The organism is Shinella lacus (genome assembly GCF_010994755.1).
GTDB lineage: Bacteria > Pseudomonadota > Alphaproteobacteria > Rhizobiales > Rhizobiaceae > Shinella > Shinella lacus.
The window spans coordinates 453818-915190 of sequence record NZ_WHSB02000001.1 but is presented as its reverse complement, the minus strand read 5'-3'; the positions used below and the strand labels follow the sequence as shown (position 1 = coordinate 915190).

Annotated in this window: 405 protein-coding genes and 1 pseudogene (2 of these 406 only partly in view); 252 read left to right on the top strand and 154 right to left on the bottom strand. The window is 64.0% G+C overall.

The annotated features are described in order from the left end of the window. A protein-coding gene (locus GB927_RS04150; RefSeq protein ID WP_256115317.1) for an ABC transporter substrate-binding protein crosses the window boundary here: on the bottom strand, window positions 1-443 show its beginning. The gene continues 649 nt to the left of window position 1, outside the view; 443 of the gene's 1092 nt are visible here — the first part of the coding sequence; it begins with the start codon at window positions 441-443; the stop codon falls past the left edge of the window. 245 nt (window positions 444-688) lie between these two features. Between GB927_RS04150 and pedF the strand changes: the two genes are divergently transcribed. Both pedF and GB927_RS04140 read left to right on the top strand, forming a co-directional pair. After that, complete coding sequence (gene pedF, locus GB927_RS04145; RefSeq protein WP_160862047.1) at window positions 689-1375, top strand: cytochrome c-550 PedF; 687 nt, start codon at window positions 689-691, stop codon at window positions 1373-1375. A 6-nt stretch (window positions 1376-1381) separates the two neighbouring features. Continuing rightward, on the top strand, window positions 1382-2278 hold the full coding sequence (locus tag GB927_RS04140) for a transporter substrate-binding domain-containing protein (RefSeq protein WP_256115315.1): 897 nt from the start codon (window positions 1382-1384) through the stop codon (window positions 2276-2278). Between the two features lie 2 nt (window positions 2279-2280). On the opposite strand, the gene GB927_RS04135 is transcribed toward GB927_RS04140, so the two are convergent. Both GB927_RS04135 and GB927_RS04130 read right to left on the bottom strand, forming a co-directional pair. Continuing rightward, on the bottom strand, window positions 2281-3156 hold the full coding sequence (locus GB927_RS04135) for an FAD:protein FMN transferase (protein ID WP_256115314.1): 876 nt from the start codon (window positions 3154-3156) through the stop codon (window positions 2281-2283). Next, window positions 3153-5249, bottom strand: a complete 2097-nt coding sequence (locus GB927_RS04130) for a 4Fe-4S binding protein (protein WP_256115313.1) — start codon at window positions 5247-5249, stop codon at window positions 3153-3155. Before GB927_RS04130 ends, GB927_RS04135 begins: the two co-directional genes overlap by 4 nt. A gap of 112 nt (window positions 5250-5361) precedes the next feature. Between GB927_RS04130 and GB927_RS04125 the strand changes: the two genes are divergently transcribed. The 5 genes from GB927_RS04125 (at window position 5362) to GB927_RS04105 (ending at window position 10120) form a co-directional block, all read left to right on the top strand. Next, window positions 5362-6147: an ABC transporter permease gene (locus GB927_RS04125; RefSeq protein ID WP_256115312.1), complete on the top strand. Its 786-nt coding sequence runs from the start codon at window positions 5362-5364 to the stop codon at window positions 6145-6147. A gap of 292 nt (window positions 6148-6439) precedes the next feature. Next, complete coding sequence (locus GB927_RS04120; RefSeq protein WP_256115311.1) at window positions 6440-6691, top strand: DUF1488 family protein; 252 nt, start codon at window positions 6440-6442, stop codon at window positions 6689-6691. An 82-nt stretch (window positions 6692-6773) separates the two neighbouring features. Further along, window positions 6774-7415, top strand: a complete 642-nt coding sequence (locus GB927_RS04115) for a TetR/AcrR family transcriptional regulator (protein ID WP_369431625.1) — start codon at window positions 6774-6776, stop codon at window positions 7413-7415. Window positions 7416-7615: 200 nt separating this feature from the next. Then, window positions 7616-9670 (top strand): prolyl oligopeptidase family serine peptidase, encoded by a 2055-nt coding sequence (locus GB927_RS04110; RefSeq protein WP_256115310.1) that lies wholly within the window; start codon window positions 7616-7618, stop codon window positions 9668-9670. A 102-nt stretch (window positions 9671-9772) separates the two neighbouring features. Continuing rightward, on the top strand, window positions 9773-10120 hold the full coding sequence (locus tag GB927_RS04105) for a hypothetical protein (RefSeq protein WP_256115309.1): 348 nt from the start codon (window positions 9773-9775) through the stop codon (window positions 10118-10120). An 11-nt stretch (window positions 10121-10131) separates the two neighbouring features. Here GB927_RS04105 and GB927_RS04100 read toward each other — a convergent pair whose 3' ends face one another. The 6 genes from GB927_RS04100 to GB927_RS04075 form a co-directional block, all read right to left on the bottom strand. After that, window positions 10132-10920: an ABC transporter ATP-binding protein gene (locus GB927_RS04100; protein WP_256115308.1), complete on the bottom strand. Its 789-nt coding sequence runs from the start codon at window positions 10918-10920 to the stop codon at window positions 10132-10134. Then, window positions 10905-11702, bottom strand: coding sequence for an ABC transporter permease (locus tag GB927_RS04095; RefSeq protein ID WP_256115307.1), 798 nt, complete (start codon window positions 11700-11702; stop codon window positions 10905-10907). The genes GB927_RS04100 and GB927_RS04095 overlap by 16 nt, the downstream gene beginning before the upstream one ends. A 10-nt stretch (window positions 11703-11712) precedes the next feature. Further along, window positions 11713-12579 carry an ABC transporter permease gene (locus GB927_RS04090; protein ID WP_256115306.1) on the bottom strand — a complete coding sequence of 289 codons (867 nt, stop codon included), beginning with the start codon at window positions 12577-12579 and terminating at the stop codon, window positions 11713-11715. 70 nt (window positions 12580-12649) lie between these two features. Continuing rightward, window positions 12650-13723: an ABC transporter substrate-binding protein gene (locus GB927_RS04085; protein WP_256115305.1), complete on the bottom strand. Its 1074-nt coding sequence runs from the start codon at window positions 13721-13723 to the stop codon at window positions 12650-12652. 59 nt (window positions 13724-13782) lie between these two features. After that, window positions 13783-14106 (bottom strand): 4Fe-4S binding protein, encoded by a 324-nt coding sequence (locus GB927_RS04080; protein WP_256115304.1) that lies wholly within the window; start codon window positions 14104-14106, stop codon window positions 13783-13785. After that, on the bottom strand, window positions 14103-15722 hold the full coding sequence (locus tag GB927_RS04075; protein WP_256115302.1) for an FAD-dependent oxidoreductase: 1620 nt from the start codon (window positions 15720-15722) through the stop codon (window positions 14103-14105). Before GB927_RS04075 ends, GB927_RS04080 begins: the two co-directional genes overlap by 4 nt. Window positions 15723-16067: 345 nt before the next feature. Between GB927_RS04075 and GB927_RS04070 the strand changes: the two genes are divergently transcribed. The 20 genes from GB927_RS04070 (at window position 16068) to GB927_RS03975 (ending at window position 37782) form a co-directional block, all read left to right on the top strand. Continuing rightward, window positions 16068-16310, top strand: coding sequence for a hypothetical protein (locus GB927_RS04070; protein ID WP_256115301.1), 243 nt, complete (start codon window positions 16068-16070; stop codon window positions 16308-16310). A gap of 355 nt (window positions 16311-16665) precedes the next feature. Next, window positions 16666-18189: an FAD-dependent tricarballylate dehydrogenase TcuA gene (gene tcuA, locus GB927_RS04065; RefSeq protein ID WP_256115300.1), complete on the top strand. Its 1524-nt coding sequence runs from the start codon at window positions 16666-16668 to the stop codon at window positions 18187-18189. Window positions 18190-18218: 29 nt separating this feature from the next. Further along, window positions 18219-19169, top strand: coding sequence for an NAD(P)-dependent oxidoreductase (locus GB927_RS04060; RefSeq protein ID WP_256115299.1), 951 nt, complete (start codon window positions 18219-18221; stop codon window positions 19167-19169). After that, window positions 19166-19873, top strand: a complete 708-nt coding sequence (locus tag GB927_RS04055) for an HpcH/HpaI aldolase family protein (protein ID WP_256115298.1) — start codon at window positions 19166-19168, stop codon at window positions 19871-19873. The genes GB927_RS04060 and GB927_RS04055 overlap by 4 nt, the downstream gene beginning before the upstream one ends. A gap of 35 nt (window positions 19874-19908) precedes the next feature. Then, complete coding sequence (locus GB927_RS04050; RefSeq protein ID WP_256115297.1) at window positions 19909-20622, top strand: 4-carboxy-4-hydroxy-2-oxoadipate aldolase/oxaloacetate decarboxylase; 714 nt, start codon at window positions 19909-19911, stop codon at window positions 20620-20622. A gap of 20 nt (window positions 20623-20642) precedes the next feature. Next, on the top strand, window positions 20643-22121 hold the full coding sequence (locus GB927_RS04045; RefSeq protein ID WP_256115296.1) for an aldehyde dehydrogenase: 1479 nt from the start codon (window positions 20643-20645) through the stop codon (window positions 22119-22121). A 135-nt stretch (window positions 22122-22256) separates the two neighbouring features. Then, window positions 22257-22706, top strand: a complete 450-nt coding sequence (locus tag GB927_RS04040; RefSeq protein WP_256115295.1) for a tripartite tricarboxylate transporter TctB family protein — start codon at window positions 22257-22259, stop codon at window positions 22704-22706. Further along, window positions 22706-24208, top strand: coding sequence for a tripartite tricarboxylate transporter permease (locus GB927_RS04035; RefSeq protein ID WP_256115425.1), 1503 nt, complete (start codon window positions 22706-22708; stop codon window positions 24206-24208). The genes GB927_RS04040 and GB927_RS04035 overlap by 1 nt, the downstream gene beginning before the upstream one ends. 3 nt (window positions 24209-24211) lie before the next feature. Further along, window positions 24212-25396, top strand: a complete 1185-nt coding sequence (prpF, locus tag GB927_RS04030) for a 2-methylaconitate cis-trans isomerase PrpF (protein ID WP_256115293.1) — start codon at window positions 24212-24214, stop codon at window positions 25394-25396. 92 nt (window positions 25397-25488) lie between these two features. Beyond that, the gene (locus GB927_RS04025; protein ID WP_256115292.1) at window positions 25489-26436 is read left to right on the top strand and encodes a LysR substrate-binding domain-containing protein; all 948 of its coding nucleotides are present in this window, start codon (window positions 25489-25491) and stop codon (window positions 26434-26436) included. 166 nt (window positions 26437-26602) lie between these two features. Beyond that, window positions 26603-27601: a Bug family tripartite tricarboxylate transporter substrate binding protein gene (locus GB927_RS04020; RefSeq protein ID WP_256115291.1), complete on the top strand. Its 999-nt coding sequence runs from the start codon at window positions 26603-26605 to the stop codon at window positions 27599-27601. 91 nt (window positions 27602-27692) lie between these two features. Continuing rightward, window positions 27693-28235, top strand: a complete 543-nt coding sequence (locus GB927_RS04015; protein ID WP_256115290.1) for a thiamine pyrophosphate-binding protein — start codon at window positions 27693-27695, stop codon at window positions 28233-28235. 2 nt (window positions 28236-28237) lie between these two features. Further along, window positions 28238-28837, top strand: coding sequence for a thiamine pyrophosphate-dependent enzyme (locus GB927_RS04010; RefSeq protein ID WP_256115289.1), 600 nt, complete (start codon window positions 28238-28240; stop codon window positions 28835-28837). A gap of 94 nt (window positions 28838-28931) precedes the next feature. Next, entirely contained in the window at window positions 28932-30293 is a 1362-nt protein-coding gene (locus tag GB927_RS04005; protein WP_256115288.1) for a CapA family protein, read from the top strand. Window positions 30294-30332: 39 nt separating this feature from the next. Continuing rightward, a complete protein-coding gene (locus GB927_RS04000; RefSeq protein WP_256115287.1) occupies window positions 30333-31721 on the top strand; it encodes an MmgE/PrpD family protein in 1389 nt (462 codons plus the stop codon). Continuing rightward, entirely contained in the window at window positions 31718-34426 is a 2709-nt protein-coding gene (gene acnA / locus GB927_RS03995) for an aconitate hydratase AcnA (RefSeq protein WP_256115285.1), read from the top strand. Before GB927_RS04000 ends, acnA begins: the two co-directional genes overlap by 4 nt. 42 nt (window positions 34427-34468) lie before the next feature. Further along, window positions 34469-34849: a 4-carboxymuconolactone decarboxylase gene (pcaC, locus tag GB927_RS03990; protein WP_256115283.1), complete on the top strand. Its 381-nt coding sequence runs from the start codon at window positions 34469-34471 to the stop codon at window positions 34847-34849. 99 nt (window positions 34850-34948) lie between these two features. Further along, on the top strand, window positions 34949-36028 hold the full coding sequence (locus GB927_RS03985; protein WP_256115282.1) for an AbrB family transcriptional regulator: 1080 nt from the start codon (window positions 34949-34951) through the stop codon (window positions 36026-36028). Between the two features lie 51 nt (window positions 36029-36079). Continuing rightward, window positions 36080-36829 (top strand): electron transfer flavoprotein subunit beta/FixA family protein, encoded by a 750-nt coding sequence (locus GB927_RS03980; RefSeq protein ID WP_256115281.1) that lies wholly within the window; start codon window positions 36080-36082, stop codon window positions 36827-36829. A gap of 23 nt (window positions 36830-36852) precedes the next feature. Further along, complete coding sequence (locus tag GB927_RS03975) at window positions 36853-37782, top strand: electron transfer flavoprotein subunit alpha/FixB family protein (protein WP_256115280.1); 930 nt, start codon at window positions 36853-36855, stop codon at window positions 37780-37782. Between the two features lie 26 nt (window positions 37783-37808). Here GB927_RS03975 and GB927_RS03970 read toward each other — a convergent pair whose 3' ends face one another. Next, a complete protein-coding gene (locus tag GB927_RS03970) occupies window positions 37809-38423 on the bottom strand; it encodes a GntR family transcriptional regulator (protein ID WP_305110589.1) in 615 nt (204 codons plus the stop codon). Window positions 38424-38810: 387 nt separating this feature from the next. Here GB927_RS03970 and GB927_RS03965 point away from each other — a divergent pair, with 387 nt between their 5' ends. From GB927_RS03965 to atzF, 8 genes are read left to right on the top strand one after another with little or no spacing between them, the layout of a single operon-like run. Further along, the gene (locus tag GB927_RS03965; RefSeq protein WP_256115278.1) at window positions 38811-39941 is read left to right on the top strand and encodes a BMP family ABC transporter substrate-binding protein; all 1131 of its coding nucleotides are present in this window, start codon (window positions 38811-38813) and stop codon (window positions 39939-39941) included. Between the two features lie 19 nt (window positions 39942-39960). Next, window positions 39961-41088, top strand: coding sequence for an ABC transporter permease (locus GB927_RS03960; RefSeq protein ID WP_256115277.1), 1128 nt, complete (start codon window positions 39961-39963; stop codon window positions 41086-41088). After that, complete coding sequence (locus GB927_RS03955) at window positions 41088-42008, top strand: ABC transporter permease (RefSeq protein WP_256115276.1); 921 nt, start codon at window positions 41088-41090, stop codon at window positions 42006-42008. Before GB927_RS03960 ends, GB927_RS03955 begins: the two co-directional genes overlap by 1 nt. 28 nt (window positions 42009-42036) lie before the next feature. Then, window positions 42037-42735 carry a biuret amidohydrolase gene (biuH, locus tag GB927_RS03950; protein ID WP_256115424.1) on the top strand — a complete coding sequence of 233 codons (699 nt, stop codon included), beginning with the start codon at window positions 42037-42039 and terminating at the stop codon, window positions 42733-42735. Window positions 42736-42737: 2 nt separating this feature from the next. Then, a complete protein-coding gene (locus GB927_RS03945) occupies window positions 42738-44285 on the top strand; it encodes an ABC transporter ATP-binding protein (RefSeq protein ID WP_256115423.1) in 1548 nt (515 codons plus the stop codon). Then, entirely contained in the window at window positions 44285-44953 is a 669-nt protein-coding gene (locus GB927_RS03940; protein WP_256115275.1) for a cysteine hydrolase family protein, read from the top strand. The genes GB927_RS03945 and GB927_RS03940 overlap by 1 nt, the downstream gene beginning before the upstream one ends. Beyond that, window positions 44946-45293: a cupin domain-containing protein gene (locus tag GB927_RS03935; RefSeq protein WP_256115274.1), complete on the top strand. Its 348-nt coding sequence runs from the start codon at window positions 44946-44948 to the stop codon at window positions 45291-45293. Before GB927_RS03940 ends, GB927_RS03935 begins: the two co-directional genes overlap by 8 nt. 3 nt (window positions 45294-45296) lie before the next feature. Beyond that, the gene (atzF, locus tag GB927_RS03930; protein WP_256115273.1) at window positions 45297-47102 is read left to right on the top strand and encodes an allophanate hydrolase; all 1806 of its coding nucleotides are present in this window, start codon (window positions 45297-45299) and stop codon (window positions 47100-47102) included. 35 nt (window positions 47103-47137) lie between these two features. Here atzF and GB927_RS03925 read toward each other — a convergent pair whose 3' ends face one another. The 12 genes from GB927_RS03925 to GB927_RS03870 all read right to left on the bottom strand — a co-directional run bounded on the left by GB927_RS03925 (window position 47138) and on the right by GB927_RS03870 (window position 60860). Further along, the gene (locus tag GB927_RS03925; protein ID WP_256115272.1) at window positions 47138-47833 is read right to left on the bottom strand and encodes a GntR family transcriptional regulator; all 696 of its coding nucleotides are present in this window, start codon (window positions 47831-47833) and stop codon (window positions 47138-47140) included. Window positions 47834-47937: 104 nt separating this feature from the next. Next, on the bottom strand, window positions 47938-49266 hold the full coding sequence (locus tag GB927_RS03920; protein WP_256115271.1) for an aspartate aminotransferase family protein: 1329 nt from the start codon (window positions 49264-49266) through the stop codon (window positions 47938-47940). A gap of 2 nt (window positions 49267-49268) precedes the next feature. Beyond that, window positions 49269-50435: a phosphotransferase gene (locus tag GB927_RS03915; protein WP_256115270.1), complete on the bottom strand. Its 1167-nt coding sequence runs from the start codon at window positions 50433-50435 to the stop codon at window positions 49269-49271. 48 nt (window positions 50436-50483) lie between these two features. Further along, a complete protein-coding gene (locus GB927_RS03910; protein WP_256115269.1) occupies window positions 50484-51275 on the bottom strand; it encodes an SDR family NAD(P)-dependent oxidoreductase in 792 nt (263 codons plus the stop codon). A 9-nt stretch (window positions 51276-51284) separates the two neighbouring features. Further along, complete coding sequence (locus tag GB927_RS03905; protein WP_256115422.1) at window positions 51285-52367, bottom strand: ABC transporter ATP-binding protein; 1083 nt, start codon at window positions 52365-52367, stop codon at window positions 51285-51287. Between the two features lie 13 nt (window positions 52368-52380). After that, window positions 52381-52809: a diol dehydratase small subunit gene (locus GB927_RS03900; RefSeq protein WP_256115268.1), complete on the bottom strand. Its 429-nt coding sequence runs from the start codon at window positions 52807-52809 to the stop codon at window positions 52381-52383. After that, window positions 52806-55085, bottom strand: coding sequence for a propanediol/glycerol family dehydratase large subunit (locus tag GB927_RS03895; RefSeq protein WP_256115267.1), 2280 nt, complete (start codon window positions 55083-55085; stop codon window positions 52806-52808). The genes GB927_RS03900 and GB927_RS03895 overlap by 4 nt, the downstream gene beginning before the upstream one ends. 1 nt (window position 55086) lies before the next feature. Continuing rightward, the gene (locus GB927_RS03890) at window positions 55087-56004 is read right to left on the bottom strand and encodes a carbohydrate ABC transporter permease (protein ID WP_256115266.1); all 918 of its coding nucleotides are present in this window, start codon (window positions 56002-56004) and stop codon (window positions 55087-55089) included. 82 nt (window positions 56005-56086) lie between these two features. Next, window positions 56087-57388: an extracellular solute-binding protein gene (locus GB927_RS03885; protein WP_256115265.1), complete on the bottom strand. Its 1302-nt coding sequence runs from the start codon at window positions 57386-57388 to the stop codon at window positions 56087-56089. A gap of 61 nt (window positions 57389-57449) precedes the next feature. Then, window positions 57450-58271: a carbohydrate ABC transporter permease gene (locus GB927_RS03880; RefSeq protein WP_256115264.1), complete on the bottom strand. Its 822-nt coding sequence runs from the start codon at window positions 58269-58271 to the stop codon at window positions 57450-57452. Window positions 58272-58503: 232 nt separating this feature from the next. Beyond that, a complete protein-coding gene (locus tag GB927_RS03875; RefSeq protein ID WP_256115262.1) occupies window positions 58504-59988 on the bottom strand; it encodes an FGGY-family carbohydrate kinase in 1485 nt (494 codons plus the stop codon). After that, the gene (locus tag GB927_RS03870; RefSeq protein WP_256115261.1) at window positions 59985-60860 is read right to left on the bottom strand and encodes a DeoR/GlpR family DNA-binding transcription regulator; all 876 of its coding nucleotides are present in this window, start codon (window positions 60858-60860) and stop codon (window positions 59985-59987) included. Before GB927_RS03870 ends, GB927_RS03875 begins: the two co-directional genes overlap by 4 nt. Before the next feature lie 309 nt (window positions 60861-61169). On the opposite strand from GB927_RS03870, the gene GB927_RS03865 reads away from it, so the two are divergent. From GB927_RS03865 to GB927_RS03850, 4 genes are all read left to right on the top strand, one after another. Beyond that, window positions 61170-61976 carry a BtpA/SgcQ family protein gene (locus GB927_RS03865; protein ID WP_256115260.1) on the top strand — a complete coding sequence of 269 codons (807 nt, stop codon included), beginning with the start codon at window positions 61170-61172 and terminating at the stop codon, window positions 61974-61976. A gap of 158 nt (window positions 61977-62134) precedes the next feature. Then, a complete protein-coding gene (locus GB927_RS03860) occupies window positions 62135-62635 on the top strand; it encodes an NUDIX hydrolase (RefSeq protein ID WP_256115421.1) in 501 nt (166 codons plus the stop codon). Between the two features lie 102 nt (window positions 62636-62737). Continuing rightward, window positions 62738-64000 (top strand): MFS transporter, encoded by a 1263-nt coding sequence (locus GB927_RS03855; RefSeq protein ID WP_256115259.1) that lies wholly within the window; start codon window positions 62738-62740, stop codon window positions 63998-64000. Between the two features lie 118 nt (window positions 64001-64118). Further along, entirely contained in the window at window positions 64119-66353 is a 2235-nt protein-coding gene (locus GB927_RS03850; protein WP_256115258.1) for a methyl-accepting chemotaxis protein, read from the top strand. A gap of 69 nt (window positions 66354-66422) precedes the next feature. On the opposite strand, the gene GB927_RS03845 is transcribed toward GB927_RS03850, so the two are convergent. The 7 genes from GB927_RS03845 to GB927_RS03815 all read right to left on the bottom strand — a co-directional run bounded on the left by GB927_RS03845 (window position 66423) and on the right by GB927_RS03815 (window position 80170). Then, window positions 66423-67529: a hypothetical protein gene (locus GB927_RS03845; RefSeq protein WP_256115257.1), complete on the bottom strand. Its 1107-nt coding sequence runs from the start codon at window positions 67527-67529 to the stop codon at window positions 66423-66425. A 91-nt stretch (window positions 67530-67620) separates the two neighbouring features. Continuing rightward, a complete protein-coding gene (locus GB927_RS03840; protein WP_256115255.1) occupies window positions 67621-69561 on the bottom strand; it encodes a YehQ family protein in 1941 nt (646 codons plus the stop codon). A gap of 3 nt (window positions 69562-69564) precedes the next feature. Beyond that, window positions 69565-70704, bottom strand: coding sequence for a VWA domain-containing protein (locus tag GB927_RS03835; protein ID WP_256115254.1), 1140 nt, complete (start codon window positions 70702-70704; stop codon window positions 69565-69567). Then, on the bottom strand, window positions 70701-74651 hold the full coding sequence (locus tag GB927_RS03830; RefSeq protein ID WP_256115253.1) for a DUF4132 domain-containing protein: 3951 nt from the start codon (window positions 74649-74651) through the stop codon (window positions 70701-70703). The genes GB927_RS03835 and GB927_RS03830 overlap by 4 nt, the downstream gene beginning before the upstream one ends. 22 nt (window positions 74652-74673) lie before the next feature. Continuing rightward, entirely contained in the window at window positions 74674-77004 is a 2331-nt protein-coding gene (locus GB927_RS03825) for a DUF5682 family protein (RefSeq protein ID WP_256115252.1), read from the bottom strand. Beyond that, on the bottom strand, window positions 76976-78061 hold the full coding sequence (locus GB927_RS03820; RefSeq protein WP_256115251.1) for an ATP-binding protein: 1086 nt from the start codon (window positions 78059-78061) through the stop codon (window positions 76976-76978). Before GB927_RS03820 ends, GB927_RS03825 begins: the two co-directional genes overlap by 29 nt. Before the next feature lie 225 nt (window positions 78062-78286). Next, window positions 78287-80170: a sigma-54-dependent Fis family transcriptional regulator gene (locus GB927_RS03815; protein WP_256115250.1), complete on the bottom strand. Its 1884-nt coding sequence runs from the start codon at window positions 80168-80170 to the stop codon at window positions 78287-78289. A 226-nt stretch (window positions 80171-80396) separates the two neighbouring features. Between GB927_RS03815 and GB927_RS03810 the strand changes: the two genes are divergently transcribed. Both GB927_RS03810 and GB927_RS03805 read left to right on the top strand, forming a co-directional pair. Next, on the top strand, window positions 80397-81449 hold the full coding sequence (locus GB927_RS03810) for an NAD(P)-dependent alcohol dehydrogenase (RefSeq protein WP_256115249.1): 1053 nt from the start codon (window positions 80397-80399) through the stop codon (window positions 81447-81449). A 93-nt stretch (window positions 81450-81542) separates the two neighbouring features. Then, complete coding sequence (locus GB927_RS03805; protein WP_369431619.1) at window positions 81543-81836, top strand: ribbon-helix-helix domain-containing protein; 294 nt, start codon at window positions 81543-81545, stop codon at window positions 81834-81836. 74 nt (window positions 81837-81910) lie between these two features. Here GB927_RS03805 and GB927_RS03800 read toward each other — a convergent pair whose 3' ends face one another. Genes GB927_RS03800 through GB927_RS03785 form a run of 4 tightly spaced genes read right to left on the bottom strand, consistent with a single transcriptional unit; the run spans window position 81911 to window position 83988 of the window. After that, window positions 81911-82090 (bottom strand): hypothetical protein, encoded by a 180-nt coding sequence (locus GB927_RS03800; protein WP_256115248.1) that lies wholly within the window; start codon window positions 82088-82090, stop codon window positions 81911-81913. 12 nt (window positions 82091-82102) lie between these two features. Continuing rightward, a complete protein-coding gene (locus GB927_RS03795) occupies window positions 82103-83203 on the bottom strand; it encodes a WD40 repeat domain-containing protein (RefSeq protein WP_256115247.1) in 1101 nt (366 codons plus the stop codon). A gap of 1 nt (window position 83204) precedes the next feature. Continuing rightward, window positions 83205-83504 (bottom strand): hypothetical protein, encoded by a 300-nt coding sequence (locus tag GB927_RS03790; RefSeq protein ID WP_256115246.1) that lies wholly within the window; start codon window positions 83502-83504, stop codon window positions 83205-83207. A gap of 28 nt (window positions 83505-83532) precedes the next feature. Next, window positions 83533-83988 carry a hypothetical protein gene (locus tag GB927_RS03785; protein ID WP_256115245.1) on the bottom strand — a complete coding sequence of 152 codons (456 nt, stop codon included), beginning with the start codon at window positions 83986-83988 and terminating at the stop codon, window positions 83533-83535. 486 nt (window positions 83989-84474) lie between these two features. On the opposite strand from GB927_RS03785, the gene GB927_RS03780 reads away from it, so the two are divergent. From GB927_RS03780 to GB927_RS03750, 7 genes are all read left to right on the top strand, one after another. Next, complete coding sequence (locus tag GB927_RS03780) at window positions 84475-86148, top strand: aromatic/alkene/methane monooxygenase hydroxylase/oxygenase subunit alpha (protein WP_256115244.1); 1674 nt, start codon at window positions 84475-84477, stop codon at window positions 86146-86148. Between the two features lie 86 nt (window positions 86149-86234). Next, window positions 86235-87320 (top strand): NADH:ubiquinone reductase (Na(+)-transporting) subunit F, encoded by a 1086-nt coding sequence (locus GB927_RS03775; RefSeq protein WP_256115243.1) that lies wholly within the window; start codon window positions 86235-86237, stop codon window positions 87318-87320. Window positions 87321-87368: 48 nt separating this feature from the next. Beyond that, window positions 87369-88427 (top strand): aromatic/alkene monooxygenase hydroxylase subunit beta, encoded by a 1059-nt coding sequence (locus GB927_RS03770; RefSeq protein ID WP_256115242.1) that lies wholly within the window; start codon window positions 87369-87371, stop codon window positions 88425-88427. A gap of 17 nt (window positions 88428-88444) precedes the next feature. Then, window positions 88445-88813, top strand: coding sequence for an MmoB/DmpM family protein (locus GB927_RS03765; RefSeq protein ID WP_256115241.1), 369 nt, complete (start codon window positions 88445-88447; stop codon window positions 88811-88813). Window positions 88814-88884: 71 nt separating this feature from the next. Beyond that, on the top strand, window positions 88885-89907 hold the full coding sequence (locus tag GB927_RS03760) for an amidohydrolase family protein (protein WP_256115240.1): 1023 nt from the start codon (window positions 88885-88887) through the stop codon (window positions 89905-89907). Between the two features lie 5 nt (window positions 89908-89912). Beyond that, complete coding sequence (locus GB927_RS03755; protein ID WP_256115239.1) at window positions 89913-90710, top strand: iron-sulfur cluster assembly protein; 798 nt, start codon at window positions 89913-89915, stop codon at window positions 90708-90710. 78 nt (window positions 90711-90788) lie between these two features. Next, window positions 90789-92417, top strand: coding sequence for a molecular chaperone GroEL (locus tag GB927_RS03750; protein WP_256115238.1), 1629 nt, complete (start codon window positions 90789-90791; stop codon window positions 92415-92417). 49 nt (window positions 92418-92466) lie between these two features. Here GB927_RS03750 and GB927_RS03745 read toward each other — a convergent pair whose 3' ends face one another. The 7 genes from GB927_RS03745 to GB927_RS03715 all read right to left on the bottom strand — a co-directional run bounded on the left by GB927_RS03745 (window position 92467) and on the right by GB927_RS03715 (window position 101721). Then, the gene (locus tag GB927_RS03745) at window positions 92467-94515 is read right to left on the bottom strand and encodes a sigma-54-dependent Fis family transcriptional regulator (protein ID WP_256115237.1); all 2049 of its coding nucleotides are present in this window, start codon (window positions 94513-94515) and stop codon (window positions 92467-92469) included. A 77-nt stretch (window positions 94516-94592) separates the two neighbouring features. Then, the gene (locus GB927_RS03740) at window positions 94593-95072 is read right to left on the bottom strand and encodes a hypothetical protein (protein ID WP_256115236.1); all 480 of its coding nucleotides are present in this window, start codon (window positions 95070-95072) and stop codon (window positions 94593-94595) included. Between the two features lie 247 nt (window positions 95073-95319). Further along, on the bottom strand, window positions 95320-96120 hold the full coding sequence (locus GB927_RS03735; protein WP_256115235.1) for an inositol monophosphatase family protein: 801 nt from the start codon (window positions 96118-96120) through the stop codon (window positions 95320-95322). 18 nt (window positions 96121-96138) lie between these two features. Next, complete coding sequence (locus tag GB927_RS03730; protein ID WP_256115234.1) at window positions 96139-97200, bottom strand: ABC transporter ATP-binding protein; 1062 nt, start codon at window positions 97198-97200, stop codon at window positions 96139-96141. Continuing rightward, entirely contained in the window at window positions 97197-99419 is a 2223-nt protein-coding gene (locus GB927_RS03725) for an ABC transporter permease (RefSeq protein ID WP_256115233.1), read from the bottom strand. The genes GB927_RS03730 and GB927_RS03725 overlap by 4 nt, the downstream gene beginning before the upstream one ends. Before the next feature lie 135 nt (window positions 99420-99554). Continuing rightward, on the bottom strand, window positions 99555-100580 hold the full coding sequence (locus tag GB927_RS03720) for an ABC transporter substrate-binding protein (protein WP_256115232.1): 1026 nt from the start codon (window positions 100578-100580) through the stop codon (window positions 99555-99557). A 118-nt stretch (window positions 100581-100698) separates the two neighbouring features. Beyond that, complete coding sequence (locus GB927_RS03715; protein ID WP_256115231.1) at window positions 100699-101721, bottom strand: ABC transporter substrate-binding protein; 1023 nt, start codon at window positions 101719-101721, stop codon at window positions 100699-100701. Between the two features lie 220 nt (window positions 101722-101941). On the opposite strand from GB927_RS03715, the gene GB927_RS03710 reads away from it, so the two are divergent. The 3 genes from GB927_RS03710 (at window position 101942) to GB927_RS03700 (ending at window position 106842) form a co-directional block, all read left to right on the top strand. Then, a complete protein-coding gene (locus GB927_RS03710; RefSeq protein ID WP_256115230.1) occupies window positions 101942-102682 on the top strand; it encodes a response regulator in 741 nt (246 codons plus the stop codon). Beyond that, window positions 102679-104775, top strand: coding sequence for an ATP-binding protein (locus GB927_RS03705; RefSeq protein WP_256115229.1), 2097 nt, complete (start codon window positions 102679-102681; stop codon window positions 104773-104775). The genes GB927_RS03710 and GB927_RS03705 overlap by 4 nt, the downstream gene beginning before the upstream one ends. 330 nt (window positions 104776-105105) lie before the next feature. Beyond that, window positions 105106-106842: an ABC transporter ATP-binding protein/permease gene (locus GB927_RS03700; RefSeq protein WP_256115228.1), complete on the top strand. Its 1737-nt coding sequence runs from the start codon at window positions 105106-105108 to the stop codon at window positions 106840-106842. Window positions 106843-106851: 9 nt separating this feature from the next. On the opposite strand, the gene GB927_RS03695 is transcribed toward GB927_RS03700, so the two are convergent. From GB927_RS03695 to GB927_RS03675, 5 genes are read right to left on the bottom strand one after another with little or no spacing between them, the layout of a single operon-like run. Beyond that, window positions 106852-108360 (bottom strand): mercuric reductase, encoded by a 1509-nt coding sequence (locus tag GB927_RS03695; protein WP_256115227.1) that lies wholly within the window; start codon window positions 108358-108360, stop codon window positions 106852-106854. A gap of 2 nt (window positions 108361-108362) precedes the next feature. Next, window positions 108363-109652 carry a glucoamylase family protein gene (locus tag GB927_RS03690; protein WP_256115226.1) on the bottom strand — a complete coding sequence of 430 codons (1290 nt, stop codon included), beginning with the start codon at window positions 109650-109652 and terminating at the stop codon, window positions 108363-108365. Between the two features lie 32 nt (window positions 109653-109684). Continuing rightward, entirely contained in the window at window positions 109685-110362 is a 678-nt protein-coding gene (locus tag GB927_RS03685; protein WP_256115419.1) for an ROK family protein, read from the bottom strand. 14 nt (window positions 110363-110376) lie between these two features. Further along, complete coding sequence (gene gnd / locus GB927_RS03680) at window positions 110377-111378, bottom strand: phosphogluconate dehydrogenase (NAD(+)-dependent, decarboxylating) (protein ID WP_256115225.1); 1002 nt, start codon at window positions 111376-111378, stop codon at window positions 110377-110379. 51 nt (window positions 111379-111429) lie between these two features. Continuing rightward, window positions 111430-113844, bottom strand: coding sequence for a glucan 1,4-alpha-glucosidase (locus GB927_RS03675; RefSeq protein ID WP_256115224.1), 2415 nt, complete (start codon window positions 113842-113844; stop codon window positions 111430-111432). Between the two features lie 154 nt (window positions 113845-113998). Here GB927_RS03675 and GB927_RS03670 point away from each other — a divergent pair, with 154 nt between their 5' ends. Continuing rightward, window positions 113999-114349 carry a EutQ-related cupin domain-containing protein gene (locus GB927_RS03670; protein ID WP_256115223.1) on the top strand — a complete coding sequence of 117 codons (351 nt, stop codon included), beginning with the start codon at window positions 113999-114001 and terminating at the stop codon, window positions 114347-114349. Between the two features lie 6 nt (window positions 114350-114355). Here GB927_RS03670 and GB927_RS03665 read toward each other — a convergent pair whose 3' ends face one another. The 7 genes from GB927_RS03665 to GB927_RS03635 form a co-directional block, all read right to left on the bottom strand. Beyond that, the gene (locus GB927_RS03665) at window positions 114356-115192 is read right to left on the bottom strand and encodes a sugar phosphate isomerase/epimerase family protein (protein ID WP_256115221.1); all 837 of its coding nucleotides are present in this window, start codon (window positions 115190-115192) and stop codon (window positions 114356-114358) included. Continuing rightward, window positions 115189-116484 (bottom strand): DUF6005 family protein, encoded by a 1296-nt coding sequence (locus tag GB927_RS03660; RefSeq protein ID WP_256115220.1) that lies wholly within the window; start codon window positions 116482-116484, stop codon window positions 115189-115191. The genes GB927_RS03665 and GB927_RS03660 overlap by 4 nt, the downstream gene beginning before the upstream one ends. Beyond that, window positions 116481-119468 (bottom strand): IucA/IucC family protein, encoded by a 2988-nt coding sequence (locus tag GB927_RS03655; RefSeq protein WP_256115218.1) that lies wholly within the window; start codon window positions 119466-119468, stop codon window positions 116481-116483. The genes GB927_RS03660 and GB927_RS03655 overlap by 4 nt, the downstream gene beginning before the upstream one ends. Further along, a complete protein-coding gene (locus GB927_RS03650) occupies window positions 119452-121239 on the bottom strand; it encodes an IucA/IucC family protein (protein WP_256115217.1) in 1788 nt (595 codons plus the stop codon). Before GB927_RS03650 ends, GB927_RS03655 begins: the two co-directional genes overlap by 17 nt. A gap of 492 nt (window positions 121240-121731) precedes the next feature. Then, the gene (locus GB927_RS03645) at window positions 121732-122577 is read right to left on the bottom strand and encodes a PA3715 family protein (protein WP_256115216.1); all 846 of its coding nucleotides are present in this window, start codon (window positions 122575-122577) and stop codon (window positions 121732-121734) included. Between the two features lie 118 nt (window positions 122578-122695). Then, the gene (locus GB927_RS03640; RefSeq protein ID WP_256115215.1) at window positions 122696-123001 is read right to left on the bottom strand and encodes a hypothetical protein; all 306 of its coding nucleotides are present in this window, start codon (window positions 122999-123001) and stop codon (window positions 122696-122698) included. 82 nt (window positions 123002-123083) lie between these two features. Next, entirely contained in the window at window positions 123084-123992 is a 909-nt protein-coding gene (locus tag GB927_RS03635; RefSeq protein WP_256115214.1) for a LysR substrate-binding domain-containing protein, read from the bottom strand. A 112-nt stretch (window positions 123993-124104) separates the two neighbouring features. On the opposite strand from GB927_RS03635, the gene GB927_RS03630 reads away from it, so the two are divergent. From GB927_RS03630 to GB927_RS03590, 9 genes are all read left to right on the top strand, one after another. Beyond that, on the top strand, window positions 124105-124857 hold the full coding sequence (locus GB927_RS03630; RefSeq protein WP_256115213.1) for an SDR family NAD(P)-dependent oxidoreductase: 753 nt from the start codon (window positions 124105-124107) through the stop codon (window positions 124855-124857). Between the two features lie 23 nt (window positions 124858-124880). Beyond that, window positions 124881-125273 (top strand): nuclear transport factor 2 family protein, encoded by a 393-nt coding sequence (locus GB927_RS03625; RefSeq protein WP_256115212.1) that lies wholly within the window; start codon window positions 124881-124883, stop codon window positions 125271-125273. A 250-nt stretch (window positions 125274-125523) separates the two neighbouring features. Continuing rightward, window positions 125524-126702: a carbohydrate kinase family protein gene (locus tag GB927_RS03620; RefSeq protein ID WP_256115211.1), complete on the top strand. Its 1179-nt coding sequence runs from the start codon at window positions 125524-125526 to the stop codon at window positions 126700-126702. Between the two features lie 37 nt (window positions 126703-126739). Continuing rightward, window positions 126740-127513, top strand: coding sequence for a glutamine amidotransferase (locus tag GB927_RS03615; protein WP_256115210.1), 774 nt, complete (start codon window positions 126740-126742; stop codon window positions 127511-127513). Window positions 127514-127525: 12 nt separating this feature from the next. After that, entirely contained in the window at window positions 127526-128296 is a 771-nt protein-coding gene (locus GB927_RS03610) for an ATP-binding cassette domain-containing protein (RefSeq protein ID WP_256115209.1), read from the top strand. 39 nt (window positions 128297-128335) lie between these two features. After that, window positions 128336-129322, top strand: a complete 987-nt coding sequence (locus GB927_RS03605) for an autoinducer 2 ABC transporter substrate-binding protein (protein WP_256115207.1) — start codon at window positions 128336-128338, stop codon at window positions 129320-129322. 29 nt (window positions 129323-129351) lie between these two features. Continuing rightward, on the top strand, window positions 129352-130317 hold the full coding sequence (locus GB927_RS03600; RefSeq protein ID WP_256115206.1) for an ABC transporter permease: 966 nt from the start codon (window positions 129352-129354) through the stop codon (window positions 130315-130317). Next, window positions 130314-131270 (top strand): ABC transporter permease, encoded by a 957-nt coding sequence (locus GB927_RS03595; RefSeq protein ID WP_256115205.1) that lies wholly within the window; start codon window positions 130314-130316, stop codon window positions 131268-131270. Before GB927_RS03600 ends, GB927_RS03595 begins: the two co-directional genes overlap by 4 nt. Before the next feature lie 3 nt (window positions 131271-131273). Further along, complete coding sequence (locus GB927_RS03590) at window positions 131274-132590, top strand: M20 family metallopeptidase (protein ID WP_256115204.1); 1317 nt, start codon at window positions 131274-131276, stop codon at window positions 132588-132590. A 6-nt stretch (window positions 132591-132596) separates the two neighbouring features. Here the strand turns inward: GB927_RS03590 and GB927_RS03585 are convergent, their stop codons facing one another. The 5 genes from GB927_RS03585 to GB927_RS03565 form a co-directional block, all read right to left on the bottom strand. After that, window positions 132597-133730: a lysozyme inhibitor LprI family protein gene (locus tag GB927_RS03585; protein WP_256115203.1), complete on the bottom strand. Its 1134-nt coding sequence runs from the start codon at window positions 133728-133730 to the stop codon at window positions 132597-132599. Further along, window positions 133727-134971 carry a lysozyme inhibitor LprI family protein gene (locus GB927_RS03580; protein ID WP_256115202.1) on the bottom strand — a complete coding sequence of 415 codons (1245 nt, stop codon included), beginning with the start codon at window positions 134969-134971 and terminating at the stop codon, window positions 133727-133729. The genes GB927_RS03585 and GB927_RS03580 overlap by 4 nt, the downstream gene beginning before the upstream one ends. A gap of 22 nt (window positions 134972-134993) precedes the next feature. After that, window positions 134994-136400: a caspase family protein gene (locus GB927_RS03575; protein WP_256115201.1), complete on the bottom strand. Its 1407-nt coding sequence runs from the start codon at window positions 136398-136400 to the stop codon at window positions 134994-134996. A 124-nt stretch (window positions 136401-136524) separates the two neighbouring features. Next, entirely contained in the window at window positions 136525-138291 is a 1767-nt protein-coding gene (locus GB927_RS03570; RefSeq protein WP_256115199.1) for a uracil-xanthine permease family protein, read from the bottom strand. 118 nt (window positions 138292-138409) lie between these two features. Continuing rightward, window positions 138410-139036, bottom strand: coding sequence for a TetR/AcrR family transcriptional regulator (locus tag GB927_RS03565; protein ID WP_305110579.1), 627 nt, complete (start codon window positions 139034-139036; stop codon window positions 138410-138412). Window positions 139037-139183: 147 nt separating this feature from the next. Here GB927_RS03565 and GB927_RS03560 point away from each other — a divergent pair, with 147 nt between their 5' ends. Continuing rightward, a complete protein-coding gene (locus GB927_RS03560; protein WP_256115198.1) occupies window positions 139184-141397 on the top strand; it encodes a caspase family protein in 2214 nt (737 codons plus the stop codon). A gap of 51 nt (window positions 141398-141448) precedes the next feature. On the opposite strand, the gene GB927_RS03555 is transcribed toward GB927_RS03560, so the two are convergent. The 3 genes from GB927_RS03555 to GB927_RS03545 form a co-directional block, all read right to left on the bottom strand. Continuing rightward, entirely contained in the window at window positions 141449-141883 is a 435-nt protein-coding gene (locus GB927_RS03555; RefSeq protein WP_256115197.1) for a pyridoxamine 5'-phosphate oxidase family protein, read from the bottom strand. Window positions 141884-142257: 374 nt separating this feature from the next. Beyond that, entirely contained in the window at window positions 142258-143223 is a 966-nt protein-coding gene (locus tag GB927_RS03550; protein ID WP_256115196.1) for an SDR family NAD(P)-dependent oxidoreductase, read from the bottom strand. Between the two features lie 61 nt (window positions 143224-143284). Next, entirely contained in the window at window positions 143285-144046 is a 762-nt protein-coding gene (locus GB927_RS03545; protein WP_256115195.1) for an SDR family NAD(P)-dependent oxidoreductase, read from the bottom strand. 126 nt (window positions 144047-144172) lie between these two features. On the opposite strand from GB927_RS03545, the gene GB927_RS03540 reads away from it, so the two are divergent. The 21 genes from GB927_RS03540 to GB927_RS03440 all read left to right on the top strand — a co-directional run bounded on the left by GB927_RS03540 (window position 144173) and on the right by GB927_RS03440 (window position 163702). Next, the gene (locus tag GB927_RS03540; protein WP_256115194.1) at window positions 144173-144772 is read left to right on the top strand and encodes a TetR/AcrR family transcriptional regulator; all 600 of its coding nucleotides are present in this window, start codon (window positions 144173-144175) and stop codon (window positions 144770-144772) included. Between the two features lie 5 nt (window positions 144773-144777). Beyond that, on the top strand, window positions 144778-145212 hold the full coding sequence (locus tag GB927_RS03535; RefSeq protein ID WP_256115193.1) for a GFA family protein: 435 nt from the start codon (window positions 144778-144780) through the stop codon (window positions 145210-145212). Between the two features lie 110 nt (window positions 145213-145322). Then, window positions 145323-145502, top strand: coding sequence for a helix-turn-helix domain-containing protein (locus GB927_RS03530; RefSeq protein ID WP_256115192.1), 180 nt, complete (start codon window positions 145323-145325; stop codon window positions 145500-145502). A gap of 48 nt (window positions 145503-145550) precedes the next feature. Next, a complete protein-coding gene (locus GB927_RS03525) occupies window positions 145551-146486 on the top strand; it encodes an IclR family transcriptional regulator (protein ID WP_256115191.1) in 936 nt (311 codons plus the stop codon). 134 nt (window positions 146487-146620) lie between these two features. Further along, entirely contained in the window at window positions 146621-147394 is a 774-nt protein-coding gene (locus tag GB927_RS03520) for an enoyl-CoA hydratase/isomerase family protein (RefSeq protein WP_256115190.1), read from the top strand. A 51-nt stretch (window positions 147395-147445) separates the two neighbouring features. Then, complete coding sequence (locus GB927_RS03515) at window positions 147446-148972, top strand: AMP-binding protein (RefSeq protein ID WP_369431618.1); 1527 nt, start codon at window positions 147446-147448, stop codon at window positions 148970-148972. A 49-nt stretch (window positions 148973-149021) separates the two neighbouring features. After that, complete coding sequence (locus GB927_RS03510; protein WP_256115188.1) at window positions 149022-150125, top strand: Zn-dependent alcohol dehydrogenase; 1104 nt, start codon at window positions 149022-149024, stop codon at window positions 150123-150125. A gap of 26 nt (window positions 150126-150151) precedes the next feature. Next, the gene (locus GB927_RS03505; protein ID WP_256115187.1) at window positions 150152-151585 is read left to right on the top strand and encodes an NAD-dependent succinate-semialdehyde dehydrogenase; all 1434 of its coding nucleotides are present in this window, start codon (window positions 150152-150154) and stop codon (window positions 151583-151585) included. A gap of 87 nt (window positions 151586-151672) precedes the next feature. Then, entirely contained in the window at window positions 151673-152368 is a 696-nt protein-coding gene (locus GB927_RS03500) for an acetoacetate decarboxylase family protein (protein ID WP_256115186.1), read from the top strand. A 54-nt stretch (window positions 152369-152422) separates the two neighbouring features. Beyond that, on the top strand, window positions 152423-153184 hold the full coding sequence (locus GB927_RS03495; protein ID WP_256115185.1) for an SDR family NAD(P)-dependent oxidoreductase: 762 nt from the start codon (window positions 152423-152425) through the stop codon (window positions 153182-153184). Window positions 153185-153316: 132 nt separating this feature from the next. Continuing rightward, a complete protein-coding gene (locus GB927_RS03490) occupies window positions 153317-154435 on the top strand; it encodes a branched-chain amino acid ABC transporter substrate-binding protein (RefSeq protein WP_256115184.1) in 1119 nt (372 codons plus the stop codon). A gap of 68 nt (window positions 154436-154503) precedes the next feature. Then, entirely contained in the window at window positions 154504-155454 is a 951-nt protein-coding gene (locus tag GB927_RS03485; protein WP_256115183.1) for a branched-chain amino acid ABC transporter permease, read from the top strand. A 3-nt stretch (window positions 155455-155457) separates the two neighbouring features. Then, on the top strand, window positions 155458-156453 hold the full coding sequence (locus tag GB927_RS03480) for a branched-chain amino acid ABC transporter permease (protein ID WP_256115182.1): 996 nt from the start codon (window positions 155458-155460) through the stop codon (window positions 156451-156453). Next, window positions 156429-157253: an ABC transporter ATP-binding protein gene (locus tag GB927_RS03475; RefSeq protein ID WP_256115181.1), complete on the top strand. Its 825-nt coding sequence runs from the start codon at window positions 156429-156431 to the stop codon at window positions 157251-157253. The genes GB927_RS03480 and GB927_RS03475 overlap by 25 nt, the downstream gene beginning before the upstream one ends. After that, a complete protein-coding gene (locus GB927_RS03470) occupies window positions 157192-157893 on the top strand; it encodes an ABC transporter ATP-binding protein (RefSeq protein ID WP_256115180.1) in 702 nt (233 codons plus the stop codon). Before GB927_RS03475 ends, GB927_RS03470 begins: the two co-directional genes overlap by 62 nt. A 21-nt stretch (window positions 157894-157914) precedes the next feature. Continuing rightward, a complete protein-coding gene (locus GB927_RS03465) occupies window positions 157915-158682 on the top strand; it encodes an SDR family NAD(P)-dependent oxidoreductase (RefSeq protein ID WP_256115179.1) in 768 nt (255 codons plus the stop codon). A 115-nt stretch (window positions 158683-158797) separates the two neighbouring features. Then, window positions 158798-159382 carry a helix-turn-helix domain-containing protein gene (locus GB927_RS03460; protein WP_256115178.1) on the top strand — a complete coding sequence of 195 codons (585 nt, stop codon included), beginning with the start codon at window positions 158798-158800 and terminating at the stop codon, window positions 159380-159382. Window positions 159383-159412: 30 nt separating this feature from the next. Next, window positions 159413-160177 carry an SDR family NAD(P)-dependent oxidoreductase gene (locus tag GB927_RS03455; RefSeq protein ID WP_256115177.1) on the top strand — a complete coding sequence of 255 codons (765 nt, stop codon included), beginning with the start codon at window positions 159413-159415 and terminating at the stop codon, window positions 160175-160177. Window positions 160178-160568: 391 nt separating this feature from the next. Beyond that, the gene (locus GB927_RS03450; protein ID WP_256115176.1) at window positions 160569-160757 is read left to right on the top strand and encodes a hypothetical protein; all 189 of its coding nucleotides are present in this window, start codon (window positions 160569-160571) and stop codon (window positions 160755-160757) included. A gap of 51 nt (window positions 160758-160808) precedes the next feature. Then, window positions 160809-162134, top strand: coding sequence for an LLM class flavin-dependent oxidoreductase (locus GB927_RS03445; RefSeq protein ID WP_256115175.1), 1326 nt, complete (start codon window positions 160809-160811; stop codon window positions 162132-162134). 176 nt (window positions 162135-162310) lie between these two features. Beyond that, window positions 162311-163702: an FAD/NAD(P)-binding protein gene (locus GB927_RS03440; protein WP_256115174.1), complete on the top strand. Its 1392-nt coding sequence runs from the start codon at window positions 162311-162313 to the stop codon at window positions 163700-163702. Window positions 163703-163936: 234 nt separating this feature from the next. On the opposite strand, the gene GB927_RS03435 is transcribed toward GB927_RS03440, so the two are convergent. Then, the gene (locus GB927_RS03435; RefSeq protein WP_256115173.1) at window positions 163937-165163 is read right to left on the bottom strand and encodes a M24 family metallopeptidase; all 1227 of its coding nucleotides are present in this window, start codon (window positions 165161-165163) and stop codon (window positions 163937-163939) included. Between the two features lie 196 nt (window positions 165164-165359). Here GB927_RS03435 and GB927_RS03430 point away from each other — a divergent pair, with 196 nt between their 5' ends. The 5 genes from GB927_RS03430 to GB927_RS03410 all read left to right on the top strand — a co-directional run bounded on the left by GB927_RS03430 (window position 165360) and on the right by GB927_RS03410 (window position 170345). Next, a complete protein-coding gene (locus GB927_RS03430) occupies window positions 165360-166886 on the top strand; it encodes an ABC transporter substrate-binding protein (protein WP_256115172.1) in 1527 nt (508 codons plus the stop codon). A gap of 96 nt (window positions 166887-166982) precedes the next feature. Further along, the gene (locus GB927_RS03425; protein WP_256115417.1) at window positions 166983-167936 is read left to right on the top strand and encodes an ABC transporter permease; all 954 of its coding nucleotides are present in this window, start codon (window positions 166983-166985) and stop codon (window positions 167934-167936) included. Further along, entirely contained in the window at window positions 167933-168790 is an 858-nt protein-coding gene (locus tag GB927_RS03420) for an ABC transporter permease (RefSeq protein WP_256115171.1), read from the top strand. Before GB927_RS03425 ends, GB927_RS03420 begins: the two co-directional genes overlap by 4 nt. Beyond that, complete coding sequence (locus GB927_RS03415; protein ID WP_256115170.1) at window positions 168787-169596, top strand: ATP-binding cassette domain-containing protein; 810 nt, start codon at window positions 168787-168789, stop codon at window positions 169594-169596. Before GB927_RS03420 ends, GB927_RS03415 begins: the two co-directional genes overlap by 4 nt. After that, window positions 169593-170345, top strand: coding sequence for an ABC transporter ATP-binding protein (locus GB927_RS03410; RefSeq protein WP_256115169.1), 753 nt, complete (start codon window positions 169593-169595; stop codon window positions 170343-170345). Before GB927_RS03415 ends, GB927_RS03410 begins: the two co-directional genes overlap by 4 nt. Window positions 170346-170395: 50 nt before the next feature. Here GB927_RS03410 and ssuD read toward each other — a convergent pair whose 3' ends face one another. Further along, a complete protein-coding gene (gene ssuD, locus GB927_RS03405; RefSeq protein WP_256115167.1) occupies window positions 170396-171565 on the bottom strand; it encodes an FMNH2-dependent alkanesulfonate monooxygenase in 1170 nt (389 codons plus the stop codon). 166 nt (window positions 171566-171731) lie between these two features. Then, a complete protein-coding gene (locus tag GB927_RS03400; protein ID WP_256115166.1) occupies window positions 171732-171938 on the bottom strand; it encodes an ABC transporter permease family protein in 207 nt (68 codons plus the stop codon). On the opposite strand from GB927_RS03400, the pseudogene GB927_RS03390 reads away from it, so the two are divergent. The 6 genes and pseudogenes from GB927_RS03390 to GB927_RS03360 form a co-directional block, all read left to right on the top strand. Next, a pseudogene (locus GB927_RS03390) lies at window positions 171919-172646 on the top strand (aminotransferase class I/II-fold pyridoxal phosphate-dependent enzyme); the annotation flags it as partial. The gene GB927_RS03400 and the pseudogene GB927_RS03390 overlap by 20 nt on opposite strands. Before the next feature lie 346 nt (window positions 172647-172992). Then, complete coding sequence (locus tag GB927_RS03380) at window positions 172993-173997, top strand: sugar ABC transporter substrate-binding protein (protein WP_256115163.1); 1005 nt, start codon at window positions 172993-172995, stop codon at window positions 173995-173997. 69 nt (window positions 173998-174066) lie between these two features. Next, window positions 174067-175602, top strand: a complete 1536-nt coding sequence (locus GB927_RS03375) for a sugar ABC transporter ATP-binding protein (protein WP_256115162.1) — start codon at window positions 174067-174069, stop codon at window positions 175600-175602. Continuing rightward, a complete protein-coding gene (locus tag GB927_RS03370) occupies window positions 175592-176638 on the top strand; it encodes an ABC transporter permease (protein WP_256115160.1) in 1047 nt (348 codons plus the stop codon). The genes GB927_RS03375 and GB927_RS03370 overlap by 11 nt, the downstream gene beginning before the upstream one ends. 1 nt (window position 176639) lies before the next feature. Then, window positions 176640-177617 (top strand): ABC transporter permease, encoded by a 978-nt coding sequence (locus GB927_RS03365; RefSeq protein WP_256115158.1) that lies wholly within the window; start codon window positions 176640-176642, stop codon window positions 177615-177617. A 31-nt stretch (window positions 177618-177648) separates the two neighbouring features. Next, window positions 177649-178863, top strand: coding sequence for an SfnB family sulfur acquisition oxidoreductase (locus tag GB927_RS03360; RefSeq protein ID WP_256115157.1), 1215 nt, complete (start codon window positions 177649-177651; stop codon window positions 178861-178863). Between the two features lie 121 nt (window positions 178864-178984). On the opposite strand, the gene GB927_RS03355 is transcribed toward GB927_RS03360, so the two are convergent. Continuing rightward, window positions 178985-180196: an acyl-CoA dehydrogenase family protein gene (locus GB927_RS03355; protein WP_256115156.1), complete on the bottom strand. Its 1212-nt coding sequence runs from the start codon at window positions 180194-180196 to the stop codon at window positions 178985-178987. 193 nt (window positions 180197-180389) lie between these two features. On the opposite strand from GB927_RS03355, the gene GB927_RS03350 reads away from it, so the two are divergent. Further along, a complete protein-coding gene (locus GB927_RS03350) occupies window positions 180390-181805 on the top strand; it encodes an LLM class flavin-dependent oxidoreductase (RefSeq protein ID WP_256115155.1) in 1416 nt (471 codons plus the stop codon). Window positions 181806-181854: 49 nt separating this feature from the next. Beyond that, entirely contained in the window at window positions 181855-183312 is a 1458-nt protein-coding gene (locus GB927_RS03345) for an FAD/NAD(P)-binding protein (protein ID WP_256115154.1), read from the top strand. Window positions 183313-183346: 34 nt separating this feature from the next. On the opposite strand, the gene GB927_RS03340 is transcribed toward GB927_RS03345, so the two are convergent. Together GB927_RS03340 and GB927_RS03335 are read right to left on the bottom strand one after the other, a co-directional pair. Beyond that, entirely contained in the window at window positions 183347-183847 is a 501-nt protein-coding gene (locus GB927_RS03340) for a nucleoside deaminase (protein ID WP_256115153.1), read from the bottom strand. A gap of 117 nt (window positions 183848-183964) precedes the next feature. Further along, on the bottom strand, window positions 183965-184879 hold the full coding sequence (locus GB927_RS03335) for a LysR family transcriptional regulator (protein ID WP_256115152.1): 915 nt from the start codon (window positions 184877-184879) through the stop codon (window positions 183965-183967). 153 nt (window positions 184880-185032) lie between these two features. On the opposite strand from GB927_RS03335, the gene GB927_RS03330 reads away from it, so the two are divergent. Genes GB927_RS03330 through GB927_RS03315 form a run of 4 tightly spaced genes read left to right on the top strand, consistent with a single transcriptional unit; the run spans window position 185033 to window position 189319 of the window. Beyond that, entirely contained in the window at window positions 185033-186049 is a 1017-nt protein-coding gene (locus tag GB927_RS03330; RefSeq protein WP_256115151.1) for an amino acid ABC transporter substrate-binding protein, read from the top strand. A gap of 10 nt (window positions 186050-186059) precedes the next feature. Then, on the top strand, window positions 186060-187259 hold the full coding sequence (locus GB927_RS03325) for an amino acid ABC transporter permease (protein ID WP_256115150.1): 1200 nt from the start codon (window positions 186060-186062) through the stop codon (window positions 187257-187259). Beyond that, window positions 187256-188326: an amino acid ABC transporter permease gene (locus GB927_RS03320; RefSeq protein ID WP_256115149.1), complete on the top strand. Its 1071-nt coding sequence runs from the start codon at window positions 187256-187258 to the stop codon at window positions 188324-188326. Before GB927_RS03325 ends, GB927_RS03320 begins: the two co-directional genes overlap by 4 nt. A gap of 30 nt (window positions 188327-188356) precedes the next feature. Continuing rightward, window positions 188357-189319, top strand: coding sequence for a nucleoside hydrolase (locus GB927_RS03315; protein ID WP_256115147.1), 963 nt, complete (start codon window positions 188357-188359; stop codon window positions 189317-189319). Window positions 189320-189340: 21 nt separating this feature from the next. Here GB927_RS03315 and GB927_RS03310 read toward each other — a convergent pair whose 3' ends face one another. Continuing rightward, window positions 189341-190114, bottom strand: a complete 774-nt coding sequence (locus GB927_RS03310) for an SDR family oxidoreductase (RefSeq protein WP_256115145.1) — start codon at window positions 190112-190114, stop codon at window positions 189341-189343. A gap of 146 nt (window positions 190115-190260) precedes the next feature. On the opposite strand from GB927_RS03310, the gene GB927_RS03305 reads away from it, so the two are divergent. Beyond that, entirely contained in the window at window positions 190261-191160 is a 900-nt protein-coding gene (locus tag GB927_RS03305; RefSeq protein ID WP_256115143.1) for a LysR family transcriptional regulator, read from the top strand. 24 nt (window positions 191161-191184) lie between these two features. Here GB927_RS03305 and GB927_RS03300 read toward each other — a convergent pair whose 3' ends face one another. From GB927_RS03300 to GB927_RS03285, 4 genes are all read right to left on the bottom strand, one after another. Further along, the gene (locus GB927_RS03300; RefSeq protein ID WP_256115141.1) at window positions 191185-191865 is read right to left on the bottom strand and encodes a GntR family transcriptional regulator; all 681 of its coding nucleotides are present in this window, start codon (window positions 191863-191865) and stop codon (window positions 191185-191187) included. A gap of 3 nt (window positions 191866-191868) precedes the next feature. Next, window positions 191869-192720, bottom strand: a complete 852-nt coding sequence (locus GB927_RS03295) for an ABC transporter permease (protein WP_256115140.1) — start codon at window positions 192718-192720, stop codon at window positions 191869-191871. Beyond that, complete coding sequence (locus GB927_RS03290; protein ID WP_256115139.1) at window positions 192717-193457, bottom strand: ABC transporter ATP-binding protein; 741 nt, start codon at window positions 193455-193457, stop codon at window positions 192717-192719. Before GB927_RS03290 ends, GB927_RS03295 begins: the two co-directional genes overlap by 4 nt. A 65-nt stretch (window positions 193458-193522) precedes the next feature. Next, window positions 193523-194557, bottom strand: a complete 1035-nt coding sequence (locus GB927_RS03285; RefSeq protein WP_256115138.1) for an ABC transporter substrate-binding protein — start codon at window positions 194555-194557, stop codon at window positions 193523-193525. Window positions 194558-194683: 126 nt separating this feature from the next. On the opposite strand from GB927_RS03285, the gene GB927_RS03280 reads away from it, so the two are divergent. Beyond that, complete coding sequence (locus GB927_RS03280; RefSeq protein ID WP_256115137.1) at window positions 194684-195391, top strand: fumarylacetoacetate hydrolase family protein; 708 nt, start codon at window positions 194684-194686, stop codon at window positions 195389-195391. A 63-nt stretch (window positions 195392-195454) separates the two neighbouring features. On the opposite strand, the gene ggt (GB927_RS03275) is transcribed toward GB927_RS03280, so the two are convergent. From ggt (GB927_RS03275) to GB927_RS03240, 8 genes are all read right to left on the bottom strand, one after another. Beyond that, window positions 195455-197059, bottom strand: coding sequence for a gamma-glutamyltransferase (gene ggt / locus GB927_RS03275; RefSeq protein WP_256115135.1), 1605 nt, complete (start codon window positions 197057-197059; stop codon window positions 195455-195457). A 164-nt stretch (window positions 197060-197223) separates the two neighbouring features. Further along, window positions 197224-198720, bottom strand: a complete 1497-nt coding sequence (locus GB927_RS03270) for an amidohydrolase family protein (protein WP_256115134.1) — start codon at window positions 198718-198720, stop codon at window positions 197224-197226. A gap of 21 nt (window positions 198721-198741) precedes the next feature. Beyond that, complete coding sequence (locus GB927_RS03265; protein WP_256115133.1) at window positions 198742-199713, bottom strand: ABC transporter ATP-binding protein; 972 nt, start codon at window positions 199711-199713, stop codon at window positions 198742-198744. Next, a complete protein-coding gene (locus GB927_RS03260) occupies window positions 199706-200710 on the bottom strand; it encodes an ABC transporter ATP-binding protein (protein WP_256115132.1) in 1005 nt (334 codons plus the stop codon). The genes GB927_RS03265 and GB927_RS03260 overlap by 8 nt, the downstream gene beginning before the upstream one ends. 35 nt (window positions 200711-200745) lie before the next feature. Then, on the bottom strand, window positions 200746-201936 hold the full coding sequence (locus GB927_RS03255) for an amidohydrolase family protein (RefSeq protein ID WP_256115131.1): 1191 nt from the start codon (window positions 201934-201936) through the stop codon (window positions 200746-200748). A 7-nt stretch (window positions 201937-201943) separates the two neighbouring features. Further along, the gene (locus GB927_RS03250; protein ID WP_256115130.1) at window positions 201944-202891 is read right to left on the bottom strand and encodes an ABC transporter permease; all 948 of its coding nucleotides are present in this window, start codon (window positions 202889-202891) and stop codon (window positions 201944-201946) included. Next, a complete protein-coding gene (locus GB927_RS03245; RefSeq protein ID WP_256115129.1) occupies window positions 202881-203870 on the bottom strand; it encodes an ABC transporter permease in 990 nt (329 codons plus the stop codon). The genes GB927_RS03250 and GB927_RS03245 overlap by 11 nt, the downstream gene beginning before the upstream one ends. A 74-nt stretch (window positions 203871-203944) precedes the next feature. Beyond that, window positions 203945-205522: an ABC transporter substrate-binding protein gene (locus GB927_RS03240; RefSeq protein WP_439655466.1), complete on the bottom strand. Its 1578-nt coding sequence runs from the start codon at window positions 205520-205522 to the stop codon at window positions 203945-203947. A gap of 341 nt (window positions 205523-205863) precedes the next feature. On the opposite strand from GB927_RS03240, the gene GB927_RS03235 reads away from it, so the two are divergent. Then, complete coding sequence (locus GB927_RS03235) at window positions 205864-207051, top strand: ROK family transcriptional regulator (RefSeq protein WP_256115128.1); 1188 nt, start codon at window positions 205864-205866, stop codon at window positions 207049-207051. Between the two features lie 82 nt (window positions 207052-207133). Continuing rightward, window positions 207134-207967: a PIG-L deacetylase family protein gene (locus tag GB927_RS03230; protein WP_256115127.1), complete on the top strand. Its 834-nt coding sequence runs from the start codon at window positions 207134-207136 to the stop codon at window positions 207965-207967. Window positions 207968-207976: 9 nt separating this feature from the next. Here the strand turns inward: GB927_RS03230 and GB927_RS03225 are convergent, their stop codons facing one another. Further along, complete coding sequence (locus tag GB927_RS03225) at window positions 207977-208594, bottom strand: TetR/AcrR family transcriptional regulator (RefSeq protein WP_256115126.1); 618 nt, start codon at window positions 208592-208594, stop codon at window positions 207977-207979. 117 nt (window positions 208595-208711) lie between these two features. On the opposite strand from GB927_RS03225, the gene GB927_RS03220 reads away from it, so the two are divergent. Next, the gene (locus tag GB927_RS03220) at window positions 208712-209464 is read left to right on the top strand and encodes an SDR family oxidoreductase (protein WP_256115125.1); all 753 of its coding nucleotides are present in this window, start codon (window positions 208712-208714) and stop codon (window positions 209462-209464) included. A gap of 94 nt (window positions 209465-209558) precedes the next feature. Here the strand turns inward: GB927_RS03220 and GB927_RS03215 are convergent, their stop codons facing one another. After that, window positions 209559-210395, bottom strand: coding sequence for an IclR family transcriptional regulator (locus GB927_RS03215; protein WP_256115123.1), 837 nt, complete (start codon window positions 210393-210395; stop codon window positions 209559-209561). A 100-nt stretch (window positions 210396-210495) separates the two neighbouring features. Here GB927_RS03215 and GB927_RS03210 point away from each other — a divergent pair, with 100 nt between their 5' ends. The 24 genes from GB927_RS03210 to GB927_RS03095 all read left to right on the top strand — a co-directional run bounded on the left by GB927_RS03210 (window position 210496) and on the right by GB927_RS03095 (window position 239608). Continuing rightward, complete coding sequence (locus GB927_RS03210; RefSeq protein ID WP_256115121.1) at window positions 210496-211401, top strand: alpha/beta fold hydrolase; 906 nt, start codon at window positions 210496-210498, stop codon at window positions 211399-211401. Further along, window positions 211379-212224 carry a MaoC/PaaZ C-terminal domain-containing protein gene (locus GB927_RS03205; RefSeq protein WP_256115120.1) on the top strand — a complete coding sequence of 282 codons (846 nt, stop codon included), beginning with the start codon at window positions 211379-211381 and terminating at the stop codon, window positions 212222-212224. Before GB927_RS03210 ends, GB927_RS03205 begins: the two co-directional genes overlap by 23 nt. Window positions 212225-212290: 66 nt before the next feature. Next, window positions 212291-213463 (top strand): acyl-CoA dehydrogenase family protein, encoded by a 1173-nt coding sequence (locus GB927_RS03200; RefSeq protein WP_256115119.1) that lies wholly within the window; start codon window positions 212291-212293, stop codon window positions 213461-213463. Further along, complete coding sequence (locus GB927_RS03195) at window positions 213460-214257, top strand: enoyl-CoA hydratase/isomerase family protein (protein ID WP_256115118.1); 798 nt, start codon at window positions 213460-213462, stop codon at window positions 214255-214257. The genes GB927_RS03200 and GB927_RS03195 overlap by 4 nt, the downstream gene beginning before the upstream one ends. Before the next feature lie 23 nt (window positions 214258-214280). Next, window positions 214281-215264: a Bug family tripartite tricarboxylate transporter substrate binding protein gene (locus tag GB927_RS03190; protein ID WP_256115117.1), complete on the top strand. Its 984-nt coding sequence runs from the start codon at window positions 214281-214283 to the stop codon at window positions 215262-215264. Continuing rightward, a complete protein-coding gene (locus GB927_RS03185; RefSeq protein ID WP_256115116.1) occupies window positions 215261-217348 on the top strand; it encodes an acetate--CoA ligase family protein in 2088 nt (695 codons plus the stop codon). Before GB927_RS03190 ends, GB927_RS03185 begins: the two co-directional genes overlap by 4 nt. Further along, entirely contained in the window at window positions 217311-218336 is a 1026-nt protein-coding gene (locus tag GB927_RS03180) for a Bug family tripartite tricarboxylate transporter substrate binding protein (RefSeq protein WP_256115115.1), read from the top strand. Before GB927_RS03185 ends, GB927_RS03180 begins: the two co-directional genes overlap by 38 nt. A 12-nt stretch (window positions 218337-218348) precedes the next feature. Next, on the top strand, window positions 218349-219749 hold the full coding sequence (locus tag GB927_RS03175; protein ID WP_256115114.1) for an MmgE/PrpD family protein: 1401 nt from the start codon (window positions 218349-218351) through the stop codon (window positions 219747-219749). 14 nt (window positions 219750-219763) lie between these two features. Beyond that, a complete protein-coding gene (locus GB927_RS03170) occupies window positions 219764-220150 on the top strand; it encodes a Zn-ribbon domain-containing OB-fold protein (protein WP_256115113.1) in 387 nt (128 codons plus the stop codon). After that, window positions 220147-221301, top strand: a complete 1155-nt coding sequence (locus GB927_RS03165; RefSeq protein ID WP_256115111.1) for a thiolase family protein — start codon at window positions 220147-220149, stop codon at window positions 221299-221301. The genes GB927_RS03170 and GB927_RS03165 overlap by 4 nt, the downstream gene beginning before the upstream one ends. 12 nt (window positions 221302-221313) lie before the next feature. Next, the gene (locus tag GB927_RS03160; protein ID WP_256115110.1) at window positions 221314-222216 is read left to right on the top strand and encodes an SDR family NAD(P)-dependent oxidoreductase; all 903 of its coding nucleotides are present in this window, start codon (window positions 221314-221316) and stop codon (window positions 222214-222216) included. A 32-nt stretch (window positions 222217-222248) separates the two neighbouring features. Beyond that, on the top strand, window positions 222249-222704 hold the full coding sequence (locus GB927_RS03155; protein ID WP_256115109.1) for a tripartite tricarboxylate transporter TctB family protein: 456 nt from the start codon (window positions 222249-222251) through the stop codon (window positions 222702-222704). Window position 222705: 1 nt separating this feature from the next. Beyond that, a complete protein-coding gene (locus GB927_RS03150; RefSeq protein ID WP_256115108.1) occupies window positions 222706-224214 on the top strand; it encodes a tripartite tricarboxylate transporter permease in 1509 nt (502 codons plus the stop codon). Between the two features lie 31 nt (window positions 224215-224245). Continuing rightward, on the top strand, window positions 224246-225289 hold the full coding sequence (locus GB927_RS03145; protein WP_256115107.1) for an AbrB family transcriptional regulator: 1044 nt from the start codon (window positions 224246-224248) through the stop codon (window positions 225287-225289). Between the two features lie 70 nt (window positions 225290-225359). Next, window positions 225360-226295 (top strand): LysR family transcriptional regulator, encoded by a 936-nt coding sequence (locus GB927_RS03140; RefSeq protein ID WP_256115106.1) that lies wholly within the window; start codon window positions 225360-225362, stop codon window positions 226293-226295. 81 nt (window positions 226296-226376) lie between these two features. Beyond that, entirely contained in the window at window positions 226377-227783 is a 1407-nt protein-coding gene (gene tcuA / locus GB927_RS03135) for an FAD-dependent tricarballylate dehydrogenase TcuA (RefSeq protein ID WP_256115105.1), read from the top strand. A 1-nt stretch (window position 227784) separates the two neighbouring features. Further along, a complete protein-coding gene (gene tcuB, locus GB927_RS03130; RefSeq protein WP_305110407.1) occupies window positions 227785-228945 on the top strand; it encodes a tricarballylate utilization 4Fe-4S protein TcuB in 1161 nt (386 codons plus the stop codon). Window positions 228946-229239: 294 nt separating this feature from the next. Continuing rightward, window positions 229240-230967, top strand: a complete 1728-nt coding sequence (locus GB927_RS03125) for a hydantoinase B/oxoprolinase family protein (RefSeq protein WP_256115104.1) — start codon at window positions 229240-229242, stop codon at window positions 230965-230967. Window position 230968: 1 nt separating this feature from the next. Then, window positions 230969-233047 carry a hydantoinase/oxoprolinase family protein gene (locus GB927_RS03120; protein ID WP_256115103.1) on the top strand — a complete coding sequence of 693 codons (2079 nt, stop codon included), beginning with the start codon at window positions 230969-230971 and terminating at the stop codon, window positions 233045-233047. A 31-nt stretch (window positions 233048-233078) separates the two neighbouring features. Next, the gene (locus GB927_RS03115; protein WP_256115102.1) at window positions 233079-234128 is read left to right on the top strand and encodes an ABC transporter substrate-binding protein; all 1050 of its coding nucleotides are present in this window, start codon (window positions 233079-233081) and stop codon (window positions 234126-234128) included. Then, window positions 234128-235507: an MmgE/PrpD family protein gene (locus GB927_RS03110; RefSeq protein WP_256115101.1), complete on the top strand. Its 1380-nt coding sequence runs from the start codon at window positions 234128-234130 to the stop codon at window positions 235505-235507. Before GB927_RS03115 ends, GB927_RS03110 begins: the two co-directional genes overlap by 1 nt. Continuing rightward, window positions 235504-237234 carry an ABC transporter permease gene (locus tag GB927_RS03105; protein WP_256115100.1) on the top strand — a complete coding sequence of 577 codons (1731 nt, stop codon included), beginning with the start codon at window positions 235504-235506 and terminating at the stop codon, window positions 237232-237234. Before GB927_RS03110 ends, GB927_RS03105 begins: the two co-directional genes overlap by 4 nt. A 4-nt stretch (window positions 237235-237238) precedes the next feature. Next, window positions 237239-238333, top strand: coding sequence for an ABC transporter ATP-binding protein (locus tag GB927_RS03100; protein WP_256115099.1), 1095 nt, complete (start codon window positions 237239-237241; stop codon window positions 238331-238333). A gap of 18 nt (window positions 238334-238351) precedes the next feature. Continuing rightward, window positions 238352-239608: a LeuA family protein gene (locus GB927_RS03095; RefSeq protein WP_256115098.1), complete on the top strand. Its 1257-nt coding sequence runs from the start codon at window positions 238352-238354 to the stop codon at window positions 239606-239608. 33 nt (window positions 239609-239641) lie between these two features. On the opposite strand, the gene GB927_RS03090 is transcribed toward GB927_RS03095, so the two are convergent. Next, a complete protein-coding gene (locus tag GB927_RS03090; protein ID WP_256115097.1) occupies window positions 239642-240550 on the bottom strand; it encodes a LysR substrate-binding domain-containing protein in 909 nt (302 codons plus the stop codon). Between the two features lie 30 nt (window positions 240551-240580). Then, window positions 240581-241582 (bottom strand): LysR substrate-binding domain-containing protein, encoded by a 1002-nt coding sequence (locus GB927_RS03085; RefSeq protein ID WP_256115095.1) that lies wholly within the window; start codon window positions 241580-241582, stop codon window positions 240581-240583. Between the two features lie 180 nt (window positions 241583-241762). On the opposite strand from GB927_RS03085, the gene GB927_RS03080 reads away from it, so the two are divergent. The 10 genes from GB927_RS03080 to GB927_RS03035 all read left to right on the top strand — a co-directional run bounded on the left by GB927_RS03080 (window position 241763) and on the right by GB927_RS03035 (window position 253017). Continuing rightward, window positions 241763-242845 carry an isocitrate/isopropylmalate dehydrogenase family protein gene (locus tag GB927_RS03080; protein WP_256115094.1) on the top strand — a complete coding sequence of 361 codons (1083 nt, stop codon included), beginning with the start codon at window positions 241763-241765 and terminating at the stop codon, window positions 242843-242845. Window positions 242846-242950: 105 nt separating this feature from the next. Beyond that, window positions 242951-243838: an amidohydrolase family protein gene (locus tag GB927_RS03075; protein WP_256115093.1), complete on the top strand. Its 888-nt coding sequence runs from the start codon at window positions 242951-242953 to the stop codon at window positions 243836-243838. Window positions 243839-243866: 28 nt separating this feature from the next. Continuing rightward, window positions 243867-244877 (top strand): Bug family tripartite tricarboxylate transporter substrate binding protein, encoded by a 1011-nt coding sequence (locus GB927_RS03070; RefSeq protein WP_256115092.1) that lies wholly within the window; start codon window positions 243867-243869, stop codon window positions 244875-244877. Next, the gene (locus GB927_RS03065) at window positions 244861-245862 is read left to right on the top strand and encodes a Bug family tripartite tricarboxylate transporter substrate binding protein (RefSeq protein ID WP_256115091.1); all 1002 of its coding nucleotides are present in this window, start codon (window positions 244861-244863) and stop codon (window positions 245860-245862) included. The genes GB927_RS03070 and GB927_RS03065 overlap by 17 nt, the downstream gene beginning before the upstream one ends. Continuing rightward, window positions 245859-246818 carry a Bug family tripartite tricarboxylate transporter substrate binding protein gene (locus tag GB927_RS03060; protein WP_256115090.1) on the top strand — a complete coding sequence of 320 codons (960 nt, stop codon included), beginning with the start codon at window positions 245859-245861 and terminating at the stop codon, window positions 246816-246818. The genes GB927_RS03065 and GB927_RS03060 overlap by 4 nt, the downstream gene beginning before the upstream one ends. Window positions 246819-246827: 9 nt before the next feature. Then, window positions 246828-247271, top strand: a complete 444-nt coding sequence (locus GB927_RS03055; protein ID WP_256115089.1) for a tripartite tricarboxylate transporter TctB family protein — start codon at window positions 246828-246830, stop codon at window positions 247269-247271. Next, window positions 247271-248782, top strand: a complete 1512-nt coding sequence (locus tag GB927_RS03050; protein WP_256115088.1) for a tripartite tricarboxylate transporter permease — start codon at window positions 247271-247273, stop codon at window positions 248780-248782. Before GB927_RS03055 ends, GB927_RS03050 begins: the two co-directional genes overlap by 1 nt. A gap of 108 nt (window positions 248783-248890) precedes the next feature. After that, entirely contained in the window at window positions 248891-249871 is a 981-nt protein-coding gene (locus GB927_RS03045; RefSeq protein ID WP_256115087.1) for a 2-hydroxyacid dehydrogenase, read from the top strand. Between the two features lie 31 nt (window positions 249872-249902). Next, a complete protein-coding gene (locus tag GB927_RS03040) occupies window positions 249903-251342 on the top strand; it encodes an aldehyde dehydrogenase family protein (RefSeq protein WP_256115086.1) in 1440 nt (479 codons plus the stop codon). Window positions 251343-251406: 64 nt separating this feature from the next. After that, window positions 251407-253017 carry a thiamine pyrophosphate-binding protein gene (locus GB927_RS03035; RefSeq protein WP_256115085.1) on the top strand — a complete coding sequence of 537 codons (1611 nt, stop codon included), beginning with the start codon at window positions 251407-251409 and terminating at the stop codon, window positions 253015-253017. A gap of 62 nt (window positions 253018-253079) precedes the next feature. Here GB927_RS03035 and GB927_RS03030 read toward each other — a convergent pair whose 3' ends face one another. After that, window positions 253080-253736 carry a GntR family transcriptional regulator gene (locus GB927_RS03030; protein WP_256115084.1) on the bottom strand — a complete coding sequence of 219 codons (657 nt, stop codon included), beginning with the start codon at window positions 253734-253736 and terminating at the stop codon, window positions 253080-253082. A 107-nt stretch (window positions 253737-253843) separates the two neighbouring features. Then, window positions 253844-254419: a VOC family protein gene (locus GB927_RS03025; RefSeq protein WP_256115083.1), complete on the bottom strand. Its 576-nt coding sequence runs from the start codon at window positions 254417-254419 to the stop codon at window positions 253844-253846. Window positions 254420-254764: 345 nt separating this feature from the next. Here GB927_RS03025 and GB927_RS03020 point away from each other — a divergent pair, with 345 nt between their 5' ends. From GB927_RS03020 to GB927_RS02935, 18 genes are all read left to right on the top strand, one after another. Further along, entirely contained in the window at window positions 254765-256921 is a 2157-nt protein-coding gene (locus GB927_RS03020) for an alpha-ketoacid dehydrogenase subunit alpha/beta (RefSeq protein WP_256115082.1), read from the top strand. Beyond that, window positions 256914-258155 carry a dihydrolipoamide acetyltransferase family protein gene (locus GB927_RS03015; protein WP_256115081.1) on the top strand — a complete coding sequence of 414 codons (1242 nt, stop codon included), beginning with the start codon at window positions 256914-256916 and terminating at the stop codon, window positions 258153-258155. Before GB927_RS03020 ends, GB927_RS03015 begins: the two co-directional genes overlap by 8 nt. 41 nt (window positions 258156-258196) lie before the next feature. Beyond that, on the top strand, window positions 258197-259243 hold the full coding sequence (locus tag GB927_RS03010; RefSeq protein ID WP_256115080.1) for an ABC transporter substrate-binding protein: 1047 nt from the start codon (window positions 258197-258199) through the stop codon (window positions 259241-259243). Window positions 259244-259316: 73 nt separating this feature from the next. Continuing rightward, window positions 259317-260582 carry an ABC transporter permease gene (locus tag GB927_RS03005; protein WP_256115079.1) on the top strand — a complete coding sequence of 422 codons (1266 nt, stop codon included), beginning with the start codon at window positions 259317-259319 and terminating at the stop codon, window positions 260580-260582. A 20-nt stretch (window positions 260583-260602) separates the two neighbouring features. After that, complete coding sequence (locus tag GB927_RS03000) at window positions 260603-261394, top strand: ABC transporter permease (protein ID WP_256115078.1); 792 nt, start codon at window positions 260603-260605, stop codon at window positions 261392-261394. Between the two features lies 1 nt (window position 261395). Further along, entirely contained in the window at window positions 261396-262319 is a 924-nt protein-coding gene (locus GB927_RS02995; RefSeq protein ID WP_256115077.1) for an aminotransferase class IV, read from the top strand. A gap of 74 nt (window positions 262320-262393) precedes the next feature. Beyond that, a complete protein-coding gene (locus GB927_RS02990) occupies window positions 262394-263482 on the top strand; it encodes an ABC transporter ATP-binding protein (RefSeq protein ID WP_256115076.1) in 1089 nt (362 codons plus the stop codon). A 39-nt stretch (window positions 263483-263521) separates the two neighbouring features. Further along, on the top strand, window positions 263522-264817 hold the full coding sequence (locus GB927_RS02985) for an aminotransferase class III-fold pyridoxal phosphate-dependent enzyme (protein WP_256115075.1): 1296 nt from the start codon (window positions 263522-263524) through the stop codon (window positions 264815-264817). A gap of 406 nt (window positions 264818-265223) precedes the next feature. Next, on the top strand, window positions 265224-266435 hold the full coding sequence (locus GB927_RS02980) for an FAS1-like dehydratase domain-containing protein (RefSeq protein ID WP_256115074.1): 1212 nt from the start codon (window positions 265224-265226) through the stop codon (window positions 266433-266435). Between the two features lie 94 nt (window positions 266436-266529). Then, window positions 266530-267573 carry an ABC transporter substrate-binding protein gene (locus tag GB927_RS02975; RefSeq protein WP_256115073.1) on the top strand — a complete coding sequence of 348 codons (1044 nt, stop codon included), beginning with the start codon at window positions 266530-266532 and terminating at the stop codon, window positions 267571-267573. Window positions 267574-267685: 112 nt separating this feature from the next. Then, window positions 267686-269404: an ABC transporter permease gene (locus GB927_RS02970; RefSeq protein WP_256115072.1), complete on the top strand. Its 1719-nt coding sequence runs from the start codon at window positions 267686-267688 to the stop codon at window positions 269402-269404. A 12-nt stretch (window positions 269405-269416) separates the two neighbouring features. Further along, window positions 269417-270487 (top strand): ABC transporter ATP-binding protein, encoded by a 1071-nt coding sequence (locus GB927_RS02965; RefSeq protein ID WP_256115071.1) that lies wholly within the window; start codon window positions 269417-269419, stop codon window positions 270485-270487. A 48-nt stretch (window positions 270488-270535) separates the two neighbouring features. Next, entirely contained in the window at window positions 270536-271306 is a 771-nt protein-coding gene (locus GB927_RS02960) for an SDR family NAD(P)-dependent oxidoreductase (RefSeq protein WP_256115070.1), read from the top strand. A gap of 41 nt (window positions 271307-271347) precedes the next feature. Further along, window positions 271348-272559: a CaiB/BaiF CoA transferase family protein gene (locus GB927_RS02955; protein ID WP_256115069.1), complete on the top strand. Its 1212-nt coding sequence runs from the start codon at window positions 271348-271350 to the stop codon at window positions 272557-272559. Between the two features lie 261 nt (window positions 272560-272820). Beyond that, complete coding sequence (locus GB927_RS02950) at window positions 272821-274032, top strand: FAS1-like dehydratase domain-containing protein (RefSeq protein WP_256115068.1); 1212 nt, start codon at window positions 272821-272823, stop codon at window positions 274030-274032. A 22-nt stretch (window positions 274033-274054) separates the two neighbouring features. After that, a complete protein-coding gene (locus GB927_RS02945; RefSeq protein ID WP_256115067.1) occupies window positions 274055-276409 on the top strand; it encodes a CaiB/BaiF CoA-transferase family protein in 2355 nt (784 codons plus the stop codon). A 39-nt stretch (window positions 276410-276448) separates the two neighbouring features. Further along, entirely contained in the window at window positions 276449-277024 is a 576-nt protein-coding gene (locus GB927_RS02940; protein ID WP_256115066.1) for a hydrolase, read from the top strand. Between the two features lie 118 nt (window positions 277025-277142). Then, window positions 277143-277817 (top strand): GntR family transcriptional regulator, encoded by a 675-nt coding sequence (locus tag GB927_RS02935; RefSeq protein ID WP_369431617.1) that lies wholly within the window; start codon window positions 277143-277145, stop codon window positions 277815-277817. On the opposite strand, the gene GB927_RS02930 is transcribed toward GB927_RS02935, so the two are convergent. After that, window positions 277814-279013 (bottom strand): FAS1-like dehydratase domain-containing protein, encoded by a 1200-nt coding sequence (locus GB927_RS02930; RefSeq protein WP_256115065.1) that lies wholly within the window; start codon window positions 279011-279013, stop codon window positions 277814-277816. The genes GB927_RS02935 and GB927_RS02930 overlap by 4 nt on opposite strands. 105 nt (window positions 279014-279118) lie before the next feature. Then, entirely contained in the window at window positions 279119-279940 is an 822-nt protein-coding gene (locus GB927_RS02925) for an HTD2 family dehydratase (protein WP_256115064.1), read from the bottom strand. A gap of 396 nt (window positions 279941-280336) precedes the next feature. On the opposite strand from GB927_RS02925, the gene GB927_RS02920 reads away from it, so the two are divergent. The 3 genes from GB927_RS02920 to GB927_RS02910 all read left to right on the top strand — a co-directional run bounded on the left by GB927_RS02920 (window position 280337) and on the right by GB927_RS02910 (window position 282856). After that, window positions 280337-281131, top strand: coding sequence for an HpcH/HpaI aldolase/citrate lyase family protein (locus GB927_RS02920; RefSeq protein WP_256115062.1), 795 nt, complete (start codon window positions 280337-280339; stop codon window positions 281129-281131). Between the two features lie 72 nt (window positions 281132-281203). Further along, window positions 281204-282019: an MBL fold metallo-hydrolase gene (locus GB927_RS02915; protein ID WP_256115060.1), complete on the top strand. Its 816-nt coding sequence runs from the start codon at window positions 281204-281206 to the stop codon at window positions 282017-282019. Between the two features lie 147 nt (window positions 282020-282166). Continuing rightward, window positions 282167-282856 carry a pentapeptide repeat-containing protein gene (locus GB927_RS02910; protein WP_256115059.1) on the top strand — a complete coding sequence of 230 codons (690 nt, stop codon included), beginning with the start codon at window positions 282167-282169 and terminating at the stop codon, window positions 282854-282856. A 52-nt stretch (window positions 282857-282908) separates the two neighbouring features. Here GB927_RS02910 and GB927_RS02905 read toward each other — a convergent pair whose 3' ends face one another. From GB927_RS02905 to GB927_RS02880, 6 genes are all read right to left on the bottom strand, one after another. Then, window positions 282909-283928, bottom strand: a complete 1020-nt coding sequence (locus GB927_RS02905; protein ID WP_256115058.1) for a carbohydrate kinase family protein — start codon at window positions 283926-283928, stop codon at window positions 282909-282911. Next, window positions 283925-284956: a beta/alpha barrel domain-containing protein gene (locus GB927_RS02900; protein WP_256115056.1), complete on the bottom strand. Its 1032-nt coding sequence runs from the start codon at window positions 284954-284956 to the stop codon at window positions 283925-283927. Before GB927_RS02900 ends, GB927_RS02905 begins: the two co-directional genes overlap by 4 nt. A 52-nt stretch (window positions 284957-285008) precedes the next feature. After that, window positions 285009-285791 carry an ATP-binding cassette domain-containing protein gene (locus GB927_RS02895; RefSeq protein WP_256115054.1) on the bottom strand — a complete coding sequence of 261 codons (783 nt, stop codon included), beginning with the start codon at window positions 285789-285791 and terminating at the stop codon, window positions 285009-285011. Beyond that, window positions 285791-286777, bottom strand: coding sequence for an ABC transporter permease (locus GB927_RS02890; protein WP_256115053.1), 987 nt, complete (start codon window positions 286775-286777; stop codon window positions 285791-285793). The genes GB927_RS02895 and GB927_RS02890 overlap by 1 nt, the downstream gene beginning before the upstream one ends. Before the next feature lie 149 nt (window positions 286778-286926). Then, entirely contained in the window at window positions 286927-287940 is a 1014-nt protein-coding gene (locus tag GB927_RS02885; RefSeq protein ID WP_256115052.1) for a substrate-binding domain-containing protein, read from the bottom strand. A 170-nt stretch (window positions 287941-288110) separates the two neighbouring features. After that, window positions 288111-289664 carry an FGGY-family carbohydrate kinase gene (locus GB927_RS02880; protein ID WP_256115051.1) on the bottom strand — a complete coding sequence of 518 codons (1554 nt, stop codon included), beginning with the start codon at window positions 289662-289664 and terminating at the stop codon, window positions 288111-288113. 158 nt (window positions 289665-289822) lie between these two features. Here GB927_RS02880 and GB927_RS02875 point away from each other — a divergent pair, with 158 nt between their 5' ends. Then, the gene (locus GB927_RS02875) at window positions 289823-291031 is read left to right on the top strand and encodes an ROK family transcriptional regulator (RefSeq protein ID WP_256115050.1); all 1209 of its coding nucleotides are present in this window, start codon (window positions 289823-289825) and stop codon (window positions 291029-291031) included. Between the two features lie 64 nt (window positions 291032-291095). After that, a complete protein-coding gene (locus tag GB927_RS02870; protein ID WP_256115049.1) occupies window positions 291096-291686 on the top strand; it encodes a 3'-5' exonuclease in 591 nt (196 codons plus the stop codon). Between the two features lie 4 nt (window positions 291687-291690). Here the strand turns inward: GB927_RS02870 and GB927_RS02865 are convergent, their stop codons facing one another. Together GB927_RS02865 and GB927_RS02860 are read right to left on the bottom strand one after the other, a co-directional pair. Further along, on the bottom strand, window positions 291691-293196 hold the full coding sequence (locus GB927_RS02865) for a S10 family peptidase (protein ID WP_256115048.1): 1506 nt from the start codon (window positions 293194-293196) through the stop codon (window positions 291691-291693). Between the two features lie 129 nt (window positions 293197-293325). Beyond that, window positions 293326-293967, bottom strand: a complete 642-nt coding sequence (locus GB927_RS02860) for an HD domain-containing protein (RefSeq protein WP_256115046.1) — start codon at window positions 293965-293967, stop codon at window positions 293326-293328. 106 nt (window positions 293968-294073) lie between these two features. Between GB927_RS02860 and GB927_RS02855 the strand changes: the two genes are divergently transcribed. Continuing rightward, complete coding sequence (locus tag GB927_RS02855) at window positions 294074-295072, top strand: GlxA family transcriptional regulator (protein WP_256115045.1); 999 nt, start codon at window positions 294074-294076, stop codon at window positions 295070-295072. A 22-nt stretch (window positions 295073-295094) separates the two neighbouring features. On the opposite strand, the gene GB927_RS02850 is transcribed toward GB927_RS02855, so the two are convergent. Then, window positions 295095-296024, bottom strand: a complete 930-nt coding sequence (locus GB927_RS02850) for a sugar phosphate isomerase/epimerase family protein (RefSeq protein ID WP_256115044.1) — start codon at window positions 296022-296024, stop codon at window positions 295095-295097. Window positions 296025-296266: 242 nt separating this feature from the next. On the opposite strand from GB927_RS02850, the gene GB927_RS02845 reads away from it, so the two are divergent. The 8 genes from GB927_RS02845 to GB927_RS02810 all read left to right on the top strand — a co-directional run bounded on the left by GB927_RS02845 (window position 296267) and on the right by GB927_RS02810 (window position 304696). Beyond that, a complete protein-coding gene (locus GB927_RS02845) occupies window positions 296267-297394 on the top strand; it encodes an extracellular solute-binding protein (RefSeq protein ID WP_256115043.1) in 1128 nt (375 codons plus the stop codon). Window positions 297395-297463: 69 nt separating this feature from the next. Beyond that, window positions 297464-298534: an ABC transporter ATP-binding protein gene (locus GB927_RS02840; protein ID WP_256115042.1), complete on the top strand. Its 1071-nt coding sequence runs from the start codon at window positions 297464-297466 to the stop codon at window positions 298532-298534. After that, a complete protein-coding gene (locus GB927_RS02835) occupies window positions 298527-299408 on the top strand; it encodes an ABC transporter permease (protein ID WP_256115040.1) in 882 nt (293 codons plus the stop codon). The genes GB927_RS02840 and GB927_RS02835 overlap by 8 nt, the downstream gene beginning before the upstream one ends. Further along, window positions 299405-300262: an ABC transporter permease gene (locus GB927_RS02830; protein ID WP_256115039.1), complete on the top strand. Its 858-nt coding sequence runs from the start codon at window positions 299405-299407 to the stop codon at window positions 300260-300262. The genes GB927_RS02835 and GB927_RS02830 overlap by 4 nt, the downstream gene beginning before the upstream one ends. A gap of 52 nt (window positions 300263-300314) precedes the next feature. Further along, complete coding sequence (locus tag GB927_RS02825; protein WP_256115038.1) at window positions 300315-301235, top strand: LysR family transcriptional regulator; 921 nt, start codon at window positions 300315-300317, stop codon at window positions 301233-301235. A 117-nt stretch (window positions 301236-301352) separates the two neighbouring features. Continuing rightward, complete coding sequence (gene mgrA / locus GB927_RS02820) at window positions 301353-302378, top strand: L-glyceraldehyde 3-phosphate reductase (RefSeq protein WP_256115037.1); 1026 nt, start codon at window positions 301353-301355, stop codon at window positions 302376-302378. Window positions 302379-302500: 122 nt separating this feature from the next. Beyond that, window positions 302501-303562, top strand: coding sequence for an aldo/keto reductase (locus GB927_RS02815; protein WP_256115036.1), 1062 nt, complete (start codon window positions 302501-302503; stop codon window positions 303560-303562). A gap of 270 nt (window positions 303563-303832) precedes the next feature. Continuing rightward, window positions 303833-304696, top strand: a complete 864-nt coding sequence (locus GB927_RS02810; protein ID WP_256115035.1) for a class I SAM-dependent methyltransferase — start codon at window positions 303833-303835, stop codon at window positions 304694-304696. Window positions 304697-304719: 23 nt separating this feature from the next. On the opposite strand, the gene GB927_RS02805 is transcribed toward GB927_RS02810, so the two are convergent. Continuing rightward, window positions 304720-305703: a glycosyltransferase family A protein gene (locus GB927_RS02805; RefSeq protein WP_256115412.1), complete on the bottom strand. Its 984-nt coding sequence runs from the start codon at window positions 305701-305703 to the stop codon at window positions 304720-304722. A gap of 13 nt (window positions 305704-305716) precedes the next feature. After that, window positions 305717-307201 (bottom strand): oligosaccharide flippase family protein, encoded by a 1485-nt coding sequence (locus tag GB927_RS02800; RefSeq protein WP_256115034.1) that lies wholly within the window; start codon window positions 307199-307201, stop codon window positions 305717-305719. Between the two features lie 340 nt (window positions 307202-307541). On the opposite strand from GB927_RS02800, the gene GB927_RS02795 reads away from it, so the two are divergent. The 5 genes from GB927_RS02795 (at window position 307542) to GB927_RS02775 (ending at window position 313097) form a co-directional block, all read left to right on the top strand. Beyond that, on the top strand, window positions 307542-308774 hold the full coding sequence (locus GB927_RS02795) for a polysaccharide pyruvyl transferase family protein (RefSeq protein ID WP_256115033.1): 1233 nt from the start codon (window positions 307542-307544) through the stop codon (window positions 308772-308774). A gap of 190 nt (window positions 308775-308964) precedes the next feature. Then, window positions 308965-310260 carry a hypothetical protein gene (locus tag GB927_RS02790; protein ID WP_256115032.1) on the top strand — a complete coding sequence of 432 codons (1296 nt, stop codon included), beginning with the start codon at window positions 308965-308967 and terminating at the stop codon, window positions 310258-310260. 23 nt (window positions 310261-310283) lie between these two features. Then, a complete protein-coding gene (locus GB927_RS02785; protein WP_256115031.1) occupies window positions 310284-310637 on the top strand; it encodes a GtrA family protein in 354 nt (117 codons plus the stop codon). Window positions 310638-310645: 8 nt separating this feature from the next. Then, window positions 310646-311611 carry a glycosyltransferase family 2 protein gene (locus tag GB927_RS02780; RefSeq protein ID WP_256115030.1) on the top strand — a complete coding sequence of 322 codons (966 nt, stop codon included), beginning with the start codon at window positions 310646-310648 and terminating at the stop codon, window positions 311609-311611. Between the two features lie 31 nt (window positions 311612-311642). Beyond that, a complete protein-coding gene (locus tag GB927_RS02775; protein ID WP_256115029.1) occupies window positions 311643-313097 on the top strand; it encodes a DUF6056 family protein in 1455 nt (484 codons plus the stop codon). Window positions 313098-313160: 63 nt separating this feature from the next. Here the strand turns inward: GB927_RS02775 and GB927_RS02770 are convergent, their stop codons facing one another. Next, window positions 313161-313901: an SDR family NAD(P)-dependent oxidoreductase gene (locus GB927_RS02770; RefSeq protein WP_256115027.1), complete on the bottom strand. Its 741-nt coding sequence runs from the start codon at window positions 313899-313901 to the stop codon at window positions 313161-313163. 137 nt (window positions 313902-314038) lie between these two features. Here GB927_RS02770 and GB927_RS02765 point away from each other — a divergent pair, with 137 nt between their 5' ends. Then, window positions 314039-314701 carry a TetR/AcrR family transcriptional regulator gene (locus GB927_RS02765; RefSeq protein ID WP_256115026.1) on the top strand — a complete coding sequence of 221 codons (663 nt, stop codon included), beginning with the start codon at window positions 314039-314041 and terminating at the stop codon, window positions 314699-314701. Here GB927_RS02765 and GB927_RS02760 read toward each other — a convergent pair. From GB927_RS02760 to GB927_RS02715, 10 genes are all read right to left on the bottom strand, one after another. Next, window positions 314698-315642 (bottom strand): acetamidase/formamidase family protein, encoded by a 945-nt coding sequence (locus GB927_RS02760; protein ID WP_256115025.1) that lies wholly within the window; start codon window positions 315640-315642, stop codon window positions 314698-314700. The genes GB927_RS02765 and GB927_RS02760 overlap by 4 nt on opposite strands. 34 nt (window positions 315643-315676) lie before the next feature. After that, on the bottom strand, window positions 315677-316666 hold the full coding sequence (locus GB927_RS02755) for an ABC transporter ATP-binding protein (protein ID WP_256115024.1): 990 nt from the start codon (window positions 316664-316666) through the stop codon (window positions 315677-315679). Next, on the bottom strand, window positions 316663-317688 hold the full coding sequence (locus GB927_RS02750; RefSeq protein WP_256115023.1) for an ABC transporter ATP-binding protein: 1026 nt from the start codon (window positions 317686-317688) through the stop codon (window positions 316663-316665). The genes GB927_RS02755 and GB927_RS02750 overlap by 4 nt, the downstream gene beginning before the upstream one ends. A gap of 3 nt (window positions 317689-317691) precedes the next feature. Next, window positions 317692-318663, bottom strand: coding sequence for an ABC transporter permease (locus tag GB927_RS02745; protein ID WP_256115022.1), 972 nt, complete (start codon window positions 318661-318663; stop codon window positions 317692-317694). An 11-nt stretch (window positions 318664-318674) separates the two neighbouring features. Beyond that, window positions 318675-319703: an ABC transporter permease gene (locus tag GB927_RS02740; RefSeq protein ID WP_256115021.1), complete on the bottom strand. Its 1029-nt coding sequence runs from the start codon at window positions 319701-319703 to the stop codon at window positions 318675-318677. A gap of 77 nt (window positions 319704-319780) precedes the next feature. After that, a complete protein-coding gene (locus GB927_RS02735; protein WP_256115020.1) occupies window positions 319781-321478 on the bottom strand; it encodes an ABC transporter substrate-binding protein in 1698 nt (565 codons plus the stop codon). A gap of 75 nt (window positions 321479-321553) precedes the next feature. Beyond that, entirely contained in the window at window positions 321554-322447 is an 894-nt protein-coding gene (locus tag GB927_RS02730) for a proline iminopeptidase-family hydrolase (RefSeq protein WP_256115019.1), read from the bottom strand. A gap of 26 nt (window positions 322448-322473) precedes the next feature. Next, the gene (locus tag GB927_RS02725) at window positions 322474-323064 is read right to left on the bottom strand and encodes an ANTAR domain-containing response regulator (RefSeq protein ID WP_256115017.1); all 591 of its coding nucleotides are present in this window, start codon (window positions 323062-323064) and stop codon (window positions 322474-322476) included. Next, window positions 323061-324281: a transporter substrate-binding domain-containing protein gene (locus tag GB927_RS02720; RefSeq protein WP_256115016.1), complete on the bottom strand. Its 1221-nt coding sequence runs from the start codon at window positions 324279-324281 to the stop codon at window positions 323061-323063. The genes GB927_RS02725 and GB927_RS02720 overlap by 4 nt, the downstream gene beginning before the upstream one ends. A gap of 272 nt (window positions 324282-324553) precedes the next feature. Then, window positions 324554-325573 carry a LacI family DNA-binding transcriptional regulator gene (locus tag GB927_RS02715; RefSeq protein WP_256115014.1) on the bottom strand — a complete coding sequence of 340 codons (1020 nt, stop codon included), beginning with the start codon at window positions 325571-325573 and terminating at the stop codon, window positions 324554-324556. 283 nt (window positions 325574-325856) lie between these two features. Here GB927_RS02715 and GB927_RS02710 point away from each other — a divergent pair, with 283 nt between their 5' ends. The 5 genes from GB927_RS02710 (at window position 325857) to GB927_RS02690 (ending at window position 331504) form a co-directional block, all read left to right on the top strand. Next, window positions 325857-326903, top strand: coding sequence for an ABC transporter substrate-binding protein (locus GB927_RS02710; protein ID WP_256115013.1), 1047 nt, complete (start codon window positions 325857-325859; stop codon window positions 326901-326903). 80 nt (window positions 326904-326983) lie between these two features. Next, window positions 326984-327805, top strand: coding sequence for an ATP-binding cassette domain-containing protein (locus GB927_RS02705; RefSeq protein WP_256115012.1), 822 nt, complete (start codon window positions 326984-326986; stop codon window positions 327803-327805). Continuing rightward, complete coding sequence (locus GB927_RS02700) at window positions 327802-329055, top strand: sugar ABC transporter permease (RefSeq protein ID WP_256115011.1); 1254 nt, start codon at window positions 327802-327804, stop codon at window positions 329053-329055. Before GB927_RS02705 ends, GB927_RS02700 begins: the two co-directional genes overlap by 4 nt. Window positions 329056-329080: 25 nt before the next feature. Further along, the gene (locus tag GB927_RS02695; RefSeq protein ID WP_256115010.1) at window positions 329081-329809 is read left to right on the top strand and encodes an SDR family oxidoreductase; all 729 of its coding nucleotides are present in this window, start codon (window positions 329081-329083) and stop codon (window positions 329807-329809) included. A 63-nt stretch (window positions 329810-329872) separates the two neighbouring features. Next, window positions 329873-331504, top strand: coding sequence for an FGGY-family carbohydrate kinase (locus GB927_RS02690; RefSeq protein ID WP_256115009.1), 1632 nt, complete (start codon window positions 329873-329875; stop codon window positions 331502-331504). Here the strand turns inward: GB927_RS02690 and GB927_RS02685 are convergent. Continuing rightward, a complete protein-coding gene (locus GB927_RS02685; RefSeq protein ID WP_256115008.1) occupies window positions 331501-332475 on the bottom strand; it encodes a bile acid:sodium symporter family protein in 975 nt (324 codons plus the stop codon). The genes GB927_RS02690 and GB927_RS02685 overlap by 4 nt on opposite strands. Before the next feature lie 93 nt (window positions 332476-332568). Between GB927_RS02685 and GB927_RS02680 the strand changes: the two genes are divergently transcribed. The 3 genes from GB927_RS02680 (at window position 332569) to ggt (GB927_RS02670) (ending at window position 335836) form a co-directional block, all read left to right on the top strand. Further along, a complete protein-coding gene (locus tag GB927_RS02680) occupies window positions 332569-333438 on the top strand; it encodes a LysR family transcriptional regulator (RefSeq protein WP_256115007.1) in 870 nt (289 codons plus the stop codon). Window positions 333439-333521: 83 nt separating this feature from the next. Further along, window positions 333522-334196, top strand: a complete 675-nt coding sequence (locus tag GB927_RS02675; RefSeq protein ID WP_256115006.1) for a GntR family transcriptional regulator — start codon at window positions 333522-333524, stop codon at window positions 334194-334196. Window positions 334197-334243: 47 nt separating this feature from the next. Continuing rightward, entirely contained in the window at window positions 334244-335836 is a 1593-nt protein-coding gene (gene ggt, locus GB927_RS02670; RefSeq protein WP_256115004.1) for a gamma-glutamyltransferase, read from the top strand. A gap of 47 nt (window positions 335837-335883) precedes the next feature. Here the strand turns inward: ggt (GB927_RS02670) and GB927_RS02665 are convergent, their stop codons facing one another. Continuing rightward, a complete protein-coding gene (locus GB927_RS02665; RefSeq protein ID WP_256115003.1) occupies window positions 335884-336738 on the bottom strand; it encodes an alpha/beta fold hydrolase in 855 nt (284 codons plus the stop codon). A gap of 48 nt (window positions 336739-336786) precedes the next feature. Then, complete coding sequence (locus tag GB927_RS02660) at window positions 336787-337401, bottom strand: pyridoxamine 5'-phosphate oxidase family protein (RefSeq protein WP_256115002.1); 615 nt, start codon at window positions 337399-337401, stop codon at window positions 336787-336789. 105 nt (window positions 337402-337506) lie between these two features. Between GB927_RS02660 and GB927_RS02655 the strand changes: the two genes are divergently transcribed. Next, entirely contained in the window at window positions 337507-338430 is a 924-nt protein-coding gene (locus GB927_RS02655) for a LysR family transcriptional regulator (protein WP_256115001.1), read from the top strand. Here GB927_RS02655 and GB927_RS02650 read toward each other — a convergent pair whose 3' ends face one another. From GB927_RS02650 to GB927_RS02630, 5 genes are all read right to left on the bottom strand, one after another. Next, window positions 338431-339645 (bottom strand): adenylate/guanylate cyclase domain-containing protein, encoded by a 1215-nt coding sequence (locus GB927_RS02650; RefSeq protein ID WP_256115000.1) that lies wholly within the window; start codon window positions 339643-339645, stop codon window positions 338431-338433. Window positions 339646-339770: 125 nt separating this feature from the next. Beyond that, entirely contained in the window at window positions 339771-340172 is a 402-nt protein-coding gene (mce, locus tag GB927_RS02645) for a methylmalonyl-CoA epimerase (protein WP_256114999.1), read from the bottom strand. Window positions 340173-340183: 11 nt separating this feature from the next. Continuing rightward, complete coding sequence (scpA, locus tag GB927_RS02640) at window positions 340184-342310, bottom strand: methylmalonyl-CoA mutase (RefSeq protein WP_256114998.1); 2127 nt, start codon at window positions 342308-342310, stop codon at window positions 340184-340186. Next, window positions 342310-344313: an acetyl-CoA carboxylase biotin carboxylase subunit gene (locus tag GB927_RS02635; protein WP_256114997.1), complete on the bottom strand. Its 2004-nt coding sequence runs from the start codon at window positions 344311-344313 to the stop codon at window positions 342310-342312. Before GB927_RS02635 ends, scpA begins: the two co-directional genes overlap by 1 nt. A 113-nt stretch (window positions 344314-344426) precedes the next feature. After that, window positions 344427-345959, bottom strand: a complete 1533-nt coding sequence (locus GB927_RS02630) for an acyl-CoA carboxylase subunit beta (protein ID WP_256114996.1) — start codon at window positions 345957-345959, stop codon at window positions 344427-344429. A 126-nt stretch (window positions 345960-346085) separates the two neighbouring features. On the opposite strand from GB927_RS02630, the gene GB927_RS02625 reads away from it, so the two are divergent. The 6 genes from GB927_RS02625 (at window position 346086) to GB927_RS02600 (ending at window position 352505) form a co-directional block, all read left to right on the top strand. After that, entirely contained in the window at window positions 346086-347522 is a 1437-nt protein-coding gene (locus GB927_RS02625) for a helix-turn-helix domain-containing protein (RefSeq protein WP_256114995.1), read from the top strand. Window positions 347523-347562: 40 nt separating this feature from the next. Next, a complete protein-coding gene (locus GB927_RS02620; protein ID WP_256114993.1) occupies window positions 347563-348228 on the top strand; it encodes a DUF2161 domain-containing phosphodiesterase in 666 nt (221 codons plus the stop codon). A gap of 110 nt (window positions 348229-348338) precedes the next feature. Continuing rightward, the gene (locus GB927_RS02615; protein ID WP_256114991.1) at window positions 348339-349406 is read left to right on the top strand and encodes an ABC transporter substrate-binding protein; all 1068 of its coding nucleotides are present in this window, start codon (window positions 348339-348341) and stop codon (window positions 349404-349406) included. Then, window positions 349387-350469 carry a FecCD family ABC transporter permease gene (locus tag GB927_RS02610; protein ID WP_256114989.1) on the top strand — a complete coding sequence of 361 codons (1083 nt, stop codon included), beginning with the start codon at window positions 349387-349389 and terminating at the stop codon, window positions 350467-350469. Before GB927_RS02615 ends, GB927_RS02610 begins: the two co-directional genes overlap by 20 nt. Beyond that, a complete protein-coding gene (locus tag GB927_RS02605; RefSeq protein ID WP_256114987.1) occupies window positions 350462-351220 on the top strand; it encodes an ABC transporter ATP-binding protein in 759 nt (252 codons plus the stop codon). Before GB927_RS02610 ends, GB927_RS02605 begins: the two co-directional genes overlap by 8 nt. Then, entirely contained in the window at window positions 351213-352505 is a 1293-nt protein-coding gene (locus tag GB927_RS02600) for a hypothetical protein (RefSeq protein WP_256114986.1), read from the top strand. The genes GB927_RS02605 and GB927_RS02600 overlap by 8 nt, the downstream gene beginning before the upstream one ends. Before the next feature lie 9 nt (window positions 352506-352514). Here the strand turns inward: GB927_RS02600 and GB927_RS02595 are convergent, their stop codons facing one another. After that, window positions 352515-352997 (bottom strand): RidA family protein, encoded by a 483-nt coding sequence (locus GB927_RS02595; protein ID WP_256114985.1) that lies wholly within the window; start codon window positions 352995-352997, stop codon window positions 352515-352517. 193 nt (window positions 352998-353190) lie between these two features. On the opposite strand from GB927_RS02595, the gene GB927_RS02590 reads away from it, so the two are divergent. Continuing rightward, entirely contained in the window at window positions 353191-353847 is a 657-nt protein-coding gene (locus GB927_RS02590) for a TetR/AcrR family transcriptional regulator (protein WP_256114983.1), read from the top strand. Window positions 353848-353853: 6 nt separating this feature from the next. On the opposite strand, the gene GB927_RS02585 is transcribed toward GB927_RS02590, so the two are convergent. Beyond that, complete coding sequence (locus tag GB927_RS02585) at window positions 353854-354741, bottom strand: LysR family transcriptional regulator (protein WP_256114981.1); 888 nt, start codon at window positions 354739-354741, stop codon at window positions 353854-353856. Between the two features lie 85 nt (window positions 354742-354826). On the opposite strand from GB927_RS02585, the gene GB927_RS02580 reads away from it, so the two are divergent. From GB927_RS02580 to GB927_RS02550, 7 genes are all read left to right on the top strand, one after another. Next, window positions 354827-356158, top strand: coding sequence for an aspartate aminotransferase family protein (locus GB927_RS02580; protein WP_256114979.1), 1332 nt, complete (start codon window positions 354827-354829; stop codon window positions 356156-356158). A 129-nt stretch (window positions 356159-356287) separates the two neighbouring features. Further along, window positions 356288-357439: an ABC transporter substrate-binding protein gene (locus GB927_RS02575; RefSeq protein WP_256114978.1), complete on the top strand. Its 1152-nt coding sequence runs from the start codon at window positions 356288-356290 to the stop codon at window positions 357437-357439. An 85-nt stretch (window positions 357440-357524) separates the two neighbouring features. Further along, on the top strand, window positions 357525-358601 hold the full coding sequence (locus GB927_RS02570; RefSeq protein ID WP_256114977.1) for an ABC transporter ATP-binding protein: 1077 nt from the start codon (window positions 357525-357527) through the stop codon (window positions 358599-358601). A gap of 2 nt (window positions 358602-358603) precedes the next feature. After that, a complete protein-coding gene (locus tag GB927_RS02565) occupies window positions 358604-359467 on the top strand; it encodes an ABC transporter permease (protein WP_256114976.1) in 864 nt (287 codons plus the stop codon). 1 nt (window position 359468) lies between these two features. Then, window positions 359469-360269 (top strand): ABC transporter permease, encoded by an 801-nt coding sequence (locus GB927_RS02560; RefSeq protein ID WP_256114975.1) that lies wholly within the window; start codon window positions 359469-359471, stop codon window positions 360267-360269. A gap of 166 nt (window positions 360270-360435) precedes the next feature. Further along, window positions 360436-361473: a CE1 family esterase gene (locus tag GB927_RS02555; RefSeq protein ID WP_256114973.1), complete on the top strand. Its 1038-nt coding sequence runs from the start codon at window positions 360436-360438 to the stop codon at window positions 361471-361473. Between the two features lie 145 nt (window positions 361474-361618). Further along, window positions 361619-362176, top strand: a complete 558-nt coding sequence (locus tag GB927_RS02550) for a TetR/AcrR family transcriptional regulator (protein ID WP_256114972.1) — start codon at window positions 361619-361621, stop codon at window positions 362174-362176. A gap of 60 nt (window positions 362177-362236) precedes the next feature. On the opposite strand, the gene GB927_RS02545 is transcribed toward GB927_RS02550, so the two are convergent. The 3 genes from GB927_RS02545 to GB927_RS02535 form a co-directional block, all read right to left on the bottom strand. Beyond that, window positions 362237-362581, bottom strand: coding sequence for a hypothetical protein (locus GB927_RS02545; protein ID WP_256114971.1), 345 nt, complete (start codon window positions 362579-362581; stop codon window positions 362237-362239). Between the two features lie 353 nt (window positions 362582-362934). Next, window positions 362935-363582 (bottom strand): glutathione S-transferase family protein, encoded by a 648-nt coding sequence (locus GB927_RS02540; protein ID WP_256114970.1) that lies wholly within the window; start codon window positions 363580-363582, stop codon window positions 362935-362937. 80 nt (window positions 363583-363662) lie between these two features. Further along, a complete protein-coding gene (locus GB927_RS02535; protein WP_256114969.1) occupies window positions 363663-364253 on the bottom strand; it encodes an amino acid synthesis family protein in 591 nt (196 codons plus the stop codon). Between the two features lie 165 nt (window positions 364254-364418). Here GB927_RS02535 and GB927_RS02530 point away from each other — a divergent pair, with 165 nt between their 5' ends. From GB927_RS02530 to GB927_RS02490, 9 genes are all read left to right on the top strand, one after another. Beyond that, entirely contained in the window at window positions 364419-366224 is a 1806-nt protein-coding gene (locus tag GB927_RS02530; RefSeq protein WP_256114968.1) for a helix-turn-helix domain-containing protein, read from the top strand. A gap of 120 nt (window positions 366225-366344) precedes the next feature. Beyond that, window positions 366345-367337: a flavin reductase gene (locus GB927_RS02525; protein ID WP_256114967.1), complete on the top strand. Its 993-nt coding sequence runs from the start codon at window positions 366345-366347 to the stop codon at window positions 367335-367337. 1 nt (window position 367338) lies between these two features. Beyond that, the gene (locus GB927_RS02520; protein ID WP_256114966.1) at window positions 367339-368853 is read left to right on the top strand and encodes an aldehyde dehydrogenase; all 1515 of its coding nucleotides are present in this window, start codon (window positions 367339-367341) and stop codon (window positions 368851-368853) included. Window positions 368854-368874: 21 nt separating this feature from the next. Then, window positions 368875-369951: an LLM class flavin-dependent oxidoreductase gene (locus GB927_RS02515; RefSeq protein ID WP_256114965.1), complete on the top strand. Its 1077-nt coding sequence runs from the start codon at window positions 368875-368877 to the stop codon at window positions 369949-369951. 2 nt (window positions 369952-369953) lie between these two features. Continuing rightward, complete coding sequence (locus GB927_RS02510; RefSeq protein ID WP_256114964.1) at window positions 369954-370766, top strand: alpha/beta fold hydrolase; 813 nt, start codon at window positions 369954-369956, stop codon at window positions 370764-370766. Further along, complete coding sequence (locus tag GB927_RS02505; RefSeq protein ID WP_256114963.1) at window positions 370759-371148, top strand: carboxymuconolactone decarboxylase family protein; 390 nt, start codon at window positions 370759-370761, stop codon at window positions 371146-371148. The genes GB927_RS02510 and GB927_RS02505 overlap by 8 nt, the downstream gene beginning before the upstream one ends. Before the next feature lie 150 nt (window positions 371149-371298). Next, window positions 371299-372132, top strand: coding sequence for a transporter substrate-binding domain-containing protein (locus GB927_RS02500; RefSeq protein WP_256114962.1), 834 nt, complete (start codon window positions 371299-371301; stop codon window positions 372130-372132). A 63-nt stretch (window positions 372133-372195) separates the two neighbouring features. After that, complete coding sequence (locus tag GB927_RS02495) at window positions 372196-373170, top strand: amino acid ABC transporter permease (protein ID WP_256114961.1); 975 nt, start codon at window positions 372196-372198, stop codon at window positions 373168-373170. Then, complete coding sequence (locus GB927_RS02490; protein WP_305110361.1) at window positions 373167-373907, top strand: amino acid ABC transporter ATP-binding protein; 741 nt, start codon at window positions 373167-373169, stop codon at window positions 373905-373907. The genes GB927_RS02495 and GB927_RS02490 overlap by 4 nt, the downstream gene beginning before the upstream one ends. 30 nt (window positions 373908-373937) lie before the next feature. Here the strand turns inward: GB927_RS02490 and GB927_RS02485 are convergent, their stop codons facing one another. Continuing rightward, window positions 373938-374816 carry an aldo/keto reductase family oxidoreductase gene (locus tag GB927_RS02485; RefSeq protein WP_256114960.1) on the bottom strand — a complete coding sequence of 293 codons (879 nt, stop codon included), beginning with the start codon at window positions 374814-374816 and terminating at the stop codon, window positions 373938-373940. Window positions 374817-374927: 111 nt separating this feature from the next. Between GB927_RS02485 and GB927_RS02480 the strand changes: the two genes are divergently transcribed. Then, window positions 374928-375845, top strand: a complete 918-nt coding sequence (locus GB927_RS02480; RefSeq protein WP_256114959.1) for a LysR family transcriptional regulator — start codon at window positions 374928-374930, stop codon at window positions 375843-375845. A 3-nt stretch (window positions 375846-375848) separates the two neighbouring features. Here GB927_RS02480 and GB927_RS02475 read toward each other — a convergent pair whose 3' ends face one another. Beyond that, the gene (locus tag GB927_RS02475) at window positions 375849-377303 is read right to left on the bottom strand and encodes a TrkH family potassium uptake protein (protein WP_256114958.1); all 1455 of its coding nucleotides are present in this window, start codon (window positions 377301-377303) and stop codon (window positions 375849-375851) included. Between the two features lie 206 nt (window positions 377304-377509). Here GB927_RS02475 and GB927_RS02470 point away from each other — a divergent pair, with 206 nt between their 5' ends. Beyond that, window positions 377510-378691 (top strand): GGDEF domain-containing protein, encoded by a 1182-nt coding sequence (locus tag GB927_RS02470; RefSeq protein ID WP_256114957.1) that lies wholly within the window; start codon window positions 377510-377512, stop codon window positions 378689-378691. A gap of 1 nt (window position 378692) precedes the next feature. On the opposite strand, the gene GB927_RS02465 is transcribed toward GB927_RS02470, so the two are convergent. Further along, a complete protein-coding gene (locus tag GB927_RS02465) occupies window positions 378693-379724 on the bottom strand; it encodes a LacI family DNA-binding transcriptional regulator (protein ID WP_256114956.1) in 1032 nt (343 codons plus the stop codon). A 273-nt stretch (window positions 379725-379997) separates the two neighbouring features. Between GB927_RS02465 and GB927_RS02460 the strand changes: the two genes are divergently transcribed. From GB927_RS02460 to GB927_RS02430, 7 genes are all read left to right on the top strand, one after another. Beyond that, a complete protein-coding gene (locus GB927_RS02460) occupies window positions 379998-381332 on the top strand; it encodes an ABC transporter substrate-binding protein (protein ID WP_256114955.1) in 1335 nt (444 codons plus the stop codon). A gap of 109 nt (window positions 381333-381441) precedes the next feature. Further along, window positions 381442-382389, top strand: coding sequence for a carbohydrate ABC transporter permease (locus GB927_RS02455; RefSeq protein WP_256114954.1), 948 nt, complete (start codon window positions 381442-381444; stop codon window positions 382387-382389). Next, on the top strand, window positions 382386-383324 hold the full coding sequence (locus tag GB927_RS02450; RefSeq protein ID WP_256114953.1) for a carbohydrate ABC transporter permease: 939 nt from the start codon (window positions 382386-382388) through the stop codon (window positions 383322-383324). Before GB927_RS02455 ends, GB927_RS02450 begins: the two co-directional genes overlap by 4 nt. Further along, window positions 383321-383509 carry a hypothetical protein gene (locus tag GB927_RS02445; protein WP_256114952.1) on the top strand — a complete coding sequence of 63 codons (189 nt, stop codon included), beginning with the start codon at window positions 383321-383323 and terminating at the stop codon, window positions 383507-383509. The genes GB927_RS02450 and GB927_RS02445 overlap by 4 nt, the downstream gene beginning before the upstream one ends. A gap of 4 nt (window positions 383510-383513) precedes the next feature. Further along, complete coding sequence (locus tag GB927_RS02440) at window positions 383514-384611, top strand: ABC transporter ATP-binding protein (protein ID WP_256114951.1); 1098 nt, start codon at window positions 383514-383516, stop codon at window positions 384609-384611. Further along, entirely contained in the window at window positions 384604-385599 is a 996-nt protein-coding gene (locus GB927_RS02435; protein WP_256114950.1) for an ABC transporter ATP-binding protein, read from the top strand. Before GB927_RS02440 ends, GB927_RS02435 begins: the two co-directional genes overlap by 8 nt. A 14-nt stretch (window positions 385600-385613) precedes the next feature. After that, window positions 385614-387233, top strand: coding sequence for a dihydroxyacetone kinase subunit DhaK (locus GB927_RS02430; protein ID WP_256114949.1), 1620 nt, complete (start codon window positions 385614-385616; stop codon window positions 387231-387233). Between the two features lie 34 nt (window positions 387234-387267). On the opposite strand, the gene GB927_RS02425 is transcribed toward GB927_RS02430, so the two are convergent. After that, window positions 387268-388503, bottom strand: coding sequence for a molybdopterin molybdotransferase MoeA (locus GB927_RS02425; protein WP_256114948.1), 1236 nt, complete (start codon window positions 388501-388503; stop codon window positions 387268-387270). Window positions 388504-388645: 142 nt separating this feature from the next. Between GB927_RS02425 and msrB the strand changes: the two genes are divergently transcribed. The 3 genes from msrB to msrA are packed head-to-tail and all read left to right on the top strand — an operon-like array spanning window position 388646 to window position 391686. Continuing rightward, window positions 388646-389128 (top strand): peptide-methionine (R)-S-oxide reductase MsrB, encoded by a 483-nt coding sequence (gene msrB, locus GB927_RS02420; RefSeq protein WP_256114947.1) that lies wholly within the window; start codon window positions 388646-388648, stop codon window positions 389126-389128. A gap of 10 nt (window positions 389129-389138) precedes the next feature. Continuing rightward, window positions 389139-390947, top strand: coding sequence for a cytochrome c biogenesis protein DipZ (locus GB927_RS02415; RefSeq protein ID WP_256115410.1), 1809 nt, complete (start codon window positions 389139-389141; stop codon window positions 390945-390947). A 16-nt stretch (window positions 390948-390963) separates the two neighbouring features. Further along, the gene (gene msrA / locus GB927_RS02410) at window positions 390964-391686 is read left to right on the top strand and encodes a peptide-methionine (S)-S-oxide reductase MsrA (RefSeq protein ID WP_439655465.1); all 723 of its coding nucleotides are present in this window, start codon (window positions 390964-390966) and stop codon (window positions 391684-391686) included. Window positions 391687-391755: 69 nt separating this feature from the next. Here msrA and GB927_RS02405 read toward each other — a convergent pair whose 3' ends face one another. The 12 genes from GB927_RS02405 to GB927_RS02350 form a co-directional block, all read right to left on the bottom strand. Then, window positions 391756-392535 (bottom strand): hypothetical protein, encoded by a 780-nt coding sequence (locus GB927_RS02405; RefSeq protein ID WP_256114946.1) that lies wholly within the window; start codon window positions 392533-392535, stop codon window positions 391756-391758. 119 nt (window positions 392536-392654) lie between these two features. Beyond that, complete coding sequence (locus tag GB927_RS02400; RefSeq protein WP_256114945.1) at window positions 392655-393821, bottom strand: PP2C family protein-serine/threonine phosphatase; 1167 nt, start codon at window positions 393819-393821, stop codon at window positions 392655-392657. A gap of 83 nt (window positions 393822-393904) precedes the next feature. Continuing rightward, window positions 393905-394384: a type VI secretion system baseplate subunit TssE gene (tssE, locus tag GB927_RS02395; protein WP_256114944.1), complete on the bottom strand. Its 480-nt coding sequence runs from the start codon at window positions 394382-394384 to the stop codon at window positions 393905-393907. Window positions 394385-394400: 16 nt separating this feature from the next. Further along, the gene (gene tssC / locus GB927_RS02390; RefSeq protein ID WP_256114943.1) at window positions 394401-395939 is read right to left on the bottom strand and encodes a type VI secretion system contractile sheath large subunit; all 1539 of its coding nucleotides are present in this window, start codon (window positions 395937-395939) and stop codon (window positions 394401-394403) included. 7 nt (window positions 395940-395946) lie between these two features. Then, entirely contained in the window at window positions 395947-397440 is a 1494-nt protein-coding gene (gene tssC / locus GB927_RS02385; RefSeq protein WP_256114942.1) for a type VI secretion system contractile sheath large subunit, read from the bottom strand. Window positions 397441-397444: 4 nt separating this feature from the next. After that, on the bottom strand, window positions 397445-397954 hold the full coding sequence (gene tssB / locus GB927_RS02380) for a type VI secretion system contractile sheath small subunit (protein ID WP_256114941.1): 510 nt from the start codon (window positions 397952-397954) through the stop codon (window positions 397445-397447). Window positions 397955-398003: 49 nt separating this feature from the next. After that, on the bottom strand, window positions 398004-399134 hold the full coding sequence (tssA, locus tag GB927_RS02375) for a type VI secretion system protein TssA (protein ID WP_256114940.1): 1131 nt from the start codon (window positions 399132-399134) through the stop codon (window positions 398004-398006). A 140-nt stretch (window positions 399135-399274) separates the two neighbouring features. Then, entirely contained in the window at window positions 399275-399883 is a 609-nt protein-coding gene (locus GB927_RS02370) for a DUF6931 family protein (protein ID WP_256114939.1), read from the bottom strand. Window positions 399884-399892: 9 nt separating this feature from the next. Next, the gene (locus GB927_RS02365; protein WP_256114938.1) at window positions 399893-401929 is read right to left on the bottom strand and encodes a type VI secretion system Vgr family protein; all 2037 of its coding nucleotides are present in this window, start codon (window positions 401927-401929) and stop codon (window positions 399893-399895) included. Window positions 401930-402074: 145 nt separating this feature from the next. Continuing rightward, window positions 402075-402551: an Hcp family type VI secretion system effector gene (locus tag GB927_RS02360; protein ID WP_256114937.1), complete on the bottom strand. Its 477-nt coding sequence runs from the start codon at window positions 402549-402551 to the stop codon at window positions 402075-402077. 74 nt (window positions 402552-402625) lie between these two features. Further along, entirely contained in the window at window positions 402626-405313 is a 2688-nt protein-coding gene (tssH, locus tag GB927_RS02355) for a type VI secretion system ATPase TssH (protein ID WP_256114936.1), read from the bottom strand. Window positions 405314-405478: 165 nt separating this feature from the next. Next, window positions 405479-405949, bottom strand: a complete 471-nt coding sequence (locus tag GB927_RS02350; RefSeq protein ID WP_256114935.1) for an STAS domain-containing protein — start codon at window positions 405947-405949, stop codon at window positions 405479-405481. On the opposite strand from GB927_RS02350, the gene GB927_RS02345 reads away from it, so the two are divergent. From GB927_RS02345 to GB927_RS02285, 13 genes are all read left to right on the top strand, one after another. Then, window positions 405917-406924, top strand: coding sequence for an ATP-binding protein (locus tag GB927_RS02345; RefSeq protein WP_256114934.1), 1008 nt, complete (start codon window positions 405917-405919; stop codon window positions 406922-406924). The genes GB927_RS02350 and GB927_RS02345 overlap by 33 nt on opposite strands. Beyond that, entirely contained in the window at window positions 406921-407301 is a 381-nt protein-coding gene (locus GB927_RS02340) for a PAAR domain-containing protein (RefSeq protein ID WP_256114933.1), read from the top strand. The genes GB927_RS02345 and GB927_RS02340 overlap by 4 nt, the downstream gene beginning before the upstream one ends. A gap of 1 nt (window position 407302) precedes the next feature. Further along, complete coding sequence (locus tag GB927_RS02335) at window positions 407303-408382, top strand: methyltransferase domain-containing protein (RefSeq protein WP_256114932.1); 1080 nt, start codon at window positions 407303-407305, stop codon at window positions 408380-408382. 76 nt (window positions 408383-408458) lie between these two features. Continuing rightward, a complete protein-coding gene (locus GB927_RS02330) occupies window positions 408459-409199 on the top strand; it encodes an FHA domain-containing protein (protein WP_256114931.1) in 741 nt (246 codons plus the stop codon). Continuing rightward, the gene (gene tssJ / locus GB927_RS02325; RefSeq protein ID WP_256114930.1) at window positions 409196-409753 is read left to right on the top strand and encodes a type VI secretion system lipoprotein TssJ; all 558 of its coding nucleotides are present in this window, start codon (window positions 409196-409198) and stop codon (window positions 409751-409753) included. Before GB927_RS02330 ends, tssJ begins: the two co-directional genes overlap by 4 nt. Window positions 409754-409829: 76 nt before the next feature. Beyond that, window positions 409830-411161 (top strand): type VI secretion system baseplate subunit TssK, encoded by a 1332-nt coding sequence (gene tssK, locus GB927_RS02320; RefSeq protein WP_256114929.1) that lies wholly within the window; start codon window positions 409830-409832, stop codon window positions 411159-411161. A gap of 10 nt (window positions 411162-411171) precedes the next feature. After that, window positions 411172-412617 (top strand): type IVB secretion system protein IcmH/DotU, encoded by a 1446-nt coding sequence (gene icmH / locus GB927_RS02315; protein ID WP_256114928.1) that lies wholly within the window; start codon window positions 411172-411174, stop codon window positions 412615-412617. After that, complete coding sequence (locus GB927_RS02310) at window positions 412614-414392, top strand: type VI secretion protein IcmF/TssM N-terminal domain-containing protein (RefSeq protein ID WP_256114927.1); 1779 nt, start codon at window positions 412614-412616, stop codon at window positions 414390-414392. The genes icmH and GB927_RS02310 overlap by 4 nt, the downstream gene beginning before the upstream one ends. Then, window positions 414389-417904, top strand: a complete 3516-nt coding sequence (gene tssM / locus GB927_RS02305) for a type VI secretion system membrane subunit TssM (protein WP_256114926.1) — start codon at window positions 414389-414391, stop codon at window positions 417902-417904. Before GB927_RS02310 ends, tssM begins: the two co-directional genes overlap by 4 nt. 111 nt (window positions 417905-418015) lie before the next feature. Continuing rightward, complete coding sequence (gene tssF / locus GB927_RS02300; protein WP_256114925.1) at window positions 418016-419851, top strand: type VI secretion system baseplate subunit TssF; 1836 nt, start codon at window positions 418016-418018, stop codon at window positions 419849-419851. Further along, window positions 419815-420906, top strand: coding sequence for a type VI secretion system baseplate subunit TssG (tssG, locus tag GB927_RS02295; protein ID WP_256114924.1), 1092 nt, complete (start codon window positions 419815-419817; stop codon window positions 420904-420906). Before tssF ends, tssG begins: the two co-directional genes overlap by 37 nt. Before the next feature lie 12 nt (window positions 420907-420918). Beyond that, complete coding sequence (locus GB927_RS02290; protein WP_256114923.1) at window positions 420919-422457, top strand: class I SAM-dependent methyltransferase; 1539 nt, start codon at window positions 420919-420921, stop codon at window positions 422455-422457. 4 nt (window positions 422458-422461) lie between these two features. Beyond that, window positions 422462-423220, top strand: coding sequence for a protein kinase domain-containing protein (locus tag GB927_RS02285; protein ID WP_256114922.1), 759 nt, complete (start codon window positions 422462-422464; stop codon window positions 423218-423220). Here GB927_RS02285 and GB927_RS02280 read toward each other — a convergent pair. Genes GB927_RS02280 through GB927_RS02260 form a run of 5 tightly spaced genes read right to left on the bottom strand, consistent with a single transcriptional unit; the run spans window position 423201 to window position 428170 of the window. After that, window positions 423201-423539, bottom strand: coding sequence for a slr1659 superfamily regulator (locus GB927_RS02280; RefSeq protein ID WP_256114921.1), 339 nt, complete (start codon window positions 423537-423539; stop codon window positions 423201-423203). The two genes, GB927_RS02285 and GB927_RS02280, sit on opposite strands and share 20 nt — an antisense overlap. Before the next feature lie 30 nt (window positions 423540-423569). Further along, window positions 423570-424118, bottom strand: coding sequence for a slr1658 superfamily regulator (locus GB927_RS02275; protein WP_256114919.1), 549 nt, complete (start codon window positions 424116-424118; stop codon window positions 423570-423572). Window positions 424119-424122: 4 nt separating this feature from the next. Beyond that, window positions 424123-426480, bottom strand: a complete 2358-nt coding sequence (locus GB927_RS02270; protein ID WP_256114918.1) for a SpoIIE family protein phosphatase — start codon at window positions 426478-426480, stop codon at window positions 424123-424125. Next, window positions 426477-427655: a methyltransferase domain-containing protein gene (locus GB927_RS02265; RefSeq protein WP_256114917.1), complete on the bottom strand. Its 1179-nt coding sequence runs from the start codon at window positions 427653-427655 to the stop codon at window positions 426477-426479. Before GB927_RS02265 ends, GB927_RS02270 begins: the two co-directional genes overlap by 4 nt. Beyond that, the gene (locus GB927_RS02260; RefSeq protein ID WP_256114916.1) at window positions 427652-428170 is read right to left on the bottom strand and encodes a ubiquinone biosynthesis methyltransferase UbiE; all 519 of its coding nucleotides are present in this window, start codon (window positions 428168-428170) and stop codon (window positions 427652-427654) included. The genes GB927_RS02265 and GB927_RS02260 overlap by 4 nt, the downstream gene beginning before the upstream one ends. Before the next feature lie 269 nt (window positions 428171-428439). On the opposite strand from GB927_RS02260, the gene GB927_RS02255 reads away from it, so the two are divergent. From GB927_RS02255 to GB927_RS02240, 4 genes are all read left to right on the top strand, one after another. After that, complete coding sequence (locus tag GB927_RS02255) at window positions 428440-429306, top strand: PP2C family protein-serine/threonine phosphatase (RefSeq protein WP_256114915.1); 867 nt, start codon at window positions 428440-428442, stop codon at window positions 429304-429306. A gap of 70 nt (window positions 429307-429376) precedes the next feature. Next, window positions 429377-430132, top strand: coding sequence for a Tll0287-like domain-containing protein (locus GB927_RS02250; protein WP_256114914.1), 756 nt, complete (start codon window positions 429377-429379; stop codon window positions 430130-430132). Beyond that, on the top strand, window positions 430129-432849 hold the full coding sequence (locus GB927_RS02245; RefSeq protein ID WP_256114913.1) for a response regulator: 2721 nt from the start codon (window positions 430129-430131) through the stop codon (window positions 432847-432849). Before GB927_RS02250 ends, GB927_RS02245 begins: the two co-directional genes overlap by 4 nt. Before the next feature lie 2 nt (window positions 432850-432851). Then, a complete protein-coding gene (locus GB927_RS02240) occupies window positions 432852-433223 on the top strand; it encodes a response regulator (RefSeq protein WP_256114912.1) in 372 nt (123 codons plus the stop codon). Between the two features lie 74 nt (window positions 433224-433297). Here the strand turns inward: GB927_RS02240 and GB927_RS02235 are convergent, their stop codons facing one another. The 4 genes from GB927_RS02235 to GB927_RS02220 form a co-directional block, all read right to left on the bottom strand. Then, a complete protein-coding gene (locus GB927_RS02235; RefSeq protein WP_256114911.1) occupies window positions 433298-434182 on the bottom strand; it encodes an NmrA family NAD(P)-binding protein in 885 nt (294 codons plus the stop codon). 63 nt (window positions 434183-434245) lie between these two features. After that, window positions 434246-435130 carry a helix-turn-helix domain-containing protein gene (locus tag GB927_RS02230; RefSeq protein ID WP_256114910.1) on the bottom strand — a complete coding sequence of 295 codons (885 nt, stop codon included), beginning with the start codon at window positions 435128-435130 and terminating at the stop codon, window positions 434246-434248. Window positions 435131-435218: 88 nt separating this feature from the next. Beyond that, window positions 435219-436412: an L-2-hydroxyglutarate dehydrogenase gene (gene lhgD / locus GB927_RS02225; protein ID WP_256115408.1), complete on the bottom strand. Its 1194-nt coding sequence runs from the start codon at window positions 436410-436412 to the stop codon at window positions 435219-435221. 26 nt (window positions 436413-436438) lie between these two features. Next, window positions 436439-437167, bottom strand: coding sequence for an ABC transporter ATP-binding protein (locus GB927_RS02220; protein ID WP_256114908.1), 729 nt, complete (start codon window positions 437165-437167; stop codon window positions 436439-436441). Between the two features lie 164 nt (window positions 437168-437331). On the opposite strand from GB927_RS02220, the gene GB927_RS02215 reads away from it, so the two are divergent. From GB927_RS02215 to GB927_RS02165, 11 genes are all read left to right on the top strand, one after another. Further along, complete coding sequence (locus GB927_RS02215; RefSeq protein WP_256114907.1) at window positions 437332-438528, top strand: ABC transporter substrate-binding protein; 1197 nt, start codon at window positions 437332-437334, stop codon at window positions 438526-438528. Between the two features lie 92 nt (window positions 438529-438620). Further along, window positions 438621-439376 (top strand): ABC transporter ATP-binding protein, encoded by a 756-nt coding sequence (locus tag GB927_RS02210; RefSeq protein ID WP_256114906.1) that lies wholly within the window; start codon window positions 438621-438623, stop codon window positions 439374-439376. A 12-nt stretch (window positions 439377-439388) separates the two neighbouring features. After that, on the top strand, window positions 439389-440303 hold the full coding sequence (locus GB927_RS02205; protein WP_256114905.1) for a branched-chain amino acid ABC transporter permease: 915 nt from the start codon (window positions 439389-439391) through the stop codon (window positions 440301-440303). Then, window positions 440303-441361: a branched-chain amino acid ABC transporter permease gene (locus GB927_RS02200; protein ID WP_256114904.1), complete on the top strand. Its 1059-nt coding sequence runs from the start codon at window positions 440303-440305 to the stop codon at window positions 441359-441361. Before GB927_RS02205 ends, GB927_RS02200 begins: the two co-directional genes overlap by 1 nt. Continuing rightward, complete coding sequence (locus GB927_RS02195; RefSeq protein ID WP_256114903.1) at window positions 441354-442058, top strand: GntR family transcriptional regulator; 705 nt, start codon at window positions 441354-441356, stop codon at window positions 442056-442058. Before GB927_RS02200 ends, GB927_RS02195 begins: the two co-directional genes overlap by 8 nt. A 26-nt stretch (window positions 442059-442084) precedes the next feature. After that, window positions 442085-444115, top strand: a complete 2031-nt coding sequence (locus GB927_RS02190) for a hydantoinase/oxoprolinase family protein (RefSeq protein WP_256114902.1) — start codon at window positions 442085-442087, stop codon at window positions 444113-444115. An 11-nt stretch (window positions 444116-444126) separates the two neighbouring features. Beyond that, window positions 444127-445824: a hydantoinase B/oxoprolinase family protein gene (locus GB927_RS02185; protein WP_256114901.1), complete on the top strand. Its 1698-nt coding sequence runs from the start codon at window positions 444127-444129 to the stop codon at window positions 445822-445824. A 4-nt stretch (window positions 445825-445828) separates the two neighbouring features. Next, window positions 445829-446020, top strand: coding sequence for a hypothetical protein (locus GB927_RS02180; protein ID WP_256114900.1), 192 nt, complete (start codon window positions 445829-445831; stop codon window positions 446018-446020). 97 nt (window positions 446021-446117) lie between these two features. Further along, window positions 446118-447422 (top strand): 4-aminobutyrate--2-oxoglutarate transaminase, encoded by a 1305-nt coding sequence (gene gabT / locus GB927_RS02175; protein ID WP_439655464.1) that lies wholly within the window; start codon window positions 446118-446120, stop codon window positions 447420-447422. Further along, complete coding sequence (locus GB927_RS02170; RefSeq protein WP_256114899.1) at window positions 447419-448873, top strand: NAD-dependent succinate-semialdehyde dehydrogenase; 1455 nt, start codon at window positions 447419-447421, stop codon at window positions 448871-448873. Before gabT ends, GB927_RS02170 begins: the two co-directional genes overlap by 4 nt. 8 nt (window positions 448874-448881) lie before the next feature. Next, a complete protein-coding gene (locus GB927_RS02165) occupies window positions 448882-449568 on the top strand; it encodes an SDR family NAD(P)-dependent oxidoreductase (protein ID WP_256114898.1) in 687 nt (228 codons plus the stop codon). Between the two features lie 36 nt (window positions 449569-449604). On the opposite strand, the gene GB927_RS02160 is transcribed toward GB927_RS02165, so the two are convergent. Genes GB927_RS02160 through GB927_RS02140 form a run of 5 tightly spaced genes read right to left on the bottom strand, consistent with a single transcriptional unit; the run spans window position 449605 to window position 455752 of the window. Continuing rightward, window positions 449605-451050, bottom strand: a complete 1446-nt coding sequence (locus tag GB927_RS02160) for an APC family permease (RefSeq protein WP_256114897.1) — start codon at window positions 451048-451050, stop codon at window positions 449605-449607. Window positions 451051-451086: 36 nt separating this feature from the next. Next, on the bottom strand, window positions 451087-452466 hold the full coding sequence (locus GB927_RS02155) for a glutamine synthetase family protein (protein WP_256114895.1): 1380 nt from the start codon (window positions 452464-452466) through the stop codon (window positions 451087-451089). Between the two features lie 18 nt (window positions 452467-452484). After that, window positions 452485-454080 carry a GMC family oxidoreductase gene (locus GB927_RS02150; RefSeq protein WP_256114894.1) on the bottom strand — a complete coding sequence of 532 codons (1596 nt, stop codon included), beginning with the start codon at window positions 454078-454080 and terminating at the stop codon, window positions 452485-452487. Next, window positions 454077-454985 carry a LysR substrate-binding domain-containing protein gene (locus GB927_RS02145; RefSeq protein WP_256114893.1) on the bottom strand — a complete coding sequence of 303 codons (909 nt, stop codon included), beginning with the start codon at window positions 454983-454985 and terminating at the stop codon, window positions 454077-454079. Before GB927_RS02145 ends, GB927_RS02150 begins: the two co-directional genes overlap by 4 nt. Next, window positions 454982-455752: an N-formylglutamate amidohydrolase gene (locus GB927_RS02140; protein ID WP_256114892.1), complete on the bottom strand. Its 771-nt coding sequence runs from the start codon at window positions 455750-455752 to the stop codon at window positions 454982-454984. Before GB927_RS02140 ends, GB927_RS02145 begins: the two co-directional genes overlap by 4 nt. A gap of 154 nt (window positions 455753-455906) precedes the next feature. Between GB927_RS02140 and GB927_RS02135 the strand changes: the two genes are divergently transcribed. From GB927_RS02135 to GB927_RS02125, 3 genes are all read left to right on the top strand, one after another. Beyond that, window positions 455907-457409 carry an aldehyde dehydrogenase family protein gene (locus tag GB927_RS02135; protein WP_256114891.1) on the top strand — a complete coding sequence of 501 codons (1503 nt, stop codon included), beginning with the start codon at window positions 455907-455909 and terminating at the stop codon, window positions 457407-457409. 102 nt (window positions 457410-457511) lie between these two features. Then, a complete protein-coding gene (locus tag GB927_RS02130; RefSeq protein ID WP_256114890.1) occupies window positions 457512-458747 on the top strand; it encodes a cysteine desulfurase-like protein in 1236 nt (411 codons plus the stop codon). Between the two features lie 64 nt (window positions 458748-458811). Next, complete coding sequence (locus GB927_RS02125; protein ID WP_256114889.1) at window positions 458812-459633, top strand: helix-turn-helix transcriptional regulator; 822 nt, start codon at window positions 458812-458814, stop codon at window positions 459631-459633. A gap of 10 nt (window positions 459634-459643) precedes the next feature. Here GB927_RS02125 and GB927_RS02120 read toward each other — a convergent pair whose 3' ends face one another. Together GB927_RS02120 and GB927_RS02115 are read right to left on the bottom strand one after the other, a co-directional pair. Then, a complete protein-coding gene (locus tag GB927_RS02120; protein ID WP_256114888.1) occupies window positions 459644-460756 on the bottom strand; it encodes a pyridoxal phosphate-dependent aminotransferase in 1113 nt (370 codons plus the stop codon). A gap of 137 nt (window positions 460757-460893) precedes the next feature. Beyond that, a protein-coding gene (locus GB927_RS02115) for a fatty acid desaturase (RefSeq protein ID WP_256114887.1) crosses the window boundary here: on the bottom strand, window positions 460894-461373 show its 3' portion. Its footprint extends 561 nt past the window's final position; 480 of the gene's 1041 nt are visible here — the last part of the coding sequence; the start codon falls outside the window, past its right edge — the gene reads right to left on this strand; the stop codon is at window positions 460894-460896.

Here is a 461373-nt window from a genome sequence, read left to right as displayed (position 1 = left end):
GGTCCGACGATCAGCACCGTGCGGGTCCAGCGCCGCGCCTTTAGCACCTGCATCAGCGCGTCCGTGCGCATGGCATCCTCCGCCATGGTGTGCAGCACGTTGGCGCGGCAATCCGCGTCCCGCAGCCGCCGCGCGCCGGAGGAGACGTTGAAGAGGAGCGCGCCCTTGGCTTCCGGCAGGTCGGCCACGGCGAGAATGCCTTCGGGCGGCGCGTCGATGAACAGGATTTTCGACGTGGCAAGCGCCTTGCGGGCGGCGTCGAGGAAGTCGCCATCGGGTTCGACCGACAGCAATGCGAGGCTATAGTCGTGGCCCATGAAGCTGCCGGTGGTCTTGGTGTCGGTCAGCGCCACCTCCGCGCCCGCAATTCCGCGGTCTTCCGGAATCGGGTCGAGATTGGAAAGCACCGGCGGCGCCTGCATCTCCTGGCGGAGATAGGTCATCGATATCGCAATGTCGGCTGCGGCAGGGTATGCCCAGCAGAAAGCCGCGGCCGCAAGCCACAAGCCTTTCCGGCTCGCTTTGAAGCATTCCCGCATGTCGCATCCTCCCGCAACAACCATGTCGCCATGGGGGAAAGCTAGAAATACGACCTTGGTGCCATGCGCCGCCGCGACCTAGGTCGCATATCGCGCCGCGCCCGTGCTGCCTTACAAAATGCGCAGTTGGAAATGCGAAGGAGGACGGCATGTCGGCCAACATCATTCGCGGCGGGGTCGCCGCATTCATTCTCATGGCGACGACGAGCCTGGTGATTGCGCATGGCGATGTCGCGCCGCAACCGGTCAATACCGATGCGCTGCCCGAGGTGGGCGAGGAGTGGCTGACCGAAAACCCCTATCGCGAGGCGAAGATCGGCCATGAGGCCTGGTTGAAAGCCGTCGAGATCGGCGCCTCGGGCTATACCCAGAACTGCGCGCGCTGTCATGGCTTGGGTGCAGTGTCCGGCGGGCTTGCGCCGGACCTGCGCTTTCTGGAAGCGGAAGAGGTTGGCGACGAGTGGTTCGTGGAGCGCTTCCGTCACGGTTATACGCAGGACGGCACGACCAAGATGCCGGCCTTCGGCGACATTCTTGGCCAGAAGGCCGCCTGGGCGATCCGCACCTATGTGGAGACACGGCCGGAGGATGGTGCGCTCGACGCCCACGCCAAGCGCCTCCATGAAATCCGCGACGAACTCGGCAGCGGCAAGGTGGCCGATACGGGCGCGATCAAGAAGGAGCTGGAGACGATCGCGACCGAAGTGAAGACCGCCTCCGGCGCGCCGGTTGCCGACAGCGTCACCTATGAGGCCGCGCGCATCCTGTCGGACAAGCCGGAAAGCTGGAAGAAGGCGGCCGAGGTGCTGACGGTCGGCCTTTCGGCCACGCAGTAACCCGCCATGCTGCGCCGTACACTTCTGGCCATGGTCCTCGGCGTCGCCCTTCCGGGCGGCGCTTTTGCGCGTTGCGAGGACTATGTGCCGCAGGCCAAGCCGCAGAACACCTTCGCGCAGGATGTCGGGCGCGAATTCGACCGGATCATCGAGGACGGCTGGATCGAGTTCGCCGTCTACGAGAATTATGCCCCCTGGTCCTACGAAGAGAAGGGCAAGGCTGTCGGCGTGGATATCGAGATCGGCCGGCTGGTTGCGAAGGCCCTCGGCGTCGAGGCGAAATTCCGCCTTGTCGCGGCCGGCGAGAATCTCGAAGCCGATCTGTTGAATTATGTCTGGAAGGGCGCTGCCGTCGGCGGGCGGGTCAGCGACGTGATGCTGCATGTGCCCTATGACAGCGCGCTTGTCTGTCGTATCGAGCAGGTGAGCTTTACCGGGAAATACGCCAGGGAAAGCATCGCCATCGCCTATCGCGCGTCCGACTATGAAGAGAAGGCGCCGACCCCGCCCTTCTTCCGGTTCGACGCGGTGGCGGTCGAAAACGACGCGATCTCGGACTTTTACCTGACGTCCCTGATCGGCCCGGTGGACAAGATCCATCGCTATCGCTCGACCGCTGCGGCGATGGACGGCCTGGCGGACGGCGACACCAAGGCGGCGATGGGGCCGCGCGCGGAGCTGGAAGCCGGGCTCGTGCGCCATCCGGATGCCGGGCTGAAGGTCCATTCTCTGCCGCTTGTCGGCTTTGCGCGTGGAAGCTGGACAATCGGCGTGGGCGTGAATTTCCAGCACAAGGACCTCGCCTATGCCGTCGACGAGGCGATCGAAAAAGCGCTTGCCGACGGGGAAATCGCGCGGGTTTTCGAGGCGCATGGCCTGACCTTCACGCCGCCGGAACGATAGTCTCAGAAGGTCGAAACATCGCCGGCCTCATCGACCGCGGTGACCCGCGTGATGCCGGGAACACGACGCAGGGTCGCGTGGATCTCGTCGCGTGTCATCAGGCAGAAGGCGGTCGAAAAGCCGTCCGCCATGGCGGCACTTTCTCCCTCCACCGAGATGGTCGACCAGCAGGGCCGCTCACCATGGGGTCCGAGAATATGGAAGCCGGTGCCGAGCATCATGGCCGAAGGGATTGAGGTCGCAATGGCGTTGCCGGCGAGGCGACGCGTGGCGATCTGGCCCAGGGCCGGATCTTCGACGGATACGCTGAAGGGACCGCCGATGGCGGCAAATTCCCCCATGTCCACGAGCGCCTGCGCATAGCCTTCCGCCAATAGCAGACGGCGGACCCGATCAGCCGCGTAGCCCTGCGCGATGCCGTTCAAGGTCAGCGCTTGGCCGTGAGCAAGCTGGATGGACGACCCGATACGCACCCGCTCCCAACCGATCGCGGCCTGTGCTTCGGTGGTGTCGCGCCCTTCGGCGAGCGCGCGCCAGAGGGGCTGCACCGTTGGGTCAAAACGACTAGCTGTTGCCTGATGGACGTGGTTGGCGAGGCGTAGGAGATCGAGAAGAGCCGGCGGCGGATCGTCCAGATGGCCCACGGCATTGAGCCTGCTGAGGGCCGATCCGGTTTTGAACAGGCTGGCGACGGCCTCGACTTCGGCAATTGTGCTGCCAATCCGTCCGACGATATCCTGCGCAAGGCCGCGCGGTCCGCGCAGATCCACCCGAACCGTGCCACCAAGCATGTCTGCCTGCCAAGTCGTGTTTTCAGCGCGGGCAGCGCCGGAAAACGCAGCCGCCGCGGCAATGAAGAGGAACCGTCGTCGTTTCATACCCGTGCCTCCACCTTGGCAAGCGTTTGGATTGGCGCACGCTTTCGCTGCGCCAGCACCAACGGCACGCATTGCTGCGCGTCATCGTGGATGGAAACACAGTCGAGACACTGGAAACACTCGCTGTAGGCGATCTCGCCCGTCTTGCGGATGGCGCCGTAGGGGCAGCGCACCCGGCAGAGCTGACAGGGCGAACCGCATTCGGCGCGGCGGGCTATCCAGGAGCGGGTGCGCAACAGGCCGCCGAGCGCCATGACCGCGCCGAGAGGGCAGACATAGCGGCAGAAGCCCTTGAAGGTCGTTGCCGCGAGGAGCAGCCAGAAGACGGCATAGGCGACATAGTACCATTCGCGCTGGAAGAGCGTGGTGACCGCCGTCTTGAAGGGCTCGATCTCGGCTGCGGTTTCAATCTTTTCGGGCGCAAGAAAGGTGACGGCGACCAGGCCGGCGAGCGAAATCCATGCGCCGGCCTTCAGACGCCTGTCCCAGAGGGGCGAGGGGTTCCATTGCGGCAGCCGAAGCAGGCGGCCGGCATGGTGGGCGAATTCCTGCATCGCGCCGAACGGGCAGAGCCATCCGCAAAAGAGGCCGCGTCCCCACAGGACAAATCCAAGGATGGCGGCGCCCCAGATCATCAGGGAGAAAGGATCGTAGAGCAGGACCGCCAGGCTGCCGCCGCCGTTTGCGGCCCGAAGTGCCGCGAGCGGCGTGACGATCGAAAGCTGGCCCTGGCCCCACCAGCCCACGAAGCCGATCATCAGGCCCAGAAAGGCCAGCCGTGCCGGGCGCAGCACCGTCGGCGCCGCGAGCCGGTGCATGCCGGGGCCGACTGCGCCGATCAAGCCCGCAAGCAGGATGCCAAGCCCGGCAACATCCCATTTTCGGTCGACGATGGCGGCCTGCCAGGGCGGCAGCGCCTTTGACGTTTGCGGCCGCAGGAAGAAAGCGGGGTCAGCCTTCAGGGCGAGCGGAAAATGGACCGAGCCCATTTCCGGCTTCAGCATGCCGTGGGCGCGCACGGCCTGGGCGGAGAGTATCCAGTCGCGCGTGGGGTCGAAACCGAGGCGCCGGTCGATCCTCAGGATCATCGTCGTGCCCTGCGGCACATCCCGCCGCGTCTCGACCATCATGTCGGCATCGCGAAGGGCGACCGGCAGGTCGTCCTGTACGGCCGCAAGCCGGTCCGGCGCGGTGTTGCGCACGAAGTCCGCCGAGACCAGCCCGTGGCGACCGCCATCGATGACGAGCATGGGCTCGTCGTCCGGCGATACGCGCAGCAGGCGTTGAAGATCGGCGAAACTCTCCTCGCTCAGGACGGCCCGGGCGATGGACGGCGGACCGATGTCGACCACCCACAGATCGAGGAACAGGCCTTGCGGGTCGTTCGCCGCCTCGGGATCGTCGCGCGCCCAGATCGTCGCCTTGAAGCCGTCGTCGAGTTCGGCGTTGGTTACCTTCAGGTTGCGGGCCAGCCCTCGCTTGACCAGTTCCGCCCAGTCGAGCGTTTCGTCTATCGATGGATCGGGGCGTACCGGCGGACCGCTTGCTACGCCCTGCATCTTCTCGCGCGCGACGGCGAGCGTTGCGGCGAGGATCGATTCGTGTGCGATGCGAACGGAGGCCGTGGCCTTCGTCACCCCATCGAGATAGACGAGGTCGGAGCCGCCCCCGGCCTCGCCATACGGCGTGCCGACGACGAGTGCTTCCCGGATCGAATGGCCGCGATATTGTTCGAGGAACGCACGCAGCGGCGCTTCCCCCAGGCCGGAAACGAAGATCGGCTCATTGTGTGAAATCAGGCGTACATCGAGAAAGCGGCCGTCACGGTCGATCGTCACGAGCATGTTGATGGGCGCGCCGGAAAAGCCCGGAAGCGGCGCCAGCGGACCGGTCTCGAAAACGTAACCCGCCTCCGCGCCGCCGGAATTCAGCAACGTCCAGACACCCTTGTCATTCACCGGCTCGCCGAGCGCGTAGGGCGGCACGATCAGGCCTGCAAGCGCGTCACGATCGAGCGGTGCCGCGCCGGCCATACCGGCGCAGGCGAACAGGCTGAAAACGAGAAAGCTCAGCAGGGCAAAGCGTCGTCTCATGGCGCGATCCTCCCAGCCCGATCTCTACGCGCCAGGCGAGAGGCCGCCATACGACCAAGGTCGCGGATCGGGCGAACGCCCCGGCGGCTATATTCGGGCCGGGAGAATTCGCATGTCTGAGAAGAGCCTCGACGACCGCTTGCAGGGGAGCGTGTTCCTTCTTTCCCTCGGCCTGTTCGGTTTGTTCTGGGCAGCGCTCGCCGTGCTGAAGGCCGATCCGACCGTCCTGCCGGGGCCTGTCGAGGTCGCGCGGGTCTTCTGGTCTGAAACGGCTGCCGGACGCTTGCCGAAAGAACTGATGGCGACACTCTTGCGCGTGGCCGTCTCCTTCGGGCTTGCCATGGTGGCGGGCTCGCTGCTGGGTTTCCTGCTTGGCCGCCACAGGGCGCTCAACCGCTGGGCCGATCCATGGGTGACGATCTTCATGAACCTGCCGGCGCTGGTCCTGATCGTGCTCTGCTATCTGTGGATCGGCCTCAACGAGCTTGCGGCGATTGTCGCGGTGACCCTCAACAAGACGGCAATGGTCATGGTCACCGTGCGCCAGGGCGTAAAGTCCTTCGATCCAGCCCTCGAAGACCTGGCATTCGTCGCCCGTCTTTCGCCCCGGGAGCGGCTTCGGCATCTCATCCTGCCGCAACTCGCTCCATGGCTGGCGGTCGCCGCGCGCAACGGGATCGCCGTCATCTGGAAGATCGTCCTCGTCGTCGAATTCCTCGGCCGGTCAAACGGCATCGGCTTTCGTATCCACCTCTATTTCCAGCAATTCCAGACCGCGCATGTGATCGCCTATTCTCTCGCTTTCGTGGGTGTCATGCTGATCGTGGAGCATGCGCTCGTTCAGCCGTGGGAAGCACGTTCGGTCGCTTGGAAAAGTGAAGCGGGACAACGCCCTTGATAAGCCCGTTGCCTGGATCCTTTTCTCAAAAATAAAAATCAGGATTTTCGTTTCCGTGGTATGCTGAATTCGGTTTTAAAGCTCCGGATGCCGCACGGTATCGATGGGATTCTGCAATTCTGAGCTTCATTTTTTCCCTCGATTTCCAAAATACTCGCCGATTTCTTTGTGTCCGAGAAGAAATCCGGATTTTTCGCTTTCCCTCAACTTGGTGATTGGGAGCCTCTTCGCAGATCGACGCGCAAACTTCGTGTCGAGGAGATGGCCCATTCACCTATCGCAAGGAGCTTTCATGAGTCTCAGTTTTCCAAACCAAAGCCGCAGCTATGAAGAGGCCGGCAAGCGCATTCGCTTCATCGGTCATGACGGCATGTTCGAAATCTCGTTTTTCGCCGGGTCCGACCTTTTTCCGGGCGCGACCTCCGAAGCCGGTTGCCTAAGAGCTTTCGACGATGCCCGCGTCTCCATCTACCAGGCGGCGCGGCGCGCCTATTCCGGCGCCCGCAAGCCGATCTATGTCCTGACACGCGCCGATTTCGGTTGATGGCCGAACAGATCGCCGCCGGACCTGCGTAAAAAAAGCCCGGCCCTCTCTTGCGCGATCTGTCACTTAGTGACATAACGATCTGGCACTAAGTGACAGGGAGACGGCGATCGAACGTTCGAAAACGGAAGAAGCTCGGCTACTGGTCTCACGCCATGCGGCGGATCTGTTCTGGCGGCACGGTGTGGACGGCACGAGCGGGGATGACATCGCTGCAGCATCGGGCGTGTCGAAACGCACGGTGTGGCGCTATTTCCGCTCGAAGGAAGCCTGCGTCGAGCCGCTGCTTCTGGTGACGGAATTGCGATTTGTCGCGTTGTTCCGGGAGTGGCCCCGCGACGTTTCCATAGAGACCTTCCTCTATGCTGCGATGAAGTCGTTTATCGAGGGCGAACAGGCCGTTCGCGACGGCGTTGCGGCCGCCCGGATCGTCGCGCTTCTTCCAAAGGAGCCGGCGCTGAGATCGGCCTGGTTGATGGCGTGCAGCCAGGCGGAAGTGGAGTTTACGCAGATCGTCGCCAGGCGCATCGGCCGATCGCCCGACGACTTCGAGGTGAAGCTCTGCGCGGCGACTGCCATGGCCGCCATGCGGCTGGTCGATGAAGACATCAGTTCGGCCGCAGTCAACAAGGGCCAGAAATTCGAACTGGACGAAGTGACCGAAAGGATCGCTTCTGCCATCCGTGCGGCCAGCACTCTGCCGATCTGCGACCCCGTCGAGTGAGGCACCTGGCGCGCTTACCCGTTTCGCATCGACACGGCTGACGCGAAACCACCGAAAAAACGGAGACACAACGCTGAAGATCCATAAAGCCCGGCATTTCGGGCTCGCTTCCGGCTGCCTGGATGAAACTCAGGCGCAAGACCGCCCACACTCCGTGGGCGCTATCGATCTGCCCTGCATTTGCTAACGAGGATACGCTTTTGACCTACCCCGAAACCAAACGTGTCGATGTCGTCGACAATCACTTCGGCACGACAATAGCCGATCCCTACCGCTGGTTGGAGAACGACGTCCGTCGCGATCCGGACGTCGCCGCCTGGATCGATGCACAAAACCGCATTACCCGGTCGCATCTTGCGGACCTGCCTGGACGGGAGGTTTTTCGTGCGCGGCTGACCGAACTGTTCGATTTCGAGCGCCTCACCGCTCCCGACAAGAAAGGCAACCGCTATTTCTTTACCCGCAATTCCGGCCTCGCCAACCAGGAGACCCTTGTCGTGCGCGAAGGCTTGGACGGGCAGGACCGTGTGCTGATCGATCCCAATAGCTGGTCGGAGGATGGCGCGAACGCGCTGGCGGAGTGGTCGGCGTCGGAGGACGGGTCGCGTGTCGCCTTCGCGACGCAGGAGGGCGGTACGGACTGGCGAACCATCCGCGTCCTGGATGTCGAAACCGGAACGTTGTTGGAGGACGAGATCGCGTGGGTTCGGTTTACGTCCATTTCCTGGGCGACGGACGGAACGGGCTTCTTCTACTCCCGCTTTCCCGAACCGGAAAAGGGAAAGGTTTTCGAGGCGACCGTCGCAGGGCATGCGGTCTATTTCCACGCGCTCGGAACGCCCCAGTCCCAGGACCGGCTCGTCTACGCTACGCCCGAGCAGCCACATCTCCTTCATTTTGCCGGCGTCACCGAGGATGGCCGCTATGTCATCACCTACTCCTCGCCCGGTTCCGGCGGCAGCGCGCTGACGGTGTTGGACCTGACGGGCGAGGATCGGAAGCCCCATGCCCTCGTGGAGGATTTCGAGCACTACTGGTCCGTTGTCGGAAATGTCGGGACGAAGCTCTTTCTCACCACGCAGAAGGGTGCGGAACGCGGGAAGATCGTGGCGCTGGACCTCGGTGACACACAGCCCCAATTTACCGACATTGTCGCGGAGAACGAGGCGGTCCTCAGCAGCGCATCCCTGCTCGGCGGCCGGCTCATCGTCTGCTATTTCGTCGATGCCAAGACGAAGATCGAGCGTTTCAAGCTCGACGGAACGCCGGATGGCGTCATCGACCTTCCCGGCATTGGTAGCGCCGGAGGGTTTCATGGACGCGCGGCGGATGACGAAGCCTTCTTCGTCTTCACCAGCCACAATGCGCCCACCACGATCTACCGCTACGACGTGACCACGAATACAAAGTCTCCTTGGGCGGAGCCGAAAGTGGCGATCGACCTGGATCGCATCGTCGTCGAGCAGCGCTTCTATGCCTCGAAGGACGGCACGAAGGTGCCCATGTTCATCGTCCGACGCAAAGACGTCACCGGTCCCGCGCCGACCCTGCTGTATGGCTATGGGGGTTTTGCCATCAGCATGATCCCCTTCTACTCGCCCGCCTCGTTGGCGTGGGTGGAGCAAGGCGGCGCTTTCGCCGTCGCCAGCATCCGGGGCGGTGGGGAGTACGGCAAGTCCTGGCACGATGCGGGGCGTCGCGAGAACAAGCAGAACGTCTTCGACGATTTCATCGCGGCCGGCGAATATTTGAAGGCTGAAGGCATAACGCCGCCAGACGGTCTCGCCATCCAGGGTGAGTCGAACGGTGGTCTTCTGGTCGGCGCCGTGGTGAACCAGCGTCCGGACCTTTTCGCGGCGGCCCTTCCCGGCGTCGGTGTCATGGACATGCTGCGCTTCCATCGCTTCACCGGCGGGCAATTATGGATGCAGGACTTCGGAGACCCGGCGAAGGAGCGCGATTTCCGCAACCTCCTGTCCTACTCGCCCTATCACACTATCCAGGCGAACGGAGCGTATCCGGCGATCCTCGTGACGACGGCAGATACCGACGACCGCGTCGTTCCGGGTCACAGCTTCAAATATGTCGCAGCCTTGCAGGCCGCCGATCTGGGTGCCCGTCCGCGCCTGTTGCGCGTCGATACCCGCGCCGGCCACGGCGCCGGAAAACCAACCGACAAGATGATCGAGGAATTTGCCGACATGTGGGCCTTCGCGGCCCGATGGACGGGACTGGAAATAGAGACACGCACGTAACCGGTTTCGACAGAATTCGGCCGAAGAGCAATGCTGACCTCTCCAGGGACCTCAGGTGGTCGCTGGAGAGGCGCGCCGTGAAAAATTAAGGAGAGACGCCGCATGACGAAGAGTTGCCCCGTCCTGACGCCTGCCGAACGGCAAGTCGTCGATATCATCGAACGCGCCAAGCAGTCCATGACCGATACGGTTCTCAAAGCCCTGGAGACTGCCACGAAACAGGCCGCCGAAGAGATGCAGCGCGTCGGATCTCCGGAACACGCGCCGCCCTATGAGTATTTCGCCGCCGTGCTGCACCAACACATGTATTGTGTGATGTGCGGCGCAAATCCGGACACTTTTGAAGGCGGCGATCCTCGCATCGCTATCGACGTCATCCGAAACAGCCAGAACATCGCGAAACACTATTGGGGGGTCGATATCGAGCCCTATCCGCGCGAGCCTTCTTAAGGGGCTCTTGCCTATCGTTTCGCGAGGAGGTTCGTGATCTCGCGCCGGACGGCGACAAAATCGGCATCGTCGCGATGGCGCGGCCGCTCGCTGGTGATGTCGAAGATACTGGCGATGCGCCCGGGACGGGGCTCCATCACCACCACGCGATCGGATAGGTAGATCGCCTCTTCCACGTCATGCGTCACCATGACGACAGTGCTCTTTTCTCGCTCCCATATGGCGAGAAGCTCGTCTTGCAGATGGCTGCGCGTCAGGGAATCGAGTGCGCCGAGAGGTTCGTCCAGCAGCATCAGCGGCGGCCGCGGCGCCAGCCCGCGGGCGATCGCCGCGCGCTGCGACATGCCGCCCGACAGTTCATGGGGCAGTGCCTTCTCGAAGCCGGTCAGGCCGACGAGATCGATCAGATACTGCACGCGCTTCCGCTTTTCCGCCTCCGGGCCTGCGACGCTGTGAAGGCTGACGGCGATGTTCGTCTCCACGTCGAACCAGGGCAGCAGGCGATGATCCTGGAAAACGATGCCGCGTTTGAGGCTCGGCCGGTCGATCCTTTCGCCGTCGACCAATATCCGGCCGCTGTCCGGCAGGTCGAGGCCGGCCAGGAAGCGCAGGAGCGTGGACTTGCCGCAGCCGCTGGGGCCGACGATGCTGATAAACTCGCCGGGTTCGATGGCAAGCGACACATTGTCCAGCGCATGCACCGTGCGGTCGTCGACATGGAACGTCTTCGAGACATCCAGGATATTGACCGAGCCGGCTTGTGCCGCCTTGGGTCGCGAAAGAGTCAGGGCATCCGCCATGGTACGAGTCTCCTTGAGAGGCCGAGGACGAACCGGTCGAGCGCGATCCCTATGAGGGCGAGGAAAAGAACCCCGAGCAGGACCTGGTCCATGCGCGCATATTCGCGCGCGGCAGCGAGATAGGCGCCGAGGCCGTCTCCCATGCCGTTGATATAGCCGGTGCCGATCAGATATTCGGCGCCGAATGTACCGAGCCATGCGATGTTGAGCGAGAGCTCCGTTCCGGCAAGAATGGAGGGCACGGCGGCCGGGAAGATGATCTTGGTCAACATCGCGCGGCGGTCGAGTTCCACGACGCGGCCCACTTCGCGATAGGGCGCCGGCACGTTCTGGCAGCCCGCCTGCGCGCCGAGCGCCATCGGGAAAAACGCGCCGACGGCGATCAGCGTGATCTTCATGGCCTCCCCGTTGCCGAGCCAGGCGCTGAGCAGCGGGATCCACGCGAAGAGCGCGATCTGCCGCAGGCTGGAAATCGACGGGTCGAAAAGGCCGCGCGCGACGCCGGACAATCCGAGCAGCACGCCGGCAGCCAGCCCCAGCGTCGCGCCGATCACCCAGCCGGTGAGCGCGCGGAGCAGCGTCGCGAGCGCGGCGCCCGGAAGGGAGCCGTCTGCAAAACCTTCGTAGGCCGTGACGAGAACCTTGCCGGGCGAGACGAGAATATCGCTGTTCAGCGCGCCGAAAGCATCGAGCAGGGTCCAGAGAACAATCAGGGCCGCCGGCAGCACGAGTGCCCGCCAGATCAGTCCCGGGCGCGAAATGGGGGAGGTGGACGTCGTCATCGCCGTGCTCCTAAACCGCTGCCTTGAACGACCAGAGCGTCGTGCGATGCTGAAAGCGTGTCAGGGCATGATCGAGCGCCCAGCCGACGAGACCGATGACGATCATGGTGGCGAAGACCACGTCGAGCTGGAAGGCCTTGCGTCCCCACATCATCAGATAACCGAGGCCGGCGGCCGAAGAGATCATCTCGACAAGGATCAGCACTTTCCAGCCGCGGCTCATCGCCTGGCGCACACCGGTGAGGATCGACGGCAGGATGGACGGCCAGACCACCAGCCGCACGCGGGCAAACCACGAGAATTCCAGCGCGCGGGAGACGTCGTCGTATTTGCGCGGGCGGTTGCGGATGCCCTCATAGGCGCCCACCATCAAGGGCAGGAAGCATGTCTTGGCGATGAGAACGATCTTCAGCCCTTCGCCGATGCCGAAAACCAGCATGAAGAAGGGAAGCCAGCCGAGCGACGGCACCAGGCAGATGGCCCGCACCGTCGGGGCCACATAGATGTCCAGCGTCCGGAAAAGCCCGAAGCCGAGCCCGAAGAACAGGCCGAGCCCGCCACCGAGCGCCAGTCCGGCTGCGACGCGCCCCAGGCTGACGAGCAACTCGGCCGGGAGCTGCCCCGTCACCAGAAGATCGAGCGTGGTTTCGTAGACCAGCCGGGGATCGGGAAGGATCTGCTCCGCTAGCCATTCCTGATGCACGGCATAGGACCAGAGCGCCAGAAGTGCGATCGGTGGCACGATCCCCAGCAGGAACAGCTTGGCCCATCGGGGCAGCCGGAAGGCTGCGGCAGGATGCGAGGAAGCTTTGCCGGCCGCTCTCTCGAAAGGTGCTGCGGCGATCGATCCTGCGGTTTTGAAAGTCACATCGGACATTCTCTCTCCTTCCTTCCGCCGGCACAGCCGGGCGAAGCGTCAAGGCCGGGGAACTGGGTGAACGGGTTCGTCAGAACTGGACGGCCTTGCCGTCGGCCGCGCGGGGGGTCCAGAAGGCCTCGTAGCCGAGATCGGCAAGCGTCTTGGTCAGCAGGCCGTCCTTGATCCACTCGTCGACGTCGAACGGCTTGCGCACCAGCTTCTGCTCCAGCGTGAAGTCGAGCCCGGCCTTGATGTTCGCGCGGTAGAAATCGTCGAGCAGCGGACTGTTGCGGTCGCGCAGATCATCGCCCGCATAGTCGGCGACATAGCTTTCGCGCGGGGAGCCGGTGAGCGCGAAGATGTCGTAGAGTTTCTCCCGGTTCTCATCGAGGCTCGCGAAATGCGAGGCCTGGACGTAGCCGCGCAGGACCCGCGCGACGATCTCGGGATTGGCCTCGGCAAAGCTGTCGAGGACGGTGAAGGAGCCGAAGGTCGAGCCGGGGGCGGGACTGCCCTTGGTGCTGTAGAGAACCTCGACGAGCCCGCTCTTCACCAGCGCCAGAACCTGGTTGCCCTGGCCGAGCAGCGCGTCCACGTCGCCCGACTGGATCGCGGCGGTCTGGTCTGCGCCCTGGAGGTCGAAGATCTGGACGTCCTCGTTCTTGAGGCCCACGCCAGCCAGGATAAGCGAGAGCGAGAGTTCGAAGATCGTGCCGCGCTGGAAGGCGACCTTCTTGCCCTTGAGATCGGCAAGCGTCTTGATTCCGGCCGCGGGGCGCACGCCGACATAGGTCGGCGAAATGCCGGAGGCGGCGAGCACCGTGGTGCGCACGCCCGCGCCGCGGCCGACGACGTTCGGCAGGCCGCCGTAGCTTGCGAATTCGAGCTGGCGGTTGGCGAAGGCCTCGTTGATCGCGGGGCCGGTGCCGCGCGGGAACTGCCATTCGATGCGGATGCCGTCGGGCTCGAATTCCTTCTCAAGCAGCTCAAGCCCGCGCAGCACGCCGATCGAGCCGTTGCCATAGGGCCGGCCGGCCGCATTGCCCGGCCCCGCGAGCCGGATGACATCGGGCTTGGATTGCGCGCGGGTGATGGAGAATGTGGTGGGAAACACGGCCGCTGCCGCAGCCAATCCCAGAAAAGTCCTGCGTGTCGGTTGCATCGCCAAATCCTGTTCAAACCTCTACGGGGCAGGGCCGCCGGGATCGGCGACCGGTTTGCTCAATGATGATCGAGACGTTTCATGATCTCCGGCGTCGGCCGGGGGCGGCCGCCCCTGATCCAGCCGATCGACTTGCGATAGCTGCCAAAGATGTCCTTCGCCTCCAGCTCCGCGGAGGTGACGCCGGTGACTGCCGTCGTCAGCGGCGCCACGTAGAGCGCATCTTCGGGGCAGTAGACCTCGCACATGAAGCACGTCTGGCAATCGTCCTGGCGGGTGATCGTCGGAATGCCGCCGGGAACCGGATCGAAGACATTGGTCGGACAGACGTTGACGCAAATGTTGCAGCCGGTGCAACGATCCTCACTGATGACCTCGATCATGCCGCGAGAACCTCCAGCTCCGGCGAGGGCGCGCGCTCATGCCCGATCCAGACTTCGTCGAGACCGCCGGTCGTCGTGTAGTGAAGCTGGCTGTCGTCCTTCTGGGGGAAATCCTCGCGCTTGTGCATGCCGCGGCTTTCCTTCCGCGACAGGGCGCTGCGATACATCCAGCGTGCGGTGGCCAGCATCGCGACGCCTTCGCGGGTCCGCTGCGCCTCGTCGATCGTGGCGGACTGCGCCGTGCGGATGCCGGACCACAGGCCATCGAGCCGGCCGAGCGAATCCGTCAGCCGTTCGCCGGAGCGGAGATAGTTGCGGTCATAGGGCCAGACCTCGTCCTGCACCGTGCGCGTCAGGACAGCCGCGTCGATCGCCCTGCTCGATCCGTCGACGATACCGACGCCGCCGGCCCGTGCGAATTTGCGGGCGCGGCCGTGCAGGTGGCGGCCATGATCGCCGGCAGCACTGCCGGCCCAGAAGCCGGAGGACATCGCCCAAGCGGCATTGTGGCTGCCGCCGCCCGTGAAGGCGCCGCAAACGAGCTCGCGCGTCGCCGCATCGCCTGCTGCGTAGAGACCTGCAACGGTCGTCGCACAGCTATGGTCGACGATCCTCAGGCCGCCGGTGCCGCGGACCGTGCCTTCCAGCAGCAAGGTGACAGGGAAACGCTGCTTGAAGGGATCGATGCCCACCCGGTCGAGCGGCAGGAAGAAGTTCGGCTGGGCGTAGCGCATCGCCTGCTCGGTCTCCGCATCGGCCTTGTCGAGCTGCGCAAAGACGCGCTGCGACTGGAGCACGCGCGCGATCACGGACCGGCCGCCCTTCGAGGCAGCGCCGGGAATTGGCGAGCCGTCCTCGAAGGTAAAGGTCGCCCAATCGTAGAAGCGCGTCTTGGTGACCGAGCCGCCTTCGAGCGCCATCGCATAGGCAGTCGAGAATTCCATCCCCGAAAGCTCGGCGCCGAGCTCGGCTGCCAGCAGCAGTCCGTCACCGGTCAGGACGTTGCACCCGAGCGCCTTGCTGAGGAAGGCGCAGCCGCCGGTCGCGATGACCACGGCGCCGGCCCGGACCAGCCAGCTGTCGCCCCTTTGCCGACGGATACCCGCCGCACCTGCCACGGCGCCGCTTTCGTCGCGCAGCAATTCAAGCGCCGGGCTATGGTCGAGAATCTTGACGCCTGCGGATTTCGTGCGTTTCCGCATCAGCCGCATGTAGTCCGGACCATCGAGACTGGTCCTGATCGATCGGCCTTCGCCGTCGTCGCTGAACGGATAGCCCCATTGCGCGAGCTGGTTGACGTTGTCGTAGGTCCGGTCCAGCACGCGACGCATCCAGGCCGGGTCCGCCAGGCGGCCACCGAGGTCCCAGCGGCTGTTCATCGCTTTCGCGCGGCGGGCGGGATCCGGCGGCACATACCAGACACCCGTGCCCGACGGGGCGGTGGCGCCGGAGGAACCACAGAACCCCTTGTCGACGAGAACGACCCGGGCGCCTTTCGACGCGGCCGCGATGGCAGCCCACGTCCCTGCCGGGCCGCCGCCGATCACGAGAACATCGGCATCGAGCTCGAGTGATGCGGTGGGAACGTTTGTCGCGACGGTGTACGGAAATGCCATAATGTCTGTCTCCTATCGGCGCTTGAAGCAGGTTATCGAGCTTGCGAACCCAGGGATGACGCCGTGAGTATCGGCAATTGATCGACGCCGATATTATCTACTAAATCTATAGAATTAAGATATTATGGTGCGTTGCACCGACGGGGCGGGGAAAATGTTCCTCAAGGAGGCCGGCTAAAGCGGAGCCGGAATTTGCCTTGCGGGTTTCAGCAGGCACGGCTTCGCGACCTTGCAAAACGGGCTCAACGCGGACCCTTAAAATATAATAGGCCGAAGTCCCGCCTTTACGGAACATCGCGACCGTATCTTTGTTTCCCATAAATATCGAAAACAAGGGAGGGTGAGATGTTTCAGGCATCTCTCGGCGGCGGCTTCGGCGCGCAGGCCTACGGCTTGCGCGCCTCGATAAACGCCGCGGTCGCATATGACGAGCTCTGCGCTCAATACCGGCCTGAAATCAAGTTCGAGCCGCAGGCCATCATCATTCAGGGGCGAATTCCGCCCAGTGTGGTTCTGCGCATCCGCACGATCATCATAGAAATCGCCGGAACAGTTCCGGTCTGGGATCGAACGGTCTGGTTGGGGTAGGGACGATCGTGCGGCGAAGTTTTTTCGATTTTCAACGCGGCGGCCGGTGATGTGGAGAAGCCGCATCGGCAGCACACCGTGGCAAAGAGGATCAGGGCCGTGAGCGGCGCTGTCCTCGGCCTCCAGCATTGAAGGCACGCTGCGGCGCGTGATGTTCGGTGCGCCGTCCCACGCGCTCCGGCAAGAAAGCCGCCCTCCGTCAAGCTTCGCTTGTCCCGGCCATCCTGGCCGCTCCTCCTCTCACTATGCTCCTCCGGAATACTAGAAGCACCAGATAGTCTGATAATTCCGGCAGCGTCTTTGCTAGGAATGACCCAGCACGAAAGTTCGCGAGGATGGAGTCATGGAGCGGCCGATGAGTGAGATTGAGTATGACGTTTTGGTTGTGGGAGGGGGCAACGCGGCGCTGTGCGCGGCTTTGTCGGCGCGGGAGACTGGCGCCAGCGTGCTCGTTCTGGAACGTGCTCCCGAAGGCGAGCGCGGCGGCAACAGTTCCTATACCGAAGGCCTGATGCGCTTTGCCTATACGGGTTCGGATGACATCCGGGCCTTGTCACCGGACCTGACGCCCGAGGAGATGGACAGCGATTTCGGCAGCTACACCGAAGACATGTTCTTCGACGACATGGCGCGCATCACGCACAATCGCACCGATCCCGATCTCTGCGAAATCCTCGTGCGCCAGAGCAACGCCACCATGCACTGGATGGCGAAGCAGGGGGTGAAATTCTATCCGCAGTTCGGCCGCCAGTCCTTCAAGGTTGATGGCAAGTTCAAGTTCTGGGGCGGCGCGACGCTTGCTGCCTGGGGCGGCGGGCAGGGGTTGGTCGACTCGCTCTATGCGGCGGTGAAGAAGGCGGGCATCGACGTGCGCTACAATGCGTGGGTCCGCGAGCTGATCAGCTCGGATGCCGGCGTCGAGGGCGTTGTCGTCAAGCTCGACGGCGTGACGCAGCAGATCCGGGCGAAGTCGGTGGTGCTGGCCTGCGGCGGCTTCGAGGCAAACAGCGAGTGGCGCACCAAATATCTCGGCCCGGGCTGGGATCTTGCCAAGGTGCGCGGCAGCAAGTTTAATACCGGCGACGGGCTCGACATGGCGCTGAAAGTCGGCGCGCAGCCCAAGGGCAACTGGTCCGGCTGCCATGCCGTCGGCTGGGAGCGTTATGCCGAGGACTTCGGCGACCTCTCCGTCACGGGAGACTATGAGCGCGACAGCTATCCGTGGTCGATCATGGTGAACGCCACCGGCAAGCGCTTCCTCGACGAGGGCGCGGACATCCGCAACTACACCTATGCGAAATACGGCAAGGTCATTCTCGAACAGCCCGGGCAGTTCGCCTGGCAGATCTTCGATTCCACCGTCGTTCATCTCCTGCGGCCGGAATACAAGACCCGACGCGTCACCCGCGTGGTCGCCAATACGCTGGAGGAACTGGTCGACAAGATGGGGGATGTCGACCGCGAAACCTTCCTCAAGACGGTGCGCGACTATAATGCGTCGATCACGCGCGACGTGCCCTTCGACCCGACCGTGAAGGACGGGCGGCGCACCGACGGCCTGGATATTCCCAAGTCCAACTGGGCGAACCCCATCGAGACCGGTCCGTTCGAAGCCTATGCCGTGACCTGCGGCATCACCTTCACTTTCGGCGGCCTGCGTATCTCCACCGACGCCCAGGCGATCGATGGCGGCGAACAGGTGATCCCCGGCCTCTACGTGGCAGGCGAGCTGGTCGGCGGCCTGTTCTACTTCAACTATCCCGGTGCGACGGGCCTCATGAGCGGCGCGGTCTTCGGCCGCATCGCCGGGCGAAACGCCGCCATCGCGGCGCAGGCCAGCAAGGAAAGCGTCAGGGCAGCAAAGGTCTCGGCCATGTAATTCCGGCACTGGCCCGCCGGCAAAAGCTTATGAAAGGGAGGAAAACGTTGACCGCTTCAATGGGCACGACGAAGGTTGGCTTCGTCGGCATCGGAAACATGGGCCGGCCTATGGCGGCCAATCAGATTGCCGGCGGCTGGCAGCTCACGGTCTACGACGTGGACCGTGAGAAGGCGGATGCCTTCGCGGTAGAGCACGGATGCGGCAGCGCCCATTCGCTCGCCGAGCTTGGCGAGCGGTCGGACGTGGTCGTGCTGATGCTGCCGGATGGCAGGATCGTGCGCAACGTCGCGCTTGGCGATAGTGCCGGGAGCGACTGCCTGGTGCGCGGTTTGCAGGCGGGCACGACGATCGTCGACATGAGTTCGTCCGCACCGGTGGGCACGCGCGCACTTGGAGAGGACCTCCGCACGTTCGGCGTTGCCCTGCTCGATGCTCCGGTCTCCGGCGGCATGAAGGGCGCGATTGCCGCGAAGCTGTCGATCATGGTCGGTGGCGATCGCGCGCTGGCCGACCAACTCGATCCGCTTCTCGCGACGATGGGCAAGCGCTTCCATATCGGGCCGCTGGGCTCGGGCCATGCGGTCAAGGTCCTCAACAACTACGTTTCGGCCGCTGGTCTCGCGGCGGCGGCCGAAGCGCTCCTCGTCGCGCAACGCTTCGGCGTCGACGGCGAGGTTCTCATCGATGTGCTGAATGCCTCCACGGGGCGAAACAACAGCACGGAAAACAAGTTCAAGCAGTATGTTCTCAACAATGCCTATGATTCCGGCTTCGCACTGGAGCTGATGGTCAAGGACCTGAAGCTCGCAATGGACGTGGCCGATGCCTGCGAAGTTCCCGCCACGCTCGGTCATGCCTGCCTTCAGCTCTGGGAGGATGCGCGCGCGTGGAACGGCCCCAATGCCGACCACACGGAATTCGCGCGCTTCGTCACCGAAAGTGCGGCGAGCGCGAGCCCTGCCAAGGCAAGCCGATGAGCCACGACCTGAAAAACCGGCTGAAGAGCGGCGGGACGATTGCGGTCTGCAACACGGACTTTCCGACGCCACGCCTCGTCGAGTTTGTCGGTGGCCTCGGCTTCGATGCGGTTTTCATCGATTGCGAACATGCGAGCACCGATTTCAAGGAAGTAGAGGATCTTGCCCGGGCGGCGCGCGCATCGGGAATGGCGTCCATCGTGCGCCCCTGGTCCAACGAGATCGGGTTGATCAACCGCTATCTGAGCTGCGGCGTGGACGGCATCCAGGCCCCCCATGTCGACACGCCGGTTGAACTTGCGGCGATCGCCCATGGCATCACCCAATGGGAAGGCGACCATACCAAAAAGCTTTTCGTGGCGATGATCGAGTCGAAGGCTGCGCTGGTCAACCTGCCGAAGATGCTGACATCCGAGGCTGTCGACGTCTTCTACATCGGCGCGCTCGACCTAGCCCAGTCGATGGGCCTGAAGGGGCAGCCCGAACATCCGAAGGTCCGGCAGGCGGTCGAGGATGCCATCGGCATGATCGAACGGGCCGGGCGCGTCGCCGGGATGAATGTCCAGGGCGATCTGCACATGGTCGAGCACTATCGACGCCTGGGGCTGCGCTGGATCAACGTTCACGTCAAGACGTTCGTCGCCGGTCCGGCGCGGACCTTTCTCGATGGTGTTCGCGAAACGCGCGTGGTGGAGCGCGCCTGAGCGAACGACATGAAGGACTTTTAGGAGGAGCGGCCATGTACGGCCATATCTATCACGATTTCCAGCGGGCGCCGTCTGAGCTGATCGAGGCGTTCAAGGGTGTACCGACATCCACCCTGAGCGATGCGATGGGCCGCCATGGCGCGATGAAAGCCGATATCCGCCCAATCTTCGAAAACATCACCATGGTAGGGTCCGCCTTCACGGTGCTTTGTTTTCCCGGCGACAACATCATGACGCACAAGGCGGTGCAGATGATGCAGCCGGGTGACGTGCTCGTCATCGACGCCGGTGATTCCGACAGCGGCTGCTTCGGCCATCGCAGCGCCTTGCAAGTGCGCGGCCGCGGTGGCGTCGGTGTCGTTGCTAGCGGAACGGTGCGCGACGTGGCGCTGTTGCGCCGCGACCGGTTTCCCGTCTTCTCCAGGGGTGTGTCGCCGCGCGCCCCGCAGAAGAACACGCCCGGCTCGATCAACGTTCCGGTGCAGGTCGGCGGGGTCGTCGTTTCGCCGGGCGATATCGTGGTCGGCGATGACGACGGCATCACTGTGGTGCCGCGCCTGCTGGCCGCGCAGATCCTCGCCAAGGCGATGCAGCGTGAGCGCGCGGAAGCCCTGTCGATGGAAAACGGCAACCTGAACGAATTGCTGCCCGATCCCGCCCACGGCGCGCTCGATATGGACAGGCTGCTCAAGGGCAAGGTCGTGGAGCACGCGACGTGGATTTCGCCGAACGAGCCGGGCGCATGACGATGACGGGAGAGACCGGAATGCAGGATTTTCAGCACTATATAGACGGCAAGTTCGTTGATCCCAATGGCGGCGAATGGTTCGACACGTTCAATCCCTTCACCGGCAAGCCCTGGGCGCGGGTCGCGCGGGGCAATGCTGCGGATGTGGAGCGCGCCGTCGAAGCCGCCCACGCGGCGGTGACCACCGGCCCTTGGGCTTCGAGCACGGCAAGCGAGCGGGGCGCGCTGCTGCGCCGCATCGGTGACCTCGCCGCGCAGCGCGCCGAACATCTGGCAGCCATCGAAGTGCGCGACAACGGCAAGCTGATGGCCGAGATGCTGGCGCAGATGCGCTACATGCCGAACTGGTATCACTATTATGGCGGGCTCGCCGACAAGGTCGAAGGCTCCGTCATCCCGCTCGATAAACGCGGATATCTCAACTATACGCGCTATGAGCCGCTCGGTGTCGTGGCCGTCATCACGCCCTGGAATTCGCCGCTCATGCTGACGGCGTGGAAGCTGGCGCCGGCGCTGGCGGCCGGCAATGCGGTGGTCATCAAGCCGTCCGAATTCACATCCGCCTCCGTGCTGGAATTCGTCAAGATCATCGAGGAAGCCGGCGCGCCGAGCGGCCTCGTCAATGTCGTCACGGGGTTTGGCAACGAGGTCGGCACGCCGCTGGTGGAGCATCCAAAGGTCGCCAAGGTCGCCTTCACGGGATCGGATGCGACCGGAAAGCGGATCTATGCCTCGGCGGCGCAGACCATGAAACATGTGACGATGGAGCTCGGCGGAAAATCGCCCAATATCGTCTTTGCCGATGCGGACCTGGACGAAGCGGTGAACGGCGCGATCGCGGGTATCTTTGCGGCGACCGGCCAGACCTGTCTCGCAGGCTCCCGCCTTCTGGTCGAGGATTCCATCCACGATGCTTTCCTTGAGCGCCTTGTCGAGACGGTGAAGGCGGCCCGCATGGGTGATCCCGCCGATATGCAGACGCAGGTCGGCCCCATCACGACCATGCCGCAATACGAGAAGGTGCTGAACTATATCGACGTCGCCCGCGGCGAGGGGGCGACGCTTGTGATGGGCGGAGAGCCCGGCAAGCGGCCGGAATGCGGCGACGGCTGGTTCGTCGAGCCGACGATCTTCAAGGACGTGCACAACGGCATGCGCATCGCGCAGGAAGAGGTGTTCGGCCCGATCCTTTCCGTCATCCGCTTCAAGGACGAGGCGGATGCCGTGCGGATTGCCAACGATACGATGTACGGGCTTGCCGCCGGCGTCTGGACACGGGATATCGGCCGGGCGGTGCGCATGACGGAGGTGTTGAAAGCCGGCACCGTCTGGGTGAATACCTATCGCGCAACGAGCTACATGTCGCCGTTCGGCGGTTACCGCCAGAGCGGCGTCGGCCGGGAGAACGGTGCGGAAATGATCAAAGAATACTTGCAGGTGAAGAGCGTCTGGATGAACTACGGTGCGCCGTCGGCCAATCCGTTCGTGCAGCGGTGACAGCCGCCGGAAAATGAGCTGAATCGTCCCGTGGCGGCCAAAGGCCGGCGCAGGATGCGGACAAAGCGCTGTATGACAGCGGCGCCGGGCGGGAGGACGCACCGGCATCGACATGTCGGAGGACGGGGAGGAAGAATGAAGATTCACATCACAAAAGATTTCCTGAGCGGAGCTCTTTTCGGCGCGATCGGGCTTGGCACCATTGTGTTGGGCCAGAGCTACGACATGGGAACGGCGGGCAATATGGGCCCGGGTTATTTCCCGGTCATCCTGGGAACCATCATGACGCTGATCGGGCTCACGATGGTCGTCCGCTCGAGCCTGCATCCGGAGACCTCCGAAAGCGTGACGAGCTGGGAAATCCGGCCGCTCGTCTTCACCCTCGTCGCCGTCTTCACCTTCAGCCTGCTCATCGAATCGCGCGGCCTCATCGTCGCGGTGGTGGCCCTCGTGTTGATCAGCCGGCTGGCAGGACGCGAAGGCAGCATGCGCGAACTCGCCATCATGGTTCTCGCGATGACGCTGATCGCGGTGGGCATCTTCGTCTACGGACTGAACATTCCCCTCAAACTGAGGCCCTGGTGATGGAACTTATTCAGCATCTTTCGCTGGGTTTCGGCGTCGCCCTGTCGCCGATGAACCTTGCCTATTGTTTTGCCGGCGTGCTGCTCGGCACCTTCATCGGCGTGCTGCCGGGCGTCGGGCCGCTGGTGACGATCGCCGTGCTCTTGCCGCTGACCTTCGGTCTTCCGCCCGAAGGCGCGATGATCATGCTTGCCGGCATCTACTACGGTGCGGCCTATGGCGGCTCGACCACCGCGATCCTGGTCAATCTTCCGGGCGAATCCTCCTCGGCGGTCACCTGCATCGATGGATATCAGATGGCGCGGCAGGGGCGGGCGGGACCGGCTCTGGCCATCGCCGCCATCGGCTCGGTCATTGCCGGCTGCATCGGCACGCTGCTCATCGCCTTCGTCGGGCCGCCGCTTGGCGCCGTGGCGCTGAAGTTCGGCGCGGCGGAATATTTCTCCCTGATGTTCATGGCCCTGATCTGTTCATCCGCCCTCGTGCGCGGGTCTCTCGTCAAGGGCATGGGCATGGCGTTTTGCGGCGCGATCTTCGGTCTGGCGGGCACGGACGTCAATTCCGGCATTGACCGCTTCACCTTCGGTATGGATGGCCTGGCCGAAGGCTTCGATTTCGTCGTCGTTGCCGCCGGCTTGTTTGCCTTCTCGGAGATCGTCGTCAATCTCGGCGTCTCGCTGAAACGCGAAGTGCTGACCGGGCGCGTGACCAACCTCATGCCGACCCGGGAAGACCTGAAGGCATCCTGGAAACCCATTTTGCGCGGCACCGGCATCGGCTCCATCTTGGGCGTCCTGCCGGGAACGGGGCAGACCATCGCCTCCTTCGCATCCTACGCTCTTGAACGGAAGCTCGCCAAGGACCCGTCCCGCTTCGGCAAGGGCGCGATCGAAGGCGTCGCCGGCCCGGAATCGGCCAACAATGCGGCCGCGCAGACGCACTTCATCCCCACGCTGACCCTCGGCATTCCCAGTAGCGCGACCATGGCACTGCTGCTCGGCGCCCTGATGATCCACGGCATCACGCCGGGTCCCCAGGTGATGACGTCGCATCCGGAACTCTTCTGGGGCCTGGTGGCCAGCATGTGGATCGGCAATGTGATGCTGGTCATCCTCAACCTGCCGCTGGTCGGTCTCTGGGTGGCTTTTCTCAAAGTTCCCTATCGCTGGCTCTATCCGCTCATCCTCGTTTTCTCGTGCATCGGCATCTACACGGTCAATATGAGCGCCAGCGATATCGCCTTCGCCGCCTTCTTCGGCTTGCTCGGCTACGTCTTCCTGAAGCTCGACTGTGAGCCGGCGCCGTTCATCCTCGGCTTCCTGCTCGGCCCGATGATCGAGGAGAACTTCCGCCGCGCCATGTTGCAGTCGCACGGAAACCTGGAGGTCTTCGTCTCGTCGCCGCTCAGCGCCGTTTTCCTGGCGATCGCGCTTGGCCTCGTGATCCTGATGGTCGTTCCTCTGGTTCGCAAGCAGAAGGACCAGGCGATCGCGGAAGGTTGAGCCATGACCCGACGCCGCATCCCCGCCGTCCTCATGCGGGGCGGCACCAGCAAGGGCCTGTTCGTCCGGCTGGAGGATTTGCCTTCGGACCTGGCCGTGCGCGACCGCGTGCTGCTGCGGGCCTTTGGAAGCCCGGACCCCTATGGCCGCCAGATGGACGGCGTGGGTGGCGGCCATTCCAGCGCAAGCAAGGTCGCGGTCATCTCCCGGTCGGTGCGCCCCGGCTGCGATATCGACTATCTCTTCGGTCAGGTCGCGGTCGATCGCGCCCTGATCGACTGGTCCGGAAGCTGCGGCAATCTCCTGAGTGCTGCTGCGTCCTTCGCGATCGATGAAGGCTTCGTCGACGTGCCGTCCGAAGGCGTTGTGACCGTCCGGATCTGGCAGGTCAATCTCGGCCAGCAGATCGTGGCCCGCGTGCCGGTGCAGGCCGGCCAGACCGCCGAGACCGGTTCGTTCGAGATGGATGGGGTCGCATTTGCCGGCGCCGAAATCCTGATCGAATATCCGCCACAGGAGAACGCCGACGGCGGACTTTTCCCCACGGGTCGGGTTCTGGACAGGGTGGAGGTGTCGGGCATCGGGCGGTTCGATGTCACGCTCGTCCAGGCCGGCATGGCAACGGCGATCGTCGAGGCTCGCGTGCTCGGACTGGCCGGAACGGAGCTGCCCGAGCATATCAACGGCGACGACGGACTGCTGGCGCGCCTGGAGATGATCCGCGCCGCCTGCGCCGTCGCCATGGGCTTGGCGAAAACATCGCAGGAAGCGACGCAGACGCGACCGCACATGCCGAAACTCGCCTTCGTCTCTCCTTCGATCGACTACCGGGCATCGAACGGACAGGTCATCGGCGCATCCTCGACCGATCTGGTGGCGCGGATCATATCGATGGGAAAACTGCACCACGCGATCACCGGTACGGGTGCTGCCGCGATCGCGGCGGCCTTGCAGGTGCCCGGTACGGTGCCTTATCGCCTCGCGCAAACCCACAGCCCGAAAGTCAGGCTCGGTCACGCTTCGGGCATCTTGACGGTTGAGGCGGACGTTTCTCAAGATGCCGGGGCACTCACCGCCGAACGGCTCGCCATGAGCCGCTCGGCGCGGCGGCTGATGGAGGGATGGGTTTGCACGCCGGGCGAATTCTGGCCGCAGGATGAAAGCGGCCTTGCCGCGATTGCCCGATGATCGCTGTTTTACGGAAAACCTGATATTTTTCATGACTAAGCGGATATAAGCCGCATAGACTGGGCCTGAGGTCATCACCGCAGGAAATGCCCATGGTCCAGCTTCGCCAACTCCGCTATGTCATTGAGGTCAACCGGCAGGGCAACCATATTTCCGCCGCCGCCGATGCGTTGAACACGTCCCAGCCTGGCATGAGCAAGCAGATCCAGGAACTGGAGCTCGAACTCGGCTTCTCGATCTTCCAGCGCAGCCGGAACCGGGTAACCGGGCTGACGGATCCCGGCCGCGAAGTCGTCGAAATCGCCCAGCGCATCCTCAACGAAGTCCAGAGCCTCAAGAACATCCGCGAGGACTACGGCGCCCAGGAAGGCGGCACGCTGACGATCGCGACCACCCATACCCATGCCAGATATATCCTGCCCCGCGTCATCAAGAGTTTCGTCCAGCGCCATCCGCATGTGCGGATCGGGCTGCTGCAAGGCAATCCGACGGAAATCTGCGAGGCGGTGGAGACCGGCAAGGCCGACATTGCCGTCGGCACGGAAACGATGCGGCCCTTTCCCCACCTGTTGCGCCTGCCCTGTTACCAGATCACCCGGAGCCTGATCGCTCCGAAGGGCCACCCCATTTTCCGGGTCAAGACGCTGACGCTGGAGGCCATCGCCAAATATCCGATGATCGCGCACGATCCGCATCGCAGCGGGCGATGGAAGATCCTCGACGCCTTCGAGAAAAAGGGGATTACGCCGACCATCCTGTTCAACGCCGTGGATGCGGATGTCGGCAAGACCTATGTCGAGATGGGCATCGGCATCGCCGTCATGGCGACCGATGCTTTTGACCCGGCCCATGACAGGGCTTTGCGCGCGCGCGATGCCAGCCATCTCTTCGAGGCGAGCACCAGCTATGTCACCCTGCGGACCGACACCTATATCCGCCGCTTCATCTTCGATTTCATCGAACTTCTGACGCCGGCGCTGACGCCGGACCATGTCCGCGCGACGCTGCGGGCGCGTGAGCGCGAGCGCGCGGCGAAGTAGAGCCAATCCGCTTGGTTGAGCGACAAAGCGGGCCCTCGCGCGAGGGGAGAGCGCCTGTTTGCGCGTCAGATCCCAGTATGCCTGTATCGCATACTACTATCGAAAATGACGCTTTGCGCCCGCATGACCCGCTTACTAAACTCCCCAGCATAAAGGGAGGAAAGTCATGTTTTCATATCGTCAGAAGATTGCCGGACTAGCATTATCCTTACTCGCCCTGCAAAGCGTTCCGGCCTTTGCGCAGTCCGCGGAGGACTATCCGAACCAGACGGTCCGGATCATCACGCCGTTCGAGGCGGGCGGGGGCACGGACATCGTTTCGCGCGAACTCGCCAACAAGCTGCAGGGTCTCTGGAACAACAACGCGGTGATCGTCGAAAACAAGCCGGGTGCAAACGGCAATCTGGGAACGGACATCGTCGCGAAATCGAAGCCGGACGGCTACTCGCTGCTTCTGACGACCAATGCCACGATCGCCATCAATCCGCAGCTCTTCGGCGACCGCGTGAAGTATGATCCGATCAAGGACTTTACGCCGGTCTCGATGCTGTCGAGCCTGCCCTTCGTCTTCCTGGTGCCGCCGGCATCGCCGGCAAAAACCATGGAAGAATTCCTCGAACTCGCGAAGAAAAGCCCGGGCACGCTGAGCTGCGGGTCGTCGGGCGTCGGCGGCGGTGCGCATCTGGCGCTCGAGATGCTGAAGTCGCGCGCGGGCGTCGACATCACGCACATTCCGTACAAGGGAACGGGGTCGTCGATCACCGCCCTTCTCGGCGACCATATCGACTGCCTTTTCGTCTCCATCCTCAGCGCGTCGCCCTATATCAAGCAGGGGCAGCTGCGCGCTCTGGCCGTGAGCAGCCTCGACCGCAACTCATCCCTGCCGGACGTTCCGGCGGTCGCCGAACTGCCGGGCCTCGACGGGTTCGAATCCGATCTCTGGTATGGCCTTCTCGTTCCCACCGGCACGGATCCGAAGATCGTCCAGAAGGTCTACGAGGGCGTGAAGGCGCTCATCGATGATCCCGGCTTCCGCGGGCGCTTCGAGCCGACCGGTGCCGTGCTCGTGGGCAACAAGCCTGAAGAGTTCGCCAAGCAGGTGGCCAGCGACATCAAGAAGTGGGCCACTGTCGTCAAGGAATCCGGCGTAGCCGAACAGCTCTGATCGCTGAAAACCAAACTGAGCACCATCCTCTGCGCGGCCTGTGGCCGCGCAGCCAGGCCCCGCCTTTTCCAAATTCTGTTCAAGCCTTTCAATGGGAGTCGACGTGAAACAAGAACCTACCCCCCGACTTTGGCCCGGCGAGATATTCCAGGCACTCAAGCGTAGCGATGTCAAACAAGTCGCCTACGTTCCGGATGCCGGCCATATCGAGCTGATCTCGAACTGCGAGGCGGACGCCGACATGACCGCAGTCTCGCTGACGACCGAGGAAGAGGGCGTCGCCATGCTTTCCGGTGCATGGCTCGGGGGTGATCGCGGTGCGCTCCTCATGCAGTCGTCGGGTGTCGGCAACTGCATCAACATGCTGAGCGTTCCACTCCACTGCCGCATGCCGCTGCTGATGGTCGTCACCATGCGCGGCGAGTGGGGGGAGTTCAATCCCTGGCAGCTGCCGATGGGGCAGAATGCCGAGCGAGTCCTGCAGGACATGGGCGTCTACGTTCAGCGCGCGAGCCACGCCGAAGAGGTGGGACAGATCGTCTACGCCGGCGCGCAGCTCGCCTTTTCTTCCAATTGCGTCGTCGCAGTGCTCCTCAGCCAGCGGCTTCTCGGCTTCAAGGACTGGAGCAAGTAACAATGACCGACACGAAAAAAGGTACGATGGATCGCCGCGAGGTGTTGAGAGCGATCGTCGCACAGCGTGGAGACGTGCTGATGGTCACGGGCCTCGGGTCGGCGACCTACGATGCCGGCACGGTCGACCACCTCAATACGTTCTGCCTGTGGGGCGGGATGGGTGCCGCCGCCATGATGGGTCTCGGCCTTGCGCTTGCCCAGCCTGACCGCCGCGTGCTGGTCATGACCGGCGACGGTGAAATGCTGATGGGCATCGGCGCCTTTGCGACGATCGGCGCGCAGCGCCCGAAGAACCTCGCCATCGCCGTCATCGACAACGAGCACTATAGCGAGACCGGCATGCAGCCGACCCATACGCGGCGCGGCGTCAGCCTGGCCGGCGTTGCGCGCGAATGCGGCTTTGCCGGCGCCGAGACGGTCTACACGGAGGCCGAGCTCAACGCGGTCGTGCCGAAGCTCTTCGAAGGCGATGGCCCGTTCTTCGCGGCCATCAAGGTGAACACGCAGCGCTATCCCATGTCGATCCGCGTGCGCGACGGCGTGCACCTGAAGGATCGCTTCCGCGAAAACCTTCTCGGAGCCGAACGCGCCTACTACTGAGCGCGAGGCCGGACGCCACGGCGTCCCAAGGGCGCCCATCGAGAGGGATGGGCGCCGGCCATGCCAATCAATCGAAAGAATCGGGGGAGAAAACATGTCTCGCAAGCGGGATTGGAAAGTCGTCCTGGCAGGCGAGTGCATGATTGCCCGGCCCTTCACCGCCTATAAGGAGCCGGAATTTCTTGCAGTGCTCGATCTGCTCGCGAACTCCGATGTCACCTATGCCCATCTCGAAATGAACTTCGGCGATGCGGACGATCTGGAATGGGCGTCGCGCGGCGACTGGGTTGCAAGCTACATGATTGCGGAGCCGGACCTTGCCGCGGAACTGAAGTCGGCCGGGATCGATATCCTGTCGCTCGCCCATAACCACAGTTTCGATTTCGGCCCGTCCGGCCTCCTGTCAACCGCCCGCCATTGCCGGGACGCGGGATTCGCCTGCGCCGGCACGGGCCGCGATCTGGAGGAGGCGCGCGAGCCGGCCTTCTTCGAGACGCGGAAGGGCCGCGTGGCGCTCGTTTCGACGAGTTCGGGCAACAAGGCGTACGAATGGGCAAGCCATCCCAAGGCGCAGCTGCGCGGCCGGCCCGGCGTCAATCCCCTGCGCGTGTCGATGAAATACGAGGTCGATGGTGCTGCCGCCGCCGAACTGGAAAGGCTCGCCAGCCGGCTCGGCATCGGCAGCCGGCGCAAAAACGCCGCGGGTGCCGAAGAAATCGCGCTGAATTTCCCGGGCGACCAGTCGACCCGCACGTCGCCCGCCTTCGTCGCCGGCGAGAAGTTCGGTGTGTTCAGCGAGTGCCATCCGCGCGATCTCGAAGGCAATCTGCGATCGATCGAAGAGGCGGCGACGATGGCCGACCTCGTCATGGTCGCCCATCATTACAACGTCTCGGAAGGCCCGCGCAGCGACAATCCTCCGCGCTTCGCCCGCCAGTTCGCCCATGCCGCCATCGACGCGGGCGCGGACATCTATATCGGCCACGGCTGGCACAAGACGCTCGGCATCGAGATCCATGACGGCAAGCCGATCTTCTACGGCGTCGGCAATTTCATCGCGCAGTCGGAATTCGTCCGCCGTGTGCCCTATGACAGCTACGAGGCCTGGGATCACGATGTCGATCGCCTGACGACATTGAACGCTGCCGCCTATCCGCTCCATCCCGGCCTCGATCTCGCACCCTGGTGGAGTTCCGCCGTGTTCGAGTTCGAATATGACGGCGACGCCCTGAAGGAGATCCGGCTGCACCCGGTCGAGATGGGGCGCCGGACGACGCCGGACGGAACGGTCATCACGCGCCAGACGGGCAAGGGCGCGCATGCCCTGACGGAAGGCCGCCCCTTTATTGCCGACAAGGAAACCGGCGAGGCGGTTCTTCAGCGCCTCAAATCCCTGTCCGAGCCGCTTGGCACGCGGATCGACATCGAGAAGGGTGTCGGCATCATCCGGCTCTGACGGACGCGCCGCATCCCATACGCCAGCAGAGGAATACCCATGGACACCATGACGAACAGCCACGCCCACGACCTGATCGACCTCGTCCGCCAGATATCCGTTGATACGCTGCCTCCGGCCGTCGTGGAACAGGCGCGCATCTGCCTTCTGGAAGCGCTGGGTTGCGGTGTCTTCGGCGCTTCGCAGCCATGGTCGCGCATCCTGGCCGACGAGATGATCGCGGAAGGAACGCAGGGCTTCAGCACCGTCATCGGGAGGGGAAGGCTTGCAGCACCCGCCGCCGCACTTTGCAACGGCACGGCAATCCACGGCTACGAGCTTGACGACCTGATCGCTGAATCCGTCGTGCATCCCGGTGCGGCCGTCATCCCGGCGGCGCTTGCCGCCGCCGAGGCGGTCGAGGCGAGCGGCGCCCGGGTTGTGGAAGCCATCGTCGCCGGTTACGAGGTGACGCACCGTATCGGCCTTGCGCTCGGCGCCGAACCGTCCCGCCGGGGCTTCCATGTCGCCAGCCTTTCGGCTCCGGCCGGATGCGCGATTGCCGCCGGCATCGTCATGGGGCTGACGCGCGACCAGCTTCTCTCCGCCATCGGCCTCAGCTGCTCGGCCGCCGGCGGCATCAAGAGCTTTGCCATCGGCAAGGGTGGCGGCATGGTCAAGCGGCTGCATCTCGGCCGCGCGGCCGAGGCCGGCGTGCGTGCCGCCCAGCTTGCCCGGCGCAGCTTCCTCGGCCCACCCTTCGCCATCGACAGCCGCTTCGGCCTCGTCGAAGTGTTCGGCGGCAGCAGCGCGGATGCGGCCCGGTTGAGCGAGGAACTGGGATCGCAATGGGCGATCTCGAAGACCTGGTTCAAGGTCTATCCGATCTGCGGATGGATCCAGTCCACCGTGCAGCTGCTTTGCGAAATGCGCGGTCCCCAGCCGCTCACATCCGCCGATATCGCCCATGTGCGCGTCGGCGTCAGCAAATATGCCGCCCAGAACAACAGCGAGCCGGCGCCGATCGACACGATGGGCGCCCAGTACAGCATTCCCTATTGCGCCGCGCTCTCCCTCATGGGCGACCCGCGCGACCCGGACATGTTTTCCGCCGAGGTGGTCAACCGCGCGGATATCCGGGAGCTGGCAGCGCGCATCGAGATCGTCGTCGATCCCCGCATCGACGCAGTCTATCCGAGCCAGTACGGCGCCTGCGTCTCCCTGACACTTGCCGATGGACGATCGTTCGAAGGCACGGTGCTGGATTGCCACGGCACGCCGGTCGATCCCTGCACGCAGGCCGAAAGCCGCGAAAAGTTCAAGCTGCTGACACGCGGGCGACTGTCCGAGGCGCAGGCGGAAACCCTTACGGAGCATGTTCGAACCCTGGCCGATCTCGCGTCGGTTCGCACGCTCATGGAAACCCTTTCATCAGCGAGTTCCCGATGACACCCGATCTCAAGGACAAGACCTGTCGCGACATCAACCTTGGGTCCGGCCGCAAATATCGCTACTTCTCCGTGCCCGCGCTGGAGGAAAACGGCATTGGCAAGGTGTCGCGCATGCCCGTTTCGCTGCGCATCGTGCTGGAATCGGTCCTGCGCAATTGCGACGGCAAGAAGGTCCTGTGGAGCCATGTCGAATCTCTCGCCAACTGGCAGCCGAACGCGCCGCGCGAGACGGAAATACCCTTCACGGTCGGGCGTATCGTGCTCAACTGCGCGGCCGGTATTCCGCTGCTTGGCGACCTGACGGCCGTTCGCAGTGCAATGATGCGTCGTGGCTATCCGGCGGAAATCGTCGGCCCCAAGGTGCCGGTCGACATGGCGCTCGATCATACGCTGACGGTCGATTACAACGCCCGGCCGGACGCGTTGAAGCTCAATACCGCACTCGACATCCGCCGCAACGCCGAGCGTTATCGCTTTGTCAAATGGGCCATGCAGGCCTATGGCGGCGTTCGCCTCTTCCCGCCGGGCGCCGGCATCCTGCACCAGCTCAATCTCGAACTTCTGGCCCCCGGCTATCTCGAAAAGGATGGCATCTGTTTTCCCGACACCCTCGTCGGGACGGATTCCCACACCTGCATGATCGCGGGCCTCGGTACCGTCGGCTGGGGCGTCGGCGGCATCGAGGCGCAGGCCGCCGTGCTCGGGCAACCGCTCTTCTTCCTCACGCCCGACGTGGTCGGCGTGCACGTTTCCAACAGGCTGCGCGAGGGCGTGACGGCCACCGATCTCGTCCTGCATGTCACCGAAATGATGCGCAAGGCGAAAGTCGTCGGAAAATTCGTCGAGTTCTTCGGCGAGGGCGTTGCGACGCTGAGCGTGCCCGATCGCGCCACCATCGCCAACATGGCCGTCGAATACGGCGCGACCATAGGTTATTTCCCCGTCGACGAGCAGACCTGTTCCTATCTTCGCCAGACGGGGCGCACGGAGGAGACCGTACAGGCGGCCGAAAAACTCTATCGCGCGCAAGGATTCTTCGGCGCGCCGAAATCCGGCGATATCGATTATTCCGGGGTGATCGAGCTCGACCTTTCGATCGTCGTGCCCAACCTTGCCGGCCCGAAGCGGCCGCAGGACCGCATCCCGCTCGACGGATTGAAGGAGCGGTTCGCAGACGTGCTCGCTGCGCCGGTTGCGCAGGGCGGCTATGGAAAGACACCGACCGCTCCCGCCGATGCGGACGAGACCGCGCGCAAGGTGCGCGACGGCGACGTCGTGATCGCGGCCATCACCTCCTGCACCAACACGTCCAATCCGGGTGTCATGCTGACGGCAGGCCTGGTCGCCCGCAACGCCGTCGCCCTCGGCCTTCGCACCAAGCCCTGGGTGAAGGCGTCGCTGACGCCGGGCTCGATGGTGGTCAGCCGCTATCTCGAAGCGGCCGGCCTTCAAGGCGCGCTCGACACGCTCGGCTTCGCCGTCGCCGGCTACAGCTGCGCCACCTGCGTCGGCGCCTCAGGGCCGATCGATCCCGAGCTGGAAGAACAGATCGCTGCGCGCGACGTCGTCGCCTGTGCCGTGCTGTCGGGAAACCGCAATTTCGAGGCCCGCATCCACCCGGCCGTGCGCGCTTCGTTTCTCGCAAGCCCGCCCCTCGTGGTGGCATTTGCGCTGACGGGGCGGATGGATATCGACCTGCTGAACGAGCCGCTCGGCACCGGAACGGATGGCAAGCCTGTCTATCTCAGTGATATCTGGCCATCCTCCGAAGAGCTCGCGGAAGCCCAGGCGATCGCAGCCAATCCGGAATTCTACCGCGAGACCTATGCGGGAGACATTGCTGCGCGCGATCCGAACTGGAAGACCATTCCGCAGACGACGGGCAAGCTCTATGCATGGGACGAGCAATCGACCTACCTGAAGGAGCCGCCCTTCCTGGCGCCGGAATTCCTGGTCTCGGTCCTGACGCCGATCACCGGCGCGAGGGCGCTGGCGATATTGGGGGATTCGGTCACCACCGATCACATCAGCCCGATCGGCAACATCAAGGCGAGTTCTCCGGCCGGAACCTATCTCGGCAGCCTCGGCGTTGCGCCGCTCGATTTCAACAATTTTGGTGCGCGGCGGATGAACCATGAAGTTATGGTGCGTGGCGGGTTCGGCAACCAGCGGCTCAGCAACCGCATGGTTCCCGGCGTGGAGGGCGGCGTGACCGCACACCAGCCCGGTGGCGTGACGCTGAGCATCTACGACGCCTCGCTTCGCTACAAGGCCGACAACGTGCCGCTGATCGTGGTGGCCGGCCAGGAATATGGCACCGGCAGCGCGCGGGACTGGGCGGCGAAGGCCACGCGGCTTCTGGGCGTGCGCGCCATCGTGGCGGAAAGCTTCGAGCGCATCCACCGCAGCAACCTCGTCGGCATGGGTGTGCTTCCATGCCAGCTCGCCGGAGGAGCCCGGACCGCCGACCTCAACCTCGATGGTTCGGAACGCTTCGATATCCTCGGTCTCGGTGACGACGTGGAGCTCGGTCAGTCCCTGACGCTCGTCATCCACCGGGCCGATGGAACGAGCACGCAAGTGCCGTTGATCCTGCGCCTCGATACGCCTGTCGAGGTCGAGTATGCGCGCAGCGGCGGGGTCATGCCCTACATCCTCAGCGAACTGACGACCGAGGCGGAGCGCATGCGCGCAGCCTCCTGAAGGCCCGACCTCAAACCAACTGCCTCATGAAAGGACATGTACATGGACCAGGAAATCTACGACAAGGGTCTCGCCATCCGCCGCGCTACGCTTGGTGATGCCTATGTGGACAAGGCGCTCGCCCAGGCCGATGACTTCACGCAGGACCTGCAGCAGCTCGTCACGACCTATTGCTGGGGCGAAGTCTGGGGCCGCGAGGGACTGGACCGCAAGACCCGCTCGATCATCAATCTCGCGATGATCAGCGCACTCAACCGCCCCCATGAGCTTGCAGCGCATGTTCGCGGCGCCATCAACAATGGCCTGACCCGGGACGAGATCAAGGAGGTCTTCCTTCAGGTCGGCATCTATTGCGGCGTGCCCGCGATGGTCGACAGCTTCCGGATCGGCCGCGAGGTGCTGAAGGAGCTGGATTCTAAGTAGCGCCCGAGGTATTGCGCGTCGCGAACCTCTATCATTGGGGTCCGCGGCGCGCATTCTGAAAACATTCCGCACATCTCAAGGAGTGGTGCAATTCCATCGTTGAAAGCCTGGAAAAGGCTGAGCACGACCACCCTGGCCTTCGGGCTCGCAGCGCTCGCGGGTTTTTCGGGTGCGGCCTATCATATTCCGCTGGCCTGGATGCTGGGGCCGCTGCTCGTGGCGGCCTGCCTTTCGGCCGCCGGGTTCGATCTGCGACCCAACGAGAATGTGCGCAAATTCGGCCAGCTCACGATTGGAACCGCCGTCGGCCTGACGATGACGGCAAGCGTTCTGGCAGAACTTGGTGGCTGGCTGCCGCTCATGGTGCTCAGCGCGCTTGTTTCCGTAATGATGTCTTGCGTGGCGGGGGTCATTCTTGCGCGGCAGGCCCGGCTCGACCAGAAGACGGCCTTTTTTGCCAGCCTGCCGGGCGGCCTTGCGGAGATGGGGAACATCGGCGTGCAGATGGGCGCCCAGGCCGAGCCGATCGCCATCGTCCATACGTTGCGCGTCACGATCGTCGCCCTCACCATCCCGTCGATCCTGCTCGCATTCGGCACGCCCGATTTCGCGGTGGCGCCCGGCACCCGGATCGTCGATCCATACTGGACGGTGGGCCTGATCGTCGGAGGGGCAGCCTTCGCCTATTTTCTCGGACGCATCCGGCTCAACAATCCCTATATGATCGGGGCAATCCTGTTCACGGCGATCTTTGCCTCCAGGGGCCTCGTCGCCGGCAAGATGTATCACCCGCTTTTTGCCGTCGCCCAGTTGATGATCGGTTTTGCCGTCGGTTGCCGCTTTCGCCGCGATATCCTGGCGAAGCTTCCACGGGTGGCGTTCTTCAGCGTCATCTCCATTTTTGGTCTAGGCACCGTGATGGTCGGCTTCGCGCTGCTTCTGTCTCTTACGACGGGATTGACCTATCCGGCAGCGATCCTGGCGACCTCGCCGGGCGGCCTGTCCGAAATGACGGTCACGGCTGAAATCCTGCACCTTGCCGTTCCGACCGTTGTCGGGTTTCAGGTGGTGCGCGGCATCCTCGTCAACAGCCTGGCCTCGCACTATTACGCGCTGCTGACCCGGTATGGCGTGCTCGACCTCCTGCAAAGGGTTTTTGGGTCGCCCGATCCCGGCTGAGGAAAGCGGTGCCGGCCAGCGGAATTGATGAGCATAGGAGTGTAGAATCGCATGAAGATCTTGGTCCCTGTAAAGCGGGTCGTTGATTACAACGTCAAAATTCGCGTGAAGGCGGATGGCTCGGGTGTCGAGCTAGCGAATGTGAAGATGTCGATGAACCCGTTCGACGAGATTTCGGTCGAGGAGGCGTTGCGGCTGAAGGAAGCCGGCAAGGCGTCGGAAGTGGTCGTCGTGTCGATCGGCCCGGCGAAGGCCGAAGAGACGCTGCGCACCGCGCTCGCCATGGGCGCCGACCGCGCCGTGCTGGTCGAGACGGAGGATGCCGTCGAGCCGCTCGCCGTGGCAAAGATCCTCAAGGGTGTGGCAGAAGCCGAACAGCCGGGCCTGATCATCGTCGGCAAGCAGGCGATCGACGACGACAGCAACCAGACCGGCCAGATGCTCTCGGCCCTGCTCGGCTGGGCACAGGCGACGTTTGCCTCGAAGGTCGAGATCGGTGATGGCAGCGCACAGGTCACCCGCGAAGTCGACGGCGGTCTCCAGACCATCGAAGTCAAGCTCCCTGCCGTGGTCACCACGGACCTGCGCCTCAACGAGCCGCGTTATGCCTCGCTGCCCAACATCATGAAGGCGAAGAAGAAGCCGCTCGACAAGAAGACCCCGTCCGACTTCGGCGTCGACACGAGCCCGCGGCTGAAGGTGCTGAAGACCGAGGAGCCGTCCGGCCGCAAGGCAGGCGTCAAGGTTAAGAGCGTCGCCGAACTCGTCGACAAGCTGAAAAACGAAGCCGGCGTGCTGTAAGGCAGGAAAGGGAGAACATTACCATGGCCATTCTTCTTCTGGCAGATCACGACAATGCCCACCTTTCCGACCAGACGGCAAAGGCGCTGACGGCGGCATCGAAGATCGGTTCCGACGTGCATGTGCTCGTCGCGGGTGCCGGTGCCAAGGCGGCAGCCGAGCAGGCGGCAAAGCTCGCAGGTGTTTCGAAGGTTCTCGTCGCCGAGGATCAAACGCTTGCCAACAACCTGGCGGAACCACTGGCAGCGCTCATCGTCTCGCTTGCCGGCAGCTATGAGGCCATCGTCTCGGCCGCCACCTCCGTCGGCAAGAACGTGCTGCCGCGCGTGGCAGCGCTTCTCGATGTCGCACAGGTCTCTGAGATCATCGAGGTCGTCTCGGCCGACACGTTCAAGCGTCCGATCTATGCGGGCAACGCCATCCAGACAGTGCAGTCCACCGACGCCAAGAAGGTGATCACTGTGCGCACGGCATCCTTCGCCGCAGCCGGCGAGGGCGGCAGCGCATCGATAGAGAGCGTCTCGGCCGCAGCCAACCCGGGTCTCTCGACCCACGTCAAGGATGCGCTGTCCTCGTCGGATCGTCCGGAGCTGACATCCGCAAAGATCATCATCTCGGGTGGTCGTGCGCTTGGTTCGTCTGAAAAATTCCAGGAGGTGATCCTGCCGGTTGCCGACAAGCTCGGCGCTGCCGTTGGCGCCTCCCGTGCTGCGGTCGATGCGGGCTATGCGCCGAACGACTGGCAGGTGGGTCAGACGGGCAAGGTTGTTGCGCCGCAGCTCTACATCGCCTGCGGCATTTCGGGTGCGATCCAGCATCTCGCCGGCATGAAGGACTCCAAGGTGATCGTGGCGATCAACAAGGACGAGGAGGCACCGATCTTCCAGGTCGCCGACTATGGCCTCGTCGCCGATCTCTTCGAGGCGCTGTCGGAGTTGCAGAAGGCGCTCTGAACAGAAGGGGGCGTTGACCGCCGCCTCTAATCCGCAGCGAAGACGGTGCTGGCGTCGCTGACGATCGACACATGGGCGTAGGCGGCTTTTCCGGCTGCCTCGCCGTCTCCCCGCAGGATGGCGGTGACGATGTCCTGGTGTTCGCTGTAGGATTTGGAAAGGCGGCCGGGGAGGCGGAACTGTGCGCGACGGAACGGAGACAGGCGCGCGCGGGTCTGTGTGACCAGTTCGAAGACATGGTCATTGTGCGCGCCATTGTAGAGCCTGGTGTGGAACTCGACATTGTAAGCGGCGTAGTCCTCTTCGGCGCCGTCCCGTACCAGCCGCATGGAGGCGTGGTGCGACAGTTCCAGCGCGCGCCGCTCGGCCACCGTCATGCGCCCGGCGGCGAGGCGCGCGCAGACACGCTCAAGCTCCGCCATCGCCTCGAACATCGAGGATAGATAGCCTCCCGACACATTGGTGACGACGGCGCTGCGGTTCGGCTGGCGTTCCACCAATCCCATGGCGCCAAGCTCCCGCAGAGCCTCGCGCACGGGGGTGCGCGACACTTGAAAGCGCGCCGCAAGCGAAAACTCGTCCAGTTTCTCGCCGGGCTGCATCGTGCCGGTCACGATCATGTCGGCGATCGCCTTCACCATCTGTTCGACGGTGGTTCCGGCCCGCACGACCTGTCTCTGCCTTTTCTCTGCCACGCGCGAATCTTTCCTCGATCTGCATACAGATGCATTCCCGTTGAGCGGCTGTCAAATATGGCAATTAAGTATATGATTAGAATAACGATTATTTCAAAAGATTTTGGGGATTGTCTTTGAATCTCGACAAGAGACGATTAAATTTTAGCCATTTAATTGCATCCGTCTGAAAAATCATCACGCACGCCACAAAACTGCATGCACTTTTCGCAGCGCTGAATCCGCCCCCAAAATAAATCGATTTGAAACAACAGCTTATGAATCTGGCATAGGCGTTGCATAGCTTTCTTGCATTGCCAGACCTGGCTTCCATTCCTCGCAAGGAGCATTCCGATGACCAAACTCCTTCCTTTCTCCCGCCGCGATTTTCTCAGGACCTCTGCCATGGGCGCCGCCGTCGTCGGCCTTGCGCCGTCCGGCCTTTTCTCCCCCGCCATGGCGCAGGCGGCGCTTACAGTCGGCTTCATCTATGTCGGCCCCAAGGATGACTATGGCTACAACCAGGCCCACGCCGAAGGCGCCGCCATGCTCAAGGCCTTGGAAGGCGTCACCGTCGTCGAGGAGGAAAACGTGCCGGAAACGGTCGACGTCCAGAAGACGATGGAATCGATGATCAACCTCGACGGCGCCGGGCTGCTGTTTCCCACCTCCTTCGGCTATTTCGACCCCCACATGCTGGACATGGCGAAGAAATATCCCGACGCCCAGTTCCGCCATTGCGGCGGCCTGTGGAAGGAGGGCACGCATCCGGCCAATACGGGTTCCTATTTCGGCTATATCGGCCAGGGCCAGTATCTGAACGGCATTGCGGCCGGTTATGCCTCGAAGAGCAAGAAGATCGGCTTCGTCGCGGCCAAGCCGATCCCGCAGGTGCTGCAGAACATCAATTCCTTCCTGCTCGGCGCTCGCTCGGTCGATCCGGCCATCACCTGCCAGGTGATCTTCACCGGCGAATGGTCGCTCGCCGTCAAGGAGGCCGAGGCGACGAACGCACTGATCGACCAGGGCGCCGACGTCATCACCTGCCATGTCGACAGCCCCAAGGTTGTGGTGGAGACGGCGGCCGGCCGCGGCGCCTTCATCTGCGGCTATCACGCCAACCAGAGCCCGCTCGCACCGGAAAAATACCTGACCGGCGCGGAATGGGCCTGGGGCAACGTCTATACCGACTTCGTCAAGAAGGCGCAGGCTGGCGAAAAGCTCGGCAATTTCGTGCGCGGCGGCCTGAAGGATGGCTTCGTGAAGATGAGCCCGCTCGGCCCGGGCGTCTCCGAGGAAGCGCGCAAGACGTTCGACGCCACGCTCGCCGAGATGATGGGTGGCAGCTTCTCGGTCTTCAAGGCCGGCATCAAGGACAACAAGGGCAACGTGGTGGTCGCGGACGGCCAGGCCTTCGCGGAGGATGCGATCGAGCTGGAAAGCATGGACTATCTCGTCGAAGGCGTCGTCGGTTCGACCTCGTAACTCTGGCGGAGGCGACGTCATGACGATCGAAGCCAACGTGCCCATCACACCGCTCTCGGAGCAGGCCGGACAGATCCGGCCCCTCCTGGAATGGCTTGCGCGACGTGCGGAGCCGCTGGCGATCGCGCTCTTTGCGATCCTCGTCGGCCTCGCGCTCTTCTCGCTGTTCATCGCCGTGCTCGGCAAGTCGCCGGTACAGCTGTTCCAGCTCATGTATGCCGGCGGCTTCGGCAGCTGGTTTTCGGTGCAGAACTCGCTGAGCCGGGCCGCCCCCCTTCTTTTGACGGCGCTCTGCGTCGCGCTGCCGGCGCGGCTCGGCCTCGTGGTCATCGGCGCGGAGGGGGCGGTGGTGCTGGGCGGGGTCGCGGGTGCTGCGATCGCGCTCCCGATGATCGGCACGGCGCCGCCCTTCGTCGTCTGGGTGGCGATGGGGCTTGCCGGCATGGCGGTCGGTGCGGCCTGGATCGGCCTTTCCGGTTTCCTGCGCCACTATCGCGGCGTCAACGAGACGATCGCCTCACTGTTGCTTGCCTATATCGCCATCGCGCTGATGAACCACCTGATCGAAGGGGTGTTGCGCGATCCGGCGAGCCTCAACAAGCCGTCGACGACGCCTTTGCCGGCGGAATACATGCTCGGCAACATCCCCGGCATGGACGTGCACTGGGGCCTCGTCATCGGCGTCGTCGCCTGCATCGTCTCCTATATCCTCATCGAGGCGACGAGTTTCGGCTTTGCGGCGCGCATTGCCGGCGGCAACGTGCGGGCGGCGCAGATCCAGGGCCTGCCGGTCAGGCGGCTGATCGTGGGCTTCACGGCGATCGCCGGTTCCTTCGCCGGGCTGGCCGGCATGATTGAGGTGACGGCGGTGCAGGGCAGTGCGAATGCGTCGCTTGCCGCAGGCTACGGCTATACCGGCATCCTCGTCGCCTTCCTCGCGCGGCACAATCCGCTGGCGATCATTCCCGTCGCCATCCTGCTTGGCGGCATCGACGCCTCGGGTGGCCTGATCCAGCGGCGTATGGGCCTGCCGGATGCGACGGTGCTCGTGCTCCAGGGCACGCTCTTCGTTGTCATCCTGTTTTGCGAAACGCTCTACGGGCGCTTCCGCCTGTTCAACCCGGATCTCTGGAAAAGGAGCGCGTGATGGAGGATATCGGTCTCTGGGGCGTTCCGCTCGCCATCCTCGCCGGCGCCATCCGCGTCTCGACGCCCTTCATCTTCGTCTCGCTCGGCGAGGCGATCACGGAGCGCTCCGGCCGCATCAATCTCGGGCTCGAAGGCACGCTCGTCTTCGGCGCGATGACCGCCTATGGCGTCGCCGTGATGACGCTGTCGCCCTGGCTCGGCGTGCTCGCTGCCATGGCCGCGGGTGCGGTCTTCGGTCTCGTCCACGGCTGGATCTGCAAGTTCCCGAAGGTCAACGACATTGCGATCGGTATCGCGATGATGCAGTTCGGCCTTGGGCTCGCCTTCTTCCTCGGCAAGCCCTTCATCCAGCCTTCGGCGCCAAAACTGCCGTCGATCCCCTTCGGCGGCTGGTCGGATGTTCCGCAGGTACAGGCCGCCCTCAACATCAACGTGTTGTTCCTGATCGGCGCGGCACTTGCCGTCTTCCTCTGGTGGGCGTTTCGCAACACGCGGATCGGTCTCATCCTGCGCGTCGTCGGCGACAGCTCCGATGCCGCGCGCGCCATGGGCCTCAACCCGGATACGGTGCGCCTGCTGGCCACCGCCGTCGGCGGCGCGCTGGCGGCGATCGGCGGTGCCTATCTCTCGCTGTTCTATCCGGGGTCGTGGAACGAAGGCATTTCCTCCGGCCAGGGCCTGATGGCCGTGGCGCTCGTCATCTTCGCGCGCTGGAATCCGATCGGCTGCTTCCTCGCCGCCATGCTTTTTGGCGGGGCAGGGGCGCTTGGGCCGGCGCTGCAATCGGTCGGCGTCACGCAGGGCTACTACCTGTTTTACGCGGCGCCCTATGTGCTGACGCTCGCAATCCTCATCGCCACGTCCTCGCCGACGCGCTCGCTCGCCGGCGCCCCCGGCGCACTCTCGATCACCAAATAGGAGCGACCCCATGAACAGCCTCGCCCCCATGCCCAATGACACCGAGACGCTGTCCTTCATCGAAGGCGATCCCTATCCCTGGCCTTATAATGGCAAGCTCCGACCCGACAACACGGCCCTCATCATCATCGACATGCAGACCGACTTCTGCGGCAAGGGCGGTTATGTCGATCACATGGGCTATGATCTCTCGCTGGTGCAGGCGCCGATCGCGCCGATCAAGGCCGTGCTCGCTGCCATGCGCGCCAAGGGCTACCACATCATCCACACCCGCGAGGGCCACCGGCCGGATCTCGCGGATCTGCCCGCCAACAAGCGCTGGCGCTCGCGGCGCATCCATGCCGGCATCGGTGATGCGGGGCCGTGCGGGCGCATCCTCGTGCGCGGCGAGCCGGGCTGGGACATCATCCCGGAACTCTACCCGCTGGAGGGCGAGGTCATCATCGACAAGCCCGGCAAGGGTTCGTTCTGCGCCACCGACCTCGAACTCATCCTCAACCAGAAGCGTATCGAAAACATCATCCTGACGGGCATCACCACGGACGTTTGTGTTTCCACGACCATGCGCGAGGCGAACGACCGTGGGTTCGAATGCCTGCTTCTGGAGGATTGCTGCGGCGCGACCGACCACGGCAACCACCTCGCCGCCATCAAGATGGTGAAGATGCAGGGCGGCGTCTTCGGTTCCGTCTCCAGTTCGAAAACACTGGTGGAGCAACTGCCATGACCATGCTTGTCGGCAATATTCCCCCGTTCAAGACCGTGCCCGCCGTCGGTATCGAGACGGTCGGCATGACGATGCGCTTCGGCGCCTTCACGGCGCTGGACAATGTCTCGATCAAGGTGCCGGCCGGCACCTTCCATGCTTTGCTTGGAGAAAATGGTGCCGGAAAATCCACCCTCGTCAAATGCATCATGGGCTTCTACCACCAGACCGCCGGCCAGTTGCAGGTGGATGACCGCGAGGTTGCGGTCGCTTCCCCACGCGATGCGGCCGCACTCGGGCTCGGCATGGTCTACCAGCATTTCACGCTGGTTCCTTCGCTGACGGGTGCCGAAAACCTCGTCATCAACCGCACCGACGTTCCGGCCGTCATCAACTGGGCGAAGGAGCGGCAGGCCCTTGCCGCCTTCATGGAAACGATGCCCTTCACCATCCCGCTCGACCGGCCGGTCAGCGAGCTTGCTGCGGGCGAGAAGCAGAAGCTGGAGATCGTCAAGCAGCTCTATCTCGGCCGTCGGTTCCTCGTGCTCGACGAGCCGACCTCCGTGCTGACCCCCGCCGAGGCCGACGAAATGCTCGGCCTCGTGCGTGGCATGACGGAGCGCGGCGAACTGACCGTGCTGATGATCAGCCACAAGTTCCATGAGGTCACGAAATTCGCCGACGCCGTCTCCGTGCTCCGGCGCGGCAAGCTGACGGGCACGGGCCTCGTCTCGGACCTTTCTACCGCGGACATGGCGGCGATGATGATCGGCGACGTCAAGCTCGCCGAACTCGACACGCGCCTGCCGGTCAGCGACGGCGCCAGGGCCGTCCTCTCCGTCAGCAAGGTTAGGGCGCCGGACCGCACGGGCCTCAAGATGATCGATATCGAAAACCTCGTCGTACGCTCCGGCGAGATCGTCGGCATTGCCGGCATTTCCGGCAATGGGCAGAAGGAACTGGCAGAGGTGCTCGCCGGCCAGCGGGCGGCGGAGACGGGTGAGGTGACCGTGAAGGGCCGCGCCTATGGCGCGACGCGGCCGGAGACGCGCGCGAACAATGTGCGCTTCATTCCGGAGGAGCCGCTGGCCAACGCCTGCGCGCCGCGCATGACGGTGACGGAAAACCTCGCCTTCCGCACATTCGACGTGGCGAAAGGCGGCAAGGAGGCGATCTGGCTCGACGGGCGCGGTATGAAGAAGCGTGCCTCGTCGCTGATCGACGATTTCAAGGTGAAGACGGCCTCGCCCGCCTCGCCGATCGCCGCCTTGTCCGGCGGCAACGTGCAGCGTGCGGTGCTTGCCCGCGAACTCACCGGCGACGTTGACCTGCTGATCGTCTCCAATCCCTGTTTCGGGCTCGACTTCTCGGCCGTCGCCGAGATTCGCGCGCGCATCATGAAGGCGCGCAATGCCGGTGCGGCGGTGCTGTTGATGTCGGAGGATCTCGACGAACTGATGGAAATGTCGGACCGCATCATGGTGATGTCCGAAGGCAAGCTCGTCTACGAGACGCCGGCGCGCGAGGCCGACATTTCCGTCATCGGGGCGCATATGGCGGGGCATCATTGATGGCGGAGATCAGGGCAGAGCCATTCGCCTTTCCGCTGAAGAAGGGTGCCGCGGCGCTCGTCGTCATCGACATGCAGCGCGATTTTGCGGAGGAGGGCGGTTTTGGCGCGAGCCTCGGCAACGACGTGTCGCGGGTCACCGCGATCGTGCCGGATGTCAAACGGCTGATTGCCGGGTTCCGCGCCGCCGGCTTGCCAATCATCCACACGATGGAATGCCACCGGCCGGATCTTTCCGACCTGCCTCCCGCCAAGCGCGACCGCGGCGCTCCGAAACTGCGGATCGGCGACGAAGGCCCGATGGGCCGCATCCTGATTGCCGGCGAGCCGGGCACCGCCATCCTGCCGGAGCTTGCGCCGGTCGCGGGCGAGGTGGTGATCGAGAAGCCGGGCAAGGGTGCCTTCTACGCAACGCCGCTCGGCGATATCCTCGCGGAAAAGGGCATCGCCCAACTCGTCTTTGCCGGTGTCACGACGGAAGTCTGCGTGCAGACTACCATGCGCGAAGCGAACGACCGGGGCTACGAATGCCTGCTCGTGGAGGAGGCGACGGAGAGCTACTTTCCGGAATTCAAGGCCGCAGCCATCGCGATGATCCGCGCGCAGGGCGCGATCGTCGGTTGGACGGCGAAGCTCGACGACGTGCTGGAGGGAATAGCCGGTGCCTGAAACAACCCGCGAAAACCTCATCTCCGGCGGCTGGAAGGACCTTGAATTCGGCCCCTTCCGTGATGGCGTGACGATCCACTGGATCAAGCCCTTCGAGAACGACCAGCCCGGCGTGGCGCTGCTGAAATACGATGCCGGCGCGGGCGTGCCGCGCCACCGGCATGAGGGGCTGGAGACGATACTCGTGCTGACCGGAACCCAATCGGACGAAGCTGGCGACTATGGCGCCGGGTCCTATATCGTCAATGCCATCGGCACGGAACATTCGATCTGGAGCGACACGGGATGCGTGGTGCTGATCCAATGGGATCGGCCTGTGACAATATTGGAAGCGGAGTAGAGCATGAGCATGGACCAACCCTTCGACATCGCCTCGCTGCACCAGGCCTATGCGGCCGGGCTTGCCGTCGACGCCATGATCGACCAGGCCTATGCCCGGATCACCGCCGCGGACGACCCGGGGATTTTCCTGCATCTTGCCGAAATCGACACCGTGAAGGCGGCTGCCGCAGCACTGGGACCATTCGATCCCGTCGCAAAACCGCTCTGGGGCATCCCCTTCGCCGTCAAGGACAATATCGACGTGGCGGGCATGCCGACGACCGCGGCCTGCCCGGACTATGCCTATATGCCGGAAACGGACGCGACCGTCGTGCGGCTGCTGAAGGCGGCCGGCGCGCTCGTCATCGGCAAGACCAATCTCGACCAGTTCGCGACCGGCCTCGTCGGCGTGCGCACGCCCTTTCCGGTGCCGCGCAACGCCATCGATCCGACGCTGGTGCCGGGCGGCTCCAGCTCCGGCTCGGCCGTCGCCACGGCACGCGGCATCGTCTCCTTCGCGCTCGGCACGGATACCGCCGGCTCAGGCCGCATTCCGGCAGGCCTCAACAACATAATCGGCCTCAAGCCCACGGTCGGCGCGCTTTCCACCAGCGGGGTCATCCCCGCCTGCCGCACGCTCGACTGCGTCTCGATCTTCGCGCTCACCGTCGACGATGCCTGGCGCGTCTTTTCGGTGGCGGCGCGGGCGGCCGCGGCCGATCCCTATTCGAGGACGATCCCGGCGATCGGTTACGGCGCCACCCCGCCGGTGCTGAAGATCGGCGTGCCGGCGGTTGCCGATCGGCAATTCTTCGGCGACGCCGCGATGGCGGCGGCTTATGCCGATGCGTTGTCCGCGCTGTCAGCCATGGGCCACCAGCTCGTCGAGCTGCCCTTCGCCGATTTCTACGCCACCGCGAACCTGCTCTATGAGGGCGCCTGGGTGGCAGAGCGTTATGCGGCGATCCAGCCCTTCTTCGACGCTCACGAGGCAAGCCTTCATCCGGTGACACGCAAGATCTACGGCGGCGCCAAATCGCTTTCCGCCGCCGATGCCTTCAAGGGCTTCTATGCCCTGCAAGCGCTGAAGAAGAAGGTGGAGCCGCTGATCGCCTCGGTCGACCTGCTGTGCGTTCCGACCGCGCCGCGGCATTTCACGCTGGCCGAGCTTGCGGCCGAACCGATCCGCGAAAATTCCCGTCTCGGCACCTACACGAATTTCGTCAACCTGCTCGACCTCTGCGGCATGGCCGTGCCGACCGGCAAGCGCACGGACGGACTGCCGGCCAGTATCACGCTGCTCGGGCCGGCCGGCAAGGATGGCCTCGTCGCTTCCCTGGCGCGTGATCTCCACGAACGCAGCGGGCTGGCGCTCGGCGCCACCGCGTGGGCGCTTCCGAAAGCCGAGCTCGCCCTGTCCATCTCCCCAGAAGACCGGATCGAGCTCGTTGTGGTCGGTGCCCATCTCTCCGGCATGCCGCTCAACGGAGAGCTCAAGGCACTCGGCGCCCATTTCCTGCGCGAAACCCGCACGACCGCAGCATACCGCCTCTTCTCCCTCGCCGGCAGCGTGCCGCCGAAACCAGGACTGCTGCGCGTCTCGGACGCGCCCGGTGGCTCCATCGAAGTTGAAGTGTGGAGCCTGTCGCCCGACGCCTTCGGTCGCTTCGTCGCCGCAATTCCCGCCCCCCTCGGAATCGGCACGCTGGCCTTGGAGGACGGAAGCTCGGCAAAAGGCTTCATCGTAGAAGCTTCCGCCGTCACCGATGCCCTCGACATCACAGCCCACCGCGGCTGGCGCAGCTATTTGCTAGAAACAACGGCCTGAGAATCTCCAAACGCCGTTGCTCGTGCGGCGATCTGTCATAGACGGAGCGAGCCTATGAGCACGCGATCATCCTTAGACGCGAGCTCCTGAATACGCGGTTCCAGCACTTCGGCCGCGCTGGCGATATCGGCGACAATATGCTTGCGAACGCCGGCGCCATCCCTTGCCCTCAGGCTTTCGAGAATGAGCACATGTTCGGTGTTTGCGACGGACTCGTAGACAGGATCGCTGAACAGTTCCAGGAAGTAAGGGCCGACCTGGCCCCAGACGTCCTGGATCATCTGCAGCAAGCGTGGTGAATTCGCGCTCTCGTAGATCGCGAAATGGAACTGCTGGTTCAGGTTCACATAGGCCGAGATGTCTTTGGCCGAGATGGATTTTTCGATGTCGAGAAGCACCTTCTCGAGAGCCCGTATCTTCTTGTCGGTGATGTTGGCAGCCGCCAGTTCGGCGGCCAGCCCTTCGAGTTCACGACGGATGCGGGCGAGCTCGAGATACTTCTCGACATCCCATGCCGGGACGGCAACCGAGCGGTTCGGCAAAAGGACGAGCTGACGCTCGCCAACCAGCCGCTGGAGCGCTTCGCGGACCGGCGTTGTCGAAATGCCATAATATTCGGCGAGGGTACGGGTTACCAGGACATCGCTCGGACGAAAATGTCCGGCGATGAGCGAGCGCTTGATTTCATCGTAAGCGCGCTCATTCAGGGTCCTGTTCTCGATCTTTCCCATATAGCTCTCCGATATCGGGTGGCCAATATCAAAAAAATCCCCCTCCAGCTAGCTCCGCCCGATATGCAATGGAAGTTGCAGGCGAACCGGCGCTATTCGAACCGCTAGCTGCCGTCGCTCGATGCCTTCAAGGCGGTCTCGACCGATGCGAGGAAATGGTCGGCATCGTTCTGTTTCATGACGAGTGGCGGGCGGATCTTGAGGATATTCGCACCCGGGCCGGTAGCGCTGATCAGGACGCCGTTGCGGCGAAGGTGGTTGACGAGCGAGGCGGCAAGTCGGGCATTCGGCGCCCGGTCTTCCGCGGGCAGGACACATTCGACGGCCAGGAAGAGGCCTGCACCGCGGACATCGGCTATGTCGTCCCGGCCGGCGACGAGCGCCGCCAGCCCATCCTTGAGTTGGCGGCCGATATCTCGCGCATTGGCTTGCAAGCCTTCGTCTTCGATCACATCCAGCACGGCCATGCCCGCGGCACAGGCTACGGGATTGCCGCCGAACGTGTTGAAGTAGCGCGCCTTGGCGCCGAACTCCGCCACGAGATCCGGCTTCAGCGCAATGCCCGCGACCGGAAAGCCGTTGCCCATCGGCTTTCCCATTGTGACGATGTCCGGCACCACGCCGTGACGCTGGAAGCCCCAGAAGGTTTCACCCGTACGGGCAAAACCCGGCTGCACCTCGTCGGCAATGAACAGGCCACCCTCCTTGCGGATGAGATCGACGGCCGGCGCCAGGAATCCGGCCGGATCGGGATAGAGGCCGTCGCTCGAAAAGATGGTGTCCACGATGAAGGCCGCAGGCTCGATGCCATCTTCGCGCATGGCGGCGATGGCGGCCGCGAGATCGGCTGCGAGCTTGGCGCCCTGCTCGGCCGGAGGAACGAAAAGGGCGTTCGGGGCGGGGATGAACCGCACCCGCCCGCTGCGCTGCCCATGGTTTCCGAGTGAGGGAGAGATTTCCGCAACGGCCTCCGTCAAACCATGGTAGGCGAGGCTCGTCACGATGACGCCCTGCCGGCCGGTGAAGGCGCGGGCTATTCTCAAGGCGAGGTCGTTCGCCTCCGAGCCGGTGCAGGTGAACATCATATGGCCGAGTGCGGGCGGCATCGTGGCGAGTAGCCGTTCGGCATAGTCGACCACGCCATCGTGCAGGTAGCGCGTATGCGTGTTCAGCGTGCTGGCCTGGCGCGAGATCGCGTCGACGACCTTGGGATGGCAATGTCCGACCGAGGCGACGTTGTTGTAGGCGTCGAGATAGGCCTTGCCGTTCTTGTCGTAAAGCCAAACGCCTTCGCCGCGAACCAGGTGCAGGGGCTCCTCGTAGAACAGCCGGTAGGCTGGCCCGAGGGCTTTCTCCCGGCGCTTGATCAATCCCAGATCTTCGGGATCAAGCATGCCGACGCGGGTGGGGTCGAATGCGTTCACCATGCTCATGGTCAGTTGTTTCCTGCACTTGCCGTTAAGGTGCCTCGCGCCGCAGCACGCGCCAGGGCGTCGTTCGTCGCGGAGGGGTCGAGGGAATCGAGGATCTCCAGGCCGCGGCGCGATGCGGCGGCATTGCGAAGGATATAGGCTGCGTTTTCCGGGTATTTCCGTGCACGCCAGGACGTGATGGCAAGCGTGGTGGCATGGCGCAGGCGGATCAGATCCGGAAGCAGGTCCAACTCCTCGGGTTCAAGGGAAAGGACCGAGGCGTAGCCCGCGACCAGATCCTCAACGGGCTTAAGCGAGCCGGTTTCGCCGATGAGATGGTAGGAGCAGGCAATGGCGAGATCGCAAACATTCGGTGTCGTCACCATGTCACCAAAGTCGATGACGCCGGTGACACGCGCGGCATGCGGGCCGTCGACGACGATGTTGTGCGGGTTGAAGTCGTTGTGCACCGTCTGCGCACGCAGATGTGGTAGGCGCGGCCCGATCTCGGTATCGAAACGTTCAAGCAGCCGGACGACCCTTGCCTTCAGCGCCGGCTCTTCGACGGCCTCGAGCATTGGCCGCAGCCTGCCGGCATGCTTGATATCCCATTGCAGGAAGCGGCCGCTGGAAGGGTGGAAGAAGCCGCGCAGCGCTCGAGTGAGCCGTGCAAGGGTGCGGCCGATCTCGAAGTGCAGGCCCGGCAATGGCTCGGCAACACTTAGCATTGTGCCTTCGATATAGGACATCAGGCGCACGATGTGACGGTCGCCGAACGGACCGTCGATGAGAACCCAGGCAGAGCCGTCTTTTGCCGCGTGGATACGCTGCACGGGCAGGCCCGGATCGACCGCCGCGATATGCATCAAGGCTGCGGTCTGCATGCCGGTCTCGGCCCTGTCCTCCATCGAGTTGCTGACCTTGAGCAGAGCCTGCTCGCCGCCGGGAAGCTGGATGTGAAAGTTGGCGTCCCGCTCCGAGGAAAGCATGCGGACCTTGCCGTCCACACCGTAGAACTGGCGAGCGAGATCGGCCGCATCGCCTGGGCTGATCCTGGGGCCGGAGCTCGCAAGCAGAGAGTGTCCTTCCCCGCCTGTCCTGTCCGGCGCGCGGGCCGGATCCGTCGTGGCGAGGACCGGAGGCAGTGCGCTGCTCTCACCGCCGGCGGCCCGATTGATTTGACTTTGCAAGAACGATTTCCTTCATTTGGCGCCTCTCATCGATTGGCACCGGGATCTTCACACCGACGAGTTGCTGCCACCGGCCAGGCATTCACCACCGTCCACCACGAGCGCATGGCCCGTGATGAAGGCCGAGCGGTCGGAGCACAGGAAGAGAACGGCCTCGGCGATCTCCTCGGGGCGGCCGAAGCGGCCCATGGGAACCAGATCGCGTACGACCTTTTCGAGTGCGGCCCGGCCGCCAAGCTGGTTTTCATAGGGTCCGTTGAACGAGGTATCGACCCAGCCAGGGCAGATGGCGTTGACGCGAATGCCGTCCTGCGCGTAGTCGAGGGCGATCTGCTTGGTCATGGTGATGACCGCCGATTTCGTCGTGATATAGGCAAGCATCCCCTTGTCGAGGAAGACGCCGGCATTGGACGCCGTGTTGAGGATCACGCCGCCGCCTTGTGCGCGCATGTGTGGCAGCGCGGCGCGGCAGGCTGCAAACTGTGCGACGACGTTGACCTCATAAGACTTGCGCATATCGTTGCTGTCGATTTGTTCGAGCGCGCCCGCCACCTGGATGCCGGCATGGTTGTGCAAGATGTGCAATCCGGCATGCGCCTTCACCACGGCATCCAGCAATGACGCGATGGCCGCTTCGTCCGTGACGTCGAGGGCATGCGCCTGCGCCAGCCCGCCGTCGGCGACGATGCTGGACGCCGTCTCCTCGGCGCTGGCCACATCGCGATCCGTAACCACGACGCGCGCACCGTGCGCGGCGAGGATACGCGCGGAAGATCGCCCGATGCCGGATCCAGCCGCCGTCACCAGAGCGACCTTGCCGTCGAGAAGGGGTTTGGCCATGGCTGTCTCCTATGTCCGCAGTGTCAGTTCACTGTCTTTGTCGAAGAGGTGCAGGGCGAGGGGATCAGCGTAGATCCGCCTTGTCTCGCCGCGGGCAGGCTGCGTGCCCGGGCTCAGCCTGATCGTGACATCGCGCCCGGCGACCTCGCCGATCACGTAGACTTCGGCGCCGCAGGGCTCGATGAGCGACACGGTCATCTCGAAAGCCGGCGCGTTTTCCGAAGGCGGATTGAGATGGAACGCCTCCGGGCGAATGCCGAGCAGAATGTGGCGTCCGTCGCGTGCACCCAGCCTTTGAAAAGCCTGTGGCAAATCGAAGGAGGGGCCGTTCTCAACGACGATCTTGCCATCACGGATGGTTGCGGGAAGCACATTCATGGCAGGTGAGCCGATGAAGCGGGCGACGAAAATCGACGCGGGACGATTGTAGAGGTCGTCGGGACTTCCGATCTGCTCGATCTTGCCGTCGCGCATGGCAACAATCCTATCGGCAAGCGTCATCGCCTCGATCTGGTCATGGGTGACGTAGACCACAGTCTGCTTCTCTTCGAGATGCATCCGCTTGATCTCGGCACGCATCGTCGTGCGCAGCTGGGCGTCGAGGTTGGAAAGCGGTTCGTCGAACAGATAGACCGCCGGTTGGCGCACCATCGCGCGGCCCATCGCTACCCGCTGGCGTTGGCCGCCGGAGAGATCCTTCGGCTTTCTGGCGAGAAGATGCTCGATATGCAGGAGTTTTGCCGCGCGCTGCACTTGTTCGGAAATCTGAGCGGACGGGACGCCTGCGAGCTTGAGGCTGAAACCCATATTCTCGGCAGCGGTCATGTGGGGGTAGAGGGCATAGGACTGAAAGACCATTGCGATATCGCGGTTTTTCGGCGAAAGCCGCGTGACATCACGATCGCCGATCCTGATTTCGCCCTTACTCGACGCTTCAAGGCCTGCGATCATGCGCAGCAAGGTCGTCTTGCCGCATCCCGACGGGCCGACAAGCACGACGAATTCACCATCCGCTATCTTCAGGTTCAGGTCTTCGATGATGTTGACTGTTCCAAAGCTCTTCGACAGTCCAACGACTTCCACTTGGGCCAAGGTCGTCCCTTTCCTAAAATCTCTTTGAGAACAGGCCGCGCCGGTCATAGACATCGGCTGCTTCCTCGATCAGCGTAGCGATGCGTTCGGCGCCGAATTCTTTCCGCAGCGCCTGTGCCCGCTCGCGAAGCACCGTCGGGGAGCTAGCGCGACCGGGCCGCAAAAGCTCGTATGTGCTGAGCAGCAAGTCCTGCGGCACGGCCACGAGTTCGGCGGCGCGCTCGAAATTCTCCGCTAGCTTGTCGCGCCCGGACGCCCGCGCGATCCCGGCCTGCAGTCTGAGAATCTCCGGCGTGATGGCGAGGTCGGCGGCGCCGACCTTACCCTCCAGCACCGCCTCCAGGGTGAAGTCCTTGAGAGGGAGGCCGGTCGTGGTCCTGACGAGTTCCGGCGCCTTCTCAGAGAGCGGATAGATATCGGCGTGGTTTTGCGGCTGGTTCATGCGTTGCGCTCCGGTGTCGCAAAATACTGGTCGACCGGCTCGGCGCCGGGCACCGTCATCTCGGTCTCGATTGCGTAGAGAAGCGCGACCTTCGTGTGGAACCGGGCACTGAGCGCCTGCCCATCATTCGTGACGATGACCGGCTCGGGAACCTCGCCCCAGGTCATCCGCGCTGCGTTCTGGCCCATCCGTCGATAGTGTTCGATCGTCACGAGGGGCGCGTTAGAAAAAAGCTCAAGGTTCAAGTGCGGCAGCCGGTCACGCTGGTGAATGATCGCGGTGCCCTTGGCCTGGATGCCGATGCCGTAGCCCGAACCCGACAGGCGCGCTGCCGTCAGCCCCAGAAACGACGTGTCGGCGGTGTGCATGATGCGAACCACCCGCGGCAGTCCGCCGCCGGAGAGAATGCCGGAATAGAGCGCGTCCAGCACATCGGTGACCGCGTGACCCGCTGTCGTCTGGTGCAGCCGCTCGCCGAACGCGGGACTGATACCGATGACGACTTCGTGCGGATCGCGGCCGTTTTCCGCCCGGCCAATGCCATAGAGCGTCGGCGTGCCGGTCGGCGCCTCATGGCGGCCTTCCGCCTTGAGCACGTGCTCACGATTGATCGTGCCGCGGATCGACTTGATCCGGTTCCATTTCTCGGGACTCATGCGGTAGCCCGTCCCCGGTCCCGTATAGTCGTTCGGTTCGTTGACGGCGCTAACGACCTTGCCGTCGCGGATCACCGCGGATGTCTGGAGGTAGTCACCGCTCACGCGCTGGCGCAGCATGACAAGCACGTTCTCCGCCAGCCGCTCATGGCCGCGCTTCGCCAGTGCGCGGACTATGTCGAGCGCCGTCAACCCACGCGCAGCGATGCTGCTGCTGATCGCCAACGTCGTTGCCGGCGAAAACGTCTCAGTCTCGTTGGATCCCGAGGCATGGACGACGCTCTCCTTCATGGCCTGATCGGCCTGAGCGAGCCCAAGCTCCTCCAGCACATCGCTCAAGGCATCGACGGCCTGGCGGCGGAGCTGAAGGGCGTCGTCCTCCATGATGGGCACCAGGCCCCCATCTACCTGAAAATCGCGCTGGAGGACGAGGTAGTCCTCAAGCTCCTCGCTGTTGAATAGCGAGGGGTTGAATGAATTGTCATAGGCCTTTATCGAGCCGAAACCCGATGTGATGAGGTCGGAGCCGGCAAGAAGGTAGGGCGTGATCTTGGCCCCGACGCGGATTTCCGATTCCGAGATCCGGGTATCATTGCCGGACGCGCATTCGAGCCCGAGCCAGACGGCAAGCAAGTTCTCGGCCAGAAGTTCATGGACGCCCGCAGGCATCGAAGCCGTGAGCGGCGCGCCGTCGATGCCGCCGTTCTGCGTGCCTTGGACGCCCATCGCCCGCTGAAGGCAAAGGCAGCGCGCTTCGAGATAGAGCACGGAGCGCTTCTCATGGAACCCCATGAGGAGTTCCGACGACGCGCCGGATGTGCAGCGCGCCTTGATGCCACGCGAGGCATAGGCGGCCGTCAGGAAGGCTTTCGACCAGGGCGTATCGTCGCCATCGACGAAGGACCGCTCGGTGCCGTAGACCGAGACAGTTTCCGCATAGGTCGCAAGGCCCGCGAGGCCGATCTTCAGCTCTTCCGCCTCCTCGATGGAGCATTGGAAGAGCGTACTTCCCCGGCCGGCTGCCGCCCCCACGGTGCAGGCGAGCGCGTTCGCCCAAGCATTGCCCGCCACCCGCATCGTCGTCTCGATTTCGTCGAAGTCGAGCGCGACAGCGATCGCCGCATCCGCCGCTAGCTGCAGCGGGTCATCCTTTGCATTGGTGACATGCGCCTGGTTGCCGGGGCTGTGTCGCTGGCGCATTTTCGAATAGGCGAATGTGGTCTCCAGCGCGTTCAGGTGACCCAGCACGTCGGTGAGTTTTGCCGGCGTCATGCCCCGTGCAAGATGCTCCAGGCGGGCGCGTGGCACGTTGATGTCCACCAGCATGCGCGCCACTTGCGCGCTGTCCATCGCCATGGCTTCCGCCGCGACGGCCGGGTCGATGTGGTGATGGGCGATGAATGCGTCGAGGATGTCGAAATCCGCAGCAAGACGCCCGTCCATCTCCAGCACGGAGCCATCCGGTGCAAGCCGCAGGCTCGGGCTTGGATCATAGGGACTGTGGAAGACGGCGAAGCCATCCTCCGGGTTCTCGTCTGCAAAGCTGTCCAGCCTGAGCGGCCGCGCATCCCATTCCTCGAAGCGGTGCCAGCGGCGCTTGCCGGTTGAATTCTCTTCCATCTTACCTCTCCCTCAGTATGCGCAGCAGGACGAGCGTGAGCGCAACGACGGCAATAAGCAGGATGAACGAGACGGCCGCGGCTTGCCCGATATCGAGAAAGCGGAAGCCCAGGCGATAGGCGTAGAAACTGATCGTTTCTGTCGTCTTTCCGGGGCCGCCCTGGGTGAGGATATAGATGAGGTCGTAGCTCTTTAGGGCCGTGATCATGCGGATCAGCAGCGTGACAAGGATGACGGGTCGGAGCGTCGGCAGCGTGACGTGCCGGAGGATCTGCCAGGCATTCGCGCCATCGATCCGTGCCGCCTCGACCGGATCCTGCGGCAGCGACCGCAAGCCGGCATAGAGCATGATCAGCATCAGCGACGTCTCGGTCCAGGCATCGACGAAGATGACGGTCGCGAGCGCCAGGTTCGGATCTCCGAACCAACCCTGTGCTGGGATGCCGACGAGGCTCAGGAGCCAGTTGATAATCCCGAGATTTGGATTGAACATCAACCGGAACATCAGCGCGACGGCGACCGGCGTCATCAGCATGGGAAGCATCAGGATGACGAGGTAGAACTCGCGAAACCGCAGCCAGGATTGATTGAGCAGGAGCGCCAAACTGAAGGCGATCAGGAACTCGATCACCACCACGCTGACCGTGAGTTTCATCGTGACCCATGAGACGCCCGCAAACTCCCGTCCCATCAGAAGGACGTAGTTGCCGAGGCCGATAAAGGGTCCCTGGCCATAGGTCACGATATACTCGTGCAGGCTGAGGTAGAACGAGTAGAGCAACGGCGCCGCGACGACCAGCATCATGACGAGAATGGTCGGCGTCATGAAGACGAACTTGTAGAAACCGAGGGAAAGTTCGTCGCCCTTTCGAGCGAGGTGTGGCGCCCGCAGATTCATGGAGGTGGTCGCAGATTTCATGTCATCATGATCCAGCTACAGTCAGACCGGCCCGCCGCCAGTTCGAGCGTGGCGGCGGGCGTGAGCGCAGGCAGAGCCTGGCTTACTTCAGGAGCGGATCGCCTCGGGTAAGCGCCGCAAGCTTGTCTTCCGCATTGGTGATGGCCGTCGCGGGATCAGTGCCGTTCGCCAGCACGTCGCCCATCACTTCCGCGAACACTTCGACAAGCTGGGTCGCACGCGACATGACCGGAAGGCCCTTCGCATGGGCGAGCGCGTCACCGACCGCTGCCATCGCCGGCCACGCCTTGATGAAGTCGGCGTTTTCATAGATCCAGGTCTGCGTCGGCTGGCCGCCTGCGATACCGCGCTTCAGCGCGATGTCCTTGGATTCCACCCACTTGATGAACTCCCAGGAGCAATCCGGGTTTGACGCATTGCTCGGAACGGCCCATCCCCATGCACCAAGCAGACTGTCTTCGCCGGGCATCCTGGCAAACCCGATCTTGTCTACGACGAGCGATTCCTTCGGATCCTGGAGCGTCGGCATCAGGAAGAGGTAGGTGATCGCGAAGACCGCCTTGTCCTGCTTGAGGGCATTGGCGACGTCGTCGAAGTTGGCGCCCAGGGCGCCGGGCTGCGCGGCATTGTTGATCAGATCCGCGTAGACGGTGACAGCCTTGATTCCTTCGGGGGAGTTCAAGGTCGGCACCCAGTCCTCGCGATTGTAGAAATCGGCACCAAGCGAAAAGACGTAGTTCGTTGCTTCCATGACGACGGGGTCCGCGCGCTGGCCGGACATGGCAGCGCCCGCCTTGCCCGTGAACTTACCCGCCCATTTCGCAAGCTCCGCATATTCCTCGAGCGTTTCCGGCAAGCGCCAGTCGCGGCCGAACTCGGTCTTGTAGGCCGCCTGGAATTCGGGCGCTTCCACGATGTCCTTGCGGTAGAGAAGGCCCATGGCATACTGCCAGAACGGCAGCATATAGGTCGTTCCCTTGATCTTGCCGTTGATATCCATCAGCGCCGGGAAGTAGACGGACGTATCGACGCCATCCTTGGCGATGCGTTCGTCGAGCGGTTGGATCCATTTTGCCGTGACGAATTCGCCGACCCAGTAGCTGTCAACGACGAGGACGTCGTAGGCTCCGGACGAGGCCGTGAGGCTTGGGACCAGCTTTTCATGCATGAGCGAGTAGTTGACGGCCTCGATGTTGACCTTCGCGCCCGAAAGTGCCTCAAATTCCGGGGCGACCTTCTGCAGCGCGACGGTGTCTGGAACCGTTTCGAGCAACATGTTCAGGGTCACGTCCTTGCAAACCTCTGCCGGATTGGCGAAGGCGGACGTGGCACCAAGGACGCAAGCGACCGTGGCCAGCAGGCTGGCTTTATAAAACCGTGACATAAACGTTCTCCATCTGAAGGGGGTTGCAGAGCTTTTTGCTCCGTTCTGTCTTGTTATTCGTTCATCCTTTGACCGCGCCCGCATTGAGCCCCGCCACCAGGAACCGGCGGACTGCGAAATAGAGGAGCGCCATGGGAAGCATGGCGAGGATGGTGGCGGCACTTACCGCGCCGATTGCCGTTCCCTGCTGGGTCACCAGACTTGAGACCGCAACCGGCAAGGTCTTCGTCTGCTGGCCGGTGAGCATCAGGGCGAAAAGGAACTCGTTCCAGCAAAGCACGAAGCTGAGGATCGTCGCGGCGCCGATGCCGGGCAGCATCGCCGGAACCACGATCCGCACGAAGGCCGTCAGCGGCGTGCAGCCGTCGATGAGAGCTGCCTCGTCAAGCTCCCGCGGCACACGCTTCATGAAGCTCAGCAGCAGCCAGACGACGTAGGGCAGGTTGAATGCGAGATAGGCGAATATCAGGCCGAGGCGCGAATCCGTCAGGCCGATATTCTTGAAGATCAGAAAGAAAGGGATGACGAGGACGATCGGCGGCATCATCTGTGTCGCGAGGATGATCATCGGCATGGCGCTGCCGCCAGCCCTGTACCGATCGATCGCATAGGCCGCCATCGCCCCGATGATGACCGCCAACAGCGTCGACGTCGATGCGACGACCATGCTGTTCAGGAAGAACTTCCCGAATTCCATCTCCGTCAGGATCGTCCGATAATTGTCGAGTGTCGGCGTGAAGAAGAGCTCCGGCGGCAGCTTGTAGGCGATGACGCGATCGACGAATGAGGTCCTCAGAACCCAAAGAAGCGGCAGCAGAATGACGGCGCTCGCGAGCCCCAGAACGAGGTGCGTCAGGATCTTCACGTACAAGGGGGGTTGCATGTCGATCGCTCGTTTCTTGTTATAACATGCAACATGTAACGACGGAATTTTTGCAGTGTCAAGGCGCGATTAAGCCTGATCATTCGTGGTTTCGAGAAAATCCGTCATTCTCTCGCCGAGCACATACTCCACGTTGTCGCGCCGGTCCTTATGCGATCAAACGTCGTCGGGAATGGCGCCGAGAACGAGCTAGCGACGCAGTTCCATCTCAGCCGGCGTCAACGGCTGATCCTCATGATTGCACGCTTTGCAGGCGGCGGTAGAGGTCCCGGAAGGCGGCGTAGCCGCGGTCGTATATTTCGCGATTGCCGGGGGTTGGGTTGAACACTGTGTCCCTGGTGGTGAAGGCGGCGATGCCATTCCATTCTGCGGCGCCGAGGCCGACGGCGGCGACCCATGCTGCTCCAAGGCAGGAGCCGGGATGTCCGGTGAGGCGTTGCAGCGGCTGGCCGAGAACGTCGGAGACGACGCCCATCCAGACGGAGGATTTCGCTCCGCCATCCGAGACAAGAAAACGGCTGGTCCGATGCCCTGCCTCGTTGAAGGTTTCGATATGGTGGCGGATTGCATAGGCATAGGATTCCAGCACCGCGCGCCAGATATGGCCCAGATCGTGCGACAGCGTCAGTCCGTTCAGCGAACCCCGTGCCCAGGGGTCGTGCAGCGGGGTCTTTTCTCCCAGCAGATAGGGCAGGAAAGTCAGGCCCAAAGCCCCGGCCGGGCGGTCGGCGGCCATCGCATCCAGCGCCGCATGGCGCGAGCCGTTCAAGGGTTCGATTGCGCCCGCGAATGTCTCGACAAACCAGTTCAGGACGGACCCGCCGGTCGACATGCAGCCGTTCGGCATCCAGAGACCGGGGACCAGATGGTAATCGAGAAAGAGGCGTGGATCGGGACGGAGCACGTCGGTCGCAGTCAGGATATCCACGGCGCCGCCGAATTTGAGAAGTACGTCGCCATTGCTCACGACGCCCGCCCCGAGGCAGGACGCGATCATGTCTGCCGCGCCGCCAACGACTGGCGTGCCTTCTGCAAGTCCGGTCTCGCGGGCACATGCTGCGGTGACCCGGCCCAGAATTGCCGAGGACCTGATCAGCGGCGGGAGGAGATGTCCGGGGATTCCGGTTCTTTCCGCCTGGGCGAGATCGATCGCACCGCTTGCAAGATTGATGATCCCCGCCTCGAGCGCCCAGTTCTGTTCCACCGCCGCTTTGCCGGTCAGCCGGAAATTGAGGTAGTCGTACGAGCCGAGCAACGTCTTTGCCCGCGCCAGCATCTCCGGCTCATGCCGCGCGAGCCAGCGGATCTTGGCGCCGACAAGCTGTTGGTTCACCCCGCAACCGGCCGCTTCGAGAAAGGCGGCCTCGTCGATTTCGCGCCGGATATCCTCGACCTCGGTTCCGGCACGAGCGTCGCTTTGCTGAATAGACCGGCGCAGCGGACGCCCTGCATCGTCCAGCAGCACGGTTACGGGGAGCATTCCCGCCACGCCGATTCCTGCTATGCGCGTGGCCTCGATGCCCGATTGGGCCAGCAGGTCCGGGATGATCGCGCAGCAGTTTTGCCACCACTGCTCCGTTTCCTCTTCGGCCCATCCCGGTTTCTCGGAGTAGAGTGTCACCGGCCGCGAAGCGAGCGACAGGATGTTGCCTGCGGTATCGACAAGGATGCCGATGGTCGAGGTGGTGCCGATGTCGAGGCCAAGAAAAACGGTCATTCCAGGGATCGTTCCGGAAGGTGCGAGGGATCGGCGACGAGCACGCGTACGCCCGCCGAGGCCAGCACGGTGGCAAGGTCCGGCGGCGGCGGCGCATCGGTGATCAGCGTCGAGATTTCAGAAAGCGTGGCGATGAGAACCGTCGAAATCCGGCGGAACTTGCTGCTGTCCATCAGCAGCACACGCTCGGCCGAGCGCTGAAGGAAGACGGACTTTACCGCCGCCTCCTCGGGCGAATAATCGAAAACGCCTTCGGCCGTCATGCCCGAGGCGCCGAGCAGCACGACGTCGAAATAATAGCGGGAGAACCCGTCCACGGCCTCCTTGCCGGTCAGCGACATTTCCTCGGCGCGGATCAGGCCGCCGCTCATGTAGGTGGCGATGCCGGCCCGCGCCATGGTCATGCCGACATGCAGGCTGTTGGAGAAGGCGCGCAGTTGCGGATCCGGCCCGGCCTCTACGATGGCATTGGCGGCAGCCAGAACGGTCGTGCCGAGGTCGAAAGCGATCGCTTTGCGCCCGGCGACATGGCGGGCAGCCGCTTGCGCGATGCGGGCCTTTCGCTCGGCGTTCTGGCGCGTGCGGGCCTCGAACGCCGGCTCGGCATCGTCGATCACCTCAAGCGGCCCGCGCTTCAGCCCTACCGCGCCGCCGTGAACGCGTTCGAGCAATCCGTCGCGCTCCAGCTCCGCCAGGTCGCGGCGCACGGTCATGTCCGAAATGCCAAATTCCTGCGCGATATCCGTGACCGAGATCGATCCGCCTTCGTTCAGCCTTTCCAGAATACGGGCCAGACGCGCGCGTGCCGGCGCTCGTGTGCGTTCTCGTGCGGACGAAGGGGAGGTGGCGATCTTCTGTTCGGACTGCGTCATCTGTGTGCCTGTCTCAAGGTCTGGCGGGGCGTTTTGTTTCCCAGCGGGTAGCACATCTATCAGGCATTCTCCCAGGATTTCCGGCGTTCAGTGGGGGAGGTCGGTACGTATCGAACATAATAAAACACATTTTCTGGCCGTTTCGAACATAATAAAACATTTTTGTTGCGCAATGAAAAGATTTTTGTTTGGTTATGTTCAAATGGATATCGACAGGCAGGCCGGACTGACCGAATGCCGGAAAACGGATCCTTTCCCCTGCAATCATAACCGCCCCGCACCTTCGGCTGGCGGATAACGGAGTACACCATGACGAAATTCGCCCAGCTTTTTCCCGGCATTAAACCGGTTATCGCGATGGTTCATTTGAACCCGATGCCCGGAACGCCGCTTTACGATGCCGATGCCGGGATCGAAGGCATCTACAACGGCGCCTTGAAGGATCTGGAGGCTTTGCAAGCAGCCGGCGTCGATGCCGTGATGTTCGGGAATGAAAACGATCGTCCCTATGAACTGAAGGTCGATATCGCCACCACCTCGGCCATGGCCTTCGTGATCGGGCGTCTTGTCGAAAAGATCGAAAAGCCCTTCGGCGTGAATGTGCTGTGGGACCCGGACAGCACCGTCACCTTGGCCGCGGCGACCGGCGCCTCGTTCGTGCGCGAGATTTTTACCGGCACCTATGCCTCGGACATGGGGCCGTGGACCCCGAATGCCGGGCGCGCCATGCGGCGTGCGCGGCAACTCGACCGCAGGGACCTGGTCATTCTCAACAATGTCTCAGCGGAATTTGCGGCTTCGATCGACAACCGTCCCCTGGCGGACCGGGCGCGTTCGGCCGTTTTCTCGTCGATCCCGGATGCCGTTCTGGTCTCGGGCGCAATCACCGGGGAATCGGCGAAAATGGTCGACCTGCAATCGGTGAAGAACGCGCTGCCGGATACGCCGGTGCTCGCCAATACCGGCGTGAAACATGCCACGGTGATCGATGTGCTGAAGGTCGCCGATGGTTGCGTCGTGGGCTCCTCGCTCAAAGTCGATGGCCATACATGGAATGCCGTCGATCCGCAGCGGGCGCAGGCGTTCATGGACGTCGTGCGCAAGGAGCGTGGCTGACATCACAGCCCGCGGGCAATTCTCCCGCCTGCACGCTGCTGCAACTTGTTCTTGCCCGGCTCGTTCGCGTATGGAATGGACAAACCCGCTCTCGTCGCCTTGCCCCTGCAGGTGCGGTAAAGTGGCCGAATTACCCCGCGGATGAGGAGCCGAAAGCGATCAAGAAGGCGAAGGCGCCGAAGGCCGCCAAATCAAAAACGCTTTTGCAGAAGCTCGCCGAAACCCCCGAGAAGCTGTTTTCGGGGGCGTTTCGCCAGCAATATGGTGCCCTGTGCTTTCGCTACGTTCCGGACGGATCGGGCTTCGAACTCCTTGTCGTCACCTCGCGCGACAGCGGCCGGTGGATCATTCCCAAAGGCTGGCCCATGAAAGGCAAGAAGCCGTTTGAGGCGGCGGCGATCGAAGCCTTGCAGGAAGCCGGCATCAGCGGAAAGATCCGCAAGAAACCCGTGGGCTGCTACACCTATCTGAAACTGCTGGACGACGGCGACGTCGCCCCTTGCATCGTCGATGTCTTCCAGATCGAAGCGACGACCTTCGCCGAGAAGTTCAAGGAAAAGGGCGAACGCACGATCGCCTGGGTCAGCCCGGACGAGGCCGCGCGCCGCGTGCGCGAAATCGAACTCAAATCGTTGCTTATCGAGTTCAAACCGCGTTGAGGTCTTGATCTGCTGTTCACGCCGCGCCGTTCCAAAGCGGATGATCCTTGACGGCAATCCAAGAACGTTCAGTGTGCAGACTGAGTCGAGGAGAGACCAAGCATGGCATTATCGGGAAAGCAAATTGGGGCGCCAGGAGACCTTGTCCCCGGCGAGGTAGATTCCGCTTATGCCTGGCTGCGGCTGGTGCTCACGCTCATTCTCGGCACTGTTGCCTGCGTCGGCAACTGGTCCGTCGTGGTGCTGCTGCCGACGCTCCAGATCGAGTTTGACACGGTGCGCGGCGGTGCCTCGCTGCCCTATACCTGCACCATGCTGGGCTTTGCCTTCGGCGGGGTGGCGATGGGGCGCCTGGCCGATCGGGTCGGCATCGTCCTGCCTGTGTTGCTGGGGGCATTCCTGCTCTGCATCGGCTATGTCCTGGCCGCCTTCACCAGCAATATCTGGCAATTCGCCGCTCTGTCGGTGGTGATCGGCCTTGGTTCGGCCGCCGGTTTCGCGCCGCTCATCTCCGACCTCTCTCACTGGTTCCGCAAGCACCGGGCGCTCGCGGTCGCTTTTGCTGCCTCGGGCAGTTATCTCTCCGGCGCGGTGTGGCCGCTGATCATCGAGCATTTCCAGGCCACGCAAGGCTGGCGGGCCACCCATATCGGCATCGGCCTGTTCATCCCTCTGGTTATGGTCCCGATCGGTCTGCTGCTGAAGCGGCGTGTACAGACGGCCAGCTACGCCGAGGCCGAGGCCGCAACCGAAGCGGCGCGCAACGAGCTCGGCCTGAAGCCGAATGTGTTACAGGCCATTCTCGTCGTCGCCGGCTTTGCCTGCTGCATGGCGATGTCGATGCCGCAGGTCCATATCGTCGCCTATTGCGGGGATCTCGGCTATGGCGTCGCCGTGGGCACGCAGATCATCGCGCTGATGCTCGGGCTCGGCGTCGTCAGCCGCCTGGCTTCCGGGGTCGTCGCCGACAGGATCGGCGCTGGCCCGATGCTGATCCTCGGCTCGTCCATGCAGGCGGCGGCGCTGCTGCTCTATCTGTTCTTCGACAGCCGGTCGTCGCTCTATGTGATCTCCGGCCTGTTCGGGCTGTTCCAGGGCGGCATCGTGCCGATGTATGCGGTGATCATCCGCCAGTTCCTGCCGCCGCGCGAGGCCGGCATCCGCATCAGCCTGGTTTTGATGGCAACCGTGCTCGGCATGGCGTGCGGGGGGCTCGCCGCCGGCTACATCTTCGACGCCACCGGCTCCTACCGTCTCGCCTTCCTGCACGGCTTCCTGTGGAACATCGTGAACCTCGTTCTGGTGAGCTGGCTGATCTTCGGGCCGAAGCTGCGCCAGTGGAGGCGGGAGGCGATCGCGAGCTGAAACGGCCTGCCGGCTACAAGAAATTGCGATGCATTTTTCGCCTGGAAGAATTTACTCAAAATTGAAGGATTACTCCGCATCAGTAATGCAACTCAAGTTGTGCCAAGGTGGGGATTCAATGCCTGAAGTCGAGATTAGACGCCCTCTGTGGATGACGATCACGGCCTGCGGTTTCGCAGCCGTTCTGTTTTCCAGTGTCGCGATCGGAGGCACGGCCTGGTATCGGCAATCGATCGCGACCAACGACGCCTTGCAGCGCGAAATCGCGAGCGACCTCGCCCTCATCGAAACGGACATGGCGGCCCAGCGCAAGGCCGCGTCCGCCCTCGCACTGATGGTTGCGGGCGAGCCCGAGGTCGCCGACCTGATCACCAGGAACGCCCGCGACGAGATTGTCGCCCGGCACGCGCCGACCTTGCCGGCCGTCGTGCGTGACGGCGGCCTGCAATTGATGACGTTCGTCAATGCGAATGGCGAGGCCGTCGCCCGCATCCACACGCCGGACAAATTCGGCGACGACATGAAGGGGCGCCGCAAGACCATCGTGGAGGCGCTGTCCAGCGGCAAGCTCGTGGCGGGCATAGAGCCCGGCCGCACGGCCGTCAGCATGTTCGCTTCGGCTCCGGTCATCAGCGGCGGCCAGACGGTGGGCGTTGTCGATGTCGGGACCAGCCTGGCGAACGCCTATTTCGAGCCCCTCGCAAAACGGATCGGCGGCGCCGTCGTGGTCCATATCCTCGTCGACGGCAAACTGGAAAAGCAAGCTTCAACGACGGATTCCGTGTTCCTCTCCGACGACGACCTGAAGGCCGCCTTCGACGGGGAGGCGCTTGAAAAGCAGGTCGTGTCCAACGACGCGACATTTGTCGTCAAGGCGGTGCCGTTCAACAATTACTCCGGCGCCAAGATCGGTATCCTGGAGATCGCGTCCGACGTCAGCTCGATCGTTGACGAAGGAAAGACGGCCCTGTGGATGACGGTCATCGGCACCGGCGTGGTTTCGCTCCTGTCGCTTCTCGGCTTCCTTCTCTTCGCCCGCTCGCTGGCCGGCACGCTCGGCCGCCTCACGGGAACGATGACGAGCCTGGCGGCCGGTGATCTCACGGCGACCATCGAAGGCGATGCCCGTCGCGACGAAGTCGGCGCGATGGCCCGCGCGGTCAAGGTGTTCAAGGACAACGGCCTGAAGACGCGTGACCTGGAACGCCAGGCGGAAGCCCAGCGCAGCGAGTCCGAGGAGCATCGGCGTCTTGCCGCCGAGCAGGATCGTGTCCGCGGGGACGCGATGGCGCAGGCGACCAACGGCCTTGCCTCCGGGCTGCAGCAGCTCGCCTCCGGCAATCTCGGCGTCCAGCTGAACCAGCCGTTCACCGAGGAATTCGAAAGCCTGCGCAGCGACTTCAACCGCGCCGTCGCACAGCTGCGCGATACGATGGCCGCGGTTGCGGATGCGACCGGCTCCATCGACAGCGGATCGCGCGAGATCAGCCAAAGCGCCGACGATCTCTCCAAGCGTACCGAGCAGCAGGCTGCCTCGCTTGAGGAAACGGCCGCGGCGCTCGACCAGATCACGACCAATGTCGGCAACTCCTCCAAGCGCGTCGACGAGGCGCGCACGGTCGCCATTCAGGCGAACCAGAGCGCCCGTCAGTCGGGGGATGTCGTCGCGAACGCGGTCGATGCCATGGGCAAGATCGAGCAGTCGTCGAACCAGATTTCCAGCATCATCGGCGTCATCGACGACATCGCTTTCCAGACCAACCTGCTGGCGCTGAACGCCGGCGTCGAAGCCGCGCGCGCCGGCGATGCCGGCAAGGGCTTCGCGGTGGTCGCCCAGGAGGTCCGCGAGCTTGCGCAACGCTCGGCGACGGCCGCCAAGGAAATCAAGGACCTGATCCGCAATTCGTCTGCCGAGGTTGGAAACGGCGTTCATCTGGTAAGCCAGACGGGCGAGGCGTTGCGAACGATCGAGGGCTATATCGTCTCGATCAACCAGCACATGGACGCGATTGCGACCTCGTCGCGCGAGCAGTCGATCGGGCTGACGGAGGTCAATACGGCCGTCAACCAGATGGACCAGGTGACCCAGCAGAATGCGGCCATGGTGGAAGAAGCCAACGCCGCCGGCGCGACGCTGGCCAATGAAGCGACCCGGCTGCGTGAACTGGTCGGGCAGTTCCAGTTGGGAAGCGGTGCGTCCGCAGGTCACTCCACGCGCCGGGCTGCACCCGCCGCCAAGGCCGCTCCATCGCACTCCCCCGCCCGCAACATGGTCAACCGCATCGCCAGTGCCTTCGGGACAAAGGGTTCGGCCGCCGTCGCAGTCCAGAACGACTCCTGGGAAGAATTCTGATTAGGAGAGATAGCTGCGCGTCGAAGCCCATGATGTTTTTCATGGGCTTCGACGCGCGTAGCGCTTTCGTCATTTCCAGCTCTGATAATCAGCGGCAGTGCATCCGAAAGGCGCCGGTCCATCGCCGAAGCGTTTTTGCAGTTGGCTGCAACCCCATCGGTTGAGCGCCTCGGGCATCATGTTGTTGATGTCCATGCCGGGCGAATTGTACTGTGACGGTGCACTCGTGACGTACCAGAGCCAGTAGCCGAAGATGCCGGCGACGAGCAGAACCAGAACGATGAGAAAAAGGCCAATGCGCCGTGCCAGGGACATTCCCTTGGGCGGCGTCGCGACAGGTCGTGCGACCGCCGGCTGGCCAGCGCCCGACGCGGCTGCTGCCAAAAGTGGCGCGAGCGCGTCGGCGCGCTCCTGGTCGGACATGTCGATCCGCTCCAGCCGGTCGTCGAGAAGAACGGGCAGGGCGGTGTTGCCGTGCCAGACCGCCAGTGCCACCGCGTTGTTGCCGGCATCGCCTACGATGATCGGCTCCTGTCCAGCCTCGAAACGGGTATAGGCCACGCGTTTCGTTTTCCGCTCGCTCAGCCTGTCCGCATAGGTGACCGACAGGCGCTTGCGCTTGTTGTCGATGGCCGTGATCTCGACAGGGATGGGCGTCAGGACTGCCGGATGCCGCAATTGTGCGCGCACCCGCAGGATGCGCAGGGCCAGGAAGATCATCGCCAGCGACCCGCCGCCCAGCAGGATGGCGAAGGCGGAAAGCGTGATGATCCGGTTCCACAGCATGTCGAGGCCGAGGCTGATTGTAGCGAGATCCGGCTTGTCGGCTGAAATCACGGCGCCGGTCTCGTAGTCGCCGGTGTGGAAATCGACGAACATCACCTCGACGTCCTTCTCGTACCGCTGACCGTCGTAGTCATAGGTAAGATCGACCTCGCAGGTGGTGAAGACGGCTTTGCGCGTCGTGCACTTGCCGTTGATATCGGCATTCTGGAGGACAAGCGGATTCTGGCTGATCTTGTAGTCGCGAAGGATGCCGGGGCCTTCTGTCATCACCATGAACACGGCGATGACGAGCAGGATCGGCGTGGAGAAATAGTAGGCGAGCGGCGTGGAAATGACCCCGCGCTTGATGGTGAGAGCGCGGGCTGGAAGCGTGATGGTTGGAAATGTCATGATCTGCCTGGAAATTGTTTCGCTTATGGTGTCGGCAAGGTGGAGACGGCGGGACAAACCGATAAATTCGCGAGCAAAGACATCTCTCTAGTCACTCGATACGGTCGCTGGAGGTCGGCTGGTTCCATGCGCGGCTTTCCTGCACTGTCAGAAGCCAGATCGCGGCACGGCAAAACTCGGTGTGGTCCGCTGCCGGCGCTTGTCTCCAAAGGGAAAGCCGCTCGGCCATGGCGCGGTAGCCGGCGCCGTCAAGCCGGGCGTGGAGCGAAGCGGCGAGGGCATCGACGGCACTTCGCGCGCGGCTTCCGGCGTGCAGCACACCGCTGAGGAGCCGCTCGGTCTCGTCCAGCAGGTCAGACCGCGCATCCATCGCCGCAGGGATCACGCTATCCTGCTCTTCGGCGACATCGAGATCGGGAACGATGAAGCGATCGGCCGAAAGCGACCATGGCGTGCAGACGAGCGCGCCGCTTTCCATTCTCACCGGCCCGGCCACCTGGCGGAGCGCGCCCCACGCGCCGTCGAGCGCGGCGGCCAGCACGCCGGTCGCGCCGGGAGCGCCGGCATCGAATTCGCGCTCCAGATAGAGGACGCCGCCGTCGCCCCTGAGGCGCACCGCGGCCTCCCATATCTGGCTTCCGGGCGCCCAGGACTGGCCGAGGACCGCCTCCACCTCGAAGACATGCACCGCGTCGCACAGCCTGCGTGGCCGCAGCAGTGCGATGGGGCGGGCGGAAAGCGCGTCCGCGACCTCGGCAAGCCGTGTCGTTGCGAGCGGCCGGGGGAAGGCGAAGACCGCGTCGCGCGACATGACCTGCGTGCGCCCGCCGCTGCCGCTGCCGAGGCCGAGCAGGCCATCGGCCCTGCGGCGTGCGACGCTGGTGAGAATCTGCCCGCGGCCGATGCCGGCAACCGGCAGGCCCGGCGCCATCTGCCGGCGCACCACCGAGGCCTGGAAGGTGTCGCGGTCCGCGGGCAGTGGCGAGAAGAGTCTCTCGATCAGCATCGTGGCGCCCATGTCGCTGTCGGCGAGCAGGATGGAGGCGCGGATATCCGTGCCCTCCTGCCGGAGCCGGGCACCGAGCGAGACGAGGCGCGATTTGCCCATGGCGGTTTCGAAGGGTTCGCCGAGGCCAAGCGCACTGGCGGCGTCGCCGGCCCGCGTGCGGGCGAAAAGCTCGGCGGCAAGCCGGAGCACGGCCCGCTCGTCGTAACGGGCGCTCCTGCTTTCATAGGCGTCTATCTGTTCGCGCAGCGCGCCGAGCACGAGAAGCATCTGCGCCGCGCCGAGCGCCTCGGCATGGCGGTGCGCGGCCGCGAGCGATTGCTCATAGGCAGCCGGCCCGGCCGTGATGCCGGCCTCGATGAGGCGGGAAACGACCGCGTCGCATGCCTCGCGGAGCTTTTCGCTGGAGCCGCCGCTGTCCGCGGCGTGGCCGCCGCCGATCGCCGTTTCCCTGCCGCCATCGGCTGCCCGGAAGGCGCGGATCGCCAGCGCGATATGGGCACAGCGCTGGCCCTCCACGCAGTCGCAGCGGGCATAGGACAGGTCGTCCGGCACGAGGAAGCGCACGCTCGCCATCGGCAGATGCGCCGTGGGCGTCTGTCCATATTCGAGCCGGACCGTGTGGCGGGACGCCATGAGGCGGGAGAGTTCCGCTTTCGTCGATGGTGCCAGCGTTGCCTCGAAGATGCCCGGGTCCAGCGCGGCAGGGTTCCAGTTTGGTGTTGCCGGCGCATCCGAGCCCGTCGCCTCCGCCCTTTCCGCCCGATAGGCGACGGCCAGCATGATGCGGTGGCGGCACACACCCGAGGAGGGGCAGGTGCAGCTCGCATCGGCGAGACCCTGGTCGGGGGTGAGGCGGGTCAGCGTGCCGTCGGAAAAGCGGGCCTCAATCGTGCCGTCGGCCGCTTCCGCAATGGCAGGTCCGCTTCCGGCGGCAAGCTCGCGAACGGCCCGCTTGACGAGGCCCGCATTGGAAAGCTGCACGAGCCCTTCATCGGTCAGCGCGATCAGGTCGGAACGGGCCATGCGCTAGCGTCCGATCTTTTCGGCGAGCCAGCCGGCCAGCTCGCCGGGCGTCATCGCGCCCACTTCCGCCCCGGCGGCAACCAGCCGGCGCGCCATCTCGCGATCGTAGGCGGGCGCCGCTTCCGAATCGAGCGCGGCAAGACCGAGTACCAGGGTGCGCTGGGCGGTGAGCGAGGCGACACGCTGTTCGAGCATGGCAGGGCTTGTGCCTTCGTAGAAGTCCGAGATCAGAACGACGATCGCCCGCTCCGGCTGTTCGATGAGGCCGGCCGCATAGGCGACGGCGCCCTGTATGTCCGTGCCGCCGCCGAGCTGCACCTTCATCAGCAGCTCGCAGGGATCGTCCACATCCTTCGTGAGGTCGACGACATTGGTGTCGAAGGCGACGAGGTGGGTGCGAACGCCCGGCAGCCCCCAAAGGCAGGCGGCGGTCACCGCCGAATGGATCACCGAATCCAGCATGGAGCCGCTCTGGTCGACGAGCAGGATGATCTGCCAGGTCTTCATGTGCCGCTGGTTGCGGGCGAAGAAATGCAGCCTTTCGACGGTCAGTTTGCGTGTCTCGGGATCGTAGTGCTTGAGATTGTCCTTCACCACCCGGCGGAAATCGAGGTCGCTGGCGATGCGGAACCGGCTGTGACGTCGCCGGTCCACCACCCCGGAAAAGGCTAGCGTCAGTTCGCGGCTGAGCTTTTCCATCAGCTGGCGCACGACCTCCTGCACCAGCTTGCGCGCCAGCACGAGGATGTCGGGCGACATCAAATGCTTGGTGCGGAGCACCGCTTTCAGCAGCGTCTCGTTCGGCTCGGCGCGCGCCAGCACGTCCGGGTTCGTCACCACGTCGTCGATCGCATAACGCTCGATCGCGTCGCGCTCAAGCCGCTCGATGGTCTCCTTTGGGAAGAGCCGGTGGATGTCGTTGATCCATTGCGGCGTCGTCAGCGCGGAGCCGCCGCGCCCGCCCTGACGCGCGATGTTGCGCGTGCCGTCCTCCTCCTCGCGCCCGTAGAGCCAGTCGAGCGCCGCATCCATGGCGAGCGTCTCGCCGGCAAGCGCGCCGCCGGCGGAGCGGCAGGCTCCATCCGCCGCCTCGCCGAGGACGAGGCGCCACCGTGTCAGGGCATCGAGGGCCGTCACCGTCATTTCACCGCCGTTTCCGCAAGCAGCGCCAGCCCGCGCAGCATCTCGCTCGCCGTCACCGGGTCCAGCTCACCGAAGGTCCTGGTGCCACCCTTGTTGCCATAGGGTTGCTCCAGCGAGAGCTTGCCGAGGGTCTGGAGCTTGTCCTCGAAATCCGCCGCGCCGGCAAAGAGGCCGTCACTGAAGTAGAACATCGCGTCCTTCGTCGTGCCGTCCTGGAACCGGACAGGCCGCTCCAACCACCAGATGCAGCCTGAATCCTGCGGCGAGCCAAGCTGCCAGCCGCGGGACGCCATGCCGCGAATGCGGGCCGATTCCACCTTGAGGTTTTCGAAGCGGTCGATTTCGCGCGTGGTCTTTTCCGTCTCGCTCAGCGTGTGGATCTCCCGGCCAAGCTGCGCGAAGGGCTGCGAGATCTCGTAGTCGCCGAACAGCGCACCCCAGGCATCGAGCCCTCCCGCCGGCAAATGCAACGGATGAACGAGCCCGATGAAGCCCGGCGCGCTCGCCGAAAAATCGAGATCAAGCGTGTCATCGGCGGCATTCGTGACGGAAAGATCGTCCGAGACCCGGAAGACCGTCGTCGGCGCGGTGCGCGGATCGCGGTCGCCATAGATGCCCCAGACCAGGCGCTGGGTGAGGTGGCGGATCAGCGGATGGCTAGCGAAGAAGGTCCAGAAGACATCCGGGGCCACGCGCCGCGAGGTCGAGAGCATGTTTTCCAGCCGCGTGATCTGGAGGCTCGCAACCGCGCGGGCATCCTTCTTCAAGGCCGCCCACGTCTTGACGGCGGTGGCGGAAAGCTCTCCGTCGTCCGATTTCGCCGGCTTCGGCAGGTCCTTCAGCCGCTTTCCGGTTTCGTCCTTCACCCAGGGCTTCAGGAACTCGTCGAAACCGACACGGAAGCGCCGTGGGCCGAAGTCGAGGTCCATGCCGCCGCGCTCGTCGAGGTCAAGGTCCGGCGCCAGCCGGTCGGCCAGTTCCTCCGGCGTCAGGTCGCGTGCCTCGGCGAGAACGGCGATCTTTTCGCGCGCCCGCTCCTGGAGGCCCTTGAACTTCAGCTTCTCGGCGATGCCGTTGAGGTTCATCAGGGCGACGTCGGTGCCGATATCGGCCAGCACGTCGAGACCGGTCACGGCGCGCTGGTGGGCGGATTCGCCCGGCCACTTGCGGATCAGCCGGGTCAACTGGCGGGCGCATTCATCGTCGCCGAGCCAGCCGATCGCCCGCAGCGCCCAGCCATCCTTGCCCGGCGCACCCTCCGCCAGCCAGGCGGAAAACAGGTCCCAGGAGAAGCGGGCGAGGCTGTCGGGGTTCGCCGTGTCCTTGACGACGTCGATGCCGGCATAGATGGCTTCCGGCGTGGAAAACGACACCATCTCCGCAAGGGCGGTGACCGCTTCGTCCGGAAACGCGCCGCCCGCCTTCAGGGCCGGGCGGGCAAGAGCGGCGGGCTTGAACCAGGCGGGCAGCTTGGCGATGCGTGCCGGGTAACGGCCGAGCGGGTCGCGGTCCAGAACCTCGGCGAGCGCCTTGTGCACGTCGGCGGACTGCGCCTCGTAGGTGCGGGCGATCGCTTCGATTTCCTCGCGCGTCTCCGCCCGGTCGGCAATCAGCCAGCGCAACGTATGTTCCGCGGCATCGCGTGCCGCGCCCTTCCTGCCGGCGGCGTCGGGGATGAGCCGGGTGATCGCCGTCTGGCGATGGCTCCGCAGCCAGTGCATGGCCGGCAGCCGGGCCTTCTTGAGCTTGAGCAGTGCGCGTGCGGCGAGCGGGGCGAGCTCCGCCGCATCGACGTCCTTCACCTTGTCGAGCATGCCGATCGGGTCGCTTTCGACCTGGCGCAGCAGGCCGGGAAGCGCCCTCTCGCCGAAGCGGGCCATCATGCGTGGATAGACATCGCCCATGAAATAGCTCGCCAGGACGCCCGGGCATCCCCAAAGCGTCATCGCCAGCCTGTCGGGCTGCTGCTCGACGGCATCGATCAGCGTGTTCCATCCGCTCACGGTCAGCGCATAGGAGCGGGCGTTGTGGATTTCGCTCACACGCTGCGCGACAAAGGCGAGCACCTGCTCCTCGTCGTCGCCGGGCTGCGGCACCGAGAGCGACCGCGGCACCTTGTACCAGTCGGAGAGTTCCTTCGCCTCGAACTCACGGATCGCCTTGATCAGCTCCTCCGTTGTCTTGACGATGCGGGCGCGCGAATGGCGCCAGCGGTTTTCTTCCGGGAGGGGCTCCTCGCGGTGATAGCGGAAAGGTGTCGCGACCGGCTTGAGATCAAGCACCGTGTCTTCGTTCCTGACGGCCTTCTTGCGCCATGGCGGATCCTTAAGGACCCCTGGCAGGCTTTCGGGCGCGGCAAGCGGGACATTGTTGGTTTCAAGCAGCCGCTCCAACTGGGCAAGCGGCCGGCCGCTGCCGGCCCAGGCCTTCAGGGTTTGTGCCGGATATTGCTTGATGAGATCCATCACCCGGGCGCGGACAACCGGTTCGTTTCGTCCCGCGGCGAGCGTCACGAGGTGCTGGCGCAGGCCGAGCGCCGGATTGGCCGCCATTGCCTCGTCGAGTGCTGCGCGGATCCACTTTTCATGCAGATAGGGCAGGAGCACGGTCAGCGCCGTGTCGTCGCCGGTGGCGAGTATGATGCGGGCCAGCGTCGTGCGCTGTGCTTCGTAGCCATAGTGGAGCATCCAGTCGAGCATGGGCAGCGGCGTCTCGCCGTAATGCCGCGCATTGGCGATGATGCTGGCCGCGATGTCCGAGAGCGGGACGTCGAGATAGGTGAAATACATGAAATAGGAGCGTTTTGCGCGCCATTTGCTCGTCGCGGACGGCGGCGCGTCGACGATCAGCGGCACCATGCAAAGCCACGCACCGACATCCTCGCCGCTGGCGGCAGCCTGGTTGAGGACGGAAAGCGGCGTGAGGTCGTGCGTGACCGGACGGTCATCGCCCAGGACGAAGGCGTAGATGGTTTTCTTCATCCAGTCCTGCTCGGCGTGATAGACCGGCGTCAACAGGCCGATCGCCTGTTCGTAGTCCTGCTGCGGCAGCGACGTCAGTACATCGCGCAGGGCAAGATCGAACGGCGCGCTCCAGGAGGACGTGTCATAGCCATGGCGGCCCTTGCGGACATTGCCGATGGAGGGCAGCACGGCTTCGATCAGGGCCTCGACACCGCCCGTGCCGAAAAGCCAGAAGAAGAAGGCGCGCAGGGTGAAGAGGCTCGCCGCCCGTTTGTCCTCGCGGCCCTTCTGCCCCATGACCAGGCCGTCGCTCGCAAGAAGGATCTGTGAGATCCACTTCTGCGCTTCCGCGGGGTCGAGGCTCGCCGCCGCCTTTCCGGCAAACTTCGATTTCAGCCAGCCGACGGCGCCGCCGGAGGCAGGGTCCTTCGGGCCGGTTTCGCCCATCCTCTCCGACAGCCAGGCTAGGGCCTCGACACCTTCCTTGCGAACGAGCGGCTTGATGCTTTGCAGGTCGGTGACGAGTTGCGCCCAGGCGCCGGCCGCGTCGAGATGTGGATGCGGACGTGAGCGGGTGGCGAGCGGCTCCCCCAGCAACGTGTCGAGCTGGGCCTCGTCCAGATGAATCTCCGGCGGAGCCGGTTCGGGAGCGCGCTCCTGAGGCGTCTCGGCGACCGGCTTTTCCTCGATCTCGGCTGCCGCTGCCGGCGCGGGCTTTTCCGTCTTCGCTTCGGCGGGTTGGGGTTTCGGTTGAGGGGCGGCGGGCGCGGCCGCACCGTTTGCCGCCAGCACATAGCCCTTGCCGGTCTTCTCCTTGACGAGCTTCTTCTTTTCCTTCTCGGCATCCTCGGCGCTGTCGAAGTCCTTGTCCTTCGTCTGGCCCTGCGTCCCGATCCGCCCGAAACGCACCGTGAGCCGGGTTCCTGCGACGGCAGCTTCCCAGAATTTAGAGGAGGTTCCCTCGACGAGTTCGTAGCGTTCCATGCTGTCCATCCTCATCTCATCATCAAACCAGCCCGGCATCGGCAAGACGCCGGGCGACGATCGCTTCGAGTGCCAGTGCCGCCGCCTGGTCGGTGACGTGTGCCGGCTGGCGCATCCATTCCAGCGCCTGGATTTCCGCTTGCGCCTCGCTCGCGCCATGGGCGCGAAGGATGACGCGCGACAGCCGCTCCCGCTCGCGTGGCGGGAAAAACGCGAAGGCCTGCCGGAGGGCAGGGAGCGCCGTTAGGAAGGCATCGTCGTGCCAGCCGTCAATCAGGGCGCGGACAGCGTCGATGACGGCCGTGTCGGCGGCAATCTCCTCGCGCGCCAGCGCAAACAGCCCCGACAGGAAATCGCCGAGCTGGTCGGGCCGGCTGAAACGGTGCATGCGGCCGGCGACATCGTAGGCGCCGCCTTCACCGCAGGCCACGAGCGTGCCCAGGGCCGCGCCGGCAACGGCAGGTGCCGTTTCCGCATTCGCCAGGCACCGGCCGAGCGTCGCCAGAAAGGCGTCGCGCTCGATATCGAGGTCCGGGCAATCGCGCAGCATGTCGCGGCAGGCGGCGAATGCCGGAATGGCGCGCAGGCCCTCCTCGTCGTTGTGGATGGACTCCGCGGTCTGCAACACCTTGTCGAAGACGGCTTCGCACAACTCGCCGAGTGCTTGCCGCGCGGCGATGCCGAAAATCTCGCCGAAGCGATGCAACTGGACGGCCAGGCGGCCCGCCGCGCCGATGGCGCCCATGTCGTGCGACAGCGCGATGCCCTGCGCGAGCTGAGCGGTCAGGTCGTTTTCGAGAACGAGCAATCCGGCAAACAGTGCATCGGCCAGGCAAAGGGAGAGGATTTTAAGGTCGCCCCCGGCTTGCGCCGCGCGATCGCTGAGGAGCGCGGCCGCCGCCATCGGCAACGTGCCGCCCCAGCGCGACGCCTCGATCAGCGTGCCTTCCGCATCGCGATGGAGGACCAGACGGAAGGTTTCCCGCGGGGCGGCGGTGCGGGGCGCCAGCGGACCTTCGAGCCGTTCCAGACCGGGCATGCCGAGAAGCCGCAACGCGTTCAGCGTGTGGGCGCGCTCCCGGTCGGCCGCAACGTTCCAGTCGAGTTCGATCTGGCGGGCGCGATGGTCGGGCGTCAGCCCCGCCTCTGCCAGCCGGATCTCGATGTCGGTGATCAGCGGTGGCCGGCGCGTTCCGGGCGCCAGCCGGCCGCGGCGTTCGCCGGTCAGTGCCTTCAGCATCGCGACGAGGGCGGGATGGGTGCCGGCACGCACGGCGCCGTCGCGGCTCCAGGCGGCAGGCTGGTCGAGCCCATCCTTGACGAGGGTCGCGAGTGCCGCGTCGAGCAGATCCGAACGCAGCCTCGTACGGTGGCCGCGTGCCATGGCGAGCGCCTGCGCATGGGTGTGCCAGGCCACCCGATCGGCCGTGGAGACGACCTGCCCGGCGGCCCGCATCGCCTGTGCGATCGCGTTTTCCGCCCAGTCGGCGGCGGCATCCAGCCCACGGGCGAAAACCTGTTCGTAATAGGCGGGAGAGGGCATGCCGGAGGCGTAGCCGGTGAAGCGGTCGAGCCGGCGGTAATCGTAAGGCACGAGATAGCTTCCGGCGCGCTCGTCGCCGGTCGGGGCCGGGACAGCAGGCCGTTCCCCATCCGCCTCCCGTGCCAGCCGCCGTATCGCCTCCGCATGCCAGCCGCCGCAGACGAGGACCACCTTGCGGTTTTGCGCCTCCTTCAGCGCCCAGGCGGCATGGGCGGCCATGAAGCGCTCGCGGGAAAGTTCCTGCGGGTCCTCGCCGCCCTCCGGGCGCAGCAGGTCGAAATAGCGGTCCAGCCGGCGCTCCAGCTCGTCGGCCGGCGCCTGTTCTGCAAGCGCGTCCCAGACGGCATCGCGGCCATCCTCGCCAAGCGCACCGGCGACGGCAGCTTCGGCCACGGCGGCGCGGCGACCATGCGGATCGGCATAGCGGTTGGCCCGCTCGCCGAAATCCGGATGCCAGGCCGGGAGGTCGCAGAAGAGGGGCGTCGCCCCGACCTCCCACGCGGCCTGCAAGGCCTCCCATTCCGGCGAATAGGCGCAGAAGGGCGAATAGGAAGCGAAGCTGCGGTGCCGGCTCGCGTGATAGCTGAAGATCGCAAGCGGCAGCTGGTGGTCGAGCCGGAGATCGGCAAGATGCGGATTGAAGTCCGCCGGCCCCTCGATCAGCACGAAGGCTGGACGGTGGCGCGCGATGGCCTGGCGGACCAGGCGCGCGCAGGCAGGCGAATGGTGCCGGACGCCGATCACGACGAGCCGTTCGCCCGCTGCCGGCGCGGTCTTGCGCTCAGGGCGTGAGAAGATGCCGAGCCGCATAAAACGCCTTCCAAGCTTCGCCGGACCGCTTCGATACCTTCTGCTCCAGATAGCGCCGGAGCTTTGTGAGATCTTCCGCATTGTCCTTGGCGGCGGTGCCGGCAAGGCATTCGATGATGTCTTCAGGCCGTCCGCGGTCGCCGCGCATGTAATGGCCGCGCACGCCGACGGCGTGGGCGACGCTGACGGCTTCCGCGGTGCTCATCACGGAGCTCAGCCGCTCCATGCCGCCCTCGGCCGAAAGGCCGTCACGCAATTCGCGAAAGCAGGTGACGAGGACTTCCAGCACGTCGTCGTCGGGTGCGGCCGGCACGCCGGAGCGGGCGAGCAGCTTTGCTGCCTCGCGCTTGACCAGCGCCAGTTCCTCGTCCGCGTCGCGGATAGGAAAGACCGTTTCGAAGTTGAAGCGCCGCTTCAGCGCCGCCGACATTTCATTGACGCCGCGGTCGCGGGTGTTCGCGGTGGCGATGACATTGAAGCCGTCGCGGGCGAAGACCATGCCGTCCTCGCCGGAAAGCTCCGGCACGGCCATGACCCGGTCCGAGAGGATCGACAGCAGGGTATCCTGCACTTCCAGCGGGCAGCGAGTGATTTCCTCGAAACGCACGATCTTGCCGTCCGACATGCCGCGATGCAAAGGTGCCGGAACGAGCGCGCGCCGGCTCGGCCCCTCGCTGACGAGAAGCGCATAGTTCCAGCCATATTTGATCTGGTCCTCGGTGAGCGATGCGCCGCCCTGGATCGTCAGCGTCGAATCCGCGCCGATGGCTGCGGCAAGCAGCTCCGAGAGAAAGCTCTTGGCCGTGCCCGGCTCGCCGATGAGGAGAAGGGCGCGGGAGGTGGCGAGCGTGACCATCGCGCGCTCGATGAGGGCGGGGGAAGCGACGAGCTTGGCGCTCGCGCCATCACCGCCGAGCACGAAGGATTTGACGGCCCGCAGCGAAAGTGCCCAACCGGGCGGACGTGGCCCCTTGTCGGTGCGACGCAGGGCGTCCAGTTCCTCTCGATATGCGATTTCGGCAGGGGGGCGTTGGATGGCGGCGGTCTGTTGAGGCATGCGACAGATCGGTCCTGTTCTGGCGGGCTGCGTCGAAACGGGATCAAGGCCCGCGACTGCCTGAAGGGTAGCCAAGGGCAATGTATTGCGCCTGGGTTACGTTTCAAGGCGCAGTTTTCTTCGTACGTGAATGAAAAATTCGAGCTTATTGCGCCGCCGGCTCGCCTTCATGAGTATAGTCGTTATTTAGGTATATTTTAAATTAGCGGCCTCTTTTTATATTTGCTACGGCGATGCTTCCACGGTCCGTACATGTTTGTAGACCGTGGTGCGGGACAGCCCGAGTTCCCGCGCCGTCCGGGAGATGTTCTGCTGCGTCTTTTCGTAGACCGACCGGATTTCCTGGCATTTGGCGCGGCTGAGCGGCCTGTCCCGACACTCGTCGCAGCAATCGCGGGCAAGGTCAGGCACGAGGCTGGCCTCGTCGAAGCAGCTTTCATCGATGTAGTCGGCGCAGCGGCGCACCAGCGCGCGTTGCAGGACGGTCCTGAGCTCTCGAATGTTGCCCGGCCATTTTCGCTGCGAGAGCGTGGCGATCGCCGCATCGGTCACCGGCGTTCCGGGCGCCATCTTTTCCATGAGGTGGCGCACGATGCTTGCAAAATCGGTCCGGCTGCGCAGCGGCGGCAAGCGGATGGAGAAGGCGTTCAGGCGATAATAGAGGTCCGCCCGGAACTGCCTGTGCGCCACCATGTTTTCCAGGTCGCGATTGGTTGCCGAGACAATCTGGACATCCACCTTCTGCGTCTTTTGCGCGCCGACGGCGCGGATTTCCATGCTGTCGAGAAACCGCAGCAAGGAGGTCTGCGCCGCCAGCGGAATATCGGCGACCTCGTCGAGGAACAGCGTGCCGCGGTCGGCCATGCGTGCCAGCCCGATGGAGCCTTCGGCGCGCGCATTGGTGAAGGCGCCGCGCTCGTGGCCAAAAATTTCCGCGATGAACAGTTCTTCCGGCACGGCGCCGCAATTGAGCGCGACGAACTCGCCCTTGCGCGCGCTGACCTTGTGGACATGCTGCGCCATCAGCTCCTTGCCGGTGCCGGTTTCCCCGGTGATGTGCACGGGCATGCGCAGCACCGCCGCCTCGGCGAGGTCGCCAAGCGATCGTTTGACGGCCGGATCGTGTGAAACGAAGTCCGGTGCGCTTTCCTGTCGGATGAGGGCCGGGATCGATGGTGACGAGCGCTTCTTCACCGGGGCATCGTGCTCGCCGATCTGCCGGCAGACCATGAAGACGCCGCTGCCCGCCCGGTCGCGGATCCGGATGACGCCGCCCTTCAGGAGACCGTCCACCGCCTGGCCGAAGCCGGCTTCGAACAGCATGTCGAAATGGTTGCCCAACAGGGCCGGCAGGCCGTCCAGCAGGGTCTTGCCCGGGCGGTTGATCGACAGGATTTCGCCATCGAGCGAGACGGAAACCAGGCCGGCGGAGAGCGTGTCGAGATATTCCACGCGCGGATGGAAGGCGAAGACGAAGCTTTTCGAATGGCTCTGGTAGAGGAGGCCGTTTTCGATCTGGGCCGCGGCCATGCGGACCAGAGCGTGGGTGTGCTCCTGCCGGGCTTCATGGGCGCAGGAGGCGTCGAGCAGGCCAAGCACCTTGCCATCCGAACTGAAGATGGGTGCAGCCATGCAACTCAGATGGCCGTGGCAGGCAAAATAGTGCTCCCGGCCATAGATCGCCACCGGCTTTTCGACGAGGGCGGCAAGCCCCAGCGCATTGGTGCCACGCTCGCTTTCGTTCCAGATGCTGCCGGGAATGATCGCGCGGCCCGCCTCGCTGTCGGCGAAGTGCTGGTCGCTGATCGTATCCAGCACGACGCCGTTCGCGTCCCCCAGCGCGATCATGAAATTGGAGCCGGCGATCTGCGAATGCAGGAGCTGCATCTCGGCCAGCGCCAGCAGGCGCATGGCGGTGTTCGCCTCGCGCCGCTGTTTCACATCGGCAAAGGCGACGACGTTGTGGCGTGGCGTGCCGCGCGGGTTGAGATCGAAATCGCGGCAGCGCTGCCAGCTGTCGGCCACGACGGGATGCAGCGTGCCGATGGGGAAACGCTCGCCTTTTTCCAGCGCGCTGCGCGCGCGATCCATTCCCGATAGATGCTGCATGTCTCCTCCTCATGCATCATTTCAAGCAGGGTAACTGCTTGTCGCGCGCCTGCGCAATGAACAGAAACTGGACAGGCCGGCTGTCCAGGCCGTTCAGGCGGTGAACAGTCGGTGCGTCGCTTGTCCAGATTATCCTTTTGATATTGCTTGTATTATTCATGTGGCATGGCGCTTGCGAATAATCCCCTGCAACGGGCACTGGCCCGCCGAAGGAGGAGACATCAGCATGAAGGCGCAAGTTCTGACGCAATATGACGACAAACTGGAAACGGGACGGTGGGTCTCGCTTCAGGATGTCCCCGACCCGACGATCAAGAAGTCCACCGACGTGATCGTGCGGATCGGTGGCGCCGGGGTCTGCCGCACGGACCTGCACATCATCGAGGGCGTCTGGCGTCCGCACATGGATCCGAACGGCAACGCGCTCCTGCCGCTGATCATGGGCCATGAGAATGCCGGCTGGGTCGAAGCCATCGGCAAGGAGGTCGAGGGCATCAAGGTCGGCGATCCGGTGATCGTGCATCCGAAAATCTCCGGCGGCACCTGCCTTGCCTGCCGGCGCGGCTTCGATATGCACGGCCCCGGAAAATTCCCTGGGCTCGACTGCGACGGCGGCTATTCCGAATATCTCTGCACCTCCGAGCGCAACATCGTGCCGCTGCCGAAGACGCTGGCACCCAAGGAAGTCGCGCCTTATGCGGACGCGGGCCTCACCGCCTATCGCGCGGTCAAGAAGGCGACGCGCCATCTGCTGCCCGGTGAATCGGTCGTCGTCATCGGCGCCGGCGGGCTCGGCCATATCGGCATCCAGTGCCTGAAGGCCATGTGCGCGGCCGACGTGATCGTCGTCGATATCTCCGACGACTCGTTGGCGCTTGCCGGCAGGATCGGCGCCGACAAGCTGGTCAAGGCCGACGGCAACGAGGTGGAGGCCGTGCTCGAACTGACCGGCGGGCAGGGCGCCGAAGCCGTCATCGACTTCGTCGGCGAGAAGGGCACGACGCTGAAGGGCCTGAAGATGACCCGGCCGATGGGGAGCTACTATGTCGTCGGCTACGGCGAGGACATCCGCATTCCGACCGTCGACATGGTGATTACCGAGAAGAACATCATCGGCAACCTGGTCGGCACTTGGGCGGAACTGACGGAGCTGATGGCGCTCGCCGACCGCGGGCTGGTGGACCTGACGACCGTCGAATACCGGCTCGCCGATGCCAACCAGGCGCTCAAGGACCTGCGCGACGGCAAGATCCATGGGCGTGCCGTGCTCATCCCCTAAGATGCCGATCAGCCGCGAACCTTCTCCCGCTCCCTGCCGCGACAAGCGGCGGGGAGCGTCTGTTGGAGGCGCGAGGAAGCAAAGGAAGAAACCATGATGTGCAGGGTATTGACGGACCAGAGCCCGCGACGGTTCGCGAAGGTCAGCCGATCGGTGCGGATTTCGGGGCACTCGACCAGTGTCCGCCTGGAAACGGCGTTCTGGCAGGTTCTGGAAGGCATAGCGGAGACGGAGGGACTTTCGACCTCCAAGCTGATTTCGCAGCTTTACGCCGAGGCGATGGAACTGCCCGGCGGCATCTCCAACCTGGCCTCCATCCTGCGGACCGTCTGTCTCCTCTACCACGAGGAGCGCCGGGGCGGGATCGGGGCCGCAAACCGGGCCTGACGGCCGGCATCGGCAGACGGGCAACATCCGCTGATCCCGGCCCCGCCGGATCGTGCCACCGCGTTGCGCGGCGTTCAATTGTCCTTGCGGTCGGGTTCGACACGGCCCTCGGCGATCCACCGCGCACCGAGCACCAGCGCGCCCATGCTGAAATCCTTGCCGTGAGCTGCGATCATCTCCTCCGACAGTTTGGCAATCCGTTCGAAAAAGGCGTCCTTGCTTGTGTCTTCATTCGTGCGTTGTTCTGCTTGCATGATGTCCTCCTGCTATTTGAAGATTTCATTGGGGAAGGTGATGATGGCGGCGTTGCCCAAGGCGTCGCCCGCCGCCAGATAGCGGCCACTCGCCGACCATCGCAGCGCCGTGACGGGGCCGCCGATATCGCAGATGGTCAGCTCTTCGGGTGAGCCAATCTCGGCGACGGCAATCCTGCCGTTTGCGTAGCCTGCGGCCACCAGTGCCTTGGACGGATGCACTGCCACGGCCTCGACCATGACGAAGCCGGCACGTCCCGTTGCAAGCGCCTTGGCAGGCGCTGCCGTCATCGACCAGCCGGCGATGCGATAGGCTCCGGACGCGAGAACGGTGTTCGTCACCGAACTCCAGTCGACCGTGCCCACCGGACCCGGAAAATCGGCGAACACAATGCGCTCGCCGGTTTCCGCATTCAGCAGACAGAGGTCGCCAGTTTGTAGCCCGCAGGCGAGCCATCGACCATCCGCGCTCCATTTCAACGATAGCGGTGGTGATGAAAGGTCGGCTTCCAATAGCGGGCCGGGATCATCGTGGCTGCGCCGGATGCTCAATCTGTTCGGGCCGGCAAGGGCGATCAGACTGCCATCGTTGAATATCGAGACGATCACCGGCGCCAGCTCGCCGAGATCGACTTCTCGGATCGCTTGCACCTCGCCCGATTGCAGGCGTAGCCGCCGCCTGACGACCACCGCCGTCAGGTCTGCCGCGTGGTTATGGGCGAAGGCAGAAATCGGGGTCCTGTCGGAAAGAACTTTTCCCGCGATCTCGCCGGAACGCGTGACGTGGAGAAGTTCGCCGCTGCGGGTCGAGACAAGAAAGGCGCCGTCCCGGTAGGCCGAAAGGGCAGCGCCCTCCTGAATGCGGGTGCTGATCAGCGGCGAGGGTTTGCCCTTTCGCGGCGCGATCGTCGTCTGGCCGTTGTCGATCGCGATGCGCGATTCCGGCGGTTCATTGTCGCCGATGCGGGCGAGGGCGACCGCGCCGTCGGCGGAACCGATCGCCAGGATCGTGTCGTCCTCGTTGAAACAGAGCTGGCGGACGGGCGCCGGGCGCTGCCAGTTGCGCGCCAGAAGATCGAACAGGGTGACGTTGGGAATGGTCTGCTGGTTCATTTCATCCTCCCTTTGCGGCTGCGATCAGCGCATCCAGTGCGGCGACCTCCCGTTCCGCCGCCGCGATGTCTTCCGCGCAGTCGGCCTGTTCCTGGCGGATCGCCGCGGCGCTCTCCTCCTGGCTATGCAATTCCCGCACCAGTTGCCCGTTTGCGGGATCGCGGCCGATTGCCAGTTCGAGGCGCAGGATGTCCATTTCGACCCCGGAGACCGCCTGGGTCAGCTTCAGGGCCTTCGCGGTCAGCGCCGATACGGTGCCGACGAGATCGACGCGGCGGCGCATGAGATCGAGAGCGGACATTGCAAACCTCCTGACTGTGACGGCGTGTTCAACGGCGGACGGTGCCGCCGGCTTCGGGTGCTTTCCAGGCTTCCAGGATGGTCGGCAGGTCCGGCAGCTGCGTCCTGAACTGCCGCTCCGCCATGGAAACGTGGCTGCGCAACTGGTCCCAGACATCGACACGGATCAACATGTCGCCGGTCAGCTGCTCCATCTCCCCGACGCGGAACTGCCGGGAAAGCGACACGCCGGAGAAGACGAAATCGCGCAGCATGAGCGCGTGTTTTTCCGCAAAGGCGTGGAGCATCGGATGGGTTTCCGGCGTGATGCCGGCCATGGCCAGTTCCTGCAGAATGAACTGCTGGAAGTGGTTCTGCATCAGGTGCTGGCTCTCGCCCATGAAGCGCATCGAGAAAACCAGGTCCCGCGGCATGAGCTGCGCGAGCGCAGTGCTGACATCCTCGCCTTCGCTTATTCCTGCGATCGGATCATCGTTGTTGGCCATGGCTGTCTTCCGAATTGAGAAGGAAGCGGTCTATATAGGTAAAGAATAAAATCATGTCCAATATTGTTTTCCTGGGCCTTTAAATGAATTTATGCTGCATGTGCTAAGTATTTAAGGCGTTACATGTTGTAATTTACGATTGTAAAATAACGTTACACTTTTGGTTTTTCGATCGCGTCGAGGCGTGGATTGCCGGGTGTTTCGAAACTGGCACGGGCCTTGCAACGTCTATTTCACAAGAAGCCATCGCGCTTGAAGCGACGCCAGAAGAACGAAGGAGTGGGGGTACAGGTTCGCAACAGTCCGTGTTCGGAGTGACTGGGCCTTTCCCCCAAAAACCTTTGCCGTGATCCACTTGAATGGTCGGACCTTGGTCGCGCCCCGGGCGCCACCCTTTGCCGTGCCATGTCAACTTTCGCTCGCGGTGCTGATGGCGCCGTTCCAGCCGGAGCCGGGAGGCTCGCGGTTCAAACACAGTGGAGGCTAATGACGATGTCGTCTTTGACGCTCAACAAGATTACTTCGCAGCGCGGCATATCCGTCGGCGAGGCGACGAAGAAGATTTCCGACCTCGGTTGGAATCCTACCTATGTCCAGGAAGCCATGACGTTTCCGACGGACTACAAGATCACCAAGGCGCCGCGCGATCCGATGAAGCAGGTCCTGCGGTCCTATTTCCCGATGCAGGAGGAAAAGGACAACCGCGTCTATGGCGCGCTCGATGCCGCGCTGCGCGGCGACATGTTCCGCAACGTCCAGCCGCGCTGGGTGGAGTGGATGAAGCTGTTCCTCGCCATCATTCCCTTCCCGGAAATCTCGGCCGCCCGCTCCATGGCGATGGTGGCGCGCATCGCGCCCGGCGAGGACCTGCGCACCGGCTTCACCATGCAGATGGTCGACGAGTTCCGCCACTCGACCATCCAGATGAACCTGAAGAAATGGTACATGGAGAACTATATCGACCCGGCGGGCTTCGACATCACCGAGGAAGCCTTCGGCAAGTGCTACGCCACGACCATCGGCCGCCAGTTCGGCGAGGGTTTCATCACCGGCGACGTGATGACGTCCGCCTGCATGTACCTGACCGTGGTCGCGGAAACGGCCTTCACCAACACCCTGTTCGTGGCCATGCCTTCGGAAGCCGCCCGCAACGGCGACTATGCGCTGCCGACGGTGTTCCTGTCGGTCCAGTCCGATGAAAGCCGCCATATCGGCAACGGCCATTCGCTGCTGATGGCCGCCCTGAAGGAGCCGGAAAACCACCTGCTTCTGGAGCGCGACCTGCGCTACGCGTTCTGGCAGAACCACGCGATCGTCGATGCCGCCATCGGCACGCTGATCGAATACGGCACCACCAACCGCGACAAGAACAAGGAATCCTACGCGGAAATGTGGCACCGCTGGATCTTCGAGGACTATTACCGCACCTACATGCTGCCGCTCGAAAAATACGGCATCAAGGTCCATCACGACGACGTGCACGAAGCCTGGAACCGCATCACCAAGAAGAACTACGTCCACAAGGTCGCCCAGTTCTTCACGGTCGGCTGGCCGCTGAACTTCTGGCGCATCGAAGCCCAGACCGACAAGGACTTCGAATGGTTCGAGCACAAATATCCGGGCTGGTACGCCGAATTCGGCGACTTCTGGAAATGGCATGCCAAGCTCAGCAAGCGCGGCGAGAAGATCATCACCTTCAACGAGGATGTCGGCTACGTCTATCCGCATCGCTGCTGGAGCTGCCTGGTGCCCTGCCTCATCCGCGAGGACATCGTCGTCGACGAGATTGACGGGCAGATCCACACCTTCGCCCATGAACTGGACCGCTGGACCGCCGTCGAGGCGTTCTCCGACGAATACCAGGGCCGGCCGACGCCTGCCATGGGCCGCTTCAGCGGCAAGCGCGAATGGGAAACCGTCTATCACGGCTGGGATCTCGGCGACGCGATGAAGGACCTGAACTTCATCCGCTCCGACGGCAAGACGCTCATTCCGCAACCGCATCTGAGCTTCGACGCCAAGGACATGTGGACGCTGGACGATATCCGCGGCCACACCATCCTGTCGCCGCTGACCCTGCTTCGCGAAATGACGCCGGCCGCCCGCGAGCAGCACCTCGCCGAGTACCGCGCAGGCTTCAAGATCAACGCCATCAACTGAAGCCTTTTCACCGGGTTACGACCCGCGGGGGCCGGTTTCGGCCGGCCTCCGCAACAGTCCGGGATCGGGAATTGGGAGGTTCCAGCATGGCAGAAGCTCAAAAACGACATCAGGAAGCACATAAGGTTCGTCTCGAGCCGGTCGGCGTCGAGTTCGAGGTCGAACATGGCGAGACGGTTCTCAACGCCGCGTTCCGCCAGGGGATCGCGCTGCCGCACGGCTGCAAGGAAGGGCAATGTTCCGCCTGCAAGTGCGTGCTGCTCGACGGCGAAGTCGAGATGCTCAAATATTCGACCTTCGCCCTCAACGACATGGAGAAGGATACCGGCCACATCCTGTTGTGCCGGTCGATCGCCTATTCCGACATGGAAGTCGAACTTCTCAATTACGACGAGGAGGTTCTGGCGAAATCGATTGCCGTCAAGACATTCAGCGGCCGGATCTCCGCCAAGGAGAACCTGACCCACGATATCCGCGGCATCGAGATCGAGCTCAGCTCTCCGATGAAGTTCTGGGCGGGGCAATATGTCGACATCACGGTCACCACGGAAAAAGGGGAGACGATTACGCGCTCGTTCTCCATGGCAAATACGCCGCACGAAACCCAGAAACTCTCCTTCATCATCAAGAAATACCCCGAGGGAAAGTTCTCCGGAGAGCTCGATTCCGGAGGCATCCGCGTCGGAGCCGAGGTCACCGTCGTCGGACCCTACGGAACCTGCTTTCGACGGGAGGAGCGACAGGGAGCACTAGTGCTGGTCGGCGCCGGCTCCGGCATGTCGCCGGTCTGGTCGATCCTCAACGACCATGTGAAGAGCGGCGAGACGCGTCCGGTCTACTTCTTCTACGGCGCCCGCACGCCTGACGACCTGTTCTATCTCGACCGGATAGAGGCGCTCCTCAGCGCACATCCGGACGTCACCTTCATCCCCGTCCTGTCCCATGCCGACGAGGCGAGCGGATGGGAGGGCGAGCGGGGCTTCGTGCACCAGAGCGTCGACGCCATCCTGAAACAGCTCGGCATCGACGGCGAGGGTGACGTCTATGCCTGCGGCCCACCTCCGATGATCGACGCCTTGCAGCCGGTTCTCTTCATGAACGGCTTCGAGCTGGAGCGCATCTTCTTCGACAAGTTCACCACCTCGTCCGGCGCCACCACGACGGGTCACTGAAAGGACCCTTGGGGTCCGAAAGCCAACTGAAAAAGGGAGTGAGAAACCATGACAGCGACAGCGACTTCAATCGGTTCGGGTGCGGCGGGTTCCGCGGTCTTTGCCGATTCCGACAGCCGGAAATACCGCTACTACGATCCCAAGGGCCAGCGCGCCACGCATTACGAGGACGTGACCGTCGACGTCCAGCCCGATCCGGAACGCTACCTGATCCAGGACTGGATCATCTCGTTTGCCGATGGCAAGGGCGCTTACGTCAAGGACAACACGGCGGCGAAAAGCTCCAACTGGCATTCCTTCCGCGCGCCGGACCAGGAGTGGGAGCGCACGCACTACCAGCGTCAGTCGAAGATCGAGACGATGGTGCAGAGCGTCATCGCCAACGCCCGCCGGGCCGGAGCGCCGAAAACCTTCGACAAGACCTGGGTCAAGATCCTGCAGGCGCATCTGGGCGCATGGAAACATGCCGAATTCGGGCTGGGCACCTCGCTGATGCAGGCGCAGCGCTACGGCTATACCCAGATGATCAACAATGCCACGCTGACCAACTCCTCCTACAAGCTCCGGCTCGCGCAGGACATCACGCTCTATCTCGCCGAAATCGGCATGGATATTCCCGGCTGGGACGACGAGCTGGGCAAGAAGCACTGGCTGGAAGACAGCGTCTGGCAGGGCACGCGCGAAGCCATTGAAACCATCATGGGCGCAACCGACTATCTCGAACAGTATTTCGCCATCAACATCGTCTTCGAACCACTGGTCGGCGAACTGTTCCGTTCCGGTTTCCTGATGCAGGCCTCGGCCGCCAATCACGACTTCATCACCCCGCCGGTGGTGTCGGCCGCGGAAGCCGACTACGAGCGCAACCTCGCGAACACGATCGACCTCATCTACCTGCTCGCCAATGACGAGGTCCATGGCGCCGCCAACAAGGCGCTGTTCCAGGGCTGGATCAAGAAGCACGGCGCGCTCGCCGACAAGGCAGCCATCGGCCTCCAGCCGATCTGGTCGATGCCGCATTCCAAGCCGATTTCCTTCCAGGACGTGCGGGCCTCTTCTGAAGAGCGCATCGCACAGATCCTCGGCGAACTCGGCCTCAAGCGCTAATCAAGGGAGAATTCAGCATGTCTACAGCAGCACGCGACGCGTCGCAGTCCAACATCTTCAAGGCGATGAAGGACATCACCTTCGAACAGACGATCTCCCACCAGTGTGGCGTCACCATGAACGATTCCGTCGAGGCGAGGGCCATCGCCGAGTTCATGGGCAAGAAGCCTGGGGTCACCGTCACCTACCAGCCGGCGATGATCCGCATCGACGGCAACGGCAAACTGATCTTCAAGATGGACGACATCAGCGAATATCTTGGCCGCGAGATGACCGCGGAAATCTTCGAGGTGAACACGTCCACTCATTACGGCCGGATGGTGCGCATCGACGACAACGAGGTGATCCTGTTCGGCGATATGGACGAGGTCTTCGAATACATCTGACGACCCCTTGACCGGCGCGCCGCCATGCTGGTGCGCCGGATTGCTCAACACATTCGTTTTGGAGGAAGACAATGTTCAGGACACCGGAAGGCAAGGAAATCTTCGTCGTCGACGGCCACATCCATTTCTGGGATGGGAGCCCGGAAAACCAGCGCAACATTCACGGCAAGCAGTTCGTCGAATGTTTCTACGCCTATCACACGGCGCTCAGTCCCAAGGAACAGCTCTGGGAAAAGAGCAAGTTCGAAAAATACACCGCCGACGACCTTTATCACGACCTCTTCATCGACGGGCCGGACGACGTTGCGATCGTGCAGTCGACCTATCTGAAGGATTTTTACAAGAACGGCTTCAACACGGTGGAGAAGAATGCCGAGATGGCCAAGCGCTATCCCGAGCGCTTCATCGTCAACGGCTCCTTCGACCCGCGCGACGGCGAAAAGGCGCTGGAATACATCCACTTCATGAAGGAGACCTACGACATCAAAGGCGTGAAGATGTACACGGCCGAGTGGAACGGCGCCTCCAAGGGATGGAAGCTCAACGACCCGGATGCCTACCGGTGCTTCGAGCTGTGCGAGAAACTCGGCATCAAGAATGTGCACGTCCACAAGGGACCGACCATCCTGCCGCTCAACAAGGACGCATTCGACGTGCATGACGTCGATTATGCGGCGACGGATTTCCAGAACCTCAACTGGATCGTCGAGCATTGCGGCCTGCCACGCCTCGACGACTTCTGCTGGATCGCCGTGCAGGAAACCAATGTCTACGGGGGCCTCGCTGTGGCGCTGCCCTTCATCCATTCGCGGCCGCGTTATTTCGCCGAAGTCATTTCCGAACTGCTGTTCTGGGCCGGTCCTGAAAAGATCCTGTTCGGATCGGACTATGCCATCTGGACCCCGCGCTGGCTGGTCGAGAAGTTCTGGGCCTTCGAACTGCCCGAGGACATCAAGCAGGAGCGCGGCGTCGATCTTACCCCGGAGATCAAGGAAAAGATCCTCGGCCTGAATGCGGCCCGCCTCTACGACATCGACATCGAGGCCAAGAAGGCGGCGCTCGCCAATTCGCCCTTCAGCGTCGCGGCGGAGTAGGGACGATGACGCCGGTCCGTATGTCCGCAGCCCGCCGGAGCGAGGAGCTCTGGCGGCGTCTCGAACAGGTGAACGACCCGGAACTGGACGAGCCGGTCACCGCCATGGGGTTCGTCGAGCGCGTCCTCATCAAGCTCGACGGCAGCGTGGAGATCGATTTCCGCCTGCCCACCTACTGGTGCTCGCCAAACTTCGCCTTCCTGATGCTGGACGGTGTGCGCCAGGCGCTCGATTCCCTGTCCTGGTCGCCCGCCTACCGGGTGACGCTGCACGACCATATGTTCGCCGAAGAGGTGAACAGGGGCATCGCCGAGGGAAAGGCGTTTGGCGAAATCTTCGGCGAGCTCGCCGGCGATCAGGACCTCGAAAGCCTGCGCGCAATCTTCCGGGCAAAGGCCTTCAAGCGGCGCCAGGAGGCCGTGCTGCTGGGACTGCGTCAGCAGGGCCTGACGGACGGCGAGATCGTCGGCATGGACCTGTCGGAACTTGACGCCGCAGGTTTTGATGCCGGCGAGGCGGCAAAGCAGAAGCCGCGCTATCGCGAGGCGCTGCTCGGCCGCTGGCCGGACCGGCGGCCGGATGACGCGGCCTTCGTCACCTGGGAGGGCGACCGGATCCCGGTGGATGCGCTCGGTGCCTATCTCGCCGACCTGCGCAGCGTGCGCATCAACATGGAGTTCAACGGCGCGCTCTGCCGGGGACTCAAGCACACGCGATACAAGGAAATGGACGTGATCGACGGTGAGCCGACGCTTGTCGACTTCATCATGGACCGCGTGCCGGCTCCCGCGCACGCGACCTGAAACGCCTGTTCTGAAAACAACGCCTTTCTGCAAGAGGCGCCAAATCAACAAACCGCCCGTAAGGCGGAAGGAGGACCTATGCCCAAGATTCTGCTCCACAATTCCGATGCCCGGCGGGCGCTCGCCCGCGGCGTCGGCAAACTCGCCGCAGCGGTCGAGCCGACGCTCGGCCCGAAAGGCATGAACGCCATGATCGACCGGCCGCTCGGCACGCCGATGGTCACCCGCGACGGCGTCAGCATCGCCTCCGAGATCGAACTGCACGATCGCTTCGAGAATATGGGTGCGCAGGTCGTTCGCGAAGTCTCGATGCAGACGAACGAAATCGCCGGTGACGGCACGACGACCGCCATCGTGCTGGCCAACGCGCTCGTCCAGAAGGGCATAGAGGCCGGTGAGCGCGGCGCGAAATCCGTCGATCTGTGCCGCGGCATCGATCTTGCGGTGGCAAGGGTCGTGGACGCGCTGAAGGCGAGTGCCAAGCCGGCGCGCAACGGCAGCCTTGCCGCCGTCGCCAACATCGCCGCCACCGATCCGGCGCTCGGCGCGCTGGTCGCCGAGGCCTATGAGCGCGTCGGCACCAAGGGCGCCATTTCGACCGAGTTCAGCGTGACGACCGAAACGACGCTGGAGGTCGTGGAGGGCATGTCGTTCGAGCGCGGCTATCTTTCCCATCACATGGTCACCGACCAGGAGAAGATGGAGGCGGTTCTCGACCGGCCCTATATCCTGATGACCGACCTGAAGATCAAGGATCCCCAATCCCTCGATGCCGTCCGGCGCCTTGCCGACGCGGCCGGCCGGCCGCTCCTGATCGTGGCGGAGGAGGTTTCGCCCGAGGCGGTGCTCGCTTTGCTCGGCAAGCAGGAGACCGGAAAGTACCTCGTCGTCCATCCGCCGGAATACGGCCATTGGCGCAAGGGCATGATGGAGGACCTGGCGATCCTGACCGGCGGACGCGTTATTGCGCGCGACCTTGGCGGGCGTATCGAGGACGTGACCATCGAGGATCTGGGCACGGCCGAGCGGGTGAGAACCAGCGCGTCCTACACGACCGTCGTGCGCGGCGGCGGCAATGAGGCGGCGATCGCTGCGCGGCGCGCCCAGGTGCAGCGCCAGTTCGAGGCGGCGCCGCCGAATATCGAACAGGACAAGCTGCGCGAGCGGCTTGCCAAGCTCTCCGGTGGCTCCGCCATCCTCTATGCCGGCGGCGTGACGCCGGTCGAGCAGAAGCGCACGATCCAGCTGATCGAGGATTCGTTGCATGCGGTGCGCGCGGCGGCCGAGGAGGGCGTGGTCGCCGGCGGCGGTTCGGCGCTGGCGCAGATCGCCCCGGTGCTCGACGCGGTGCTGGCAACCGTCAGCGGCGATGTCGCGGAAGGGGTGAAGCTCGTCCAGTCCGTCCTGTCGCGCCCGCTGTGGCGCATCGCCACCAATGCGGGCGGTGATCCGGATGCCATCATCGCGGAGGTGACGCGGGTCAACAGCGGATACGGCTACAATGCCGCGGTCGGCAAATACCAGAACATGATCGACGCCGGCATCATCGATCCCGTCCGCGTCACCTATACGGCGCTGCGCAACGCCGCCTCCGTCGCCACGCTGATCCTGACCACCGAGACCCTGATCGGTGATCTGGAGGAAGACGAGGACCCGACCGAGGGACCGGCGCTCGGCGGCGGCGCGGAGAAGCTCGGCCGCGCGTGACGGATGGCGTGACACCCTGCGGCAAGCGATTGCCGCAGGGTGTCCTTATTCAGATGAAACCGCGCTTGATGCCGAATTGCTCAAGCTTGCGGTAGAGCGTCGGCCGTGACACGCCGAGGCGCTGGGCAACCTTGCTGAGATTGCCGTGTTCGGCCCTTAGCGCAGAGCGGATCGCCTGGCGTTCCGCATCTTCGAGGCTGAAGACGGCGTCGGTTGCATCCGTCTGGGGCGTGGTCCGGTCCTGCGCCGGTTCGGTCACATCGGAGGGCAAATCCTCAAGCCCCACCAGCCCGGTGTTCGAGAGCAGGTGCAGCCGTTCGACGAGGTTGCGCAGCTCGCGCACATTGCCCGGCCAGCGATAGGCGAGCAGGGCGTCGAGGGCTTGGTTCGAGAAGCGCAGCGGCGGGCTTGCCCTGCGATCCGCCAGTTTGCGGTTGAAATGCTCGATCAGCAGCAGACTGTCGCTGCCGCGCTCTCTCAGTGGCGGAACGCAGATGGAGACCGTGCTGATCCGGTAGAACAGGTCCTTGCGGAAGCGACCGTTTGCGACTTCCACCTTGAGATCGCGGTTCGTGGAGGCGACAAGCCGCACGTCGACCGGCCGCAGCCGGCTGTCGCCCAGTCGGTTGACTGCCCGCTCTTCGAGCACGCGCAACAGGAAGGGCTGCATGTCGAGCGGCATCTCGCCGATTTCATCGAGGCTGAGGACGCCGCCGCTGGCAAGCTCGAAGACGCCGGGCTTGCCCTCGCGGGATGCGCCCGTGAACGCGCCGCCGACATGGCCGAACAGCTCGCTGCCGAAGAGCTCCTTGGTGACGGCGCCGCAGTTGAGCGCGATGAAGGGATTGTTCGCCGATTTGCGGCTGGCGGCGTGGATGAGCCGGGCGAAGAGTTCCTTGCCGACGCCTGTTTCCCCTTCGATCAAGAGCGATGTGACGTCTTCCGTCTCGCCGATCTTGCAGGCGATATCGACGGCCGCGCGCAAGGCCGGGCTCTCCCCGATGATGAGCGCGCTTTCGTCCTTGACCTGCTGTGACGCAATTCTGCTGCCGATCGCGACGGTCCTGCTGTCGTCGCTCTTGGGAAACACGAAGGCCGCGCCGCGCACGTCGCCATCCAGCTCCAGCGGGCAGATGTGGCAGGATTGCATATCCTTGGGCAGCGTGGTGACGATGCTGTCGAGAAAGCCGGAGTTGCTCAGCTCCGGCAACCGACAGCTCTCCGGGCCGCCGCGGATCATGTCGCCGACGCGCTTTCTTTCCGCAGCCGGCACATTGCTGCTGTAGATGGCGCGGCCATGGCGATCGATGATCATGACGCCATCGTTCGAGCGATAGCGGCTCGCCGACGCAATGAAGGCTTCGAGCAACCGCGTCCGCTCTTCGTTCTGCGCGTCGGCGAGTGCCTGCTCGATTTCCCGCGCGGCCGCCGTCACGAGGGCGATGTTATGTGGCCGGAAAATATCGGGATAGCCCGACAGGTCGACGACCCCGATGACTTTGCCGTCATAAGGATCGCGAATGGGCGCCCCGGCGCAGGTCCAGGCTTTTATGCCGGCGCAAAAATGTTCGGCGGCATGGACGAAGACCGGCTCCCCGGTCCAAAGGGCAGTCCCTATGCCGTTGGTCCCGACAACATCTTCCGTCCATTTTCCGCCGACGCCGAGATGAATGTCCATCCCGTCGGAGATGGTCTTCTTGTCGCCGATGACGTCGATCAGGACGCCTTCACCGTCGGCGAGCATCAGCATCGCGCCCGTGCCGTCCAAAAGCTTGCCGATCGCCCGGAAGGGGCGGCGGGCGGCGGCCAGCAGCTCCGGCCTGCTTCTCGCCAAGGCTTCGACCGCATCCTTGTCCGTTTCGATCGGCGCCTCGTTTCGCTGGGCGTCGATACCGCCCGTGGCGCAGCGCTGCCAGGAATCGTTGATCGTCGAGCGCACGGGCAGCGAGGATCGGTTGGAGGGGTTCCGGCCCTCCAGCAGCGATTCCCACGCGCGCATCGTGACGCGCTCGTCATAGGCGGACATCAGCATCACATCGCCGGCCGCGGGAAGGCGGCCCTTCGCGGAATGTCGCGGCGTGTTTACATCTCGGTTCATACGGCTGTTCACATTCCACGTTCGAGGGAACTTGACGCCAAAACGGGTCTACGCGGATGGAGGCGTGCGCCTCGTCCTCACGTCTCGGGAGGAATGCTAAGCCGCAGGCCGATGTCGGCCGCCAGGTCTGCGGTTCCGTAGGACGCCCCGACGGGAACGTCATTCATATCCGACAGCGCCTCGGCCATCGTGTCATCGAGCGGTGCGATGAAACCATTGGCCTTCGTTGCTAAGGCAAACATCGTCACGCCGTCTTCGCTGCGAAGATTGCCAAAGTGGTGCAGCTGCCGCCCGGTGCCGACATCGACGGCGATGACGCGGCCGTTGGCGGTCACGCGGATTTTCGGCTCCGGTGCGTGGACCGGTGCCGTACCGCCGATATGGATGATGAGGCCTTCCGCCTGCGGGCCGATCTTCGGCTTTTTCGATTCCGAGTAGAGGCCCCCACTGAAGTGATCGGCGAGTTTCGTGATGACGCCGCGGTTCTGTTCTATCAGCCGTCTGACTTGCGCGTCCTCCCGACGCGGTCCGTCCTGCTTCGAAAATATCTCGACCATGAACCCTCCCAGATTCAGTCAAAGCGCATTTTCGCACTCGATTATGGCAAAAGGGTACCACATTTTCACACCCCTACCAGCGGGCAATATAGCCTATACGGAGTCGAGGAGGTGGTATCGGGCTGCTGCATGGCCAGATTGTTTTCAGGGCGTCGCGCGGCCGCGGCTGGTCGGCACGCGCTTACGCCGCCGACGGGGCGGCGGCGCGCAAGTTGCAGCAGGCATTGCTATCGATGGATGGGAAGCGTCAGGCCAAGCCTGCCAATTTTTCGAGCTCGGCCCGCGCGCCCAGTCCGGCCGCGACGACCGGTGCGCCCTTGGTCAGCCCCTCGCCTTGCGTCGGGAAGGGGTGATACCAGCCGCCGGCCTCTTTCACGAGGCAGTAGCCTGCAAGGCAATCCCAAGCATGCATATAGGGTTCGTAATAGCCGACCAGCCGGCCCGCGGCGACATAGGCGAGCATCAGCGCGCCGGAGCCGTTGCGCACGAAATTGCCGCCGGCATGGAGCAGCTGGCTGACGATGTCGCCCACCCTTTCCGGCGTCACATAGCTGTTGGCGCCGATGCCGGTCATGGCGTTCTGGATCGTGCGGGAGGGGTCGAGCGTCAGCACCCTGCCATTGAGCTTGGCGCCCTTGCCGCTTGCTGCCGTGTAGAGTTCGTTGTGGCAGGGTGCGCCGATGACGCCGATGACCGGCGTATTGTCGTGCAGCACCGCGATCGAGACGCACCAGTTCGGCATGCCGTTGACGAAGGGCGCGGTGCCGTCGATCGGGTCGACGACCCAGGTGTAGCCGGAGGTTCCCGGCGTATGGCCGAATTCCTCGCCGAGGAAGCCGTCTTCCGGGAACGTCGCCTCGACGCGCTGGCGGATCAGTTGCTCGACGTTGCGATCGGCGATCGAGACGACGTCCTGCAAATCGCGCTTGGTCTCGATCACCAGGGAATCGCGCCGGTTGAAATAATCCAGCGCCATGGCGCCGGCCTCCTGGGCGATGGCCTTGGCGAGGACGAAGCGTCTGTCCAGTCCGGTTTCTTGCGATGTCATTCCATATTCCTTGCAATATCAGGCGTTGATGAGGGCGATGCCGCGGGTCTTGAAGCCGAGCGTGGCGTCGGAGGCGGCGGGAAGGATGCGGTCGACGGCGTGATCGACGATGAAGAGCGTGCCGACGTCGGTTTCGACCTCGTATTCGACATGGTCGCCGAGATAGGCCGAATGCAGAATGCGGCCGGCAAGACCGGGTCCACGCCCTTCGGCAAGCGTCACGGCGCCGGGGCGCACGGCCAGGCTTGCAGCCCCGAGCTTGGCTTTGCCGGCGGGCACGCGATGCTCGACGCCGCCGACGCGGATCTGCGCCTCGTTGCCGTCGATGCCGAGCACCTCGCAGGCAATCACATTCGCCTCGCCCATGAAGTCGGCGATGAAGGAGGAGGCCGGCGTCTCGTAGAGCTCGCGCGGCGCGCCCGACTGGGCGATCTCGCCGTCCTTCATGATGATGATGCGGTCGGAGACGGCGAGCGCCTCGTCCTGGTCGTGCGTGACATAGACCGCGGTGAAGCCGAGGCGTTGCTGGAGTTCTCGGATTTCCGTGCGCACCCGGCGGCGCAGGCGCGCATCAAGGTTCGACAAGGGTTCGTCAAGCAACAGGACCTGCGGCTCCAGCACCAGCGCGCGGGCGACGGCGACGCGCTGCTGCTGGCCGCCGGAAAGCTCGGCCGGCAGGCGCTGGCCCATGCCGGCGAGGCCGACGAGCGCCAGCCCTTCCTCCGCTCTCTCCCGCGCTTCCTTACGCGAAAGACCCGACGATTCGAGGCCGTAGGCGACGTTTTCGAGCGAACTCAGATGCGGAAAGAGCGCGTAGGACTGGAACACCATCGAAACGTCGCGCTCGTTGGCGGGCAGCATGGTGACGTCCTTGCCGCCGATGAGGATTTTCCCCGCCGTCGGATGTTCGAGGCCGGCCAGCATGCGCAGCGTCGTCGTCTTGCCGCAGCCGGACGGGCCGAGCAGGGTGACGAGCGTGCCCGGCTCGATGGTGAGCGAGAGGTCGGGAATGGCGGTGAAGGCGCCAAACGTCTTCTTCACGTTCTGGAAGACGACGGAACCGGCTTTCGGGGTGATCATGCGATTTTCTCCTGATGGGAGGAAGCGGATGGGGTGACGCCGGCGACGCGGTTTTCGCGCCGGAGGCGGCGTTCGCCCACGAGAAGCTGGAAGCCGCTGATGACCGTGATCATCACGACGATCAGCATGGAGGAATAGGCGATCGCCACGCCGTATTCTCCATTCTCGACGAGGCCGACGATATAGGAGGTCGCCATGTTGTATTCGGCGCTAACGAGGAAGATGACGGCGCTGATCGAGGTGATGGCGCGCACGAAGGAATAGACGAGTGCGGCGGTAATGGCGGGGCGGAGCAGCGGCAGGATGACCTTGCGGATCGTGCGGAAGCTGTTGGCCCTGAGCGTCAGCGAAGCCTCGTCCAGGCTCTTGTCGAGCTGGCTCATTGCCGCGATGCCGCCGCGCACGCCGACCGGCATGTTGCGGAAGACGAAGCAGGCGATCAGGATCAGCGCCGAGCCGGTCATTTCGAGCGGCGGCAGGTTGAAGGCCATGATGTAGCTGACGCCGATGACCGTGCCGGGAATGGCGAAGCTCATCATGAGGGCGAACTCGAAGGCGTTCTTGCCGGCGAATTTCTGGCGCACGATGATGTAGGCCGTCAGCAGGCCGACGATGGCCGTCAGCGGTGCGGAGATCAGCGCGATCTCCATCGTCGTCCAGAAGGAGTTCCAGGCGACGCCCGTCCAGGCAATCCCGCCCTCGAAGCTGATAGAGAAGGCCTTTGCGTAATGGTCTAGGGTCAGGGAATTGTCGAGCCCCCAGGTCTTCACGAAGCCGCCGACGAGGATCATGCCGTAGATGACGAGCGTGAAGAGGCCCCACGGTATCACAAGGGCGTGCACGCCGATCGAGACGCCGCGGGGGAGCGCGATGTGCGCGCCGCTGTCGCCCTTGCCCGTCACGGTCGCGAAGTTCTTGCCGGAGAGCCACAGGCGCTGGGCAAGGAAGGCCGAGAGCGTGAAGCACAGGAGGACGGTGGCGAGCACGGCGGCGCGCGACGGATCGTTCTGCGAGCCGACGACCGCGAAGAAGATTTCCGTCGAGAGCACGCCATGGCTGCCGCCGAGCACCAGCGGATTGCCGAAGTCGGCCATGCTCTCGATGAAGCCGATGAGGAAGGCGTTGGCGAGGCCCGGCTTCATCAGTGGCAGCGAGACGCGCCAGAAGGTGCGCCAGCGGTCGGCGCGAAGCGTTTGCGAAGCTTCCTCCATCGACGGGCTGACACCCTCGACGACGCCAATCAGCACGAGGAAGGAGATCGGCGTGAAGGACAGGACCTGCGCGATCCAGATGCCGGTGAGGCCATAGAGCCAGCGGCCCGGCTCGATGCCGAAGAGGTCGGAAAGGCCCTGCGTGATGACGCCGGCGCGGCCGAAGAGCAGCGTCAGCGCGAGGCCGATCACGAAGGGCGGCGTGATGATCGGCAGGATGGTCAGCAGGCGCAGGCCCTTCTTGTAGGGGAACCGTGTGCGGGTGGCGACGAGCGCGAAGGCCAGGCCGAGCAGGGTCGAGCCGAGGCCGGTCATGATGGCGAGCCACAGCGTACGCCACGCCACGCCGCAACGCGTACCGCCGGTCAGGCAGCCGAGGCTCCAGATGCCGGGATCCTGCATGTTGCGAATGAAATTGTCCGGATTGAACGAGCCGTCGAAGTCCTGCACCGCACCGATGAACATGCTGCCGATCGGGTAGAAGACGAAGACGGCGACGAGGAAGACGAGCAGCGAAATCGAGCTGACGACGAAGGCATCCCCCTTCATCACGCCGCGTTCGGCAAGACCGAAGGCAAAGAGCAGGACGAAGGAGACCGCAGAAAGAACGGCGCCCGCGCCCATCGACGACTGGCCGTCGGAAAGTGGCCCGAAGAGCGTTTCGCTGATCGTCCATGTCCAGCCGGTAAGGCTGATGGCGAGGCCTTGCAGCGAGAGGAACAGCACGCCGAGTGCCCCCACCCATGCCAGCACGGCGCCGCGGCGCATCGGGTCCGCCATGCCGCGCGCCACACCGGCGATGAGGAAGAGAAGCACGGCACCGGCAAGCCAAAGCCGGCCATGCACGGCTATCTGCAATAGGTTGGGTGCCGCCTCGGAAGAGAGGGGAAAACCGGCGAGCCAGCCGAACCCGAAAAAGCCGCCCTCGATCCGATACCAGGGCAGAAGGGTCAAAGCGACCGCGCCCAGGATCAGGACCATGTCCAGCCTGCGATTGCCATGCGTCATGGCCGACCTCGCTGTCATTGCTGTTTGGGGAAAGGCGGCGCCCGGAGGAGACGGGCGCCGCCGCTTAGAGCAATTCCAGCAAAAGCGCGTCGCGGTTTTGCGTCCGGAATTGCGTGAAAACAAAGAGATAGAGCGTCAGTTGGCGACCGCGCCGACTTCACGATCCCAACGCTCCAGCAGCGCCTTGCGCTTTTCCGGGTCGCCATAGGTCTTGAAGTCGTAGTCGATCAGCTTGATGTCCTCGAAGCGCGGGGCTTCCTTGGGGATTTCAGCGTTCTTGTTGGACGGAAGCTGGAAGGACTTGGCATCCTTCATGCGCGACTGGACTTCCGCGCTCAGCGCCCAGTCGTACCAGATCTTGGCATTGTCGAGGTTGCGGGCGCCCTTGATGATCGACATGGAGCCGATTTCGTAGCCGGTGCCCTCGCAGGGCGTGATCGACTTGACCGGGAAGCCTTCCGACGTCTGCGCCACCGCATCGTGCACGAAGACGATGCCAAGCGCCGTCTCGCCGCGCGCCGCCGCCTTGACGGGTGCCGAGCCGGACTTGGTGTATTGCGAGATGTTGTCGTTGAGCTTCTTGAGGTAGTCGAAGGCCGGGTCCTCGCCCATGATCTGCACGAGGGAGGCGAGCGCCGTATAGGCGGTGCCCGACGAATTCGGATTGGCGATCTGGATTTCGCCCTTCAGTTCCGGTGCCAGCAGGTCGGCCCAGCAGACCGGCTCCTTGAAGCCCTTCGACTTGAAGATCTCCGTGTTGTAGCCCCAGCCGAGCGCACCGGCATAGACGCCGACCGTCTTGTAGCCGGAGCTTTCCGCCTGGCTCTTCGCCCAGTCATTCAACTCGTCGAGCTTCGGCGACTTGTATTCCAGCGTCAGATTTTCAGAGGCGGCCTGAAGATGCGGGTCGCCGGTGCCAGCCCACCAGATATCCGTCTTCGGGTTGCGGGCTTCGGCACGCACCTTGGCATAGGTCTCGCCGGAGGACAGGCGAACCATGTTCACCTTGATGTCGCTGTGCGACTTCTCGAAATCGCCCTTCATCTGCTCGCAGATGACGACGTCCGCCGAGCAGATGAGGTTGAGTTCGCCGGCCGCCTGTGCCGGCAGGGCGGCAAGTGCCGTGCCAGCGAAGAGCATGAGGGAAAGGGTCTTTTTCATGGGGGCATCCTCCTGTTGCCTGGTTTTGGATTTTTGGCGCGAACGAGACATGGCGCGGCCATCGGCCTGCCTGTGAGCGGCGCGTTCACGAAATTCGGATCGTGGTTGGTGTTGGCGGTTAGTTCGTCGCGGATATCACCGCGTCGAACCGTTCGAGCAGCCGACTTCGTTCTTCCGGGGAGCCGAAGGTGGCGAAGTCGTAGTCCACCATCTTGATGAGCGAGATATCGGGAGCCGCCAGCGGCAGGGCCGATTTCGCATTGGACGGCACTTGGTTCTGGCCCGAGGCCGCGCCCGTGCCCTGTCCCTCCGGGCTCAGTGCAAAATCGACGAAGCGTTTCGCCTCTTCGATATGCTGTGCACCCTTGACGATGCTGACGGCGCCGATCTCATACCCCGTGCCCTCGCAGGGCGCGACGATGATCAGGGGCGAACCCGCCTGCTTCTGCGTAACGGCATCATGCATGAAGGAAATGCCGATCAGCGTTTCGCCGCGTGCGGCCGCCTTGACCGGGGCGGAACCCGCCGTCGTGTACTGGTCGATATTGCGATTGAGGGCGGCGAGATAGCGGAAGGCTTCCTCCTCGCCGAAGAGCTGCACCAGCGTCGCGAGCGTCGTGAAGGCGGTGCCGGAAGAGTTCGGATTGCCGCTCCGGATGCGGCCGCGATAGGCGATGTCCGTCAGGTCCTTCCAGCAGGTCGGCGCCGGCAGCTTCAGTTCGCGCAGCAGATCGGCATTGTAGGCAAAGCCGAGCGCCCCGGCATAGATGCCGGCGGAGCGGCCGCCGGACATGGCGAAAAAGTTCTGCGCCCAGGGCAGCATGTCGCGTTCGTGCGCCGGCTGGTAGGGTTCCAGCAGGTCTTCCGATCCGCCCTGCAAATGGGTATCACCCGTCCCGCCCCACCAGACATCGACGGTCGGGGCGGCCTTTTCGGCGCGGATCTGGTTGAGGATATCGCCGGTGCTCTTGCGGGTCATCGAAATGTCGAGGCCGGTCTTTGCCTCATAGGCCGTCTTCATCGCGGCGCACCACGCCTCGTCGACACCGCACAAGACGGTGAGCGATGCGGCTGCCGTGCCGGCCGTGGCGCTCATGAGCCACAAAGCCACGCCCGCACTGAAAGCGGTGATGCCTTTCACGATGTTCCTCCCTTTGGAACGACGAACGTCCCAATCTCCGCAGTCAGGATGTCACATCTGTCGCTCGCTGCAATCGAAGAATGGTTACCGTTCTTACAGCCTGGCGCACCATCGACCGGGCAAAAATGACAAAGGTTACAAATGTGACAAGGTGCATAACGCGAGCCCGCTTTGAAGATTGTGACAGGCCTGCCTATGATGCGCGCGGGAGGACGTGCATGTGTTGAATGAGAGGATCAGGATTCTGATCGTCGAGGACGATCCGGACATGGCGGAGCTTATCTCCGATCTGGTGGAGGCGGAGGGCTGGACGCCCTTGACCGCGCCATCGGCAGAGGAGGCCATGGGCGTGCTGGCGCGCGAGACCGTGCATCTGGTGCTCGTTGACCATAACCTGCCCGGCACCTCCGGCCGCACCTTCGCGCAGCGCCTGCGCGCGCAGACCAATATCGGCATCGTCATGGTGACGGCGGCGGGCAGTGCCGCGGACCGGGTGCTGGGGCTGGAGACCGCGGCGGACGACTATGTCGTAAAACCCTTCGAGCCGATCGAATTGACGGCACGTATCAAGGCCGTGCTGCGCCGGACGATCCCCTCGCTGAAGCCCGAACGGGAGACTGAGCGCGAGCACGAACCGGCGGCGCTGAAGCTGGGCGACTGGTCGGTCGATTTGAAGAACCGTCGCGCCGTCTGCCTCACCGATCCTGCCAAATCGCTCACCAGCGCCGAATTCGCCCTGCTCGAAATCCTCGCCGAGACACCGAACATACCCGTCAGCCGCGCGCATATTCTCGACCGGCTCGGAGCGGAAAGCGAACGCTACATCGACCGCAATGTCGACGTGCTGGTGCTGCGCCTTCGCCGCAAGATCGAGCGCAATCCGGATCTGCCGCGCCACATCCAGACCCGGCGCGGCAAGGGGTACGTGCTGAGCACGGACGAGGGTGAGCTCTCGCCGTGATCAATCGCCCGTTCCTCTCCTCGATCGCCTTTCGCCTGCCCTTCGCCATCGCCTTCATCTGCGTGCTCGTGTTCAGCCTGGCGACCATCGCGGTCTACGGCCTGCAACGGGCGCGCGAGGAGATGGCGGCCTATGGCCTGCAGGCCTTTTCCAGCCTCGCCAAGGCATCGCTGGTCTCGCGGCAGGTCTCCGACCTCGTGTCGAGCGCGCCCTTCCTGATGAACGCGACGTCGCCCTACCGGGTCTCCAGCGAGAGCCGTGCTGTCGTCGCGCAGGTCGATGTGCTGCTGCGCACCATGCAGCCGGAACGCGAAGGCACGGCGGTAAAAGGCTTTGCCGGCGCGCGCATCGTCGAACTGCTGGAGACCATCCGCACGCAGACGACGATGCTCGCGGCCGACGCGGAAGCCGCCCAGCAGCACAAGGCGGAGGCGGCGGCCGCCCTCGGCGAGATCGCCACGGGCAGCGGCATAACCGAAACCGATTTCCGCCGGCGGCTCAACGGCATCGTGCAGTCGGCCTCCAATTCCGACAGTCTTTTCCAGCTGGGTGAGCTGCGCCGCCGCTATGTCGCCGAAACCGCGCCGCGCCTCGACCGTGCGTCCCCGGATGCGCGGGTTTCCGCGGCCGAGCTCATGCCTTACGAGCGCGTCTTCGAGGCGCAGACCCGCTATCTGCTCGAAATGTTCGCCATCCGCGCCGCCGTGGCGCGGTTGCATTCCGTATCCCGCGATCTTTCGCATGCGACCGAAACCCAGAGCGAGGCCGTCGCCCGCGGCCTCAACGAGGACCTCGTCTCGACCTCCGACGCGCTGAGCCGCCTGCTCGTCATCGTCGCCTTCGCGTCCCTGCTGGTGCTTGTGATGGCGATCTTCTCCATCCGCTCGGTCATGCGCGTCTCGCGCGGCATCGTGGCGCTTTCCACGGGCATGAACGCGCTGGCAGAAGGGCGCAAGGATGTGGATGCCCCGGCCTATAACGGCACGGAGACGGAGCTGGTGCGGCTGCTCGAAGCCTTCCGCGCGTTTCGCGAAAGCGTCGAGCGCGTCTCCCGGCTCCGGCGCACGGCGGAAGCCGCCGCCCGCACCATCCGCTCCACCTTCCGCACCATGAACGAAGGCATTGCGCTGTTCGACCCGCGCGGCCGGCCGATCACCATGAACCGGCGCGTCATCGAGCTTGTCGGCTGGTCGGGCTCGGCGCGAAAACTGCCGCTGCGCAAATTCGTGGCGCCCTTGCCGGAAATCGATCCAGCACTTCTGCCCGCCGAGACCGACGCCGGCCTGCTCGGCGCGCGGTCCGTGCTGCGCCATCGTTCCGAGGCGGGACGGGTGACGGAAGTGTCGCTGTCGCGCCAGCCGGATGGTGGCATCGTGCTCCTGGCGCGCGACATTACCGACCTCGACCGGCAGGAGGCGGAAGCGGCCAGGATCCAGCGCCTCGACGGCATCATGCGCATGACCCACCAGGTGAGCCACGAGGTCGGCAACATGATCGGCATCATCACCGGCAGCCTCGGTCTTCTCGAACGTGAAACCGGTTTCAACGATCGCCAGAAGCGCCATCTCGCCCGCATCCGCAAGGCGGCCGACCGGGGCCGGTCGCTTGCGGGCAGCATGCTGTCCATCGGCAGCCAGCAGCCGATCCATCCCGGCGCGGTGGAGATCGGTGCGCTCTTGCGCGGCATGGCCGATGTGCTGGAGATCGCCATCGGCGAAAACCGCCGCCTGGCCTTCGACATCGCGGACGACCTGCCGACGGTGCAGCTCGACGCCGCCCTCTTCGAGCAGTCGATCCTCAATCTCTGCCTCAACGCCGCCGCCGCCATGCCCGAGGGCGGGACAATCCTCATCCGCTGCATGGGCATCGAAACGGGCATCGCGGTTTCAGTCATCGACGATGGCATCGGCATGTCGGCGGATGCCGTCGACAAGGCCTTCGAGCCCTATTTCACGACGCGCGACGAAGAAGGCGGCGCGGGCCTCGGCCTCGCGGTCGTCTACGGCTTCATGCGCCAGAGCGGCGGCGACGCACGCATTTACTCCACAGTCGGGAAGGGAACGACAGTGGAATTGTTCTTTCCAGCCGCCTGAGCGAACGCAGTTCCTGGCGGAAGGAGACGTCGGGGAATTCTGCATGCGCGATTTCGCCTGTGGTGTAGACGGACGAGCCACGCCGAAGTGCGTGCCGGTGACCGGAAGCAGCCGGCAATGCTGCATCGGCACATTGCCGATTGAATGGACGCTCCCTATGTCGGGCTATAGTCTCGCCGGGGTGTTTCAAAGGAGCTCAACGATGATCCAGGCCGGTGGCGCTCTCGCGGTTCATTCAACGCGTGGTCGAGTCAAGTTTCCTTTGGCTAGAGACAGGCGCAAACCACACGGGAGCGGGTCTTGCGACCCCTCGATACATCGGTGACAGGCATGGCTGATCTGAATCCGGTGCGTGACGGGGCCGAGGAACCGCGACTGCGGCAATATTTGGCGACGATGGCGGCGGCCTTCCACGGCTCTCCGCTTCGCGGCGTCCTGATGCTGCTGGCAGCGGGCATCCTTGCAGTCATTCTTGCCACGGCTTACGGGCAGATTGTCCTCAATCGCTGGAACCAGCCGTTCTACGACGCCCTGCAACAGCGCAACATGCCGGCCTTCCTCGCGCAGTTGCTGGTCTTCTTCGAGATCGCCGGCGCGCTGCTCGTTCTCAACGTCGCGCAGCTCTGGCTCAACCAGATGCTGCACCTGAAGCTCCGGGAAGCGCTGACGCGCGACATGATCGACGAGTGGCTTCGTCCCGGGCGCGCATTCCGCGTGGCGCGGCGGGGGCAGATCGGCATCAATCCCGACCAGCGGCTGCACGAGGATGCGCACCGTTTGAGCGATCTCTCGGTCGATCTGGGCGTCGGCCTGTTGCAGGCGGGCGTCCTGCTCTTGAGCTTCGTCGGTGTTCTCTGGGCGCTGTCCTCGGGCTTCGTCTTCCACCTGTGGGGTTACGCTTTCCTGATCCCCGGCTACATGGTCTGGGCCGCGATCCTCTATTCGGGAACAGCCTCCTGGCTGAGCTGGATGGTCGGCCGCCCGCTGATCGCTCTCAATGGCGACCGCTACGCGCGCGAGGCGGACCTGCGCTCTTCGCTGATGCGGGTGAACGAACAGCTCGCCGCCATCTCGGTCGCCTCCGGCGAGGTGGACGAGGCGCGGCGCCTTCAGCGGGACCTCGCCGCGGTCATGGCCGCAACCCGCCGCATCGTCTTCGCGATGACACGCCTTGCCTGGGTCACGTCGGGTTATGGCTGGGTGACGATCGTTGCGCCGATCATCATCGCCGCGCCGGTCTATTTCGGCGGCGACATGACCTTCGGCGGACTGATGATGGCCGTCGGCGCGTTCAACCAGTTCCACGCCTCGCTGCGATGGTTCGTCGACAATATCGGCTCCATCGCCGACTGGCGCGCGACGCTCGGGCGGGTCGCAGCGTTCCGGCTCGCCCTGATGGATGCCGAGACGGCCGACGGAACGGCGGACCGCATCGCTTTCGTCCCGTCGCCCGATCCCGTCATCGTCCTCGACAATCTGGAAATCGACGTGCCGTCGGGGCCGGTGCGGCTGTCCGAGCCGCATGTCGAGGTTTATCCCGGCGACCGCGTGCTCGTCACCGGAGCCCTGGGCGCCGGCAAGACGCTCCTGACGCACACGATTGCCGGGCTGTGGTTCTGGGGCAGGGGCAGCATCAGCCTGCCGCGCGAGGGTGGCATCGCGTTCGTGGTGCGCGACCCCTACATGCCGGCCGGTACGCTGCGCGCGGCCCTTTGTTATCCACGTGACGCCGACGCCTACTCGACCGAGGAAATCCTGGCCAGCCTGCAACGGGCGGGGCTTGAGCGCCTGTCACCCTCGCTGGATCGCATTGCCCGATGGGAACACGAACTCGGCAACGATGAGCGCCGAATGCTGAGCATCGCGCAACTGCTCCTCCACCGTCCGGGCTGGATTGTGATCGACGATATCGGCGATCTGACCGACGGCGAAAACGGCGAGCGGGTCGCCTCCATCTTCCGCGACGAACTGGCGAGTGCGGCGATCATCGCGATGGGCACGGGAGAAGGGCGCGTCGATCTGTTTTCGCGCACGCTGCGCCTCCTGCCGGTGACGGGCGGCGGATAAGCCGGCCGATCAGGCCGATGCCTCTCCGGCCGTCGCCTGCCGGGCGATCCTGTCGACATCGCGCCGGTAGGCCTGAGCCGCGAGCATGATCGCCCCGGACTGCGCCGGATAGGTGTGGACCACTTCGGCGAGCGCCTTCATGCCGATGCCGGCGCTCATGATGACCGCCATTTCATTGATCATCTCGCTCGCCCGCGAGGCGACGATGGTCGCGCCGAGGATTTTATCGCTGCCCTCCGCGACGTGGATCTTGACGAAGCCGGCCTCCTGCCCGTCCGTGACGGCGCGATCGACATCGGTCATCATCACGGTGTAGCTCCGGATCGGAATGGATTGCCGGCGGGCCTCCCAGACATGCAGGCCGATATGCGCGATCTCGGGGTCGCAGAAGGTGCACCAGGGAATGACCGAGTTATCGTGCCGCTGCCGCCCTTGCATGAGCGCATTCTGGACCGCCATGCGCGCGGAGGATTGCGCGGCGTTGGTGAACTTCAGCGGCAGGCAGACATCGCCGGCGGCGTATATGTCGGGGTTGCTGCTGCACAGGAAATCGTCGACCCTGATGCCGCAGTCGGGATCGAGTGCCACGCCGGCCGCCGCCAGTTCGAGGTCCTCGACATTGGGCAACCGCCCGGCGCAGACGAGGATTTCATCGGCCGCGATCTCGCCTTTCAGATCGTAATTGAGGGTCTCCAGCACCTTGGCATCCCCCTCACGCCGCGCCCCGACGACGGTGGTGTTCAGGCGAATGTCCATGCCGTCGCGCGCCATGGACCAGGACAGGATCTCGGCCGCATCGCGCCCCTCCCGGGGCAGGAATTTCGGACTTTTCTGCACGATCGTCACATGCGAACCCAGCCGGCAGAAGGCCTGCGCCAGTTCGCAGCCGAGCGGCCCCCCGCCGATGACGACAAGACGTTTCGGCAGCGCCGTCATGTCGAAGATCGTCGCGCTTGTGCGGTAATCCATCCGGTCGAGGCCCGGAATATCGGGGATTCTCGGTCGCGCACCCGTGGCGATGAGCGCCTTCCTGAAGGTCAGACGGGTGTCATTGACGACAAGCGCATTCGCGCTGGCAAACCGGGCAGCGCCGAAGAAGATGTCCACGCCAAGGGCCGCGAGTTCATGGACCGAATGATATTCCGCGATCCGCGTCCGTATCCGGCGCATGCGTCCCATCACCGCGGCAAAGTCGAGAACGGGTTCGGCCGGGATGGGCACGCCGAACCCGTCGGTCTCCCGCATGAGGTCATAGGCCAGCGCGCTGCGGATGATCGCCTTCGACGGTACGGACCCCGTGTTCAGCGAGTCTCCGCCCATGCGATCACGCTCGACAAGGGCGACGGAAAAACCCCCCCGCGCCGCGCATTCGGCCGCCGTCAGCCCCGCCGGCCCGGCGCCGACGATGACAAGATCGTAGAGGCTTTTCGGTTCGGGATTGGTCCAGTCCCGCGGCCGCACGCGCCGGAGAAAGAGGCCATCGTCGCCGGGCTTTGCCCGTGGTGCATTGCCTTGCATGTCTATAACCATCCGCCCTTGAACCCGGCCCGCGCGAGGCCGTCACGCACATATGTGCAGCGCCGCATGATTTCCCAGATCAGCCCCGTGCGGTGATTTTCGATCGTCATCGCGAGCAGGCCCTGGTCGAGCCCGTACCAGCCTTCCGAAAGCCACCCCTCCGGACCGCAGCGCAGCGTCGGGTTGAAGCCGCTGGAAAACCGGTCCTCGCGACAGACCTGCGGATAGGTTTCGAGGAGGTGGCGGGTGCCGGCGAGCGCGGCAGCGGGGGCAAAGGGCAGCGTTGCCAGCATCGCCCAGGGCGAGATCGTGCCGTCATCCGGGCCATAAGGCACGCCGCGCGACATGTAGCCGTAGAACCGGCGGTCCCTGCCGCTCTGGCGCAAGGCCGGCACCGATGGGCCATCGCCCGCCGTCACACCCCAGAAATCGCGGCAATAGCCCGCGAATTCGTAGGGATTGCGCTCGCCATAGTCGCGATGGATGGCGATCGTTCTTTTGGTGTTTTCGAAATAGTCGCTGTTCTTCTCGCGCATGAAGGTATCGCGGATACCGCGAAAATCGATCCAGGCATGCGAAAAGAGATGCGTGAAGAGCGGGCCGGAATACAGCACGTTCCGGTCCATGAGGTTCTCCCACTGATAGGTCAGGCTCCATGTCTCGTAGCACTCTGACGTCAGCGGGAAGGTCGGGGAACCAAACCCCAGGACATACAGGATCAGCGCCTCGTTGTAGCCTTCCCAGCCATAGTGGAGAAATCCGCATTCGGGTTTCCAGCCCTGCGAGAGGCCGGCGGTTCCGTTCTGCGCCCAATGCCAGTCGACACGACGGTAAAGCGCGTCGGCATGGTCGCGGATCTCGCTTTCCTCGGTGTTGCCGCCGTCGAAATAGCCCCCTGCCACGAGGATGCCCGCCATCAGCAGTGCGCTATCGACTAGCGACAGTTCGCATTGCCAGACGCGCTTGCCCGTCCTCATGTCGAGAAAGTGGTAGTAGAAACCCTTGTAGCCGGTGGCGTCGGGCGCCTCGCTTTGCGTGCTTAGGGAAAAGAACCGCAGCACCTTGAGCGTGCGGGCGGCCGCCTCGGCGCGCGACATCCACCCGTTCCGCACGGCGACGGGATAACAGGACAGCGCGAAGCCGACGACGGCGATGCTGCAGGGCGATCCCGGGCGGGATGTGTCCGCGACGAGACCGGTATCCTCGTCGGCATAGTCGATCAGGTAGGAAAAGGCCGCGCGCTGAAGCCGGGTGACCAGTGCCTCGTCCGAAAGTAACCTCACGCCGTCCATAAAGCCGTCCTGAAAATGAAGAGTAAAAACCGTTACACGCGCAGGGAAGGGTCCTTCCAGATCCGGAAACCGCCGGTGAAGGCACGGGTGTTGTCGCCACGCAGGCAATTTGGCGGAAGATCAGGGAGATGCTCGACATTGCCGCCGCCGATGACGATATAACCGGGCAACAGAGCGGCCCGCAGGCGCTCCGTTACGGCGAACACCGCTTTGCGCCATTTCTTCTTGCCGCGCTTTTCCAATGCCGGCTCGCCGACATGGTCCTCGAAGGTCTTCCCGTTTTTATAGGGCAGATGGCCGACCTCCATCGCATGGCAGACGTTTTCGATGATCATCGCGGTGCCAAGCCCAGTGCCCAGGCCGAGAAAAAGCATGCGACCGCCCTCGTAGCTGCCGATCGCCTGCATCAGGGCATCGTTGACGACCTTGGCCGGCTTGCCGAAGCCCTTTGCGAAATTGTGGCCCGCCCAGCCGGCGCCCAGATGCATCGGATCTTTGAGAGGTCTGTTGTCCGCGACCGGTCCCGGATAGCCGATGGAGGCCACGTCATAGGACCATCCCTCGGCAAGGGATTTTACCGCCTCCACCATCTGGACCGCGGTCATGGCGGCGCCCGATTCGACACGCCGCTCCTCATCTCCGACGCTGGTCCTGATCTTCACATGCGATCCGCCGACGTCGATCGACAGAACGATCGGATCTTCGGTCATCTCCGGCAATGCGATCAATCCTTCTTCTTCTCGACATGGCCGCCGAAGGCGAAGCGCATGGCGGACAGGAGCTTGTCGGCGAATTCGGATTCGCCTTGCGAACTGAAGCGATCGAAAAGCGCCGAAGAGAGCACCGGCGCTGGCACGCCCGTGTCGATTGCCGCTTTCAGCGTCCAGCGGCCCTCGCCGGAATCCGAGACGCGTCCGCCGAATTTGGCAAGCGCCGGGTCTTCCTTCAGGACGCCCGCCGTCAGGTCGAGCAGCCATGAACCGATCACGCTGCCATGCCGCCATACTTCCGTGACGGCGGCGAGGTCGATGTCGAACTGATAATATTCCGGGTTCTTGAGCGGGCTCGTCTCCGCGTCTGCCTCGCGCTTGCGCTTGCCGGCATTGGCGGCTTTGAGGATGTTGAGGCCTTCGGCATAGGCCGCCATCATGCCGTATTCGATGCCGTTGTGGATCATCTTGACGAAGTGGCCGGCGCCGCTCGGTCCGCAATGCAGATAGCCGGAGGCAGCAGTGCCCGCCGAGGGCGCCGTGCCATCCTCCGCGCCGGGGGCAAGGCTCGCGAAAATGGGGTCCAGATGGCGCACCGCCGCCACCGGGCCGCCGATCATCAGGCAGTAGCCGCGGTCGAGGCCCCAGACGCCGCCGCTGGTGCCGACGTCGACGAAGCTGATGCCCTTCGGTGCAAGCCTGTCGGCAATATCGACGGCGTCCTGGTAGTGGGAGTTGCCGCCGTCGATGATGATGTCACCGGGCTGCATCAGGCCCGCAACCTGGTCGGCGATCCTGCCGGTGATCGCTGCCGGCAGCATCAGCCATACGCAGGCGGGCTTGGAAAGCTTGGCGACGAAATCTTCAAGCGCGTTCGCGCCGGTCGCCCCCTCCGAAGCGAGTGCCGCGACGGCTGCCGGATTGATGTCGTAGACCACGCATTCATGGCCGTCCTTCATCAATCGCCGCACCATGTTGGCGCCCATGCGTCCCAAACCCATCATGCCGATCTGCATAGCAACGTCCTTTCTGGAAGAGGTGGCGTGTCCGCCGGAGGCCTGTCTGTCTTAATCTGGCGCGATGATGATGGCGAAATTCATGCCCTCCCAGCGTGCCGTTTCGACCCAGAGGAAAGTGAACTCGACGCTGGCACCCTCCGCGAGCCCGGAGGTGGGGATTTCGACGACGTGGATGCCGAAGGCATTGCCGCTCGTCGCGCTCTCGTTTGCGGTCGCCCATCCATCCGCGCTCCAGCGGACGGTCGCGGCGGCCAGCAATTCGATCCGCAGCAGCTTGCCCTCAGGGATCGTGCGGATCTTGTTGTTGAAGCGCCAGGACCGGAAGGGCGCGGTGGTCCTGTTCCGGATATAGCGTTCCGGCCCTTGCGGCGGCATGTCGAAAACCTTGCCGTCGCGAAGCGAGCGCAGGAGTTTGATATATTCCGCATGCGCCCAGACCAGCGGCATGGCGCTGCCGGAGGGGCCGCCCCGCCGCAATTCCCGCTCCGGCATGTCGGCGCCGTCCCAGACCTGCTCCGGCAGAAGCCCGCCGGTGCCTGCCGATGCGGCGAAGGTCCCCAGCAGGTCCAGGGCGGATTGCGGGTGGCCAGCGGCGAGTTCGTAATGCGCCCGCTCGCCCGTCAGCAGCGGCCACGGCCTGCCTTGGCCCGTTCCGTCGAAGGGGTCGCCGTTGGCATGCTCGCCGTAGCCGTCGTCGGTGTAGCGATACCAGACCGCCCCTTGCGGAAGGTCGGCGCGAAGATGCGCGTCGATGACCGTCACGGTGTTGACGATCCGCGGGTCGTCCGCCGCCCGCAGCCCGAAACGAACCAGCGCCAGCGCGTCGGGGCTGACGATCAGGTCGGGCGCCCTGTCGGTGTCGTCGGGCGGGCGGTTCTTGATGGGCACGAAACCGTCCTTGGGAGAGGCGGCGTCCGCGAGATCGGCCGGCGCGATGCGGACGTAATAGCCGTCGACGCCGAGTTCGGCGCAGGTGCCGGTGCCGCGGACATAGGTCCATTTCTCGATCTGGTCGTTCCAGCAATCGGCGGTCTGCCGGGCGAAGCGCGCGGCCTCCCCCTTGCCGCAGGTGTCCAGAATGTCCGCGGCGGCGAGCAATGCGGCAATTTCGACGGCGAGCGTGAAGGGTGAGTAGCCGCTGTCCTCTTCCCACCGGTCTTCGCCGGTGATCGGCCCGTTGCGGACGAGGTAGGCGGTGGCGCGTTCCACCATGGGTAGATAGGACGCCAGCGCTTCACCCGAAAGGCAGCCCATGCGGTGCAACCCATCGGCAAGCAACAGGGGAAAGCCGCACTCGTCCATCTGGATGCCGTCCCAGTAGGTCGTTCCGTCGAGCCAGGCGTTTTGCGGCCAGTGGCCGTCGGCTTCCTGTATGGTGCGCAGATAGGCCAGGATCTGGAGCGCATCGTCCGTCAGGCCGGCGGCCAGGAAGCCGCCCGCCGTTTCGACCAGGTCGCGCGGCCAGACGAGGTGATAGCCGCCGAGGTCGTCATCGCCCTTGCTGGAGCCCCAGGGGATCGAGAGGCTTGCAACGGCCGGCCCCGGAAAGCCGAGCGACCGGTGGGTGCCGAGCACGGCGGTGCTGGTGCGATAGAGGTTCGGGCCTTTGTGGCCAGGCCCATCGAGCGGCAACAGGCCCTTCTGCCAGTCACGCCACCCCGCCACATAGGCAGTTGCGGCACTTTCGTAGCCGTCGTTGAGGCTCGCAAGCGCGTTGTAGCCGGCTTCCTCCGGCGTGGGGCCGAAGGACAGGGCGATCACCGCGACGTTGTTATCCGCCGTAAAGCCGATTTCGCCGGTCAGCGCGACATTTCCGTCGCTCGCGTTTTGGTATTGGGGACCGAGCCGTCCCGAGGCCGACAGGCGCCGCCAGCCATCCGAAACGCCGACATAGTCGGCAGAGGCCTCGCGCCACGGCAGGGAGCATGCGAGCGCCAGCGATTGTCCGCGGCCGGAGGCGAAGAGCATGCGCACGCCCTTGTACGCGCCGATCCAGGCGGAATTGCCCATTCCCGCATTGACGAGGTGCGGCGCCAGCAGCGCATAGACCCGGTAGTCTTCGGCCTTGCCCGCCAGCGGCATGAAATGGATCTTTTGCAGCACGGTCGGCCGCTGCGGATCGACGAGGACGCGCTTTTCGATCCGGTAGGCGCCGTCGAGCGCGGTGTTGGTCAGGTGGAAGGCGGGAACGCCATCCTGGAACCAGGCGACATCATGTGCAGCGTGGCGCTTCTCCTCGGAGAAATAACCGTCGTCCCGCGTGACGATCAGGCCGAGATCGCGCGTGCAGGCATGGTCCAGCCGCGGATGATAGACTTCGTTGAGAATGCCGTGGCTGACGGTAAACCAGGTGCGCGAAGCAGCCGAAAGGGCCGTGCCGACGCCGCTCTTCGCGCTGGACGTCCATCGGGCGGCAATCCCCGGCGCGCCCGGTGCCGGCGCCTCGCTGACGGGCTTCTCCAACGTTCCTCCACCCTTTGCCACCGCAACCTGACGGGCGGAGGTCTGGCAACCCGAGTTATGTCGCGTTTTCGCCGCGACGGCAACGGTGCCTGTGGCAATGGCCTTGGCACGTTCATCAACCGCACTACCTCCCAAGAGACAAAGGGAGAGAACGATGAAGGTTCAGAAGTTCAGTATTGCCGACGCGACCCTGGTTCGGTCGCCGGGACAGGATGCGGATATATTCGTCGGGAACCTGGTGGATGAGAGGCACGGCGGGCCGATCACCGTCGGCTATGGCCGCTACGCGCCCGGCCAGACGCTCACCGAGACGATGGCCGTCGATGACGTGATGATTGTTCTGGAAGGCCGGCTTGCCGTTTCCACTGGTGCCGGCACGGTCACGGCGGGGCCGGGCGAGATCGTTTACATGCCCAAGGGCGAAGCGGTGACCATCACGACAGATGGAGAGGGCGCGCTCACCGCCTATGTGACATATCCGCATTGGGCGGAGGTGCACGAATAAGGTAGGCTAGCCTGCCCGTAATCTCAGGCCGGGAGCGGCGGTTTCCGCGAGCACCCGGCGGTCGTGGCGCAGGACCTCCATGCAATCGGCGCCGAACCATTCCAGCGAGGCCTCGACGGTGTCGTCGCCCGAAATCTCCTCCAGGAAGGGCTGGTAGTCGACCGTGCCTTCGAAAAGCCGTGTCATGCCCTCGCGCCGGCCCGCCGGGGAATAGACATTGGCGGGCTCGAAGACCGCGAGATCGCTGCGCGCGCGAATATTCTTGAAGTGGTAGTGGCGCACATGCGGGCGGATCGTGCGGTGGAAGGCCACGGGATCATCGCCGCCCTCCCAGACATGCAAAGTATCGAAATTGATGCCGAAGGCGTCGTGGCCGACCTCCTCGATCAGCCGCAGCGTCGAGGCGCCGCAATCGGCGATCGTGTTCGGATGGGTCTCGGCCAGCAGCGACAGGCCGTGATCCTCGGCGAGTGCTGACAGTTCGCGAAGCCTTGTCGCGATCAGGCGGCGTTCGTCCTCGCTGGTCGCGGCACTCCCCTTGCAGCCGGCGAAGGTGCGGATCTTTCGTGCCTGCCAGCGGCGGGCGAGGCGGATGAGCGCGAACATGCGCCGGCGTAGTTCGACCGGATCGGCCTCCAGCGGCAGGTAGTCGCTGAGCATCGGCACGTTGAGCCCGAGCCCCGCCAGCCAGTCGCCGTCGCGGTCGGTGCGGTGTTCGAGGCTGCGGGCGTGCATGCCCCAGAGCTCCACGCCGTCGAAACCATTGGTGCGGGCGAAGGCGGCGATCTCGTCGAGCGAGATCAGGTGGTGACGGAAGGTGATCGTGCAGAGCGAAAGTCTCATTGGGCCACCTTCAGGGCTTGGCGGTGAATGTCGGCGGGAAAGCGCGCGGCGCGCCAGAGGTCGAAGATTTCGGCGAGCTTGTGCTTCAGCTTGAATTCCTGCGCGTCAGCCTCGTCGATGCGCTTGAGGACGGCGGCGGCGAGCGCCGGGTCGGCCGTCTGGCCGAGCTTCATGCAATCGTAATGCAGCGACTTCAGGAGCTGGATCAGCGTCTCGATCTCGTCGCACCACGGGTCGAATTCCGCCGCCGGCAGCTTCAGGGCGCGCCAGAAATAGGCGAAGCCGTGCTCATAGGCATATTTGCGGATGGTGATGATCGGCAGCTCGCGCACGGCAAGCGGCAGGTCGGCGAGCGTCAGGCCGCTCTTTCCCGTGAGATGCGCGCGAACGATCTCGCGAAGGCGATCGGCAAGCGGGTTCGCATGCGGCTTGAAGCAGGCCTCGAAATAGTCGCCCACATCGGCGTCTTCCGGCGGCCGGGCCGCGCTGGAATCGAAGGCGTAGCCGCCGGCGGCCGTCGGCTGGCGCACGGCGTTGAGCACCGTGTCGCGGTCGATCTCGCCCTCCCAGCGATAATCCGGGTCCAGCACGCGGAACAGCGAGGGGTCCTCGTGTTTCTCCAGCATCAGGAAGTGCGGGAAGGGGTTCTGGTTGAACTTGTTCTCGCGCTCCGGCAGGTGAAACATGTCGAGCATCACCATCACGCTGCCGGCGGCCGGCCGGTTCTCGATGCGGTCCAGCAGGGTCGCGACGTTCTCGTCCTTGGATTTTGCATGGTCGTACCAGTCCTCGACGGTGACGCCGTAGAGGCGTTCGTACCAGCGGTGGAAGAAATCCTGGGTGATGCCGGGGGCGTGGTAGAGGATCCGGTGGCGGTCGCTGACGGCGAATTCCGTATCCCAGATGCCGAAATAATAGGGCCGGTGGTCGAGCCCGCGGCGTTTCAGGCCGTCGCAGACGCAGCTCACGAAGCAATGGACCTTGATGTCGTAGTCGAGCTCGCCATGCACGCCTTCGCCGGCGGTGACGCTCGGTGCGGCGGGCGTGGCGCCTCGGGCGAGCAGGGCGGCGAGGTCGGCGACGGTCGAAATATCCTGCCGGTTGATGATTTCCTCCGGCACGCTGACGCCGAATTCCAGTTCGAGGTTGAGGAAGATCTGCAGGACCAGCACGGAATCGAGATAAAGATCCTCGTTGAGCCGGGCATCGGGCGCGAAGGCCTGCATGTGCGGATGCGCCATGTGCTCGGCAAGCACCGTGCGGATGGCGGCGATGATATCGGCTTCGCTCATTCGGCGGCCTCCTTGTTCGGGGTGAATTCGCCGGCCGCAAAACGTGCCGCCACGTCGCGGCGGCTGATCTTGCCGTTCGCCTGGCGCGGCACGGCGGGCACCTGGAGGATTTCGGTCGGCAACTGGTGGCCGGCGAGGCGCTCGGCGCACCAGGTGCGCACAACATTCGGCTCCACGTCCTTGCTGGCGGAAAACAGCAGGCCGACCCGTTCGCCGGCAAAGCGGTCCTCGCGGCGGAAGGCGACGGCATCCGTGACATCGGGCATGACCATCACGGCATCCTCGACATCCTTCGGATAGACGTTGAGGCCCGACACGTTGATCATGTCGTCGAGGCGGGAGATGAAGACGAGCATGCCGTCCGCCCGGCGATAGCCGAGGTCCCGCGTCTCGATGCGCTTGCGGCCGCCCGCGACCACGATCTCGCCGGGCGCGTCGATGCCGGCGCCGGTCTCAAGGGCGAGATGCGGCAGCACATAGCCCATGTCGCCCGCGGCGGCGAGGTCCGGGTTGATGGCGATGCAGCCTGATTCCGAGCAGCCATATTGCTGGAACATGTGTGTGGTCTTCGAGCGGATCGCCGTGAACCAGGCGTCGGGCAAGAGCGTGCCCGAGGTCATCAGCGCGTGCATCTTCTCCCCCTCCGGCGTCAGTCGCGCCAGCGTGTGCAGGATTGCGGGGGAGGAGTAGAGCAGCGGGCGCTCGGTCTCGCGCAGGCGCCGCAGCAGGTATTTCGGGTTGGCCGTGTTGACGATGACGGGCGCCTGGCTGCGCTTCAGCGCGACGAGGATGCCGCAGATGAGGCCGTAGGAATGGGTGGTCGGGCAGGCGACGACCGGGGTCATGTCCTCGGGCTCGCGGAATGCGCGCACATAGGTCTCCACTTCGGCGTCGATCTCCGCCCAGCTGCGCGCGATGCATTTTGGCGCGCCTGTCGTGCCCGAGCTCATTTGCAGGAGCTGGCCTTCGGAGGTGACGGTGTCGGCAAGCCGTTCGGGCGTCACGCTGTTATAGTAGAGCCGGTCGCAGCCGGCATTCTGCGCAAGTTTCAGCGCGGCGGCATAGGGTGTGCCGGGATGGATGGGCAGCACGCTGCCGCCCCGGGCGCGGATGGCGAAGAACAGCGCCAGCCAGTCGGCCGTTTCCGGGAAGCAGACGGCGAGGCGGCCGATGGGTTCGCGGTCGAGCCCGGCGGCCTCCGCCATGGCGTCGACGAGGGTCTCGAACGCGCGGCACTCGTAAGCGCGGTCATCGATTTGCAGCATGAGGTCTCCTTTCCTCGCCCGGGCGGGGGCGAAGGGATTGGGAATGTCGTGGTGATATTCGGGCGCGGCGGCGAAGAGTTTTCGCGTGACCAGCGATTCCGCGCGGATGCTTGCCGCGGCGTGGCCAAGCCGGGCCTGCCGGGCGGCAAGGCCGTGCTCGGCGGCATAGGTTTCGAGCCGCCGGCCGATCTTGTCCCAGAGCGCGGCTTCGGGCGTGCCGAAGGCCGTTTCGACCAGATGCGTGAGGTCGGTGAGGTTGTGGACGAAGAGCGTGTCCGTCACCAGCATGCGCAGCATGTCGAGCTGCTCGGTCCAGTAGAAATCGTCGGGCTCGGCCGTCGCGTATTCCGGATCCATCGCTGGAAAATTTGGTTCCAGGCTCGGCTCGCGCAGGAAATGCCGGGCATATTCCATGCTCTCGTGGAAATCGCGCAGGATGAGGCGCACCGGCCATCCGTCGCGGTGGACGAGCAGCATGTTCTGCGCATGGGCCTCCACGGCGATGCCGTGGCAGACGAGCAGATGCCAGACCGGCAGCACGGCGACCTCGACCAGCCGTTCGAACCAGGCAGAAAGGCCGTATCGGGCAAGCCACGGCGCGATGAACGGCTGGCCATCGGCCTCGATGACGGCAAGCGCGTTGAAGGGCACGATGGCCTCGCCGGGCGCAAGCGTCGCCTCCGCGCTGTGGCGCCAGATCGCCGCGATCTCGCCGGCGAGCGGGCCGTGCCGGTCAGCGATGAGGCCGGCATATTCCTTCAGGATCGTCAGCGGATAGCGCTCCGCGAAGAGCGGATCGCCCTCGACGACGCGGCCGATCCAGTCCGAAATCACCGGCGCGGTGCAGACCGAATGCGGCGTCAGGATGCGGCGCGACGAGGTGTTGACGATGCCGAGCGAGAGCTTGACGCTTGCCCGGCGCGGGGCGTCGAGATTGTGCAGCGAGCGGATCGACTGGCTGGCGAGATAGCGGTCGCCGGCCGGCCCCAGCATGTGCACGTCGCCCTTGGCCAGCCATTCGGCCAGGCGGTCGTCCTTCAGGTGCTGCCATTGCCAGGGATGGATGGGGACGAGGCCGAAACCCTCTTGCGAAAGGCCGAGGGCCGCGCGGCGCGACTGGAGATCGCAAAATGTCTCTTCCCCCAGCTCCCGGCGCCAGAAGGCGTCCTCCGCCGTCGGCAGGGCGTGGCGCAAGTGCTTGCGGGCGACGAGCAGCCAAAGGAGTTGGAAGGGTTGTGCCGCTTCCGGCCCGTAGGCGCGGTTGTCTTCGAAGGAAAAGCCGGCGCGCGCCTTGTAGCAGGGATGGTAGGGGTGGCCCTCGTCCAGCGCTGCCTCGATGCCGGCGAAGGAGAGGCTGCGGCGGTCGCGGGCGGCGATGTTGGCCCGGTTCCAGCTGGCGAAGGAGACGGTCAGCTCCAGCTCCGACAGGAGTTTCTGGCGGTTGCGTTCCGGTCCGGGCAGGGCGCCGAGCAGCACGGCCATGGCGGCGGGCATCCATGCGCCATCGTCACCGCGCATCTCGACCGATGCCGGCGCGATGCGCGGACGCCCGAAGGGGCCGATGCGACCGCGGCAACGGTAGTCCCGTCCGGCGAGCTGCCACGACAGCCGGCCCCCGGCATCATCGACCGTCACCAGCCGTTCGAAAATCAGCGCGGCGACAAGCTGGCGCAGCACGCGGTCGCGTGGTGCAGCCGGGTTCTCAAGAGGCAATGGCATGGACCTGCCTCTCGATTGCGGCCTGTTCGCCGTCCCACAATGGATTGCTGATGCGGCGATAGAGCGAACTCGTATCGTGCGCCTGAAGCTCGTCGACACCGAAGAGCCGCGCCCGCAGGTTCGCCTTGGAGGCGATGGTCGGCGCGTGGAGCAGGCTTTCGGCAAAGCGCCGCCCGGCGCCGGTCATGACCAACGCGAGCGTTGCGAGCCGCCGGCGCAGCAGCGAAAGCAGCGCTTCCTCGTCCGCCAGTCCGTCATGGCCCATGCGGCTGATGATGGAGAAGACCTGGTTGACGATGGCGTAATAGGCGAAACGGTCGCGGATTTCGGCCTCGTCGAAATAGAGGCCGTCGATCCGTTCGGTTTCGGGCACGAGGGCGGCGAGGGACGCGCGATGGCTTTCGGCGAGGTAAAAACCCTGGTTGTCCCGGTAGTAGAAGGCCGAGGGAAAGCCGGTGGAAACGTCGACAAGGCTGTTCTGCTGGTGCGCTTCGAGCGCGATGCCGAAGTCGTCATAGAGGCGCAGCAGCGGTTCGAGCGCGTGATCGAGGTAGCGCTCGAACCAGATCGTGGCGACGCGGGACAGGCTTTGCGCCGTCGCGTCCGCCAGCCGGCGCACGATTTGCGAGAGAAGCGAGGCCCGGCCGGGCAGGAGATCGGCGGTTAGCGCCGCAATCGTCGCGATGCCTCTGTCGCGACCTTGCACGAACGGGTTTTCGCGCAGGATGATTTCGAAACCGCTTTCCTCGCGGTCCGGCAAATCGAGCGTGATATAGGCCGGGTCCTGGATGATGCCGAACGTGCCGTAGCGTGCCGCGATGCCGGCCCGGTCGACCAGCTTGGCGATCGCCACGCCCGCCTCCAGCTCGTGCCGGCGGTTGATGCGCAGCGAATTGGTGATGCGCACCGGAAGCGAGAATTTCAGCATCCAGGGATGGTCCGGACTATAGACGGTGCGCACCGACGAGGTGGCGGAAAAAGCCGGTCCGAAGCTGCCCAGCGGCCGCAGGCTGCCGCTTTCGATCAGCCCCTGGATATCCGGATCGAGCATCAGCGCGTCGGCCTGGAGCGGATGCATAGGCACCAGCGTTTCGCCCGATCGCAGTCGCTCCTGCGCAAGGCCGGCCGGCACCAGCGAGCGCACGATGGCCGCGGCCGTTTGCGTCCGCGCGCTGTCCTGGCGCACGAGATGATCGGCGGCGGCGAAATAGCTGAGGCGAAAATGCCCGGAATATTCCGGCGCATAGGTCTCCTGCTGCCAGAAGGTCATGCCCTGCCGGCTTTTCGGCGTCGGGTGCAGCCAGTGGCCGTAGACGATGGACTGTTCGGCCTCCAGGAAGGTGAAGCGATCGGCGGAAAGCGGCCGCGCGACCTCGATGTTCTCCGCCGTATGCTGGTAGCTTTGCAGCACGCGCAGCATGAGGCCGAGTTCATAGGCCCGCGCACTTTCGCGCTGGCTGCCCTCGAAAAGGCGGCAGGCATCCTGCACCAGCCAGGGCAGGGCGCTCATCGGTTCGACGCTGCGCCATTGCGGATCGGTCACCGGCCGGGTCCACAGCGTGCCGAAATGGCAGGGCCCGCAGGCCGAGCGCGAGGTGATTTCGGCACGCAGGATGATGCGCGGCGCCGCCAGCGTCCACTCGATGCCCTCGACGGTGCGGCCGTCGCCGTCGACATGGCGGACCGCCATGCCGGGATTGATTTCGCGCAGATAGCAGTTGGCAAAACTCTGGAAGGTTGCCCTTTCAGCGATCAACTGGGTGGTATGCATGCTTCACCTGGTCTGTTTACAGGATGGCCATGGCAGGAAGGGTGCCGGAAAGGTTCATCGGCTAGGCAGGCGGCGCGGCAAGGCCCTGGGCGGTCGTGTGGGGAACGTGGACGCGCGTGGAGACGCGATAATCCCGGGCGTGGCTTTTCGTTTCGCGTGGTTCTTGGTCGGTCGAGCGTGAACGCATCTTCCCTCCGGCTGTTAACTGAAACCGCTTCGCCATCGGCGCACAGATCGTAAGACGACGAACCTCCCAATTTTTTTCATGCGGCAGCGAAAACAATCAGCCGGCTGGCGCACCTCCATTTTGGTGGATTGGTGGCGTGATTGGCCACGGGTTTAGCCATGGTCTCAATGACAACTGGATTATCCGGCAGAATTTACGGTGCGGGCGTTCGAAAACCGACGAGGAAAATACCGATCGTGTTTCGAGCCATAACGTTGCCGACGCGGCGTTGCACTACAAGCGCGACCAAATGGAATGCGGCGATCTCATTCCATCCGCTGGAGCTCTTTGGGAACGCGGTAGGCGGCCCCTTCATACCGCAGGCGGTATTCGCCAGCGGTCGTCTGCTTCTTGTCGATGCATTCTCCATCCTTGTCCGGCGTGCTGATGGCCGTCGTCTTTTTCTCGCTGACGACGATATCGGCGAACGCCTTTTGCGCAGAGGGGCTCATCGAAAGCGTGCGCGCCGTATCGTGAAATTCGCCTGCGCAGTTGGTGTCCCATTCGCCTTGGCCCTCGGCGACCACGATATTGTCCAGCACGGGGCTGAGCGCATCGCCGTCGAGCAGAAAGAGCCAGAGGGCTGTTTCGCCAAAAGGATTGGGACGCGAACTGCCCTGCAGCGAAAGGCGCAGACCGAAGGCTGTCTTGCCGGGAGCGAGGTGATAGCGCGCGGTATCGAAGGCGACACTTGAGACGAAAACGGCATCGTCGGACATCAGCTTCGGAAGCCGCAGGCGTGCCTTGAGATCAAGACGGTCGCTATCGACGACGAGCAGTTCGATATCCCCTTCATTGCCGTCGTCAGACTGTTCGCGCATGAGCGGCACGGCGACCAGCGTAAGTTCAGGCCGCGCCGGCCAGATCCGGCAGATCATCGAATGAGGGTCGTCGCCGCTGTCCATCGGCAGCTTGATGGTCTCGCCGCCGACCTCGAAAATTCCTTCGGACGTGCTTTTCGCGGCTGGGTAGGCTTTCCGGATGATGTCCGCGCCGCTCGTGCCACATTCGTTTTGGCTTGCCAGAACCACTGGTGCGCTCAAGGCCAATATACCGGCTGCGAGTGTCATCAGCCCGAAAGGCCGAGCAAAATTCGTTGCAGGAAATTTCATGCCATGCCTCTCAGTCGATCGAACGCCCTGGCATGGGATATCACATCCGAGCCGTGATCCGGTAGGCGGCTGGTCTCAGGCCGTCCGGGTTTCCTCGTTCCACGGCGGAGCGGGCTCGTCAGATTCCCGACCCGTCGAGCTGCTGGGCGTCGTCGCCTTCCCAGGGGGAGGGTGTGGAGGCGCGGTTGGGATTGGCCGAGGGCATCGGCATCCAACACTTCAGCTCCGGTTCGGCATATTCGACGATGCGGCCGGGGGAAGAATCGGAGGCGCGCCAGCCTTCCGCGCCGAATTGGTCGCCATTCGACCAATAAGCGACGTCGACTTCCGCCGGCCCCTGTTCGGACGAGCGGACCGTGACGAGGATCCGGCTGCCGTCTCTCGGCGCGCCCGCCATGTGGCGCCAACGGTCTGGCTCATCCATCGTTTTTTTCTCCTGCCTCACTGCTGGTTGAAGTGTCGCCTCGCCATCGAAAGCGGTCAACCCAAACTTTGCGCAACCGATCTCATCGCGGATGCTTAACCAATGCGTCGCGCGGGAACCCGGCCGCGAGACTGTCGATAAAACTGCGGACGGCCGGGGGAAGGCCGCGGCGTGTCGTGAAGACGAGGTGGACTAGGCCCTGCACGCCGCGCCAGGCGGGAAGGACGCGCACCAGAGACCCTGCTGCGAGCGCCTCTCGGCAGGTATGGTCGGGCAGAAGTGCGATGCCCAGGCCAGCGATGGCCGCCGCGCGGATAGCGGAAAAATCGGCGCAGCCCATGCGCGGCGTGTGGCGCATCACATGCGTCCGACCGTCGTCGGTTTCGAGATGCCAGTCGACCTCGACCTGCTCGTCGCTGGTTGCAAGCGTCGGAAGGGCTGACAGTTGATCGACGTCGGCGATCCGGCTCGCCAGCTGCGGCGCGGCGACGAGGATGCGGATGGAATTGCCGAGCGAACGCATCGTCAGGGAGGCGTCGCTGTCGAGCGTCGTGCGGACGCGCAGCGCGACATCGATCCTTTCCTCGATCAGGTCGACGGCTCTGTCGACGGCGACGAGCTGCAGGTGCACCTTCGGGTATCGTTCCAGAAACTGGGCCACGACCGGGCTGACCGATTCTACCAGCCCGGTCGGGCAGCTCATCCGGATCAGGCCGTGCGGCTCGGAATGAGCCTCGGCGACGATCGTTTCGGCGCGTTCGGCCTCCGCCAGCATCGCGCGGCATCGCTCGTAGTATTTCTGGCCGACATCCGTGACGCGGAAACGGCGGCTGGAGCGCTCGATGAGACGGACGCCAAGGCGCTCCTCCAGGCCGGCCACCCGCCGGCTCAGCTTCGACTTCGGCTCGCGCAGCGCGCGCCCGGCGGCGGCGAACCCGCCATGGGCGACGACTTCTGCAAAGTACACGAGGTCGTTCAGATCCGTTCGCATGCCATCGTTCCTCTCATGGAACGATGGGTATCATGTTTGCCGACTACTCGCATCAGCGTTCTGCGCGCACCTTGTTTTCATCAGCAACGGGCTGAAACAAAGGAGCAAGACAATGACAAACAGGTTCGAAAACAAGACCGTCGTCGTCACCGGCGGCACCAGTGGCATCGGTCTGGCCACCGCGAAGGCATTTGCTGCCGAAGGCGCTTCGGTCTTCATCACCGGTCGCCGCAGGGAAGCGCTGGACGCCGCCGTCAAGGAGATCGGCGGCCGGGTCACGGCCGTTCAGGGCGACATGAGCAAGCTCGCCGACATCGACCGTCTTTATGACGCCGTCCAGCAGAAGCACAGCCATATCGACGTCGTGTTCGCCAATGCCGGCGGCGGGGAATTCGCTCCCCTCGGCGCGATCACGGAAGAGCACTACCAGAAGACCTTCGACACGAACGTGAAGGGCGTGCTGTTCACCGTGCAGAAGGCGCTTCCCCTGCTGCGCGACGGCGGCTCGATCGTGCTGACGTCGTCCACCACCGGCGTCTCCGGCACGCCGGCATTCAGCGTCTATTCCGCCACCAAGGCGGCCGTGCGCAACTTCGCCCGCAACTGGATCCTCGATCTCAAGGATCGCCGCATCCGCGTCAACGCGATCAGCCCCGGCGTGACGGAAACGGCCGGCCTCAACGAACTCTTCGGCGGCGGCGACCAGGCGGACGGCACGAAGTCCTACCTGGCCGGTCTCATCCCCGCGGGCCGGATCGGCCAGCCCGAGGAGATCGCCAAGGCCGTCCTGTTCCTGGCCTCGGACGAAGCCTCCTTCGTCAACGGCGTCGAGCTCTTCGTCGACGGCGGGCAGGTGCAGATCTGAACGGCGAAGATAGGAGAGCTGCCATGTCCCATGACATCGCCACGCTGCTGATGCGTAATCTCATGGACGTGTTCGGCGAGGGCGACGCCGCCCGCCGCCGGGCCGTGGTCGACGAGATCTTCAATGAGGATGCCGTCTTCATCGAGCCGCACGGCATCTATCGCGGCCGCGACGAGATCTCCCGCATTGCGGGCGTGATACGCGCCACCCATCCGACGTTCCGATATTCGCCCATCGCTCCGGCCGAGGAGTTGCATGGACTGGCGGGGCGGTTGCGGTGGGTCGCCGGTAATCCCGGCGAGCCTCCTGCCTATGCCGGCACCGATTTCGTCGTGGCCAGGGACGGACGGATTGCTGCCGTCTACCTGTTCTTCGACGGAGAACCCGATCCGACGGGCGCGCCGATCGTGGCGTGACCGCTTGCAAGAACCGTCGCCGGATATGAGCGTGTCCGGCGACGTCCTGACGCGCTCGCTATTTAATCGGGCGCTGGAAATCGGATTTTGAAATAAATTCAAAAACGCGCTTATGGCCGTATAATATTTCCTGTTCTTTGCTTTAAATCCGATTCTTTGGCCCAGTTTTCCGCGGGATTTAGAATAAAATTCTGTTGTCCTCGGTCTGCTCCAGCACTAGCGTTGAAGCGCTTCAATTGGATCGACCGCCATGCAACGCAAGCGTCCAACCATTGCTGATGTCGCCCATGCCGCCGGTGTTTCCATCGGCACGGTGTCGAATTTCATCAACGATACGGCGACGATCAAGCAGGCGACGCGCGAGCGGATCGAGAAGGCGATTTCCGACCTGATGTACCGGCCGAGCGCGATCGCCCGGTCGCTTCCCGGCCAGACCCTGCGCAAGCCCGGTCTTGCAACATTGCCCCGCCTGCTGGTCGTCGGCCGTGTCAGCGTCGACTTCCTGTGCCGGGTGGATGTGCTGCCGCACCGCGACGACCGCATCACGGCCCAGCATATCGAGAAGGCGCTCGGCGGTCCGGCGGCAAACCTCGCGGTGGCTGCCGCGGCGGTCGGCGAGCCCTATGCGCTCGATGTGGAGCTTGCGACGGCTGTCGGCGACGATCCTGAAAGCGACTGGGCGCTGGCGTGCCTCTCGAAGCTCGGCGTGCATGCGCTGCCGCTACGGCGCACCTTCAACAGCCGCCTCTCGCAGGCCGTGGTCATCATCGAGCGCAATGGCAGCCGCACCATCATCAGCGAGCCGTTCGAGCTGAGCGAGGTCGATCTGACGGCCAACATGGATATCCAGCGGGAGACACGTCCCGCCTGCCTCCATATCGAAGGTTTCCACTACGAGAGCATGACCGGCTCCATTGCCCGCTTTCACGAGGCGGGGTGGAAGGTCAGCCTGCATTCGGCCGGCCTGCCGGCGAGCGTGCGCACGCCGGATGCCTTTACCGCGATGATCCAGTGCATCGACCTCACCTTCATCAACGACGTGACGCTGCGCGAGATTTTCGGTTTCCGCACGCCGATGGCGACGATGATCGAGCAGACGCACGCCATGCTGTCGCAGATCCGCAGGCGTGGCGACGTGGTGCTGACGCTCGGCGAATTCGGCGCGGTCGTCTTCCGCAAGACCGGCGCGCCGCAGATCGAGGTCCCGGCCCTGCCGGTCGATCGGGTCGACGCCACCGGCGCGGGTGACAGTTTTGCCGGCATCTTCCTCAGCCTCTGGCTGCATGGCGCGTCGCTGGAAGACGCCGCGCGCTACGCCGCCATCGGCGGCAGCCTCACCACGACGGTGGAGGGCGCCCAAGGATACATCGCGAGCTTCGCGCAGCTGGAAGCAGCCCGCGCGCCCGAACGGGAAAAGATGGCCCGGTGAAACACACCGGCGCTCTGTCGAGAACAGGAGAATGGATATGACGAAGACCAAGGTGCTGTTGGTAGGGGAAAGCTGGGTGAGTTCGGCGACCCATTACAAGGGTTTCGACCAGTTCGGCAGCGTGACCTTTCATCTCGGTGCCGAGCCGCTGGTCGCGGCGCTGAAGGACAGCGATTTCGACCTTCACTACATGACCGCCCACGAGGCCGTGGAAAAGCTGCCGTTCACGCTCGAAGGCCTCTCGGAATATGCCGTCATCATCCTGTCGGATATCGGCGCGAATTCTTTGCTGCTGCATCCCGATGTCTGGCTGCACGGCAAGACCATTCCCAACCGGCTGAAGCTCCTGCGCGACTGGGCGGCGGCCGGCGGCGGACTGATCATGATCGGCGGCTATTTCAGCTTCCAGGGCATCGACGGGAAGGCGCGGTGGCATCGCACGGCGGTCGAGGACGCGCTCCCCGTCACCTGCCTTCCCTACGACGACCGCCTCGAAATCCCCGAAGGTTTCCGCCCCGTCATCAACGCCGACCACGCGATCTTTGCCGGCATCGAAGGCGAATGGCCGGTGCTTCTCGGCGCCAACGAGGTGGTCGCCCGCAAGCGCGACGATGTCGAAGTGCTGGCCTCCCTTCCCGACGATCAGGGCGGGCATCCGCTGCTGGTGACCGGGGCCTACGGCAAGGGGCGCACCGTCGCCTGGACGTCGGATATCGGTCCGCACTGGCTGCCGAACACCTTCGTCGAATGGCCGGGTTACGCAAGGCTCTGGAAGAACGTGCTGGGCTGGGCCGCCCGGCAGGCATTGTAAGGGGCCGCCGATATGACCGCACCCTTTCTCGCAGCAAGAGGCATCGCCAAGCGTTTCGGCGCCCTGACGGCGCTGTCCGGCGTCGATCTCGACATCAATGCCGGCGAGGTGCTGGCGCTTCTCGGCGACAACGGCGCGGGCAAATCGACCTTCATCAAGATCCTCGCCGGTGCGCATGCGCAGAGCAGCGGCGAGCTGCTGGTGGAGGGCGCGCCGGTCTCCTTCGCCTCGCCAAAGGATGCGGCCTCCTCCGGCATCGCCACGATCTTCCAGGAACTGGCGCTTTCGGAAAACCTGTCGATTGCCGAAAACGTCTTTCTCGGCCGCGAGCTGAAGCGTTCGGTCCTCGGCATTCCGTTCCTGAAGCGCGGGGAGATGCGCAAGCGGGTGGATGCGCTCTTGACCGAGCTGGATGCCCATATCTCCGATCCGGAAGCGCCGGTCGGCAGCCTGTCGGGCGGCCAGCGGCAGGCGGTCGCCATCTGCCGCGCGCTGAACCTGAACGCCAAGCTGGTCATCATGGACGAGCCGACGGCGGCACTCGCGGTGGCCGAGACCCGCAAGGTCCTGTCGCTGACCCGGCGGCTTGCCGAGCGCGGCTGCGCGGTCGTGCTGATCAGCCACAACATTTCCGATGTCTTCGAGGTCGCCGATCGCATGGTGGTGTTCCGCCGCGGGCGAAAAGTCGCCGAAAGGCTGCGCGCCGACACCAACCCCGAAGAGATCGTTTCGCTGATAACGGGCGCCCATCCCGACGTGCGGGCGCTGGAAAGAACAAACTAAAAAGCACGTCCAATACGTCCAGAGAGGTTCAAAATCGCCATGCTGAAACAGATTAAGACCATGCTGACGGTGTCCGCGCTGTCGCTCGCCGTCGCAACCGCCGTCTTTGCCCAGGACAAGCCGAAAGTCGCCTTCGTCCCGCAGCTGATCGGCATTCCCTACTTCAACGCCATGGAGGCCGGTGGAAAGAAGGCGGCCGAGGAGCTCGGTGTCGAGTTCATCTATAGCGGCCCGGTCGATACCAACCCGGTCGACCAGTTGCAGATCGTCCAGAACCTGATCGACCAGGGCGTCGGCGCCATTTCGGTGAGCGTGCTGGATGCCTCCAGCATCGCCCCGGTCGTCGAGGCGGCGACTGCCAAGGGCATCAAGCTTTTCACCAGTGACAGCGATGCGCCCGATAGCGGCCGCGCCGTCTATGTCGCCCAGGCGACGGACGAAGGCCTTGGCAGCACGATCATCGACGAGCTGGTCAAGCGCGTCGGCGAGGATGCGAAGATCGGCATCGTCTCCGGCGAGGCGACGGCTTCCAACCTGAACGCCTGGATCGGCTTCATGCAGAAGCAGGTGGCCGCGAAGTATCCCAAGCTGCAATTGCTCGAGCCGCAATATGCCGGCGGCACGGCGCAGCGCGCAGCGCAGATCTCCGGCGACCTGATGGCCGCCAATCCCGATATCAAGGCGATCATCGCGGTCGCCTCGACCACGTGCCCGGGCGTGGCTCAGGCGATCGAGACCGCCGGCAAGATCGGCAGTGTCATCGGTGCCGGCTATTGCAGCCCGAACACGGCCCGCTCGTATCTCAAGAGCGGCGCGTTCGGCTTCACCGTCCTGTGGGATCCGGCACAGCTCGGCTACCTCACCGTCTGGGCTGGCAAACAGCTCATCGACGGCAAAGCCTTCGAGGCGGAGAACACGGTTCCGGGCTTCGCCCAGCCGGTCACTTATAATGCCGCAACGGGCATCCTGCTGCTTGGACCGCCGGCCGTCTTCACGGCGGAAAACGTCGACAAGTTCGACTTCTGAAGCGGCGTGAAGGGAGGATGCGACCGGTGATGAACGGTGTTTTGACAAGGAACGGTCGGGAGTGGTCGCTATTGGCCGCCTGTATCGTGGCGATCATCGTCTTCTCCGTCGCATCGCCCTATTTCGCGACGTCGGGCAATGCCGCGACCCTGCTGCGCAACAGCGTGGAACTGTTGCTGGTGGGGCTCGGCATGACCCTTCTTCTCGCCATGGGCGGTATCGACGTTTCCGTCGGCATCGTCATGGGACTGGCGGCAATCGGCGTCGGGCGTGCGCTCGGTGCGGACCTGCCGGTCGGTGTCACGGCGCTGGCGGGACCGGTCATCGGCGCTGGCCTCGGCCTCGTGACTGCGGCCGTCGTGGTGCTCGGGCGCGTGCCGGCCATTGTCGGCACGCTCGGCTTGCTGGGGGTCTATCGCACCGCGATCTTCGTGCTGCTCGGCGGGCAATGGCTGTCAGGCCTGCCGACCGGTCTCACCGATGTGTTGGCAGCCACCTTCCTGGGCATTCCGGTCGCAGCCTTCCTGATCGCGCTCGCCTATCTGGCGGTCTGGCTGGCGCTCCGGCGCACGCCCTATGGCCTCCACCTGCTGGCGATCGGCAATTCGGAGGAGAAGGCACGCCTCTCCGGCATCCCGGTCGTGCGCGTGCGCTTCGCCACCTTCATCGTCAGCGGCGCGCTAACGGGGCTCGCTGCCACCTTCTACGTCGCCAATTATCGCAACGTGGAAATGACGATCGGCACGACGCTGGCGCTCGATGCGATTGCCGCGGTGGTGCTGGGCGGCACGAGCATTCTCGGCGGCAAATGCAGCCTGCTCGGCACCGTGCTCGGCGTGCTCCTGCTGCGCATCCTGCAAAACGGCCTGCTCCTCGTCGGCGTGCCATCGCTCTGGCAACCGGTCCTCACCGGCGGGCTGCTGATCGGCGTGCTCATGCTCGAAGTCGCCGCCGGCCGCCTGTCCTTCCCGCAAACCGGATGGGTGCGCAAATGATCCGCCTTCGCACGCTTCAAGGTCCGGCCCTCACGCTGAGCCTGCTCGCCCTTCTCTGGGTTATCGTGCTCGTCATGCTGCTCGCGCTGAAGCCCTCGGTCTTCAGCCTCGGCACGATGACGTCGATCATCCAGTTCTCCACCATTCTGGCGCTCGTCTCGCTCGGACAGGCGCTGGTCATCATGGCCGGCGGCGCCGGCATCGACCTTTCGGTCGGCGGCATTGTTTCGCTGTCGGCAATCGTCGCCATGCTGTTCGTCAAGCTCGGCCTTCCGCCAGTGCTGCTGCCGGCCGCCTGCATTCTCATTGGCACGTTTCTGGGCGCCTTGAACGGCATCCTGGTCACGAAGCTCACCCTGCTGCCGCTGATCGCGACGCTCGGCACCTTCTTCATCTATTCCGGGCTGGCGCTGGCGCTCACGGGCGGGGCGGCGCAGTCCGGCGTGCCGACATGGCTGCTCGGCTGGGGCCGCGGCACGCTGGCTGGCATCCCGCTGACCTTCCTGACCATTGCCCTCCCGGCCTTCGCCATAACCGGCATCGTCCTCGTCTGGACCGCCTGGGGCCGCTGGATCTACGCCATGGGCTTCAACGAACGCTCGGCGCGGCTCGTCGGCATCCCGGTCGATCGCGCGCGTCTCATCCTCTATGCCGCAAGCGGCGCGCTGGGCGGGGCGGCGGCCCTCGTCTCCGTCGCTTGGCTCGGCAGCGCCCGGGCGAATATCGGCCAGAACCTCGAACTGGAATCGCTGACGGCGGCCATGCTCGGCGGCATCGCGATTACCGGCGGGCGGGGCGGGGTCGGCGGCGTGCTTGCGGCCGTCATCCTTCTGGTCACGCTCAGGACCGGGCTCCTGCAGCTCAACGTCAATACGGTCTGGCAGGTGGGTATCGTCGGCACCCTGCTGATTTTCGTGCTCCTTGCCGATCGCCTTTCGCAACACTGGAGATAGTTCATGGCGTCCCTTGAAGAAACCATCGCCGAGCGGGTCGAGGCCCAGGCCGACCGCATCGTCGAAACCCTGAGCGCTCTCGTCGCCTTCCCCTCGATCGTCAAATCGAACCCGAAGGAGGCCGGTCCCGGCGAGCGCGATTGTCAGCTCTATCTCCAGGGTCGGCTGGAAGCGCTGGGCTTCACCACCGACCTGTGGGATCCGGATGGCCCAGCCCTCTACGCCAAGTATCAGGGCCGCCCCGGCGCCAACAAGGGCCGCACCTTCGAAGGCCGGCCCAATCTCGGCGGCGTCCTCAAAGGCACCGGCGGCGGCCGCTCGATCATGCTGACGGGCCACATCGACGTGGTGCCTCCGGGTGCCGCCCAACATTGGGCGACCGACCCCTTCAAGCCGGTCCTGAAGGACGGCTTTGTGCATGGCCGCGGAACAATCGACATGAAGGGCGGCGTCGCCTGCATGCTGATGGCAGTCGAAATCCTGAAGGGCCTCGATGTGCCGCTCTCCGGCGATATCGTCTTCACCACCGTGGTGGATGAGGAGATCGGCGGCATGGGCTCGCTTGCCATGGTCGACCGCGGATTTCATGCCGATGCCGGCATTATGACGGAACCGACTGCCAACAAGATCGCCCCTCTCTGCCACGGCATCCTTTGGGGCAAGATCATCATCGACGGGATTGGCGGCCATGCGGAACTGACGCCGAATGCCTGGTATTCGGGCGGTCCGGTCGACGCCGTTCAGCTCTGCCGGCAGATGCTCGACGGCATCGACATCCTCAACCGCCGCTGGATGTTCGATCCGAAGAAGAACCATCCGCTGATGGACCAGCCGAACCAGATTATCGTGACGCAGGTGAGCGCCGGCGAACACCCGTCTTCCATGGCCGGTCGGGCGGAAATCATCATCGACGCCCAATATCTGCCGAGCGAGAAGGACGAGTTCGCCCTTGGCGGAAACGTCAAGCGGGAGATCGAGGAACACGTCTTCAACGTCTGCCAGGCCGATCCCTATCTTCGCCTTCACCCAGCGCGGGTGGAATGGATCCTCGATGCCGATTGCGCGGAAATCCCGGCCGACAATCCCTTCGTGCAGACGTTCCAGGAGGCGGTGAAAGCCGCAAACCTGTCTCCGGCCCTTTCGGGCTTTGGCGCCCACAGCGACATCGGCCTGCCGAGCGGGCTTGGCAACACGCCCACGGTCAATTTCGGGCCGGGCGACCCGGCACAGTCGCATCAACCCAACGAGCGCGTCTCCGTGCGCGACCTGGTCGACTGCACGAAAGCCATAGCGCTCGCCGTCGAACGCTGGTGCAGGTGATGGAATTCAGCGGATTTCCAAATCCATCGCCGTGCCGAAGACCGGCACATTGCGGGCCGACCAGCCGTCGCCATCCGCTGTGAGGCCGAGTTCCGAACATAGCTTGTTCTCGCCGCCTGACGGGTTTGATGTTTGCTGGTGCATGCCGGTGAGGAAGGATTGCGAAAAGCCGTCATCGAAGGGAGCGGGTGTCAGGCAGGCGACGGCTTGGTAGAAACGGTCGCGATGCTCCGGGTTTGTTGCGGAGAAGGACTGGAAAACGCCGCGAAGGCCATCGAGCTTTTCCTGGCAGAATGCCGCCATGTCCGCGTCGTAGCGGCAGCCGAGTTCGGTCGAATATTGCACGTTGCATTGCGGGTCGGCGAGGTTCTTGAGGCAGGCCGGCAGTCGCGCTGCGAAGGCTTCGGCCTCGTTCTTGTCCCAGTTGTTGTCGGCGGGGCTGCCCTCGATCGTTTCCGGCGACTGGTGCAGCCGTGTGCCGGTCTCGGGGTCGTAGCGCAGCATGTCCCATTCGGCGGCGATGAAGCCGGACGTCAGCGGTCCGAACCCGCTCACCTGGCGGATCTTCGCCTGGAAGTCGCTGACATCCTTGCGGAAGCTCCAGTCCTGCACCTTGCGCGGTCCGGTGGCGAGCGCCACCCGGTCGGCAACGGTGCGCATCGGCGGCACGCCAAGCCGCAGCATGACCCATGCGTCGCGCTGGAATGCGCTCTGCTGCACCCGCCGTTCGGACCAGCTCTTGTCTGCAAGGCCCGCTTCCGCAACGTCGGGATTCAGCAATTCGTCGAGCCGCGCCTCGACCATCGCCTGGCGGCAGGCCTCGGGGCCGGCGGGATTCGCGCCGGCAAGCGCGCATTGGCGCTCGCTGAACGTTTCCCAGGCGGCCTGCGAGGCGGCCAGTTGTGAGCGTTGTGTCTCGGCCTTCTCTTGCGCGATCTTGCCGGTGGCGGCGAGGTCTGCGACATGGGCATCGAGCTGGCGAAGGGTGAGGGCGAGCGCTTCTGCTTGAGCCGCGGATCGCCAGGCCGCGCACCGCTCCGGCGCCAAGGCGTGTTTTTCGCAGTCAGATACCTCCTGGGCGAGGGCACGGGCAGCCATCGAGACCATGGCGACGAACAGGCCGATTGCAAGACGGCTCATAGGCCTGCCTCCTCAAGGGCTTTGACGACGCGTTGCAGGTGATCGGCATAGTCCGGGTCGCGTGCCGGATCGGAGACGCTGGCATCCTCGCGATATTGCGAGAACGCGCTTTCCACGGAGAGGGCGTAGAGTTCGGTGTCCCCCGAGCCGATCGCATTGTTGTTTTCGTCGAACGTCCAGCCGACGAGTTTGCTGCAAAGTGCGGTTTCGCGCTCGGGCAGTGTCTCGATATCGACCGTCTTCACCTGCGCATCGCCGCCCGCTGGCTGGGCGATGAAGGTGAGCTTGCTGACGGTTTCCGCATTGTCCGGCGCGAAGACCGCAAGGCCCGCACCCTTGCCGCCTTCCGCTATGCAGCCCGCCATGCCGTAGACCGAATGGGCCTGGAAGCTGGAGAACAGCGACGCCGTGCGGCCATCGTGCTGATAGCCGGCGGCAATAGTGCGCTTGATATCGAAGACGCTCTGGCAGGCCTTGGCGACGGGTGGGTCCAGCCGGCAGCCGAGCTCTATGGAATAGTTGATGCGGCAGTCGGCCTTGCCGAGGTCGCGCATGCATTCGGGGAAGCTGGCGGCGAGCGCTTGCAGGTCGGCGTCGCTGGCGCTTATCGGTGCGCTCTCGATGAGGGGCTGCCCGTTTTCCGGGTGGTATCGCCAGGCGTCCCAGTCGGTGGCGATGGCCTTCGCGGTCTCTGCCTCGAAGCCGCGCGCCGCCAGTGCCTTCTCGACCAGCGTCGCGCCGTAGCGCTTCTTGATGTACCAGGTGTAATCGCCGAAGCCGAAGGCGCGGGGCGAATATTGCGAGTCTGCGAGCGTGTCGAAATCCGGTTCGAGCCCGCCTTCCGCCTGCACCTCGCCTTCTTCCGGCGGTACGATGCCGAGAAGCCCGTCGAGCTCCTTCATCCGCTGCCAGGATGTCCAGCGCAGGCATTGCAGGCCCTGGATGACCCCGACGATGCCCTCCTGACCGGCGAAATAGTCGCACGTCGCCTTGCGATAGGCGAGCCAGGCTTCCTGCGCGGCGCGCACCGCGTCCGGTTCGGACGAGGCAGCGAGCACAGCGGCAAGCCGGCTTTCGACCTCGCCGTCCAGCCCGCCGCCCATGGCGGCCAGGCAGGCCTCGATTTTCAGGTTGCCGGTGTCCTTGCATTCCGCCGGCGTCTCAAAATTCTCGACGATCCCGCCGGCCGCCGCCGGTTCCGCGAGCGCTCCGAGCAGCGCGGCTATGAGAAGGCGTTTCATTTTCCTCTCCCTTCAAACACCGTCAATGGCATCGGAACCCCGCCGGCACGGCGTCATAGATCTTGAGCGCGTGGATCGTTTCGAGCGTCAGCCCGCCTGACTTGAGCCGCGCCTGCTGCTGGAAGGCCCCGACCGCATCGGGCAGTTGTTCGGCATTGGCGACGTTGATTCCTGTCTGCGCCAGCGCCCGGGTGAGCGCCGTTTTTCCGTTGTCGGAGAGGTAGGGCAGCAAGTCCTGCGAAGTGAGCGTCGAGCCGGCTTCGAGATCGCCGAGATCGCGGGCGCGTGAAATGAGCTGGAGTGCGTGGGCCACATCCGGCTTCGCCATGCCGCATCCGGCGAGGTACATGATGCCGAGCGCGTTGATGGCGGCCGGGTGGCCCTTGTCGGCGGCTGCCTGATAGTGCTCCAGCGCCTCGGTCAGGCGCTCGGCCTTTTCCAGGGCGCGGGCGAGATTGTGCTGGAGCCGGGCGCTTTGCGGTTCGCCAGCGACCGCATCGAGGCAGGCGGGCACGGCCTTCACGGCGTCGATATCCTCGAAGGTGATGCCCTTGAGGCCGACGAAATTGCGCGCATCGACCGCAAGCCGGTCGCAATCGGTGATGCTCGGTGGGAGGAAGAACAGCGTGCGGCTCGTCTGCACCAGATATTCGGGCTTCTGCACGCCGTTGGTGCTGGCCAGCACGTCGCCAGCTGCAAGGCGGAACATTTCCGACACTTCCAGCCCGGGCTGGTCGATGAAGCGCAGCAGGCTGTCGGTGTAGGGGCTATGCTCACCCCGGCCATCGGAGGCAACCTGGCCTGCCGCCGTGGCGAAGGCCACCACGCGGAAATATCCGGCACTCGCTGCCCCGGCCACCGGCTTGGGCAGGTCGATCCGGGCAAGGCCGCGCGATCCGCCGGCGCCGTGCACCAGGCCGCTGAACGGGTTGTCGCGGCAGGCATCGAGCACGATGATCTTGGCCGCATCCGGCTTTGCCTTCGCCTCGATGGCCGCGAGGATCGTGTCGACCGCGATGAGGTCGTCCCGCCGTCCGTCGCGGGCGAGGTCGACCGGCACGATGAAGTTGCGGCCATCGAGCTGGAGGCCATGGCCGGCATAGAAGACGAAGATCACGTCGGCGCTGGAAAGATCGTCGGCAAAACGGCGGATCGTCTCCAGTAAGGCGTCCCTCGGCTGGTCGATCGCCGTGTGCAGGCGAAACCCGAGGCCGCCGAGTTTTTCGGCCATCGCCTTGGCGTCATTGGCCGGGTTGGCGAGCCGGCTCGCCGACTGGTAGGTGGCGTTTCCGATAACGAGGGCGACGCCGTCGAATGTGCCATGCGAGGCGGACACCTGCGCTCTGGAGTTCGATGCGCCGGCAATCAGAAGCAGGAATAGCGCGATGAAAAAGTGGAGACCTGCATGTCTTTCGGGGCGTCCCAGCATGCTTTCTGCTCCGCATTACGCGCACCTCGTTCGCAGGCGCGCCACCTTGGTCCGCTCATCAGGCGGCTTATAGAAACCGAAAAAGTGCGAAGAGGCAATCGATGCAGCCCTGAAAGCTGCAGCCCTAGTGATCGAAATGCAGCAAAACGAAAGCCTGGCCGTTCCGGGTGCCGACATTCGTGCGATCGGCGAGGCGTTGGACGAGAACCGCGGATACGTTCGCCATCGCGCGCGCCACGGCGTCGTCGTCCGCTTCGAGCCAGTCCTCGATCTCCGGCGCCTCGACGCCGGCGAGCACCAGCGGCGGGCCGCTGTGCAGGATCTCCACGTCGAAATTCAACTCGTCGAACCGGGCGCGAACAGCCGTTGCCCGCCGGTCCTCTCCGGCTGCCGCAATGAGTTCCGTGGCCTCGATGGCCGCCAGTGCGGCGCGGCTGACAACATCACGACGCGCTGCCCATATGCCGCCCTGTTCCTCGACGAATTCGGTGACCGGGGTGATGAGGTCGGCCTCCTGACCCAGCTCGCGCTGGGCCACCATCGACGTGCCGATGCGAAACAGCAGGTTGAGCACGATCGCCACGAAGCCGGCCATGACGAAGCCGCTGCCCACGAAATGGCGGGCCGAAGCCGCAACGCTTTCGGCAAGCTCAGGGATGAGCATGACCGTCAGGCCGACGAAAAGCGACAGCCCGATCATGAAGATGCTTCGGCTGTCGATGGCGCGAGACGTGGCGAGTTCGATGCCGGAGACGATGAGGAAGGCGGCGGCGTAGACCTGTATTGCGCCGATCACCGGGGTGGGAATGATCGTCAGCGCCAGCGTGGCTTGCGGCAGCAAGCCGACGATGGCGATGGCCGCGGCCGCGACAATGCCGATCCAGCGCGAGGTCGAGCGGGTGGCGTGGCTCAAGCCGATATTGGCGGAGGAGGCACCGGTCGGCATGGCGCCCAGCAATCCCGACAACACGTTTCCGATGCCGTTCGCCATCACGCCGCCACCGGCCGTCTTCATGTCCGGCCGGTGCCAGTCTGCGTCGTCCATGCGGTCGACGATGACGGTGCTGGCGAAGGTGTCGAATTGGCCAAGAAGGCCGACGACCACGATGACGGCGAGCAAGGCAAAATCGAAGTTGAAGACGGGCGCCGGAAGCACGGGCAATGCGAGCACCGGCGCGGTGGCAAACAATTCGAGCCCGGTCAGCCGTCCGCACAGGGCGGCAACGACAACGCCGGCGACGATGCCGGCGGCGAGGCCGAAAAGCTTCATCTTGCTGCTGCCCCACACCGACAGCACCACGACCGTCGTCAGCGTGACGCCGGCGATCAGGGCGCTGAGCGGATCGACCTGAAAGCTTTCGCTGATGCCCAGAGACTGCCGCGCGGCCCCTTGAATGAGCGACAAGCCGCCCATGCAGACGACGACGCCGAGCACCGTCGGCGGAAACAGCGCGCGCAGATGCGGGATGAGCCGGCTGAGCCCCATCGCCGGCAGGCCCGTGGCGAGGCCCAGCATCAGCATGCCGCCGACACCGTAATCTCGCAGCACAACGGCGACGAAGGGCACCATGATCGGGCCGGGGATATGCACGATCAGCGCTCCCGCGCCGATGCGCCCGCCCCACGCTTGCAGGAATGTCGCAATCGCCATGCCCAGGATCGAGCAGGTGAGAAAGGTCTGGGTCTCCGCCACGGACAATCCGCCGAGCTTGGCGGCGGCCAGCGCGTAGGTCGACAGCGCGATGGCCATGACCGCATGCTGGCCCGCCAGCGCCAGAAGCGCGCCGCGCGGCAGCGGATCGGAATTGGCATAGACGATGTCTGAAGGTTTGCGTCGTGCGCGTGCGGCAGGAAGCCTGAAGTTTTTCAGGTCGAATGCGGATGAAAACATAAATTCTCTGTTTGCATGGGAAAGAACAATTGTTGTCACATTCACCGATAGGGTGTGTGCTGACAATGTCTTACGGCCACCAAGCTCGCCCAATATAGGGGCGTTCTACCCGCTGCTTTCAGCGATGGCTTCTTGCGATCATCGCGATGATGGTATCGTAAAGCTCCGCCTGCGCCTGTTCGGCCGTGATCTCGCCTGTCGTGGCGGCATTGGACAAGGCATCGGCCGCCCCGAGCATGGCCCAGAAAGCGGCACGCGAAATGCCCTTGGAGCCTGTGAAGGGCGCGAATATCTTTCGGCACTTCTCGATGAAGGCCAATTGATAGTCCCACTTGACGGTCGCCAGTTCGGGCGACCCGGTGAGTCCTGCTAGTACACCGGGAATCTCCCGTCCCTGGGACAGGACGCATTCGACATAAGACGAGGCGATGACCCTCGCAATCTCCTCCAAGGTCGGAGCACTGGCCTCGATCGCAGCATCGATCACCGCTGTCTGGCGCAGGTCGAAATCCTGATAGAGCGCAGTCAGCAGGCCATTTCGCGTGCCGAAATGGTCATAGATCACCGGCTTGGTAACGCCAGCCTCCGCAGCCATGCGCGGCAAAGTCAGCGCGTCGGTGCCTTCCTCGCGCACGAGCCGCCATGCCACGTCCAGAAGCTGGTGAAGGCGATCCTCCCGGCTGAGCCTTATGCGCTTCGCGGAAGCGGGCGTTTCTGTCGGTGTATTCGACACTGTATATACCATAAGTAACCTACCGGAGGTATGTAGGAGAATTCCGCCAAGCGCAAGCAACGCCCCAAATATCGCAGCCAAAAAGTCCATCCGGCAAACTTCCCCTCCCGTTTCGGTTGCGGCATATTTGCCGCGCCATGAAAGTCGCGTGAGGGGACCATGCTGCTTCGTCTCGCCATCCTGCTTCTTGCCGTTCTTCTCGGTCAGCCGGCGTTTGCAGAGCGCAAGGCCGCCCTGTTGATCGGCAACGCCACCTATGCCGCGCCGGCCACAGTGCTGAAAAATCCACCGAACGACATCATCGCGATGAAGGCCACGTTCGAGGGCGCGGGCTTCGACGTGACGGTTCTGCAGAATGCCGGCCGCGCGGCGATGTCCGCAGCATTGGCGACGTTTGAGCAGAAGGTCGCGGGGGCCGATATTGGCCTCATCTATTATTCCGGCCACGGCATCGAAGTGAATGGAGACAACTTCCTCATTCCCGTCGATGCGAAACTCGCCTCGGACCGGGATGTCAAATACGAGACCATCCTGCTCGATGATCTTCTCCATGCGCTTGCCGGCGCAACGAAGCTGAAGCTCGTGCTGCTTGATGCCTGTCGCGACAACCCGTTCCTGACCTCCATGAAGCGTCTCTCCACGCGGGGCATTCCCACCCGCGGTCTCGCACGAGCCGATACGGCGGAAAGCAACATGCTGATCGGCTACGCGACGGGACCGGGCGAAGTGGCGCTGGACGGTGATGGCGCCATGAGCCCCTACGCAACGGCGCTGGCCCGCCACCTCGTCACGCCCGGGCTGGAGATCGAGGCGGCCTTGCGTGCAGTTGCCAAGGATGTGTTCGATGCAACGGGCGGCAAGCAGCGCCCCTTCAAGACGGGCTCGCTGTTCGAGACCGTCATGCTCGGCGAGGGTTTTGCGCCGGACGCTTCCGGAGCGGTCGGTAACAACGATCCCTGCCGGGATGCGGCTGCGCATTGGGCGGAAATCCGCGAAGGTAAAAACAAGGCGATGTTTGAGGATCACGTCCGCCTGTTCCCCACCTGCGCCTTCGCCAATATCGCACGGCAGCGCATGGCCGATCTTGCGCCCGTCGTTACTGTGCGGGAGGCGACGGGCGAGACGGAGTGCGACCGCTTGGCCGCCGCCGAAAACGACCCGTTCAAGCTGGCCTCGACCAAAGGCGTCGATTTCTACAAAATCGATTCTGCCCGCGCGATACCAGCGTGCCAGGACGCGATGCGTGAAAATCCGCAGGAGAAACGGTTCTTCTACCAGCTCGGCCGTTCCCTGGACCAGGCCGGCCGCTTTGCCGAGGCCCTGGCGGAATACCGCAAGGCTGCCGATCTCGGCAATCACCAGGCCATGCGCAACCTGGCGATCCTCTATGAGAACGGCGAAGGCACGGCGCAGGACTATGTTGAAGCCATGCGCTGGTTCCGCAAATCGGCAGATCTTGGAAACGGGCTGGCGATGAACAATGTCGGCCTGTTCTACCGCAACGGCAAAGGTGTGCCGGAAGATTTTGCCTTGGCGCAGGAGTGGTATCGAAAGTCGGCGGATGCGGGCATCCCCGTTGCCATGCAGAACATCGGCGATTTGTTCGATCTCGGTCTGGGAACGGCGCAGGACTTTAAACAGTCCCTAGCCTGGTATGAGAAGGCGGCTGCGGCTGGTCACGCGCCGGCCATGACCAATGTCGGCTGGGCGTATGAAATGGGTCGCGGCGTGGAGCGCGATGATACGGAAGCCATGCGCTGGTATCAAAAAGCTGCCGCTGGCGGGGATGCGCAGGCGATGAACAATATCGGCCTGTTCTACGAGCACGGCCGTGCCACCAAAAGGAATTATGCGGAAGCCATGCGCTGGTTCCGTCGAGCGGCCGACACGGGACATGCTGGGGCGATGACGAATATTGGCTGGGCATTCGACGCGGCACACGGGGTCAAGCGTGACGATAAGCAGGCTTTGGAATGGTATCGAAAAGCTGCGGATGGCGGGGATGCCCAGGCGATGAACAATCTCGGCACCTTTTACCAGAACGGCCGGGCAGTGAAGAAAGACGAGAAGGAAGCGCTCCGCTGGTATCTGAAGGCGGCCGAAAAAAACAACTCTTATGGTGCCCACAACCTTGCGGCCCTGCTGGAACAATCCGAGCCGGCCGAGGCCGGCCGCTGGATGGAAACCGCTTTGCGCCTCGGGCATGCTGACTCACTGCAGCAGATGCAGGAGAACAGCCGCGAATGGTCACTTTCTTTCCGAAAAGAGCTTCAGCAACGGTTGAGCAATGCAGGCGTCTATTCCGGTGACGTTGACGGACGCTTTGGCCCCTCGACGATCGAAGCGATTCAGGCTGTTTTTGGCAAAGGTTAATTAGGACGCGAAACTTCCGCCGTCTTTGAACTCGGGTTAAGCGGTTTTCATTTACAACGGGATCGTGCCGTTTTCCTCTCCGTCCCAATACTGGACGCGCGTGCCCCGGACATTGATCAGCACCAGTCCCGGCGTTTCCGCTCCCTGCGCAAACCATCTTTCGAGGTCGGGCACCCAGTGCCGTTCGACTTCGGCCTTGTCGCGGATGATGCGGGCTTCGCCCTCGATGGAAATGAACATGCCGGGTTTGCCGAGCAGGCTTGGCGGTTCCGTGAAGGAAAGGGAAACCTGCGGATCGCGAGCGATATCGGTGACCTTGTTCGTATCCTCAAAGGAGAAGAACCAGGAGTCGCCGTCATAGTCGACATCGCCATTGTTGCTCATCGGCCGGTTGGTAATCGCACCGGATGCGCCATGCGTCGACATCATGCAAAAATCGATCTTCTTCAGTTTCCGGGCAATGTCGGGAAGTGTTGTCGATGACATGGCGGTAGCCTTCGCAAAGGAAAATGGATGAGACGGATCAAACAGGGAATGGGATGAGGCGTCGAAAGTTCCTTTGGGTGGTGAGGATGGGAACCGCGCGTCCGTGTTTAGACGTGGGCCGAGGAAGCGGGTGACAGATACGGGACGGACAACGGCGAGATCGTCGTCGTACCGATCGGGGATGCAAGCTTCTTCCTGACCGTGTCCGGTCTAGTGATCTACAACGATCCGGCCGGTGGTCGGGCGTTGTTCGCGGGCCAGCCGACGCCCGGATTGGTATTGATGTGCCACGAACATATCGACCATTTCGATATCCTGCGACATATGTGGGGGTGGGATAACGAAGGAAGCCCTGGTCATCCCACCCCTTTCGATCAGGCAGCGCCGATCAACTCTCCGCTTTTCGCCCAAAGCTGTTTGGCCCTTTCGGCATCGAGCGCATACGACCTGACACCGTCGGCAAACGGATTGGGCGTGTCATTGATCGGCGTGATCGCGCAATCTTCGAGATAGTGTCCGCCGATCTCCTCCTTGTCGGCAACGACTGCCGCCCAGACCGAGGTTGCGGCCGCCTGCGCGATTTCCTTCAGCTCTGCCGGTGCAAGGCCTGCATCGGCGCGGGCTTTGCCAACGGTCGCAAAAAGGCCCTCCAACTCTTCCTGCGAGAAGTTGCGGGGGAGATCCGTCAGGCTGTTGCCCGGCATCACCGAGGCAGCGCGGACGCCACGACCGCGATGCCGTCTGTCGAATTCCACTGCGAAGAGGGCATTGGCCGTCTTCGACCGTCCGTAAGCGACAAAAGGATCATAGGCCTGTTGCGCGAAGTTCGGATCGCCCAGATCGATATCGGCGACGCGATGCGCCTGCGACGACAGCACCACCAGGCGTCCGTCATCGACGAGCAGCGGCTCGATCCGATTGATCAGCGCGAAATGACCAAGATGGTTGGTTCCGAACTGGATTTCGAAGCCATCGACCGTATGGCCGAACGGCGTTGCCATGACGCCGGCATTGGCGATGATGGCATCAAACGTCCGCCGGTCCGCCAACAGCGCGTCCGCGCAGGCACGAACGCTTTGCAAGGATGCCAGATCGAGCGCGATCAGCTCCAGGCTGCCACCGCCCTGCGAGGCGGCATCGCGAACCGCGGCGGTGGCCGTCTCGGCCTTGGCGAGGTCTCTGACCGCGGCGACGACGCTGGCGCCATGGGATACCAGCGAGCGGGCGGTTTCCAGCCCGATGCCCGACGATGCACCCGTCACGAGGAACCGCTTTCCCCTGAGGTCGACGCCGGAAAGCACCTCGTCGGCGGTCGATTTTGCACCAAATTTCTCAGTCATTTCCTGTCCTTCGATTGGGCTTGTGAAAATTCGGATCTGCTTCGCGTGTCTCTTTGAACGCTCAGATTCCAAGGCCGCCGGCCATGTTTATCGTCTCGCCGGTGATGTAGCCGGCATGGGGCCCGGCAAGGAAGCAGACGGCCTCAGCCACTTCTTCAAGGGTTGCAAAGCGACGGATCGGATGCAGGTCCAGGAAGGCGTCGAGGGGAGGAAGCTCCCCGGCCACGTCCTTGTTCATGTCCGTGGGCATGGCGCCCGGCTGCAGAACATTCACCGTAATATTGCGGGGGCCGAGGTCGCGCGCGATGCCCTTGGCATATCCGATCAGCGCTGCCTTCGTTCCGGCATAGTCGGCGACACCCTTGAAGGGTACGTAGGAGCCGAGGAGAGAGCCGATGAAGATGATCCGGCCACCGTCCGACAGCCTGGGCGCGGCGGCGCGCGTGTTGGCAATCGAGCCCAGGACGTTGACCTGCCACTGTCGATTGTACTTTTCATCGTCGAGGTTGGGATCGTCCACCAACTGACCCTGGGTGGCGATGCCGGCATTGTTGACCAGGATGTCGAGCTTGCCGAATTCGGCGATCACCTTGTCGATCAGCGGCCTGGCGGAGGACAGGTCAGCCTGGTCGCTCTTGATCGCGATCGCGCGAACACCCTTCGCCTTGAGTGCCTCCACGACAGCCTCGGCCTTTTCGGCAGAGGCCGCATAGGTGATCGCAACATCTGCCCCCTGACGGGCAAACGCTTCCGCCGTGGCGGCACCAAGCCCGCGCGAGCCACCCGTCATGAGCACGACCTTGCCTTCAAATATCTTCGTCAAAACATATTCCTTCCTGAAGTGGACTGTTAACGTAACAGTCATTACGATAACGATTGGTATGAAATATTGACGATCGCTGTCAAGTGGTTTATTAATGCTCGTTATGAAAAAGGCCGGATTGAACTGATGGGACGCCATCGCGAATTTGACGTCGAAAAAGTGCTCGATGCCGCCCTCTGCGTGTTCTGGCGCAAGGGCTACGAGGGGGCGTCCTATGCCGACCTGACGGAGGCTGCTGGCGTGGAGAGGCCGGCCCTCTATTCCGCATTCGGCAACAAGGAGGCGCTCTTCCGCCGAGCGCTGGAGCGTTACTACGAGCGGTATCTGGACTACATTCCGGATGCCCTTCAGCTCCAGACATCGCGTGAAGTTGCTGAGCGCATGCTCTACAGGGCCGCCGACCTCAACACCCGCTATCCGAACCATACGGGTTGCCTCAATATCAATGGCGCCCTGGCCGTATCGGACGAGGCGGAATCCGTGCGGCAGGCACTGATCGACGTTCGCGCGGCGGGTGAAGTGCAGTTTCGAGAACGCTTCGAACGGGCAAAGGCCGAGGGCGACTTGCCGGAGACGGCCAAACCGGAAGCCCTCGCGGCCTTCCTGATGGCTGTGCTTCACGGCATGGCCGTGCAGGCCAAGGCCGGCTTCAGCCGCGACGTGCTGGAAGCCGTCGCCGAGCAGGCGCTTTCCACTTGGCCTGCCGCTGGCACGCGGCAAGGATGACCGCTATGCCCGTCGAGGAGCCTGCCAAAATCCGCAAGCTCGCGGGGTCATGCCAGTGCGGATCCGTGACCTATGAGGTCGCGGACGCGTTCGTCTTCGCTGTAAATTGTCATTGCTCACTCTGCCGGCGCGCGACAGGCGCGGCATTCAAACCCCTTGCCGGCATAGAGCGCGACAAGCTGCACATCACGAATGGAGCGGACAAGATTCAAATCTTCGACGCCGGTAGCTGGCATGACGAACGATGCAAGGCGTGCGGCTCGTTCCTCTTTGCCGTCGTACGGAACGGGGCGTTTGCCCATGTCGCGATGGGCACCTTGGTCGACACTCCATCCATACGGCCAAGCGCCCATGTGTTTGTCGGCTCCAAAGCGCCGTGGTTCGATATCACGGACGATCTGCCGCAATATGACGAAGGCATCATCGTCAAGGAAAACTGAAGCCCTATTTCTGGGTTGATCGGTGCACAACTAGTTGATTGGGCTCTTCTCAAAATTTATGTGCCAATCACTACAAAATGATGCTTTCGGCTTTTGGATGTCTAGCACCGATGATGGCGCCGAAGTTTCAGGAAGCACGCCGCAGTCTCTCCGGAGCCAATACCATCACGGCGGTGGCCTATGATGTGGGCTATGAAAGCATCTCACAGCTTAACCGCGACTACCGCCGCCTGGTCAACCTGACGCCAAGCGACGATGCGGCAACCCTGCGTGCCACGCTGAGGCGTTAGCCCGACCAGGTTCGACCGTTTGCTTCCTCCAACGGAGGTTGAAAGCGAGTGCCCCAGACCGCACGCGCCATCGGCCGGCGCGTGGAAATGGAAGGTGGACTTGCCGATACCGGGAGGCCGGGTTACACGGGACGGGTTCTGCCATGCCGCCTCCCGGGCGTCGAAGCGATTGCCAAGGTGACGAGCTTGTCCTCTGATGACACGAAGAATCCCGACGATGCCGATCCGCTGATGGTGCGGTCGGTGGAGAAGGCGTTCCGGGTGCTTGAAGCCTTCGACGGCACGAACCGCAGCCTCAGCCTCGCGCAGATCGGCGCCAATGTTGGGCTCGACAAGAGTGCGGCGCAGCGCTTCACCCACACGCTGAACAAGCTTGGTTACCTCCAGAAGGACCCGGTGACCAAGCGCTTCGAGCTCAGCCTGCGCAGCCTCGAAATGGCGCGTCATTTCATCACCGCCAATCCGCTCGTCAACCAGGCCATGCCTTATCTCCTCCACCTCAGCCGCGAGACGGAGGAGGCGGTGAACCTGACGCTGCCGGATGGCGCGGAGATCGTCTTTGCCGCCCGCTTCATGAGCCGGCACATGCTGAACACCGATGTCGTCGTCGGCACCCGCATGCCCGCCTTCTGCACGGCGCCCGGCCGTGCGATCCTTTCCCGGCTGCCGCTCACGGAAGCCAGGTCGCTGCTTGAACGCTCGCCGTTGCAGGCGTTCACGCCGCAGACCGTCCACACGGTCGAGGCACTCGTCGAACGGTTGGAGACCGCGCGCAACGTCGGCTACGCCACGACCTGGGGCGAGTTCTTCCCCGGCGATCTCTCGGTCGCTGCCGCCGTGCTCGACCAGACCGGGCGTCCGGTCGCCGCCGTCAATATCGGCGTCTCCAACGCGCGTTATACGCCGGAGAAGGCGGAAGAGATTTTCGCCCCTCTGGTGGTCGCTGCGACGCGGTCAATCTCGCAGGCGTCCTCCACCTTCTAGTCCTCCAACTCGTTGCGTTTTCCACAACCCGACGGGCGACCGCTGGTCGATTTTGCGTGCCGCGAAAAATCCCATTGACAGTTTCATGTATTACAATACGATACAAAGTATCAAAATACGATACGATGGAAATCATGACAAACTTCATCTTGACGGAACAGCGCGGCGCGTGCCGCGTGATCACGCTTAACCGCCCCGAGGTGCTCAACGCCTGGCATTCGCCGATGCGATCCGCGCTGATGGACGCGCTGGAGGCGGCCGAGCAAGACGCGTCCGTCGGCGCGATCATCCTGACCGGGGCCGGCGAGCGCGCCTTCGGCGCAGGGCAGGACCTGAACGAGACCAAGACCTTCGATCCGGACCGTGCAGAACTGTGGATCGGCGAATGGGAACGGCTCTACGATCGCATTCGCAGCCTCTCCAAGCCGCTGATCATGGCGCTGAACGGCCTTGCGGCGGGATCGGCCTTCCAGGTGACGCTGCTCGGTGATTTCCGCATCGGCCATGACGGCGTGAAGATGGGACAGCCGGAGATCAATTCCGGCATTGCCAGCACGACCGGGCCCTGGATCATGATGGAAATGATCGGCCTGGCACGCACCACGGATCTCACGCTGAGCGGCCGCATGATGGAGGCGGCCGAATGCGTGGCGATCGGCCTGATCAACCGGATCGTGCCGCGCGACCAAGTGCTCGAAGCGTCGCTAGCGCTGGGCGAAGAGCTTGCCGCCAAGCCGCGGCTTGCCATGAAGCTCAACAAGCAGCGCTTCCGTGAAGTCACCGAAGCCCGCTTTCGTGATGCGCTTGCGGCGGGCGTGCGCAACCAGCGCATCGCCTATGAAGACGGCGAGCCGAACCGCATGATGGAGCAGTTTCTCGCGTCGAAGGGGAAGGCGAAATCCGGCTGAGCCGGACGCTGGACCCGCCTTTCAAATTCAATGATTTTTCAGGACTGTAGCGTGGAAGACCAAGGTTTCATTTCTTGCCTGCCGGCCCGGGCCGCTGCTTCGCCCGATGCCATCTATGCGACTTTCGACGGCGAGCCGATCACATTCGCGGACCTGCACCGCAAGTCGGATAGCGTGGCGGTTGAGCTGCGCCGCCTGGGGGTCGCGAAGGGCGACCGCGTGGCGCTCATGCTGCGCAACAGCCCCGACAGCCTCGCCGTGCTTTTCGCCATCGCCAAATGCGGTGCCGTCTGGGTGCCGGTGAATGTGCAGCTGCGCGGCGACGGGCTGAAATACATCCTGGAACATTGCGATCCGCGCGTCGTCTTCGCCAATCGCGATCTCTTCCCGAACATTCTCGAGTGCGGTGCCGACACGAACGCCTTCCAGCTTGTCGCTGAGACGGGGGATGCGGGGGCGCTGGACAAACTCGCCGGTGGCGACCACGTCTTCTCCGAGTCGCTGCCATCGGCGGACGATCTCTTCGCGCTCAACTACACATCCGGCACGACCGGCCGCCCGAAGGGCGTCTGCGTCACGCATCGCATGCTGCGCTATGCGTCGGAAGGCGCCATGCTCTGCTCGGATGCGCGTGATGGCGATGTCTTCTTCGTGTGGGAGCCGCTTTATCACATCGGCGGTGCGCAGCTTATCCCCATCCCGCTATTGCGCGATGTCACGCTGTCCATGGTGCAACGCTTTAGTGCTAGCCGCTTCTGGGAGCAGGTGCGCGACTGCGGCGCGACGCAGATCCACTATCTCGGCGGCGTCCTGCAGATCCTCCTGAAGCAGCCGGAGAGCGAACGCGACCGGGATCACAAGGTGCGCGCTGCCTGGGGCGGCGGCTGCCCGCGCGATATCTGGCGCGCCTTCGAGGAGCGCTTCGGTATGCCGCTTCGCGAGTGCTACGGCATGACGGAATCCTCCAGCATCACCACCTTCAATGCCAGCGGCGTACTCGGCTCGGTCGGCACGCCCGTTCCGTGGCTGTCGGTGGAAATCCTAGATGAACAGGGTTCGCCCGTGGCGGCGGGCGTACACGGCGAGATCGTCGTCCATCCGCGTCAGGCGGGCGCGGTCTTCGCCGGCTATTTTCGCAATGAAGAGGCGACCGCCAAGGCGCTGAGGCCGGATGGCTTCCACACCGGCGACCTCGGCATGCTCGACGCGGACGGAAACCTCTATTTCCTCGGACGCCTTACGGATAGCGTGCGCGTCAAGGGCGAGAACGTCTCGGCCTTCGAAGTGGAACATGTCGCGGGCAGCCATCCGATGGTCGAGGATTGCGCGCTGATCGGCGTCAAGGCGGAGATCGGCGAACAGGAGATCAAGCTCTTCATCAAGCCAAAGGAAGGCGCCGATATCGATTACTCCGCCTTTTCCGATTGGCTTGCGCAACGGCTGGCGCCGTTCCAGAACCCGCGCTACCTCGCCGTGGTCAAGGATTTCGAGCGCACGCCGAGCCAACGCATCATGAAGCACCGGCTGTCCGTATCCGTCGACGGCAGCTGGGACAGGCTGCACGGGACCGGCCGATGAAGCGCTGCAAAACCAACACAACCGCATACCCCGAGGGGAGACAGTCAGTATGAAGGCCGCCGTTCTCTACACGTTCAACGAAGACCTCGTGATCGAAGACGTACCGATTGCCGATCCGGGTGACCGCGAAGTGCTCGTGCGCATCATCGCGACCGGCGTGTGCCACAGCGATCTCAGCGCCGCGAAGGGCAAGTCCCGGCCGAAGCTGCCGATCATCCTCGGCCATGAAGCGGCCGGCATCGTTGAAAGCACCGGCTCGGCCGTCTCCAAGGTACAAAAGGGCGACCATGTCATCCTGTCCTGGGCGCCGAATTGCGGCGAGTGCTTCTATTGCCACAAGCGCCTGCCGACCATGTGCGACACCTATGGCGACGCGGCCGGTGGCGGTACACTCTGGAATGGCGCGCGCCGGCTTGGCAGCGCTGAAAAGCCCGTCAACCATTTCACCTGCGTGTCCAGCTTTGCCGAGCTTGCCGTGGTGCCGGAATCCGGCTGCTCGAAAATCGAGAAGGACATTCCCTTCGAGGTGGCCGCGCTTGTGGGCTGCGCGGTGACGACCGGTTTTGGCGCGGTGGTCAATGATGCGCGTGTCGAGGCCGGCGAGGTCGTGGGCGTGATCGGCGTCGGCGGTGTCGGCATCAACGCCATCCACGCAGCATCGGTCGCCGGTGCGGAGGCCGTCGTCGCCATCGATATCAACCCGGAGAAGGAAGCGGTCGCCCGCTCGTTCGGCGCCACCCATTTCCTGAATTCGGCGACGCAGGACGTTGCCGCCGAACTCAAAGCGCTGAGCCGCGGCCGTGGCCCGGACAGCATCATCGATTGTACGGGACGGCCGGCCGCGATCGCGCTTGCCTATAACAGCGTCCGGCTTGGCGGCTCGGTGATTTCCGTCGGTATCGCCGCCAAGGGCGAAATGGTCTCACTGCCGGCCTCGACGCTGCCGAACACCCAGAAGCGCATCATCGGCAGCAATTATGGCGGCGGCGTGCCGGAGCGTGATTTCGAGCGCATCCTCGGCCTCTACCGCGCCGGCCGCTACGATCTCGACCGCCAGGTCGGTGAGCGCGTGCCGATCGAACAGATCAATGAGGCCTTCCGCTGGCTGGAGCAGGGCGTGCTCGCGCGCACGCTCGTGTGCTTCGACCGTTGACCACCAGATTTTGAGTGAGACAGACGATGTATCCCGATACCCAACTCTTCATCGCCGGCGAATGGACCCCTGGTGCGAGCGGCGAGACGCTGCCCGTGCTCAACCCGGCGACCGGCAGCGAAATCGGTCGCGTTGCGAAGGCAACGACGGCCGACATGGATCGCGCGCTTGCTTCGGCTGCTGCAGCCTTTGAAACGTGGCGCAAGACGATGGCGCGCGACCGCGCGAAACTGCTGCACGCGGCGGCGGATAACCTGCGCGCCCGCATCGAGGACATCGCGCCGATCCTGACCATGGAGCAGGGCAAGCCGCTTGCCGAAGCGCGCTCCGAGCTTCGCAATGCCGATGACGTCATCCGCTGGTTCGCGGAGGAGGCCATCCGCTCCTATGGCCGCATCATTCCGGCCCGCAAGGCCGGCGTGCAGCAGATGGTGGTGAAGGAGCCGATCGGCGTCGTCGCGGCTTTCACGCCGTGGAACTATCCGGTCGCCCAGGCGATCCGCAAGATTTGCGCCGCCCTTGCCGCCGGCTGCACCGTCATCCTCAAGGCGGCCGAAGAGGCTCCGGCCTCTTGCGCGGCGATGGTCCGCGCCTTTGCCGATGCCGGTTTTCCGGATGGGGCAATCAACCTTCTCTACGGCGTGCCGTCGGAAATCTCCGAATATCTCATTCCGCATCCGGTGATCCGCAAGGTCTCCTTCACCGGCTCCACGCCGGTTGGAAAACACCTGACGGCGCTCGCCGGCGCCCATATGAAGCGGGTGACGATGGAACTCGGCGGACACGCGCCCTACATCGTCTGCGCCGATGCGGACTTGCCGTCCGCAGTCTCGATGCTGGCCGGGCACAAGTACCACAATGCCGGCCAGGTCTGCATCGCGCCGACGCGCGTGCTGGTCGAAGAGCCAGTTTATGACAATTTCCTGGAAGATTTCGTCATCGCGGCGAAAGCGGTGCGCGTGGGTGACGGCCTCTCCGAGGGCATCGACATGGGTCCGATGGCGAACGCTCGCCGGCTCGACGCTATGGACCGACTGATCGGCGACGCCGTGGCCAAGGGCGGCCGCCTGCTGGCCGGCGGCAACCGCATCGGCAATGCCGGCTTCTTCTTCGAGCCGACGGTGCTCGCCGACGTGCCGCAGGATGCCGCGATCATGAACGAGGAACCGTTCGGCCCGGTGGCGGTCGTCAACCGCTTCAAGACGGTGGATGACGCAATCGGGGAGGCCAACCGGCTGCCCTTCGGCCTCGCCGCCTATGCCTTCACGCGCTCCCAACGCAATGCCCAGCGTTTCAGCGAAGACATCGAGACGGGCATGTTGTCGATCAATGATTACGGCCTCGCCTATGCAGAGGTTCCGTTCAATGGCGTGAAGGATTCCGGCTATGGCTCGGAGGGTGGGCCGGAGGCCCTGGAGACCTTCCAGACGATCAAGTTTGTTTCACAAACGAATTTATGACGATCACACTAATGAAAATCTTGACAGATATTTTCATTAGTGTGAAATTCAGGATGAAGCGAACATACAGGAAAGACTCCAATCCCCATGTCCCAGCAGGCCTATTCCCTTCCGCAGCGCTCGCCCCTCTACCAGGCGCCGCCGTTTGATTACAAAGCCTTCAGCAAGGTCAGCGTGTTCTGCCGTGTCGACGAGGCGGCGATCCGTGCGGCCCTGCCGGCGCAGTTTGAACTGCGCGGCGACGTGATCGAATTCTTCATCATGGACGTGCCGGCGGGCGGCTCGCTCGGCTCCTATGCCGAAGGCGGCATCGTCGTGCCGATGAGCTACCAGGGGCGTCCGGGCGGTCACGTGCTCTATGAGATCGTCACCAATGACGACTCGATGGCTGTCGGCCGCGAGGTCTGGGGCTACCCGAAGAAGATGGGCGAGGTCGCCTGGGACGCCAGCGAGACGGCGGTAAAGGCAAAGCTTTCGCGCCGCGGCACGTCGCTGATCGAGATTGACTTCAAGGCCGACGGCCCGGCCTTCGAAAAGCCAGCGCTGCATCCGCGTTTCCAGACGCGCATCATTCCCTCGCCGGAAAGTGCCGCCGTCGAAACACAGATCATCGAGAATTCGCTTGGCCAGTCCGAAACGATCCGCCATGCGCTCGGTACGGCCGAGATCAAGATCGGCGGCAATGCAAACGATCCGTTCTCGGATTTCGAGATTCGCGAGATCGTCGGAGCGGAAATGATCGTCGCCAACTTCGTCCTCGCCTTCGGCAAGATTGTCGGCTGAAGCGCCGGATTATAGGGAACCGTACACATGATGTGTGCAAAAGCGCCCGAAAGGATGTTCAGACTCGATGAAAAGCGGGTCTTCATCACCGGTGGCGGTGGGGGCATCGGCCGCGCTGCGGCGCTGATGTTTGCCGCCTTCGGGGCGCATGTCGTGGTTCTAGACCGGGACCTTTCGGCGGCGGAAGCCGTGCGCCGGGAGGTGGCGGAGGCTGGCGGTGCGGCGACAGCCTCCGCCCTCGACGTCACGCATGAGGCTGACATCCTGGCCGTTTTCGCGACCATGGAACGCGAGGTCGGCGGTATCGACATCCTCGTCAACAATGCGGGCATCTCCATCCGGCGCCCATCGACCGAGCTTTCGCTGGAGGACTGGAACAGCGTCGTCTCGGTTAACCTGACGGGCATGTTTCTCTGCTCGCGCACGGCCGCGCGGTCCTGGATCGGCCGCGCCGCGCCGGGTGTGGTGATCAACACCGCATCGATCATGAGCTTTTCCGGAGGCGGCCTTCACCCGAACGTCTCCTACCAGTCGACGAAGGCAGGGGTGGTGAACCTCACCCGCACGCTCGCCGTCGAATGGGCCGACAACGACATTCGCGTGAATGCGGTGGCGCCAACCTGGGTCAGGACGCCGCTGATCGACCATCTGATGGCCGACCGGGAGCAGATGGACAAGATCCGCAGCCTGACCCCGCTCAAGCGTCTTGCCGAACCCGAGGAAGTGGCATCCGCCATGATCTTCCTCGCCGGTCCGGCATCGGCAATGACCACCGGCCATGTGCTGGCGGTGGACGGCGGTTATCTCGCGAAATGAGGAGGTCGAAGGAAACGTCTGGTCGTCGCATGCCCAGTCACTCTGGTGAAGAACGCTACAAATAATTTCATGCAGGCGTTGCCGGGATGGGAGTTCCGTGCAACGAATCTCAACAAGCAAAAGGGGAACCTTATGAACAGAACCCGTGTACTTCTTTCCGCCGCAGCGCTGCTGTTTGCTTCCAGCGTTATGCCGGCAATGGCCGACGACATCGTGCTCGGCGGCAGCGCACCGATGTCCGGCGCGCAGGCCGAATTCGGCCAGTCGCAGATCGACGGCGCCCAGCTCTATTTCGACCAACTCAACGAGAAGGGCGGCATCAAGGGCAACAAGGTTGTCTTCCGCCCGCTCGACGACCGCGCCGACCCGCGACAGGGCACGCTCGTCGCCCAGCAGTTCTGCGATGACAGCGCCGTCATCGGCGTCATCGGCCACATGAACAGCGGCGTCACCATGCCGGCCCTCGACATCTATTCCGAATGCGGCATGCCGCAGGTCGTCCCCGCGACCAATCCGGAATTGATGCGAATGGGCTTCAAGACCGTCGTGCGCCCGGTCGCCAACGACTTCATCCAGGGCGCGCTGCCCGCGAAATACGTCACCGAAAAGCTCGGCCTGAAGAATGCCGTGCTGGTGCATGACAAGACGGTGTTTGGCCAAGGCATTGCGGGCGTGTTCCAGGACAATTTCGAGAAGGGCGGCGGCAAGGTTTCCGGCACCTTCGGCACGAACCCGGAAGATGTCGACTTCTCCGCGCTGATCGCCTCGATCAAGTTGGAAAACCCCGATGTCGTCTATATGGGTGCAGGCATGCCGCAGCTGGCGCTCTTCCTCAAGCAGATGCGTGAACAGGGCCTGAAGGCGCAGTTCATCGGCCCCGACATCGGCTTCACCGTCGACTTCATCACGCAGGTGGGTGCCGCTTCCGCTGAAGGCGCGCTCATGACCTTCCAGCTTCCGCCCTACGATTCTTCGCCGGAACTGAAGGACTTCTCCGATCGCCACCAGGCCCGTTTCGGCCGGGCGCCCGGCCCCTACGCTTCGCTCGGCTTCGCCAACGCCCAGGTCATGGCCGCCGCCGTCGAGAAGGCTGAAACGCTGGACCGCGAAGGCGTGCTCGCCCAGCTGCATGGTGTGACGGTCGAAACGCTGCTCGGCCCGGTCGCCTTCGATGAAAATGGCGAAAACACCACCGCGCCGATGTACCTCTATATCGTCAAGGACGGCAAGTTCGAGCTGATCAAGCAGTAATCAGCCGGACGATTGTTCAATGGGGCCGGCGCAGCCCGTGCCGGCCCGTTGTCATAAAGGCGACCCCCTTGTTCGACTATTTTCTTCAACAGCTGATCTTCGCGCTCGCCATCGGCGCAATCTACGGATTGATCGCCCTTGGCTACACGATGGTCTATGGCGTGATGCGGCTGATCAACTTCGCCCACGGGGAGTTCTTCATGCTCGGCCCGTACGTCTATACGTTCATTTTCAGCGGGCTCATTGGCCTGGGTGGCCTGGCGCCGGTGCTGGATTCCGTCATCGCAATCGTCGCGAGCTTCGTCATCGTCGGCCTTCTCGGCGTTGCGATCGAACGCTTCGCCTATCGGCCGCTGCGCGCCTATGGCCGTCTTGCGCCGATGCTGAGCGCGCTTGGCATGTCGATCGTCTTGCAGAGTGCCGTGCGCGTGACCGTCGGCCCGCAGCCCGTGCATTTTCCGGCCATCGTGCCCAGCGCGCCGATCGAATCCCTGGGCGGAATGGTCACGACCGTGCAGGTCGGCATCCTCGCCGCCGCGGTCCTGCTGATGGTGGGCCTCACGCTCTTCGTCAATGGCACCCGCCTCGGCATCTGGATCCGCGCGGCCTCCGAAAGCTGGACGACCTCCAGCCTGCTCGGCATCCGCGTCAATCGCGCCGTCAGCCTCGTCTTCTTCATCGGCCCCGGCCTCGGCGCCATGGCCGGCATCATGTACGCGTCCTACTACGGCATCATGCAGCCGACCATGGGCTCGGTCATCGGCCTGAAGGCCTTCACCGCGGCCATTCTTGGCGGCATCGGTTCCATTCCGGGTGCCATGCTCGGCGGCTTCCTGCTCGGCGCGATTGAAGTGTTCGGCACGGCCTTTTTGCCCATCCTTTCCTTCGGCTATATCGGCACGGAATATCGTGACGTCTTTGCCTTCGCCGTCCTCATCCTCGTTCTTCTGTTCAAGCCCGCCGGCCTGCTCGGCGAGACGGTCTCGGAAGAAACGACTGTCGCAAAGAAGGATTACTGACCCATGGGGAACTCGGTGATCGTCCGGCGGCTCGGCCTTCTCGCAGTGCTGGCGCTTTGCGTCCTGCTGCTGTCACTGGTGCCGTTCATGCCGTCCTACTATGTCCGCGTCGTGGACAGCATCCTGATCTACATCATCCTCGCCGTCGGCCTGAACCTTGTGGTCGGTTATGCCGGTCTGCTCGACCTCGGTTTCATCGCCTTCTATGCCGTCGGTGCTTATGCCTATGCGCTTCTGGCGAGCGGACAGTTCGATATCCACCTGCCGTTCATCGTGGTGCTGTTCATCGGAGCGGCAGCCGGGGCGATTGCGGGCGTACTGCTGGGTTTCCCGGTGCTGAAGCTGCGCGGTGACTATCTCGCGATCGTCACGCTCTCCTTCGGCGAAATCATCCGCATCGCCATCAACAATGCCGATGACATCACGAACGGCCCACAGGGCATTGCCGGCCTCGACCGGGCGAACCTCTTCGGCCTGCCGCTCACCAGCCCGGTACATTTCTACTGGCTGCTGCTCGTGTTGACCGTCCTCGTCTGCGCCGGCGTCTATTACATGGAGCGCTCGATCCTTGGCAAAGCCTGGCGCGCGCTTCGCGAAGACCAGGATGTGGTGCGCGGCCTTGGCATCAACACGACGACGCTCAAGCTGCTGGCCTTTGCGTTGAGTGCCGCAATCGGCGGCGCCGGCGGGGTGATCTTCGGCTCGTTCCAGCGCTTCGTCAGCCCAGAAAGCTTCACCTTCCAGGAATCGCTGCTCGTCGTGCTGATCATCATCATCGGCGGCGTCGGCAATATCGTCGGTGTCATCGCGGGTGCCGTGGTGCTCGTCGTGCTGCCGGAAGTCCTGCATTTCGCCGCGCAATACCGCCTGCTGATCTACGGCGTCGTTCTCGTCACCGTCATCGTGCTTCGCCCGGGCGGGCTCGTCTCGCCCCGCTTCAACCTCGGCTTCATCATTCGAAAGGTCCGGACCCTATGGCTCTCGCCCTCGAAAACGTAAGCAAGCATTTCGGGTCGCTCGTCGCGATCAAGAACCTGTCGCTGTCCTTCGATGTCGGTTCGATCTATTCGATCATCGGGCCGAATGGCGCGGGAAAGTCGACCGTCGTCAACATGGTCGCCGGCTCCTACAGTGTGACGTCGGGCACGATAAAGCTGGGTTCTTCGGTTCTCAGCACGCTGCCGAAACACCGCATCGCCCAACTCGGCATATCGCGGACCTATCAGAACCTTCGCCTGTTCGACGGCATGACGGTGCTGGAGAATCTCGAAGTCTGCTTCTTCCCGCAGTCGTGGCTGACTTTCCTCACGGGTGCGAAACGGTTGAGCAAAGCCGAGCGGCTGGAAATCTGCCATGCCTGCCTGGCGCAGTTCCATCTGTCCGATGTGGCCGACGTGCTGGCCGGCGATCTGCCCTATGGCCGCCAGAAGATCTTAGAACTCGCGCGCGCCTTCGTCACGGAAGCGCCGATCGTGCTGCTCGACGAGCCGGCGGCTGGCCTCAACCATACCGAAACGAAGGACATGGCGGCGATGATCGCCAGCCTGAAACGCGCGGACCGGGCGATCATCCTCGTCGAGCATGACATGGACCTGGTCATGTCCATCTCGGACCGGATCGACGTCTTGAACTATGGCGAGCTGCTTTGCTCCGGCACGCCGGATTTGGTGCGCGCGAACGAAAAAGTGCAGGAGGCCTATCTTGGAACCACGGAAGAACTCGACGACATCCGCAAGCTTGCTCAAAGTCGCCGGGCTCAAGGCGGGCTACGGGCGAACGCAGGTATTGTTCGGCATTGATCTGGAGGTCAATGCCGGCGAGATCGTCACGATCATCGGTGCAAACGGCGCCGGCAAGACCTCGACGCTGCGCTCCATTTCCGGCCTGACGCAGATCTATTCCGGCGAGATCGAATTCAAGGGCCGGCCGATCAAGGGCCTGCCGCCGGAGGAGATCACCCGCCTCGGCGTCGCCCACTGCCCGGAAGGGCGGCAGATCCTCCAGCGCCTGACGGTGGAGGAAAACCTGCTCGCCGGCTATATTTCGAACCGCGGGCGCAGCTTCGACGAGATCCGCACCCAGGTCTACGACATGTTCCCGGTGCTCAAGGAGCGGCGTCATTCGCTGGCGAGCCGCATGAGCGGCGGCCAACAGCAGATGCTGGCGATCGGCCGCTCGCTGATGGCGACGCCGGAGCTTTTGATGCTGGATGAGCCCTCGCTTGGCCTTGCGCCAAAAATCATCAACCAGATCTTCGAGATCATCATCACGCTCTCGAAGTCGGGCATCAGCCTCATCGTCGTCGAGCAGAACGCGGCAGTGGCGCTTGAGATTGCGGACTATGCCTATGTCATCGATGCCGGCCGCTGCTCGGTGGAGGGCGGCGCGAACAATGTGCTCAACGATCCGGACCTCAAGGCCGCCTATCTCGGCGCCTGAGACCGGGCAGGAGGAGAATCCATGTCGACATTCGAGACCTCCATCCTGATCTCGGGCGCCGCCTCCGGGATCGGGCGGGCAACGGCGCTCGGGCTTGCGAAAAGCGGGACCGCGCTGACGCTGTTCGATCTCAACGCATCGGCGCTGTCCGAAGTTGCCAGCGCGTGCCGGAACAAGGGCGCCGCCGCACTTGAGGTGGCGGGTGACGCCTCCTCGGATGCTGACGCCGCAGCCGCAGTGGCGCGTGCGGTCGATGCGCATGGGTTTCTCTCGGCCGTGGTTGCCGCCGCCGGTGTCGCCCGGAAAGGCGATGTCACGACGCTGACCGACGAGACCTGGGCGATCACGATTGCCGTCAATCTGACCGGCCCGTTCCTTCTGGCGCGGCATGCGGTGCCCCATCTCTTGAAGAACCCGGCCTCCGCCTTCGTCGCGGTCAGCTCCGATTCCGGCATGCGCGGCTCGCGCGGTTACGCCGCCTACAGCGCCTCCAAGCATGGCGTGGTCGGCCTGATCCGCTGCATGGCGCTCGATCACGGTCCGGAAGGGCTGCGAAGCAACGTCGTCTGCCCGAGCTTCGTCGACACGCCGATGGCCGACAGCCTCTTGAAGGACAGCGACGAGGTCTACGATCGCGCTTTCTACGAGCGCCGCGTGCCGCTCGGCCGCTTTGCCCAACCGGCAGAAGTGGCCGACGCCATCGGTCATCTGCTGTCTCCGCAGGCGAGTTATGCCAATGGTATGGTCTATGTGCTGGATGGTGGCACCACGGCGGGAACGTTCGGCTGAAACGCCTGAGATGGGGACAAATTGTTTTGGGGCGGCCACAATGGTCGGTCCGTGTTGACTTCGATGAAGTATTTGCCCAGTTCCATCATTCAAGTGAACTTGTCAGGGTTTTTCAATGAGCAATCCCGTCGCCGCGCCCCAGGCCCCCGATCACGTCGGCAAGACGCTGCGTGAACTGCGGCGGTCGCGTCGCATTACCATTCAGCAGCTCGCCGATGGACTGAACCGTTCGACGGGCTATATCAGCCAGCTCGAACGCGGTCTGTCGCAGCCGACGTTGAAGGATCTTTACGCCGCTTGTACGATCTTCGGCGTGCCCATGAGCTGGTTCGTCGACCTGGAGGAGAAGCAGCCGGAGGCGGAACGTGAAAAGGACATCGTCGTGCGCGGCGGCCAGCGCCGCTTCATGCTGCACCGGGGCGCACGAACCGAGCTTCTGACGCCGCAGCTCGATTCCGACGTCGAATTCATGATGTCGACCTTCGAGCCCGGCCTGGAGACGGAACCCAAGAACGTGCCGACGGCCGGCGCCGAGTATGGCTACATCCAGAAGGGACGGCTTGAACTCTGGGTGGACGAGGAGAAGTTCGAACTCTTCGAGGGCGACAGCTACCGCTTCAACCGCTCCTCGACCTACCGTTCGCGTAACCCATCGAAAACCGAGCCGGCCATCATCATCTGGGTTGGCGTCTACAAATAGGCGGCGTCCGCCGCGGCAGATAGGCCAGCCATGACTTCGCCTCTCTTCGATCCCGCCGCCTTCACAGGCAAGGTTGCCTTCGTGTCCGGTGCCGCCTCCGGAATCGGTGCGTCGACGGCCCTCCGACTTGCCGATCTCGGTGCAAAACTGGTTCTCGCTGACCGGGATGGTGATCGGCTTGCCGGCTTCGCCGCGACTTTGAGCTCCGACGACGTCCTCCCTCTTGAACTCGACGTCACGTCGTTTGCGGGCGTCGAGGCGGCGGTCGCGCAAGGCGTCGAACATTTCGGTGGCCTCGATCTTGCGGTCAACTCCGCCGGCATCGACCTGCCGCGCTGCGAGACCGCGCAGTATCCGGCCGAACAATGGGACAGGATTATCGCGGTCAACCTCACAGGCGTGTTCAACGCGGTCCGACATCAGATCCCAGCGATGCTCAAGCGCGGCGGCGGCTCCATCGTCAATGTCGCCTCCATCATGGGGTTTCGCGGCTTTGCCGGCCAGCCTGCCTATACCGCGGCAAAACACGGCGTCCTCGGCTTCACAAAAGCGGCGGCACTCGACCATGCGGGGCAGGGCATCCGCATCAACGCCGTCGCCCCGGGCTTCATCGACACGCCGCTGCTCGGCCATCTGAGCGATGAAAAGCGGCAGGCCGCGGCAGCCCTTCATCCCATGCAGCGCGTCGGGCAGGCAGACGAAATCACCAACGTCATCCTCTTCCTGCTGTCGGATGCCGCATCCTTCGTAACGGGCGCCTGCTTCGAAGCTGATGGCGGTTATCTGGCGAAATGAACTAAACGGACCGAGCATCGTTCGGCTGTCTATTCCATCGCGGAGCGCCTTGACGGCTGCGCCTCAATGCCGGTGCGCGGTAAAAAACGCTGCGTAAGCAGCATCGAGAAAATATCTTCCTATCGTGAACGGCAAAATGGAGAATGTTGGATTTTTCTTCCATCGCTTCGGCATTTTAGCTTGAGCGGAATTGGTGAAAATAGTACATATAAATTATAGAATATCGGCCCGACAATCGCGGAGAAGACAGGATGACCACTTCCGTTTTGATGCCCGTGGCCGATGGTCGTGGCGCTGTTGTCCGCTGGTCGTGTCGTGCTTGCCTTCGCGTTGAATGTGCCTCCTAAAGCCCTTTCGGGCGTTTCAGCGATAGAGCGGGACATATTGCATCATGAACAAGCAAACCATTGAATATGCGGGCGTGCCCGTTGGGATAGCGGTGCCGGAAGACGGGCTGTTTCGGTTCATCGCCGTCAAGTTTCACGTCTTCGATCTGGATCAGCGCCGGTTTGCGACGCTTGGCCAACTGAGCGGGGCGGTCCATTCGCATCTCTCGACGGGCGAGCGGCTTGCGGCCTGACGATGCAGGGATTATCTCCGTCAGGAGCGCGCGCGAGATGGAGTGCATGGCATGAAGCCTGAAAAGAGGTTGCATCTTGGTGCCTTCATGCGCCCGGTCAGCCTCCACACGGGCGCTTGGCGCTATCCGGGGGGCTATCCGGATGCCAACTTCAATTTCCAGCACCTCAAATCCTTTGCGCTGAAGCTCGAGGCCGCAAAGTTCGATGCTTTTTTCATGGCGGACCATCTCGCCGTGCTGAACATGCCGATCGAGGCGCTGCGCCGCAGCCATACCGTCACGTCGTTCGAGCCGTTCACGCTGCTTTCGGCGCTCGCTTCGGTGACCGAGCGGATCGGCCTGGTGGCGACCGCGTCCACCACCTTCGAGCAACCCTATCATATCGCCCGGCGGTTCGCCTCGCTCGACCATATCAGCGGGGGGCGGGCAGGGTGGAACATCGTCACGACCTCGAACCCGGATGCCGCGCGCAATTTCGGGCTGGACGATCATGTGGAGCATGGCGAGCGCTACACGCGGGCGCTGGAGTTTTTCGACGTCGTGACCGGCCTGTGGGACAGCTTCGCCGATGATGCCTTCATCCGCGATGTCGAAAGCGGCCTGTTCTTCGATCCCGATCGCCTGCACGTTCTTGACCATGCGGGGCCGGAACTGAAGGTTCGCGGCCCGCTCAACATTGCGCGGCCACCGCAGGGCTGGCCGGTGATCGTGCAGGCGGGACAGTCGGAGCCGGGGCGGCAGCTTGCGGCCGAGACGGCCGAGGTCGTCTTCTGTTCGCCGCGTGATCTTGCCGCCGGCCGCGCCCTTTATGCCGACATCAAGGGGCGGCTTGCCGCCGTCGGCCGCGAGCCCGGCGCGTTGAAGATCCTGCCGGCCGCCTTCGTCGTCATCGGCGATACGGTCGAGGAGGCGCGGGCAAAGCGCCTGGCGCTCGATAGCCTCGTGCATTACGAGAGCGCGATCGCGTCGCTCTCCATAGCACTTGGCCATGATGCATCGGGCTTCGAACCCGACGCGCCGCTGCCGCCGATCCCGCAGACCAATGCCAGCAAGACCGGCCGCGCGCAGGTGCTGAAACTTGCCGAGGAAGAGGGGCTGACGGTGCGCCAGCTCGCCCAGCGCCATGGCGGTTACGCCGGACTGGCCTTCGTCGGCACGGTCGAGACTGTGGCGGGCGAGATGGCTGCATGGCTGTGGGAAGAGGGTTCGGACGGCTTCAACGTCGTCTTCCCCTATCTGCCGCAGGGCCTTGACGACGTTGTCGAAAAGCTGGTGCCCGAACTGCAGCGACGCGGTCTTTTCCGCAGCGATTACGAGGGCACGACGCTGCGCGAGCACCTCGGGCTTTCCCGCCCGCAGAACCGGTTTTTCGCCTAGGCAGGGCCGGATGGCCGGCGGTGTGCGGTCCGCAATTGAGCGGATATCTTGAAAATCGCCCTTGCTTTCGCCGTCCTAATTCTATTGTTTTGGTAGAGATATGCCGTGTCACGGCGCGCCCGCAGGGGCCGCCGATGGAAGACCGCCTGGTGCAAATGCAGGAAAGGAGCCGACCGATGACGCTTGCGCCCGCCCAATTCTCATCGCCCTCGCCGCAGGCCGGCTCGCTTGTCAGGATCGCCATCGTCGGCCGGGGGTTCACCGGCCTCATGACGGCGATCGCGCTTCTCAAGGCGTTCCAGGGGCCTTTCCACCTCGCGCTCTACGATCCCTATCCCAAGATCGACGGCGGGGAGGCTGCCGGCCGTTCCGCCTCGACGCTGCTCAACAGCCGCGTCCGCGACCTCTCGATCGATCCGGCCGCGCGGGAGGATTTCCGGCGATGGCTCGAAACCGACGATGTCTGGCGCGAGCGCGCGGCGTCGCCTGCCGGCAATGTCGATCATGCTTTCGTGCCGGGGGAGGTCTTCAGCGCCTATGTCTATCAGCGCTTTTCCGAGGCCCTGCGCGAGCGGACGGATGTCATGGTGCAGGTCCGTGCCGACAGCGTGACCGCGATTGGCCGACATCCGGGGGGCGGCTTTTCGGTTCTTTCCAGCGACGGGCAGACGCGGTTCGATACGGTTTTCCTGGCGACCGGCTACGGCTTGCGCGACGGCGCCGACTGTGCCTCCACCCAGGGCAGCGTCGGGGAGGCGCTGGTGATCGGTGGAGGCGTCCATGCCGTCAATCGCGCGCTGCGGCTGCTCGCGGCAGGCGAGGCATCCCACGTCACGCTGATCTCGGCTTCGGGCTTCCTGCCGCAGCCGCATACCTCTTCCGCCGTGGGGGCGGTGACCTCCGACCGGCCCTTCCCGCACACGCTGCGCGGTGCCTTCCGCTATCTGCGCGAGGCGGCGAACAGGGCGGCAGCGGAGGGGTCCGGCTGGCAGGGGATCATGAACGACTTCCGCCAGCGCGCCCGCGCCCTCTGGCAGGGGCTAACGCCGGATGAACGCCGCCGCTTCAAGCGCCATGTAAAGCCGATCTACGACAGCCACCGCAATCGCCTGCCGCCCGGCCAGTACGAGCGCCTGCACCGGGCGATTGCCGGCGGCGCCATCATGGTGCGCAAGGGCAAGGTCGAGCGCATCGCGACGAATGGCGTGCTGCTTTCGACGGCCGCAGGGCTTCAGGTCCTGCCCGCGGACCGGACCATCGATTGTCGCATCCGCCTGACTGATCTGGATTCGCCGCTGTTTCGCGCGCTGATCGCCGGAAACCTGGTGCAGCGCGACGAACTCGACCTCGGCATCTTCGTCGACCGCGCTGGCCGGGTGATCGTCGAGCCGGAAATCTTCGAGGGGCTTTTCGCGATGGGGCCGCTCGGCCTCGGAAGCCTTCCGGATATCGACCTCGTCCCGGAAATCGTCGTGCAGGCCTATGCGGCAGCCGAGGCTCTGGCCGCATCGCTTCAGGGCGCGCAAACGCGCAATGGCGGGCCTCCGGACGGTCGGAACGAAGGGTAGGAGCCCTTTGCGCAGCGGCCGGCAAGAGCCGGCCGTTTCACGCGTACCGGCCCTAGCGGCCTTGGGCACCGTCACAATGCGAGTGAATCATTGAATAGACCCAAGCTCGACCGCGCTGCTGACAGCCATGCCGTGCCTTTCCGCGTGCCCGCATCTATCAATTAAGAAGGAAAATAATTCCGAATTCGGGGCGAGGCCTGAAAGAATGGCGCGGCCTCGGCATCTGGCGCGGTTTCACCCGAGCGAGATGAGTTCGCGTGGCAGCCTGTTCATGGTCTGCGCGCCCTCCGGCGTGATGAGGAACTGTTCCTCGATCATCAGTGCGCCGATGCCATTGGCATAGAACGGCGCTTCGAGGGCGAGCACCATGCCGGGTTCTATGACGATCCCGTTGCCGTGGGAGAGGAAGGGCCATTCCTCGATGCCGGCGGCTGCGCCGACGGAATGGCCGAAATGGCCGCGGTAATATTCCCGGAAACCATGCCGGCGCATGGTCGACAGCATGGTTTCATGCACCTCTGCGAAGCGGCGGCCGGGTTTCAAAACCTCGACGCCGGCGAGGAATGTCTCCAGCAGCGCCTTGTAGATGTCCTCGGCAAGCGGCGAGGCCTTGCCCCAGACGAAGGTCCGTGCCCCGTCGGAGGAATAGCCATCGACCAGCGTGCCGACATCGGCCTTGATGAGGTCGCCTTCGCCCAGAGACGCACCGGCATCCTGCAGGTCGGGGCCGATGGAGATATAGTCCCAATGGCCGGACAGCCCGTGTCCGCCTTCAAAGGCGGCCTGGCGCGCGCCGGAAAGCCAAGCGGCCGAAAGCTCCGCCACGCGCACGCCGGGCCTTGCTGCGCCCATCAGGCTTTCGAGCCCCGCTTCGGCGCAGTGCGCCGCCTTGCGCAGCCGGTCGATTTCCCGGGCATTCTTGACGAGGCGCAGGCGCCTGAGCCCGTCGGACGCATCACGCCAGTCGACGCCGGGGATCGCCGCCTTCAGCCGGGCAAAATCGGCGGCGGGCATGAAATCGAGGTCGACGCCGAGCGCGGCTTTGGAAAGCCCGTGTTCTGCGAGGAGGTCCGCCAGAAGCCGGAAGCAGGCCGCCTGGTCGAAGGTTTCCGGGCGGGGGCCGACATTACCGCTGTCGCGATACGCCGCATCGATGTCGGCGATCGAGCCGGCGCCGTCAACGGTCACGCCATCGATCCAGATGCGGTGGGTGCGGATATCGATCGTCCCGGCAAGGGTTTTTGCACCCTGCGCAGCATGGTCGCTCATGACCGCGGCAAGCCGTTCCGTCGCCTGCGCCGGCACCAGGGCGATGGCGGAGCCGGCGCGGCCCCACATGGTGGCGACGCCCGCCTGGAGGCCGGTCGCGTAGCGAAATGCTTCCGGCCGGAACAGCACCATGCCGTCCAGCCCGTCCGTTGCCAGCAGGGCCTCGGCCCTCGTGCGGTCCATATTGCTCATTCTTTTCTCGTTCCCATCCGCATGCTGCCCGGCCGCGGGCGCGAAAACTATCCATGGATTTGGCGATCGTTGAAAGACAATTCCCTTTAAATTCCGCAAATTGGAGTGGAACCGGATATCGCGTGGCAACGAGGATACGTACAATCCCCGCCCATGATGGGCCTTTGCATCGGCCCGCTTGAAACAGGAGAACGAGATGAGCGGTTTTGAAACCCGCAACCAGGCGGCAGGGCGCAGCAACCGGGCTGTGACGACGGCACTTGCCGCCGTTCTCGCCATGGGTGCCTTCGGCCACGCGCTTGCCGCGGAGAGCGATCCGGACGCGACCGTCAATATCGGTTCGCTCTACGAGCCGCAGAACCTCGACAACACCGCGGGCGCCGGCCAGGGCATCAACGAGGCCTTCAACGGCAATGTCTACGAGGCGCTGTTCCGCCTGACGGATGCCGGCACGGTCGAGCCGGTGCTCGCGAAGGACACCACGGTCAGCGAGGACGGCCTGACCTATACGTTCACGCTGCAACCGGGCGTGACCTTCCATTCCGGCGCGCCCCTGACGGCTAAGGACGTGAAGTTCTCGATCGAGCGGGTCACCGCCGAAGCCTCGAAAAGCTCGCGCAAGAACAGCCTGAAGACCATTGCCGGCATCGAGACGCCGGATGATGCGACGGTGGTCGTGAAACTTGCCGCGCGCTCGATCTCGCTGCCCTACAATCTGAGCTATGTCTGGGTGGTCAACGACGAGGCGACGGACCTTCAGGCGAAGGAAGACGGCACCGGCCCCTACGCGCTCCAGGAATGGCGCCGCGGCTCGTCGCTGGCGATCGCCCGTTTTGACAAGTACTGGGGCGAGAAGCCGAAGAACGGCGAGGTCGTCTTCCAGTATTTCACCGAGGCGACGGCGCTGAACAACGCGCTGCTCACCGGCTCGGTGGATATCATCACCTCCGTGCAGAGCCCGGATTCGCTGGCGCAGTTCAAGGACAATCCGGAATTCACCGTCAGCGAAGGCAAGTCCACGACGAAGCTGCTGCTCGCCTATAACGACCGCGTCGCGCCCTTCGACAATGTGAAGGTCCGCAAGGCGCTCGCCCGCGCCATCGAAGACGAGAAGCTGCTGAAGGCCGTGTGGGGCGACTACGGTACGCTGATCGGCTCCTTCGTGCCGCCGACCGACGCATGGTATGCCGACCTGACGAAGGTCGATGCCTATGATCCGGAAAGCGCCAAGGCGCTGCTCAAGGAAGCGGGCTATCCCGACGGCTTCACCTTCACCATCGATACGCCGAACTACGACCCGCATCCGATTGCCGCGCAGTTCATCCAAAGCGAGCTGGCCAAGATCGGCGTGAAGGTCGAGATCAATGTCATCACGGCCAACGAATGGTACACCAAGATTTATAAGGCGCATGACTTCCAGGCGACCCTACAGGAGCACGTCAACCACCGCGACATCGTGTTCTATGGCAACCCCGATTTCTATTGGGGCTACAACAATCCGAAGGTGGTGGACCTGATCAAGCAGGCGGAATCCAGCGCCACGGACGCCGAACAGGCCGAAAAGCTCAAGGAAGCCAACACGATCATCGCGGAGGATGCGGCCAGCAACTGGTTCTACCTCTATCCGCAGATCGCGGTGTCGAAGACGACGGTCAGCGGCTATCCGCTCAACGGCCTGAACTCGCAGTTCTTCGCCTACGGCATCACCAAGGCAGTCGAGTAACCGTCCGCCCGCAAGGGGCATGCTCGACACGATACGCCGCCTGACCTATGGTCCGGCGGCGTCCGCGCTTGAGAGGTCAAGACCATACGTTCCTATATATTCCGCCGCTCCGCCATCCTGGCGCTGTCGGTCGTCATTGCCGCCGTCATCCTGTTCGCGCTGCTGCGCCTCCTGCCGGGCGATCCCGCCAATGCGCTGGTCTCCGTGGGTGCCGACGCGGCGCAGATCGAGGCTGCCCGCAAGCAGGTGGGCTCCGACCTGCCGCTCTACGAACAGTTCCTGCGTTTTGCCGGAAACCTCGCACGCTTCGATCTCGGCAATTCCTTCGTCAGCGGTGCGCCGGTGCTTGATGAGATCGGCAAGCGCCTCGTCGTCACCGTGCCGCTGACGCTGCTCGCCTTCCTTGTCGCCGTCGCTATTGCCGTGCCGCTCGGCATCCTCTCGGTCGTGCGCCAGAACCGGTGGTATGGCGGGCTGATCTCCGTCGTCTCCCAGCTCGGCATCGCCATTCCGGTGTTCTGGATCGGCATCCTGCTGGCCACGGTCTTTGCGGTCAATCTGCGGCTGTTTCCCTCCGGCGGCTTCCCGTCGCGCGGCTGGCAGTCCGCGGGTGCGGCCTTCCAGGCCCTCGTTCTGCCGGTCGCGACCATCGCCATCGTCATGTCGGCCTCGCTCATTCGCTACGTGCGCTCGGCAACACAGGACGTGCTCGGCAGCGATTACCTGCGCACCGCCCGCGCGCTCGGCGCCACCTTTTCCGAGGCGCTGGTGCGCCACGGCATCCGCAACGGCGCGGTGCCGGTTATTTCCGTCCTCGGCATCGAGCTCGCCTCCACGCTGCTCGGCGCCGTGGTGGTGGAGCGGGTGTTCGCCCTGCCGGGCCTCGGCTCCATGCTGCTGCTCGGCATAGAACAGCGTGATTATCCCAATGTGCAGGGCGTGCTTTTCGTCTCCACGCTGCTGGTGCTGCTGGTCGGCTTTGCCGCCGATCTCATCCAGCGGCTGATCGATCCGCGCCTGCGCGGCCGCGTGACCGGGGGTGGGGCATGAGCGACACGCCCGTTGTCAGCGCTGGCGCGCGTCCAAAATCCTCTATGCCCTGGCCGCTCATGGTCGGCGGCCTGCTGGTCGGCCTGCATCTGGTGATCGCGCTACTCTCGCTGGTCTGGACGCCCTATGCGGTGGGCGACATGGTCGGTGGACGTCTCGAAGGTCCCTCGTTCGTTCATTGGGCCGGTACGGACCGGCTCGGCCGCGACCTGATGACCCAGATCATGATCGGCTCGCGCATCGCGCTCGTCGTCGGCTGCGGAGCGGTCGCGCTGGGCGCGCTGATCGGCGTCACCATCGGGGTGCTCGCCGCCTTCGCCACGCGCACGCTCGACGACGTGCTGGCCGCAGCACTCGACATCCTGATCGCCTTCCCGACGCTGTTGCTCGCCATGCTGATCGTCGCCTCCAGCGATGGCGCCAGCCTGTGGACCGCGATCCTCGCCATCGGCATTGCCGGGTCGGCCATCGTGGCGCGGCTGACGCGCATCCTCGCCAAGCGCATCCTGTCCATGGACTACATCACGGCGGCGCGCATTTCCGGCACCGCCTCGCCGGGCATCGTGCGCATCCATGTGCTGCCGAACATCTGGCCGACGCTGATCGTCAATTTCGCCCTGCAATTCGGCCTCGCGGTCATCGCCGAAGCCTCGCTTTCCTATCTCGGGCTTGGCGCGCCGCCGCCCAATGCCTCCTGGGGCAGGCTTCTCCAGGAGGCGCAGGCCTCCGTCTACACGGCGCCGTTCGGGGCCATCGCCCCGGGCCTTGCGCTGGTGTCGCTGGTCATCGGTCTCAACCTGTTCGCCGACGGCCTGCGCGAGGCCGCCGACCCCACCCGCAGGAGGAGCCGGTGAGCACCCTGCTGTCCGTCGAGGACCTCCAGATCCGCACCGCCGCGCGCCCGCTCGTGTCCGGCATTTCCTTCTCCATCGCCGCCGGCGAAAGGGTCGGCCTCATCGGCGAATCCGGCTCGGGCAAGTCGTTGACGGCGCTCGCCGTGCTGGGCCTTCTGCCGGACACCATGCGCGTCACCGGCTCGATCACCCTCGACGGTCACCCGGTCATCGGCGCTCGCGACCGCGATCTCGTTCCCCTGCGCGGCCGCAGCGTCGCGGCGGTGTTCCAGGAACCGATGACGGCGCTCGATCCCCTGATGCGGATCGGCGACCAGGTGGCGGAGGTGGTGCGCCGCCGGGCCTTGCGGGACGGCACGAAACCGGGCAGGGCCGAGATTGCGTCACGCGTCCTTGCCCTCCTGGAGCGTGTCGCCCTGCCGGAGCCCGCGCGCATCGCCCGCGCCTTTCCGCACGAGATTTCCGGCGGCCAGCGCCAGCGCGGGGCCATCGCCATGGCGCTCGCCTGCCGGCCGAAACTGCTGATCGCCGACGAGCCGACCACCGCACTCGACGTGACCACGCAGGCCGAAATCCTGAAGTTGCTGGAGACGGTGGTACGGGACGAGGGCATGGGCCTGCTTTTCATCAGCCATGACCTGCCGGTGGTGGCGACCGTGGCGGAGCGGGCGCTGGTGATGCGCCATGGCGCGCTGATCGAGGAGGGGCCTGTCGGCACGCTCTTCGGCCGGCCTTCCCATCCCTATACCGAGGGCCTGGTCGCGGCCGCACGCGCCTTCGATGCCGCGCTGGAGTTTGCACCATGACGCTTCTCGCCTTGTCCGGCGTTTCCTTCTCCTATGGCAGGGGCAGCAGGGTGCTGCAGGATATCGACCTTGCCGTCGAGGCCGGAAGCAATCTCGGCATTGTCGGCGAGTCCGGTTCGGGCAAGACCACCATGCTGAAGCTGCTGCTCGGGCTGGAGCGCGCATCCTCCGGGGCGGTTTCGTTCCGCGGCGAGCGGCTGGACGCCGCCAATCGCGGTTTCATGCGCGGCTTTCGCCGCAGCGTGCAGGCGGTCTTCCAGGATCCCTATTCCTCGCTCGATCCGCGCCAGCGCGTGTTCGACATCATCGCCGAGCCGCTGCGCTCCCTGAAGATCGAGACCGATATCGCCGCCGCCGTCGAACAGGCGTTGCGGGATGTGGACCTGCCGGCCGATGCGGCGCGGCGCTATCCGCATGAGTTTTCCGGCGGCCAACGCCAGCGCATCGCGATTGCGCGGGCGATCGTCGCCAATCCCGACCTGATCATTGCCGACGAGGTGGTGAGTGCACTGGACCTGACGACCCGCACCCGGATCATCGACCTGCTCCGCAGCCTGTCGGCGCGCATGACCTTCGTCGTCGTTTCGCATGACATTGCGCTCGTCGCCCTGCTGTGCGAACGGCTGGTCGTGCTGGAAAAGGGCAGGATCGTCGAGCAGGGGGCAACGCGCGATATCCTCGCGCGCCCGGCCCACCCCTATACAAGGCAATTGCTTGCCAGCACGCCGAGGATGCCGGAGCGCGTGTGATCTGCCGAGGTCGGCTCGCCGGGCGGCGAACCGGAATCATCACCTGACGGTTAGGACGCCGAGGTCAGCTTGACGTTGCCGCCATGGCCGCCGCCGCCGAAGACCTGGCGGTCGCCGAAGGAGGCGCGCAGCTGGCCGCGCGGACCGGGAAGGCCGAGTTCCGGGAAGAGCAGCTCGGAAACGCGGTAGGCCTCTTCCACATGCGGATAGCCGGAGGCGATCACCGTGTCGATGCCGAGCTCCTGGTATTCGCGCAGCCGCGCGGCGACCGTCTTGGGCGAGCCGACAAGTGCGGTGCCCGCACCGGAACGCACGAGGCCGATGCCGGCCCACAGGTTCGGCGACACTTCCAGCTTGTCGCGCCGGCCGTTGTGCAGGGCCACCATGCGCGCCTGGCCGACGGAGTCGGAATTCTTGGTCAGCACCTCCTGCGCCGAGGCGATGGCCTCGTCCGAAAGCCTGGAAATCAGCCGGTCGGCGGCTTCCCATGCCTCGTCATCCGTCTCGCGGACGATGAAATGCAGGCGGATGCCGAAGGTGGCCTCGCGGCCCTTGGCGGCGGCGACCTTGCGGGCATGGGCGATCTTTTCCCCGACCTGTGCCGGCGGTTCGCCCCACGTCAGGTACTTGTCGACGAGGCCGCCGGCAAAATCGATCGCCGCTTCGGACGAGCCGCCGAAATAGATCGGCGGGCGCGGCTGCTGGACGGGCGGCAGGCCGAGCTTGGCGTCGATCGCCTTGATGTATTTGCCGTCGAGCGTCGAGCGGCCGGTCTCGATCAGCTCGTTGAAGACCTGGAAGAATTCGCTCGCGTGGTCGTAGCGCTCGTCATGCGGCAGGAAGATGCCGTCGCCGGCAAGCTCCTGCGAACTGCCGCCGACCACGATGTTGAGCAGCAGGCGCCCGTTGGAGACCCGGTCGAGCGTCGCGGCGAGGCGCGCATAATAGGCCGGCGTCGCCGTGCCGGGGCGGATCGCCACGAGGAATTTCAGCTTCTCCGTGCGCGCGGCAAGGTCGGCGGCCAGCACGAAGGATTCCTCGCAGGCCGCGCCGACCGGAATGAGCACGCCCGAATAGCCGAGGCGGTCGACGGCAACGGCGATCTCGCGGAAATAACCCGGATCCGGCGGGCGGCTGAGTTCGTCCGAACCGAGATAGGAACCATCGCCGGAACTCGGGATGAACCACAGGAAATCGAGGGGCTGGTCGGGCTTGGTCATGACGTGTCTTCCTGCCGGGGCGGCTGCCGATCATCTGGAGAGCCCCCGCCTGCCGGAGGGCAAGTGGAGCTCCGCGTAAAATAATAAATTCTATAGTTTCGGTAAGGAAATCTATTCTCTTGTGGCGCGCTTGCAAGGATTATTCATCGCGCTCCCCATCGCCCTGTCATGCCTGGCGTCGGCCGGACTGCAGCCTGCGCTCCAGCCATTGGCTGTAGCGGGAGGCTGCAAAGCAGATGACGAAATAGACGGCCGCAACGACGAGATAGGCCTCGTTGTAGAAGCCGAGCCATTTGGGATCGGCGGCGGGGGCGCGGGCGGCGTTGAGCAGGTCGAAAATGCCGATGAAGGCCAGCAGCGATGCCGCCAGCACGCTCTTCGCGCTGGAAGCCGCAGGCCCTCTCTACACCCGCGTCTCTAACCCGACGCAGGATGCCTTCGAGCGGCGTCTCGCCGAGCTGGAAGGCGGGGCGGCAGCGCTGGCGCTCTCCTCTGGCTAGGCAGCCTCTGCCTATGCGATCCTAAGTGGCGCGGGCGGGCGACAACATCGTCAGCGCTGCCGGCCTCTATGGCGGCACCTGGACGTCGTTCGCCGCGACGCTGAAAAGCTTCGGTATCGAAACGCGCTTCGTCGACGCATCGGACCCGGAAGCCTTCGAGACGGCGACGGACGAGCGTACCCGCGCCTATTATGCGGAATCCTTGCCGAACCCGAAGCGGGAGGTCTTCCCGATCGCCGAGTTCGCCGCCATCAGCCGCGCGATCGTCGACAGCGGCACCTTCCCCTGGGTCGAGCATGCCGAGCGCCAGCCGAACCTCAACGAGCCCGATCCGAGTTACCAGGACAAGACTTGGATCGAGAAGGCCGCGACGATCGCCTTCCATCCCTACATCCCGCGCCGTCCTGCTGCGCGATCTTGGCGCGGCGATCAGCCAGCAGAACGCCTTCCAGTTCATCCAGGACCTGGAGACGTCGCCGCTGCGCCTGCGCCAGAACAATGAGAATGCCGTGAAGGTCGCGGAATACCTCAAGGGCCACGCGAAGGTGGAGCGGGTGATCTTCCCGAAATTCCAGGACGGGACAACGCAGGTATTTGAGTCCCGCAAACGCTACTCTCGCCGTCAGTTCCACGCGTGACGGGCCTTTTCCCGTTCACGACAGCGATGAGTTGACAATGATGCAGATCGACAATGCCTGGGGCGCTGGTCCCGGAGAAGACTACGAGGTGGTCGCCGCACGATGGACCAGACGCTGAGCGAGCCGGAATACATCATCTGAACGCGCGGCTTATGCCGGATGTCGGCATGCCCTTCGGCAAGCGGATTATTTTCACAGGTCCCCGCGATTTGGAAAATTCTACCTGTCCTGCGCAGATAATGCATATAATTTATAGATTATATCATCAAACGCATGGATGGGGACCACCATGACTGACGAACGCACCGCCGGCGTGAACCGCCGCAACCTCCTGAAACTCACCGCCGTCGCCGGCGTCGTCGCTGGTGCAGGGCTCCTGCCCGCGCGCTCGGCTTCGGCCGCAGGGGAGCTTTCCCTCAAGGGCAAGCGCATCGGCATCAGCGCGACCGGCACCGACCACTTCTTCGATCTCCAAGCCTACAATGCCCAGATCGAGGAAGTGAAGCGCCTCGGCGGCGAGCCGATCGCGGTGGACGCCGGCCGCAACGACGGCAAGCTCGTCTCCCAGCTCCAGACGCTGATCGCCCAGAAGCCGGACGCCATCGTCCAGCTGCTCGGCACGCTGAGCGTCATCGATCCGTGGCTGAAGAAGGCCCGCGAGGCGGATATCCCGGTCCTAACCATCGATGTCGGCTCGGTGAACTCGCTTAACAACGCGACCTCGGACAATTGGGGCATCGGCAAGGATCTCGCGCTCCAGCTCGTCTCGGATATCGGCGGCGAAGGCAATATCGTCGTCTTCAACGGCTTCTACGGCGTGACGCCCTGCGCGATCCGCTACGACCAGCTCGTCAATGTCGTCAAATATTTCCCGAAGGTGCAGATCATCCAGCCGGAGCTGCGCGACGTGATCCCGAACACGGTGCAGGACGCCTTCACCCAGATCACGGCGATCCTCGCCAAATATCCGGAAAAGGGCTCGATCAAGGCCATCTGGTCGGCCTGGGACATCCCGCAGCTCGGCGCCACGCAGGCCCTCACGGCCGCCGGTCGCACCGAGATCAAGACCTACGGCGTCGATGGCAGCCCGGAAGTGCTCCAGCTTGTGGCCGATCCGAATTCGCCGGCCGCCGCCGACGTCGCCCAGCAGCCGGCCGAGCTTGGCCGCGTGGCGATCCAGAACGTCGCCCGCTACCTCGCCGGCGAGACTCTGCCGCGCGAGACCTATGTGCCCGCACTCCTCGCCAACAAGCAGACCGTCGGCGAAGTTTCGAAGAAGCTCGGCATCGGCTGATCCTTTTGACGGCGGACCGCGGCCGACCGGCCGCGGTCCCTCCGGTTTCTCGATGCAGGGAATGTGACGATGGTGGATGCGGTAGAGAACGGCGGCGACGCGATCCTTCATTTCGATGGGGTCGTCAAGCGGTTCGGCGGTGCGGCAGCCCTTTCAGGCGCGTCGCTCACGGTGCGGCGTGGCACGGTGCATGGCCTCGTCGGCCAGAACGGCGCCGGCAAGTCGACGCTGATCAAGCTCCTGGCCGGCCTGCACCGGGCGGACGAGGGCACGATCGAGATCGACGGCAAGGCCTATGAGCGGCTGACGCCACATCTTGCCGAAGCGCTCGGCATCCACTTCATCCACCAGGATCGCCTGCTGGTGCCGACTTTCACGGTGGGCGAAACACTCTTCCTCGGTCGCGAGCCGCGCATTGCCGGCACGCCCTTCCTCGACCGCGCTGCGATGCGCCGGAAAGCGGCGGAGATGCTGGACCGTTATTTCGGCCTGCAACTGCCCGCCTCGGCCCTCATCGCGGATCTCTCCGCGGCCGAAAAGCAGATCGTGCAGATCACGCGGGCGCTGATCGCCAATCCCAAGGTGCTGGTCTTCGACGAGCCGACGGCGGCGCTCGTGCGGCGCGAGGCGGATCTTCTCTTCCGGCTCATCCGGCGCCTCAGCGAGGAGGGCATCACCATCCTCTACATCTCGCATTATCTCGGCGAGATCGTCGACCTCTGCGACACCGTGACGGTGCTGCGCAACGGCCGCGACGTCGCGACCCTGCCGATCACGGAGACCTCGGCCGCGAAGATCGGCGCGCTGATGGTCAATCGTGCGATCGGCGAACTCTATCCGAAACCGCAGGTCACGCCCGGCGAGACGCTGTTGCAGGTGGAAAACCTTGCGCTGACCGATCGCTACGACGAGGTGTCCTTCACGCTGCGCCGGGGCGAGGTGCTGGGGTTCACCGGCCTTGTCGGCTCGGGCGCCAAGGAGGTCGTGCGCACGCTCTTCGGCCTCGACCGGCCGACCGGCGGCACCGTCTCGGTTAAGGGCGAGGCCGTCTTTGCCACCGATCCGGCGAAGGCGACGGCAAAACGCCTCGCCCTCGTACCGGAAGATCGCCGCCGCGACGGCGTGGCGCTCGATCTTGCGGTGACGGAGAACACCACGCTCGCCAGCCTCGGCCGGTTTTCTAGAGGCCTCATCGACCGTGGCGCCGAGCGGCGGCAGACCGAGGACCTCGTCAAGCGGCTGCAGATCAAGACCGACGGCATCGACGCGCTGGTGCGCACGCTCTCGGGCGGCAACCAGCAGAAGGTGGCGATCGCCAAATGGCTGAGCCGCCAGTCGGAAATCTACCTGCTCGACGAGCCCACCGTCGGCGTCGACATCGCCGCCAAGGTCGAGATCTACCGCCTGATCGGCGAGCTTGCCGAGCGCGGCGCGGGCATCCTCGTGCTCTCCTCCGATATCGAGGAACTGCTCGGCATCACCGACCGGGTCCTCGTCTTCTTCCGCGGCCGGGTGACGCGGGAATTCATCTCCTCCGAAACGAGCCCCGATCAGGTCCTGACCGACGTAACGGGCGCCCACGAGACGCTGCGCCATGCTGGTTGACGCCCCCTATATCCCGCCCTCCGTGTTCGGGCTCGAAGAGAAAACGTCCCCGGAGCCGGAAAAGTCCGGCCCGGCGCTGGGGCGGCGGCTGGCGACGCTCGCGCTACGCGGCGGCTCGCTCGCCGTCTTCGCCGGTGTGCTTGTGTTCTTCTCCATCGCAGCACCGTTCTTCCTGACGGTTGGCAATATCGGCAACGTACTCGGCCAGTCCGCCATTGCCGGGGTGTTGGCCATCGGCCTCACCATCGTCGTCATCGCCGGCGGCTCGAATGTCGTCACGGGCGGCATCGACCTGTCGCTTGCCGCCAATATGGGCCTGAGTGCTGCCGTCTATGCGACGCTGGCGCAGGCGGGGCAGGGCGACGCGGTGGCGATCCTCGGGGCGCTCGGCACGGGGCTTGCCATCGGCGCGGTCAATGCCGCAGCGGTGACGCTTGCCGGCATCGTGCCGCTGCTGGCGACGCTCGCCGTGATGAATGTCGTGGCGGGCCTCGAACTCGTTCTGACCCAGAACACCGTCGTGCCGGCCTCCGGCGAATTCCTCTCGACGCTTTCCGCGAGCGGTCCGTTCGGCGTTCCCGTCCTCGCCTATGTCCTGCTCGGTTTCACGCTGGTCGTCGCGGCCATCGTGCAATATACGCCGCTCGGCCTCAGGCTTTACGCGGTCGGCGAATATCCCGATGCGGCGCGCGCCGCCGGCCTGCCGGTCCGCTCCTTCGTCGCCGGCTCCTTCCTGGCCAGCGGCCTCTGCGGCGGTTTTGCCGGCATCCTGTCGGTGTCCTACTTGAGCGGCAGCACGACGGGGGCGGGCGAGATGCTGCTGCCGGTCGTCGTGACGGCGCTGCTCGGCGTGGTGTTTTCCCGCCGGCTGGTGCCGACGATCACCGGCACCTTGCTGTCCGCGCTCTTCGTCGGCTTCCTCATCAACGGTTTCCAGCTTCTCAACATTTCCAGCACGCTGGTGAGCGGCGTGCAGGGCCTGCTGATCCTGCTCGTGGTGTCAGCCACCACGCTGCTGTGCCGGGAGGCTGTCTGATATGGCGACGGCATCCCTTTCGGCCTTCACGCGCGGCATCGGGCGTTATGCGCTGGTCGCGGCTCTTGCCGCCGTGTTCGCCACCTTCGCAGCGCTTGCCCCGGGCTTCCTCTCCGGCGCCAATCTCGTCAGCGTGCTGGTGAACAATTTTGCGCTGCTGGCCATCGTCGCCGTCGCCATGACCTTCGCCGTCTCGGCCGGCGGCATCGACCTGTCGGTCGGCACGGCCATCGATTTTGCGAGCTTCGCCTTCGTCTCCCTCGTTCTTGCCGGGCAGCCGATCCCGCTGGCAGCCCTCGGCGGGCTTGCCGGCGGGGCTCTCGTCGGCCTGTTCAATGCCGTGCTGATCGCCGGCATCGGCATTTCGCCCTTCCTCGCCACGCTCGGCACGCTGTTCGTCGGCCGCAGCGTGCAACAATTGCTGACGAACGGCGGCAATCCGGTCTACCTGCCGCCCGCCGGCGTGCCGGAGGCCTTCCGTTTCCTCGGCCACGGCTCTGTTGCCGGCCTTCCCGTGCCGCTGCTGGTCGCCGCCCTCGTCATCGCCGGTGCCTGGCTCGTCTTGTCGCGCACGCGTTTCGGCCGGGTGGTGCTCGCCACCGGCATCCAGGCGAGTGTCGTGCGCTATTCCGGCATCCGGCTGTCGCGCGTCACCGCCGCCACCTATGTGCTGGTCTCGGCGATCGCCGCGATCGTCGGGCTGATCCTCACCTCGACGGTGACCGTCTACATCCCGTCCTCCGGCAATGCCTTCCTGCTCAACGCCATCGGCGCCACCTTCATTGGCACGACGTTCGATCCGCATGGGCGGCCAAACGTTCCCGGCACGGTGCTCGGCGTGCTGCTGCTCGGCATCGTCGCCAATGGCCTGCTCCTCTCCGGCCTGAACTTCTACTGGCAGCAGGTCGGCACCGGGCTCCTCATCTTCTCGGTCCTTGCCATCGGCTTCGCCAACCGCAAGGCCGCCGCCCGGGCGTAAGGCCGGGCCGCATCTCTCGAAAGGAACGATCATGAGCAGCGTCACACAGCTCGCCCGACCGCAGCAGACCGCCCACCGCATCGCCAGCGAAGAGGAAGCGCTCGCCGTCGCGCGGACACTAGCCGACGAGTTCGCAAACGGTGCGAGCCGGCGCGATTACGAGCGTGCGCTTCCCTATGAGGAGCTCGACCGGCTCTCCGCCTCCGGCCTGCTCGCCATCACGGTGCCCTCGGATTATGGCGGCATCGACGTATCGAACGTAGTGCTCGCCGAGGTCACGGCCATCCTTTCCGAGGCCGACAGCTCGATCGGCCAGATCCCGCAGAACCATTTCTACATTCTCGAAGCGCTCCGCCACGACGGCAGCGAGGCGCAGAAGCGGTTCTATTTCGGCCGTGCACTGGCCGGCGACCGCTTTGGCAACGCTCTCTCCGAGGTCGGCACCAAGACCGTCGGCAATTACAACACACGAATTGCGCCTGATGGCGCGGGCTTCCGCATCGACGGGCGGAAGTTCTATTCGACGGGCGTGCTCTTCGCCCATTGGGTGGTGATCTTTGCGCTCGACGGCGAAGAGCGGCTGACCATGTCCTTTGCGCCACGCGAGACGGAGGGCATCGAGATTGTCGACGACTGGGATGGTTTCGGCCAGCGCACGACCGGCAGTGGCACGACGATCCTCCGCGACGTCTACGTGCCGGCTGATGCCGTGGTCCAGCACCAGAAGGGTTTCGAGCGCCCTGGCACGATTGGCTCGGTCGGGCAGATCATTCATGCCGCCGTCGATCTCGGCATCGCCCGGGCGGCGCTGAAAGAAACCATCGGCTTCGTGCGCGACAAGGCGCGACCCTGGACGGACAGCGGCGTCGAGCGTGCGGCGGACGATCCGCTGACGATCGCGCGCATCGGCGAACTCGCCATCCGCATCGAGGCCGCCGAGGCGACGCTGGAACGGGCAGGACGCAGGGTCGACCAGGCGCAGGTCAGCCTCAATCAGGAAAATTCCGTGGCGGCGACCCTTGCGGTGGCCGCGGCCAAGGTGTTGACGACGGAACTTGCCATCGACGCGACGAACGTGCTGTTCGAGCTTGCCGGAACCGCCGCCACGAAGCGCGGCCTCAATCTCGAACGCCACTGGCGCAATGCGCGCACCCACACGCTGCACGATCCGGTGCGCTGGAAATACCATGTCGTCGGCAACTATCACCTGAACGGCGTCACGCCGCCGCGCAACGGCGCGCTCTGAAATCCAACCCTCGTGGTGGGGGGTGGTCGCCTGGCCGCAATCCTTCGGGATTGCGGCCCTTTTTTGTGCGCGAACGAAAAGGCGGCCGGTGGCCGCCTTTCCCTCCCGCTGGCCGATCGCCTCAGCTATAGAGGCTCGGCTCCGGCACGCGGCCGTTGAGGGCGAAATCGCCGACTTCGCGCGCCTTGTAGAATACCGGGTCGTGCAGCGTGTGGGTGCGCACGTTGCGCCAGTAGCGGTCGAAACGGTAGTGCGAGGCCGTCGAGCGGGCGCCGGTCAGCTCGAAGACGCGGGCGGTGACGTCGAGTGCCACATGGGTGGCGTTGACCTTGGCCGCATAGGCCTCGATCGCCGCTTCGCCGCGCTCCTGGGCAGTAACGGTCCGGCCCCGCGCCAGCACCGACTGCACGGTGGCCGCGGCGGCGTCGGCAAGTGCTGCGGAGGCTTTCAGCGCCGCGCGGAATTCGCCGATGCGCTCCAGGATATACGGGTCCTCGCTTGCCTTCTCGACGCCGGAGGTCAGCCAGGGGTGGGTCGTCGTGCGCACATAATCGATGGCCGCATCGAGCGCGCCTTCCGCCGTGCCGATATAGAAGTTGACGAAGACGAGCTGGATGAGCGGCGTGTTGAAGGTCGCCTGCACCGCAGGTGCGGCATCCCTGGCCGCGAGCGGCAGCAGGAAATCGCTGTCATAGACCGGGAAATCGCGGAATTCGACGCTGCCGCTGTCGGAGAGCCGCTGGCCGATATTGTCCCAGTCGTCATTAGCGATATAGCCCGGGCGATCGGTCGGCAACACGAGATTGGCGATCTGGTCGCCGAAAGCTGCATTGGCATTGAGGCGGTCGGAAATATGGGCGCCGGTCGAGAATGTCTTGCGGCCGTTCAGCAGATAATGCTCACCATCCTGCGTCAGCGTCAGGCCCGGATCGCGCGGATTGACAGCGGCACCCCAATAGAGCGTCTTTGCCACCGTCTCGACACCGAGGTCCCAGGCCTTGTCCGGATCGTCCGCCGCCCAGTAGATGTACTGGCTGTTGACGAAATGGTAGCCGAGCAACTGGCCGATCGAGCTTTCGCCGCGCGCCAGGATGCGCACCAGCCGAAGCCCGTCCACCCAGTTGAGCCCGCCGCCGCCGATCTCCACCGGGTGCAGGGCGTTCAGCAGCCCATCCTTCTTCAGCCGCTCGATTTCCGCGATCGGCGGCCTGCCTTCCGCGTCCAGCTCCGCGCCGCGGCGGGCAAGATCGGCGGAAATCTCCTCCGCCCTGGCGAAAAGCCGCGCGCGGTCGTCCTGACGATCGGGGTCCTTGAGAAGGTGTAGGGCGTTCATGGCGGATCTCCTGTTCCAGCGCCGTTCGGCTGCTCGGTCCGCATTTTCCCCGACGCGCCATCCCGGAGCCAGCAAAGCCATTTCCGAAACTAATCTATATAAAAGATAGAATTTCTGTATTTGTGCGAAGCAGGCGTTATCCTCCCCCGAAAGTTCGATGCTTTCAGGCATCCTCAAGACGCTGGAGAACCCCATGGCCCGCCCCATCCGTTTCAACGCCTTCGACATGAACTGCGTCGGCCACCAGTCGCCGGGGCTGTGGGCGCATCCACGCGACAAGTCCTGGAAATACAAGGATCTGGACTATTGGCAGGATCTCGCCCGCACGCTGGAGCGCGGCGTCTTCGACGGCATCTTCATCGCCGACGTCATCGGCTATTACGACGTCTACAAGGGTTCGAACTACCACGCCATCCACCAGGCCGCGCAGCTTCCGGTGAACGACCCGATGCAGCTCGCGGCCCCCATCGCGCTTGCCACCGAGCATCTCGGCATCGGCATCACCGCCTCCACCTCCTTCGAGCATCCCTATACCTTCGCCCGGCGCCTTGCGACGGCAGACCACCACTCGAAGGGCCGCGTCGGCTGGAACATCGTCACCTCCTATCTGGAAAGCGGCGCGAAGAACGTCGGGCAGGGCGGCCTTCGCCGGCATGACAACCGCTATGAGGTGGCCGCCGAGTATGTCGAGGTGCTCTACAAGCTGCTGGAAGGGTCCTGGGAGGAGGGGGCGGTGGTGCGCGACGGCGAGAAGCGCATCTTCACCCATCCGGAAAAGGTTCACGAAATTGCCCATAAGGGCAAGTTCTTCGAGGTGCCGGGCTACGGCCTGACGGAACCTTCGCCGCAGCGCACGCCCGTGCTCTACCAGGCCGGCGCCTCCGGTCCGGGCAAGGCCTTCGCCGCCGCCCATGCGGAATGCATCTTCGTCGCCGCGCCGACCAAATCCGTGCTGAAGGCCTATGTCGCCGATATCCGCCAGCGCATTGCCGCCGCCGGCCGCGACCCGAAAAAGGTCTTCATCTATACGCTGATCACCATCATTACCGACGAGACCGAAGACAAGGCGCAGAAGAAGTTCGAGGATTACAAAAGCTACGTCTCCTATGACGGCTCGCTCACCTTCATGTCCGGCTGGAGCGGCATCGATTTCGGACAATTTGCGCCGACGGACGTGGTGGAGCGGATCGAGACGAACGCCATCCATTCCTTCGTCGAGCACATTGCCGGCGGCGACAAGTCGTGGACGATCGACGAACTCGCCCAGTTCGGCGGCATCGGCGGCATGGGGCCGGTCTGCGTCGGCTCGCCGGAGCGCATTTCCGATATCCTGCAGGAATGGGTCGCCGATACCGATGTCGACGGCTTCAACATCGCCTATGCCGTGACGCCGGACAGTTTTGAGGATATCGTCGCCCATATCGTGCCGGAATTGCAGAAGCGGGGCGCCTACCCGACGGAATACAAGCCTGGTACGTTGCGCGAAAAGCTTTTCGGTGATGGTCCTTATCTGCCGAAGACACATCCGGCCGACGGCTACCGGGACATCGAGGCAGTGAAGCGCCGCGAGGCCGAAGCGGTGCCGGCCCTGAAGACAGTGGGCGCATGACATGCCGGTAGGCTTGGCGTTCGATAAAGCACAGGCGGGTTTTCAAGCCGTGAGCAATGGATCAGCCAAACCTGTCGTTGCGGTTATCGGTGGTGGTTTCACCGGGGCCGCACTCGCCTATCATCTTGCCCGCCTGCTTGGCCCAGGAGCCGCGAAGATCGTGGTCTACGAGCCGCGGGCCGTGCTGGGCGGTGGCGTCGCCTATGATACGGACGAGCCCGTCCACCGCATCAACGTGCCGGCGGCGCGCATGACGCTCGTTCCTGGCGACGACGAGCATTTCCAGCGCTGGCTTTTCGAAACCAGCGCGCTTCAGGACGATCCGGGCGCGACCACCGCGGACGGTCACGTCTTCGCGCGGCGCTCGGCCTTCGGCCGCTACGTCTCCTCCCAGCTTCAGCCGCTCGTCGCGGCGGGAGATATCGAGCATCGCCGCAGCCGCGTTCGCGCCGTAACGGAGGCTGAGGGCGGCGGGTGGCACATCGCTGCCGAGGACGGTTCGGAGCTTTGGGCCGACGGTGTGGTCCTCGCGACGAGCCATCCGAGCCCGCAGCCCCCGGCGGCTCTCGACAAGGTGCTCGCCGGGCATGACCGCTACATTCCCGATGCCACCCTTCCAGCGGCCCTGTCGTCGATCCGGCCGGATGATCGCGTGCTCGTGGTCGGCACGGGTCTGACCGCCGCGGATGTGATCGCCACCCTCGACGCTGCCGGGCACCGGGGCCTGGTGACGGCGGTGTCGCGCCGCGGGCTGCGCTCCCGCGGCCACAATCTCAGCCCCCAGGACCCGTTCGGCGACTTCGTCGATCTTCCGGCCCGCTCGGCGCGTGCCCTGCTGAGACGGGTTCGCCGTACCCTTGCCGAAGCTGAAGCATCGGGCGTGACCTGGCATGCGGTGTTCGACCGGCTGCGCGGGCAGGGCGGCGACATCTGGCGGGCGCTGCCCGTGGCCGAACGGCGGCGCATCGTGCGCTTCCTGCGCCCCTATTGGGATGTGCACCGTTTCCGTATCGCACCGCAGGTGGAAGCGGCCATCGACCGGCGCAAGGCGGCCGGCACGTTCGTCCTCCACGCCGCCTCCATCGCCGGCGTCACACGACAAGCGGATGGCGAAATCGCCGTGACATTCCGGCCCCGTCACGGACGCGAACCGTTCGAAGGGCGCTACGACGCGGTCGTCGTGACGACCGGCCCCGGCCACCGCTCGATCCTCGCGAGCCAGCCGTTCCTGGAGTGCCTCGCCCGGACCGGCGTGCTGCAACCCGACAGCGTCGGCCTCGGCCTTGCCGTCGACGAGCAAAGCCGCGCCATCCGCCCGGACGGACGCACAGCAAAAACCCTCTTCATCGCCGGCCCCCTGGCGCGCGGCACATTCGGGGAACTGATGGGGCTACCCCAGGTGACCGATCACGCCGTTTTCGTCGCAACGCGCATCGCCGATGAGCTTGTCGATGTTCTCGATACCGTCGAACCCATGCTCACTGCGGGACGAGTCGTCGAAGGTTGAAGCTGCAGCCGCAAGGGACGGCGGTTTCCGGCGATCACCAGAAACCGTCGTGCGCTTTCGCAATCTCCCCTTCGAGCGCCGGAACGGGGCCGATGACCTCCACCTTGCGCTGCCCAGCGTCGAAAATGCGCTCGCAGGGCATGTCCATGGTCAGGTTTTCCGGGTTGTCGCCGGTCAGTTCCGCCAGGCGCTTTTCCGTCATGCCGTAGACGAGGCGGCCGATGCCCGCCCAGTAAGTGCCGCCCGCGCACATGCAGCACGGCTCGACCGAGGTGACGAGCGTGCATTCGGCCAGGAATTCCACCGAATAGACCTTGGCGGCGTCGCGCGCGACGTTCATCTCCGCATGGCCGACGCCCTTGTCGTCCTTGAATGTGTTGCCGGAGGTCAGCAGCACCGCCCCATCCGGCCCCGCCAGCAGCGCGCCGAACGGGTGATTCCCCATCGCCCGGCTTTCCTCCGCGATCTTCATCGTCTCGCGCAGATTGCGCAGATCGATCTCCGTCGCCTGCCCCTTGTTCTGTTCGTCAAGCATCGGCCACTCCTCCTCAACGCTGGACACTTCCGCAATCAGAGTGCCCGAGATGGGGCCTCGCGCCAATTGGAATGAATTGCATAGGAACGCGGCTATGTAGCGACAGCTTCGGCAAACCTAAGCGGTGTTCCCGAGGCGGCGTCCTGAGCGGATGATGAAGTCCCGGAACTCCCGGCCGAATGGCCGATCGAGCGCTGCCCTGTTCCAGGCGAGCGCGTAGGGCTCCGAAAGGGCGATCCAGCAATTGCAGGCGACGACGAGTTTTCCCTGTGCGAGGTCGTTGGCGATCATGGAGGTTTGGCCAAGCACGAAGCCCGCATCGTTGACCGCGGCGTCGATCGCTGCGCTGGAAAGCGAGAAGGACAGGTCGCATTGCGGTTCGCGCCGGGGAAGGCCGGCCTGGGCGGCCCAGTCGGACCAGGTGGGCGGGGACTGGTAGGGGTTCTCCCATTCGATGCCGATCAGGGGACCCTTGAATATGTCGGCGGGCGTGGTCACGGGGTGCTTTTTCAGGAATGCGGGCGAGCACAGCGGCGCGACCTTGTCGACGAACAGCTCGGAAAAATGGGCATAGCGATGGCGCGCGCTGCCGTAGGAAATGCGGAAATCCACCTGCTCCTCCTCGAAGACCGGCTCGTCGTCCTCGCCGATCAGCCGCACGCTCAAGCCCGGCGAGATGGTTTGCCACTCCGCGAGGAGAGGACCCAGCCAGCGTATCGTCAGCGACGGCGGGGCGCTCACCACGATGCCCGATTTCAGGCGCGCCCTTTGCAGGACGGTGCTGGCGGCGCGCAAATGATCGAAACCGACGCGGATCCTTTCCAGATAGATCTGCCCCCATGAGGTGAGGACCAGGCTGCGGCCTTTCCTCTCGAACAGGGCGACACCCACCTCCTCCTCGAGCCGGCCGATATGCTGGCTGACGGCCCCCGACGATATGCCGAGATCGCGGGCGGCGGCGGCGACGCTGCCAAAACGACCGATTGCCTCGAAGGCCTGCAAGGCGCGCAATGTGGGTAGACGAACGGACATGACGGTGCTCCTCCATCCTATTTAGATTAGAAAAACTAAAGAGAAAAGCAGAGGTTGGTTGATTGACCGGACCAATGCTTACGATTTCTAATGAAATACGAAAAGCGGTGCTGGGTAGCCGCACATCGGGAAAAAGCAAAAGAGGGGATAACGATGAAACTATTTCTGGCAACATTACTGGCTTCGACGGCGGTTTTTTCCGCCGCGCTGGCGGGGGAAACACTCGACAAGGTCAAGGCGCGCGGATCGCTCGTCTGCGGTGTCAGCGAGGGCATAGCCGGGTTCTCGGCGCCCGACAGCACCGGCACATGGGCGGGCATGGATGTCGACTTCTGCCACGCGCTGTCGGCCGCGATCCTGGGCGATGCGACCAAGGTGACGTTCAAGCCCCTGACCGCGCAGAACCGCTTCACCGCGCTGCAATCCGGCGAGGTCGACATCCTGTCGCGCGTGACCACATACACGCTGACGCGCGATACCGCGCTCGGCTTGGATTTCGGCGCCGTGCTGTTCTATGACGGCCAGGGCTTTATGGTTCCAGCCAAGCTGAACATCACCTCGGCCCGGGAACTCGATGGCGCGACGATCTGCATGCAGACCGGCACCACCAACGAGCTCAACGTCGCCGATTTCTTCCGCTCCATCGGCAAGCCCTTCAGCCCATTGGCGATCGAAGACGTCAACGAACTGAACAATGCGTTCTTCAACAGCGGCCGTTGCGATGTCTATACCGGCGACACGTCGGGGCTTGCGGCATGGCGCTCGTCGCTTGCCCAGAACAAGGACGATTACGTCATTCTTCCGGAATTGATCTCCAAGGAACCGCTGGCAGCAGCCATGCGCCATGGCGACCAGCAGTTCGGCGATATCGTCCGCTGGGTCGGCTTCGCGCTGATCGAGGCGGAGGAAAAGGGCATTACCCAGGCCAATGCGGACGAGATGAAGTCGAGTGCCGATCCGACGGTGCAGGCGCTTCTCGGCGTATCGCCGGGCCTCGGCAAGGCGCTCGGCCTTGACGAGGCCTGGGCGCTCAACGCCATCAAGGCCGTCGGCAATTACGGCGAGATCTTCGAACGCAATGTCGGTGCCAAGACGCCGCTTGGATTGCAGCGTGGCACGAACGCGTTGTGGAACAAGGGCGGCCTGATCTACGCGCCGCCGGCGCGCTGATCGGCGGTCCATGTCCCATCCAGCGGAAAACAAACCGGCGGCGGGGCTCTTCGAGAGCCTCGCAGCCCTCTTGCGGGACCGGACGGTGCGGCGCTGGGTTTTCCAACTCGCCGTCACCCTCTCCCTCGTGTCGTTTATCGGCCTCTTGGTCGCGATCGCGGCGGGCAATCTCGCCCGCCAGGGCATCGCGACGGGATATGGCTTCCTCACCGGCGAGGCAAGGTTTGAAATCAGCGAAAGCGTGATCGCCTATTCCGCGGCGAACAGCTACGGCCGGGCGCTGCTCGTGGGCTTTCTCAACACGTTGAAAGTGTCGCTGGTGGCGATCGTGCTGGCAACGGTGATCGGCACCGCCGTCGGCATTGCCCGGCTCTCCAGCAACAGGCTGCTGGCGGGCGTTGCCGGCGCCTATGTGGAGGGGCTGCGCAACATTCCGCTGCTGCTGCAACTGTCCTTCTGGTACGGGCTGCTGACCGTCACCTTGCCGGTGCCGCGGGCGGCGCTCAATCCGGTCGAGGGCGTGTATCTCAGCAATCGGGGCGTCGTTCTGCCGATGCTGGAGCCGCATGCCGCATTTGGCTATGCAGGGATTTGCCTTGCCTTCGGCGCGGCCATAGCCGTGCTGTTGAACCGGCTCGCCGCCCGCCGCCAGGAGAGAACCGGCCGCCGCACCGTGATCGCGCCGGCGGTCCTCTTTGTTCTCTTCGTTCCCGTCCTTGCGGCCTGGTATTTCGGCGGGGCGCCGGCAGCACTGGACATGCCGCGCCTGCAAGGCTTCAATTTCGTCGGCGGCGTGCGTCTTTCGCCGGAATTCGCCGCCTTGCTGTTCGGCCTGACGGCCTATAGCGCGACCTTCATCGCCGAGACGGTGCGCGGCGGCATCGAGGCCGTCAGCGCAGGCCAATCGGAGGCCGGTCGTTCGCTCGGACTGCGCCCCGGCCTCGTCATGCGCCTCATCATTCTGCCGCAGGCGATCCGGATGATCATCCCGCCGATCACCAGCCAATATCTCAACATGACGAAGAACAGCTCGCTTGGTGTCGCGATCGCCTATCCGGATCTCGTCGCGGTCGGCAACGTCACGATGAACCAGACGGGCCAGGCGATCGAGGTGGTCTCGATCTTCATGATCGTCTACTTGACGATCAGCCTCGCGATTTCCGGTTTCATGAACTGGTACAACCATCGCATGGCGCTGGTGACGCGATGACCGGGATGCTCCGTCCATCACGCCGTCGCAGTGCCGACTTCCTGCGCTCCCTGTTCAGCACCTGGTACAATGCGCTGATCACGCTGGCGCTCCTCTTCGTCGCCTTCAAGGCCGTTCCGCCTCTCGCAAACTGGCTCGTGTTCGATGCCGTCTGGAGCAGTCCGTCTGCCGACGCATGCCGGCTGGCGGCAGGCGCATGTTGGGCGTTCATCCGGGAAAAGGCCCGTTTCATCCTGTTCGGCCTCTATCCCTATGGGGAGCAGTGGCGTCCCTTGCTCGCGGTGCTGCTGCTTGTCGGCCTCGTGCTGGTCAGCGCCAACAAGCGGTGCTGGACGCCATGGCTGTTGGCGGTCTGGCCGGCCGTCATCGCGGCGGTGCTCGTCGTCATGGCCGGCGGGTTTGCCGGAATGGCGGCCGTGCCGACGGCGCAATGGGGCGGCCTGCCGCTGACCTTGCTGCTCGCCGTCGTCGGCTCCGCGTTCGCCTTCCCGCTCGGCATCTTGCTCGCCCTCGGCCGCACATCGGGCATGCCGCTCATCCGCTCCGTTTGCGTCGGCTATATCGAGTTCGTGCGCGGCGTGCCGCTCATCACGGTTCTCTTCATGGCGTCGGTCATGCTGCCCCTGTTCATGCCGGCGGGCGTGGAAATCGATGCCGTGCTTCGCGCGCTTGTCGGCATGACGCTTTTCGTCGCCGCCTATTTTGCGGAGGTCATCCGGGGTGGATTGCTGGCCGTTCCCAAGGGGCAGTTCGAGGCGGTCCATGCGCTCGGCCTCGGCTATTGGGCCGGCATGCGGCTCGTCGTGCTGCCGCAGGTGCTGCGTATCTCCGTTCCGCCGCTCACCAACACGCTGATCGGCCTCATCAAGGATTCCTCCCTTGTCGCCATCATCGGCCTCGTGGACCTGCTCGGCGCGTCGAAACGCTCGCTGTCCGATCCGGAATGGCTGGGTTTCTATCGCGAGGCCTATGTCTTCGTCGCGCTCATCTACTTCGCCATCTGCTTTTCGGTTTCGCGCTATTCCCGTCGGGTCGAGGCCGACCTTTCCGCGCGCCAGAAGCACTGACCCATCCGCCCATTTTGAAAGGAAGCCTCCGTGCAGGCACGACACCGCATAATTCTTGATTGCGACCCCGGCGTGGATGATGCGATCGCCATCCTGCTCGCTCTCGCCTGCCCGGAAATCGAGCTGCTCGGCATCACCTGCGTCACGGGCAACAAGGACCTGTCGTTCACGACGAACAATGCGCTCAGGATATGCGCGCTGGCGGACCGCAGCGATATCCCGGTCTATGCCGGTTGCACCCGGCCGCTGATGGGGCCGTACCAGCGCAAATGGCCCTCGGTGCACGGAACGGATGGCCTCTGCGACCTCGACCTGCCGGGCAAGCCGGGTGTCCTCGTCGAGGAACATGCGGTGGATTTCATCATTCGCAAGGTGTTGGCGGCGCCCGGCGAGGTCAGCCTTTGCGTCATCGGCCCGATGACGAACATTGCGCTCGCCATCGTCAAGGCGCCGCACATCGCGCCGTTGATCCGGTCTGTCGTGTTCATGGGCGGCGCAGCATTTTGCCCCGGCAATTCCGGTCCGCTCGCCGAGTTCAACATCCTCGTCGATCCCGAGGCGGCGGAGATCGTCATGTCGTCCGGCATTCCCCTCGTCATGCTGGGGCTGGATGTCACGCAGAAGGTGCGGATCGGGGAGGGGCATGTCGCCGCGCTGGAACAGGCGGGGACGGCGGCTGCAGTGGCGATCGGCGCGATGCTGCGGGCCTATGGCAGCAACGACCCCTGCTTGCACGACCCCTGCGCGATCCTCTATTATATCGCGCCGGACCTGTTTTCCGGCGTGGAGGCCCATGTCCGGGTACTCGCCAATCCGACGGAGGCGCGGGGCGCGACGGTCGCAGCCGTGAGCGAGCGCCATCGCGATGGCCGCCCGCCGAACTGCCTCGTCGTCACGGATTGCGATGTCGAGAAACTGCTGTCGATTCTGGTCGACCGGATGGGCGACGGCCGTCGCTGGTCACGCCGGATGACCATAGCGGCCGGGGGGTGATGCCCCCGGCCGCATGGCGTCTTACTTCGTCGTGTAGCCGCCGTTGACGAGGATGGTCTGGCCGGTCATCCACCAGCCGTCCGTGACCAGGAAGCGGATGAAGGGCACGATGTCCTCGATGTCGGTCAGTCCGGTCTTGGAGAATCCGGAAAGGGCTGCCGCGGTCTTGTGATAGGCGACCGCGTCGGCGCCCTCGGCCGGATAGAAGAAGGGCGTGTCCATGGGGCCGGGGCCGATCGCCGTCACCGAGATGCCGCGCTCGCCGAATTCCTTCGATGCCGCCCGGGTGAAATGTTCCACCGGTGCCTTGGTGCCGGCATAGGCGGCGTAGAAGGGCGTGAAGGCACCGAGCAGCGAGGTGACCAGCGTGCAGACCTTGCCGTTGTCGCGGACATGTTTGCCGGCCTCCTTGAGGAAGAAGAAGGCGCTCTTCGAGTTCACGCCTGTCATCTCGTCATATTCGGCCTCGGAGATCTCGACGATCGGCTTCTTCAGCACTTTGCCGACGGTGTTGATGGCAATGTCGATGCTGCCCATCGCGGCCTTCGCGTCGGCAAACAGCGTCTTGACGGCGCCGGCCGCGGTGAGGTCGCCCTGGAAGGCGAAGGCTTGCGCGCCTGCCGCCTTGATCGCGGCGACCGTCTCGTCCGCAGCGGGCTTCGTGGCGCTGGTATTGTAGTGGACGGCGACGGCCTTCGCGCCCTGTGCCGCGAGGTCGCGCGCAATCAGCCCGCCAAGATTCTTCGCGCCGCCGGCGATGAGGACGGTTTTTCCCTTGATGCTGTGGTCGGTCATGGTGGTGGATCTCCTTGGCACTAACCGAGCGGCCGCGAGCGCGACCACTTCCTAAGACGCACCATATCGTCTACGCTGTGCCTATAAAGTTCCCCATTCTGACATCACCTGTCAGAAATCACGCACAATCAAACGGGCTGCCGCGCTTGGACCGTATCGATCTCTTCCGCACCTTCTGCCGTGTCGTCGAATGCGCGAGTTTTACCCGCGCGGCCGATACGCTCGGTCTTCCGCGTTCGTCGGTATCGGCCGCGGTCATCGATCTCGAAACACGCGTCGGCGCGCGGCTGCTTCATCGCACCACCCGAAAAGTATCGCCGACCCAGGACGGCGCCGCGTTCTACGAGCGCTGCCTGCGCCTGATCGCCGATGTGGAGGAGACGGAGGGCCTGTTCCGCCAGACGGCGGTCGGCCTTTCCGGAAAGCTCCGCATCGACGTGCCCGGCCGCATCGGCCGCCTCATCCTTGCGCCGGCGCTTCCTGAGTTTCTCACGCGCTATCCGCAACTCGACATCGACCTGCGCATCACCGATCGCACGGTCAACCTTGTCGAAGAGAGCGTCGACTGTGTCCTGCGTGTCGGGCCGCTCAGCGATTCAGGCCTTGTCGCGCGCAAGATCGGCGACCTCGCCCTGATCAATGTCGCCAGCCCCGCCTATCTCGCCGCCTATGGCACGCCCGGCGTGCCCGACCATCTCGGTGGCCATCTTGCCGTCAATTATGCATCGCCCGCGACCGGGCGCGTCGAGGACTGGGAGTGGATCGAGGACGGTTCGGTACGGATGGTGCCGATGCGGGCGCGCGCTACAGTCAACAGCGCCGAGGCCTACATAGCCTGCTGCCTAGCCGGCCTCGGCCTCATCCAGATTCCGGCCTATGATGTGAGAAGTCATCTCGACGCGGGCGAGCTCATCGAGGTGATGCAGGATCACCGGGCCGCGCCGATGCCGATGACATTGCTCTACCCGCATCGCCAGCATCTCTCGCGCCGGCTCCAGGTCTTTGCGGACTGGCTGGATACCTTGATGAAACGCGCGCTTCTGTAGTCCTGCCGCGATGTCGTCCAAAGGTCAGTTGGCGATTTCGGACTCGATGTATTCGAGCGTCCGCATGTAGTGCGCGACGAGCAATTGCTTGGCTTCCGCGACATTTCCGTCGAGGGCGGCGTCGGCGATGCGCTTGTGTTCGTCCTGGCCGCCGCGGCGGGGATAGGCGGCGCTCGCCGATATGAAGATGTAGCGTTGCGCGTGGTCCATCAGCACTTCGCAGAACTGCACGAGCCACGACGAGCCGCAATTGGCGATCAGCGTGAGGTGAAAATCACGGTGAAAGCCTTCGAATTGCTTACGGCGCTCCATGTCAGGGTCTTCCTGCGTCCATGGCGTGCGCGACAACCGGTGCAGGGCGAGCACGACCTGCTCTTCCCATTCCGTGGTGCGGCGGAGAATGGATTGCTCCAGCGCCAGGGGCTCGAGCATGCAGCGCGTCCCCACCAGTTCCCGCCAGTTTTCCAGGCTGATTTCGGGGACGGAGAAGCCGCGCTGATCGTGGCGATCGACCAGCCGCTCGGACGAGAGGCGGTTGAGCGCCTCGCGCACCGGATTGGTGCCGACGCCGTAACGCTGCGCCACGACGTCGATCGCCAGCTTCTGCCCCGGCCGCAGGTTGCCGCGCAGGATGTCGCTGCGCATCTGCTCGTAGGCCAGCGTCGCCGTCGTCGCCTTTTCCGATTTTTCGTTTACTTTTGTCATGCCTCAGCCATTACCGATTGAACTGCTACGATGCCAGAAAACAAAGCGTCGTTGCACCCAGGCCACCAGCCCGAACGTCATCAGGCCCATGACGCTGAGATAGCAGATCAGCGAAAAGACGCGAGGTGTGTCGAGTTGGGAGGCCGCGACGCGGATCAAGGCGCCGAATCCCTGTCCGCCGCCGACCAGTTCTCCGGTTATGGCGCCGCCGACGACACCGATGGCCGCGATTTTCAAGCCCGTGAAGAAATGCGGCAGGCCCATCGGGATGCGAAGCCGCACCAGGGTCTGCCAGGGCGTCGCGCCGATGCTGCGGAAAAGCATGCGCGCATTCTCGTCTGCCGCATGCAGGCCCGCCGCGGCACCCACGATGATCGGAAACAGCGCGATGAAGGTGGCAAGCGCGACCTTGGAGGCGATGCCGAAGCCGAGCCAGCTCAGGAACAGAGGTGCGAAGGCGACTTTCGGCATGGTGTCGATGGCGACGATGACCGGCATAAGCGCGCGCTCGCCAAAGGCCGTGCCGCCGACGATCATGCCCAAGGTGGCGCCGATCGCCGTTGCCATCAGGAAGGAGATGATCACCTCCTGGAGCGTGATGAGGAAGGCGCCGAAAACATAACCGCCGGTGAACAGGCTCGCACCGACCTCGACGATGTCCTGCGCGGTGCGCGCGGGCGAGGGCAGGATGATCGGCGAAACTGTGCCGCTCAAGGCGACGAGCTGCCAGATCGCGAGGATGGCAAACACGAGAAGCGTGATGGCCACGGGCTGCGGCAGGCGGTTGATGAGGGAGACGCGCTGGGTCCAGACGGTCTCGGGAAACTCGTGCTGCCGGTCGGTCGCTATGGTCAAAGGAAGGCCCCCTTGTCGAGATGGTTGCGGATCTCGCTGACGTAGGCGCCGAATTCCGGCTGGGTCATCATGTCGAGCGTGCGCGGGCGCGGCAAGTCGATTTCCAGCCGCTTGACGATGCGGCCGGGGCGCGCCGCCATCACATAGACCGTATCGGAAAGGATCACGGCCTCGGAAATGGAATGGGTGACGAGCAGCGCCGTCGCCTGGCGCGACATGCAGATGCGCTGCAGCTCCATGTTCATGAAATCGCGCGTCAGTTCGTCCAGGGCGGAGAACGGTTCGTCGAGGAGCAGCATTTCAGGATCGGTGATCAGCATGCGGCACATGGCAGTGCGCTGCGCCATGCCGCCCGACAGTTCGCTCGGATAGGCATTGTCGAAACCGCTGAGCCCAACCAGCGACAGCAAGTCCAGCGCGCGCTGGCGCGCCTGCTCGGCCGCCGCCTTTCCCGACTTGATGCCGATGGGCAGCAACACGTTTTCGATTGCCGTCAGCCAGGGAAACAGCGTCGCCTGCTGGAACATCATGCCGGTCTCGACGCGCGGACCCATCACCGGCTGTCCGGCGAGCATGACGCTGCCCGATGTCGGCGGGGTGAGGCCCGCCATGATTTTCAGCAGCGTGGACTTGCCGCAGCCGCTGGAGCCGATGATCGAGGCGAAGCTGCCGCGGGGCAGGTCGAGATCGATATTTTCGAGGGCGACGAAATTGCGTCCGGAATAGGACTTCGTCACCCTGCGTACCTGAAACAGAGGGCGATCGCTGATGCGATCGCCCAATACACTTGCAGAGGATGCCGTCACGGATTGACGCCTTCGTTCCAATAGCTGACGAACTCGCTTGTATAAGCCTTGTCGAGATCGGGAAGCGGAGCTTTCAGCCCGCCGGAGGCGACGAGTGAGTCCTCCCACGCCTTCCATGCCTCAGGCGAATAGTAGCCCCAGCCCTTGGACGGATCCAGCGGCTGGACGCGCAGCCGGATATTGTCGAACAGCGCTTCGAGCATCACCCTGTCCTCTGCTTCCTGCGGGTTTGCCTTTGCCGAGCAGGCGAGCACCTTCTCGCGGTTTGCCGGGTCCGATCCGAAGATCGCGCCCTGCACCAGCGCCCGGCCGAAGCCCTTGATGACGTCGGGATTGGCATCGATATAGGCGCGGGTGGCCATGTAGCCATTGCCGAAGAAGCCCTGGAAAGCTTCCGGCGTGAAGTCGCGCACTTCCATGCCGCGCGTGCGCAGGATGGCGGCGTCGGCGGTGGCAGCCGCATAGGCCGAAATGTCGCCGCGCTGGAAGGCGACGGCCGCCGGGCCGGAATCCCCGACTGGCAGGAAGGTGTAGTCCGTGCCTTCGGTCATTCCGGCGGCCGTGAGCATCGACCGCGCGAAGGAGACTTCCGCGCCGTCGGCCGTTCCGACGCCGATGACCTTGCCCTTCAGTTCGGTCAGTTCCTTAAACGGTGCGTCCTGGGCGACGAGAATGCCGAACTGGCTCTTGGCGAAGTGATTGTAGAACATCACGACATCGACGCCCTGGGCGCGCGCCGAGAGCAGCGGGCCGGGGCCGGGATTGCCGATATCGCCCTGGCCGGCGGCAATGGCCTGAATGACCTGACCCGAGCCGTCGACCGCCTGGACGGTGACGTTGAGGCCCTGTTTTTCAAAATAGCCCTCGCACCGCGCCACGTGCATCGGGAAATGCCCGATCGCGCCCGGATGCGGCAGGACCACCGTCACCTGCTTGAGTTCCTGGGCATGGAGCGGCGTTGCGGCGATGAAGCCGCAGAGTGCCGTTGTCAGTGCAGCGCAGAGCGCCGTGCGTCTTGTTGTCGTAAGCATGTCCACCTCCTTATAATGTATGATTTTGGAAAATGTAATGAAATATGCATTGATCCGTCAATCCATATTCGGTATGAAAAAGTGAAATCGTACATTATTTTTGTAAAAGTGAGGATTCGTACAGATATGAGCAGCGCCGAAAAATTCGTGGTCGATCTCGGCGAACGGCCGTCATTGCCTGTCTCCGGTGGCGAGGGGCGTTATCCGGTTCGCCGCATCTATTGCATCGGCCGCAACTACGTTGCGCATGTCGAGGAAATGGGCGGCGATCCGAAGCTGGATTTCCCGATCGTCTTCCAGAAGCCGACCGACAGCATCGAGCAGGACGGCGCAATCCTTCCCTATCCGACGATGACGGACAACTATCACTACGAGCTGGAACTCGTCGTCGCCATGAAGTCGGGCGGCTACAACATCCCTGTCGAGCAGGCGCTGGACCATGTCTATGGGTATGCCGTCGGCCTCGACATGACGCGCCGCAGTGTCAATGGACAGTCGGATCGTCCGAACCAGCCCTGGGAGCTTGGCAAGGCGTTCGACAATTCCTGCCCCGTGGGCACCATCCATCCCGTCGAGCAGGTCGGCCATGTCGATACCGGCGCGATCCGGCTCACCGTCAATGGCGATGCGAAGCAGGATTCGGACCTCGCACTGATGATCTGGCGCACGCCGGAGATCATTTCGAACCTCTCGCGCTATTTCGCGTTGCAGGCGGGCGACATCATCCTGACGGGCACGCCGAACGGCGTCGGCCCGGTTGTGCCCGGCGACGTGCTTGTCGGCAGCATCGACAAGCTGGGCTCGCTCTCCGTCACCATCAGCGACCCGGTCTGAGACCGGCGAAAAATCCGATCATGAAACGACCCGGGCGAGTTCATCGCGCGGGTCTTTTCTGTCTCATAATCCGAGCGCAATACCATCCTTGCGATGGTCCGATGCGCCCCACAGCACGTTGCGCTCGCGATCGATCCAGATCGCCTGGCAGCCGCCGAGCGGCTCGTCCGCCCAGCGCGTGGCGTGGCCGCGCCGTTCGAGCTCATGTTTCACCTCGGCGGGGATGGTTGGCTCCAGGCTGATTGCGCCGTCGGTGAAGAAGCTGCGCGGCTGGTCGCTCGCCATCTGCACATCGAGCCCGCGATCGATGATCTGCGACAGGATATGGACGTGGCCGACCGCCTGGTATTGCCCACCCATGACACCGAAGGACATGACCGGCCGCCCGTCGCGCAAGACGATGGCGGGAATGATCGTGTGGAACGGCAGCTTTCGAGGGCCGATGGTATTGGGGCTTTCGGGATCGAGCGAGAAGCCGCAGCCGCGGTTCTGAAGAAGCACGCCGGCCTTGGGTGCGTAGATGCCGCTGCCGAAGGCGAAGAAGATCGAGTTGATGAGAGAGATCGCATTGCCCTCGGCATCGACGACGGTGACATAGACCGTGTCGCGGTGCACCGGCATGTCGTAATCCGCCACAGCGCTGGCGCGCGCCATGTCGATCCTGCCGCGCAGGCCGGCGATGAAGGATTCGGCCAGAAGGTCGTCGACCGAGTGGCGCATCGCGTCCGGGTCGGCGATATAGAGGTCGCGCTGGCGGTAGGCCGCCTTGGTCGCCTCGGTGAACAGATGAATGCGATCGGCCTCGCCGAGATCCGGATCGGAGAGATCGAACCCATCCAGAATGCGGGCGATGATCAGGGCTGCAAGCCCTTGGCCGTTGGGCGGGCATTCGAGCAGCTCGTAGCCACGATAGGCGGCGGCGATGGGCTGCGTCTCGAAGGCCGAATAGGTTGCGAAGTCCTCAATCTTGTGCAGGCCGCCGAGGCTTTGCAGCGTGGCAACCATGTCTTCGGCGACCGCACCCTTGTAGAAAGCGTCGCGACCCTCGCGGGCGATGTGCTCCAGCGTTGCGCCGAGCGTCGGATTGTCCAGCCGCGCACCGACGGCAGGCGGCAGGCCGCCCGGCAGGTATTGCGCGACGGAGGCGGGGTAGGGGCGCAGCCGGTCGGCATAACGCGCCCAGTCATGCGCCACGCGCGGGGTGATGACGAAGCCTTCATGGGCGGCGTCGATGGCGGGCTTCAGGATTGCGTTGAGCCCGAGCTTGCCGTAGCGCGTGCTGAGCTGGCTCCAGGCATCGACGGCGCCGGGGATGGTCACGGCATGAACCGAGCCATCGGGTATTGCTTTGAGACCGAGGGCGGTCAGCCGCTCGACCGTCGCGGCGGCCGGGGCGCGGCCCGAGCCGTTGAGGGCGATCGGTGTCTTGCCGGCCGGCGCGTAAAGCGCAAAACAATCGCCGCCGATGCCGGTCATGTGCGGATCGATGACGCCCTGCAATGCAACCGCTGCAATCGCCGCGTCCACCGCATTGCCGCCGGCCTCCAGGATGCGCAGCGCCGCCCTGGTGGCCTGCGGATGCGAGGTCGCGACCATGGCCTTGCCTGCCAGGGCGACAGACTTTCCAGGGCGCATGAAATCGCGTTCGACGATGGTGTCGCCAATCATGGCAGATCCTCAAGATATGTGGCTGCTGCGGTGTCGCAGATGGAAGCCGCGCGCAGCATTTTGGCGCAAAGAGAGGACGAACTAAATAAGGATGGGGTCGTTGGCGTCAACATATATCATAGCTAATTTTTTCAAAAATGGCAAAATCATACATTTTTATCAAATCACCCGCGGGTGGGTGAGTGCGATTCGACGAGAGGATAGGCCGATGAGAAAATCTCCGACATGGGCGGATGATGCACGGTGCGGTCTGGATATTTGGCGGTCATGGCATCGAACTGTCGTTGCGCCTGGCGTCCATAGGCGTCGAAATCCACGCCAGGGATGATACGGTCCTCCATGACCGGTCTTCCATCGATGAAGACGCTTCTGACATCGCGGCCGCTGCCTGTGAGCATCAGCGTCTGGATCGGGTCGATCACCGGGCCGACATCGGGGGTCGCCAGATCGAACACGACGATATCCGCCCGGGCGCCGGGTTGCAGCCGTCCGAGGTCGGGCCGGCCGAGCGCGTCGGCGCCGCCCACCGTCGCGGCGTCGAAATAGTCTTCCGACCGGACTGTCGTCACGCTGCGGTCGAGCACGCGGTTGACCAGCATGCCGACCTGCATGTTCAAAACCATGTCCGGCGGCGCGGTATCGGTGCCGAGCGCCAGCCTCATGCCCTTCTCGCGGAAGCTGGAGAAAGTTGCGAGCGCGTCTCCGTGGCGTGCTGCCACCAGTGGGCAATGCACGATGACCGATCCGCGCTCCCGAATGATATCGAGATCGTTGCCGGCCTCGTCCATGTTGCGCGACGGGCTGACATAGGTGCCGTGCGGCAAAAGCGTGCGGCGGTTCAGGAAGCCGAGACTGTCCAGCCATTCGACGGAGGTCTTGCCGTGCAGATGCCGAACCGTATCGCGCTCGAAACGACCCTGGTTGCAATGAAGCCGGACCGGCACCGCAAGCTCCGTACCCGCGAGAGCCGTCTGCGAGAGCAGCGTTTCGGTGCAGGTCTCTATGCGGTCCGGGGCAAGCATGGTTCGAACACGGCCGAAGGCCTTGCCCTCGAAATCCTTGCAGAAGCGCACCGCGTCGGCGAGCCCGCGAAGACCTCGCTCTTCGTCGAAGAACAGGGACACGGCGCCATTGTCGGAAACGACCGGGTTGCCGGTTCGATAGGCCGGTCCGAGATAGACCCGCATGCCAAGGTCCTCGGCAGCCGCGGCCGCGGCGGCAAATTCGGCATAGGTCTCGCCCCACTCCCGGTAATAAAGCGAGGCGATCGGCAATGCGGTGGTGATGCCGTTGCGGATCAGGCGGGCAAAGGCATAGCGCTTCTGGAACGCGAGCTCGTCTTGCGAGTACATTTCATAGGGGCCGCGGTCCATGTAGCTTTGCGGCCACGTCCGGCCCTTTTTCCATTCCGGGTGGTTGTCATAGGAGAAAACCGTGGTGTCCAGATCCGACAGGGCATCGAGATCGATCATGCCCGGCGCGATCAGCGCCTCGCCATAGTCGATGCGGCGCGCCACCACACCGGGAAAACCATGGCCCACGAAGATCACCTGGCCGCGCTCGAAGACAATCTCGCCGCGATGCACGAGCGTGTGGCGACCCTCGGCGTGCCCGACGATCCAGCGTGCCGAAAGCATGGTGCGACCGGTCTGCTCATTCATGTTCATGTTCCTTCGATGAGATCAGGGCGTTGCCGGCTGGAGCGGAAAATGGCAGGCCACCCGGCGACCGTTCTGCTCCTCCAGGGCGGGCGCGACCCGTTTGCAGATGTCCTGGGCCTGCGGGCAGCGGGGATGGAAGCGGCATCCCGAGGGAGGGTCGAGGGGGCTTGGCACCTCGCCGGCAAGCTGTTTGCGTTGCCGGTTCGGAGCCTCCAGATCGGGGATCGTGTCGATCAGCAGTCGGGTATAGGGATGGCGCGGATTGCGGAACAGCTGCTCGGTCGGCGCCTGCTCCACGATGCCGCCAAGATACATCACGGCGATATGGTCGGAGGCATGCCGCACCACCGCGAGATTGTGGCTAATGAACATATAGGTAAGATGAAACTGGCCTTGGATTTCCTTCATCAGGTTCAGGATCTGCGCTTGGACGGAGACATCGAGCGCCGAGGTGGGCTCGTCGCAGACCAGGAATTCCGGCTCGGTCGCAAGCGCCCTTGCGATGGAAATGCGCTGCCGCTGGCCACCGGAAAACGCATGCGGATATTTTTCGCCGTCGCCGCGCATCAGACCCACGAGACCGAGTAGTTCGTCGACGCGCTTTCCGATCGCAGCACCCTTCCGGATTCCAAGCTCACGGATCGGCTCGGCGATGATGTCCTTGACCCGCCAGCGTGGATTGAGGCTCGCATAGGGGTCCTGGAAGATCATCTGGACGCGCATGCGACCGCCCGAGCCTGCGCCGCCGGAATAGGTCAGGCTGCCGTTGGTCGGTGTGTAAAGCCCGACCGCAAGGCGCGCGATGGTGGACTTGCCGCAGCCGCTTTCCCCGACGATCGCGAATGTGCTGCCGCGCGGAACGGCAAAGCTGACCCCGTCGACCGCCTTCAGGGTGCGCTTGGGCTTGCGTCCCAGCATGCGGACCAGCCATGGCTCCGAGGCATCGAACCAGAGGGCCAAGTCCGAGGCTTTAAGGGCGATGTCGTCATGCATAGGAATGTCCTTCTCCTGCGCGCCAGCAGGCCGCCTGACTGTTGCCGATGGGCAAGAGTTCCGGGCGCTCGGCGCATTTGTCGATGCGTTTCGGGCAGCGGGGCGCGAAGGGACAGCCGGACGGGACCGAACCCGGCCGGGGCATGGCGCCATCGATCTGCACCAGCCGCTCGCGCCGGCGATTGAGGCTGGGGATCGAGCCGATCAATCCGGCGGTGTAGACGTGTTTGGGTGCCCTCAGCACCTCTTCGACCGGGCCGATTTCCACCAGGCGCCCGGCATACATCACCGCCACGCGGTCCGCCGCTTCCGCGATGACGCCCATGTCGTGCGTGACCAGCAAAATCGCCGTCTGGTGCTCGCGGCACATGGTCTTCAGCAAGGATATGATCTGGGCCTGGATCGAGACATCGAGAGCAGTTGTCGGCTCGTCCGCGATGATCAGCTTGGGATCGGCACAAAGTGCAAGAGCGATCACGACGCGCTGGCGCATGCCGCCAGAGAACTGGTGCGGATAGTGATCGATGCGCAGCTCCGGTGCCGGAATGCCGACTGCCCGCAGCAGGTCGAGTGCGCGCTGCCGCGCCTGGCGGCGGTTCACCGGCAGATGCGTGAGGATCGTCTCCGTGATCTGGTCGCCGATGCGCATGAGCGGATCGAGGGAGGTCAGCGGATCCTGGAAGATAGCCGCGATCGAGCGGCCACGAAGCTTGCGCATGTCGCGCGGCGCGAGCGTGTCGATGCGCCGGCCATCGAGCGAGATCTGGCCCTCGGCGATCCGTCCCGGCGGGTCAATCAGGCCGATGATGGCATTGCCCGACAGGGATTTGCCGGCGCCGGATTCTCCGACCAAACCGAGTATTTCGCCCGGCACCATATCGAAACTGACCCGGTCCAGCGCGCGCACGCTGCCGCGTCGCGTGACGAAGTCGATGCTGAGGTCGCGCACGCTGAGAAGAGGGGAGGGATCGGGTCGGTCCGTCGTTGTGTTCGTCATGGGATTGCCGCCTGGCCTTTCGAGATCGACAAGCATCAAGGCGCCTCCACCAGGGCCTGGCCGTCGCGCGCCACCACGCGACCGCGTTTCAGCACCAGCTTTCGGGGCGGAAGCGTCACGACGGCTTCCGTGACATTGCGGCCGGCGACGACGACGAGATCCGCGAAGGCGCCCACGGCAAGACCGTAATCGGCCAGTCCCATGACCTTCGCACCGCCGTAGGTGCACACATCGACGGCCCGCTCGATCTCGATATCCTGGCTAAGATTGTTGCGCTGGCTGAGGATTTGCGCGCGTTCCAGCATGTCGGCGTTGCCGAAGGGCGCCCAGAGGTCGCGCATGCCGTCGGTGCCCGAACAGACCGTGATGCCGGCATCCAGCGCCCGGATGAGCGGCGGCACGGGAACCATGGAGGGGCCGGTCGACATCAGCGCGACGCCGGCGGCGGCGATCTCATCGAGCAGGCGCGAAATGCCGAGATAGTCGTTTGCGCCGAGCGAGAAAGCGTGGCTGACGGTGACCTTGCCGGAAAGGCCGTGCGCCCGCGTGCGCTCAAGGATCATCCTGAAGGAAAACATGCCGAGTTCGCCCGGCTCATGCAGGTGGATGTCGATGGGCTTTGCATGTTTGACAGCCAGGTCGAACACCAGGTCGAGATGGCCTTTCGGGTCGTGGTCGATCGAGCAGGGATCGAGCCCGCCCACCACGTCCGCCCCCTGCCGGAGGGCTTCGTCCATCAATTCCGCCGTGCCCTTGCGGCTCACGAGGCCCGATTGCGGGAAGGCGACGATGTCGATGTCGATGACATCGCTGTATCGGCTGCGCGTCGCGCTCACGCCTTCGAAGTCTGCAAGCCCGTTTTCGGTGTCGATATCGACATGGCTGCGGATTGCCGTCGAGCCCTTGGCGATGGACATGACCACCTGGCGCGCGGACTGCCGTGCGGCATCGAGCCCGACGACCCGCTTCATCTGCCGCTCGTTGTCTATCTTTTCGCGGATTTCCGGGCCGAGTGTGTTTTCCACCCAGTCCATGCCGAGAAGTGTCTTGTCGAGATGGGTATGCGCCTCGACGAGTCCGGGCAGCAGGAGCGCGTGGTCGCAGTCCTCGACGACGGCGCCGGTGTGGTCCAGGCCCGGCGCGATAGCTGCAATGCGGCCGTTGCTGATGCCGACGTCGGTGATCGCTCTGTCCACGCGGACGTTAGAAAGTACGAGGTCAAACATATCGAGCCTATTTCAATTTCGGGTTGAGAGCGTCGCGCAGCCAGTCGCCGAGCAGATTGACGGCGAGGATGATCAGCGTCAGTTGAAGGGCGGGGAACAGCACGATCCACCAGGTGCCCGAGAAGAAGTACTGGTTTCCCAGCCGGATCAGCGTTCCAAGCGACGGCTGCGCGCTGGGCATGCCCACGCCGAGAAACGACAGCGTCGCTTCGGCGAGGATCGCCAGCCCGAGGTTGAGCGTTCCCGTCACCAGAGCCGGCGTCATGACATTCGGCAGGATGTGCTTGAGGATGATGCGCCGCCGCGGCACGTTGATGATGCGGGCGGCCATGACATATTCCTTGCGCGCCTCGACCATCGTTACCGCGCGCACCATGCGTGCATAGACCACCCAACTGGTGAGCGAGAGGGCGAGCACGAGGATCAGCGGTGCGAAAGTGTCGCGGTATTCGACCGGCAGCAGCCCGCGAAAGATCGCGCTGACGAGGATGGCGACAAGCAGTGTCGGGATCGACATGACGGCATCGGCAAGCCGCATCAGAAAGTTGTCGAGCGCGCCGCCGATATAGCCGGCCAGAAGCCCGACGAGCACGCCGATCGTCATCGACACGGCGACACTGGCCACGCCGATGACAAGCGAGATGCGCGATCCGTAGACGATGGCCGAAAGAACGTCCCGGCCCTGCATGTCGGTGCCCAGCACATAGGGCATCGCCCCGCCTTCCGACCAGACGGGCGGGAGGTTCGCCTTGTCCAGGAAGAGCTGCATGATGTCGAACGGGTTCTGCGGCATCAGCACGCCGGCGAAGATCGACGTGAAGGCGATGACCAGGAGAACCGTTGCCGACACCACGGCCAACGGGCTGTTGCGAAAATTCCAGGCGAGATCGGAATCCCACAGCCGTGCGAAATGGACGCGGAGGGTCTCGCGTTCGACCTTGGGTTCAACGGACATTGCTGCCTCCAATCGCCGTGGCGCCCATGCGCGGATCGACAACGACATAGATCAGGTCGGTGATGAGATTGATCAGGATGAAGATGCAGCAGACGATCATGAGGTATGCCGCCATCACCGGGATATCGACGTACTGGACCGATTGCACGAAGAGGAAACCCATTCCCGGCCACTGGAAGACGATCTCGGTGACGAGCGCGAACGCGATCAGGTCGCCGATCAGCATGCCCGTGATGGTGACCACGGGCATCAGACAGTTGCGCAGGCCATGGCGGAAATAGATGGCGCGTGCCCGCAATCCGCGTGCCCTTGCGAAGCGGATGAAATCCGTTCGAAGGACTTCGAGCATTTCCGACGTCACCAGTCGCATGATGAAGGAGATCTGGAACAGGGCGAGCGAGATTGCCGGCATGATCAGGGCATAGCGCCCGCTGCTCGTCAGCAGCCCCGTCGTCCAGAAGCCGAGATCGACCACCTCGCCTCGCCCGAAGGCGGGCAGGACCTGAAGCTCGATGGAGAAGGCGAGAATCAGCAATATGCCGATCACGAAGGCGGGCACCGATACGCCGATCATCGAGATGATATGCGCCACGCGGACCATGAAGGAGCCGCCATTGATCGCCGCGAAGACGCCAAGCGGCAACCCGATGAGCAGGGCGGCGATGGAGGACACCATCACAAGCTCGAACGTCGCGGGGAAGCGCTCCGCAATCACCCCCATAACGGGCAGCTGGTTTCGGTAGCTCATGCCGAAGTCGCCCTGAACGGCATTGGCGACGAATTTGACGAACTGCACCGGCACCGGATCGTTCAGGCCGAGGCGCTGCGTGAGCGCATCGCGCTCTTCCTGCGTCGCCTGCGGGTTCAGCATCAACTGCACCGGATCGCCGAGGAACTTGAAGATCGTGAAGGCGAGCAGGGCCACGAAAAGGAGGACGACGACGGCATTGGCCAGTCGCTTGAGGACGAGAAGCAACATCCGTGATTTCCCGATGTAATTGCATGATGTCCACGCCGCCGCGGGCAACGGCACGCGGCGGCGTGGTCAGGGCGCTAGTCGGCCATGTGGGTCAGCCAGTGACGCGCCTTGTTGTCGGACAGCTGAAGCACATCCTTGACGTTGGACCCGACCGCCCAGGCCATGGGCTGCTGGTGAACGGGAATGAACATCGAAAGGTCGTTGGCGCGTTGCAGCGCCTTCGACTGAAGCGCGAGCCGGGCGGTGCGGTCGATGGTGCGGCCGGCCTCGTCGATCAGCCCGTCGATCTCTGTGTCCTTCCATGCGCCCCAGTTGAAGACGCCGGCATTGCCCGTCTTGGAATGGACGACCTGGACCAGGATGGAGTAGCTGTCGAGCATCGGTTCATTGGCCCAGCCAAGCGTGCCGACGTCGAATTGCAGCGTGTCGAACTTGGCATCCTGGATGGTTGTCGGTCCCACATTGAGGTTGGGCCGAAGGCCGACGCGCGCCCACATGGCGGAGACCGCCTGGCAGATCTGCTCCTCGTTCACGAATTCCGTGTTTCTGCACAGGAAGGAAAACGAGAAGCCGTTCGGATAGCCGGCTTCCGCGAGCAGCGCCTTGGCCTTGTCGGGGTCGTAGCTCAGGCGTTTGTCGAGGTCGGGCACGTAGCCGGGAATGGCCGGAGCGACCAGCGAGCCGGTGGTGCGCGACAGGCCGCTCATGACGACCTTCTGGATCGCGTCCGCATCGATCGCGTGATACAGCGCCTGGCGCACCTTGATGTCCTGCAACGGGTTCTTGTCCGTGACATCGGATTCGAACGCCTTGGGAGACTGGTTCATGACCAGGAAGATCGTGCGCAGTTCGTTGTTCGAGAGCACCTTGACGTTCGACGATGCCTGCAAGCGCGGAATATCCTGCAGCGGCGCCTGGTTCGTGAAGTCGATCTCGCCCGAGATCAGGGCGGCCACGCGCGTCGCCGGAGAGGTGATCGGCGTCATGACGATGCGGTCGATATTGTGCTGCCGCTTATCCCACCAATCCGGGTTGACGTCGAAGACGGTCTCCACGTCCGGCTTGCGAGAAATGAACTTGAACGGGCCGGTGCCGTTTGCGTGGCTGGTGGCATAGCCCTCGACGCCCTTGGCCACGTCGGTGGGTGCCTCCGCCTTGTTGGTCACCAGCCAGCCCTGGTCGAAAATGTGGATGTTGGTGAGGTCGTTCAAAAGCAGCGGATAGTTTTCGGTGACATGGATATCGACGGTATGGTCGTCGATCTTTTCCGAACTCACATAGGCCGGCAGGTTTCCGCGAAGGGGCGACGTCTGGTCGCTCACCCGCTTCAGCGAGGCAAGCACGTCGTCGGCGGTGAAGTCCGCGCCATCGTGGAACTTCACACCCTTGCGCAGATGAAACCGCCAGACCGTCGGGCTGACGACTTCCCATTTTTCGGCCAAAGCCGGCTCGATCTGCAACGTCGCGTCATAGCGAACGAGGCCTTCATAGACGTGGTTCAGAACGGAGAGCGTGAACGTATCCCCGTACGAATAAGGGTCCATGGATACGATGTCGCGCTGAGGCGCCCACCGCATCGTGGCGGCGATAGCGGGTGCCGCCATCGCTGTCGTGAGCGCAAGCGCCATCGCTGCTGATTTTATAGTCAACATTCCCACCTCCTGTTTGACAGTTAGTCTGTCTTGACGTTCCCGGTTTTTGTGTTTGCCCGCATCGCGGTGTGAATGGGCTGCCGTATGCGTTCAGCGCCAGTTCACAATTTAGTGTCATGAGGAATGTATGAAATGTCAACGCTACTTTGTATAATTTTTTTGTATGCAATTATTGCAAATAAAACGCGAATACACCCTCCGCTATACATCCGTAAGCGGAGCCATTTCTTGAAAATGGGTATCAGTCGGGCGTGTCGCCGAGGGCCGGAAGGTGCCTTGACAACCTCGCAAGGGGAGTCGTATCAGACTGTTAGGAAAGTTACCAGACGGTTTGTGTGAAAATGGATGTTCTTGCCGGCAGCCCCCGCGTGTTGCGAACGCTCAACGAAAAAGCCGTGCTGGAAAGGCTGCTTTCGGCGGGTCCATTGACCCGTACGGAACTCGAAGCCTTCACCGGCCTTTCGAAGCCGGCAATGTTCGAGTTGCTGCGGCGCCTAGAGGCGGCCGGGCTGATCTACCGGGACGGTGAAAAGGCCGGCACATCCGGCCCGAAGGCCGGCCTCTGGTCGATCGAGCCGACATCGAGCTTCGTCGTCGGCATCGATGTCACGCGCCACGGCATCAATGCCGCGCTGGCCGATTTGACAGGCAAAACCATTGCTACGGCCTACCGTGCCTGCGAGCCGGACGAACGCTACGATGCGCATGACCGGCTGTTCAACGTCGTCGAGGAACTGACGCAGCAGGCCGCCGTTCAACCCGGTGCGATCGACCAGTTTGTCGTGGGCCTGCCGGGGATCGTCGACATCGAACACGGCAATCTCCGCAAGGGGCAGCAGCTTCCGAACTGGGAGGGCTTCCATATCGCCGATGCCATCAGCGAATGGATCGGGCATGGCCATGTGTTGATCGAGAACGATGTCAACCTGGCTGCCCTGGAGGAAATGTCGTCCGGTGTGGCGCGGGGCATCCAGTCCTTCATCCTGTTCTGGATGGGCGACGGGGTCGGCGCGGGCGTGGTGATCGATGGCAAGCTCCTGCGCGGTACGACCGGAGCAGCCGGTGAACTGGGCGGCATCGTCGTCGCGCGGCGGACCGACGGCTCGCAGCCCGATGGCCTCGCGCCGCTTGAGAATCTCCTTAGCCAGTCCGCGATCGAGGAACTGGCCGCGAGCTACGGCTTGACGGGCGCAGATTGTGTCGACGCCATCCGCAGGGCTGCCAAAGCCCACGACCATCCCGGTTTTTTTGCCGAACTGGCGCAGCGGGTAACGGCGGGCCTTGCCGGTGCGATCGGAATTCTCGATCCACAGATGGTGGTGCTGGGCGGCGTCATGGGCAGGGCGGCCGGCGCGCCGCTGGTGGAGCATGTCATCGAAAATCTCCGCCCGCTGATCGTCTCCCTGCCGGTGATCGTTCCTTCCGCCGTCAAGGAGAGCGGCGCGCGCGACGGTGCTGTCGCGCTGGCGCTGCGCCATGCGCGCGAGCGTCTTTTTTCCGGGGGCAGCGCCGCACGCGGGCAGCCGTAAACATCCCCCTCGTCAGTCAAGCGATCGCCCGCGAGAACTGGGAACGGTTCATTGCGCCCATTCATTTTCCAGGAGTTTCAGAATGTCTTATCCCCTCAAGGTCATCGTCGTCGTCGCGCATCCGGATGAGGCGGAGCTCTACACCGGCGGCACGACGGCCCGGCTGGCGCGCGCCGGTGCGGCCGTAAAGTACCTGTCGCTGACCAATGGCGATGCCGGACATCACCAGATTTCACGCAAGCCCCTGCGCCGCCGAAGGGCGAACGAGGCCTATGCCGCGGCGCGCCATCTGGGCGTGCTGGACTACGAAATCCTCAATATCCACGACGGCGAACTGATGCCCGACGCGGCCCTGCGCAAAGCCCTGATCGCATCGGTGCGGCGGTGGCAGGCCGATATCGTCATTACGTTCCATGACGATTGTCCCGGCCATACCGACAACCGCATGGCCGGGCGTGCGGTGCGCGAGGCCGCCGGGTTCTTTGCCAATGCCAATGTCGTGCCCGGTCTGCCCGCACTTGCAGGGCCACCCATCTGCCTCAAGATCACCGACCACTGGGCTATCGAAGCTCATCGCCATGATGTCGTTGTCGGGGTGGACCCATTTATCGACCAGAAACTGAGGGCGTGCGACGAACATGCCAGCCAGTTCTACGAATTCGCCCTCTACGAGCGGGGCATGCGCAACGACACGATCGCTGAATCGAGCTGGGAGGAGCGCCGCGCGTTCATCCTGAAAAACTGGGCGGAATTCATGTATGCCAGCCCGGACATGCTCACGACGCTGACCGCGCTTAACAGTGAAGCCGAAGCGCCGCGCTTTGCGGAGAGCTTTCAACTGGCCGACTACGGACGCGAGACGACGGCGTCGGACGTATATGCTCTCCTGTGCACCGGTAGGTCGGTCAAGGAATAGGCGCTGCTCCTATTTATCGCCCGCGCCGCGACGCATGCCGTCCAGCATCAGCCGCATCATATTGTCGGTAAAGTCCGTGCCGACGTCCGGTGCGGGATTGGAGAGGCTTGCGACCGCGCGCAGCAACTCGTTCGGCCTGAGGCCGTCTCGGATCTCGCCTGCCTCGACCGCCCTGTCGAGAAGCCCCTGCAGGGCGGGGCGCAGCTTTTTCTCGAAATAGGCGGGAAGGGCTTCATAGGCAGGGTCGCCGGAATGCAGTGCTGCGCCGAGGCCCCGCTTGGCTGCGATGAACGCGACGTAACGGTTCATCCATTTGGCCAGCGCCTCGAAGGGCGCATTGTCCTGCGAAAGCGTTGCAGCCGCATCGGCGCAGGCATCGATCTCGCGTCGGAACACCTCCTTGATGAGGTCGGAGCGCTGCGGAAAGTGGCGGTAGAGCGTGCCGACGCCGACGCCGGCTTCCTTCGCGATCTCCCGGACCGGCGCATCGACACCTGACTTCGAGAAGACCGCCATCGCCGCAGCGAGAAGGTCGTCGATGTTGCGCCGCGCGTCGGCGCGCAGATGCTTGCGGTCGGCGCTGTCATCATCCCCGGATGTGTTCGTAATTTCGGAACCGTCGTCCATCACAGTTTCCCACTTGTTAAACGGAACGTTGTTCCATATATTCGGATCATGGTTCCGGTTACCTTTGTCTAAACCAACAGCGCGCGGTTGGCCATAGGAACAATCCAGGAGAACAAAATGCACGACAAGCCAGTCGCCCTCGTTACGGGCGCCAACAAGGGTATTGGACGCCAGATCGCAAGGGAGCTTGCCGCCAAGGGCCTGACGGTCCTCGTGGGGAGCCGCGACCTTGCGAAAGGGGAGGAGGCGGCCGCCGACATTGGCGGTGACGCCATCGCCATCCAGCTCGACGTTACGAACGAGGCCTCCATCGCGCCCGCTGCCGAACGCATCCAAACGGAGTTCGGCCGCCTCGACGTGCTTGTGAACAATGCGGGCATAGCCAGCACGGCGGAGCCCGGAACCTCCTTCGAGGAGCGCCTGAAGCAGAATGTCCCGAGCACGGCCTCCATGGACTATATCCGGGCAATCTACGAGACGAATGTCTTCGGTCTCATGGCCGTGACGAAGGCCATGCTGCCACTCCTCCGGCAGGCGCCTGCCGGCCGGATCGTCAACCTGGGAAGCTCGTCCGGATCCCTCACGCTGAATGCAAACCCGACCTTCGAATACCGCCATGTCTTCGGCGCGGCATACAGCCCTTCCAAGGCCACGGTTCACGCCGTGACGCTGGCTTTCGCAATCGAGCTTGAGAACACGAACATCAAGGTCAATGCGGCATGCCCGGGCTTTACGGCCACCGATCTCAACGGTTTCCGCGGAACGCGATCGGTCGAGCAGGGCGCCCGGCAAGCCGTAAGGCTCGCCCTCCTTGGGCCCGATGGTCCGACCGGCACGTTCTCGGACGAGGATGGCCCCGTGGCGTGGTAACGGGCGGGCGGGGCGAAAAGCCCCGCTTGCCTTCTTTGCGGCTTCGATACGTTGGAGGCGCCGCCCTAAGCGGGGCGTCTGACGCCGAACCGAACTAGACGTATCCCTGCTCGGAAATGAGATCCGCGATCTGCTTGATCCGCTGGCGTAGGTGGTCCAGCAGCACGGTGGCCCGCTCTTCCGGAATGCGGGTGGCGATGGCGGTGATGCTCAGCCCGGCAAAGGGATGTCCTGTGTGCCCGGTGATGGCCAGCGCCACCGTCTTGATCTCGGGCGTGTTGAGCACGTCCTGATAGATGAAGCCCTGTGCGCGGATCTTTTCGACGGTCGCCTGCACTGCCTCTGCGGACGTGTTGAACGGCGTGTATCGATCGCGATTGTGTTCGATGATGGTCTCGGCCTCGCTCGCGCTGTGTGCGGCAAGCAGGGCGAGGCTGCCGGCGCCGATGCCGAGCGGCCGCTTGCGGCCGACGTCGACCGTGCAGGTTCGGATCGGGTAGCTGCCTTCCTGGCGCTCGACGCAAATGCCGTCGAACCCGCTGCGCACGGTCAGGTAGACCGTGTCGCCCAAGTCCTCCGCCAGCGTCTTCATGGACGGGAGGCAGACGTCGCGAATATTGAAATGCGGGAAAGCCGTGGTGAAGAGCTCGAACAGCAGCGGGCCGAGATGGTAGCGGCGCGTCTCGGGGTTTCGCGAGAGGAATCCCACACTGTGCAAGGCGGTAACGATGCGATGCGCCGTCGGCTGCTCAAGCCGGGCGAGATCGGCCACCTCGCTGATCTTCATGCCAGCCGCATTATAAGCCGCGACGATGCGCAGAAGGGCTGCAATCCTGACGGTGCCCTGGGCACCCTGCGGCGCGGCAACTTCGAGATATTTCTCCCAGCCTTTTCCTGAAGGAATGGCCGTGATGTCCTGATCTTTCAACATTTGGGTTGATTATCCGTGTCTCGCGATGTTAGGTATCAAAAAACCCATATAATGGAATATATGACGAAGGGCTGCCATGGTCAAGGATCGGCGTGTAATCATGAACCCTTCCGATGCAGCCGGGATAGGTTTGGTCTTTGATCGTTTTGCTCCCGACGGTGACGCACGCCTTGTCGGCGGCGAATCCGGGCGAGAGCATTCAGCATTGTCTATCCACTATGTGGGCACAGCCGGGTGGAAAGATCAATCCTCCGGCTGCGTGCTGCTGCATGGCGGCAGCGGGGATTGGCGGCATTTCGGCGCAAACCTGGATCGGCTCGGGGAGCGCCTGGCCATCGTTGCTCCCGATCTGCCGGGGTTTGGTGCTTCCGATCTGCCGACCGGCGAGAATCTGGCGGCAATTGCCGATCCGATCGCCGGCTTCGTCAAAGCCTTGCCGTGGCGCGAGATCACGTTGGTCGGTTTTTCCTTCGGGGCGCTGGTTGCCGCGGCTGTCGCGGTGAAATGCCGGCCGGCCAGGTTGATGCTGATCAGCCCGGCCGGCTTTGGCGCGCATACACCCGAAATGGCTGACGCGCGCGAGGCTGCGGCGACGGCTGCCAAGGCGAACGGCCTGCGGGCGGGGCTGGCCGTGAACCTTGGGCGGATCATGCTGCATCGATCTCCATTCCTCGAAGACGAGCCGGTGCTGGCCATGATGGAGGCGATGCTGCGCGCCAACCGGATAAACGTCCGCCGGTTTTCGCGCCGTGAAATGATTGTCGATTACCTGCGGCTGGTCGATTGCCCTGTGCGCGTGCTTTTCGGCGCGTTCGATCCCTATCACGCCTCCGTTCTCCCGCAGCGCTACGCGGCAATCGCCGATGCCTGCCCTGGCGCCGAAGTCACGACCGTTCCCAACGCGGCGCATTGGCTGATGCTGGAAACCCCGGGCGCTTTCGAAAACGCATTGCTGCAATTCTGCCAGAAGGAAGTGAGGGACGATGATCGACTACGACCGTCTTAAAGCGCGGGTGTTTTCTCCGGTTTTCCAGGAGTATTCGCGTCGGGATGCGATGATATACGCGCTTGGCCTCAACCTTGGCGCCGACCCGCTCGACGCCCACGCGCTGCGTTATGTGGCGGTCGATCCGCCGGAGGCGGAGCCGATGATGGCGATGACCCTGGCGCGCCTGGGACCATGGATGCGCGAGCCGGATGTCGGCATCGACTATCGCCGCACCATGGTGGGCGAAATGACGCTGCGTTTGCATGCGCCCTTGCCGCCGGAAGGGCGTGTTAGGGGAGATCATCGCGTGATCCGGATCACCGACAAGGGTGAAGGCCGGGGTGCGCTGGTGACGGTGCTGCGGAAACTGCGCGATGCCGGCACCGGGCAATTGCTGGCGGAATTTGAGCAGTTGACCTTCTGCCGGGGCGAGGGTGGTTTCGCAAGGGACGGCCGGCACGATCCGCCCCCGGAAGTTTCCGACACCAATCCGTGGCAGACCGGCAGGCCGGCCGATTTCGAGATCGACCTGCCGACATCGCCCCAGCAGGCCCTGATCTACCGCCTGTCCGGCGACATGAACCCGCTGCATTCCGACCCCGATGCCGCACGGCGCGCAGGCTTCGCCCGTCCCGTCCTGCATGGGCTCGCCACGATGGGCATGGCGGGCCATGCCGTTGCGCGCGCGCTGGGTCGCCCGCTGACGGCAATCCGCGGCCGCCTGTCGGCGCCGGTTTTCCCCGGTGAGCGCCTTCGGCTGGAAGCTCTGCAAGTGGGCGCATTCCGCATAGTGAATGAAGAGGGCCGTGAAGTGCTCTCTAACGGATTTTATTCCACATAGTGGATTGACATGCAGATTTCACGCCGGTAGTCATCGTTCAGAAGCCACATAGTGGAGAATTACTGGATGAACTTCTCTTTTACCGCCGAGCAGAACCTTTTTGCGGAATCGGTCCGGAACTTTGCGCTCAAGACCCTCAAGGACGGCGCTCTGGAGCGCGCCCATCTCGAAGAATTTCCCCGCGAGATGGCGCGGATGTTCTACGAGCAGGGGTTGATGGGCATCACGATGCCCGAGGCTGACGGCGGTCAGGGCGGCACCCTGATGGATGCGGTCATCGCGATCGAGCAGATCGCGCTGGTTTGCCCGCGCAGCGCCGACATCATCCAGGAAGGCAATTTCGGCGCCGTCCGGACCTTGGCGCAATATGCCAGCGCCGACCAGAAGGAGCGGTTCCTGAAGCCCGTTCTGGAAGGGCGCGAGATCATTGCCGTCGGCATGACGGAGCCTGATGCCGGTTCGGCGACCACCGACCTCAAGACGACCGCAACTCCGGATGGCGAGGGCTTCCGCATCAAGGGTTCGAAGGTATTCCCGAACCCACACGCCGATACCTACCTGGTCTATGTGCGTTTCGGGCCGGGCGTCGGTGGCATCGGCTCGGTCATGATCCGCCGCGACACGCCCGGCTTCTCGATGGGCAAGACGTCGCAATTCATGTCGGGTGCCGCCTGGGCGCCGCTGTTCTTCGACAATGTCTATGTTCCGCCGGAAGATGTGCTGCTTCCCGCCGGAGGCTTCAAGAAGCAGATTTCGGGCTTCAACGCCGAGCGCATCGGCAATGCCGCCCGCTCGCTGGCCTATGGCCGCTACTGCTTCAACGAGGCGCGGCGCTATGCGACCGAGCGCACCCAGTTCGGCCGCCCGCTTTGCGAGTTCCAGGGCCTGCAGTGGAAGTTCGCCGACATGAAGGTGGGGATCGAGGCGGCTCAGCTGCTGCTCTATCAGGCGGCAAGCAATGCCGACGACGGACTGCCCTCTTCGGACGAGACGACCATGGCCAAGCTGATGTGCAACCAGGTGGGCTTCAATGCGACCAATGAGGCGATCCAGATCATGGGGGGCCTCGGCTATTCGCGCGAGGCCCTGATCGAATATTGCTTCCGCCGTTCGCGGGGATGGATGATCGCCGGCGGTTCGCTGGAAATGCTGCGCAACCGCATGGCGGAATCGATCTTCGAGCGCCGCTTCCCGCAGCGCCCGCCCCGGGGCGAGCCCAAGGGGGAGAGCGCGCAGTGAACCTGGCTTTCCCTTCATCCGGCGAGGTGCTGGTGTCACAAAAGTCCGAGGGCGTTGTCGAGGTTCGTCTCAACCGTCCCGACAAGCTCAATGCGCTCACCGATGACATGTACGCGGCCTTGACCGACCTCTTCGGACGTTTCCACGAGGATGCAGCGGTCCGAGCGGTCATCCTGACCGGCGAGGGCCGGGGCTTCTGCTCCGGTTCGGACATCGGCGGCATGTTGAAGGTCGGCGGTTCCGCCTCGCGGGCACGTCTGCAACGCCGCCATGCGGCGGTCCGGGCGATTTATGACTGTGAAAAGCCGGTCGTCGCGGCGGTGCGTGGGCCAGTCACGGGCATTGGTTTTTCAGTGGCGATGGCCTGCGATTTCATCGTGGCCTCCGACACGGCCTATTTCCAGCAGGCTTTCCGCAACATTGCGCTCGTTCCCGACGGCGGCTCGATCTTCTTTCTCGGCCAGCGGCTCGGCATCGGGCGCGCCAAGGATCTGGTGATGTCCGCCCGCAAACTGTCGGCGGCCGAGGCGCTCGATTGGGGGCTGGCCTCGCGCCTGGCCGCCGATGGCGATCTCGAAACGACGGCGCTGGAACTGGCCGAGGATCTCGCGCGGGCGCCCACCTACATGCTGGGGCTCTCCAAGAAGATGTTTGCGGCGGCGTGCAGCCCGTCGCTGGAGACCGTGCTCGAAATCGAGAGCTATGCGGCAAGCGTCGCGCGCTCGTCCGCCGATCACCGCGAGGGCGTCGCGGCGTTCCGGGAAAAGCGGCAGCCGAACTTCACCGGCGAATAGAACAGTCTGGGAGGACTTTTGACATGACATTTCTTCGCAATCTGGGTGTTGCAGCCTGTGTCTCGGGATGGGTCCTGGCCGGGCCGGCGCATGCACAGGACGCTTCGGCCTGGCCGGAGCACGAGATCGTCTTCATCGTTCCCTATGCGGCGGGTGGGCCGACCGATATTCTGGCGCGCCTCGTCGGCCAGAAGCTCCAGGAGCAGTTCGGCCAGAGCGTCATCATCGAGAACAAGCCGGGCGGCAACGGGTCGATCGGCGCCGTCGCTGCCGCGCGGGCCGAGGCGGATGGCTACACAATCTATCTCGGCGGCATCTCCACCATGTCCGTCGCACCGGCGCTGAGTGCGGACCTTCCCTATGATCCGAACGCCGATTTCGCGCCCGTCTCGCTGCTGTCGCGGCAATCCGTCCTGCTCATGGCCTCTCCGGACTTCCCCGCCAAGACGCTTGCGGACTATATCGCGGCGGCAAAGGCCGATCCGGGTGGCGTGAGCTACGCCACGTCTGGCAACGGCACGTCGGGCCACATGGCGGCGGAACTGTTCCAGCTCGCGGCCGGGGTCAAGCTCAATCATATTCCCTACAAGGGTTCGTCCCCGGCGCTGAACGATCTGATGGGCAGCCAGGTCAACTCGATGTTCGGCACCATGCTGGCGGCCGTGCCCAATGTGCGCTCGGGTGCGATCAAGGCCATCGCGGTCAGCGGCGAGACGCGATCCGCCGCACTGCCCGACGTGCCGACATTCGCCGAGCAGGGGCTGAGCAACTACGAGCCGGGTTCCTGGAACGGCATCTACGTGCCGGATGGCACGCCGCCCGACGTGATCAGCAAACTGAATGCTGCGATCGCCGTGGCACTTGAGTCCAAGGATCTCGCCGAAAAGCTGGCGGCGGACGGTTCAGTGCCGGCGCATTCCACGCCGGAAGCGCTTGCCGACCTCATGCGTGCCGAACAGGCCAAATGGAAAGTCGTGGTCGAGAATTCCGGGGCCACGATCCAATGAACGTGATGAAAGACATCGCACGGCCGTCGCTCGGCGATTGCATGTTCCGGCCGCGTGCGGTGGCCCTGATCGGAGCCTCCGCCGATCCGACCAAGAACAATGCACGGCCGCAGCGCTACCTGACGGAAGCCAGCTTTGCGGGAAAGATCGTTCCGATCAATCCGGGCCGCAGCGAGATCATGGGATTGCCGTGTTATCCGGATCTTCAGTCCGTGCCGTTCGACATCGATCACGCCTTCATCATGGTGCCGGCCGCCGCAATCGAGGATGTGATCGACCAGTGCGGCCGCAAGGGCGTGCCTGTGGTCACCATCTTTACCGCCGGTTTTGCTGAACTCGGCGAGGAAGGGCTGGCGTTGCAAAAGCGCATGGTGGAGCGCGCCCGCGCCGCCAATGTCCGCATTCTTGGGCCGAACTGCATCGGCCTCATCAATTTGCAAGGCAGGCTGCCGCTGACCGCGAATGCCGCGGTGCAGGAGGAAAAGCTGCGCCCCGGGCCGGTTTCGGTCGTCTCGCAAAGCGGCAGCATGCTGGGCAGCATGCTCACCCGTGCCGCGGTGCGTGGCATCGGCTTTTCCAAGATGATCTCCATCGGCAACGAGGCCGATCTTTCGGTCGGCGAGATGGTGTCGCTCCTTGCGCAGGACGAGGACACCAAGGTCATCCTGCTGTTCCTGGAGACGATCCGCGATGGCGCAGCCCTCGCAAGCGCCGCCCGCGAGGCCTTTGCCGCCGGCAAGGCGGTGATCGCCTACAAGCTCGGCCGTTCGGCCCTGGGCCGGCAGGTCGCCGCCTCGCATACCGGGGCGATGGTCGGCGCCGACGAACTCGCCCAGGCCTTCTTCCGCGCCAACGGCATTTTGCGCGTGGAGACGCTCGAAGCCCTGATCGAACTGCCGCGTCTCATCGAGGGGCACCATCCGCCCGAGGGACGGCGTGTCGGCATGATGACCGCGACCGGCGGTGCGGCGGCGATGATCGTTGACCGGCTAGGCCTCTACGGCGACACGGTGCCGGAGCCGCCGGAAGATTTTCGCGCGCGGCTTGCAGGCGAGGGGATCGAGATTTCGGACTCTCCTTTGATCGATCTGCCGATGGGGTCCAGCGGCGGCGGGCGCTATACGCGCATCCTTTCGGAACTCATCGCCTCGGACCATTGTGATGCGGTCGTGTCGGTCATGGGATCGTCGGCCCGCTCGAACCCGCAGATGATCTGCGAGCGGGTGCTGAACGCCAAGATCGGCGCCAAACCGCTGGCCGTGTTCCTGGCGCCGCAGGCCGATGAGGGGCTGCGCATCCTGCATGAAGCCGGCATCGCCGGTTTCCGAACGCCGGAAAGCTGCGCCGACGCGGTCCACGCCTATCTCAACTGGCACAAGCCCGCCGTGGCCCCGGACCTGCAAGAGGCGGAACTGGCCGAAGCACGGCGTATTGCGGCCGGGACCAACGACTGGGACGAAGTCAAGGCCAGCGCGCTGTTTGCGGCGCTCGGCGTCCCGGTTGCCGAAAGCCGGGTGATTACGGTCGCAGGCGGCGCGGTGGAGCCGGTCTCCGGCCCTGCGGCGGTGAAATGCCTTTCGCCCGACATCCTGCACAAGTCCGACGCCGGGCTGGTGGCGCTGGGCGTCTCGCCCGAGGCGGTGGCCGGCGTGGCCGGCGACATCCTCCGCAAGGCCCGTGCGGCCTTCCCCGATGCGCGCCTGGAAGGCGTGCTGGTCCAGAAAATGGAGGCGGGGCTGGCCGAGGTCATCCTTGGCTACCGCAAGGACCCGGAAGTCGGTCCGGTTGTCGTGCTCGGCATGGGCGGCATCACCGCGGAATTGCGGCCGAGCATCTCGGTCCGCATCGCGCCCGTCGATGCCGCAACCGCGCAGGAAATGATCGCCGAAGTGCCTGAACTCAGAAAACTGGCGGGGTTCCGCAATTTGCCGAAGGGGGATCTTGCGGCCTTGGCCGAAGCGATCGCCCGTTTTTCGCGGCTCGCCGTGGTGGGAGGAGACATCGCGGAGGCCGAAATCAATCCATTGATCATCAGGGAGGAAAATCATGGTGTCGTTGCAGTCGATGGGCTTGTCGCCCGCTGAAGGAACATATCGCCGTAGAAACATTCTTATCGCAGGTCTGGTGCTGGGCCTCGGCCTTGCCGCCGGGCGGGTGCCGGCCCAGGCGCAGGAATATCCGGATCGCGTGATCCAGGTGATCGTGCCTTTCCCGCCGGGTGGCGGCACAGACACGGTTTCGCGCGCCGTCTCCGATTTGATGGGACGCGATCTGGGCCAGCCGCTGATCGTCGAAAACCGCGGTGGGGCCAATGGCGCCATCGGCACGCAAATGGCCGCCGCGGCGGAGCCCGATGGCTATACGCTCTATATCGGCAATCTTGGGACGATGGCGATCACGCCGAATCTCGACCCCAATGTGCACTACGATCCTTTGAAGAATTTCGTCGCGATCACCCAGATCAACGCGTCGTCCACGGTTCTGGTGGTCAACCCGAAGCTCGGCATAAAGACCTTCGAGGAGTTCGTCGCCTATGCGAAGGCCAATCCGGGCAAGCTGAACTACGCGTCCAGCTCACCGGCAACTATCCTGCCGATGGAAATGCTGAAGCAGATGGCGGGTCTCGATCTGGTCCACATTCCCTACAAGGGTTCCGGCCCGGCCATGACCGACATTCTCGCCGGCCATGTCGACGTAATGTTCGGGGGCGCGCTTGCCACCGTTCCACACGTCAAGAGCGGCGCGCTGATCGGCCTTGCGGTCGCGGGATCGACGCGCACCAAGGTGCTGCCGGACCTGCCGACGGTCGCCGAAAGCGGCTACCCGGACTTCGCCGCCGACTCCTGGAACGGCATTTTCGCGCCCGCCGGCACGTCTCCCGAAATCATCGCCAAGCTCAACAAGGCAGCGGTCGTTGCCCTGAAGGACCCGGACGTGGCTGCCCGCATGGAGAACGAAGGCGCGGTCGTGATCGCGAATTCGGCCGAGGACTTTGCGGCCTATGTGACTGCCGAACACGCCAAGTGGAAAGCCGTGATCGCGGCGCTGCCCGGCGACATCAAGCTGGACTGATGGAGAGCGGACATGGCGTTGCCAGTTGAAAATGCCGCCGTCGCGGCCGGAGCGGACAGCCTCAGCGGCATCCTGGCGCGTCATGTCGCGCGCATCGATTGCGTCGATCTGGACGGGACGGTGATCCATGCCTTCCGGCGGGCCATGGTGGACTATTTCGCCTGCGCCTTTGCCGGCGCGGACATGCCCGTCACGCAGGCGCTTCATGCCTGGGCTGCGGCGGAGGGCGGGCGCACGGTTGCCTCCGTCATCGGAAAGCAGACCCGGCTGCCGGCGGCACAGGCGGCCTTCGTCAACGGAGCGGCGGCGCATGCCCTCGACTTCGATGACGGTCATACCCGCGGCTCCGCCCATCCGGGCGGGGTGATCTTTTCCGCCGCGCTGGCCGTGGCGGAAAAGCGTGGCGCCACGGCCAGCGAGCTGATTGCCGGCGTGGTCGCCGGCTATGATGTGATGCTGCGCATCGCCTCGACGATGCATCCGGCGTCGGCGCGACAGGGCTGGCACAACACGGCGGTTGCCGGCGTCTTCGGCGCGAGCGCCGCCGCCGGGCGCATCGCCGGCCTTTCACCAGCGCAACTGCGTGACGCATTGGGGCTGGCGGCGAGTTTCGCGGGCGGGCTCCGCCAGTACCTCTCGGACGGCGCGGAAGTAAAACGCCTCCATCCCGGCAAGGCAGCACGGGATGGCATCGTTTGCGCCGAGCTCGCGCAGGCGGGCATTTCCGGTGCGATCGAATGCCTCGAAGGGGCCGATGGCCTGTTGCGGGCCATGGTGGACAGGCGGATCGACCATGACGCGCTTCTGGCCGGGCTGGGGCAGGATTTCCTGATCAGCGCGGCCTATTTCAAGCCCTATCCCTGCTGCCGGCATTTCCACGCCGCTATCGATGCGACGCTGGCTTTGCGGTCCGAGGAACGGCTGGAATCAGGCGAGGTCTCAGAAATCGACATCGGCCTCTACCAGGTCGGCGCCCATGGCCACGATCACCGCACGGCAAACAACCTGCTTGAAGCGCAGATGAGCGCCCCTTGCGCGGTCGTCCGAGCCTTGATCCATGGTCGTCTGAATGCGGCCGACTTCGAGCCCTCGGCCTTCGTCGGGAGCGAACCGCAGCGCCTGTTGCAGGCAACGCGCGTTCACGTCGATGCGGATTGCGAGCGGCTCTACCCCAACGTGCGCAGCGGTGTCGTGACGATTACGCTGAAGGATGGTCGGCGGCTCGAACGCCGCGTTCTCAATCCTCGGGGCGAAACGGCCGATCCGCTGACGGATGACGACCTCAGCCGGAAGTTCACCGACAACGTGCCGGGCCGCATCGGCGAGGAGAAGGCAGGGCGGCTTCTTGAGCGCATCTGGGCGATGGACTGCCAGAGCGATCTCTCCGGCTTCTTCCCACTGCTGGCCCCATGAAGGATGAAACGCAATTGACAGAGCACAATCTCGCGCAGTCGCCGCACGGGCGTTTTCTGGAACACGCCGCGCGTGGTGAACTGGCTTTCCAGCGTGACGGGAAGGGCGAGGCCTTCTTTCCCCCGCGTCTCGTCTCGCCGAAGGACGGCACCGATCCCGTCTGGGTCGTTTCGGCCGGGGTGGGCACCATCCATTCGCTGACGCTGGTGCGCCACAAGGGTGAGCCGCCCCTTGCGCTGGCGATGATCGATCTCGACGAGGGCTTTCGACTCATGAGCCAGGTCGACAGCAATCACCCCGAAAGCCTGCAGATCGGAGACAGGATGCAGGTCGCCTTTCGCCCGCTGGCGGAGGGACAGCCACCCATGCCCGTCTTCAAACCCTTGGAGAAGAGCACATGACTCGTGCGAAACGCGGCAGCGTCGCCGTCGTCGGCGCAGCGGAATCCGATCTTGGTCGGGTCGCCGACCATATGACGCCGATCGACCTGATGGCGCAGGCGGTGCAGCGCGCGTTGGCCGATTGCGGCCTGCGGCTGCAGGATGTCGACGGGCTTTTTGCCGCGACCTCGCAGGTGCGCATGGCGCCGCTGGCTCTCGCGGAATATCTCGGCATCCGCCTCGCCTACTTCGACGGCACCAATATCGGCGGCTCGTCCTTCATGTCGCACCTCGCCCATGCCCATGCGGCGATCGAGGCCGGGCTCTGCTCCGTCGCGGTCATCGCCTATGGCAGCACGCAGCGCTCCGTCAGCCGGGCCGCGGCCTCTCCGCGCGAATACAATGCCTGGGAAACGCCCTACCGCCCGATCCTGCCGACCTCGGCCTATGCCATTTCGGCGGCACGGCACATGCATCTTTACGGCACCACCCGCGAGCAACTCGCCGAGGTGGCGGTGGCCGCGCGGCAATGGGCGCTGTTGAACCCCAAGGCCTGGGAGAAGGAACCGCTGACGATCGACGACGTGCTTTCGGCACGCATGGTCAGCGATCCCCTGACCGTGCGCGACTGCTGCCTTGTCACCGATGGCGGCGGAGCGCTGGTGCTGGTCTCGGCGGAAAAGGCCAAGGACTTGGACGTCGCTCCGATCTACGTGCTGGGCCATGGCGAGACGCTGAGCCACGCCTCGATCTCGTCGATGGAGGACCTGACGGTGACCGGAGCGGCGCTGTCGGGGCCGCAAGCCTTTGCCATGGCCGGGGCGACGCCCGCCGACATGGACGTCACGATCCTCTACGACGCCTTCACCATCACACCGATCCTGTTCCTCGAAGACCTCGGCTATTGCCCGAAGGGGGAGGGCGGACGGTTCGTGACGGGCGGAGCGATCGCACCGGGCGGTACTTTCGCCCTCAACACCAATGGCGGCGGCCTCTCCTACTGCCATCCCGGCATGTACGGCATGCTCGGCATGATCGAGGCCGTGCAGCAGCTGCGCGGCCGGAGCGGCGCACGGCAGGTCTCCGATGCGAAGATGGCACTGGCTCATGGCAATGGCGGGGTGCTCTCAAGCCAGTGCACCGTCATCTTCGGCACGGCCGATACAGTCTAGGAAGGAATCAACATGCTTGAAGGCAAGGTCGCCGTCGTCACCGGAGCGGGGCGCGGAATAGGACGGGACATCGCGCTGACCATGGCGCGCGAGGGCGCGAAGGTCGTCGTCAACGACCTCGGCGTGCAACTCGACGGGACCGATGGTGCCGTCAATCCGGCCGAGGATGTCGTCGCCGAAATCCGCGCGGCCGGAGGTCAGGCCGTGGCGAATTCGGACAGCGTCGCCACCTGGGAAAGCGCGCAGCGCGTGGTCGAGAGCGCCGTGGATGCCTTCGGGCGCATCGATTGCGTGGTGAACAATGCCGGCATCCTGCGCGACGTGATGTTCCACAAGATGCCGCCCGAGGACTGGGATCTGGTGATCCAGGTCATGCTGAACGGCGCCTTCTATATGAGCCGGGCCGCGATCCCGCATTTCCGCGCGCAGGAAAGCGGCGCCTTCGTGCACATGATCTCCGCCTCCGGCCTTGCCGGCAACTACGGCCAGGTGGCCTATGCCGCCGCGAAGGCCGGCATGGTGGGCCTGTCCAAATCCATCGCCATCGACGCGCAGAAATACAATGTGCGTTCGAATTGCGTCGCCCCTTCGGCCTGGACGCGAATGACGAATTCGATCCCCGAGACCGAAGCGAACAGAGCCCGGATCGCGCAACGCAAGCAGGTCACGCCGGACAAGAACGCGCCGCTGGTGGCCTATCTCGCCAGCGACCAGGCAAAGGACGTGAACGGCCAGATCTTCGCGACCCGCATGAACGAGATCTTCCTGATGGGGCAGTCGCGGCCGATCCGCAGCATTCACCGCAGCGAGGGATGGACGCCGGAGACGGTCGCCCACCACGCGATCCCCGCGCTCAAGGCCAACTTCTATCCCATCGACCGGAACCAGGACGTTTTCTGCTGGGATCCGGTCTGAACTGAACCGAGCGACAAGCGAGGGAGGAAAAAATGAAACAGAAGAGAGGGAACGTTGACGTCGAAAGCGGCGTCTTCTTCACGGTGACGGGGCTGGTCACCATGCTGCTGTCGATTCACTATTCATTCGGTTCCGCCGCCCGCATGGGGCCGGGCTTTTTCCCGATCATCCTCAGCGCCATGCTGACGGTGCTCGGCCTGGCGATCCTCGTCTCGGGCCTGCGTGACCGCAATCCCGTGGCGCCGGCGCCGTTCGATGTGAAGAGCGTTGTGATCATCTGCACGGCCGTGGTGCTTTTCGGCTTGCTGCTGATGCGGGCCGGGCTGTTGATCACCGTGCCGCTGACGGTCTTCGTGGCCTCCTTCGCCCAGCACGAGATGAAATGGAAACAAACGCTTGTGATCGCCTTGGCACTGACGGCCTTCACCTGGCTGGTGTTCATCGCGGGGCTCGATCTTCGTATTCCCCTGCTGCCGAGGTTTGTCTGAAATGGAAATCCTGTCACATCTGGCGCTGGGTTTTTCCGTCGCCCTTTCGTTCGAGAACCTGCTGTACTGCATGTTCGGCGTCATCGTCGGCACGGCGATCGGCGTGCTTCCAGGGCTTGGGCCGCTCGCGACGATCGCCATGCTCCTGCCGCTCACCTACACCCTGGAGCCGACCTCCGCCCTGATCATGCTGTCGGGGATCTACTATGGTGCCCAATATGGCGGCTCGACCACCGCCATCCTGGTCAACCTGCCAGGGGAATCCGCCTCGGTCGTCACCTGTCTCGACGGCCACAAGATGGCGTTGAACGGGCGGGCCGGATCCGCACTTGCCATCGCCGCGCTCGGCTCGTTTTTTGCCGGAACGGTTGGAACCGCGCTCATCGCCGGCTTCGCGCCGGTGCTCGCAACCTTCGCCTTCAACTTCGGTCCTGCCGAATATTTTGCGCTGATGGTTCTGGGCCTGGTGGCTGCCGTCACGCTGGCGCATGGCTCGCTGTTGAAGGCGCTCGCCATGGTGGTCTTCGGTCTCGTCCTCGGCTGCATCGGTATCGACGTGAACAGCGGCGTGGCCCGGCTGGATTTTGGTTTCCTGGAACTCGCCGACGGGATCGAATTCGTGGCCATCGCGATGGGCGTGTTCGCCTTCACCGACATCATCGTGAACTGGCGCAAGAAGCAGCAGGAACCCGTTCTGGCGGCGAAGGTGACTTCGCTCATGCCGAGCCGCGAGGAGTTCAAGGAAAGCTGGCCCGCCGCCATTCGCGGAACGGCGCTCGGTTGTGTGCTCGGCCTCCTGCCGGGCGGCGGTGCGACCCTCTCTTCCTTCGCCTCCTACACGATCGAAAAGCGCGTTTCGCGCCACCCGGAGAGGTTCGGGCATGGCGCGCCGGCAGGCGTCGCCGGCCCGGAATCGGCAAACAATGCCGGCTCGCAATCCTCCTTCATCCCGATGCTGACGCTCGGCATTCCCTCCAACGGCGTCATGGCGTTGATGATCGGCGCAATGATGATCCACGACATCGTGCCTGGGCCGCAGATCATGACCGAGAATGCCCCGATGTTCTGGGGGCTCGTCGTCTCGATGTGGATCGGCAACCTGATGCTGCTGGTACTGAACCTGCCGATGGTCGGGATCTGGGTGAAGCTCCTGCGCGTGAAGTATGACGTGCTGGCGCCGCTGATCCTGATATTCTGCCTGATCGGCCTCTACAGCATCCACAACCAGTCCTTCGAGATCTACCTTGCCGCGATCTTTGCCGTGGTGGGCTATCTCTTCAAGCGCATGAACTGCGAGCCGGCGCCGCTGCTTCTGGGCTTCATCCTCGGGCCGATGATGGAGGAGAACCTGCGGCGGGCGCTGCTCCTGTCGCGCGGCAGCGCGATGACCTTCATCGAGCGGCCCATCTCGGCCGGCCTGCTGGTTGTGTCCGCGCTTATCCTCGCGGTAGTCCTGTCGCCGGCGCTGCGGCGCAAGCGCGAGGAAGTCTTTGCAGAGGAAGAGGCATGAGGTCCGCATCCCATCGTCCCCAGGCCCGGCCATGAAGCGGACAGCCTATCTGGCGCGGCTGGCGCTCAGCCTCGCAATCGGGGCCTGCGGCGGGACGGCGTTCTACCTGCTGTCGCTGCCTCTGCCCTGGATGCTCGGTGCCATGTCCACCGTTCTCGTGGCGGCGCTTTTGCGGTTGCCCGTCGTCTCCGCACGACGCATTCGCCCGCCGATGGCGGCCGTGATCGGCGTCATGCTCGGCAGTTCCTTCAGTCCGGACATGCTGGGGCGGCTGGACGACTGGGTGCCGGTCACGCTAGCGGCCGTGGCGGCGACGGTGCTGACGGGCGCTGCCGGATATCTCTACCTGCGCCATGTAGCGAAGCTCGATCCGGTCACCGCCTATTTCGCGGGCATGCCTGCGGGCGTTTACGAGATGACCGCCCAGGGTGGCCTTGCCGGCGGCGACGAGCGGCGCATCGCGCTGGTGCAGGCGACGCGGGTTTTCCTCGTGGTCTTCACCGTGCCGATGGTGCTGAACCTGTTCCTGCATTTCGGCTCTACGGGCGGCCTGTCGCTGCAGAATGGGCATGGCGCGCTCTCGCTCGCCGACATCGCCATCCTCGTCGTCTGCGGTGCTGTCGGCTGGCCGTTGGCAAAAGCATTGCACCTGCCCAATCCACCGCTGATCGGCCCCATGCTGGTCAGTGCCGTTGCGCATGCGGTCGGGCTGACCGAGGGTGCGCCACCCTATCTGCTGGTCTCCATGGCCCAGGTCGTGCTCGGCACCACCATCGGCGGCCAGTTTCTGGGCTCCGACCGGGGCTTGCTGTTCGGCTCGGCCCTGCACAGCCTTGTTCTCGTGCCGGTCATGGTCGCGATTGCCGCTCTTGCCGCCTGGGGCGTTGCGCGATGGTCGGGCGGCGGTTATCCGGCGACCTTCCTGGCTCTCGCGCCGGGCGGCACGACGGAAATGTCGCTCGTCGCCCTGGCGATCAAGGCGGAGGTGGCATTGGTCGTCTTTCACCAGATCGTGCGGCAGATTTGCATTCATATGTTCGCGCCCGCCGTGTTCCGCTCCATCCAAAGGCCTTGATCGCCGTCGCGCTTTCCGAACCGCGCGGATGTGCTTACGGTGTCGCGCGAGACCAACCGTGGAGCATGTTTTGGAACTCAGGCAGCTGAAATATCTGGTGACGGCCGTTGAATGTGGCAGCTTGGGAAAGGCCGCGTCACAGCTTGGAATGGCAACGTCGGCGTTGAGCCAGCAGATCAGCCGCCTCGAAAGCGAGCTTTCCACCCGGCTCCTCGTGCGCGGTGCCTCGGGTGTCACGCCCACGGAGGCAGGTGCCGCCTTCTGCCGGCATGCGACGCTGGCCCTCAGGCATGTCGATGCCGCGGCGGCCACCGCGCAAGGGGCGCGGCTTTCGGGCATGGTCTCGCTGGGACTGGCCCCGACCACGGCGTCGGTCCTGGCCCTGCCGCTCATCAAGGCCATGGCAAGGCGCCATCCGAACATTCGTCTTCAGCTTGTGGAGGGCATGTCGGGCCATCTGGCCGGGATGTTGAAACTGCGCCAGATCGATCTGGCCGTGCTGTTCAACGCCGAATCCGTGACCTTTGCAAAAACTGAGGCAATCCCCCTGCTCGACGAGAGCCTTTTTCTCATCGGCGCACCGGTGGAAGGCAAGGGAGAACCCGCAGGCGAGCCCGTTACCCTGGCAGAACTGTCGGGGCTTCCCCTTATCCTGCCCAGCAGGACGCACGGTCTTCGCGCAAGCCTCGATCGCTCGTTCAGCGCCGCCGATATCGTTCCTAACATCGCGATGGAAATCGACTCCCTGGCCGTGATCATGGAGGCCGTGACGGAAGGGTTGGGTTATACGATACAGCCCGGAGCAGCCCTTGCCCGCCCGTCCACATCGGCGCTCGTTGTCCGGCCCGTGTCCGACGAGGGAGCCCGGCGAACCAATCTGCTGGTGAGCCTTCCGGAGCATGAGCTGTCTCCCGCGGCCCTCGCGCTGCGTGCGCAGCTGCGTAAGGTCGTCGGCGGGCTCGTGCGTGACGGGCGATGGATGGGCGCTACTCTTCACGAATCGTGAAGCCGACTTCAGTCTTCGATGATGGTCGATATCCGGTGCGTTCCCTAAAGGTTGGTCGAAACCTTTGAGGAGACACGCATCGTGGTCGATGTTCTGATTGTCGGGGGCGGCAATGCTGCGCTTTGCGCCGCCCTGATGGCGCGCGAAGCGGGCGCCTCCGTGCTGATGCTCGAAGCCTCGCCGAAGGACTGGCGCGGCGGCAACTCCCAGCACACCCGCAATCTCCGGTGCATGCACGATGCGCCGCAGGACGTGCTGGTCGAGGCCTATCCCGAGGAAGAATACTGGCAGGACCTTCTCAAGGTCACCGGCGGCGAGACCAACGAACCTCTGGCGCGTCTCGTGATCCGCGCCTCGTCGAACTGTCGGGACTGGATGCGCCGCCACGGCGTTCGGTTCCAGCCGCCGCTGTCGGGCGCGCTGCATGTGGCGCGCACCAACGCGTTCTTCATGGGCGGCGGCAAGGCCCTGGTCAACGCCTACTACCGAAGCGCCGAGGCTCTTGGCGTGAAGGTCCGCTACGAGACGCCTGTTACCGAGATGCTGCTCGATGGCGACCGGTTCGTCGGCGTCGTCACGGAAGCCGGTGAAAGGATCACCGCGAAAGCCTGTGTTCTCGCCGCCGGCGGTTTCGAATCCAATCGCGAATGGCTGCGCGAAGCTTGGGGCCGCAACGATCGCGGCGAGTGGCCGGCGGACAATTTTCTCATCCGTGGCACGCGCTTCAACCAGGGCGTTCTCCTGAAGGCCATGATGAAGGCCGGTGCCGATATGATCGGCGATCCCTCGCAGGGCCACTGCGTCGCCATCGATGCGCGTGCACCGCTCTACGACGGCGGCATCTGTACCCGCATCGACTGTGTCTCGCTCGGCGTCGTCGTCAATCGGGAAGGTGAGCGGTTCTATGACGAGGGCGAGGACTTCTGGCCGAAGCGCTACGCGATCTGGGGTCGTCTCGTTGCCCAGCAGCCCGACCAGATCGCCTATTCGATCATCGACCGGAAGGTTGTCGGGCGCTTCATGCCGCCGGTCTTTCCCGGCGTGGTCGCCGACAGCCTGCCGGAGCTGGCCGCAAAGCTGGAGCTTCCCGTCGAGACCTTCATGGAGACGCTCGACGGCTATAACGCTGCCTGTCAGCCCGGCACCTTCAACCACACGGTCCTGGACGACTGCATGACGGAAGGCGTGGCGCCGGCCAAGACCCACTGGGCGCAGAAGATCGATACGGCCCCCTTCTATGCCTATGCGCTGAGGCCCGGCATTACGTTTACCTACCTCTCGCTCAAGGTCGATGACACCGCGGCCGTGCGGTTCGCGGACAAGCCGAGCCCCAACCTGTTCGTGGCAGGCGAGATGATGGCGGGCAATGTGCTCGGCAAGGGATACACGGCCGGCGTCGGCATGAGCATTGGCACGGCCTTCGGGCGCATCGCCGGAACGGGCGCGGCCGCCGCGGCTCGCGCCGCGCACACGATCGGGAGACACTGACATGGCCGCCATCGACACGCTGATGGACCTCGCCGGCAAGGCGGAACGGGAGCTCGATGCCAATGTTGCGGAGGTCGATCGCATCCTCCACATCTGCAATGCCTGCCGCTACTGCGAGAGTTTCTGCGCGGTGTTTCCCGCCATGACGCGACGGCTGGATTTCAACGTCGCGGATGCCCACTACCTCGCTAATCTCTGCCACAACTGTTCGGCCTGCCTCTATGCCTGCCAATACGCGCCCCCGCACGAATTCGGCGTGAATGTTCCCAAGGCCTTGGCGCAGGTACGGCGCGATACCTATATCGAATATGCCTTCCCGAGGGTCTTCGGTGAACTCTATCGCTGCAACGGCCTGACCGTCGCCATGGCGGTCAGCCTCGGCGTCGCGGCTTTCCTCATCGCCACCATCCTGATCAAGGGCAGTCTGTTCGTGCCGGGCCTCGAAGGCGAGTTCTATGCGATCTTCCCGCACAATACGCTCGCCCTCGTGTTCGGCGCGGCGTCACTGTTCTCGGTCGTCGCACTGGCGATCGGCGTCACGCGCTTCTGGCGTCAGGTTTCCGAGCCCGGAAAGCCTGTGGCGATGCCCGCCGCCGTCGGGGAAGCGGCGAAATCGGCGCTGACGCTGCAATATCTCGGCGGCGGGCATGGCGATGGCTGCAACAACAAGGACGACGCCTTCACGCTCTGGCGCCGGCGGTTCCACCATTTCACCTTCTACGGTTTCATGCTGTGCTTCGCGTCCACGTCGGTGGCGACGCTCTACCACTATCTCTTCGGCCTGGAAGCGCCGTATCCGATCTTCAGCCTTCCAGTGATCCTTGGAACACTCGGCGGCATCGGCCTTCTCATCGGTCCAGCCGGCCTGTTCTGGCTGAACATGCGCCGCAACCCGCTGCAGATGGACGACAGACAGAAGACCATGGACCGCGGCTTCATCGCGCTGCTGTTCTTCATCAGCCTGACCGGCTTGGCGCTGCTCGCCTGGCGCGACAGCCCCGCGATGCCGCTGCTGCTGGCCATCCATCTCGGCTTCGTGATGGGGCTGTTCGTGACGCTGCCCTACGGAAAATTCGCCCATGGCATCTTCCGCTGCGCGGCCCTTCTCAAGCACGCAATCGAGAAGCGGCGGCCGAACCCCGTGCAGGCCGGAGCGGATTGACGCGTGAAGGCGGGGCGCCCTTCCGGGGCGGCTCCAAGGTCTGACCTGCACCTTGAAACACCCGGCTTCGGAGCGAAGCCGGGTGTTTCAGTTTTCATCATTCGATATCGGTTTCGTTCTGACCCGCACGGCGCTTGCACGGCCTTTGCGGGCCTTATGGCGTTCATGCCGAGGCCCTCAAAGGAGGCTCGTTCATCTATAGCAAATAGACATACACTTATGCAGTCTATTAGGTTGGTTAATAGTCTCCCCACCTCAATGATGGGCTCACGATCTTCAAAGGGGAAAGCATTCATGGGGCGCAATGGTATGAATGCCGTGGATATTGAAATCCAATGGCAGCGGCTGATTTCCTTCCTTTCGGAGGCCGCTCTGACCATCGTCAAGACGTCTTTTTCCAAGATCGTCAGCGAAGGCGGCGACTTTGGTTGTCTTCTGTACGACCGGGAAGGGCGGATGATCGCGCAGGACACCGGGGTGTCCAGCAAGCTCGCGCCGTCGCCGCGCACCGTGACCGCGATCCTTCAACGTTTCGGGACAGACGACATCAGCGAAGGCGATGTCTTCATCACCAATGATCCCTGGCTATGCTGCGGACATCTCTACGATATTTCGGTGATCAAGCCGCTGTTCCATCACGGCCGGCTGGTCGGTTTCGCTGAGACGATGGCGCATGTGCCCGACATCGGCGGCAGCCTTTCCAGCGACGCCCGCGAAGTGTTCGAGGAGGGGCTGAGCCTGCCCGTCGTCCACCTGCTGCGCGGCGGGCATGACGTGCCCGAGGTCTGGGCGCTGATCCGCGCCAATGTGCGCGTGCCGGACCAGCTGGAGGGCGATATCCGAGCCTTCATCGCCGCCTTGTATCTCGACCAGCGCCGGGTCACGGCGTTCCTGGAGGACAACGGGCTGGAGGATCTGCAACCCATCGCGGACGAAATCATCACGCGATCCGAAGCTGCGATGCGTGCGGGGTTGCTGGCGACCATCCCGGCCGGAAAACACCGCAACACAATCCTGCTGGATGGCGTGGAAACCGACGAGCCGCTGTCGGTCTCGGTCTCGATCGAACGGCATGAGGACGGATCGGTGACCGTCGATTATGACGGCACCGGCCCGCAAAGCGCCGTCGGCATCAACTGCACCGAGGCCTATACGGAAGCCTGGACGGCCTATGCCATCCGCTGCATCGTCGCGCCGCACATTCCTTATAATGCGGGGCTGCTGAGCCCGGTGCGGCTGAAAGCGCCGTCTGGCACCTTTCTCAATGCCCGCCACCCCGCGCCGGTGCGCATGAAATCCTCGACCGGGAACTTCATCCCGGCCGCGATATTCGGCGCGCTCGCCGAGGTCGCCCCGGATCGGATGATCGCGGAATCGGGCATCAAATGCGTGATCCGTTGCTTCGGGACCGACGCGCAGGGCCGCAACATCGCCGAGACCCCGCATTTCATGGGCGGTCTCGGCGCACGTTCCAGCAAGGACGGCGTGTCCTGCATGTCCTTCCCCGCCGCCGGCGCCGAGACGCCAGTGGAAATGCTGGAAAATTCCCTGCCCCTGACGGTGACGCACAAGTCGCTGATTTCGGACTCGGGTGGTGCGGGGCGATATCGCGGGGGGCTTGGCCAAAGCATAGGCCTGCGCTGCGAAAGCGACCGGCCGCTCAGCGTGCTGGTGCAAAACATCAAGGTCCATACGCTGGCCGCCGGCTATGCCGGTGGTGGTGCGGGCGGGCAAGGGTACAACCGGCTCGGTGGACGGACGTTGCCGGGGAAAACGCAGGTCCGGCTCTCCCTGGGCGACGAGCTGGAAATCGGCCTGTCTGGCGGCGGCGGTATGTCCGATCCCCATCGCAGGCCACTGGCCGAGGTACTGGCCGACGTCGCCGAAGGCTGGGTGAGCCGCGAGGCCGCCGCCACCCAATACGGCGTCGCACTGCACCCGGACGGCACTGTCGACGAGGTCGAAACCCTCCGGCTGCGCGAACCGACCGCCGCCTCTGCCGCCCTTCTTGAGAGAGTCTGACATGTATCGTCTGGGTATCGACATCGGCGGAACGTTCACCGATCTGGTTCTGGTCAATGCAATTACAGGCGACCAGCTCCTGGGCAAGGTCCTGACCACGCCCGAAAATCCTTCGCTGGGTGCGCTGGATGGTGTGAAGCGCCTGCTTGAAGACGCCGGCATCGAGGCGGGCGATCTGCGGCATGTGATCCACGGCACCACGCTGGTGATCAACGCGCTGATCGAGCAAAAGGGTGCGCGCACGGGTCTGCTCACCACGCGTGGCTTCCGCGATATTCTGGAAATGCGCCGCGGCAAGCGCTTCGACATCGACGACCTGTTCATCGAAGTGCCGTCACCGCTGGTTCCGCGCAGCCGCGTCGGCGAGATCGCCGAACGGATGGACCACAGCGGCCGCGCGATCGAGCCGTTGGACGATGTCCATGCACGGGCCGCCGTCGACGCGATGGTCGCGCAGGGGGTCGAGGCGATCGCCGTCTCGTTCTTGCATGCCTACCGCAACGGCGCGCACGAGGAGCGCGTGCGCGAGATGATCCGCGAAGTAGCACCCGATGTCGCGGTCAGCCTGTCGTCCGAGGTATCGCCCGACGTTCGGGAATACGAGCGCACGTCGACGACCGTGGCGAATGCCTATACCCAGCCGATCATGCGCCGCTATCTCGATCGCATGGCCGAGGAACTGGCTCGCACGGGATACAACCACGACCTCTATCTGATGCTCTCGGACGCAGGCCTGACCACGGTTGATACGGCAACCGCATTCCCGATCAGGCTGATGGAGTCCGGCCCGGCGGGCGGGGCGGTCACCGCGCGCTACTATAGCGAGTTGCTGGGGCGGCCCAACCTCGTGGCCTTCGACATGGGCGGCACCACCGCCAAGATCATGTTCATCGCCGATGGCGAGATCATAACTGCCGACGAGCTGGAAACCGCGCGCCGTTACCGGTTCAAGCGGGGAAGCGGGATTCCGATCCGCATCCCGGTTGTCGAGATGCTCGAAATCGGCTCGGGCGGCGGCGGCATCGCCGCGTTGAACGAGATGGGGCTGCTGAAGGTCGGTCCGCACAGCGCGGGCGCGCAGCCGGGACCGGCCTGCTACGGGCGCGGTGGCGAATTGCCCACGGTGACGGATGCAAACCTGCTGCTCGGATACCTGAACCCCGATTATTTCCTCGGTGGCCGGATGAAGCTGGACGCGGCTTCGGCTCAAGCGTCGATGGAGCCGCTATGTGCGGCGTCCGGGCTGTCGCCGGAGCGGGTTGCCTGGGGGATCCACGAGATCGTGACCGAGGATATGGCGCAGGCCGCGCAGTTGCATCTTCTGGAACGCGGGGTCGATCCCCGAAAATTCGCGCTGCTGGCCTTTGGCGGTGCAGGGCCGCTGCATGCCTGCGGGCTAGCCCGCAAGCTCGGCATTTCCGAAGTCATCATTCCGTATGCCGCCGGTGTCGCCTCGGCCTTCGGCTTCCTGGCAGCGCCCCTGTCGATCACGCTGATGCAGGGCCATCCGACCGCGCTGAAGGGCGCGGACACCGCGGCGATCAACGCTCTGCTGGCGCGGCTGGAGGAAAAAGGCCGCCGCTTCCTGAAGGATGCCGGGGTGGCGGATGGCGAAATCCGGCTGCGCCGCTTCGCCTCGCTGCGCTATCGCGGCCAAAGCTCGGAACTGAAGATCACGCTCTCGAACGCGGCGTTGGACGAGGCGACGATGGACGACCTGACGACGGCCTTTTCGGACGAATTCGAACGGGTCTACGGAAGGGCCAACCGGCGCGTCGGGGTCGAAGCCCTGAACTGGCAGGTCCAGGTCAGCGGACCCAAGCCGCAACTCGCAACCGCCCAGGCCGTGGCGCGCGCAACAAACCCTAGCGTGGGCGAGCGCATGGCCTATTTCGCTGCGGCCGGCGGTCGGCTGCCGACATCCGCCATCCCGCGCAGCATCCTCAAACCTGGCATCGAACTGCGCGGCCCACTGCTCATCGAGGAAGATGAGTCCACGACCGTGATCCCGCCAGACACCACACTGACAGTCGACGAGTATTTTAATCTCATTATCAAACTGGATCCGAAGCAGCACTGAAAATTCACATCGTTTCCTGGGAGGAGAAACCATGCACGAACATTTTAAGACGGAAAGATCAGCCACCACCCTCGCAGCGGTCGCCTTGGCGATCGCCATGGGGGGCTATTCGAGCCAGCCGGCTCTGGCCATGGACGAGGCGACGCTGGAGGCGGCGCGACAGGAAGGTTCCGTCGTCATCTACAGTGCCTCCCCGTCCGAATTGCTCGATTCGCTGACGAAGGCCTTCAACGCCAAATATCCGGGGATCACGGCCGAATATTACCGTGCAGGATCCTCGCAGGTTTACGAACGCCTGATCGCCGAGCAAGACGCCAATCGCGTCAACGGCGACATCATCCATGTGTCCGACGTCGGCACGATCGCCGAACTGAAGGAAGCCGGGCGTCTCGTGCCCTATGCTTCGAGCGAATACGCGGCCTATGATCCGCAATATGTGGATCCGGACAAGACCTGGTTCGTGGCCCGCGCCCACTTCCTCAACATCGCTTACAATGCGGGACAGGTGTCCGACGCGGATGCGCCCAAATCGCTTCGCGACCTGGCCGATCCCAAGTTCAATGGCAAGGTCGGCATCATGGACGTGCGCCTGGCCGGTGGCGCCTACACCTGGCAATATGCGGTGTGGAAACTCTATGGACCTGAATTTTTTGCCGAAATGGCCAAGAACGAGCCCAAGCTGTTTCCGGGCCACGGCCCGATCAACGACAGGATTATCACCGGCGAGCTGCTGGTCGGCGTCAGCCTGAACTACATGACCGACGAGGCGATCCTGGAGAAGGGCGCGCCCATCAAGGCGCTCTTCCCGACGGACGGCGCGCCGATGATCTGGAGCCCGGTCGGCATCGTGGCCAAAGCGCCGCACCCGAATGCGGCCAAGGTGATGATGGACTTCCTGGCCTCGCCCGAGGGCCAGCAGATCTTCAACTCGCAATATTCCTATTCGCTGCACCCCGCAGTGAAGCCGCGCGAAGGCATGGTGCCGCTGAGCGACATCAAGGTTCTGGACATGCCGCTTGCCGACATGATCGCGCAGCAGAACACCGTGCAGACCACCGTGCGCAGCGCCTGGGGTTACTGATGAAGACGGAGGGTTTGGGCGCCACGCGGCAACTGGCGCGGCATCTGGCGGATTTGCGCCTCGACGCCATTCCCGCCTCGGCGGTGGAGCGGGCAAGGCTGCTGCTCCTCGACGGGCTGGCCTGCCTGGTGCTGGGCACGCGCGGCACGGTGGGGCAGGGCGCCGTCGAGGCCATGCGCCTCCTCGGCGGCCATCCGCACTGCACGGTCTTTGCCGGTACAGGCGATTTCCGCTCGAGCGTTCGCAATGCGGCCTATGCCAATGCCATGACGCTCTACAGTGTGGGGCTGAACGACATTCACAAGCCCTCCACATCCCATCCCGGCGGCTGCATCGTGATGCCGTCGCTGGCCGTCGCCGAATGGCTTGGCCGTGACGGCGGCGATATCCTGACTGCGCTGGTCGCCGGCTATGAAATGAACGCTCGCGTGGGTATCGCCACCGCGCCAAGCCACCGCGAGCGCGGCTTCCACACGACCGGCACCGTCGGCACTTTCGGTGCGACGGCCGCCGCCGGCAACCTGATGGGCCTCAATGCGGACCTGCTGGCCAATGCCTTCGGCGTCGCCGGATCACAGGCGGCGGGCCTCTACGAATTCCATCACGACGGCGCGCTGACCATGGTCTTTCACGCCGGTCGCGCGGCGCAGAACGGGGTCGAGGCCTGCATCCTGGTGCAACATGGACTGACCGGCCCCGCCACCGTGCTGGAGGGCGACAAGGGCTTTTGCCGCGCGCTTTCCGACAGCTATGACCTGGACGTTCTGACCCGCAATCTCGGCGAGCGCTACCTGATCGAGGAGACGAGTTTCCGTCTCTATTACGGCTGCAACTCGACGCTGGCAGCCTCGGCCGCGACGGAGAGGCTGCTGGTCACGCACGGCATCCCGGTCGACGACATTCGCGAAATCGTGGTGCGCTGCCATCCGGTGGTGGAGCGTGACAACAACGATCCCGAGGCCGGCACGCTTCTGGCCGCGCGCCTGAGCATGCAGTTCAATCTGGCGCTGGTGCTCGACCGCGGCTATGTCTGGACGGCCGATATCTATGACGAAGACCTGTGGAGCCCCGCCATCCGGGCACACATGCCCTCCGTTCGGCTGGTCGCGGATGACGCGATGCCGCGCTTTGGCGCCTCGGTCACTGCGCTTTTAAAAGACGGCCGTTCGGTCGAGGAGGTCATCATGTCCCCCTCCGGTGACGCCGACACGCCACCCTCCTTCGACGAGATCGCCACGAAATTCCGCCGCATGGTCGCCCCGGTCGGCGGCGAAGCATCGGCGGAGCAGGTCATCTCGATCGTGGCGGAACTGGAGCGCCATTCGGCAGCGGAGCTGATCGCAGCACTGGCCGATGCCTGCCGGGGGGAACACGCATGAGCGTCAGCGAAAACCGCGACCTGCATCGGCAGGTATCCGGCTCCGGGTGGGGTTTCACCCGGATATCGGGCCAGACGCTGCTGTGCTACGGCCTGATCGCCATTCTATGCCTGCTGGTCGTCTACCCGATGGTGAGCCTGATCTACGGCAGCTTCGCCTCGCACGGCGGTGCGGCCGACGGCGGACTGTCGCTCGCCAATTTCTCGCGCATCTTCACCAGCGGCCAGTTCTGGTTGGCATGGCGCAACACGCTGATCGTCAGCACCGGCTCGATGCTGATCGCCACCGTCAGCGGTGTGGGGGCGGCCTTTCTGATCGCGCGCACCGATATTCCCGGCCGACGTATCTGCGAGGTGCTGGTGACGCTGCCGATCTTCATCTCGCCGTTCATCGGTGCGGTCGCGTGGAGCGGGCTGGGCGCGCCGGAGGTGGGTCTCCTGAACAGGATCTTCGCCGCCATCGGGCTGCCGCTGAGCATCAACATCTACAGCCTCGCCGGCATCGCCATGGTGCTCGGTTTCTACATGACGCCCTATGTGTTCCTGTTCACCTCGGCACCCTTGAAGGCCATCGATTCCTCGATGGAAGAAGCCTCGCGCCTCAGCGGGCAGACGATGTTCCAGACGCTGCTGCGGGTGACCTTTCCGCTGGTCACGCCCAGCATCCTCGCCGCCGGCCTGCTGGTCTTTGTGCTGTCGATGGAGAATTTCGGTGTTCTGGCCGTGCTCGGCATGCCGTCGCAAATCCCCTTCATCCCGACCGAAATTTACCTCAAGGTTGCCTATCCGCCGCCGGACTATGGCTATGCCACGGTGATCTCGATTTCCTTCGTCATCATCACCGCCGTGGCACTGTTGTTGCAGCGCCGGTTCATCGCAGGCCGCACCTATATCTCCGTCAGCGGCAAGAGCTATCGCCCCATGCTGGTCAGCCTCGGACCCTGGCGTTGGGTCGCACTGGGTGGCCTCATCCTGTTCGTGTCCATCTCCACCCTGATGCCGCTCGCCACCATGGTCACCGCGTCGTTCCAGTCTTACTGGACGACCCAGTTCACCAACTTCACCACCATCAACTACGAATCCGTATTCTCACGCGGCCTGTTCTTCCGGGCTGCCTGGAACACGCTGTTCCTGGCCATGGTCGGCGGGCTGATCGCCTGCGTGCTGACCGCCGTAATCGCCTATATCGTGACCTTTTCCCGCGCTTCCGGACGACACACGCTGGATCTCCTGAGCTCGATGACGGTCGGCGTGCCGGGCGTGGTGTTGGGCGTGGCGCTGCTGTGGGCCTGGATACGGGTGCCGTTGCCGATCTACGGCACGATCTGGATCCTGATGATCGCCTATATCACGCGGTTCCTCTCCTTCGGCGTGCGCAACATGTCGGCGGCGCTGACGCAGATCGACGGCGATCTCGAAAATGCCGCGCGGGTCTCGGGCGCCAACAAGACGGTGGCTGCGCTCACCATCACCTTCCCGCTGATCCGCGAGAGCCTGTTGTCGAGCTGGGTGCTCTACTTCATCTCCTTCGTGAAGGAGCTGAACACGTCGGTCCTGCTCTATGCCTTCAATTCCGTCGTGCTGCCGGTGCTGATCTTCGACGCCTATTTCGAGGGGAAATATCCCGAAGTGGCGGCGTTGGGCACGGGAATCTCGCTGTTCATCCTGGCGGTCTATCTGGTTTCCAATTTCATTTTCGGCCTGAAGGTCGGACAAAAGGCAGGGTAGACGCATGCTGCGCCTGAACAATCTTCAAAAATCCTTCGGCAGCTTTCGCGCGGTGGAAAGTGTTTCGCTTAATGTCGGCGAAGGCGAACTCGTCACTTTGCTAGGACCAAGCGGCTGCGGAAAATCCACGACGCTGCGCTGCATAGCCGGGCTGGAAGGGCCGACCGGGGGCGAAATCTGGCTGGGCGATACCTGCGTCTATTCCGCCGAAAAGCGGCTGGACCTGCCGCCGGAAAAGCGTCGCATCGGCATGGTGTTCCAGTCCTATGCGCTGTGGCCGCACATGACGGTCGCCGAGAACGTCGCCTATCCGCTGCTGCGCCAGAAACTCTCCAAGGCCGATCGCGAGGCGCAAGCCATGCAGGCGCTGGAGCTGGTGGGGCTGGCGCATGCGCGCGACACCTCGCCCGGCCGGCTGTCCGGCGGGCAGCAGCAACGCATCGCGCTTGCCCGTGCGCTCGCCTCGCGCTGCCAGATCCTGCTGTTCGACGAACCGCTCAGCAATCTCGACGTGCGGCTGCGCGAACAATTGCGCGGCGAGATTCGCGAGATCCAGCGGCGCCTGGGCATCACCGCGATCTACGTCACGCATGATCAATCCGAAGCGCTGGCAATCTCGGACCGGATCGTGGTGATGGACAAGGGCCTCATCGTGCAGATCGATGGACCGAACGAGCTCTATTCACGCCCGCGGACGCGCTTTGCCGCAAGCTTTCTCGGCAGCGTCAACCTATTACCCGCCACGGTGGCCGACAGCGGGGTGACGGGAGGCCTGGCGCGCTATCGCACCGCCGCCGGCGCGATCGTCGGCGCGCCAGAACGGCCGGATGTCGGCGGTCCGGGCACAGCCGTGCAGTTCGGCATCCGCTCGGAACTCATCCGCCTGGTCGAGGATACCGCATCATTGCCTCCGGGCTGCAACATCTGGCCCGTGACGGTGCGCGACGCGGTCTTCCTCGGCGAAGGCATCGAATACACCCTCGTCACCGAGGACGGCCAGACGCTGACCGCCAAGGTTCCCCCCTACATCCGCTTGCAGCCCGGCGCCGCGGCCTATGCCGCCATCGCCCCGCAGGACTGCTTCATCATCATCGACTAACCATTTGGGAGAGATATCATGAGCTTACGCGAACAACACCCGGACCTGCTGAAAGAGGTCGACATCGACGAGCAGGAGCGCTGGATGACGCCGCTCGTCAACAAGGTGGCGATGGGGCACCGGCCGCAGGGGGTGATGGACCGCTGCATCATTCGCGACGATACGCTGCGCTCCGGCATCAACACGCCCGGCGTCTATGCCAACAACAGCATCAAGATGGTGCTGGCTGAAAAGCTGGAGGCGATGGGCGTCGTCGAGGCCGAGGTCGGCTACCCGACCATCCCGGAGCATATCGAATTCGTGAAGATGCTGCGGAACGCGGGCAGCAAGATGGAGCTTGGCCTGCACACCCGCTACTACGATCCCGACTACCGGACCGAAATCCAGAAGACCATCGATTCCGGCGCCGACCTGGTCAACCTGGTGGGCTACTGGGGTTACATCATGACCAACGCCCTCTGCCCGCAGAACTGGAACGGTGACATCGAGGGCCGTATCGGCGATGCCGTCAGCCACGCCCGCCAGTCCGGCGCCCGCAAGATCGCGGTCGGCACGGACTATCACCGTCTGGATCTTGTGGCTCGCGTCGTGCGCGCGGCCAAAGATGCGGGTGCGGACCGGATCGTCGTCTATGACGTGCGCGGCTGGTTCGTACCGGAAACGATGGCCTTCCTTGTTCGCTATGTCCGCGCGCTCGCGGGGCCGGACATCGAGATCGGCGTGCATTGCCACGACGACTATGGCCTTGCCACCATCAACTCGATCGAGGCAATCCGCGCCGGCGCGCTGACCTGCGACGTCACCATCAACTCGACCGGCCATCGCTGCGGCAATGCGGCCTTCGAGCAGGTCGTGCCGGTGCTGGAATCGCTCTACAACATCCGCACCGGCCTCGACATGACCCAGTTGACGCCGCTCAGCGAAATGGTCGCCGAGCTTTACAAGTTCCCCATCGCCCGCAACCGCCCGGTCACCGGCCCGCACATGTATTCCTATGGCGGCAGCCATCTGGGCGGCATCCTGCGCGGCCAGTGGTATTTCTGGGAGAACATCAAGGCCGAGACCGTCGGCAACCGGCGCTCGGTTTCCTTCGGTTCGACCTCGCTGCGACGCGGCAAGACCGCACCCGTCACCGTCAAGATCGAATCGATGGGCCTGAACCCGGAATCCGCCAATATCGAGCGCGTTTTCGAGAAGCTGGAAAAGCTGATTTACGAAAAGGTCGAAATCGGCGAGCGGGAAGTCGAAGCCGTGATCCACGAGATCTATGGCTGACCGTCCAGGAGGGGAGCTTTCCGGCTCCCCTCGCTATTTCTGGCCGGGCCAAGCCTCTGCGACATATTCCCGGGCATGTTTGATGAAGATGCGGCTGGTGTGGGACATTTCCCGCTGCATCGGCAGCAGGATACGGAACTCATAAATCAGCTTTGGCAGGAAGGGCCGCAAAACGAGCCCTTTCGACAAGAACGCGCGGGCCGAAATCTCGTCCACCACCGAGACACCAATGCCCGTCGCCACCATTTCGCAGATGATCGCGCTCGTCTGCGCCTCAACCAATATCCTGGGCGTCACATCCGACTGCTGGAAGGCCAGGTCGACCTTCTGGCGGTGCCGTGAACCGGGAGGCATGGCGACAAAGGACACACCGCGCAGATCGTCGGCCGTCACGACGTCGCGTGCGGCCAGCGGATGGTCCGGCGGCATGATGCAGACGGCGTTCACCCGGATGAAGTCCTGCGTGAAAGAGGAGGGGTAATCGATCGGATAGTTGGTCAGCGCGACATCGAACTGCTGCGTGTCGAGCCAGGCGCGCGCATCGCGGCTGAGCACGGTCTTCAGCGTGATGTGTAGGTCCGGATTGTTTTTGCTCAGCCGCTGGAAAACGGAGGGCAGGATGCCGTGTGCCATGGGCATGGTGGCCAGGATGTTCAGCGTCCCGCCCACATTGCGGATGCCTTTGATGAAGCTGCTGAGGTGGTCGAGACCATAAAACGTCCGCTCCAGCTCTGCGAATAAGATGTCGGCCTCGGGCGTGGCACGCAGACGGCCGCCGCTGCGGACAAACAGGGACAGGCCGGATTGAAACTCCAGGTCGGAAATGAGGCGGCTGATGACCGGCTGCGTAATCCCCAGCATGGCGGCGGCCTGCACCGTGGTGCCCGTCAGCATCAGGGCCCGAAACGCCTCCAACTGACGCAGGTTTAACATGCGGGGCATGACAGCTCCTTCATAGCTTGAAATTGCGCATCAGCTTTCAAGGCGGGTGGACTGCATCAACGGCGCCGGCATGGCGGTGATCTCGTTGGAGGCGATGGCATCGGAGGAGTGCGCTCTTTCAAGGGTTTTGCGCACTTTGGCCGCCGTCCATCGGGGATCGAACATGCGGATGAAATCGTAGGTGTAGCTGCGGACGTAGGATTCCCGGTTCAGGCCGATATAGATCGTGTTGGGCCTGAACAGATGCGACACGTTTATGGCGCGGATATCGGCATCGACCTTTTCGTCGTAGACGATGTCGCCGACGATAGCGATGCCGAGGCCGATCTTTACGTAGGCCTTCATGACGTCGGAATCGGTCGCGCTGACGATGACGCGCGGTTCCAGTCCCGCCTTGCGAAAGGTCTCGTGAATTTGAATGCTGCCCGTGAAGACATCGTCATAGGTGATCATGGGAAAGCGCGAGAGGCGCTCCAGCGTGATCGGGCCGCCGCTCAGCAATTCGTGGTCGGGCACGGTCAGGATGATGCGCCCCAGATCGTATGACGGCAGGAGGAGGAGGGGTGCGGCCGGCTGGGAGGGGCTTGCCGCGATGGAAAGGTCCGCCATGCCGGATGTGAGCCAGGTCGCCACTTCCGTGGGATTGCCCTGCTTCAGGCTCAGCCTAACCTTCGGATAACGCTGGACGAAGGCCAGAACAGTGGGCGGCAGCATGTAGCGCGCCTGCGTATGGGTTGTCGCGATGACGAGGGTTCCTTCGTCACGCGCACTGTATTCGTCGCTGATGGTCTTGATCGTTCCGGCATCACTGATCATGCGCCGTGCTATACCAAGTATCTCCTGCCCGGCTTTGGTCAAGCCGAGCAATCGTTTTCCGCTTCGGTGAAATACCTTTACGCCAAGCTCGTCCTCGAATTGCTTCATGTAGCGGCTGACGCCCGGCTGCGACCGATTAAGAGCATCGGAAGCATTTGATATATTCAATCCGCTGTCGACGATCTCGCAGAGATATTGCAGGTGCTGGAGCTTCATGGTTTTTCATTATGCCAAAAGGTTATAATAATGGAATACTATATTATTTGACGCTCTAACACAACGTCGCCTAAATGACGGCCAAGGCCGCGATGTCGGTCGCCGGATTGCGAAAAAACAAGCCCAACCGGTCAAAGGCAGGGAAGAAATCAAGGAGTGGTTATGCCGATGGAAAGTCCCGTGAAAATTGCCGTTCTGCCGGGAGACGGCATCGGTCCGGAGATCACAGATTCGACGGTAAGCGTTCTCGAGGCGGCTGCAGCCCAGGTCGGGCTGGCCCTCGTGCTGACATCGGCGTATGTCGGCTGGAAGGCCTACGAGGCAACGGGCTCCACCCTGCCCGCTGAGACCCTCGATGTCGTGGATACCCATCAGGCTCTCATCGTCGGCCCGACATTTGCCGGCGAATATCCAAAGGACGATCCGGTGCGCGGCCATCCCAACGGCCTGCTGCGCCGTCGTTTCAAGCTCTTCGCCAATGTTCGCCCCGTCGAGGCTTGGCCGCAGTTCGATCCGCTGGTGCCGGACCTGTCCATCACGGTGCTGCGCGAGAACACCGAAGGGTTCTATCCGGACCGCAATCTCGCCTGGGGTTACGGCGAGTTCAAGCCGACGGAAGACGTGTCCCTGTCGTTGCGCGTCATCACGAAGGCGGCATCCGACCGCTTCGCGCGTTTCAGCTTCGACTATGCCCGTGCGGCTGGTGAAAAGCGCATGTCGATCATCCACAAGCGTACCGCCTTGCCGCAGACCGAAGGGCTGTTCATCGATGCCTTCGAGGCGCTGCGCCCGTCCTATCCTGATATCGACATCGATATCGTGCGCGTGGATACGTTCAGCTCATCCTTCCCGCGCGATCCGCAGCGTTTCCGGATCGTGGCGACGACGAACCTGTTCGGGGACATCCTGTCGGACCAGGCGTCCGGTCTTGCGGGCGGCGTGGGCATGGCGCCGTCGCTGAATGCCGGCCACGATCACGCCATGGCCCAGGCGGTCCACGGCACGGCGCCCGATATTGCCGGCAAGGATCTGGCGAACCCTTCCGCGCTGATCCTCTCGACGTCACTGCTGATGCGGTGGATCTTCCAGAAGACTGGCAATGAAAAATGCCGTGACGTCAGCCGCATCATCGACAATGGCGTGCGCAAGACCATCGAGCGCGGCATCGTGCCCCCGGACCTCGGCGGTAAGGCCGGCACCAAGGCATTCACGGCCGGCATCATTGAGACGATCAAGCGGGAAGCCGCGTTGCAGCCTGCCTGACGCGAACCGCAATTCGGACGGCAGGCCGTCGGCGATGCGGCCAAGTCCATCGCCATCCGCCCGCCGAAGCCGGTTCGTCTCCGAAAAGCGTAATGAGGAGTTTCGATGTCCACTACCGATGCCACAATCGTGGAGCCGACCATTGCCGCGCCCGTCGCGCAGACGCGCAAGCCCGATCGCAAGCTGCCTGCGGGAAGCTGCGATTGCCACGCCCACATATTCGGCCCTCAAGACAAATACCCGTACAGCCCGAAGCGGCGCTACACGCCACACGACGGCCCCTTGGACCGCTATATCGCGCTTCTCGGCACGCTGGGCATCGAGCGGGGAGTGCTCGTGCAGCCCAGCACCTACATGCGCGACAATACTGCCCTGCTGGACGCGCTCGCCCTGAACAGGTTCCCGCTGCGCGGTGTCGTCGTCGTGACGCCGGAGGAGGTGTCAGACGCCGATCTCCAGCGCATGGACGCGATCGGCGTGCGCGGTATAAGGCTGAACCTGCGCCACGAAAATGGCGCCGGCGCCAGTGCTGCGATGGATCTCGCCCGCCGCATCGCACCACTTGGCTGGCATCTCCAGTTTCGGATGAACCCGGAGCAATTCGTCGACCAGCAGGATCTGCTTTCCGGCCTTCCCGTGCCGGTCGTGGTCGATCATATCGGCCAGGTGCCGGTCGAGGCTGGTCTTGATGGCCCCGTTTTCCAGGCCATGCTGCAGCTGCTGGAGAAAGGGCGCTGCTGGATCAAGCTGTCCGGGCCGATGCGCGTCTCGAAGCAGGAATTTCCGTATCCTGATGTGACGCCGTTCATCCATAAACTCGTCGCCACGCGCCCGGACCGCCTGCTGTGGGCGACGGACTGGCCGCACACGACGATCAACAAGGCAATGCCCAACGATGGAGATCTTGTGGACTTGCTTTCAAGCTGGATTCCTGACGACGCGGCCTTGAAAAAGGTTCTGGTCGACAATCCCGCGGAGGTCTACCGCTTTTAGCCAAGACGAAGGATGCCGTCATTGAGGAGTGGCCGGCATCTCAACAAAGGGAGGAACTGTGATGAAACGCCTAACGGGCTGGCTGTTCGCATTCTGTGCGATGGCATTGGCCATTCAACCTCATGCCGTCCAGGCACAGGAAACCTATCCCAATCAGGCGATACGTTTCGTCGTGCCGTTTCCGCCAGGCGGCGGCGCCGATACGCTGGCGAGGATTGCTGGCGAAGCCGCCGGCAAGCAGCTCGGACAACAGTTCATCATCGAAAACCAGCCGGGGGCGGGCGGCAATCTCGCTGCCATTGTCGTGAAGGATGCTGCGCCCGACGGCTACACCTTGCTTCAGGGTAATGTCGCCCACACGATCGGCATGAGCCTCTATGACGACCCCGGCTACGAGATACAGCAGGACTTCGTGCCGATCATCCGGCTCGGCTCGTCCGCCTTCATCCTGGCGGTCGGTCCCAACGTACAGGTCAAGACCCTTCAGGAATTTGTCGAACTGGCGCGCTCGAAGCCGGGCGAACTGACCTATGGATCTTCCGGTAACGGCGGACCAAGCCATCTCGCCATGGAAATGCTGAAGTCCACGGCGGGCATCGACGTCCGGCACATTCCTTACAAGGGTGCCGCACCTGTCCTGACGGATCTCCTGGGCGGGCGCATCGACGCGGCATTCCTGACGCTTCCGGCCGCAATACCCCAGATCGAGGCCGGCGCGATCAAGGGACTGGCCGTCACAAGCGCCCAGCGCAGCATGCTGGCAGCCAACTTTCCGACGGTCGCCGAGAGCGGTTATCCCGGATATGAAGCGGTGACCTGGTTCGGCCTCATGGCGCCGAAGGGCACGCCCGCGGAAATAATCGGCAAACTCCACAAAGTTTTCCAGGGCGTCATTAGTGATCCCGTCATACGCCAGGGGCTGCTCGATCGCGGCTTCGACGTGGTCGACAACACCGCCGAGGAATTCGCCGCCTTCGTGTCTTCAGAGACCAAGAAATGGGCCGTAACCGTGGAGCAGTCTCATGCCAAAGCTGATTAATCGACGTTCCTTCTGTCACGCGGCTGCATTTGTCGCCGCGTCCGCTCTGTCGGCGCATCTGGCGACTGTCCCTGCCTTCGCCGACGACTACCCTGACCGTCCTGTAAGGATCGTGGTGCCCTTTGCCCCGAGCGGCGGCGGCGACATCATCGTACGCCTGGTCGCGGCACAATTGCAGGCGCGCCTCGGACAGCCGGTCATTGTCGAAAACAGCGACGGGGCAGGGGGCGCCGTCGGATCGGCTGTTGTGGCCGAGTCTGCGCCCGATGGCTATACGCTCCTGATGGCGAATGTTGCGCCGATGGCGATCAGCGTTACCATCGATCCGCAGCTGCCGTACAATCCGCGCACTGACTTCGCCCCGGTATCGTTATTGGCCACCTTTCCGAACGTCCTCGTCGTACAGCCCAGCCTTGGGGTGAATACCGTCCAGGAGCTGGTCGAGAAGGCGAAGGCGACACCTGGCGAACTCACGTTCGCATCCGCCGGCAATGGAAGCACGACGCATCTGTCCGGCGAGTTTCTCAAGCTCAAGGCCGGCATCGACCTTACCCACGTTCCCTATCGTGGCGGCGGTCCGGCCTTGACGGCGGTTATCGGCGGTGAAGTGTCAATGTATTTCAGCAGCCTTCCCGCCGCCAAGCCGCATATCGAGCAGGGTACGCTGAAGGCGCTGGGCCTCACCAGCCTCGAACGGTCAAAAGCCGCGCCGGACATTCCGGCACTTGCCGAAACGTTCGAGGGCTTTGAGGCCGTCACCTGGATCGGGCTCGTCGCTCCCGCCGGCACGCCGGAAGCGATCACAGAGCGTCTGGCCAAGGAAATCGGCGAGATCATGAAGGACGAGGCGATCGCATCCAAAGTGCGTGAACTCGGGGCCGAGCCCGTCACCGACACGCCTGCCGAATTCAAGGACTATATTTCGTCGGAAATCAACAAGTGGGGTGATATCGTGAAGGCGGCGAAACTGGAGATAGCCCAGTGACGCAGGCGATCGAGTTTCCGGCGGAAAGCCTTGCCGGGAGAGGCGCTGCCCCGTTGCAGGTTGTGGTTGGCTTCTCGCCGGGGAGCGCTTCCGACGACATTGCCAACCTGATGGCGCCAGCCATCGGCCGCGAGTCCGGGCGTGCGGTGGAAATCCACCGCATCCAGGGCGAGGATGGCGCACGGGCCGCGCGGTTCGTGGCGGCGAGCAAGGACGCGGACGTGCTGATGATCGCCACGCTCGGCACCCATGCGCTTCTCCCGAATGCCCAGCCCGATGCGGGCTACGATCCGATCGAGGATTTCACGCCGGTCATCCTGCTCGCGCAGGCTCCGATGATCCTTGCGACCGGTGCGTCCTCGCCCTATCGGACCTTGGGCGACGTGCTGGCGGCCTGCCGGGCCGGGCCGGGCCGGCGGAGCTTCGCCGCTTCGGCCACGGTGGGCGCGCCCTTCCTGGCAACGCAGCTGTTTAGCCGGAAGGCGCATATCGACCTTAATACGGTCATCTACGATCAGACCAACGAGCTTTACGCAGACCTCGCCGCCGGCCGGGTGGACTTCAGCTTCAACAACCTGATGTCGATGCTTCCGCGTATCCGCCGCGGCGAGCTGCACGCACTCGCCGTAACGTCGCCTACCCGGATTCCCCTCCTTCCCGACGTGCCGTCGGTTGCGGAGATGGGAATGCCGGATTGCGTGGTTCTCAACTGGCTGGGGCTGGTCGGGTCCAAAAGCCTGCCGTCACAAAGGGCCGAGATGTTGAATGCGGCGTGCCGCTCGGCGCTGGCGTCCGGTGAGATTGCCTCTGCGCTGGAGCAGAGCGGACTCTCGTCCACGCCCGGTAGCGCCGATGGGTTCGGCCGCTTCATGCACGCCGAACGCGTGCGATGGGACGCTCTTTCCAATGTCGGGGCGGATGAACTTGGGTCCGTGGCGATCCTTTCACAGAGCTGAGATGCCATCATGCATGTGACGAAAGATCTACTGTCCGGAATCATCTTCATGGCGCTTGGTGCCGGGGCGACGGTGATCGGCAGTTCGTACCGGCTGGGAACGCTGGCGGCGATGGGGCCGGGTTACTTCCCCGTCGTGCTCGGCATCAGCATCACGGCACTCGGAGCCCTTGTCGCCATCCGCGCGGCGTTGCGGCCGGATTCGTCCGAGCCGCTGGAAAGGCTGCATCTGCGCCCGCTGCTGTTCGTGCTTGCCGCCGTGGCGGTGTTCGGACTTCTGATCCAGTCCTACGGCCTAGTCGCAAGCGTGCTCGCCCTGGTCTTTCTCAGCCGCTTTTCGCGTTCCGAAGGCACCTGGCTCGAACTGGCGGCCATGCTGGTTGTGCTGACCGCCATCCCCGTCGGCGTCTTCGTCTATGGGCTGGGTCTTCCTCTCAAGCTTTGGTTCTTCTGATGGATATTTTCTCCAATCTAGCGCTGGGCTTTGGCGTCGCATTCTCGCCGGAAAACCTGCTCTACTGTTTCATCGGCGTGTTGCTGGGAACCTTCATCGGCGTTCTGCCGGGTGTCGGGCCGCTGGTGACGATCGCCGTTCTCCTGCCCCTGACCTTTGGCCTGCCGCCCGAAGGCGCGCTCATCATGCTGGCCGGCATCTACTACGGTGCGGCCTATGGCGGCTCGACCACGGCCATCCTCCTGAACCTGCCGGGGGAATCGTCATCGGTGGTGACGTGCATCGACGGCTACCAGATGGCGCGCAAGGGGCGTGCCGGCGCGGCACTCGCCATTGCGGCGATCGGCTCCTTCATCGCGGGCTGTTTCGGCACGGCGCTGATAGCGCTCGCCGGTCCGCCGCTAACGGCGATTGCGCTGGATTTCGGTGCCGCCGACTACTTTTCCCTCATGCTGATGGCGGTCGTGTTCACTGCCGCACTTGCGCAGGGTTCCCTTTCCAAGAGCATCATCATGGCGCTGGTGGGCGTGCTGATCGGGCTTGCCGGCACCGACGTCAATTCCGGCGTGCGGCGGTTTACCTTCGGGGCCTATGGCCTTGTGGAAGGCATCGACTTCACGGTCGTGGCGATGGGGCTCTTTGCTATCTCGGAGATCGTCAGGAACCTCGAACATTCGGGGTCGCAGGAGGTCGCCACGGCCAAGGTCGGTAACCTGATGCCGAGCCGCCAGGAGTTGCGGGAAGCCGGTTTCCCCATCCTTCGCGGCACGCTGGTCGGCACGTTCTTCGGCATCCTACCCGGCGCCGGCCAGACGATCAGCTCTTTTGCCGCCTACATGATCGAGAAGCGCGTCTCGCGCGACCCGTCGAAGTTCGGAAAGGGGGCCGTCGCCGGGCTTGCAGCGCCGGAAGCGGCCAACAACGCGGCCGCCCAGACGTCGTTCATACCGACGCTGTCGCTGGGCATTCCGGGCAGCGCCACGATGGCCCTGATGCTAGGTGCACTGATGATCCAGGGCATTTCTCCCGGACCACAGGTCATGTCGCAGCATCCCGCTCTCTTCTGGGGGCTGATCGCCAGCATGTGGATCGGCAATCTGCTGCTCGTCATCCTCAACCTGCCGCTCGTCGGATTGTGGGTGAACATGCTGCGCCTGCCGTATCGTTGGCTGTTCCCTGCGATCTTGGTGTTCTGTTGTATCGGAGTGTTTTCCATCAACTACAGCCCCCTCGATATCTATCTCATCGCGGTCTTCGGGTTGGTCGGCTACGTCCTGGTCAAGCTCAATTGCGAGGTGACGCCGTTCATCCTCGGCTTCGTGCTGGGACCGATGATCGAGGAAAACTTCCGACGGGCGCTGCTTCTGTCAAAGGGCGACCTGACCACGTTCGTCACCTCGCCCATAAGCGCCGGGTTTCTGTTTCTGACAGCAATCGTCGTCATCGCGATGATCGTTCCGGCCCTCAGGAAAAAGAAGGATGAAGTCGTTCTCGACGGCGAGACCGGCTAACCGCAAACCGTAACCGGAAGATCGCGCTGGCTGGTGTCTCGTCGCCGAGCCGAAGGATGAGCCATGCCCGAAATTACGCAGAAATCCGAAGTGCCAGGAGCGCGAGACATGGGCGACCACATCGTTGGGATCATAGATTCGTTTCATTCCAAGTCGATCGACGCGATCGCCTCTAGGCTCCCGTCCGGGTGGCGCCTGAGCATCGCCGAGGGAACCAGCGAGGCGGCCAGGCACGATGCCCTGCGCGATGTCGACGCCCTCTACGTGATGGCATCGCCGATATCGGCGCCTTTGCTCGACGCTGCTCCGCGCCTCCGTTTCATCCAGAAATTGGGGGCGGGCGTCGACCGCATCGATGTTCACGCCTGCCTCGAACGAGGCATCGCCGTGGCAAGGCTGCAAGCGGGCAACGCGATCCCGGTTGCGGAACACACGCTGCTCCTGATGCTGGCGGCGTGCCGCCGTTTGCCCTTGCTCGACCGCGAGACGAGGGCAGGGGGCTGGGACAAGGAGGAAGCCCGAGGTTTTGGCCGGCAGATACACGGCAAGACGGTGGGTATCGTCGGCCTCGGCGCGATCGGCCAGACGGTGGTACGGCTGCTGAAAGGTTTTGCAGGAGATATCTGCTACTACGATCCCCGGCGCGCTGACGCCTCGGTGGAAAGCGCCCTCGGCGTTCGCTACGTCTCCCTCGACGCGCTTGTCGAACAGGCGGATATCTTGTCGCTTCACCTGCCCCTGACGAACACGACGGCCAATCTTTTCGATGCCAGCCGCCTGTCTGCCATGAAGCCGGGATCGATCCTGGTCAACTGCGCGCGTGGCGGCCTGGTCGACGAGGCCGCCTTGCACGACGCGCTGGTCAGCGGGCGCATATTTGCGGCCGGCCTCGACGCTTTCGCGAAAGAGCCACCGGTCGGTAGCCCGCTTCTCGGCCTGGATCAGACGGTCGTGACGCCGCACACGGCGGGCGCGACACTCGATAATTTCGGCAGCGTCGTCGAGCGCGCGGTGCGCAATACGGAGGGGTTTTTCGCCGGCGCCGAACTTCCGGAAAACGACATCGTGTTGTTGCCGCCCCACGCCTAGGCGGGCCTGTGGGGCTTATGAGGAATCCGATATGAAGACTCTTCCTTTCCTGATCGCGAATGCCTGGCGCACCGGCCATGGTGCGCCGTTCCCCTCAATCAACCCGGCCGACGGAAGCGAAACCGCCATCATCGGTGGAGCGTCGTTGCAGGATGTCGACGACGCCGTGGCGGCCGCCCGGGTGGCTTTCCGCAACACCGACTGGCGCGGGCGCAAACATCACGAACGCGCCCGCCTCCTTTATCGCTTCGCCGATGGCGTGGAGGCGAGCCTGGAACGCCTCGCGCAGGTCCAGATGGAGGATAACGGCAAGACGCTTTCCGAATGCCGGGCGCAGGCGGCGAGTGCTGCCGCGACGTTCCGCTACTATGGCGCTGTCTGCGAGACATTCGAGAGCGAGGTCAACACGCAGCGCGGCCCGAGCATGACGATGACGGTATACGAACCAGTCGGCGTGGTCGCGGCCATCACGCCCTGGAACTCGCCGCTCACACTTGAAGCGCAGAAGCTGGCGCCAATCCTGGCCGCAGGCAATACGGTCATCCTCAAGCCGTCGGAAGTGACCTCCCGCGTCGCCTTGGAATATGCACGCATCGGCCTGGAAATCGGCTTGCCGCCGGGCGTGTTGAACGTCGTCACCGGCGCGGCGGATGTCGGCCGGGCCCTCGTCGACCATGACGGGATCGACATGGTCAGCTTTACGGGTGGCACAGCGTCCGGCCGGGCGATCGCCGAAACCTGCGCGCGCCGCCTGCGTCCGGTGGTGCTGGAGCTCGGCGGAAAGTCGCCGCACATCGTTTTCGCCGATTGCGATCTCGACCGGGCGCTCAAGGCGGTGGCGGCCGGCATTTTTGCCGGCGGCGGGCAGTCATGCATCGCCGGCTCACGCGTTTTCGTCGAGAGGGCTGTCTACCAAGATTTCATCTCGGCCTTTGCGGAGGCGGCGTGCAGCTACCGTTTGGGTGCTCCCGGCGCGGCGGACACCCGCATGGGGCCGATGGTCAGCTTCGGCCACCGCGCGTATGTGGCGCGTGCGGTCGAGATGGCGCGCAGCGAAGGCGGCGAGATTCTCGCGGGCGGCGCCGAGCCCGCCGACGGCGCCCTGGCGGAGGGCGCCTACTATCCGGCAACGGTCATCGCGGGTCTGACGAACCGTTCGAACGCGGCACAGCAAGAGATCTTCGGGCCCGTCGCAGTGGTGATCCCATTCGATGGGGAAGACGCCCTGATCGACCAGGCCAACGACAGCGATTTCGGCCTGGCGGCGGGCATCTGGACACGGGATTTCGCAAAGGCGTGGCGGGTCGCCCGCGCGATCCAGGCCGGCACGGTGTGGATCAACACCTACAAGGAAACCTCCATCTCGACGCCGTTCGGCGGCTTCAAGCAGAGCGGCCTCGGGCGGGAGAAGGGCCGGGACGGCATGAAAACCTACATGGAATCCAAAGGCCTGTACTGGCACGTCGGCTGACCTGCCGGCCCGAAGTTTTCGCAGGCGGCCCTGGCCGCGACATTCATCGATAGGAGATCTGGAAATGGCGACAACAGTTGAAGTAATGGCGGATGCGTTCAAGGAGGCGGGCACGCCGTTTCTGGTCGGCCATCCCGGCGGAGAATCCGTGGAGCTCATGGAGGCCGCCCGCCAGCGCGACATGCGGTTCATCCTCATGAAGCAGGAAACCGCCGGCGCGATGCTCGCGGCGACATGGGGCGAGATCACCGGCGCGCCGGGCGTATGCCTTTCGACACGCGGTCCGGGCGCCGCCAATATGGTCAACGGCGCGGCGCACGCCTTTCTCGACCGCGCGCCGCTGATCATGCTCACGGATCGCTATTCCCATCCCGAGCATGAAGTCGGGCTGCGCCAGCGCATCGACCAGCTCGCCGTCTATGCGCCGCTCGTCAAGTGGGGCACAACTATCGACGCACGCACGGTCCGGCAGCAGCTGCGCCGCGCGATGCGCACAGCCGTTGCCCCGGCGCCCGGCCCGGTCCAGTTCGACATTCCCCAGAGCGAGACGACCAAGGAAGCCACGGAATTGCGGGCCGAGCCGACATTGATGCCCAATGTTCTCTATCCGCAGGCAGATTCGGCAGCGCTCCGGCCGGTGCTCGATCGCCTGAAAGCCGCAAGACGACCGATCCTTCTGGCGGGTCTGGGCGTGCTATGGGACCGGGCGTCCGAAGGGCTGGTCAACTTGGCCGAGCGGCTGGGAGCGCCGGTTCTGGTGACGTCGAAATGCAAGGGCGCGATCCCGGAGGATCATCCCTTGCGCGCCGGCTGCATCATCGGCGGGTTGATTGAGCGCAAGCTCGTGATGGAGTCCGATCTCATCATCACCGTCGGCCTGGATGCGGTGGAGCTTCAGCCGAAGGCGTGGCCCTACGCCATCCCGGTTATCGCCCTATCAAGTACGCCTTCGCTGGATGCGCTCGTGCCTTCGCAGTTTGAGATCATCGGCAACCTGAATGTCCTGCTTGCGCAGGTGGCGGCGCTTTGCGGGCAGGGGGGCAATTGGGGCGAAAAGGCCGCAGCGGCATTCCGGACCGACGTGACCAACGCGCTCAACACGCCGAGCACCGGACTTTCGCCGCAAAGGGCCATGGAGGTTGCACGTAGCATCCTTCCGCGAGAAACCATTGCGACCTGCGATGCAGGGGCAAGCCGTCTCCTCGTCGTCCAGAAATGGCAATCCTACGGCCCGCGCGAGTTTCTGACGTCCAACGGATTGGGCTCGATGGGCTATGCGGTGCCGGGGGCGCTCGGCGCTCGGCTCGCGCATCCCGACCGGCCCGTGGTCGCCTTCACCGGCGACGGCGGTTTCCTGATGGCGGTCGCCGAGATCCAGACGTCGGTGCGCGAAAACCTGCCGATCATCATCGTGGTTCTGGATGACCAGCAGATCGGGCTGATCCGTGTCAAACAGGAGATCAAGGGCATTCCGCGCCACGGAATCGGCATCGGCGGGTGCGACTGGGAAAAGCTCGCACAGGGTTTTGGGGCGGATGGCGTCACCGTGGACACGGAGAACGGCCTGCAGGACGCCCTCAATGCCGCGTTGCGCTCGGGCAAGACGACGGTGATCGGCGTCAGGATTGACGGCTCGGGTTACGTGGAGCAGTTCAACGCCCTGCGCGAACTCTAGTCTGTGACGATCGAGGCCGGCCTTAATTCCATGCGGCCGGCCGGAACATCACCAGCGGATATTCAGAACGTTATGTTGCTGAAGGCCTTACGGTTTCGCTCCAACTCCATGCGGGTGCGGCGGATGTGGCTGTAGAGGGCTCTTTCTGAGTCCTCGACATTCCGCCGCTTGATCGCCTCCATGAGAAGGCGGTGCTCGCACTGGATGATCCAGAAGCGTTCCCGGCCGAGAAGCATCGTATAGGCCCGGCGATAATGCTGGGTCGTGTTCCAGATGCGCTCGATCATCGGGATGAGCGTCGGCATGGCCGTCGAGCGATAGCTTGCGAGATGGAATTGCCGGTCGAGCCTGAGGAACTCCTCGACATCGGTCGTGCTGTCGATGGCGGCGCAAATCTCTTCCAGGCCGAGAATATCCTCGTCGGTGAGGTGCGGCAGGCTTTCGCCGAGTGCAAGCGGCTCTATCCGCTCGCGGATCTTCCACATTTCCACGCATTCCGCGATATCGACGCGTGCGATCCAAACGCCGCTGTTGGGCACGATGACGACGAGCCCTTCGCTTTCGAGCTGCTTGAGGGCTTCGCGCACGGGCACGCGGCTGGTGCCGAATTGCGCGGCAAGCTCCTCCTGGCGAATACGCAGGCCCGGCGCGAATTCGCCGGTGAGGATTTTTTCGCGAATTTCTCCTGCGACCCGTAAGCCCAAGGTGGTGTCATTCATAAAGGCGGGCTCCTCCCGTACGCCGTGGGGCGTCAACGCAGATATAACAGACAATATCCGTCACCCGTCCACCACTGTTTCGCGACAAGCCTGGCATTTGTTTTCATCTAGGTCGCCGTGCCGGCAGGGTGCCAGAGGTGGCGCGATGTACCCGTTTCATAGGCCTTGCCCCGTGGAAAGCATACGAGTTCGAGCTGCATGCCCCAGGGGGCAAGGAAATAGACCCAGGTCTGGCCTGCGCTCGGGCCATCCGTCCGCACCACGGGCGTGCCGAGGATGCGGATGTCCCTTGCGCGCAGATAGTCGAGGGCAGCATCGATGTCATCGACATAGAAGGCGAGATGGTGCCCGCCGACATCGCTGTTGCGGGGCTGGCGCCTGTTCTGATCGGGAGAAGTGTATTCGAATATCTCGAAATTCGAGCCGTTCCCGCAGCGCAGGAATTTCAGCCGCTTCATGACGGCGCGCGGATGCACGTTGAGCGCCGTCTCCATCCAGTCTCCATCCGACGCGAACGGGCCGAGCTCGTAGAACGGTTCGCATCCGATGACGTTGACGAAGAAATCCACCGCCTGATCCAGGTCCGGAACCGTGAAGCCGATATGTTCCGTGCCCCTCAGGCCCGGCAGGCCGCGCCCCGCCGGAAGGCCGTCGTTCCGGTGGCTCTTGTCGTCTTCGGACATTCGGTCTCTCCCACAGGCAAAATCAGCAATGAATCCATTTTCAAATGATTGGATACATTTGTCTGTTTGTCGAGCATTTAAACGGCATAATTTGACGATTATTGCCGTTGAGTATCGATCCCTGAATATTTGTGGATACAATCCGTTGACATCGAATGCGGAAAATGAAAGCCTTGGCATAACAAGACCATCAGAAACGTGGGAACCACACCGGCTCAGCCGGGAAAATCCAGGTTGTCCGACACCGAGCGCGTGACGCTTCATATCGCCTGTCGTTTGCAAGCCTCTTGCAAGCCGTGGCTACGCTATTGTCTGTTGAGGGAAGAAACGCCGCAAACGAAGAACGTGTCGAGTTCCACGCGCTGGCTCGATTTTGGGACCACCAAGAAAGACTGGGATGGCGCGAAAGCCGCCGAGCTGGAAACCGTTCTGTCCTCCCTCCATCTCATCCGGGCCTTCGAGGAAGCGGTACTCGAACTGGCGAACGAGGGGCTGGTCAACGGACCGGCGCATTCCTCGATCGGGCAGGAAGGCGGGGCCGTTGGATCCATCCTGCCGCTCAGGCCGGACGACCAGATCAACGGTTCGCATCGCGGGCACCACCAGTTTCTGGCAAAGGCGCTGAACTATGTCGCGCCCGGTGGATTGCCCGTGGGTGCGGATTTTGACGGGTCCGTGGTGGCGCTTCTTCGCCGCTCGCTTGCCGAAATCATGGGGCTTGCGGAAGGTTTCTGCGGCGGGCGCGGCGGCTCGATGCATCTGCGGTGGTACGAGGCGGGGGCACTCGGCACCAATGCCATCGTCGGCGGCGGCGTGCCTTTGGCGGCGGGTGCTGCCTTCGCCCACAAGCAGTCCGGTACGGATGCCGTAGCGGTCAGCTATTTCGGCGATGGCGCCATCAACATCGGCTCGGTTCTGGAAACGATGAACCTCGCCGCCATCTGGCGCCTGCCGCTGTGTTTCTTCATCGAGAACAATCGTTACGCCGTCTCCACCAGCCTTGAGGAATCGACGGCGGAAACCCGGCTGGCGGCGCGCGGACAGGCCTTTGCCATTCCCTCCTGGCATGTCGACGGCATGGATCCGCTTGCAGTCAACCTCGCCATGAAAGAGGCGCTGGCGCATATGCGCGCCGGCAAGGGGCCGACGATCATCGAGGCGGATGTCTACCGCTATTTCCACCAGAACGGCTCCTTCCCCGGCAGCGCCTTCGGCTACCGCATGAAGGAAGAGGAAGAAGCCTGGAAGGCGCGCGACCCGCTGGACCGGGTGGCAAAGGAAATGATCACGCGTGGCCTGATCGACCAATCGGCCGTCGATGCGCTGAGGGCGCAGTGCAAGCAAGTCATGCAGGCGGTGATCGAAGAGCTGACGGATAGGGTCGACAATCGGCGGGCGATCAAGCCCGGCCTGTGGCCGAAGCCCGATTTCTGTGATGTCGGCGTGCGGAGCGACGGCTCGGAACTGGCGACGCTGCGTTATGTCGAGCAGTCCGGCTTTGCCGGCAGGATCGAGCAGCGCAAGTTCGTCGACGTCATTGCCGAAGTGCTCGACCGGCGCATGGAGACGGACGACAGCGTCATCATTCTCGGCGAGGACATTCACCGCCTGAAGGGCGGGACAAACGGCGCGACGCGCGGCCTCAAGGCAAAATATCCCGATCGCATCCTCGGCACGCCGATCAGCGAAAACGCCTTCATGGGGCTCGGCGGCGGCCTTGCCATGGACGGACGGTATCGCCCCATCGTCGAGTTCATGTATCCCGACTTCATGTGGGTCGCTGCGGACCAGGTGTTCAACCAGGTCGGCAAGGCTCGCCACATGTTCGGTGGCGATATCGCCATGCCACTGGTGCTGCGCACCAAGATCGCGATCGGCACCGGCTACGGGTCGCAGCATTCGATGGACCCGGCCGGCATCTTCGTGACCTCGCCGGGTTGGCGGATCATCGCGCCCTCGACGCCCTTCGACTATGTCGGCCTGATGAACACGGCGCTCGCCTCCAACGATCCCGTTCTGGTGATCGAGCATGTCGACCTCTACCAGGCGACGGGGCCGGCGGCGGCCGGCGATCTCGATTATTGCATCCCGTTCGGAAAGGCCGCTGTGCGGCGTCAGGGATCAGCTGCGACGATCCTGACCTATTCCGCGATGGTCCAGGCGACGCTCGATGCCGTGGCGGAGACCGGGCTGGATGCCGAGGTCATCGACCTCAGATGCCTCGACCGCGCAAGCATCGATTGGGACACGATCACCGACAGCGTGAAGAAGACGAACATGGTGATGATCGTCGAGCAGGGACCGCGCGGCTCGTCCTACGGCTCGTGGCTTGCCGACGAGATACAGCAACGCCTGTTCGACTGGCTGGATCATCCGATCGAACGGGTGACAGGCCGGGAAGCGTCGCCCTCCATTTCCAAGATTCTGGAGCGGGCGGCCTATGCCGGACGGGAAGAAATCGCGACCGCCCTGAAGGCTCTGCCGGAGCGGCGCAATGGCTGAGTTCCTGGTCCTCCCCTCCGTCGTTGCCAATGCGCGCGACGGGACGATCGCCCGCTGGCTGAAGGCCGAGGGCGACATGGTCGCCTCCGGCGAGGCCTTTGCCGAGATCGAAACGGACAAGGCCGTCATCGAAATCCCGAGCCCGAAGGCCGGGCGCATTGCACGCATATTGCATGGCGACGGCGCCACGGTCCCGGTCGAGACGCATATCGGCGTCTTGGCGGAGGCAAGCGAGGATGATGCCACGGTAACGGCCTTCCTGTCGGGCGCTGCACCGGTCGAGGAAGCGCCGCCGGCGGTCTCTGCTCCCGCGGCAACAGTCTCCGCACCGGCAATATCCGATCGGATTTTCGCGAGCCCGCATGCTCGACGTCTCGCACGGGAATCCGGCATTTCCCTAGCCGATCTCAGCGGAACGGGACCGCGCGGGCGCATCATGCGGGAGGATGTGGAGGCCTTTGTCGCCGCAAGTCTCGTGAAGCCCGCAGCCGTGCCGGCCGCCAAGGTCGTCGTTGCCGAGGAGCCTGCTCCGGTCGTCGCTGTGGACACCCCGCATGTGGCCACGCCGCATTCGCCGATGCGCCGCACGATCGCGCTGCGCCTTACGGAGGCCAAGCGGACAATTCCGCACTTTTATCTGAATGCAGACATCGCCATGGATGCGCTGATCGCCCTACGCGCGCAGATCAATGCGGAAAGGCCCGATGGGGGCAGGCTGTCCGTGACCGATTTTCTGGTGAAGGCGGCGGCAGTGGCGTTCGGGCTGGTGCCGGCCTGCAATGTCATCTGGACCGAGCCCGCGCTCCTGCAATTGCAGCGGACGGACATCTGCGTTGCGGTTTCGACGGAAGGCGGGTTGATCACGCCTGTCGTCAAGGATGTCGGCAACAAGTCGCTCTCCGTCGTCTCCCGCGAGATTGCGGAACTGGCGCTGCGTGCCCGCAACAGCACGCTCAGGCCCGACGAGTATCGCGGCGGGTCCTTCACCATCAGCAATCTCGGCATGCATGGCGTCAGCGATTTCACCGCGATCATCAACCCGCCGCAGGCTGCGATCCTGGCGGTCGGCGCGATCGAGGAGCGCATCGTCTCGCGAAACAGCACGGCGGTCAGCGCACGCATGATGCGCGTGACGCTGTCGCTCGATCATCGCGCGATAGACGGCGCGGTCGGGGCGCAGTGGCTCGCGAGCTTCAAGGAACTCGTCCAGAACCCGATGCAAATTCTCGTCTGAGATTAATCCGTACGAACGACCAACAATGAAAAGAGAGGAACATGATCATGCATAAATACATGAAGACGCTTCTTGCCGCCGGCGTCGTGGCGGCGGCCGGCCTTTCGGCGGCCGAGGCGCGCGACCTGACGGTCGTCGGCTTCGGCGGTGCGGTTCAGGATGCTTTCCGCGAAGCCTATTTCACGCCCTATGCCAAGGAAAAGGGCATCACGGTGCTGGAGGACACCACCAATGGCGGCCTCGCAAAGCAGAAGGCCATGGTCGAGGCCGGGAACGTCACCTGGGACGTCATGCAGATGGAGGACGACGAGGTCACCATGGCTTGCGAGCAGGGTCTGCTTGAAGACATGGACTGGTCGACCCGCGCGCATGCGGACGAAATCGACCCCTCCCAGTTCAAGGATTGCGCGGTCGGCGCGCTGAGCTGGGCAAACATCCTGACCTACGATGCCGGCAAGCTGACCGATGGCCCGAAGAACTGGGCCGACTTCTGGAATGTGGAAAAGTGGCCGGGCAAGCGCGGGCTGCGCAAGACGGCGAAGCTGACCATGGAAGTCGCCCTGATGGCCGACGGCGTAGCGCCCGCGGACGTCTACAAGGTCATCGCCACGAAAGAGGGGCAGGACAGGGCGTTTGCGAAGCTCGATGAGCTGAAGCCGCATATCCAGTGGTGGGAAAGCGGCGCGCAGCCGCAGGAATGGCTGTCGTCGGGCGATGTCGTGATGACGTCCGCCTATAACGGCCGCGTCGACACGGCGCAGAAGGAAGGCAAGAACTTCTCGATCATCTGGGACGGGCAGATCAATTCCGTCGAGTTCTGGGCGGTCATGAAGGGCACGCCGAACCTTGACCAGTCCATCGCCTTCGTGGAGTTCCTCATGTCGAAGGACCCGCAGGTGACCTTCGCCAACGCCATCGCCTACGGCGTCAGCAACGTCAAGGCGATGGAAGCCCTGCCGGCCGACCGCCTTGCCAAGCTTCCCTCCGCACCGGACAACCTCAAGAATGCCGTCCGGTTCAATTCGGAATTCTGGATCGACCATGGCGAGGAACTGGCGGAGCGTTTCGCAAGCTGGGTTGCCCAGTAATCCCGTCGCAACAACGTCTGAAATCCTGTCGGGCAGTCCCTGTCCGACAGGGTTTCCGGAGGCTCGAACCCAGATGACCCTGACCGTTCAAGACAGCGCCGAGACGCGAAAGCTGCGCCACGCCTGGGGCCGGGCCGGCAAGCGCCGGCGCACCATCTCGCTTCTGCTGGTGGCGCCGCTGTTCGTCTATGTCCTGCTAACATTCATGCTGCCGATCGGCATGATGCTCTACAACGCTGTCGAGAATGTCGAGCTGATGAGGGCCGTGCCGGAAACGACCGTCGCGCTCGGGCAATGGAAGCCGGAGAACCCGGACGAGCTGCCGCCCGATATCGTCTTCACGACATTCCTTCACGAGATTTCGGCTGCCCCGCGCAACCTTGTCGGCGAAGCGGCAAGGCGCTTGAACTATGAGGTGAGCGGCTATCGCACGCTTCTCACCAGCACCGTGCGCAAGCTGCGCACCATGTCCGAGAACCTCAGCGAAGAGGGTGCCGCACGGCGCTTCATGGCGGGCATCGATACGCGCTGGGAAGAGCCCGCCTACTGGCACGCGATGAAGCGGGCATCTTCCACCTACACGCCCTATTATATGCTGGCGGCGGTCGACCTTGGCATCGACGACGCCGGGCAGGTCGTGCAGGCGCCCGAGGAGCAGCGCACCTATATCGACATCCTCCTGCGCACCCTCAAGACTGCGGCGATCGTCACGGCGGTATGCGTGGTCCTGGGCTATCCGCTCGCCAACCTGATGGTCGTAGCATCACGGCCCTTCTCGATCGCGCTCATCATTGCGGTGATGCTGCCGTTCTGGACCTCGCTGCTGGCCCGGACCTCCGCCTGGATCGTGCTTCTTCAGCGCGAAGGGCTGGTCAACTCGCTTCTCGGCTATCTCGGGCTGATCCGGGAACCGCTGGAACTCATCTTCAACACCACCGGGCTCTATATCGTCATGATCCACATGATGCTGCCGTTCATGGTCCTGCCGCTCTATTCCGCGATGAAGGGCATCCCGCCGCATTTCATGAAGGCCTCGGCATCGCTGGGTGCGCATCCGGTCCGCGGTTTCCTGAACGTCTACCTGCCGATGACCTTGCCGGGCGTCGGCGCGGGTGTGCTGCTGACCTTCATCGTGACCGCCGGCTATTATATAACGCCGTCGCTGGTGGCGAGCGCGCGCGACCAGATGCTCGGCTATTTCATCGCCTTCTTTGCCAACACCACCATAAACTGGGGCATGGCGTCCGCGCTTGGCATCATCCTGCTCGCCTGCACCGTCGCCGTCTATTTCCTTGCAGCGCGCACGGTCGGCGTGCGCCAGCTGGCGGGGCTGAAATGATGCAGTACCGCCATAGAATCATGGCCCTGCGCGCCCTCTACTACGCCTTCGGCGTCGCGATGATGCTGTTTCTCGTCGTGCCGCTCCTCACCATCGTTCCCCTGTCTTTCAGCTCCGGCAGTTTCCTGTCCTATCCGCTGCCGGGCGTATCCACCCAATGGTACGAGCGCGTGTTCCAGGATGGGCCATGGCTCGGTTCGCTCAAGAACAGCCTGATCATCGGCGCGGTCTCGACGGTCGCCGCGACCGTTCTCGGCACGCTGGCCGCCTATGCCTTTGCCCGGCGCGACCTGCCGATCCCGACCGCCATCCTTGGCTTCCTCATCGCGCCGATGATCGTGCCGCCCGTCATCAGCGGCCTCGGCATGTATTTCCTGATGGCGAAGGTGGGGCTCACGGCCAGCATGCCGGGCGTCATCATCGCGCACACGGTTCTGTCGGCGCCCTTCGTGCTCATCACCGTCACCGCGACGCTGCAGGGTTTCGACATGGGGTTGCTGCGTGCGGCTGCAAGCCTCGGCGCGTCACCCGCCAGGGCATTCATGACTGTCCTCGTGCCCGTCATATCGCCGGGCATCATCTCGGGCGCGCTCTTTGCCTTCATGACGTCGTTCGACGAGGTCGTGGTGACGCTGTTCCTTGCCGGACCGACCCAGCGCACCCTGCCGCTCAAGATGTTCGAGGGACTGCGCGACAATATCGAACCTTCCATTCTGGCAATGGCGACATTCTTGATGCTCATTGCCGTCCTCAGCCTCGTCGCCGCGCTGTTCCTGGTGAACCGCAACGCAAGAAACCTCGGAAAGGCCTGACATGACCCAGCAGAACGAAATCCACATCCCCAACCCGCAGGCCGGCGTGGCGTTCATGGACGGCAGGTATATGCCGATTGGAGAGGCGAGCGTGCCGATCCTCGATCGCGGCTTCGTGCGGTCCGACGCCACCTACGACGTCGCCCATGTGTGGAAAGGACGCTTCTTCCGCCTCGACGACCATATCGAGCGCTTCTTCGCCTCGATGCGGGGCCTGCGCATGTCGCTGCCCTATACCCACCAGCAGATCGCCGACATCCTCATCGAATGTGTGAGCCTGAGCGGCCTGCGCGATTCCTATGTGCAGATGACCTGCACGCGCGGCATGCCGCCGGTCGGAAGTCGCGATCCGCGCCTGTGCACGCAGCGTTTCTATGCCTTCGCCGCTCCCTTCGTGTGGATCGCCAACGATGACCAGCGCCGACTGGGCGTCCCGATGATCGTCAGTTCCGTCCAGCGGATCCAGCCGCAGGCCGTGGACCCGCGCATCAAGAATTTCCACTGGCTGGATCTCACCATGGGCATTTTCGAGGCCTATGACCGGGATGCCTTCGTGGCCGTGCTGCGCGACGGCGAGGGCAACATCACCGAAGGCGCGGGCTTCAACGTCTTCGTGGTGAAGGACAATGTTCTCTGCACGCCGGTCAGCGGCGTCTTCGAGGGTATGACCCGGCGCACCGTCATCGAGCTTTGCGAGCAATTGCAACTGCGCTGCGAGGTACGCACGGTCGGGATCGACGAGATCCTCGGCGCCGACGAAATCTTCATGACCAGCACGGCAGGCGGCATCATGCCGGTGACGACGATCGACGGCAAAACGGTCGGCGCCGGCAAGCCGGGCGCGCTCACCACCCGCCTTCACGATCTCTACTGGCGCCGCCAGGAGGAAGGCTGGCTCGGCACCGAGGTTGCCTACAGGGATTAGAAACCGCGCGGCGGACGCGGCGGGAAAGCACTTGGAAACAGCGAATGCGCGGCGGTGCGCATGGAAGGTCTTATATGGAATCCGGCACGATCGTCGAGTTCGTCGGCGTACAGAAGACATATGACGGGCACACGGTCGTCATCCAGAATCTGGACCTGTCTGTCAGGCAGGGTGAATTTCTCACCCTGCTCGGAGGCTCCGGCTCCGGCAAGACGACGACCCTGATGATGCTGGCGGGGTTCGAAACGCCGACGCGCGGCCATATCCTCGTCAAGGGCAAGCCGATCGAGCATCTTCCGCCGCATCGCCGCGGCATCGGGGTCGTCTTCCAGAACTACGCCCTGTTTCCCCACATGACCGTGGCGCAGAACCTCGCCTATCCGCTGAGGATGCGCAGGAAAAGCCGTGTCGAGACGCAGATGAAGGTCGACAAGGCCATCGAGATGGTGCGGCTTCAAGGCATGCAGCACCGCCGGCCGGCCGAGCTGTCCGGCGGCCAGCAGCAACGCGTGGCGCTGGCCCGCGCGCTGGTGTTCGAGCCCGACCTCGTGCTGATGGACGAACCCCTCGGCGCGCTCGACAAGACGTTGCGCGAGCACATGCAATACGAGATCAAGCAAATCCATCGCGACCTCGGCGTCACGATGGTCTACGTCACGCACGACCAGTCCGAGGCACTCGCCATGTCCGATCGCATCGCCATTTTCCAGGCCGGTGCGGTCGCGCAGATCGCAAGCCCGCAGGAACTCTACGAACAGCCGGCGAGCGTCTTCGTCGCAGGCTTCATCGGCGAGAACAACATTTTGTCCGGCAAGTCCGCGGGACGGGACGAGAGTGGGCGCGGCGTCGTTCTCCTCGATTGCGGCCAATCGGTCCGCATGCAGGCATCCGCCGGTTTCGCGGACGCCGGAAAGCCTTTGAAACTTGCCGTGCGGCCGGAAAACCTGGTGATCGGCACCCCGGCGCGCGATCGTCTCAATCAATGTTCCGGCAAGATCGCCGACACGACCTATCTCGGCGACCACCTGCGCGCGCTCGTGGATATCGGCATGGGGCAGACGATGGTGGTCCGCAAGCCACTTCAGGATTTTGCCCGCCCGCCGGCAATCGGCGAGGACATCCTGATCGGCTGGAACGACGGCGACGGGCACGTCTTCGCCTGACAGGCACAAGGTTGGATTTAAACAGGAGAGGCCATATCGATGACGACGAATTCCAGGGACCGTGCATTGAGGGAGCGGGCACGCGCGGTGATTCCGGGCGGCATGTACGGCCATGAATCCGTGGCACTTCTGCCGGAGGATTTCCCGCAATTCTTCTCCCGCGGCGAGGGCGCGCGCATATGGGACGCCGACGGCAACGAATATGTCGACTATATGTGCGCCTTCGGCCCCAACCTTCTGGGATATCGCAATCCGGCGGTCGAAGAGGCTGCGAGCGCGCAAGCCGCACTCGGCGACACGCTGACCGGGCCGTCGGAGGCGATGGTGACGCTGGCGGAGGATCTCGTCTCGATGATCAGCCATGCCGCCTGGGCGATGTTCTGCAAGAACGGCAGCGACGCGACCTCCATGGCGATGGTGCTGGCACGCGCCCATTCCGGGCGGCGCAAGATTCTGGTCGCCCAGGGCGCCTATCACGGCGCCTCGCCCTGGAACACGCCCAACCCGAAGGGCACGCTGCCGGAGGACCGGGCGCATATCCTCTATTTCCGCTACGACGATCTCGATAGCCTGCGGGATGCCTTCCGCCAGGCCGATGGAGATGTTGCCGGCGTTTTCGCAACGCCGTTCCGGCATGAGGTCTTCGAGGACCAGTTCCTGCCTTCCGCCGAATTCGCCAGGGGCGCGCGGCAACTCTGCGACGACGCGGATGCCCTGTTGATCGTCGACGAGGTCCGGGCAGGTTTTCGCCTGGCGCGCGATGCGAGCTGGAGCCTGCTCGGCGTGGAACCCGACCTCACCACCTGGGGCAAGGTTCTCGGCAACGGCTATCCCATCTCCGCACTTCTCGGCTGCGAGAAGCTGCGCGCCGCCGCGTCCAGCATCTATGTCACGGGTTCCTTCTGGTTTTCCGCCGTGCCGATGGCCGCCGCCGTCGCGACGCTCGCGGTCGTCAGGACATCGGACTATTTGGAACGCATGATCGCGCGTGCCGAGGAGATGCGCAAAGGCATTGCTGAGCAGGCTGCCGCGCACGGCTTCGGCATCCGCCAGACCGGCCCCGCGCAAATGCCGCAGATCTTTTTCGCCGACGATCCGGACATGCGCATCGGCTATTTCTGGGCTGCCGCCGCTGTGCGAAGAGGCGTTTACCTGCACCCCTACCACAACATGTTCGCGACCTCGGCGCTGACGGAAGCGGATATCGCCAAAACGCTCGCCGCCACGGATGAGGCTTTCGCGGAGTTGAAGCGCGCATGGGCCAATATCCCACCGCAACCCAATCCCGCCGTTCTCGCGCGTATCAAGGCGAAGGCGTTGCTCAGCCCGCGCTGACGGCATCGTCGACATAACGAAACCTGGAATTCGGAATGGATCACGGCGTATGACGCGCCGTGGTCCATTTTGCCGTTGCTGTCGTGCTTTAAACGATCCGGCAAAAGCACACCCTAAAGCGCTTTAAATCGCAGCGACATCATTACGATCTGAAAGCGGCCGTTCCCTATGCGCGGTCGCCTGGACGTCGCACGCTGTAGCACCTGCATTTTGCTTGTACCGCCACCACCTCGCGCTCCCTGAAATAGCGTGTGTCCGAGTGCCTCGGACCCTCGAAGAAGGATTGACCGCCCCCAGATTACGCATTATGCATAATAACTGACTGTGAAGGGCGCCTCACGAACCGCCGGCCGGGCCGGGCGGTCTGGACGCAGGCGAGGCCCTTGTCTTCAAGCGGAGGAAATCGATGAATATGGAAGTACAGCCGGGCACCGGCATCACGGATCGTCCCCCCGAGGGCGTCATCACCGACGAGGCGATCGCCGAGGCTCGCGCCATGATCGGCCTGCAGCTGCGCCCGGAAGGGCCGTATCTGCAGGATGCGACGGCCGACACGATGCGCAACTTCTGCAACGGCATCGGCGATCTCAATCCGCTCTACCGTGACCTGGAGTATGGCCGCAACACGCGCTACGGCGCCCAGGTCGCCCATCCGATGTTCCCGATGGCCTATGGTTATGTCGGGCGCACGCGCTGGGGCCTGCCGGGTGTGCACGGCTTCTTCGCCGGCCATGACTGGGAGCTGTTCCGCCAGGTGAAGGCGGACGACCGCATCTCGGCGGTGGAGCGCGTCGTCGGCGTCGAGGAGAAGGAGAGCAAGTTCTCCGGCCGCCTGGTGCTGCAATATGTCGAGGCGAGCTATGTCAACCAGCGCAACGAGCTGGTGGCGCGGTGCCTCGGCTTCTGCACGCGCCATGAGCGCAAGGCCGCCCGCGAGACGGGCAAGTACAAGGACATCAAGGCGCACGAATATACGCCGGAGGACTACGAGAAGATCGAGGCGGCGACGCTCGGCGAGGCGGACAACATCCGTGGCGAGAACGTGCGCTACTGGGAGGACGTGAGGGAGGGAGAAAGCCTTCCGACCGTGCTGCGCGGCCCGCTGTCGCTGATGGACACGATGGGCTTCATGGTGGGCGTCGGCCGTGGACACACGCACGGCATCCTGTTCCGCCGGGCGGCAAAACATCCCAAACACTTCTTCCGCTCGGACGATGCGGGCGGCGGTGTCGAATATACCGGCATCGGGCATGCGCGTGAATCGGTGGCCAAGCAGGTGGGTGTTCCCGGCGCCTACGATTACGGCCCGCAGCGCACGACGTGGATGGCGACGCTGGTGACGAACTGGATGGGCGACGCGGCCTTCCTGAAGCGGCTTCGTGTCGAGGCGCGGCGGTTCAACATCATGGGGGATTCGACCTGGCTGAAGGGCAAGGTGGAGCGCAAGTACATCAAGGACGGGCACACGCTGGTCGATCTTGAGATCTGGGGCGAGAACCAGCGCGGCGAGATCACCACGCCGGGCAAGGCCACCGTGCTTCTGCCCTCGCGCGACATCACCATGCCGATCCGCTTCGACGGAGCAGCCGTCAACCTCGATCTGCCTGTCGTCAGATAGAGGCGCAAGGGCCGTATTTCGAATGTCTTTCATCCGGCTGTGGGAGCAGCCGGATCAATGCCGGACATAGCGCAGGTTCAATGGGAGGAGAAAAATGAAAATGTCGACTAACCTGTTCAAAGTGCTTCTGCTGGGTGCAACGCTCGGATTTGCGGCGACGCAGGCCGCAAGCGCCCAAAGCTGGGATGAAATCACCGCCGCCGCAGAGAAAGAAGGCACGGTGGTCTTCTACCACAACATTCTGGCCACCGGCGTCGAGCCGGTCATCCAGGCCTTCAATGCGGACTATCCCAACATCAATGTCGAGCAGATTCGCCTGGGGAGCGAAGCCGTTACCGAGCGTTTCGGCACCGAGTTCCTTGCGGGCCGCAATCTCGCCGACGTCGTCATGACCAATCCGGACGACGACACCGCGGCCGGCATGAAAAACGGCTGGGCGCTGAAATGGGTCCCGCCGGAATTCGCAGACAATTTCGATCCGCAATACAATGACGGCGACCTGAACTTCACCATCCAGCATTCCCGCCAGATCCTGATCTGGAACAAGACGCTGGTTTCCGACGCCGATGCGCCCAAGGACTGGCAGGACATGCTCGATCCGAAGTTCAAGGGCAAGGTGGGCATGAGCCCGCCGTGGCGGTCCACCGCCATCCTGCAATTCGTCGGCTTCATCCAGGACAAGGTCGGCATCAAGGACTTTGCCGAGAAGCTGCGGGAGAACGACGTGCAGTTCTTCGACGGCTCGGGTGGCGTCGTGCAGGCCATCCTGCGCGGCGATATCGCCCTGGCCGAAATGAGCGACCTGCCGATCGACGGCATGATCAGTGACGGCGCGCCGATCGGCTTCATCTATCCGGCATCCGGCACCACGACGGCGGGCAAGATTGTCTTCGCCGCCGCCAAGGCACCGCATCCGAACGCTTCCAAGGTCCTGCTGAACTGGCTTCTCAGTGACAAGGGCCAGCGCGCCCTGGTGACGAACAACGGCATGTCGGTGACGCGCAAGGGCATGCCGGCGCTCGCCAACCTTCCGAATACCGGCGACATTCCCAACGCCATTTCCGGCGAAACGCTGCTCACCGAAGAGCGGGCGACAGAGATCGTCGGACAGTGGCGCAAGGTGTTCGGCGTTCAATAAGCCGGGCAGTCGATCGTCGAAACGATTGGCGATGCGAGGCCAGGCCCCGCATCGCCAAATCGGGAACTGTCGTGGGCGGGATCCCCGTCGAGATCCCTTTGGGAGACACATAATGCATGAGGCTCAATCGGCTGTGCCGATAGCAAGAAAGCCGCGCCTTAGGTGGGACCGCGAAGTCCTGCTGAAGGTCATCTACGCAGCGACGCTGGTGCTGGTGGTGCTTCTGGTGATGACACCGCTAGCCGCGCTGATCTACGGCAGCTTCCGTTCCAGCGCGCCGGGCGTGGAAGGCGACTGGACCATCGCCAACTACGCCAACCTCGCCAGCGCCAATCTTCTGAGCACCATCTGGCTGACGCTTCTGGTCGGCGTGCTTTCCGCGGTGTTCTGCGTGGTCATCGGCACGGCCATGGCGTTGATCATCCACAGGACGGACTTCGCCTACAAGAACATCATCACCGCGCTGATCGGGCTCGCCTTCTATTTTCCCGCCTTCATCCTGGCCATGGCCTGGATCATTCTCGGTTCGCCGGGCGGGCTGATCAATTTTCTCTTTCGCGACGTGCTTGGCATCACCGACGGCGTGAAGATCTACTCCGTCGCCGGCATCGTCTTCGTCACGATCCTGCACCAGGTTCCCTTCGTCTACCTCCTGATGCGCGGGCCGATCATCAGCATGGACGGAGTTTTCGAGGAGGCGGCGCGTGCGGCCGGCGCCCGCAGCCATCACGTTCTCTTCCGCATCACGCTGCCGCTTTTGTCCTATTCGCTGCTTTCCAGCCTGATCCTGACATTCGTGCTGGCAATCGAGCAGTTTGCCATTCCCGCCATGCTCGGCCTGCCGGGCCATATCACTTTGCTGCCGACGCAGATCTATCTGCTCGTCCGCTTCCCGCCCACCGACTATGGTCTGGCAGCGGCGGTCGGGCTGACGCTCGCCGCCCTGACGTCGCTCGCGATCCTTGCCCAGAGGCGGGTGACGCGGGCCGGCCGGATGGCGACGGTCACCGGCAAGGCGGGGCATCTTCGCACGCTTCCGCTCGGACGCTGGCGCTGGGCGGCCAACACCTTCTGTTTCGGCTTCGTTTTCCTGTCGCTGATCCTGCCGTCGCTGATCCTGATCTACATGTCGGTGATCAAATGGTACGTCTCGAACCCGTTCCTGGCGCAATATACCCTGCGCAACTACGAGTTCATCTGGAACAGCGCCGATGCGCACAAGAGCATCTGGAACACGCTGATCGTGTCCGGGGTGGGCGGCATCTTCGGCGTGGCGCTGGCGTTCCTGACCTCCTATTTCACCGTTCGGCTCAAGCCGCCGAGCTATCGCCTGCTCGACTTTACGGCCAGCCTGCCCTTCGGTGTGCCGGGCATGGTGATGGCGCTCGGGTTCCTGTGGGCCTATGCCTATCTGCCGCTGCCCTTCTATGGAACGCTGGCGCTCATCATCGTCGCCTTCATCACCCGCTACCTGCCCTATGCGACGGAAGCCATCGGCGGCCAGCTTGTGCAGATCGACAAGTCGCTGGAGGAGGCCGCCTGGGTCGGTGGTGCCACGAAGCTCGGCGGGCTGCGCCGCATTCTCCTGCCGCTGTCGCTGCCATCGATCCAGGGCGCCTATTTCCTGCTGTTCATGGCATTCTTCCGCGAGATGTCCTCGGTCGTGCTGCTGTTCACGTCCAACTCCAAGGTCATCTCGATTTCGATCTGGGGCTTTTTCGAGGGCGCCGATTGGGGCCTCGCAAGCTCCTTCTCCGTGCTCACAACGCTGATCATTTTCGGCGTCATTTGGCTGATCGTTTGGCTGATGCCGGCGGCTCGGCGGGTATAAGGATTTCAGTCGATGAGCATTACAGTTCGTAACCTGGTCAAGCGTTATGGCCAGCTCGAAGTCGTGCATTCCATCTCGCTCGATGTCGCGGATGGCGAGTTTGTCAGCCTTCTCGGTCCGTCGGGATGCGGCAAGACCACCACGCTGCGCTGCATAGCCGGCCTCGAAGACGCCAGCGGCGGGTCGATTTCGATCGACGGCAAGATAGTGTCGGAACCGGAAAAGAACGTGCTGGTGCCGACCTACAGCCGCGATATCGGGATGGTCTTCCAGTCCTATGCGGTCTGGCCGCACATGACGGTCGCAAAGAACGTCGCCTTTCCCTTGAGCGTGCGCGGCGTATCGTCGGACGAGATCCGGCGCCAGGTCGATGAGGCACTCGGCATCGTCGGCCTGACGGAGCTCAAGGATCGTTATCCGTCGCAGCTTTCCGGCGGCCAGCAGCAGCGCGTGGCGCTCGCCCGCGCTGTCATCGGCAAGCCGAAGGTGCTGCTGTTCGACGAGCCGCTCTCGAACCTCGATGCCAAGCTGCGCGAGGGCACGCGGGTGGAGATCCGCCGCATCCAGCGCAGGCTCAACGTGGCCGCTCTCTATGTCACGCACGACCAGGAGGAGGCGCTGACCATGTCGGACCGCGTCATAGTCATGAAATCCGGCCATGTCATGCAGGCCGGCAAGCCACGTGAACTCTACCATGAGCCGGTCAACCGCTTCGTCGGCGATTTCGTCGGCACGGCGAGTTTCCTGCCGGTCGAGGCGACGGGCGATCCGGGCGTGTGGCGCACTGCCGACGGCACCTCGGTCTGCGTCAGGCGTGCTGCGATGCTCGGCAACTCCAAGGCCTGCCAGCTCATGCTGCGGCCAGAAAGCGTCTCCATCCTCGACGACGATGCGCAGGCGGCGGGATCGAACAGTCTCAAGGGCCGGGTTCTCGAAGCGAGCTACATGGGGCCGTATACCGAATATCTGGTTGAGGTCAGCGGAGGGACACTGAAGGTGCATTCCCAGTTCGACTTCGCCGTCGATGCGCCGGTGCAGGTCCATTTCAATCCCGACAGCGGCCGGATCGTCCCCGGCGAATAGCGCCGGCTGACCGAACCCTGATCGACAGCAATCACCGAAAGACCATCGATGACATCAGAACGGAAATCACTGGGCGGGCGCGTGGCGATCGTCACCGGTTCGGGGCGCAACATCGGGCGTGCCATAGCGCATGCGCTTGCGGGCGAGGGGGCGAATATCGTCCTCAACGGCCACCGCGACAAAGCGGCGCTCGACGCCGTGGCCGAGGAACTGCGTGCCCTCGGCGTCGAGGTCATGGTGAGGCTGGTGGATGTCGGCGACGCGCAGGCCGTGGCGCAGATGGTCGACGATGTCGTGGGGCAGTTCGGCCGCGTCGATATCGCGGTCTCGAACGTCTCGGTGCGCCTGCGCCAGGCCTTCCTCGATATCTCGCTGGACGACTGGAAGCGGGTCCTCGACACCAACCTCAACGCGGCCTTCTACATGGCCCGCGCCGTCCTGCCGCACATGAAGCAGCAGGGGTGGGGGCGCATCGTGCACATTTCGGGCAATGATGGGTTTCGGCCCATTCCCTTCCGCGCGCACAATGTCACCTGCAAGGCGGCCACCTTCGCTCTGTCAAAGGCGATCGCGCTGGAGTTCGGCGAATTCGGTGTCACCGCCAACACGGTCGCGCCCGGCCTGACCGAGACGGTGAGGGACGAGGCGCATTACCCGAATTTCCGCGTCGAGCACGAAAAGCGCCGGCAGCAGATACCGGTGCGGCGCATGGGCCGGCCCGAGGACATCGCCGAATCCGTGCGGTTCCTGTGCAGCGACCGGGCCGGTTACATCACCGGACAGATCATGCACGTCAACGGCGGCGAGCACATGTTCTGAACGGCCCGCCGGTCTTTGCGAATTTAATGATGGAGCAGTCGATGCAGACGGAAACCTTAGCTGGCGTCAAAGTGCTGGAGCTCGGATCGATGGTCGCGGCGCCGTTCGCCGCCCATATGCTCGGCCAGCTTGGCGCCGAGGTAATCAAGCTCGAGCCAGTGTCGGGCGATCCGACCCGCACGCTGGTGCGTGGCGGCCCGAGCGGCACCTTCATCGCCTATAGCCGCGGCAAGAAGAGCATCGCCGTGGACCTGAGCACGGAAGAAGGACACGACCTGTTCGCACGGCTGCTGGCCGACGTGGATGTGCTCATCCACAATCTCGCGCCGAACGCCGCGCAGCGCCTGAACGTGACTTACGAGGATTGCACGCGGATAAAGCCGGACCTGATCTATTGCCACATCCGGGGTTATGGGCCGGGGCCGCTGGAGAACGAACTTGCCTCCAATCCGGTCGCGGAGGCCTCCACCGGGGTGATGTATTCGCACCGCAACGACGGCCGCCCGACGCGGCTCGGGCCGTCCTATCATGACCAGTTCGCGGGCACTTATGCGGTGATAGGCATCCTGGCGGCGCTGCTGCGGGGCGATCGTGCGACGCCGGAGGAGCGGCACATGGAGATCGGTCTGTATGAGACCGGGCTGCACGTCGCCGGCCGGGATTATGTTGGCATGCAGTTGAAGAAGCATCTGACGGGCCGGGCGGATGTCGAGCCCTCGGGCGAGTTCAGCATGCCGGGCTATGGCGCCTACGAAACGGCGGATGGGCGCTGGGTCTATCTGATGATGCTGAACGACAATCACTGGAAGAAGTTCTGTGAATCGCTCTCGCTGGCCGTGGCGGGTGACGAGAGCCTCGCCACCTTCCGGATGCGGCGAAAGCGGCGCGCCGAGGTCGAGGACATCGTGGCGCAGGCAATCGCAAGCTTCACCTTCGATCAGTTGACGGAACGCCTGAGCGGGACGGGGTTCGCCTTTACCGAAATCGTAGCACCCCAGGACGTGCTGTCCTCGCCGCAGGCGCGGCATCCCGGCAAGCTGACGGCGCTGACCTTCCAGGATCTTGCCTTCGATGTGCCGGACTTTCCGCTGCGGGACAGGTCGGAAGCCACGGAACTGCCGCCGCCGGTACTGGGCGCTCATACGCTGGAGATCATGCAGTCGCTGGGCTACGATGAGGCGGACTATCAGCGCCTGCTCGACGCCAACGTGCTCGCCGATCCTTCCACCGACAGGACCTGGCACCGTTCATAACCGACGATGGGAAAGTGCTCGCCGCTTTCGCCGGACGGTTCGGTTCAAGCCTGTCGAGGCAAGCGCGTATGCCTGCTCCAATTCTGCGAACCCTATGATTTAGCTTGTGTTTGTTTGCTTCAACACCGTCGGAAAGGATTGACCGCCCCCAGATTACGCATTATGCATAATAACTGACTGTGAAGGGCGCCTCACGAACCGCCGGCTGGGCCGGGCGGTCTGGACGCAGGCGAGGCCCTTGTCTTCAAGCGGAGGAAATCGATGAATATGGAAGTACAGCCGGGCACCGGCATCACGGACCGTCCCCCCGAGGGCGTCATCACCGACGAGGCGATCGCCGAGGCACGCGCCATGATCGGCCTGCAGCTGCGCCCGGAAGGGCCGTATCTGCAGGATGCCACGGCCGACACGATGCGCAACTTCTGCAACGGCATCGGCGATCTCAATCCGCTCTATCGTGACCTCGAATATGGCAGGAACACGCGCTACGGCGCGCAGGTCGCCCATCCGATGTTCCCGATGGCCTATGGTTATGTCGGGCGCACGCGCTGGGGCCTGCCCGGCGTGCACGGTTTCTTCGCCGGCCATGACTGGGAGCTGTTCCGCCAGGTGAAGGCGGGCGACCGGATCTCGGCGGTGGAGCGTGTCGTCGGCGTAGAGGAGAAGGAGAGCAAGTTCTCCGGCCGCCTGGTGCTGCAATATGTCGAGGCGAGCTATGTGAACCAGCGCAACGAGCTGGTGGCACGGTGCCTGGGCTTCTGCACGCGTCATGAGCGCAAGGCAGCCCGCGAGACCGGCAAGTACAAGGACATCAAGGCGCACGAATATACGCCGGAGGACTACGAGAAGATCGAAGCGGCGACGCTGGGCGAGGCCGACAATATCCGCGGCGAGAACGTGCGCTACTGGGAGGACGTGACGGAGGGTGAAAGCCTTCCGACGGTGCTGCGCGGTCCGCTGTCGCTGATGGACACGATGGGCTTCATGGTGGGCGTCGGGCGTGGGCATACGCACGGCATCCTGTTCCGCCGGGCGGCAAAACATCCCAAACACTTCTTCCGCTCGGACGATGCGGGCGGCGGTGTCGAATATACCGGCATCGGGCATGCGCGTGAATCGGTGGCCAAGCAGGTGGGTGTTCCCGGCGCCTACGATTACGGCCCGCAGCGCACGACGTGGATGGCGACGCTGGTGACGAACTGGATGGGCGACGCGGCCTTCCTGAAGCGGCTTCGTGTCGAGGCACGTCGGTTCAACATCATGGGGGATTCGACCTGGCTGAAGGGCAAGGTGGAGCGCAAGTACATCAAGGACGGGCACACGCTGGTCGATCTTGAGATCTGGGGCGAGAACCAGCGCGGCGAGATCACCACGCCGGGCAAGGCCACCGTGCTTCTGCCCTCGCGCGACATCACCATGCCGATCCGCTTCGACGGCTCCGCCGTCAGCCTCGATCTGCCTGTCGTCAGATAGATCGCGGACCGGGAGGAAACTGATGAGCAATGCCGATCTTTCCAGGCCGCTGGCCGGAATTCGTGTTGTCGAGCGTGCCAGCGGACCGGCGGCAGCCTATGCCGGCCGCCTCATGGCCACGCTCGGCGCCGAGGTGACGGCCGTCGAACCGGCTGGCGGGTCGTCGTTGCGACGCGCGGAACCCTTTCTTTCCGGCACGAAGGTGAGCGCGCTGTTCGCCTATCTTTCTGCCGGCAAGAAATTCTCCAGTGCCGATCCACAGGCGGACCGGGCCGCGTTCGAAGCGCTGCTCGATAGCGCGGACATCTTGATCGAAGACGTGCCGCTGCGTGACAAGGCCGCCCTCGGCCTTGCGCCCGACGCCGTCGAGGGGCGGCATCCGAACCTTGTCCACGTCTCCGTCCTGCCCTTCGGCGCCACGGGGCCGAAGGCGGGCTGGAAGGGCGAAGAGATCAATCTCATCCATGCCTCGGGCGAGGGCAACCTGCTGCCGAATGGCCTTTCGCTGGACATGTTTCCCGAACGTCCGCCGCTCAAGATCCATGGCAACTTCATGCAGTTCCAGGGTGGCGTCGGGGCAATGCTCGGCGGCCTCGCGGCGCTTTGGGCAAGACCCACCGCGGGCGGCCAGTTCGTGGACATCTCGGTGCAGGAATGTGGCGTGGTCGTCGGGCTCTTCGCGATCCAGCAGCTAGGGGACGGCTTCAAGGAGCGCCGGCAGAGCCGGTCGTTCCGCTATGGCGGCGTCATGCCCTGCAAGGACGGCTTCGTCGAGCTCCTGACCATCGAGGACAAGCAGTGGCGATCCTTTGTGACGCTGATGGGCGATCCGGAATGGGCGAAGGAAGAGGGCTTGCAGGATCCGTTGGCCCGCGGCCGGCGCGGCGAGGAGATCAACCGGCACCTGCGCGCCTGGACGGCGACGCAGACCTGCGACGACCTCGTGACGCGGGGACAGGCCTTCGGCGTGCCGCTCGCAAAATATGCCACGCCGGCCGAAGTGCTGGACGGCGCCCAGGAAAACGCCCGGAAGATTTTTGCGCCCGTCACGATCGAGGGCGTGGGAGAGCGCCGTGTCTTCGTCGCGCCCTACCGCTTCGGCCCCGAACCGCTGGCTCTGGGGGGAAGCCCGACTTCGGCCGCGGTGCCCGCCCAACCGAAGGCGCCGGTCTCCTCGATCCCCGCTTCCGGCAGGCCGCTCGCGGGTGTTCGCATCCTCGACTTCACCATTCACGCGGCCGGACCGTTCGGCACGCATATGCTGGGCCAGCTCGGCGCCGAATGCATCAAGGTGGAGACGTCGAAGCGGCTCGACATGTTCCGCCGTCCGCATCCTGTCTACGGACGGATGGAGCCATCGACCTTCGCCCATGTCGTGGCCGACAAGAAATCGATCCGGATCAATGTGAAGAAGCCGGAGGGGGTGGCACTCGTCAAGCGCATCACGGCGAAGTCCGACATCGTCGCGGAAAGTTTCCGCGCCGGGGTCATGGATCGCCTGGGCATCAGCTTCGCGGAATTGGCCAAGGTGAAGCAGGACATCATCATGCTGTCGTCCTGCGCCTGCGGGCAGACCGGGCCGGACGCGCATTTCGCCGGCTACGCGCCGCTCTTTGCCGCCTGGGGCGGGCTCGGCACGCTGTCGGGCTATGAGGACGGACCGCCGCTCGAAATCCGCCATGTGATGGACCATTCCGTCGGCCTCAATGCCGCGAGCGTCGCCTTGGCGGCCCTGAATTTCCGCCGCCGCACCGGGCAGGGCGCACATGTCGACCTTGCCGCACGCGAGATCGCCAGCGCGCTGATAGGCGAGGCGCTTCTCCAGACCGATCACGGGGACGAACCACAGCGCATGGGCAACCACCATCTCGGCATGGCGCCGCACGGCGCCTATCCGGCGAAGGGCGAGGATTGCTGGGTGTCGATAGCCGTGGCGAACGACGACGAATGGCGCGTGCTGGCCGGCCTGATCGGCGGGGCCGCGGCTGATCCCTGCCTCGCCACGGTTTCGGGCCGTCTCGGCAGCCGGAGCAGGCTGGACGGCCTTGTCGGTGCATGGACCCGCAACCACGACGCCGAGGAGATTGCCGTGCTGCTGCAGCAGAACGGCATCGCCGCCCACGCCTCGTGGACGCCCGAAATGGTCGTCGCCGACCCGCATATGCGCGAGCGCGCCGCGATCCGGGATATCGTGGTGGGCGGCGTCGTGCGGCCGGCGGTGAGCGTTCCGGTCCGCTTGTCGAAGACGTCCGGCCGCGGCATTGAAAAGGGCGCGCCGGCTGCACTCGGCGGAGACGAGGACTATGTCTATGGCGAGCTGCTGGGCATGTCCCGGGCCGAGCGCAGTGCCCTCGAAGAGGCCGAGGCGATAATCTAACCTCACGCTTTCAGGCGAAACGAACGAGAGAGAAAAGTGATGTCGGATTCATTCGTGATAGATCGTGCCAAGACCGCCGTGGTCGTCATCGACCTGCAGATGGGGGTGGTGAACCGCAAGACGGTTCCGCATGCCGCAGCGATCGTCGTGGCCAATACGGCGCGCCTGCTTGCGAAGGCGCGCGAGGTCGGAATCAAGCCGATCCTCGTCTACGTCGACAGCTCTTCCGATGGCAACGACTTCGTCAAGCCGGACTGCGACCGGCCGACGAGCCGTGACGGCCTGCCGGCGGACTATTCGGTGCTGGCGCCGGAGCTCGATCGCCAGCCGGAGGACCTAGTGGTGATGAAGCGCAATTGGGGCGCGTTCTACGGAACGGATCTTGAATTGCAGCTGCGCCGCCGCGGCTATACGACGATCATCCTGTGCGGCATCGCGACGGAGTTCGGCGTGGAGAGCACCGCGCGCGACGCGTTCGAGCGCGGCTTCAACCAGATCTTCGTGTCCGATGCCATGACCGCGTTCAGCCAGATCAGCCATGACAATGCGATCGAGCGGATATTTCCGCGCCTCGGCCGGGTCCGAACCACCGACGAGGTGATCGCCATCCTCTGATCAGGCCGTGCAGTATGACAAGATCTGTGGAGCAGCCCTGTCATGTCTGGCATTACCTTATAGATTACAATACGTTCGTTAACCTGAGGAAAGACGCAAGGTTTCAGAGGCTATCGGAATGTCGCAAAGTCCTATGAACTTCGGCACCAAAGAGGTGCAGATTGCGCATTTCTTGCGGGAAGGAATCATTTCTGGACGTTTCCCGCCCGGCACGCGGCTGAAGCAAAACGACCTGGCGGAGATGCTTCGCACAAGCATCACGCCGATACGCGAAGCGCTGAAGCAACTCGCGGCCGAGGGATATGTCGAGGGGAATTCCTATCGCGGCGCCATCGTCGCCCCCTTCGATGCCCGTGCCTCGGCGGAGGTGCTGAACCTGCGCAATATTCTTGAATCGGAACTGGTGCGCGAGGTCGTCAAATACGTTACTGAGGACGACCTTCGCGAGGTGCGGGAGCTTGCGAAGGAATTCGAGGAGGCCGCCGGCCGCGAGGACAGCATGCAGGCGCGGGGCGCCAATTACCGTTTTCACATGCGCCTCTACCAGGTCGCGCAGATGCCCCAGGCCCTGCACTTCGTTCAGATCCTCTGGGCGCGCTATCCGTTCGACCAGATCAACCGGATTTCCGGCCGCGCCCAGCGGGCGGCCGAGGAACATGCCGAACTGCTGCGCCACATCGCCAACCGCGATGTGGACGGCGCCTTGCGCGCGACGCAGCGCCATATCGAAACGGGCTGGTCGGAGCTGCGCGACGTGCTGGTGCTGCCCAAGGACGGGGACGCCACCCGCTAACGAACCGTCGGCAGCCCGAGATCCAGGCCGGCGCCGTCGAAGGCGACGCTGAGTTCGGGATTGCGTGAGGGCAGGATGACGGTCGCCAAGCCGGGCGTGGTGATTTCGCCGCGCTGGTTCTCCGCCCACAGTTCGATATCGACCAGCGCATGCCCGTCGCGGATATATTTGCGGCTGATCTTTCCCTTGCACCAGGTCGTGTCACCGACGGTGTTGAAGCGCCGCATCTCCGTGCGGATCCGGCGCAGGATGCCGGCGTCGCCCATCCAGTTGGTCACCAGGCTGCACATCCAGGACGAGCGCTGCGGCCCGTAGTCGTAGGTGCCGGGCACGCCGACTTCGCGCGCCGCGGTCTCGCGGTGATGGCCAATGCCGGTATATTCGACACCGCCGCCGGCTTCCGGATTGCGGAAATAATGCCCGGGATGCTTGACCGCGCCGCGCAGCACGATGCCATGCGTATGGCCGCGCCCCGACGCCACCAGGAAGCCCAGCGTGTCGAGGAGCGTGAGCGGCCCCCGCACGATCGGCGGCAGCAGGTCGCCTTCCTGCACGTCCTCGAAATAGCGGACTTCGGCGCCGCGGATCTCGGATTCTTCGCGCAGGATCGCCGCCTCGATCGCCTGCAGCTCTTCGTCGCTATACCGGCTTTTGCGGATGTCTTTGTATTTGCCGGCCTCGCGCGCCGCCTTGCGCTCGTGGCGCGTGCAGGTTCCGATCGCCCGGGCGATAAGGTCGCCGTTCTGGTTGACATAGGACGCCTCGACATATTGAAGCACCAGCCGGCCGGAGAACCGGCTTTGTTTCTCCTCGATACCGAGGACGCGTTCCACTGCCGAGACGCGGTCACCAGGCCTGAGATAGCGGAACAGTTCCCAGTCGCTGCCGGCATAGAAGCCGTGCACGCCCGGCAGGCCCCAGCGGGTGCGCCCGACCCAGCCGAAGGCCATCGGGAACATCGGGTGGCCCACCATCGCGCCGAGCCGCGAATTGCGGCCGTGTTCCTCGTTCCTGAAGAGCGGGTTCACGTCGCCGATGCCGTTGCAGAAGGTGGTCAGCGTATCGAGGCTGGCATCCTGGAGGTAGGGTCCTTCGGGGCGCAGATGCAGGCCGATCATCGCTCTTGCCTGGGCGATTGCCTCGTCCGTGATGCTTCCCTCGCTCGGGGCTGAACCGACTTCGATTTTCTCGTTCATGGTCATGGGCTCGTTAGGGTGAGCTGGCGCCGAAACCCGGGTCGCTTGACGGTCGGCGCGGCGGCTTGGGCAGCAGTCCGCCTCTGGAAGCAAGTCCTGCCAACGTTATGAAAAGGTCGCGGTTGCGTCAACGCACAGCGCACCACCCGCGTCCAGCGAGCGGACCTTTACATGGCCGTCCTCGTTCCAGCCTTCTAGGCGAAGCGTGTTTCCGTGGAAGGCGGGATGGAGTGCCTTGAACGTGAATCCGGTCATGACCGATCCGTTCTGTATCTCCCCGGCGAGCTTGGCAAGCAATGTCGCCTGGAGCGGTCCATGCACGACGAGGCTCGGATAGTTTTCCTCTTCCCGCGTATATTCCAGATCGTAATGGATGCGATGGCCGTTGCCGGTGAGGCACGAATATCGGAACAGCAGAAGGGGATCGGGCACAAGCTCGACGCTGGTCGCGCCGGCACACGCCGCCTCCGCGGGCTCCGGCGCGCGGCCGGATGCGTCTCTCGGTCCGAGATAGACGAGGTCCTGTTCCTCCAGGATTGTCGGACCGTCCGGGCCGCTGATCTCGTGCCCGATCGTCACGATGACGATGGCGCCCGAGCGCCCGACCCGTTCCTTGACATTCAGGATGGTGCTCTTGCGCGTCACCTCGTCGCCGGCCTGCAAGGGTGTCAGGAAGGAAATCCTGCCGCCGGCATACATGCGGCGGGAAAGGTCGACCAAGGGCGGCAGAAAGCCGCCGCGGCGCGGATGCCCGTCCGCGCCAATCCCGGACGGCCGGGGCCATTCCTGGAACAACATCCAGTGCCAGAGCGGCGGCAGCGTGGTCGGCTCGTCGATATCCAGGGTTGCCGCAAGCCGCCTGAGCGCATGCCTGCAGATGACATCCCTGCGAATATCCGTTCGGCCGACATAGTCCTGGACATTCATTCGGCACGGTCTCCTTCGGCTGCGCGATGGTGGCGATTGATCGCGGGACCGGGCATGGCAGGCGGTCCGCCCGGCCTTCCGGCAATATTCGCACCTGCGATCCGGCAATTTCTGCAAAGCATCCGACTGAGCAATTCGACACACCGTGAGTAGTAATGCATTATGCATTATCTAGCATCGCTCCTTCCTGATGGGAAGTCCCCTTTCCGCCGAAAACTGCGTTGGCCTGAAAAGGAGGCTTCCATCCCCGTCGGAAAACAGGCATTATATTGTGCATAATCCATAATAATGGGCGTGCAGCATTCGAGCGTCAAAGTCGTTTGCAGACCGGGAAAAGCAGCAGAGGTGGCAATGGCGACGAGGGCGGCATCTTCAATCGGCAAGGCGCGGAGCCTGTTGTTTGTTCCGGCAAACCGGCCGGACCGGTTTTCGAAAGCGCTGGCCAGCGGTGCGGATGCCGTCATCATCGACATGGAGGATGCTGTCGCGACCGCCGCCAAGGCCGAAGCGCGGCGCGGCCTCGTGGAATGGGTCCTGTCGGCGCCCGAAAGGCTGGCATTGCTCGGCGTGCGTGTCAGCAGCGCCTTCTCGCGCGCCGGCCTGGATGACCTTCGGGAGCTTGCGTCCGTCGCGCATCTTTTCGATTTCATCGTGCTGGCGAAGACGGAGAGCGAGGCCGAAGCGCGCCTTGCAGCGCAGCACTTCGGCGGCGTGCCGCTCGTTTGCACCGTAGAGTCGGCGCGCGGCGTCGCCAATGCAGGCGCCATCGCCGGCGCGCATGGGAGCGTCGAGGCGCTGGCGCTCGGCGGGGCGGACATGGCCGCGGATCTGCGTGCAGAGATTGGCTGGGAGGCGCTGTTCCTGGCACGGGCGACCATCGTCAATGCGGCCAGCAGCGCGGGCATCGCCGTCCTGGACATGCCGTTCTTCAACATATCCGACGAAGACGATCTTGCCGCGGAAACCTTGCGCGTCCGTGCCTTGGGTTTCACCGGCAAGCTTGCCATCCACCCGGCGCAGGTCGCGGTCCTGAACCGCGCGTTCAGCCCGACGGAAGCCGAGATCGCGAAGGCGAGGGACCTGCTCCAGGCCGTTGCCGCGGGAGGCGATGCCGTCAGGATCGACGGCGAAATGATAGACGAGGCCGTGCTGCGCTCGGCGCGGCGCATCGTTGCCATGGCGTCGCCGTAGAAGAGGCCGCGAACGGACCGCCGATCGTCTCATGACCCCCACCTCGCACCGCATACGCGAAAGCTGTTCCCTATGACGTTTCTGACCGAGCCCGAACCGCCGCGCGGCATCACTATTCCCGTTGTCGAAGGAATAAGGCGGATCGTCGCGCGCAACCGCGGCCCGATGACCTATCACGGGACCAACACCTATTTGATCGACGCGCCGGGCGGCGTCGCCGTGCTGGACCCCGGCCCCCTCGACGAAGAGCATGCGCAGGAGGTGCGCGACGCTGCGGGCGCGCCGATTACCCATATTCTCATCACTCATGCGCATCACGACCATATCGGCAATGCGGCCGCGTTGCAGGCGCTGACCGGCGCGCCGGTCTACGCCTACCCTAAGAACGCCGTCGGCATCGTGCCGGACGTCCCGTTGCACAATGGTGACGCGATCCTCGGCATGACCTGCCTGCACACGCCCGGCCATGCGCCAGATCACCTGTGTTTCCTGCGGCCGGACGGGATCGTCTTTTCAGGCGACCATGTGATGTCCTGGCGGTCGACCGTGGTAAGCCCGCCGCATGGCAGCATGGCAGCCTATATGAACAGCATCCGGCTGCTGCTCGACCGCGGCGGGGTGCTCTATCTGCCCGGCCACGGCCCGCCGCTGCCCGATCCCATGAAGGCGGTGCGCAAACTCTACACGCGCCGCAGCGAGCGGGAGCGGGAGGTCGTCGCAGCCCTGGGGCAAACGCCCCGCTCGGTTGCCGACATGGCGGACGAACTCTACGGCAATATCAGCGAAGCGCTCCGCCCGGCGGCAGAACGCAATCTGACGGCCCATCTCATCAAGCTCGCGCAGGATGGTCTGGCAATCGAGGACGACGGCCTGTGGCGCTCCGCCTGACCCAACTGCAAATGCGTGCTTTATCCGTCACTCTTCTAGAGCGTTAGCTGATGACATTCGGCTGTTGATCACCATATTTAAGGAACAGTCAGTTTAAAGGTCGCATTTGCAACGGGAGTTATTACGGTGAGTGCACTGCAGAGGGGCATGTTTTTCGGCTTCGCCGCGGCATTTTTGGGGGTGGCGGTGGGCTTATCTTCCGGTGACGCCAAGGCCGCGGATTGCCGGTCGGACCCTGCGCCCGAAATCGATTGGAGCGACTGCGCCAAGAAGAGCCTGATGCTGAGCGGCAACGACTTCACCGGCGCGAATTTTCGGGATGCCGATCTGAGTTTGACCGACATGCGCAATACCACGCTGACGGGGGCGGTTCTGGAGAAAGCGACGCTGGTCCGAACCTGGTTCACCGATGCGCGAATGGACAAGGCGAATTTCGCAAGGGTCGAGGCCTATCGATCCATCTTCAAGAACGTTTTTGCCCAGGGGGCCTCGTTTGCATCCGCCGAACTTCAGCGCGCTGCGTTCAACGGTGCCGACCTGACCAATACGAGTTTTGAGAAAGCGGATGTCAGCCGCGCGGACTTCGACCAGGCGATCCTCTCGGGCGCGACCTTCACCTATGCGAACCTTTCGCGCGCCGATCTGAGCGAGGCCAAAATAGAAGGAGCGCTCGGCTTTAACAGGGCGTTCATGTTGTTGACGCGGATTGAGGGGCTGGATCTGTCCCGCGCTACCGGTCTCGACCAGTCCCAAATCGACATTGCTTGCGGCGACGCCGAGACCAAGCTGCCGAACGGCCTTACGACGCCGACATCATGGCCCTGTGCACAGGAATGAGACGTATTTTTTTATAGCGCCTCCCCCTGTAGATTTTGAAAAGCGAACGCAGCTACAGCGCGCGCTCGCCCCAGCGTTCCGCCAGCGCCAAACATTCCTGCCAGGGCACGATGGCGCCCGTGGTCGAGATGCTGCGCAGTGATGTGGCTGCCGTTGCGTGGGCGAGGCGGAGGCATTGTTCCATGCTCCAGCCTTCGTGGATGCCGTAGAACATGCCCGCGGCAAACGCGTCGCCGGCCCCGTTCGCCCCGAGCACTTCCGATTCGGGAATGGCGACGGGTGGTAGCGTGGCGGTCTCTCCGTCGCGCGTGACGGCGATGGCGAAGGCCGGGCAATGCACGGCAACCATTTTCATGGCGCCACGTTCCAAAGCAATGCGCGCGGCGCGCTCGCAGGCCTGCCGGTCGGTCGCCTCCGCGCCCACGGTCTCCACGCCGGCAATCGCGCCGATCTCCATGTCGTTGACGATCAGGAAATCGAGATGGGGCAGGCAGGGCGCCACGAGCGCCGCCATCAGGCTTTTTTCGATGCTGGCCAGTTCGAGATTGGTCTCAAGGCCCGCGGCGCGGGCCTTTTTGAGCACGGCGACCCAGCCGTTCGGCTCGTCGTGCCAGGGGCTGTCGAGCGTCCTGTGAACGCCCGGCAGGCCGAGATGGAGATAACGCATGCGCGTGGTGGAAAAGTCGAAATGATCCGGGGTCAGCAGCGCGCCCGTGCCGGCGTGGAAGATGTGGGTGCGCCGGTGCGACTTGCGCGAGACATAGGCGTCGCAGAACTGCGTTGCGGCGGCATCGGTTATCGCCATCTGGCGCGTGTCGATGCCCGCCGCCTCGGCCGTCGCCTTCAAATAGCGGCCGTCATCGTCGTCGCCGACGAGGCCGACGGTCTCGACCGGCATGGACGGGTCGAGACGCTTCATGTCAAGCGCCAGATTGCAACTCGACCCGCCGCCGTGGCGCTCCTCCTCGAAGAGCTCGGCAAGGCCGTCCTCACCCGGCCAGTGACTGATGCTGCGATTGTAGTCGGCGCACCACGTTCCGCCGGTGAGGAAACCTCGCCGCGCGCTCGTCATTTGCTCTGCTCCGGCTTGAGGACGGCTTCCGTCACCTCATTGTCCTTGGCGAACTCGCGGATCGGCGTGATGCCATCCTCCGCAAGCGCCGCGTGATAGGCCTTCACGGCTTCTGCGGGGGAAATATTGCCGGACGCGACCTCGCGCATGAAGCGCACCATCGCCAGCGGATCCTCCGCCAGATTGATCTTGCGGCCGAACAGCGCGACGCGTGCGCCAAAACGTTCGGCCTGGTGCAGCAGTTCGAAGCAGTCGCGGGTCGTGCCCGCGCCACCGCCGAGCACGCCGACGATGACGCTCGGATCGTAGGAGGCAAGTTCCTCCATCGCCTTGGCGCCGTTGAACGGGATCTTCAGGAATTGCGGGCGGTCCGCCTTCGTCACCCCGGCGATGCAGCGCATCAGCACGTCGTTGACATAGTGCGGCACGGTCTCGGGCGCGATCTTGGAGTCGACGTTGGGATTGAACACTTCGAGGAAGTATTTGAAATTGTTGCGCGCGGCATCCTCGCGAAAGACCCCGAAGGCTTCGAGCGCCTGGTAGTCGCGGTCGAGATCGTTGTTGAAGGTGATGGAATAGAGGCCGAGATCGGTGCCGGTGATCGGCGCGCCGGGGGCGGGATCGATCGTGCCTGTCGCAACGCGCGACAGCGAGGCGCTGCGGAAGGGCCGTGAGGCCTGCTGCGAATAGGTGGCGCCGCGGCAGACCCAGACGTCGGTCGTGTCGTTGGCGCGGATTGCCGGCTTCACGGCGCTGCCGCGATAGACACCCATGTCGATCAGCGCCTCCATGTTGGAGGCCGAGGTCAGCATGATGTCGACGATGTCCTGCTCGACGACGGCGCGGATGTTTTCGAGGAATTCCGGGCGGGTATAGTGGCGCGACCATGTGCCGTCCTTAGCCCGCCTGGGGCCGCAGGAGGTGATGCTCGGCCCCATGTCGCCGTCTTTGGCGTCGGCGATGATGAAGTCGTTGCGGGTGTATTTTCCGGCGCGGATGCGGGCGAGCTTTTGGTCGAGACGATACATGGATTGGCTCCGTTCGGTATGGTCCGGCCTGTCGGGAACCGGACGGGAAGGATCAGGCGGTGGCGGCCCCCGTCATGATGGCGACCACGTCGTTCATGGAATGGGTTTTCGGTGTCACCACTGCGGCGCGTCGGCCGAGCCGCATGATGTGGATGCGGTCGGCGATATCGAAAACATTCGGCATGTTGTGGCTGATGAGCACGACGGCGAGGCCGCGCTCGCGGATCGAGCGGATGAGTTCCAGCACCTGACCCGTCTCGCGCACGCCGAGGGCCGCCGTCGGCTCGTCCATGATGACGAGTTTTCGCGCGAAGAGCGCTGCGCGGGCGACGGCGACGCCCTGCCGCTGGCCGCCCGAAAGCGCCTCCACCGCGTTGTCGATCGACGGCAGGCGGAACTTCAATTCGCTCATGGCACGCCGGGCTTCTTCCCGCATCCGCTTCTTGTCGAGGCGGCGGAAGATGCTTCCGAGGATGCCCGGTGCGCGCAGTTCGCGGCCGAGGAAGAGGTTCGAGGCGATGTCGAGCGCCGGCGCCATGGCGAGATCCTGGTAGACCGTCTCGATGCCGGCATGGCGCGCATCGAGCGGGCCGCGGAAGTGGACTGGTGCGCCATCGAGCAGGATTTCGCCGCTGGTTGGATGCAGCGCGCCAGTCAGCGCCTTGATGAGCGTGCTCTTGCCGGCGCCGTTATCGCCGACGACGGCGAGGATTTCGCCGGCGCGCAGTTCGAAGTCGACGCCGGCGAGCGCAGTGACATGGCCGTAGGTCTTCACCACGTTGCGCGCTTCCAGCACGACATGGGGCGGCGTCTCGGTGTTGGTTTCGAAGGACATCAGTTCCTCCTCCGCGACATCTGGTCGAGGGCGACGGCGATGATGACGAGGATGCCGGTCACGAGGTCCTGCCAGAGCGGATCGATGCCGGCGAGCGTCAGGCCGTTGCGCAGCACGCCGACGATGAGGGCGCCGATGAGCGTACCGATCAGCCCGCCGCGACCGCCGAACAGGCTGGTGCCGCCGATGACGACGGCCGTGATGGAATCGAGGTTGGCGGTCTGCATCGCGTTCGGATCGGCATTCGGGATGCGGCCGAGCGCCAGCCAGGCGGCGATGCCGTAGATGAGGCCGGCGACGAGATAGACGGAGAGCAGGTGGCGGCGCACCGGGATGCCGACGAGGCGGGCGGCTTCCGGATTGTTGCCGATGGCGTAGACGTGGCGGCCCCACTTGGTCTGGTTCAGGAAATACCAGACAACGGCGTAGAGCGTGAACATGATGAGCACGCCGTAGGTGAGCACGAAGCCGCCGAGCTTCATCGTATTGCCGGTCCAGGAGAGGAATGGGTCGCGCACAGCAAAGGCGCCGCCTTCGGAGATCAGGCGCAGGGCTGCGGTCAGGATGCCGAGAATGCCGAGCGTGACGATGAAGGGCGGCAGCCTGAGACCGCTGACGAGCCCGCCCGCCGCAAGCCCCGCGGCCGTGCAGACCAGCACGGCGAAGCCCATCGAGAGCACCGGGTCATAGCCGAGATTGACCAGCTTGCCGGCGACGATGGTGCCGAGCACGCAGATGGCGCCGACGGCGAGATCGATGCCGGCCGTCAGGATGACCAGCGTCTGGCCGATCGCCAGCACGCCGATGATGACCGTCTGCTGCAGGATGATCGACAGGTTATGGGTCGCTAGGAAACGCGGATTGGTGAGCGCGAAGATCACGCAGAAGCCGATGAGAACCAGCAGCGGCCCCGCGGAAGGTGCGCCGATGATGCGGGCCTTCAGGCTCGGGGATGTCTCGGGCGGAGAAGCGGTGGCTGTGTTCATGGAAACCTCATGCTTCGGGGGCGCCGCACCCCGACGGATTGCCGTGGCGCCGTCGCGCCGTGACCGGTGGACGCCCGATCGGGATCACGACGTCGCCGCGCCAAAAAAGAGGCGCGGGACCGTGCGTGATCCCGCCGGGAGAAGGGCGATCAATCGCCCCAGCAGTTTTCCAGGCCCCAGGCCGTATCCTTCGATTCCAGGCCCTCGACGGGCTTGTCGGTGATCAGGAAGGAACCGGTATTGACGAAGCCGCTCGGCTTCTTGCCGGTCGCGGCATATTCCGCCACGGCATCAATGCCCATGGACGCCATCTTGTAGGGGAACTGCATGACCGTTGCGGCGATCTTGCCGTCCTTGACGTCGCGCACGCCCGCGCAGCCGCCGTCGATGGAGGTCAGCATCACGTCGCTTTCCTTGCCGAAGGATTTGAGCGCTGCATAGGCACCGGCCGCCGCCGGCTCGTTGATCGTGTAGACGGCGTTGATATCGCCGTTCTTGGAGAGCAGGTTCTCCATGCCGACCTGGCCCTTGTCCTGCGCGCCGTTGGTGATGGCGGCGCCGGCAATCGACGGGTCACCCTCGGCGATGCCGAAGCCCTTCAGGTAGCCGTCATGGCGGAAGGTATCGACCGTGCCGCCGGGCGTGCCGTCCAGCATGGCGACGACCGCCTTGGTGTCGCCCATCGCCTTGCGGGCATAGGTGCCCTGCTGCACGCCGGCCTCGAAATTGTCGGTGGCGAAGGTGGCGTCGACCGCGTCGGCGGGGTCGGTCGCCGTGTCGAGCGCGATCACCAGAACGCCGGCCTCGCGCGCCTTCTTGATGATGTCGAGCATGCCCGACGAGTTGTTCGGCGTCACCAGGATGCCCTTGGCGCCAGCGCTGATCAGGTCCTCGATGGCGGCGACCTGGCCTTCGTTGTCGCCGTCGAACTTGCCGGCGCGGGCGATCAGCTTCACGCCCTTTTCCTTGGCGCGGGCCTCTGCGGCCTGGCGCATCTTGGCGAAGAACGGGTTGACCTCCGTCTTGGTGACGAGGCCAACGATGACCTCCTGCGCCGAGGCGGAGCCGGCGCCGAAGGCGACACCGAGCATCAGGCCGAGGGCGCTGATGCCGGCCTGGAGAGCTTTGGAACGTGCGGACGTGCGAATGCGATGAAACGACATGAAAACCTCCCAAAATCTACGATACCGCCGAGCCTTTGGCTCTGGGGCGGGCCGGCCTCTCCTCAAAGGCCATGCTGGATTAGGTCACTCCTTTTGGATAAAGTCAAATAGTAATAACTTCTCTTTTGTATATTTTTGTCCATAAATGGCTATGACCTTGTTTTGCCAGTTCAACTCTCCAGGCGGCGCAGCGCATGCATGGCGGCGTGAAGGGGTTTCTGGCGGGAGAGATCGCGATAGACGGCGTAGGCCGAGCGGTAGGCCTGAACCCGGTCCGGACGCGGCAGCACGCGGCCGATGTCCCTTGTGCCAAACCGCTCCGCACCTTCCGCATAGGTGCTGACTGTGCCGCCGGCGACTGCGCCGTGGATCGCGGCGCCGACGGCCGTCGCGTTGGCGATCTCCGGAATGTCGATGGGTCGGTCGAGCACATCGGCCAGGATATGGATGAGCAGCGGATTGGCGCGGGCAAGGCCGCTTGCCATCAGCACGCGCTCCGGCACGAGCCCGCTCTCGGGGAAGAGGTCGAAGATCGCTTTTGCACCGAAACACAGGCCTTCCAGCAAGGCGAGATAGATTTCGGCCGCCGTTGTCTGCCGTGTCAGCCCGGCCAACAGGCCGGAAAGATTGCCATCGGCAAAGGGAACGCGGTTGCCGCCCCACCAGTCGAGCGCGACGACCCGCCCGGCCGCGGGCGCAAGCGCGGCGGCCTCCTCGTTGTAAGCGCGAAAACTCTCCTGCATGTCGCTGCCGCGCGGGAAGGTCGTGACGAACCAGGCGAGTGTATCGCCAAAACTCGGCTGACCCGCCTCGTAGCACCAGAGCTGCCGCATCGAGCCGTCGAAGGCCATGCCCTCGATGCCGGGCGGCAGAGGACGCTGGATATCGCTGAGGTAGAGATAGGCGGCCGAGGTGCCGAGCGCGCCGACGAAGCAGCCGGGCGAAACGGCGCCGATCGCCGGCAGCACCACATGGGAATCGATGACGGCGACGGCGACGGTCGCGCGGCCACGAATGCCGGTGAGGTCGCGCCATTGCGGCGAAAGCGGGCCGGCCGCAGACCCGACGGGGAGTGGCGTTGCAAGGCGCCGGTCGAGGCCCGCCACCACGCCCTGCGGATAACCCGTATCGCCGGAAAACTGCGCCTTGTAGGCGGCAAAGCCGAGGCCGCGCGCCTCCCGTCCGGTGAGCTGCCAGACGAGCCAGTCGCCGCCCTCGATGAAGCGGTCCGTCTCGGCCCAGATGGCGGGGGCTTCCGCGGCGATCTGCGCGGCCTTGGCCAGCAGCCACTCCCCGGAAAGCCGCCCGCCGAAATTGGCGAGAAAGGGTGCAGGCCTGGCGTTGATCGCGTCGGCGTAGGCTTGCGCATTGTGCTTCCATAGCTTGACATAGGCATGCGGATCGGACGGGCGGAGGCGGGAAAGGGGCGCGCCATCGGCGCGGGCGGGCAGGGGAGAACTGGCGGTGAAGCCGATGCCGATGCCCTCGACGGTGCGGTCCCGCCCGAGCCTTGATAGGATTTCGAAGGCCGCTTCCGTATAGTCGTCGGCGTTCTGCAAGGCGAAATCCGCCGGCAGCGGCGTTCCATCCGGCAGGTTACGGGTGAGAATACCGTGCCGGTAGGCATGGACATGGCTTGCCACCTGCCTTCCGGTCGCGACCTCGATCAGCACGCCCCGCGCCGATTCCGATCCGTAATCCAATCCGATAAGGTAGGTGTCCAAGGGGCTTCTCCGTCTGGCCGCAGGGAGAATATATACAAAATAAAACATAATTCGCAATCTTATGTATTATGTTTTACATAAGTGCGGACGACATTGGAAACTGCCGCTTTATCTCTCTGTGCTTTGCCGCTAAAGCGAGGAGGCAACAGGAGTTTTGCATGGGACGGCATGAGCAGGGGCATGAGGGGCCGACGCTGGACGGCGCGGGGGGCATTCTTTCCTTGATCGCGACAGGCCAGGCGTCGTCGAGGGCCGAACTGCTGCAGGCGTCGGGCCTTTCGCGTGTCACCGTCACGCAGCGGTTGAACGCGCTCCTTTCCAGCGGGCTGGTGCGCGAGACCGAGGAAACCCTGCCGAGCGGTGGACGGCCGACGCGGGTTCTCGCCATCAATGCGGCAAGCGGCTTCCTGCTGGTCGCCAATATCGGCGAAACCCACATCCACCTCGCCGCCATGGACCTGACGCCCGCCATCATCGCCCAGGCAACGCTGCCCTTTTCCGTGACCAGCGGGCCGGAGGCGACGCTCCAGCAGGTGGGGGATGTGTTCGAAGCGCTCGCGGCGGAGGCGGAAAAAACCCACGGCTTCTTCCTCGGCATCAGCCTCAGCCTGCCGACGCCCGTCGATTTCAAGCGCGGCTGCGTCGTCGGTCCCTCGGTACTGAATGGCTGGGACGATTTCGACATCATCGGCCAGTTGCAGACGCGTTTCGCCGTGCCGGTCTATGTCGAGAACGACGTGAACCTCATGACGATCTGCGAACACAAGCGGCGTTTCCCGACAGTGGACGATATGCTGTTTGTGAAGGTGGGTACGGGCATCGGCAGCGGCATGATTGCCGGCGGGCGGATGTTCCGCGGGGCGCAGGGCGCTGCCGGCGATATCGGCCACATCCAGTTCCTGTCGGACGACGCGCCGCTGTGCCGTTGCGGCAAGTTCGGCTGCGTGGAGGCGCGCGCCGCCGGCTGGGCGATCGCCCGGGACCTTTCCGCACGCGGCTTCCACGCCGAGACGGCGCGCGACGTGATCGACCTCGTCGAACAGCGCAAGCCCGAGGCGCTGATGCTGCTGCGCGCTGCCGGGCGGACGATCGGCGAAGTGATCTCCGATGCCGTCAGCATCATCAATCCGAGCCTCATCGTCATCGGCGGCACGCTGGCGCGCGGGGGCGATTTCCTGCTGTCGGGCATCCGCGAACTCGTCTACCAGCGCTGTCTTCCGCTGGCGACACGCGATCTCTCCATCGTGCTTTCCACCGCACAGGAGGACAGCGCCCTGTTCGGCGCGGCCTACCTGCTGCTGGAAGACATTTTCGCGCCCCTGAAGGTCGACCGCCTGCTTGAACGGTTCGCCGCCAGGCCCCTTTAAGCGGCGCTTTGCCAAATCAGCGTGGTGGCGATAAAGACGTGGTTTCCCTATGCCGAGGCCCGTGTTGAAAACCATCGCGATCGATTTCGAAACCGCCAACGAACAGCGTGGCTCCGCGTGTTCCGTCGGGCTGGCGTGGATCGAGGACAACCGCGTGGTGCGCGTCGAGGAGCGGCTGATCCGGCCGAAGTCCATGCGCTTCTCGTCCTTCAACATCGCCATCCACGGCATCCGGCCGGAACACGTGGAGGATGCGGGCGAGTTCCCCGAGGTGATGGACGAGTTCGTCGATGATTTTCGCGATGCGACCATGATCGCGCACAACGCGGCCTTCGATTTCAGTGTCTGGCGCTCCTGCCTCGATCTTTATGCCCAGAGCTATCCCGAACTCCAGTATCTCTGCTCGGTGAAAATGGCGCAGAAGGCCTGGCCGCATCTCGGGTCGCACAAGCTCAACATCCTGGCCTCGCATCTCGGCCTGACCTTTGCGCACCACAACGCGGCAGAGGACGCTGCGATCTGCGCCGAGGCGGCGATCGCGATCGCGCGCTCGCTTCGGGTCGCGCGCATTCAGGATGTGCCGGATGCAATCGGCATGAAGGCCGGCCGGTTGTTCGCCACCGGCTACCAGGCCTGTACCTGCCGGAAAAACTGATCGATCACGGGCGGCGGTAGAATCTCCAGGCGTCTTCCCTCACCTGCCGCCGGGAGGCGGGGTCGACGTAGAACATGTGCCCGCCACGATAGATGTTGAGTTCGGTGCGTCCCGCCGCGAGGCCCGGTGGGAGGTGGTCCAGCACATAGCGGCTCGATCCGTAAGGGGTCAGCGCGTCGCTATAGCCGTGATAGATCGCCAGCCGGAACCGCGGAATGGTCGAGAGAAGATCGCGCAGGTCGCCGGAGGCGCTGGCATTTGCCCGCCCGTCGCCACCCCTGCCGTCGTTCCACTCCCAGCGGCGGTTGACGCCTGTGTTGAGCAGGGAATAGGTCATGTCGGACTGAAAGCCGAGTTCGTCGCGGGCATAGGCTGCGAAGGCTGATCCATAGGCGCGGGTGAAACCGTCGAGGATCGGGTCGTCATTGCGGCTCGTGGTCGATTCCGGATAGGCGTCGGGCGCCGAATAGGCGGCGTCATAGGGACTGACGACACGTCCGCTTTCGCCCGCAAGCCTCGCATATAGACCATCCAGGAAACCACGCGCCCGCGCGACATCCACCTTCGCTATTCCGGTAAGGTCTGCAACACGCTGGTAGAAGGCATCCGCCTGCGGACCGGAGGGGGAGGGGCCGGCAAGGGTGACGAGATAGTCCGTCATGGCGAAACGCTCGGCTTCGCGAAGCTTTTCCATGTCGAAGGCGTTTCGCCGCTCCATCTCGGCCGCCGCAAGGGCGGGAAGCTGGAGCGCAGCGTTCAGCGCATCATCCGCAGCGCCGAAGAGGAAGCGGCCTTCGATGAGCGGCGAGACCATCAGGACGCCGGAGACGAGAATGCCCTGTGTCTCCTTCAGCGCCGCGGCCACCTTCGCCGCACGGAACCCGCCATAGCTCTCCCCGAGCAGGTAGGCGGGGGAGGCGACGCGCCTGTTCTTCTGCATGTAGAGCGTGATGACCTTGGCGAGGCTCTCGGCATCCTGCCGCACGCCATAGAACTGGCCGGCCGCGTCGTCATTCGCGGCACGGCTCCAGCCCGTGCCCACGGGATCGATCAGGACGAGATCCGTGAAAGCAAGCCAACTGTCCGGATTGTCCTTGAGCGACGGGCGCGTGCCGTCGTCGCGGCTTTCGCCGAATTCCAGCACTTTCGGCCCGACGAGGCCGAGATGCAGATAGGCCGAGGCAGCGCCCGGCCCGCCATTGAAGGCAAAGGTGATCGGGCGCGCCGGATCGCCCTTGCCGGCGACATAGGCGGTGTAGAAGACCTTCGCCGTGCGGTTGCCATCCTGCCCGTAGAGGTCGAGCGTGCCGGCCGTTGCGGTATAGGAAAGCGGACCGTCCTGTGTCTGCAACGTGTGTTCCGTGACGGAATCGCCCGGAATCAGGCTGAAGATGCCCGTCTCGGAGGCCGGTTGTTGCCGGCTCTCCGCGTCCGGCGTCTGGGCGACGGCGGAGCCCGTGAGGATGGCCAGGCACAGGCAAAACCCGACGACGAGCCGGCTATGGGACAAACGCTTTCTCCCTTTTGCCGCCGCGCGTGATCTCCGCGGCGGTCATGGTTTGCGCAGACTATACGGTGCGTCGGCCCGTCTTTCCGCAAACGGCTGTTCAACTTCGCTTGATCGGATCGAGTCGTCGCCTCAACCGTGCCAATGCGAGCAGCGGATGACGCTGCAGAAATTGCCGCGATGGAAATGCGGTTCCTTGTCGGCGATGACGTCGGCCTTGACGTTTCCGAAGGTGGTTTCGGGCTTGTGCCTGATGCCGTCGTAGAAGGCCTGGATGATGTCCTCCTTGAATTTTGGCGTGCGCGGAAAAGCGCCGACGACGGCCGTGCGCTCGGCTTCGGAATATTGATCGTAGGTGAGCCCGAGCACATCCATCTCCACCCCTGCCGTCACCAGCGCGACGACGGGATGCATGTGGTGCGGCACGCCCGGCGTGGTGTGCAGCGCGATGGCGGTCCAGACCGTATAGGCGTCCGCTTCCGGGATGCCGTGGCTGCGCAGGAAATCGCGGGCGGCATGCGCGCCGTCGACCTCGAAGCGCTCGTGCTTGCTGCTGTGGCTCGGCATGAGGCCGATATCGTGGAACATCGCGCCGGCATAGAGCAGCTCGCGATCGAATTTCAGGTTGCCGTGGACGCCGGCAAGCGCGCCGAAATGATAGACGCGGCTGGAATGGTTGAAGAGGAGGTCCGTCTCGGTGTCACGGATGAATTCCGTGATGGCCTTGGCCAGCTTCGTGTCGGGAATGGCAGCGGCTTCAGGGATATGGGGCATGATGTTCTCCTGCTTTTTTAACTCGCCCGGAGAATAGGAGTGCGCTAGTTTGTCTGCAATTGACGTAGTACGTCTAAAAGAGACAAATCCCGGCCGAGACGGACGCATGAAAGACAGGACAAGAATGATCGTGATGGTGGCGCTGCCCGGCGTGCAGCTTCTCGACGTCTCCGGCCCGCTGGACGTTTTTGCCGAGGCCAATAGCCAGGCGGGGTACGAAGCCTATCGGCTGCTCGTTGCCGCGCGCGAGCCTGGGCCGCTGCGCAGCTCTTCCGGCGTGCGATTGCTGCCGGATTGCGTGATCGGCAGCGGCCTTGCCGAACCGATCGATACGCTTCTCGTCGCCGGTTGCCCGAACATGGCGGAGATGCCGGTGGATGGCCTCGTCCTCGATTGGCTACGCCAGCGCGCAGGCGCGGTGCGGCGCTACGGCTCCGTGTGCAGCGGCGCCTTCTTCCTCGCGGCGGCGGGCCTGCTCGATGGCCGGCGCGTCACCACCCATTGGGCCGTGGCCGAGCAACTCGCCGCACGATTCCCGGCCGTCACCGTGGAGGAGGATGCGATCCACATCAGCGACGGGCCGGTGCGCACGGCCGCAGGCGTCACTGCCGGGCTCGACCTGGCGCTGGCCTTGGTCGAGGAGGATCTCGGCCGCGAGATCGCCTTGCGGGTCGCGAGCCAGCTGGTGATGTTCTTCAAGCGGCCCGGTGGGCAGATGCAGTTCAGCCGCAAGGGCGCGGCCGCGCCGGCCGGCCGCGCGGCCCTTCAGGAACTCCAGCGCTGGGTTGCCGCCAATCCGGCGCTCGATCACAGCGTGGCGAGCCTCGGCACGCGCTTGGGCCTCAGCCCGCGCCATTTTGCGCGCCTCTTCCGGCGCGAGGTCGGCGTCACGCCGGCGGTCTGGGTGGAGGAAGCGCGCGTCGATGCGGCGCGGCGCCTCCTGGAACAGGGCCATGAGGCGCCGAAGCAGGTCGCGGTGCATTGCGGCTTTGCCGATGCCGATACGTTGCGCCGCGCCTTTGCGCGGCATGTCGGTGTCACGCCCGCGGAGTATCGCAAGCGCTTCGCCGGTCTTGCTGGATTGCCGGACGTTCGTCGAAAATAAGAACGGTTCCGGCGAACCGAAATTATGCCGCAGCGGCGCGCCGGTCGGTTTGCGCGATCGCCGCCAGCGCTCTCGTCGCCTCGATACATTCGGCGGCGGCGTACCAGTAGCGCTGGTTCAGCTCGATGTTGAAGACGACGCCTTCGGGGAAGACGCATTGCTCCATGAGGGCCTGCCAGGGAATGTCGCCCCAGCCGACCGGCAGATGCAGGTCGCCGTGGCCATAGGCGAGGCGTTCGCCTTCCGTGTACATCCAGATATCGTCCTGCCGGCCGAAGCTGTCGTGGATGTGGAGATGTTTTGCGTAGGGCGCCAGGGCGGCGATCTCGGCGACGAAGGACGCGCGGTCTCCGTCGAAATCCATCTTAAGGTAGGAGTGGCTGAAATCGATGGTCGCCATGACATGGTCGTGCGCGATGGTGGCGAGTTCCCTTGCGAGACGCATGGGGGAGGAGGCGTAGCCGTCGCCCTTGAAGTCGGCAAACAGCGTCTCGACGCAGACGACAAGGCCGTGCTGGCGGGCGAGGTCGCCGGCCTTTGACAGGGCCTCGCGCTGCCGCTCGTAGGCGGCCTCGGTTCCCGTGGCCTGCTGGCGCGGCATCAGGCCGGAATGCATGACGTAATGTTCGGCGCCGATTTCGGCGGCCACGTCCAGCGAGGCTTTCAGCACGTCGAAATGGCGCGGCAGCCGCCAGGCATCGTCCATGAAATTGATCGCGAGCGGGCCGTGAACGGAATAGCCGACGCTGCGGCCGCGGGTGGCGCGCAGCAGGACATCGAGCTGCGGCCTGCGGACCTTTCCGCCGACGACCAGATCGAGATCGAAGGTCGGTATCTCGATGGAGTCCACGCCGAGCGCCTCGATCATGTCCAGTTCGGCGCCAAAATCCGAAAGATCGTGAGCCCTTTTGTGGGCGGAAATGCCGATGCGCTTGATGCCGCTGGAAACCATTTTTGCAGACCTTTTTCATCCGGAAACAATCGCCGGCTGAGTGGCCGGACGGAAAGGCTTGCGTTAGCGGGGCTCCATGTCAGATGGCCGACAAGTGCATGACATTTCTATGAAATTTCCGCTTTCCATTTTTCTCTTTCATTCTTGTGGCCGCGGCCGGAAGTGGTCGCATGGCTGTCATATGCCACGCCTATGAGCGAGGTCATCAAGGGGCCGATGGTGGTCGCCACAAGGAGTTTTCGATGACACATGTTAGCCGCCGTATCTTGCTGAAGGGTGCCGCCGCGACCGCGGGCTTTGCGCTTGCTGCGCCGTTCGTCTCGCGCACCGGTTTTGCCGCCGGCACCTCGGGCAGCGTCAACATCTTCGCCTGGGCCGGCTACATTTCCGACGACATGCTCGCCGCCTTCGAAAAGGACACGGGCATCAAGCCGGTCTATACGCCCTACGGCACGAACGACGAGTTGCTCAACCAGATGCGCGCCAGCAACGGCACCGGCTATGATGTGATCTGGCCGGCCGTCGACCGCGTTCCAAACTATGTCGAATTCGGCCTCGTGCAGCCGATCGACGAAAGCAAGGTTCTCTGGGACCGCGCCCTGACGAGCGCCGTGAAGGGCTCGGAAACCCTTGGCGCCGTTGTCGGCGGCAAGCGCTACCAGGTGCCGACCGACTGGGGCACGGAAGCGATCTCTTTCGACAAGAACACATCGCCGCTCGAATACGGCACCGCCTCCTACGGCGATATCTGGAAGCCGGAAATGGCCGGCAAGGCCACCGTTCGCGGCCATTCCGGCCTCGTCGGCCTCGGCCTCTGGATGGAAGCGCAGGGCAAGCTGCCGAAGCCGATGCGTGACAGCTTCAAGGACGAAGCCACGATGCGCGCCAACTACGATGCCATCATGGTCGAAGCCATCGCCCGCAAGGGCAACATTGCCCAGTTCTGGTCGAACGAGAACGAAGCCCAGGGCGCCTTCCGTGCCAACGGCGTGACGATCGGCCAGACCTGGGATTCGTCCGCTGCCGGCCTCGCCAAGGAAGGTCTGCCGATCGGTTTCGTCGCGCCGAAGGAAGGCGCACTCACCTGGATGGAAGGGGTTTCGATCCCGGTCGGCGCTGCCAATGTCGAACAGGCCTATGCCTTCCTGAACTGGGTGCTGACCCCGGAAGCCGGCGCCCTCTACGCCAACCACACGTCGATCAACACGACGGCCGTCGGCGCGGAAAAGTTCCTGTCGGAAGCCTCGCTGGCCTTCTTCAAGGCCGCCTATCCGGGTGATGCCCTCGAAAAGCTCTGGTGGTGGCCGGTGCAGGACAACTGGTTCGTCGCGCTGCGCAACGAATACCAGGACAAGTTCCTGTCGGCCTGATCGGCTTTCACCTCAATAAAAGCGGCGGGGCGATGACCCCGCCGTTGCGTTTCAAGGATCACGCCGTCAATGACCCGCTCCGTCGAACTGATCGACATAGAAATGACCTTCGGCATCACCCGGGCGGTCGAAAAGCTCTCCGTCACCGTCGAGAGCGGTGAGTTCTTCTCCATTCTCGGCCCCTCGGGCTGCGGCAAGACGACGATCCTGCGGCTGATCGCGGGCTTCATGCAGCCGACGGCGGGGCGCATCCTGATCGGCGGGCGCGACATGGTCGGCATTGGCGCCAACCAGCGGCCGACCTCGATGATCTTCCAGTCGCTGGCGCTGTTTCCGCTGATGCCGGTCTGGGAAAATATCGCCTTCGGGCTGGAGGTGCGGGGCGTGCCAAAGGCGGCGCGGCGCCGGCGCGCCGAGGAGCTGCTCGACCTGATCGCGCTTCCAGGCTACGCCGACCGCATGGTGCACGAACTCTCCGGCGGGCAGAAGCAGCGCGTCGCTATCGCGCGGGCGCTTGCCGTGGAGCCGCAGGTCCTGCTGCTCGACGAGCCGCTTTCGGCCCTCGACCTGAAACTGCGCCAGCATATGCGTTCGGAGCTTCGGTCGCTGCAAAAACGCACCGGCGTCACCTTCATCTACATCACGCATGACCAGTCGGAGGCTCTTGCCATGTCCGATCGCGTCGCCGTCATGAGCGCCGGCATCCTGCAGCAGGTGGCAACGCCGCGCGAGCTCTACGCCAACCCACGCACCGCCTTCGTCGCCAGGTTCGTCGGGGAGACGAATGCGTTTTCCGGCAAGGTCGAGCGGATCGCCGATGGACTGGCGGTCGTCGAGACGGAGCACGGCACTTTCCTCGGCCGCGGTGCTGCGGGCCTGAAGGCGGGGGATGCCGCTACGGTCTATGTTCGTCCCGAGGCGATATCGCTTGGCACCGGGGCGGGCGGCAACGGCCTCGACGCACTTGCCGAACAGCTCGAATTCGAAGGCGCGACGGCGATGCTGCATGCCCGCACAGAGGGCGGCCAGCCTGTGATGGCGGCGCTGCCGCACCACCGCCTCACCGATGCGCCGCCGGCTGGCGCGCGCGTGCGGCTATCCTTCGAGCCCGCGCAGGCGCTGGTCCTCGCCCATGCATAGTCTTGTCAAGCGCTTCGGCCCCGGCCTCGGCAGCCTCATCCTCCTCGGCGTTGCCGTCTGGCTCGTGGGCATGGTGCTCGCGCCCAACCTGATGATGCTCGACTTTTCGCTGCGCCCGAACCTGACGCCCGCGCAGATCGGTGGCCCGGATGATCACTATACGCTGGTGAATTTCAGCGCGCTGTTTGCCGATCCGGTGCACCGCGCCATCTTCTTCAAGACGATCTGGGCGAGCGCGCTCGTCATGCTGACGACGCTTGTCGTCACCTATCCGATGGCGTTCTGGCTCGCCAAGGTGGCGACGCACCGCGCGGTTGCCTGGGTAACGGTAGCGCTGATCATCCCGTTCTGGATCAACGAGGTGCTGCGCACGCTCGCCTGGTATATCCTCCTTGCCTTCAACGGGCCGCTCAACGTCGTCCTTGTCGGGCTCGGCATTCTCGATACGCCGATGCGCTGGTTCGGCGATGCCGGCGTGCTGGCGGGCATGGTCTATGCCTACATCCTGTTCATGCTGTTTCCGGTGTATAACTCGATTTCCACGCTGGATTCCGCGCAGATCGAAGCGGCGCGCAACCTTGGCGCCTCGACGATCCAGATCCATCGCCGGATCGTCATTCCCCATGCGAAGGCCGGCATTGCGACCGGTTGCGTGTTCACCTTCATGCTGGCGGCCGGCAGCTATGTCGCGCCGGCGCTGCTTGGCGCTCCCGGCAGCCGCTGGTTCACCGAGGTCATCTACAACTGGTTCTTCGAGGGCGGCAACTGGAACCGGGGTGCGGCCTATGCGCTGGTGCTGCTGACGCTCTGCATGGTGGTGGTGATGGCGACCCTGCGGATTTTCAAGGTAAACCTTGCGGATGTAGCGAAATGACCATGACCCTCGAAGGCGCGGCAAAGCCACCGCGAAGCAACACGGCGTTTGCCAGCATCCTGGCCGCCCTGCCGCGCATCATTTTCGCCGTCTACATGGCGCTGTTCTTCCTCTACCTGTTCCTGCCTCTGGTGGTCATGGGCCTGGCTACCTTCAATGCGAGCAAATTCCCCACGGTCACGCCCTGGCTCGGCACCACGCTCGACTGGTTCGCCGCATTGTGGGCCGACCAGGCGATGTGGAAGGCCCTTCGCCTGTCGATCTTCATCGGCCTCGGCGTCATCGCCATATCGCTGCCGATCGGCACGGCGGCGGCGCTGTTCCTCAACAGCCTCCAGGATCGTTCCCGCAGCTTCTTCTATGCACTGATGGTCTCGCCGCTCCTCACGCCCGGCGTCGCCATCGGCATCGCCACGCTCGTTCTCTGGCGGCAGGCGGGCGTCGGCGGCGGTACGCTGTTGATTGTGCTGGCGCAGGCGAGCTTCATCACCGCCTATGTCATGCTGATGGTGGCGGCCCGGCTGCAAAGGTTCGACCGGACGCTGGAGGACGCCGCCATCGGCCTCGGCGCCTCGCGGCTCATGGTGTTTCGCCGAATCCTGCTGCCCTATCTCAAGCCGTCGCTTCTGGCGGCCACCTTCATCGCCTTCCTGCAATCCTTCGAGAACTACAACACCACGCTGTTCGTGCGTGGCACGGAGACACCCTTGACGGTCTATATCGCGACGAAGGTCCGTACCGGCCTGACCCCGGCCGTCAACGCCCTCGGGCTAGTCCTGATCGCGCTGACGGTCATCGCGGCCGTCGCCTTCGAGCTCAGCCGCAGGTCGTCTCAACGAACTGCCAAGCCCTAACGAGCCCTGTTTGACGTGCTACGGCGCTCCCCCTATGACGGGGAGCGATGGGGTGGCGGTGAACATGGTCTCCAACCGAAATGAGCTTTCCGATCTGGCTGTCTTCCTCCAGATCGTCCGGCACAGAAGCTTCCGCAAGGCGGCTGATCAGCTCGAAATCTCGGTTTCGGCCCTGAGCCACCGCATGAAGGCACTTGAGGCGCGCCTTGGTGTCCGACTCCTCAATCGCACGAGCAGGAGCGTTTCGCCGACGGCCGCCGGGTCTGCGCTGGCCGAGAAGGTCGCGGCCGGCCTCGATCTCATCCATACGGGTCTCGAAGAGCTTCAGGGACAGTTTCGCGGCATCTCTGGCAGCGTTCGCATCAATGTGCTGCGCGATGCCGTCGATCTGCTGCTCTCGCCCGTCCTGCCGCTGTTTCGCGAACGGTTTCCGAACATCGAGCTGGAAGTCGCCTCCGACGACTATTTCGTCGATGTCACAGCGGAAGGTTTTGACGCCGGCCTCCGATATGCCGGGACCATTCCGGAAGACATGATCGCCGTTTCGGTGACGGAGCCGCTGAGCTGGGTCGCCGTCGCCTCGCCCGCCTATCTGGACCGCTGTGGACGGCCCTTGAATCCCGACGATCTCCTGTCTCACAACTGTGTGCGCATTCGAACGGGGCGAGGGCAGATCTATCATTGGGAGTTCGACCGGGGTGACGAGCGGCGCCAGATCGATGTGCCGGGCTCCCTCATTTCCGGTTCCACCGACATTTCTATCTCGGCCGCACTTTCGGGGGTGGGCATCGCCTATTGCCTGGAGAGGCTGGTCCAGCGGCATCTGCATGCCGGTCGCCTGGAACTCGTGCTGCCGGAATGGTCGTCTGTCGGTCCGCCGCTGGCCTTCTACTATTCGAGCCGTCGGCAGCTACCCTATGGCCTGCAGATGCTGATCCACTGCATTCGGGAAGCGCAGCGGCGCGATCATTGAGTTGAGATCAATGATCCGTTGAATTGACGGTGATTGATTCAATGATCGCTGGCGCGTATCCATGCCGTCGAGCAGCCGGAAGCTTTTCACACCGGCCGTACTGCAATGGAGACGACCATGTATCTCGCCAATCCGGGCCGCTATGACGGCATCGACTATCGCCGCACCGGTCGTTCCGGTCTCAAGCTTCCGCCGATCTCGCTTGGTCTCTGGCAGAATTTCGGTGGCGCCGATGTCTTCGAGACGGGCCGCAGCGTCATCCGCCGGGCCTTCGACCGTGGCGTCACGCATTTCGACCTCGCCAACAATTACGGCCCGCCCTATGGCTCGGCAGAGGAGAATTTCGGCCTCATCCTGAACAAGGATTTCCAGCACCATCGCGACGAGCTCGTCATCTCGTCCAAGGCCGGTTGGGACATGTGGGACGGTCCCTATGGCCGTGGCGGTTCGCGCAAGCATCTCCTGGCATCGCTCGACCAGAGCCTTCAGCGGATGGGGCTCGACTATGTCGATATCTTCTACTCCCACCGCCCCACGCTGGACGTGCCGCTGGAGGAAACCATGGCCGCGCTCGTGCAGATGGTGCGCCAGGGCAAGGCGCTCTATGTCGGCCTGTCTTCCTACGGCCCGGAGCGCACGCGTGAAGCCGCACGCATTCTTCGCGCCGAAGGCGTGCCGCTTCTCATCCACCAGCCGTCCTATTCCATGCTCAATCGCTGGATCGAGGAGGGGCTTCTCGATACGCTCGGCGAGCTCGGTGTCGGCTGCATCGCCTTTTCGCCGCTGGCGCAGGGCCTGCTGACCTCCAAATATCTCGGCGGCGTTCCGCAGGATGCCCGGGCGGCGCGGGGCGGGTCGTTCAACGAAAAACTGCTCAGCGACGACAATCTTTCCCGCGTGCGTGCGCTCAACGAGATCGCCAAGCGGCGCGGCCAGTCGTTGGCGCAGATGGCGATCGCCTGGGTCCTGCGCGATGCGCGCGTGACGTCCGCCTTGATCGGCGCGCGCAACGTCGCGCAGCTTGACGATTCGCTCGATGCGCTCGACAACTTGGCCTTCTCCGACGAGGAATTGAAGGAGATCGACACCCACGCCACCGAAGGCGGCATTGATCTCTGGCGCGGTGTCGCAGGCGAGGTCTGATCCGGTTTTCTTCGCCGGGCTTCACCGATACATTTGCGAATGGACTGCTCTGACAACCCCAAGACGCTGCGTTTTGCCGAACCTTTCGCAAGCGCAGCCCGACTCACTCAAGGAGCGCAACGATGGAATACCGTTTGCTGGGCCGCTCTGGCCTCAAGGTTTCGACGATCACCATGGGCACGATGACCTTCGGCGGCGTCGGCTGGGCGAAGACCGTGGGGGATCTGGGCGTCAATGACGCCCGCCGTCTCGTCGATATATGCCTCGATGCCGGGGTCAACCTGATCGACACAGCGGATGCCTATTCCCAGGGCGTCTGCGAGGAAATCCTCGGCGAGATCATCGGCGGCCCGCGCAAGAACGGCGTGTTGATCGCCACCAAGGCCCGCTTTCCGATGGGCGACGGGCCGAACCAGAGTGGCCTGTCGCGCCAGCATCTGATCGCCGCCTGCGAGGCCAGCCTGAAGCGCATGAAGACGGACGTGATCGACCTCTACCAGGTGCATGAATGGGACGGTCAGACACCGCTCGAAGAGACCATGGAGGCGCTCGATACGCTCGTGCGCCAGGGCAAGGTGCGCTATATCGGCTGCTCGAATTTCTCGGGCTGGCACATCATGAAGGCGCTGGGTGTTTCTGAGCGCGAACGCTACCAGCGCTTCGTCAGCCAGCAGATCCACTACACGCTGGAAACCCGCGATGCCGAGAACGAGCTCGTTCCGATCAGCATCGACCAGGGCTTGGGCATCCTCGTCTGGAGCCCGATCGCCGGCGGCCTCCTGTCCGGTAAACATCGCCGCGATCAGGCGGCGCCCGAAGGCACGCGCCAGTTCGCCGGCTGGACCGAACCGCCGATCCGCGACGAAAACCGGCTCTGGGATATCGTCGAGACGCTGGTGGAGATTGCCGACGGTCGCGGGGTCTCCGCGGCGCAGGTGGCACTCGCCTGGCTGATCGGCAGCAAGGGCGTGACCTCGGTCATTATCGGCGGCCGCACGGAAGCGCAGTTCAAGGACAACCTTGCGTCCGCCGAGCTGAAGCTGACGGATGAAGAGCGCACGAAGCTCGACAAGATCAGCCAGCCCTGGCTTCAGTATCCCTACTGGCACCAGAGGAATACGGCAAACGATCGCCTGAGCGATGCCGATCTCGCTCTCATCGGCCCCTATCTGAAGGACGCCTGAGGCGAAGCGTCTAATCCGCGATCAACCTACATCCTCACTCTCGTTCACGGCGCGTTTGCGCCGTGAATGCGTTGTGCCATGCCCGAACGCTGTGCCGAGGCGTGCGTTTCCCTATTACGGCACCACCTTTTGGCTTAGAGACCCCGGTGGCTTTCTATTTTGTCCATCTTTACCGGCATTTGCAGGGGATTAGGCTGGTCCTCTGCCTGAAGGGAGGCGACCGGATGCCCATCAATGGGCGCCGCGGTTTCGTTGCAGAAAGGATGCCAGATGAGACAGATATTTCGAGCGCTTCGACGTGCGGGTTATCAGCTGCTTGAGCGCCTCCCCAGGTCGCCGTCAGACCTCAGCCTCGCCAACGAAGCGCAAAAATACTGGGAGGACCCGGCTCAAACGGCGTTTCACTCGAATTCGCACTGGAAGGGTGAGGGCGGGATTCGCGAAGAAGTCTGGTCGGAGCTTGGGAGGCCCCATGTTCAGCTTCTCCGGGAACACATGAAAATTCGCGGCCAGTCGGCTCCCTTGGAGCGGATCATCGAATGGGGATGCGGGGGCGGCGCGAACGCGGTGCATTTCGCGCCGCTTGCCAAGTCATTCGTTGGCGTCGATGTGTCGAGCGCGTCTCTCGATGAGTGCGAAAACGTGTTGCGAAGCGTCGGGCAGGACAATTTTTCGCGGCTGCTGGTCGATGTCTCAGAGCCGGAAAAATCAGCCGAACATCTCATCGCAACGGCTGACGTCTTTCTCTGCACCTATGTTTTCGAACTGCTTCCGTCCCAGGAATACGGCCAGCGTATCCTGCATCTGGCGCACAAGCTTTTGCGGCCAGGCGGGTTTGCGATCATCCAGATAAAATATCAAACCCATGAACGCCGTACACAATCGCGCAAGTGGGGATATCGCAGAAACCTGGCGAACATGACGACCTATCCGATCGATGATTTTTGGCGCCGAGCGGAAACGGCCGCATTTACGCCGAGATACGTTTCCCTTCGGCCCAAGGACGATCTTATTGACGACGAACGTTATGCCTACTTTATCCTTGAGAAGACCGGGCCGGCTGCCAGCGAGACGGCAGAGGCCGGTCAAATGGAGGCGGACGCGAGCGGCAGCGCGTGGCGCCGTTATGCATAGCGCCCAAGTTTGAAGTGGATCGATCAAGGCTCGGTTTGTTGAGCATGAAAGCGTGATTTGCCGGGCAGCATGGCCGCCATCCGCTGCCATAGGTCCGCCTTGCGCCAGGCGTAACCGAGAGGCGGAAAGACGGCGCTCGTCGGTCGAAGCTTCACAGCATATCTGGCGAGATCCCATACGCCTGGTTCTCCACGCAGGACATGCGAGACGGCGCACCAGTAAGCCCGGTCGCTGAGGCTTCGCCGGGCAAGCGCGAGAAGGTCTCGCGCTTGCGGCAGGCTGCGACCGAAACCCGAGAAGAAGGCCTCGAACGCCGCCTCCGACGCGACGTTCCAATGATGCACGTTCGATACGACGGCAGACTGGTTCGAGCCGTGGATGCGCACGATGCTTTGCACATGGTTGATCTCGACGACGGGGCCCATGGCCGCGAAGCGCAGCCACATTTCCATGTCGTCCGTGTGCGGCAGGTCCCGTCGAAAATGCCCCGCCCGCTTCTGGACGCTTGTCCGCACCACCGCCATCGGGCCGCCGATGAGATTGCGTCCTCTCTCGCACGAGGCTCGAAGAAAGTTCTCGCCACTCCACACGCGCTCGTCCGCCTGCAGCGTTCCCCTGTCACCGGGCGGGGGCGTTGCGCCATCTTCAAGGAAAAGCGTGTCGCCAAACGCCAGATGGGCCTCGGGATGTCGATCCAGTGCCGCGACCGCCCGGCCCAGCGCGCCGTCCGGCAGGTAGTCGTCGGAGCAGAGGATGACGAAATAGTCCGACTGTGCCCAATCGACGGCGGTGTTGAAGGAAGCGTGCTGGCCGAGGTTTTCCGGACGCAGGCACAATTCGATCCTTGGATCTTTGGCCGCCAGGTCGCGCGCTATTGCGACACTGTCATCCGTGGAGGCATTGTCGATGATGAGGATGCGAATCTCTTCGATGTCCTGCCGGTAGACGCTTGCGATGCAATCGTGCAGGAAACGGCCGTAGTTATAGTTCGGTATCGCTATGTCCATGCGTGCCACGGCTCTACCCTCCTATGCTGGTGCGCTCGCCAACCTCCGAAGGCGCACTTCGCAAAGACGACGGCGACCATGCGCGCAGCCATCGACTGCCATCTCCCATCGCCGCCAGGATCTCGTCGCGGAAGGGATGGGCCGTCAGCAGGATGCCTGCAAACCAGCCGACGGCGCCCAGAAAACTGATGTAGATCGCCTCCGCGCCTGAAAAACTCAGCCGGAACCCAAGACAGGCGATGAGGATGACGGGGCCGGATATGGTCGCGAGCGAAACCACGAAACTCGGCCACAGGACCGCGAACAATTCCGACCAGGCGAAGTAGGCGTGACGGCGCACATAGATCAGCGCGAGCAGCATCTGCATGGGCAGGGCGATGAACTGGCTGTAGGCGATCGCCATAAGGCCGAAGAAACCGGCACCGCAGATGATGATCGCAGACAGGGAGCGCGACACGATGTTGAAGGTGAAGGCCGAACGGTTGGCGCCGAGCCCGATCAGCACCGGATAGGTCAGCACAACGGGAAACCAGAAGACGGCCGACAGGGCCAAAAGACGGGCGACCGGGATAACCTCGTCCCAGCCAGCACCAAGGAGAACCTCGGAGATGGGTGTGATCAGGAGGACCAGCATGAGCAGTGCCGGCCAGTAGACGACGGTAATGAAGCTGATAGCGCGCAAATACGACTGTCGAATGTCGACCTTCTCTCGTACCGCGGCTGCCAGCGCCGGAAAAGCCACCGTGAAGACCGCCGACAGGACCAGGCGATCCGCCAGGCCTGAAATGGTGACCGCCCGGCTGTATTTGCCGACAGCGGCCGAAGGCATGATGCTGCCGAGAAGGATTTGCGGAAGGGCATCATAGAAGCGGTCGACGACGTTCGTGGCGCCTTTGTAGCGCCCGAATTCGCTCACGGCGGCAAGCGACTTCAGCGACGGCTTGAAACTCCACCAGTCCTTTCGGGTGAGCAGTGTCAGCCCTGTCGTCGTGACGCTACCGGCGATCGCACCCAGCGCGAAACTGACGACGCTCCAGTCGAGCACGGCAAACAGGATTGTCACCCCGGCATTGACCACTGCAGCGATGGTCTTGATGACCGTGACCTTGCCAAACAGCATGTCCCGCCGCAAAAGCGCCATCCCCGGAAAGGAGAGGCCTTCGATGGCCACCGCCAGAATCATCAACAGAAAGAACGGCTTCAGCACGTCGCTCTTGTAGAAACTGACAAGTGCGGGAAGGGCCGTGAGCAAGGCGAGGGACAGAAAGACAGTCAGGATGACCATCACGGTCATGGCGGTCCGAACGTCATTGTTTTCGACGGTATCGAGCTGAATCAGGAAGTCGGACGTGGCGAATTCGCGGAGCGAGAAGATCATCGTTATGGCACTGGCGCCGATGACCGAAAGACCGATCTCGGCCGGCGTCATCAGGTGGGACACGACGGCTATGGTGACAAAGCTGACCACCAGCGCGAGATACTGCCCAAGCGTCGCCATCAGAAATGCGCTGCGAACACGTATCATTCTTGCAAGGCCCTCAATGGCTGCGAGCGTGCCAGAGTATATGAACTGGTCATAACGGGAACGCGGCCATAGGGAGTAGGGGTAATAGTCGTCCGGTCAGCCGCCTCGTACGAAATCGTCGCCTGTAGGGACACAGAATCAACGGGTTATGGCGCATTGGACGCCAACTCTCCCGATACCATCCTAGGCGCCCGGCCATGCGCCGAAAGGACAGGTAGTCATTTCAGCAAAGCCTCATTATACGAGGTGTTGCGCGCCACGAACGGGCTTGCCGACCGCAATGGCGAGTTTGTCGTTCCGCTTGGAGGTCGGCATGAAAATCGGGCTTTTCGGGCTCTTTGGATGCGGCAACAGCGGTAACGATGCATCCCTGGATTCGATGCTGATTTTCCTGCGCCGTTTTCGCCCCGACGATTCCATAACCTGCATTTGCCCAAATCCCGAAGCCGTGGCGCGGGATCACGGCGTTTCCTCCATTGAAAGCAGCCCCGCCGGTTTTGCGACGTCGATATCCCGCTGGATGGACGCCCTCCTTTGGCATCTTCCGCGCCGGATCATGGGCATGTGGTACGCGTTTCGATCCGCCCGCACCGTGGATATCCTGGTCGTGCCGGGAACGGGCTTTCTGGACGACTTTCAGGACAACCCTTTCGGCTGGCCGTTCATGGCCTTCAAATGGTGCCTGGCCGCCTGGATCTGGCGCCGGAAGATTTTCCTGGTCAGCATCGGGGCGGGGCCTATCCGGCATCCGCTCAGCCGGTTCTTTCTGGTCAGCGTGGCGCGCATGGCGAGCTACCGGTCCTATCGCGACAAGAATTCGCGACAATTCATGCAAAGTCTCGGCCTGGATGTCAGCGACGACCGTGTATATCCGGACATCGTCTTCAGCCTGCCAGCCGGCTCGGAGCGTTATCCTGCCAACGACCTTCGTGTCGTCGGCGTGGGCGTCATGTCCTATTTCGGTTGGCTCAAGGCAAATGTGAACGGCGCGGCCATCTACCAGACATACCTGCAAAAACTCGAGGCATTCATCGCCTGGCTGCTCGACCAGGGCTACGATATCCGGCTTCTGACGGGGGATGTCGGGGATTGGCCGGCCGTGGAGGACCTGCGCAAACGCATAGCGTCGTCCGACGCAATAACCCATTCCGGGCAGGAACGCGTCAAGGCGGTGCGAACCATTGATCTGCGTGGCCTGATGGACGAGATCAACCAGACCAGCGCCGTCGTCGTGACGCGCTATCACAATCTGGTCAGTGCTCTGAAGCTCGGTCGTCCCGCGATTTCGATCGAATATTCACAAAAGAACCAGGCCCTGATGGATGAAATGGGCCTGGGGGATTTTTGCCAGCATATCGAGGATCTCGACCTCGAACTCTTGAAGCGGCAGTTCCAGCGGATGTTCGACGATCGAGTGGCCATTCGCAGCCAGATACTCGGCGCAAACGCCGACTTCCGCCAGCGATTGACGGCGCAGGAGAATATCCTCGCTGATCGCCTTGGCGGGCTCAAGCCCGTTTACATTTCCCACGCGACGGTTGGTTGACAGCCATCGTCGCGGCCGCTTCTTCATCCAAAAGCGGTAGATGGGTTCCCTCAAAGGTGGATTCCATCTCCGTCATTCGCCGAGACCGTACCTGGGGTTTTGTCTGAGGCAAATCCCTACGCCTGATGAGTAAGTTGCTTAACTCGGTGGTCATTGCCAGCATGGAGGCATCAGGGGTCGAGGGGCTGACATGGCATGGCTTGGCGTCGTTCTGTTGCTCTTCACGTCCATCGCCATGCTCGTCTCGGGTCTGTGGAGACGCGGCGGCTTCTTCGATTTCCCTTTTCTCGCCGCGGCAATGTTCCTGACATTCGTCCTGCCGCAGATCCCGGGCCTGATCGACGACCGCTTCATGCCGCAGAATTCAGCGTTGTCTGGCGCCATCTTTTTCTCCTGGCTTTGCCTCGTCATGTGCTCTGTCGGGTGGCAGCTTGGCAAACATGCCAAGCTCGGGCCGGATCTGGTCTTCAGTGAAAAGCGCCTGCTTTATTATGCGGCCGGTCTGTCCCTGGTGGGCGCCTACTTCTTCTACCGGTTCGGCCAGCTTGCCGACGAGGAGCGCCTTCGCGGCTTTCTGACCGGCACGGCGGTGGCCTATCTGTTCTTCGCCAAGATGCTGACCTACGGCCTTGCGATTGCGTTACTGTGTTACGCCCACCGCCGCTCCTCCCTCGCGCTCTGCATCATCCTTTTCGGTCTCGCATTTTACTTCGATCGCATCGTAATCGCGGGTCGCCGCTCGGAGGCCGCCGAACTGGCGCTGATGATTGCCCTTGCCATCTGGTTTCACCGGGGATGGGCGGTGCCGCGGTTTCTCGTGTCCTTAAGTCTGGTTTTCGCCATGGCCGGCCTGGTCAGTGCGGGGGAGTATCGAGCCGCGACCTATTACAACGGCGCGCCCGATTGGCGCGCGGTTCTGGAGATCAATCCCGTCGAGAATTGGCGAAAACTCCTGAAGCAGGGCGGTCCGGAGTTTCGAAACCTGGTGTTCTCCATATCGTCCATCTCCGAAAACCAGGCGTATGATTTTGGCGTATCGCACTGGAACTCGCTTGTGTTTGTGTACGTCCCCGCGCAACTCGTCGGAACGAAGGTCAAAGAAAGCCTCTACGTCGATACGCCCGCGGTCTACTCAAAGGATTACGATCCCGCGCCGGGCACGACGCCGACTGGAATGATGGATTCCTTCGCCTCGTTCTCCTATTTCGGCTGTTTGAAATTTGCTCTGTTGGCGGGGGTTCTGAGCTGGATTTATTCCTGCGCCATGCAGGGCAACACCTCCATGCAGATCCTCTACATGCTCTCCGCCATGCCGGCGATGCTCGTCATTACGCATTTTACAAACGAGATCGTCATTGCCTGGGTGCACATGGCGGTGTTCCTCATGCCCGGCCTCCTCTACGCCGGCATGCGACCTGCGCACGGGCGCCCGGAAAACCCAAACGACTACGGCTTGGGGCGCGGAACCGCGCGTAGTGTGGTGTGAGGGATGACAAAGGCTGGTTGCAAATGCTGACGTCGTTTCTGAAATACGCATCCGTTGGTGTGCTGAACACGGCCATTCACTGGACCGCTTTCTTTATCTTGCATGCAGGCGTTGGAATGCCGCAGAGCTGGTCGAATGTCTCGGCATTCGCCATCGCAGTCACCTTCAGCTTCTTCGCGAATGCCCGGTGGACGTTCCACGCTGAATCTTCGCCCGCAAGGTTTGTTTTGTACTTCGGTTCCCTCGGTCTGATTGCCTATTCGGTGGGTGGCCTTGCCGACTACCTGGCACTGCCGGCCATTGTAGCCCTGGTGATGTTCTCCGCAATAAGCCTGATCACAGGTTATGCCTGTTCTCGTTTTCTCGTGTTTAGATGAGGTGACGCGTGTCTATTTCCCTGATTGTGCCGATCTACAATGAAGAGGCGACGATCCCGATCTTCTACGCGGCCGTCAGGTCGCAGGATGCGTTGAAGAACGAGTCGATCGAGATCGTTTTCGTCAATGACGGCAGTTGGGATCATTCTGCGGAAATCGTCCAGCAGATCATGAGCACCGACCCGCTGGTCCAGCTCGTCGACTTCACGCGCAATTTTGGAAAGGAGCCGGCGCTCTTTGCGGGCCTGGCCTACGCAAAAGGCGATGCGGTCATCCCCATCGATGTGGATCTGCAGGATCCTATCGAGCTCATCCCGAAAATGCTGGAAAAATGGAGGCACGGTGCGGAAGTCGTGCTTGCCAAGCGCCAGGACAGGTCCAGCGACAATTTTGTAAAACGAAGAACGGCGCAGGCATTCTACGCTATTCACAACCTCATCAGCGACACCAGGATCGAAGAGAATGTCGGTGACTTCCGGCTGATATCCCGTCCGATCGTCGATGAAATCTTGCTCCTGCCGGAGCGAAACCTCTTTATGAAGGGCCTTCTCTCCTGGGTCGGCGGGCGTACCGAAGTCGTTGAATATAGACGAGCCCGGCGCGTTGCCGGAACGACGAAGTTCAATGGCTGGAAGCTGTGGAACCTGGCGCTCGAAGGCATTACAAGTTTTTCGACCATGCCCTTGAGAATATGGACTTATATCGGCCTGTTCATCTCAACGCTCGCCTTCATCTACGGCACATGGATCGTTCTGGACAAGCTCCTCTTCGGCAATAGCGTGCCGGGCTATCCCTCGATTTTTGCCGCGATCATGTTTTTTGGCGGTGTCCAGATCCTCGGCATCGGCATTATCGGCGAGTATATCGGCAGAATATACCGGGAAACGAAAATGCGGCCTCGGTACATCGTGCGGAAGTCGGCCACCAATCAAAGCGGACCAGTGTTTCCCGGAGGATTTCGTCAAAAAGTCTGACCGGTGAGCCGGCTGTGACAAGGGGCGTAAAATGCGTGATTTTTCAACGAAGAAAGCGGATTTTTTTTACCTGTTTTCGTTGGTGGCAATCGTCGGTTCCTGCATTCTGGTGATGATACTTTCGCTCACCTATACTTTTCTGGCAGAGGCCGCCGCGGATGACTATTGCAGCGCGGGTTTGCCGCAAACGGCAGGCTTTTGGTATTCCTATGCGACGCTGCAATATTCCCAGTGGACGGGCCGCTGGCTCGCAATGTCGATCTATCCTTACGTATTTCCACGCCTCGGGATCGATACGATAAACTACAGCGTGTTTTTGCTGCTCGCGCCTCTGATGTCCCTTGCTTCATTTTACATCATGGCGCGCGTTATCCTGTCGCCGCTCATCAATAGAACCACGTCCGTTTTCATCTCGCTCGCGATCACGGCGATATTCTGGGCCTATATGCCGTCCATCGGCGAACTATGGTATTGGGCGACGGGCATCGTCGAATACCAGCTCCCGTTTTTTCTCCTGGTAATCGCGTCGGCTTCGCTTCTCGCGGTGACGAGAGGCCTTTATTCGAAAAACATGGACCTGCTTCTCACCGGCGTCGCGATGGTGAGCGCGGTCGCATTGAGTGGCTTGAACGAGCTTCTTGGGCTTTACTTCGTTGCCTTCTGCGCTTTGCAATTGATCCTGGCGATCCTCCGGAGCGACAGGCGTACCACGGTTCTATTCGCTATCGTGTTTTTAGCGGCAGTCGTCGCCTGGTATATTTCCGTGTCCGCGCCGGGAAACGCCGTGCGCTCGGCGGGCGAGTTTCCAAATTCCATGCGTCTGGTGCCGGCAATTCTGGCATTTCTCTATGATCCGGAGCACTCGTTCATCGCCTGGATCATAAATCCGGCGCTGATTTTCCTGACGATCGCGCTGCTGGCGCATATGGGGAGAGAAGGCAGTCAGGTAAGCTCGGCGCCGGAAGGGGCAAACCCGCAACACAGGATACTGCATCTTCCCATTTTTCTTTGCATTGCGTTGCTAGCGTGGTTCTGCGGAAGGTTTGTCGTGTCCTTCGCGCAGGGCACGATCCTGCCGGGCCGCGTGTCCAACGTGCTCTTTGCTGTGTTCATCGCCTCTGTTTTGCTTCTGCTCCCCTCCGCGCTCAGATGGCTGAGCGGGAGATCGGCAGGCCCCGTCAACTGGCCCAAACAGACGTCCGCAATCGCGTTGCTCCTGTTGTCGATGAGCCTGATTGCGGCACCGAATACATCGGCCGCAATCAACGATCTTCGGTTCAACTTTGCCGAATACCGCCCGGTCATCGAGGCCCGCAAAGCGGAGGTGAGAAATGCGCCCGATGACGCGGATCTCACCTTCAGGAGGCTGTCCCGTCCCCCGCGCCTGTTCTTCAAGCCGGAGCTTACGGGCGACCCGGACTATTGGGAAAACAAATGCTACGCCAAGTACTACGGGGTTAAGTCGGTCAAGGTTGTAGGCGAGTAGCTTGATGACGCGCCGCCGTCTCCCAAGATATTCCCCCCGTTTTTGACGGGGGGATTTTTTCAATCAGGTGGTCATGCCGCCATCCACCGTGAGGATCGTTCCGGTGATGTGGCGGGCGGCAGGGCTTGCAAGGAAGGCGACGGCGGCGGCCACGTCTTCCGGCGCGCCATACCGGCCAAGCGGGATCAGGGCACGTTGAAAGTCGGCAAATTCGCCGTTGGAGGGGTTCATGTCCGTGTTCGTCGAGCCCGGCTGCACCAGGTTGACGGTGATATCCCGCGGGCCGAGTTCGCGCGCAAGGCCCCGGTTGAACGAGTGGAGCGCGGATTTCGTCATAAAATACACGGTGCCGGTATCGCCGACGATGCGTTCCGCACCGGCCGAACCGATCGTGACGATACGACCGCCCGCTTGAAGATAGGGAATGGCGGCCTGCGAGGCGAGGATGGGCGAACGCACATTGACGCCCAGCAGCGCATCGATTTGCTCAGCGCTGATATTGGCGATCGTATCGTAGAGCGCGATGGCAGCATTGTTGACGAGGATGTCGAGACCACCCAGCGCTTCGGCCGCCTCCTGTACGGAACGCTTTACCGCGGCGGGATCGGCACTGTCCGCCTGTATGGCCCGCCCTTTGCGGCCCTTCTCCTCGATTTCGCGCACGACCTCCGCGGCGCGATCGGCGGCGCGTTCATAGGTGATCGCTACATCCGCCCCTTTTTCAGCCAGCGCCAATGCGATCGCGGCACCGATGCCACGCGATCCGCCCGTGACGAGCGCGCGCTTTCCAGACAATTCACTCATGGATCAAACCTTTCTGTAGTGATCGACATAGAATTAGCTAGGGATGCGGGCGCAGCGCGTCAAGGTATTTATGTATCGATCAGCACAATAAATGCGGAGAGTTGTCGAAACGGCTGGGGAGGTTTATATAATGATCGATGCAGAAATCGGACCAAGCCCCTGAAGTCATTGGACCCTCGCCGTCCCGCGGGCGGGGGCGCCCACGCGCCTTCGATCGCAAGGCCGCGTTGGCGCAGGCGACCCGGCTCTTCTGGCTCAAGGGCTTCGAGGCCACGTCGATGACGGACCTGACCGAGGCGATGGGGATCGGCTCACCCAGCCTCTATGCCGCCTTCGGTTCAAAGGAAGCGCTCTATGTAGAAGCGGTGGGGTTTTATCGTGAGAGTTACGAGGCTTACGTCTGGGGCAAATTCCAGCGCGCGGAAACGGCGCGCGAAGCGATCTCGGCGTTCCTGCTGGATTCGGCCGCGGTCTTGACCGGCTGTGTCGAAGACATTCCCACCGGCTGCATGGTGGCCTTGTCGTCCGTCGGCAGCCAGGGCCATCTGGAACTTGGGGAACTCGTCCGCGCCGCCCGTGCCGTCACCTTCGAGCGTATCGAGGCGCGGTTGGAACAAGCCGTGGCGGACGGTGAAGTTCCCATCACCGCCAACATTCCGGCACTGGCGCGCTTCATCCAGACCGTCCAGTTCGGCATGTCCATTCTGGCACGCGACGGGGCTGGGCGCGCGGAGCTGGAAGCGGTTGCGCATGTGGCAATAACGGGTTTCGACGCCAGGGTGGCAGCTGCTTCTTTCTAGTCGAAGACGATGCGTGGGAAATAGAAGCTCACCACCCAGTTGGGCAGGTCGACGATCTCGCTGATCCTGAGATCGGCGCAGACCGAGCAAAGCATGTAGGCGTCGTTGGGATCGAGGCCGTGTTCAGCGGAGAGGAGATCGACCATGCGCATGACGGCCTCGCGCGCGGCCGTCATCAGGTCGGGGCCGATGCCGGTGGTCACTTCATAGCCGGCGCCGTCGAGATGGCGGGTGACCGGGCCGGGCGTGGTGAAGCGCGGCGCGGGCAGGCGGGCATCCTTGACGAGCTCGATCGTCGCCTCGACATCCATGCGGCTTTCGATCGCCGTGCCGCAGACTTCGCCGTCGCCCTGCGCGGCATGGGTGTCGCCGATGGAAAGCAGCGCACCCTCCACCTCGACCGGCAGGTAGAGCGTCACGCCGGCGGAGAGGTCGCGGATATCCAGGTTGCCGCCCACCCGGCGCGGCGGCACCACGGAGTGCAGGCCCGGTTCGGCAAGAGCAACGCCGATGGTGCCGGCGAAGGGTTTCAGCGGCACGCGCCCTTTCGGCCCGAAAGCGGCAGGCGCCAGCGTGCCGGAATCGTAGGACCAGACGTGGAGTGCGGGGTCCTTGAACTGGTCGGCGAGCAGGCCGAAACCGGGGATGATGGCAGTCCAGCCCGCGCCCGAGGGATGGAAGGCGCGCAGCGTGATCTTCAGGGCGTCCCCCGGTGCAGCCCCTTCCACGTAGACCGGGCCGGTGACCGGGTTGATGCGGGCGAAATCGAGCGCCGTCAGGGTTTCGAGCGTCGCATCGTTGCCGATCTGGCCGCCGGAGGAATCGAGGCATTCGAACAGGATCGTTTCGCCGGATTTCGCCACGATTGCCGGCTCAAAATCCCGGTTCCAGCCGAAATGATGCCGGGCGCGGTGGATGGTGTGGGTGCAGGTGACGCACATCGGATTTCCTTTCTGGCTTTCCGGATGCTGAGGGTCAGTCCAGCGGAAAATGGCAGGCGACCTTGCGGCCCGTCTCAATGGCGGCGAGTTGCGGCCGCTGCTCGCGGCAGATGTCCTTGGCATAGGGACAGCGGGTGGAGAACTTGCAGCCGGGCGGCGGCGAGAGCGGACTTGGAATTTCGCCGGCGAGCAGGATTCGCTCGCGTTTTCCCCGGTTGTGAGGCTGCGGAATGGCTGACAGCAGGGCGCGCGTATAGGGGTGGTGCGGCTTTGCGTAGAGCGCGTCCGTCTCGCCCGTTTCGGCAATCGAGCCGAGATACATCACCGCCACCCGCGTCGAGACATGGCGCACGACGGCGAGGTCGTGGGCGATGAAGACATAGGTGAGGTTCAGCCGTTCGCGCAGCTCGTCGAAGAGGTTCACCACCTGCGCCTGCACCGAAACGTCAAGGGCAGAGACCGGTTCGTCGGCGACGATCAGCTTCGGCTCCACGGCGAGTGCGCGCGCAATGCCGATGCGCTGGCGCTGGCCGCCGGAGAATTCGTGCGGATAGCGGTCGAGATATTCCCGGCGCAGGCCGACGAGTTCCATGAGTTCCTGCAATCGCTCCTCGACCGCGGCGCCTTCGCGGATGCGATGGACGTGCAGCACCTCGGAGAGCATGTCACGGATGCGCCGGCGCGGATTGAGCGAGGCCGATGGGTCCTGGAAGATCATCTGCATCTTGCGCCGCACCGGCTTCAGGGCGGCCGCGTCTGCCTTGGCGATGTCCTGTCCGTCGAAGGTGAGGTCGCCGGCCGTGATGTCGTAGAGCCGGGTGAGGCAGCGGCCGAGCGTGGACTTGCCGCTGCCGGATTCGCCGACGAGGCCGAGTGTCTCGGTCGGATAGACGTCGAGATCGATGGCATCGACCGCATGCAGCACGCGGCCCGAGCCGGGACGGATGGTCTTGCCGACGACGAAGTTCTTGGTGAGATTGCGCGCCGTGAGCAGCGGCTTTGGGACCGGCATTTCGGCGTTCATGCGAGTTCCTCCTGCGGAAGGGCGGCGCGCCGGAGCGCAGGCCGTTCGGCGTCGTCGATGACGCAGAGCGCTGCCTGTCCGCCCACCTTCTGCAATGGCGGTCGCTCGGCGCAGATGGGTCGGGCGAAGGCGCAGCGCGGTGCAAAGCCGCAGCCGTCCGGAACGGTTTCCGGCGTCGGCGGCATGCCGGGGATCGAGCGCAGCTTGGTGAGCCGCGGCCCGGTGAGCGGCGGAATGGAGGCCATGAGGCCCCAGGTATAGGGGTGGAGCGGCGCCGAGAAGATTTCTTCGGTGCGCCCGCGCTCTACGATGCGCCCGGCATACATCACCGCCACCTGTTCGGCGACTTCGGCCACGACGCCCATGTCGTGAGTGATGAGGATGATGGCGGAACCGAAATCCTTGCGCAGGCGCAGAAGCAGGTCGATCACCTGAGCCTGGACGGTTACGTCCAGCGCCGTGGTCGGCTCGTCGGCGACGAGGAGGACGGGATTGCAGGAGAGCGCCATGGCGATGACGGCGCGCTGGCGCATACCACCGGACAATTGATGCGGATAGCGGTCGACCGCTTCGCCGGGATTGGACAGGCCGACCTCGCCGAGCAGTTCGATGGCGCGGCGGTGGGCGGCGCGGGCCGATATGTTTTCGTGGGCACGGATCTGCTCGGCGATCTGCCAGCCGATCGTATAGACCGGCGTCAGCGCCGTCATCGGATCCTGCGAGATCAGGCCGATTTCCCTGCCGCGGATCGCCCGCATCTGGCTCGCCGGCAGGTCGAGGATCGGCTTGCCACGGAAGGAGACGGAGCCTTCCACGCGGGTGGCCTTCCGGTCGTGCAGGCCGAGAAGAGACAGCAGCGTCACCGACTTGCCGGAGCCGGATTCACCGACGATGGAGAGGATCTCGCCCTCGTGGACACGGAACGACACGTCGCGCACGGCCTGCACCAGGCCGCGATCGCTGGCAAAGGAGACCGACAGCCCGGCGACGTCTAGAAGAATTGGTTTGTCCTGCTGCACCATGCGTCAGTTTCCCCTGACCCGCGGGTCGATCAGCACATAGACCACGTCGACTAGCGCATTGGCGACGACGACGAAGAAGGAGGCGTACATCACGGTGCCGAGGATCATCGGCAGGTCGAGATTGAGCAGCGCCTGGTAGGTGAGGCGGCCGACGCCGTTGAGGCCGAAGACGACCTCCGTCAGTAAGGCCGCGCCGCCGACCAGCACGCCGAAATCCAACCCGAACATGGTGACGAAGGGAATGAGCGAAGTGCGCAGCGCGTGGCGCACCATGACGCGCGCCGGGGACAGGCCCTTGGCGCGGGCGGTGCGGATGAAGTCTTCCTGATAGGCCTCGACGAGGTTGGCGCGGAGCACGCGCCCGTAAATGCCGATATAGAGGGCCGCCAGCGTGAACCATGGGATGACCAGCGTCTTGAACCAGCCGACAGGGTCTTCCATCAGCGGCTTGTAGCCGAGCGCCGGCACCCAGGAGAACATCCAGGTGTCGTGGAACCGGCTCTGGCTGATCAGGTTCATCACCTCGCCGAGCCAGTAGACCGGCATGGACACGCCGATCAGCGCGAGTGCCATCAGGCCGCGATCAATCAATGTGTCGCGCGTCAGCGCCGCGATCACGCCGACGAAGATGCCGCCGACGATCCAGAGAATGGCGGCCCCCGCAACCAGCGAGATCGTGACGGGCGCGGCGGCGACGACCGCCGGCACGATGCGATAGCCGCGGTTGACGAAGGAGGTGAGGTCCTGCGTCACGAAGAGCCGCTTCATCATGACGACGTATTGAACGGGCAGCGGCCGGTCGAAGCCGAATTCCTTGCGGATGGCCTCGACGGTCTCCTGCGAGGCATTGCGGCCGGCAAGGCGGGCGGCGGGGTCGGAGCCGGGGGTGGCGAAGAAGATGAGGAAGACGAGCGCCGAGATGCCGAACATCACGAAGAGCATCTGGCCAAGGCGCTGCAGGATGGCGAAAAACATGAAAAGCCTCCTCAGACCAGTTTCGTGCGCGGATCGAGCGCGTCACGCAGGCTGTCGCCCAAGACGTTGAGAGACAGCACCGTCAGGACGATGGCGATGCCGGGCGCCAGCGCCACGACGGGCCGCGTGTAGAGGAGCGTCTGGCCGTCCTGGATGATGGTGCCCCAGCTCGCATCCGGTGCCTGCACGCCGATCGACAGGAAGGAGAGCGAGGATTCCGTGATGATGTTGAGACCCATCATCAGCGGCACGAAGACGATGAGCATGGTCGAGACATTGGGCAGGATATCGTGCAGCAGGATGCGCCAGGCCGGAATGCCGAGCCCGCGCGCCGCCAGCACGAATTCGCTCTGTTTCAACGACAGCACGCGCCCGCGCAAAGGGCGCGCGACATAGGGCACGTAGATGATGCCGATGATGAAGATCGGCAGCAGCAGGCTATCCGAGCCGATCTCTATCGGCCCGATGACGATACCCTGCGAAATGAGCACGATGGAGAGCGAGATCGCCAGCAGGTAGACCGGAAACGCCCAGAGAATATCGAGGATGCGCGACAGGATCTTGTCCACCCAGCCGCCGAAGAAGCCGGCGGAAATGCCGACCAAGGCGGCAAGACAGAGACAGATGACGGTGGCGGAGGCGGCGATCAGCAGCGAGTTGCGCCCGCCATAGAGCAGGCGGGCGGCGACATCGCGGCCCTGCGTGTCGGCGCCCAGCAGATATTGCGGCCCCCAGGTCGGCCCGATCGGCGTGACGCCGAGACCAAGCCCCTCGGTCGAGGCCTGCATCACCTTCACGCGCTTGCCGTCGACCATGATGCGCGCGCTGAGATTGGAGCGGAACGGATCGGTACCGGAGACGTAGCGGGCATAGAGCGGTGCCGCCAACGTCGACAGGATGATCAGCACGAAGACCGCGGCTGCGAGCAGCGTCGCGCGGTCGCGCTTCAGGATATGCCAGGCGCGTCGCCATGGACCCGACGATGGGCGGGAGGAGACGGCTGGCGCATGGACGCGTATGGCCTCTGTGATATCGGTCATCTGTTTCCTGATCGGCTGAATGCGGCGTGCGGGCGGCAAAGGGCCTTGCCGCCCGCTGAGGCATTTTCAGGTGAGCCTCACTTCACCCAGGACTGCGAGGTGATCCAGCGGTTCTGCTTGTTGAACAGATAGTTGCCGAGCCGTGCCGAGGTGAAGTTCACGCTTTTCGGCGTGAAGAGCGGTGCGATCGGCGACTGTTCCATGAAGCCCTTATCGACTTCCGCCCATTTGGCATTCGCCGCATCGGCATCCGTCAGAGCGAGGGTCATCGCTTCCTTCATCTTGGCATCGAGATCCTTGTTGCAATAGCCCGAAATGTTGATCGAGGCGTCGCTGCCCGGCGTAAACGATGCGCAGGAGAGCAGCACGTTGAGGAAGTTCGATGCTGCCGGATAGTCCATGTACCATTGCGAGATGCTGATCTGGACGTTGTTGCTGGTGTTCTGGATATAGGTGAACTGGATGTTCGGCGAGACGGCCTTCATCGAGGCGTCATAGCCGAGCTCCGACAGCACGCTCTGGATATAGGTGCCGACGCCGCGCGAGGTGGCGTTGTCCTCGGCGATCACCGTGACCTTCTGGCCCTTCGTGCCGGATTCCTCGACGAGCTGCTTGGCCTTCTCCATGTCGGCGCCGATCCATTCCGGGCTCGCCTCCGTGGTGTAGAGGCAATCATCCACATGGCCGGGGAAGTCCGGCGGCAGGATCTGGCAGGTCGGTTGCGCAAGAACCTCGCCGCCGAACAGGCCGACGAGCGCGTCGCGGTCGAGCGCGTAGTTCACCGCCTGGCGCACCTTGATGTTGTCGAAGGGCGCGAGGTTGGTGTTCATCGGCGCGTACCAGAAGGCGGCCAGCGGGTCGATATGGATCTGGCTTGCATATTTCGCGCCGATTTCCGGCAGGCGGTCGGAGGGCGGCGTGTCGTACATCCAGTCGATCTGGCCGTTGATGATCGCGTTGATCATCGCCTCTTCGGTCAGGCCGAACTTGTAGATGATCTCGTCGGCATAACCGTCCGGCTGGGCATCCGCGCTCCATTCCTTGAAGTGCGGATTGCGCTTCATGACGAGCTGTTCGGTGGGATTGTAGCTCTCGAAATAATAGGCGCCCGTGCCGGCGATCGGCGTGGTGCCGGCGTCGGCCAGCGGCGCATCGGCCGGCAGGATGGAGGCGTGTGGAACGGCAAGCTTGGAGAAGATTTCCGAATCCGGCGCCGTGAGGTTGATCGTCACCGTGCCGGCGGCATCGTCGCCCACGACCCCGCCTTCGAGCGTGCAGGTCGCGGCATCCGCGATGCATTTGTCGGAGCCGACGATGCCGTTGTAGAAGCTGCCGGTGGTCGGGCCCTTGACCTTGAAGATGCGCTGGAACGAGGCGACGACGTCGGACGGCGTCACGTCCTTGCCGTTCGAAAACTTGATGCCCTTGCGGATCTTGAAGACATAGGTCTTGCCGTCATTGGTCGGCTGGGGGATTTCCTCGGCGATCGCAGGCACGATCTCGAAGCCATCGGTGCCACCGGCCTGCTTGAACTTGACGAGGCCGTCATAGGTCATCTGGTAGATCTGCCAAAACTGGGCGGTGTAGTTGATCATCGGATCGATCGTGCCGGCGGCCGAGACGGCCGCGAGCGTCATCGTGCCGCCGCGGTGCTTGGCCATCAGGTCGGCGCGCTCATCGGCGAGAGCGGTGCTGGAGAGCGCGGTCTGCGCAAGCAGGATGCCGGCGGCGAGAAGACCGGCGCGGCGGATGGAAGGTTTCAGATATATCGTCATGATACGGTTTCCCTCTGGTTTTCTGGTGGTCGGTGATCGCGCCCTTGGGGCGCGCGGTTTCTTCTTCTGGAATGGTCAGGGTGCCTTTTCGTCGAGGAAGCCGGCGACTTCGGCCATGCAGGCCTCGCGCTCCTCGACATGCGGCATGTGGCTCGACTGTTCGAAGATGCGCCAGCGCACGTCCGGAATCTCGTCCGCATAGGGCTGCACGCAGGCTTTCGTCGCCTCGTCGAAATGGCCGGAGATCAGCAGAGTCGGGGCTTCGATGGTCGAAAGCCGGCCGACGATCGACCAATCCTTCATCGTGCCGATGACGTGGAACTCGTTCGGGCCGTTCATCGTGTGGTAGACGGTCGGGTCGTCGGCAATGGCATCGAAGGTGCGCTTGACCTCCGGCGGCATGGGCACGACGCGGCAGACATGGCGCTGGTTGAAGACCTCCGTCGCCTCCATATATTCCGCGCTGTCGGTGGTTTCGGCCTGTTCGTGGCGCAGCAGCGTCGCTTGAACCTCCGGCGGCAAAGCCTCGCGCAGGCGGTTGGCTTCCGATACCCAGGTGGACATGGCAGCCGGCGAATTGGCGATGACCAGCGCCTTCAGGCCCGCGGGGCGCTCCTGGGCGAACTCCGCCCCAAGCATGCCGCCCCAGGACTGGCCGAGCAGGCAATAGGCGTCGCGGATGCCGAGATGGTCGATCAGGTTGTGCAGTTCGGTCCGGAAGAAATCGACTGTCCAGAAGTCCCCGCCCTTTTCCGGCAGGTGGGTCGACTTGCCGTTGCCCACCTGGTCGTAGTGGATGACGGCGCGGCCGGTCGCGGCTATGTCCTTGAAACTGTCGACATAGTCATGCGTGCAGCCCGGTCCGCCATGGGCGACGATGAGCGGCGGCTTGCCGGAGGCGAGATCCCCCGTGATGCGGTACCAGGTTTTGTAGTCCCCGTAGGGGGCATAGCCTTCAGTGATCGACACGCGTCATGCTCCTTCTCCATTGTCCTTCAGGCGCCGCTTTTCGTGCGCCGGTCGTCGCGGCAGATGGCGTCCGCCGTCTCCTCGATGGTCATGCCCCAGTCCATGGCGATCTTGCGCAGGCGCTTCCACGCGCCGGCCTCGTCGAGCCGCTCCTGCTGGATGAGCCGCAGGATCGCCCGTACGACGATGGGCCGCTGGCGCAGCCTGTCTTCGAGCGCACGTATATCCTCCGCCTGGCTGCGCGCGACCTGATAGGCGTGCGTGGCGATCAGCAGCGCGCTATAGGCGCCGGTGGAGCCGATCGGCTTGAGCAGATGCGCGTTGGAGCCCTGCGCCAGAGCCCATTCGATGCGGCCGGGCGCCTCGGAGCCGATGAGCGCGATCATCGGCATGGGCGCAAATCCGGGTGGCCAGGGAAACTGGCCGTCATGGCCCATATCCGCATCGAAGAAGACGATATCGCTTGCCACATCCGCCTCGTCGATCTGCGGCCAGACGACGGTGACCCGGATATGCAGCATTTCGAGCTGCCGCTTCAGGGCATCCACGGAAGGGTGCTCCCGGTGCAGGATGACGGCGCGCCAGGTCGCCAGGGAAGGGCGGTCGGCGCGGCTCATTTGATCACCTTCAGCATGGTGTCGGTCGCAGGTCCGTCGGCGGCGAGCGGCTGGCCAAGCGAATGCACCAGATAGGGATCGGCCTCGACCGGGCTTGCAGCGCTGTGGAAGATCTCGAATTCGCCATCCGCATTCGAGATCGCCAGGTGCGGGCGCAGTGCCGCATGGTGGGTGCGCGGATTGATGGCGATGGGGCCGAGCGGCGTATCGAAGAGCCGGGAGGTGACGACGCGGCGGATCGCGTCCGGCGCATCGGTCGCCGCATCCTGCATGGCCTGGGCGAGGATCGACACGCTCATATAGGCGGCCACGAAAGGCGTCGTCAGCCGGTGGTCGCTGCCGTGGCGAAGTGCCATGCGCGCTTTGAAATCGCGATTTTCGGCGGTATCCAGCCGGTTGAAATAGGGTGAAGCGGAAATGTGCCCGGCAGAGGCCGAAGGTGTGAGGCCGCCGAGCTCGATCTCACAAAGGTTGCAGGCGACGATCGGCGGGGCGGAGGGATCTCCGCCGCGCAGCACGTCATAGGCGGCCAGGAAGGCTGTGGCCGATTCCCCGACGAGGTTGCTCAGGATGAAGTCGGGCTTTTTCTGCGCGATTTCCGCAATCAGGTGATCGACCTCGACGGAGCCGAGCGGGACGAAGCGCTCCGACACCACCTGCCCACCGACCGCCTCGGTCATCTCGCGCGCAATGCGGCTGATTTCCCAGCCCCAGATGTAGTTCGAGCCGACAATGAAGGGGCGGCGCCCATAACGCGGAAGAACGTGGTCGAACAGCGGCAGCAGGTGCTGGTTGGGACAGGCGCCGAGATAGATGGCGCTGTCACTCGCCTCGTAGCCTTCATAGGGAAAAGCATACCAGAGAAGCGCGCCATGACGCTCGATCGCCGGCAGCACGTCCTTGCGACTCCATGAGGTAATCGTGCCGATGACATGGCGACAGCCGTGCTGGCGGATCGCCGCCTCGGACAGGAGTGCGTAGCGTTCCGCCCGTCCGGCAGGGTCGTCGATCTTCGGCTCGATGCGGAAGGAGAAGCCGGCATCCGCATTGATCTCGGATATCGCCGCAAACGCGCCGGCGACGGCTTGCCGGCCGACGTCCGCATAGGCCCCGGTCGTCGAATAGAGGATGGAAACCGGCACCGTCTCGCGCTTCATCGCGACTGCCCCCGCGACACTGGCTGCCCGCACCGCTTCGCGTTCATCGGCATTTCCCATGGCTGCATCGCCCGGTTCCCGTCCACGCTTCAACCTCGATCCATGAGGTCGGCCGAGTGCCGAAACAAAAAAACCCCGCACCGCAGGTCATGCGGTATCGGGGCTCATTTGCCGTGGCAGCGTCTGCCGTTTTCGAAGAAAAAGCTAGAATACGGCTGCTTTGTAGTCAATTGTTTTCTTTGCATAAATAAAAGGCTGATTGCATCTCTTGCGAGCGCTGTTTTGCCTCGATATCGACCTGTCGCGATGCGCGCGCGAGGCCAGCCGCCGGATCAGCCCATCTTCTCGACAATCGGCGGGATCTGCACCACGGTGAGTTCCGTGTCACCGGAATCGATGATGCCGAAGACGGCTTCCAGCATTTTCGGCACGTCCTGGCGCACCATCTCGATGTGGTCGCCGAGCATGGCGACGAAGGGGTCCCAGTCGAAGCAGCCGAGTTGCGGCACGCGGTCGGCATAGTGGCCGGAGCGGCGGATCCAGCGCATCACGCCTTCCAGCGAAATGGTAGAGTTGACGAACATGCCGCGCGGCAGCGGGCTCATGCGTTCGGCAAGCTGCCGCATGGCGCTTTCCGCCTTTTCTGGCGCGTAGCCGACGGTTTGCACGAGCGTGTCGTCGACGGCGACGCCGGCCTCCGCATGGGCGTCGCGAAAACCGCGCACGCGCTCCATCGTGTTGTGGTCCGTGCCGCGACCGCCGACGAAGAGGAGAGGGGTCTTCTCGCCATATTCCTTCTCGCAATTGGCAAGCACCCTGCGCGTCAGCTCCAGCGCGCCGCCGTAATTGTCGGAGATGACGGAGGGCGCGCGGGCGCCGGGAAGGTCGAGGTTGATGGTGCGCACGCCGGCGGCAGCGCACAGTTCCATGACGCGGTCCGGGTCGGTGGCGCCGGTCGCGATCAGGCAATCGACCTGATAGGACAGCATGGCGCGCGCGGCCTCCAGCTCCAGCGCCGGGTCGCGCATCGTGCAGGTGATGATCGGAAACAGGCCGCGTTCGCGCGCCAGCGCCTCGAACTGTTCGACGATCGAGCCGAAATAGCGGTTGTCGTATTTGGGCACGATCATGCCGATGATTTTCGACCGGTCCCGGCGCAGCACGCTCGCCTGCATGTTGAGTGCGTAGCCCTGCTCCTCGGCGAGCTTGGTGATCTTTTCGGCGAGCTTCGCGCTGATGCGACGCTTCTTCCAGTTGCCGTTCAGAACGGCGCTCACGGCGCTGGCCGAGGTGCCCGCCAGCTCCGCCAGATCATAGATGGTCGTCCTTTTCGTCTGCGTTGTTCGGTTCACATTTCATCTCCGTTTCGAGAGCCACCTTGACACCAATGGCGATTGGTGGCAATTCTTGCTTCATCGATTGAGCAAGCATGCTCCATCGATGAAGTTGCCTGAACAGCAAGGCTGACCCAAGGGAGGAGTCAGACGGAGCATCGACGAACCGGACGTTGCGGAATCCCCGCAGCGAACGATGATCTGCGCGCTTTGGTGCGCGGAAAGCGTCGGTCCTGTCGCCCTTGTCGGCTTGAGGACGCCGGCGAACGTGAACTTGAAAAATCAACCGTGGAGGAACCCAATGAAGACGCTTACCTATTTGCTCGCATCGACCGGTCTCGTCCTGTCGCTCGGCAGCGCCGCCCTTGCCCAGGAAGGCGCGACCGTCGCCTTCCTGATGCCCGACCAGGCCTCGACCCGCTACGAGCAGCACGACTATCCCGGCTTCAAGGCCGAGATGGAAAAGCTGTGCCCGAGCTGCACCGTGATCTACCAGAATGCCAATGCCGACGTCGCACTCCAGCAGCAGCAGTTCAACTCGGTGATCGCACAGGGCGCCAAGGTCGTCGTGCTCGACCCGGTCGATTCCGCCGCTGCCGCAGCGCTCGTCGAGATCGCCCAGTCGCAGGACGTCAAGGTCATCGCCTATGACCGCCCGATCCCCGACAAGCCGGCCGACTACTACGTCTCCTTCGACAACCAGGGCATCGGCAAGGCCATCGCGCAGTCGCTGGTCGACCACCTGAAGGCCAAGGGCGTTGCGGACGGCGCCGGCGTGCTCCAGATCAACGGCTCGCCGACCGATGCGGCCGCCGGCCTCATCCGAGACGGTATCGACTCCGCGCTCGACGCCTCGCCCTACAAGACGCTCGCCGAATTCGACACGCCGGACTGGGCGCCGCCGAAGGCACAGGAATGGGCGGCCGGCCAGATCACCCGCTTCGGCGACCAGATCGTCGGCATCGTCGCGGCGAACGACGGCACGGGCGGCGGCGCGATCGCGGCGCTGAAGGCGGCCGGCGTCAAGGAAATGCCGCCGGTCACCGGCAATGACGCGACGATCGCAGCACTCCAGCTCATCATCTCGGGCGACCAGTACAACACGATCTCCAAGCCCTCCGAAATCGTCGCGGCGGCTGCGGCTGGCGTTGCGGTGAAGCTGCTCAAGGGCGAAACCCCGGAAGCGACCCACAAGCTCTACGAAACGCCCTCGCAGCTTTTCGTGCCGGCGGTCGTGACGGCGGAGAATATCAAGGCCGAAATCTTCGACAAGGGCATCAACAAGCCGGAAGAAGTCTGCACCGGCGAATATGTTGAAGGTTGCCGCAAACTCGGCATCATCAACTAACCTGCCCATTCCCGTGTCCGGCCGCTTGACTCGGCCGGACACGGGATCAGTCGAGGTCAGCCCTAGAGGTTCCAGAGGCCATGACAGCCACGCTTCAAAACATTCCCGCCAAGGGAGAATCCGTGCTGCGCCTTAGCGGCATATCCAAGAATTTCGGCGCCGTATCCGCCTTGACGGATATCGATCTCGACGTGAAGGCCGGCGAAGTCGTCGCCCTCGTCGGCGACAACGGTGCCGGCAAGTCGACGCTGGTCAAGGTGCTCGCCGGCGTGCACCAGGCATCCTCCGGCACGATCGAGTTCTGCGGCGAGCAGGTGACGCTCGACAGCCCCGCCAAGGCGCTGGACCTCGGCATCGCCACGGTGTTCCAGGACCTGGCACTCTGCGAAAACCTCGACGTCGTGGCGAACCTGTTTCTCGGCCACGAAATGTCGCCCTGGGCGCTCGACGAAGTCGCCATGGAAGTTCGGGCCTGGACGCTGCTGCGCGAGCTTGCCGCGCGCATTCCCTCTGTTCGCGAGCCGATCGCCTCGCTCTCCGGCGGCCAGCGGCAGACGGTCGCCATCGCGCGCTCGCTGCTGCTCAATCCGCGGCTCATCATGCTGGACGAACCGACGGCAGCGCTCGGCGTTGCGCAGACGGCGGAGGTGCTGAACCTCATCGAGCGGGTGCGCGACCGCGGCCTCGGCGTCATCATCATCAGCCACAACATGGAAGACGTGCGCGCCGTCGCCGACCGCATCGTCGTGCTCCGGCTGGGGCGCAACAACGGCATCTTCACGCCGGATTCATCGAGCCAGGAGCTCGTCTCCGCCATCACGGGCGCCACGGACAATTCCGTCTCGCGCCGCGCCGACCGCAAGTCCGGTCACGTCCAGGAAAGCACCGGGGGAACCGCATGAGCCAGAACCCTTCCAACAAATCCATGCCGACACTCGACCGCAGCGACGAGCGCGTGCGCCACGACGACAGCCTATCCGCCATGGCAAAAGGTTTCATCGACCGCGTGCGCTCCGGCGACCTCGGCATGCTGCCGGTCGCCGTCGGCCTCGTCGTCATCTCCATCGTCTTTTCGGCGCTGAACCCGATCTTCCTGGCGCCGAACAACCTGGTGAACCTGCTGTTCGACTGCGCCACGGTCGGCGTCATCTCGCTCGGCATCGTCTGCGTGCTGGTGCTCGGCGAAATCGACCTCTCCGTCGGCTCCATGAGCGGGCTCGCCTCGGCCCTGGTCGGCGTCATCTGGGTCAATATGGGCTGGCCGGTCGCGGGCGCGATCATCGTCGCGCTTGTGGTTGGTGCTGGCGTCGGCATGCTTTACGCCATGCTCTATAACCGCCTCGGCATGCCGAGCTTCGTCGCGACGCTTGCCGGCCTGCTGGCACTTCTCGGGCTGCAGCTCTACCTCCTCGGCCCGACCGGCTCGATCAACCTGCCCTATGCCTCGCCGCTCGTGCGCTTTGGCCAGATCCTGATCATGCCGGACTGGCTTTCCTATACGCTGGCGCTCGTGCCGGGCCTCGTCATGATCGGCCGGGGACTGCGCACGCGCACCCAGCGTCTTGCCGCGAACCTTTCCGCCCAGCCGATGCGGGCGCTGATCCTGAAGGCCGTCGTGCTGACGGTGGTGCTGGAAGCTGCCGTCTTCTACCTCAATCTCGGCCGCGGCATTCCGTGGATGTTCGCGCTGTTCATCGCGCTTGCCGTAATCCTCAACTATGCGCTGACGCGCACCAAATGGGGCCGCTCGATGTTCGCCGTCGGCGGCAACAAGGAGGCGGCGCGCCGCTCCGGCATCAACGTCCGCCGCATCTATATGAGCGCCTTCATGCTCTGCTCGACGCTCGCGGCGCTCGGCGGCATCCTCTCGGCCTCGCGGCTTGCCTCGTCCAGCCAGCAGGCCGGCACGGGCGACGTCAACCTCAACGCGATCGCCGCGGCGGTCATCGGTGGCACCAGCCTGTTCGGCGGTCGCGGCAGCGCCTATTCGGCGCTCCTCGGCATCATCGTCATCCAGGCGATCTCGAACGGGCTGACGCTGCTCAACCTCTCGTCCTCTCTGCGCTATATGATCACCGGCGGCGTTCTCGCCATTGCGGTTATCGTCGATTCGCTTGCCCGTCGCTCCCGTGTCAGCCACGGTCGCGCCTAACGCATATTGAATGGAGTTATAGACCATGGCTGACCTCATGAAGGGCAAGATTGCCGCCATCACGGGTGCCGCATCCGGCATCGGCCTCGAATGCGCCAGGACCTTGCTTGCCGAAGGCGCGAAGGTGGTGCTCGTCGATCGGGCGCAGGACAAGCTGGAACAGCTCTGCAAGGAGCTGGGTCCCAATGCCCTGCCGCTCGTCGTGGACCTGCTGAAGCCGGCCGAGGTGTCCGGCATGCTGCCGCGTATCCTGGAGATTGCCGGCGGGCTCGACGTCTTCCACGCCAATGCCGGTGCCTATATCGGCGGCCCGGTGGCGGAGGGCGATCCGGACGCCTGGGACCGCATGCTGAACCTCAACATCAATGCCGCTTTCCGCTCCGTCCATGCGGTGCTGCCCTATATGATCGAGCAGAAGACGGGCGACATCCTGTTCACCAGCTCGATCGCCGGTGTCGTGCCCGTCATCTGGGAGCCGATCTACACGGCCTCCAAGTTCGCCGTGCAGGCCTTCGTGCACTCGACCCGCCGCCAGGTTTCGCAGCATGGCGTGCGCGTCGGCGCAGTCCTGCCGGGGCCGGTGGTGACGGCGCTGCTCGACGACTGGCCGAAGGAGAAGATGGACGAGGCGCTGGCCAATGGCAGCCTGATGCAGCCGAAGGAAGTGGCCGATGCCGTGCTCTTCATGCTGACCCGGCCGCGCAATGTCACGATCCGCGATCTGGTCATCCTGCCCAACAGCGTCGATCTCTAAGCGAGCGGCGGGCGGCATGAGGCCGCCCGCCAAGAAAGTTCCCGATTTCAGGCGGTAGACCCCATGAGCACCCCTTCCTCCGCACGCCCCGCGGGCGGCGAACGCTACCTGATCGGCGTCGATGTCGGCACGGGAAGCGCCAGAGCCGGCCTCTTCGATCTGACCGGCCGCATGCTGGCCTCCGGCAAGCGCGACATCTCGCTGTTTCGCGAGGCGGGCGCGGTGGTCGAGCAGTCGAGCACGGAAATCTGGGCGGCGGTCTGCGCGTCGGTGCGCGAGGCGGTCGCCAAGGCCGGTGTGGCGCCGGAACAGATCGCCGGCGTCGGCTTCGATGCGACCTGCTCGCTGGTCGTGCTCGGCGAGGATGGTGCGCCGTTGCCCGTCGGGCCATCGGAAAATCCCGAGCGCGACATCATCGTCTGGATGGACCACCGGGCCGTCGATCAGGTCGAGCGCATCAACGCGCTGGGCCACGAGGTCCTGCGCTATGTCGGCGGCCGTATCTCGCCGGAGATGGAAACGCCGAAACTGCTCTGGCTCAAGGAAAACCGTCCGCAGGTTTTCGACGCCGCCTGGCAGTTCTTCGACCTGGCGGACTTCCTCACCTGGCGCGCGACGGGCGATCTCGCCCGGTCCACTTGCACGGTCACCTGCAAGTGGACCTATCTGGCGCATGAGAAGCGTTGGGACCCGAGCTATTTCCGCGAAATCGGCCTCGGCATTCTGGCAGACGAGGATTTTGCCCGCATCGGCCAGCGCGTCGTCGAACCCGGCACGCCGCTCGGCAACGGCCTCACCGCCCGCGCGGCGGAAGAGCTCGGCCTTGCCGCCGGTACGCCGGTCGGCGCCGGCATGATCGACGCCCATGCGGGCGGGATCGGTACGGTGGGCGTCGATGGCCCGCCGGAAAACAATCTCGGCTATGTCTTCGGCACGTCCTCCTGCACCATGACCTCGACCCATGAGCCGGTCTTCGTGCCGGGCGTCTGGGGGCCTTATTTCTCCGCCATGGTGCCCGGCATGTGGCTGAACGAGGGGGGACAGTCGGCGGCCGGTGCCGCCATCGAGCAGCTTCTCTCCTTCCATCCGGCGGCTGGTGAAGCGGCCGCACTGGCAAAGACACGCAGCCTATCGCTGCCTGTTCTGCTGGCTGAACTTGCGGCTGAAAAGGCAAAAACGCTCTCCGCCGTGGTGGAACTGGCTGACGGCGTGCATGTCGTGCCGGAATTCCTCGGCAACCGTGCGCCCTTCGCCGATCCGCATGCCCGTGCGGCGATCGTCGGCCTCGGCATGGAGCGTGACCTCGACAACCTCGTCTCGCTCTACATCGCCGGCCTCTGCGGCATCGGCTACGGCCTGCGCCAGATCATCGAAACGCAGACGGCGGCCGGCGCACCGGTCGACAAGATCGTCATCAGCGGCGGTGCCGGCCAGCTCGATCTCGTGCGCCAGCTCCTCGCTGACGCCACCGGAAAACCGCTGCTGGCAACCCGCGCCGAAGAACCCGTCCTGCTCGGCGCCGCCATTCTCGGCAGCGTCGCGGGTGGCGCCTTCCCGGATGTCGGTGCGGCGATGGCTGAACTTTCAAAGACCGATCGGACCTATCACCCGGCGGACGGCGAAACAGCCGCCCGTCACGTCAAGCGATACGATGCCTTCACCCGGCTTCAGGCGTTGAGCCGCGAAATCCGCTAGGCGGCGATCGCAGCGGCCTTGCGCTCGGCATAGATTCGGGCGAGCCACGCGCAGACCATCAGCTGGATCTGGTGAAACAGCATCAGCGGCAGGACGATCGCACCGATCGGCTGGCCAGCGAAGATGACGCCTGCCATCGGCACGCCGCTCGCCAGGCTTTTCTTCGAGCCGCAGAAGACGGCGGTGATGCGGTCCTCGCGGTTGAAGCCGAAGAGTTTTGCGCCAAGGCTGGTGATGAGGAGCACGACCACGAGCAGCAGGGCGTCCAGCGCGACGAGCATGGCCAGGTCCTGTGCCTCCAGCTGGTGCCACACGCCCTCCGTCACCGCATCCGAGAAGGCGAGATAGACGACCATCAAAATGGAGCCACGGTCGAAGGGCGTGAGCAATGATTTGCGCGCGCGCACCCATTTGCCGATGAAGGGTTGCAAGAGCTGGCCGGCCACGAAGGGCAGGAAGAGCTGGAGCATGATCTTCCAGACCATGTCGAACGACACGCCGACATGGCCACCGGCGGAAAACAGCATGGCGACGAGGGCCGGCGTCAGGAAGATGCCGAGGATGTTGGAGGTCGAGGCGGCGCAGATCGCCGCCGGCACGTTGCCGCCGGCAATGGACGTGAAGGCGATCGACGACTGTACCGTCGACGGCAGCACACACAGGAAAAGCAGGCCGAGATAGAGCGGTTGCGGGATCAGCCAGGGCGACAGGACGCCGAGGCCGAGGCCGAGCAGCGGGAACACCACGAAGGTGGTCGCCAGAATGAAGATTTGCAACCGCCAGTGCAGGAAGCCGGCAATCACCACGTCGGTGGAAAGGCGCGCGCCGTGCAGGAAGAAAAGGCCGGCGATCGCGATATTGGTGGCAATGCCGAACCATGCCGCCGGCTCTCCGGAAATCGGCAGGAGGGACGCGAGGCCCACGGCGGCGATGAGAAGCAGGGTGAAGGTATCGGGGAGCAGGCTTTTCATGGGGGCGGTCCGGATCCATCAGTCTCGACAGGCTGCCGATCTTTGATATCCTGATTCACAATGCAAGGAATAACAGTTATCGAGGATCGCGATATGCTTGATATGGTGCAGTTGCGCAGCTTCGTGACGGTGGCCCAGCTCAAGAGCTTCACGCTCGCCGCCGAGCGGCTGGACCTCGGCCAGTCGACCGTCAGCCAGCATCTGCAACGGCTGGAGCGCAGCCTGCGCCGGCGGCTCGTCCATCGCGACACGCATACGGTTCGGCTCACCCCCGATGGAGAGGCCCTGCTGCCGCACGCCCGGCAGCTTCTGGCGCTGGAGCGCCAGGCCGTTGCCCAGTTCGAGGCCGATACGCCGCGCGGTGTCTTCCGGCTCGGCGTTTCGGAGGACCTGGTGAGCGGGCAGCTACCGGGATTGCTGGAGGACTTCATCGCCGATTATCCCTCGGTCGATCTCCAGCTTTCGGTTGCGCTGTCGAAGTCGCTCGCCGAAATGCAGGACCGCGGCGAGCTCGATCTCGTCATGGCCAAGCGCAGGATCGGCGACAGGCGGGGCGACGGGGTGCTGCGCGAGCCGCTCGTCTGGCTGGCGAGCGATCCCGAGGCCGTGCTTGCGAAACCCGTCCTCCCGCTAATCGTCTTCCCGCCGCCAAGCCTCACCCGGATCCTGCTGATGGAAGCGCTGGAGCGCAGCGGCACGCCGTGGCGCATCGTCTGCTCGTGTCACAGCCTTAGCGGGCTGACCGCAGCGGCGCGGGCCGGCATGGGCGTGCTCGTGCAGCCGCGCAGCCTCGCCCCGGCCGGGCTTCGCGAGATCGTCCCGCCCCACCTGCCGGTTCTGGAGGATGTCGAGTTCGCGCTCGTCACCGCGGCTTCAGCCGACCGCGCCACCGTCTCGGCCTTCTCCCACCGGGTGCGGGAGCGGTTCGTCAAAGGGTTTGTCCCGACGTCCAGCCCCGACTGACGATTTCGTCGCATCCGGCTTGACGGCGCATATCCGTCGGTGATTGGATAAGTGGATACAAAAATACTTTTCGGTCTTATGCCATGTCCGCAGGTTTCTCCAGCCAGCCGAATTCCGCCGCGACCGCGGAGGAAGAGGCCTATCGCCATGTCCAGCAGGCGCTGCGTCTCGGCCGCTACAAGGCGGGCGAACGGCTGATCCCCGAGGATATCGCCGCCGAGATTCGCATGAGCCGCATGCCGGTTCGCGAGGCCTTTCGGCGGCTTGCCTCGGATGGTCTCGTGGTGCTGCGCCCCAACCGCGGCTGCATCGTCGCGGGCCTCACGCTCGATGAATTGTACGAAGCCTTCGAGATGCGCTCCGTGCTGGAGGGGCTTGCCGTGCGCCTCGCGGTTCCCCGCATCGACGAGGACGTGCTGGATGAGCTTGAGCGGCTGCTCGCGCGCATGGAGCGCGCCGGCCAGAGCGGCAGCAACGACTGGGTCGTGCGCCACCAGGAGTTTCACGGCCGGATCTATGCGCTGAGCGCCCGGCCGAAACTCATCCACCAGATCTCGGCGCTGCATGTGGTTATCGAGCCCTACATGCGCATCTGGTTCGACTATGTCGACAAGCCGCTCTCCGCCCGGGAGGAGCACGCGGCGTTGATCGCGGCACTGCGGTCGGGCGATGCGCGCCACGCCGAGCAAATGATGCAGGAGCATATTCTCGGCACGGCACCCCTGCTCGCCGACTTCGCGACCCCGAGCCGGCGCTGACACCGGCCGCTGGCGATTCTGACCGTCATACGAAGAAGAGGAACAGCATGCGCAATTTCGAGAAGCCGACGCGGTCCGTCGCCGTGTCCCGCCAGGCGATGGCGGCGACATCGCATCCGTCCGCGACGCTGACGGCCTTGCAGATCATGGAGGCCGGCGGCAATGCCATGGATGCGGCCATTGCCGCGTCCGCCGTGCAATGCGCCGTCGAGCCCGGCTCGACCGGCATCGGCGGGGACTGTTTCGTGCTGTTCGCGCCGGAGGGCTCCGACAAGGTCGTCGCCTATAACGGCTCCGGCCGCACGCCGGCGGCCCTGACGCTCGACTGGTTTACCGAGCGGGGCCTCACCGAGGTGCCGCGCCAGTCCCCGGCGGCGGTGACCATTCCCGGCGCCATCGATGCCTGGGTGCAACTTCACACCGACCATGGCCGACTTCCGTTCGCCGATGTCCTGGCCCCGGCAATCCGCTTTGCCGCGGAAGGCTATGCGATCACGCCGCGGGTGCATCGCGATTGGTCGCTGGAGGAGGGGCTATTGGCGGCTGATCCGACCGCCGCGCGCATCTTCCTGCCCGCCGGCCGCGCGCCGAAAATCGGTGAGGTCCACCGCCAGCCGGAACTTGCCGAAACGCTGAAGCGGATCGCGGTCGATGGCCGCGACGGCTTCTACACCGGCCCCGTCGCGGAAGACATGGTCTCCTATCTCCGTTCGCACGGCGGGCTCCATACGATGGAGGATTTTGCGACGGCGCGTGGGGCCTATGTCACGCCGGTCACCACCGATTTTCGCGGATACACGATCCACGAATGCCCGCCGAATGGCCAGGGCATCGTCGCGCTCCTGATCCTCAACATCCTGAGCCGTTTCGAGGCGAAGGGCGATCCGCAATCGCCCGACCGGCTGCATATCGAGATCGAGGCGACACGGCTCGCCTATGCCGCACGCGACGTCTGGCTTGCCGACCCGGACAAGGTGGACGTGCCGGTGGAGGAGTTCCTGTCGGAGGCGCTCGCCGACCGGCTTGCCGGCATGATCGACCTTCGCCGCGCGCTTACCGACCTGCCGCCCTTCGACATGCCGCTGCATCGCGACACGGTCTATATTTCCGTGGTGGACCGCGATCGCAACGCCGTCAGCTTCATCAACTCGGTCTTCGACAGTTTCGGCACGGGTCTCGTCGCGCCGCGCTCGGGCGTGGTCCTGCACAATCGCGGCCAGAGTTTCTCGCTGAAACCCGGCCATCGGAATGTCGTGGCGCCGCTGAAGCGGCCGCTGCACACGATCATCCCCGGCATGGTGACGCGCGCCGGCAGGGTCGAGATGCCCTTCGGCGTGATGGGCGGCTATTACCAGGCCATGGGCCATGCACACCTGATTTCCAAGGTGTTCGACTACGGCATGGATTTGCAGGAGGCGATCGACCTGCCGCGCTTGATCCCGAAATCCGACGGCACGCAGGTCGAAGCCGAACATACGCTGCCGGCGGCGGCCGCCGACGAACTCCGCCGGCGCGGCTTCGCGATCGTCCCGGCGGAGGACCCCATCGGCGGCGCGCAGGCGATCCGCATCGATTGGGAGAACGGCACGCTGACCGGCGGGTCCGAATCGCGCAAGGACGGCATCGCGCTCGGCCTTTGATGGGCAAAGAGCGCCGGACGAAAGATCGGCCGGCGCTCGCCGCTGTCTCAGGCCTTGAGAAAGACCCTGATCTCGTCCGCGATCTCGTTGGCATGCGTTTCAAGCGCGAAGTGGCCCGTATCGAGGAACTGGACCTGGGCGTTCGGGAGGTCGCGCTTGTAGGCCTCGGCGCCAGGCGGCAGGAAGAAGGGGTCCTTGTCGCCCCAGATCGCCAGAAGCCTCGGCTGATGTTCCCGGAAGTAGGCCTGGAAGGCAGGGTAGAGGGCGACGTTGCTCGCATAATCCAGCATCAGGTCGAGCTGGATTTCATCGGCCTCTGGACGCTGCAAGTAGAAGAGATCGAGCGCGATGCCGTCGGGTGAAATCTGTGCGGGATTGGACACGCCATGTTCGTATTGCCAGCGAATGGCGTCCTCGGAGAGCATGCCGCGCAGCGCCTCGCGGTTCTCCGCCGTCGGCTCGCGCCAGTACCGCTCGATCGGGTTCCACCCGTCGCTCAGCCCTTCCGTGTAGGCGTTGCCGTTCTGGGAAACGATTGCCGTTATCCGTTCCGGATGGGCCATCGCCAGGCGCAAGCCGGTCGGCGCGCCGTAGTCGAAGACATAGACGGCGAACTTTTCGAGGCCGACGACCTCGGTGAAGCGGCCGATCACCTTGGCGAGGTTGTCGAACGTATAGGCGAACTGATCACGCGAGGGGAGCGCCGAGCGGCCGAAGCCCGGAAGATCCGGCGCCACGAGATGGAAATCCTTCGCCAGCAGCGGGATGAGATCGCGGAACATGTGGCCGGATGTCGGAAAGCCGTGAAGCAACAGAAGAGACGGCTTCGCCGGATCGCCGGCCTCGCGATAGAAAACCTCGAAGCCGTCGACATCGACGCTGCGATAGGTGGGATGGGTCATGGTCGTGCTCCAGTAGGGTGATTTCGGTGGAGATGAAGCCGGCGCAATTCAGCCGGCCCGGGCTTTCAGTTCGGCATTTTCCGCTTCCAGTTGCGCGAGACGATCGCGCAGCGGCTGGACCGCCTTGGCGACCTCGTCTTCGGTAAACCGCGGAACGATGTGCTGCGGGCAGTTCCAGTCGAAGGCTTCGAGCCGGAGCCGGAAGATGCGTTCGAGCTTCGCCCGGTACGGGCCATCCGTAACCAGTTCGGTCAACGCCGGATCCTCGTCGAGCTCCAGCCTTTCGACATGGGCATAGATCTTCAGGCGCGCCCGTCTCGGATAATCCATCAGGAAGAGGCAGGCGCGGTCGTTGGCCGCGAAATTCCCGGTGCTGATGTGCTGCCGGTTGCCGCGGTAGTCCGCGAAGGCCAGGGTCCGGTCATCGATCACCTTGAGGAAGCCGCGCGGGCCGCCGCGGTGCTGGACATAGGGCCAGCCGGTTTCCGACACGGAGGCGATGTAGACGCTGTCGCGCTCGGCGATGAAGGCTTTTTCGTTTGCGCCGAACCGGTCGAATTCCCGATGCCCCCGGAAGTCCGACCAGATGCCGTCGGCTCCCATTTCGGCCTGCACCGCGCGCACGCTCGGCGTCACCGCAATGTCCATAAATCCGTAGCCCATGGTCCCGCTCCGAGGATTGACTTCGACGACGTCAATTTAGTCATTTCGGTTTTTGGGATAATCGGCTATTTCTGGTTATAACCTAACCGGAAAATGGGAATATGAATGGATCGTCTCGGTGCCATGTCCCTGCTGATCGACGTCGTCGACAGCGGCAGCTTTTCGGCGGCCGCAAGACGGCTGGGCGTGCCGCTGACGACCGTCGCCAGAAAGATTTCCGACCTTGAGGGGGCGCTCGGGGCAAAACTCCTGGTCCGCACCACGCGCAAGCTGAGCCTGACCGATGCCGGTGTCACCTACCTTGCGGCCGCCCGGCGGATCATCGATCAGGTGGATGAGGCGGAGCGCGAGGTCTCGGGCGAATTTACCGCGCCCAAAGGCGAGCTCGTCATCACGGCGCCGGTGCAGTTCGGCCAGCTCCATGTCCTGCCGATCGTGGCCGACTTCCTCGACCTGTTTCCCAACATCAACATTCGGTTGCTACTGCTCGATCGAAACGTCCAGCTGGTGGAAGACCACGTCGACATGGCGGTGCGCATCGGCAGGCTTCCCGACAGTGCGATGATCGCGACGACGGTCGGTTCGATGCGCACTGTTATCTGTGCGAGCCCAGAACTGCTGGCTGTCCACGGCGTGCCGCAGACGGTGGCAGCGTTGCAGGAGATGCCCTGTATCGTGCTCGATGGCCCCGGTTCCTCCGCCAACTGGCGGCTCGCCGATCCGCAGACCAAGACAGCCACGCTGGTCGCAATGGCGCCGCGCCTTTCGGTCACGACCGTCGAGGCTGCCATTCGCGCAGCGCTCCTCCATGTCGGCATCATACGGCTGTTCCACTATCAGGTCGCTGATGCCGTCAAGGCCGGCAGCCTGCGGATCGTTTTCGAGCCGTTCGAGCCGGAGCCGGCGCCGGTGAACGTCGTGCATGTGGCGCGCGGCCAGATGCCGCTGAAAATGCGCAGCTTCCTCGATTTCGCCCTGCCGCGGCTGAGGCGCCGCTTGATGGAATTCCAGGGCGCCAATGCCGACTAGTCAGGCTTGCGGCCGCCGTGGGGCATGCAGCCGCCTCTTGCGCGTCACGCCTTTCAGGCGGAATTTGCCGAGATCTTCGAACGTCTCGCTCTCCGGCCCGGACAGCAGGGCAAACAGGTCGTCCGAGATCAGCAGGGGGCGATCGACCTTTCGGGTGGCGGCGACGATGCGCGAGGCTTCGTTGACCGCCGGCCCAATGACGGTGAAATCCAGCCGCTCGTCGCTGCCGATATTGCCGTAGAACACCTCGCCGACATGGAGCCCGACATGGACCGTCGTGGTGGCGAGCCCGGCGGCCTGTCGTGTCGCATTGAGCGCGTCTATGCGCTCTGCGAGGTCGTGCCAGGCCTTGAGGCTTGCCGCGGCGGCTTCCTGCGGATCGGCATGGTTGAAGATGGCCAGCGTGCCGTCGCCGATCAACTTGAGGACATCGCCGCCCGCCCCATGCACGGCGGAGATGACCGCCTCGGCATAGTCGCCCAGCATGGCGATCAGTTCGTTGCCGGGCACGCTTTCCGACAGCGACGTATAATTCCGCATGTCCGAGAACCAGAGCACGGCGTGGATGCTGTCGACCTTGCCCCGCTCGATACGTCCCTTGAGCACGCGCCTCGCCGCATCACGCCCCAGGTAAACCTCGGCGAGCGAACCGGTGATCTGGCGCAGCGCCGTGGATTTCACCGCAAGCGCGAAAGCGGGCACGATGCGCCGCAGGCAGACGAGATCCTCCTCGTTGAAGCCACCCGGCCGTTTCGTCGACCATCGCGAAAACAGGCCGTCGATCTCGCCGATCGAGGCCGTGCTTCCCAGCCGGTGGAGCTGGACGAAATAGTCCGTGTGGCCGGCCTCGCGCATGTCGTCGAGCACGGGGAATGTGTAGTTCCCGTAGTTGGAGAGCAGCACGCGCACTTCATCGAGCCCGTTTTCCAGGAGGTGATGGAAGGGGCTGTCGAGCCATTGCTGTTCGTAGCGTGTCGCCTCCAGCCGCAGATAGTCCCGCCGTCCGGCATTGGCCTCTTCCGCGATGTCCCAGAAGTAACCCTGGGATTCGAGCACGGGATGGAGCGTGTCGATAAAGGTGACCGCCTGTTCGAGCTCGATGCCCAACAGGCGAAGCCGGCGGCAGAAGCCCGCGAGCAGCTCCGCCGGGTCCGTCCCGTCCAGCCCCTGCTGCACGAGCCAGTCCACGATGTTGCCGATCTCTTGCTGGTCCAAGGAAACACTCCGAAGGTGAGAGCCGGACGCGAAGCGCCCGTCAAGCAAGATCGATAAAGGCGCGCAGCCCCGCAGGCAATCGCCTGCAGCGCCGATTGTAAAGATAGAGCCTTTGCTGCTCGAACCTAGCTTTCTTCGAATTCGACGAGCGCGCCGTGAAAATCCTTTGGATGGGCGAAGAGCACGGGCTTGCCATGGGCGCCGATCTTGGGCGTTCCGTCGCCGAGGATGCGGGCGCCGGTGGCGCGAACGGTCTCGGCTGCGGCGCCGATATCCGCCACCTCGAAACAGAGGTGATGGATGCCGCCGGCCGGGTTCTTCTCCAGGAAGCCGGCGATCGGCGAGGCCGCGCCCAACGGATGGAGCAATTCGATCTTGGTGTTGGGCAGCTCCACGAAGACGATGGTGACACCGTGCTCGGGCAGATCCTGCGGCGGTGAGACCTTTGCGCCCAACTGGGCGTAGCGGTCGGTGGCGGCCGCAAGGTCCGGGACGGCGATGGCGACGTGGTTGAGCGGTCCGAGCATGGTCGTCTCCTTCACTGATTCCTGATCCGGCCCTCGACGAGGTCGAGCACGGCATTTGCTGCGTCGAGCACGTTGGTGCCGGGGCCGAACACGGCCGACACACCATGCTCTAGCAGGAAGTCGTAGTCCTGGCGCGGAATGACACCGCCGACGACCACGACGACGTTATGCGCCCCGCGCTCGCGCAGTGCCGCCACCAGCGCCGGCGCAAGCGTCTTGTGCCCGGCGGCAAGCGAGGACATTCCGACGATCTGCGCCTTCGCGCCGACGGCAAGGTCGGCCGCCTCGTCCGGCGTCTGGAAGAGCGGCCCCATCAGCACATCGAAACCGAGGTCGCCGAAGGCCGAAGCGATCACCTTCGCCCCGCGGTCGTGGCCATCCTGTCCGAGTTTCGCCACCATGATCTTCGGCCTGGCGCCATGCGCGGCGATGCGCCCTGCAAGCGTCCTGTATTCCGGGTCGTCGCCATAGGCGGGGCCGTAAATATCGCCGACCACGTCGGGCACGGCGGCGTGGTCACCGAAGGCGCGGCGCATGGCATCGGAAATCTCGCCCACCGTTGCACGCGCCCGCGCGGCGGCGACGGCTGCTTCCAGAAGGTTGCCTTCGCCGGTCGTCGCGGCCTGTTCCAGCGCCCCCAGCGCTGCGGCCACGGCCGCGCCGTCGCGTCGACGACGGATGTCTTCCAGCCGCTTGATCTGCGAGGCACGCACGGCGCTGTTGTCGATCTCCAGAATGTCGATCGGCTGTTCGTCCTCCAGCCGGTATTTGTTGACGCCGACGATCACCTCGTCGCCCCGGTCGACCGCCGCTTGCCGGCGGGTCGCGGCCTCCTCGATCAGGCGTTTCGGCAGGCCCTCGATCACGGCCTTCGTCATGCCGCCCATCGCCTCCACCTCTTCGATCAGCGCCCAGGCCTTTTCGGCAAGCTCGTGGGTGAGGCTTTCGACATAGTAGGAGCCGGCCAGCGGATCGACCACCTTGGTCACGCCCGTCTCGTGCTGGAGGATGAGCTGCGTGTTGCGGGCGATGCGGGCGGAAAATTCCGTGGGTAGCGCAATCGCCTCGTCGAAGGAATTGGTGTGCAGCGACTGCGTGCCGCCAAGCACGGCCGACATCGCCTCGAAGGCGGTGCGCACGATGTTGTTGTAGGGGTCCTGCTCCTGCAGCGAGACCCCGGAGGTCTGGCAATGGGTGCGCAGCATGCGCGAGGATGCCTTCTTCGGCTGGAACTCGTCCATAACGCGGTTCCAGAGCAGGCGGGCGGCGCGCAGCTTGGCCGCTTCCATGAAGAAGTTCATGCCGATCGCGAAGAAGAAGGAGAGGCGGCCGGCGAACTCATCGACGGAGAGCCCCTTGGCGATGGCGGCGCGCACATATTCGCGCCCGTCGGCAATTGTGAAGGCGAGCTCCTGCACCAGCGTCGCGCCCGCCTCCTGCATATGGTAGCCGGAGATCGAGATCGAGTTGAACTTCGGCATTTCGCGCGCCGTGTAGTCGATGATATCGGCGATGATCCGCATCGAGGGCTGCGGCGGGTAGATGTAGGTGTTACGGACCATGAACTCCTTGAGGATGTCGTTCTGGATGGTGCCGGACAGGTTTTCGCGCGCGACGCCCTGTTCTTCGCCGGCGACGATGAAACTTGCGAGGATCGGGATCACCGCGCCGTTCATCGTCATGGAGACGGAGATCTTTTCCAGCGGAATGTTGGAGAAGAGGATCTTCATGTCCTCCACGCTGTCGATGGCGACGCCCGCCTTGCCGACATCGCCGACGACGCGCGGGTGGTCGCTATCATAGCCGCGGTGGGTGGCAAGATCGAAGGCGACGGAGACGCCCTGCTGGCCGGCGGCGAGCGCCTTGCGGTAGAAGGCGTTGGAGGCCTCTGCCGTCGAGAAGCCGGCATATTGCCGGATCGTCCAGGGCCGGCCGGCATACATGGTGGCGCGCGGGCCGCGCACAAAGGGCGCAAAGCCCGGCACGGAGCCGAGATGGCCGGTGCCGGTGAGGTCGTCCTGCGTATAGACGGGCTTGACCGCGATGCCCTCGGGCGTCTGCCAGGTCAGCGTGTCGGGCGAGGCGCGCAGTTCCCTTTCCGCCAGAGCTTCCCAGTCCGCAAAAGTCTTGCCGGCCATCATTCGAACTCCAGGATCGTTTCGTCCACGGCAAGGCTTTGCCCGATCGTGACGGCGATGCGCCTGACCGTGCCGCGGCGCTCGGCCTTCATCGCGTTTTCCATCTTCATCGCCTCGATGGTGGCGAGCGTCTGTCCGGCCTCGACTGTTTCGCCTTCCGCGACGAGAAGCATGGTTATGACGCCGGGCATCGGGCAGAGCAACAGCTTCGACGTATCGGGCGGCAGTTTCTGCGGCATCAGCCGGGCGAGTGCGGCCACGCGTGGCTCACGCACATGGGCCTTCACATCCATACCGCGCCAGCGCAGGCGGATCGCCGAGCCGACGAGGTCCACCTTCACGCCCATGCGCATGCCCGCCACCGTAAAGACCGCGTGGCGGCGGCCGGGCGTCCAGTTGCCCGCAACGCCCAGCGTCTCGCCGTCGTCGAAATGCACGGCAAGACCGTCCTGGCCGATTTCCAGCGTCAGCGCATGCTCGCCGCGGGCAAGGCTTGCGACCCATTCGCGCCCGACGATACGGCGGTGGTTGCCGATCGTGCCGGAAATCTTCGCGGCACGTTCCTGCAAGGCCTGCTGGACGAAGGCGGCTACGGCGGCAAGTTGGCGGGCAGCCGAAGCGTCCGGCGCGACGCCGTGGAAACCATCCGGAAATTCTTCCGCGATGAACGCGGTGGTGAGGCTGCCATCGCGAAAACGCGCGTTGCCCATCACGGCGGAGAGGAAGGGCAGGTTGTGGCCGATGCCTTCCACCTCGAAATCGTCGAGCGCGCGCGCCATGGCATCGATGGCGGAAAGCCGGTCCGGTGCCCAGGTGCAGAGTTTTGCAACCATCGGGTCGTAATACATCGAGATCTCGCCGCCCTCGAAGACGCCGGTGTCGTTGCGCACCACGGTGCCATCTGCCTGCCGGCCTTCCACCGGGGGGCGGTAGCGGGTGAGGCGGCCGATGGACGGTAGGAAGTTGCGATAGGGGTCTTCGGCATAGAGCCGGCTTTCGACGGCCCAGCCGTTGAGGCGCACCTCTTCCTGCCCGAAGGCCAGCCTCTCGCCGGCCGCCACGCGGATCATCTGCTCGACGAGGTCGATGCCGGTGATGAGTTCCGTTACCGGATGCTCCACCTGCAGGCGCGTGTTCATTTCGAGGAAGTAGAAATTCCGCGCGCCGTCGACGATGAATTCCACCGTGCCGGCGGAATGGTAGCCAACGGCCTTGGCCAGCGCCACCGCCTGCTCGCCCATGGCCTTGCGCGTCGCCGCGTCGAGAAAGGGCGAGGGGGCCTCTTCCACGACCTTCTGGTTGCGCCGCTGGATGGAGCATTCGCGCTCGCCGAGATAGAGCGTGGTGCCATGTTTGTCGCCGAGCACCTGGATCTCGATATGGCGCGGCTGTGTCACGAACTTCTCGATGAAGATGCGGTCGTCGCCGAACGCGCTCTTCGCCTCGTTTTTGGAAGACTGGAAACCTTCGCGCGCCTCGGCATCGTTCCAGGCAATGCGCATGCCCTTGCCGCCACCACCGGCAGACGCCTTGATCATCACCGGGTAGCCGATGCGAGAGGCGATCGTTACTGCCTCGTCGGCATTCTCGATCAGCCCCATATGGCCGGGTACGGTGGAAACGCCCGCTTCAGCGGCGAGTTTCTTGGAGGTGATCTTGTCACCCATCGCCTGGATCGCGCCCACGGGCGGGCCGATGAAGGCGACGCCTTCTTTTTCCAGCGCGTCGGCAAAAGCGGCATTTTCCGACAGGAAGCCGTAGCCCGGATGCACCGCGTCCGCGCCGGTCTTGCGGATGGCCTCGATGATCCTGTCGATGACGATATAGGACTGGGACGATGGCGCGGGGCCGATATGCACCGCCTCGTCGGCCATGGTGACATGCAGTGCACCCCGGTCGACGTCGGAATAGACGGCGACAGTGGCGATGCCGAGTTTTCGCGCAGTCTTGATGATCCGGCAGGCGATTTCACCGCGATTGGCGATCAGGATTTTCTTGAACATGCAGTCTCTTACCTATCCGCCCGTCATCCTCGGGCTTGACCCGAGGACCCATCACGGCCGCGGGCATCAGAATGTGGATGCCCGGGTCAAGCCCGGGCATGACGGAGGGGAGGTTATAGCGGAATCGTGTCGTGCTTCTTCCAGCGCGTTTCCACCTGCTTGCCCCGCAGGGAGGCGAAGGCGCGGGCGATGCGGCGGCGCGAGGAGTGCGGCATGATGACCTCGTCGATGAAACCGCGCTCGGCGGCGACGAATGGGTTGGCGAAGCGTTCCTCATATTCCTTCGTGCGCGCGGCGATCTTTTCCGGGTCTGAAAGCTCCGAGCGGTAGAGGATTTCGGCCGCGCCCTTGGCGCCCATCACCGCGATCTCGGCGGTCGGCCAGGCATAGTTCACGTCGGCGCCGATATGCTTGGAGGCCATCACGTCATATGCGCCGCCATAGGCTTTTCGCGTGATCAGCGTCACCATCGGCACGGTCGCCTGGCTATAGGCGAAGAGCAGTTTCGCGCCGTGTTTGATGACGCCGCCATATTCCTGCGCGGTGCCCGGCAGGAAACCCGGCACATCGACCAGCGTGAGGATCGGGATGTTGAAGGCGTCGCAGAAGCGCACGAAACGGGCGGCCTTGCGCGAGGAATCGATATCGAGGCAGCCGGCCAGCACCATCGGCTGGTTGGCGACGACGCCCACCGTCTCGCCCTCGATGCGCACGAAGCCGGTGATGATGTTTCGGGCAAAAGCCTCCTGGATCTCGAAGAAGTCGCCCTCGTCGGCGACCGCCGTGATCAGTTCCTTCATGTCGTAGGGCTTGTTGGAACTGTCGGGGACCAGCGTGTCGAGCCGGGCCTCCAGCCGCGCCGGGTCGTCGTGGAACGGACGCAGCGGCGGCTTCTGGCGGTTGTTGAGCGGCAGGAAATCGAAGAGCGCGCGGACCTGCTCCAGCACCTCGATGTCGTTTTCATAGGCGCCGTCGGCGACGGAGGATTTTTGCGTGTGGGTGCGCGCGCCGCCCAGTTCCTCGGCGGTGACGATCTCGTTCGTGACGGTCTTCACAACATCCGGGCCAGTGACGAACATGTAGGACGAATCGCGCACCATGAAGATGAAATCGGTCATGGCCGGCGAATAGACCGCGCCCCCCGCGCACGGCCCCATGATGACGGAGATCTGCGGGATGACGCCGGATGCCTCGACGTTGCGCTTGAAGACATCCGCATAGCCGGCAAGCGAAGCCACACCCTCCTGGATGCGCGCGCCGCCCGAATCGTTGAGCCCGATCACCGGCGCGCCGTTGCGCACCGCCATGTCCATGATCTTGCAGATTTTCTGCGCATGGGTTTCCGAAAGCGAGCCGCCAAGGACCGTGAAATCCTGGCTGAACACATAGACCTGCCGGCCGTTGATCGTGCCCCAGCCGGTGACGACGCCATCGCCGGCCACCTTCTGCTCGGCCATGCCGAATTCCACCGCCCGGTGGGTGACGTACATGTCGTATTCCTCGAAAGAACCCTCATCGAGCAGCACGTCCAGGCGTTCGCGCGCTGTCAGCTTGCCCTTGGCATGCTGGGCATCGATACGGCGTTGGCCGCCGCCAAGCCGCGCCGCCTGCCGGCGGGCTTCGAGTTGGTCGAGAATTGCGTGCATCCGGTCCGTCCATGGAAAGGGTCAACTCGATCCTGCTTAGGGCCGATGCCGGCAGAAATGAACGCTTGATCGGGTGCACATGTAAGCGTTACACATTTTGCAAAGTAAATTTGCAAAGTTGCGAATATGGCTGCGAACAAACTCTATATCGGCCGCAAGGTGCGGGACCTGCGCCAGGCGAATCGCGCGACCCAGGCGCAATTCGCCGAGCGGCTCGGCATTTCCGTCTCCTATCTCAACCAGATCGAGAACAACCAGCGTCCGGTTTCGGCCGGCGTGCTGGTGGCGCTCGCGGAAAAATTCCGCATCGACCTTGCCGAGCTCTCCGGCGGAGAGAGCGACCGGCTGGTTTCGGCGCTGTCGGAGACGTTGACGGATACGCTTTTCGACGGCTACACGCCGAGCCTTCAGGAGTTGAAGCTCGTCACGCAGAATGCACCGGGATTCGCCCATGCGCTGATCGCCGCACACCGGGCCTACCGCCACAATTCCGAACAGCTCGCCAGCATCAATGATACGCTGGGCCGCAGCCTCGCTGCCGTCGAAGCGACGCCGTACGAGGAGGTGCGCGACTTCTTCCACTTCGTCGACAACTATATCGGCGATCTGGATCTGCTTGCGGAAGCGCTGGCGGCCGAGATCGGCATCGGCGATACGGATCCGGGACCTGTGCTCTCCGGCTATCTCGAACGGCACTATGGCGTGAGGATCGCGCGCGCGACGCAAAATGACGACCTCGTACGCGCTTACGATCCCGAGGCGCGCCTGCTGACGCTCAATCCCTATCTGCCCGCGCCGACCCGCCATTTCCAGATCGCCCTCCAGATCGCGCAGCTTCATGCGGAGACGGTCGTCGATAGCGTCGCGGCCGGCGCCGGCTTCCGCACGACGGAAGCCTATGAGATCTGTCGCATCGGCCTGCACAATTATTTCGCCGGTGCATTGCTTCTACCGTATCGCAGGTTCATGGCGGCGGCGCGCGAGGTGCGGCATGATCTCGACCTGCTCGCCGCCCGCTTCGGGGCGAGCCTCGAACAGGTCTGTCACCGCCTCTCGACGCTTCAGCGGCCCGGCCAGAAAGGCGTTCCGATCTTCTTCGCCCGCATCGACCGGGCCGGCAACATCACCAAGCGCCACAGCGCGACCCGCCTGCAATTCGCCCGCTTCGGCGCGGCCTGTCCGCTGTGGAACGCGCACCAGGCCTTCGAAAGCCCCGGCCGCATCACCCGCCAGCTCGCCGAAACGCCGGACGGCGTGCGCTATCTCTGTCTGTCCATGCAGGTCTCGCGCGGCGGGCGCGGATTCCGCCAGCCGCAGCAGCAGTATGCTCTGGCCTTGGGGTGCGAGGTCTCTTACGCAGAAAACTTCGTCTATGCCGACGACATGGACCTCACCAATGCGAGCGCCTACGACCCGATCGGGATTTCCTGCCGCATCTGCGAGCGCACCCAATGCGCCAGCCGCGCCGTGCCGCCCCTCAAGGGCCGCCTGGTCATCGAGCATAATACGCGCCGCACGATCCCCTATTCGATCCGTCCGGTAGGGGATGCGCCGCAGTCCTGACGGTGCTAATGGGCATCGCCGACATGGATTTCAGGCCGACATGGAAACTTCGCTTTACCTCCCGATCAAAACCTTTCTTGAGAGCGCCGGTTATACGGTCAAGGGCGAAATCGGGGGCTGTGATCTCGTTGGATTGAGCGAGGGCGATCCGACGGTGGTGGTCATCGGCGAGCTGAAGCTCGTCTTCAATCTCGAACTGATCCTGCAGGCCATCGACCGCGCCACGATGGCCGACGAGGTGTGGATTGCGGCCCGCATTTCCGCCAGGGGCAGGGGGCGGGAGAGCGACAGGCGGTATCGCGACCTCTGCCGCAGACTCGGATTTGGCATGCTGGGCGTGTCGGATGCGGGCGAGGTGAGCATCATCGTGAGCTCGGTATCCCCCATGCCCCGCAGCAACCCGAAGCGCCGCACCCGGCTGGTCAAGGAGCACCGCAAGCGCGCCGGCGACCCCGCGCTCGGCGGCTCGACGAAGGTGCCGATCATGACGGCTTACCGCCAGCAGGCGCTCGCCTGCGCCGCCGCCATGGCAGATGGCCCGCAACGGCCGCGCGACCTCAGGCTGATCGTGGCCACTGCCGGCCAGATCCTGCTCAAAAACTACTATGGCTGGTTCGAGAAGGTCGACAAGGGCGTCTACAGGCTCACCGATGCCGGCGCGCTGGCTGTGGAGAATTCGAGGCGGACGACCGAGAGCGCGAAATAGCGGGCTGCCGGCCTTCCGCGCGCTGGACAGACAGTAATAACATGACTATCACGCTCATGATATTTTCGTCGCCGCGAGCGAGCCGGCGCGCCCTATCGGAGGAGTGATCCATGTCCCGCAGTTCCAAGACGTTTTCCGCACTGGCCTTGTCCCTGGCGCTCTTCCTGCCGGCGGCCGTGCATGCGGAAAGCTCGTTCGTCGATCACCGCGGGAAGACGATCACCTTTGCAAAGCCGCCGGAACGGGTCGTCATGATCGTCCGCTCCGCGCCGATCATCTACCGCGCGATCGATGCGAAAGCGGACAATATCGCCGGCATGAACAAGGACTCGCTGGTACGCTATTTCACCAAGGGCATCTATGCCGAGATGCTGCCGGAAATGGCCAAGATCAATGCCAGCGCCGCCCAGGATGGTTTCGTGCCGAATGTCGAGGCGATCCTCGCGCAGAAGCCTGATGCGGTGATCCAGTGGACCCATGACGAGAAGATCATCGAGCCCCTGGAACGCGTCGGCCTCACCGTGGTTGGATGGCAATGCTGCACGGAGCAGGACCGCCTCGATTACCTCACGCTCACCGGCTACATGACCGGTCGTAACGACCGCGCGCAGGCGATCCTGAAGGCGCAGGCCGATACGTTGAAGACGCTCGACGGCAAGGTCGCCAAGCTCGATGTAGCAGCCCTTCCGACCGTCCTGCATATCGACAAGGTGGCCGACCAGATCCAGGTCATCGCCAACGGTTCGCAGAACCTTGCGCTGAGTGGCGTGAGCAATCCGGCAGCGGACAATACCGGCGAATGGTGGCGCACCATCGATTTCGAGCAGCTGCTCGTCTGGAACCCCGACATCATCATCATCCCCGCCTATGCCGACGACCTCAACCCAAAGGATTTCTTCGACAATCCGGTTCTGGCGAGCCTCAAGGCTGTCAAGGAGAAGCGGGTCTACAAGCAGCCGGTCTTCGCCCGCACGCCGGATGCGCCGGAAATCTTCCTGACCTCGGAATGGCTTGCGGCCATCGCGCATGGCGCCGACTTCGCACCGGATTTCAAGGCGCAGATCGCCGGCATCTATGAGCTGCTTTATGGCGCCAAGCTGACGGACGACCAGGTAAAGGCCATCCTCGAATCCGACAGCAACGCCGCGGCGAACAAATATGCCGAACTCTTCGGCTGAGGCGCCGGCCGGCAAAGTGAGAACCGGCTGGCTTGGCCGGAAACTGGCTTCGGTTTCGATCCTTCCAGCGCTGATCACCCTGCTGGTTGCCGTCGTGCTCTATTCGGTGACGATCGGGCGCTACGACCTGTCGGTGCGCGACGTCACCTATATCCTCATCGACAACGTCCATCCGCTGGTCGCGCCCTACTGGGATCCGGTGCATGAGGTGGTGGTCGAGCAGGTTCGCCTGCCGCGCATCATGGCGGCCGTCATCATCGGTTTCGGCCTGTCTGTTTCGGGTGCTGCGCTCCAGGGGCTGTTTCGCAACCCGCTGGTTGATCCCGGTATCATCGGCGTCACCTCGGGCGCCGGCTTCGGCGGCACGCTGGCGATCCTGATCGGATGGCAGGGGTATCTCCTGCTGGCCATGGCCTTCTTCTTCGGCATCGGCAGCGTCTTTCTCGTCAAGCTGTTATCCACTGTGCGGGGCCGCACCAGCATGCTGACGCTGGTTCTCGCGGGCGTCGTCATCTCGGCCTTCTTTTCGGCGGCGATTTCGATTGCCAAGCTGCTGGCCGATCCCTTCCAGAAATTGCCTGCCATCACCTACTGGCTGATGGGCAGCATCGCCTCCAGCAACTATCTGGACGTGCTGCTGGTCGCCGCGGCGGTGGTGCCGTCCGCCATCGCGATCTACCTGCTGCGCTTCCAGATCAACATCATGTCGCTTGGCGAGGAAAAGGCGCGCGCGCTCGGCACAAGGGTCGTGCTGGTGCAATGGATCATCCTGGTCGCGTCCGCGCTCATCTCGGCCGGCGTGGTCGCGACGTCGGGCATTATCGGCTGGGTCGGCCTCGTAATTCCGCATGTCGCCCGCGCGCTTGTCGGGGCCGATCACCAGCGGCTCTTGCCGGTCTCCGGCGTGCTGGGCGCGATCTACCTGCTGATGGTCGACAACCTGGCGCGCACGGTAACGACCGCCGAAATCCCGCTCGGCATCATCACTGCGCTGATCGGCGTTCCGGTGTTTGCGGTGATCCTGCGCCGCCTGCATGCGAAGGGAGGCTGGTCCAGTGATTGAGGCAAGCGACCTCACCGTCGAGCGCGGCGGCAGGATCATCCTTCGGGACTACAGCCTCCGCCTGGAACGCGGCCGGACCCTGGCCGTGCTCGGTGCCAACGGCGTCGGCAAGACCACGCTCATCAACACGCTCATCGGCCTGATAAAGCCCCGGTCTGGACGGCTTTCGATCGGCGGGCAGGTGGGCTTCGTGCCGCAGCTCTTCGAAGTGCCGTTCTCCTATTCCGCCCTCGATATCGCGCTGATGGGAAGAGCGCGCCATCTCGGCCTGTTCGGCGCGCCCGGCAAGCGGGATTACGAGATCGTGCGGCATTATTTCCACATGCTCGGCATCGAGGATTTCGAGCCGCAGACCTTCAATTCGTTGAGCGGCGGCCAGCGCCAGCTGGTGATGATCGCTCAGGCGCTCGCATCGGAATGCGAATTGCTGGTGCTTGACGAGCCTTGTGCCGCGCTCGACTACAAGAACCAGGACAAGGTCTTGAGCCTGCTGGAGCACCTGCGGGACAGCCACGCCATGACGATCGTCTTTTCCACCCATATGCCGCAGCACGCGGTGGAGATCGCTAGCGACGTGCTGCTGATGACCAGCGGCAGCAGATATGTCTGCGGGCCGACGGCGGATGCGCTCAATGCCGAAAACCTGACGGCGCTCTATGACCTGCCGATCGCGCGCGCGGATTTTTCCGGGCTTGCCAAGCATACCTACGCACCGGTGTTCCGCCATGAGGGAGTGGTGATCGATGGCTGAAGCACCCGGCAAACGTGTCGCCTATATCCATTGGGGCAACAGCTGGCAGCTCAGGAGCTTCCAGGATTTCCGTCATTATATCGACGATCTCATCTACATCCACGACCTGCCGAAGGTCGACCTGTCGTCCTATGCGGCGGTGGTCATGCCGGATGCGATGGACGCGGCCGCAGCGCTCCCCCATGCGCAGCAGTTGAACGGTTATCTCTACGGCGGCGGGTTTCTTGTCGTTTGTCTTCAGGGCCATGCCGACTGGCTCGACATACCGGGGCTGGAATGGACGCCCGGCAACTGCCGCGACTGGCTGTGGTGGACGAAGGGCGAAAAGCTGGAGGTCAAGTTCTCCGAGCCGCACCACCCCATCACCGAAAGCATGCCGCTTTCGCATATGAGCTGGCATTGGGGCGGCTCCTACAATGTTCCGGAGGGCGCACGCTCGATACTGGAGATCGACGATGGACGCGGCAGCCTGTTTCTCGACTTTCCATCGCTGCCGGGCGGCGGGCGCCTGCTACTCACGACGCTGGACCCGCACTCGCATAACGGCCAGCGCTTCATGCCGGCCACGACGCGTTTCTTGCAGTCGTTCTATCCCTGGCTGAACCGCGAGCTCGGCATCGAGCGGCCCCAGCGCAGCCGGTTCACCTACCTGCAATGTTCGCACGTGCCCTCGGAATGGCATCCCGAATGGATCGAGGAAAGCCTGGGGCAGGCGGGTTTCGAGACCCAGTTCACCCCCCTCTACCAGCTCGGCCCGGAATTGCTCGGGGCGACGGACACGCTCTACCTTCCCAGCAGCCATGACGAGTTCTTCCTGAAGAGCCGGGCCGAAGACTTGCTGGCATTTCTGGAGCGCGGCGGAAACCTGATCCTCTGCGCGGAGCCGTGCCAGCCGTGGCTGCCGTTCATGGCACTGTTCCATGCCGTCCCGCCGCGCCCCTTCACGAACATCAAGGTGCGCCCGCGCGACGATCGCTTCGGCATTTTCTCGGACCTCGGCGATGGGTTCGACGGGTGGCAAGGCGTTTTCGGCCAATATGCTCGTGGCTGGACCGACCCGCCGCCCGGAGCGATCTGGCTGACCGACATCGGCCCCGCGCACGACCCGAAGCCGGCGGACTGGATCTGGCAATATCCGACGGCTACGGGCCAGGGCGGCTATGTCTTCATGCACAATGGCGACAACATGACCCGCTATCCCGATCACGGTCCGAAAAAGGAAGCGCTGGTCGCCAATATCGCCGTGGCACTTAGGAAGCTATCTATCGGCGAGATGTTGTTCTAGCGAAAACCGCTATTCCAGCATGACGATGGCTTCGACCTCGAAGAGCATGGGGTCGATGGCAAGTTTGGGAACGGGAACGAGCGTCTGTGCCGGCAGCGTGTTACCGAACATCTCCTTGACGTTCCGGGTCAGCACCTCAAGCTTGGACATGTCGTGGTCGACCACGAAGATCGTGAGCTTGGCGACCTGGTCCGGCCTGGCGCCGAGACCATCGAGGGCGGCGCGCAGATTGGCGTAGGCCTGCCTCACCTGGACGGCGAAGTCGGGCGACAAGCCTCCTGTGGCGTCCTGTCCGCCCTGTCCGGAAATATAGGCCACCCGCGCATTGCTCGGCACGATCACCGCGGTGCTGTAGCCGTTCGGCGTCGGATCGTAGAGGTTTTTCGGATTGACGATGGTCATCTTGAGATCGTTCGCTTTCGTCACAGTGGAAACTCCCGTGGTCATGATGATGAGCCCTCCAATAAGCAGGTGCTGGATTGCGTGTGACATGGTTTCTCTCGGCTCCGAGACGGCAGGCGACGTGTCCTCGCGGCCGCAGGGTTGAACTTCGACGGGTCGCTCATATGTTGACTCGTACGACGTACGACTTCATCGCATCGTACGTCGTACGAGTCAACCGGTCAGGATCGACATTCTCCACGTCGTCGGGTTAAGTCGCCGCACTGATCAGCAGGGAAGACGGATGGCAGCCAAATCCAGCAAACGATCTCAACGGACGGGTGCGTCCGTGCCCGAACCACGCGGAGAACCGCCGCTCTCCCTGGACCGGATCGTGGCGACGGCGGTGGAGCTGCTGGACGCCGAAGGGCTCGATGGCTTGAAGATGCGCCGGCTCGCCGATCGCCTCGGCTCGGGCGTGATGAGCCTCTACTGGCACGTCGACAACAAGGAGGATGTCTTCGATCTGGCGCTCGATTCCGTGCTCGAATATCGCGGAACAATCGGGTCTCAGGACTGGCGCGCGGACGTCCTTCACATGCTCGAAGACTGGCGCGCCAGCATGTTGCGCCATCCCTGGTCGGCGTCGCTTTTGCCGCGCCGCGCCCTCGGGCCGAACATCCTCGCCCGCCTGGAACTGCTGAGCAAGACGCTCTCCGGAGCCGGTGTCGCCGACGCGGATTTGAACGTCGCGATATGGTCGCTCTGGAACTATGTGATGGGCGCCACCATCACCCGGTCGAGCTTCGACCTCTCGGATGCAGACAGGGCGAGCGGTCAGCAGCGCGTTGAGCATCACTATCCGACGATCGAGCGCTCCGGCCTGCTGTTGGACGACGACTGGGACGGCGTTTTCCGCAAGGGCCTCGATTTCCTGCTCGATGGCCTCGCGCCGAGATAGCAGCGCTTAGCGGGCGACGGACCGCGCGACGTCGATAAGCTCCCTGACGAGCGGGTTTGCCGGATGTTTGTAGCCGATGGCGATGACGCATTCCTCCATGTTGGTGATGGTGCGGAAGGCGACGCCCGGGCGGGCGTAGAAACGGGCGGTGCTTTCCGCCGTGATGCTGATGCCCTTGCGCATGGCGACCGCCTGCAACTCGGAATCTACCGTCGCCGCTTCGAAGACGACGCGGGCCTCGCGGCCGTTGCGGTACTGGCCGGCCAGCCAGTAGTCGCGCCAGATGCCTGAGCCTGGAGCCGCGATGAAGGGCTCGTCGAGCAGCTGCTCCACCTCGACGGTCTCCTGCAGGCTGAGCGGATGGCCATCCGGCAGGCAGGCGACGCACCGCTCCCGCGCGATCTCGACGATGTTGATATTGGTCGTATCGACGGGCGGGCGGAAGATGCCGCAATCCACGCTGCCAGTGGCAAGGCCCGCATCCGGATTGTTGAAGTCGTATTCGATGAATTCCAACGTGGCATTGGGAAAACGGCGCTCGAATTCCTGAGTGATCTTCGGGATGAATTCCACAGCCGTGCCAATGAGATAGCCGACGCGCAGGGAATTGTGCACGGAGAGCTGGAGCGACTTCACGTCCCGGTAAAAACTCTCCATCGCCCGGTTGAGCTTCTGGGCATATTCGCAGAGCGCCTCACCGTCCTTGGTGAGGGTGACGCTGCGCGTCGTGCGCTGGAAGATTTCGAAGCCCAGCGTCTCCTCCAGCTGGCTGATGGTTTGCGACAGCGCCGGCTGCGAGACCGCGAGCTTTTCGGCAGCGCGCGCAAAGCTCCTCTCGCCCGCGACGGCAAGCAGGCAGCGGACGTGCCGAAGCTGGATATTCATAAGCGCCATGAATTAATCCTTTCGCTAATCGTCCTTGTTGTCAACGCGCTTTCATGGGGTAATCGCGCTCATCGAAGGTGAGAGGAAACATCCCATGAATGTCGCACAAACCGCTGTAAAATCGGACGAATATCGGATCGAGGAGGGAAAGCGCTCGCTGATCCACGATCCGGTCGAAGGGGACAACACCAAGATCATGCTCGTTCGGGCACGCGGCTCCCATGTCTGGGACGACAAGGGCAATCGTTACCTCGATTGTACCTCGCAGGCCTGGTCGAACAATCTCGGCGCCAACGATCCCCGCGTCGTCGAAGCGGCGATCGCCCAGCTCAGGGAAATCACCCATGCGCGGCCGAACTTCAACACCAGGCCGCTCCTGACGCTGACGTCAAAGCTGCGCGAGATTTCGCCCGGCGATCTCAACCGCATCGGCTATGCGCTGCACGGCAGCCTCGCGGTCGAAATGGCGATGAAGCTCGCCTTCAAGAACCGCCCCGGCGCGCAGAACCTGATCGTCCTGCAGGATGCCTATCACGGCCGCTCGATCACCACGATGGCGGCAAGCTGGCCGCATCCGAACAATCCTTTCCTGCCGATTTCGCCGCGCTTCACCCGCGTGCCGCATCCCGATCCGTATCGCCCGCGCCTCGGCCTCGATCCCGAGACCGACGTCCAGCTCTGCCTGTCGCTGCTCGAAGATGCGATCGACAGGGGCGTCGATGGCGGCGTCGCGGCGATCATGATGGAGCCGATCATGGGCAATGGCGGCCATATCGTGCTGCCGCATTCCTACCTGAAGGGCGTTCGCGAGATCTGCGACCGCCGCGGCATCCTGCTGATCTGGGATGAAATTCAGAGCTGCTTCGGCCGCACCGGCAAGATGTTCGCGGCCGATTTCTACGGCATCGTTCCCGATATCATGACCTTCGGCAAGGGCATCGGCGGCGGCTTCCCGCTGGCCGGCATCTTCGCCAGCGACAAGCTCCAAAAATTCGATTCCGGCGAAGATGCGCTCACCTTCGGCTCCTTCCCTGTGGCGATGGCCGCCGCGGTCGCTACGGTGGATGCGATCATCGGCGACGGGCTCTGCGAGAAGGCGCATGCGCTCGGCGAATATGCCACCGGCCGCCTGCATGAGATGGCGGGGCGCCGCAAGCTGATCGGCGATGTCCGGGGGCCGGGCCTCTTCGTGTCGATCGAGCTGGTCAAGGATCGCGACAGCAAGGAGCCGGCGCGCGCGGCCGCCGCAGAGGTCTACCGTCGCGGTGTCGATCGTGGTGTGCTGTTCGGCGAAAGCCGCTATGCCGGCCTCGGCAACCTGATCAAGGTCAAGCCTCCGCTGGATTGCTCCATGGAGGATATGGCCCACGCGCTCGACGTGCTCGACGAGGTGCTGGGCTCGATCGAAGCGGATGGCATCGCCTGAGCGTCCAGCCCGCAAAAGCTTCCGGCGGTAAGCCTGCCGGAAGCACCGAAAGCAAGAAACACTGGGAATGACAAGACGTGCCGAAGCACGCGACGCTGTTCAGCAAGACCAACAAAGGGGATCACGACAATGTTCGACAAGAAGTTCACACGCCGATCCATTCTCGCCGCCGGCACCACGGCGGCACTCACCATGCCTTTCATACGGCCCTCCTGGGCGGCGCCCGACCAGGTCCGCGCGCTGATGTGGGAGGCCTATCTTCTGCCCGACCAGATCACCGCCTTCGAGGAGACCAACAAGGTCAAGTTCGTTCCGACCTTCTTCGACGGAAATTCCGAGGCCTATAACAAGCTGCGCGTCGGCGGCTCCAAGGAGTTCGACCTCGTCCAGGCCGACGGTTTCTGGCCGCAGCTCTACTATCGCGAAAAGCTGCTGCGCACGGTCGATTATGCCAAGGTGCCGAATGCCGGCGGCTACCTGCCGGAGTTCCAGGCCGCGGCCTTCGACGTGCTCTCCGAGCCGGAAGCGGGCGGCAAGATCGGCTTTCCGTTCTGCTGGGGCGCCTACGGCATCACCTACGATGCGGGCAAGGTGGCGCCGGAGAAGACCGAGACGCTCGAATGCATGTTCAATGCCGATTATTCCGGCATGCTTTCGACCAGCTCCCGCTTCGAGGAAAACATCGCGCTCGCCGCACTCCTGGTCACCGATCGCCTGGGCAGCCGCATCAAGCCCCGGCCGGATGGCAAGCCGTTCAATCCCTACGTCCTGACCGACGAGGAGCTTACCGAGATCGAGAAGTTGCTCGTCCAGCAGAAGGCCTTGCTGCTCACCCGCTACCAGGACAACCCGACGCTCTTCCAGTTGTTGCAAAGCGGCGCCGTGGTGGCCGCGACCGAGTTCGCGCAGGTCTTCCGCCAGTTGCTGACCGCCGAAAGCCAGGGCGCTCCGGCCGTCGACTTCCGTCATGCGCTGAAGATGAAGGAAGGCGGGCTCGGCTGGGTCGATACCTGGCTGGTCACGTCCGGTGTGGAGGACGGGCCGAAGCTCGACCTCTGCTACAACTTCATCGACATCATGATCTCGGCGCCGGTGATGAAGAAGATCGGCGAAGTGGCGGGTTGCTCGACCACGGTCGACCTGCGCGCCATATCGACGGAGGACGAGCGCAAGCTCTTCCTCATGGACCGTTCGAGCGAGATCGCCGACCTCTTCATGTTCGACCAGCCGTCCTCCCCTGAAAAGTGGGAACGCGTATGGTCGAACGTACAGGCGGCGTGACCTGCCCGTATTCCATCCTCCCAGATAAGGCGGCCGGGGCGGCTTTCACGCCCTGGCCCCCATCTCATGAGCACAGGTCCATTTCATGCGACAAAGCGATTCCTATATCCGGATTGACAATGTTTCGCGCCGCTACGGCGCGGTAAAGGCGCTGGACAGCGTCACCCTCGACATCGCCAAGGAGGAGTTCATCGCCATCCTCGGGCCGAGCGGTTCGGGCAAGAGCACGCTGCTCCGCCTGATCGCCGGCCTCGACCGGCCGACCGAGGGGCACATCAGTTTCGAAGGCAAGGACGTCACCGGGCTGCCGCCGCACAAGCGCGGCATCGGCATGGTGTTCCAGGAGTTCCTGCTCTTCCCGCACCGGACGGTGCGCGAGAACCTCGCCTTTCCGCTGCGTATGCGCAGGGAGCCGCAAACGGTGATCGACGAGCGGCTCGAATGGGTGGCCGGCGTCCTGTCGCTGACGGCACTGCTCGATCGTTATCCGAGCCAGCTTTCCGGCGGCCAGCAGCAGCGCGTCGCGCTTGGCCGCGGCCTCATCGCCCGGCCGACCTTGCTGCTGCTCGACGAGCCGCTGGCCAATCTCGACCGTGAACTGCGCCAGGAAATGGAGGTCGAGATCCGCCGCTACCAGAAGCAGCTCGGCATCCCCTTCATCTATGTCACGCACAACCAGGAAGAAGCGCTCAGCATGAGCGACCGGATCGCGGTGATCCACAATGGCCGGCTGGAGGCGCTCGATGTGCGCCAGGCGATCTACGACAGCCCGCCGACGCCCTTCGTCGCCCGCTTCGTCGGCAAGTCGACGAAATTCCAGGGTACGGTGACGCCGGACGGCAAGACGGTGCGGCTTGCCCGCTACGACCACGAGTTCCCGCTGCCCCCGCAGGAAAAGTTCCAGCCCGGCGATGCGCTCGACGTGTTCGTCAAGAACGAGCGCTTCGACCTGAGCCCGAAATCCGAAGGCGGCAGCGGCATCGTCTGCACGGTGTCCGATATCGTGCTGCGCGGACCGTTTCTCGAATATATCCTGGAGACCGATCGCGGCGACACCGTGATCGTCGTCAAGCCGAAGCGCAACGATCCGCTGCCCATTCAGGAGCGCGTCCTGCTTTCCTGGGCGCCGTCCGATTGCCATATCTTCAAGGCGGGGAGCTGACGATGCCAAACGTTTCGCTGCGCCAGCGCCTGCTGCTCTACGTTCCGAGCGGCTTCCTGCTGTTCTTCTTCGTCTTCCCGCTCATCGCGCTCGTCGTGCTCAGCTTCTGGCAGACCGAGAACTACAAGATCGTGCGCGAACTGACGCTCAACAACTATGTCACGCTGGCGACGGAGGGGGCCTATATCACCTTCTTCCTGCGGTCGCTGATGATGGCGGTTGGCGTCTCGGTTACGCTTGTCGTCATGGCCTGGCCAATCGCCTATTTCATCGTGCGTTATGGCGGCCGCTACCGGATCATCCTGTCGCTGCTGCTCGTCATCCCGTTCCTCTCCGGCGAAGTGCTGCGGCTGATCGCGCTTCAGGGCATGCTGGGGCCGGCAGGCCTCGTCAACGGCATGCTTGTGCGGATGGGGGCGGCGCCGCTGCGGCTCATCATGTATTCGAATGTCGCCTCGTTCATCGCCTTCATCTATCTCTACCTGCCGCTGGTCGTCACCACGGTCTATCTTTCGCTGATCAACTTCGATTTCCGCCTCGCCCATGCCGCCAATGCCTGCGGCGCCAACCGCTTCCGGGTGTTCACCGAGGTCGTCTGGCCGCTCAATCTGTCCGGCACGCTCGTCGGCTTCATGCTGGCCTTCATCCCAACGCTGTCCGCCTCGCTGGTGCCGCGGTTCCTCGGCGGACCGAACGGCACGCTTTACGGCATGTCGATGTCACAGCAATTCGGCGAGTCCGGCACCTGGGCGCTGGGTGCGGCCATGGGCGTCGTGTTGTTTTTGTTTTCGGCGCTCGCGCTTGCGATCCTCAGCTTCGGCGTCGATCTGCGCAGGACCGGATTTACCGGAATGGGGAGGCAGTAAGATGAGCCCGCATGTGTCCGATGCCATCGCCAAATGGCTGCTTGCAGCCTTCGTCATCCTGGTCTTCGCCTTCCTGTATATGCCGATCGTCCACATCCTCTTCGCGTCGCTGTCGAGCCGGCCGAACTTCCCCTATCCGCCGGAGTTCAACTTCGCGAGCTATGTGCGGCTGTCCAACAACACCGTCTACCAGAGCGCCTTCCTGAACAGCCTGCTGCTTGCCTCCTGCACGGCGGTGCTGTCGACGGTGCTGGGCTTCCTCGCCACGATAGGCGTGCTGAGGTTCGGTGGCCGCAGGGCGCTGTTCTACGCCATCCTGTTTGCCGCGCCGCTCTTCGTGTCGGAGATCATGCTCGGCATTTCCAGCATGGCGCTCTACTATCTGCTGTTCGAATTGCAGGGGAACATGGTGACGGCGATCATCGCCAATGCCGTGCATTGTTTCAGCTTCTGCTTCCTCATCATGGCGGCCATGCTCTACAAATATGATTGGCGCATGAACGAGGCGGCCATCGTCTGCGGCGCGTCGCCCGTGCGCTCCTTCCTGGAGATCATGCTGCCGATCACCTGGCCGGCCATCATGGGCAGCCTCATCACCGCCTTCGTGCTGTCGCTCAACGGTCTCGACATTTCCTTCTATCTGCTGGGCGCGACGCCAACCATGCCGTCCGTCGCCTGGGGCGCCTTGCGCTACGGCGTCAAGCCGGAGCTCTATGCGCTCTCGACGCTGATCAACCTCGTTGTCTTCGGCCTGGTGCTCGGTTTGCTTGTCTCGATCAGGCTGAAGCGCAAGGATGCGTAGAGGAGGGCGGGGTCGCACTAGTGAATTCTAGGTCAACGCCTTGACATGCCGGAGGTGACACGGCATCCACGTGCGACGGCAGCACCATCAATACCTTGCGTAAAATGTTCCTGTATTAGGAGCGACAGTGCCAGCCGATACAGACCAGCACTCACAGGGCGTTTTGATGGATATACTTCGTCTGCTTGGCCGCGTGCGGCATGAAGGTTCTATCCGCGTGACAGCGATGGGCCTGCTTCTCGCTCTCGGCCTTGCCGGCCCCGCTTTTGCAGCAGGCTGCGGCCAGCCCATTGCGCCCGGCCAGATAGAGTTCACGGTAAAAACCGGCGGCATCGAGCGGCCGGCATTGGCCCATATTCCGGCTGCCTATAACGGCAAGACCAGGCTCGCCGTCGTTTTTGATTTTCACGGCAGCAATTCCGGTCCGGCCGGCCAGTTTCGCCGTAGCGGCTGGGACGCGGTCGCCGAGCGCGAAGGCTTCGTGGCGATCGCGCTGCAGGGCAGCCTCGACGGGCAGTACAAGGGCACGCATGCCTGGAACGTGCCGGGCGTGACGAAGGGCGGCACGCACGACGACGAGCGCTACATCAAGGATGCCATCAAGACGGTGAAGGACACCTTCTGCGTCGACCCGACACGCATCTACGCCTCCGGCTATTCGGGCGGCGGTCGCATGCTGTCCCAATATATCTGCAATGGGCACCCGGACTTCGCAGCCGCCGGCTTCGTCATGGGCCTGCGCGCCGGCTATCCGGTGGAGCGCGATGGCGTCTGGCAGCCGGATGTCGCATCCTGCAATCCCGGCAATCCGATCTCGATCATCGCCTTCTCCGGCATGAAGGACGTCACCAATCCCTTCATTGGCGGCGGAAGGCCCTATTGGCAATATGGTGGCGAAGCCGCGCTGCGGCGCTGGGCGGAGCTGGATAAGTGCGAGGCCAAGGGCGACGTCCTCACCGATGCGGCGATGACGGCGCTGTCGTTCGACACCTGCGCCAGCGGTGCGCGCATCACATCCTATCTGCTCAAGGAAAACACCCACGACTGGCCGGCCCGCAGCGTGCTGTTCCGAACCTTCGACGCAAACGGCAAGGTGACCTCTGAACGCGACGCCACCGGCCGCATGTGGGAGTTCTTCAGGAACACACGCTCTCCGGAAGAAACCCCGGTGACGGCGGGAGAGGCCACCGAGCGCGCCGGGTAAGCCTGTCCAAATCTGTGCGTGGAGAGGCTTGCGCCCGGCCCCGCGCGGAAAGCAGACTGACAAACATCGCCGCATTTCGTATAGCGGGCGAGGGTGCCGCAGGCCTAGAGCTCGCCGCACAAGGCAATCAACGTTGGGTCCGTTCATGCTCAGGCCGACAAAATCCGAAATCGAGGCCGGGATCATCGATCGGGCGGCCGCTCTGTTCGCCCAACACGGATTTGCGCATGCCTCGCTCTCGCAGATCGCCGAAGCCGTCGGCTATTCGAAAGCCGGGCTGCTGCATCATTTCCCGAGCAAGCAGGCCATCTATGATGCCGGCATCCGGACGCTGCGCGAGCATGCCGAAGAGATGCTGGAAAGCGTGAAGGGATTGCCGGTCGGACGCGAGCGTGATCTTGCGGTGGTCGAGGCCTCCGTCACCTTCGCCTTCGAGCAGCCGGGCATTTCGGCGCTGGGCAACCGTATCGCGCTCGATCCCGATCCCAACGATCAGGAGATGAACGAGATCGGCTTCATCATGTACGAGGCGATCGGCATCGACCTTCAGAAACTAGAACTGGACCGGATCATTCGCGTGACCTGCGCCTTTTCGGGCCTCGGCATCACCGCCAATCTCGCGGTGCGCACGAAACAGACGAAGGAATGGCGCGCCTCCATGGTTGCCGCAACGATGAATGCGCTGGGCCACCGGCAGCCGTAGCGCCCCGGCCGGAGTTTTCCGGCCGGGGCTAGAGAAAATCGATGATGCGGGCGAGGGCGATTACCGGGCGCGCTTCGGCCAATATGGGTCGTGCCGATCCCTCTGCCAGCCGCGATCCCTGCGATCCCTATCCTTGTGCTTGTCCTTGTTGGCCTGCGAAATCGCATAGGCGCCGACAGCCGTTGCCGCGACGCCGACGGCAACCGCGGCTGCGGCCTGATCGGCCTTGCGGCGATTTTCCGAATAGATGTTGCGGGTGCAGCGCTGGTGCTGCCAGCCACCCGGCCGCATGCCGCTATCGGCGCAGATATTATAGGCTTCGTCCATGGACTGGGATCTGGACTGGCAGCCGGAAGCGAACACCGCCGCGGCGAGTGTGAGGGCGAGAAGGGGTCTTGATTGCATGGAAGTTCCTTTCATAAGCGCGCGTCATCGCAAGCACATGCCCTGTGCTTCGTGACCTCATGGGTTTTGGGGGATGCGTCTGGGCGGGCGCGCCGAATGCCAGACGAGATGGGCTATATTTCGGGTCGGCGCATCGTGACGCCCGTGCCGGGCGCGGACGTCACGGAGACGGCGACATGGAGGTGCCTTCTGACGGCGTGACGTGAGCCGTCTAAGATCGTCATTCCTTTGCCCTGTCCCATGGCCGACCCTCGTTTTGTTTGCCTACCGAATCGGTAGGAAGCAGACCGATTCGGTTTATAGGGGATTTTGCGGCGGGATCAAGGCGTACGGGTCATGCTAGCCGCTTGAGGTCATTTCTGCGTGGCAGTGAACACCGCTAGCTGCGCGTCGAAAGCACGTTTGTAAGCGGGTCGGGCCTGGCCGCGGGCGATGTAGGCGGAGAGGGTTGGGTAGTCGCCCAGAATATCCGAGCCTTCCAACCGGCGCAGCACCGTCACCATCAGGAGGTCGGCGGCGCTGAACGCGCCGTCAAGCCAGTCGGCATCGCCGAGCCGGTCGGAAAGCTGGTCCAGCCGGTCACGGATGCGACCCTTGAGAATGGGCTGGCGCGCCTCGTGCCAGGCCTCGTCGCGCTCCGCATAGTGGGCGGCTTCGCGCTCGACAATGGGCGGCTCCACCGTGCTGAGCGCGGCAAACATCCATGTGATGGCGCGCGCCCGGGCATTCGCATCCTCCGGCAGCAGGCCCGGATGGTGCTCCGCGATGTGGAGCACGATACCGCCGGACTCGAACAGAGCCAGATCGCCTTCCTCATAGGTCGGGATCTGTCCGAAGGGCTGAAGTGCGAGATGCGTGGGCTGCTTCATCGCCTTGAACGAAACAAGCCGAACCTCGTAAGGCTGCCCCACTTCCTCAAGCGCCCAGCGAACGCGCATGTCGCGCGCCAGGCCCCTGCCGCGATCGGGTGAGCTTTCAAAGGCGGTGATGGTGATCGTCATTGTCGTTCTCCCTGGTCTGTCCGTCTTGAAGACGATCAGCCAAACGAGATTCCGACACTACTTGTTTCAAGCCGTTAGCCTTAGCCCCGTGAGAGCTCAGCCTCCATTTCCGCAATGTCCTGGAACCGGTCTGCGATGCGGGCGTGCGGGCGGCCGCCGTCGGCGGCGGCGATGGCGATGACGATCTCGTCGGGATGCGGCGCGTCGGCAATCTGGAAATTGGCGGTGAGGAAGTGGGAGCGCTTGCCGTTTTCGCTCTTGTGCATCATCGGCAAGGAGAGCAGGGCACCGGGCGCGTTGCGCGTATTGGCGAATTCCAGATAGTTCGTGCCGCCGATCGCATTGCGGAAGGGATTGCCGAAACGCAGCGTGTGGATCATCGCCGAGGCATGCTCGATTTCGCCGTTGACGCCGACCGCGGCCGCCTTTCCGCAAGCCTCGATTTTGTCCGCCGGCATTTGCGCCAGCAGCCGGCGGGTCATCTCCTCGCTCAACGGCCCCGCAATGTCGATGATCTCGGGCCGCAGGTTCTCGACGAAGCCTTTGCCGGACCAGGGATTTTGGATGATGGCGGCGACGACGACGATGTTGAGGGAACGCGGCGCGGCCTTGCCGCCCTCGATGTGGGTTTCCTCGAGGAAGGTGCAGATCTTTCTGATGCCGAGCGCCATGTCTTTTCCGCCGTCTGTTGACCGTTTCCTCAACCTAGCGTGCAGCGGCCAGCGATCTTCCTATCGTTCCGAGGAAACGGAGCGGCAGTGATCCTCCGAAAACAAGTAGCATTCACGGGCTTCGCGCCGCATTATTGCGGGCCTAGGATGGGAGTGTGCGGCGGGTTGGACCAGAAATCACGGATACTTTCGCTTCGCGACGTTGCCAGCCAGATCAACAGCGGCGGCGACCTGACGACCGTGCTGCAGCACCTTATTGCGGCAGCCTGCCGGCATGCGAACTGGGCGCTCGGCTCCATCATGGGCATCGATGCGGCGCATGGTTATGCCCATGTCATCGTGCGGCATGATCCCACGCTCATCCAGCGCGACCTGCCCGACCGCTGGGAACTGGCGACCAGCCCGTCGCTGATCGCGCTCCAGCGCAACGAGCCGGTCTATCTGCGCGATGCACGCGAGAGTGCCGAGTTTCCCGGCTACCGCAAGGAGGCCTTCGAGCGGGATTACCGCACCGTGCTCGTCATGCCGATGAACTGCGCCGACGCCGAGGGCCGGCCGATGGTGCTGAGCGTCATCGCCCGCACGGTGACGGAGGTCACGGAAGACGATCTCGCCTTTCTCGGAACGATCATCCATCTCGGCGCGATCGCGGTGGAAAAGCAGCATCGCCTCGCCGCGGAAAAACGGGCGTCCGATCGGCTGGACCGGGCGCTCACCGCGCATACGTCGCTGCTGGAACATGTGCTCAGTGACGGCTCCGTCTCCTCGCTTGCTGCGATGGTGGGCCGGCTCCTGCCCAATCCGCTCGTCGTCGTCGATTTTACCGTCAATCAGGTGATCGCAGGTCGCTCGCCGCTGGCAACGGACTTCGACGATGCGGCATGGCAGGCCGCAGCCCCGACGGCCTTCGCCCGCACGCTCATCAAGGCGGCCCGCGATGCCGTCGAGCGCGGCACCCTGGAAACGGCGGCGATCCTGCTGGATGACGGCACGCGGCGGCTGCGTGTCTCCGCGCGGATCGAAGCCCTGACGGTCGACCGGCAGCTGGTCGGGGCGCTCGCCATCTTTCCCGGCGCGGTCGCCGAGGGCGAGCTGGACCAGCTCATGCTCGACAGCGCCAAGTTTGCGCTGAGCGTGCAGATGATGCGTTCCTTCTTGCGCTTTCGTTTCGAGACGCGCACGCAAAGCGAGCTGTTTTTCGAAGTCGTCGAGCGGCGCTGGCACGATGCTGGGGATGTCAACCAGCGCGCTACGCGTCTCGGGCTCGATTTTTCCACGCCCCAGCAGATGATCGTCGTCGATTTTCCGGAAAAGGCGAAGGCCTTCGGCGGCGGTTCCGTCGATGTCGAGCACACCCTGTCGCGCATCCTGCGGCAGGCTTCGCTGGAAGCGAGCCTCGTCGCCATCGATGGCGGTGTCGTCTGCCTCGTGCCGCACGAGGCGGGGCGAAAGCAGGAGCGCACGACAAAACTCATGCGCCGCATGGCGGATGAACTGGGCCGCTATTTCGACGAGGCGCCGGTCATCGTTGCCGGAAATCGCTGCGCCGGGCTGGAAGACTACCCCGCCGCCTGGGAGCGGTGCAGCCGGATGATCCGCATCGGCCGTTCGTTCGGGCTGACGGGGGCACTCTCCACACAGGATTTCGGCCCACTGCCCATGCTCGTTTCCGCCGCCGATGTGGGCGACGTGCGCAGTTTCGTCCGTGAAAGCATCGGCGCCATTGCCGAACACGACCGGGAGAACGGCACGCCCTATCTGGAAACGCTGTCGGCCTATCTCGAAGAAGGCTGCCGCAGCCAGGCCTGCGCCGACCGCCTCGGCCTGCATGTGACGACGTTGCGTTACCGGCTCTCGCGCATCCAGGAACTCTTCGGCATCGATGTCGAAACGGCGGAAAGACGCTTTTCCGTCGAGCTCGCCCTGCGTCTCTACGGCGTGATCGAGAACCACGCCTTCAGCGAACGCTGACGCCTTCGTGCTCTCCTTCGAAGCGCAGGAGAACTCTCTGCCACTCTCCTCCGCCTAGGAGGAAGAAGCGGCCGGCCGGCGGCGGTAGCTTCCTCTCAATGAACCGGAGAGGAGGTCGGGATGGTGGAGCAAGCGGCAGCACAGGATGCACCGATCGACCCGATCGCGCTGCGCCGGGCCTTCGGCACCTTCGTCACCGGCGTGACGGTCATCACCACGCTCGAAGCCGACGGCACGCCGCGCGGCATGACCGCGAATTCCTTCACCTCCGTGTCGCTCGATCCGCCGCTCCTGCTCGTCTGCGTCGCCAAGTCGGCGTCCAGCTATGCGGTGTTCAAGGCGGCGGACTGTTTTGCGGTCAACATCCTGCATGAGGGGCAGGTCGACGTATCGGCGACCTTCGCCTCGAAGGCGCAGGACAAGTTCCAGTCGGTCAACCACGACCGGGTACATACGGGTGCGCCGGTCCTCACCGACAGCCTGACCTGGTTCGATTGCAGCCTTCACAGCGCGGTCGACGCCGGCGATCACGCCATTCTGATCGGCCAGGTGCGCGCCTTCGGCACCAGCCCGACCGCGCCGCTCGGTTTCTGCCGTGGCCGTTATGCGAGCGTGAAGGACCCGTTGCCGACCGGTTGGCTCGCCTCGCACGGCATGATCATCGGCTATCTCATCGAGGCGGGCGACAGCCTGCTGCTGCGCTCGGACGGCAAGGGCGGCTGGGTGCTGCCGTCGGCACGCCGGCGCAAGGCGGACAGCCAGCTTGTGCTCGACGGCGGTGATGCGCTGCGCCTCGTGCCGGAGGAAACCTTCCTCTATTCCGTCTTCGACGTCGCCGACAGCGATCCCGGTTATCTCGTCTACCGGGCGCGTCTCGCGGGCGAGGGCGCCACGGGCAATCTTCCCGCCGACCTCCGCTTCTTCCCCATCGACGACCTGCCCTACGACACGATCGCGACCCATGAGCTGCGCTCCATGCTGCGGCGCTACGGGCGCGAGCGGCTGGCGGGCCGCTTCGGCATCTACATGGATTCCGACGACGGCGGCCGTGTCGCGATGATCGACGGCGAAGCCCGCGCCTGGCTCCAGGCCTCCCAAGACCAAGGACAATGACATGAAGACGACAGTCAGCTCCATCGAGGGCTCCCGCCAGCTGCTGTTCATCGACGGCCGGTTCGTGGCCCCGAAGAACGGCAACTACATCCAGAGTTTCGATCCGACGACGGGCGCGCCCTGGTATGAATTTGCCGAGGCAGATGCGGACGATGTCGAGGCGGCCGTCGCCGCTGCCAGTGCCGCCTTCCGCAATCCCGAATGGCGGCGCATGACGCAGACCGATCGCGGTGCGCTGGTGCGCCGTCTCGCCGAATTGGTGCGGGCCAATGCGGATGCGCTTGCCGAGATCGAGACGCGTGACAACGGCAAGCTGCTCAAGGAAACGCGGGCGCAGATGCGCGCAATGCCGGACAGCTACCACTACTTCGCCGGCATGGCCGACAAGTTGCAGGGTGACACGATCCCGATCAACCGGCTCGATACGCTGAACATCAACCTGCGAGAGCCGCTTGGCGTCATCGGCATGATCACGCCGTGGAATTCGCCGCTGATGCTGCTGACCGGAACGCTGGCGCCCTGCCTTGCGATCGGCAACACCATCGTCATAAAGCCTTCCGAACATGCGACGGCCTCCACGCTGGCGCTGGCCGAACTCATCCATGAGGCAGGTTTCCCGGCCGGCGTCGTCAATGTGGTGACAGGCACCGGCAAGAGCGCCGGCGAGGCCCTGACGCGCCATCCGGACGTCGCGAAATACGTCTTCACCGGCAGCACCGCCACCGGCCGCCGCATCGCCGGCAACGCCGCGCAGAACCTCGTGCCCTGCTCGATGGAGCTCGGCGGCAAGTCGCCCCATGTCGTCTTCGGCGATGTCGATATCGAGCATGCGGTGAACGGCGTCGTCTCCGGTGTCTTCGCGGCGGCGGGACAGACCTGTGTTGCCGGTTCGCGCTGCTTCGTCGAGGCGAGCGTCTACGACAGGTTCATCGAAGCCCTCGTCGCCCGCACGCAGCGCATTCGCGTCGGTCTTCCGACCGGCGACGACACGGATATCGGCCCGCTGGCGCTCGCCGACCAGCTTTCCAAGGTCGAATCCTATGTCGCCTCGGGTGTGAAGCAGGGCGCGACGATCGCTGCTGGCGGACGGCGGCCGCAGAAGGATGGGCTTGCGCCTGGCGGCTGGTATTTCGAGCCGACGGTGATGGTCGATGCCGAAAACGACATGACCTTCATGCGCGACGAACTGTTCGGCCCCGTGGTCGGCGTCATGCCGTTCCGCGACGAGGCGGAGATGATCCGGCTCGCCAACGATACCCGCTATGGCCTCGCTTCCGGAATCTGGACGAAGGATATCGACCGGGCGCTGCGTTTCGCCAACGAGATCGAGGCCGGCACCGTCTGGGTCAACACCTATCGCTCCGCCTCCTTCATGTCCGCCAATGGCGGCTTCAAGGAAAGCGGTTACGGCCGGCGCGGCGGCTTCGAGGTGATGCACGAATTCTCGCGGCTGAAGAACGTGATCATCGACTATTCCGGCGCGATGCAGGACCCCTTCGTCATCCGCCTCAAGTAACAAGCATCGAAAGGCAGAACCATGAAGTTCGCAGTCTCGCTCACGATGGAACGCTTCTCGCCGGATGTGCCGATGGCGACCGCGAAGAACAACCTACTAACGCTGGCCCGCATGGCCGACGAGGGCGGCTTCGAGATGCTCTGGACCGCCGAGCATCACACGATCGAATGCACGATCTCGCCCAATCCGTTCCAGACGCTCGTCTGGCTGGCGCAGCATACCGAGCAACTGCGGCTCGGCACCTCGACGCTGGTGGCACCCTACTGGGACCCGATCCGGCTGGCGGGCGAATCGGCACTTTGCGACCACCTGACGAACGGCCGGCTGGAATTCGGCATCGCGCGCGGCTCCTACCAGTACGAGTTCGACCGGATGGCGGGCGGCATGCCGCAGCAGGAAGGCGTCGCCTATATGAAGGAGATCGTTCCGGCGGTGAAGAAGCTCTGGGCTGGCGACTATGCCCATGACGGTCACTACTGGAAATTCCCGCTCGCCACCTCCGTGCCCAAACCCTTGCAGCAGCCGCATCCACGCATCTGGGTCGCCGCGCGCGATCCCGGCACTTTCGACTGGGCAATCGCCAATGGTGCGAGCATCCTGTCGACGCCGCTCTCGGCACCGGCTGCCGAAATCCAGGTGCTCTCCGACAAGTTCCACAAGGCCGTAGCCGACCATCCGGAGGTGCCGCGCCCGCGCTTCATGATGCAGCGGCGCACCTGCGTCTACGACCGGCCGGATGGCTGGGAAAAGGCCGTGCAGCACAGCATGGATTATGGCCGCGCCTTCGAGAATCTCATGCAGAATGCTGGCACTGTGCAGAACGGCTTTCCCGAGGCCGTGCCCTATGAGGCGGTGAAGGGCAAGGAGAACTACAATCCGGAGAACATCCGCAAGAACCTGATGTTCGGCACGCCGGACGAGGTGATCGAGAAGCTGCTCGTCTTCGAAGCGGCGGGTGTCGATCAATATTGCCTCGGCCTCACCTTCAACCTGCCCTTCGAATTGCAGAAGCGCACGATCGAGCTTTTCGTGAAAGAGGTCATGCCGGTCTTCGCCGCGCGCGAGAACGACCGGAAGCGGGCGGCTGCGGGGGGCTGATCATGGCGGAGGCACGAGAGCACACGGTCGGCGAGGTCACGCTCAACTATCGCATCGATGGCGATGGCGGCGAGCCGCTCGTCTGCATTCACGGCGTCGGCTCCTATCTGGAGGCCTGGTCCGGCGTGGTGGAGCGGTTGAAGGACCGGTTCACGATCCTGACCTTCGACCTGCGGGGCCATGGCAGGTCAAGCCGCATTAAGGGCCGCTACGAGATCGACGACTTCGTGGCCGAGACGCTGGCGCTTGCCGACAAGGCCGGGTTCACGACCTTCAATCTCGCAGGGTTTTCGCTCGGCGGCCTGATCGCCCAGCGTCTCGCGCTGACGCATCTGCCGCGCCTGCGCCGGCTCGTGCTGCTGTCAACGGTTGCGGGCCGCACGCCCGAGGAGCGCGAACGCGTCCTCTCCCGCCTCGCGGCGCTTCAGGCTGGGACACCGGCGGATCACCACACGGCATCGCTTTCGCGCTGGCTGACGGAAGCGTTTCAGGAGGAACATCCCGACGTGATCGCCTGGCTGCGGGCGCGCGACGCGGAGAACGATCCGGACTGCTATGCGGCTGCCTATCGGGTGCTGGCCGAGACGGATTTCGGCGGTTTCCTCGACCAGATCCGCTGCCCGACCCTCATCGCCACCGGCGAGGAGGATGTCGGCTCCAACCCGCGCATGGCCCGCTACATGCATGACCGCATCCCGGGATCGCAGCTTACCCTCTTTCCGGGCCTTCGCCATTCCATCCTCATCGAGGCGCCGGGCGTCGTGGCCGAAGCCATCGACAATTTCGTCTCGAAGACGGAGGCGGCCCATGGATGAGACTTTGCGCAAAGAGGGCGAAGCGGTCCGGCGGCGCGTGCTCGGCGACGACTATGTCGATCGCGCCAAGGCCGGGGCGGATGCCTTTTCTGCGCCCTTGCAGGACCTGCTCAACGAATATTGCTGGGGCCTGGGCTGGACGGACGACGGCCTCGACCTCAAGCAGCGCAGCCTCCTGAACCTCGGCATGCTTGCCGCCAGCAACCGCATGTATGAATTCGGCATCCATTTCCGCGGCGCCATCCGCAATGGCCTGACGGACAGGGAATTGCAGGCAGCTCTTCTCCAGATCGCGATCTACTGCGGCGTACCGGCAGGCGTCGAGGCGTTCCGGGTGGCCCGCGCCATCCGCGCGGAAATGGGCGTGGAGGGCACGACTTGATTTCCGTCATTTCGATGAAGCCAGGGGCCACGCGCTGCTTGGGAACGCCGGAAGACGGGGAGGGGCGATAAGCCCCAAGATTGATACCATCGGCAGGGAGAGGAACCCGCGCCGTCGACAGAAACGACAATGGACAGAGGGAACAAACACATGATGAAGACATCGACACTCGCGGCGCTCGTCGCCTCTCTCTCGCTTTCGCTCGCCGCCGTGCCGGCCCAGGCCGGTGCCGTTCTGGACCGGGTGCTCGCCGCCAAGACCCTGAAGGTCGCGACCGATGCCAACTGGGCACCGCAATCCTTCGTCAACGACAAGAACGAGATGGACGGCTTCGATATCGACGTCGCCAAGGAGATCGGCAAACATCTCGGCGTCTCCGTCGAGTTCGTGACGCCGGGCTGGGACATCATCACGGCCGGCAAGTGGCAGGGCCGCTGGGACATGCATGTCGGCTCGATGACGCCGACCAAGGCACGCGCCGAAATCTTCGATTTCCCGGCAGTTTACTACTACACGCCCGCCGCCGTCGCCGTGCACAAGGACAGCAAGGCGGAAAAGCTCTCCGACCTCGAAGGCAAGGTCGTTGGCGTGACGGCAACCTCGACCTTCGAAGCCTATGCCAACCAGGACCTGACGCTGGACGCCGCCGGCGCGCCGCCTTTCACCTATGAGTTCAAGGCCGGCGAGGTGAAATCCTACGCCAACTCCACCACCGCCTTCGACGACCTGCGTCTCGGCGATGGGACGCGCCTCGATGCCGTCGTTTCCACGCTGCCGAGCATTCTCGATGCGGAGAAGGCCGGCTACCCGATCAAGCAGCTTGGCAAGCCGGTCTTCTTCGAGCCCCTTGCCGTTGCCGTCGAGCATGGCGACAAGGAGCTGAGCGAGAAGATCGCCGAGGCCGTGGACGCGATCCGGGCCGATGGCACGCTGAGCAAGCTGTCGGTCAAGTGGTACGGTGTCGACTACACGGTCACGCAGTAAAAAGACCCATCCGTTCGCGCGCGCCCGGAAAACCGGGCCGCGCCTTACATTCAGGGAGCGGAGATGCTGTATCCGGATACCGTCGAGTCCGAAGTGCTCGTCCACAAGCCGTGGTTCGTCGCGGTGATGTTTGCGGCGATCTTCGCCCTGTTCCTCACCTTCGATCTCTCGGGAACGTCGATGGGCGAGCTGATGCGCCCGGTGATCGGCGAACCCTTGGAAAGCGGCATCTACGGCCGCTTCGCCATCGCCTTCGTCATCGCGGTGCTGTTCTGCCTGAACGTCGTCCTGATCGGCTTCGCCTCGCTTAGGGTGCAGATCACGATCGTCTGGCTTGAACTCCTGCTGCTGTTCCTCGCCTTCTTCAAGACGTTCAACCTCAGCCTGCCGTTCATGGCCGAGAAATTGCCCTTCCTCGTCACGCAGGGGCTTTTCACGACGATCTACGTCTCGGCGATCTCCATCGTCATCGCGTCCGCCATCGCCATTCTCGGTGCTGTCGCAAAGCTCTCGACGAACGGGTTCGCCTATGCGATCGCGAGTTTCTACACCTCGTTCTTCCGCGGCCTGCCGCTCTTGATGCAGGTCTACCTCATCTATCTCGGCCTGCCGCAACTCGGTTTCATCATCGATGCGGTGCCGGCCGGCATCCTGGCGCTATCGCTGTGCTACGGCGCCTACATGACGGAGATCTTCCGCTCCGGCATCCAGAGCATCGACCGTGGCCAGTGGGAGGCCTCGCGCTCGATCGGCTTCGGCTTCGGCATCACCATGCGCAAGATCATCCTGCCACAGGCGCTGCCCGTCATCATCCCGCCAACCGGCAACCAGTTCATCTCGATGCTGAAGGACAGTTCGCTCGTCTCGGTCATCGGCGTTTGGGAGCTGATGTTCCTGGCGCGCACGCTCGGCCAGAAGTCGTTCCAGCATATGGAAATGCTGATCTCCGCCGCGATGCTCTACTGGGGCGTGTCGATCTGCCTCGAACTCATCCAGTCACGCATCGAGCGTCATTATGCGAGGAGCAAAGTCCGATGAGCGAAAAGATCATCGACGTCCGCAACGTCTCCAAGTGGTACGGCGCGTTCCGGGTGCTGACCGATGTGAACCTGACGGTCGAAAAAGGCGAGCGCATCGTCATCTGCGGCCCTTCCGGCTCGGGAAAGTCGACGCTGATCCGCTGCTTCAACCGGCTGGAGGCGCATCAGGAGGGCGACATCGTCGTCAACGGCATCCCCCTGCACGACAAGATGCGCAATGTCGGCGAGGTGCGCAAAAATGTCGGCATGGTCTTCCAGCACTTCAACCTCTTCCCGCACATGACCGTGCTGATGAACTGCATGGTCGGCCCGATGTGGATCAAGGGCGTCTCGCAGGCCGAGGCCCGCAAGACCGCACTGCAATTCCTGGAGCGGGTGCGCATTCCCGAACAGGCGGACAAATATCCCGTCCAGCTCTCCGGCGGCCAGCAGCAGCGCGTGGCGATCGCCCGTTCGCTCTGCATGCAGCCGGCCGTCATGCTGTTCGACGAGCCGACGTCCGCGCTTGATCCGGAAATGGTGTCCGAAGTGCTCGACACCATGACGGGCCTGGCGCGCGACGGCATGACCATGGTCTGCGTCACCCACGAAATGGCCTTCGCCCGCGCCGTCGCCGACCGGGTGATCTTCATGAACGCGGGGCAGATCGTCGAGCAGGGCAAGCCGGAAGAATTCTTCAAGAACCCGCAGCACGAGCGCACGAAGCTCTTCCTCAGCCAGATCCTGAAACATTGAAGGGCCGGCAACTGCCGGCCCGTTCAAGCATCAATCGGCCTTCGCCGCGGCAATGCCGTCAAGCCGCTGCATCGCTTCCGCCGGCAACTCGATATCGGCGGCGGCGAGATTTTCGCGCAGATGGCCGCGGGACGAGGTGCCGGGGATCAGCAGGATGTTCGGCTTGCGGGCGAGGAGCCAGGCGAGGGCGACCTGAAGCGGGGTCGCTTCCAGATCCGCGGCGACCTCCGACAGGGTTGCGGATTGCAGCGGCGAGAATCCGCCGAGCGGGAAGAAGGGCACATAGGCGGTGCCTTCCGCCGCCAGCTGGTCGATCAGGGCGTCGTCTCCCCGGTGGGCGAGGTTGTACTGGTTCTGGACGCAGACGATATCCGTAATTTTCCGGCCATCCGCGATCTGCCGGGCGGTGACGTTCGACAGCCCGATATGCTTGATCAGGCCCTGGCGTTGCAGGTCTGCGAGAACCGTAAGCGGCTCCTCCAGCGAGCCTTCCGCAGGCCCATGCACGTCGAACATGGCACGCAGGTTGACGACGTCGATGGCGTCGAGGCCGAGGTTCTTCAGGTTGTCGTGCACGGCCTGCGTCAGCGCTTCCTTCGAGAAGGCCGGGTTCCACGACGCATCCGCGCCCCGCGTCGCGCCGACCTTGGTGACGATGACGAGGTCGTCCTTGTAGGGATGCAGCGCCTCGTTGATGATCTGGTTGGTGACATGCGGTCCATAGAAATCGCTGGTGTCGATATGGTCGACCCCGCTCTCCACGGCTTCGCGCAGCACGGCAACCGCTTCCGCCCGATCCTTCGGCGGGCCGAAGACGCCTTTTCCTGCAAGCTGCATGGCGCCATAGCCGAGCCGCTTTACCGTGAAGTCGCCGAGTTTGTATGTGCCGGATTTGTCAAGATTGGACATGTCGTGCCTCCATTGTCTGATCGATCCTGAAATAGGGCGGCTTGTCCGCAGCGAAAATGGGATATAATCCGCACAGCTTGTCCGTGATGGCGGACAGTGGTGGAGGACAACATGACGCTGGGTAGCTCGAACATGGCGGATCTGGGCGCTTTCCTGGCCGTGGCGCGGGCCGGCGGTTTTCGCGAGGCGGCCCGCGCGACCAACAGCAGCTCGTCTGCCTTGAGCGACGCCGTGCGGCGCCTCGAAACCGAGCTTGGCGTCCGGTTGTTCAACCGCACCACGCGTAGCGTCGTGCCCACCGAGGCGGGACGCGGCCTCATGGAGCGCATCAGCCCGGCCTTCAGCGAAATCGGCGGCGCGCTCGAGCATGTTCGGAGCCTGCGCGGGCGACCGGCGGGAACGTTGAAGCTCAATGTCCCGGTCAGTGCGGCGCGGCTGGTGCTGCCGAAGATCGTGCCGCAGTTCCTGGCGGCCTATCCCGACATCCAGCTTGAGATCGTCACCGACGAGAATTTCGTGGATATCATCGCCGCCGGGTGCGACGCCGGGATCCGCTATGACGAGCGGCTGGAACTGGACATGATAGCGGTGCCGATCGGCCCGCGCATTCAGCGCTTCGCCAGCGCCGCATCGCCCTCCTATCTTGCCGCGCGCGGCCGGCCCGAACATCCGCGGGACCTGCTGTCGCATGCCTGCATTCGAAGCCGCTTCGCCGGCCGGTCGCTCGGCTCCTGGGAGTTCGAGCGCGACGGCGAGGTCGTGCGGGTCGATCCTCCGAGTTCGCTCATCGTGCAGGCGGGCGGCGGTTCGGACCTGGGCGTCATGGCTGCGATCGACGGAGCCGGCATCATATCGCTCTTCGAGGATTGGCTGAAACCCCACTTCCAGAGCGGCGCGCTGGTTCCCGTTCTGGAGCGGTGGTGGTTGAGCTTTTCCGGCCCGTTCCTCTACTATCCCGGGCGCCGGCTGGTGCCGGCCCCGCTGCGCGCCTTCATCGATTTCATGAAGGTACTGCCGTCGCCCGACTAGCGATCAGCTTTTCCAGAAGAGCGGCGTCAGCACAACGAGGACAGTCAGAACCTCAAGACGGCCGAGCAGCATCATGATCGTCAGAAGATAGAGCGCCGGATCGGAAATCGTCGAGAAGTTTCCGGCCGGACCCACGATGGGGCCGACGCCCGGCCCGACGTTGGAGAGCGCGGTGATGACGGATGATGCGGAGGTCAGAAGATCGTAGCCCATCGCCGTCATGGCGACGCTGCCGGTGGCCCACAGCAGGAGGTAGGTTACGAAGAAGAGGAAAACGTTACGTTGCAGATCGGGATCAACAGCCATCTTGCCGTAGCGCACGATATGGATCCCGTTCGGATAGATCAGCTTATAGAGGCCGGTGCGGATCGAATTAAAGAGGATGATGAACCGGTAAGCTTTTATCCCGCCGGCGGTCGATCCAGAACATCCACCCATGAAGGTCATGAAAAACGCCATCGTCACCACGAACGGTCCCCAGAGCGTATAGTCCTGGCTGGCAAAACCGGTCGTGGAGAGGATCGTCGACACGGTGAAGAAAGAGTGCGTAAGCGCTTCATGGAACGGCACGCCGTTCTGGAGACGTTGGTAGATTGCGATCGCCACCGAAAACAGCAAGAGATAGCCGAGAAACACGCCGATCTGCGGATCACGCAGCGCATCAAGACGGCCGCGGACCATGAAGACGATCAGGATCGAAAAGGGTAGGCTGCAGAGCGTCATGAAGAAGGTGCCGGCCCACAGCAGCGGCAAGCTGTTGAAATAGCCGAATGACGCGTCATGGGTCGAAAAACCGCCGGTCGCCACCGTCGCCATGGCGTGGTTGACGGCATCGAAGCGGCTCATGCCGAGTGCGGCAAAAACCAGCGTGCAGGCCAGCGTAATCAACACGTAGATAAGGACAAACGCCCGGGTGAAGCTGGCGATCCGGGCGAACGGCTTATCGTTCGTGTCGGACGATTCCATTTTGAAGAAGGAGATGCCGCCGACGCGCAGGTAGGGCATGACGAAGAGGCCGAGGGCGACGATACCAATGCCGCCGAGCCAATGGAGGAGCGAGCGCCACATCAGGATGCCTGGTGGCGCATTGTCCAGACCCGAAATGACCGTCGAGCCCGTCGTCGTGATGGCGGAAACGGATTCGAACAGCGCCTTGGCGAAGTTCATGTCGAGAGACGACAACATGAAGGGTAGGGCGCCGACGAGCGAAAAGACCAGCCATAGGACGTTGACCAGCAGAAAGCCCATCTTCTTGTTGAATGGCGGCGGGCCGGCGCGTGTCGCGGCCGCGGTCACGGTTGAAAGGCCGCCGACCAGCACGGCCGACAGCATGAAGACCTTCCAGTCCCGATGACCATAATAGATGTCGACAAGCGCCGGCACGAGCATGGCTGCCGCAAGATAGAGACCGCAGATTGCTGCGATATTGACGACGGCGCGGTAGATCGTGGCGTTCAACGGAAGGTGTCCTGCGTGCCGGCTATCGACTGGTTCGAAGGATCGAGCGGCCGCAGTCCGTTACTGCGATAGGCAATAACCTTTGCCGTCGTCAAACTCAAGGTCGGTGCGAACGGGCCATCGACGTTCGATGGGTCCTGCTTTAGGTCGTTGTTCAGCTTTCTGCCGTAACGTCAGGTAATCTTGCTGCATGCGGGGATTTCGGAATGGGCGTCGTGACGCTGGACCAGGTGGATCGCCAGATCGCGCGGGGCTTTCGGTTCTTGCGTTTTTCTCCGGATATCGAGGCCGCCTTCCGCAAGGACTATGTGGCGGAGCGGGTGCGGCTCGCCGTCATCTGGGGCGTCATCGGCACGCTAATCTACGATCTCGTCTATTTCGGCGACCGCACCATGATGGCGGATGTCTTCACCGCGCTGGTCTTCGCGCGTTTCCTGGTGTTCACGCCCTTCGTGATCGCCTGTATCCTGACCGTACGCCGTTGGCGGAATGCGCTGCTCTACGATAGTCTCTCCGTCGCGATCGCCGTGATGGGCGTCACCCTGCCGATGCTTGCCGCCACGCAAAGCGCCAGCCCCTACCTCTTCGTCTACCAGAACGGCAACTCCGCCGCCTTCCTGTTCTTCGTCATCGCATTGCGGCCGCGTTTTCCCGCGGTCCTTGTGGGGCTCGCGCTGATGTGCGCCTCGCATTTCACCACCACGCAGATGACGGGCGCCTTCGACGCCGTGACCTATTCCGGTATTATCACCTTCTATGTGACCCTCTCGATCTTCCTGGCGGTGAGCGCTTATTTCCTGGAGCAGAAGGACCGGCAGAATTTTCTTAACCAGCTGCGCGCCGGCCTGCTCTACGGGCAGCTGGAGCGCAATGCCGAGCGGGACGAGCTGACGGGGCTGCTCAACCGGCGTTCGCTCGCGCGGATCTGCGAAGGCCTGTGGAGCGGCGGGAAGCATAAAACCGTGGCCGCCATCCTGCTCGACATCGATCATTTCAAGCGGTTCAACGACGTTCACGGCCATATCGAAGGCGATGCCTGCCTTCGCGCCGTCTCGCGGTGCATCCGCGACACGGTGGACGAGGCGTCTTTCGTGTTCCGCTTCGGGGGCGAGGAGATGCTGGTCCTCTCGGCTGATCGGGAGCCCCTGGCGGCACTGGCGATGGCGGAGCGCATCCGGGTCGCTATCGAAGACCTCGCCATGCGCCATCGCGGACTGGACGATGGCTGCGTGACGGTCAGTCTCGGGGTGGCCCTGGCGGCGCCTGCCGAGACGACACTGGAGCGGCTTTTGTGCGATGCCGACAGTGCGCTCTACGAAGCGAAGCGCATGGGCAGGAACACCGTGGCGCTTGCCGGCGAGACGTTGGTCGACGCCCGCGTCGCCTAGATCATTCGAGCTGAAGGTTCTCCTTGAGCAGGACCTCGATACGGATCCGCTCCTGGGAGGCGAGCAGTTCGCGGTGATCGGCGCGGGCGCGCATGATGCGCAGCGCGCTTCTGACGGCGTGGCCGGGGTCCTGGGCGATCACGGCGTCGATGCGCTCGTCCATCAGAGCCCTTTCGCTGAACGGGGTGCGCTCATGCGCGACGACGGTGAGGGGGCGGGAACCCTGCGCGTTCCAGATGGCCGACAGCGGCACCCGTGCCTCCGAACTCAACACATAGACGGCAACGGTATCCGGGTTGTGCTGCAGGGTGCGCTGGATGATAAGCTCGGTGCGTTTTTCGTCCGCATAGGTTTCCAGCGACGGCAGGATTTCGAGATGCGGGAACTGGGTGTTGATGATGCTGTCGAAGCCGAGGCGGCGCTGGATGCTGTCGAGCGCCATCATGGTTTCCGCCACCACCATGATCTTGCCGGGCTTTTCGCTGATGAAGCGGCCGGCGATCTTGCCGGCGGTGGCACCGGCCGCGAAGTTATCGACGCCGACATAGTCGGCGCTCTCCAGCCGTTCCTGGCCTGAGAGGAATTGCACGACCTTGACGCCGCGCTCGACGAGCCGCATCAGCGCGTCGCGCACCTGCGGCGATTCCGGCGCCATGACGGCCACCCCGTCGATGGCTTCGGGATCGATGGCGGTCAGGTATTTGGCGACATGGTGCGGGTCCGCCATGGGAATCTGCACGGCCTCTACCGCGATGGAATCGGCGCGCAGCGCTTCCTTCGCCTCGGTGACGCGGCCGATGAGTTCCTTGAGATACTGGTCGCCGGAGGTCGGCAGCACGAAGCGGAAGCGATAGGTCTTGTTGCGCGCCAGCGCGACTGCGGCCGGGTTGCGGACGAAGCCGATGCGCTCGATCGCCTCAGCGACTTTGCGCGCGGCCTTCCCGCTGACATTCGGGCGCTCGTTCAGCACGCGGTCGACGGTCGCCAGGCTGACGCCTGCGGCTTCTGCCAGGTCTTTTGCGGTTGGCCGCATGCGCCCGCTTTCCTCCTCCCAAGAGTCTGAATCGGATTTCTCTAACAAAAGCAGGCGAAAAGCAAGAATTGAAGTGCGCACCTCAAAAATTGCTTGCATTGAGGTGCGCACCTCAATATGACTCTCTCCATGGCCGCGAGGAGGAACACCGCAGCCATGGAGATGGCGTGGAAGAGGGCAGGCCCATGGAGGCGTCCTTCCGCGCCTGTTGCCCGCCACGGGCGTTTTCACCTTTCGATGGAGGTCGGAAGGGAGGGGGAGGAGGCCCCAACCATGAATTTTCACAAAGTCAGATCATTGACCGCTCTCGGCGCCCTTTTGGCCGCCGGCGTTGCAAACACCGGCCAGGCCGGCGCCGCCGAATTGACGCTTTGCTGGGCCGCCTGGGACCCGGCAAACGCCCTCGTTGAGCTCAGCAAGGATTTCGAGGCCAAGAGCGGCAACACCATGAAGTTCGAGTTCGTCCCGTGGCCGAACTTCGCCGACCGCATGCTCAACGAGTTGAATTCCGGCGGCAAGCTCTGCGATCTCCTGATCGGCGACAGCCAGTGGATCGGCGGTGCCGCGGAGAACGGACAGTACGTCAAGCTCAACGATTTCTTCGACAAGGAAGGAATCAAGATGGATGACTTCATCCCGGCCACCGTCGTCGGTTATGCCGAATGGCCGAAGAACTCGCCGAACTACTGGGCGCTGCCGGCCTTCGGCGACGTCGTTGGCTGGAGCTACCGCAAGGACTGGTTCGCACGCCCTGAACTCCAGGCGGAGTTCAAGCAGAAATACGGCCGCGATCTCGCGGTGCCGAAAACCTTCGCCGAATTAAAGGACATCGCCGAATTCTTCCAGAAGCGCGAGATCGACGGCAAGACCGTCTATGGCGCGGCGATCTACACGGAGCGCGGCTCCGAGGGCATCACCATGGGCGTCATGGACGTGCTCTACAGCTTCGGCTTCCAGTACGAAAATCCCGACAAGCCCTACGAGCTGGACGGCTACGTGAATTCCGCCAAGGCGGTGGCCGGCCTGGAGTTCTACAAGGAACTCTACAATTGCTGCACGCCGCCCGGCCATTCCGACGCCTACATGTCGGAGGACATCGATGCCTACAAGTCGGGCCAGGTCGCGCTGCACATGAACTTCGCCTTCACCTGGCCGGGCATCAATGCCGATCCCAATGTCGGCGGCGACAAGTCCGGCTACTTCCCGAACCCGGCAGGCCCGGATGGCGTCGCTTTCGCCCAGCTTGGCGGGCAGGGCATTTCGGTGGTCGCGGCGTCCGAAAAGCAGGAAGAGGCGCTTGCCTATATCAAGTGGTTCGCCCAGCCGGAGGTCCAGCAGAAATGGTGGCAGATGGGCGGCTATTCGGCGCTGCGCAAGGTGGTCGAAGACCCCGGTTTTGCGACCAGCCAGCCCTATGCGCAGACCTTCCTCGATTCCATGGCCATCGTGAAGGACTTCTGGGCCGAGCCGTCCTACGCCTCGCTGCTGCAGGCGGCGCAGAAGCGCTTCCATGACTATGTGGTCGCCGGCCAGGGGACGGCGCAGGAAGCGCTCGACGGTCTGGCGAAGGACTGGACGCAGGTCTTCGACGACGAAGGCAAGTACTGACCGCCACGAGCTTTGTGCCCGCCGCCTCCCAGCGGACCAAGGCGCGGCCGGAGCCGGGGATCTGCCCCCGGCTCTGTCGCCGCTCAGTTGAAAAACCAAGGGACATTCAATGCTGAAATCATCCGTGGAGCGGGTCGCCGAAGCGACGCCGCACGCCATTGCCAAACGCATGCACGGCCTGTCTGACCGTGCGCTCGCCTGGCTCTTCGTCGCCCCGTCGATCGTGCTGCTTCTGGCGGTCAACATCTTTCCGCTCATCTGGACGATCCGGCTGAGCTTCACCAATTTCCGTGTCAATCGCCCCAATGCCGAGGTCGAGTTCGTCGGCCTGAAGAACTACCTGAACATCCTGTCCGACCGCGACATCTGGCTGACCATGCAGGCGACCGCGCATTTCCTGATCTGGACCATCGTCCTTCAGGTGCTGATCGGCTTTTCGCTCGCCTACCTGATCAACAAGAAGTTCCGCGGCAACGACCTCTGGACGACGATCATCGTGCTGCCGATGATGCTGAGCCCGGCGGTGGTGGGCAATTTCTGGACCTTCCTCTACCAGCCGCAGATCGGCCTGTTCAACTATGCCGTCGGCTTCCTGACGGGTGCCGACCCGTCGAGTTTCTCCATGATCGGCGACGTGTCGCTGGCACCCTGGGCCATCGTCATCGTCGACACCTGGATGTGGACACCCTTCGTCATGCTGATCTGCCTTGCAGGCCTGCGCTCCATTCCGCCCAGCATCTATGAAGCCGCCGAATGCGACCGCGCCAGCAAATGGCGGCAGTTCTGGACGATCACCATCCCGCTCGTGCTGCCCTTCCTGATGCTCGCCGTGCTCTTCCGCGGCATCGAGAACTTCAAGATGTTCGACCTCGTGGTGCAGCTCACCGGAGGCGGACCGGGCTCGATCACCGAGCTTACCTCGATCAACCTGAAGCGCGAGGCCTTCGAGAAGTGGCGCACGGGCTACGCATCCGCCTATGCCGTCATCCTCTTCGTCACGGTCTTCGGCCTTGCGTCGATCTACGTCAAAGCCCTGAACAAGGTGAAACAGCGATGAGCTATTCCGTTACCGAGCCGTCCCTGCGGCAGAAATGGTTCGCCGGCAGCCTGGTCGTGCTCTACGCGCTGATCACCATCCTTCCCCTGGTCTGGATCATCGCGACGAGCTTCAAGACACCGGCGGATGCGATCGCCTATCCCCCGAAAACCTTCTTCACGCCGACGGTGGAAGGCTATGTCAACGTCTTCACCACGCGCACCCGGCTTTCACCGGAACAATTGCAGGCGCTCGGTGAGCCCACGACCTGGTACGACAAGCTGGTGCGCAAGGACGGGCTCGTCATTTCCGGCCCCTCACGCTTTTCCGAACGTTTCACCAATTCGGTGATCATCGGCTTCGGCTCGACGGTGCTGTGCATCGTGCTCGGCACCGCGGCGGCCTATGCCTTCTCGCGCTTCAAGGTGCCGCTGAAGGATGACCTGCTGTTCTTCATCCTCTCCACGCGCATGATGCCGCCGATCGCCGTCGCCATCCCGATCTTCCTGATGTTCCGCTCGCTCGGCCTCAGCGATACCCATGCCGGCATGATCCTGCTCTATACGGCGGTGAACCTGTCGCTCTCGGTCTGGCTGCTCAAGGGTTTCATCGACGAGATCCCGATCGAATACGAGGAGGCGGCGCTGATCGACGGCTACACGCGGTTCCAGGCCTTCTACAAGGTGGTGCTGCCGCAGGCCGCGACGGGCATCGCCTCCACGGCCATCTTCTGCCTGATCTTCGCCTGGAACGAATATGCCTTCGCCGTGCTGCTGACATCCGGCAACGCCCAGACGGCGCCGCCCTTCATCCCCACCATCATCGGCGTCAGCGGGCAGGATTGGCCGGCGGTTGCCGCGGGCGCGACCCTCTTCCTCGTGCCGGTCATGGTGTTCACCATTCTTCTGCGCAAACATTTGCTGCGCGGCATCACATTCGGAGCAGTCCGCAAATGACAAGATTCTTCAACGGGTTGCTGCATCTGCGGCGCGGCGCCTGGGAAATGCTGGCATCGGTGCTGATCGCCATGGGCGTCGTCATGCTCATGCAGCCCTTCGCCCTCGTGCTCTATTCCTGGTCCTTCGTCATAACCTTGCTGGGTACGGTGATGTTCATCATCGTCAGCCATTTCCCGGAGTAGGCTGATGGCGCAAATCAGAATCCAGAACGTGCGCAAGGAATTCGGCGCCTTCACCGCGGTCCGCTCCTCCAGTTTCACCATCGAGGACGGCGAGTTCTTCATGCTGCTCGGCCCTTCCGGCTGCGGCAAGACGACGACCCTTCGCATGATGGCGGGCCTCGAACTGCCGACTTCCGGCGAGATCTTCATCGACGGCGAGGAGGTCGGCATGAAGCCGGCGAGCCAGCGCGACATCGCCTTCGTCTTCCAGATGTTCGCGCTCTATCCACATATGAACGTGCGCAAGAACATCTCCTATCCGCTGTTGAGCCAGGGCTTGCGCGGCGAGGAACTGAAGACGCGCGTCGCCGAGGTCGCCCGCATCCTCCGCATCGAGCATATCCTGGACAAACCCGTCGGCGGCCTTTCCGGCGGCGACCGCCAGCGCGTGGCGCTCGGCCGCGCCATCGTGCGCCGCCCGAAAGCCTTCTTCATGGACGAGCCGCTCGGCGCGCTCGACGCGGAATTCCGCGAGCATATGGCGGAGGAGCTGCGCGCCCTGCACGACCGCATGGGCGCCACCACCGTCTATGTCACGCACGACCAGCTCGAAGCCATGCAGATGGGCGACAAGATCGTCGTCATGAACCACGGCGTCGTCGAGCAGTTCGGCCGGCCGCAGCAGATCTACGACTGGCCGGCGACGAAGTTCGTGGCGCAGTTCATCGGCTCGCCGCCGATGAACTTTCTGGAGTTCGACGGCATGATCGGCATTGGCGGCGACAGTATCGATCTTGGCGGCGTGAAGGTGAAAGTGCCGGCCACGCGGGAAGGTCGGGCCGGGCGACTGACGCTCGGCGTGCGCCCGGAACATGTGCGCTTCAGCAGCGATGCCGCCTATCGGGGCCGCGTGATCGCGGTCGAATATCTCGGCACCACCCAGATCGTGACGCTCTCCACCGGCCATGGCGACCTGAAGGCACGCATCCCCTCCAGCCATGTCGTGCACGAGGACGAGTTGATCGGCCTCGATTTCGATGCGCGCACGCTGTCGGTCTTCGATGCGGAGAATGGTAAGGCGCTTATTTCCGAGGCAAATGAAGGAGTTCTCGCACATGGCTGAAGTCGTTCTTCAAAATGTGAGCAAGTCCTTCGGCAACACGCTTGCGCTCGACAATGTCTCGCTGACGGTTCCCGACGGCGCCTTCGTCGTGCTGCTCGGCCCGACCGGCGTGGGCAAGACGACGACGCTCAGAATGGTTTCCGGCCTCGACACGCCCGACAGTGGAGAGGTCTATATCGGTGGAAGGCCGATGAAGGGCCTGTCGCCGGCTGAACGCAACGTCGCCATGGTTTTTCAGCAATATTCGCTCTATCCGCACCTGACCGTTCGCCAGAACCTGGAGTTCCCGCTGAAATCCCCGCTCCTCAAGACACCGAAAGAGGCGATCGAGCGCAAGGTGCGCGAGGTCGCCGAAACGCTCCAGATCGCCCACAAGCTGGACAACAAGGCGACGGCGCTCTCCGGCGGCGAGATGCAGCGCGTCTCCATCGGCCGCGCCCTTGTCCGCAACCCGCAGATCTTCCTGATGGACGAGCCGTTGAGCTCGCTCGACGCGAAGCTGCGGGCGGACCTGCGCATCGAGCTGAAACGCATCCAGGCGAAAACCGGCGCGACCCTGCTCTATGTCACGCATGACCAGATCGAGGCGATGACCATGGCGACCCATGTCGGCGTGCTGAACGAGGGCCGGCTCGTGCAGTTCGGCTCGCCGCGCGAGGTCTATGAACAGCCGGTCAGCGTCTATGCCGCGACCCGCCTCGGTCAGCCACGCATCAACGTGCTGCCGGCCGACATTTTCGCAGGCGCCCCTTCCGGGGCCAAAAGCATTGGGTTAAGGCCGGAGCATATCGCGCAGGGCGAAGGCGAGGAGGCGCTGGTCAAGCGCGTCGAACATCTCGGCGACCAGACACGCCTGCATCTCACCTTCCGCAAACATGATCTCATTACCGTCACGGATGCGCACACGCCGCTCAAGGGTGGCGAAACCATAAAAATCCAGCCGTCGCGGCCGCTCTACTTCGATGCGGCAGGCATGCGTTTAGCTTAAGGAGAACAAAAATCATGGCGCAATTCATCAACAAGCGCGAAGACGTCGTCACCGAGGCGATCGATGGGTTGCTGGCCTTGTCCGGCGGCGCGCTCACCCGTCTCGATGGCTATCCGCATATCCGCGTCGTGCTGCGCAGCGATTGGGACAAGTCGCGCGTGGCGATCGTCTCCGGCGGCGGCTCGGGCCACGAGCCCGCCCATGTCGGCTTCGTCGGCAAGGGCATGCTGACGGCCGCGGTCTGCGGCGATGTCTTCGCCTCGCCGAGTGTGGACGCCGTGCTCGCCGGTATCCTGGCGGTGACGGGGCCGGCCGGTTGCCTGCTCATCGTCAAGAACTATACCGGCGACCGGCTGAATTTCGGCCTCGCCGCCGAGCGCGCGCGTGCCTTCGGGCTCAATGTCTCGATGGTGATCGTCGGGGACGACATCGCGCTTCCCGACCTGCCGCAGGCGCGCGGCGTCGCCGGCACGCTGTTCGTGCACAAGATCGCCGGGGCGCTTGCCGAACGGGGCGCCGACCTCGAAACGGTGACGGCAGCGGCAAGGCACGTCATTGCCAGCACGCATTCCATCGGCATGTCGCTCGATACCTGCCGGGTTCCGGGCTCGCCGAAGGAGGACCGTATCCCGGAGGGCAAGGCCGAACTCGGCCTCGGCATCCATGGCGAAGCCGGCGTCGAGCAGATCGATTTCGCCGGCGCCCGTCCCTCCGTCGCGACCATGGCGGAGCGGCTCGCCGCCGTCATGGGCGAGGGGCCGCATGTCGCGCTGATCAACAATCTCGGCGGCACGTCCGAGCTGGAAATGTCCGTGCTCGCCCGTGACCTGCTCGGGTCGTCCATCGGCGGAAAGATCGCCCATGCGATCGGCCCGGCGCCGCTGATGACCTCGCTCGACATGCAGGGTTTTTCGATCTCGGTCTTCGCCGCCGACGCGGCCGAGCTTGAGCTCCTGAAGGCGCCGGTTTCGATCGCCGCCTGGCCGGGGGTTTCCGAGGTGCGGCCCATCGCCATCGCGGCCCTGCCGGACGGCCTGACGCCGATCACGCCCATGCGCTCGGAGCATCGGGCGACGCGCGAATTCCTGATCAATTGCTGCAACGTGCTGATCGCCGCCGAACAGGACCTCAATGCGCTGGACGCGAAATCCGGCGACGGCGATACCGGCTCGACGCTGGCGGGTGCTGCCCGTGCGCTGATCAACGCGATCGACCGCCTGCCGCTCTCCGATCACACCCAGTTGCTGCGGGCCATCGGTCAGGAGCTGAGCCAGACCATGGGCGGCTCCTCCGGCGTGCTGCTCGCCATCTTCTTCGCCGCCGCAGGCGACGGCGCGTCGAGCGGACTGCCGATGCGCGAGGCGCTGCGCGCAGGCCTCGCCCGCATGCAGGAGATCGGTGGCGCCAGCATCGGCGACCGGACCATGGTGGACGCCCTTTCCCCCGCCCTCGACGCGCTCGGAGAAAACATCGCCGCCGCCGCGGCTGCGGCAAGGAAGGGTGCAAACTTCACCGCAACGCTGACCCGCGCCAAAGCCGGCCGCGCCGCCTACATCAACGCCAAGCAGCTTGAAGGTCACGTCGATCCGGGTGCGGAAGCGGTCGCGCGTCTTTTCGAGCATCTGGCGAGCTGACAGGACGCTGCATCATCGGTCGGGCTTATGGATATCAATAGCCCGCAAGCGTGTCGAAACGAACGACCTTGACTGTCTCGCCGGCGGCCGCTGCGGGCGCACCGGCAGAGCGGAAGAGCAGGGCGTTTGACGCCGCGAGGAGGGCGAGCATCGAGCTGTCCTGTTCCGTGAAGGCCGCGACGGTGAGTTCGCCATCGCTGGCGGTGACGGTTGCGCGGAGATAATCGTCGCGCTCGCCCGTCTTTCCGATGGGGGAGGTCAGCCGTGCAGTCTCGAAGCGCGGTCCGGAGGCATCGCCGCCGGTCATGGCGGCGATGGCGGACTTCAGGAACAGCAGCGCGCAGACCAGCGCCGAGACGGGATTGCCGGGCAGGCCGAGGACCGGCATGCTGCCGAGCGCGCCGAACATCAGCGGCTTGCCGGGCCGCATCCGGATCTTCCAGAAATTGAAGCTGAGGCCGAGGGCCTGGAGGGCGGGGCGCACGCGGTCGTGATCGCCCACCGAGGCGCCGCCCGTCACGAGCAGAAGGTCGGCGTCCAGGCCCTGGAGCGCCGTGGTGATGGCGGCATCGTCGTCGAGGGCGATTCCGAGATCGAGCGGCTCGCCGCCCCAGGCGGCCACGAGCGCGAGGAGGGCGGGCCGGTTTGCATCGAATATCCGCCCGGCGCCGGCCCCAGCCGGGTCGTTCGCCAGTTCGTCTCCGGTGGAGAGCACGGCAATTCTCGGCCGGCGGCGAACCGCGACCGTGCCGTGGCCGGCGGCAGCCGAAAGGCCGATGTCGCGTGCGCTGATCGTGCGACCTGCCGGGATGATCTCGTCGCCCGCCTTGAAGTTCAGCCCCGCCGGGCGAATGTACAGCCCCGGCCTGGCCTGCGTCTGGAAGACGATGCGGCCCCCGTCGGCCTCGACATCCTCCTGGATGACGATCGCGTCCGCCCCGATCGGCACGGGCGCGCCGGTGAAGATGCGCATGCAGGTTCCCGGCGAAAGCGTGGGCACGACAGGCGTGCCGGCCCTGGACGCACCGGAAAGCGGCAGACGCATGCCGACCGACGATATCTCGGCCGCCCGCACCGCATAGCCGTCCATCGCCGAGACGTCGAAGGGCGGCGAGGTCGTGAGCGCTGTCAACGCGGTCGCCGTGACGCGCCCGAGCGCTGCATGCAGCCCGATCGTCTCCTCCCCGACGAGATGCATGCCGGAATTGATCAGCCGGCGCGCTTCCTCCACACTGATGGCGCTTTTCCCGAAGGACTGGTCGAGACCCATGGCATGTCATCCCTGCTGCTGGCGGCGTGCACCCGCCGGTTTCGTTCACATCACTGTGACTGACGCTATATCTGTAACAATATAGCGCGTGGAGTCGTATCAGTCTTCGAGAGACGTTTTCGGATCGATACGGAGGCTTCAGATGGTTTCGAGACGGTGGTTTTTACTTCAGAGCGCCTGTGCGGCAATCCTGGCCGGGGCGCCGTTTCGGCACGCGGCCGCGGCCGGCACGTTCAGCGTCACGCATTCGGATGAGGAGTGGAAGACGCTCCTGACGCCCGAGCAGTATGAGGTGCTGCGACGCAGCGGCACGGAGCGCCCGTTTACAAGCGCGCTCCTCAACGAGCACCGTCGCGGCAATTTCGCCTGCGAGGGCTGCGAGCTCGATCTCTTCTCCTCGACGACCAAGTATGACAGCGGCACGGGCTGGCCGAGCTTCTGGGCGCCGCTGGACAAGGCCGTGGGCACCGAGACCGACGTGTCCTTTGGCATGACCCGCACCTCGGTGCATTGCAGCCGTTGCGGCGGGCATCTCGGGCATGTCTTCGACGACGGCCCGCAGCCCACGGGCCTGCGCTATTGCATGAACGGAATTGCCCTCAGCTTCAAATCGCTGGAAACCTGAAGGTCGCATGATGCTGCTGTTCCTGCTTGCCTATCTGGGGGGCGTGCTGACCATCGTCAGCCCCTGCATCCTGCCCGTGCTGCCGTTCGTCTTCTCGCGGGCCGACCGGCCTTTCCTGAAGAGCGGCCTGCCCATGCTCGCCGGCATGACGGTCACCTTCGCGCTCATTGCAAGCCTTGCCGCTGTGGCCGGCGGCTGGGCGGTGGAGGCAAACCGTTACGGGCGCTTTGCGGCGATCGGTTTGCTCGCCGTCTTCGGCATCATGCTGCTCTTCCCCGCCATCGCCGAACGGGTGACGCGCCCGCTGGTGGATTTTGGCGCGCGGCTGTCGCGGTCGGCGGATGGCGGTATTGGCGGCTCGCTGCTGCTCGGCGCCGCGACCGGCCTGCTTTGGGCGCCCTGCGCCGGCCCGGTGCTCGGCCTGATCCTGACGGGCGCGGCCTTGCAGGGGGCCAATATCGGCACGACGGTGCTGCTGCTCGCCTATGCCGCGGGCGCGGCGACCTCGCTGGCGCTGGCGATCCTCGTCGGCGGCCGTGTCTTCGCGGCGATGAAGCGCTCGCTTGGCGCCGGTGAATGGGTGCGGCGCGGGCTGGGGGCTGCGGTCCTCGTCGCCGTCGCGGCCATCGCGCTCGGGCTCGATACGGGGCTGCTGACGCGGCTGTCGCTTTCGGGCACCGTCGCGCTGGAAGAGCGGTTGATCAAGGCGCTCGGCGCGGAGCAACCGGTCGCCATGAGCGGCGGCTCGGGCATGATGCAGGCCGATCCCGCCATGATGGCGGATGGTTCGGCGATGATGGCCGGCGGATCGGCCATGATGGCGGCCAACCCGCAGGCCAACGCCACGGGCGCCCTGCCGGTCGAGGGCATCGTGCCGTCGCTCACGGGCGCGGTCGAATGGCTGAACTCGCCGCCGCTGACGACGGAGGGGCTCAAGGGCAAGGTCGTGCTGGTCGATTTCTGGACCTATTCCTGCGTCAATTGCCTGCGTGCCATTCCCTATGTTCGCGCCTGGGCCGAGAAGTACAAGGACCAGGGGCTGGTGGTGATCGGCGTGCACACGCCGGAATTCGCCTTCGAGAAGGACCTCGGCAATGTCCGCCAGGCGGCGACCGATCTCGGCACTACCTATCCCGTCGCCGTCGACAACGACTATGCGATCTGGCGCGTGTTCAACAATCGCTACTGGCCGGCGCACTATTTCATCGATGCGGAAGGCCGCATCCGGCATCACAAGTTCGGCGAGGGCGGCTATGACGAGTCCGAGCGAGTCATCCAGAAACTTCTGGCCGAGGCCGGCGCCAAGCAGGTGGCATCGGACATCGTGGCGGTGAACGCGACGGGCGCGCAGGCCGCCTCCGACACGGCCGACGTGCTCTCGCCGGAAACCTATATCGGCTACGAACGGGCGCAGAACTTCGTGTCACCCGGCGGCGCCGTCAACGAAGTGGCCCACACCTACACAGATGGCGGGCCGCGCCTCAACGAATGGGGTTTCGACGGCTCGTGGACCATCGGCCGCGAGCATGCAGCACTCAATACCGCCGACGGCGCCATCGTCTACCGCTTCCATGCCCGCGACCTGCATCTGGTGCTCGGCCCGGCGGCGGATGGCAAGCCGATCCGCTTTCGCGTGACGCTGGACGGCGCGCCGCCGACGGAGGATCATGGCGTCGACGTCGCTGCCGACGGGACGGGTGTGATCACCGGCCAGCGGCTCTACCAGCTCGTGCGCCAGAAGGACGCCGCGCGCGACCGTACCTTTGAAATCCGCTTCCTCGACCCAGGCGTGGAAGCCTACGCCTTCACCTTCGGCTGAAACTCGGAGACCAGACATGGCCCATTCATCGACGCACCGCAGACCCACCTTCCGTTCCACCACGCTGATGCTCTTCGCGCTCGCCGGCATCGCCTCGGCCGCGCCGGCGGCGGCGCAGGAGGGCATCGCCATTCCAGCGCCTGCCGAGGATATCGCAATGCCGAAGGATACCGCCGTCGCGGTCTTCGCCGGCGGCTGCTTCTGGGGCGTCCAGGGCGTCTTTCAGCATGTCGAGGGCGTCAGCAATGCCGTCTCAGGCTATGCTGGCGGCTCGGCGCAGACGGCGCATTATGAGATGGTCGGCCTCGGCGATACCGGGCATGCCGAAGCCGTGCAGATCAGCTATGACCCGGCGAAGATCAGCTACGGCAAGCTGCTGCAGGTCTTCTTCTCCGTCGCGCATGATCCGACGCAGCTCAACCGTCAGGGGCCGGATACCGGCACGCAGTACCGCACCGCGATCTTCCCGCAGGACGAGGCGCAGGCGAAGGTCGCGAAGGACTATATCGCCGAGCTCAACAAAGCCCGGCTGTTCAACGCGGCCATCGTCACCAAGCTCGAGCCCGGCCAGTCCTTCTACCCGGCGGAAGGCTACCACCAGGATTACCTGACCCTCAATCCGAGCCAGCCCTACATCGTCTACAACGACATGCCGAAGATCGAGAACCTGCGAAAGCTCTTCCCCGATCTCTACCGGAACGATCCGGTGCTGGTGTCCGAGGCGAAGACGTCGAACTGAGCGGAGAGAAAAACAGGTTCCGCCCGCAGCGCTTTGACCCTGCTCCCAAAAGAGCAGGGTCAGACTGCATTACATCAGCATAAGCTTGTCATTCAGCGCCATCCAGCCGGCCGGCTCCTTGATCAGGGCCGCGGTGTCGTGTTTGCCGAAGATGCGCGTGAAGCTGCGCTTGGTGAAGATTTCGTGGAACATCGCAGAGGCGGGGCCGACCGGCCCGCCACGGGCGCCGAAGGCACCGGCAATCACGGTTTCCTGATAGGCACGCCAGTGCACTTCCATCGCGGTGCGAGCGACGAGCTTGCTCAGCGTCACCTTGATGCCGAGCTTGGCGACGGTCGTGGCGATGTTAGTCGCGAGACCGACCGCGGGGATCGGAATAGCGGCGCCTGCCAGGCCCACGCCGCGAACGCCGATCTTCGCGACTTTCGCCTTAAGCATCGCATCGACCCAGCGCGTGACCGTTTCGCTCTTTTTGAACCCCGTGCCGGCCGCCTTGATGCCGATCAGATGTGCAGCGGTCGTGCCAACAGCGCTTCCCTCGCGCAGAATGCTGCCGACGTCGACGGCCGTCACGCCGGATGCAAGGCCGCCTGCAAGACTGACGGCACTTCCGCCCAGTCCCTTGAAAGTCCGCCCGGTGAAATACTTGCGGGTCTTGGGTGACAGACCGTCGTGGCCATTGGCCAGGAAGGCCGGGTTTGGGATGACCTTTTCGTCGGCCTCCTCGGCGCCGTAGACCTCACGCAGAAAATGAATGACGGAAATGAGATTCGAGGCCGTATCATCCGCACTCGCGACAGATTCAACGACGCACCAGCAGACGTCTTCCGCATCGGTCTTGTCGATCACACCAAAATTGAAACTACCAGGCACGATATCCCCCTTGGTCTAAAGCTTCGCGCGCGAAGCTATTCCAACGCCCATCAATTGATAGTTGCGATGTTACCGGATGAGGACTTTACAGCGCTTTAACTGAGCCTTCCAAAGACGAGCACGGTGATGTCGTCGAATTGCGGCGCGCCGTCTGCAAAGGCATAGGCCGTCGCCAGTACGCTACGGGCGAGGTCGGTTGCAGACGCGTTTGGGCGGGCGGCGATTTCGGCAAGGATGTTTTCTGTTCCGAACTGCTCCTGATCAGCGTTCTGCATGTCCGAAAGGCCATCCGAGGTGAGGAAAAGGCGGTCGCCCACGGCGAGCACGAGCTCGTGGTCGTGGAAGTCGAGCGCATCGATGACACCGAGCGCGGGATCGGGCGCTGTCGCCACTTCGGCGACGGTGTTTCCGCTTGTCCAGATCGGGTAGACGTGGCCGGCATTGCAGTAGGTGAGGCGGCCGGTGGCGACCTCCAGCAGGGCGTAGAATAGCGTGACAAATCGCGAGTTCGGATTGTTCTTGCCGAGTTCGTCATTGACGAGGGCGATGATTTCCGAGGGGCGCGGCACCCGTCCCGAAATGGCGTGGAATTGCAAGGTGCCGGCGCGCAGCAGGCTGCGCGTGCGCGCCATGAAAAGGGCGGCGGAGGCGCCCTTGCCGGCGACATCGCCAATCGCCAGCGCAATCAGGCCGGGCGTTACCTCGAAGACGTCGTAGAGATCGCCGCCGATTTCCAGCGCCGGGTCGATGCTGGCGAAGATATCGAGCTGGGCGGGATTGACGGGGAAGGTGGTCGGCAGCATGGATTGCTGGCAGAGCCAGGCTTCCGCCAGCTCCCGTTCAAGCCGTTCGAGCTGGCGCTGGTTGATATCGCGCAGCAACTTTTTTTCCAGCACAGCACCGACGCGGGCGGCAAGCAGTGCCGGGTTGAAGGGTTTCGGCAGGTAATCCTCGGCGCCGAGCTCGATGCAGCGCACCACCGTCTCGATTTCGGACGCCGCGGAGATCATCACGACGGACAGCGATTTGAGCCAGCCTTCGTCGTTCAATGCCTGAAGCGCATCGATGCCATTCATGCGCGGCATCATCACGTCGAGCAGGATCAGGTCGAAGGGCTCCGCGCGCACCTTTTCGAGCGCTTCGAGCCCATCGCCGGCCTGCACGGTGTTGACGAGGCCGAGCCGCCGGAGGCGGCGTGCCAGCACATCCCGGTTGTCCTCGATATCATCGACGATGAGGATACGTGCCTGGGAGAAATCCAAAGAGACCTCATGAATGCTGTGCTGTAGAACCCGCGATCGGCCGCCATCACGTTACGCCAATCGCCGGAGGTTTCAAAGACGGCTCAGCGTCCGTTGATGGAGAGCATGCCAGTGACGGGGTCGATCGCCGTGTTGAAGGTGACGGCCTCGCTGGAGCTGTCGGTTTCCATCAGGGCGTTGATCTGGAAGCGCAGCACCCGCTCCATCTGGTTTTCCGGCACGACCAGCACGACGGAAAGCTCACGGAAGCGCGGCTCGAAGCGGCGGATGACCTCTTCCAAGTGCTTACGGAACTGTTCCTGCTGGGCGGGCGAGGCGAGGTGCTGGCTCTGTACCTCCGGCAGGCCATAGGTCAGGATCGACTGGCGCAGTTCCAGAAGTCTCTCGTCCTCGGGCAGGCGACCGGGACGGGTGTTGAAGAGAATTTCGAGATCACGCCGCACGGATTCGTGCATCTCTTGCATGGCGCGATCGACGTTGCGATCCGTCTCGATACTGTCGCCCTGTAGCAGCCGGTCGAAGAGGGGAAGCCGCGGAGGCGCTTTGTTGGGAAGGCGGGCCATGCTCTATCCTTCCTTGCTACCGCGACCGCATGGATTGCACTTCGGTCCGCATCCGGAACCCCGTCACGACTTGGTCGAACTGGAAATGCGGCTGGAGGTGCAGCACGCAGTTCATCACGCCGGGCCGACCGCTGACCTCGCTCATTTCCAATCGCGCGCCGGCGAGCGGATAACGCGCCTTCAACTCCGCGCTGGCGTCGGTGTTGCCGATCGTGTAGTTGCGCAGCCATTCTTCGAGGTAACGTTCGAGATCCTGCGGCGTCGTATAGGCGCCGACCCGGTCGCGCGCCATGATCTTCACGTAGTGGGCGAACCGGCTCATACACATGACGTAGTGCAGCATGGAGGAAAGTCGGCCGTTCACCTGGGCTGGAAGGTCGTTGTCACTCGGTGCCGCATAAAGCGATTGCGCGCCAAGGAAGACGACAGAGCGATCGAAATTGCACGGCGTGAGCGCGATGAAACCGAGAGCTTCCAAAATCTTTTGCTTCTTGTCGGTCAGCTCGACTTCCAGCGGCCGCCGATAGGCGACCTTCTCGCCGGTCGAAAATTGCGCAACCGGCAGGTGGCTGATGACGCCGCCAAGATCGGCCTGCGGGCCGCGCGTACCACACATATCGGCAAACCAGCCCCATTCGCGAAACGCACGGATGGAGATCACGCCGAAGGCGAAGGCGGCATTGCCCCATAACCAGGAATCGACGCCCGCTCCGCCTTCGCTATAGCGGAAACCGTCCTGCCGTGAGGCGGAGTCCTTATAGCGGTCGCGCAACAGGATGCGCGGCATGGCGATCCCGAGGAAGCGGCTGTCCTCCAGGTCGCGGAGCCGGCGCCAGCGGTGATACTCACCGAGCTGGAAACCGGCATCGAGCCGCTGCGCATAGGAGAGGTCGGCGAAAGTGGTGACCCCGAACAGTTCCGGTGCGGCACCAAGGATGCAGGGAGAAAACGATGCCGCCGCGACCTGCGCCAGGCCGGAAAGTGTGCCGACATCGTCCTGCGGGCCCGCGCTACCCGATGGCGCGCGGTGACGCACCGCATGGTCGCAAAGCAGCAGCCCATATGGCACGCCGCCTGGCATGCCATATTCCTCGCTGTAGACCTTGGCGAACAATGTGCTCTGATCGAATTCGATCGCGCGATCGAAATCGCGCGAGAGTTCGGACCATGTGACATTGAAGAGCTTGATGCGGACCTTGTCGTCGTTGCCGGTTTCCGACAGCAGCAAATCGACGCCGCGCCAAGTGGCTTCGAGCGCCTTGAACTCCGCCGTGTGGATGATCGCATCGACCTGGTCGCCAAGCAGCGGATCGATCGCCGCGATGTCTCGGGTTAGCACCGCCCGCCAGCCATCGCCGCCGCCGCGTGTGCCGAACCACAGGCGAAGGCACTCCGCCGGGTCGTCGCTCGCGATGAAACGGTCGAGCGTGGCGGAGGTTTCCTCTCCGCCACGCTCGAGAACCGCATCGATGATGCGAAGCCGAATGCCGGCTTCGCTTTTTGCGCCATCGCCGCTGGAAGCGTCTTCCACGGCGATGACTGCGTCGTGTTCCATGCCTGCGTCAGCCCATCTGCGGGATGCGCGCGACGAGGCGCATGGATGCAGTGAGCTCTTCCATCTGCAACCACGGGCGGAGATAAGCGACAGCGTTGTAGGCACCCGGGGAACCGGGGATTTCCTTCACCGTAACCTGGGCTTCGGCGAGAGGATACTGCGCCTTCATTTCTGCGCTCGCATCCGGATTGCCGTTGACGAAGTTGCGGATCCAGTTGTTGAGCCAGTTTTCGCAATCGCGAACTTCGAGGAACGAACCGATCTTGTCGCGGCCCATGACCTTGAGGTAGTGCGAGAAGCGCGACGTTGCCATGATATAAGGCAGACGGGCAGAGATCGCCGCGTTGGCCGTTGCATCGGGCTTGTCGTACTTCTTCGCGCGCTGCGTGGTCTGCGCGCCGAAGAACACCGCGTAGTCCGTGCTCTTGTAGTGGCAGAGCGGCAGGAAGCCGAGCTTGGAAAGCTCTGCCTCGCGGCGGTCAGTGATGCCGATTTCCGTCGGGCATTGCTGGTCGGCGTCGCCGTCGTCGCTGGTGAAGGTGAAGGTCGGCAGGTTCTCGACCTTGCCGCCGCCTTCCGCACCGCGGATCGCCACGCACCAGCCGTACTTCGAGAAGGCTGATGTCAGGCGCTCACCGAGCGCGTAGGAGGCATTCATCCAGGTAAAGTCGTTCGACTCCATCTTGCTGACAACGCCATTGGCGTCGATCGGAGCTTCCTCGAACTTGAACTCGTCGATCTGCTTGCCCTGCGAGCCAAAGGGAACGCGGGCGAGCACGCGCGGCATGGTCAGCGTGACGAAGCGGCTGTCTTCGCTGTCACGGAAACCGCGCCACTTGATGTATTCCGAGCTGTCGAAGATCTTTTCGAGATCGCGCGGCTTGGAGAGTTCGGTGAAGCTTTCCAGGCCGAACATTTTCGGGCTTGCGGCCGAGATGAAGGGCGCGAAGGAGGCTGCAGCGACATTGGACATGCCCTGCAGCACTTCGAGGTCTTCCGTGCCGGAGCCGAACTCGAAGTCGCCGATGAGCGCGCCGTAGGGCTCGCCGCCGGGTGTGCCGAATTCGTTTTCGTAGAGCTTCTTGAAGGTCTGGCTCTGGTCGAACTCGACTGCCTTGGTCAAGTCCTTGTGCAGTTCCTTCTTCGACAGGTTGAGAACGCGGATTTTCAGCGTCGAGCTGGTTTCCGAATTCTTGACGAGGTAGTTGAGGCCACGCCAGCTGCCTTCCAGCTTCTGGAATTCTTCATTGTGCATGATGGCGGTCAGCTGCTTCGACATCTTTTCGTCGATTGCGGCAATCGCCTTGTTGAAGGTCTGCGTCAGGTTCTTGCTGAACGTGACCGTGCCGGAAAGGGCTTCCGACGTCAGCGTGCGCAACAGGTCCTGGATTTCGTCCGGCTCGGCGGTCTTGGTGACCTGGATGGCCTGGTCGAGAAGGCTCAGGGAGCCGGTTTCTTCTGCGACGGCTGTGCTGCCGGCTGTTTGGGTCTCGGCGCTCATTCGACTACTCCTTCGCTTTCTCGGCGCCAAGCTCGTTGGCAAGGGATGCAAGCTTGTCGGTGTTCTGCAGGACCTCCTCCAGGAGGCTTTCGAGTTCTTCCGACCGGTCCACCTTCGACATCAGGTCGCGCAGCTTGTTGCGAACGGCGAGAAGCTTGCGAAGCGGCTCGACCTGTTCAACGACGGCGCCGGGCTCGAAGTCGTTGATCGACTTGAACTTCAGCGAGACCGGCATCAACGTATCGTCGCCGGCCAGCGTGTTCTCGACCTTGAATTCCGCGCCGGGCGTCATGCGCTGCATGACGTCGTCGAAGTTGTCACGGTCGATCTGGATGAACTTGCGGTCGCGCAGCGGCTTCAGCGGCTCGTAGGGCTTGCCGGAGAAATCGCCGATGACGCCCACGACGAAGGGCAGTTCCTTGCGGACCTGTGCGCCTTCCGTTTCCACGTCGTAAGTGATGTGGACGCGCGGTGCGCGCACCCTTTTGAGCTTCTGTTGAACGCTTTCTGCCATGACGGCCCCCTCTTCAAGCGGTGAATGGTTGCGGATATGCGATAGGGAATTAATAACCTTGTTCGGTCGACGGCGGCTTGATGCCCGCCGCCAACAGGATGCGCTGAAGGTGGGCCGGGTCTTCGACCAGTTCCACCAACAGATCGGGTAGGCTCATGCGCGCACGCCGGACGGCGTCTTCAAGCGTGTACGACATGGGCGAATGCGGTTCGGTTTTGCGAAAGTAAGCGGAAATGCGCGTCAGTTCCGCCAACGCCTCGTCACGGGACTGGTAGCCCTCGATCTTGCGGACGACGACGGTGCCGGACACCTGCTGACCGCCTTCACCTTGCTGGCCCGCGTCGCCGGCGGAAACTTCCTCGCTGTCGGCAGAATAGTTCGCGACTGCAAGTTTGTCCGCGGCGAAGTGGGCAATCGAGCGGGAGATTTCCTCCAGCATTTCGCGAAGCGCTGAAACGGGCGGTGCATCGACACCAGCCACCGCATCGAAGGCTGCAGACATCTCCGCCAGCGCCGCCAGCGTCTCCACGATGACGGCCTGGGTTTCGGCGAAGAAGGCGACGGATGTATCCGCCACGCTTTCCAGGAATTGCTCCATGGTCACGGCGCCGTTGTCGATGCGCTCCTGGCGGCGGTCGGGATCAGTGACCTTCGCGAGGTCGCGCGCCTGCTCGTAGTTCCAGAGCGAAAAGCTCCATTGCGAGCCGCGCGTGATCGATACAAGCCGGATCGGCTGAATGAGTGTTCCGACCGCGCCCGAACCGTTGAGGCCCGCGACTGCGGAAACTTTTCCTTCCACACCGTCTTCGTCGAGCTCGGGGAAGCAGGTTTCCCAGAAGCCGTTGACGATGCCGGTGAGCACCTTCATGCCGTCGCGCAGGCCGGCAAAACCTTCGGTTCGCAAGAGAGCCTCAACGAGCCAAGCGGCGATTTCGAGATCCTTGCCGTGGGAAGCGAGGATCGTCATCGCGGTGTCGGCGACGGTGTCCCATTCCTCGGGCGATGCACCACCGGTCTCGACGGCGGCGCGTTCCGCGGAGCGGGCGGCGTTGCGGGCGTCCTTGGTGCGGTAATAGAGCGAGGCAGGCGAGCTATCGGCGCGCGGATCTGTCCCGGCAGGCGCCTCTTCCGAGATCGCCTGGAGCAGAGCGTCGATATCGATGACCTGCGGCAGAGCCATGGGTAGATATCCTCCTGCCCTTGCGGGGCCTGGTCGCTTGGAAACTTTTACTCGGATACCGCACGCGCGGAGCTGGCAGAAGAATGCTTAGCCCCAAATACTTAATCGATCTTGAAACGAATCTCTCGATTCGGCTGGGATCAATTGCTTCCCGTCGGCCGCTCGCCCGGCAACCAGCCGTTGCCGCCATTGGCAATGTTCACCCCTCGTGTCACCGCTGTCTCGAAGCGCTCCACAAGGTTCTTAGCATCTCCTGCTGTAATCGACAGCAGCACCGACGCCCCGGCACCGATCGGCCCCAACCGAGGGTCGGCGTCTGCGTCCGGCATGCCTTCCGGCGCAAGGCTTCCGCCCGACCAGAAGACCGCGAGTGCCGCATAGGCCGCAGCCCCCTTGAACTTGGCCGATTCGGCGCACTCCATGCAAGAGCGGCGGCGGGAATCGTCCGGCTCGTAGACCCAGGCGGCCGTACGCTCCAGGCACAGCAATTCCAGCTCCGTCGGTGCCGGAATGCTGGTTTTAGCGACGACATAGCACCACCAGATCGCCTCGCGGATCGGCAAGGTGAAGGCGAGGAAACGTATGGCGTCCCCAATGTTTTCCGCCTCGACCAGAAGCGACAGGAAACCCTGTGGCGACAGGGTGGGCAATAGAAAGGGGAGGGCCTCGGCTGAAAGCTCCGCCCGGCCGCAGATATCCTGTGCCGTCTGGGCTGTCACCTTGCGAAAGGCTTCCGTCTGGATTTTCACCATCTACCCCTAATTGATCTTGACCATGCCGCCCTTGACGATGGCCATACCATCGCCCGCGACATTGACGATCGGGCCCTTGATCTCGCTTTGGGCGGACCCTTCGATCGACACCGTGACACCTTTGATGGTGATGCCGGCCTGGGTGAGCTCCACTGTGCTGCTACCGCATTTCAGCGTAATGCCCTGCATCGCCTCGAGGGTTATCTTGCCGGCGCTGGCCTTCGTTGTCTGATTGCCCTGGGTGAGGGTCAGGGTGTCGCTGCCCACGTTCAACGTCACCGCCCGGTCGCCTTGCTTGAGCGTCAGCGTGTCGCCACCGGTGGCAATTGTCACCGTGCGCTTGCCCTTGTCGATGTCGAGCGTCTCGTTTCCGGTCTCGATCTTCTCTGTCCGGTTGCCCTTCTTGATCGTGAAGGTCTCATTGCCTTCTGTGATCTCGGTAGTGCGATCGTTCTTGATCGTGCGTTTCTGGTCGTGGTCGACGGTCAGCGTGTCGTCGTTCTCAACCTCGCGCAGAAAGTCCTTTTCGGCGTGGAAGGTGATCTTCTCCTCGCCCTTCTTGTCCTCGAAGGAAAGCTCGTTGGCATTCGCCGTCTGGCCCGATTTGCTGCTGCGCGTCAGCAGGCCGCTCTTCGTCATGTTGGTGGGCAGAGCCCAGGGCGGCATGTTGTCGGCATTGTAGACGGCGCCCGTTACCAATGGGCGGTCCGGATCGCCGTCAAGGAACTGCACGACGACCTCCATGCCGATGCGCGGCACGAAGACGGAGCCCCAGTTGCTGCCGGCGAGCGATTGCGCCACGCGCACGAAGCAGGAACTTGTCTCGTTCTTCTTGCCGTAACGATCCCAATGGAACTGCACGCGGATGCGTCCGTATTTATCGGTGTGGATTTCCTCGCCGGAAGGCCCGACGACGAGGGCGGTCTGCGGACCTTGCACGATGGGTTTGGGCGTCGGTAGCGGATTACGGGCGATACGCGCTGCCGGAATGCAGGAAAAGGTGTTGCGATAGTACGGTTTGCCCTCCGTGCCGGGCCGGATGTTGAAATACGCGCGGTCGAGAGCTTCGTGACGTATCTCGGTCAGCGTCATGCGGCGGTTTTCGCCATCCACGGGGTGAGCCTTCAGCGTGAAGGCATGGCCGCTCGTGAAGCTTGCGCATGTGCCGCCTCCGGTCGTCGTCTCGAAGCCTGCCTCGGCGGCGTCGATGGCGACGGTGGCGAAACGCTTCAGCGTGTCGGACTTGACGGAATTGCCGGGAAAGCGAAAGTGCTCCCATTTCTTTCCGGCGGCCGGCTGCTGGTTCGCCTTGCGCTCACCCTCGATCGTGTTTGCCGGCTTTTCGAAGTCGTAGTCTTCGATATGCCACATTGCATCGGTGAGGCTCGCCCCGCTGTCGAAGGTGTGGACGCCGTCTACGGCCTCCTCCTGGCCCTGGCGGTATTCGACCGTATCCTGCAGGCATTCGGCGTAGGCGGAAGCATTGTCGGCCAGCACCAGCGTGTGCTTTCCGTCCTCGTGCTTGAAAAAATAGAAGATGCCTTCCTCGGCGAGGAGGCGCTGGAAGAAGTCGAAATCCGTTTCGCCGAATTGCACCCGGTATTCCGAAGGATCGTAGGTAGAGTTGAGCTTCTTTTCGAAGGTGATGGCGCTGTCCGCCAAAAGCTGCTCGACGATCTCGACGGCGGTCTTTTCCTGGAAAACCTTGTGATCGGACGTGCGCTTGAGAAGCCACAGGCTGGGTGAGATGACGAGTGTATAGAGCCGGTAATCGTTGCGCGTGAAAGCGCCGGCGGAAAAGGCGGTGACGATGCCGTTGACATAGCGGCGCGTGCTGCGGGGTCTGGCCATGGAGAGCGTCACGCTCTTGCCCAGCAGATCACTTGGATCGATCGTCGCACGGGTGGACAGGGCGCTGATGGTGAATTCGAAGAGGTTGGAAATGCCTTCCTTGCCACGCGCTTCCGTCGCAAGAAAGGCATCTTTCCCAAGAGGAGTCTCCAGGGTGATCCAATGGTCCTCTTGAGCTAGGGTCGTCGCCATAGAGTCTTGCTACCCGAAGGATGTGTGCGCGGCACGCATCGACGTCGTTTGAATAGGCCGGAGGCGGGCAAGCCGCCACCGTCGAAGCCTACGGCGCGGCCCGCTTTCGCGAGAAGACCGCGCCGCGAAGGCAAATCTACCGACGTTAGATCTTCTTGCCCGTGGCAATGTTGTAACCGACAACCTTCGGGCTGGCAGTCTTGTTCTTCGCGTCGAATGCCGTGAACTTGAACTCGATCTTGGTAAAGTTGATGGAGATCGATTCCGTCGGACGGTCGCCGCCAGACGAGACGCTGTAGCCCGAGATAAGTGCGTCGGTCAGCGTGTATTCGACATAGGTGTCGCCCGGGTCGCCCGTATTTACGAGGTGGATTTCAACCTTCTTGCCTGCCGTGCCCGTTACGGACTCGGCGAAGATCGCCGTCGAGGAACTGTCGAGCGTCTTGGTGACGACGACTTCGCTGACGCTTGGCTGGCTGGATTCGCGGTTCGTGCTGGCGCCGGTGGGCGTGGAGATGCCGCGGCCAACGCCGAACTGCAGGGACTGCACGTCAATCCATTTCTTGTGGGCTTCGTGCGTCGCTTCCCCTTCGATGCCTTCGTACTTCAGATAGACTGCCATAGTTAGCTCCCTTGGTATCCTGATGGAGGTGTTGTCGATAGACGAGGACTATTAAGAATCGCCCCGGATTGCCTTCATTGTGCTGCCACGAATTCCGGCGGTTGGTCCGGCTGCACGACCGTATCGCCCGAAGTTTGCGCGTGGAATTCGAACTGGCCGTTTTCATCGAGCACGGCTTTCAATCCGCCGATCTGGCCGCCATCCGCCATGACGGCGAGAACATGCGACGAAAGCCGCGGCAGAAGCCCACGCGACAGAATGTACTCGATGTTTCGTGCGCCGCTTTCCACCTCGGTGCAGCGGCTGGCGATCGCTTCGACGAGCGTCTCGTCCCAGGTGAGCGTCGCGTTGTAATTCTCCGCGAACCGCTTGCGGATGCGGTTGAGCTGCAGCGTGACGATCTTGCGGATCACGTCGTCTGCGAGCGGGAAATAGGGCACGACCGAGCAGCGCCCGAGGAAGGCCGGCTTGAAGCTCTTGAGCAGCTCCGGCCGGATTGCCTCCGTCAGCTCCGTGACATCCGGCCGCTTGGCCGGATCGGCGTAGAGGCGGTGGATGAGGTCGGTGCCGGCATTCGAGGTCATGATGATGACGGTGTTCTTGAAGTCGATGTCGCGGCCTTCGCCGTCGCGCAGCATGCCCTTGTCGAACACCTGGTAGAACACGTCCTGCACGCCGGGATGGGCCTTTTCCATCTCGTCGAACAGGATCACCGAATAGGGCCGCCGGCGCACGGCTTCCGTCAAGACGCCGCCTTCGCCGTAGCCGACATAACCGGGCGGCGAGCCGACCAGCATCGAGACCTTATGCTCTTCCTTGAATTCCGACATGTTGATGACGGTGAGGTTCTGCTCGCCGCCATAGAGCAGGTCGGCGAGTGCCAGCGCCGTCTCGGTCTTGCCGACGCCGGACGTGCCGACCATCAGGAAGACGCCGATGGGCTTGCGCGGATCGAGCAGTTTGGCGCGCGAGGTGCGTATCGTCTCGGCGATCGCTTCCAGGGCATGCGACTGGCCGATGACGCGCTCGCGCAGCTTGTCGTTGAGGGCGAGGATCGTCTTGATCTCGTTGGAAACCATGCGGCCGACGGGAATGCCCGTCCAGTTGCCGACCACCTCGGCAATCGCCTGGCCGTCGACCGTCACGCGCATCAGCGGCGTCTCGCCCTGCAGCGCTTCCAATTCGGCCGTCAGCGTCGCCAGTTCCGCCTTCATCTCCTCGGGGGTCTTTTCGCCCGCAGGTGCGTCGTCCGGCCCGGTCAGTGCATCGTGCAGCGCGCGAATTTGCCCGACCAGGTCCTTTTCACGGTTCCACTGTTCTTCGAGCTTTTCGAGTTCCTCGGAGACGCGCACCCGCTCGTCCTTGAGATCAGCGATGCGCCCGGAATGGTCCGTGCCGATCTTGGTTTCGCGCGTCAGCACGCCGAGATCGGTGTCGATCATGTTGACCCGGCGGCGGCGATCCTCGACGACGGCCGGAACGGCGTTGCTCGCAATGGCGACGCGCCCGCAGGCTGTGTCGAGCAGGCTCACCGCCTTGTCGGGCAGCTGGCGGCTCGGAATGTAGCGGCGGGACAGCCGGACTGCGTCCTCCACGGCTTCGGCGAGCACACGCACGCCATGATGGCGTTCGAGCGTCGGGATCAGGCCGCGCATCATGGCGATGGCGGCCTCGTCGCCGGGCTCCTCCACCTTGACCACCTGGAAGCGGCGCGTCAGCGCAGGGTCGCGTTCGAAATATTTCTTGTATTCCGCCCAGGTCGTGGCGGCGATCGTGCGCATCTCGCCGCGGGCAAGGGCAGGCTTCAAGAGGTTCGCAGCGTCGTTCTGGCCGGCGGCACCACCGGCGCCGATCAGCGTATGCGCCTCGTCGATGAACATGATGATCGGTTTCGCCGAGGCCTTGACCTCCTCGATCACCTTCTTCAGCCGGTTCTCGAACTCGCCCTTCATGCCAGCGCCGGCCTGGAGCAGGCCGAGGTCGAGCGAGAGCAGTTCCACGTCCGCCAGCGCCGGGGGCACTTCGCCCGCAGCAATCTTCAGCGCAAAACCCTCGACGACGGCCGTCTTGCCGACGCCGGCTTCGCCAGTGAGGATCGGGTTGTTCTGCCGGCGGCGGGTGAGGATATCGACGATCTGGCGCGTTTCGGAATCGCGGCCGAGCACGGGGTCGATCTTGCCGTCGCGCGCACGCGCCGTCAGGTTGATCGTGTACTGGTCGAGCGCGGAACCGCTGACGACGCCGGAGCCGGACGATGCGGGCGCGTCACCGGAGGAGGATGTCGCCTTTGCGCCCGAGGCGGACTGGCCGGCCTCGCTGCTGCCCGACACGATCTTCATCAGGCCGGTCTTCAGCACCTCGGCATTGATTCGGGCGAATTGCGAGGACGCATCACGCGCCAGCGCCGACAGTGCATCGTCGCCGAGCAGGCTGACGAGGAGGTAACCGCTGCGGATCGACGTGTCGCCGGATTGCAGCGAACCATAGATCCAAGCCTCGCGGATCCATTTGACGACGTTCGGCGTCAGCGCCGGCGAGCGGCTGTTGCCGGTCTTCAGCCGGTCCAGCACCTTGGTCAGGTCCGCCAGAAGCCGGCTCGAATCGATCTCGAAATGCCGCAGGATGGCCGCGACGTCGCTGTCGGGCGTCTCCACGAGCTTCGTCAGCCAATGTTCGATTTCGACATTGTAATGGGTGCGCGAAAGCGTCAGCCCGACCGCGCCTTCGAGCGTCGAACGGCAAAGTGCGTTCAGACGCCCCACGAGTGATTGCAGATCTACGTTTAGCAAAGCGGCCCCCCAGCTTTTGCCGCGCCGACGCGACAATCCGCACCAACGCAAAAAGATGACTAGAATCAATTCATATAGGCAAGATGACGGGCAACTCTAATTCCTAGTTCCCGTAAAAGTCTACCGCCCTATCGGCCTTCAGCCGGAGAGTGCGGCATCTACGTTGGCATAGATTGGGAACAACCTTAAGAAACCACTCATTTCGAAGACCAGACGGATACGACTGTTCAGCCCGGTCAGCGACATGCGTCCGCCTGCCGCGCGAACCTTTTTTGCTGCGGAGAGAAAGGCGGAAAGCCCAGTGCTGCTGATATATTCCAGGCCCGCCAGGTCGATGATCAGGTTCACGTCGCCCCGTTCGATGATGGCGGAGAGGTGCCTGTCGAAAACCGGAGAGGTCTGGCTGTCTATCCGCCCGGTGGGCGCGACGACTAGGCTGTTTGCCTGCCGCGTCTCGGCAATGTTCATGATGATATTGACCTCGGGCTTCCTGTTGATCACTTTGTGGCGTGATGATTTCAGAAAGTTATACGACTTGCCAGAAGGTTTTTTGAAACGCTTTGGGGTGACGACGTGATGGCAGTGTCGGATGAAGCCCTTGTCGCGCATCTGCGCGCGTCGCTCTCGCCGCAGCGTTTCCCCGTCCGGCGCGAGGCCGAGCTGGAGGGCGGCGCCGGTGACGGGCGTGGGTCGATCTCCTTCTACGATCACCATTGGCCGGCCCGCTCGGTGCTCGCGATCAGCACGGCCCGCGTCGCGGGGGGCGATATCGACGCGGCGCTGCGCGCGACAGGCCTGCGCCAATTGTTGCGCGCGGTCGTCGCGACGACGCTGAGCGCGGGGCAGGCGCTGGAGGCGCTTGCGGCACACGTCGACACAGCCGGCCTCGATATCGGCCTGCTCGTTCTCGACGTGGTGTCCGGCAAGGTGTCTTATGCGGCGCGTGGAAAGGCGGCGGTGACGATCTCCGGCCGGACGAATCAGCGGGAAATGGTGTCCGGCGACGTCGCCTGGCTTGCCGCCGGCGATATCGATCCGCCCAAAGCCACTGCGCCATCGAAGGACATTGCCGGGCTTATCCGCGACGGCATCGACCGCAGCCGCTCCGGCGCCGCCTGCGCGCTGCTGTTCAAGACGCCGGGGCGCCTGGCGCAGGAGACGATCTTTTCCATCGGCAACAGCCATGGCGACATCCAGGTCGCGGCCGAAAAGGTGCGGCGCTTCCTGGAGATGCACGGCGTCGGCGAGGAGGACGTCACACGCATCGACGTCGCGCTCGACGAGATCCTCACCAACGCCGTGAATTATGGTTTCGAGGACGGCGAGGCGCACGAGATCCTGCTGTCGCTGTCGATTGCCGCGGACCGCCTGGCGATCGAGGTGCAGGACGACGGCCGCCCCTTCGATCCGCTCGGCATTCCCGAGCCGGATCTCGATGCGGACCTCGAAAGCCGCCAGATCGGCGGGCTCGGCATGCATTTCGTCCGCACGCTGCTTGACAGGGTTTCCTACTGCCGTCGTAATGGCTGGAACGTGTTGAGCATCGAAAAACAGTTGGCCAGCAGGACGGATAGGGCATCATGAACGCCGCGCGCATGGGGGATTTGGTCAAGCAGGATGCGCCGCATTGCCATGCGCCGATCCATCCGGCCGCGCTCGTTCCGACGCCCGTGCCGCATCCGGCCCTGCCGCTGGCGATCATCGGCGGCTTGCCGACAGTGCTGATTGGCAACATGCCTGCCGCAAGGGTTACGGACATGACCATTCTGTGCTCCCTGCCAGGCTGCGTTCCTGGCGGGCCGGGCATGATCAGCATGGGCTCCGCGACGGTCCTGATTGGCAACCTGCCCGCAGCGCGAATCAATGACATGACGATGCATGCGGCCTGCGTTGCGCCGATCCCGAGCCCCGTAGGGAAAATCCTGCCGCCTGGCTGCCCGACCGTGATGATCGGCGGCTGACGTGCGCCTGTCCCATTTCGAGAAACTACGGCCGGTCTGCCCCGTCTGCCGCCTGAACGGGCGGGATGCGCCGCTGGTGTTGAGTGTCGTCGAGGCGGAGGCGCATGGCGATGTCGCCAGCGGCATCCTCGGCTGCCAGGCCTGCGGCTCCGAATTCCCGATCATCGACGGCATGCCGATCATCGTGCCGGAAGTACGCCGCTTCGTGCAGGACAACCTCTTCTACCTCTTGGCGCGGAGCGACCTCACGCCCGCGGTCGAAAGCCTGCTCGGGGATGCGGCGGGGCCGGGCAGCGGCCTCGAATCGATCCGCCAGCACGTCTCCTCCTATGCCTGGGACCATTGGGGCGACCAGGATCCCGTGGCTTTTCCCCCGGTGCCGGGCGGCGGGGTGCCGGGAGCGGTGTCGCGCAATCTCACGCAGGCGCTCGATATGCTGGACGATGGGCTGCCGGACGGCCCGGTGCTCGATATCGGCTGCGCCGCCGGGCGCACCGTCGTGGACGCCGCCGAACGGCTCGGCCGCGACGTGCTCGGCATCGACCTTTCCGTGCCGCTGGCACGCACCGGCCGCCAGGCCGTGGTCGGCGGCCAAGTCGATTACGGCTTGCGCCGGATCGGCCTGGTCTATGACCGGCGCACCTATCCGCTCAGCCACGGGGCCGAAGGGCGCGGCGACGTCTGGCTCTGCGATGCGCTGGCACTGCCCTTTACCTCCGGCACTTTCGCGCTCGCCATCGGCATGAACGTCGTCGATTGTATGCGCGATCCGCGCGCGGGCCTCACCGAGATCAGCCGCGTGCTGGTGGACGAAGGCAGCGCCGTGTTGTCCGTGCCCTTCGACTGGGCGGGGCAGGTGACGCCGGTGGAGGCCTGGCTTGGCGGCCATTCGCAGCGCTCAACCCACGCCGGCAGCCCGGAGGCCATCCTCGACCTCCTGCTCTCCGAAGGGCCGCTCGCCGCCGGCAGCCTGCGGCGCACGGGCTCGGTCGGAGAAGCACCCTGGCATGTCCGGTTGCACGACCGATCCTGCATGTATTATTCCGCATATCTGGTAGTCGCTCGTAAAACGGTGGGGTAACATCCGGCCAAGCCAGCGATTCCGTGATTCCCTGCGAGGCGGGAAAACGGGTCGCCGTCGGGGGTAGGCTATGCAATTGCGACTCGTACTCAAAGGCCCGGAGCGCCTGGCGACCGGCCTGCGGGAAAGAACCGTCGAGACGGGAGCCCTCGTCATCGGCCGGTCGGAGGATGCCGACTGGGTGCTGGCGGATCCCGAGCGTGTCGTTTCCAAGCGGCATTGCCGGATCGAGCGGCAGGCCGGCGGCTTCCTGCTCACCGACATGTCCACCAATGGCGTGCTGGTCAACGGCGTGCCCTTGGGGCGTGAAGCCTCCCGCACGCTCGTTGACAAGGATGTGCTGACGCTCGGCGATGCGATCATCGCGGTCGCAATCGAGACGGCGGCGCCGGGCGTCGCGCCGCTGCCCGTCGCGGACGATCCCTTCGCGGAGGGGCCGTTCGGCTTCGACGAGCAGGCCGCGGAGGCCGTGAAGGCGGCGATCCTGCCGGATACGGCGGCAGAGAATGCCCGGGACAAGGTTGCGGTCCTACAGGACTGGTGGATACCCACGGCTGACGGCCGGCATGGCGAGCCGAAACCTGTGGATATCTCCGGGGGCATGGGGAATGCCTCGATTGCGCGTACCAATGCGGCGGGCGAGGCGGTAGCCTCGATAGCCGATACTGGGACGAATTTCGCTGCGGAGGCCCTCGGGCTGGATGCGGCGGTGTTTGCTAAGGCTGTTGAAACGGCGATGTTGGTTTTGTCCGTAGAGGAAAAGCGTAGGTTCGAGGGGCGTTTGGTTGAACTTCTTCGCAAGGAGAAGTCAGGTTGACGATCGAGCACTCTCCGGCGGGGCGGTGGTCGATCGGGATGCGCGCGGTTGTCTCGCGCCTCTTCGTCCTGTTGTGCCTGTGCCTGTTTGCGTTCGCGCTGCCGGGCTGTGGCCTCATTCCGAAGAAGCCGCCGCCGAAGGAGATCGAGATCAAGCCGGCGCCGGCGGAAGCCAGCATCGACGTCATCGCGGTCGCTTCGCCGCTGGTCAATCCGGGGCCGGACGGCCTGCCGCAACCCGTCGTCATGCGGCTCTACCAGTTGAACGCCGAGACGGCCTTCGCCAATGCCAGTTTTCGCCAGCTCTGGGAGGCGGATGCGGAGACGCTCGGGCCGACCATGCTGGGCAAGACGGAACTCTATCTGGCGCCGGCGGAGGTGCAGCGGATAAAGGCCAATATGATCGAGGGCACGACGATCATCGCGGTGGTCGTCGGGTTCCGCAATTTCGAAGAGGCAAAGTGGCGCGCCATGGTCGGGCTTCCGGGCGACAAGAAATTTAAGCTCAAGGTGGACCTGAAGACGCTGTCCGTGGAGATGGGGCCACAGGACTGAGACGGTTCGCAGAGAGGGGCAAGGTCGGTCGCGACGCGGGGATGGACCTGCGCCGCCGGCAGAGGGAAGGGTATGCATGTCGTTCGATGACAAGGTGATCTGGTCGGAGGGGATGTTTATCCGTGCCCAGCATTTCCAGCAGGAGGCTCGCCATTTCGAGCGCCAGCTGAGGGGCCGGACGAAAGCGCTCGTGCCGCATGGCTGGGGCCTGACGGAGCTGCGCCTGAACCGCGAGCTGCTGTCGATCGGCCAGTTCGCCGTTGAGCGGGCGGCCGGCGTCTTTGCCGATGGCACGCCGTTTTCGCTGCCCGACGACAGCGTGCGCCTCGCGCCGCTGATGCTTGGCGAGAACGTCCGCAACGCCGTGCTCTACCTCACCCTGCCGCTGACGGAACCGGGCGGGCGCGAGGCAGCCGACGCGGAGGCCGAACTGACGACCCGCTATACGCTCGCCGAGATCGACGTGTCGGATGCCAATAGCGGCGACGTGTCGGCAGCCCCCATCAATGTCGGCAAGCTTCGCCTGCGCTATGCGCTCGATACCAGCGACCGCAGCGGTCTCGTCGGCATCGGGCTCGCGCGCATCGTCGAGGTGCGCAGCGACAATTCGGTGGTGCTCGACGAAAGCTATGTGCCGCCGGCGATGGATTGCGCCGTCTCGCCGATCCTGTCCGGCCTGCTCACCGAGATCGTCGGCCTGCTCAACCACCGTGGCGAAGCGATTGCCGCGCGGCTCGCCGGCACCAATGTCGGCACGGCCGCCGAAATCACCGACATGATGATGCTCCAGACGATCAACCGCTGGCAGCCGCTCTTCACCCACATGGCGTCGGCCACCTTCGTCCATCCCGAACGGCTCTTCACGTCGATGATCGGGCTTGCCGGCGAGCTTGCCACCTTTACGGCCGTCGGCCACCGGCCGCGTCCCTTCCCGGTCTACGATCACGAGCGTCTGCAACTGTCCTTCGCCCCGGTGGCAGCCGCCGTGCGTCAGGCGCTGAGCGCGGTGCTGGAACGCAGCGCCATCACCATCCCGCTCGTCGAGCATCGCTACGGCATCCGCGTCGCCGATGTTTCCGACCGCTCGATCTATTCGAAATATTCCTTCATCCTCGCCGCCAAGGCCGATATGCCGGCGGAAGCGCTGGTGCGCCGGCTCGTCGGGCAGTTCAAGATCGGCGCGGCCGAGCAGATCACCGAACTGGTCAATGCCGCCCTTCCGGGCATCATGTTGCGCGCGCTCCCGGTGGCGCCGCGCCAGATCCCCTATCATACGGGCAAGGCCTATTTCGAACTCGACCGTTCCAGCCCGATCTGGAAGCAGGTCGCGGCCGGCAACGGCCTCGCCATCCATGTCGCAGGCGACTTCCCGGCGCTTGAGCTCGACCTTTGGGCCGTGAAGGACTGAGGAGGCGGGCGTGAACGATCCATTTGCCGATTTTCCGAGTGCCGACGATACGATCCGCAGGCCGCTGGGCGGGCAGCCGTCGCGCCAGTCGACGACCTTCGGGCAGGACAGCCTGCCGCGCGGCGGCTTCGGCGGCGGCGATGGCGGGTTTTTCGGCGGCCGTCCTGCGGCCAGCGAGAAGGACGACCTCGATTTCGGCCTGGATGCCTTGCCGGTCGAGCGCGCGCGCCATCGCGGCGATCCGGCAATCGAAAAGGCCTTCGAGCTTGCGGCGGTCAACCCGTTGGTGGGCGCGGCTTCGCCGCTGCTCTGGCTTGCCGGCCGGCTCAACGAGAGCGCGGCACCCGACGACATCGCCGAATTCCGCCGCCGGGTGCTCGAAGAGATCCGCAATTTCGAGACGGCGGCGATGGCGCGCGATACGCCGGACCGGCTGGTGCGCGTGTCGCGCTACGCGCTTTGCGCCGTCATTGACGACATCATCCTCAACACCCGCTGGGGTGCGACGACCGGCTGGGCGAGCCAGAGCCTGGTTTCCATCCTCTATAACGAGACCTGGGGCGGCGAGCGTTTCTATGACCTGCTCCAGCAGCTTCTCCAGCAGCCGGAACAGAATATCGACGTGCTCGAACTGATGGCGATCTGCCTGTCGATCGGCTTCAGCGGCAAATATCGCGTGATGGACGGCGGGCAGGGGCAGTTCGCCCGGCTGCGCCAGGACCTCTACCGCGTCATCCGCCGGGTGCGCGGCCCCTACGAGCGCAACCTTTCGCAGGTCTGGCAGAGTGCGGCCGCACCGCACCGCGCGCCGCGCAGCATGGCGGCCCCGTGGCTGGCGGCACTGGTGCTGCTGGCGCTTCTCGCCGTCGTCTGGGCGTTTTCCTCGATCAGCCTGCGCTCCAGCATGGAGCAGACCGCCTCCGAGATCGCCGCACTGGTCCCGGCCATCCCGCTTCTGGTGGAGCAGGCCGGCATCCCGACCATTCCCGACCCCGTGCCGCCGGTGCGCAAGACGCAGGTCGAGCGGCTCTCCGAAGCGCTGGCGCCCGAAATCGCCGATGGTCGCGTCGAGGTCGCAAGCGTCGGCGAGCTGGTGGTCATCCGCATGCTGAAGGCCTCCTTCCCCTCCGGCGGCACCGACCTGTCACTCGGCGAGGAGCCGCTGATCACCCGCATCGGCGATGCGCTGAACGCTGAAAGCGGGAAGATCGCCGTTGTCGGTCATACGGACAATACGCCCGTCGGGGCGGGAAGCCCGCTCGGCGACAATATGGCGATCTCGCTTGCCCGTGCCCGCTCCGCCGCGCAGATGCTGCAACGCCATGTCGACGACCCCGCGCGGGTGAGCTTCGAGGGCCGCGGCGCGAACGATCCGCTGATCGCCAACAACAGTCGTGAAAACCGGGCGCGCAACCGCCGCGTCGAATTCCAGATCCCCGCGGAAAAGACCCCATGAGGCCGTGGCTGCTCATTCTCTGGCTTCTCGGACTTGCGGCCGCTGCGGCCGCGAGCTGGTTCCTGGCGAAGCAGCCTCTTGTCGCCGATCCCGATCTCGGGCTTTTGTTGTCGCTTCTGCCGGTGGTTGTCTGGGCACTGTTGCCGGTCGTCTTTTCGCGCCTGTTTTTCCGGCGCTCGACGCCTGAAACGCCGGCATTGCGCGATCTGCGCCGCCAGGTCGGCGCCTTCCTCGCCGATCGGGGCCTGAAGGGCCGGCGCGGGCGCTATTCGGTGCCGTTCTTCCTGATCGTCGGCCCGGCCGGCAGCGGCAAGACCTGCCTGCTCGAAAGTGCGGAAATGCGCCTCGGCATGCCGAAGACCATCGGCCCCGCCAACTGGTGGGTCGGGCCGGATGCCGTCTTCGTCGAGGCGCAGGTGTCGGACGATGCCGGCGAACTCTTCCGGCTGCTCCGCGCCGTGCGGCCGAAACTTCCCGTCAACGGCATCATGCTCGTCGTCAGCCCGGCCGATCTCGTGCTGGCCGACCAGCTCGAACAGCGCATGACCGCCGAGACGATCGCCGCTTGGTTCCGCCAGGCCGACGAGATGCTGGACCAGACGCTGCCCGCCTATGTGCTCCTGTCGCGCACCGATCTCGTGCCCGGCTTCCAGGAGATTTTCGAGCGCATCGAGCCGGCCGACCGGGCGCAGCCCTGGGGTTTCGCCCTGCCGCACGACGCCAGGGAGCCGAAGACCGTCGATGCGCTGCATGCGGAGATCGACGCGGGTTTCGGCGACATGGTCGAGACCATGCGCAAGCGCCATATCGAACTGCTGTCGAAGGAATCCGAGCCGATCCGCAGCAGCCACATCCACGGTTTTTCCGCGCAGATCGCCGCGATCCAGCGCATCGTCATGCCGCTCATCGACGCGATGACGCCGCTGGGCAACGGCACCTGGCGCGGCGTGCTGCTGCGCGGCATCTTCATGACGAGCGCGCGGCAGGAAATGCTGTCGATCGACGCCCTGCTACCGGAACTGTCGCGCCGCTTCGCCATGCCGCGCAGCGGCATGATGCCGCCCGATCTCGGCGTCGATGACGAGCTGAACCATGGCTATTTCATCAGCGGTGCCGTGAAGAAGGCGATCCTGCCGGAGGCCGGCCTGGTGCTGAAGGACCGGCAAGGCGCCTCGCGGTCGACCCTCTACTGGCTGCCGATCGCCGCGACCGTCATTGCCTGCGCTGCCGGCGGCTACGTGCTGTTCTCGACCTTCGACAACGAGATCCGCCTGCGCCGTCAGGTGCAGGAGGCGATCGGCGACGCGGCACCGCTGAAAGGGCCGCTGCGCCGGGCCGATGTGCCGGTGCTGCTTTCCGCCCTGCAACGGCTCGATGCCGTCGGCGTGATGCTGGACGGGCAGCGCCCGGTTCCCACCTACGCCTTCTGGCTCGACAAGCGGGCGATGCTCAGCGACGGCATTGCGGACGCGAAACGTGCCGTGCGGGCCAATGCACTGCTGCCGGAAGTCACTGCCTGGCTTCAGGCCGACCTCGTCGACGACAACAACGACACAGCTGCCCTCAAGGACCTGGTCGCCCTTGCCGACAATCCGGCATCGCCGCAGCTCAAGACCTGGCTCGAAAAGCGCGCGCCGACGATCGCCGGGGATCGGGATGGCGAATTCGTCGTCCGCGCTCTGGAGGCGATCGACGAGGCTGGCGGGTTTACCATCGACCGGGCCTATGTCGACGCGGCGCGCAGACGCATCGCCTATCGGGAAAGCCTGACGTGAGCGTGCGGGCGAGATTGCGGAAATTCGGGCGCACGCTGCGCCGCCCCAGCGTCATCCTGACCATCGTTGTCGTGCTTCTGGCGCTTCTCATCTGGTTTATCGGCCCGCTGATCGGCTTCGGCGAGGTGCGCCCGCTCGGATCCGCCGCCGCCCGCCTCACGCTGCTCCTGCTTCTGGCGCTCGCCTGGGGCGGCCTCGGCTTCCTGATGCGCACCAAGCGCAGCAGCGAGGAGGCTGCGCTGATCGCGGCTTTGCGCAAGCAGGAAGAAGAGGCGGCGGACCGGACGGACCGCAACCGGGCGGCGGTCGACGCCGAGATTTCCGCCTTCCGCGATGCCGCAGCCCGGGCAATGAGCCTGCTTCGGCGCGGCCATGGCGATCTCTTCGTCAGCGCGCGGTATGCGCTGCCCTGGTACATGCTGCTCGGCGCGGACGGTGCCGGCAAGACCTCGCTGGTGCGCGCCAGCGGCCTGACACTGCCCTTCGAAAGCGACGGCGCGGTGGAGGCCCCCTCCGCCCGTTTCCACATCAGCGACCAGGCCGTGCTGGTGGAGTTTTCCGGCCGGCTTACCGGCAGCGAGGCGCCCGAGGCGCGCCAGCTCTGGCAGCAGGCGCTGCAGCACATCCGCCACCTGCGCTCGCGCCAGCCGGTCAACGGCATCGTCGTGACGGTCAGCGTCGATGAACTGCTGGCCATGCTGCCGGAACAGGCCGTCGCCTATGCCACGGCTATCCGCCAGCGGCTCGACGAGGCCGTCCAGCACCTGCGTGCCAATGCGCCGGTCTATATCGTCGTCACCAAGCTCGACCGGGTCGTCGGCTTCGAGGAGATTTTTGAGGACCTGACGACGGAGGAGCGTGCGGCCGCCTTCGGCATCCCGATCGCGCCGGATCTTGGCGGCGATGCACGCGGCCCCGCCGAAGCGCTCGACCGGGGTTTTGCCGGCCTCGTCGAACGCATCGCGCAACGCCAGTTCGTCTGCCTGCAGGAGGAGCCGGACGAGCTGCGCCGTCGCCGCACCTTCGAGTTCCCCGCACAATTCGCCCTGCTGCGCGAGCGCATCCAACCCTTCGTGCAGCAGCTCGCCACGCTGCACCGTTTTGGCGCGGCGACGAACATGCGCGGCGTCTTCTTCGTTTCCTGCCGCCAGACCGGCGACAATGTCGATGCGCTGGCGGGCTCGCTCGCGCCGCTGTTCGGTCGTAGCCCCGCCACGCTGGCGCTTGCGCCGGATCCGGGCGCGCGCCGCGTCCGGCCGTTCTTTCTCTTCGGGCTGCTGCGCAAGGTCATCCTGCCGGAGGCCGATCTCGGCGGCCTGACGCGGCCGGCCCTTGTGGCCGCCCGCTTCAAGGACCTGGCGATCAACACGTTGCTCTGCATCGCCGCCTTCACCGTGCTCGCCTTCTGGTGGCTCGGCTTCAGCGACGGGCGCGCCTATGTGGCCAGTGTCACCGACCAGACGACGGCGGCGCGCGGGCGCATCGCCGAGGCGGTGCCGGCCGGCAGCCTCTCGACACGTTTCGAGCCGGTGCTTGCGGTGCTTGACCGGCTGGCGACACTTGCCAAGGAGGAGCCACGCGGCGCGACCTTCGGCCTCTACAGCCCGTCCTCGGTGCAGGGCGAGGCGCGCAAGGCCTATGACAAGGCGCTCGCCAACCTGTTCCTCCCCTTCGTCTGGCAATATCTGCGCCAGGGCCTGGCGAACCAGCAGACGCCCGCCGCCCTGCGCTTCACGCAGCTGAAATTCTACCTGATGCTGACCGGCGAACGCCCGCCCGGCCGCGAGACGGCAGCGCTGCTCGGCCCCGATTTCGCGGCGAACTGGATGCTCTACGATCGCAGCGATGCGGTAGACCAGCGCATCGCCGACCACTTCTCCGAGCTTGCCTCGGTCGCCATCCCGACACCCTCCGCGGACGGCGCGCTCATCGAAAACGCGCGTGCGCGGATCACTGACTATAGCCTCGCACGGCTCGCCTACGACATGGCCGAGACCTACCCGGCGGTGAAGGGGATGGCGATGTGGCGGCCAGTCGACCATATGGGGCTCGCCGGTCCTGAGGCACTGGCGCGGGTGAGCGGCGCGAGCTTCTTCGATGGCATCGAGGGCATCTACACCAAGAACGGTTTCGGCGTGATGATGCGCGCCTCGGGGGACGCGGCACTGGCGCTCGCCGCCGACCTCTGGGTGATGGGCAAGCCGGACACGGCGCTGGACCGCGAACGCGAGGCCGGCCGCATCCGCGACGGCCTGGCCGATCTCTACCGCGTCAACTACATGAGCCGCTGGGACAGCCTGCTCGCCGATCTCGGCATTGCCGGCGAGACCGATCCGCGGCGCCTCGCCGATGCCGTGGCGATCGTCGCCGGCAACCCTTCACCCGCCAAGGAACTCTTCGTCGCCATCGCGGCCGAGGTGGACCTGACGGACCTCACGTCGAGCGCAGCGGGTGCGATCGAAGCTATGGTCGCCGAGCAGTTGACGCAGGTGACGAAGACCGTCCGCGCGCCCCGCCGCGTCGTCAACGTGCCGCAGTCGGTGACCGATCATTTCAAGGTCTTTCGCGAGGCGGTCGTTGCCAAGGCGGAAGGCCAGCAGACGCCTGTCGACGACATGCTGGCGGCGCTGGAACCCCTCTACCGGCAGCTCAACCATGTGGCAGCCGGCGGCGATGTGCTGGAACTCGGCACCGAGCCGCAGACGCTGCTCAGCCAGCTGACCGACCGCAACGGCAAGCTTCCGCCGAGCGTGCAGCCGTTCTTCGCCCGCATTCTCAGCCAGGTCGGCGCGGTGACGGGGGGAAGCTCGCGCGAGCGGCTGGCGGAAATCTGGACCTCGACGGTGCTGCCGCTCTGCACCGCGACGACGATCGGCCGCTATCCCTTCGACACCGAGAGTATCAACGATGCCTCGCTCGACGATTTTTCGCGGCTCTTCGGGCCGCAGGGTGCCATTGCCGGGTTCCGCAACGACTACCTGAAACCCTATATAGACCGGACGACGAAGCCTTGGCGCTGGAAGGCCGGCCAGCAATTCGGTCTCGGTTTCCCCGATGCCGTGCTCGCGGCCTTCGAGAAGGCGGATGATATCGAGACGGTCTTCTTCGCCGGGCAGGAGAAACCGAATGTCGATTTCACCGTCGAGGTCGGCAAGCTCGATGCGACCGCGCGGGCCTTCCTGCTCGATATTGGCGGCAAGGTGGCCAGTTACAGCCACGGCCCGCCGGCGGGCACGCAATATCTCTGGCCGCCGGAAAACCTGGTGGCGGGCGCCTCCATGTCGATGACGCCCGAGGTCGCCGGCCAGCGCAATATCCTGACGGAGCAGGGCGCCTGGGCGCTCTTCCGGCTTTTCGACCAGGGCCGCAAAGTCGACAAGAACCCGACCGACGTGGTGACCTACCAGTTCCGGGTCGGCAACCGGGCCGTTCTCATGCGGCTGACGGCACCCGCGACCCGCAATCCGTTCGCGCGCGATACGTTGTCCGATTTCAAGTGCCCCACCCTATGACGAGGTCCCGACGGTTCCTTGACAGGGTGAGAAGGAGTACGCCAATGTCCGCGCAACCGCCGGGATGCCGTTACGAATCGACAAGGCGTTGGAGAGGGGTTCGGCCAGCCCATGTCGGATGATCTGCTCGTCCACTATAACCGCGAACTTCTCAGCATCCGCAGGGCCGCCGCCGCCTTTGCCGCGGAAAACCCGCGCATTGCCGGCCGGTTGCGGCTGTCCGAGGATGCGATCGAAGACCCGCATGTCGGCCGCCTGATCGAGGCCTTCGCCTATCTCACCGCCCGCGTGCGGCAGAAGATGGACGACGATTTTCCCGAGCTGACCAATGCCATGCTCGGCATCCTCTATCCGCATTTCGACCGCCCGATCCCCTCCATGTCCATCCTCCAGCTCGACCCGAAGGTCGAGCTTCAGGAGCCACATCACGTACCCGTGGGCACTTTGCTCGATACCGAGCCCGTCGACGGCGAGCGCTGCCGCTTCTCCACCTGTTTCGACGTCACGTTGCACCCGGTCGTCGTTCGTTCCGCGACGCTGACCGGCCGTCCCATCACCGCGCCGGAGACGCCGCAGGCGCACAATGCGGCGGGTTGCTTGCGCCTCACGCTGGAAATGGCCGGCGAGGGCCTCGATTTTTCGAGCTATAATCCCGGTCGCCTGCGCTTCTTCCTGCGCGGCCAGCCGCAGTTGGTCTATCCCCTCTACGAGCTTCTGTTGAACGACGCGGTGGCTGTCGCCTTCGCCGAAGGCGCAAACGACCGCAATCCGGCGATGCTCGATGCTTCGGCGCTGTCGCCCGGCGGTTTCGGCCAGGACGAGAGCATGTTGCCCTATCCGCAGGCCTCGCACCCGGCCTACCGGCTGCTCACCGAATATTTCGCCTTCCCGGAAAAGTTCCTGTTCGTCGATCTCGCTTTCCCGGACGCGGCCCGCCTTGCCGGCAAGGGCCGCACGCTCGACGTCTTCATCTATCTCAACCGTTCCGTGCCGAGTCTCGAACGTTCGCTCACGGCTGCCGCCTTCGCGCTCGGCTGCACGCCGATCGTCAACCTGTTTCCGCAGGCGGCCGAGCCGATCAAGCTCGACCGGACCGTCACCGAATACCGCGTCGTGCCCGATAGCCGCCGGCTGCATGCGCTGGAAGTCTACAGCATCGAAGGCGTCTCCACCGTAACCGCCGAAGGCGACGCGCGGGCGCTGCTGCCGTTCTACGGAATCCGCCACGGCGCCGATGGCGAGGCGCTGCGCGGCGAGGAACGGTCGGCCGCCTGGTGGCTTTCCCATCGCCGGCAGGCCGAGGAAGAGAACCCCGGCAGCGAGGTGTTCCTCTCGCTCTCCGATCCGGATTTCAACCCGAAGGCCATTGCCGACGACGTGCTTTCGGTGGAGACGCTCTGCCTCAACCGCAACCGGCCAGAGCGTCTGCCCTTCGGCGGCGGCCAGCCGCTACTGCGCATGGTCGAGCCGGTGCCGATGGTGAAGACCATGCGTCTCCTCACCGTGCCGACCCCGACGATCCGGCCGCATTATGGCCAGGGCGGGCGCTGGCGGCTGATCTCGCATCTGGCGCTCAACCATCTCTCGCTCGTCTCGGATGGCGGCGTAGAGGCGTTGAAGGAAATCCTGCTGCTCTACGATTTCCGCAATTCCGCCGAAACCCGCGCCCTGATCGACGGCATCACGGCGCTGTCATCGCAAAGCGGTACGGCGCGTGTCAGGAGTTTTGGCCAAAGCGCTTTCTGCCGGGGGGTCGATGTGACGATGACCTTCGAGGAGAGCAATTTCTCCGGCAACGGCGTCTTCCTGATGGCCAGCATCATCGAGCGCTTCCTGGGTCTCTATGCGAGCGTCAATTCATTCTCACGGCTCACCGCCCTGGTGAGGGGGCGAAGCGGAAAGCTGAAGACATGGCCGGCACGGGCAGGCGATCGAATTCTTCTCTAGTTGCGAGTGTCTTTGAGGCACCGCAGGCTTTCGAGCTCTTCCAGATGGTTCGCCTGCTGGAGGCGCTCGGCGCCGAGAAGGGGCGTGACGTTTCGCATCAGCCGGTCGATCCCGTCGGGCAGGGCGTGGATCCAGAGCGCGCGGCGCTAAAAATCCGCTCGTCGGTGCCACTCGGTTTCGCCTCTGCCGAGGTTCTCTCCGTGCGCAGGCCACGTGGTGGCGGGCCGGTCGAGATGACGCAGACGCTGGTCGGTCTCACAGGCCCTTCGGGAGTGCTTCCGCATGCGCTGAGCGAACTCGTGCAGGTAAGCGTGCGCGAGCGCAATTTTGCGCTGCGCGAATTCTTCGACGTCTTCAACAACCGGCTTTCCGGGTTGCTTTACAACGCCTGGGCAAAATACCGTCCCGCCATCGAGCGTGAGCGGGCGGCCCAGCTTGGCACCGCCGCCACCATCGACCATGCGTTGAAATCCCTCGTCGGGCTTGGGCTTCCGGCGACAGCGAACCGGACGCATATCGGCGATCACGCCTTCGTCTTCTTCGGTGGCCTGCTTGCCCGGCAGGGCCGCTCCGCCACGGCGATCGAGCGGGCGCTCTCCGGCGCGCTCGGCCACAGGCTGCGCGTCGAGCAGTTTTCCGGGGAATGGTATCCGATCGCGTCTTCCGACCGCACGCGCCTGCCTGACCGCGCCCAGCCGAAGGGCGCCTTCGCGCGTCTGGGCGACGACGCGGTGATCGGCACGAAGACCTTCGACATCCAGTCCGCCGTGACGATCTGCCTGGAGGCGCTGGATTATCCCGCCTTCCGTTCGCTGCTGCCGGATGGAAAACGCGCGCGCCTGCTCACGGACCTTGCTGCGGGCGCACTCGGCGCCGACAAGATGTTCAACATCCGCTTGGAACTAAAGCCCGACCAAGTTCCGGCGTTGCAACTCGGCGGGCATCGCGAAGAGCCGAAGGCAAGCCGTCTCGGCTGGAACACCTGGCTCCAGCCCGCCCGCCCGCGCCAAAAACCCGCTTCCATCCAATTCCGCCCGCCGCCACATTTGCGCTAGTTAGGATTTTTCATGAACGACTGGACCAACGGCTACGTTTCCGACATCGAATATCTGCCCGGATTTTATGTCGAGCAGACGCCAGCACATATGGATGTGGCCTGCCTGTTGCGCGGCATCGAGCCGCCGGTCGAGGAGGGCGCGCCCTTCGCCTATTGCGAGCTGGGTTGCGGGGTCGGCGAGACGGCGCTGACGATCGCCGCGGCCAATCCGCAAAGCAGCGTCTGGGGCTTTGATTTCAACCCGGCCCATATCGCAAGAGGCCGCGCGCTTGCTGACGCCGGCGGGGTAGGCAACATCCGCCTGGAAGAAGCGTCCTTCGAAGACCTCGCCGATGGCGGTTACGCTGGCCTGCCGATGTTCGACTATATCGCGCTGCACGGCGTCTGGAGTTGGGTCAGCACGGAAAACCGTGGCCATATCGTTCGCTTTGCCGCGCGTTATCTGAAGCCCGGCGGGCTGCTCTATGTCACTTATAATGCCCTGCCACGCTGGACGTCGTCGATGCCGATGCAGCGGCTGGTCAGCCTCACCGCGTCGCTCGACAATGATCGCAGCGACCGACGCGTGCTGCGCGGGCTCGACATGGCGCGCGCCTTTTCCGCCGCCGGCGCCGACATGATCTCGATCGACATGCTCGACCGACTGGATACGGAGCGGGCGGATGGCACCGCTTACCTCAGCCACGAATATTTGAACGCGCATTGGGCGCCCTGCTACCAGATCGACGTTGCGCGGGATCTGGCGGAGGCGAAACTTTCCTTCGCTGCGACCGCCAATCTCTTCGAGAACTATCCAGACCTTTCCATGACCGCCGAACAGCGCAGTCTCGTCGAGGGTTTTCCTGAGGTCTATGCCGAAACCGCCAGGGATTTTTTCCTTGTCCGCAGCTTCCGCCGCGACATTTACATGCGCGGTGCTCGACCGATCGCGCCACGGCGGTTGGAGCAGCGGCTTGCGGCCCGCGGGCTCTGCCTCGTCGTGCCACCGTCTGAGATCAAGCTGGCAGTGAAGGTGCCTGTCGGTGAGGCGGCTCTCAATGAGAGTTTCTACCGCCCAGCCCTGGATGCCCTTGTCGCACGCCCGATGACGATCGGTGAACTCAGGAGCCTGCCGGAGGCGGACGGTTCGAGCGCTACTGAGCGCGAGGTACTGGGTATGCTGATCGGCTCGCGCCAGGCGATGGCACTGCCGAATGCTGTGACGGAGGAGGGGGTGGCCTCGGTACGGCGTTACAACCGCGCCCACCTGCGTATCTGCGCCGACGAGGCGCGTGCCGTCTGCGCGCTGGCCGCCGCCGGTCTTGGCTCCGGTATCACAGTGCGCCTGTTCGAAATGCTGGCCTACGAGGTGCTGGTCGATGGCGCCGAGCCGGAGGCCGACGCGGTGACAACTGCCATTCACGCCCAGTTGCAGGAGCGCGGCGACCGTCTGCGCAACGGCGGCGTGCCGATCGAGGACGATGCGCAGGCGCTGCGCGTCATCCGGGAGAATGTCGAAATGATCATTGCCGTGGCCCTGCCGATGTGGCGGCGGGTCGGCGCGATCTAGCGCCATGGGCGACGGCGTGCCGCCGGTTTGGGAGGTGCTGCGCGGGCGTGGCCCCGTCCTGGTCTACCGATCGCGGATCGGGGAGGGCACGCCCGTCGTCGTCAAGCGGGTGGTGGAGGTGCAGGACACCGGGGCCTTGCGCCGGTTCGAGCGGGAGCGCCGGTTCACGCATCTCCTGCCGCATCCCGCGCTGCCGCGACTTCTTGGCGAGGGCGAAAACTGGATCGCCTTCGAAGCGCTGGAAGACGCGCTGCCTGAGCCGCCGGTCGTGCCTTCCGTGGTCGCGGCATTGCTTTCTCGCCTAGCCGATGCGCTTGCCTACATCCACGCTCGAGGCGTGGTGCATCGCGATGTGAAGCCTGCGCATGTGCTATTTCGCGGCGAGACGCCGGTGCTTATCGATTTCGGCATTGCCGGAACGCCCGGCGACGATCTCCAGCGTGAAGAGCTTTCCGGCACGCCGGCCTGGATGGCGCCCGAGCAGCTTACCGGCGGAGCCGTCGGGCCGGAAGCGGACCTATGGTCGCTCGCAGCCCTCGGCCTGTTCCTGCTGACGGGGCAGAAACCCTATTCCGGCGATGCGGAAGCTGTGGTGTGCCGGCGGATCGCCGGAGAACAGTCGGCATTCGCGGTTCCGGATGCCTTGGAACACGACGAGCCCGACCTGCTGCGTCTGCTGCGGACCGGGTTGGGGGAAGCGGCGAAACGTCCGTCCGCCGCAGATTTCGTGCGGCTGCTGGCGGTCAGGCGATTACCAGGTTGACGGCGGGATGCAGCTTCTTGAGGTTCGGCAGGGATTTCGACTGCCACGGAATCTGCGTGCTGCCCTTGACCATCAGGCCGGTGCCCGGCTGCTTGCGCACGTCGATGGTGAATTTCGCGAGCAGGTTGATGCCGGAGGAGTTCAGAAATTCGAGCCCGGACAAATCGAGCGTGATGCTCTCCGGCTTCTCGTCCAGCACCTGTTTCATGAGGTCGAGGATGGGCGCATAGGCTTCCGTACCGGAAAGGCGCATCGTGCCTTCGTAATGGATCGCCGAACCCTCGCTCCAGACCCTATATTCGTTTGTCTTGATTTCCATTTTTTACAATCAACTCCCGGTAATATCTGCTCAAACGATCTCGAGGGCGGCGTAGGTTTCGAGGCGCATTGTATCCGGCTCAGTCGCCGGTTGAAAACGCCAGCCGAGACGCGCGCCATAGTCGCTCATTAAGGTGAGCAGGCCAAGGCCCGAGCCGCTCGAATTCATGTTCTCCGCATTTTCTTCGATGCGTTCGATGAGAAGCTCGCCCGGATCGCGCGTCGTCAGTTCGGCGAGCAGCGCCTGGAATTTTCCGGCCGTCTCCTGGGTGATCACGTTGCTGATACGGATCTCAAAGGAGGCGCCGTCAAGCGAGGCTTCCAGCGTGATGCCGTTACCATGGCGGAATTTCAGCGCGTTTTCCAAAAGCTCGTTCGTCAGGTAGCCGATCGAGTGACGCGCTTCGTTATAGTCGCCGCCCTTCTCCACCCGTTGCAGGGCGAAGAAGTCGCCCAGGAACTCCGAGGTAACGCCGCAATGCTGCCAGGTGAGGTCGAGCGGACCGTCGGCAAGACGGATGCGGTTCTTCAGCGCGCCGGCGCCATTGGTGAATTCCACCTGTCCGAATGTGGCTTCCATGACCTTACCTGTGTTTCATGACGACGAGCGTGATGTCGTCGTGGATTTTCTGCGTGCCGATATGCGCCATGAGATCGGCGATGATGCCATCCTTGATCTCGTCGGCGGTTTCCCTGCGGCGTTTCTTGGCGCTCTCGCACAGCCGGTCGAACCCGAAGAGTTCGCCCCCGGGGCTTTCCGCCTCGGTAACACCGTCCGTATGCAACACGATGACATCGCCGGTATCGAACGGGAATTCATGCGTGGAGATGAACGGGCCGATGTCGCTTTCAAGGCCGATCGGGAAGCCGAGGTCGACGGTATCGATGCGCTCGACCTCGTCATTGTCGCGCAGCACGAGCACTTCCTCGTGCTGGCCCGACAGGGTCATCTTGCGATCTGCGTAGTCGAGGAAGGCGAGCGAAAGATGTTTGTCGGTCTTGGTGCGCTGGATGTTCTTGAAGACGGCGCGATTGAGGACTTCCAGGAATTCGCGCGGGTTCTCGTCGCCCTGTTCCTGGAGCGCGCGCGCCACGGATTGCACCATCAGCATCAACACGCCGCTTTCGAGCCCGTGGCCCGTCACGTCGCCGATACCGACCTTCATGCGCCGATCGTCGTGCAGCACGTCGAAATAGTCGCCGCCCACTTCGTCGGCTGGCTCCATGTAACCGGAAACGTCGATGCCCTTGATCTCGTCGAGCTCGTCGCGCCGCGGCAGCACCATCATCTGGATCTGCCGCGCGACGTCGAGCTCGGCGCCAAGCCGCAGGTTCTCGCTCTTCAGCTTGGCATTCAGCGCGTTGATTTCGCCATTGGCGGTTTCGAGCGCTTTCGTGCGCACAGCCACCAGGTTTTCAAGATTTTCCGTGTGGTAGCTGATCTCTTCCGCCATGCGGTTGAAGGCGATGCCGACCGCGGCCACCTCGTCGCGCGCGGGAATGGCCACACGGACGGAGTAATCCTTGTTCTGCAAGCGCTGAGCCGCCTCGACCAGTGCCCGAAGGCCGGCGGTGATTCGGCCGGAAATCGCGAAGACGGCGCTGAGAACGACCAGCAGTGAAAGGATGACGGTGCCGATCTGCCAAGTTACGACCTGGCGCGTCTCGTCGGAAATGCCCTGCTTGGCTGCAATCAGCGAGGCATAGATCTCGTGTTCCGGAACCATGAAGCCGAGCGACATGACTTCGCGGGTGACGGGGACCTTGCCGGTATAGAGGTTCTCCGCCTCGAGTTGCTTGAGCAACACGACATAAGGCACGTCCTCACCGTTCTCCTTCAGCGTCACATTGGTGAGCACGGTCTCGGTTGTTGACGGCATGGCGAGCGAAGCGATGGCGGCCTGATTGCTGTGCGCCAGCCGCCGGTCGAAGCCGCTTTCATTGTTTATCTTGACGCCGAGCGTCTTCTCGCCCTGTTCGGTGACGGCAAGCACGTTGCCGTTCGACATGGTGAGGAACGCGAAGCCCGTCTCTGCGATCTTGACGCTCTTGACGATATCGGCGAGCTGGTCGAGCGTCAGGTCGACGCCGACGATGCCGTTCAGGTCCTTGCGGTCGGGTGTCGCCAACGGCTGGAAGAAGCTGACGATGATCTTGCCCGTGATGCCGTCGAGATAGGGCGACAGCATGGTGATCTGGCTGTCGACGGGGCGCTCCGTCGGTGTGGCGAGCCACGACTGCCACGTCTCGTAGAGGCCGGGGAAGTAGAAGTCCCACCAATTCGTCTCATTGTGGCCCGGATAGACCTTGTCGAAGACCGAGCCCTGGTCGTTGTAGGGCGTCGAGCGCAGGATCGGGTTTGCGCGGGGGCCGATATAGTACATCTGCAATTTCGGCGGACCGGCCGAAAGGAAGCTTGGGCCGACGAGGTTGAAAATGGCGCTTTCGCGCACGGTTTTCATCGCCTCCGGGGTCGGCTGCTTGTTTTCGTCGAGCAGATAACCCCAGACGGTGACAGCCGAAGCCTCGCCTGCCTGGTTCTGCCACCAATTGCCCGCCTGGTTATAGGTAAGCGGGGTGGTCACACCATCGGTTTGAAGCTGCTGGCCAAGCTTGTCGGACAGCGCAGGATTGTCGATGAACGTCTGCATCGACCCGGCAAGGCCGGTCACTTCCGCATGGTAACGGTCGAGCAGGAGGTCGGTGCGCTCGACCGTCGTCTCGAGATAGTTCTGCAGATATTCGATGTTCGCCTTTTCGAGACCGCGACCGACCTCGTCCATCGCATTGGTGGAGAGGCGATTGACGTTCCATAGCGCGATGCCGCCGGCAACCAACAGGTCCACCAGCACGGCGCCGCCGACGACCAGCACGAATTTCGCGCGGAACGACGTCAGTGAAAATCCCCAACGCGAGGGTGGTGTCCCTGCAATCTCGCTCATCGCGGCTTGCGTCCCGATGCCACCCAGACCGGCCAGCCGGCATAACCGCCGGGATGAAGGGCAGCAGCAATGTGATCTTCGAAGCCGCGGCGGAATTTTTCGACGAAGGCGGCGTCATCACCGCGTTTTTCCGACATGCCGCCTGCGAACATTTCTTCCCAGGCCATGATCATGTCAGCGAAGGCTTGTGCGTCCCCGTCGCGGTTGGTCACCATGAAGCTTTCGATGCGAAGGTCCTCAAGACCTGCACGTTGCAGGGCCTGGTAGCTCTTCGGACCGAATTCGAGGTCCATGTCGAAATCCGCGAAGAGTTTCGAGAGTTGTTCGTAGGTCCACTCGATGGAGGGACCGCGCGGTTCGCCGAGGCACTGGGAGATTTTTTCGTTGGTGACGTAGACACGGCCGCCCGGCTTGCAGATGCGCACGAGCTCGTTGACGATCATTTCCGGCTTGTTGAAGATCTGCAGTGCGTGGCGGCAAGAAACGAAATCGAACTGGCCGTCTTCCAGCAGCATCTCGGCGGCGTCGCCGTAGATATACTCGATGCCGCCGATGTCGAATTCACTGGCGACCTGGCGGGCATAGGCGAGGCTCGACTTGGAATGGTCGAGTGCCACGATGCGCGACGGCGAAAACTCCTTGGCGACCAGCACCGCGAAGTCGCCGATGCCGCAGCAGATGTCGGCCATGGTCATGCCGGGCTCCAGCCCATGACGCGGCAAGATGGCGCGTTCGTGCTTCCAGGTGAGCTTCGTCTGGGTGCGTAGCACCGGCACGAAGCCGCCTTCTTCGAGGAAAGCCTGGCCGGGATAGAACTCGCTGTCATATTCCTCGACGACGATTTTCGGGTTCTTCGCCGTGAGTGTACCGAATTTCTTCGTTGACCAGCCGATCACGCTCGACGTGATGATGGTGATCTTGATGTCCGGCCGTTCTTCCGCCGCTTTCAGCAAGGCACCCGCAAGCGAATGGAATGCCACGTTGTTGAGGCGCACGAGGCGTTTCACGTTTACGTAGAACGTTCCCCTGATCGAGGCGAGCGACGTTTCCAGAAGCTTGACGCAATCGGCCATCTCGGCGGCGCGCTGCGGCCGCATCGAGCCTGCAAGTGCGAGCTCCTGGTTGTTCTGGTCGAAGGAAACCTTGTAGGTCTGGACAAGCTTTTCGGCGATCATGGTGCACTGGCCTCGAGCGTGAGTTCGGCGATGAGACGGATGGCGTTTCCGTCGGCTGGTTCAATGGAGAAGCAGGCGGCGTAGTCGACTGCGAGTTCGAGCAGGCCGATATTCGGCTGCAATGGCCCGTCGGAAAACAGCGCGTTGTGGTAGCGCGGCGAAACGTCGCCACCGTTGAGGACGACGACCGCATCCCGATAAAAACCTTCTGTTTCCGTATCGACCGGGATGGTGAGGGCGATCCGGTCTTTCGCGCCATTGCGCGAAACGGAGCAAACGAAGCTGCCGGTCGGTGCATGGAGACGGTACACGGTTTCCAGAAGCTCGTTGAGCGCCGAGGAGAAAAGATTGGAGTAAAGCAGCGAATCACTACGGTTGTGACTGATCATGCGCGCGAAATAGGTCGACAGCCGGTCGCAATATGACCAGTTTGAGGTGAAACCAGCCATATCCATATCGAATTCCAGAAGCAGCGTGAATTCGCCTGCCTCCGTCTGCCCTGCACCCAGATCCATTCGCCCCTGCCTCATGATTTCGTAAGGGGGCATCACGGCCGCGCGCTTACATATCTTTCAGGAAAAACCTAAACTATGTAATGTCCGAAGTGCGGGCGATGCGCATGGCAGCCAGCGGAGATCGACGTTAGCGATATGATATCGCGGGTTGCGCCGTCCCCTCCGAACTCAAGAAGAAAGCTTTCCATACAATCATGAAGGATTTGTCAAACTCAACCGTTGCTTCTTCAGCAACCCCCGCGGGCGATGACGCCGCGGAACTTGCCCGGGTGCGCCTCGATTTCGCGCAGCTCCAGGAGGAATATGACGACCTGAAGCTTCTCTACGAGGCGATGATCGAACATGGCGAGGCCGTGGAAGACCAGCTCGCTGAACAGAATCTGCTGCTGGAGCGAACGCAGGCGCGACTCGACGAGGAACTGAACGATGCCGGCCGCTACGTCTTCTCCATCTTGCCCGACAAGCGCATTGCCGCCCCCGCGACAGACTGGCTACTGGTGCCCTCCACCGAACTCGGCGGCGATTCCTTCGGCTACCATCAGATCGACCACGACCATTTCGCCATCTACCTCTTGGATGTCTGCGGCCACGGTGTCGGCGCCGCTCTGCTTTCCGTCACTGTTATCAATGTGTTGAGGGCGTCAGCTCTGTCGAATGCGGATTTCCGCGATCCCTCCACGGTCCTGAAGGCGCTCAACGATACGTTCCCGATGGAAAAGCAGAACAACATGTTTTTCACCATCTGGTACGGCGTCTACAAGGCGAGCACCGGCGAGTTGCGCTATGCGACAGGCGGCCATCCGCCGTCGATCCTGCTGCGCGGTGAGAACCGGCCGGAAGGCACGCCGTCGCGCGAACTGCTCATCACCGTCGGCGGCGTCGCGATCGGCGCGCTTTCGGAAATGGACTACGACAGCGAAGTCACGCGTGTTTTCCCGGGTGACCGGTTGCTCGTTATAAGTGATGGAACATTTGAGGTGAATGGTCCCGGCGACGAGATGCTGAGCGTCGAGGCGCTGGCCGAGCACGCGGAGAAGGAAGGATGCGGTCCCAAGGGCGTTCTCGCCTGGGTGCGTTCGTTCAACGCGGAAGGCCCGCTGCCGGACGACTTCTCGCTGCTCGAAATCCGTTTCTGATCGAATCAATTGCCGGTTGCCGGGGAGCTTAATTCCGCTATCTTTGCAGCATGCTGGAGGAGGTGTGGTCATGGTCTCGTTCATGAAATGCGGCCTGGCCGCGCTCTTGGTTCTCCAGATGCTGTCCGGGAGCGCCGCCGCTACTGAGGCGGCGCCGGCCGACCTTGCGATCGCGCGCAGCCTCGCGACCATGCTGCAATCGGCGCGCTCGGTGATTTCCGTCAACCAGGAGCGGATCAACGATCCGGCGCTCGGCGACAAGGGCTTGTCGGGTGCGGCCGTCTTGGAAAAGGCCATCGCCAATTACACGCAGGCCACCGGCCGCGACCCGAACACCATCGATCCGACCTCCTATGAGGGGCGGCTCATCCGGGCGCAGATGGATGCCGTTGTCGAGGTGATGGACGCCAACCAGGCGACGATCAACGCCGAGGGAGAGGGCTTCAAGGGCTTCATCCCCGCCACCTTCACACGCCTGGTCACCGAGGCCTTTCAGGCCCGCGTCGGCGAGGAGGCAAGCATGAAGTTCACCGCGCCGCCCGTGTTGATCCGCAACCGCAAGGCACGCCCGGACGCCTTCGAGGCGGCCGCGATCCGCGATTATCTGGAAGCCGCCGACTGGCCGAAGGGGCAGATCTATTCGGCGCTGGTTTCGGCGGACGGCCAGGAGAGGGCACGCATCATGGTGCCCGAATATTACGTGCCATCCTGTCTCACCTGTCACGGCGACCCGGCCGGCGAACTCGACATCACCGGCTACCCGAAAGAAGGCGCGCATGAGGGCGATCTCGGCGGCGTGATCAGCATCGGGCTCATTCCGCAATGAGCAGCGCCTCCATTTTCTCGCCGCGGCGCCTGTCGATCCGGCTGCGGCTGATCATCCTCGCGGCGGTGCTGCTTCTCGCAATGCTCGGCAGCAGCCTGTTCACCCGCGGCGAACTGTTTCGCGCGCTGGAATCGGGCGACGAGGCGAATCGCATCGCCCAGATCAGCACGCTGTCCGATGATGTGCGCGAAGCCTTCAACAGCCTGCGCTACTGGCAGACAGACCTTGCCGTCAGCCTCCTCACGCTGGCCGAAACCCGCGCCGAGGAAGCCCGCACCCGCCTTCGCGAACGGCTCGACAGGCTGGCCGAGCACCGGCCGACCGAGGCGGCGGCTATACGTGAGGGGGTCGATCGGTTCGATGCGCTCGCCAACCAGGCGGTCGAGGCCTATACGGACGACCAGCGGGTGATCGGCAACACCCGCTTCGCCGAGGCGCGGCGCTATGGCATCAGCGTCGAGGAAAACCTCGCCGCGCTCCAGGCCGATCTTGCCCGCCAGTCCGGCACCGCGCGCGCCAATATCCTGCGGCAGTTCGAGCGGGCCTCCAATGTCGCCTCGCTGCTCTCGGCCATCGCCGCCATCATCGGCACCGCGCTGACCGTCGTCATCCTCGGCTCGATCCTGAAGCCGCTCGGCGAGATCGTCACGGCCGTGCGGGGGCTGACCGCCGGTGACGCCCAGGTCGTGGTGCCTCCGGCCGGCGGCGATGAACTCGGCAAGGTCAGCGAGGCCCTGCAACTGCTGAAGGAGAACCAGGGCGAGCGCGACCGCCTGACCCGGGAGGCCGAACACCAGCGGAAAACCCTTGTTGATGCCATAGAGAGCATCGCCGAAGGGTTCACGCTCTACGGTCCCGACGAGCGCCTGCTGATCATGAACCAGCGGTTTCGCGACATGCACCCCGTCCACAACGAGATGATCGCCGGCACGTCGACCTTCCGCGACGTCATCGAGGCGGCCGGACGCCACATCGTCGAGCTCGACCGGCCCTTCGATGACTGGCTCGCCTCGCGGCTCTCCCTGCACGATCACAGCGCCACCCGTGTCACCCCCTTCAAGGATGGCCGCTGGATGCAGGTCAGCGAACGGCGCACCCATGAGGGTGGCTTCACCGTTGTCTATGTCGACATTACCGAGCTGCGCCAGCGCCAGCACGAGCTGGAACTCGCGCGCGACGAGGCGCAGCGGGCGACGCAGGTGAAATCGGAATTCCTCGCCAATATGAGCCACGAGCTGCGCACGCCGCTCAATGCCATCATCGGCTATGCGCAGATCCTCCAGGAGGATGCCGAGGACACCGGCCAGACCGAATCGCTGCCTGACCTCAAGAAAATCGAGAGCGCCGGCAACCACCTACTCGGCCTCATCAACGGCATCCTCGACCTGTCGAAGATCGAGGCGGGTCGCATGGAGGTCTACCGCGAGCGCTTCGACATCGGCGCGCTGATGAGTGACGTGGCCTCGCTGATCCGCCCGCTCGCGGCCAAGAACGACAACGAATTCGTGGTCCATTGCCCCGACGATATCGGCACGATCGAGACCGACGTCACCAAGGTCAAGCAGGCGCTGCTCAATCTTTTGAGCAATGCCTGCAAGTTCACCGAAAAGGGTACGGTCTCGCTCGCTGTCTCGCGGCAGGGCGAGGGCGGCGACCGCCTGCTGGTGATGACCGTCACGGATACCGGCATCGGCATGAACGAGGAACAGCTTGGCCGGCTCTTCCAGGCATTTTCGCAGGCCGACAGCTCGACGTCCCGCAAATTCGGCGGCACCGGGCTGGGCCTCGCGATCAGCCGCAGCTTCGCGCAGATGCTTGGCGGCGACCTGACGGTCGAAAGCCGGCCGGGCGAGGGGTCCCGCTTCATCTTCGTCCTGCCCGATCCGGAAGAGGCGGCGGCAGGTGCGGAGACGACCGAGGGCGACGATCCGTCGATATCGAGGCTGGAGCAGAGCGAACGCCCCGCCGTGCTTGTCGTCGATGACGACGAGGCATCGCTGAACATCATTGGCTCGCACCTGAAGCGCGAGGGCTACCGCGTGCTCTATGCCGGTGCCGGCGAACAGGCACTGGAAATGGCGCGCAAGCACCGTCCGGCCGCCATCACGCTCGATATCCTGATGCCGCAGATGGACGGCTGGTCGGTGCTCGTCGCGCTGAAATCCGATCCGGAGCTTGCCGCCATCCCCGTCGTCATCGTCAGCATCAGCAACGAGAAGGCGCTCGGCTTCACGCTCGGCGCCGCCGCCATGCTCACCAAGCCGGTCGATCGCGGCGAACTCAGCGATTTCATCGCCCGCATCACCGGCGGCAGCCAGGGCGGCACGGTGCTCGTCGTCGAGGACGACCAGGCGACGCGGCTTCTCATCCAGCGCACCGTCGAGCGGCTCGGGCGCGCCGTCGCGCTGACGGAGAACGGCCGCCAGGGCATGGCCTGGCTTGCCGCCAACGAACCGCCGATCGCCATCCTGCTCGACCTGCAGATGCCGGAAATGAACGGCTTCGAGTTCCTCGCGGCTCTGCGCGACCGGGAGGAATGGAACGCCGTGCCGGTCCTCGTCGTTACCGCGAAACATCTCTCCAATGCGGAACGGGATCTGCTCAGCGCCCGCACGACGCAGATCATCGGCAAGGGCAAGGGCGCGCATATCGAACTCACGCAGGCGCTTCGCGACGTCATCATCTCGGGTGCGCCGAAAGGGACCGGGAATCCATAAAGATGGTGAAGATCCTGCTTGTCGAAGACAATGAAATGAACCGCGACATGCTCTCGCGCCGGCTGGAACGCCGGGGCTACGAGGTCATCTTCGCCCATGATGGCGAAGAGGCCGTCGCGCGGGCAGAGGCCGACGCCCCCGACCTCGTCCTGATGGACATCGGCCTGCCCGGCATCGACGGCTGCGAGGCGACGCGCCGCATCCGCAGCGGCCCCGCCGGCACCGGCCTGCCCATCATCGCACTCACCGCCCACGCCATGAATGTCGACGAGGCCCGCGCCCGCGAAGCCGGCTGCGACGACTTCGACACCAAGCCGATCGACCTGCCGCGGCTGATCGGCAAGATCGAGAAGCTGCTTCCCGACACCGGTTGAAGGGCCAGGCGGAAATCAGCTCGCGGATCACAACCGGAGCTTTTTTCAGTCTGTCGATCGCGCGCGGCTGGATTTCATTCGAGATCCACTGCAGCCGGGACCAGTGGCCGAAGCGCGTCGATCAATGTGGTGGTGCCATGCCGAACCTCGCCCATGCCGGGCTCGACGTCGATGAGACCGCCTGTGTTATGTGCGTCGTAAAGGTCGATCAGCAGCTTGGTAGTGCTTGCGCTCACAACCCGCTCCAGGCTTTCCTGCCACTGCGCACGAGGCAGCGCCTGTGCGGTGATCGTGCGGCCGCGCAATTGACTCAGAACCGCGGCCACATCGGCAGCGCTGTAGCGGCGTGGCCCTTCCGCATGGACGATTTGCACATCGGTTCCGCCGCTTGGGCCAAGCAGGAGGTCCGCGGCCATCAAGCCGACATCTGCCGCCGAAACCGTCGGAAAATCCATTTCGACCGGGTGGTGCAGGCTGGGCAAGATGCCGGTCGTGATCGCCATTGGAACGAACGCGCCCCAGCCTTCCATATGTTCTGCCGATCGCAGGAAAATCTTCGGCATGTCCAGTCTGCGAAAGCGCTCCTCGAAAATGCGAAAGAGGGTGGGCATCCCGATATCACGGCCGATATGGGCGCCATAGTCGGAAATCGCCAGGACACGTTTCGGCCGCTCCAGCGCCATGGCCATGCTTTCGATCGACCGGCGCATGTCGCCGGGGGCATCCTCGGCCTGCGTTGGAGGCGGAAGAATGACCTGCACGGCATCCGCATTCGCGATCGCCCAGCCGAGGGCGGTGGGGTCCTGCAGATCGGCGAGCGCGATGTCGCAGCCTATTTCGCGGAGCCGGCCCGCCTTTGCCTCGTCACGCAGGATCGCCCGAACGGGCATGCCGGCCTTGCGCAGTGCCAATGATGTGGAATAACCGACCTTACCGGCGGCTCCGACGATTGCAAACATGGTGCATTTCCTTGCTGAAGATGGGCAAGGAGTAGGGAGCGGTACAGAATTCGTCGCACAGATTCAGGCGGATTTTTGCAGATTCGGGCGGAATTCATTCGTCTGCCGGGCGATCTCGCCAGGGGTCTGGCCGAGCAGCCGGCGCATTGTCAAGGTCATATGGCTTTGATGCGCGAACCCGGCGGCGACCGCGATCTCACTTGCGGGCATCGTCGTCGTGACCATCAGGGCGCGCGCATATTCAACGCGGCGGCGGATGACATATTGATGCACCGGGGCGCCGGTGCTGTTGCGAAACAGGGTCTTCAGGCGCGTGACGCTGACGCCTGCGACCATTGCCAGATCGGCAAGCCGGAGTCGTTGATCGAGATTGGCCTCGATGAAGTCCGTCAATATACGAAGCTGACGCGCCGAGAGTTTGGGCTCGCTGCGATCATCCCGCGCCCGAAAATCGCCGCTGGCTGTCTCGATCAACCGCACGGCGAGCGCGTTGGCGAGAAGATCGATGAAGAGAGGATCGGACGGCGTGTCCGCCTCCAGATCCGCCTTGATGGCCAAACCGATGCCTTCGAGGCGCGCATCGCGAACCTGAAATCTGGGCATAAGCTCGATCTTGCCGGCGTCGCGACCGAGTTCCCCGGCAACCTGATCAAGCAGCGAAGGGTGGAGGCTCAGTCGCAGGATCCGGCAGTCGGCATCGTCCTCCCATGAGCCATCCATGCCCGCTGGAACGATGTCGATATCGCCCGGTTTCTGCACCCGGCGCATGCGCCGGCCGCCGATCGAACAATCGGCCTTTACGGGCGGACCGAAGTGCATGCCCAGTGTATGCAGTTTTCCGCCCGGCACATGCGACAGGCCGCGGGGGATATGCAGGAAATCGGCGTCGAGTCCGGTCCAATTCCTGCCGGCGCTTGTCAACAGGATCTGCGCTGCATGAGGCGCCATCGGGCTATGCTTTCGAAAGGTTGGCGGCAAGATTAGCGGGCAATCATCCGTTTAACAACCGCCGCGGCCCGCCGCCGCACGTATGGTTTTACCGACCCTTGTTTGCCATGCGCTCGACGATCATTTCGGCGATCGGGATCGCCGAGGTGGCGGCGGGGGAGGGGGCGTTGCAGACGTGCAGCATGCGGTCGGTCTGCGCGAAGAGGAAATCGTGGATCAGGGCGCCGTCCTTGCGCACGGCCTGGGCACGAATGCCGGCTTCGTGCGGGAGTAGGTCGGTGAGGTCGAGGCTTGGGCAGTATTTTCGGCATTCTTCGAGGTAGCCCGGCTTCCAGAGCGAGTTTTTGAGTTCGGTGACCGCGGATTTTCGGTTGGCGAATACGGTTTTCCAGAAACCGGGAAACAGCGCGTAGTCGGCCATGTCGGCAAAATTGACGGAAAGGCGTGGGTAGCCTTCGCGGGCAAAACCGATCACGGCATTTGGCCCGACGGTCACGCTGCCGTCGATCATGCGCGTCAGGTGCACGCCGAGGAAGGGCAGGGCAGGATCGGGGATCGGGTAGATCAGGTGGCGGACGATGTCGTTCTTGGCTGCCGGAAGGCGATAATATTCGCCGCGGAAGGGAACGATGCGGTGCTCGATCGAAAGCCCGGCGAGCACGGCCAGCCGGTCGGACTGGAGGCCGCCGCAGACCACCAGCTTTTTCGCCTGCCAGCTTTCGCCGGCCGATGCGATATCGACGGAATCGATGGATTCGCGAATGCCGGTGATGCGCGTCGAAAGGCGGATTTCGCCGCCGAGCGCCCTGATGCGCCGTCCCATGGCCTGGCAGACTTCGGCATAGCTGACGATGCCGGTCGAGGGCACAAAGAGCGCCCCACGGCCGCGGATGTTCGGCTCCCGCTCCTTCAATTCGCCCTCGCTGATGCGCTGGACTTCGATCGTGTTCTGTTTCGAGCGTTCGTAGAGCGCTTCCATGCGCTCCACTTCGAGATCGGAGGTGGCGACGAGCAGCTTGCCGCAGACCTCGAAGCGGATGCCGTTCTCCAGGCAGAAGGCCTTGGTGGCCTCGGCGCCCTTGCGGCAGAGTTCGGCCTTCAGGCTGCCGGGCGGATAATAGATGCCGGCATGGATGACGCCGCTGTTGTGGCCAGTCTGGTGCTTGCCGAGCGCATCCTCCTTCTCGATGAGGATCAGGCTGCTGCCGGGCTGGCCTTCCAGAAGCCGCATGGCCGTCGCCAGCCCGACGATGCCGCCGCCGATAACGCAATAGTCGAAAATCATCTGTCCCGCCCCTGCCTGGCCGATTATGCGCCCGCAGCCTGGCGTTCGCCATAGCCGAAATAAGCCTCTTCCAATGCATGGCCGTCGGCAAGCTCGTTTGCCGAACCCTCCAGCGCCACATGGCCGTTGCGCAGCACATAGATGCGGGACGCAAGGTCGAGAATGCGGGCGGTGGACTGTTCGACGACGAGCAGCGTCAACCCGTCGGCATTGAGCTGGCGCAGGCTCGCATAGACCTGGTCGATGACGAGCGGCGCAAGGCCGAGCGAGGGTTCGTCGATCATCATCAGCGAGGGGCGTTGCAGGATGGCGCGGGCGATGGCGAGCTGCTGCTGTTCGCCGCCGGAAAGGTGGCCGGCAACACCGCGGTAGCGGGCCTTCAGGATCGGGAAGATGGCAAGCACGCGCTCCAGATCCGCGGCGGCTTCAGCCTTGTCCTTGCGGATCATGCCGCCGAGCAGCAGGTTTTCCTGCACCGTCAGCGTGCGAAAGATGCTGCGGCCTTCCGGCACCAGCGCCAGGCCCTTCCGGCACAGCTTTTCGGGTACCTGGCCGGCGATCGGCTCGCCATTGAAGGTCATCGTGCCGCCGGTCGGCGCCATGAGCCCGGAAATCGTCTTCAGAAGCGTGGATTTGCCGGCGCCGTTGGGGCCGACGACGAAGACGATCTCGCCCTTGCGGACCTCCAGATCGACCGATTTCAAGGCAGCAAGCCGGCCGTAGCCGGCAGTGAGGCTGCGTATTTCGAGCATGTCGTTCCCCTTTAGCGCGGTTGAGGCCGTCGATCGAAATCGGAAAGGCTCACCGTTTTTTGCCGTTGACAAAAAAAATCTAACCCGCATTCTGTCTTCTGTCCACAGAGGACTATGTGCAAAAATTATGGCGGTGCATCGTTCATCGCCAAAGGGGAACGACGATGAAATCTGTTGCTGTGGCCGCCTCGGCCGCAATCGCCCTCCTGTTGCCGGTGACCAGCGTTCAGGCCGAAGAGCCGATCAAGATCGGCTTCGCCATCGCGGAATCCGGCTGGCTTTCGAACTACGACAGCGCGCCCTTCAAGGCGGCCGTCATGAAGATCGAGGAGATCAACAAGGCCGGCGGCCTCTTGGGTCGCCAGATCGAATATTCCGTCATGGACACCAAGACCGAGCAGGCCCGCGCCGCGAGCGTCGGCGCGCAGCTCGTCGATGGCGGCGTCGACATGCTGGTCGTCTCCTGCGACTACGATTTCGGCGCGCCGGCGGCGCTTGCCGCCAAGCAGGCCGGGAAGATCGCCTTCAGCCTGTGCGCGGCCGATCCGAAGATGGGCGTGCAGGGCGTCGGCCCGCTCGCCTTCACCGCCAACAGTGCGGCGCAGTCGGAAGGCATCGCCATTGCCGAATACGGCCAGAAGAAGATGAACCTCAAGTCGGTCTACGTGCTGGAAGACCTGACGATCGAATACAACAAGTCGGCCTGCGCCGGTTTTCGCGCGGCCTGGGCGGCGGGCGGCGGCGAGGAGACGATCCTCGGCAACGACACGTTCAAGAACGACGACCCGTCGATCGCCTCGCAGATCACCCGCCTCAAGGGCCTGGCGACGCAGCCGGACGCGGTCTTCGTCTGCTCCTTCACGCCGGGCGGGGCGTCCGCCGTGCGCCAGCTTCGCGCCGCCGGCATCGACCTGCCGATCCTCGCCAACACCGCGATGGTCGACAACTACTGGCTGAACGCCGTGCCCGGCCTCAAGGATTTTTATCTGCCCGCCTTCATGTCGCTCTATGGCGATGACCCGCGGCCGGAGATGAACACGTTCCTCGAAAGCCACAAGGCACGCTACGGCGAGCCGCCGGTCTCCTCCTATTCGGTGCTCGGCTACAGCCTCGTCGAACAGTGGGCCTATGCGGTCGAACAAGCCAAAACGACGGACTCCGAAGCTGTGGTCGGCGTCATGAACACCTTCAAGGACCAGCCGTTCACCGCCGGCCCGACCTCCTTCACCGATCAGCTTCATATCCAGGTCGACCGGCCCTGGCTGATCATGAAGGTCGAGAACGACTCCTTCCGCGCCGTGGAAGTCTACCGGAACTCGTTCAAGCCGGATGTGAAGCTCCTGTTCCGCGTCGGTCAGTGACCGCCGCCCGTCGGCCGCATGGCGGTGCGGCCGACGGGGCTCAACGCTTCCGAAATCCCCTTAGTCGAGCTTACGGTTAGGTCTCGTCCGATATGTCACGTCCACAAAAACAAAGGCTGGAAGCCCGCGGCGTCGCCGTCGCCTTCGGCGGCATCCGGGCCTTGAGCGGGGTCGACCTGGAGATCTGGCGCGGCGAAGTGCTCGGCCTGATCGGCCCGAACGGCGCCGGCAAGACGACCATGGTCAATGTGCTGAGCGGCTTCCAGCGCCCGACCAGCGGCAGCATCAGCCTCGACGGCATCGATGTCTCGCGGCTCACGGCGCGCAAAATCGCCCAGGCCGGCGTCGGCCGCAGCTTTCAGGCCGCCCGTCTCTTCCGGGCGATGACGGTGGAGCAGAACCTTTCCGTCGCCGCCATCGGCAGCGGGCTTTCGCGCCGGGAGGCCCGCGAGCGGGCGCTCGATATCCTGCGCTGGATGGGGCTGGAGAGAAAGGCCGATCACCGCTGCGACAGCCTGTCCTATGGCGACGAGCGGCGTGTCAGCATCGCCCGGGCGCTCGCCTTGCAGCCGTCCTTCGCGCTGCTCGACGAGCCGGCCTCCGGCATGAACGACGCCGAATGCGAGGCACTGATGGAGGTGATTTCCGAGCTGCCGGCCCGCTTCGGCTGCGGCGTGCTGCTGATCGAACACAATATGAAAGTGATCATGGGCGTCTGCCAGCGCATCCATGTGCTCGACGGCGGCCAGAGTCTTGCCGAGGGCTCGCCGCAGGACATCCAGAAAAACCCCGCCGTCCGCCGCGCCTATCTCGGCGAGAAGGCGACCGACAGCACCCTTGCGATCTAGGAACCGGACGCCATGGCCAACATCGTTCAAGTTCTCGTCGATGCCATCGCGCTGGGCAGCCTCTACGCCCTCGTCGCGCTGGCGATCGGCCTCGTCTTCGGCGTCATGCGGCTCGTCAATTTCGCGCAGGCCGATTACATCACCATCGGCGCCTATGCGCTGGTCGTGCCGACCGCGAGCGTCACGCCGCCGCTGCTTCTGGGCGCGCTGCCCGCGGCCCTGATGATCGGCGGCGTGCTGTTCGTGGTCGTCGTGCTGGCGCTGCTGACCGAGCGCGTCGCCTTCCGGCCGCTGCGCAACTCCAATCCGTCGACGCTGCTGATCTCCTCCTTCGCCGTCAGCTATTTCCTGCAAAACCTCGTCATGCTCATCCATACCGGCCGGCCGAAATCGGTCGGCATCGGGCAGGGGCTGGCAAATGCAGTGGAGATCGGCGGCGTGCGGGTTCCGGGCGTGCAGCTCCTCACCATGGTCGTCACCGCCGGCTTGCTGGTCGCCCTGGTGCTCTTCCTCAAGAAGACGCCGCTCGGCATCCAGATGCGGGCGGCGGCCGAAAACTTCCAGATGGCCCGCCTGCTCGGCATGCCGGCAAACCGGGTCATCGCGCTCGCCTTCGCCATCTCGGGCCTGCTCGGCGGTGCGGTCTCGCTGCTGCTGACCATCCAGACCGGCACGCTCGACCTGCGCATGGGCCTGATGCCCGTCGTCTACGCCTTCTTCGCCACCGTCATCGGCGGCATGGGCTCGCTGCCGGGCGCGGCACTTGGCGGGTTCCTCGTCGGCGTCGCCAGCGTGCTTCTGCAAACCTACCTGCCGGCGGACCTGCGACCCTTCCGCGATGCCGGCGTGTTCATGATGGTCATCCTGATCCTCCTCGTGCGCCCGCAGGGCCTGATCGTCACCAGCGCCGCGAAGGAGCGCGTATAATGAAGAGCGATACCATGTCCTTCGCAACGATCGGCCGCTTCTGGTTTCCGGTGCTCGCCCTCGTCATACCGCTTGCGATTATCGTGGTGGTGACAGGCCAGTTCGGCGGCCTCTCCATCCAGCGCACCGTCATCGAAATGCTGATCAGCATCGTCATCGTTGTCGGGCTCTACGTCTTCGTCGGCAATTCCGGCATCATCTCCTTCGGCCATGCCACCTTCATGGCGATCGCCGCCTACGCTTCCGCCTGGCAGACCTGCTGCGAGATGCTGAAGCCGATCACCATGTCCGGCCTGCCGCCGTTCCTGCGCGACCAGAGCATTCCGCTCCTGCCGTCGGCCGTGGTCTCGGTGCTGCTCGCTGGCGGTGCCGCCTTCCTCACCGGCCTCGTCATCATGCGGCTCACCGGCCTTGCGGCCTCGATCTCCACGCTCGCCGTGCTGTTCATCTTGAACGTCGTCTATTCCAACTGGGACAGCGTCACGATGGGTTCCGCCTCGATCGTCGGCCTGCCGACCTATGTGACGGCCTGGCTGGCGCTCGGCTGCGCCGTTGTCGCCATCGTCGTCGCCTATCTCTACCAGGTCTCAGCCTTTGGGCTGGCGATCCGCGCAACACGCGAAGACGAGGTCGCGGCGGCGGCGTCGGGCATCTCGCTCTACTGGTCGCGGCTGATCGCCTTCACGCTCTCGGGCTTCATGGTCGGCCTCGGCGGGGTGCTTCAGGCGCACTACCTCGGCACGGTGTCGATCAACAGTTTCTTCCTGAGCTTCACCTTCCTGGCGCTCGCCATGCTCATCGTCGGCGGCATGGGCAGTCTTGCGGGTGCTGTGGTCGGCGTCGTCGTCATCACGGCGATGGTCGATATCTTCCGCCGGCTTGAAGGCGGGATTTCGATCGGCGGCGAGCAGTGGTCGCTGCCGGCGGGCACGCAGGAGCTTATCATCGCGGCCTTTATGCTGTTGATACTGGTCTTCCGCAAAGACGGAATCATGGCAGGGCGAGAAATGACCCTGCCGGAGCAGGAACATCGCGAGAAAGGGCTCATCAATGGCTAACAATCTACTCTTCAATACCGACGAGCCGATTGGCATCATCGACCACCGGATGCTGTCTGACCAGGTTTCGACCTTTCTCGTGCGCGAACTGATCTTCGGCCGGCTCCAGCCCGGCCAGCGCATCAACGAGGCGGAACTGGCGCGCCAGCTCGGCATCAGCCGCAACCCCATCCGCGAGGCGATCCGCCGGCTCGAGGAGCGCGGCCTGCTCGTCGCGGTTCCCCGCAAGGGCACCTTCGTTCGCACCTTCCTGCACAGCGATATCGACGAGATCTTCTCGTTCCGCGTCGTGGTCGAGCGCTTCGCCGTCGAGCAGGCGCTGCCGCAGATGACCGACGCCGACATCGAGCGCATTGCCGGTTTCGTCGATGCGATGGTCGCGGCCGCCAATGCCAATGACGAGATCGCGCTGGTCGAAAACGACCTCGCCTTCCACCTCGAAATCTGCCGGCTCTCGAAGAACCGCCAGACGCTGCACGCCTTCACCAACATCCAGGCGGAAGTGCAGATGCTCATCACCATGGCCGAGCGCCAGTTCGAGAGCCAGATGGCGGCCGCCGTCGACCACTGGCCGGTCGTCGAGGCGCTGCGCACCCGCAACCCCGAAAAGGCGATGGACGCCATCCGCGATCACATCCGCGATTCCTGGCGCCACCTGCTTGAAGCTTACGAGCGGGAAAAACCCCGCTCGTCCTGACCCTATCCATGAGAAAAGAGGGAACAATGCCTGACAGAAAAATCATCGGCATCGATATTGGGGGAACGTTCACCGACTTCGTTTCCTACGATGCGGCGACCGGCACCATCGAGAACTGGAAGAACCTGACGACGCCCTCCGAACCGATCGAAGGCGTGCTCCAGGGCCTCGGTCAGGTGGAGGATGTTGCCAGCGTCGACAAGATCCGTCTCGGCACGACGATTGCGACCAATGCGCTCCTGACGCGTCGTGGCGCCAAGGTGGCCTATGTCACGACCACCGGCTTTCGCGATGTTCCCTTCATCCAGCGCGGTGACCGCCGCAGCCACTACGACATCACCTGGATCAAGACCAAGCCGCTGATGAAGCGCGCCGACACCTATGAGATCGGTGGCCGTTTCAGCGCCAAGGGCGAGCTGGTCACGGCGCTCGACGAGGCGGCCGTGCGCGAGCTTGCCGCGACGATCAAGGCCGACGGCACGATCGAGGCGATCGCCGTCTGCACGCTGTTCTCCTATATCGACCCGAGCCACGAGCAGCGCATTCGCAATATCCTTGCGGAAGAGCTGCCCGGCATGCCGATCTCGATTTCCTACGAGGTCCTGCCGAAGTGGAAGGAATACGACCGCGCCTCCACCACCATCGCCGACGCCTACCTGAAGCCCATCGTCTCCGACAATTTCCACCGTATGCAGAAGCGCCTTGACGCCATCGGCATCGGCGACCGCATTGGCGTGATCAAGTCGAACGGTGGTGAATCGACGCTGAAGGGTGCGGCTGAAGCGCCGGTGCAGATGACGCTGTCCGGCCCGACCGGCGCGGTCGTCGCAACCCGCGTTCTTTCCGAACTGACCGGCATCAAGAACCTCGTCACCTTCGACATGGGCGGCACCTCTACCGATTGCTCGACCGTCGTCGACGGCATGGAGCATGTGACGACCAGCTTCGAGATCGAATGGGGCCTGCCGATCCAGATCCCGATGATCGACATCCACACGATCGGCGCCGGCGGCGGCTCGATTGCCTGGATCGACAAGGGCGGTATGCTGCGCATGGGCCCGCAATCGGCCGGTGCCGCACCGGGTCCGGCCTGCTATGGCCGCGGCGGCGAGAATGCTACCGTGACCGATGCGAACGTCGTGCTCGGCCGCATCAACCCCGACTACTTTCTCGGCGGCAAGATGAAGCTCGACGCCGAGGCGGCGCATCGTGCGGTGAAGAAGATTGCCGACCAGCTCGGCCTTGAAGTCGATGCGGCGGCCTTCGCCATGGTGCAGATCGCCAACAACAACATGCTCGGCGCGCTGCGTGCCGTCCTGCTCCAGCGCGGGCTCGATCCGCGCGACTTCTCGCTCGTCGCCTCGGGCGGTGCAGGTCCGGTGCATATCTGCGACCTGATGGATATTTCCGGCATTCCGCAGGGTATCGTACCGAACTATCCCGGCCAGTTCTCCGCCTTCGGCTTCATCATGACGGATGCCCGCGTCGACCGGCACCGTACCGTGCAGCAGATCTCGAAATATTTCGACGGTGCCCGCGCCACGGCGGCGATGACGGAGCTGGTGGATGGCGCCATCGCCGAGCTGGTCTCGCAGGGTTACCAGCAGAAGGTGGAGATCTACCGTTCTATCGAGGCGCGCTATTTCGGCCAGAACCACGAGCTGGAACTGAGCTTCCCGGCCAACCAGTTCACGGAAGAAACCATCGCAAGCCTCTGGGAGCGCTTCCATGAGGAGCACCAGAACCGCTTCGGCTTCTCCATTCCCGGTGAGACCATCGAGACGGTCAATCTCAAGGTCGTGGCCGTTGCCGTTTCCGAAAAGCCGCAGATGCGGGAGCTCGAAAAGGGCGAGGGTACGCCTGCCTCTTCCGGTAGCCGCAAGGTGCGCTTCGAGGACGGCTGGCACGAGGTGAAGACCTACGACCGCGGCACCTTCAAGCAGGGGCAGACCGTCACCGGTCCGGCCATTGTCGAAGAAAACGCCTCCGTCACCATCCTGCAGCCGCAACAGACGCTTCGCGTCGACCGGCTCGGCAACCTGATCATTTCGGCCTGAGGAGTACCGTCATGGACTTCGTTACGATGAACATCCTGGAATCCAGCATGGTCTCTCTCTGCAAGGAGATGGGGATCGTGCTGATGAAGACGTCCTATTCGACGATCTTCAACGAGGCGCTCGACTTCACCTGCGGCCTCGCGGACATGAACGGCGACATGATCGCCGTCGCCGACTATTGCCCGGCGCAGATCGGCGGCATGCCGCTGCTCGTCAAGTCGTGCCTTAAGGAAATCCCGATCGACGAGATCGAGGAGGGTGACGTTATCCTCCACAACGACCCCTATCGCGGCGGCCTGCACACGCCGGAGCACACCTTCTTCAAGCCGATCTTCGTGGATGGCGAGATCATGGGCTTTGCGGTGGCGATCGGCCATATCGCCGAAGTCGGCGGCATGGCGCCGGGTGGCTTCTGCGGTGAGGCGACGGAAATCTTCCAGGAAGGCCTTCGCATTCCGCCGGTGAAGATCAAGAAGCGCGGAAAGGACAATATCGAGGTCTGGAAGCTGCTTCTCGCCAATGTGCGCACGCCGCGCGTCAACTATGGCGACCTTCGCGCCCTCATCGCCGCCGTCGATCTCGGCGAAAAGCAGATGACGCAGATCTACAAGAAATACGGCAAGGAGAAGATCAAGGAGACCGTCAACGACCTGCTGCTCTATTCGGAGCGCCGCATGCGCGCCGAACTGGAACTGATCCCGGACGGCATCTACGCCTTCTCCGACACGATCGAGAGCGACGGCATCGACGCCGACCGCACCTATACTGTCGCCGTCGAAGTGCACAAGCGCGGCGGCGAGATCATCGTCGACTATCATGGTTCCTCGCCGCAGGCCTCAGGCCCGATCAACGCGACGTTGGGCGTCGCCACCTCGGCCGCCTACAATGCCGTGCTGCACATGACCGACCCGACGATCCCGCGCAATTCCGGCTGCTTCCGGCCGATCCGCGTGATGGCGCCACCCGGCACCATCGTCAACGTGGATTTCCCGGCACCGGAAGTCGGCGGCAACACCGAGACGCATCCGCGCATCGTCGGCACCATCCTCGGCGCCATGGCGCCGGCCATTCCGAACCGCGTCATGGCGGCGGAAGGGGCGACGCACTGCAACTTCGTCTTCGGCGGCGTCGATGCGGATACGGGCGAATATTTCGCCTGCTACGACCTAGAAGCTGTCGGCTGGGGCGGCCGTGCCTTCGCGGATGGCAATGACGGTGTCGACTCGATCAACGGCAATTGCCGCATCACGCCGGTCGAAGTCTACGAGACGCGCTTCCCCTGGCGCATCGAAAGCCTTGCCTTCAACGTCGATGCCGGCGGTGCCGGCGAGTACCGCGGCGGGGTCGGTTATTCCAAGCAGATGCTGTGCCTCAACGACGAGATCATCTGCTCGCAGATGACCGACCGCCACCTGCTCGCCCCCTGGGGCCTCAACGGCGGCACGGAAGGCGGCGTCGGCGCGACGCTGGTCATGAAGAACGGCCGCGAGGACTGGCAGACGATGCGCGAAGCCTACGGCAAGGCCTCGACCAGCCGCTATTCCAACGTCTCGATCCGCCGCGGCGACCGCGTGCGGCTCGTCACCCCGGGCGGTGGCGGTTACGGCGAACCGGCAAAGCGCGATCCGGCAGCGGTCGCAGAGGATGTCCGCGAGGGCTACGTCTCCAAGGCGGCCGCCCAGAAACATTACGGCTACCAGGAGGCCTGAGACCATGAAGTTTTCGCTGAACGGGCTTTACATCGAAAGCTACACGAAATGCGCCAATTGCGGCGTGCTGATCTACGAGGCCTCGGCCGAGGATTCCGCCCGCAAGAAGGTGCATGACGGGGGCATCTATTGCTCCGAGGAATGCGTTGACTGGAAGCTTGCCCGGGACGCCCGCCGCGCCAAGGCGGCCGTCTGAGTAATTGATGCGCCGGCCCCGTCCGAGAAGGTGGGGCCGGCCAACTTGAAGCGCCGCGATAGCGCCGCGCCATAACAAACTGTCCAAGGAGACATCCATGTCCACGAACGCTGCCTTCATGGCGCGGCGCGCTGCCGCTATTCCGGCTGGCCTGTCGAAACATCTCGACGTCTATATCGAGAAGGCGGAGAACGCCGAACTGTGGGACGTCGAAGGCAAGCGCTATATCGATTTTGCCGCCGGCATCGCCGTCAACAACACGGGTCACCGTCATCCCAAGGTGGTCGAGCGGGTGCGCAACCAGCTCGACAAAGTCACGCACACCTCGTTCCAGACCACGCCCTATATCGACTATGTCACGGTCTGCGAGAAGCTGAACGAACTGGTGCCGGGCGATTTCCCGAAGAAGACCTTCCTCGTCTCCACCGGCGCCGAGGCCATCGAGAACGCTGCCAAAATCGCCCGCGCCGCGACCGGCCGCTCGGCCTTCGTCGCCTTCTCCGGCGCCTTCCACGGCCGCACGCTGATGGCGATGACGCTGACCGGCAAGACCACACCCTACAAGGCGGGCTTCGGTCCGCTGGTGCCCGATGTCTTCCACCTGCCGTTCCCGATCCCCTACCACGGCATTTCCGAACAGGAATCGCTGACCGCGCTCGACCGTTTCTTCCGCTCCGAGGTCGATCCCACCCGCGTCGCCGGCATCTTCGTCGAGCCGGTGCAGGGCGAGGGCGGCTTCTACCCCGCGCCCGTCACCTTTCTGCGCACGCTGCGCGAGATCTGCGACAAACACGGCATCCTGCTGATCGCCGACGAAATCCAGACGGGTTTTGCCCGCACCGGCAAAATGTTCGCGATGGAACATGCCGGCGTTGCCGCCGATATCGTCACCATGGCGAAGGGGCTCGGCGGCGGCTTCCCGATCGCCGCCGTCACCGGCCGCGCCGATATCATGGACAAGATCCCGATGGGCGGTGTCGGCTCGACCTTCGCCGGCAATCCGCTGTCCTGCGCGGCGTCGCTCGCCGTGATGGAGATCATCGAGGATGAAAAACTGATCGACCGCGCCAACGAGGTCGGCAGCCGGCTGAAGGCGGTCTTCGAGGACTGGCAGGAGGGCAATGAGTTTGCCTGCATCGGCGAGGTGCGCGGCCTCGGCGCCATGGTGGCGATCGAGTTCGTGCGCGACCGCGAGACGCGCCAGCCCTGGCCGGAACTGGTGAAGGCGATCACCCACACCGCCGCCGAAAAAGGTCTGCTGCTGCTCTCCTGCGGCGTGCACGGCAATGTTGTGCGTGTTCTGACGCCGCTGACCATCCCCTTCGAGCATCTCGACGAAGGCATCACCATCCTGAAGGACAGCCTGCGGGCGGCGCTGGAAAAGGTGGAGGCCGGGCAATGACGCTCGCGCTGCTGCATGACCGCGCCTTCATCGACGGTGAATGGGTGGACGCGGATGGGGGCGCGACCTTCGAGGTGCGCAACCCGGCGACGGGCGAGGTTCTCGCCCGCGTCGCCGATCTGGCCGCCGCCGATGTCGAACGCGCCATCCTTGCCGCCGAGCGCGCGCAAATCGACTGGCGCGAGCGTCCGGCCAAGGAACGGGCAAAACTGCTGCGCGCCTGGTTCGACCTCATCACCGCGCATACGGAAGACCTTGCCCGGCTGATCACAGCCGAGCAGGGCAAGCCGCTGTACGAGGCGCGGGGCGAGGTGGCGTTCGGCGCTTCCTTCGTCGACTGGTTTTCCGAGGAGGCCAAGCGCGTCTATGGCGACGTCATCCCCTCGGCCGGGCGCGACCGGCGTTTCGTCGTGCTAAAACAGCCGATCGGCGTCTGCGCCGCCATCACGCCCTGGAATTTTCCGCTGGCGATGATCACCCGCAAGGCCGCCGCAGCCCTTGCCGCCGGCTGCACCATGGTCGTCAAACCCTCCGAGGAAACGCCGCTGACGGCGTTGGCCATGGCCGAGCTTGCCCGGCAGGCCGGCATTCCGGCCGGCGTGCTCAACATCGTGCCGTCGAAAGATTCTGCGGGCATCGGCCGCCTGCTCTGCGAACATCCGGTTATCCGAAAACTCTCCTTCACCGGCTCGACCGCAGTCGGCAAGCTGTTGATGCGGCAGTGCTCTGACACGCTGAAAAAGCTGTCGCTGGAACTCGGTGGCAATGCGCCGTTCATCGTCTTCGACGACGCCGACCTCGATCTCGCCGTCGCCGGCGCCATCGCCTCGAAGTTCCGCAATTCCGGCCAGACCTGTGTGTGCACCAACCGCATCTATGTGCAGGACGGCATCCACGATGCCTTCGTGGCGAAGCTGAGGGAAGAGGTTGCGAAGCTGAAGGTGGGAGACGGTGCCGCGCCGGAGGTGGTGCAGGGGCCGCTCATCAATGCGAAGGCCGTGGCGAAGGTGGCGGAGCTGATCGGCGATGCCGTGGACCATGGCGCCAGCGTCGAAACCGGCGGCAAGCCGCATGCGCTTGGCGGTACCTGGTTCGAGCCGACGGTGCTGAGCGGCATGCAGGCCTCGATGCGGCTTGCGCAGGAAGAGGCGTTTGGCCCGGTCGCCCCGGTCTTCCGCTTCAAGGATGAAGCCGAGGTCATCCGGCTCGCCAACGACACGCGCTACGGCCTGATGGCCTATTTTTACGCGCGCGATATCAATCGGATCTGGCATGTGCTCGAAGAGCTGCAATTCGGCATGGTCGGCATCAACGAGGGCCTCATCTCCACCGAACTCGCGCCCTTCGGCGGCATCAAGGAGAGCGGTTTCGGTCGCGAGGGCTCCAAATATGGTATCGAGGAATATGTGGAGCTGAAATATGCCTGCTTCGGCGGGCTGAAGAGAGCATAAGGGACAGCATGTCGCAAAAGGTGGCGTTGATCGTTGGAGCGTCGCGAGGCCTCGGCCTGGGCCTAGCGGAAGCCTTTCTTGCCCGCGGATGGGAGGTAATCGCGACCGTGCGCAATGAGCGCGGCCGCGTAGCCCTCGAAACGCTGGCGGGGAAGGGCACGCTCTCGATCGTGACGATGGACATCACGATCGCCGAGGATATCGAGCGTGTGCGGAAAACCCTGTCCGGGCGCAGGCTGGACGTGTTGTTCGTCAATGCCGGCATCGCCAATGATCCTGCATCCCCCATCGAGAGCGTGCCGGAGCAGGATTTCCTGGATGTCATGGCCACGAATGCACTGGCGCCCTTCCGCGTCATCGGCGCGCTGCACGGTCTGATGGCGACCGACGGCGTCGCCGCTGCCATGTCCTCGAACATGGGCAGCGTCAGCGGCAATGCCGGTGGCGGTTGGGACGTCTATCGCGCCAGCAAGGCGGCCCTCAACCAGTTGATGAAGAGTTTCGCCGCCCGGCATGCGGACGGCAAAACCTATCTCGCCGTTTCGCCCGGCTGGGTGCGCACCGACATGGGTGGCGATAGCGCACCGCTCGATGTCGAAACGAGCGCCGCAGGCATCGTCGGCACGCTGGTTGCCCGCGCCGGCAGCGGCGGCGTGCATTTCGTCGATTATCGCAACGAGACGATCGCCTGGTAGGCAGAACCGGCACGCCGGGAGCGTGCCGGTTCTTACTCAGATGCCGAAACCGAGCTGTGCGAAGCGGTCGGGGCTTGCGCCCTTGAGGCGCGTGGCGAGCAGGATGCCGATGATCGCCGCGGCCGGGATCAGGGCCGGAAGCGCCACGGCAAGCACCGAACTGGCCCCCGTCAGCACGCCAAAATTCACCGTCACGAAGTAGATCATCGCGGCAAGCGTGACCGCCACCGCGAGCGGTGCGATCGTCGTGACGAAGATGCTATGCTGCAACTGCGGGTTCTTGCGGAAATAGCAGAAGATCGCCACGGCGGTGAGCGCCATCAGCACCATGACGGCAAGCGTCGCCAGCATGGTGAGCCAGGCGAAGAGCGCCAGCACCGGATCAAGCCCCGCGATCGCGAAATAGGCGATGACCACGATCGCGATAACCGTCTGGACCACCGAGCCGACATGCGGGCTCTGGAAGAGGCCATGCGTGGTGCCGCAGATTTTCGGAAACAACCCCTCACGGCCACCGACATAGACATAGCGGGCGACGGCGTTGTGCAGCGCCAGCACGGCGGCAAAGAGGCTGCTGATGAAGAGCAGGCTCATGATCGGCACGATCCAGCTGCCGACATAACGTTCGGCCAGCGCAAAGAGGAAGGTGGTCGGATCGGCGAGGCTCTGCAATTCCGGCAACAGCTTTGCCTCACCGGCGCCGATGACCATCAGCCAGGAGGTGAGCATGTAGAAGATGCCGATGGTGAGCACGGAGACATAGGTCGCGCGCGGCACGGTCTTCAGCGGATCGCGCGCCTCCTCGCTGTAGATCGCCGTCGCCTCGAAGCCGACGAAGGATGCGAAGCAGAAGAGCAGGCCGATCGCCGGCGAGCCGGAGAAGAAGGCGGCGGGGGTGAACGGGGTGAAGGTGAAGCCGGAATCGCCGCCGCTCACGAGAATCGCGACATCGACGATGATGACGACGAGGAATTCGAGCAGCACGAGCACCGCCAGGATCTTGGCCGAGAGGTCAACATGGCGGTAGCCGCAGACGGCGACGATCGCGATGCCGGCAAAGGCGCAGGCCCACCAGGGCAGGGTGATGCCGAGCGTGGCGAGGAAGCCGGCGGTCGCTGCGCCGAACAGGCCGTAGACGCCGATCTGCATGGAATTATAGGCGAGGATGGCGACCAGCGAGGCCGCCCCGCCGGCGATGCCGCCGATGCCCTGCGAGGCATAGGCATAGAAGGCGCCGGCATTGCGCACATAGCGCGTCATGGTCACGTAGCCGACGGAAAAGAGCAGCAGCACGGCGACCACGACGAGAAAGGCCGCCGGAATGCCGGCGCCGTTGCCGAGCAGCATGGACATGGGCACGCCGCCTGCGGTGGCGGTGAGGGGTGCTGCCGCCGACACCACGAGAAAGGTAATGGCGCCGACGCCGAGAGAATCCGGCCTTAGCTGGTTGGCTGGTGTATCTGCGGAGGCTTGCTTTGACATCTGGTTCCCCTTTTTTGTCGTCAAGCAAAGGCCGGCCTAGAGGCCGGCGAAATAACGCTGGAATTCGAAATCGGTGATGTGCCGGTCGAGCCAGGCCTTGAAGGCCGCTGCCTCGAAATGCCGGCTCGCCGCGTAGTGGGCCTGGAATCCGGCGCCGAGCGCCTCGGTCACGAAGGCGTCCTTTTCGAAGAGCGCGATCGAGCCTTCCAGCGTATCGGGCAGCTCCCGGTCGGCGATGGCATCCGGATCGAGGCGTTTCTCGATACCGTCGAGGCCGGCGGCGAGCATCATCGCGACGCTGAGATACGGGTTGATGTCCGAGCCCGGAACGCGGTGTTCGAAGCGCGCAGCGGGCTCCGACGGGATGGTGATGGCGCGGATCGATTTCGTGCGATCCTCGTGGCCCCAGCCGATCGTCGTGGGCGACCAGGCGCCCCGGTCGAAGCGGCGGTAGGAGTTGATGTTCGGCCGGAAGGCGAGGTGCGAGGCCGGAAGGTGTTGCAGCAGGCCGCCGAGATAGTGCCGGCCGACCGCACTCAGCTGGTTTTCGCCGGTCGCGGTGACGTTGCGACCGTCCTTCCAGAGGCTCTGGTGGTGGTGCGCGCCGGAGGCGCTGTGCGTGCCGAGCGGCTGGAAGCGGGCCATGAAGGTGGCGGTGAGGCCGTGCTCCAGGCAGAGTTCCTGAAGGACGATCTTGGCACGCACGGCGTCGTCGGCTGCCTCCAACGGCGATTTAGGCCCGAGCGCATATTCGTACATGCCGTAGCCGTATTCCGTCGTTACCGCGGCCAGCGTGATGCCGACGCCCTTCAGCCGGCGGATGAGCTCGGCGAAGAAGGCCTGGAAACCCTTGGAGCGCATCAGCGAATAGTTGATGTCGCCATGGCCCCAGGGTTTGAGGTCGCGGTAACGCCCGGCCCGCATCTTCTCCTCGTCGATCTCGAAGATGCCGAACTCGTATTCGAGCGCGAACTTCACCTCGTAGCCGAGATCGGTCGCCCGCTGTTCATGACGCGCGATGATGCCGCGCAGATCGAGCGGATTGCGCCGGCCGCCGATCTCGAAGGAATCGACGATCGCCGAGGCCCATTCCGGCGCCCATTCATGCTGGCGCACCGTCGCGGGATCGATGAGGCCGCGCATGTTGGGAAAACCGTTCGTCTCGTTGGAGACCTCGGCCGGGAAGAGCGGCTCCAGCAGCGGCGCACCTTCGCCGGGCGCGGTGCAGAAGAAATTACAGTTCACCGCCTCACCCTGCGAGGAGATCTTGAAGGGGGCGATCTTGGTGCGGAAGTTGCCGTTGATATCCGGCAGGTGGACCTGGATGAACTGGGCGCCGTTCTTCGCAAGCGACGCCTGGAAGTCGTCGAGGGCGGGCGCCCTTTCGGCGCGGGCGGTTTCGTAATCGTTGGACACGCGGGTTCCCCTTTTGGCTTATAGACGGGCCTTGATGTGATCGGAGGCCTTTTCTCCGATCATGATCGCGGCTGCATTGGTGTTGGCGCTGGGCAGCGTCGGCATGATCGAGGCATCGGCGACGAAGAGGCCGGACAGGCCGTGCACGCGCAGCGTCTCATCGACGACGGCGCCGCCGTCGCGCCCCATCCGGCAGGTGCCTGCGGGATGGCTGAAGCGCATCGATTTCTGGCGCAGGAACGCGTTCCAGTCCTCGTCGCTGCGCGTCTCCGGCCCCGGCTTGACCTCCCGCTCATAGGTCGCGGCGAAGGCGGGCGCGGCAAGGATGTCGCGGGCCATCAGCGCCCCGCGCCGCAGCGTGTCGAGGTCTTGCGGATCGCCGAACATCGGGTGGTCGATGACGGGAAGCGCGTGCGGATCGGCGGAGCGCAGGCGAAGCGTGCCGCGCGACAGCGGGCGGCAGACATTGACGGCGAGCACGATCGCCGGAAACGGCAGCAGCATCGGTCCGTCGCCATCGGTGTTGTAGCCGATCGGCGTGAAGGTGATCTGCACGTCGCCATCCGCAAGCCCATCGCGCGTGCGGGCAAAGGCGACGGCGTGGCCGATGGGCGTCGCACCCGGCCCGCAGCCGCGCAGCATCCAGTTCAGCCCGTGTTTGACGACGCTGAGCGGGTCCGTCTCGACATTGTAGGTGCGCGTGCGAACGGCCGCCGTGACCAGCACGCCCGGATGCTCCTGCAGGTTCTGGCCGACGCCCGGCAGGTCTGCAACCACGTCGATGCCATGCGCGCGGAGGTGATCGGCCGGGCCGATGCCCGACAGCATGAGGAGGCGCGGGGAGGCGAGCGCACCGGCGCTGAGCACGACGGCGCCCGCATGGATGCGGTGCGTCGTGCCGTCCTGCACATAGTCGAGGCCGGTGACCTGCCCGCGATCGATCAGGATGCGGGTGACCTGCGCCCGTGTGCGGATCGTCAGGTTGCGGCGGAAGAGGGCCGGCCAGAGATAGGCGCGCGCAGCGCTGTGCCGCCAGCCGCGCTTCTGGGAGGCCTGCAAGGGGCCGACGCCGAGCTGCGTCTCGCCGTTGACGTTCGGATTGTAGGCGTGGCCCGCCTGCTGCGCAGCCGTGATGAAGGTCTTGACCAGCGCGTGCGGCGTGCGCACGTCCGAGACACTCAAAGGACCATCGGCGCCGCGAAAGGCGTCGCCGCCGCGGGAGTTGTGCTCCAGCCGCTTGAAATAGGGCAGCACGCTTTCATAATCCCAGCCCGCGGCACCCGCCTCGGCCCAGGCGTCGAAATCGCTGCGGTTGCCGCGCAGAAAGATCATGCCGTTGATCGAGGAACTGCCGCCGAGCACGCGCCCGGCCGGCCAGTTCTCCTGCCGTCCGTCGCGGGTGGCGTCCGGTTCCGTCCGGTAGGCCCAGGCATAATCGGGGTTGCCGATCGCCTTCTCTTCACCGGCTGGCACGCTGAACACCGGTGACCAGTCCCAGCCGCCGGCCTCCAGCAGCAGCACGCGCCGCGTGCCGTCCGCCGAAAGGCGGTTGGCGACGACCGATCCGGCTGAGCCCGCGCCGATGACGACAATGTCCGTGGTCTTGGTCGTCATCGTTTGTCCTTGATGTCTTTCGAATAGGTGCGCAGCAGGTCGCACATGAAGAGCGCGGCCGGCGACAGCGGCACGGCGGAACGCCGCAGCAGCCAGTAGCGGCTCGGCTGGAGCTTCTGCTCGAAGGCGAGGCTGACGATGCGGCTTGCGACATGCGGCTGGTCGATCAGGGGTTCCGGCAGGGCGGACACCATGTCGCTGTTGGCGATGATCGAAACCGTGGCCGGCAGGCTCACGCATTCGACCAGCTTCGGCGGCATGGCGAGGCCCGCTTCCTGCATGAAGGCATGCATCGGGTCTGACGGGTCGCTCGGCTCCTGCGGCAGTACCCAGACCGCATCGGCAAGCTCCGCCGGGTTGCGGATCCCGGCCAGCGGATGGCCGCGGCGCAGCGCGATGCGCTTGTTGACGCTGAGCAGGAATTCGCAGGCGAGGTCGCTGGCGGTTGCCGGCTCCCGGCCGGCGCCCACGACGGCGAGGTCGAAGGTGCCGTCGCGGATGTCGGGCAGGGAGCCTGGCAACGACGCCTCGTGAATGACCAGCCGCACGCCCGGCATGCGGGTTCGGAAATGGCGGATGATCTCGGACAGCACCGTCTCGATGATGGTCGGCGTCAGGCCGACGACCAGCTTGCCGCCGGTGCCGGCATTGAGCTGGCGGATATCGTCCTGCGCGGCGCGCATCTGCTCGACGAGGAGATGCGCGCGCGCCGCAAGCTGCCGGCCGCTCTCGGTGAGCACGACGCCGCGGGCGCTACGCAGCAGAAGCGACACGCCGGCCTCGGCCTCCAGCTCGCGGATCGCCTTGGTGATGGCGCTTTGCGTCAGGCCGAGCGTGCGCGCGGCCGCCCGGATGCCGCCGGCGCGCGTCACGGCCTCGAAGGCGCTGATCTGGTGGAATTTCATGGCTGCACCTCCTCTTTCGAGGAGACGAGAGCCGTAAGCGCATCGGCAAGGCAGGCTGCCACCTGCTCAACGCCGTCCGCTGTGTCGATGATGTCGTTACGCACTTCGATGATGATGGCCTCGACGTTGACCGCGGCCTGGATGCGGGTCGTCGTGCCCGGCGCCACCTTGCGCAGGTCGTAGGGATCGTTGTCGCCGATGACGAAACGGCCGTCCTGCTTCAGCCAGTCGAGCATCGCCTGGCCGGTCCGGCAGCCATCCGCGCGCAGCACGCCGATTTCCGTGCGGCGCGCCTTGCCGTCATAGATGCCGGAGAAGCTGTGGATGCCGACCAGCACGTCGCCCGGCCGCAGGCCGCGGATGACGGCGCGGTCGAAGGGCTCGCGCACCAGCGCATCGCGCAGATCCCGTTCCGCATCCGTCAGGTTCTGGTTGCCCGGCACGGGAATGCCGCCCATGTCCGGGCGAATGCAATCCCACGAGCGCGAACCACGGTTGATGTCGTAGAACAGCCGGGAATAGCGCGCGAGGATCGCAGGTGCGGCGAGCTGGGCGCTGAGCGCGCGGGTAAGCGCCGCCGCGCCGATATCGTGCGAGAAATGCGTGCCGAAATAGTCCTCGCCGAGGCCGAGCCGGTTCCATGCTTCCGGCACCTCGCGCCCTGCATGTTCGCAGATCAGCACGAGGCCCGAACGACGGCCGCCGATTTCCTCGATCGACGCCTCGTCGGACTGGGGATGCGAAAAATGCTGGTCTGCGTTTATCAATGGTGCCTGGCTCCGATATGCTGGCAACGACGCTAGGCCAACGGCACCCTGCGCATAAGACATCCAAATGCATCGAGTGACGCCCAATGGTCGTCTCCCTGCGGATGGATACGCGTGCTTAAACGGCGTGGGATTTTTCAAGGACACCGACCTCATGCTGCCTTCCCTTTCTCCTGATTTCGACGCTGCTTTGAACGCGCTCGCGTTCCCCGTCCAGCCATTCATCGACGGCGCCTTTCGTCCGTCAAGCGCGGGGAAGACTTTCGAGCCCGTCCACCCCGCTGACGGCCGTCGGTTGCCGGCCGTGGCGGCCTGCGATGCGCAGGATGTGGACGGCGCGGTCCAGGCTGCGCGGAGGGCCTTTGTGGATGGCCGCTGGCGGTCGCTCGGCCCGTTGCGGCGCCAGGCGATCCTCAACCGTTTTGCCGATCTCGTGCGGGAGAACACGGAGACGCTGGCGCTTTTCGATACGCTGGAGATGGGCAAGCCGCTCGCCGACGCCCGGTTTGACGTGTCGATCGCCGAAGGCCTGATCCGCTTCTTCACCGGCGCGGTGGACAAGACGGAGGGCGCGGTCATGAGCGCCGATCCGCGTACGCTCGCCTTTTCGCGCGACGAGCCGCATGGCGTCGTCGGCGCGATCACCCCCTGGAATTTCCCGCTCGTCAACGCCGCCCTGAAGATTGCGCCGGCGCTGGCGGCGGGCAATTCGATCGTGCTGAAGCCATCCGAGATCGCGTCCTATTCGACACTGAAGCTCGCGGAGATCGCGGTAGAGGCCGGCGTGCCGGAGGGCGTACTGAACGTGGTGACCGGGTTTGGCGCGGATGCCGGCGCGGCGCTCGGCGGGCATCCGGATGTCGACCTGATGAGCTTTACCGGATCGACGGCGACAGGCAGGGCGCTCATGATGCTCGCCGCGCAATCGAACGGCAAGCCGCTGCTGCTCGAATGCGGCGGCAAGTCGCCGGCGCTGGTGTTCGAGGACATGGCCGGCGACATCGAACGCATTGCCGCAAGCATCGCGCAGGCGGGTCTCTGGAATGCCGGCCAGCTCTGCGTCGCCCGAACCCGCATCCTCGTCGCGGATGCGATCATGAAACCGTTCACCGAAGCGCTCGCCGCGAAGGTCGATGCGATGCGCCTGATCGCGCCGTTTTCCGGCGAGGCCGGGCTGGGGCCGCTCGCCAGCGAATCACAGAAGCGGCGCGTCGATGGACACATCCAGTCCGCGCTCCGCGACGGCGCGCGCCGGGTGACGGCCGGGCAGGCGGTGCCTTCGGTGGAGGGTAGCTATGTCGCCCCTACTGTCTTCGATGGTGTTTCGCAGGGAATGCGCGTCGTACAGGAGGAGATTTTCGGGCCGGTGCTGACGATCCAGTCGTTCCGCACCGCTGACGAGGCCTTCGCTTTGGCGAACGATACGATCTACGGGCTTGCCGCCACCGTCTATACCCGCGACCTGACGATCGCCATGGAAGCGGCCCGCACGATCCAGGCCGGCAAGGTGGTCGTCATGGGCGACGACGCGGCCGGCGAGGGTTCCGGCTTCGCCCTCGGCTCGGCGCCCTGGAAACAGTCGGGCTTCGGCATCGAAAGCGGCATGGCCGGTATTGCGTCCTATAGCCGGCGAAAGGCGGTCGAAATAAGGGCCTAGCTGTCACCACGGATACGGCCCATCCTCCGTCAGGTGGATTGCGACGGTGCTCCGGGCGCAGGATAAGCGATCGAACAGACCTATTCCGCAGGAGTGTTGCCCATGACCGCCTATCCGATCGACCTGATCCGCGCCGCTTTCCCGGCCTTGCTCCAGTCCCGCACCGCCTATCTCGACAATCCGGCCGGAACGCTGGTTCCCGAACAGGTCATCGCGGCCGTCGCCCAGACCATGGCGACGGCATCCTCCAATCTGGGTGGTCGTTTCGCCGCCTCGCAACGGGCCGATGCGATCTGGCGGGCGGCGCATGAGGCGGCCGCGGAATTCGTCAATGCCGCCTCCTGGCAGGAGATGGTGATCGGCCCGAACATGACGACGCTGGCCTTCCAGATGGCGCAGGTCATCAGCCAGACGCTGTCGCCCGGCGACGAGATCATCGTCACGCGCATGGACCACGAGGGCAACATCTCGCCCTGGCTTGCCATGGCCGAGGCACGCGGCCTAGTGGTGAAATGGCTGCCCTTCAACAGGGAAAGCTGGCGCATCGAGCCCGAGGATCTTTCGGCCCTCCTGTCGCCGCGCACGAAATTCCTCGCGCTCAACTATGCCTCGAACATGACCGGCAGCGTCAACGACGTCGCCGCGTTGACGGCGCTGGCGCGGGCTGCGGGCGCGCTCGTCTGGATCGACGCGGTGCAGCTGGCGCCGCACAGGCTGCCGGATGTCCAAGCGATCGGCTGCGACTTCCTGGCCTGTTCGTCCTACAAGTTCTTTGGCCCGCATCTCGGCATCCTGTGGGGACGCGAGGCGCTGCTGCGGTCGCTGCCGCCGCACCGCGTGCGCTGCGCGAGCGACGATATTCCCGACCGCTTCTGCACCGGCACGCCGCAGACCGAGCTTCTCGCCGGCCTGACCGCGACGATCGACTACCTGGCCTGGGCCGGCGAGGCGACGGGCCATGCCGGCACGCGGCGCGAACGGATGGCGGGCGCCTACAACGCCTTCGACGCCTACGAGGCCGGCCTGACGCGCCGGCTGATCGGTGGCCTGACGGCGCTGCCCGGTGTCAAGCTGATGGGGATCGCCAACCCGAACCTCTTTGCCCATCGCGTGCCGACCATCTCCTTCACCCACGAAAGCGTCTCGACCCATCGCTTCGCCGAGGCGCTGGCGGCGGAGGACATCAATGTCTGGTCGGGCCACAATTACGCGCTGGAGCCTGCCCGCCATCTCGGCCTTTCCGAGGAGGAAGGCGTCGTGCGCATCGGCATCGCGCACTACAATCGTGAAGACGAGATCGAGCGCACCCTGGCGGTCATCGAGCGGCTTGTCTCATAGGCCGCCATGCCCTAACCATGCGGGCAAATAGCCGGTTTCCCTCAGGAATTTGACAGATGGCCCCATGTCGGAACCCCTCGCTGCCAGCTGGATAGCGCCCTTCGCCCACGCCCTCGACCGGTATGACCAGCCGGACGCTGCCACGGCGCTTCTGGCGGCGATCGGTTCGGTTGCGCGCTTTCACCTGGCGCTGTCGGTGGTCCACCGGCGCGACGGCGGGCCGAGCTATGTCTTCGACACATTCTCCGGCCCGCGCGCCAAGCGCGCTGTCGCGCTGTTCATCGCCGGCACCTATGTGCTGAACCCCTTCCACAACGCCTATCTCGGCGGCCTGTCTTCGGGCGTCTACCTGATGCGGGACCTCGCACCCGACAATTACCTCGCCTCGGACCTGTATCGCGGCCTCGACATCCGCCGCCATGAAGACGAGGAGTTGGGATACCGCACGCATGGCTGGCCGGAGGGCATGGAGGAGCTGCTCATCGCCATCGACCTGCCCGGCGGCGAGATGGCGGAAATCAGCCTATCGCGCATCCGCAGCGAAGGTGGTTTCGATGAAGCATCCGTCGCCCGGCTTCGGGAGGCGCATGCCCTGATCGCCGCGATCTTCCGGCGCCTTTGGGCGCATCTGTCGCGCGGCGACGCGCAGCCGCAGCCGCGCCCTATCGACCATCTGTTCACCGATTTCGGACGCGGGCTGCTTAGCCCGCGCGAGCGCGAGGTGGCCCTGCTCATCCTGAAGGGCCATTCCAGCGAATCGATCGGCTACCATCTCGGCATTTCGATCGCGACGGTGAAGACCCACCGGCAGAAGCTTTACGCCAAACTCAATCTTTCGACCCAGCAGGAGCTGTTTTCCACGTTTCTGCGCAGCCTCAATCTGTAAGCCGCCCCGCTCAGTCCGTGAGGCTCTCGCGGATGGCGGTGGAGATCGCGGCGAGACCCAGCCGCAGTTCGTCCTCGGTCGGCCAGGCATAGCCGATGCGGAAATGCCGGTCGTCCTGTTCGAACCAGCGACCACGCCCGACATAGGCGTGATGCGCGCGATAGAGCCGGTCGTGGAAGGCGGCGAGATCGACATTCGCCGAGGGCACGATGCGGGGGAAGCAGACGCAGCCGCCGGACGGTTCGACCCACTCGACCAGCGGCTCGCCGGCGATCCAATCCTTGACGATGGCAAAGGCGCTGGCGATGCGGGCATTGTTGAAGGTAAGCCATTCGTCGCGCTGGCTGAGCGCAACATAAGCGATATATTCGTCCACCATGCTGCCGGAAATGCCGATCTGCTCGCGCGCGGCGAGGAGGGTGTCCATCAACGCAGCATCGCGGGTGATCAGCCAGCCGATGCGGATGCCGGGAATGCCATAGGTCTTCGATAGCGACGAGACGCTGATCACCCGATCCGACAGGCTGGCGGCGACCGGCAGCATCGGGCCGAAGGTCATCTCGCGATAGGTCTCGTCGAACAGCAGATGGATGCCCTTGCGCTCCACCAGCGCGACGAGCGCATCAAGCTCGGCCGGCGACAGCATCACGCCCGTCGGATTGTGCGGATAGGTGACCGAGACGTATTTCGTCTCCGGCCGGATCGCCGCTTCGATTTTTCCGAGGTCCAGCCGGTAACCCTCCTCGAAGGTCAGGTCGATGAGGCTCAGTTCGCAGCCGATGGCGCGCGGCGTCTCGATGTTGGTCGCGTAGTTCGGCCGCACCACGACAATGTGGTCGCCGGCCTGAAGCATCGAGGTCGAGATGATGAACAGCGCGCCCGCGGCCCCCGCCGTCACCAGCACGTCGTCCGCCGCAAGCCCTTCGCCCGTGCCGGCGATCAGGCCGCGCAAGTCCGGCGCGCCGCGATGATCGCCGTAACACAGCAGGATGTCGTCGAGCTTCACGTTGAGTTCGCCGAGACGCCGGTCGGCAACCGAACTTTCCGACAGGTTGCAGCGGATCGTGTCGTAGCCGAGCTGTTCGGGCGATTCGAGTTCGATGGGCATGCGGACATATTTCATGGGCGCTCTCCTTGCTTCTCGCCGGCATGCAACAGGCCTAAAGCAAGACCACCGCGCGTGCCATCCACCCGGAAGGGGATGGCAAGCCTCGTCCTTCGGTTCGCCTTCGCGACAAGGGCGGTGCCGTTTTGATGTCCTTATGCCGCCGTCTGAAGCCTCGGTTCCACTTCGCGCAGCGTCACCAGCCTCTTGGATGCCTCATCCCAGAGGATGAGTTTTACGCATCGCAGGCTGTCCCTGAGCGTGATGCGTCCCAGGTCGCCCAGTTCCGGGTGATCGCGCATGACCTCCGGAAGCCGGTAGAACGGGACGCGGCTCGAAAGGTGATGGATGTGGTGCAGCCCGATATTGCCGGTCATCCAGCGCAGGGGGCGCGGCAGGTCATAGTGCGAGGCGCCGTGCAGGGCCGCGTGCTGGAAGGTCCATTCCGGCGGCTTCGACCAGTGCGTATCCTCGAACTGGTGCTGGACATAGAACAGCCACACACCGGCTGACCCGGCAATCAGCACGATCGGCAGGTGGATCAGCAGGAAAGGCACAATTCCGACGCACCAGATGACGAGGGCCGCGAGCACGAGGATGGCGGCGTTGGTTGCCATCGTTGAAATCCAGGGCAG

What these genes read in the sequence shown, in the direction of transcription:
- pedF (WP_160862047.1), top strand. Translation starts at nt 689, where the DNA reads ATGTCGGCCAACATCATTCGCGGCGGGGTCGCCGCATTCATTCTCATG.
- GB927_RS04140 (WP_256115315.1), top strand. Translation starts at nt 1,382, where the DNA reads ATGCTGCGCCGTACACTTCTGGCCATGGTCCTCGGCGTCGCCCTTCCG.
- GB927_RS04135 (WP_256115314.1), bottom strand. Translation starts at nt 3,156, where the DNA reads ATGAAACGACGACGGTTCCTCTTCATTGCCGCGGCGGCTGCGTTTTCC.
- GB927_RS04130 (WP_256115313.1), bottom strand. Translation starts at nt 5,249, where the DNA reads ATGAGACGACGCTTTGCCCTGCTGAGCTTTCTCGTTTTCAGCCTGTTC.
- GB927_RS04125 (WP_256115312.1), top strand. Translation starts at nt 5,362, where the DNA reads ATGTCTGAGAAGAGCCTCGACGACCGCTTGCAGGGGAGCGTGTTCCTT.
- GB927_RS04120 (WP_256115311.1), top strand. Translation starts at nt 6,440, where the DNA reads ATGAGTCTCAGTTTTCCAAACCAAAGCCGCAGCTATGAAGAGGCCGGC.
- GB927_RS04105 (WP_256115309.1), top strand. Translation starts at nt 9,773, where the DNA reads ATGACGAAGAGTTGCCCCGTCCTGACGCCTGCCGAACGGCAAGTCGTC.
- GB927_RS04100 (WP_256115308.1), bottom strand. Translation starts at nt 10,920, where the DNA reads ATGGCGGATGCCCTGACTCTTTCGCGACCCAAGGCGGCACAAGCCGGC.
- GB927_RS04095 (WP_256115307.1), bottom strand. Translation starts at nt 11,702, where the DNA reads ATGACGACGTCCACCTCCCCCATTTCGCGCCCGGGACTGATCTGGCGG.
- GB927_RS04090 (WP_256115306.1), bottom strand. Translation starts at nt 12,579, where the DNA reads ATGTCCGATGTGACTTTCAAAACCGCAGGATCGATCGCCGCAGCACCT.
- GB927_RS04085 (WP_256115305.1), bottom strand. Translation starts at nt 13,723, where the DNA reads ATGCAACCGACACGCAGGACTTTTCTGGGATTGGCTGCGGCAGCGGCC.
- GB927_RS04080 (WP_256115304.1), bottom strand. Translation starts at nt 14,106, where the DNA reads ATGATCGAGGTCATCAGTGAGGATCGTTGCACCGGCTGCAACATTTGC.
- GB927_RS04075 (WP_256115302.1), bottom strand. Translation starts at nt 15,722, where the DNA reads ATGGCATTTCCGTACACCGTCGCGACAAACGTTCCCACCGCATCACTC.
- GB927_RS04070 (WP_256115301.1), top strand. Translation starts at nt 16,068, where the DNA reads ATGTTTCAGGCATCTCTCGGCGGCGGCTTCGGCGCGCAGGCCTACGGC.
- tcuA (WP_256115300.1), top strand. Translation starts at nt 16,666, where the DNA reads ATGAGTGAGATTGAGTATGACGTTTTGGTTGTGGGAGGGGGCAACGCG.
- GB927_RS04060 (WP_256115299.1), top strand. Translation starts at nt 18,219, where the DNA reads ATGAAAGGGAGGAAAACGTTGACCGCTTCAATGGGCACGACGAAGGTT.
- GB927_RS04055 (WP_256115298.1), top strand. Translation starts at nt 19,166, where the DNA reads ATGAGCCACGACCTGAAAAACCGGCTGAAGAGCGGCGGGACGATTGCG.
- GB927_RS04050 (WP_256115297.1), top strand. Translation starts at nt 19,909, where the DNA reads ATGTACGGCCATATCTATCACGATTTCCAGCGGGCGCCGTCTGAGCTG.
- GB927_RS04045 (WP_256115296.1), top strand. Translation starts at nt 20,643, where the DNA reads ATGCAGGATTTTCAGCACTATATAGACGGCAAGTTCGTTGATCCCAAT.
- GB927_RS04040 (WP_256115295.1), top strand. Translation starts at nt 22,257, where the DNA reads ATGAAGATTCACATCACAAAAGATTTCCTGAGCGGAGCTCTTTTCGGC.
- GB927_RS04035 (WP_256115425.1), top strand. Translation starts at nt 22,706, where the DNA reads ATGGAACTTATTCAGCATCTTTCGCTGGGTTTCGGCGTCGCCCTGTCG.
- prpF (WP_256115293.1), top strand. Translation starts at nt 24,212, where the DNA reads ATGACCCGACGCCGCATCCCCGCCGTCCTCATGCGGGGCGGCACCAGC.
- GB927_RS04025 (WP_256115292.1), top strand. Translation starts at nt 25,489, where the DNA reads ATGGTCCAGCTTCGCCAACTCCGCTATGTCATTGAGGTCAACCGGCAG.
- GB927_RS04020 (WP_256115291.1), top strand. Translation starts at nt 26,603, where the DNA reads ATGTTTTCATATCGTCAGAAGATTGCCGGACTAGCATTATCCTTACTC.
- GB927_RS04015 (WP_256115290.1), top strand. Translation starts at nt 27,693, where the DNA reads ATGGGAGTCGACGTGAAACAAGAACCTACCCCCCGACTTTGGCCCGGC.
- GB927_RS04010 (WP_256115289.1), top strand. Translation starts at nt 28,238, where the DNA reads ATGACCGACACGAAAAAAGGTACGATGGATCGCCGCGAGGTGTTGAGA.
- GB927_RS04005 (WP_256115288.1), top strand. Translation starts at nt 28,932, where the DNA reads ATGTCTCGCAAGCGGGATTGGAAAGTCGTCCTGGCAGGCGAGTGCATG.
- GB927_RS04000 (WP_256115287.1), top strand. Translation starts at nt 30,333, where the DNA reads ATGGACACCATGACGAACAGCCACGCCCACGACCTGATCGACCTCGTC.
- acnA (WP_256115285.1), top strand. Translation starts at nt 31,718, where the DNA reads ATGACACCCGATCTCAAGGACAAGACCTGTCGCGACATCAACCTTGGG.
- pcaC (WP_256115283.1), top strand. Translation starts at nt 34,469, where the DNA reads ATGGACCAGGAAATCTACGACAAGGGTCTCGCCATCCGCCGCGCTACG.
- GB927_RS03980 (WP_256115281.1), top strand. Translation starts at nt 36,080, where the DNA reads ATGAAGATCTTGGTCCCTGTAAAGCGGGTCGTTGATTACAACGTCAAA.
- GB927_RS03975 (WP_256115280.1), top strand. Translation starts at nt 36,853, where the DNA reads ATGGCCATTCTTCTTCTGGCAGATCACGACAATGCCCACCTTTCCGAC.
- GB927_RS03970 (WP_305110589.1), bottom strand. Translation starts at nt 38,423, where the DNA reads ATGGTGAAGGCGATCGCCGACATGATCGTGACCGGCACGATGCAGCCC.
- GB927_RS03965 (WP_256115278.1), top strand. Translation starts at nt 38,811, where the DNA reads ATGACCAAACTCCTTCCTTTCTCCCGCCGCGATTTTCTCAGGACCTCT.
- GB927_RS03960 (WP_256115277.1), top strand. Translation starts at nt 39,961, where the DNA reads ATGACGATCGAAGCCAACGTGCCCATCACACCGCTCTCGGAGCAGGCC.
- GB927_RS03955 (WP_256115276.1), top strand. Translation starts at nt 41,088, where the DNA reads ATGGAGGATATCGGTCTCTGGGGCGTTCCGCTCGCCATCCTCGCCGGC.
- biuH (WP_256115424.1), top strand. Translation starts at nt 42,037, where the DNA reads ATGCCCAATGACACCGAGACGCTGTCCTTCATCGAAGGCGATCCCTAT.
- GB927_RS03945 (WP_256115423.1), top strand. Translation starts at nt 42,738, where the DNA reads ATGCTTGTCGGCAATATTCCCCCGTTCAAGACCGTGCCCGCCGTCGGT.
- GB927_RS03940 (WP_256115275.1), top strand. Translation starts at nt 44,285, where the DNA reads ATGGCGGAGATCAGGGCAGAGCCATTCGCCTTTCCGCTGAAGAAGGGT.
- atzF (WP_256115273.1), top strand. Translation starts at nt 45,297, where the DNA reads ATGAGCATGGACCAACCCTTCGACATCGCCTCGCTGCACCAGGCCTAT.
- GB927_RS03925 (WP_256115272.1), bottom strand. Translation starts at nt 47,833, where the DNA reads ATGGGAAAGATCGAGAACAGGACCCTGAATGAGCGCGCTTACGATGAA.
- GB927_RS03920 (WP_256115271.1), bottom strand. Translation starts at nt 49,266, where the DNA reads ATGAGCATGGTGAACGCATTCGACCCCACCCGCGTCGGCATGCTTGAT.
- GB927_RS03910 (WP_256115269.1), bottom strand. Translation starts at nt 51,275, where the DNA reads ATGGCCAAACCCCTTCTCGACGGCAAGGTCGCTCTGGTGACGGCGGCT.
- GB927_RS03900 (WP_256115268.1), bottom strand. Translation starts at nt 52,809, where the DNA reads ATGAACCAGCCGCAAAACCACGCCGATATCTATCCGCTCTCTGAGAAG.
- GB927_RS03895 (WP_256115267.1), bottom strand. Translation starts at nt 55,085, where the DNA reads ATGGAAGAGAATTCAACCGGCAAGCGCCGCTGGCACCGCTTCGAGGAA.
- GB927_RS03890 (WP_256115266.1), bottom strand. Translation starts at nt 56,004, where the DNA reads ATGAAATCTGCGACCACCTCCATGAATCTGCGGGCGCCACACCTCGCT.
- GB927_RS03885 (WP_256115265.1), bottom strand. Translation starts at nt 57,388, where the DNA reads ATGTCACGGTTTTATAAAGCCAGCCTGCTGGCCACGGTCGCTTGCGTC.
- GB927_RS03880 (WP_256115264.1), bottom strand. Translation starts at nt 58,271, where the DNA reads ATGCAACCCCCCTTGTACGTGAAGATCCTGACGCACCTCGTTCTGGGG.
- GB927_RS03875 (WP_256115262.1), bottom strand. Translation starts at nt 59,988, where the DNA reads ATGACCGTTTTTCTTGGCCTCGACATCGGCACCACCTCGACCATCGGC.
- GB927_RS03870 (WP_256115261.1), bottom strand. Translation starts at nt 60,860, where the DNA reads ATGACGCAGTCCGAACAGAAGATCGCCACCTCCCCTTCGTCCGCACGA.
- GB927_RS03865 (WP_256115260.1), top strand. Translation starts at nt 61,170, where the DNA reads ATGACGAAATTCGCCCAGCTTTTTCCCGGCATTAAACCGGTTATCGCG.
- GB927_RS03855 (WP_256115259.1), top strand. Translation starts at nt 62,738, where the DNA reads ATGGCATTATCGGGAAAGCAAATTGGGGCGCCAGGAGACCTTGTCCCC.
- GB927_RS03850 (WP_256115258.1), top strand. Translation starts at nt 64,119, where the DNA reads ATGCCTGAAGTCGAGATTAGACGCCCTCTGTGGATGACGATCACGGCC.
- GB927_RS03845 (WP_256115257.1), bottom strand. Translation starts at nt 67,529, where the DNA reads ATGACATTTCCAACCATCACGCTTCCAGCCCGCGCTCTCACCATCAAG.
- GB927_RS03840 (WP_256115255.1), bottom strand. Translation starts at nt 69,561, where the DNA reads ATGGCCCGTTCCGACCTGATCGCGCTGACCGATGAAGGGCTCGTGCAG.
- GB927_RS03835 (WP_256115254.1), bottom strand. Translation starts at nt 70,704, where the DNA reads ATGACGGTGACGGCCCTCGATGCCCTGACACGGTGGCGCCTCGTCCTC.
- GB927_RS03830 (WP_256115253.1), bottom strand. Translation starts at nt 74,651, where the DNA reads ATGGAACGCTACGAACTCGTCGAGGGAACCTCCTCTAAATTCTGGGAA.
- GB927_RS03825 (WP_256115252.1), bottom strand. Translation starts at nt 77,004, where the DNA reads ATGCGGCTCGGCATCTTCTCACGCCCTGAGCGCAAGACCGCGCCGGCA.
- GB927_RS03820 (WP_256115251.1), bottom strand. Translation starts at nt 78,061, where the DNA reads ATGCCTCAACAGACCGCCGCCATCCAACGCCCCCCTGCCGAAATCGCA.
- GB927_RS03815 (WP_256115250.1), bottom strand. Translation starts at nt 80,170, where the DNA reads ATGCAGCATCTATCGGGAATGGATCGCGCGCGCAGCGCGCTGGAAAAA.
- GB927_RS03810 (WP_256115249.1), top strand. Translation starts at nt 80,397, where the DNA reads ATGAAGGCGCAAGTTCTGACGCAATATGACGACAAACTGGAAACGGGA.
- GB927_RS03805 (WP_369431619.1), top strand. Translation starts at nt 81,543, where the DNA reads ATGATGTGCAGGGTATTGACGGACCAGAGCCCGCGACGGTTCGCGAAG.
- GB927_RS03800 (WP_256115248.1), bottom strand. Translation starts at nt 82,090, where the DNA reads ATGCAAGCAGAACAACGCACGAATGAAGACACAAGCAAGGACGCCTTT.
- GB927_RS03795 (WP_256115247.1), bottom strand. Translation starts at nt 83,203, where the DNA reads ATGAACCAGCAGACCATTCCCAACGTCACCCTGTTCGATCTTCTGGCG.
- GB927_RS03790 (WP_256115246.1), bottom strand. Translation starts at nt 83,504, where the DNA reads ATGTCCGCTCTCGATCTCATGCGCCGCCGCGTCGATCTCGTCGGCACC.
- GB927_RS03785 (WP_256115245.1), bottom strand. Translation starts at nt 83,988, where the DNA reads ATGGCCAACAACGATGATCCGATCGCAGGAATAAGCGAAGGCGAGGAT.
- GB927_RS03780 (WP_256115244.1), top strand. Translation starts at nt 84,475, where the DNA reads ATGACGATGTCGTCTTTGACGCTCAACAAGATTACTTCGCAGCGCGGC.
- GB927_RS03775 (WP_256115243.1), top strand. Translation starts at nt 86,235, where the DNA reads ATGGCAGAAGCTCAAAAACGACATCAGGAAGCACATAAGGTTCGTCTC.
- GB927_RS03770 (WP_256115242.1), top strand. Translation starts at nt 87,369, where the DNA reads ATGACAGCGACAGCGACTTCAATCGGTTCGGGTGCGGCGGGTTCCGCG.
- GB927_RS03765 (WP_256115241.1), top strand. Translation starts at nt 88,445, where the DNA reads ATGTCTACAGCAGCACGCGACGCGTCGCAGTCCAACATCTTCAAGGCG.
- GB927_RS03760 (WP_256115240.1), top strand. Translation starts at nt 88,885, where the DNA reads ATGTTCAGGACACCGGAAGGCAAGGAAATCTTCGTCGTCGACGGCCAC.
- GB927_RS03755 (WP_256115239.1), top strand. Translation starts at nt 89,913, where the DNA reads ATGACGCCGGTCCGTATGTCCGCAGCCCGCCGGAGCGAGGAGCTCTGG.
- GB927_RS03750 (WP_256115238.1), top strand. Translation starts at nt 90,789, where the DNA reads ATGCCCAAGATTCTGCTCCACAATTCCGATGCCCGGCGGGCGCTCGCC.
- GB927_RS03745 (WP_256115237.1), bottom strand. Translation starts at nt 94,515, where the DNA reads ATGAACCGAGATGTAAACACGCCGCGACATTCCGCGAAGGGCCGCCTT.
- GB927_RS03740 (WP_256115236.1), bottom strand. Translation starts at nt 95,072, where the DNA reads ATGGTCGAGATATTTTCGAAGCAGGACGGACCGCGTCGGGAGGACGCG.
- GB927_RS03735 (WP_256115235.1), bottom strand. Translation starts at nt 96,120, where the DNA reads ATGACATCGCAAGAAACCGGACTGGACAGACGCTTCGTCCTCGCCAAG.
- GB927_RS03730 (WP_256115234.1), bottom strand. Translation starts at nt 97,200, where the DNA reads ATGATCACCCCGAAAGCCGGTTCCGTCGTCTTCCAGAACGTGAAGAAG.
- GB927_RS03725 (WP_256115233.1), bottom strand. Translation starts at nt 99,419, where the DNA reads ATGACGCATGGCAATCGCAGGCTGGACATGGTCCTGATCCTGGGCGCG.
- GB927_RS03720 (WP_256115232.1), bottom strand. Translation starts at nt 100,580, where the DNA reads ATGAAAAAGACCCTTTCCCTCATGCTCTTCGCTGGCACGGCACTTGCC.
- GB927_RS03700 (WP_256115228.1), top strand. Translation starts at nt 105,106, where the DNA reads ATGGCTGATCTGAATCCGGTGCGTGACGGGGCCGAGGAACCGCGACTG.
- GB927_RS03695 (WP_256115227.1), bottom strand. Translation starts at nt 108,360, where the DNA reads ATGCAAGGCAATGCACCACGGGCAAAGCCCGGCGACGATGGCCTCTTT.
- GB927_RS03690 (WP_256115226.1), bottom strand. Translation starts at nt 109,652, where the DNA reads ATGGACGGCGTGAGGTTACTTTCGGACGAGGCACTGGTCACCCGGCTT.
- GB927_RS03685 (WP_256115419.1), bottom strand. Translation starts at nt 110,362, where the DNA reads ATGACCGAAGATCCGATCGTTCTGTCGATCGACGTCGGCGGATCGCAT.
- gnd (WP_256115225.1), bottom strand. Translation starts at nt 111,378, where the DNA reads ATGCAGATCGGCATGATGGGTTTGGGACGCATGGGCGCCAACATGGTG.
- GB927_RS03670 (WP_256115223.1), top strand. Translation starts at nt 113,999, where the DNA reads ATGAAGGTTCAGAAGTTCAGTATTGCCGACGCGACCCTGGTTCGGTCG.
- GB927_RS03665 (WP_256115221.1), bottom strand. Translation starts at nt 115,192, where the DNA reads ATGAGACTTTCGCTCTGCACGATCACCTTCCGTCACCACCTGATCTCG.
- GB927_RS03660 (WP_256115220.1), bottom strand. Translation starts at nt 116,484, where the DNA reads ATGAGCGAAGCCGATATCATCGCCGCCATCCGCACGGTGCTTGCCGAG.
- GB927_RS03655 (WP_256115218.1), bottom strand. Translation starts at nt 119,468, where the DNA reads ATGCCATTGCCTCTTGAGAACCCGGCTGCACCACGCGACCGCGTGCTG.
- GB927_RS03650 (WP_256115217.1), bottom strand. Translation starts at nt 121,239, where the DNA reads ATGCATACCACCCAGTTGATCGCTGAAAGGGCAACCTTCCAGAGTTTT.
- GB927_RS03645 (WP_256115216.1), bottom strand. Translation starts at nt 122,577, where the DNA reads ATGAAATTTCCTGCAACGAATTTTGCTCGGCCTTTCGGGCTGATGACA.
- GB927_RS03640 (WP_256115215.1), bottom strand. Translation starts at nt 123,001, where the DNA reads ATGGATGAGCCAGACCGTTGGCGCCACATGGCGGGCGCGCCGAGAGAC.
- GB927_RS03635 (WP_256115214.1), bottom strand. Translation starts at nt 123,992, where the DNA reads ATGCGAACGGATCTGAACGACCTCGTGTACTTTGCAGAAGTCGTCGCC.
- GB927_RS03630 (WP_256115213.1), top strand. Translation starts at nt 124,105, where the DNA reads ATGACAAACAGGTTCGAAAACAAGACCGTCGTCGTCACCGGCGGCACC.
- GB927_RS03625 (WP_256115212.1), top strand. Translation starts at nt 124,881, where the DNA reads ATGTCCCATGACATCGCCACGCTGCTGATGCGTAATCTCATGGACGTG.
- GB927_RS03620 (WP_256115211.1), top strand. Translation starts at nt 125,524, where the DNA reads ATGCAACGCAAGCGTCCAACCATTGCTGATGTCGCCCATGCCGCCGGT.
- GB927_RS03615 (WP_256115210.1), top strand. Translation starts at nt 126,740, where the DNA reads ATGACGAAGACCAAGGTGCTGTTGGTAGGGGAAAGCTGGGTGAGTTCG.
- GB927_RS03610 (WP_256115209.1), top strand. Translation starts at nt 127,526, where the DNA reads ATGACCGCACCCTTTCTCGCAGCAAGAGGCATCGCCAAGCGTTTCGGC.
- GB927_RS03605 (WP_256115207.1), top strand. Translation starts at nt 128,336, where the DNA reads ATGCTGAAACAGATTAAGACCATGCTGACGGTGTCCGCGCTGTCGCTC.
- GB927_RS03600 (WP_256115206.1), top strand. Translation starts at nt 129,352, where the DNA reads ATGAACGGTGTTTTGACAAGGAACGGTCGGGAGTGGTCGCTATTGGCC.
- GB927_RS03595 (WP_256115205.1), top strand. Translation starts at nt 130,314, where the DNA reads ATGATCCGCCTTCGCACGCTTCAAGGTCCGGCCCTCACGCTGAGCCTG.
- GB927_RS03590 (WP_256115204.1), top strand. Translation starts at nt 131,274, where the DNA reads ATGGCGTCCCTTGAAGAAACCATCGCCGAGCGGGTCGAGGCCCAGGCC.
- GB927_RS03585 (WP_256115203.1), bottom strand. Translation starts at nt 133,730, where the DNA reads ATGAGCCGTCTTGCAATCGGCCTGTTCGTCGCCATGGTCTCGATGGCT.
- GB927_RS03580 (WP_256115202.1), bottom strand. Translation starts at nt 134,971, where the DNA reads ATGAAACGCCTTCTCATAGCCGCGCTGCTCGGAGCGCTCGCGGAACCG.
- GB927_RS03575 (WP_256115201.1), bottom strand. Translation starts at nt 136,400, where the DNA reads ATGCTGGGACGCCCCGAAAGACATGCAGGTCTCCACTTTTTCATCGCG.
- GB927_RS03570 (WP_256115199.1), bottom strand. Translation starts at nt 138,291, where the DNA reads ATGTTTTCATCCGCATTCGACCTGAAAAACTTCAGGCTTCCTGCCGCA.
- GB927_RS03565 (WP_305110579.1), bottom strand. Translation starts at nt 139,036, where the DNA reads ATGGTATATACAGTGTCGAATACACCGACAGAAACGCCCGCTTCCGCG.
- GB927_RS03560 (WP_256115198.1), top strand. Translation starts at nt 139,184, where the DNA reads ATGCTGCTTCGTCTCGCCATCCTGCTTCTTGCCGTTCTTCTCGGTCAG.
- GB927_RS03555 (WP_256115197.1), bottom strand. Translation starts at nt 141,883, where the DNA reads ATGTCATCGACAACACTTCCCGACATTGCCCGGAAACTGAAGAAGATC.
- GB927_RS03550 (WP_256115196.1), bottom strand. Translation starts at nt 143,223, where the DNA reads ATGACTGAGAAATTTGGTGCAAAATCGACCGCCGACGAGGTGCTTTCC.
- GB927_RS03540 (WP_256115194.1), top strand. Translation starts at nt 144,173, where the DNA reads ATGGGACGCCATCGCGAATTTGACGTCGAAAAAGTGCTCGATGCCGCC.
- GB927_RS03535 (WP_256115193.1), top strand. Translation starts at nt 144,778, where the DNA reads ATGCCCGTCGAGGAGCCTGCCAAAATCCGCAAGCTCGCGGGGTCATGC.
- GB927_RS03530 (WP_256115192.1), top strand. Translation starts at nt 145,323, where the DNA reads ATGATGGCGCCGAAGTTTCAGGAAGCACGCCGCAGTCTCTCCGGAGCC.
- GB927_RS03520 (WP_256115190.1), top strand. Translation starts at nt 146,621, where the DNA reads ATGACAAACTTCATCTTGACGGAACAGCGCGGCGCGTGCCGCGTGATC.
- GB927_RS03510 (WP_256115188.1), top strand. Translation starts at nt 149,022, where the DNA reads ATGAAGGCCGCCGTTCTCTACACGTTCAACGAAGACCTCGTGATCGAA.
- GB927_RS03505 (WP_256115187.1), top strand. Translation starts at nt 150,152, where the DNA reads ATGTATCCCGATACCCAACTCTTCATCGCCGGCGAATGGACCCCTGGT.
- GB927_RS03500 (WP_256115186.1), top strand. Translation starts at nt 151,673, where the DNA reads ATGTCCCAGCAGGCCTATTCCCTTCCGCAGCGCTCGCCCCTCTACCAG.
- GB927_RS03495 (WP_256115185.1), top strand. Translation starts at nt 152,423, where the DNA reads ATGTTCAGACTCGATGAAAAGCGGGTCTTCATCACCGGTGGCGGTGGG.
- GB927_RS03490 (WP_256115184.1), top strand. Translation starts at nt 153,317, where the DNA reads ATGAACAGAACCCGTGTACTTCTTTCCGCCGCAGCGCTGCTGTTTGCT.
- GB927_RS03480 (WP_256115182.1), top strand. Translation starts at nt 155,458, where the DNA reads ATGGGGAACTCGGTGATCGTCCGGCGGCTCGGCCTTCTCGCAGTGCTG.
- GB927_RS03475 (WP_256115181.1), top strand. Translation starts at nt 156,429, where the DNA reads ATGGCTCTCGCCCTCGAAAACGTAAGCAAGCATTTCGGGTCGCTCGTC.
- GB927_RS03465 (WP_256115179.1), top strand. Translation starts at nt 157,915, where the DNA reads ATGTCGACATTCGAGACCTCCATCCTGATCTCGGGCGCCGCCTCCGGG.
- GB927_RS03460 (WP_256115178.1), top strand. Translation starts at nt 158,798, where the DNA reads ATGAGCAATCCCGTCGCCGCGCCCCAGGCCCCCGATCACGTCGGCAAG.
- GB927_RS03455 (WP_256115177.1), top strand. Translation starts at nt 159,413, where the DNA reads ATGACTTCGCCTCTCTTCGATCCCGCCGCCTTCACAGGCAAGGTTGCC.
- GB927_RS03450 (WP_256115176.1), top strand. Translation starts at nt 160,569, where the DNA reads ATGAACAAGCAAACCATTGAATATGCGGGCGTGCCCGTTGGGATAGCG.
- GB927_RS03445 (WP_256115175.1), top strand. Translation starts at nt 160,809, where the DNA reads ATGAAGCCTGAAAAGAGGTTGCATCTTGGTGCCTTCATGCGCCCGGTC.
- GB927_RS03440 (WP_256115174.1), top strand. Translation starts at nt 162,311, where the DNA reads ATGACGCTTGCGCCCGCCCAATTCTCATCGCCCTCGCCGCAGGCCGGC.
- GB927_RS03435 (WP_256115173.1), bottom strand. Translation starts at nt 165,163, where the DNA reads ATGAGCAATATGGACCGCACGAGGGCCGAGGCCCTGCTGGCAACGGAC.
- GB927_RS03430 (WP_256115172.1), top strand. Translation starts at nt 165,360, where the DNA reads ATGAGCGGTTTTGAAACCCGCAACCAGGCGGCAGGGCGCAGCAACCGG.
- GB927_RS03420 (WP_256115171.1), top strand. Translation starts at nt 167,933, where the DNA reads ATGAGCGACACGCCCGTTGTCAGCGCTGGCGCGCGTCCAAAATCCTCT.
- GB927_RS03410 (WP_256115169.1), top strand. Translation starts at nt 169,593, where the DNA reads ATGACGCTTCTCGCCTTGTCCGGCGTTTCCTTCTCCTATGGCAGGGGC.
- ssuD (WP_256115167.1), bottom strand. Translation starts at nt 171,565, where the DNA reads ATGACCAAGCCCGACCAGCCCCTCGATTTCCTGTGGTTCATCCCGAGT.
- GB927_RS03380 (WP_256115163.1), top strand. Translation starts at nt 172,993, where the DNA reads ATGACTGACGAACGCACCGCCGGCGTGAACCGCCGCAACCTCCTGAAA.
- GB927_RS03375 (WP_256115162.1), top strand. Translation starts at nt 174,067, where the DNA reads ATGGTGGATGCGGTAGAGAACGGCGGCGACGCGATCCTTCATTTCGAT.
- GB927_RS03370 (WP_256115160.1), top strand. Translation starts at nt 175,592, where the DNA reads ATGCTGGTTGACGCCCCCTATATCCCGCCCTCCGTGTTCGGGCTCGAA.
- GB927_RS03365 (WP_256115158.1), top strand. Translation starts at nt 176,640, where the DNA reads ATGGCGACGGCATCCCTTTCGGCCTTCACGCGCGGCATCGGGCGTTAT.
- GB927_RS03360 (WP_256115157.1), top strand. Translation starts at nt 177,649, where the DNA reads ATGAGCAGCGTCACACAGCTCGCCCGACCGCAGCAGACCGCCCACCGC.
- GB927_RS03355 (WP_256115156.1), bottom strand. Translation starts at nt 180,196, where the DNA reads ATGAACGCCCTACACCTTCTCAAGGACCCCGATCGTCAGGACGACCGC.
- GB927_RS03350 (WP_256115155.1), top strand. Translation starts at nt 180,390, where the DNA reads ATGGCCCGCCCCATCCGTTTCAACGCCTTCGACATGAACTGCGTCGGC.
- GB927_RS03340 (WP_256115153.1), bottom strand. Translation starts at nt 183,847, where the DNA reads ATGCTTGACGAACAGAACAAGGGGCAGGCGACGGAGATCGATCTGCGC.
- GB927_RS03335 (WP_256115152.1), bottom strand. Translation starts at nt 184,879, where the DNA reads ATGTCCGTTCGTCTACCCACATTGCGCGCCTTGCAGGCCTTCGAGGCA.
- GB927_RS03330 (WP_256115151.1), top strand. Translation starts at nt 185,033, where the DNA reads ATGAAACTATTTCTGGCAACATTACTGGCTTCGACGGCGGTTTTTTCC.
- GB927_RS03325 (WP_256115150.1), top strand. Translation starts at nt 186,060, where the DNA reads ATGTCCCATCCAGCGGAAAACAAACCGGCGGCGGGGCTCTTCGAGAGC.
- GB927_RS03320 (WP_256115149.1), top strand. Translation starts at nt 187,256, where the DNA reads ATGACCGGGATGCTCCGTCCATCACGCCGTCGCAGTGCCGACTTCCTG.
- GB927_RS03310 (WP_256115145.1), bottom strand. Translation starts at nt 190,114, where the DNA reads ATGACCGACCACAGCATCAAGGGAAAAACCGTCCTCATCGCCGGCGGC.
- GB927_RS03300 (WP_256115141.1), bottom strand. Translation starts at nt 191,865, where the DNA reads ATGACAAAAGTAAACGAAAAATCGGAAAAGGCGACGACGGCGACGCTG.
- GB927_RS03285 (WP_256115138.1), bottom strand. Translation starts at nt 194,557, where the DNA reads ATGCTTACGACAACAAGACGCACGGCGCTCTGCGCTGCACTGACAACG.
- GB927_RS03280 (WP_256115137.1), top strand. Translation starts at nt 194,684, where the DNA reads ATGAGCAGCGCCGAAAAATTCGTGGTCGATCTCGGCGAACGGCCGTCA.
- ggt (WP_256115135.1), bottom strand. Translation starts at nt 197,059, where the DNA reads ATGATTGGCGACACCATCGTCGAACGCGATTTCATGCGCCCTGGAAAG.
- GB927_RS03270 (WP_256115134.1), bottom strand. Translation starts at nt 198,720, where the DNA reads ATGAATGAGCAGACCGGTCGCACCATGCTTTCGGCACGCTGGATCGTC.
- GB927_RS03265 (WP_256115133.1), bottom strand. Translation starts at nt 199,713, where the DNA reads ATGCATGACGACATCGCCCTTAAAGCCTCGGACTTGGCCCTCTGGTTC.
- GB927_RS03260 (WP_256115132.1), bottom strand. Translation starts at nt 200,710, where the DNA reads ATGACGAACACAACGACGGACCGACCCGATCCCTCCCCTCTTCTCAGC.
- GB927_RS03255 (WP_256115131.1), bottom strand. Translation starts at nt 201,936, where the DNA reads ATGTTTGACCTCGTACTTTCTAACGTCCGCGTGGACAGAGCGATCACC.
- GB927_RS03250 (WP_256115130.1), bottom strand. Translation starts at nt 202,891, where the DNA reads ATGTCCGTTGAACCCAAGGTCGAACGCGAGACCCTCCGCGTCCATTTC.
- GB927_RS03245 (WP_256115129.1), bottom strand. Translation starts at nt 203,870, where the DNA reads ATGTTGCTTCTCGTCCTCAAGCGACTGGCCAATGCCGTCGTCGTCCTC.
- GB927_RS03240 (WP_439655466.1), bottom strand. Translation starts at nt 205,522, where the DNA reads ATGTTGACTATAAAATCAGCAGCGATGGCGCTTGCGCTCACGACAGCG.
- GB927_RS03235 (WP_256115128.1), top strand. Translation starts at nt 205,864, where the DNA reads ATGGATGTTCTTGCCGGCAGCCCCCGCGTGTTGCGAACGCTCAACGAA.
- GB927_RS03230 (WP_256115127.1), top strand. Translation starts at nt 207,134, where the DNA reads ATGTCTTATCCCCTCAAGGTCATCGTCGTCGTCGCGCATCCGGATGAG.
- GB927_RS03225 (WP_256115126.1), bottom strand. Translation starts at nt 208,594, where the DNA reads ATGGACGACGGTTCCGAAATTACGAACACATCCGGGGATGATGACAGC.
- GB927_RS03220 (WP_256115125.1), top strand. Translation starts at nt 208,712, where the DNA reads ATGCACGACAAGCCAGTCGCCCTCGTTACGGGCGCCAACAAGGGTATT.
- GB927_RS03215 (WP_256115123.1), bottom strand. Translation starts at nt 210,395, where the DNA reads ATGTTGAAAGATCAGGACATCACGGCCATTCCTTCAGGAAAAGGCTGG.
- GB927_RS03210 (WP_256115121.1), top strand. Translation starts at nt 210,496, where the DNA reads ATGAACCCTTCCGATGCAGCCGGGATAGGTTTGGTCTTTGATCGTTTT.
- GB927_RS03205 (WP_256115120.1), top strand. Translation starts at nt 211,379, where the DNA reads ATGATCGACTACGACCGTCTTAAAGCGCGGGTGTTTTCTCCGGTTTTC.
- GB927_RS03200 (WP_256115119.1), top strand. Translation starts at nt 212,291, where the DNA reads ATGAACTTCTCTTTTACCGCCGAGCAGAACCTTTTTGCGGAATCGGTC.
- GB927_RS03190 (WP_256115117.1), top strand. Translation starts at nt 214,281, where the DNA reads ATGACATTTCTTCGCAATCTGGGTGTTGCAGCCTGTGTCTCGGGATGG.
- GB927_RS03185 (WP_256115116.1), top strand. Translation starts at nt 215,261, where the DNA reads ATGAACGTGATGAAAGACATCGCACGGCCGTCGCTCGGCGATTGCATG.
- GB927_RS03180 (WP_256115115.1), top strand. Translation starts at nt 217,311, where the DNA reads ATGGTGTCGTTGCAGTCGATGGGCTTGTCGCCCGCTGAAGGAACATAT.
- GB927_RS03175 (WP_256115114.1), top strand. Translation starts at nt 218,349, where the DNA reads ATGGCGTTGCCAGTTGAAAATGCCGCCGTCGCGGCCGGAGCGGACAGC.
- GB927_RS03165 (WP_256115111.1), top strand. Translation starts at nt 220,147, where the DNA reads ATGACTCGTGCGAAACGCGGCAGCGTCGCCGTCGTCGGCGCAGCGGAA.
- GB927_RS03160 (WP_256115110.1), top strand. Translation starts at nt 221,314, where the DNA reads ATGCTTGAAGGCAAGGTCGCCGTCGTCACCGGAGCGGGGCGCGGAATA.
- GB927_RS03155 (WP_256115109.1), top strand. Translation starts at nt 222,249, where the DNA reads ATGAAACAGAAGAGAGGGAACGTTGACGTCGAAAGCGGCGTCTTCTTC.
- GB927_RS03150 (WP_256115108.1), top strand. Translation starts at nt 222,706, where the DNA reads ATGGAAATCCTGTCACATCTGGCGCTGGGTTTTTCCGTCGCCCTTTCG.
- GB927_RS03145 (WP_256115107.1), top strand. Translation starts at nt 224,246, where the DNA reads ATGAAGCGGACAGCCTATCTGGCGCGGCTGGCGCTCAGCCTCGCAATC.
- tcuB (WP_305110407.1), top strand. Translation starts at nt 227,785, where the DNA reads ATGGCCGCCATCGACACGCTGATGGACCTCGCCGGCAAGGCGGAACGG.
- GB927_RS03125 (WP_256115104.1), top strand. Translation starts at nt 229,240, where the DNA reads ATGGGGCGCAATGGTATGAATGCCGTGGATATTGAAATCCAATGGCAG.
- GB927_RS03120 (WP_256115103.1), top strand. Translation starts at nt 230,969, where the DNA reads ATGTATCGTCTGGGTATCGACATCGGCGGAACGTTCACCGATCTGGTT.
- GB927_RS03115 (WP_256115102.1), top strand. Translation starts at nt 233,079, where the DNA reads ATGCACGAACATTTTAAGACGGAAAGATCAGCCACCACCCTCGCAGCG.
- GB927_RS03110 (WP_256115101.1), top strand. Translation starts at nt 234,128, where the DNA reads ATGAAGACGGAGGGTTTGGGCGCCACGCGGCAACTGGCGCGGCATCTG.
- GB927_RS03105 (WP_256115100.1), top strand. Translation starts at nt 235,504, where the DNA reads ATGAGCGTCAGCGAAAACCGCGACCTGCATCGGCAGGTATCCGGCTCC.
- GB927_RS03100 (WP_256115099.1), top strand. Translation starts at nt 237,239, where the DNA reads ATGCTGCGCCTGAACAATCTTCAAAAATCCTTCGGCAGCTTTCGCGCG.
- GB927_RS03095 (WP_256115098.1), top strand. Translation starts at nt 238,352, where the DNA reads ATGAGCTTACGCGAACAACACCCGGACCTGCTGAAAGAGGTCGACATC.
- GB927_RS03090 (WP_256115097.1), bottom strand. Translation starts at nt 240,550, where the DNA reads ATGCCCCGCATGTTAAACCTGCGTCAGTTGGAGGCGTTTCGGGCCCTG.
- GB927_RS03085 (WP_256115095.1), bottom strand. Translation starts at nt 241,582, where the DNA reads ATGAAGCTCCAGCACCTGCAATATCTCTGCGAGATCGTCGACAGCGGA.
- GB927_RS03075 (WP_256115093.1), top strand. Translation starts at nt 242,951, where the DNA reads ATGTCCACTACCGATGCCACAATCGTGGAGCCGACCATTGCCGCGCCC.
- GB927_RS03065 (WP_256115091.1), top strand. Translation starts at nt 244,861, where the DNA reads ATGCCAAAGCTGATTAATCGACGTTCCTTCTGTCACGCGGCTGCATTT.
- GB927_RS03055 (WP_256115089.1), top strand. Translation starts at nt 246,828, where the DNA reads ATGCATGTGACGAAAGATCTACTGTCCGGAATCATCTTCATGGCGCTT.
- GB927_RS03050 (WP_256115088.1), top strand. Translation starts at nt 247,271, where the DNA reads ATGGATATTTTCTCCAATCTAGCGCTGGGCTTTGGCGTCGCATTCTCG.
- GB927_RS03045 (WP_256115087.1), top strand. Translation starts at nt 248,891, where the DNA reads ATGGGCGACCACATCGTTGGGATCATAGATTCGTTTCATTCCAAGTCG.
- GB927_RS03040 (WP_256115086.1), top strand. Translation starts at nt 249,903, where the DNA reads ATGAAGACTCTTCCTTTCCTGATCGCGAATGCCTGGCGCACCGGCCAT.
- GB927_RS03035 (WP_256115085.1), top strand. Translation starts at nt 251,407, where the DNA reads ATGGCGACAACAGTTGAAGTAATGGCGGATGCGTTCAAGGAGGCGGGC.
- GB927_RS03030 (WP_256115084.1), bottom strand. Translation starts at nt 253,736, where the DNA reads ATGAATGACACCACCTTGGGCTTACGGGTCGCAGGAGAAATTCGCGAA.
- GB927_RS03025 (WP_256115083.1), bottom strand. Translation starts at nt 254,419, where the DNA reads ATGTCCGAAGACGACAAGAGCCACCGGAACGACGGCCTTCCGGCGGGG.
- GB927_RS03015 (WP_256115081.1), top strand. Translation starts at nt 256,914, where the DNA reads ATGGCTGAGTTCCTGGTCCTCCCCTCCGTCGTTGCCAATGCGCGCGAC.
- GB927_RS03010 (WP_256115080.1), top strand. Translation starts at nt 258,197, where the DNA reads ATGATCATGCATAAATACATGAAGACGCTTCTTGCCGCCGGCGTCGTG.
- GB927_RS03005 (WP_256115079.1), top strand. Translation starts at nt 259,317, where the DNA reads ATGACCCTGACCGTTCAAGACAGCGCCGAGACGCGAAAGCTGCGCCAC.
- GB927_RS03000 (WP_256115078.1), top strand. Translation starts at nt 260,603, where the DNA reads ATGGCCCTGCGCGCCCTCTACTACGCCTTCGGCGTCGCGATGATGCTG.
- GB927_RS02995 (WP_256115077.1), top strand. Translation starts at nt 261,396, where the DNA reads ATGACCCAGCAGAACGAAATCCACATCCCCAACCCGCAGGCCGGCGTG.
- GB927_RS02990 (WP_256115076.1), top strand. Translation starts at nt 262,394, where the DNA reads ATGGAATCCGGCACGATCGTCGAGTTCGTCGGCGTACAGAAGACATAT.
- GB927_RS02985 (WP_256115075.1), top strand. Translation starts at nt 263,522, where the DNA reads ATGACGACGAATTCCAGGGACCGTGCATTGAGGGAGCGGGCACGCGCG.
- GB927_RS02980 (WP_256115074.1), top strand. Translation starts at nt 265,224, where the DNA reads ATGAATATGGAAGTACAGCCGGGCACCGGCATCACGGATCGTCCCCCC.
- GB927_RS02975 (WP_256115073.1), top strand. Translation starts at nt 266,530, where the DNA reads ATGAAAATGTCGACTAACCTGTTCAAAGTGCTTCTGCTGGGTGCAACG.
- GB927_RS02970 (WP_256115072.1), top strand. Translation starts at nt 267,686, where the DNA reads ATGCATGAGGCTCAATCGGCTGTGCCGATAGCAAGAAAGCCGCGCCTT.
- GB927_RS02965 (WP_256115071.1), top strand. Translation starts at nt 269,417, where the DNA reads ATGAGCATTACAGTTCGTAACCTGGTCAAGCGTTATGGCCAGCTCGAA.
- GB927_RS02960 (WP_256115070.1), top strand. Translation starts at nt 270,536, where the DNA reads ATGACATCAGAACGGAAATCACTGGGCGGGCGCGTGGCGATCGTCACC.
- GB927_RS02955 (WP_256115069.1), top strand. Translation starts at nt 271,348, where the DNA reads ATGCAGACGGAAACCTTAGCTGGCGTCAAAGTGCTGGAGCTCGGATCG.
- GB927_RS02950 (WP_256115068.1), top strand. Translation starts at nt 272,821, where the DNA reads ATGAATATGGAAGTACAGCCGGGCACCGGCATCACGGACCGTCCCCCC.
- GB927_RS02945 (WP_256115067.1), top strand. Translation starts at nt 274,055, where the DNA reads ATGAGCAATGCCGATCTTTCCAGGCCGCTGGCCGGAATTCGTGTTGTC.
- GB927_RS02940 (WP_256115066.1), top strand. Translation starts at nt 276,449, where the DNA reads ATGTCGGATTCATTCGTGATAGATCGTGCCAAGACCGCCGTGGTCGTC.
- GB927_RS02935 (WP_369431617.1), top strand. Translation starts at nt 277,143, where the DNA reads ATGTCGCAAAGTCCTATGAACTTCGGCACCAAAGAGGTGCAGATTGCG.
- GB927_RS02930 (WP_256115065.1), bottom strand. Translation starts at nt 279,013, where the DNA reads ATGAACGAGAAAATCGAAGTCGGTTCAGCCCCGAGCGAGGGAAGCATC.
- GB927_RS02925 (WP_256115064.1), bottom strand. Translation starts at nt 279,940, where the DNA reads ATGAATGTCCAGGACTATGTCGGCCGAACGGATATTCGCAGGGATGTC.
- GB927_RS02915 (WP_256115060.1), top strand. Translation starts at nt 281,204, where the DNA reads ATGACGTTTCTGACCGAGCCCGAACCGCCGCGCGGCATCACTATTCCC.
- GB927_RS02910 (WP_256115059.1), top strand. Translation starts at nt 282,167, where the DNA reads ATGTTTTTCGGCTTCGCCGCGGCATTTTTGGGGGTGGCGGTGGGCTTA.
- GB927_RS02905 (WP_256115058.1), bottom strand. Translation starts at nt 283,928, where the DNA reads ATGACGAGCGCGCGGCGAGGTTTCCTCACCGGCGGAACGTGGTGCGCC.
- GB927_RS02900 (WP_256115056.1), bottom strand. Translation starts at nt 284,956, where the DNA reads ATGTATCGTCTCGACCAAAAGCTCGCCCGCATCCGCGCCGGAAAATAC.
- GB927_RS02895 (WP_256115054.1), bottom strand. Translation starts at nt 285,791, where the DNA reads ATGTCCTTCGAAACCAACACCGAGACGCCGCCCCATGTCGTGCTGGAA.
- GB927_RS02890 (WP_256115053.1), bottom strand. Translation starts at nt 286,777, where the DNA reads ATGAACACAGCCACCGCTTCTCCGCCCGAGACATCCCCGAGCCTGAAG.
- GB927_RS02885 (WP_256115052.1), bottom strand. Translation starts at nt 287,940, where the DNA reads ATGTCGTTTCATCGCATTCGCACGTCCGCACGTTCCAAAGCTCTCCAG.
- GB927_RS02875 (WP_256115050.1), top strand. Translation starts at nt 289,823, where the DNA reads ATGGGACGGCATGAGCAGGGGCATGAGGGGCCGACGCTGGACGGCGCG.
- GB927_RS02860 (WP_256115046.1), bottom strand. Translation starts at nt 293,967, where the DNA reads ATGCCCCATATCCCTGAAGCCGCTGCCATTCCCGACACGAAGCTGGCC.
- GB927_RS02855 (WP_256115045.1), top strand. Translation starts at nt 294,074, where the DNA reads ATGAAAGACAGGACAAGAATGATCGTGATGGTGGCGCTGCCCGGCGTG.
- GB927_RS02850 (WP_256115044.1), bottom strand. Translation starts at nt 296,024, where the DNA reads ATGGTTTCCAGCGGCATCAAGCGCATCGGCATTTCCGCCCACAAAAGG.
- GB927_RS02845 (WP_256115043.1), top strand. Translation starts at nt 296,267, where the DNA reads ATGACACATGTTAGCCGCCGTATCTTGCTGAAGGGTGCCGCCGCGACC.
- GB927_RS02840 (WP_256115042.1), top strand. Translation starts at nt 297,464, where the DNA reads ATGACCCGCTCCGTCGAACTGATCGACATAGAAATGACCTTCGGCATC.
- GB927_RS02835 (WP_256115040.1), top strand. Translation starts at nt 298,527, where the DNA reads ATGCATAGTCTTGTCAAGCGCTTCGGCCCCGGCCTCGGCAGCCTCATC.
- GB927_RS02830 (WP_256115039.1), top strand. Translation starts at nt 299,405, where the DNA reads ATGACCATGACCCTCGAAGGCGCGGCAAAGCCACCGCGAAGCAACACG.
- mgrA (WP_256115037.1), top strand. Translation starts at nt 301,353, where the DNA reads ATGTATCTCGCCAATCCGGGCCGCTATGACGGCATCGACTATCGCCGC.
- GB927_RS02815 (WP_256115036.1), top strand. Translation starts at nt 302,501, where the DNA reads ATGGAATACCGTTTGCTGGGCCGCTCTGGCCTCAAGGTTTCGACGATC.
- GB927_RS02810 (WP_256115035.1), top strand. Translation starts at nt 303,833, where the DNA reads ATGAGACAGATATTTCGAGCGCTTCGACGTGCGGGTTATCAGCTGCTT.
- GB927_RS02805 (WP_256115412.1), bottom strand. Translation starts at nt 305,703, where the DNA reads ATGGACATAGCGATACCGAACTATAACTACGGCCGTTTCCTGCACGAT.
- GB927_RS02800 (WP_256115034.1), bottom strand. Translation starts at nt 307,201, where the DNA reads ATGGCGACGCTTGGGCAGTATCTCGCGCTGGTGGTCAGCTTTGTCACC.
- GB927_RS02795 (WP_256115033.1), top strand. Translation starts at nt 307,542, where the DNA reads ATGAAAATCGGGCTTTTCGGGCTCTTTGGATGCGGCAACAGCGGTAAC.
- GB927_RS02790 (WP_256115032.1), top strand. Translation starts at nt 308,965, where the DNA reads ATGGCATGGCTTGGCGTCGTTCTGTTGCTCTTCACGTCCATCGCCATG.
- GB927_RS02785 (WP_256115031.1), top strand. Translation starts at nt 310,284, where the DNA reads ATGCTGACGTCGTTTCTGAAATACGCATCCGTTGGTGTGCTGAACACG.
- GB927_RS02775 (WP_256115029.1), top strand. Translation starts at nt 311,643, where the DNA reads ATGCGTGATTTTTCAACGAAGAAAGCGGATTTTTTTTACCTGTTTTCG.
- GB927_RS02770 (WP_256115027.1), bottom strand. Translation starts at nt 313,901, where the DNA reads ATGAGTGAATTGTCTGGAAAGCGCGCGCTCGTCACGGGCGGATCGCGT.
- GB927_RS02765 (WP_256115026.1), top strand. Translation starts at nt 314,039, where the DNA reads ATGCAGAAATCGGACCAAGCCCCTGAAGTCATTGGACCCTCGCCGTCC.
- GB927_RS02760 (WP_256115025.1), bottom strand. Translation starts at nt 315,642, where the DNA reads ATGTGCGTCACCTGCACCCACACCATCCACCGCGCCCGGCATCATTTC.
- GB927_RS02755 (WP_256115024.1), bottom strand. Translation starts at nt 316,666, where the DNA reads ATGAACGCCGAAATGCCGGTCCCAAAGCCGCTGCTCACGGCGCGCAAT.
- GB927_RS02750 (WP_256115023.1), bottom strand. Translation starts at nt 317,688, where the DNA reads ATGGTGCAGCAGGACAAACCAATTCTTCTAGACGTCGCCGGGCTGTCG.
- GB927_RS02745 (WP_256115022.1), bottom strand. Translation starts at nt 318,663, where the DNA reads ATGTTTTTCGCCATCCTGCAGCGCCTTGGCCAGATGCTCTTCGTGATG.
- GB927_RS02740 (WP_256115021.1), bottom strand. Translation starts at nt 319,703, where the DNA reads ATGACCGATATCACAGAGGCCATACGCGTCCATGCGCCAGCCGTCTCC.
- GB927_RS02735 (WP_256115020.1), bottom strand. Translation starts at nt 321,478, where the DNA reads ATGACGATATATCTGAAACCTTCCATCCGCCGCGCCGGTCTTCTCGCC.
- GB927_RS02725 (WP_256115017.1), bottom strand. Translation starts at nt 323,064, where the DNA reads ATGAGCCGCGCCGACCGCCCTTCCCTGGCGACCTGGCGCGCCGTCATC.
- GB927_RS02720 (WP_256115016.1), bottom strand. Translation starts at nt 324,281, where the DNA reads ATGGGAAATGCCGATGAACGCGAAGCGGTGCGGGCAGCCAGTGTCGCG.
- GB927_RS02710 (WP_256115013.1), top strand. Translation starts at nt 325,857, where the DNA reads ATGAAGACGCTTACCTATTTGCTCGCATCGACCGGTCTCGTCCTGTCG.
- GB927_RS02705 (WP_256115012.1), top strand. Translation starts at nt 326,984, where the DNA reads ATGACAGCCACGCTTCAAAACATTCCCGCCAAGGGAGAATCCGTGCTG.
- GB927_RS02700 (WP_256115011.1), top strand. Translation starts at nt 327,802, where the DNA reads ATGAGCCAGAACCCTTCCAACAAATCCATGCCGACACTCGACCGCAGC.
- GB927_RS02695 (WP_256115010.1), top strand. Translation starts at nt 329,081, where the DNA reads ATGGCTGACCTCATGAAGGGCAAGATTGCCGCCATCACGGGTGCCGCA.
- GB927_RS02690 (WP_256115009.1), top strand. Translation starts at nt 329,873, where the DNA reads ATGAGCACCCCTTCCTCCGCACGCCCCGCGGGCGGCGAACGCTACCTG.
- GB927_RS02685 (WP_256115008.1), bottom strand. Translation starts at nt 332,475, where the DNA reads ATGAAAAGCCTGCTCCCCGATACCTTCACCCTGCTTCTCATCGCCGCC.
- GB927_RS02680 (WP_256115007.1), top strand. Translation starts at nt 332,569, where the DNA reads ATGCTTGATATGGTGCAGTTGCGCAGCTTCGTGACGGTGGCCCAGCTC.
- GB927_RS02675 (WP_256115006.1), top strand. Translation starts at nt 333,522, where the DNA reads ATGTCCGCAGGTTTCTCCAGCCAGCCGAATTCCGCCGCGACCGCGGAG.
- ggt (WP_256115004.1), top strand. Translation starts at nt 334,244, where the DNA reads ATGCGCAATTTCGAGAAGCCGACGCGGTCCGTCGCCGTGTCCCGCCAG.
- GB927_RS02665 (WP_256115003.1), bottom strand. Translation starts at nt 336,738, where the DNA reads ATGACCCATCCCACCTATCGCAGCGTCGATGTCGACGGCTTCGAGGTT.
- GB927_RS02660 (WP_256115002.1), bottom strand. Translation starts at nt 337,401, where the DNA reads ATGGGCTACGGATTTATGGACATTGCGGTGACGCCGAGCGTGCGCGCG.
- GB927_RS02655 (WP_256115001.1), top strand. Translation starts at nt 337,507, where the DNA reads ATGGATCGTCTCGGTGCCATGTCCCTGCTGATCGACGTCGTCGACAGC.
- mce (WP_256114999.1), bottom strand. Translation starts at nt 340,172, where the DNA reads ATGCTCGGACCGCTCAACCACGTCGCCATCGCCGTCCCGGACCTTGCG.
- scpA (WP_256114998.1), bottom strand. Translation starts at nt 342,310, where the DNA reads ATGGCCGGCAAGACTTTTGCGGACTGGGAAGCTCTGGCGGAAAGGGAA.
- GB927_RS02635 (WP_256114997.1), bottom strand. Translation starts at nt 344,313, where the DNA reads ATGTTCAAGAAAATCCTGATCGCCAATCGCGGTGAAATCGCCTGCCGG.
- GB927_RS02630 (WP_256114996.1), bottom strand. Translation starts at nt 345,959, where the DNA reads ATGCACGCAATTCTCGACCAACTCGAAGCCCGCCGGCAGGCGGCGCGG.
- GB927_RS02625 (WP_256114995.1), top strand. Translation starts at nt 346,086, where the DNA reads ATGGCTGCGAACAAACTCTATATCGGCCGCAAGGTGCGGGACCTGCGC.
- GB927_RS02620 (WP_256114993.1), top strand. Translation starts at nt 347,563, where the DNA reads ATGGAAACTTCGCTTTACCTCCCGATCAAAACCTTTCTTGAGAGCGCC.
- GB927_RS02615 (WP_256114991.1), top strand. Translation starts at nt 348,339, where the DNA reads ATGTCCCGCAGTTCCAAGACGTTTTCCGCACTGGCCTTGTCCCTGGCG.
- GB927_RS02610 (WP_256114989.1), top strand. Translation starts at nt 349,387, where the DNA reads ATGCCGAACTCTTCGGCTGAGGCGCCGGCCGGCAAAGTGAGAACCGGC.
- GB927_RS02600 (WP_256114986.1), top strand. Translation starts at nt 351,213, where the DNA reads ATGGCTGAAGCACCCGGCAAACGTGTCGCCTATATCCATTGGGGCAAC.
- GB927_RS02595 (WP_256114985.1), bottom strand. Translation starts at nt 352,997, where the DNA reads ATGTCACACGCAATCCAGCACCTGCTTATTGGAGGGCTCATCATCATG.
- GB927_RS02590 (WP_256114983.1), top strand. Translation starts at nt 353,191, where the DNA reads ATGGCAGCCAAATCCAGCAAACGATCTCAACGGACGGGTGCGTCCGTG.
- GB927_RS02585 (WP_256114981.1), bottom strand. Translation starts at nt 354,741, where the DNA reads ATGGCGCTTATGAATATCCAGCTTCGGCACGTCCGCTGCCTGCTTGCC.
- GB927_RS02580 (WP_256114979.1), top strand. Translation starts at nt 354,827, where the DNA reads ATGAATGTCGCACAAACCGCTGTAAAATCGGACGAATATCGGATCGAG.
- GB927_RS02575 (WP_256114978.1), top strand. Translation starts at nt 356,288, where the DNA reads ATGTTCGACAAGAAGTTCACACGCCGATCCATTCTCGCCGCCGGCACC.
- GB927_RS02570 (WP_256114977.1), top strand. Translation starts at nt 357,525, where the DNA reads ATGCGACAAAGCGATTCCTATATCCGGATTGACAATGTTTCGCGCCGC.
- GB927_RS02565 (WP_256114976.1), top strand. Translation starts at nt 358,604, where the DNA reads ATGCCAAACGTTTCGCTGCGCCAGCGCCTGCTGCTCTACGTTCCGAGC.
- GB927_RS02560 (WP_256114975.1), top strand. Translation starts at nt 359,469, where the DNA reads ATGAGCCCGCATGTGTCCGATGCCATCGCCAAATGGCTGCTTGCAGCC.
- GB927_RS02555 (WP_256114973.1), top strand. Translation starts at nt 360,436, where the DNA reads ATGGATATACTTCGTCTGCTTGGCCGCGTGCGGCATGAAGGTTCTATC.
- GB927_RS02550 (WP_256114972.1), top strand. Translation starts at nt 361,619, where the DNA reads ATGCTCAGGCCGACAAAATCCGAAATCGAGGCCGGGATCATCGATCGG.
- GB927_RS02545 (WP_256114971.1), bottom strand. Translation starts at nt 362,581, where the DNA reads ATGCAATCAAGACCCCTTCTCGCCCTCACACTCGCCGCGGCGGTGTTC.
- GB927_RS02540 (WP_256114970.1), bottom strand. Translation starts at nt 363,582, where the DNA reads ATGACGATCACCATCACCGCCTTTGAAAGCTCACCCGATCGCGGCAGG.
- GB927_RS02535 (WP_256114969.1), bottom strand. Translation starts at nt 364,253, where the DNA reads ATGGCGCTCGGCATCAGAAAGATCTGCACCTTCCTCGAGGAAACCCAC.
- GB927_RS02525 (WP_256114967.1), top strand. Translation starts at nt 366,345, where the DNA reads ATGGTGGAGCAAGCGGCAGCACAGGATGCACCGATCGACCCGATCGCG.
- GB927_RS02520 (WP_256114966.1), top strand. Translation starts at nt 367,339, where the DNA reads ATGAAGACGACAGTCAGCTCCATCGAGGGCTCCCGCCAGCTGCTGTTC.
- GB927_RS02515 (WP_256114965.1), top strand. Translation starts at nt 368,875, where the DNA reads ATGAAGTTCGCAGTCTCGCTCACGATGGAACGCTTCTCGCCGGATGTG.
- GB927_RS02510 (WP_256114964.1), top strand. Translation starts at nt 369,954, where the DNA reads ATGGCGGAGGCACGAGAGCACACGGTCGGCGAGGTCACGCTCAACTAT.
- GB927_RS02505 (WP_256114963.1), top strand. Translation starts at nt 370,759, where the DNA reads ATGGATGAGACTTTGCGCAAAGAGGGCGAAGCGGTCCGGCGGCGCGTG.
- GB927_RS02500 (WP_256114962.1), top strand. Translation starts at nt 371,299, where the DNA reads ATGATGAAGACATCGACACTCGCGGCGCTCGTCGCCTCTCTCTCGCTT.
- GB927_RS02495 (WP_256114961.1), top strand. Translation starts at nt 372,196, where the DNA reads ATGCTGTATCCGGATACCGTCGAGTCCGAAGTGCTCGTCCACAAGCCG.
- GB927_RS02490 (WP_305110361.1), top strand. Translation starts at nt 373,167, where the DNA reads ATGAGCGAAAAGATCATCGACGTCCGCAACGTCTCCAAGTGGTACGGC.
- GB927_RS02485 (WP_256114960.1), bottom strand. Translation starts at nt 374,816, where the DNA reads ATGTCCAATCTTGACAAATCCGGCACATACAAACTCGGCGACTTCACG.
- GB927_RS02480 (WP_256114959.1), top strand. Translation starts at nt 374,928, where the DNA reads ATGACGCTGGGTAGCTCGAACATGGCGGATCTGGGCGCTTTCCTGGCC.
- GB927_RS02470 (WP_256114957.1), top strand. Translation starts at nt 377,510, where the DNA reads ATGGGCGTCGTGACGCTGGACCAGGTGGATCGCCAGATCGCGCGGGGC.
- GB927_RS02465 (WP_256114956.1), bottom strand. Translation starts at nt 379,724, where the DNA reads ATGCGGCCAACCGCAAAAGACCTGGCAGAAGCCGCAGGCGTCAGCCTG.
- GB927_RS02460 (WP_256114955.1), top strand. Translation starts at nt 379,998, where the DNA reads ATGAATTTTCACAAAGTCAGATCATTGACCGCTCTCGGCGCCCTTTTG.
- GB927_RS02455 (WP_256114954.1), top strand. Translation starts at nt 381,442, where the DNA reads ATGCTGAAATCATCCGTGGAGCGGGTCGCCGAAGCGACGCCGCACGCC.
- GB927_RS02450 (WP_256114953.1), top strand. Translation starts at nt 382,386, where the DNA reads ATGAGCTATTCCGTTACCGAGCCGTCCCTGCGGCAGAAATGGTTCGCC.
- GB927_RS02445 (WP_256114952.1), top strand. Translation starts at nt 383,321, where the DNA reads ATGACAAGATTCTTCAACGGGTTGCTGCATCTGCGGCGCGGCGCCTGG.
- GB927_RS02440 (WP_256114951.1), top strand. Translation starts at nt 383,514, where the DNA reads ATGGCGCAAATCAGAATCCAGAACGTGCGCAAGGAATTCGGCGCCTTC.
- GB927_RS02435 (WP_256114950.1), top strand. Translation starts at nt 384,604, where the DNA reads ATGGCTGAAGTCGTTCTTCAAAATGTGAGCAAGTCCTTCGGCAACACG.
- GB927_RS02430 (WP_256114949.1), top strand. Translation starts at nt 385,614, where the DNA reads ATGGCGCAATTCATCAACAAGCGCGAAGACGTCGTCACCGAGGCGATC.
- GB927_RS02425 (WP_256114948.1), bottom strand. Translation starts at nt 388,503, where the DNA reads ATGGGTCTCGACCAGTCCTTCGGGAAAAGCGCCATCAGTGTGGAGGAA.
- msrB (WP_256114947.1), top strand. Translation starts at nt 388,646, where the DNA reads ATGGTTTCGAGACGGTGGTTTTTACTTCAGAGCGCCTGTGCGGCAATC.
- GB927_RS02415 (WP_256115410.1), top strand. Translation starts at nt 389,139, where the DNA reads ATGCTGCTGTTCCTGCTTGCCTATCTGGGGGGCGTGCTGACCATCGTC.
- msrA (WP_439655465.1), top strand. Translation starts at nt 390,964, where the DNA reads ATGGCCCATTCATCGACGCACCGCAGACCCACCTTCCGTTCCACCACG.
- tssE (WP_256114944.1), bottom strand. Translation starts at nt 394,384, where the DNA reads ATGGCCCGCCTTCCCAACAAAGCGCCTCCGCGGCTTCCCCTCTTCGAC.
- tssC (WP_256114943.1), bottom strand. Translation starts at nt 395,939, where the DNA reads ATGGAACACGACGCAGTCATCGCCGTGGAAGACGCTTCCAGCGGCGAT.
- tssC (WP_256114942.1), bottom strand. Translation starts at nt 397,440, where the DNA reads ATGAGCGCCGAGACCCAAACAGCCGGCAGCACAGCCGTCGCAGAAGAA.
- tssB (WP_256114941.1), bottom strand. Translation starts at nt 397,954, where the DNA reads ATGGCAGAAAGCGTTCAACAGAAGCTCAAAAGGGTGCGCGCACCGCGC.
- tssA (WP_256114940.1), bottom strand. Translation starts at nt 399,134, where the DNA reads ATGGCTCTGCCGCAGGTCATCGATATCGACGCTCTGCTCCAGGCGATC.
- GB927_RS02365 (WP_256114938.1), bottom strand. Translation starts at nt 401,929, where the DNA reads ATGGCGACGACCCTAGCTCAAGAGGACCATTGGATCACCCTGGAGACT.
- GB927_RS02360 (WP_256114937.1), bottom strand. Translation starts at nt 402,551, where the DNA reads ATGGCAGTCTATCTGAAGTACGAAGGCATCGAAGGGGAAGCGACGCAC.
- GB927_RS02345 (WP_256114934.1), top strand. Translation starts at nt 405,917, where the DNA reads ATGGCAGTGTCGGATGAAGCCCTTGTCGCGCATCTGCGCGCGTCGCTC.
- GB927_RS02350 (WP_256114935.1), bottom strand. Translation starts at nt 405,949, where the DNA reads ATGCGCGACAAGGGCTTCATCCGACACTGCCATCACGTCGTCACCCCA.
- GB927_RS02340 (WP_256114933.1), top strand. Translation starts at nt 406,921, where the DNA reads ATGAACGCCGCGCGCATGGGGGATTTGGTCAAGCAGGATGCGCCGCAT.
- tssK (WP_256114929.1), top strand. Translation starts at nt 409,830, where the DNA reads ATGTCGTTCGATGACAAGGTGATCTGGTCGGAGGGGATGTTTATCCGT.
- GB927_RS02310 (WP_256114927.1), top strand. Translation starts at nt 412,614, where the DNA reads ATGAGGCCGTGGCTGCTCATTCTCTGGCTTCTCGGACTTGCGGCCGCT.
- tssF (WP_256114925.1), top strand. Translation starts at nt 418,016, where the DNA reads ATGTCGGATGATCTGCTCGTCCACTATAACCGCGAACTTCTCAGCATC.
- tssG (WP_256114924.1), top strand. Translation starts at nt 419,815, where the DNA reads ATGGCCGGCACGGGCAGGCGATCGAATTCTTCTCTAGTTGCGAGTGTC.
- GB927_RS02290 (WP_256114923.1), top strand. Translation starts at nt 420,919, where the DNA reads ATGAACGACTGGACCAACGGCTACGTTTCCGACATCGAATATCTGCCC.
- GB927_RS02285 (WP_256114922.1), top strand. Translation starts at nt 422,462, where the DNA reads ATGGGCGACGGCGTGCCGCCGGTTTGGGAGGTGCTGCGCGGGCGTGGC.
- GB927_RS02280 (WP_256114921.1), bottom strand. Translation starts at nt 423,539, where the DNA reads ATGGAAATCAAGACAAACGAATATAGGGTCTGGAGCGAGGGTTCGGCG.
- GB927_RS02275 (WP_256114919.1), bottom strand. Translation starts at nt 424,118, where the DNA reads ATGGAAGCCACATTCGGACAGGTGGAATTCACCAATGGCGCCGGCGCG.
- GB927_RS02270 (WP_256114918.1), bottom strand. Translation starts at nt 426,480, where the DNA reads ATGAGCGAGATTGCAGGGACACCACCCTCGCGTTGGGGATTTTCACTG.
- GB927_RS02265 (WP_256114917.1), bottom strand. Translation starts at nt 427,655, where the DNA reads ATGATCGCCGAAAAGCTTGTCCAGACCTACAAGGTTTCCTTCGACCAG.
- GB927_RS02260 (WP_256114916.1), bottom strand. Translation starts at nt 428,170, where the DNA reads ATGGATCTGGGTGCAGGGCAGACGGAGGCAGGCGAATTCACGCTGCTT.
- GB927_RS02250 (WP_256114914.1), top strand. Translation starts at nt 429,377, where the DNA reads ATGGTCTCGTTCATGAAATGCGGCCTGGCCGCGCTCTTGGTTCTCCAG.
- GB927_RS02245 (WP_256114913.1), top strand. Translation starts at nt 430,129, where the DNA reads ATGAGCAGCGCCTCCATTTTCTCGCCGCGGCGCCTGTCGATCCGGCTG.
- GB927_RS02240 (WP_256114912.1), top strand. Translation starts at nt 432,852, where the DNA reads ATGGTGAAGATCCTGCTTGTCGAAGACAATGAAATGAACCGCGACATG.
- GB927_RS02235 (WP_256114911.1), bottom strand. Translation starts at nt 434,182, where the DNA reads ATGTTTGCAATCGTCGGAGCCGCCGGTAAGGTCGGTTATTCCACATCA.
- GB927_RS02230 (WP_256114910.1), bottom strand. Translation starts at nt 435,130, where the DNA reads ATGGCGCCTCATGCAGCGCAGATCCTGTTGACAAGCGCCGGCAGGAAT.
- GB927_RS02220 (WP_256114908.1), bottom strand. Translation starts at nt 437,167, where the DNA reads ATGCTCGAAATACGCAGCCTCACTGCCGGCTACGGCCGGCTTGCTGCC.
- GB927_RS02215 (WP_256114907.1), top strand. Translation starts at nt 437,332, where the DNA reads ATGAAATCTGTTGCTGTGGCCGCCTCGGCCGCAATCGCCCTCCTGTTG.
- GB927_RS02210 (WP_256114906.1), top strand. Translation starts at nt 438,621, where the DNA reads ATGTCACGTCCACAAAAACAAAGGCTGGAAGCCCGCGGCGTCGCCGTC.
- GB927_RS02205 (WP_256114905.1), top strand. Translation starts at nt 439,389, where the DNA reads ATGGCCAACATCGTTCAAGTTCTCGTCGATGCCATCGCGCTGGGCAGC.
- GB927_RS02200 (WP_256114904.1), top strand. Translation starts at nt 440,303, where the DNA reads ATGAAGAGCGATACCATGTCCTTCGCAACGATCGGCCGCTTCTGGTTT.
- GB927_RS02195 (WP_256114903.1), top strand. Translation starts at nt 441,354, where the DNA reads ATGGCTAACAATCTACTCTTCAATACCGACGAGCCGATTGGCATCATC.
- GB927_RS02190 (WP_256114902.1), top strand. Translation starts at nt 442,085, where the DNA reads ATGCCTGACAGAAAAATCATCGGCATCGATATTGGGGGAACGTTCACC.
- GB927_RS02185 (WP_256114901.1), top strand. Translation starts at nt 444,127, where the DNA reads ATGGACTTCGTTACGATGAACATCCTGGAATCCAGCATGGTCTCTCTC.
- GB927_RS02180 (WP_256114900.1), top strand. Translation starts at nt 445,829, where the DNA reads ATGAAGTTTTCGCTGAACGGGCTTTACATCGAAAGCTACACGAAATGC.
- gabT (WP_439655464.1), top strand. Translation starts at nt 446,118, where the DNA reads ATGTCCACGAACGCTGCCTTCATGGCGCGGCGCGCTGCCGCTATTCCG.
- GB927_RS02170 (WP_256114899.1), top strand. Translation starts at nt 447,419, where the DNA reads ATGACGCTCGCGCTGCTGCATGACCGCGCCTTCATCGACGGTGAATGG.
- GB927_RS02165 (WP_256114898.1), top strand. Translation starts at nt 448,882, where the DNA reads ATGTCGCAAAAGGTGGCGTTGATCGTTGGAGCGTCGCGAGGCCTCGGC.
- GB927_RS02160 (WP_256114897.1), bottom strand. Translation starts at nt 451,050, where the DNA reads ATGTCAAAGCAAGCCTCCGCAGATACACCAGCCAACCAGCTAAGGCCG.
- GB927_RS02150 (WP_256114894.1), bottom strand. Translation starts at nt 454,080, where the DNA reads ATGACGACCAAGACCACGGACATTGTCGTCATCGGCGCGGGCTCAGCC.
- GB927_RS02145 (WP_256114893.1), bottom strand. Translation starts at nt 454,985, where the DNA reads ATGAAATTCCACCAGATCAGCGCCTTCGAGGCCGTGACGCGCGCCGGC.
- GB927_RS02135 (WP_256114891.1), top strand. Translation starts at nt 455,907, where the DNA reads ATGCTGCCTTCCCTTTCTCCTGATTTCGACGCTGCTTTGAACGCGCTC.
- GB927_RS02130 (WP_256114890.1), top strand. Translation starts at nt 457,512, where the DNA reads ATGACCGCCTATCCGATCGACCTGATCCGCGCCGCTTTCCCGGCCTTG.
- GB927_RS02125 (WP_256114889.1), top strand. Translation starts at nt 458,812, where the DNA reads ATGTCGGAACCCCTCGCTGCCAGCTGGATAGCGCCCTTCGCCCACGCC.
- GB927_RS02120 (WP_256114888.1), bottom strand. Translation starts at nt 460,756, where the DNA reads ATGAAATATGTCCGCATGCCCATCGAACTCGAATCGCCCGAACAGCTC.